Here is a 367,970-nt window from a genome sequence, read left to right as displayed (position 1 = left end):
CCACCCGATACGACAAGCTCGCCAGGAACTTCCTTGCTGGCATCCTCCTCGCCGCCGCAATAACTTGGTGGCTCAATTGAGTCCGGACCCTAGTCTGGCGGCACGGTTGGCTCGTTGCGACGGGCAACGCCATGATCAGTGCTGCGCATGGTGAGCGGCAGGCCTATCGGGCTGTTCCGTCAATTTCGCGGAACGGATGAGCCGCCTCCCGGCAGGAACGCGAGCGGCCATCGTCGGAAGAGCCCGGCGTCGCGCGATCAGACTAAATCAGGCCAAACTCCGGTCGCCCTGGCGCGTGCCAGAAGCCGTTCTGCGAGCCGGAGATGCGGCCGGTCGTACATCTTGCCGTCGATGCCGACGACGCCGGGATTTCCAGCCGCCTCGAATGCCTGGACAACCGCCATGGAGTGTTTCACCGCCTCGGTCGACGGCGTGAAGACGGCGTTGATGACCGGGACTTGCGCCGGATGGATCGCCATCTTGCCGGTGAAGCCGTCGCGCTCCGCTTGTGCGCACTCGGCTTCAAAGCCGGCCATGTCGCGGAAACCGGGAAAAACCGTGTCGATCGCAGCGACTTCCGCGGCACTTGCGGCGAGGATGGTCATGGTGCGGGCGAAACGGAACACATCTGTGTAGCGGCCATTTTCGTCGCGGGCCGCGCGCGCACCGATTGCGGCCGAGAGATCTTCCGCGCCCCAGGTGATGCCCGCCAGCCGCGCGCTTGCCTTTGCGTAGGTCGCAGCAGCCAGCACGCCGGCGGCCGTTTCGGTGACGATCGGCAGAATTTTGATGCCGCCATCCGGCACGCCGTTCTCGGCCTCGTGCACCCTGAGCTTGGCCGACAGATGCTGCACGTCCTGTCCGCTGTTCGACTTCGGCAGCATGATGCCGTCGGGTTTCACCGGCACGACTGCAGCCAGATCGTCATCGGTCAGGCCGGTCGAGAGATCGTTGATGCGTATATAAATCGCGGACTTGGTTTGATGACGGTGTTCGGTGATAAAGTGTGCTGCGGTGTCGCGCGCCAACACCTTGTTTTGGGGCGCGACCGAATCCTCAAGGTCGACAATGACAACGTCGGCGCCGGCGCCAAACGCCTTTTCCAGCTTCTTTTCGGAATCGCCGGGAACGAACAGCAGCGAGCGCATCGGTCAGGCCGCCTTCTTCATCATCATCGCCTGCCTCGTGCATTTGGCAACCAACACGTCTTTTTGATTGTAGGCGCGGTGCTCGAACTCGACGATGCCGCGGTCCGGCTTCGATTTCGAGTCGCGCACCGACACCACCGTCGTCTCGACGCGGATGGTGTCGCCGTGGAACACCGGATGCGGAAACACCGTCTCACTCATGCCGAGATTGGCAACGGTGGTGCCGACGGTGATGTCGTTCACCGAAATCCCGATCATCAGGCCCAGCGTGAACAGCGAATTGACCAGCGGCTTGCCCCACTCGCTCTTTGCGGCGAAGTCGAAGTCGATGTGCAGCGGCTGCGGGTTCAGCGTCATCACCGAAAACAGCATGTTGTCGCTTTCGGTAACGGTTTTGCGCAGCGTGTGCCGGAAGACATGGCCGACGACGAACTCTTCCAGATAAAGCCCGGCCATGGTCGCTCATCCTCCGATGCGAAGATTCAAAGTGTCAGAGCGTACTTTTCGCAAGGACGCACGTCGCTCTAAGGTTGATAGGCGCTGCATACCGCGCTCGCAAGCCAGTTAACAAACATGGTGAACCGTTCGTAAACCATTTCTGCTTACGGTCTTCATGGGGACAGAACGGGCTTGGGCAAGGGGCGTAGCGGACGGCATGGTTGTTTCGCATTTCCTGAAATGGATTTACACGGCAAGGGTCTCGGAGCGCGCCGCCGCGGCAAGCGCACTGGCCCGCGCCTACATCAATGCCGATCTGCCTTTCGAGGACCGCTGCGCGGCTGAAGCGGCGCTGACCCTACTGCTCGACGATGCCTCGTCGAAGGTGCGGCTGGCGATGGCTGAGGCGCTGTCGATGAGCCATCACGCGCCGCTGCAGATCATCAGCGCGCTGGCGTCCGACCAGCCCGAAGTCGCAAGCCTGGTGCTGGCACGTTCCCCGATGCTCACCGATGCTGATCTGATCGACCGCGTTGCCCGCGGTCAGAAGGCGACGCAGAAACTGATCGCGGATCGTCCGCGCGTCTCCATGGCGGTCGCCGCGGCGATTGCCGAAATCGGCGAGCCGGAAGCCTGCGCCACGCTGCTCGCCAACAGCGGCGCCGACATCGCTTCGCTCAGCTTCCGCCGTATCGCCGAGCGCCATGGCCATCTGTCCCTGGTGCGCGAAGCGCTGATCACTGACGCGCGTTTGCCTGCCGACTGCCGGCATATGCTGCTGATAAAACTTGGTGAAACCCTTAAAGGCTCGCCGCTGGTGGTGGCGCTGATGGGACATGCCAGAGCCGAGCGCGTCATGCGCGACGCCTGCGTCAAGGCTTCCGTGACACTGATCGAAGGCACGCGCCGAGAAGAGCACGCTGCGCTCGTCGAACATCTGCGCCTGCGGGGTGCCCTGACCGCAAGCTTCATCATTCGCACCATCGCGCATGGCAAGGTCGACTTCTTCGGCTCGGCGCTGGTCGCGCTCAGCCAGCAATCCGAACAACGGGTGAGGGCGCTGCTGGCCGGCGGGCACGATGTGGCGCTGCAGGCGCTGTTCCGCAGTGCCGGCCTTGCCGCGGCCACGCACGCGATCATCCTGCGTGCGCTGAAGATCTGGCGCGAGGTTGCCAATGGCAAGCGCCTGGCCGGCGTTCAGGAAGTCAGCTGGCTGATGCTGAAGGAACTGGGCGGCCAGTCAGCCGAAGGCGATCTCGCCGGGCTGGTCAAGTCGATCCATCTCGATGCACTGCGCGAAAACGCGCGTGGCCACGCGCTGGCGATAGCAGCGGCTTAGAGTCCGTTCTTCGCAAAGAAAGCCGGAAAATCCTCGATCGCCCCGGCGATGATGCGCAGCGAGGCTGCGATCTGCAACATTTCGGTGGCGTCGCTTCGCTCGGCAATGGCAGTTGCATACTGCCGCGCGACAGTGATGATCGCCGTTTGCGGTTCGCCGGGTTGCCCGAAGAGCAGTTCGCGCGCCAGTTCCCGCAGGAAATTGGTGATTGAAAGTGCGGTTTCGGCGGGGACCGCTGAACTTTGCTGCGCATTGCGCAGCTGCAGGATTTCAAGGCCGACTGTGACGGCGGCTATGCTGCCGCCGAGAACGGCATCGCCTTTCTTGCCGATGCGCTGCATGAGCGGCATTAGTTGATTAACCCGGTCATAGGCGAGGCTTTCGAACGCCTCGCGTCTTGGCACGCGCTGATGCAGGCAGAGGCGCGCCAGATCTTCCCGCATGGCTCGCAAGATGCGGCCGACGGTGACCCACGGATCGGCGGGCAACACAGCGACGAAGACGCCGATCGCCAGAAGAATGCCGACCAGGACGGATGCCGAACCGGCGAAGAATGGTCCGGGGTCGTAGGACATGGCCTGATGCGGGTTGAGGAAGGCGAGGAAATTGATGGCGAAGGCGGTCGCCACGCCGACATAGCGCGGATTGGCAATTGCCAGCGCCGCGGGCACCAGGATCGGCACGACGAAGAGTGCGAACCAGCCGAAGCCGGGCAGAGCGGGGAGCGCGACCTGGCCGACCAGAAATGCAAAGGGCAGGGCCAACAGCGTTCCCTTGAAGAAGCCCCAGGCCGATTGCACGGGATCGGGACGCGCGGCAAACAGACTGGAGACGACGGCGACAAGGATGACTGTGCCCGCTGCTTCGGACCATTTTGTCGTCAGCCAGAAGGCGGCGACCAGTAGGGTGGCAAGTGCCGCGCGCACCGCATTTCGCCACGCGGCGTGGTAGTCGCGGTGTACGACCAGCGCCGGGTGCCTGCGTTCACGCGTGCGGCGCGAGGCCGGCGCTCGTAACGCGTCCAGGCCACGCAGCACTTGCTTCAGGGCCTCCGCAAAATCGGCAGCGATGGTGAGGCGGGTGACTGCGCCGACCCTGTCATCGCCTCGGCCTGCCACCATGTCGGGCGTTTGCCGTGCCCTGTCGGCGATCGCGTCGAGCCGCGTCACCCAAGGTGCCGTGTCCTTCAACGCGTCGGGCTTGGCTGCCAATTCGCCGACGAGGGCCTGCAACTCCGTGCGCACCGGTATGAGGGCCGCATTTTTCGGTGCGGCATGGGCATGCAGCGCGCGCGCCGCGGACAAGGCCGACAAAAGCTGGCCGATGGTGCGGCGGACCGGATAGGCGCGCGTCGCGAAGCTCGGCGCTTCCAGCCTTGCATAGGCTCGCATTTCACTCAGCGTCTGGGCGTCTGCGATCAGCTTTCGGTGCAGGTTGGCTAGCGTCGCGGCGTCGCCGCCGGAGAACGCGCCGCCAGCATAGGCCGCAAGGTCGAGGATACAGCGCTTCAGCCTGCCGATGATGGCGTCAGCCGCCAGTTTCGGCAGGATCAGCCGGCTGGTCAGGGCGGCGCAGACGATGCCAAGCACGATCTCCGCACAGCGCGCCACAGCGAGATCGACAACGAGATGTGGCTGGCCGAAAGCCGGCAGGCCGATGATCATCGCCGTATAACCGGCAAGCGCCGCGCCATAGGCTTCAGGGTTGCGGAGCAGCGACGAGACGAGGGTACAAAGGCCTATCCAGACGGCAAGCGCCGTGACGAGCAGCCAGAGGTTGGCGCCAAAGACCGTGGTGGTGCCGATTGCCGCCAGCGCGCCGGCCAGTGTGCCGAGCAGCCGGTAGAAGCCCTTCGCCAGCACCATGCCGGCGACCGGCTGGGCAACGATGAACACCGTCATCATCGCCCATTGAGGGTGGTCGAGCTTGAGGGCGTAGGCGGCGAGGAGTGCGATCAGTCCGGCAGAAACCGTGCGCAGAGCGAAAATCCAATCCGAGCGCGTTGGTGGCGTCAGGCCGGCGAACCTCGCGGCAAGATCGCTCCGCAGCCGGTCCCAGATCACACGCTCATCTCCACATTCGATGCGAACGGGTAGAAGATGCTCAGATATCCAGCACTTCCGTCGCGGCGAACTCCGCGCGTTCCTGGATGAAGCGGAAGCGGGCTTCCGGCTTGGTGCCCATCAGCGCGTCGACCGCATCCTTGGTGGCGGTCTCGGCGTCGATCACATCGACCCTGAGCAGCGTGCGCTTCCTCTGGTCCATGGTTGTTTCCTTGAGCTGGGCAGCCATCATTTCGCCGAGCCCCTTGAAGCGGCCGATTTCTACCTTGCCGCGTCCGTTGAATTCGGTGCGCAGAAGCTCGTCTTTATGCGCATCGTCGCGGGCGTAAGCGACCTTGCCGCCTTGCCGGATCGAATAGAGCGGCGGCACCGCCAGATAGAGATGGCCGCCGCGGACCAGGTTCGGCATCTCCTGATAGAAGAAGGTGATCAGCAACGAGGCGATGTGGGCGCCGTCGACGTCGGCGTCGGTCATGATGATGACCCGGTCATAGCGCAGATCCTCGTCGCGGTATTTTGAGCGTGTGCCGCAGCCAAGCGCCTGGATCAGGTCGGAGATCTGCTGGTTGCCGGCAAGCTTGTCGTTGCCGGCGCTGGCGACGTTGAGAATCTTGCCGCGCAACGGCAGAACTGCCTGGCTGGCGCGGTCGCGCGCCTGTTTTGCCGAGCCGCCGGCCGAATCGCCCTCGACGATGAAGAGCTCAGCGCCGGCCGCGGCATTCTGCGTGCAGTCGGCGAGCTTGCCGGGCAGGCGCAATTTGCGCACAGCGCTCTTGCGCGACACTTCCTTTTCCTGGCGGCGGCGCACCCGTTCGTCGGCACGCGCGATCACCCATTCGAGCAGCTTCGAGGCTTCCTGCGGGTTGTCGGCCAACCAGTGATCGAAGGGATCGCGGATGGCGGTCTCGACGATCCTGATCGCCTCGATCGTCGCCAGCCTGTCCTTGGTCTGGCCGACGAATTCCGGCTCGCGGATGAACACCGACAGCATGCCGGCGGCCGAGATCATGACGTCTTCCGAGGTAACGATCGAAGCACGCTTGTTGCCGACCAGATCGGCATAGGCGCGCAAGCCGCGCGTCAAGACGTTGCGGAAGCCGGCCTCGTGCGTGCCGCCTTCGCCGGTCGGAATGGTGTTGCAGTAGGAATTGAGAAATCCGTCGCCGCCGAACCAGGTCACCGCCCATTCGAGCGAGCCATGGCCGCCTTGCCTGTCGCTCTTGCCGGCGAAGATTTCGCGAGTGACCTGGAATTCGTCGCCGAGTGAGGCTTTCAGATAATCCTTGAGGCCACCGGGAAAATGGAACTCGGCCTTGGCCGGCGTCGTGTCCTTCTCCTTGATCAGCGAGGGGTCGCAGGTCCAGCGAATCTCAACGCCACCGAACAGATAGGCTTTCGAGCGCGTCATGCGGTAGAGCCGCGCTGGCTCGAAAGCAGCGCCTTTGCCGAAGATCTGCTCGTCGGGATGGAAGCGGATTTTGGTGCCGCGGCGATTATGCACCTCTCCGAGCTGCTCCAGACCGGTCACCGGAACGCCGCGCGAAAAACGCTGGCGGTAGAGCTGGCGGCCGCGTGCGACCTCGACTTCGAGATGGTCCGACAGCGCGTTGACGACGGAGACGCCGACGCCGTGCAGGCCGCCCGAGGTCTCGTATACCTTGCTGTCGAACTTGCCGCCGGAATGCAGCGTCGTCATGATGACTTCGAGCGCCGGCTTCTTGAATTTCGGATGCGGATCGACCGGAATGCCGCGGCCATTGTCGGTGACGGCCAGATATCCGTCGGCGGAAAGCTCGACATCGATGAAGGTCGCATGGCCTGCCACCGCCTCGTCCATCGAATTGTCGATGACCTCGGCGAACAGATGATGCATCGCCTTGTCGTCGGTGCCGCCAATATACATGCCAGGCCGGCGCCGCACCGGCTCCAGCCCTTCGAGAACCTCGATGTCGGCGGCGCTATAGCTTTCACTGCCGTCGCGGGATGCCGGGCGCTTCGCCGCCTGCACCAGCGGGTCGGCCGGGCGCGCGGCGGCGCGAACCGGTTGCGGCTGCTTGTCCATCGTGCCGAAAAGATCGTTATTGTCGTCCATGCTGGTCCTGGATTCCGATGCTGCGAATCACCACCCGATACTGCCACGCTTTTTGCGGGCAGGCGACGGAGGTTCCTGTTACGTTCGAGGATAGAGCCTCTTACTGCAAAACCACTCCACAACCAAGCGGCAGCTTGGCGCATCGACGCTTTGTAAACCTTGTCCGAAGGTTGCGCCGGAAGGTTGGCCGAAAAACGGTATCAGCGCACTGCCGCTGACCTAGAATGCAGCGGAACTCCTGAAGAGGCTGCCGCTTACGCATGTTGGATTACAGTTCGCTCCTGCTCGCGGCGGCGCTGTCGGGCACGTGCCTCAGCATCACCATGTTTGCGATCTGGTTCACCGCGCCACAGGCACGCTCTATGCTGACGGTGGCGTGCGGCATTCTTGTGCTCGTCGTGCATGTGGTCTTGTTTTGGCACTATGCCAGGGATCCCAGCCCCTGGCTTTGCCAGATTGTGCTTGCGCTTCTCAGCCTGGGCTTCCTGATCCTGTGCCTGTCGGCCATGCAATATCTCGGCATGCGCGACTATAGGCGCGCGGTTCTGCCGACACTGGCTGCGATGGCCGTTTGCGCGGGCGCGACGTATCTCGGGTTTGACGGTGTCGGCTTCATCATCACCTACGCGACGGTAACCGCGCTGCTCTTGGCTATGGGAGTGATTTTCTGGGTCAAAGGCGATCATGACAGCCGGATATTGCTGGTCGTTTCGTTCCTGAGCGGCGTCTGTGCGCTGTCCTTCGGACTTTGCGGCGCGGTCCTGCTGGTCAAGGGCCAATGGGTGCTCGGCATTGCGCCCGACAACTGGGCCGAACGGTTGAATTCCGTCGTGTCGGTCGCCTGCATGACCGGGCTCGGTGCTTTGACGTTCTCGCTCCACCATTTGCGGGCGCAGATCGAATTAAAGGCCGAGACCATGACCGACCCACTGACCGGGCTGATGAACCGGCGGGCGTTAACGGCATTCTACGGTGAACGGGTTTTCGGTCCGTTCATGTCCGTCGCCATATTCGACCTCGATCATTTCAAGAGGACGAACGACGTATTCGGTCATCCCGTTGGCGATCAGGTTCTGCGCCGCTTCGCCGCTGTCATCAGGAGATATGCCAGGACCGGAGTCGATGCTTTCCGGCTGGGCGGCGAAGAATTCGTGCTGGTCATGTCTCGGATGACGGAAGAGAAGGCCTATGACATCGCGAGCAAGATCAGCGTCGCCTTCGGCACGGAAGTCGTCGCCACCCAGCTTGGTCCATTGCGCAGCACGGTCAGTGGCGGCATCGGCTTTGGCGGGACAGGCGGCACCAGTCTCGACGATGTGCTTGCCGAAGCCGACGCGGCACTCTATGCGGCAAAGCGCGCCGGTCGAAATCGCGTCGTCGCCCAGAACAAGGCGAGCAAGGCCGACGCGCCGGCCTTGCGTTCTGCCTGATTGAGGCTTCTATCTTTTTGTTAGACCATGATCTTGCCCGAAAATCGGATTCCACTTTTCATCGTCTATTCCGCCGCCCCCAGATATTCCGACAGCGGCGGGCAGGAGCAGACGAGGTTGCGGTCGCCGGCGACATTGTCGATACGCGATACCGGCGGCCAGTATTTGGCTGATGTGTCGGCGTCGCCGGCCGGATAAGCCGCCTCCAGACGCGAATACGGGTGGGCCCACTGGGCCGCCAGTGCCTCGGCGGCGGTATGCGGCGCATTGACTAGCGGATTGTCGGCCAGGGGCCATTCGCCTTTCGCCACCTTGGCTGCCTCGCTCGATATCGCGATCATCGCTTCGCAGAAGCGGTCGAGTTCGCCCTTGGGCTCGGATTCGGTCGGCTCGACCATCAGCGTGCCTGCCACCGGAAACGACATGGTCGGCGCGTGGAAGCCGTAGTCGATCAGCCGCTTGGCGATATCATCGACGCTTATGCCGGCGCTGTCCTTGAGCACGCGGGTGTCGAGAATGCATTCATGCGCGACGCGTCCGTGCCTGCCTTTGTAGAGCACCGGGAAATGCGCCTCGAGCCGCGTCGCGATGTAGTTGGCGGAAATGATCGCCGTCTCGGTTGCCTGCTTCAGGCCCGAAGCGCCCATCATGCGGATATACATCCAGGTGATCGGCAGTATCGAAGCGCTGCCGAACGGTGCGGCCGACACCGCATGGCCGGAGCCTTCGGTAACGTGGCCGGGCAGATATGGCTTGAGATGCGCCTTGACGCCAATCGGGCCGACGCCGGGGCCGCCGCCGCCATGCGGGATGCAGAAGGTCTTGTGCAGGTTCATGTGACAGACATCGGCACCGATGTCGCCCGGCCGGGCGAGGCCGACCAGCGCGTTGAGATTGGCGCCATCGAAATAGACCTGGCCGCCATGCTCATGGATCAACGCGCAGAGGTCACGCGCGCCTTCCTCGAAGACGCCATGCGTCGAGGGATAGGTGAACATCAATGCCGCGAGGTTCTGCGCATGCTCGGCAGCCTTGGCCTTCAGATCGTCAACGTCGATGTTGCCGTCTTCGGTGCAGCGCACGACGACGACGCTCATGCCGGCCATCGCCGCACTCGCCGGGTTGGTGCCATGTGCCGACGACGGGATCAGGCAAACCGTGCGGTGGCTTTCGCCGCGTGAGCGGTGGTAGCCGCGAATGGCGAGCAGCCCGGCATATTCGCCCTGGCTGCCGGCATTGGGCTGCAGGGTCGCCGCGTCGAAGCCGGTGATCTCCGCCAGCCAGGCTTCCAACTCGTCGATCATCGCGCGGTAGCCGGCCGAGTGGCTTGCCGGTGCGAAGGGATGCAGATTGGCGACGCTTGGCCAGCTTACCGGCATCATCTCTGCAGCGGCGTTGAGCTTCATGGTGCAGGATCCGAGCGGGATCATAGCACGGTCAAGCGCCAGGTCCTTGTCGGCCAGCCGGCGCAGGAAGCGCATCATCTCGGTTTCCGAGTGGTTTTCGTGGAACACCGGCTGACTGAGAAACTCCTTGCCGCGTGGCTGCCCTGGCATAGTGCGCCCGGCAGCGGCGCCCGCCTTAGCGCCGAGCAGCGTCGCGATCGCGTCCAGATCGGCATCGGTCGAGGTCTCATCGAAGCTGATGCCGATGTGGTCAGCGTCGATGACGCGCAGCAATCGGCCGGTCTTTTCGGCGGCGGCGGCGATCGCGTCGGCTCTGCCCTTCACTTCCACCGTCACCGTGTCGAAGCGGCGTGCGCCAAGCACCGAAACGCCTGCTGCCTTGAGGCCGGCTGCCAGGCGGCTGGCCAGCGTGTGGATGCGCTCCGCAATCGCCTGCAGCCCGGCGGGACCATGCCAGATCGCATAGGCTGTCGCCATGTTGGCGAGCAGCGCCTGCGCGGTGCAGATGTTGGAGGTCGCCTTGTCGCGGCGGATATGCTGCTCACGCGTCTGCAAGGCGAGACGATAGCCGGGGCGACCTTTGCTGTCGGTCGACTGGCCAACGAGGCGGCCGGGCATCAGCCGCGTCAGCCTGTCGGAAACGGCGCAATAGGCGGCGTGCGGGCCGCCAAAGCCCATCGGCACGCCAAACCGCTGCATCGGGCCGACAGCGATGTCGGCGCCAAGCCTAGCCGGTGCTTCGGTCAGCGTCAGGCCGAGCGGATCGGCAATGAAGACGACCAGCGCGCCGGTGGCACGGGCCTTCTCGATTGCCGCGCTGTGGTCGCCATAGACGCCAAACGTATCAGGCCAGGAGACGAGCAGAGCGGCCGTGTTATCATCGATCGTGTCGCCGTCGACCTCGATGCCGAGCGGCTCGGCGCGGGTGCGCACGACGTCAAGCGTCTGCGGATGCGGGGTGCCGGCCAGCGCGACTTTGGTTCGCTTGTCGCGATGATGGCGCAACGCGATGCCGACCGCCTCGGCGACCGCTGTCGCCTCGTCGAGCAGCGAGGCCGACGCCACCGGCAGACCGGTTAGTTCGGTGACCAGCGTCTGGAAATTGAACAGCATTTCGAGCCGGCCCTGGCTGATCTCGGCCTGGTAGGGCGTGTAAGCCGTATACCAGGCCGGATTCTCGAACAGATTGCGCTGAATGACCGGCGGCACGTGGACGCCGTGATAGCCGGCGCCGATGAAGCTCTTCAGAACTGTATTTCTTGCCATTGTCGCCGAAAGCTCGGCCAGCGCCTCCGCTTCGCTTGCCGGTGACGGCAAGGCCAGCGGTCGGTCGAGCCGGATCGATTTCGGCACTGCCTGGCTGATCAGCGTCTCGACTGAGGGAACGCCGATCGTCGCCAGCATGGCTCTGATATCATTGAGGCCAGGGCCAATATGGCGGGCCGAGAAGGGGTAGGGTGCTACAGTCATCTTCCTGGTCCTGCTATCAACCAATATGGGCTTTGTAGGCGGCCTCATCCAGGAGACCTTCGAGCTGGCTCTCGTCAGCCAGTTTCATCTTCCACAGCCAGCCGTCGCCGGTCGCCGCCGAATTGACCAGGGACGGATCAGACGATAGCGAGGTGTTTGCCTCGGTGATCTCGCCGTCGACCGGTGCATAGACGTCCGATGCAGCCTTGACGGATTCGACCACAACGGCGGTATCGCCCTTGGCCAGCTTTTTCCCTAGCTCCGGCAATTCGACGAAGACGAGATCGCCGAGCTGTTCCTGCGCATAGTTGGTGATGCCAACGGTAGCGACACCGCCTTCGACGCGGAGCCATTCGTGATCTTCGGTGAAATAGGTTTTTGGCATGAGAAGGTTCATCCTTTGCGATAGCGATGCGGCGTGAAGGGCAGGGGATTGATATCGATCGGGATTTTCGTCCCGCGAACGTCGGCGAAGAGTTTTGTGCCTGGTTTGGCCAGCGCTGTCTGGACATAGCCCATGGCGACCGGATGGCCGGCCGAAGGGCCGAAACCGCCGGAGGTGACATGGCCGGCGGGATTGTCGTCGGTGTCGAAAAGGGCAGCACCGGCGCGTACCGGCTGGCGGCCTTCCGGCTTCAGGCCGACGCGTTTCTGCGTCGGGCCGCGCTCCAGGATTGAACGCAATGCATCGGCACCGATGAAAGCGCCAGAGGCGCGAACGTCCTTTGGGATCGCCCACATCAGTCCGGCGCTGGCCGGGTCGATCTCCGGCGTGATGTCCAGTCCGTGCAGGCACAGGCCTGCTTCGAGCCGCAGGCTGTCGCGGGCGGCCAGTCCAACCCACATCACGCGCTCGTCCTCGAGCAGTTTGGCGACGAGATTTCGCGCGTCGGCTTCCGGCAGGCCGATCTCGAAACCGTCTTCACCGGTATAGCCCGACCGGCTCATGAACCAGTTCTCGCGGGGCTCAAAGCCATGCATGAACAGCAGTGTTCCGTTCTCGATGCCGGCGCGGGACAGGGCGGCCCAGGCTTCGGGCCCCTGAATGGCCAGGAAGACGCGGTCGAGTGCGTCCACTTTGGCGTCAAAACCACCCTTTGTGTCAGAATCCACGGCAAAAGCGCGCAGGTGCTTTTCGTCGGCTTCGGCATTGCCGGCATTGGCGACGACCATGAAGCGTTGCTGTCCGAGCCTGGTAACGATCAAATCGTCGATGATGCCGGCGGCTTCATTGAGAAAGAACGTGTATTTGGACTGGGAAATCTCAAGCGCGCCGGCGTCGAGCGGGCATGTGCGATTGAGCAGCGACCCGGCGCCCGGCCCACTGATCTCGAACAGCTTCATGTGCGAGATGTCGAACAGGCCGGCATGTTCGCGGGTGTGAAGGTGCTCCTTCATCACGCCTGCCGGATAGGTCAGCGGCATCGACCAGCCGGCGAACGCGCCAAAGCGCGCATTGGCTGCCACGTGCAGATCTTCGAGGGGAAGGTGTTTGGTGTCGTCGCCCGTCATGTCGTCTCCAGAGTCGCACGCAATCGGCCGCGAATGGCGACCAGTCCGTGCCCCTCTGTCTGAAGCCTGAGAGACTCGCGCCCCGTAACTCTGTCGGCAGCGCTTACACCTTCGGCGCGGGGGCAAGCCCCGACTTTCCAGAGTGTCTTTCCCGTCTACGGTTCTTTTGCCTGAGAGATTTCGGGCGATTTCCCCTTCGGCGGCAGCTCTCGCTGCTCTCTCCCGCAAACAGGTAGGACTCAATGTGAGCCCTCGACTCGTTATCCATAGCCTGTGGGCGACACCTTGTCACCTGCCAGCGACACCTTACCGACAAGTCTTCGCTGACCATGCCAGAAATCCACCCGGCGCTGAGGCCGCTGATCGACAAGCTCGCTTAGGCGGTTGCAACAGCGTCGCGCCGGTTCGGTTCAAATGCCGCCGTACCAGTCGTAGCCATTGTCCTCCCAGTAGCCGCCCTTGCCGCCGCCGATGGCGGCGAAACTGTCGACCAGTTCGATCTTGCGGAGATATTTCGGCATCTTGTAGCCGATCTGGCGCTCGACGCGGACACGCAACGGCGCGCCGTTCTCGACGGGCAGCGGCTTGCCGTTCACGCCATAGGCAAGGATCGTCTGCGGGTGACGGGCATCGATCAGGTCGATCGAACCGTAATATTTGACGTCGCCGGACAGGCTGCGGTCGATCGTGTCGAGGCAATGGAACATCACGTAACGCGCCTGCGGCTTGACCACCGCCTGGTCCAGCACCAGCGACAGCGGCGTGCCGGTCCATTTGGCGATGCAGCTCCAGCCTTCGACACAGTCGTGACGGGTGATCTGGGTGCGGCTTGGCATGTTCATCAATTGCTCGCGGCTCAGCGACAGCGGCTTTTCGACGAGGCCGGAAACCTCGAGCCGCCAGTCGGCGAAATTGTTGGCGAGCAGGCCCTTGTAGACATCGTCACCCGGCGCGGTGACGCCATTCGGCCGCTGCGGCTGGCGAATGTCGGCTTCGGTGAATTCCGGCGCCAGCGAATCGCCGGCAAGCAGGCGTTGCGCGCGCCAGGTCAAGCCGTTGGCGCCTTCGAGGAAGCTGCGCAGGCCGTCGCCGACGCCAAGCTGGCTGTCGAAGGCATCGCAACCCGACAGTATGATACCGGAGACGCCGAGGCTGGCCGAGGTCAGGAATTTTCTGCGGCTGATCACAAACTTCGCCATCTCACGCGCTCCTTTGGGGCGTCTTGCTGCCTTGCGCCGGCGGATCGGTTCGGTACCAGCCGGTGATGATGGAACGCAGCTCGTTGATCGGGCCGGCGGCGAAGATCATCAGGATATGGATGATGAAGAAGGCGACGAGCAGCAGCATCACGATGAAATGAATCGTCCGCGCCGTCTGCCGGCCGCCGAGCAGATCGTTGAGGAACGGCAGCACCGCGTTCATGCTCGGCGACATGGCAAGGCCGGTGATGATCATCAGCGGCAGCAGCACGAACATGACGCCGCCATAGGCCATCTTCTGCAGCGTGTTGTACTCGCGCCTGTGGTGGAACTTGAATCTGGCATGATCGACGATGTCTCGCGGCAAGCGCCTGAGATCGTCGATGCGTGGGGCAAGATCGCGGCGCAGATGGCCGTTGACCAGGCTGGCGACAAGCCAGACGACCAGCGTCGTGGTCAGTATCCAGGCGAAGAAGAAATGGACGACGCGCGCGGTGCCGAGGTCGTAATAGGAGGGGATCGTTGCCCAGGACGGGAAAGCGCGGGACGTCTCCCGACCTGCCGGCCCCGACCAGCCGAGCACGCCGGTGGTATCGAAGCGCTTGCCGAAGATTTCGGTGTAGCCGCGCGGACCGTTTGCGGTGTTCTCGGCGCCGATGGCGAAGATGGTGTTGTCATAGGCGAATCCCGACTCCTTGCCGATATAGAGCTGGGGGCGGGCGTTGAAGATCTGCAGGCCGGAAAGCAACATGAAGAACAGCGAGATGGCCCAGAGCCAGTGCGTCAGCCGGGTCCAGCGCGACTGCCGGTAGATCAGCGTCGCATCCTTCGGCGTGGCAGTATCTGGCACGGCGGTGGATTGGCTCCTGGCAACCGATTCCATTTTTTTTGCGTCCTTCCGGCCGCTCAGTCGGCCTTTCCGATCGTTCTCCTCCCAATACGTTGCCAGCCAAAGCGATGTTTCACCCGATCACGGAATTATTACGGCCTGCCGACATTACCGGCTCCCGAGACTGACGGCGAGGTTGACGGCGGCGGCGACAATCACTGTATTGAAAAAGAACGAGACGATCGAATGCAAGAGCACGATGCGACGCATTTGGGTGGTCGAAACCGCGGTATCGGAGGTTTGTGAAGTCATGCCGACGGTGGTCGAGAAATAGAGGAAATCCCAGCCGTCCGGCCGCTCTTTACCGGCAAACACGACGCCGCCGACGGGCTTTTTCTGCTTCGCTTTGCCGCCGGGGCCGGTCTCTTCGTCGTTCAGCCAGTAAACATGGGCGTAGTGCAGCGCCGTCATGGCGTGGATGGTGAACCAGCCGAGCGGGATCGACAGCAGTGCGAAGGTGAGTTCGACAGGATGCGCGCTGCCCTCCCGGTTGATCAATTGAAACAACGAGATAATCGCGACGGCGACGACGATCAGCGTCACGGCAAAGATGACCAGCACCGGCTGATCGGTGGCGCGGGCATTCTTGCTCAGATAGCGGTCAGTGAGCAGCGGCATCTGGGCGACGACAATGATGGTGTAGGCGGCGAAAAACGCGTTGGCGCCGATCGAAAAGGCGAGCGGAGTGCGCAAGACCAGCGCGATCGCCAGCGCCACCACACCGATGCAGGCCGATACCGCGAACTGCATGTGGCGGTGCAGTGGTTTCTTCAGGGGCATCTCGGTCGTCATGGCCCGACCTCTGGTGGCGGTCCGTCTTACCGCCGCTCGTCTGTTGAGACTCGGACATTATAGCACTTTGACTGTGCGCATGATGCCGAGAACCGCTTCCCGGTTTTGCTGCGCTGACTCCGATAGCGGCGAAGCGCTAGCCCAGCGCAGCGGATTTCAGCGCACGCCGCAAGATGCGGTCGAGCTCGCCGAGAAAGCGCGAGCGGTCCTGCGGCGCGAAACTGGCGTTGTAGCCCTTGCTTTCTCCGGTCTCGCGCAGATGCTGCTTGAGGTCGCGCATCGCCACCGCCATGCCGATCGTTTCCGGCGTGAACGGGCGCCCGGTCGGTCCGAGCACATGGGCGCCAAGCGCCACCGTGCGGGCGGCAAGCGGGATATCGGATGTCACAACGATGTCATTGGGCTTGGCATTGTCGACGATCCAGTCGTCAGCCGCATCGGCGCCCTTGGACACGACGACGTTGCGGATCATCGGATCGCGTGACGGGCGCAGGCCGCCATTGGAGACGAAGGTCACGACGACGCCATGGCGCTCGGCGACTTTCTCGACCTCGGCCTTCACCGGACAGGCATCGGCGTCGACGTAGATTGCGGGTGCGGGCATGGTTAATTCCAACGCGTGTGAGCGGTCGCTGTCCTCGCGGTCCAAGTCGCGATTTTCAGCGGCTTGTGGTTCTCGTTAATAAACCACCACGCTCCTGATCGACTTGCCCTCGTGCATCAGGTCAAAACCCTTGTTGATGTCTTCGAGCTTTAACGTGTGGGTGATCATCGGGTCGATCTCGATCTTGCCGTCCATGTACCAGTCGACGATCTTCGGCACGTCGGTGCGGCCGCGCGCGCCGCCGAAGGCGGTGCCCATCCAGGTGCGGCCGGTGACGAGCTGGAACGGCCGCGTCGAGATCTCCTGGCCGGCACCGGCCACGCCGATGACCACCGACTTGCCCCAGCCGCGGTGCGAGGCTTCCAGCGCCTGGCGCATCACCTTGGTGCTGCCGGTGCAGTCGAACGTATAGTCGGCGCCGCCGATCTGGTCGGCGCCGCGCTTGGTCATGTTGACGAGGTAGGGCACGATATCGCCATCGATCTCCTTCGGATTGACGAAATGCGTCATGCCGAATTTCTCGCCCCATTCCTTCTTGTCGTTGTTGAGGTCGACGCCGATGATCATGTCGGCGCCGGCAAGGCGCAGCCCCTGGATGACGTTGAGGCCGATGCCGCCGAGGCCGAAGACGGCGGCCGTGGCGCCGATCTCGACCTTGGCCGTGTTGATCACCGCGCCGATGCCGGTGGTGACGCCGCAGCCGATGTAGCAGATCTTGTCGAAGGGCGCGTCTGGATTGACCTTGGCCACCGCGATCTCGGGCAGCACGGTGAAGTTGGAGAAGGTCGAGCAGCCCATATAGTGGAAGATCTTGTCCTTGCCGATCGAGAAGCGCGACGAGCCGTCCGGCATCAGGCCTTGCCCCTGCGTGGCACGGATGGCGGTGCACAGATTGGTCTTCCTGGACAGGCAGGACGGGCACTGCCGGCATTCCGGCGTGTAGAGCGGGATGACGTGGTCGCCCTTCTTGACCGAGGTGACGCCCTTGCCGACATCGACGACGATACCGGCACCCTCATGGCCGAGGATCGCCGGAAAGATGCCTTCGGGATCGGCGCCCGACAGCGTGAATTCGTCGGTGTGGCAGATGCCGGTCGCCTTGATCTCGACCAGCACCTCGCCGGCGCGCGGGCCGTCGAGGTCGACCTCCAGGATCTCCAGCGGCTTTCCGGCGGCGACAGCGACAGCGGCACGGGTTTTCATCAAACATCTCCTCTCAGGGCAAATCTGCAATCGGGGCCGAGCATTAGCGTATCTGCAGGTGCTGGACTATGGGACGAATTGACAGTTGGTAGCCGGGTTTTGGTCGGCGGTTGGCCGACTTGCATCCGGGATAGCCGTCAACTTGCCTTGACCGGCCGGGCGAAGCCCATAAAAGAAGGGCAGCCGAGGGAACAAAACCGCATGTTCACAAAGATCCTGATCGCCAATCGCGGCGAGATCGCCTGCCGCGTCATCAAGACGGCGCGCAAGATGGGCATCGCCACCGTGGCGGTCTACTCGGACGCCGATCGCGATGCAGTGCATGTCGAGATGGCCGACGAAGCGGTGCATATCGGGCCTTCACCGGCCACGCAGAGCTATCTGGTGCCGGAGAAGATCATCGCCGCCTGCAAGGCGACCGGTGCTGAAGCCGTCCATCCCGGTTACGGGTTTCTGTCCGAACGCGCGTCGTTCTGTGAGGCTCTGGAGAAGGAAGGCATCGTCTTCATCGGCCCGAAACCCAGAGCGATCAGGGCGATGGGCGACAAGATCGAATCGAAGAAATTCGCCAATGCAGCCAAGGTCAGCACAGTGCCCGGCTGGCTCGGCGTTATCGAGAATGCCGATCATGCCGAGAAAATCGCCGGCGAGATCGGCTATCCCGTGATGATCAAGGCCTCGGCCGGCGGCGGCGGCAAGGGCATGCGCATCGCCTGGAGCAGGGCCGAGGTGCGCGACGGGTTCGACCGGGCGCGGTCGGAGGCGAAAAGCTCGTTCGGCGACGACCGCGTCTTCATCGAGAAGTTCGTGGTCGATCCGCGCCACATCGAGATCCAGGTGCTGGCCGATGCGCATGGCAACGCGCTTTACCTTGGCGAGCGCGAATGCTCGATCCAGCGCCGCAACCAGAAGGTCGTCGAAGAGGCGCCTTCGCCTTTCCTCGACGCCAAGACCCGCAAAGCCATGGGCGAGCAGTCGGTGGCGCTGGCCAGGGCCGTCGACTACCAGAGCGCCGGCACGGTCGAGTTCATCGTCGACAACGAAAAGAACTTCTATTTCCTTGAAATGAATACGCGATTGCAGGTCGAGCACCCGGTGACCGAGCTCGTCACCGGCATCGATCTGGTCGAGCAGATGATCCGCATAGCTGCCGGCGAAAAACTCGCTATCAAGCAAAGTGACGTCAAGCTGAACGGCTGGGCGGTGGAAAGCCGGCTCTACGCCGAGGACCCGTATCGCAATTTCCTGCCGTCGATCGGCCGGCTGACGAGATACCGGCCGCCGGAAGAGGGGCAGTTCGGCGACATCGTCATCCGCAACGATACCGGCGTCACCGAAGGGTCGGAAATCTCGATGTTCTATGACCCGATGGTCGCCAAGCTGTGCACCTGGGCGCCGACGCGGCTCGCGGCAATAGACGCCATGTCCGAGGCGCTGGACAGCTTCGTTGTCGATGGCATCGCGCACAACATACCGTTCCTGGCGGCGCTGATGCAGCATCCGCGCTGGCGAGACGGCCGACTGTCGACCGGTTTTATCGCTGAGGAATATCCCGACGGGTTCGCGCCGATCGTGCCTGACAACGAGGAAAAGGCCGTTCTGGCATCCATCGCCACTGCGGTCGAACTGCTGCGCCGCGACCGGCTCGACCGGCTTGGCGGGCGGTTGGCGCCTCATTCGGGTGCGCTGAAACGCGACTGGGTGGTCAAGATCGGCGAGGAGTACCTTTCGGCTTCCGTTCTCGAAGGTATGATCTCCATTCCGATGGAGCTCGATCTGTCGATCGATGGCGGCAAGGCGCTGACGGTGGTGTCGGATTGGCGGCCGGGCGATCTCATCTGGCGCGGCACGGTCGGCGACCGAAGAATCGCGGCGCAGATCCGGCCGGTCCTGAACGGGTTTGGCATCGCCTGGAAAGGCATGTCGGTGACGGCACGCGCGATGCTGCCGCGCACCGCCGAGCTCGAAAGGCTGATGCCGGAAAAAGTGGCGCCGGACACGTCGAAGATGCTGCTCTGCCCGATGCCCGGCCTCGTCGTGTCGATCGCCGTTGCCGAGGGGCAGGAGGTCAAGGCCGGCGAGACGCTGGCCGTGGTCGAGGCGATGAAGATGGAAAACGTCCTGCGCGCCGAGCGTGATCTCACCGTGTCGAAACTCAACGCGAAGCCAGGCGATAGCCTTGCCGTCGATGCGGTGATCATGGAATTCGCGTAAGGCTGTAAACAAAAACCCGCCTCGGCGGCGGGCCGTTGGCGCAAATCAGCACCATGCATATATTCCTAGCATACATGCCGTCACAAAGCAAGGGATCGCGAGCTTGCAGTGCTCGAATCGCAAAGCTGGACTCGCATCGTCCGGTACCGGACAATACGTCTTTATCGACTGAGTCCTTTCAATTGGCGCTAAAAAAGCATGGTGAATGAGATACTTCCACGCGACCCGTTGCGGCGCGAAGCCTTTGTGAAGGCGTCGAGGCCGGAAGTGCCGGCGCGGCCGTTCATCCATCTGCGCGTGCATTCAGCCTATTCGCTGCTCGAAGGCGCCCTGCAGCTCGGCACGGTCGTCGCCCATGCGGTCAAGGACGAGGCCCCGGCCATCGCCGTCACCGACACCAACAATCTGTTTGGCGCGCTTGAATTCGCGCAAAAAGCGGTGAAGGAGGGCATTCAGCCGATCATCGGCTGCCAGACCGCTCTCGCCTTTTCCGGCGAAGCCAGCGACAGCCAGCGCGACCGCAGGCGGCAGGGCCCGGAGATGCGGCCAGTGGTTTTGATCGCGGCGACCGAGGCCGGTTACAGCAATCTGGTCAGGCTGGTCAGCCGGGTCTATCTCGAAACGCCGCCCGGCGAGGCCGTGCATCTGACGACCGAGATGCTGCAAGGCCATTGCGACGGCCTGATCTGTCTCAGCGGCGGGCCGCGCGGTCCGATTGGCAACGCCTTGAAAGAGGATCGCCGCGATCTCGCCGAGACACGGCTTTTGGCGCTCAAGACGCTGTTCGGCGACCGGCTTTATGTCGAGCTGGACCGGGTTTCCGGCTATGACCGGGCCATCGAGCAATCGTCCGTCGATCTCGCGTACAGCCATGACCTGCCGCTGGTCGCCACCAACGAGGCGTTTTTCTCGTCGCGCGACGACTATGAGGCGCATGACGCGCTGATCGCCATCGCTGAAGGTTCGGTGGTCGCCGTCGACAATCGCCGGCGCCTTTCGCCCGATAATTTTCTGAGAGGCCAGGCCGACATGGCGCGGCTGTTCGCCGATCTGCCGGAAGCGATCGACAACACCGTCGAGATTGCGCTGCGCTGTTCCTACTATCCCAAGACCCGCAACCCGATCCTGCCGCGTTTCACAGGCAGCGATGTCGCCGACAATGACGCCGCGCTGAAGGCAGAGGCCGACGAACTGCGCCGCCAGGCGCACGAAGGGCTGGATGCGCGGCTCGCGGCGCATGGGCCCACACCCGGCTACACGGTCGAGCAATATCGCGAAAGGCTCGATTTCGAGCTCGGTATCATCGAGAAGATGAAATTCCCCGGCTATTTCCTGATCGTTGCCGACTTCATCAAGTGGGCCAAGGCGCAAGGCATTCCGGTCGGGCCGGGCCGCGGTTCGGGCGCCGGCTCGCTGGTCGCGTATTCGACGACCATCACCGATATCGATCCGCTGCGTTTCTCGCTGCTGTTCGAGCGCTTCCTCAACCCCGACCGCGTGTCGATGCCAGACTTCGACATCGATTTCTGCCAGGACCGGCGCGAGGAGGTGATCCGCTACGTCCAGCAGAAATACGGCCGCGACCAGGTCGGCCAGATCATCACCTTCGGTACGCTGCAGGCTCGCGCGGTGCTGCGCGATGTCGGCCGTGTGCTGCAGATGCCCTATGGCCAGGTCGACAAGCTATCCAAGATGGTGCCGTCGAACCCGGCCAATCCAGTCAAGCTCGCCGACGCCATCGCCAACGAGCCGCGCTTTGCCGAAGAGGCCGAGCGGGAGCCGATCGTGCAGACGCTGCTCGACATGGCGCAGAAGCTGGAAGGGCTCTACCGCCACGCCTCGACGCATGCCGCCGGCATCGTCATCGGCGATAGACCTTTGTCGGAACTGGTGCCAATGTACCGCGACCCGCGCTCCGACATGCCGGTCACCCAGTTCAACATGAAATATGTCGAGCAGGCCGGGCTGGTTAAGTTCGACTTCCTCGGCCTGAAGACGCTGACTGTGCTGGAGACCGCGGTCAAGCTGATCCGCCGCCGCGGCATCGAGATCGATCTCGCCCACATTCCGCTCGACGACCCCGATACCTACGCCATGCTGTCGCGCGGCGAAGTGGTCGGCGTGTTCCAGGTGGAAAGTGCGGGCATGCGCAAGGCGCTGATCGGCATGCGGCCCGACTGCATCGAGGACATCATCGCGCTGGTCGCGCTTTACCGGCCGGGACCGATGGAGAACATCCCGACCTATAACGCCAGAAAGCATGGCGAGGAGGAGATGGCGTCGATCCATCCGAAGATCGACCATCTGGTGAAGGAGACGCAAGGCGTCATCGTCTACCAGGAACAGGTGATGCAGATCGCGCAGGAGCTCTCCGGATACTCGCTGGGCGAAGCCGATTTGCTGCGCCGGGCCATGGGCAAGAAGATCCGCGCCGAGATGGACAAGCAGCGCGAGCGTTTCGTCTCGGGCGCCGTCGAGCGGGGCGTTAGCAAGCCGCAGGCCGACTTCATCTTCGATCTGCTGGCAAAGTTCGCCGACTACGGTTTCAACAAGTCGCATGCCGCCGCCTATGCGGTCGTCTCTTATCAGACGGCCTATCTGAAGGCGCACTACCCGGTCGAGTTCCTGGCCGCGTCGATGACGCTCGACATGGGCAACACCGACAAGCTCGCGGATTTCCGCCAGGATGCCCTGCGCCTCGGCATCGATGTCGTGGCGCCCTCGGTGATGACGAGCTTCCGTCCCTTCGAAGTCGGTGAGAACCGGATCTTCTATTCGCTGGCCGCGCTCAAGGGCGTCGGCGACGCGGCGGTCGAGCACATCGTCGCCAAACGCGGTGAAAAACCGTTCAAGAACCTCGCCGATTTCTGCGAAAGGGTCGATCCGAAAATCGTCGGCAAGCGGGTGTTCGAAAGCCTGATCATGGCCGGTGCGCTCGACTGCTTCGGCCACGACCGCGCCGCGATGGTGGCGGGCGTCGAGCGGATGATGGGGCTGGCGTCGCTGGCGCAGCAGAATGCACTATCGGGCCAGCACGACATTTTCGGCGCCTCGATCGGCGCACAGTCGCAGGCGCTCAACCTGCCGGCGACCGACCCGTGGCTTGCCGCCGACCGCCTGCACCGTGAATTCCAGGTGGTCGGCTTCTACCTCTCGGCCCATCCGCTGGACGAATACAAGGCGGCGCTGCAGAAGATGCGGGTGCAGACCTGGGCCGAATTCTCCGCCGCCGTCAAGCGCGGCGCTGCCGCCGGCAGGCTTGCCGGCACCGTCACCACCAAACAGGAGCGCAAGACGCGCACCGGCAATAAGATGGGCGTCGTGCAGTTTTCCGACACGTCAGGCCAGTATGAAGCCGTGCTGTTTTCCGAAGGTCTGGCGCAGTATCGCGACCTGCTCGAGCCCGGCCGTTCGGTGGTGATCACCGTTTCGGCCGAGGACAGACCCGAAGGCGTCAATCTGCGCATCCAGACCGTGCAGTCTCTGGAAGATGAGGCAAGCCGCATCCAGAAGGCCCTGCGCATCTTTGTCAGGAATGACCGACCGGCGTCGGCGATTCAATCGCAGCTTACCCAACGCGGCGACAGTCAGGTGAGCATTATCGTCATCAAGGATGAGGCGCAGGGCGAGGTCGAGATCGAACTGCCCAATCGTTACCGCGTCTCGCCGCAGATCGCGTCGGCCATGCGCGCGGTGCCGGGCGTGGTAGAAGTGGAACTGGTATGAGCGCGCTCTAAAAGCGGATCGATCGTCATTGTCTGCTCTCCGGCGCGTAATGGAGGATGACAACACCTGATTTGAGCGTCCTCGTCTCCAGATGCTTCAAGGGTATTCGGTTCGGGCCGCCCTTGAAGAGCGGCGTGCCTTTCCCGAGAATGACGGGGTTGATCCCGAGGTGATACTCGTCGATCAGGCCGTGCTCCATCAGGGTTGCCGTGAGGTCGGCGCTGCCGAACACGAAGATGTCTCCGCCGTCCCTGGTCTTCAGCTTGGAGACTTCTTCCGCGACATTGCCGTTGAAGAGCTTCGTGTTGTTCCAGTCGGCGCTTTTCAGCGTGCGCGAGAAGACCACTTTGTCGATCTTGTTCATGAAGTCCGCGATCCAGCCCTGCTCGGAGGGCCAATAGGCTGCCATGAGCTCGTAGGTCACGCGGCCGAAGATCAGCGTGTCGGCCTTTTCCTGGGTCTCATGAATGTAGTTCTCGAGTTCCTCTTCGAAAACGAACCAACTGATGTCCCTGTCCGGACCTTGGAAGAAGCCGTCGACGGTCACCATGTCCCAAATGATCAATTTTCTCATAGAATCCTCCTCTTCGTGTATCCCTTTGTGAATTCTCGGCCCGAAGCGGAAGCGCATGTTGGCGATTTGCCCGGCTTCCGAGACCTCGGTCTTCCCCAGCCCGATCGGCTCCATGCCCTCCTGACTGAAGAGGTGGATGCTGTTGCCGATGAGGACAGGCGCGACATGGATGAGGACCTCGTCCGCAGGCCCTAATTCGAGCCGACGGGAAGTCGCAGTATTTCAGTGGGATGCGACGAAGCGTTCCAGTTTGCCCAGAGTTTGCAGGCCCAGTTCCACTGCACCGAAGCCCTTCGCATCCTGGAACTCGGCAGCCGTGCTGAATACCATGCCCAGCGTTACCTTCGTTGCCCCGTCCTGATCCTCGAACGAGGCCCAGGCGTCGGCATGTTTCGGCCCGTTCTCGCCCCAATGCAGCGTATAGCCGATCCTCTCCTCGGGCCGGACCTCGTTATAGAGATGGTGGTTCGGGAAGACCGTGCCGTCAGGCGCGATCATGTCGAATACCCATTCGCCGCCCGTTCGCAAATCGATCCTCTTCGTTCGACAGGAGAAGCCATCCGGCCCCCACCATTGCGGCAGCGTTTCAGAGTTCATCCAGGCGCCCCACACGATGGATCGTGGCGCCCGAATTACCCGCTGCAGCACCATGGTTCGTTCCGCCGCGCCCGCGAGGTTGTCTAGTCCCGCGCCGAAGCCTTCGCGATAGCCTGCCTCCATGTCCTGCGCCAGCGAGGAAAGCTGCACCGTCACGACCAACCGGCTACGCTCGTCCGCACCTTCGAAATCGGCTGTCACCAGCGCTGCCGATTGCGTCACGCCTTCGGACGAGATCACCTCATAGTTCACGCTGCACAGCGCCGGCTGCAACGCCAGCCAACCGCACTCGCAGCGGATGTCCGGATGGCCCTCTACCTTGCAGAGCGAGACTTCGCGTCCACCCACCCTGGTATCGGCCTCCAAGAACTCCACGGTGACCGAGGGCGATGGCGCAGCCCAGATCGCCCGCGCGGCCGGGGCCGTCCATGCCTCCCACAGCGCCGCCAACGGCGCGGCCACGTCCCGTTCGAAGGTCAGCGTCGCAAAGCGGCCTTTCCTATCATCAGGCACCACGCGGGTCGCAATGTTTGTCGAGAGGTTCTGTGTCATTCTGCGCGCTCCTTCATCACATTCATTACAAACGCGTCCAACCGGTCAAGCCGAGCTTCCCAGATGGCCCGCTGTTCATCGAGCCATGTCCGTACTGGGTCCAGAGCCTCGGGCACGATGGCGCAGGTGCGTATCCGCCCGTCCTTGGAGGTGGAGATCAACCCTGCCTCCTCCAGCACGGAAAGGTGCCGCATCACCGTGGGCAGACGCAGTCCCGTGGGCCCAGCCAGATCCGTTACCCGCGCAGGTGTTTCGGCGAGCCGGGTCAGTATCGACCGGCGGGTCGGATCAGCCAGCGCGTGGAAGAGCAGCGAGAGATCAGGGTCATGCTTAGCCATGTCGCTAACTATCGCCCGACCAACCGGTCACGCAAGCGAAAACTTCGTCGAGTCGCTAAGTTTTTTCGCCCACCACGCGGAGTTGTTGAGCAGGCAGCTTTGCCGGGTCCGCTGAGAGGCTGCTAACAGCGATGCGAGCGCAGGCCGACGACTGCAATTGAAGACAAAATTCTCTCCGGATGTTCTCTACCAACGGCGACTTCCGCCGCTCTGCCCACTGGACGGCTGTCGCAGCGAACGTTATCGCAGTTGTCATGAAGGCGGCAGACAAGGACGAAGCGCAGGAGTTTTCAGCCTTGGCACGGCTGCGCGATACGTTGCGCAAGCTTTATCACGGGCGCACGCCGGCGGCTTTCCGGTTCCAACTGGCGGCGATCATCATTGACCTTGCCATCATCGCCTTCTTCATCGCCACACCGGTGATCCAGGAGTCGTCTTCGTTCCTCTGGCTCGACTATTCGGTGGCAGCACTTGTCGCCGCCGACATGATTGCACGGCTGCTTGCCTCAAACGACATGCTGCGCCTGATGAAACAGCCGACATCGTGGGTCGACGCCTTCATCCTACTGACGCTGCTGATGCCTTCGGCGCTGGCCAATCTGGGATTCCTGCGCATATTGCGGCTGTGGTCGCTGTCGCGCAGCGGCTCCCTGTGGCGGCATTTCGAAATGCGCGGCCTCAAAAAATGGCGCGAGGCAAGCCACGCGGTCATCAATCTCCTGACATTCCTGTTTGTCGTCACCGGTTTCGTCTACACCTTCTTCTTCCGCACCGGGGCCGGTCTCGAAGGCTATGTCGACGCGCTGTATTTCACCGTCGCGACGGTGACCACGACCGGCTTCGGCGACATCGTCCTGCCGGGCATATCAGGCAAGCTCACCGCGATCGTCACCATGATCATCGGCATATCGCTGTTCGTCAGGCTGGCGCAGGCGCTTTTCCGGCCCGCCAAGGTCTTCTTCCCGTGCCCGCAATGCGGCCTTCAACGGCACGAGCCCGACGCCGTCCACTGCAAGGCCTGCGGGCATCTCCTCAAGATACCCGACGAAGGCGACTGAAATGCGGGCTATAGCGCCGTTTTTGTGAAATAAAACAGCCCTCTAGCTCTTTGCTTTGACGCATTTTGTCGGACGCCAAACAAAGACGTTTGGCAGCAAAATGCTAAGACACTGCCACTTCCGCGGGTTTGGTGGCTTTCTTCTGCAGGTTGAGCAGATTGCCCATCAGGATCAGCAAGGCACCGCCGGCGGTGAAGGCGTCGATCTGCTCCTGATAGAGCAGCCAGCCGATCAGCGCCGACAGTGGCACGCGTAAAAAATCCATCGGCGAGATGACGGTCGCGTCGGCATAGGCAAGCGCGCGGGCCATGCAGAAATGCGACGACATGCCGGTGAAGCCGATCAGCAGGATCCACGGCCACAGTTCGAGCGGCGGGTTGCGCCATTCGTAGAGCGCCGGGGCAAGACCGAGCACCGACTGGATGACCATCATCCAGAAGATGATGCACACGACGCTGTCCGTCCGCGTCAGCGATTTGACCAGAACCACTGATATACCGAAGCAGACCGCGGCACCTAGCACGATGACATGTCCCGGATCGACGGGGCCAACGCCCGGACGTACGATGATCATCACGCCGATCAATCCGAGCACGATGGCCGCAAGTCTTGGCCGGCTGAGCCTTTCGCCAAGAAAGCCGACCGCCAGAATGGCCGTCCAGATCGGCGTCGTGAATTCGATCGAGATGAGTACGGCCAGCGGGATCAGCGTCAGAGCGTAAAGCCAGGCTGCCTGACCTGTATAGTGAATAACGTTGCGGGCGATATGGGCGATGGGTCGTTTCGTGCGCATCGCAGCAAAGCCGCCTGACATCATCACCAGCGGCAGGAGTATGAAAAAGCCGATCACCGAGCGCAGCTCCACCACCTGGAAAACGTTCAGCTCGGCGGTCGTGGCGCGACCGGCGACCGACATCGCCAGAAACGAGGCGACCGACAGCGCCATCCAGAACGCGGCCTTGGGGATCGAGGGTGAGGGTGCCATGGGCGCTATGTCGCAAGCCCGGACTTTCACTGCAACCGCTAAGGCGATGCATTCGGCTGGGCCAGACGCTGCGCGTTGCAAAACAGTCATGTTGAAGGCGGAACCTGCCATGACGGCAGGCGTTGATTCCCAGTATTGATCCCAGAAGGAAGTGCCTTGTTTCCGATCTCAACGAGGAGAGATTCGATGAAATCATTTGCACCATTTGTACTTGCCGGCTGCCTGACGGCTGCAGCTGGCGCGGCTCACGCTGATGAAGCCGATTTTCTCCGCTCGTTCCAGGGCAGTTTTACCGGGAAGGGGACTGTCAAGGTAACCACCGAGGCACCGACGGTGAACGTCTCCTGCCGCTTCAGTTCCGACGCGACATCGAACTCATTGTCGCTGGACGGCACCTGCCGCGGTCTCGTCGTGGTGACGCGCGCCATCAGTGCCGACCTGAAGTCCAGCGGGACGAAGTACACCGGCACCTATGTCGGATCCCGCACCGGGCCAGCACAGCTCAGCGGCAGGCGCTCGGGCAATGCGATCAATCTCGGCATCCGTTGGGCGAAGGAGGTCAATGGCGATCGCACGGCGCAAATGACGGTCGAGAAGAACGGCGAGGACGGCATGCGGCTGACCGTTATCGATGTCGACCCGAAAACCGGCGAGCGCGTGATGACCAGCCGGATCGACTTGCGGCGCACTTGATCTTCTCGCCTGGCATGATCTCTTCGGAGAACCGGTTTTCCACTTTTCGCTTACGCGGCTCTCCGGTTCGGGATCATCGTCTAGCCAGTTGTGAAAATCTGACGCTTGGTACCCGACGCGAAAGACGGCTCGGGGCGGCTAGCAGTCCTTGCGGTTGTCGCAAAAATCAGTCGCGAAACTCTCACTTTGGGGTAGGCAAACCACTCATTGGATGGCCAAGGCAAAACTCTCGCGAAATTCAGGATTTTGCGAAACCATGCTGCCCATCAATGCTCCGTCTTCAGCGCTCGATCAAAAGCCTCAGTGACCATATTGACCAACTGCTTATGAATTTCGAGGCGGGGGTGTCCTCCTCCGTCTGAGCAGATGCGATCTCCGATCTTTTCGGAATCAGCGATCTCGGCCGCGCCGGGTTTGCATACGCCAAACATGCTGTAATGGCTCGCATCCTCGATCGTGGAATACTTACCCTCCGGAATGGCCTTAGCTATCCCGGAAGCGAGCGCGGTCCGAGGGATCTTTCCTGGTCGGCCAAGGTTCACGATCTCGACAGGAATGGAAACCTCCGAAAACGTATTGGTCTGAAACACGTCCACCGGCGCAGGATCAATCGCCATGGCAAACTGAATTCTTCTGTCTTCGTTGTTCCGACCAGCCAGCTTCATATCCATGGCGTGAAGATCAACGCCGCTTTGCCTCACCCAACCGCAAAGCGAGGGATTAAGGGCGTCGGTGTCACAGTAGCTTGCCAGACGGATTGGGTCGATACGAGCGCCGACAAGCGCCAAAACAGTGTTTCCGCCCGCCGAAAGCCCGAGTGCGCCGACCTTGCCGGCTTCGAGGCTATCCTTAAAAGGCGCATCTTTCTCGATCGCATCCAAGGTCGCTGTGATATCGGCAGGCCTCAACCAAAGCTTCATCGTCTCTGCTGCTGATCTGTTTGCCCCGGCGTTCCCGGGATGAGTAGGAGCCACCACGATGAACCCCTGTTTCGCCAATGGCGTTGCAATCCAGCTCATAGCTTGCGGAGTTCCTCCCAAGCCAGCGCCATGGGATAGCAAGATCAGTGGATATTTTCCGCGCGAGATCGGAGCTTCGAGCATGGCGTCCGTTCCCACGAAAAATACGCTCTCGCCAAGCGTGACAGGTTTGCCGCCTGGGTCCGCCGGATACCAAACGGTCACGGCAAGATCGCTGCCTCGCTCTTTGGAGGGAGCCGAGATCTGGCGCACGCCGACAAATTCGCTGGCAGAAGCCGAGTTGTGCGCCATCAACACGGGAGAGATGATGCCGCAAAGCAATGTCGCGAGTTTTATCAACAATTTCATAGGATTTCCTCGTATGGCCTTCATCCTCGGCACGCTGCTGATCTTCATCCGCATTCTGATTTTATGCTGACGGAGACGAGCGTGGGGTCAGGCTGAAACTTGCCCAAAAGAGAACACGGCGCGCCCTCTAACACGATCTTGGACGTTCGAGATCGCGATTCAGGTCGTTTCGTGCGATGACTTTGGCCGGAGGGCAAAGGGCTACGAGGCGGGCTCTTCCGTTCGCGCATCGGGCGCGGGAGATGTCTCGCCGCCCCTGCGCCGATAGCTGCTCGGCGTCATGCCTGTGATGCGTAGGAATTCCCGATTGAAGTTCGATTTTGTGCCGAAACCAGATTCCAGCATGATGACGGTCACCGGATCGCGTGTCGTGACCAGCCGTCGTTTGGCATCGCTGACACGGTATTCATTCACAAGCTGTGAGACGTTGCGGCCATGAATCCGGTTCAGAGCGCCGGAAATCTGGCGTCCCGGGATGCCGGCACGTCGTGCAAGACGCTCCAGCGTCAAGTCCGGATCGCGATAAAGATGTTGCTCCCGCATTAGAGCATCGACCCGGCTTGCTATTGCTTCGTCATCCTCGATGCTTGTTGACGCTGGCAATGCGGAGGAGGAGGCGAAATCGTCCGCAGAGGAATTTGTCTCATTGTCGGGGTGAGTATTATCCGCGACCGTGGCGGCATAACCGGCGACCGCCAGCCATAGAACGCTCGCAACGCTTAGAAGCGTTCGCGCCTGCTGGCCATCACCAAGGACGAAATCGAGCGACACTATTGCGTCGATAAAGGCGGTCACAACAAGCATGACGGCCACTGCGACGAGCGCCTTATGTGCGGTCCATTCATCGGTGATACGTACGGCGGAAAGTGCGCCCGGCCCCTTCCGGCCAACCCTTAGAAGCGCAAGACCATATCCGAGGTAAATGGCAAAGAGAACGATATCGATTGGTGCGCGCCAGAAGGCGACGAGAATTGCAACGATGCTCGCCGGTACCAGGTGCGGCAGTATGTCGGTGGGTCTTACAAGCCTATTGCGACGGAGCTGGTCGAAAGCTGCAAAGGTGAGCGCGGGAAGGACCGCCGCGACGACTGGCTGAATAAAACGGGCCGGATCCCAGCCAACGTTCCAATTCAGTCCCGACAAGACTGCCTGAGCGGCAAAAGTGGCGACGAGCAGAGGAAACAGCCCTAGTTTCCGTTCTCCCTGCCGGATCATCCGCACCAGGATGAGGCAGAGAACAATGGAGATGACGAATGGAAGCGGTATCGAAGGCATGAGTGACCAGTAGCACGGACGGGTTTTTAGTCGTATGCGTCAGTGCAGGATTCGCAAACTCCCGATTAAAGCGACAGTTTCGCACCCGGCTTTTGCGACATCGCGTAAATCAAGTTTTGCGACATTTCTCCCAAGCTTCGGGTCCAACAGGTATCCCGCATTGGGGTACCAAGCGTCAGTCACTCCTCGATCGGCTCGGGCGGGTGGGCGTTGCGGCCCTTGCCGAAGGTGTAGCCGGTCTCGACCGCGTTGCGGCCGAACTTGTCGCGCAGCGTATCGATGGCGCCTTCGGCCATGGCGCGCTTGCGCGACTGGATGTCGACGAGGTCTGGCGGATCGGCCTTTTCGTCGTTCGAGAGGTCGCTGACACCGATACCGAGCAGCCGGTATCTTGTGCCGTTCGCCTCCTTGCGCAGCAGCTCGAGCCCGGTCGAAAAAATGCGGTCGGCCAGCCGTGTCGGGTCGGCAAGCTGGCGGTTGCGCGTACGGGTCTTGAAATCCTGGGTCTTCAGCTTCAGCACTACGGTGCGCCCGGCAATGCCGGATTTCTTCAGCCGCCCCGAGACCTTTTCCGACAGCGCTCTCAGCACCGAAACCAATTCATCCAGAGAAGCGATGTCGGTGTCGAAGGTGGTCTCCGCCGAGACGCTTTTTGCGTCCTGGTCGGGATGGACGCGGCGTTCGTCCTCGCCGCGTGAAAGATGATAGAGCCGGTCGCCCATCACGCCGTAGCGGCGCATCAGGTCGCTGCGCTCCATGCGCTGCAACTGGCCGATCATCCGGATGCCGTCTCGTCCAAGCGTTGCGGCGAAGGCTTTTCCCACACCCCAGATCAGCGTCACCGGCTGCTCGGCCAGAAAGCCTGATGCTTCGGCCTCGCCGATCACCGAAAAGCCGCGCGGCTTGCGGAAGTCCGACGCCACCTTGGCCAGGAACTTGCAGTAGGAAAGCCCTGCTGAAACGGTGATGCCGATCTCCTTCTCCACGCCGAGCGCGAAGCGTGCCAGCACCACCGCAGGTGGCAAGCCGTGCAGGCGCTCGGTGCCGGCAAGGTCGAGGAATGCCTCATCGATGGAAATCGGTTCGACCAACGGCGTCAGCGCCTGCATCGTGGCGCGCACCTCACGGCCGACGCGCGCATATTTTTCCATGTTCGGCGGGATGACGACCGCTTCCGGACAGGCTTCGAGCGCTTTGAACATTGGCATCGCCGAGCGCACCCCGTGGATACGGGCGATGTAGCAAGCGGTGGATACGACACCGCGTTTGCCGCCGCCGATGATCAACGGCCGGTCCTTCAGCGCCGGGTTGTCGCGCTTTTCGACGGCCGCGTAAAACGCGTCGCAATCGATATGGGCAAGATGCAGCCGGTAGAGCTCCGGATGGCGGGCGAGCCGCGGGCTGCCGCAGCGTTCGCAGCGCCGTGCCTCGCTGCGCTGGAAGCTCAGGCAATCGCGGCAAAAACCGTGGTCGGGATTATTGACAGAGGCCGCCATCGCTGCGAACATAAAGAGAACAAATGCAATGGTACGTCAGGACGGACGCCACGACAAGCGGCGGGCCGGGAGAGAGCTCATGAATACGACCATAGCGCCGCTGGTGCCCGAGCTTTGGGTGGATTTCGAAGATCTTTTCGGTAAGCAAGGTGCCTGCTACGGCTGCTGGTGCACGCATTTCCGGCTGTCGCCGGCAACGCGCCGCGCCAGCAACCGGGAACGGAACAAGGACCACATTAAGGCGCGGATCGAGGCCGGGCCGCCGCCCGGCCTGCTGGCGTTCGAAGATGGCAAGGCGGTCGGCTGGATGCAGATCGGCCCGCGCGCCGACGTGCCCGAATGGAACAATAAGGGCAGGGGATCGGCGCCGGTCGATCCCGCTGACGCCACGGATCCCGGCGTCTGGGCGATTTCCTGCTTCTTCATTCGCGTCAAGGCGCGCGGCAGGGGCGTCAGTCATCGCCTGGTCGAAGGCGGTATCGCATTTGCGCGCCAGAACGGCGCGCGGCTGGTCGAGGCATGTCCGATCGACCTGTCGAAAGATTCGCGTTCGATCGGGCTGTTCGTCGGCTCGTCGAGAGTCTTCGAAAAAGCTGGTTTCGAGAGGCTGGTCGAGCGCAAGGCCGGCCGGCCGCTGATGCGATTGGTGCTTTAGCTGCGAGCTTTGCGCGCCGTTGTCGCGGCCGTCGCTTGAACCATGATGGCCAGCCTGCATGGGCTGACGAGACGGCGCCAATGGACGGCCTTGCGATACAATGCTGTCAGCAGGAATAAATCCTTCTGCGGTCCGTTCCTCCTCGGATTTTCCATGGAGGCTATCGATGTTTCATTTTTCCCAGACCTCTCGTTCGATCCGGTTTGTCTGTCGGCCGGAAGACCATGGCGTCATCGCCCCGCCAGTGGCGGCCAAGACGGTCCTGCCGGACTGGTTCCGCAAACTGCCGGCAGTCGATTCGCAGCATGCGTCAGCTACCAACAATGGCCTCACCATCAAGCGCTGCATGCCGTTTCTCGATGCTATGACGACCGGCTGGATCCTGCCGCTCGCAGCGACCGTCCGCCTTGAGATCAAGAATGGCGGCCGCACGGTCGATGCCGGCTGGGAGTTCGACAGGACTATGGTGAGCAATCATGGTGCCCATCAGGTCGCCGGCAACCCTAGGGAACCGGGTCCGCCGTGCAAGTTTCACAACTACTGGTCGATCCGTACTCCGCCGGGATGGAGTTCCTTGTTCCTGCCGCCGCTCAACAGGCCGGCTCAGCCTTTCGAATGCGTCGCCGGCATTGTCGATACCGACACCTATGCAGCCCACATCCATTTTCCGTTTTTCGCGACCGCGCCAGACGGCCTCTACGTCATCGAAAAGGGAACGCCGCTCGTCCAGGTCATTCCGATCCGCCGCGAAGGCGCGGCACTGAAGGCGGAGATCCGGGCGGAAACCGGCGGCGAGGCGACCGAGCGCGAAACGGTCTACCGCAACACGATCGCGAGCGAAGGCTGGTATCGCAAATGGGCCCGCGCAGCCCGTTAGAGCGGCGGACTTTCAAGCCGAACCGTGCCGCCGCTCTTTTGAAAGATCGGCGATCGGCAGCGAATGTCCATAGTCCCTTTCAACGGCTAATCTCAGTGGCAGAATCGCAAACCTTCGAGATCGGCCGAGACATCCCTCCCTTCGTCATCCCAGGGCGGAGCAGGAGCGAAGCGACGTCGCGGAGACCCTGGGATCCATGCCGTTACCTCGCGGCAGTGCTCCGGCGGACCAGAACCGAACGCTACCACCCCGTGCCTCGAAAGAGCTCGAACCACTCCGGATTGGTCTTCTCGACCAGCTCGATCTTCCATTGGCGCGGCCAGCGCTTCAGCGACTTCTCGCGCTGGATGGCATCTCGAATGTCGAAATGCTCCTCGTACCAGACCAGACGCTGCACGCCGTAACGGCTGGTGAAGCGCGAACCTTCGCCGGATTTGTGCTCCGGCAAGCGGCGGCCGAGATCATTGGTGACGCCGATGTAGATCGTGCCACGCTTCTGGCTCGCGGTCATGTAGGCATAGCCGGTCATGTTTGAAGGGTAGCTGGCACCGTTGCGGATACAAGCGCTGTTCTGAGCCGCTGCACTCTTCGGCTGATGTAACGGCATGGATCCCAGGGTCTCCGCGACGTCGCTTCGCTCCTGCTCCGCCCTGGGATGACGAAGGTGTGGTGGGGATCGGCGGCTGGAGGCGGGCCGCCAACAGACTTTTTCCCGGAGAAGAATGCGAAACGGGGGCCACTGGGCCCCCGTTTCTTTGTGGATTGCCAGAGCGGCGGACTTTCAAGTCGAAGCGTACCGCCGCTCTGGTCCGTTGCCCTAGCGCGACCGCCAGGTGCGCGACCACCCGCGATCCGAACCATTCGAGTTCGAATTGGAGGAGCTGTTCGACGATGAGTTCGAATTCGAGTTGCTCGACGAATTGGAGCTGGAATTCGACGAACCGTTGGACGAAGAGTTCGAGCTCGAATTGCTCGACGAATTAGAGCTGGAATTCGATGAACCGTTGCTCGACGAATTGGAGCTCGAATTTGACGAACTGTTGCCCGCGACGATGAAGGAACCGTCGCTTTGGCTGGTCATTGCGGCCGGCGGACGCTCGGTTTCCAGGGGCGCCGCAGGATACTCCTTCGCCTGCGCCGCCGTGCTCGCGAGCGCTGCCATTCCTGCGACCAGTGTCGACTTGAGTTTCCAGTATCTTGTCATGGTAGTTACTCCTTGTTTCAGACTGGACCGGCAGTTGCGGTCCGGCGGAGTAACGGGCGATTGCCGGCTTTATTCCATTCAGGAGCAAGCCGGCCGCCGCAGCTTCACTTCCGATCCTTCTGACGGACCTCGCTCAGCGCTTGAATTTCTTCCTCGGCTGACATCGGAGCGCCTGCTTCGATCGCCGAGAGATAAGCGTCGAGGGCTTCGGTCGACGAAGCCGGGGCGTACCCTCCCGCGTCGCCTGGCGCCACAACAGCGAAGCTGACGCGCCATTCGTCGCCGGAACGGCAGGCGACCGACACGACCGTGGAGCGGTTCTGAGAGTCGACCTCGAATTCGCGGCACAAATCCTGCGAATTGTTGCGGAAGGTGGCGATAGCCCGGAACCGGTCGCTAATCCCGGCGAGCCTGATTTCCTTCCCGGATTCGACCGTTTCAAGGGCTTGGCCGAGGGCAGGCCTGATGACGCCGGCAACCCACAGCCCGCCCTGTGCGCGTTCGTTGGTGCCTGCAGCCCAATACCCTGCGAGCGCGCCGACGACGGCCGCGAGAGAGGCGGCAATTGGCAGCATCCATTGAGACCTGGATGGAGGTCCCGCTATCCGCCCGCCGCTGAAGGGCAATACCGATGTCGTCCTCTCGCCGGCGCGCCTGGCCTCAATCATCTGCTCGACGGCCGCGGCAAGTTTTTCGGGAACCGGCTCGTCGAGCAGCGGCTTCAGCGCGCCCTGCGCCTGCGCTCTGGTTTCGATGAACATGGCAACCCTGGTAACCAGACGGTCGTCGGTCTCCATCGCGCGCTCGATCCTGGCGGCCATGTCGGGATCAAGCTCACCGTCGGCGAACTGCATCAGGATCTCGTCCGAAAAAATCTCCTCGGTCATTTGCTAGCCCCTTTTGTGACCGCAGAACGGGTGGGAGCCATGGATATTCCAGTGGCGTCCGCCAAATTCTTCCTCGCTCGGGCCAGCCTGCTCATCACCGTGCCGATCGGCACGGCAAGAACTTCCGCGGCTTCCTTGTAGGAAAGCTCTTCGACACAGACCAGAAGCAGCACGTCGCGCTGATCGTCGGCGAGCTCGCCGATGGCTTGCGCCACGCTGTTCAGCGCCAGCCGCGCTTCCATCTCGCGCTCGCCGGATACGCCGGCGATGTCATGGCGCTCGTCGATATCTTCCTGCGGGCCGGCTGTCTTGCGCTTGCGGATGTCGTCGATCCACAGATTTCGGAGAATCTTGAACATCCAGGCGTCGAATCGCGTCCCCCGCTCGAAGCTCTGCTCGTTGGCGAGTGCCCGCTCGCAAGCTCGCTGGACAAGGTCGTCCGCCAAGTCGCGGGACCGGCAGAGCGCAATCGCGAACCGCCGCAGATTCGGGAGAAAGGCGACAAGCTGATCTTGGACGCGGTCGGTTTTTTCCGGCATGTTGCTCCAAGTTCTGGAATAAAGCGGCCCCGCGCCCGTTCCTCGCAACGCTAGCTTATTGCCTGATGGGTCCGCTAGCCTCGCAATGTTGAAAATCGGCAACGGCGGGAAGGGAGATTATGAGCGACACCTCATGGCTGAGATCAAAAGCCCTGCTGCCCTTCTGGGTAGCTGTCGCGTTGCTGGTCGATCCCCAGGCGCCGAGCGGCCAGATGGCGTTCGGCGAGTTTGGACCAAAATCGGCATTCGCCGATGACGATGGTGGCGGTGGTGATGATGGTGGTGACGATGACGGCGGCGGTCGATCTAGCTCGTCCTCTGATCGTTCGGGAACGGTTCCTCGCTGGTCGACCCGACCGTTTCGCACACTGACGGATCGGTTTCTTCCGCGACCGCCAAGACGCGGCGGCGGCAGGCGAGCGCAACGGCCCGTCGTCCCTTTGCCGTCTCGGGCGCCGGATCAGATCGTGGCGACCGGGCTGAGTTCGGCTGAAATCGGTCGGCTTCAGGCAACGGGCTTCACCGTCCTGGACCGCGCCGACATCCAGCTTCTGGGGTCGGAGCTGGTCCGGCTGCGCATACCACCCAATACGCCGCTGGAGGCTGCGCGCGATCTTGTCATCGACGCCGCTCCGCAGTCGACAGCAGATTTCGTGCATTACTACCGGCCCGGACAAGAAGCCGAATGCACCGGGCCCCACTGCGCCGCCGCCGGCCTGATCGGCTGGCCGGCCCATATCGGTCTTCCCGCCGGCTGCGGGGGCAATGTCACGATCGGCCTCATCGACACGGCGATCAATCCCGCGCATGCCGCCTTCGCGAAAGGCCGGGTCGAAGTTCTTCGCCTGTCGGACGACGGCCTTCCCGAGTCCGGCCGCCAGCACGGCACCGCCGTCGCGGCCCTGCTCGTCGGTGGCGCCGACAGCCGCACCCCAGGCCTCCTGCCGCATGCCAGGCTTATCGCGATCGATGCGTTTCACCGGGGCGATCGCCAGGACGACCGCTCGGACGCCTATGATCTTCTTCGCGCGCTCGATCTTCTTTCCATGCGCGGCGTGCAGGTGACGAATATGAGCCTGTCAGGCCCTGCGAATGCGCTTCTCGAGCAGTTTGTCCGGAGACTTGCAGAACGCGGCATGGTGATCGTCGCCGCCGCCGGCAATGGCGGTCCAAGGGCCGGACCGTCCTATCCGGCGGCATACGCGGATGTGATCGCGGTGACGGCGGTGGATCGCATGAAACGTCCCTACAGGCGTGCCGGCCGTGGCGAGCATATCGACCTGGCCGCCCCCGGTGTCGGAGTGTGGACCGCCGCTTCTGTCAGCGGCGCCCGGTCGAAGACCGGCACCTCTTTCGCGGCGCCGTTTGTTGCCGCCGCAGCGGCGTTGATGAAGTCGGCAAACAGCACCGCCACCGCAGCAGACATTCATGACGCGCTCGGCAAATCGGCGGAAGATCTCGGCGCGCCGGGCAAGGACGCCGTCTTCGGCTGGGGCCTGCTCAATGCCCGCGCCGCTTGCGCTGTCATACCGAAGAAGGCGACGTGACGCTATCGTATCCAGCGCCTGTGACTGCATGGGCTGCACTGGCCGTTTGTGCGTCTTACAATCCGAGCGCCGCCGCGATCTTCGGCGCGGCTTCGCGCCAGTCCTCGACCACAACGATGTCGTCGGGCATCGGCGGCAGGAAGGCGCGCATCGAATTGTCGGCCATCAGATGGAAGAGATGGGCATCGGCGACCGAATTGCGCGCTGATACCAGATTGTTCGGCTGGTCGTCGACGAAGGCGACCGGCCGGCCCTTATTGCCACGCAGCTTGGCCACCGCTGGACCCTTTGCCATTTCGGTGGTCAAGAGCGGATAAGTCAGCCCGAGGGCGTCGAGATGGGCGCGGCGAACCGCACGATGCTTGTGTGGCATGGCGGTCAGCATGACGATCTCGGCGCAATCGCCGAGTACCGTGAGCGCCTCGGCGGCGCCGTCGGTTATGCTTTGCCAATCGGCCTGCGCATGGAAGAACTCGTCCAGAAGTGCGGTCACCTCCGCCTGCTCGACCAACCGGCCGCTCGCCTGTTCGGCGATGTTGCCGGTCAGGCGGAAGGAGGCAAAGGTCAAGCCGAAGCCGCGGGCTTGAAGAAAATGCGGAAACGGCCGGATGAATTCGAGCACGACATCGTCGACATCAAGCACCAGCAGCGGCCGGTCGTCGGCGGCCAGTTCCTCGATTTGACGCGCAGTTTCGGGATCGTCGCTCATATGGAATGCTCATGATTGTCGTCGCCAAGCGGCAGCGCCCGCAACGCCTTGCCGACGGAAGCCGGCGGCGTGCCGGTTTGCTCGGCGAACCGCATGAGCGTCGGCTCATGAGCGAGGATGAACTGCAGCACGCCGGCCAGGAATCCCGGCTCGCCGGCTGCCTGGCGGATGGAATGCGCCTCGATGCCGGTGATCGCCAGGAAACGGGGCAGAAGTTCCGGATCGGCGGCGACGAAGCCCAAGGCCTTCACGGCAATGGTTTCCGCTTCCTCGCGCATTGACGCTGCGTTTGCCATCACTACCTTCTTGTGCGGTGGAATGAGTCTCTTTTTGGCAGTAATCGCAAGCGTCGCCTGCGGCAAGCCATCTGCCTCTGCAATGCGGTGTTCGAGGTGAAATCCGAAGCTTTTCCGGCAGTCGGTTTCCGTTTCGTCAATTATATTGCCGTAGAGTCGAGCAGGGTTTTGGTGCGTACCGGCGAGGGCGCATGACGGCAACCTTCGAGCAGAAGGCGGGCCGGGACGGGAAATCGATGCCTAAGAAGGTCATGATCGTCGAGGACAATGAGCTCAACATGAAGCTCTTCCGGGACCTCATCGAAGCGAGCGGTTACGAGACGGTACGCACGCGCAACGGCCTGGAAGCGCTGGATCTGGCGCGACTGCACAGGCCGGACCTCATTTTGATGGACATCCAGCTGCCCGAAGTGTCGGGGCTGGAAGTGACCAAATGGCTGAAAGAAGACGACGACCTCCATGTCATCCCGGTCATTGCCGTCACGGCATTCGCAATGAAGGGCGATGAGGAACGCATCCGCCAGGGTGGCTGCGAAGCCTATATTTCCAAGCCGATCTCGGTGCCGCGTTTCATCGAAACCATCAAATCTTACCTGGGCGATGCCTGATGCGTCCTTCCAGCCGAGCCGGAGCTTCATGAGATGACTGCGCGGATCCTCGTCGTCGACGATATCCCTGCCAATGTGAGGCTGCTCGAGGTCCGGCTGCTTGCCGAATATTTCGAGGTGCTGACCGCCACCAACGGGCTGGACGCGATCGAGACCTGCGAAAACGGCAAGGTCGATGTCGTACTGCTCGACGTGATGATGCCCGATATGGACGGGTTCGAGGTCTGTCGCCGGCTGAAGAGTGATCCGGCGACGTCGCACATACCCGTCGTTATGATCACCGCGCTCGACCAGGTTTCGGACCGGGTGCGCGGCCTCGAGGCCGGTGCCGACGATTTTCTGACCAAGCCGGTCAATGATCTGCAATTGATGACGCGCGTTAAAAGCCTCGTCAGGCTGAAGACGTTGACGGACGAACTGCGCCTGCGCGCCTCGACCACGCGCAATATCGGTATCGAGGAGCTGTTGAGCCGCAACTTCGCATCGGCAGACACCACGCCGAAGGTTCTGCTGATCGACGAGCGCAAGCCCTCCATCGAGCGCATCCAGAAAATGCTGCGCGGCAGCGCCGACCTCGACATTGCTACCGATCCGCATGCCGGTTTCTTCCAGGCCGCCGAGACGCCCTATGAATGCGTGATGATCTCGACGGCCTTTGCGGACTTCGATCCGCTCAGGCTCTGTTCGCAACTGCGTTCGCTCGATCGTACTCGTTTCCTGCCGATCATCCTTCTGGCGCAGGAAGGTGAGGAGGGGCGTATCATCCGCGGCCTCGAACTCGGCATCAACGACTATCTGATGCGGCCGATCGACCAGCAGGAGCTGACGGCTCGGCTGCGCACGCAGGTGCGCCGCAAGCGCTACAACGACCAGCTGCGCGCCAGCGTTACCCAGACCATCGAGATGGCGGTGACCGATGCCCTGACGGGATTGCACAATCGCCGTTACCTGGACAGCCATCTGCAGACGTTGTTCGACCGCGCCGTGGCGCGGCGGCGGCCGCTGTCGGTGATGATCACCGATCTCGACCGCTTCAAGACCATCAACGACGCGCATGGTCACGACGGCGGCGACGAGGTGCTGCGCGAATTCGCGCGACGGCTGCGCAAGAATGTGCGCGGCATCGATCTCGCCTGCCGCTTCGGTGGCGAGGAGTTCGTGGTGGTGATGCCGGACACGGACGGCGCAGTCGCCGAAAAGGTGGCGGAGCGCATTCGCGCCGAAATCGCCCAGATGCCGTTTGCTGTCGGTCACGACGGCAAGACGATCGAGGTTACCGTCAGCGTCGGCGTCTCTTCGGTGCTGAAGGGCTTGGACTCAGTTGCCGGGCTGATGAAACGCGCCGACCTCGCGCTCTATGAAGCCAAGAGCGCCGGCCGCAATCGCGTCGTCGCCAAGGCGGCTTAGCGCCGATTATCCAGTCGGTGCGACAGGGTTACGAATTTACCTTAACGCAAGCGATTCGCGGGCTTGGTTAAGAAATTGTTGATTTTCACAGGCCGTTGCGCAAATGTGCAGACCAATGACGGAACCGGCGCGAGGGTAGATCGCCGGGTCGATCCGAAGAATACCCCATGATTCAGGTCCGCCGCATCTCCTGGGTCCGTGGGGTCGGCCGGCCGGCGCTGGCACATAGTGGCCTCCTCGTACCGCTGCCAAACGCCGACCGGCCCCCTCTTTCCGAAAAGACATCGAGACTCTGCGCTAAACCTTGGAAATATCGGACTTTTCGAAGCCTTGAACAAAAACGCCGCCCACAGGGGCGGCGTTTTGGTTTGAGAGCAAGAAACCAGATTACTTGATCTTGGTTTCCTTGAACTCGACATGCTTCTTGGCGACCGGATCGTATTTGCGGAACGACAGCTTGTCCGTCTTGGTGCGGCTGTTCTTGCTGGTCACGTAGAAGAAACCGGTGTCGGCGGTCGACAGAAGCTTGATCTTGATGTTTGCGGCTTTGGCCATAATATCAGTCCGTTAATGTTCGTGGGGTTTTGGCCGCTGGAGCACGGGCAAACACCCGGACGCGGGAAACTTGGCGCGACACATAAAGAACGCACCCGGAAAGTCAAGGCCCGCGGCGGCGCAAATGCCGGAAACGGAACGGTCCGTTTCTATGCGTCTTCCCTGACCGGCGGAGCGACCTTCTTCCAGTCTCCCGTGGTGTTCCACCAGCGGTTCGGGTTGGAGCGGTCGTCCAACCCCTTGGAGCGGCTGGCAAGGATCGGCTGAATGCGGATCACCGGCTCCTGATAGCTGTGGGCCTGGAAAATCGCTTCGACAATACGGGCAGCTAGTGCCTGGTCGTCGGGCAGTTCGAACGACACTTCCACCGTGCCATGCCGTCGACGCAATTCCGTCTCGGCGCCGGCGGCCGCGCCTTCGAGCGGCCGATAGCGCTCGATGCCATGCGCCGACTGGTAGGCATTGCTGTCGTATTTGCCCATGGTGAGCGGCGCGATAGCGACCACCGCTTCCATGATGCGGTCGACATCGGAGGCTGGCGCTTGAAAGGTCACAAGCAGCAGCAATTCCATCCGTACCGATATCGTTTCAAATCCGGAGTCGATCATGATGGCATCCTCAGCGTGGTGGCGTGTTGCTGACAATCTACCCGGGTGCTGCTGACACGGTTATGTCAGCAGCCTCTCGCCACGAGGCATCGATCGGCCCTTTCTAAAGGATTTTTCGGACGAGCCTGGTGCCGACCAGCGCGATATAGAAGGCGAAGAACATGCCGAGCGCCCAGCCGAAGCCGGAGGGGCCGAAAATGTCCATGCCGATGCCGATCGCCTGTGGGCCAAGCACCATGCCGACGCCGTAGCAAAGCACGAAGGCGGCGTTGGCGGAGGCCAGTTCGTGGCCGGAAAGCTGCGAGCCGAGATGGGCCAAGCCGATCGTGTACATCGCAGCGACCACGCCGCCCCAGACGAACAGAAGCGCCGCCATCAGGTGCCAATTCTGCGCGAAGTGGGGCATGAAGATGGTGCCGGCAAGCCCGATGGTTGCGCAAGCCAGAAGCAGATAACGTCGGTCGCTGACACGGTCGCTGATCATGCCGAGCGGGATCTGCAACAGCACGTTGCCGAGACCGATCATGGTGAGCAGGAGGGCGGCGTCGGCCTCGGAGTAACCGATGCGGCTGCCATAGATGGGGAACAGCGCAAAGCCGCCGGTCTCGACCGCGCCGAACACCAGCACCGCGGCGGTCGCCGTCGGCACCAACCAGATGTAGCGCAGGAAGTTGCTGGTCTCGCCATTGGAGACGATCGTCGGGCTCTCGTTGCGTGCCGCCAGAACCGGAATGGCAGCCAGCGTCACCAGCGCCATGATGACGCCGAAGGGCAGGAAGCCGGTGCTGCCGAGACGGGAGAACAGCCACGGCCCGGCGGCAAAGCCGAGCGACAGCACGGTGGCGTAGATACCGAGGACCAGGCCGCGCCGGTGCGGCGGCGCCGAGGTGCTGATCCAGAATTCCGACAGGATGAACAGCACCGTCAGCGCGATGTGCAGCAGGATGCGCAGCGGGAACCACATCCAGAAGTCCGGCGCGAAATGGAAGCCGACAAAGGCCAGCACTCCCGTGGCGATCATGGCCAGCATCGTCCAGGCGACGCCGAATCGCATGGCAAGCGGGGTGGCGAGCGGTGCGCCAGCGATCGAGGCGAACCCGGCGACAGCGGTGTTGAAGCCGATCATCGACGCGGAATGGCCGCGCGTTTCGAGGATGACGCTGAGCAGCGGCATGCCGAGGCCGATGGCAATGCCGACGACGCTGATCGACGAGATCGCGGCGATCATCGGCAGCCAGTGTACGCGTTCCTCGACCTCTTGCTGGGTATCGACCGTCATGGGATGTGAATGCTCTATGCTTTTACAGAATTTCGCGGACGAAGCGATTGCGGACAAGCCGGTAGAACGGCACGGAACCGCCGGGGCGCAGCAGCGGATCGTCGACGAGCCGCTTCTCCAGCTCTTCGAGGATCGTCCTAGTGATGTCGGGAATATCGGCCTGCCTGGCCTTGGCGAGCGGCAGCCAGACCAGTTCCTCCAGCTCGTTGGTCGGGCCGCCGTCCGGCAGTTCCACGGCAACGTCTTCGCGCCAGGCGCTGAAGAAGCGCGTGTCGAAGCGCCGCACGCGGTTCGGCGGCGTGATGGCACGCGCGATGAAGCGCAGCGCTTCCAGAGAAGGTTTTACGCTGTGTTCGGCAAACCCTTGCCAATCGCGCCTGCTCGTCGCGAAGGCGCCTTTCCGGCCGATCAACAGGCCTGCCTCCTCATAGGTCTCGCGGATCGCCGACAGGGCGATGGCGCGGGCGCGGGCCGGACTGACGCAGCCAACGCCGGCGGTCAGCCTCGTTTGTTCCTCGGGGTGCAACGCGGTGGCGACGGGGATTCGGCTGTCGGCAGGATCGGTGCGGCCGCCAGGAAAGACGAATTTCCCCGGCATGAAGGCATGACGGGCGTGGCGCCGGCCCATCAACACCTGGAACTCGTCGCCTTTGCGGTCAAGCAGGATCAGCGTCGCGGCGTCGCGCGGGCGTATGGGCTTGGCGTCGAGCGCGATCCGCTCGACCTTGTCGACTTCCGCCTTGGTCATACCGTCCATGCGCACGACCTAGCGGAATCTTCTCCGATGCGAAAGTGGCGTCCAGCCATGCCGATTGCGCCAGCCTCGGTTTCAAGCCTCGGGATGCGACTCGATCAGATCTTCTTCCCCGCCGAAGCCATGCATATAGAACGCCCATTGCAGGCCTATGACGGCGCCCTTGACCGGCTGCAGCAAGACGACTGCCATGAGGATGGTCAACGGCACCCAGATGGCGATGTGCTGCCAGGTGGATAAGGTGGAGGTCGCTTCGACGCCCATAAACGCGCCCAGTACGATGTGGCCGACGATGACCACCACCAGATAGGCGGGCAGGTCGTCGGCGCGGTGGTGATGAAGCTCCTCGCCGCAGCGATCGCATTTGTCGACGGTCTTGACGAAAGCGCGAAACAGCTTTCCTTCACCGCAATGCGGGCAGCGGCCAAGCGCGCCGCGCTTCATCGCAGTCCACAGCGGACGCGCGACCCGGCCTGAGTGATGTTCGCCGCCGAAAACCTGTTGGTTCATTTTCAGTTCGCTTGGCATTACCGTCTCCTGCCGCGCGTGCCTGGACGCGATTGCGACGCCCGGGCGCGGCCTTTGGCCTTATGAAACGACCTGATAGAGCCGGGCAGCGGCTTTGGGTCGGTCAGCATCTCGAAACGCATCGCGCCGGCCATAGGCGCTACCTCGATCAGGCGAACCTCGACGCGGTCGGCAAGCTGATAGCCCTTGCCGGTGCGTTCTCCGAAAAGCGATCGGGCAGTTTCATCGTATATATAGTAATCGCCGTCCAGACTTGACACCGGGATGAAACCATCTGCGCCATACTGCGGCAATTGGACAAATAGTCCCGATTTGGTGACGCCCGAAATGCGCGCGTCGAAACGCTCGTCGACGCGCTCGGCCAGATAGGCGGCGATCAGCCGGTCGACCGTGTCGCGCTCGGCGGCCATGGCACGGCGCTCGGTGGCCGAGATCAGCGCGGAAACTTCTTCCAGCCGCTCCGCCTCGTCCTGCGTCAGTCCGCCCGCACCGAAGCCGAGCGCGGCAATCAGCCCGCGATGCACGATCAAGTCGGCATATCTGCGGATCGGCGAGGTGAAATGCGCGTAGCGCTTCAGATTGAGACCGAAATGGCCGATGTTGCTGGGCGAGTACTCGGCCTGCATCTGCGAGCGCAGCACCACCTCGTTGACCAGCCCCTCATGGTCGGCACCGCGGACGCGATCCAGGATGCCGTTGAACTGGTTCGGCCGCATCTGCGCGCCGCGCGCCAGCGACAGGCCCAGCGTCTGCAGGAATTCGCGCAGCGATTCCTGCTTGGCGAGCGAAGGCGCGTCATGAATGCGATAGACCAGCGCCTGCCGTTTCGCCTCCAGCGTCTCGGCAGCCGCGACATTGGCCTGGATCATGAACTCTTCGATCAGCTTGTGCGCGTCGAGCCGCTCCGGCGCGATCACCCGATCGACGGTGCCGTCTTCCTTGAGCAGGATTTTCCGCTCCGGCAGGTCGAGTTCCAGCGGCTGGCGCGTGTCACGGCCGCGCTTCACGACGGCGTAGGCATCCCACAGCGGCTTCAGCACCGTGTCGAGGACCGGGCCGGTCTTGTCGTCCGGCGCGCCGTCGATCGCGGCTTGCGCCTGTGGATAGGCGAGTTTCGCCGCCGATTTCATCATGACGCGGTGGAACGAATGCCTGAGCTTGCGGCCATCGGCCGAAAAGGTCATACGGACCGCCAGCGCCGGGCGGTCCTGGCCTTCGCGCAGCGAACAAAGGTCATTGGAGATGCGCTCCGGCAGCATCGGCACGACGCGATCCGGGAAATAGACCGAATTGCCGCGCTTCAGCGCCTCCCGATCGAGCGCAGTTCCATAACGCACATAGGCTGCGACATCGGCAATCGCCACGGTCACGACCACACCGCCGGGGTTCTTCTCGTCCGGATCTGATAGTGCGAACACCGCATCGTCATGGTCCTTGGCGTCGGCCGGATCGATGGTGACCAGCGGCAGGTCGCGCCAGTCCTCGCGGCCGGCCAGCGCCGCCGGTTTGACCGCATCGGCCTCGGCGATGACGTCTGCCGGAAAGATATGCGGAATGTCATGGGCGTGGATGGCGATCATCGAGACCGCCTTTTCGCTGGTCAATGAGCCTAGAACCGCCAGCACCTTGGCTCTGGGCAGGCCGTAGCGGGAGGCCCGCGCAGGCTCAACCTCGACCAGATCGCCGTTCTTGGCGCCGTTCTGGAATTCCTTGTCGACGACCAGCTCCGGCTGGCGTCTTTCGACAGGCTCGATGCGGAAGGTACCGTCCTGCAGCACGCGAAAGACGCCGAGAACGGCATCGGTGCGCTTCTCGAAGATCTTCATCACCCGCCCGGTATAGGCTGGGCCCGTCACGTCATCGGTTGGAAAGGTTTTGGCCAGCACGCGGTCGCCAATGCCCGGTGTCGGGCCGCCGCCGCCACGCGACACCCGGATCGCTACGACAGGAGGCTCGCCAGGGCCCACGGCTTCGGTCGGGTGCGCCAGCAGCACGCCGTCGGCGTCGCGGCCAAAAATGTCGAGCACGGCGACATGGGGCAGGGCGCCGACACGGGCCAGCCGCTTGCGCTCCTTGGTCAGCAGGCCCTCGTCCTGCAGGTCGCGCAAAATATCCTTCAGCCAGATACGGTCCTCGCCGCGCAGCGCGAACGCCTTGGCGATGTCGCGTTTGCCGGAGCGATCCGGATTTTCGGCGATGTAACGCAGGATTTCGTCACGGGACGGCCGGTAGTCGTCTTTCACCTTGGCGCGGGTATCGGCGGTGCGCGGGTCGCCGCGGCTTCGTCCGGTGATCCTGCGCGCCACGATGTCCTATCCCTTTTTGTTGGCCGCTTTCTTGGCCGTCGGTTTTTTGGCTGCCGCAGGCTTTTTGGCAGGTGCGGCCGCCTTGCGGAAGGGCTTTCTGCCGCCATTGCCACCCTTGGCTTCCTTCTCGGCAATCAGCGCCACCGCGTCCTCGATCGTCACCGACTGCGGGTCCTTGCCCTTCGGCAGCGTCGCATTGACCTTGCCGAAATTAACATAGGGCCCGTATTTGCCGTCACGCACGACGATCTTGCCGCCGCCCGCCGGATGCTCGCCAAGTTCCTTCAAGGCGGCGGGCGTGCCGCCATTGCGGCCGCCCGGACCCTTCAACTGTTTCTCGGCGATGACCGAAACGGCGCGGTTGAGACCGATCGAGAACACGTCCTCGATGCTTTCGAGATTGGCGTAGGTGCCGTCGTGCAGCACGAACGGACCGTAGCGCCCCAGTCCGGCCGAGATCATCTTGCCGGATTCCGGATGCTTGCCGACGTCGCGCGGCAGCGACAGCAGGGCGAGGGCCTTTTCGTGGTCGATCGAATCGACCGTCCAGCCCTTGGGCAGGCTGGAGCGCTTGGCTTCCTTGCCGTCGCCGCGCTGGATATAGGGGCCGAAACGACCGCTGCGCAGGGTGATTTCCTCCGCCGTGTAGGGATCCTTGCCCAACACCTTGGTGCCGTCCTCGCCATTGCCGTTTTCGCCATTGGGATTGGCGGCGTCGCCAAGCTGACGGGTGAACGAGCATTCGGGATAGTTCGAGCAGCCGACGAAGGCGCCAAACTTGCCGAGCTTCAGCGACAGGTTGCCGGTGCCGCATTTCGGACAGATGCGAGGGTTCGAACCGTCTTCCCGCGCGGGAAACACCAGCGGCGCCAGTTCTTCGTTGAGCGCGTCGAGCACGTCGGTGACACGCAATTCCTTGATGTCGGCGACGGCGCCTGAAAAATCCTTCCAGAAATCGCGCAGCACGTCCTTCCAGGCGAGCTTGCCGTCGGAAATCTCGTCGAGTTTTTCCTCGAGTGAGGCGGTGAAATCATACTCGACATAGCGCTCGAAAAAGCTTTCGAGAAAAGCCGACAGCAGCCGGCCCTTGGCCTGCGGCAACAGCTTGCGCTTGTCCATGCTGACGTAGTCGCGGTCCTCGAGCGTCTTCAGGATCGCCGTGTAGGTCGAGGGACGGCCGATGCCGAGCTCTTCCAGCTTCTTGATCAGCGAGGCTTCCGAATAGCGCGGTGGCGGCTCGGTGGTATGCTGGGTGGCGTTGATCGCCTCGCGGGCGAGCTGTTCGCCGGCGCGGATCTCAGGCAGACGGCGGTCTTCCTCGTCTTCCGAATCCTCGTCCTTCTGGTCGGTGTAGGCGGCAATGAAGCCGTCGAAGCGAATGACTGAACCGATGGCGCGCAGCTCCGCGGTGCGGGGGCCGTTGACCGCCTCGATCTCGGCCGTAGTGCGCTCGATCTCGGCCGGCTGCATCTGGCTGGCGATGGCGCGTTTCCACACGATTTCGTAGAGCCGTGCCTGGTCGGCATCGAGATATTGCCTGACCGAAGCGGGCGTGCGCATGAAATCGGTCGGGCGGATTGCCTCGTGCGCCTCCTGGGCGTTCTTGGCCTTGGTCGTGTATTGGCGCGGCTTCTCGGGCAGATATTTTGGGCCGAACTCCTTGGCGATCGCATCGCGGGCGGCAGTGATCGCCTCGGGCGCCATTTGCACGCCGTCGGTTCGCATATAGGTGATCAGGCCGGTGGTCTCGCCGCCGATGTCCATGCCTTCATAGAGCCGCTGCGCCACCTGCATTGTGCGGGTGGCCGAAAAGCCGAGACGCGAGGAGGCCGCCTGCTGCAGCGTCGAGGTGGTGAAGGGCGGGCCCGGATTGCGCTTGGTCGGCTTGGCTTCGACCGACACCGCCTTGAAGGTCGCGCCTTCGAGCATCGCCTTGATGTCGTCGGCCTGCGCCTTGTTGGCGATGTCGAGCTTTTGCAGTTTCTTGCGGTCGAAGGCGGTCAGCCGCGCTTCGAAATTTTCGTTGCGCGGCGTGCCGAGAAGAGCTGATATCTGCCAGTATTCCTCGCGTATGAAGCGCTCGATTTCCGATTCGCGGTCGCAGACGAGACGCAATGCCACCGACTGCACGCGGCCGGCGGAGCGAGCGCCGGGCAGCTTGCGCCATAGAACAGGCGACAGCGTGAAGCCGACCAGATAGTCGAGCGCACGGCGGGCGAGATAGGCATCGACCAGCGGCGCGTCGATCTGGCGCGGATTGGCCATTGCTTCCAGCACCGACGACTTAGTGATGGCGTTGAAGACGACGCGGCTGACTGGCTTGTCCTTCAGCGCGCGCTTCTGCTTCAACACTTCCAGAACATGCCAGGAAATGGCTTCACCCTCGCGATCCGGGTCGGTGGCGAGGATCAGCCCGTCGGCATCCTTGACCGCCTTGGCGATGTCGGCAAGACGTTTGCCCGAGGCAGTGTCGACAGCCCAGGACATGGCAAAATCCTCGTCCGGACGCACCGAGCCATCCTTGGCCGGCAGATCGCGGACATGCCCGAACGAGGCCAGAACCTTGTAGTTCTTGCCGAGGTACTTGTTGATTGTCTTCGCTTTGGCCGGCGATTCGACGACGACGACGTCCATGAGGTCTCATATCAGCTGTGGTGCGGCAGAAGAATTCCGCTGCGCGCGACGAAATCTCGTACAATTGTCGCTCACATGGCCGGGCTTTTGCATCCGGTCAAGGGGAAGCGCCCAAAATGCAGTCCTGCATTGAGTGCACAACCCAAGAGCGAGTTATGTGATATCCGCATTCCAGATAAGGGGAGCGGCTGCCCTATCGTGGGACAAGCCGGCAGTGAATCCGGAAGAAACGGGACAAATTCCTCCGCGGATATAAGAGAAACATCGATCATGCGCCAGCCCCAGCTGAAGGGACGTCCGGCATGATGCTCGATCGGCGGGCGGGACAGGCGTGGCGAGTAGGGCTCATATGCCCAGCGGACAGTACCAGGAGCTGGCCGCCGGAAGGCCTGCAGGGATACGCGGCAGCCAGCGATTTCCCGCCTTTAAGGCAGGGGATGCAGGTTGGTGCTTAGTCGGCCTTGGCTATGTGCCAGACGCCGCCGACGCCATCGCCGGTCACATCGCCGGCCTTCTTGTCCTTGATGAACGTGTAGAGCGGCTTGCCCTCATAGGCCCACATCTTGGTGCCGTCGGTGCGGTCGACGATCGTCCATTCGCCCTCGGCCTTGGCATCGGCCTCGGCTTTCAGCGGCGGCCAGTTGGTGGCGCATTTGTCGTAGCAGTTCGACTTGCCCGTCTCGTCCTTGTCGTAGGTATAAAGGGTCATGCCGTTGGCATCGGTGTAGATCTTGGTGCCGCCGACATCGGCTTCCTTCCACGCTTCCGCGGCATAAGAGGCGGCGGTGCCAAGCAAAAGCAGCGTCAGCCCGACAGTGATCGATTTCATGAGGTTCTCCCTGATATGATCGAGAAGCGCGCGGAAAGTCGCGGCCTCGTTGCATCAACGCGCTTGGCGTGTCGTTTCTTCCTCGATGCAGGGCGGCAACTTGCCACGCAATGGTGATTGGCGGACAAGCCCGTGCGCCGCTATATCGGCGCCGCTACGGTTGGAGTTTCGGGAAATGGCATTGGATATCGGCTATGTCAGCGCGGTCGGGGCGGGGGCGATCTCGTTCCTGTCGCCTTGCGTGCTGCCGCTGGTGCCGCCCTATCTCTGCTATATGGCCGGCGTGTCGGTCGATGATTTCCGTGGCAATGCCGGCGTAACGGCCAAGGCCGACGCGCGCAGAGCGCTGCTTTATGCCTCGATCGCCTTCGTTCTCGGCTTCTCCACCGTCTTCGTGGCGTTGGGCGCCGGAGCCTCGACCATCGGACGCCTGCTGCGCGTCTGGCAGGAGCCGCTGGCGATGGCGGCCGGCGTGCTGATCATCCTGATGGGGCTGAACTTCCTCGGCATATTGCGCATCCCGCTGCTGTCGCGTGAGGCGCGCTTCCAGTCGCAGGGCAAGCCGGCCAGCGTTATCGCCGCATATGTCATGGGACTTGCCTTCGCCTTCGGCTGGACGCCCTGCATCGGGCCGGTGCTGGGACCAATCCTGACGCTGGCCGGCGGCCGAGAGACGGTGGGCGAGGGCGCGGCTCTGCTTGCCGCCTATTCGCTCGGCCTCGGCATTCCGTTCCTGATCGCGGCGCTGTTTTCCGGCGCTTTCATGCGCTTCCTCTCCAAATTCCGCGTCCATCTCGGTCGCGTCGAGAAGGCCATGGGCGCGCTGCTGGTCGTCGCCGGCGTGTTTTTCCTGACCGGCGGCGTGCAGGCAGCGTCCTACTGGCTGCTGGAAAATTTCCCGGTGCTAGGACAGTTGGGGTAGGACTCTTGAGCCGTGGACCCGCTGATTAAGAGTCAACTGCTCTACCGTCTCACCGGAATTTAACCGCATTGGTGCAGCATGACGCCAATGCTAGACATGCGTTGATTCCCAATCCTTTTCATATGGTTGCCATTCCATGAGCCAGAGAACCTGCCTGTCCGTCATCCTCGCCGCCGGCGAAGGCACGCGCATGAAGAGCGCCGTGCCGAAAGTGCTGCACACAATCGCCGGCCTGCCGATGGTCGCCCATGTCGTGAGAGCTGCCGAGGCCGCCGGAGCGGGCGACCAGGCGCTGGTGATCGGCCATGGCGCGGAAGAGATGCGCAAGGCCACGCAAAAATTTGCGCCGAAGGCGGAGACGTTCGTCCAGGACAAGCGCCTCGGCACCGCACATGCCGTTCTGGCTGCTCGCGACGCGATATCAAAGGGTTACGACGATATCCTGGTGATGTTCGGCGATACACCGCTGATCGATCCGGAGGTGCTGACTGCTGCGCGCCTGAAGCTGGCCGAAGGCGCTGCCGTCGTTGTGGTCGGCTTCCGCACGTCAAATCCTTCCGGCTATGGCCGACTGATCGAAAAAGGCGGCAAGCTCATCGCCATCCGCGAGGAGAAGGACTGCACCGACGAGGAGAAGAAAATCACCTTCTGCAATGGCGGGCTGATGGCGGTGGCGGGCAAGCATGCGCTGCAGATGCTTGATCAAGTCGGCAGCAACAACGCCAAGGGCGAATATTACCTCACCGATATCGTTGAGATCGCCGGCGGGCAGGGCCTCGATGTCGTCGCCGCAGAAGCCGGCTTCGAGAACGTGCTCGGCATCAATAACCGCGCCGAACTCGCCGAAGCTGAAGGCATCTGGCAGACGCGCCGGCGGCGTGAGGCCATGCTCTCCGGCGTGACGCTGATCGCGCCCGAAACCGTGTTCTTTTCGCACGACACTGAGATTGGCGCGGATACGATCGTCGAACCCAATGTCTGGTTCGGACCAGGCGTGAAGATCGCCACGGGCGCCAAGATCCATGCTTTCAGCCATATCGAAGGCGCCACCATCGCCTCGAACTGCGATGTCGGCCCGTATGCGCGACTGCGGCCGGGTGCCGATCTCAAGCAGAAGGCCAAGGTCGGCAATTTCTGCGAGGTCAAAGGAGCAACGATCGAAGAAGGCGCCAAGGTCAACCACCTGACCTATATCGGCGATGCCCGCGTCGGCGCCGGCGCCAATATCGGCGCTGGAACCATCACCTGCAATTATGACGGCTATTCGAAGTTCTTCACCGACATCGGCGAGGGCGCTTTCATCGGCTCGAACTCCTCGCTGGTGGCGCCTGTTACAATCGGCAAGGGCGGCTACATCGCTTCGGGCAGCGTGATCACCGAAAGCGTGCCCGACGATGCGCTGGCCTTCGGCCGCGCCCGCCAGAGGACGCTGGCCGGCAAGGGCAAGGAATTGCGCGAGCGTTTTGCTTCGGCCGCGGCGGCCCGGAAAAAAGCCTAGCCGCGACGACTGCATCATGTCTTTGACGGATTTCGGGAACCGCTGAGCGCGGTAGGATGCGCGTACGGAAAAACTGAGCGATTGCGGTAACCGGATTGCAAGGGCGCTCTGGCATGGTGCATGTGTGCAAGAGCAGTTCCGGCTGATACGGGACGAAACGCAATGTGATTTTCGCGGCAGCCCGAGCGTCTCTAAATGGCGCTCGATATGCCGGAATCGGGGGCAAACGTCTATGTGCGGTATTGTGGGAATTGTCGGTCACTCGCCGGTCGCGCCACTCATCGTCGATGCGCTGAAAAGGCTCGAATATCGCGGCTACGATTCCGCCGGTGTCGCCACCATCGAGCATGGCAAGCTTGGGCGCCGCCGCGCCGAGGGCAAGCTGGTCAATCTCGAGCGCCGGCTGAAGGACGAACCGCTCGACGGCATGATCGGCATCGGCCACACGCGCTGGGCAACGCATGGCGTGCCGAACGAAACCAACGCGCATCCGCATTTTTCCGACGGCGTCGCCATCGTCCACAACGGCATCATCGAGAATTTCGCCGAATTACGCGACGAGCTGATGCGCGACGGCTACAAGTTTTCATCGCAGACCGACACCGAGGTCGTCGCTCATCTGGTGGCGCGCGAACTGGCTAGGGGCCTGAAGCCGGTCGAGGCCGCGCACCAGGCGCTGAAGCGGCTTGAAGGCGCCTTTGCGCTGGCCATCATGTTTAAGGGAGACGAGGACTTGATCGTCGGCGCGCGCAACGGCCCGCCGCTGGCCGTCGGTCATGGCGAGGGCGAGATGTTTCTGGGCTCCGACGCCATCGCGCTTGCCCCGTTCACCAATTCGATCACCTACCTGGAGGACGGCGACTGGGCGGTTGTGCGCCGCAACGAGGTCGCCATCTTCGACATGGACGGCAACAAGGTCGACCGCAAGCGCCAGCAGTCGCTCAGCACCAGTTTCATGGTCGACAAGGGCAACCGACGCCATTTCATGGAGAAGGAAATCCATGAACAGCCCGAAGTGATCTCGCACACGCTGGCGCATTATGTGGATTTTGTCAGCGGTGTCTCGAAGCCGCTCGACCTGCCGTTCGATTTCGCCAAAATCGACCGGCTGGCGATTTCGGCCTGCGGCACCGCTTATCTGGCCGGCCTGATCAGCAAATACTGGTTCGAACGCTACGCACGGCTGCCGGTCGACATCGATGTCGCCTCAGAATTCCGTTATCGTGAAATGCCGCTGTCGAAGACCGACGCCGCGTTCTTCATCTCGCAATCGGGCGAGACCGCCGACACGCTGGCGTCCCTGCGCTATTGCCGCAAAGCGGGCATGAAAATCGGCGCGGTCGTCAATGTCCGCGAATCGACGATGGCGCGCGAATCCGACGTCATCCTGCCGACGCTGGCCGGGCCGGAGATCGGCGTCGCCTCGACCAAGGCCTTCACCTGTCAGCTTTCGGTGCTGGCTTCGCTCGCCGTGCGGGCGGGCGTGGCGCGCGGAACGATTTCGCATGAACAGGAGAAGGCCCTGGTGCGCGCGCTGTCTGAAGCGCCGCGTTATGCCAATCAGGTCCTGAAGCTCGACGAGCAGATCGAAAAGGTCGCGCGCGACCTCGCCCACTACAAGAACGTGCTCTATCTCGGCCGCGATACCAATTTCCCGCTGGCCATGGAAGGCGCGCTGAAGCTCAAGGAAATCTCCTACATCCACGCCGAGGGCTATGCCGCCGGCGAACTCAAGCACGGGCCGATCGCGCTGATCGACGAGAACATGCCTGTCATCGTTATCGCCCCGCATGACCGCATCTTCGAAAAAACCGTATCGAACATGCAGGAAGTGGCGGCGCGCGGCGGCAAGATTATCCTGATCACCGACAGCAAGGGCGCCGCCCACGCCACGGTGAAGACGATGGAAACGATCGTGCTGCCGGATGTGCCGGAAATTATCTCACCGATCATCTACGCGCTGCCGATCCAGATGCTTGCCTATTTCACCGCGGTGTTCATGGGCACCGACGTCGACCAGCCGCGCAACCTGGCGAAATCGGTGACTGTGGAGTAAGCGTGGTTTAAAAAATTCGCAGTTCCAAAGCCGAATGCGGTTCACTAATGTGCGCCGCAATCAGCGCTGCGGTGAACCATGTCGGATGCTCCCAGAACTTCAGGCATGACCCGGCTGCGGAATTATTTCCTGACCGGCTTTGTCGTCTGCGCGCCGCTGGCGATCACCGCCTACATCGCCTGGTCGTTCATCGGCTGGGTCGATTCCTGGGTGAAACCGTATATTCCGGCGCGCTACAACCCCGATAGCTATCTGCCGGCGCCGGTTCCGGGATTCGGACTGATCGTCGCTTTGATCCTGATCACCCTGATCGGTTTCCTGACCGCCAATATTGTCGGCCGTGCGATCGTCAACTTCGGCGAGCGGCTGCTCGGCCGCATGCCGCTGGTGCGCGGCATCTACGGCTCGCTGAAGCAGATCTTCGAAACCGTGCTGTCGAACAAGGGCGACATGTTCCGCCAGGTCGGACTGGTCGAATACCCGCGCAAGGGCGTCTGGTCGCTGGTCTTCGTCGCCAGCGAGAAGGAAACTGAGATCAACCAGAAGCTCGATCAGGAAGGCAACCCGCTGATAGCGGTGTTCATGCCGTGCACGCCCAACCCGACCACCGGTTTCCTGATGTATGTGCCGAAATCCGATGTCGTGCTGCTCGATATGACCATCGAAGACGGTGCCAAGCTGATCGTCTCGGCCGGGCTGGTCGCACCGGAGGTCAAGACGAAAATGGTGACGTTGAACGGCAAGCAGATCGGCGTTCAGATCGCCAATCCGCCGGTGGGTGCCGGGCCTCAGCCGGCGCGCAAGAGCCGCACCGCTTCGTCGCGGCCGAACAAATAAAGCAGCATGCGAAGGGCTGCGCCGCGTTCGGATTGCAGCTCGGGATCGCGCGACAGGATCAGCCGTGCGTCGTCGCGGGCGGCTTCGAGCAGGTCGGCATGCGCCTCGATGCGCGCCACCTGGAAGCCCGGCGTGCCGGACTGGCGGGTGCCCAGCAGCTCGCCTTCGCCACGCAGCTTCAGATCCTCCTCGGCAATGCGGAAGCCGTCCTCGGTCTCGCGCATCACCGACAGCCGGCGCGTTGCCGTCTCGCCGAGCGGATCCTTGTAGAGCAGCACGCAGGAGGACGGCTTTTCGCCGCGCCCGACCCGGCCGCGCAACTGGTGCAGCTGGGCGAGGCCGAAGCGCTCAGCATGCTCGATGACCATGATCGTGGCATCCGGCACATCGACGCCAACCTCGATGACCGTGGTGGCGATCAGGATGCGTGTCTCGCCGGCCTTGAAGGCGCGCATCGCCTCGTCCTTGTCGGCGCCCTTCATGCGCCCGTGCACCAGGCCGATCTGGTCGCCGAACAAAGGCTTCAGCGAGGCAAAACGATCTTCCGCCGACATCAGCTTGATCTCTTCGGATTCCTCGACCAGCGGACAGATCCAGTAGATCTTCTGGCCGTCGGCGACGGCGTCGCGCATGCGACCGACCAGTTCGTCGAGCCGTTCGAGCGGCAGGGTGACGGTGCGGATCGGCTGGCGACCGGCCGGCTTTTCGGTGAGCTTCGAAACATCCATATCGCCGAAGGCGGTCAGCACCAGCGTGCGTGGGATCGGCGTCGCCGTCATCACCAGCATGTCGGGCGCGTCGCCCTTGGCGGTGATGGCAAGCCGCTGATGGACGCCAAAACGGTGCTGTTCGTCGATGACGGCGAAGACGAGGTCGTGAAACGTCACCGTTTCCTGGAACAGCGCGTGGGTGCCGACGACGATGTCGATCTCGCCACTGGCCAGACCGGCCAGCGTGTCGGTGCGCTCGCGGCCCTTTTCGCGACCGGTGAGGATAGCGATGCGCAGGCCGGCTTGTTCCGCCAAAGGCGCAATCGTCGCAAGATGCTGGCGCGCCAGGATTTCGGTCGGCGCCATCAACGCCGCCTGGCCGCCGGCTTCGGCGGCGCGCGCCATGGCGAGCAGCGCGACCACCGTCTTGCCGGAGCCGACATCTCCCTGCAGCAGGCGCAGCATGCGTTCTGGATCACCGAGATCGGCATTGATCTCGGCCAGGGCGAATTCCTGGCTGGCAGTCAGTGAATAGGGCAGGGCTTTGCGCAGCTTTTCGACGATGCGGCCGTCGCCGATGAGCGGTCTGCCGGACAAGCGGCGGACTTTTGCGCGCACCAGCGCCAGCGACACCTGGCCTGCCAGAAACTCGTCATAGGCGAGACGCCGCCAGGCTGCGCCGTCGACCGACACGTCGATCGGATCGCCGGGATTGTGGATGCGGGCGAGCGCGTCGCTGAAGGCTGGAAAGCTCTGGCGGCGCATAAAGGCGTCGTCTTGCCATTCCGGCAGCACTGGCAGGCGAGCGAGCGCCTGGCCGATCGCCCGGCGCAGCACTTTTCCAGAGAGCCCGGCCGTGAGCGGATAGACCGGCTCGACCAGCGGCAGGTTTTCCGCTTCGCTGGCCAGCGCGATATGGTCGGGATGAACCATGGTCGGGCGGCCGTTGAACCATTCCATGCGTCCGGAGACCACGACATGCTCGCCTTCGGGCATCGCCTTTTCGAGGTAGGCGGCGTGCGCATGGAAGAAGGTTAGCGCGATCTCGCCGGTGTCGTCATGGGCGTAGACCCGGTACGGCACCGATCTGTTGCCGCGCGGTGGCGGCTGGTGGCGGTCGATGCGCACATCGAGAGTGACGATCGCGCCTTCGGCCGAACCGGCGATACCCGGCCGGTTGCGGCGGTCGATCACCGTGTGGGGCAGCACGAACAGAAGATCGCCGGCGCGCGCTGCCCGGTCGCCAAGATCGGCCGGCACCACCTTTTCGATCAGTGCGCCGACCTTCGGCCCAACGCCGGCAAGCGAGATGATCGGGACAAACAGCGGATCGAGGAGGGAAGGGCGCATGATGTCAGCTTATGTCGCGACGGCCGCAGCGCAAGGCTGACACCGCCCTCTATCCACGCTATATGCGCCGCTTCAGGCAAGGATGCGGGACAATGACAGGAACAAGACGATCCAGCGAGGGGCTCGACGTCCGCCGCCGCAAGCTTCTGTTTCGATCCTGGCATCGCGGCATGCGTGAAATGGACCTCATTCTCGGAAGTTTCGCCGACGTCGAGATCGGCGCCTTGACCGGCGACGAACTCGACCAATATGAGAGGCTCCTCGACATTCCCGATACCGAATTCCTGGCCGTGGTCACAGGCGAACGCCCCGTCCCGCCCGATATCGACTGTGCCGTCCTGCAAAAAATCCTGGCGTCGCGCCAGGCGATGACATTCTGAACACGTGATTCCATGAGCCTGATTCCCACTATCGGTCTGCCCAAGGGCCGTGCCGGCCAGTTCATCGTCGACGGCGTCGCCGACGGCTATGAAGCCTTTGCGCTGGTGCAGGCCGCGCACGAGATCGCGCCTGATAAGCCAGTGCTGTTCGTGGCGCGCGACGGCCAACGCCTACCCTCGATCGTCGAGGCGCTTTCATTCGCAGCACCCGGCCTGCCGGTGCTTGAACTGTCGGCTTGGGATTGTCTGCCCTACGACCGTGTCTCGCCCGGCTCGGATGCCGCTGCACGGCGGCTCGACGCGCTCACCGCGATGATTGCGCTGGCGAAAAAACCGCACCGCGCCGTCGTTCTGACCACCGCCAATGCGCTGCTGCAGCGCATTCCGCCGGCAAGCCTCGTCGAGGCGCAGACATTTCACGCCAAACCCGGCAACCAGATCGACATGAACGCACTGGTATCGCGGCTGGAGATATCGGGCTTCGAACGGGTGCCGACGGTACGCGGCGTCGGCGAATTCGCGGTGCGCGGCGGCATTCTCGACCTGTTCGCGCCGGGCTGGACGGAAGCGCTGCGGCTCGATTTCTTCGGCGACACGCTGGAATCGATCCGCGTCTTCGACGCCGCCACGCAGCGTACCACCGGCCAGCGCAAGTCGATGGCGCTGCAGGCGATGAGTGAAGTGGCGCTGACGCCGGAGACCATCAGCCGTTTCCGCCGCAGCTACATCGAAGCCTTCGGCGCGCCCTCGCGCGACGATGGGCTCTATGCGGCGGTCAGCGAGGGACGGCGCTTCGCCGGCATGGAACACTGGCTGCCGTTCTTCTACGAGCGGCTGGAGACGGTGTTCGACTATCTGCCGGACACGCCTGTCGTGTTCGACCATCTGGCGCATGAGGCGCTGGCAGAACGTCATACGCTGATCCTCGATCATTATGAGGCGCGCAGGAAGCAAGCGGACGGCGCGCTGAAGGACGCCGTGCCCTACAAGCCGGTGCCGCCGGACCTGCTTTATCTGTCGCCCGAAAACCTCACCGCCTCACTTGGGCCGCGCGAAGCGATCGACTTCACGCCGTTCGACGCGCCCGACACCGGCGCGAGGAAAATCTTCCATGCCGGCGCGCGGCATGGCCGCAGCTTCGTCGAGGAACGTGCCGATCCCAACATCAACGTCTTCGACGTCGTCGTAAAACACATTGCCGATGAGCGCGCCGCCCGCCGCCGCGTCGTCATCGCCGGCTGGACCGAAGGTTCGCTCGACCGGCTCGGCCAGATCCTGGCGGAACATCATCTCGGCAATCTCAAGCCGGTCGCCACCCTGGCCGAGGCGGAAAAGCTCGAACCGGGGCAGGCGGCACTTGCCGTGCTGCCGCTCGAATCCGGCTTCGAGACCGAGAAACTGGTCGTCGTCGCCGAGCAGGACATTCTAGGCGACCGGCTGATCCGCCGCTCGAAGCGCAAGAAGCGTCCTTCCGACTTCATCGCCGAGGCCTCGGCATTGTCCTCCGGCGACATTGTCGTCCATACCGACCACGGCATTGGCCGCTTCATCGGGTTGCGCACCATCGAGGCAGTCGGTGCGCCGCATGATTGCCTCGAAATCCATTATGCCGGCGACGACCGGCTGTTCCTGCCGGTCGAGAACATCGAACTTCTGTCGCGCTATGGTTCTGACACAGCCGAAGCGACATTGGACAAGCTCGGCGGTGGCGCCTGGCAATCGCGCAAGGCGCGGCTGAAGAAGCGGCTGCTCGACATGGCCGGGCAGTTGATCCGCATCGCCGCCGAGCGGCAGATGCGCGCTGCTCCTTCGCTGGTGCCGGCCGATGGCCTCTATGGCGAGTTCGCCGCGCGCTTTCCTTATGAGGAAACCGACGACCAGCAGACGGCGATCGATTCGGTCATGGACGATCTGGGCGCTGGAAAGCCGATGGACCGGCTGATCTGCGGAGATGTCGGCTTCGGCAAGACGGAGGTCGCCCTTCGCGCCGCCTTCATCGCGGCGATGGAAGGGTTTCAGGTCGCGGTGGTTGTCCCGACGACGCTTCTGTCGCGCCAGCATTTCAAAACCTTCTCGCAACGCTTCTCCGGCCTGCCCATCCGTGTCGCCCAAGCCTCGCGGCTGGTCGGCGCCAAGGAACTGGCCGAGACGAAAAAAGGTATCGCCGAAGGCACGGTCGACATCGTCGTCGGCACTCACGCGCTGCTCGGCGCCTCGATCTCGTTCAAGAATCTCGGCCTGTTGATCATCGACGAAGAACAGCACTTTGGCGTCAAGCACAAGGAACGACTGAAGGATCTGAAGAGCGACGTGCACGTACTGACGCTGTCGGCGACGCCGATCCCGCGCACGCTGCAACTGGCATTGACGGGCGTGCGCGAACTGTCGCTGATCGCCACGCCGCCGGTCGACCGCCTGGCGGTGCGCACCTTCATCTCGCCCTTCGACCCGCTGGTCATCCGCGAGACCCTGCTGCGCGAGCGCTACCGCGGCGGTCATTCCTTCTACGTCGTGCCGCGCATCAGTGATCTCTCGGAAATCCATGATTTCATGAAAGAATCCGTACCCGAGTTGAAAGTTGCCGTCGCTCACGGCCAGATGCCGCCCGGCGAGCTCGACGACATCATGAATGCCTTCTATGACGGCCAGTACGACGTGCTGCTGTCGACCACCATTGTCGAATCCGGCCTCGATATCCCGACCGCCAATACGCTGATCGTGCATCGCGCCGACATGTTCGGCCTGTCGCAGCTCTACCAGCTGCGCGGCCGCGTCGGCCGCTCGAAGGTGCGCGCCTATGCGCTGTTCACGCTGCCGGCCAACCGCAAGCTGACCGACACTGCGGAGCGCCGGCTCAAGGTGCTGCAGTCGCTCGACACGCTGGGCGCCGGCTTCCAGCTCGCCAGCCACGATCTCGATATCAGAGGCGCCGGCAATCTTCTCGGCGAAGAGCAGTCTGGTCATATCAAGGAGGTTGGCTTCGAGCTCTACCAGCAGATGCTGGAAGAGGCTGTCGCCGAGGTGAAGGATTCCGGCGAGGTGCAGGATGGCGGCTGGTCGCCGCAGATCGCCGTCGGCACGGCGGTGATGATCCCGGAGAGCTATGTTCCGGACCTGCAGCTGCGGCTGGCGCTCTATCGCCGCCTCGGCGATCTCGAAAACACCGAGGAGATCGACGCCTTCGGCGCCGAGCTGATCGACCGCTTCGGCCCGCTGCCGGAGGAAGTGAAGCATCTCTTGAAGATCGTCTTCATCAAGGCGCTTTGCCGCAAGGCCAATGTGGAAAAGCTCGATGCAGGGCCAAAGGGCGTCGTCATCCACTTCCGCAAGCGCGAGTTCTCGAACCCCGTCGGACTGGTTAGGTTTATCGGAGAGCAGGGCTCGCTGGCCAAGATCCGGCCGGATCACAGCGTCGTTTTCGTCCGCGACTGGCCAACACCTGAAAAGCGGCTGGCAGGATCCGCCGTCGTCATGACGCAATTGGCTCGGTTGGTGGAGAAGGCTGCGTAGCAAGGCGTTGCTGGTGCTTTAGCCAATGACTACGCCGGCAGTTTTGACGCGCCACGCCATTCGCCACACGTCCAAATCCGGTCTAGAATAGGAAATCGGGTTCGTGTATGGAGCCGCGATCCCATATTGGGGCGAATGGCGGGCGATGGCACCCGCTGGAAAGAGCGTTGGGTACAACGATGACGAAATGGTCGCCGAATTCGTGGAGAGCAAAGCCGATCCAGCAGGTTCCTGCCTATCCGGATATTGCCGCGCTGAAGAACACGGAAGCCCAGCTCGCCACCTTTCCGCCGCTGGTTTTTGCAGGTGAGGCGCGCAAGCTGAAGAAGCAGCTTGCTGCTGTCGCTGCCGGTGACGCATTCCTTCTGCAGGGCGGCGATTGCGCCGAGAGTTTTGCCGAGCATGGCGCGGATAACATTCGCGACTTCTTCCGCGTCTTCCTGCAGATGTCCGTGGTGCTGACCTTCGCCGGCGCGCAGCCGGTGGTGAAGGTCGGCCGTGTCGCCGGCCAGTTCGCAAAGCCGCGCTCGTCCGACAACGAGACCAAGGGTGGTGTGACGCTGCCCAGCTATCGCGGCGACATCATCAACGGCATCGAGTTCGACGCAAAGTCGCGCATTCCCGATCCCGCACGCCAGGAGATGGCCTACCGCCAATCGGCGGCGACGCTCAATCTGTTGCGCGCCTTCGCTCAGGGCGGCTACGCCAGCCTGGAGAACGTGCATCAATGGATGCTCGGCTTCGTTTCGGACAGCCCGCAGGGCGAGAAATACGGTGCGCTCGCCAACCGCATCACCGAGACGATGGACTTCATGAAGGCCGTCGGCATCACCTCGGAGACCAACTACGCGCTGCGCGAGACCGACTTCTACACCAGCCACGAGGCGCTGCTGCTCGGTTACGAGGAGGCGCTGACCCGCGTCGATTCGACCTCAGGCGACTGGTACGCCACATCGGGCCATATGATCTGGATCGGCGATCGCACCCGCCAGCCCGATCATGCCCATATCGAATACTGCCGTGGCATAAAGAACCCGCTTGGCCTGAAATGCGGCCCATCGCTGACGCCGGACGGCCTGTTGCAGCTCATCGACCTGCTCAACCCGGAGAACGAGCCCGGACGGCTGACGCTGATCGCCCGCTTCGGTTCCGACAAGGTCGCCGACCATTTGCCGAAGCTGGTGCGCGCGGTGAAGAAGGAGGGCCGCAGCGTGGTGTGGTCGTCGGATCCGATGCATGGCAACACCATTGAGGCTGCCGGCTACAAGACGCGGCCATTCGACCGCATCCTGAAGGAAGTGCAGACCTTCTTCGAGGTGCATCGCGCCGAAGGCACGCATCCGGGCGGCATCCATATCGAGATGACCGGCAAGAACGTCACCGAATGCACCGGCGGCGCCCGCGCCATCACCGCCGAGGAGCTGCAGGATCGCTACCACACCCATTGCGACCCGCGCCTCAACGCCGACCAGGCTATCGAGTTGGCGTTCCTGGTCTCGGACCTGCTCAAGAAGAGCCACCCGATCCAGCACAAGCAGGCCGTGAACGGCTGATTTCAGTCGGCATCGATATTCATGAAGCGCCGGAGAAATCCCCGGCCCCTGAGGAACCCCTGGACGGCTCATCGCCGTCGGGCATCTCCGGGCTGCCTCCCTTGGCTCTTGCTATGTTGTTGAGTGCTCTGATCACTCTATGCCGTGGTTCCATGCGCTCATGAAGCACTCGAACGACAATGACGCCGATCGTCTCGTCCGAAAGGCGACCCTTCATATAATAAAGGCAATGCGCGGCACCTCCGCGCCTTCTCGCAGCGATCTCCAGGTGCAGCAGTCGAACACCCGCAGCGAGTTCGGCGCGCTCGATGGAACCTGGTCGATCCGGATCTTCCGAGACTAGCTGGATACTGAGTTCGATGATGCGCGCGTAGGCACGGGTTTGCTTCGGACCGAACATCTGCATCGTATTTCGCAAGATGTCCCTGATATCGCGTTCGGCGGGTTCGGTAAGCTCGTGCCTCATCTCTTGGGTGATTCGAGTATCACCTCGTCGAGGATGTCACTGACGCTTTTCTTCGAGAAGCGTCCTGCGTCGGCGGCTTCCACCCCAATACTGATTTCGCGGTGAAGGATGGCGAGTTTCTCCGCCTGCTGGGCCTTCTCGTGTCGCAGCAAGCGCAGCGCTTCCCTGACGACTTCACTCGAGGAGCCGTAACCGCCTTGAGCGACTTCATGGTCCACGAATTCGACCATATCGCTTGGAAGGCTTACGTTCATCGTTGCCATATCGCTTCCTCCGCCTCTGGGCTTCGCCTGATAAATGAGAGTTTGGCAATCTTTGTCAATCGCAATTTTAGCGCACCGCCAGATTGGTGTTTTCGGGTCGAGGTCGGTTTCATAGCTGGCAGTTCGAACACGCCCGCTTTATGTCGCATTTGCTCGTGCGCGGCGGCTATAAAGCTGGAATCCTACCGGAATGCCGGGGATGGCGATTTCGTTTGGAGGCCGAGATGGATGACAATCATAGCGGATCATGTCTGTGCGGAGCCGTGCGGTTCAAGACGCGGGGACCCTTGCGCGGGGTGATCTATTGTCATTGCTCGCAGTGCCGGAAGCAGACCGGGCATTTCGTGGCCGCAACCGCTGCCAAGGACGCCGACATCGATATCGAAGGGAAGGATGCGCTCACCTGGTATGGTGCTTCCGATGTGGCCAAGCGCGGGTTCTGCAGCACCTGCGGTTCGCTACTGTTTTGGAAGCATGGCGAACTGGACTCGATTTCGATCATGGCCGGCTCCTTCGACAGGCCGTCAGGCCTCTCCAGCCAAAGCCATATCTTCGTCGGCGACAAAGGAGATTATTATTCGATCGACGATACGCTGCCCCAGTTCGAAAGGTCGGCCCCGTCGATCAAGGTCGCCGACGAATGATTTTGCAGCGATAGCCTTATTCCCTTGATCCGGCCATTGCGCTATCCCCTGCCGGTGATTCGGAAAGGTTTGGTATGCAGCGGCTGATCGATGCTTTCTTCAATTCGGTGCGGGCGTTTCAGAAATTGGCCGCCAGCGAAAAAGCCTTCCAGCAGGAGCTGATGCTGCTCGTACTGGCGCTGCCGCTCGGCTGGTTTGTTTCGGTGTCCTGGCGCGGCTATGCGCTGCTGATCGGCGCGGTGCTGCTCCTGATCATGGTCGAAGTGCTGAACACCGGCATCGAGGCGGCATGCGATGCGTTCAGCCGGGAGTTCAACGTCGATATCCAGCTCGCCAAGGACTGCGGTTCGCTGGCGGTGCTGATTTCGGTGGTGATCGTTGCCGGCGTTTGGGGCATCGCCATCATCGAGCGGATCTTGGGCCTACCGATCTGACGCTTCAGGCACTACATGACGGTTACCACGGCCTGATCCCGACCATGAGCTATTCCGAAAACCGGCATGCGCTTTTCGGGATCATGGCCTGAGGAGACCGTCATGTCGGAAGCCGCCGATTTTCTGTTGCTCGAGCGGGCAGGCCTGCCGGACGATCTGCGCTGGCTGACCGAAAAATATCCGCGAGAGGTCTGGCAGGCACATTCCAACATTCACGGCATCGCCAACATGTGGCTGCAGCGGCACGACATGTTCCGCGAGCTCGGCGGCATGCTGACCAACGGCATTGGCGACTATCGCGAGGGCAGGCTGACGGCGCCGGAGTTTGCTCGCTGGTTCGCGCCGCGCCTCAACCATTTTCTCGGGAATCTCGACGGCCACCACAATGTCGAGGACCATCATTATTTTCCGGCGTTCGCCAAGGCGGAGACAAGGCTGAAGCGCGGTTTCGAGATTCTCGATGCCGATCATCACACGATCCATGAAGGGCTGGAGCGCAATGCCGAGACGGCGAACGCCTTCATCCGCACGCTTCAGGAGAGCGAGGACAAGCAGCGCTTTGCTGCCGATGCCTATGCCGACGAGAACAGCCGCCTGATCGCCATGCTGACCCGGCACCTTGCCGATGAGGAAGACCTGATCATTCCGCTGATCCTCGACCGTGGCGACCGGGCGCTCGGTGTCGACTGATCCTCACATTTCCTTAGCGTCCTTGGCACGTTCTTTCTTGGCGACGTGATGGGCGATGAACCACGCAAGGATCGCCGCTGCCAGGCCAATCGCCAGAGCGATCAGCAGTCGCTCGTGACGGGCCAGCGCCTGCCCGACGATGCGCTCCGCGCTCAGCCCGAAGACATAGCCGATGGTGCCGAACAATGCGGCCCAGATGATCGATGAAATGGCGTTGAGGATGACAAAGCGCGTCACGGCAATACCGGACAGTCCGGCCGCGATGCCGCCGACCAGCCGCAGGCCATAGATAAAGCGGTTCGACAGCACGAAAATGTCGGGATGGCTGGAGACAAGACGATAGGCGTGGCTGAAGCCCGGCCGGCTCCTCAATTTGATCACGAGCGGATGGTCGGCGAAGCTTCGGCCAAGGGTGAAAAAGAAAGTGTCGCCGACAAAGGCGCCGATGGCGGCCGCCATAAACGCCTGCCACAGGACGAAGACATGCTGATGCGCGAAAAAACCGCCAAGCAGGGCGGCACTTTCGCCCTCGGCGATACAGCCCAGAAAGACGGCAATCAGCCCATACTGTTCGATGAGATTGTGGATGGCATCCGTCATGGACGCGTCCGCTGCTTCGACAGAATCTCATCGATCCGCTTCACCTGTTCGGTCAGCTGCGCGATCTCGTCGCGCATGCCGACGATCTGGCTGTGGCGCAGTTCGTCCAGCTTCTCATGCAGCGCCATGATCTCGATCTCGGCCTTGAGATTGACCTCGTAGTCGTGGGCGGCGTCGATGCGGTCGCGCTCGGCCTGGCGGTTTTGCGCCATCATGATCACCGGCGCCTGCAGCGCAGCGACCATGGAGAGGATAAGGTTGAGGAAGATGAAGGGATAGGGGTCGAAGGCGGCGCGCGACAAAAGCCAGACATTGCCTGATGTCCACAGAATCAAAAAGACGATGAAGCCAACAATGAAGGACCACGAGCCGCCGATCCGGGCGATGCTGTCGGCGAGGCGGTCGCCAAACGTCTGGTGAAAAGCGACAGCCCTATTGGTGTCCTTCGCGATCGTGGTGCGTTCGAGCGTTGATTTCAGCACCTGGCTCTCAAGCGCACTTAACCCGTCTGGCCTTCGCTTCAGCCAGCGGTTTGCCAGCTCTTCGATCGTCTTGTTCATTGTCGCCTCCGTCGTCAGCGTCCGCGATAGACCTAGAGGCTGCCGGTTCGCACGGGAAGTGGTAGATTGACGCGATAAGGTGAGGAAACAATGATGGATTTTCAAAAAATCCGCGCCCGCGCGGCCAAACGCAAGGGCGGGGAAGCGGCCCTAGCATCGCTGCTGGGGCCTATGCCCGACAACGCCGCTGTGGCTGACGTTACCGACGACCGCATCCTCTCGACCATGGCCGAGCGTGTTTTCGCCGCTGGTTTCGTCTGGCGCGTCATCGAGCAGAAATGGCCTGGTTTCGAAGAGGCATTCCTCCGCTTCGAGCCGAAGCGGCTGCTGTTCCAGCCGGACGATTTCTGGCACGATCTGGCGTTCGACCAGCGTATCGTGCGCAACCCGCAGAAGATCAAATCCGTCCGCGACAACGCGGCCTTCGTCGAGCGGGTGTCGAAGGAGCATGGCGGCTTCGGCGAATTCCTCGCCGCTTGGCCTGCCGACGACCAGGTCGGGCTGATGGCCTATCTCGGCAAGCATGGTAGCCGGCTTGGCGGCCACACAGGCCAGTATTTTCTGCGCTGGCTGGAGTGGGATGCCTTCATTGTCTCAACCGACATGGCAGCTGCACTTCGCGACGCCGGCCTCGACATCGCCGAAAACCCGACATCGAAGAGGGATCTCGATAAGATCCAGAACCAGATCAATGCCTGGGCAGCGGAAACCAGCCTGCCGCGTCGGCACATTTCGCGCATTCTGGCGATGTCGATCGGCGAGAACCATTCGCCGGAAGCGCTGCGCGAATATATGGGTGAATAGGACAGAACATTGGTCCAAGCAAACGCCATTGCCCAGGCGATTTTGCCGCGCTAAGTCAGCAGGCATGACCGACAAGACCGCTTCCGACATATTGCGCATCGCCGTCGCCCAGCTCAATCCGACGGTGGGCGACGTCGCCGGCAATCTCGCCAAGGCGCGCGAGGCGAGGGCGGATGCCGCCCGGCAGGGCGCCGACCTCGTGCTGTTCACCGAGCTTTTCCTCGCCGGCTATCCGCCGGAGGATCTGGTGCTGAAGCCTGCATTCCTGAAGGCCTGCGAGCGGGCGGCGCAGGATTTCGCGGGCGATACCGCCGATGGCGGGCCGGGCGTCATCATCGGCACGCCGCTGAAGCGCAAGAGCGGCACGCACAATTCGATCATCGTTGCCGATGGCGGCAAGATCCTTGCCGAGCGCTACAAGCTCGATCTGCCGAACTACGGCGAGTTCGACGAGAAGCGCGTCTTCCAGGCCGGCCCTGAAATGCAGGGGCCGGTCAATTTCCGCGGCGTGCGTCTGGGAATTCCGATTTGCGAGGACATATGGGGCGATGTCGGCATCTGCGAGACGCTGGCCGAAAGCGGCGCTGAAATCCTGCTGGTGCCGAACGGCTCGCCCTACTATCGCGGCAAGGTCGACGTTCGCCACCAGATAGTCATTCGACAGGTTATCGAATGCGGATTGCCGATCATCTACGCCAACCAGCTTGGCGGTCAGGACGAGTTGATCTTCGACGGAGCGTCGTTTGCCATAGGCGCCGACAAGACGTTGGCTTTCCAGATGAGCCAGTTCGAGGAGACGGTCAACGTCACCACCTGGAAGAGAAGCCGCCCCGCCGCGGGCGCACAAAATGGAAATAATCCCGAAGTGTGGGTCTGCTCCGAAGGGCCGATGTCGAAAATCCCGGAGAAGGAGGAGGCCGACTATCGCGCCTGCATGCTGGGCCTGCGCGACTACGTCAACAAGAACGGCTTCAAGAATGTGGTGCTCGGACTTTCCGGCGGCATCGATTCGGCGATCTGCGCCGCACTTGCCGTCGATGCGCTCGGCGAGGAACGGCTGCGCGCCGTGATGATGCCTTACCGCTACACTTCTAAGGACTCGCTCAAGGACGCCGAGGATTGCGCCCGTGCGCTCGGCTGCCGCTACGACATCGTGCCAATCTTCGAGCCGGTCGAGGGATTCCTGCATGCGCTGACGCAGCTTTTCGAGGGCACCAAGGAAGGCATCACCGAGGAAAACCTGCAGAGCCGCGCGCGCGGCACCATTTTGATGGCGATCTCCAACAAATTCGGCTCGATGGTGGTCACCACCGGCAACAAGAGCGAGATGTCGGTTGGCTACGCCACGCTCTATGGCGACATGAATGGCGGCTTCAACCCGATCAAGGACCTCTACAAGATGCAGGTCTACGCGCTGTCGCGCTGGCGCAATACGCACGTGCCTCCTGGCGCGCTAGGCCCCTCCGGCGAGGTGATCCCGAACAACATCATCGACAAGGCGCCGTCGGCGGAACTGCGCGAGAACCAGACGGACCAGGATTCGCTGCCGCCCTATCCGGTGCTGGACGACATCTTGGAGTGTCTGGTCGAGAACGAGATGGGTGTCGACGAGATCGTTGCCCGCGGCCACGACCGGGCGACGGTAACGCGCGTCGAGCACCTGCTCTATATCGCCGAATACAAGCGCCGGCAGGCGGCGCCCGGCGTGAAGATCACCAAGAAGAATTTCGGCCGCGACCGCCGCTATCCCATCACCAACCGGTTCAGGGATGGCGGATAGGCGCGATTTCGGCTGTCCAGAATGATCAACGCCGCAGCCATGCCCGACTGTGAAATCAGCTTTGACGTGTCGCGCTTCGACTTCCGGGCGACCTCCGACCTGTTGATGGCAAGCTACTGGGGCAGCGGGCGCAGCGACGAACTCCATCGCCGCGCCTTTGCCAATTCGCTTTGCGTCGGCGCCTATCTCGACGGCAAGCAAATCGGTTTCGGCCGGGCGATCACCGATCGCACGGTGTTTGCCTATCTCGCCGATATCATCGTCTGGCCGGAATATCGCGGGCGAGGCATTGGTACCCGGCTTGTCCAGGCGCTTATCGATCATCCGGATTGTACGACAGTCACCCATTGGAGCCTGTCGACCAACGATGCCCATGCGGTCTACGAGAAGCTCGGCTTCAGGCCGTCCACAGATGGCCGCTACATGAGGCTCGACCGCATCGCGGCAGCCTGAGCGGGCGTACAACCCGCGATTGTTGCAAAATGGTCTCACTGGTTAGACCAGATGTGCTTTCAGTAGCTCTCTGGCTTGGCGACGTGTCGAGGCGTCTCTATAAGACTTTCTCCGCGATTCCCTTGTGGGAGGACCGAATGGCAGGATTTGACATCGTTATGCGAGGCCGCGAAGCCTAGGTCTCAGATGGCGCGTCGGAAGGTTTTCACCTTCACGGCCTAGCCCATCCGACAACAGGCGTTCGTCGATGCCGGTCGCCGCCCGTATTCGGGCGAGCCGCCAAATATGCCGAACCTCCGCATTCCCGGGCGCTAATTCGCCCAACGCGGGTTTTTTCAATTTTCGACCTTACCGGGACCGGGCTCGTTTGCGCCCGAATGACATCATGGCTCGTTTTCAGATAGATTTGCGCGCGGGCGCCTTTCGCACTGTCCTTGGCTTCACGCTCAGCCATTGGCGGCGCCAGCCGTGGCGGCTTTCGCTCATCATGGGCACGTTCCTGCTGTCGACCTCGGCCGACGTGCTGACGCCGCTCTATTCCGGGCGATTGGTCGATGCCGTCGCCAGCAGCGCGACGGCCGATGAGATCGCGTGGAACGCAGCGATGGCGGCGTTTTCCATGCTGGTGGCGCTGGCGCTGGCGGGCGTCGTTCTGCGCAACCTCGCCTTCATGGGCATCACCGACCTGACGCTGAAGATGATGGCCGACATTGCCGCCGACGCCTTCCACCGTGTTCAACGGTTTTCCACCGACTGGCATGCCAACAGCTTCGCCGGATCGACCGTGCGCAAGATAACCCGTGGCATGTGGGCGCTCGACCTGCTCAACGACACGATCCTGATTGCGCTGCTGCCGTCGCTCGTCATGCTCGTCGGCTCGACGCTGCTGCTCGGCTGGTTCTGGCCGCTGATGGGTGCGGTCGTCGCCGCAGGCTCGGTGCTGTTCATAGCGGTGACGGCGCTGCTGTCGCTTGGCTATGTCGCGCCGGCGGCAAGGCTTGCCAACGCATGGGACACGCGCCTGGGCGGTTCGCTGGCCGATGCGGTGAGCTGCAACGCGGTGGTCAAAGGCTTTGGCGCCGAGGAACGCGAGGAAACGCGCCTTGCCAAAGTCGTCGCCAGATGGCGCGCCCGCACACGCCGCACTTGGGTGCGCGGCACCGTCAACGGCACCGCTCAAGGGGTGATGCTGCTGCTTCTGAGAACAGCGGTGATCGGCTTCTCCTTGCTTTTGTGGACGTGGGGGCAGGCGAGCGCCGGCGATGTCACTTTCGTGTTGACCTCGTTCTTCGTGCTGCAAGGCTATTTGCGCGATATCGGCACGCATATCCGCAATCTGCAGCGCTCGATCAACGACATGGAGGAGCTGGTCGACTTCCAGTCCGAGCCGTTCGGCATCGAGGATGCGCCCGGCGCCAAGCCGATCCGCATCACCGACGGCCGCATCAGCTTCGACAACGTCACCTTCCATTATGGCAGCCACCGCCTGCCGCTCTATCGTGACTTTTCAGTGGATATCGCGCCGGGCGAACGCGTCGGGCTGGTCGGCCATTCGGGCTCGGGCAAGACGACCTTCGTCAAGCTGATCCAGCGCCTTTACGACGTGAACGCGGGAACGATCCGGATCGACGGCCAGGATATTGCGGGGGTGGCGCAGGCGTCGCTGCGCGGGCAGATCGCCATCGTCCAGCAGGAGCCGATCTTGTTCCACCGGTCGCTGGCCGAGAACATCGCCTATGCCCGGCCGAGCGCCACGCAAGCCGAGATCGAGCATGCCGCGCGGCTAGCCAGTGCGCATGACTTCATCGTCGACCTGCCGAAGGGTTACGGCACGCTGGTCGGCGAGCGCGGCGTGAAACTATCGGGCGGCGAGCGCCAGCGCGTGGCGATCGCACGCGCTTTCCTTGCCGATGCGCGGATCCTCATTCTGGACGAGGCGACATCCAGCCTCGATTCGGAATCGGAGGTGCTGATCCAGCAGGCGATGGAGCGGTTGATGGTCGGCCGCACGACGCTGGTCATCGCGCACCGGCTTTCGACGGTGCGGGCGCTGGACAGGCTTCTGGTGTTCGATCGCGGCCGCATCGTCGAGGAGGGCTCGCATGATCAGCTGATCCGGCTGCAAGGAGGCATCTACCGCCGGCTGTTCGAGCGCCAGGCTCTCGAATTGACCAAGGGACTGGTGATCTGACGGAGTGCTGCGCGTCCATTAGAGCGACGTGCGTCCACTTGGACGCACAAAGTACGCTCTAACACTTTGAATCTGCGCATCGTGCTTTCCGAAATCGGTTCCGATTTCGGGCCGATGCGCTAGGACGCGCGGCGCTCCAGCCTTTTCATCGCCTTCGTCATGTTCTATGTCTGCCGCCAGGCGCGGGGGCGTGTCTTGTCAATACGAAAATCATCCGGTACGCCCCGTTCATGACAGTTACCGTCCGTTTCGCCCCATCCCCGACCGGCCGTATTCACATCGGCAATGCGCGCACCGCGCTGTTCAACTGGCTGTTCGCCTTGAACAACAAGGGCCGCTTCATCCAGCGCTTCGACGACACCGATGTCGCGCGCTCAACGCAGGAATTCTCCGACGCCATTCTCTACGACCTGCATTGGCTGGGGATTTTTCCTGATGCGACCGAATACCAGTCGCGGCGTTTCGAGATCTACGATGCGGCGATGGAGAAATTGAAGGCGGCGCGCCTTCTCTACGCTTGCTACGAGACCCCGGAAGAGCTCGATCTCAGACGCAAGGTGCGCCGCACGCGCGGCCTGCCGCCGGTCTATGGCCGGGAGGCATTGACGCTGACGTCGGAGCAGGTCGCCGAATACCAGGCCGATGGCCGCCGGCCGCACTGGCGCTTTCTCCTGCCCAATTTCACCAGTGATCCGCTTCAGCCGGAACGCACCGAAATCCACTGGAACGATCTGGTTCGCGGTGAAGAAACCGTCGATCTTGCGTCGCTTTCCGACCCGGTCCTGCTGCGCGAGGACGGCACTTATCTCTACACTTTGCCCTCGGTGGTCGACGACATCGAAATGTCAGTCAGCCATATTATCCGCGGCGACGACCACGTCACCAATACGGGCGTGCAGATCGCCCTGTTCCAGGCGCTGGGTGCCGAGCCGCCGGTGTTCGGCCACCACAACCTGTTGACCACCGCATCGGGCGAGGGCCTGTCGAAGCGGACCGGCGCGCTGTCCATCGAAAGCCTGCGCGAGACCGGCATAGAGCCGATGGCCGTCGCTTCGCTGGCCGTGCTTGTCGGCACCTCGGAAAATGTCGTGGCGGTGCCTGACATGACCGAGCTTGCCCGGCGCTTCGATCCGGCCGCGGCGTCGAAATCCGCCGCCAAATTCGATCCGGACGAGCTTTTCGTACTCAACCGCACGCTGCTGCACCATATGCCGTTTTCCGAGGCGCGCGACCGGCTGATCGTGTTCGGCATATCAGGCGAACAGGCCGAGCCCTTCTGGCTGGCAGTGCGCGGCAATCTCGACAGGCTGGCCGATGCGGCAATCTGGTGGCGCACACTTCGCGACGGCCTGCAGGAGCAGCCGGACTTTTCCGACATCGACCGCGATTTCCTTCGCCAGGCGTTCGACCTGTTGCCGGAAGACCCGTGGGATGGATCGGTCTGGAAGGAGTGGACGGGCAGGATCAGGGAAGCGACCGGCCGCAAGGGCAAGGCGCTGTTCATGCCGCTCAGGCTGGCGCTTACCGGACAGCCTTCGGGGCCGGAGCTGGCGGATCTGTTGCCGCTGCTGGGTCGGGAAGGAACGCTGGCCCGACGGCCCTGACCTTGCGCTGTTCCGGCGGCAGCAGAGTCGTCGGCGGGGGTTTAACCAAAGTCTCGGGGTCGGCGCCTGGATCGGGTCTGGCAACAGGCACCGGAAAGAACGACGTGGTCTCTCCATTGGCTTCAGTCTGTTCCGGGCTTGGCGGATTGCCGGCAATGATCTCGAAATTCCGTGCGGCGTTGCAGCCGCAGGCCGGCGGACGTGAGATCTCGGGCTGCTTGTAGAGATAGGCGGTCGGCAGTTCGCTGTAGGGCCTGCCGGTGACCGAAGACGTCATGTCGGCCGAATCGTCGCCAATGCCGCGCGTATAAAACACCTGCATCTCGGTGCCGGGGCAACTCGAATCGCAGTTCTTCTGGTCGCGCTCGAAATCGCCCAGCGAGGCGGCGTTCGACATCGGGAAGAAATAGCCGTCGCAGGTGCGCACGCACATTGTGCGGAATTCGCCGCCACGGCGCGGCGGGCCCATGCGGCTTGGCTGATTGACCATGGCGCGGACTTCGTCGGGATCGCTCGGCTTGTCCAGCGCATCGGGCCGACTTCTGGCGTCGCGCAATAGCCGATCGAGCAGATTTCCTTTGCCGTTTTCACGATTCGTTTCCCGCAGCGGCGCGCGCTTCGGAGCGACGATGCTGTCGCGGCAGCCATTGGCGTTGAGCGAGGCCAATATGCGGATGCGGTCGCGCCGCGAGCCGCCGCCGGCGAGCTGCGCGCGCTTCGCCTGCAGGGCATCGAGATTGGCGTTCATGCGGCCAAGCGTGGCGTCGAGTGCGGCGCAGGCGTTTCGATTGCGGTCGAACAGCGAAAAGCCGCAGCCGGCTCTGTTGGCCTGGCGGCTTGCCTTTGCAATCTGCTCGCGCTGCCGTACGATCGCGTCGTCATATTTCCTGAGCAGTGCCGGCTTGCCGCCGCCGCCGCGCGAAGCGGCCGCGAGATCGGCCTCCAACTGGCGGCAAACACGGGATGCGGCCTGCGGCTGAGTGACGGCAAAGCTTGATAATGCCAGGGCGGCGAGCAGCGCCGCGGCACGCGTCAGCTTCCACGCTCCGCCCATCATTCGCCCAGAACTCCGTTATCCGTCCACCGCGAATCTACCGCATCTGCGGCTGCTGTTTGCTTAGCCTACCGCGAACGGCTGCTTTAGCCCAGATTTACAACCGCCTGCGCCTTGTGGGCGGCTTCGACCACGGCGAGCGCCGTCATGTTGACGACGCCGCGCGACGTCACCGATGGCGTCAATATATGCGCCGGCCTGTCGGTGCCGAGCAGGATCGGGCCGACATGCAGCGCGTCCATCATCGTGCGCAACGCGGTGAGCGTGATGTTCGCCGAATCGAGGTTGGGGAAGACCAGCAGATTGGCTTCGCCCTTCAGCCGCGAATGCGGATAGACGCGCTGGCGCAATTGCTCGGACAGAGCCGAGTCGGCATGCATCTCGCCGTCACATTGCAGGTCCGGCGCGATGCGCGCCAGGATCGCCGCTGCCTGCCGCATCTTGAGCGCGCTTGGCGAGTCCCGTGAGCCGAAATCCGAATGCGACAGCAGCGCCGCCTTGGGCTCGATGCCGAAGCGCTGAATCTCTTCGGCCGCCAGCACGGTCATCTCGGCGATCTCCTCGGCCGTCGGATCGACGGTGACATGGGTGTCGGTCAGGAAAATGATGCCGCGCTGCGAGATCAGCATCGAAAGCGTCGACAAATCGTGATCCTTGATGCCGGCGCGCGGGCCGATAATCAGGGTGACATTGCGCAAATGCCGCTCGAAACGTCCTTCCAGGCCGCAGACCATGGCGTCGGCGTCGCCACGCTTGAGGGCAAGTGCTGCGATCACCGTGTTGTCGGTGCGCACCATGGTGCGCGCGGCCTCTGTCGTCACGCCGCGCCGGCCGGCGAGTTCGATCAAAAGGTCGACATAGTGGCGATAACGCGGATCGTCCTCGGGATTGATCAGACCGAAGTCGACGCCCGGCTTGATGCGCAGACCGTAGCGTTTCAGCCTGACCTCGATGACATGCGGACGGCCGATCAGGATCGGCTCGGCGATGCCTTCCTCCAGCACCACCTGCGCGGCACGCAGCACGCGCTCGTCCTCGCCGTCGGCATAGATGACGCGCTTGGCATTCGACGTCTTGGCCATCGTGAACACCGGCTTCATGACCAGGCCGGAGCGGAAGACGAAGCGGTTCAGCGTGTCGATATAAGCGGCAAAGTCGGTAATCGGCCGTGTCGCGACACCGGTATCGCAGGCGGCCTTGGCGACGGCCGGCGCGATGCGCAGGATCAGCCTGGGATCAAAGGGCGATGGGATCAGGAAATCGGGCCCGAAGATCGGCGTTTCGCCGGAATAGGCGCGGGCGGCGACATCGGACGGTTCTTCGCGGGCAAGGGCCGCAATCGCTCGCACCGCGGCCATCTTCATCTCTTCGTTGATGGCGCTGGCGCCGCAGTCCAGAGCGCCACGGAAAATGTAAGGAAAACAGAGTACGTTATTGACCTGATTGGGGAAATCGGAACGGCCGGTGCAGATCATCGCGTCGGGTCGTGCTGCCCGTGCCGCCTCCGGCATGATCTCGGGATTGGGATTGGCCAGCGCCAGGATCAGCGGTTTAGGCGCCATGTGCTGGAGCAATTCCGGTTTCAGCACGCCGGCGGCCGAAAGACCCAGGAACACGTCGGCGCCCGGCAGCACATCGGCCAGGGTGCGCGCCTCGGTGTCTTTTACATAGGGGTCCTTCCAACGGTCCATCTCGTCGACGCGGCCCTTGTAGGCGACGCCGAAACGGTCGGTGACCCAGATATTTTCGACGCGCGCGCCGAGCAAAACCAGCAGATTGAGGCAGGCAAGGGCCGCAGCTCCCGCGCCGGAGGTGACGATCTTGATGTCGGAGATCGTCTTGCCGGCAAATTCGAGCCCGTTGAGCACGGCGGCGGCGACGATGATTGCGGTGCCGTGCTGGTCGTCGTGGAAGACCGGTATGGCCATGCGGGCCTTCAGCCGCTCCTCGACCTCGAAACATTCGGGCGCTTTGATGTCTTCGAGGTTGATGCCGCCGAAGGTCGGCTCCAGCGCCGAGATCGTCTCGACCATGCGCTCGATGCCAGGCGCGTCGATCTCGATGTCGAAGACGTCGATGCCGGCGAATTTCTTGAACAGCACCGCCTTGCCTTCCATCACCGGCTTGGACGCGAGCGGTCCGATATTGCCGAGGCCGAGCACCGCCGAACCGTTGGAGACGACACCGACCAGATTGGCCCGCGCCGTGTAGTCGGCGGCGGTTGCCGGATTGTCGCGGATTTCCAGACAGGGCGCAGCGACGCCGGGCGAGTAGGCAAGCGCCAGGTCGCGCTGGTTGCCGAGCGGTTTCGTTGCCTGGATTTCAAGCTTTCCAGGCCTTGGATGCTTGTGGAAGTAGAGTGCGGCTTCGTCGAGGTCCGACCTGGCTGCTTTTTTGCTTTCGCCTTCCATACGGGCCTCCCTGCGATCCTGCCGTGAAGCCTTTTAGCATGCAGCGTTGGTTTTTCACGATGCCAAATGACGCAACCGCCAATTAGGCCAACTGGCCGAAAAAAACACATCTATGTCAGTCTGTTGCGCCGAAACGCTTACCTTTATTGTCACGGCCGGTGCGGGTCGCGTCGAGCGCATTGCGCGATCGGCGTCTCGGATCGTGGACGGTCAAGTCAGGTCTAAAACCTCAAGCAGTTTCCAGACGCTATCGACAATGGTCGGCCGTGGCCGCCGTTTCGCAATCACGGCAAGTGGCCACGCTGGCAGCGATGCGTCGGCGATCGATGCATACCGGACGCCCTCGAATACGAGACGCTGTGTCGATCGTGGCAGCAGCGCCGCGCCCAAGCCGGCGGACACGAGCGAGAGCATGGTCAGGGCCCGCGTTGCCTCCTGGACGATCCGAACGTCAAGGCCGGCGCTGGTGAACATGTCCAGGACACGCGCATGGAGCGCCGGGCCTTGTGCAGCCGGAAACATGATTAGCCCGTGGCGGGCGATCTCCGCCAGCGTCACCGCGTGTGACTGCCGGTCATCAGGCAGGGCGGCGACAAGATCTTCAGCAGGATAGTCATGGACGTCGAGACGTTCGTCTGTCCCGAGCGGCGGATGCACGAACCCGATGTCGATCTCACTCAGCGACAACGCGGCAATCTGCTCATTGGTGGACATCTCGATGAGCTTTGGATGGATATCAGGATATTTCTCGCGAAGCCGGGACAGGAGTTGCGGCAGATGCTCGTAGAGAGCCGCCGACACGAAGCCGATCCTGATCTCGCCGGCTTCGCCGTCATGCGCTGCGCGGGCGACGTGAAGCGCCGAATCGGCGTGACGCACGGATGCCCGGGCCTCGTCCACGAAGGCCATGCCCGCGCGCGTCAAGGCTATGCGGCGGTTGGCCCGCTCGAACAGTTTGACGCCGAGCTCCTTCTCAAGACGTCCGATCGATTGGCTAAGCGGAGGCTGCGCCATGGCCAGCCGCAGTGCGGCACGCCCCATATGCAATTCCTCCGCTACAGCGAGGAAATGTCGCAAGTGCCGAAGTTCCATATCCTGACGATATCAAAAACCATCAAAAACGTCATCGATAAGATATCAAATAGCTGACAGTCTTTTGCGGAACGCAATTGTCCCCGGAGATGTCATGATGTCCCACTTCGCCATCTTTCCCCTCGTGCTCACAGCAGCCATGATGACCGCCGCTCCAGTACCGGCAGGAGAGCCGGATCTCGTCCGGGCCGACAGGTTCGTCGAACTTCCGGCCGGCGAGCGCCTCTTCGTCCGGGAGGTGCGCCGCCCTGGCGCAGCTTCCGAAGCCAACTCCGCCGTCCTCCTCATCCATGGCGCACGCGTGCCCGGCGTAGCGTCCTTCGATCTGCCTGTTGCGGGCGGGTCGCTTGCCGCTGACCTCGCGGCGGACGGGCACCATGTCTATGTCCTGGACCTTCGCGGCTACGGCGCATCGAGCCGCCCTGCGGCGATGAACAGGCCGCCGGACCAGTCCGCTCCCCTGATGCGCACTGAAGATGCCGTGGCGGATATTTCCGCAGCGGTCGACGCCATCGCGAAATGGAGCAACGTTTCAAGGGTCGGCCTCGTCGGCTGGGCCACTGGCGGACATTGGGCCGGCGCCTATGCCAGCCGGTTTCCGCAGACGGTTGATCGGCTCATCCTCTACAACACCCTGTATGGAGGCTCAAACCAACACCCAACCCTTGGCACTGGTTCGCCGCTTGAAAACCCCGACCGGCCAGGGACGTTCAACGTCCAGGCGTTCGGCGGTTATCGGCTGAATACACGTCCGAGCCTGTTCACCGCCTGGGACGACAGCATTCCGGTCGCGGACAAGGCTCGGTGGCGCGATCCCGCGGTCACTGCTGCTTATGGTGATGCGGCACTCGCCTCCGACGAGACCGCGTCGACGCGCCAACCGCCGAGTTTCCGCTCACCGAGCGGCGCCATGGCCGACAGTTTCGAACTGGCGTTCGATCGCCGGCAATGGTCGGCGGCGGCGCTCACCATGCCCGTGCTCGTCGTCCGTTCCGGACGGGATTTCTGGAGCCGGCCGCAGGATGCGAAGACAATGGCAGACGAAGCACCAAAAGCGGAACGTCTGGACATCCCTGAAGCCACGCACTTCGTCCATCTCGACCGCGAGGCCGCGGGACGGGGTGTGTTCCTTGACGCTGTGAAGCGGTTTCTCGGTCGCCCGGAGGGATGAACCATGAAGGGCCGCCTAGGTGTCGTGCGGGAGCAGCAGCCGCAACGGTGTAGGCCGACCTACCGTCCACCCGACAGTTACTCACCGCGCGGTTGCGGGGCTACGCCTATCTCCGCTGCGCCACATCGCGACTCTCGAGCCTCCGCCATTTCCCTGCGCGTACAAACGCCAGACGTCACTACGCCGGCGCCGTTTCCTGGATGTGCACGCTTTTTTCGTCATCGATGAACGCACCCATCGCGGCGAGGTGGTCGGCGAAGCCAGCAACGAACCGCCTGACCTTCAACGGAATGAAGCGGTTCGATGGATAGACCGCATGCACGTGATGCGGTGCGTAGCGCCAGTCCGGCAGCACATATTCGAGCCGCCCTTGGGCGACGAGCGGGTCGAGTATCACCTTGTGCCCGAGGCCGATGCCGATGCCAAACAGCAGTGCCTGCTGGTTAAGGAGCGAATTGTTGGAGCACATGGTAGGCCGGATCCGCACCTCGGCCTTTTCGCCGCCTGGGCCGGTGAGCGGTACGATATCGCGGGTCGTGATGTGGGCGTAATGCAGGTAGTCATGCCCGGCAAGATCCTCTGGGCGCCGCGGACGGCCCATCCGGTCGAGATAGCCCGGCGTTGCCGCGAGTCGTCGCTCCATCACACCCAATTTGCGCACGATCAGCCGATCATCATCGATGGTCCCCATGCGGATCACGACATCGAGCCGCTCCGCGATCACGTCGACGAAGCTGTCGGTCAGCGCCACGTCGAGCATCAGTTCCGGATAGGTGCGCTTGAACTCGATTAGATAGTTGCCGAGCACACCGGCACCGAAGCTGGCCGGCGCGCCGACGGCAAGGCGTCCGCACATCTTCGATTCGAGGCAGCCGACGCTGCGGTCCGCGTCCCCGATGCGCTCAATGATGTCGCGGGCGCGCTCCAGATAACGCCGGCCGGCTTCCGTCGGCGAAACATAGCGGGTCGTACGGTCAAAGAGCCGGACGCCTAAACGCTTTTCCAGTGCGCGGATCTGCTGGCTGACGGCCGGCTGGCTCAAGCCCAACTCGCGCGCTGCCGCCGAGAAGCTGGCGGAATCGCAGACGCGTACGAAGCTGGCCAGTTCGGTCAAGCGGTCCATGATGGCAACTCCCGTCGTGATTAATAAGCAAGAGTAATAGCCGATATAAGAAACCGGCAAGTTCAAAAAGCTGAATCTATGAAGTAGACCCGCGCTCGCTCTGCCCGCAGCGCTATGATCCCAACCGGAGATGATGCCATGACGCTTTCCCGCCGCCATTTCCTCGCCAGTGCCGGCCTAGCCGGCGGCGTCTTTCTAGCCGGCGCCTCCGTTCCGGCACTGGCCCGCGCGCCACTGGCTAGTGCCCCCACCGTTGGCGCGCTGCGCCGCAAGGTGGGTTCGATCGAGGTCACGGCGCTGCTGGACGGCTATATCGACCTTAAATCGGAGCTTTTCATCGGCCTCGTCGACGCCGAGGCGGGGCGTCTGGCGGAGGCCAGCTTTGGTAAGCCCGGACCACGGCGCACGCCCGTCAATGCCTATCTCGTCAATCTTGGAGACCGGCTTGTGCTCATCGACGCCGGTGTGTCGGACGGCAGGGGTCCGGCGCTCGGCCATCTTCCCGCGGCTTTGCAGGCTGCCGGCGTTGCTCCCGACCAAGTCGACACTTTGCTGATCACCCACATGCATCCCGATCATATCAACGGGGTTCTGACCTCCGCCGGCGAGGCGCTGTTTCCCCATGCGGAGCTCGTCGTCACCGCCACTGACTACGCCTTCTGGCACGACGACGCGAACATGAACCAAGCGCCGGACGAGGCAAAGCCGTTCTTTACCGGGGCACGACGGGCTGCCGCCGCTTATGCGGACCGCCTGCGGCAAGTGGACGGCGAGCGCGAGGCGGTCGGCTCGATCCGCACAGTGCCATTGCCCGGCCACACGCCGGGCCATGCCGGCTTCATCGTCGAGTCGGACGGCGACACTCTGTTCATTTGGGGCGATGTCGTGCATATGGCGACTTATCAGTTCGCCCGCCCGGACTGGAGCATCGCGTTCGATGTCGATTCCAAACTGGCCGCCGAAACGCGCAAGCGGACGTTCGACCGGGTCGCTGCCGACCGGATGCTGATCGCCGGAATGCATTTGCCGTTCCCCGGTTTCGGACATGTCGCGCGCGACGGCCAAACCTATCGCTTCGTGCCGGCCGAATGGGCCTATGAACTGTAGTGGCGGCCACTGGGGAAGGGGCCATCATGGCCCCAGCGGGTACCAGGCGTTAGATACTAGAACGCGCTGACATAGGCGCCGCCGTCCACCGGTATGTTCTGCCCGGTCAGGTAGCCGGCATGAACCGAGCATAGGAAGGCGCAGATCTGGCCGAATTCCTCCGACGTGCCGAGCCGCTTAGCCGGAACGTTGGCTGCTGCCTGGGTCTTTCGCGCCGCGGCGGCAGCCGGATCTTCGGGAGTGCCGGCTTCGTGCGGGGGGCGCAGCCGGTCGGTGTCGAGCTTGCCCGGCAGCATGTTGTTGATCGTCACATTGCGGTCGATCACCGTCCGCGCGACACCGGCAAGGAACGAAGTCAGGCCGGCTCGCGCGCCGGACGACAGATCGAGGCCGGGAATGGGAACATAGACCGACAGCGACGTGATGTTGACGATGCGGCCGAAGCCACGCTCGGCCATGCCGTCGATCACAGCCTGAACCAGTTCGACCGGGGTCACCATGTTCTGGGTGACGCCTTCGAGGATCTTTGCGCGGTCGAGCTCGCGGAAATCGCGAAACGGCGGTCCGCCATTGTTGTTGACGAGGATATCGGGATCGGGGCAGGCGGCAAGCAGCGCCTTCTGCACCTCGGGCTTGGAGACGTCGCCGACGATCTCGGTCACCTTGACGCCAAATCTTTCGCGCAGTTCGGCGGCGGTCTTCGCCAGTTGGTCGGCGTTGCGCCCGTTGACGACCAGATCACAGCCAGCTTCGGCCAGCGCCATGGCGCAGCCCCGCCCAAGGCCCTTGCTCGAAGCACAGACGATGGCCTTTTTTCCGCGAATACCGAGATCCATGGCGATTTCTCCTCTGATTCTGCGCGGCAACCTACTCTTGGGACTGGACTAATCGCAACCGTCATACGGTTGTTGCATGAATCGGCGCATAGCCAGCGCGAAAGCAATGGTGAGAATCCCATGCCTGGCGCAGAGCCCCGCACTTTCCGCAGCATGTTCATCTCCGACGTCCATCTCGGATCGAAGGCGGCGAAGGCCGAGTTCCTGATCGATTTCCTTAGATATCACGACGCCGATATCATCTATCTCGTCGGCGATATCGTCGACGGCTGGCGGCTGAGACGGAGCTGGCACTGGCCGCAGAGCCACAATGATGTCGTCCAGAAATTGCTGCGCAAGGCGCGCAAGGGCGCCAGCATCACCTATATCGCCGGTAATCACGACGAGTTCGCGCGCCAGTTCCAGGGCGTGCATTTCGGCGGCATCGTCGTCGCCGACCGTGCCATTCACGAGACCGCCGACGGCAGGCGCTTGCTGGTCATTCATGGCGACCAGTTCGATACTGTCGTCCACAATGCGCGCTGGCTCGCCTATCTCGGCGACTACGCCTATGACGCGGCCATGCTCGTCAACCGCGTGGTGACGCGGCTTCGCCAACTGCTTGGCCTGCCTTATTGGTCGTTTTCGTCCTGGGCCAAGGTTAACGTCAAAAAGGCGGTGAATTTCATCGGATCGTTCCAGACCATGCTGACCGAGGAAGCGCGCCGCTCGCATGTCGACGGCGTGATCTGCGGTCACATCCACCATGCCGCGATCGAAAACTACGAGGATGTGCAATACATCAACACCGGCGACTGGGTGGAGAGCTGCACCGCGGTGGTCGAGCATTTTGACGGCCAGATGGAGATCCTGCACTGGGCGCATGTCCTGCCGGAGGCTCCGGTCGGCAGCGAAGTGCTGGTGCCGATCGACATCAAGGGCAGGGCAGTCCAGGCGGCCTGATCAAACCCGGTTCTCATCTCGCTCTAATCGATTAGTCCAAGCGGTTCCGCGGACTTTTTCAGCATGGTATGGAATTGGCCTGCGCTGCAGGCCGACTCGGCCGAACGCCGCGCCGACGGATTGCCTGCTGATGTCCTCCCTGCCGCCGCTTTCACCCGAACAGCTCGTCAAGCCGCGTCATTTCGAGCTGCGCATGAGCCTGATTTTTTTCACGCTTTTCGTGCCGCTCGGGACGCATTTGCCATACTTTCCGCTGTGGCTGCAGGCAAAGGGCTTCGATGCCGAGCAGATAGCGGTCATTCTCGCGGCACCAATGTTCCTGCGTGTGGTGACCACGCCATTGCTTACGGCACTGGCCGATAGGGCGAGCGACCGCGCCCATATCTATGTCGTGCTGATGGCCGCGTCGCTGGCGCTGTCGGCCGGTTATTTCCTGACGCCCACCTACGCCATCGTGCTGGCCGTTTCGCTGGCGCTCGCCGTGGTCTGGACGCCGCATTCGCCGATCGCCGATTCGCTGGCGCTGTCGGGGGTGCGCCGCTTCGGCTCCAACTACGCAAGCATGCGCAAATGGGGGTCAATCTCTTATCTATGCGCAAATCTGGCGGGCGGTTTCATCCTGGCGGCGACCGGCGCCCAAGCTGTTCCGGTGATCATCTTCGTGGCGTTTGGCGCCGCACTTGTCGTCGGACTGATCGCGCCGCGGCTTGGCCGTCCCCGCCGTGCTTCGCCGCTTTCGGCGGCCGACATCCAGCAGTCGGCACCCAAACTCCTCAACGCCTATTTCCTGTATTTCTCCATCGGCGTCGGCGTCATCACCGCCAGCCACGCGTTTCTCTACGGTTTCGTGTCGATCTACTGGAAATCGATCGGCATCGGCGATCAGGTTGTCGGCCTGCTGTGGGGATGGGGGGTGGTGGCCGAGATCTGCATGTTCATGATTTTCACTCGCGTTTTTGGCTCCTTCTCGGTCGTGTCGATCATGGTGATGGCCGGGATCGGCGCAATCGTGCGCTGGATTGCCTTCCCCTTGATCTGGCCGCTTGGCCTCGGCGTTGCCGGGTTTTTCGCAGTCCAGACGCTGCACGCGGTGTCCGTGGCGCTGGTTCTGATCGGCTTGCAGAAGATGATCGGCGAAACGGTCTCGGAAGAGCGCACCGGGGCCGCGCAAGGCATTGCCTATTTCTCCAACGGCTTTTTCACGGCCGTGGTGACGCTCCTTTCCGGCCCGCTTTACGACCGCTTCGGCGTGGACGGGTTCTTTGCCATGATCCCGATCGCCTTGATCGGCCTGGCGCTGATCGGACTTGCGGCGCGTTCAGCCCCACAGCGTCGTATCAGGCGGTGACACCAGCGAACCCTCGTAGACGAGACCGGGAACACGGTCGCGGGCAAGCAGCAGCGGACCGTCCAGATCGACGAAATCGGCATCCTGGGCCAAAAGCACGGCCGGCGCCATCGCCAATGAGGTGCCGACCATGCAGCCGACCATGACGCCAAGACCCAGTTCGCGGGCACGATCGCGAAGGGCAAGGGCTGCGGTCAAGCCGCCCGACTTGTCGAGCTTGATGTTGACGGTGTCATAGAGGCCGACAAGCGCTTCCAGGTCCTTCGCCTCATGAACGCTTTCGTCGGCACAGATCGGCACAGGATGCGCGATGTGGCGAAGGATGCCGTCACGGCCCGCAGGCAGCGGCTGCTCGATCAGCGCGATGCCGTGTTCGGCGGCAAAGGCGAGGTTTTCCACGATGGTGCCGTCCGTCCAGCCCTCATTGGCGTCGAGGATGATGCGGCTTTGCGGTGCCGCCTCAGTGACGGCACGGATACGGGCCATATCGTTGTCGCCGCCGATCTTGACCTTGAGCAGCGGGCGCCGGGCGTTGGCGCGGGCCTGTTCGGCCATCGCTTCGGGCTCGCCGAGCGACAGCGTGTAGGCGGTCTCGAGCGCCTTCGGCGGAGCCGCGCAGATGCTGGAGGCGACCGGCCTGCCTGTGATCTTAGCCTCCAGGTCCCAGAGCGCGCAGTCGATGGCGTTGCGCGCCGCGCCCGCCGGCATGGCGTCGAGCAGCGCGGCCCGGCTGATGCCGCCCTCAATCTGCTGCCGCATCGCCTCGATCGCCTCGCGGACACCGTCCATCGTTTCGCCATAGCGCTTGTAGGGAACGCATTCGCCGCGGCCTGTATGTTGGGCCTGGCTGATCGTGCACGCAATCACCTCGGCTTCGGTCTTCGAGCCGCGCGAAATGGTGAAGGTGCCGGCGATGGGAAAGCTCTCGGCCTCGACCGAAATGACACGCGCCATATTTTTCTGCTCCGGCTGTGCGACAACGAGCTTGTCGGCAAATCGACAGGTGGGTTCCGTCAGGCTAAACAGGACGCCATGTTGACCATCCGCAAACGCTTCGCAAGCGGCAAGACCGCCAAGGAAGCCGACCACCAGCCGCGCGTCGCGGTCGGTGAGGAGGGCGGCGTTCTGGGCTGTGCCTTCTCCGGAAACTGGACGACCCGCACCGTGACGCTGGTCGACGCCGAGATGCGCAAGATCGAGAAGCGCAGCGGTTTCAAGACGCTGGCGCTCGACCTCTCGCATATCGAGAAGATGGATACCGCTGGGGCCTGGCTGATCGATCGCCTGGTCAGCGCCTTCGAAAAGAAAGGCGTCGAGATCAGACTGCAAGGGCAAAGCGAGATTGCCTCGATCCTGCTCGGCGCCGTCGGCGACGCGGTTCGGCGCGAACCCGAAACTGGCGGCGCGAAGCCGCCCAACATCATCATTCGCGCGCTCGAGGCGGTTGGCCGGCGCGTCTATGAGATGCGCGACGATTTCCTGTCCTCGATGAACATATTGGGCGCCACGATACGCGGCTCGCAGATGAAGCTCGGTCGCGGCCATGCGGTCAATCCGGCGGCGATCTTCAACCAGATCGATCGCATGGGCGTTGGCGCCATCCCGGTGGTGGTGCTGATGTCGGCCATCGTCGGCGCGATCGTGGCCCAGCAAGGCGCTTATCAGCTCAGCTATTTCGGCGCTGATATCTTCGTCGTCGATCTGGTCGGCGTGCTGATCCTGCGCGAACTCGGCGTGCTGATGACCGCGATCATGATCGCCGGCCGCTCGGGCAGCGCCATCACGGCGGAAATCGGCTCGATGAAAATGCGCGAGGAGGTCGACGCGCTGAAGGTCATCGGGCTCAACCCGATCGGCGTGCTGGTGTTTCCGCGGCTGGTCGCGCTGGTGATCGCACTGCCTTGCCTGACGATCATCGCCAATTTCGCCGCACTTGGCGGCGGCATCGCGGCGGCGTGGCTCTACTCCGACATAGCGCCTGCCGCGTTCATCGACAGGCTGCGCGTCGCCATCGACCTCAGCACCATCTTTGCCGGGCTGATCAAGGCGCCGTTCATGGCCATGATCATCGGTACGATCGCCTCGGTAGAAGGGATGAAGGTTGGCGGCAGCGCCGAATCGCTGGGACAGCACGTGACCGCTTCGGTGGTGAAGTCGATCTTTGTGGTCATCATCCTCGATGGGCTTTTCGCCATGTTCTACGCGGCGATCGAGTTCTGAGATGGCGACGCAAGGCAACACAAAGGCGACTGGGGTGGCGGAAGGGGCCGACGAAGACGAGATCGTGCTTTCCGCGCACGACATCACCGTGTCCTTCGACGACAAGGTCATTCTCGACAGATTGTCGCTCGATATCAGGCGCGGGGAGATCCTCGGCTTTGTCGGCGCCTCCGGTGCCGGCAAATCGGTTCTCCTGCGCACCATCCTGGGCCTGGTGCACAAGCGGTCGGGAACGATCAAGCTGTTTGGCGTCGATGTCGAAAAGGCGAGCGAGACGGAGCGTCTTCGCATCGACATGCGCCTTGGCGTGCTGTTTCAGCACGGCGCGCTGTTTTCGGCGCTGACAGTGCTCGAAAACGTGCAGGTGCCGATGCGCGAATATCTCGATCTGCCCAGAAAGCTGATGGACGAGCTGGCGATGCTCAAGGTCGAATTGGTCGGGTTGCCGCCGGATGCGGCGCAGAAATTCCCGTCCGAGCTTTCCGGCGGCATGATCAAGCGTGCGGCGCTGGCGCGCGCGCTAGCGCTCGACCCCGACATCGTGTTCCTGGACGAACCGACGTCCGGCCTCGATCCGATCAGCGCGGCCGAGTTCGACGAGCTGGTCGTCAAGCTGCGCGATACCATGGATCTGACCGTGTACATGGTCACGCACGATCTCGACACGCTGTTCACCGCTTGCGACCGGGTCGCCGTGCTCGGCAACAAGAAAGTGCTGGTCGAAGGCACGATCGATGACATGCTCAAAAGCGAGGAACCCTGGGTGAAATCCTATTTCCGCGGAAAACGTGCGCGGCAACTTGATCTTGCGGCGCGCGCATAGCCATAAGTGGGTAAATGGAAACCAGAGCCAACTACGTTATTGTCGGCATTTTCACGCTAGCCGCGATCCTGGCAGCCTTTGCGTTCGTCTATTGGACGGCCGCGATCGGCGACAGAGGTGAGACGGCAATGCTACGGGTGCGCATTCCGGGATCGGCTTCCGGCCTTGGCCGCGGCAGTTTCGTACTGTTCAACGGCGTCAGGGTTGGAGATGTCAGGCGCGTCTATATCGACGTCGACAATCCGACCGCGGCAATCGCCGATACCGAAATAGACCGCATGACGCCGATCACCAAATCGACGCAGGCCGATATCGGCCTTGCCGGCCTCACTGGGCAGGCCAATATCGAACTTAAGGGCGCCGACCCCAAGGAAGCGAAGCTTCTCGACCAGGCGGAAGCGGAGGGCAAAGTCGCCGAGATCGTCGCCAATCCGTCGGCGGTCACCAACCTCTTGCAGACGGCGCAGAACATCTTCACCCGCGCCGATACGGTTCTTACCCAGCTCGAAGGCTTCACCAAGGACGTTCGCGGGCCGCTGACGCAGACTGTCAACAACGTGCAGACCTTCTCTGATGCGCTGGCCAAGAATTCCGACGGCATCGACAAATTCCTCGCCAGTGTCAGCTCGTTGTCGGACGAGTTGAGAGGCGTCTCCGGCAAGCTCGACGGCACGCTTAAGGCGGCGGAAGGGCTGCTCAACGCCGTCGACAAGGACCAGATCAAGAGCATCGTCGCCAACGTCGATACGGTGACCACGAACCTGAAGGAAACCTCGAAGCAGTTCGACAGGGTCGTCAGGAATGTCGACACCGCGGTGGGATCGATCAACGATTTCGCCCAGAGAACGCAAGGCACGCTCGCCAAGGTCGACGGCGTTCTCGACGGCATCGATCCGGCACAGGTTCGCACCGCGCTGGCCAACATCCAGAAGGCCAGTGAAAACGCCAACGAGGCTGCAGCCGATATTGCCAAGGTGACCAGTAAATTCGCCAACCGGGCCGACGACATCGACCAGACGATCAAGGACGCCCACCAGCTCGCCGGGCGCCTCAACGATGCCTCGGTGCGTGTCGACGGCATTCTCGCCAAGGTCGATACACTGCTCGGCTCAGGCCAGGCGGACGGCATGATAGCCGACGCCAGGAACACGCTGAGATCGTTCAAGCAGGTCGCCGACACGCTGAACGCCCGCCTCGGCACCATCACCGACAATCTGGCGCGATTCTCCGGTCAGGGCCTGCAGAACGTCGAAGCGCTGGTTCAGGACAGCCGCCGTTCGATCACCCGTATCGAAGAGGCAGTGACGGATCTCAGCCGCAATCCGCAGCGGATCCTGTCGGGCGGCGAAGGCGAGGTTCGGCAGTTCGACGGCAGGGTGCGGCGTTGACTTCAGCATTCGCCCGCCCCAAGAACAGCAGGCAAACACGCTGCGAGTGCGGATTGCTCATACGATTCGGGGACAACGGGGATCGCGTGTGAAGTCGGTCGTGCTTAAATTGGGCGGGGTCAGATCGGGCGGGCTCAAAGCGGGTGCGGCATTGCTTGCGCTTTCGCTGGCCGGTTGCGCAGCGTTGCCGGGCGGTGGGCCGGCGCCTCTGGACACATTCGAACTCTCCGCACCGCCGCTCGATGCGCGCGGTCACAGCCGCCGCCAGATTCTCATCGCCCAGCCCTCCGCGCTCAAGGCGCTGGACAGCCAGAACATCGTCATCAAGCCGTCCGCGCGCTCGATCCAGTACCTCAAGGGCGCGCAATGGGCCGATCGGCTGCCGCTGATCGTGCAGGCGCGGCTGGCCGAGACATTCCAGCGCTCGGGCAGCTTCGCCGGTGTCGGCAAGCCGGGCGAGGGGCTGGCGATCGACTATCAGGTGATCGTCGAGATCCGTTCCTTCGAAGTCCGGGTCGAGGGCGGCGAACAGGCCGAGGTCGACCTGTTCGTGCGGATATTGAACGACCGCAACGGCGAGGTGCGGGCCTCCAAGAGCTTCACCGCGACCGCGCCCGTTTCCGGCAGCGGCAATCAGGCCTATATCGGCGCCCTCGACAGCGCGTTCGGCGATGCGGCCAGGGACATCGTCCGCTGGACCGATTCAGTGATCTGATCCACATCGAATTGTTGGACGATTGGCGTTGGTGATGTCGGCGCGGCCTTTCATTGCTGCCGGGCGCCGATTCCACAAATGGCCGGTCGAGCGCCGGCTTTTGCCTGAAGCGATTGCGCTGGCTGCCGCAGCCCTGCAGCTTAACCGGCACCCGAGGCGATGGTGCGCGACGCATCGCGACCGCGCGTTGCCGCAGGGCGTTATTCCTTCACCGCACCGGTCATCGAGGAGACGTAGTGCTCGACGAAGAACGAATAAAGCACGACCACCGGCAGCGAGCCGATCAGGGCTCCAGCCATCAGCGCTCCCCATTCATAGACGTCGGAGCGGACAAGTTCCGTCAGCACCCCGACCGGCACAGTCTTGTTCTCGGACGACTGGATGAACGTCAGCGCATAGATGAATTCGTTCCATGACAGCGTGAATGCGAATATGCCGGCGGAAATCAGGCCCGGCACCGATAACGGCAGCACGATCTTGGTGAGGATCTGCCACCGGCTCGCCCCGTCAATCAGCGCGCATTCTTCCAGTTCGAACGGGATGGAGCGGAAGTAACCCATCAGCAGCCACGTGCAGAAGGGCACCAGGAAGGTCGGGTAGGTGAGGATGAGCGCGAAAGGCGTATCGTAAAGCCCAAGGTTGAACACCATCACCGACAGCGGGATGAACAGGATCGAGGGCGGTACGAGATAGGCAAGGAAGACCGCGAGGCCGACCTGCCGCGCCCCCGAAAACCGCAGCCGCTCGATCGCATAGGCGGCGAACACCGCAGCCAGCAACGACAGGAATGTGGCGGCGGTCGAGATGATGATCGTGTTGAGCAGCCAGCCCGGATAGGACGTGTCGAACAAGAGATAGCGGATGTGCTCGAATGTCGGATGCACGACCCAGAATGGGTTGAAATTGGCGTAGTCGGTCATTTCGAGATTGGGCTTAACCGCGGTGATCGTCATCCAGTAGAACGGGAACAACAGCACGATGACGAACACCAGCAGCGGCAAATAGACCGTCACCACACGCCGCGGCAGGCTCTGAAGATAGCCCATGCCGCCTTCGTCGAGTTCGGGACGTTTCGTCTTCCTGGTCGCGACGCTCTTGATCGTAGCCATGTCAGTCTCCGCCGCCCTGCTGCCATTTGCGCCGTTGCAGGCCGAAATAGCTGAACAGGATCGCCGCCAGCAGGAACGGGATCATGGCGACCGCGATTGCGGCGCCCTCGCCAAGCTGGCCTCCGGAAATGCCGCGCTGAAACGACAGCGTTGCCATCAGATGGGTGGCATTCACCGGTCCGCCGCGGGTCAGCACATAGATCAGCTGGAAATCGGTGAAGGTGAACAGCACCGAGAACGTCATGGTGATGGCGATGATCGGCGTCAGCAGCGGCAGCGTCACATAACGGAACAATTGCCAGCGGCTGGCGCCGTCGAGCGTGGCGGCCTCGTAGAGCGACTGGGGGATCGTCTGCAAGCCGGCAAGCAGCGTGATGGCGACGAACGGAATGCCGCGCCAGACATTGGCCGCGATGACCGAAGCGCGCGCGTTCTCCGGATCGCCGAGGAAATTGATGCGATGGTCGATCAGCCCCATTTCCATGAGCGCCCAGGACAGAATGGAGAACTGCGAATCGTAGATCCACCAGAAGGCGATGGCCGACAGCACCGTCGGCACCACCCACGGCAGCAGGACGATGGCGCGGAAGAAGGATTTGAACGGAAGATTTTGATTGAGGATGAGCGCCAGCCAGAGGCCGAGTACGAACTTTAGGATGGACGCGCTTATCGTGTAGAGCAGCGTGTTGAAGACGGAGAGCCAGAAGACGGCATCATCCCACAGATATTGATAGTTTTCGGTGCCGATGAAGATACCCGGGCGGCCGATGCGGGTATCGGTGAAGCCGAGCCAGACGCCAAGTCCGAGCGGATAGGTCAGGAAGACCAGCAGCAGCGCCGCCGCCGGCAGCATGAAGCCGAAGCCAAGCGCGTTCCGGCTTTCGATCAGGCGAGACAGGATCGACGGACGCGGCTGAACGGCAGCGGACGATACGGCCATGCGACGGGCTCCTCATGAGGTCAGGTGACATCGCGGCCTGGGCGGCCGCCACGCAATTGCGGAACCAGCCGGGCAGCGCGGTTGCGGCTGCCCGGCTGGGCTGCGATCAAACGCGATAGTAGCGGTTTGCGCGCTTCTCCGCCTCTTCCATCGCCTCCTGCGGCGTGGCCTGGCCGGTCACGGCCTTGGCGAACATGTCGACGAGAACATAATCGGCCATGGTTGCTGCCGAGGCATAGCCGAGCGGGCCGGCAAAGCCATTGGGACGCAGCGTGGCTGAGGCCTTGGCGTAAGCGGCATTGTTCGGGTCGGCCGTCCACACAGGGTTGTTGTCGAAGGCCTTGAGTGTCTGGCAGCAGTAGCCGGCCGAGGAGGTGACCCACTGCGCCATCTGCGGTTCCTCGAACATGAACTGCAGATAGGCCTTGGCCGCGTTGGGGTAGGGCGTGTAGTCGAAAATGACGGCACTGGTCACCTGGAACAGCTCGACCGATTTCCCGACAGGACCGATCGGCAGGTTCGTCGTGCGAATATCCTTGGCGATTTCAGCCAGTTTAGGATCGTTGTCCTTGTTGATCTTGGCGGTGTTGTACGCAGAAATGCCGTTGGCGATGACACTGAGTTCGCCGGCCAGGAAGGCGCGATTGTTGTTGACGTCAAGCCAGCTTTCGGTGCCGGGAATGAAGGTCTTGTAGAGCTCCTGCGCGTATTCGATCGCCTTGAGCGTCTCGGGGCTGTTGATCGTCACCTTTCCGCTCTCGTCGACCATCTGGCCGCCGTGGCTCCACAGCAGCCAGTGAGCGTAGTTGTTGCCGTCGCCGACGCCATGGCCGTGCGTGAAGCCGGCCGGATGCCCTTTCGCCTGCAAGGCCTTGCAAAGCTCGAGGAAGCCTGCGGTGTCTTTCGGAAACTCCGAAAAACCAGCCTCCTTCACCCAGCTCTCCCGATAGACGATGGCATTGCCGATTGTGGCCAGAGGCAGACCGATGAATTTTCCCTCCCGCGTCGCATACTGCTTGGGTCCGTCGTGCCAGCCGCCATATTTCGAGCCCAGATACTCACCCAGTTCCGTCACGTCGTGCAGCTTGTCGGGGTACTGGTGCGGGTCATCGAACCAGACCATCATGAGATCCGGGCCGGAGCCGACATTGGCGGCAACCGCCGCCTTGGGGCGAATGTCCTCCCAGCTTTCCTTGTCGACGCGGACCTCGACGCCCGTCGCCTCGGTGAACTTCTTGGTGTTGGCCAGCCATTGATCTTCATCGCCCTGCACGAAGGGTGACCAACGCAGCATCCGCAGCTTTGCGCCTTCCTCCGGCTTGTACGTCAATCCCTCCTGAGCAAAGGCGGGAGATCCGGCGAACCGGCTTCCCAAGATACCCGCCGCGGCGCCGGCGCTGGTGCGGATCACGTCACGTCTGGTGAATTTCATGCTCGTTTCCTCCTGTTATTCGTTGCCGTGTGGGTCTTACTGTTCGCTGCGCGTCTTGAATCGCTTTCCGGTTTCGCCGTGGAAGAGATGAATGAGGCCGGGCTCGGCGGTGAGCCGTATGGTCTCGCCCGGCGTGAAGGAATGGCGCTCCCGGAAATTGGCGACGATCTCTTCGCCGCCTTCTGTCCGGCCGATGACCTGCACTTCCGATCCGCTCGGCTCGACCACCGCGACGGTGACCGGAATGCCCTGGTCTGCGGACAGTCGTAGATGCTCGGGTCGTATTCCCAGCACCACCGGCTCGCCATCTTTGATGGAAAGCGCTGTGGCCAACGGGACCGAAACCCCGCCGGAGCCGCGAAACGACGGTGAGCCGCCATCTGACGTGACTTCGCCCCTGAGCATGTTCATGGCGGGCGAGCCGATAAAACTGGCGACGAAGAGATTATCCGGCCTGTCGTAGAGTTCCAGCGGTGGCCCGATCTGCTCGACGATGCCGTCATGCATGACCACGATCTTGTCAGCCATGGTCATGGCCTCGATCTGGTCGTGGGTGACATAGACAGTCGTGGTCTTCAGGCGCTGGTGCAGTTCCTTGATCTCGGCGCGCATCTGCACCCTGAGCTTGGCGTCGAGATTGGACAGCGGCTCGTCGAACAGGAAGACCTGGGGATCGCGCACGATCGCCCGACCCATGGCGACGCGCTGGCGCTGGCCGCCGGAAAGCTGTCGGGGATAGCGCGCCAGCAGCGGCACCAGTCCCAGGATTTCGGCGGCGCGCTGAACGCTGGCACCGCTTTCGGCTTTCGAAACGCCCTTGAGCATGAGCGAGAACGCCATGTTCTCGGCGACCGTCATATGCGGGTAGAGCGCGTAGTTCTGGAAGACCATGGCGACGTCGCGTTCTTTTGGCGCAACGTTGTTGACGACACGATCGCCGATCGCAATCTGGCCGCGCGAGATCTTTTCCAGACCGGCGATCATTCTGAGAAGCGTCGATTTTCCGCAGCCCGAAGGCCCGACCAGCGTGACGAACTCGCCGTCGTCTATATCCACGCTGACGCCGTGGAGAATCTCGACGGTGCCGAATGATTTGTAAACATCGCCAATCGCGACAGACGCCATCGATTTCCTCCCCGAATGCTTCCTGCGACGTCTTCGAAGGAAACCGCTTTCTTAACCGGCCCGCGTCGCTCCCAAGCTCCTCCCTGGTCACGCGCGATGTTGAAACGGTAGCGCTACCAAGCCTGCCTGTAAAGCGACTGCCTGGCAAGCGCTCTCCTTCGTCGCCTCTGACCGGCAGCGTTCCCAGCAGGACCAGAATTCGCCATGTCAGAGATCGTAGCAAGACAATGGCTTGCCAAGCCCCAGCTCTTAAAACCGGAGGCGCTACAAGCCATCAGTAAAGACACAGCCTAATCGGAGACTTCGGTTTGCGGCCGGTCCCGGCCATCGGCAAGCTCGTCGTGCCATTTGCCGTCGGCGTCCTCATATTGGATGCCGTCGGTGGTGCCGGCGACCTGCTGTTCGGCCGAAGCGATCTCGGCGGCGCGCAACGCGTCCTCGTGGGTAGGGAACGTTTCCGAGAATGTCGAGCCGACCTTGTAGGCCCAGCCCCCGTCATGCTCGACGATCTTGTAGGTCAGCTTCGCCATGAAGTCCTCCGGTTCAAAAGCCCCGTCTGCTCAATGCAGTCTGTCTTCGGGCAGCCTGCCGTCGGGCAATCTCTCTTCGGGAACCAGCACGTCCGATTCCTTCGCGGCTTCGACCAATGCCCGGCGCGCGTCCGCTGTCGAACGATAACCCTCCAGCACTTTTAGGCAAGTGTCGAGAGCATCGCGATGCCGAGGACCACGATTGAGCGGCCATACCGTCATCAGGCACTCGGCCGCTTCCTGGGTGCTGCGGATTTCACGGTATTTGCCGACATGGCCGAGTTCGACCACGACCGGCTTTTCGAAAGGCTTGTTGTCCATCATCGCCGCCAACGCGGAGCGGCCGATTTGGTTGCAACACTTACGCTAATCCCGGCGTAAGGTCGCAAGCGCTGCCGTTCAGGTGGGGCTGCTGCCAGTGGAAGCGGGCCGGTCAGTCCGCCGCCTTGATCCAGTGCTGCATCGTCGTCACCGAGCGGGCAAGCTGCGGCGCCGGGTGGATACTCTCGCCGAAGGTAGCCGCGGCGCGCCAGCCCCAGCGCGGGTCGGCGAGGAAGGCGCGGGCCAGGGCCACCATGTCGGCACGGCCCTCGGCAATGATCGCCTCGGCCTGTTTCGGGTCGTCGATCAGGCCGACCGCCCGCGTTGGGATGCCGGCGCCTTTGCGCACGGCTTCCGCCAGATGCACCTGGTAGCCCGGGCCGGTCGGCAGCTTCTGCAACGGCGAATTGCCGCCGCTCGAGCAGCAGAGATAGGCGACGCCCTCCGCCTTCAGCGCCTTGGTCACTTCGATCGCATCCTCGACGTCGAAGCCGCCATCGACCCATTCCTTGACCGACAGACGCGCTCCGAGCATCAGCTTGGGAACGGCCTTTCTCACCGCCTTGGCGATCTCGACGACAAAACGCATGCGGTTCTCCAGCGAACCGCCCCAGCGGTCGGTGCGCTGGTTGGAAAGCGGCGACAGGAACTGGAAGATCAGATAGCCGTGCGCTGCGTGCAATTCTATGAAGTCGAAGCCGGCCCGTTTGGCCCGCCTTGCCGCCTCGGCGAAACGTTCGATGATCTGCAGGATCTCCTCGTCCTCCAGCGCGCGCGGCACCTGCCAGCCCGTATCGTAAGCGATTGCCGAGGCAGACACGATCGGCCACGGGTCCTGATCGGCCGTGAGCGGTCCGCCGCCTTCCCAAGGTTTCTGGTTGGAGGCCTTGCGGCCGGCATGGGCAAGCTGCGTGCCGAATTTGGTGCCTGGAGCGGCGACGCGCTTCGCGGCATCCAGCGCGCGCCGGGCGGCTGCTTCGTTGTCTTCGGAATAAAGGCCGAGGCAGCCATGCGAGATGCGACCGCGCCGCTCGACGTCGGTCATCTCGACGGTGACCATGCCGGCACCCGACATCGCCAGGTTCATCCAGTGGTAAAGGTGCCAGTCGCTGGCCGAACCGTCATCGGCGGAATATTGGCACATCGGCGCGATCGCGATGCGATTGGGAAAGGTGAGGCCGTCAAGCGTGATCGGCTGGAAAAGCGATATGGTCATAAAAAAACTCCGGGAGAGGTTGTCGCTATTTAGGCAATGGATTGCGCCTGCGCCATACACGAGGCAGTGAAGCGCGCTTCTGGACCAATTGTTGTCGGGATTGCGCAGAGGCCATGCGCAAGATCAAAGTGCTACAGCGTCCTTTGCGCGCCCTGGAGGACGCGCGGCGCTGTAGTCCTCGCGCCGGCAGCAAGGAGTTGACCATGGAAGACCGCATTCGCATCCGTTCGGAGGAAGTCCTTTCCGACGACTGGGCCGTCCTGAAAAAGACCGTCCTCGATTATCGCCGGCGCGACGGGCAATGGGAAACGCAGATCCGCCAGACCTACGATCGCGGCGACGGGGCGGTGATCCTGCCTTACGACCCCGAGCGCTCGACGGTTCTGCTCGTGCGGCAGTTCCGCTACCCCGCCTACGTCACCGGCCACCGTGAGCCGCTGATCGAGGCCTGTGCCGGCCTGCTCGATGAACACGATCCGGAAACCTGCATCCGCAAGGAGGCGGAAGAGGAGCTCGGCTACCGGCTGAAGGACGTCGAACGGCTGTTTGCACCCTATATGAGCCCTGGCAGCGTGACCGAGCGGCTTTGGTTCTTCGTTGCGCGCTATTCGCCGGCCGACCGCATCTCCGACGGTGGCGGCGCGCCGTCAGAAGGCGAGGACATCGAGGTTCTGGAAATGCCGCTCGATGAGGCTTTGGCCGGCATTGCCGACGGCCGCATCATCGACGCCAAGACGATCATCCTGATCCAGCATCTGAAGCTGAACCCGATCCAGGCCTGAGCTCGTACCCGCGCTGGGATATTACGGGGTCCGGCTATCTCAGCAACGCTTAGCCGAGGCCGCGGGTCATTGGAATTCAGGTTTCGCCGAATTCAGGGTTCGCTTTGGCCGACGTAGCGCTGCACGAGTTCTTTCCAATCGGGATGATGGGTCACCGTCAGCACGGCGCGGTTGATATCCTCCATGAGCGGGCTGCCGCTTGGAATGGCGATCGCGTAGTCGCGGACCGCCAGGGTTTGCGGCAGGATAAGCAAGTCGTTCCACTGGTACTCCTGGATCATGTGTCCAAGGATAGCGCGCTCCACCACCAGCGCCTCCACTTCACCGCGCTTGAGCGCCTTGCTGGCCTGGATCAGGAAAGGGTAAGTCTGCACCTTCAGGCCCTGTGCGTTGGTCCACAACTCGCCGGCCGTGCCCGCCACTGTTCCCACACGGGCTCGCGGCAAGTCTTCGGGACCGTCAACGCTGCTCTTCAGCCGGCCAACGACGAAAGACGAGGCGAGCGTCGCCGAAAAGGTGGCGATGCAGAAAATGCTGGTGAACATCCAGACAAGAGCGATGGCGCGGCCGCGCCAGGTGATCGGGGTCTTGTCGCCATAGCCGGTCGTCGTCATCGTCACCGCGGCCCACCAGATGCCATCGCCAATGCCTTGCATCATGCGGGGATCGAAATGGCCGGGATTGCGGCGCCGCTCGATCAGCCACAACGACGTGCCGACAAGCAGCAGCAGACCTACGAGGCCGCCGATTGGAACGAGCAACTGCCAGGTAAACAGCCTGCGCAGGGTCGCCAGGACACCGGCGGTTGGCTCGCTGCGTACCGCGACGCCAACGCCCGCGGCGAAGTAGGCATGCGAGAAATCGAAGCGCGCTTCACCGTCCGTCGTGACCGGCATGGCGGCGACCACCAGATCGATCTGGCGGGTTTGCAAGGCCTGGACCATCGCGTCGGGATCATAGTCGAACTCGCGGAATTCATAGGCAAGGTTCAGTTGCGAGGCCACTTTTTGCCAGAGCTCGATGCTCAGGCCGCTCCATACGCCGTCATCGCCGCGCGATGCGAAGGGTGGCACGCGCATCGTGCCAACGACGAGCTTGCGTACGCGGAAATCTTCGACCGGCGGCTCGGCGAGCGCCGGCATGAGGAATGCGAAGGCGAGTATGCCGACCGCCAAACCGACGACCCAACGCGCGCTCATGGCTCGCCCGCCGCGATCTCGACATAGCCGGCGCGCTTCACCAAGGCCTGCCCGGCGGAGCCGGTGCAGTACGCGATGAACGAGGCGGCAAGTCCCGACGGCGCCCCCGGATTGACCAACAGCAAGGCGCGTGTCAGCGGGTAGCTGCCCGACCGCACCGTATTGGCACTCGGCAAGACCTGGGAAGATTGGCTGCGGATGGCCAGGACATGCACGCGGTCCGAGGCATTGCGAAGCGCTCCGAGGCCGGTGTATCCGATAGCATTCGGCTGCGCTGCGACCTCGGCGACAATGGCCTCGTTTGTCGGCAGTTCCTTTGCCACCGAGCCCGCCCTTTGCCCTTTCAATACCCGCTCGGCGAACACCTCCTCGGTTCCAGACCCCTTGGCGCGGGCAAGTGGATGGATTTCGCCGGGGCCGCCGCTGAGCTCTCGCCATTGCGATAAATCTCCGGCCCAGATGGCACGGAGCTGATCGACATCGATTTCGCGCAGCGGGTTGGTTCGGTGCACGATGATGGCGACGCCGTCCAGCGCCAGCTCGAACTGCGTCAGACCGATGCCTTTTTCGAGGTTGCGAACCCGATCTCCTTCGGCGACAGGGGCCGTGAGATCATGCCGATATCGATCATGCCGTGCAGCAGCGCTGCCATTCCGTCGCCGGAGCCGCCGCCGCGCACGATGATGTCAGCCTCGGGGTTGTCGGCCATGAATGCCTCGGCGCAGACCGTGACGACCGGCCGCATCGTTTCGGAACCCATTATCTGCAGCGAGCCGCCGGCAATCGGTCCAGAAGCCGGCCCGGACGCCAGCATTGGCCGGCTGCCGTAGAAATACCAGGCGACCAGCCCAACGATGATGGCTGTCACAATGGACGACGCCGCGACCCACGCGACACTCGGTCTCGTGTTGATTGGCGGTTCCAGTCTTTGCCCCCGATCAGCGAAATGTTGGTCGCGTGTCCGGAAACTGCACCCGGACAGGTGTCAGTTTGGTGACAAAGAGCCAATCTGGCTATTGTTTACCCTGGCCACTCCGGACGGGATCGCCGGCCGTGGGCGTTCAACGAGAAATTCGCTCGGCGGCGCGCGATGCCGCTCTTGGGTCGTGAAGCCATAATACAAGCTATACAAGCTGGTGCGGACGACGGGAATCGAACCCGTACGATCAGAGATCGAGGGATTTTAAGTCCCTTGCGTCTACCAATTCCGCCACGTCCGCAGGCCAGTCCTTTTCAAACGCCAGCCAAAGGCCGTCAAGCCATCTTCTGCCATCACTAGACTAGGATCTGGAACAAAAACCCGCCTTACCCGCGGGTCTTTGGAGCAAATCAGCACCGTGCCCAAATCAACAGCATGGCTGTCGTCATCCAGCCCGCGGCAATCCCCTCAATCCCCCACAGAGATTTAAACAGATCGTTGGAACCATTTCGTGGCGGCTGAGTTTCGGGCTGAAGTACTGGAACCCCGAACATGGCAGAGTTTGATACAGGACAAGGGAAGTCTGTTGCCAAAGCCGTACGGCAATTGATCCGTTCCGAAGACTATCGCCGGCATTTGCACCAGACGCTAAATCTGGCTGTCGACCTGCGATTGCCCGCCGCTCTTGCCGCATTGCTCGAGGCGCTTGATCAGACCGGACGGGAACCATTTACGCAATGCCGGAGCCCAAACGAGCGATAATTGGGCAAACGCGCTAAACCTCTCATACCTTGTGGCTCCATGGCTCAACGCTACGACATCGAGAAGACACCTGAAGGCACCTGGGACATCATAGATGTGTTCACTGGCCTGCCGGTCGTCGAGGTGGGCGTTCCCTTGATCGACATGCCGATCGAAGAAGCCGACGATCTGGTCGACCTTCTCAACTGCCGCGACAGGGAACAGCGGGAGGATAGCTGAGGCGGCTTCCCAGGCCGAGGTCTGTCGCGAAGCGCATCCCCCGTTCGGACGATGCGTTCGGGCGTTCAGCTCGGGTAGAAAGCCCTAACGTCGATTCAAAGATCACCCAACGAGAGGAAGCTGATTTGCGCAACCGGAATCGCATTTCCGGCTGGTGCGATAGTCATGGACGGCGCTGAAAACAAAAAACCCGCCTCGGCGGGCGGATTGTTTGGCGCAAATCAGCACCATCACTGAATTACTAGCATAACTGCCGTCAAAAAGCAATGGATCGCGCGCTCGAATCGCGACACGAGCCTCGAGTTTCGCAAACGAGACGCGAAATCACGGTCGAGCGCTCAAGCAATCCGCTGATCTCGCTGGTCAAAATCCCCGCGGCTTGGCACAGTCGAGAAAACAGGAATCTCCCATGGCGAAGACCGCGAATGCAACGAAACCCAAACCTTGGACCGAGGTGGCGACGCATCTGGTCGACGTGGCGATGGGCAGAAAACCCGCCGATCTCGTCATCCGCAACGGGCGATGGGTCAACGTTCATTCCGGCGAGATCATCGCCGGCACCGATATCGCCATCGCCGGCGGCCGCTTCGCCTATTGCGGGCCGAATGCCGGCCACGCCATCGGGCAGGGCACCAAGGTGGTCGATGCCGGCGGGCGCTATCTGGTGCCGGGCCTTTGCGACGCGCATATGCATGTCGAGAGCGGCATGGTGACGGTGACGGAATTCTGCCGTGCCGTCATCCCGCACGGCACCACCTCGATGTTCATTGACCCGCACGAGATCGCCAACGTGCTCGGCCTGCCGGGTGTGCGGCTGATGCATGACGAGGCCGTCGCCATGCCGATCAACGTGCTTGTGCAGATGCCGTCCTGCGTGCCCTCCGCGCCGGGGCTGGAGCATGCCGGCGCCGAACTGACGGTTGCCGACGTTGCCGAGGCGATGAGCTGGGAGAACATTATCGGGCTCGGTGAAGTGATGAATTTTCCCGGCGTCGCGGCAAACGATCCGGTGATGTCAGGCGAGATCGCCGCGACGGCGAGGGCGGGCAAAACCGTCGGCGGCCACTACGCCTCGCGCGATCTCGGCCTGCCGTTCCACGGCTATGTCGCCGGCGGCCCCGAGGACGATCACGAAGGCACGCGTGCCGAGGATGCCATCGCCCGCGTCCGCCAGGGCATGAAGGCGATGCTCAGGCTAGGCTCGGCCTGGTATGACGTCGCCGCGCAGATCAAGGCGGTGACGGAGAGCGGACTCGATCCGCGCAATTTCATCCTATGCACTGACGACAGTCATTCCGGCACGCTTGTCCATGAAGGCCATATGGACAGGGTGGTCCGGCACGCCATCAGCCAGGGATTGAAGCCGGTGACGGCGATCCAGATGGCGACGCTCAACACCGCCCAGCATTTCAGGCTGGAGCGCGAGATTGGTTCGATCGCGCCGGGACGGCTCGCTGATCTGCTGATCGTTTCCGATCTGGCCGCGATGACCATCGACGAGGTCTATGGTCGCGGCGTCAGGCTGGCCAAGGGCGGCAAGCTCGAAATCGATATTCCAGCCTACGACTATCCGAAGACGGCGAAGAACACCGTCAAGCTCGGCAAGAAGCTCAAGGCAGGGGATTTCGACATCGTGGCGCCCACGGGCGCTAACGAGGTCAGGGTGCGGGTCATCGGCGTGATCGAAAACCAGGCGCCGACGCGCGCGCTCGAGGCCGATCTACCGGTAGAAGACGGGCTGATCGCCATGGACCGCCGCAACGACGTCTGCCAGATCGCGCTGGTCGAGCGTCACCGTGGCACCGGCGGCGTCACCAACGCCTTCGTCTCCGGATTCGGCTATATGGCCGACTGCGCCATGGCCTCCAGCGTGGCGCATGATGCGCACCACATCATCGTCGTCGGCACCTCCAAGCAGGACATGGCACTGGCGGTCAACCGGCTGGGCGAGGTCGGCGGCGGCGTCGTGCTGTTTTCAAAGGGCAAGGAACTGGCGCTGGTCGAAATGCCGATCGCCGGGCTGATGTCGGACGAGCGCGCTGAAATCGTCGCGGCCAAGGCCGACAAGCTGACCGAGGCGATGCGCGAGATGGGCTGTTCACTAAACAACGCCTACATGCAGCACTCGTTGCTGGCGCTGGTCGTCATCCCGGAACTGAGGATTTCCGATGTCGGCCTGATCGACGTGACGACCTTCCAGAAAGTCGATCTGTTCGTTTAGTCGACGAGCGAGCCAGAGCCGCTAGCACCGCCTTTCCGTCGCCTCACCGGGGGCTTGCCAACAAACCGTTGAAGACGAGATCGATATGTGCCTCGATAAAGGTGGCCTCGTGGATAGGATTTCTTTCTGCAAACATCAGTTTCCAGATAGTGAGGTGAATAGCTGAGCTGACCACAACTTCCGGCACTGTTGCTACAGCTCCCTGTCGAAACTCCCCCGAAGCTACGCCTTGCTCAATGAGCGCGCGAACTGCGTCGAGCAGGGGTGCGATAAACTCGCCGTAATGCCGGTCGATAATGTTGGGGAAGCGCGAACCTTCAGCCAATTGGAGGCGCAACAATTCTCTCGTCTTCCTGTCGCCGGCGAGCTTGTCGTAACCCAAGAGAAGCAATTGGCGCAACCGGTCGGCATGAGAGCCTAGCAGAGCATCGATAGAAGCTCGAACGTCGTCGAACGGCGCCGAGACATGTCCGATAGTTGCCTCGAACAACGCCTCCTTCGTCGGAAAATACAGGTAGACGGTGCCTTTTGTGACGCCAAGCCGCGCGGCGACGTCTTCCACGCGGGTGGCTGCATATCCCTTTTCGATAAACTCCTCGAAGGCCGCATCGAGGATCTCGTGCGGGCGCCTCGCTTTCTGTTCTGCTCGAGAAAGTTTCTTTTCCATAGCTGACATCCTTCGTTGAACCGATCATACCATTCCGTCTAAAAATCCATTGACTAACCAGTCAGTCAGCTATATCTAGCCCACCGTTTCCTCTGATGCAACGGTGCCTGGAGCAATGAACACATTTCGCCCCATCATTCTGGGTCTCGCCTGTGCCGCCCTGGTCGGCTGCGAAGACGATACCTCAAGCCGTGCTACACCGCAGCCGGTGCGAGCAATTCCCGCCTCGCTGGTTCAATACCAACCGGGCACCGAGGTCACGGGGGAAGTGAAGGCTCGGGTTCAATCCGAGTTGTCTTTCCGAACCGGCGGCAGGGTAAAAGAACGGCGCGTGGATGTCGGATCACGGGTGCGTGCAGGCGACGTCCTGATGCGCATCGACGACACGGAGCAACGTGCCGATGTTGATTCCGCCCGGGCGGGCCTGCAGTCGGCACAAGCCACCGTCAAGCAGAAGGCGCTTGCCTTCGAACGCTACAAGACATTGCTGAAGTCGCGAGCAATCGCGCAGTCGACCTATGATGCGGCGCGAGAGGCGTTGACGACAGCGCAGGGCTCTCTGGAAGTCGCCCAGGCGAGTTTAGGAACGGCGCTGGATGCTCTTTCCCATACCGAGCTGAAAGCCGACGCAGATGGCGTCATCACCTCGCGCAGCGTCGAAGCAGGCCAAGTTGTCTCTGCGGCGCAGCCGGCGCTGACGCTTGCTCGCGATGGCCCGCGGGATGCTTCATTCGATGTGTTCGAAGCCTTCTTCCTCCCGGGCCGACCGGCGCCTGATGTCGAAGTTGTTCCGGTGGGTGATCGGGCGCGCACGGCACGGGGGAACATTCGGGAAGTCTCTCCAGTCATCGATACGAGCACCGGGACCATCCGCGTCAAGGTAGCGCTTCCGCAAGAGGCGCAATGGTCGCTCGGAACGTCGGTGGTTGGTGAATTCCATTCGCCGGCTCGTCAAGGTGTAATCCTGCCGTGGAGCGCCATGGCCTCCGCCGGGGGTGAGCCGGCCGTATGGGTCATCGACGCGGCAAGCCAATCTGTGTCGCTGCGCAAGGTCGCGGTCGCCCGCTATCGAACAGCCGATTTCATCGTGATCGGTGGGATTGCTCCGCAGGATCTGATCGTCACCGACGGCGGAAAATTTCTCAAAGAAGGCCAGGCTGTGGCCTGGCAGGAGAAGTGACATGACCTGCTTCCGTTCGCGCATCTCACGTCAGTTCGTTCAGGTGATAACGATTCTCATCTTGCTTCAGGCCGTTCTGGTGCTGTTGCTTGTTTCGGGCTGCGACCAAAGCCCAGCCGCGAAAGCGGCTCCACCACGGCCGGTCAACGTCATCACGGCGAAACCGGAGCAGCCCCCTGTTTTGAGTTTCGCCGGCGTCGTTCAGGCGCGGATTGAAACAGATCTGGCGTTCCGGGCATTGGGCCGCGTCATATCGCGCAGCGTCGATGTCGGCGATCTGGTGCACAGGGGCGATGTTGTGGCCGAACTCGATCCTCTGGCGCTGCAGCTTGCTCTGACGAGCGCCGAGGCTGATCTGCGCAACGCCGAGGCGCAACTCGAGAACGCCACGGCCACCGAAAAGCGCAAGCGCAATCTCGCGTCTGCAAAAACCGGCAGCGTCGCCGATTCCGAAGTTGCGGAGCAGGGCCTCAAGTCGGCCGAGGCGGATGTGGGACAGGCGCGGGCCCGTCTCGACAAGGCCCGCGAGCAGGTTGGATATACGCGGTTGAAAGCCGAATTCGATGGCGTGGTGACTGCCACTTCGGTCCAAGTCGGACAAACGGTCACGGCCGGTCAGACGGTCCTGAGACTCGCGGGCCTCGATCGTCGTGATGTTGTGGTGGATGTGCCCGAAGCCCAGGTCGGTTCACTACGCCTTGGGATGCGCTTCGACATCGCTCTTCAGCTTGACGACACCATTCGGGCGGTGGGCGTTCTGCGAGAGATCGGCCCGGAAGCCGACGCCAATACCCGCACCCACAGGTTGAAGATCGCCTTGAACGAGGCACCCGAGGTTTTCCGTCTCGGTTCCGTCGTCACCGCGACCGCGGCAAGCGAAGTGACGACCAGCGCGATCGCGCTGCCGGCCTCCGCGATCCTTGAGCGGGATGGCGCCGACCATGTCTGGGTGATCGATCGGGCCAAGCTCACAATCTCCCTGAGACCGGTCCGGCTAGAAGCCCGGCCCGCCGGGGCTGCTCGTGTCCGGGTCCTGTCGGGGCTGCGAAACGGAGAAGAAGTTGCCGTTGCCGGCGCCAATGAACTCGCGGACGGTCAAAGGATAAGACCCGCACAGGAGCTAACCCAGTGAACAAGTTCAACCTTTCTGACTGGGCGCTCGAGCATCGCTCCCTTGTCTGGTATTTTATGATTGCCTTTGCCTTGGCGGGCATCCTTGCCTATGTCGGGCTCGGCCGAGAGGAAGATCCGTCCTTCACCATCAAGACCATGGTGATCCAGGCGCAATGGTCGGGTGCATCGGCACAAGAAGTACGCAGCAGGTTAGCGACCGTATCGAAAAGAAGCTGCAAGAACTCGAATCTCTCGAGCATACCCGCAGCCTGACCACCGCCGGCCAGACGATTGTCTTCGTCGATCTCCTGCCATCGACGAAGGCAAAGGATGTCGCGCCAATTTGGCTGCGCGTCCGCAACATGATCGCCGATATCCAGGCTGATTTTCCTTCGGGTGTCGTCGGACCTTTCTTCAACGACCGCTTCGGCGATGTCTACGGCAACATCTTCGCCTTCACCGGTGATGGGCTGAGCCAGAGGCAATTGCGCGATCTCGTCGAGGGCGCCCGCACGAAGATTCTGACGGTTCCAGATGTCGGCAAGGTCGAGATCGTAGGGGCGCAGAATGAAGCGATCTTTCTCGAATTCTCGACTCGCAAAATCGCTGCCCTCGGCATCGACCGGTCTTCGATCATCTCCACTCTTCAGGCGCAGAACGCCGTCACCCAATCAGGATTCATCGAGGCGGGACCGGAACGTATCGCCCTGCGTGTCGGCGGCCGCTTCATCTCCGAGGAGAGCCTGCGAGCGATCAATCTGCGGGTCAACGACAGGTTCTTTCCGCTGACCGACGTCGCAACCATCACCCGCGGCTATGTCGATCCGCCCACCTCCCTGTTTCGTTTCAACGGCAAGCCGGCGATCGCTCTGACTGTCGGGATGAAGGCCGGCGGCAATCTCGTCGACTTCGGCAAGGCGCTGGAAAAGATGATCGCCGAAGTTACCCAGGATATTCCGGTGGGCACGTCGGTAGAGCGTGTGTCCGACCAGCCGGCAGTCGTCGATGAGGCGGTATCGAGCTTCACGCATGCCTTGTTCGAAGCGATCGCCATCGTGCTTGCCATAAGCTTTGTCAGTCTCGGGATGAGGGCTGGACTGGTGGTGGCGATTTCAATTCCGCTGGTTCTCGCCATCACGTTCCTGGTGATGCAATACACAGGCATTTCGCTGCAGCGAATCTCGCTTGGGGCGCTGATCATCGCCCTTGGTCTTCTCGTCGACGACGCCATGATCGCCGTGGAGATGATGGTAGCCCGGCTCGAGGTCGGCGACAGTCTCGAAAAAGCCGCTACCCACGTCTACACCTCGACCGCCTTCCCGATGCTGACCGGCACACTTGTCACTGTCGCGAGCTTCATCCCGGTCGGCTTCAACAGCAGCAGCGCGGGCGAGTTTGTCTTCTCGCTTTTCGTCGTCATTGCCGTGTCGCTCATCGTTTCCTGGGTGGTGGCGGTTCTGTTCACCCCGTTGCTCGGCGTGACGATACTGCCGAAAACGATGAAAAAACATGCGGATCACAAGGGCTGGTTTGCAGCCGCCTTTGCCCGCATTCTTCATCTTTGTCTGCGCTGGCGATGGGTGACGATCGCCGTGACGGTCGCTGTCTTCGCCTTGTCCGTTGCAGGCATGTCGCTGGTCCAGCAACAGTTCTTCCCCAGTTCCGATCGGCCGGAACTGATTGTCGACTGGAACCTTCCGCACAACAGCTCGATCAGCGAAACCAGCCGGCAGATGGCCCGGTTCGAACAAGAGAAGCTCGCCGGCAATCCCGATATCGATCATTGGTCGACCTAATGTAGGAAGGGGCGCACCGCGCTTCATCCTCTCCTTCGATCCGCAGCCGAACGACATCACCTTCGGGCAGACCATCATTGTGACCAAGGGACTGGACGTCCGCGACAAGCTTAGAAAGGACCTGCAGGACTACCTGCATCAGACGTTTCCGGGCACCGACGCCTACGTGAAACTGCTCGATATCGGTCCTCCAGTCGGCAAGCCGGTTCAATATCGGGTATCGGGCCCTGATATCCAGACGGTTCGCTATCTCGCGGGCAAGCTGGGCTCCATCGTCGATACCCAATCATCGCTGACCAATCTTGCCTTCGACTGGAACGAACCGGCGCGCGTGGTGAAGATCGATGTCTTGCAGGACAAGGCGCGACAGTTGGGCGTTTCCTCGGAGGATATCGCCACGGCGCTGAACAGCATCGTCGAGGGAGCAACCGCGACGCAGGTCAGGGATGACATCTATCTGGTGAACGTGACCGGCCGTGCCGAAGCAGAGGAGCGCGGATCCGTCGACACGTTGCTCGATCTTCAACTATCGAGCAGCAGTGGCAAGGTCATCCCGCTGTCATCCGTGGCGACGTTCCGCTACGAACTCGAACAGCCGACGATCTGGCGGCGTGACCGGATCCCGACCATCACGATCAAGGCCGGCATCAAGGATGCGACGCAGCCGGCAACCGTTGTGGCAGCACTTGCCGAAAAGGTCGAGGCGTTCAAATCAACACTGCCCGCCGGATACTCCGTCGCGGTCGGCGGGTCTGTGGAGGAAAGCGCCAAGTCCCAAGGCCCTATCCTGGCAGTGGCGCCGGTCATGCTGTTTGCCATGGCAACGCTCCTGATGATCCAGCTCCAGAGCTTCCATCGGCTGTTCCTCGTCTTTTCCGTCGCGCCGCTTGCCTTAATCGGCGTTGTCGCAGCGTTGCTGCTCAGCAACGCGCCGCTCGGCTTCGTCGCCCTGCTGGGTGTGCTGGCCCTCATCGGCATTCTCATCCGCAATTCGGTTATTCTTGTCGTGCAAATCGAGGAATTGCGTGGGTCTGGAATGTCTCCATGGCAAGCAGTCGTGGAGGCAACGGAACACCGTATGAGGCCGATCATGCTGACCGCCGCAGCCGCCACGCTTGCTCTGATCCCGATATCGCGGCAGATCTTCTGGGGTCCGATGGCTTATTCAATGATGGGCGGCATCATCGTTGGAACAGTGCTGACCCTGCTCTTTCTGCCTTCGCTCTACGTCGTATGGTTCCGGATTCGCCCCGAAGCCGGGGAGCAATGACGTGACGGCATTTCGCTCCTGGTGCCGTGCATTCCTTTTGCCGCCGATTATCCTGTGCGCCCTGGCTGCCTGCGCGACGCGGCCGGAGAGCGTGCTCAAGCCGCTTGCGCTCGCCCCCGGCGGCGATGCCGCTCAGGTGGACATGCTTGTCGCGACGACCCGCAAGCCGGTCGAGGATCCCGGGCGGCTCTATTCTGGCGACAGAGGAACGGCGATCTCATTCAACAGCATCGTTGTCTCCATTCCCCCAGATCGAAATCGCAAAATCGGCGAGGTCCAGTGGCCCTCGCACGTGCCGGCCAATCCCGAGAAGGACTTTGCGGTTCTGAAGGTCGGCAAAGTCGCATCGGAACAGCAGGTCCTGCGGTGGTTTCGCAAGAGCCGGAACGCCAAACGGCAGGCGGTCATCTTCGTCCACGGTTTCAACAGCAGCTATTCTGACGCGGTCTTCCGCTTTGCCCAGATCGTTCATGATTCCGGAACGGATGCAGCGCCGATACTCTTCACCTGGCCTTCGCGCGCCAGCGTGTCAGGCTATCTCTACGACAAGGAAAGCACCAACTATTCGCGTCGGGCTTTGGAAGACATGATCCTTCAAGCCGCCGGAAGCCCCGACGTAGGCGAAGTCACGATACTCGCCCATTCTATGGGAGCCTGGCTTACGGCGGAGGCGCTGCGTGGCGTCGGCATGCGCAACGGGACAATTCCAGCCAAGATCAACAATGTCATCCTGGCGTCGCCGGACATCGACGTGGACGTATTTCGTCGCCAAATCATTGAGATGGGGCCAAAGCTGCCGCATTTCACCATCTTCACCTCGACTGAGGACAAGGCGCTGGAGGTTTCAAGATTGATCTCGGGCGGCATCAATCGCGTCGGAGCTGTCGGGGGCGTCGATCTCGGTCCTTACTCTGCTGATATCAAGCGGCTCGGGATAACCGTGATCGACGCGAGCGCCGTCGATCAACATGATCCGCTCGGCCACAATGCGTTCGCGGACAGCCCCGAAATGATTCGCCTTCTCGGGCGGGGCTTGGCCGGCCAGTCTTTGGAAGGAGGGCAGGCCACCTTCGCAGGTCGAGTGAGGATGGCGGCGACCAGGACGGCTAGTCTCGCCGGTTCCGCAGCGCGAGCGGCAGTTGTGGCTCCAATGTCAGTAATGAGCGGCGAAGGGGTTTTCAAACCGGACCCTTACCGTGAAGCAGAAATTGTCGATGGCGAGATATCCTACTGATCCGGCAAGCCCGGCACAGCTTGGTCCGAGAATGGAATTTCCAACCGGCGCCCTCCTGCCGATCGGGTCGCCAGCGGCAAGTCCCGTTGTCCGTCACTCACCCGCCGGTGGCGATGGTCAGCACTCTGAACGGGGTGGTGATGACGATCTCGGCGACGGAGCCGACGGCCTTGCCGATGCCTTGGCCGAGATTGTCGAGCTGGGCCGGGGCGGGTTCGTCCGATGCCAGACCGGCCGGGGCGCGCAGCCGGTCGCCGAGTAACTGCACCAGGATCGGGTTGTCGGCGAATTTGGCGTGGTTCAGCCGGTCGGCGCCTTTCGTCTTGGTCAGGTCGACCACCGAAACGCCATAGCTGGCGAGGTCGGCCGCATCGCCATAATCGCCGACGCGCGGCTTGTCGCCGGAGATCAGGGAGGAGAGCCTGAGGGCGCGATCGTCGCCCGAAAGCAGGATGGCGAACGGCTTGTCGGGCTTGCCGTAGCGAATCATCTGCTTCTTGAACACGTCGACATCGATGTCGGGCGAGGCAAGGATGACATAGCCAAGTTTGTCGCCGAGATCGCGGTCGCCGGTGATGGCAAGCTGGCGCAGCGCCTCCATCGTCACCCATGTGCCCATCGAGTGGGCGATGATGTCTATGCTCTTGACCTTCGTCTTGGCCAGCATGCGCAGCGTCTGTTCGAGATCGTCGCGCGCGGCATTGGCGCTTTCCTTGTCGTAGATGTAGCCCGTGGTCTTGCCGCTCGACGCCCATGAGAACAGCACCGGCGTGCCGGGATATTTCGTGTCGTGCGCGATTTGCGTCAGCCGGTAGACGCCGTCGTCGAAACCGTTGTTGAAGCCGTGCACGAAAACCAGCGCGCGGTTGCCGTGCATGGCGATATCGGCGCCGACCGCCTTGGCGAATTGCGGGGCGTCTTCATAGAAGGCAACATTCGTCGCGGTGAAATCCTTCGCCGGATTGCTGGCGGACCCTTTGACGCGCTCGATTGCACCAAGCTGATGGATCTTCGGAACCGTCACCTCGACCCGGGCAAAGCTGGTGGTCAGCGACCGATTGCCATCGAACACCTGCCGCGGATCGGTGGTGGCTTTCTTGCGGGTGGTGGCGACGAAGATCTCATGCGTGGCCGCTATGTCGGAGGCAGGCACCGTCACGGTCGTCGCGTTGAGAAGGTCGTGTGTCTTCCGGCCGGCGCAGCCCGTAACAGCGAGCGCAAACGCAACGACGAGAAAAATCTTCGAACGCACGATCACGCAGGCTCCCGCAAGGGGGACGTCAATCCTGTGACGTCGCTCGCTATTTCGATAAAGCCAGAGGCCGGCCTGGTCCAGTTGAAAGTGATCCGATGGTGCCGCAATCGTGAACATGCACCACGAAAGCCTCGGGAACTGGGCGTTGAACGCACCTACTGTCCGAGCAGGTGAATACGATCGGTAACCTCGCGGTCGCTGGCAAATCCGTCATCCTCGCGCAGCCGCTGACCGATCATCTTCACCAGTTCTGGGTTGTCGGCGAATTTGGTGTGGTTGAAGCGATCCGAGCCCTTGACGCTGGAGAGATCGACGACGCTCACGCCATAGTCGGCGAGGTCGGCCGCGTCCGTGTAGTCGCCGACGCGCGGCCGCGAGCCTGCGATCAGGCCGGAGAGCCGCAGCGCCCGGTCGTCGTCGGATAGGAGCAGGATGAAGGGCTTGTTCGGCTTGCCGTAGCGGCGCATCTGGCTCTTGAACACATCGACATCGATGTCGGGCGAGGCCAGCACGACGTCGCCGAGCTTGCCGCCGAGATCGCGGTCGCCGTTGATGGCGAGCTGGCGCAGCGCTTCCATGGTGACCCAGGTTCCCAGCGAATGGGCGACGATGTCGATGCGGCGCGCGCCGGTCTGGGCAAGCATCCTCAGCGTCACTTCCAGTTGGTCGCGGGCAGCACTGGCGCTCTCCCTGTCGTAGACATAGTCCCTGGTCTTGGCGCCCGACGCCCAGGAAAACAGCACCGGTGTGCCGGGATAACCGGAATCATGGGCGATCTGGGTGACGCGGTAGACTGCGGCGTCGAAGCCGGTGTTGTAGCCATGGACGAAGACCATGACGCGGCCGCCGCGCGCTGCGATGTCGGCGCTGAGCGCGCTGGAGAATTGCGGCGCGGTGTCGTAGCCGACGACCTCGGACGCCATGAAGTATTTGGCCGGGTCGTTCGACTTGCCGCGCGAGCGCCGCTCGATCCGGCCGGTTTCGTGGCTTCCCGGCACGGTGACGTTAACGCGGGCATAGTTCAGCGTGGCCGAGCGCTCGCGGTCGAAGACCTTGCTGGGGTCGTCGGAGCGCTTGCGCGTCGTGGCGATGAAGATCGAGTGGTTGCCGGCAATTTCCGTCACCGGCGCAGAAACAATGGCGCTGCCGAGCAGTTCCTCGGTTTGCCGGCCGCCGCAACCGGCGACAAGCAAGGCAAGCGCAATGATACAAATCTTCTTCAACTCTGAAATTCCACTCCGGCCTAAAGGCCTCCAACCTCCGCGAACCCTCCCGGACAGTCGAAGTGCGGCAGAAGTAAGTCATGTCCAGCCGAATTCCGCTCAGCGTCTGGCGACGGCCACCGCACTGTTGCGCGAAAGCCAGAACGGCGGCAGGCATGAACAAATGCCTCCAAGTGCTTGCATGGGTTTTGGGAATGCCTTTGGCGGGCACGCATGACGGCCGGACAATGGCTTTGCTAAGCCGGATATGCAATAGGCGGGGATCAAACGCGCGCAAGGCGACCCCGGATGATCCTGCCATGAACAGTTTTTCCTCCCGCGTCGCTACCGCCGCTGCCGCGATCCGCCAGATTTTCCCGGAGACGCCGCTGCAGGAAAACGACTATCTGTCGAAGAAGACGGGAGCGCGGATTCTGCTGAAACGCGAGGACCTGTCGCCGGTGCGCTCCTACAAGATCAGGGGCGCCTTCAACTTCTTCCGCAAGGCGCTCGACGCCGGCAACGATGCCGAGCTGTTCGTCTGCGCTTCCGCCGGCAATCATGCGCAGGGATTTGCCTTCGTCTGCCGTCATTTCGGCAGAAAGGGCGTGGTGTTCATGCCGGTGACGACGCCACAGCAGAAGATCGACAAGACGCGGTTGTTCGGCGGCGAGTTCGTCGAGATCAGGCTGGTCGGCGACTTTTTCGACGACTGCTACCGCGCCGCCTTCGAATTCACCGAAAGCGCCGGCGCGCACATGGTGCCGCCGTTCGATCATAAGGACATCATCGAAGGGCAGGCGACCGTCGCCTACGAGATATCAGGCCAGATGCCAGACGCCCGCTTGCCTGATATCATCATGCTGCCGGTCGGCGGCGGTGGCCTGGCCGCTGGCGTCACGCATTATTTCGCCGACCAGCACCGCGATATGCGCTTCGTTTTCTGCGAGCCGGCCGGCGCGCCGAGCCTGCGCGAGAGCCTTGCCACCGGCAAGCGCATCAAGCTCGCCAAGGTCGACAATTTCGTCGATGGCGCGGCGGTGGCCGAGATCGGCCGCGAACCGTTGCGGCATCTCAGGGCGTTTGCCACTGATGCCGTGCGGCTGATCCCGGAAAACCGGCTTTGCGCGACCATGATCGAGATGCTGAATGTCGAAGGCGTGGTGCTGGAACCGGCCGGCGCACTGGCGATCGACGCGCTCAAGGACTTTTCGAAGAAGGAAATCAGAGGCAAGACCATCGTGGCGGTGGTTTCGGGCGGCAATTTCGATTTCGAGCGGCTGCCGGATGTGAAGGAAAGGGCGCTGCGCTTTGAGGGTTTGAAGAAATACTTCATCATCCGCTTTCCGCAGCGGCCGGGCGCGCTGCGCGACTTCCTCGAATTGCTGGGACCCGACGACGACATCGCCCGCTTCGAATATCTGAAGAAATCGGCGCGCAATTTCGGCTCGGTGCTGATCGGCATCGAAACCAAGGACCGCCGCAATTTCGAGCTGCTCAACGCTAATTTCGAGGCCGAGGGCGTCCAATATCAGGACATCACCGACAATGAGACGCTGGCCGGGTTCATCATATGAGCGCCCGACTATGAGTGATCAAATATGAATGCCCGGGCGAAAACCTTCGTCGCGCTATTTTCCGGCATCAATGTCGGCGGCAAACGCATCGTCAAGATGGCCGAACTCCGGTCGTTCTACGAGGAGCTCGGCTTTCGCGATGTCGCCACCTATGTGCAGAGCGGCAACGTCGTGTTCCGCTCGGCAAAGGGTGATGCGGCTACGCTGACCAGACAGCTGGAAGCGGCCTTCGAGAAGAAATGGGGGTTTTATTCGCGCATCATGGTGCGCGATCTCGGTTGGCTCGAGCGGCTGGCGGCTGAAAACCCTTATCCGGAGATCGCCGGAGAGCCGACCAAGCTTCACGCCTATGCGCTGGAGCGCACGCCGACACCTGAGGAGACGGCCCGTCTTTCGCAGAAATGCACCGGTCCTGAAAGCTTCGAGATCAAGGGCGACGTGCTTTACCTGCATGCACCGGAAGGTCTCGGCAAATCGGTGTTTGCCAACCTCATCCCGCGCACGCTGAAAGTGCCCGGCACCGCGCGCAACTGGCGCACGGTGCTGGCGCTGCTGGAGATTGCCGGCCAAGGCGGCTGAACGAGGCGGCTGAAGGAGGCCGTCTACGCTGCCGGCGCCCGCTTCCAGTCGAATGTCAGCTCTTCGCGGAAAGCGAAGCGTTTGATGTGGTCGGCGACGACCGTTTCCAGGCGCTCCAGCGAGCCGGCTTCGTCGGCGCTTACCGCGATGTGGAGCGCTGCCGCATCGGCGTCCAGAACCGTACGGCCGAGTGAGAGATTGATCGTCCCGTGGTTCGGGTCGAATTCGACGGGAAACTTGTGCGCCCAGTGCTTGCAGAGCTGCTGCAGATAGCGGCTCGCATGTTCGGTGGCGACATCGACATGGCTGGTCGGCATGAATGGATTCTTCCCGATAGTGTGATTGGCTACCAGCTTCCGGTATTCGGCATCGAGGCCCAAGGCTCGGCCTTGGCCTTTGCGGGGCCTTTTTGCAAAAGCTCGATCGAGATGCCGTCCGGCGATTTGACGAAGGCCATGTTGCCGTCGCGCGGCGGCCGGTTGATGGTGACGCCCTTGTCCATCAGCTGCTGGCAGGTGGCGTAGATGTCGTCGACCTCGTAGGCGAGGTGGCCGAAATTGCGGCCGCCCTTGTAGTCTTCAGGATCCCAATTGTAGGTAAGCTCGATCAGCGGCGCCTTTTCGGCGATGGCACTTTGCTCGTCTTCGGAAGCGGCGAGGAAGATCAGCGTGAAGCGCCCCTGTTCGTTTTCGTGGCGGCGCACTTCCTTGAGGCCAAGCTTGTTGCAGTAGAAATCGAGCGATGCATCGATGTCGGCGACACGGACCATGGTGTGGAGGTAGCGCATGTGATTTTCCTCGAAAATGTTGCGTTGCGGCGAAACATAAGGGCCGCCCGGCCAAAGGGCAATTGCCGATACCCGGCCGCGCCGGCAAACGACAATTCCGGTATTCCTGCAATCAACCGTGAAAAAAGGCACGTCAGGTCTTGCACAGACCGGAAGCGGCAGTGTTAATCTAACGTCAAGAATCAGTTGCGGTATTCTTGGAAAAAGGGGGCGTTCTTATGGGGGAAAAGGCCTCTTTCATGGGGCGGGACGGAATCGGTAACGCCTTGCGAAGGGGCGAGAGCGACGACGCGGCCGATCTTGTCGAGATTGCCGGCGCCATCAAATGGTTCGACGTGGCCAAGGGTTACGGTTTCATTCTTCCCGATGACGGCGCTTCCGGCGATATTCTCCTCCATGTGACGTGTCTTCGAAAGGACGGTTTCCAGACCGCGTTGGAAGGCGCGCGCGTCGTCTGTCTCGTCAAGCACGGTGAGCGTGGATTGCAGGCGTTCCGTGTGCTCTCCATGGATCTCACCACAGCGGTCCATCCGGCGGAGATGCAGGAGCAGCGCACTCATGTCTCGGTGACGCCGGAAAGCGGACTGGAGCGGGCGCTGGTGAAATGGTTCAACCGCACCAAAGGGTTCGGGTTCCTGACCCGGGGCGAGGGCACCGAGGACATTTTCGTCCACATGGAGACGCTGCGCCGCTACGGCATTACCGAACTCAGGCCGGGGCAGGTCGTGCTGGTCCGCTTCGGACGTGGCGACAAAGGCCTTATGGCTGCCGAAATTCACCCGGATATGGGTACCTTGCCGGTCTCGCACTAAGGTCGCATCGCGATGCGCCTTAGTGCTTTTGCTTGACCATGATCTTTTCCGACCTACGGTTCGGGATCATGGTCTAGGACGATTTCCGGCCGAGGATTTTGGATGACTCACAGGAACTGGCTGACAACGGGCGTAGTCTGCGCTGCGATTGCCTTTATCGTCGCCACGGGCGCTTTCTTCCATTCGCAGCAACCGGCTTCGGCAGACAGCCGGGCGATGGTGCTTGCCGTCGACCCGCAGCCGCTGGTCGCGGTGACGAAAGGCGGCGAACGCTCCTTCTCAATCGAAATCGCCGACACCTCCGCGGAGCGCGAGGCCGGCCTGATGTTTCGCGAGGACATGGCTGACGATCATGGCATGCTGTTCGTGTTCGAGGAACCTCGGGATGTCAGTTTCTGGATGAGGAATACGCCGATGCCACTCGACCTGATCTTTGTCGGTCAGGACGGCAAGATACGAGCGATCAAGCAAGGCGAGCCGCAATCCGAGGCGATGATCTCGCCCGGCGAGCCGGTTCGCTTCGTGCTCGAGCTCAAGGCGGGCACCGCCGCCAGGAGCGGCATCGAGGACGGCGATTTGTTGCGTCACCCGGCAATCGGCACTGCGCACAATTGAACGCGCAGGATCCGTCGCAGATGCAGTTTTTCTCCCATGACGGTTTCGACCTCGCCTTCCTCGACCGCCAGCCGGCATCGGGGCAGGGCGATCCGGTGCTCATGATCCACGGTTTTGCCTCGAGCCATTACGTCAACTGGGTGTCGCCCGGCTGGTTCAAGACCTTGAACGATGCCGGCTACCGGGCCATCGCCTTCGACAATCGCGGCCATGGCGCCTCGTCGAAAAGTTATGACGAGGCCGCCTATACGCCGGACCGGATGGCGTCCGACGCTGCGGCCCTGCTCGACCATCTCGGCATCGAACGCGCCCATATCATGGGCTATTCGATGGGCGCGCGGGTGTCGGCGTTCCTGGCGCTTTCCGACCCGGACAAGGTGGCGACACTGGTGTTCGGCGGCCTTGGTATCGGCCTTGTCGATGGCGTCGGCGATTGGGATCCGATCGCCGATGCGCTGCTGGCCGAGGACCCGAGCACGATCAGCCATGCACGCGGCCGATCGTTTCGCGCCTTCGCCGACCAGACCCGAAGCGACCGGCGGGCGCTTGCCGTCTGCATCGTCGGTTCGCGGGCGTCAATGAGCGAGGGCGATGTCGCGCGCATTGCGCAGCCGACCTTGATTGCCGTGGGAACCAAGGACGACATCGCCGGTTCGCCCGACGAACTGGCCGTCTTGATGCCGAACGCCAAGGCGTTTCACATCGACGGCCGCGACCACATGCTGGCCGTCGGCGACAAGACTTTCAAGCAGCGGGTGCTGGAGTTCTATGCCGAAAATCCGCTTTGAACGAGTGGCCGCCGCGCATGATCCGGCGCTGATCTAGCCAGGCCGCAAGTCTCAGTTCTCAAACCTTTCGCGAGTTGCCATGGTCGACCTTCTCGTCACCTATCTGGAGATGACGGAGCCGCCGTCCAGCGACGCTTGTCCCGCCCCGGCATTACACGCGACGGTTACGCGCGAAACGCTTGGCATCGCCGATTACATCAGCCTCTACCGCGCCGTTGGCCAGTCTGTGCAATGGGACCAGCGGCTGCGCATGTCTTCAAGCGAGCTCGAAGACCTTCTCGCCAACCCGTCGACGCATATTCACGTTTTGCGCGTCGATGGCGAGGCCGCCGGCCTGTGTGAATTTACCGGCGTTGGCCAACCGGCCGTCGAACTGACCCATTTTGGGCTGATTCCCGCTTTCCAGGGCCGTAGGCTTGGACCTTACTTGCTTGACCAATCGCTCCGCGCCGTCTGGTCGCATAGGCCCGAAAAACTCTGGCTGCACACCGACACCCACGACCATCCCAGCGCGCAATCGGTCTACGGGCGTGCCGGGTTCAGGGTCTATGCGCAACGCATGGAGATGTTTCCGGACTAGAACCTGTTATGCCTCTAGCGCTTCGATCGATCGCGCCACGTTTTGCCTGGCTTGCGGTTCGAGCCGATGCCGGAATTCTTCGGTGTGAAAAATATGCGGACGGGCGAGGAAACTCCTCAGAACAGCACTGCGGCCGGCACGCCACATCGGCTCTTCCACCCAGCCATATTCGCGGCGGACCGCCTGTTCATAGGCATCGAAGGCGTCAGGCGCCGCACCCAGGATCGCCAGGTCCATATCGAGGAACAGCGCTGCGTCGCGGACGGCATTGTCGTCGTCAAAGTGCGGCAATTCATGCGTGGCGGTGGCGATGATCATCGCCGCGACGCGGCTGAGGCGTTCCGCATCTGTGCGACCGGCAAGCTTTTTCTCGGCAAGGGCGGCACTCTTGGCTTCGTTGTCCTTGGCCCGGCTGTCATAGATGGCGTCGTGGAACCAGATCGCCGCCTCGACCGCCTCAGGATCGTGCAGGGATGCCCGATACTGGCCGGCCAGCGTCAGCATCGCCTCGATATGGGCAAGGCTGTGATAGTGGCGGCTCTCGGCCCGGTAGAGCGCGGAAAGCTCGCGCTTCAGCGGCTCGTCGATCAAGGGTTCGTTTTCCATGGCCGCTTGAATTTCCGTGAACCAAATCCATTTGACAAAGCACTAAGGAAAATTGAGTTCAACCGTGCTATAATTTTGCTTATATGTGCGGCCGTAGAATAGGCAAGCCGCCAAGCCGGAGACGGTAGATGGCCGGAGACCATAGATGAACAGTGTTACGATTGCCCGCCCCACCATGGTGAAGCCGATCGACCCGATCTGGCGCTCGATCCGCGACGAAGCGATGGAGGCGGTCAACCGCGACCCGCTGCTGGCGGCGTTCCTCTATTCGACCGTCCTCAACCAGGAAAGCCTGGAGGAAGCGGTCATCCATCGTCTGGCCGAGCGGCTTGCCCATCAGGATATCGGTTCCGATCTCATCCGCCAGACATTCAAGGCGATGGCAGCCGACGACAAGGACTGGGCGTCGACGGTGCGCGTCGACATCCAGGCCTATTACGATCGCGATCCGGCCTGCGACCGCTTCATCATGCCGGTGCTCTATTTCAAGGGTTTTCATGCCATCCAGACCCACCGGCTGGCGCATTGGCTGTGGAACCAGGGCCGCCAGGATTTCGCGCTCTACCTCCAGAGCCGGTCGTCCTCGGTGTTCCAGACCGACATCAACCCGGCCGCTCGCATCGGCAAAGGCATCTTCCTCGACCACGCCACCGGCCTCGTCGTCGGCCAGACGGCGGTGATCGAGGATGACGTGTCGATCCTGCACGGCGTGACGCTGGGCGGCACCGGCAAGGCCGGCGGCGATCGCCATCCCAAGATCCGCTACGGCGTGCTGATCGGCGCCGGCGCCAAGATCCTCGGCAATATCGAGATCGGCCATTGCTCCAAGATCGCGGCAGGCTCGGTGGTGCTGTCGCCGGTGCCGCACAACAAAACGGTTGCCGGCGTGCCGGCCCGCGTTGTCGGCGAGACCGGCTGCGACCAGCCTTCGCGGCAGATGGACCAGCTTTTGCCGTCGCAGACGATGGACCACGTCGTCAGTTTCGATATCTGAGGCCAAGGCGCTCGGACGTACGGCTGAATTCCGGTTGTATGCGCCGGGTGGCGTCTGGTTCTCTCGCCGGCTTGCCTTTACATCGCCATTGTCGACGTGCCAGAAGCGCGTTCAAACGAGCAAGACCGACGATCGGAGAAGACTTTTGAAGCCGGACGAAATCAGAAAGCTGGACGCCTATTTCAAGCGCGTCTTCCAGAACCCCAAGCTTGAAGTGAAGGCACGGCCGCGCAAGGACGATTCGGCCGAGGTCTATGTCGGCGACGAATTCCTCGGCATCGTCTTCAAGGACGAGGACGACGGCGACTATAATTTCTCGATGGCCATCCTCGACATCGACCTGGCCTGAGCCGGGGGGGTTGCAACTGACCGGAGCTGCCTTGCTGCAGGACCGGTCGGCGACCGAACTCAGCGGCAGATCACAAACTTTCCAGATTGGCCGAATCCTCCTCTCCCTTTCGTCATCCCAGGGCGGAGCAAGGAGCGAAGCGACGCGGCGCAGACCCTGGGATCCATGCCGTTACCTATCGGCAGTGCTCCGGCGGACCGGAACCAAACGCTACCTGCCCACGAAAATGCTCGAACCTCTCTGGGTCATGGTTGAAGGGTAGCACACAAGCGTCGTTCTGAGCCGCTGCATTCTTCGGCTGATGCCACGGAATGGATCCCAGGGTCTGCGCTCCGCTTCGCGTCGCTCCGCCCTAGGATGACGAAGGCGCGATGGGATTTGGCCAATCGGAAAAGATCATGGTCAAACAAGAAGATAGAGCCTCATCCCGATCGGATTGATCAAGCTCTACCGCCCTGTCTTCAGCATACGCGCAGCCTCGGTGGCGATGGCTGCGTCGAGCGCCTGCCAGTCTACCAGAAATTCCTTGGGAAAACGGTAGGTGAGGCTGAGCTTGTCGCCGACCAGGATGTCGCGTTCGCAAGGCGCCAGCGATTGCGCAGCACTCGGCCCGCTCAGGCAACGGGCCACGAACGGGTCCTTGCCCCGGCGATTGCCGACCGCCAGCACCTCGTTGAGATAGCCTGATTTTTCAGTGAAGCCGTAGAGCGTCGTGCCGCCTGGGCCTGATGTGCCGGGTTGGGCGATCAGTGCGCTGTAGATCGGCGCGAAGCGGCCGCTCATGTCGCGCGACATTATCTGCCGTTCGAGCGAGAGGAAGATGATGTTCTTGCGAGGTCCGGTGTTGTTGAAATCGTCGCGGGTGGCCTCACTGTAGCCGTCCATCTCGGGATAGCGCAGATAGAGGTCGAGGCGCGAGGCGATGCCGTCGCGCCGGGCCTGGTCGAAGCGTATGACATTGGCCGGCGCGGCGATGACATTGTTGCCGATCACAACCTCGTAAATCGTCGTGTCGTCGGTGTACCCGGCCATGGCGATCGAGCGGCCGAACCATTTGCCGCCAAGGCTGATCGCCACCGAAAGCACTGCCAGCGCCGCGAACACGTAGAACACCCGCTTCATAAGCTTGGAATCGACGACGGTGAGTTGCGGACCGTCGGCGGTGGCTGCCTGCTTCATCGCGATCCCCAGTATCGGCCGCCTGTCCCAAGGTGTCTTCTTGAGTGTCCTTGAGCGGCACATGTGGCGCGGCACGGCTCTTGCAACGCGCCTGTCGACACGACTGTGCGGTTTCATGGTAAATGGAAGGTAAAGATGGGTCCGGTCGAACACACACTCTTCGCTTTTATGGTTGGGCTGACGGCGTGCGGCCTGGTCGGATCGGCAATGGAGCTGATATCAGGCCGCAAGCTTGCCTTTGCCGAACCCTATGTTTCGCCAAGGCATATGCTGCGCTCGTTGGCCGCGACGGCATGCGCCGGGCCCTTGATGTTCGCCAACGAGGCCCTTGACGCTTGGCGGCGGGGGCGCATTTCGGCACCGGCGCTGATCTCTTGCGGTTGCACCGCGACGCTCTGGGCCTTGGCACTGGGCGTCGTGCTGATCGACATTGCGTCCAGGGCGGGCATGCTCCTAGGCTCTGCGAACGTTTAGTGTGAGACGATTCGGGAGACGAAAATGCCGCTCTATGCGATCGACGGAAAGGCACCTGGTTTCGAGGACGCGGACAGCAATTGGATCGCACCCGACGCCACCCTGATCGGCGATATCAGGGTCGGCCGAAACGCCGGCTTCTGGTTCGGCGTCGTCATCCGCGGCGACAACGAGCCGATCGTCATCGGCGCCGACACCAATGTGCAGGAGCACACGGTCATGCACACCGATGTCGGTTTTCCCCTGACCATCGGGCAAGGCTGCACGATCGGCCATCGGGCCTTGCTGCATGGCTGCACGGTCGGCGACAACAGCCTGATCGGCATGGGCGCGATCGTGCTGAACGGCGCGAAGATCGGCAAGAATTCGCTGGTCGGCGCCGGCGCCCTGGTCACGGAAGGCAAGGAATTTCCCGACAATTCGCTGATCATCGGCTCGCCCGCGCGTTTGGTGCGTGCGCTGGACGATGCCGCGGTCGCCGGGTTGCGCGCTTCGGCCGCGCACTACGTCGCCAACGGCAAACGCTTCAAGGTGGGACTGAAGAAGGCATAGCGGCAGCGAACACTGCGGTCGTTTCGGTGGTCGGACATGGATGATCCGGGCTGCACGCAGACCCTAGAGGTCCCCCTTGCTGTCAGACGCCTGGTTCGCGCAACGTGAAATATTTGCTATCCTCTTGTCGCGACGCTTTGCACAGGAGGACGGCAATGAGCATCGTCACGCTACCTTGCGAGACCGGACCGCATCGTGCTGTTTTCCTTCGATGTCATTGGAGTTTACCAGGACCGCGTTTTCCTCGTCGATTTGTATGCCGATTGAAACCGGTACGCACCGGTGGTCGAGGCCGCTCACGAGGTTTTTCAGTACTGCACACCATGTACGGAACCGCGCGCATCATCTGCCACGATGCGCACGAGCGTTGGCAAGAAATAGTTCCCAAGAAGGGCGCATTCGACATCTCGCCTACCAAGACGACGTTCCATTCACGGTCGAGGTCAAATGCATGTTAGCGCGTGGGCAAAGGAACCTGCCCGTCGGCGGCGTATAATTCTTGCTACTGCGCTGCGGATTCGAACAAGCGATTCCACCGTCGGGGAGATCCTCTACGGGTCGCCTCTCGCCATTCTCAATGCCGCCTGAAAAGGTGGAGCCGGCCCGGGGACGGGGCCGGCTCCTAAACCCGGTCGTTGGGGACGGGGAGGGTGGGGACTCGACCGGGTTTTTGCGTCGCGTCCTTAGCGGACGCTGGCGACCGCGTCGGAGCGGCCGTCGTTGATCGTTACCCAGGCGCCCGAATTCTGGCTCGATTGGCGCTTCAGGTAGGTGTAGTCGGTGTTGGTCCAGGACAGCACCTTGGTCTCCAGATTGTCGAGGATGAACTCTCCGAGGCTGGTTCGCACGGTCAGCACCGCGTGGCCATCTCCATTCGGCTGGCGCGCAACCGTCATCAGCAGGTCGCCGGCCGGTATGCCGATGTTCATCAACGCGCGGCGCTTTTCCAGCGCATAGTCCTCGCAGTCGCCGAAGCCGCTGTTGGGATAGGACCAGACTTCTTCCTTGCCCCACAGTTCCATGTCGGTGCGCGGCATGATCCTGGTGTTGACCGAATTGTTGATGCTGACGATTTTCGCCCACAATTTGCGGGTCAGCTCGACCGGCGCCTGCTTCGGCGTGCGCTGATTGCATTCCTGCGGAAGCTTCTGGCAGAATTCGTAATGGCCGACCGGCTGTGTGGTGCGGCTGCCGGTGTGCATGAAGGCAGGTCCCGCTGCGTACGCCGTTCCCCAGGCGGTAAGCTGCATCGCCATTGCCAAGAGCAACAGCTTGCCCCTCGTCTTCTTCATCGTCCAGTCTCCCCGTTTGAGGAGACAATGACACGATTGAATTTATTCGACGCAAAAGCTCGAAGTAGATATTAAGTAAAACCCCAATAGAATAAACATAAAATTTGAATCATTTCAGTATAAGGTTGTTGACGCCCCTTACTCCTTCCCCCCTTGTGGGAGAACGTGGATTGGCGCGCAGCGCCAAGACGGTTGAGGGGTGCTGGCCGGAGCGCTGTCGGTGCCAAGCTGGAGCACCCCTCATCCGACAGCTTCGCGGCCACCTTCTCCCACAAGGGGGCTGTTGCAAAATGGGGAAAACCGGGAACAAACGACCCGTTTTGGATTCTTTCTGTTCTTGTTCCGATTCCGGTTCGATTCCTTTTGTTCCGAATATTGCAACAGCCCTCAAGGGGAGAAGGGAGAGTCGCACCGCGTCGATGTGGCCCACGAAAAACGCGACATCGACGATCGAACGCCCCTCACACGGATTGGACGCCGTCATTCGTCTAAAGAAAGCGGGCCGTTTCGATTGCGCAGCTGTCTGTCAGGTTCCGGAGGCGTTGAATTCGGAATCGAGTGTTTCGGGCTGCTGGATGACGGCGAACTCGATGGCGACGCCGTCCTCGAAATGGCGCACCACCTGTCCGTGCATGGTGCCCAGCGTGACCTGAATGCCGATTGCCGGCTTGACGTCGATCTCGACCGCCGCGCCCGAAAGCGACAGGTCGATGATACGGCATTGGTACTCGCGCCCATCGGCGAGCTGAAGCACGCTGGTCGGGTTGCGCGGCGCCACGCGCTCATGACGGCGGTCTTCCGGCAGATCGAGCTCGTGCTTGTTGGCAAGCCAGGTCAACTGCGCGGCAAGCTTGTCCTTCTTGCGTTCCGACGCGATGACAGTCATCGCAAAGCCATCCTGCAAGATGCGGGTGACGACACCTTCGATGCGGCCGATGTGGTCGATATAGGCGATGACTTTCTCGCCCGGCATGCCGATTCGCTCGGTGCGAAGCGCAACATCGCCCGGTGACATGTCGACCACCTGGCACGGATGTTCGGTGCGATCCTCCAGCATGAAGCGTCCATAGATCTTCACGCTGACGCGCTGAAAGTTACGCCTTTCAGCTTGGGACGGCGCGGTGTCGACCGCCGCTGACCTCATGACGCCTACACCCCGTCTGGCATTCCACGCGTTGATGCAAGGAACCTCAACGGAAAACTATAGCAAGTCAGGTTAACAAAGGGGAAAGTCGGTCGCCGCTACTTTAGCGTTCGGGATTATTCCTCGCGGCCGCCGTCGAACACGACCAGATGGCGGATGCGGCGCGCCTGGCCGAGCGCCGAAATCGTTTCAGGCGGATCGAGTTCCGACGGGACAAGCGAGGGAACGTCGATGGCCGGCCGGTTCTTCAGCAGCATCGGTTCGTTTTCCGGATCAACGACGCGGATCGAATCGATCAAGGCGTCGGCGATTGGATCCGCACCCAGCCAGAAGGGCTTTTCAGCGGCGCTTATCACGCCGAGGCAGCGCGGATTTTCGACGCCGCCGTCGAGCGGCAGGGCAAGCAGTTCGAATTTGCCGGAACGCTCGTTGCGGCTGAAACCCTCATAGGTGATGAGCACCACGGATTTCTGGTCGAGGACGCCGTGGATCAGTTTTGAGACAAGCCGCTGGTCCTTCTCGCGCCACAGCGACGGAAAGGAAAAGCCTTTGAGTTCACGACCATAGACCGCGCAAAGCCTCGTGCCGGCAAGCCGGAATACCGCTTCGCCGCGCGTATCCTTTTCCAAGATAAATGTGTCGGCCAGCAGCGACTTGATGTCGGCTGGTTCGATTTCCGAACGCTTCGGGGCAGGGCGCCCACCACGCAGCCGGTTCCAATAATGGAACAGCGTGATCGATCCGTTCTGGTTCATGCTATGCTGCTCCGCGCAATCTGTCGTCTGATGTCCCATCGGTGAACAGAAGGGCGCCCTCCGATGACCTACATGCGTTGCGGAGCAGGATGCGTGCCAGCATCGTTAACACTTGTTCACGGATCGGGGCCGTTAAGGTTAACAAGTGGTTTACGTTGCACCTCGCTCAAGCCCGTGGCACGCTAAAACCACTCCAGAAACGGTCGTTTTGCAGCGATCGGCAGCATTTCAGTCAAGAGTTTGGGGAGCACGGGGGCTCGACCAGCCGTTCAAGGGCAACCTTGGACGGCTTCTTTTTGATTCGAGCCCATTTCGTTCTCGCGTCGATTCGCCCTTTGTGATTCGGTTGGCCATGGCCTAGATGCTCGCCAAGTCGAAGCAGGACCGAGTGCTAGCCATATGAGCGAACCAGAAAGCCCATCGGGAACCGAACAGGGCGAGGGCGGGCCAGTCGGCCGCGAGCCGGAACGGCGCCGCGAGCCGGTATTCAACATGCCGCCCATTGTTCTGGCGATTATCGGGGTCAGCGTCGTCGTTCACCTGATCCGGTTCTACTGGCTTACCGATGACCAGGATTTCTCCCTGCTGATCCGGACCGCTTTCATTCCGATCCGCTATTCCGGTCGCTTCGACCTCGACTTCTATGCGTTTTCGAGCCCCTTCACCTATGCCTTCCTGCATGGCGGCTTTGCTCACCTTGCCATCAACATGGTCTGGCTGGCGGCGTTCGGCTCGCCGCTGGCGAACCGCTTCGGCGCGCTTCGGTTTAGCCTGTTCTTCGCGGCGACGGGGCTGGCGGCGGTGGTGCTGTTCTGGGCCGTGCATCCGCTCGGCCAGGCGCCGCTGGTCGGCGCGTCGGGAGCGATTTCCGGCATGATGGGGGCGGCCGCCCGCTTTGGCTTCCGCATCGACCGCTCGTCCGGCAAAGCCGCCTTCGCCGGCGCGCCAATGCCGATGGCGGCAGTGTTCCGCTCGCGCGGGGTTATGACTTTTCTCGCCATCTGGATGGTGATCAATCTCGTTACCGGCCTCGTTGCCTTTGCGCCTGGCATCGACAGCCAGATCGCCTGGGAGGCGCATATTGGCGGTTTTGTCGCCGGCTTCTTCGGCCTGCGCGCTTTCGATCGGCGGCAGCAGGCGGAAGAGTCCACGGCCTGAAGCAGGTCGCCCAAAAGCACGCCCTCGGTCTTGAACCGAGGGTGCGTAGCGGTTTTGGGACAACGACATGCGATGCGCATTAAGACGCCGCACTTGAAATGCAATCGATCGCGGCGCACGATGTTCATCACAGCGCCGCGCGTCCTTTTGGACGCGCAAAGGACGCTGTAGAACTTTGATCTGCGCATGATCCTTTCCGGCAATCGAGGCTGATTTTCGGGGTTCATGCGCAGAAGGAAAGCCGGTCAGGGCAGGAACCGGCAAGCAAAACTGAGGAGGACGCCATGACTGTTAAGGCAATTCTCGAGCAGAAAGGCCATGACGTGTTGACGCTCGGGCCGAACGAAAAGCTGAGCGAGGCCATTCGCATCCTGGCCGAGCATAGGATCGGTGCGCTGGTCATCACCAATGGCGATCACAAGATCGTCGGCATTCTTTCCGAACGCGACGTCGTGCGGGTCCTCGCCAGGGAAGGAGCCGCCGCACTGGACATTGCGGTACGCTCGGCAATGACGCCCAAGGTGAAGATCTGCAATGAGAACCACACCGTCAACGAGGTCATGGAGATCATGACCAGCGGCCGTTTCCGCCATCTGCCGGTTGAAAAGGACGGCCTGCTCGACGGCATCGTCTCCATTGGCGACGTGGTCAAGCGGCGCATCGAGGATGTCGAGCGCGAGGCCGCCGAGATCAGGGCCTACATCGCGACGGCCTGAGATCGCCGGCAAGGAACCGCCGACCGCTATACCGGCCGGCGGACTTGCCCATCACCTGTTGTCGAGTTCGGCACGGACGAGTTCGAGCCCGCGTCGGGTAATGCGGTAAGGTCCGCCACCCGCCGAGGAGACCGCTCTCTTCCGCTTCAGTTTGCGAAACAGATCGAGATCGACGCCAGGATAGTGCCAGCCGTCGCGGGTCAGGCATTTGACGGAGGCGATCCGCTTCTTCTCGTTCTTTTCGATTTCGATGCGCCCGCCCTGCGCAAGCAGATGCAGGATGCGCTGTTCAGTGCGCGAAATGTCCATTTGATAGAATTCCCGGGAAAACGAAAAAAGCCGCCGCTGCGAGAGTTCACAGCACGGGGTTTCAGGTCTTCTGCCCTGCCTCACTGGGAGGTCAGGGCCTTACCGGGACTGAGCGTAAGTGGACATCCACTCTCCATTGGGATGAGCGGCATATAGGCGAAAGCAGCGGAAAAGGCCAGCCCGCGGCTTTGCGCTTGTCTCGCGGAACGGTTTGCACTAGCGAATGACCTTCACTTTAAACGAGGAATTCACGTTAAACGTGGAATCACGTCGCTAACCGCAGGCCGCTATGACACTCATCGATACCCGCACGCCCGACGCCAAGCGCCTGATATCAGGCGCAACCGGCGACTGGGAGATCATCATCGGCCTCGAGGTCCACGCCCAGGTGACTTCGGAGGCAAAGCTGTTCTCCGGCGCTTCGACGGCTTTCGGCGCGCCGCCGAATGCCAATGTCAGCCTGGTCGATGCGGCAATGCCGGGCATGCTGCCGGTGATCAACGAGGAATGCGTCAAGCAGGCGATCCGCACCGGCCTCGGGCTGAAGGCCGAGATCAACCACAAATCGGTCTTCGACCGGAAAAACTATTTCTATCCCGACCTGCCGCAGGGCTACCAGATCTCGCAGTTCAAGCAGCCGATCGTCGGCGAGGGCAAGGTGATTGTCTCGGTCGGCCCGGACCGGCAGGGCGAATTCGAAGATATCGAGGTCGGCATCGAGCGCCTGCATCTGGAACAGGACGCCGGCAAGTCGATGCACGATCAGCATGCGACCATGTCCTACGTCGATCTCAACCGCTCCGGCGTGGCGCTGATGGAGATCGTCTCCAAGCCCGACATGCGCTCCGCCGACGAGGCCAAGGCCTATGTGACCAAGCTGCGCACCATCGTTCGCTATCTCGGCACCTGCGACGGCAATATGGACGAGGGTTCGCTACGCGCCGACGTGAACGTTTCGGTGCGCAGGCCCGGCGGCGAATTCGGCACGCGCTGCGAGATCAAGAATGTCAACTCGATCCGCTTCATCGGCCAGGCCATCGACTACGAGGCGCGGCGCCAGATCGCCATCCTGGAGGACGGCGGCAAGATCGACCAGGAAACGCGGCTGTTCGACCCCAATAAGGGGGAGACGCGCTCGATGCGTTCCAAGGAGGAAGCGCACGACTATCGCTATTTCCCGGATCCCGACCTTCTGCCGCTGGAATTCGACCAGGCCTATGTCGACGCGCTGGCAAAGGACCTGCCTGAACTGCCCGACGCCAAGAAAGCGCGGCTAATCTTCTCGCTTGGCTTGTCGACCTATGACGCCTCGATCCTGGTTTCGGAAAAGGCGGTCGCCGACTATTTCGAGAAGGTGGCTGCTGGCCGCGATGGCAAGCTTGCCGCCAACTGGGTCATCAACGATCTGCTGGGTGCGTTGAACAAGGCCGGCAAGGGTATTGAAAATGCTCCGGTTTCGCCCGATCAGCTCGGCGCGGTCATCGACCTGATCAAGGAGGGAACCATCTCCGGCAAGATCGCCAAGGATCTGTTCGAGGTCCTCTGGAACGAGGGTGGCGATCCGCGCCAGCTGGTCGAAAGCCGCGGCATGAAGCAGGTCACCGACACCGGCGCCATCGAGAGGGCGGTCGATGAGGTGATATCAGCCAATCCCGACAAGGTCGAACAGGCGCGCGCCAAGCCTAGCATGGCCGGCTGGTTCGTCGGCCAGGTGATGAAGGCGACAGGCGGCAAGGCTAACCCGCAGGCGGTCAACGACCTCGTCAAGGCCAAGCTCGGGATCGAATAGAATGATGTTCGTCCGCACCGCTGGCGAGCGCGATCTTGCCGCGGTCCGCGCGTTGCTGGTCGAAACCTGGCACGCCACCTATGACAGCATCTATGGTGCTGACAAAGTCACCGAGATCACTGATGAATGGCATTCGATTGCCTCGCTCAAGGCGCGGCTGACACGGCCGAATTCCGAATTCCTGGTCGCAGACGACGGCAAGCGGATCGGCGGCATGGCTTTCGCCGCAGCCACCACGGACGCGAAAATCGTCATGCTGAACCAGCTCTACGTGCATCCGACCTGCCAGAGGCAAGGGATCGGCCAAGCGCTGCTGGAAGAGGTCGAAGCCAGCTTTCCGGAGGCGCGAACGCTGCGTGTCGAAGTGGAAGAGGCAAACGCTCCGGCCGTCGCCTTCTACGGCTCGAAAGGATTTTTGCCCGCCGGCACCACGGCCGACTGCGGCGGTGGTTCAGGGTTGCCGGCGCTGATTTTCGAGAAGACGATCGGATAGATTTCTCGGCCGGATACGTCGCAGTCAGTTGCGTTTCACTGGCAGGTTGGAGCAGCCGGCGGCGAGAAACTCACAAGGCAGGTTGCCGCCGCCACCCGACGTATTATGCGGAGGCGTGCCTGTTTCGAGCTTTTCGACGTCGTAGTATCTTGAAGTGACGCCCCACTTCTTGACCCCTTGGCAATTCGTGCGGAGGCCAACCTCCTTCGCCTTCGCTGCGGTCTTGTAATAGGTGGTTATCCGGCAGGACTGGCTGACCGGCAGCGCGTTCGCCGGGCTCGAGACGGGCGGCACGAAATTCGAGAGGAGAAGCAGCGAGACTGCCGCTGCGGTGATCGTGACTGCAGGCATGATGCGGGCGACGTGTGACATGGTGGTCTCCATCGATGGCATTCGCTGGTCGCGAAGCCGGTGCGTTTTCCAGTCTTCCGCAGGATAAAGACTATGGAATGCAGGCTGCTGCATCTGCCGCGCGGGGGGATGGAGATCGAAACCTCCACCACCCACACGATCGCATCAGGGCTTCTTCAGCTTTATGACGTCGAGCGTCTTTATCGGAACGGCGACCTTTGGCGGCCGGACCGTACTGGTTCCACCATCGACCGCCAGTTCGCCGCTGTTGAGATAGCGCACCGTGTAGTGCAGCTCGTAGGCCGGAATCCTGACCCATATCGGCTTGGGATTGAACTGGCTCGGAGGCCGCGAGTACCATTTCGGAATCTGCATCGTGTGGGAACCGGCACCGAAGCCCGCCGTCTTGGCCGATACCGCGAATGCGCTATCTCTAGGGTTGTTCGGCGGTTGGTCGACATTGCCGATAACCGCGAGCAAATCGTATTTTCGCGCGTCGAGCCTGACTGCGGGAAGGTTCAGCGCAGCCACGTCGCCTTCGCGCATCGTCAGCGCCTTCTGGCGACCGTCGTGGTTGGCGTAGACGTTGAGATGGATGCTCTCCGCATCAGCATAGAGCACGCTGTTGTGGGAACCGCGGGCGGTCAGCCGCGTCAGGCTGTCGAATGTCACTTCGATTGTCGGCCTGGCGATCGCCTCGCTCAACAGGTTGCGTCGCGGCACGGTCCAGAAGATGAGATCGTCGCTGGTGGCCTGCGTGCCGGAGTCGGCGCCGTCGATGGCAGAGCATTTCGAGTTTGGAACCGGCGCCGTCACCGGCAGGGGCGACGAAAACGAGCTGCGCACCTGGGCATCGATATAATTGCCGACGTTGAACACGTCTTCGAGGATATTGCCGCCTTCGAAGCTCGCCGGGCCTGGTTGCGAGCGGATGATGACTTGGCTGGAATCGGTCTGCCAGTTGTTGCAGAAGACGTTGACGTCGATGGGAATGCCGATGTGACGGTCTGATGTAACCGGGATCGAGACCTTGATGGTCAGGATGTAGGGAACTTTGACGAACCAGCTGTTCGGCTGGTTCGGCATCTGCGTCGCGAACCGCGACGGCCGCCATTGTTGCAGGGATTCGATCGATGCGCGCGACGAACGTCCCTCGGCGCTCAGCCGCGCGTTGGTGGCGTCGACTTTCGCCTGCGCCAGATTGCGCACGGTATTGGTGATCAGGAACACGCCGAGCTCGGCTTTGCACGGCGCATTGGATTGCGCGGCATTGCAGGGGGCAAGTGTCGCGCTGGGGACCGGCGGCCCGGGAGGGGGCGGCTGGGCGGCCGCAACGGACGCGAACAGGCAGAAGAAAAAGGTCGTGCAGGTTTTCAACATGATATCCTCGCTCTATCGTCGGAAAATCACCCTCCGATCGAACAAGAAGCACTTCGTCGCTAGCGATTCATCGCCCGTACGGGGGACGAACCGCGCAAATCGGCAGGGGCGACGTCTAGCCGCCGGCCGATTCATCTCCCGCTCAGGGGATGATCAGGAGCGCTGCACCGGTCGGTTGCGGTAGCCACGCCGTCAATGTTGGCCCTTGAGGACGACAAGATAGCCTCGCTCGACGCGAAGGCGGAAAGCAGTTTGCTCTGACGCGACAGGCTCCTTGGATTTGTCGACGACATAGCCGGCAGGATGGGAGCGAAGCCATTGCTCGGGATTGTCGGTGCTTTCGAACGGCTTCTGCAATCGGCCAAGGAATCCGACCTCGTCCTGGTAGTCGAAGGCGACAGCCCAGTCCGCGTCCTTTCGCTCGTCGATGAAGTTGGCCAGCGGCGTGAGATCGTCGCGTTTGAAAACGGTCACTGATGCTACGGCATGGCCGATGCCGAAAATGGCAAGCAGGGCGAAGGCCGAGTTTCTGAGCCGCATTAGTGGGATCTCCGCCATGAAATACCCGAACAGGATGGCCACAAATGGCAACATCGGCACCATATAGTGAGGCTGCTTGCCGGATATCGCGCTGAAAACCAGTAAAACCGCGACGAACGAGAACGACAGCAGGCGCAACGCGCGCAGGTCTGGTGATCTCGCGTCGATCAGGCCGCCTATCCGGGCGCCCAGCTTCAGCCGCCACATTTCGGGTATGAAGATCCAGGGTATGAGCATGATCGGCATCAGCACGACATAGAAATAGAACGGCCGGCCATGCGAGTTGTGCAGATTGCCGGTGACACGCCCTGCCGACTGGTTCCAGACAAGGTCGTAGACGAAGTTGCCTTTCGTCTGGATGGTCGCCGGCACCAGCCAGATCGCCACCGGGATCAACGCGGCGAGAACCGCCAGACCGGCCCCAGCGAAGAATTTCGGCGTCGCCAGCCCGGCCTGCCGATCGCGCCAGAACGGATAGAGCAGGATGGGAGCGCCGACATGGATGAGCACCACCGGGCCTTTCGTCAAAATACCAAGCCCTATGAACAGTCCTGCCACCACGGCCTGCCAACGGTTGCCGCTCCTGGCAAAGGCAAGCAACGACAAAAGCGCGGCGAGCACGAAGACCGTCAGCAGCATGTCGAATAGGATCAGGGTCGAGTAAACTACGAAGATGGTGCTTCCCGCGACCAGCCAAGGGACTCGGCTTACAATGCCGTCGCGTTCGGGAAAGAGGGATTTTGCCAGACGCGTCGTTAGCCAGATGACGAGCGACGACGCGACGAAGATAACGAGCATCGCCGCAATCCGGCTTGCGCCGAAAATGTTCCAGGCCAGATCGATAAGCCAGAACAGCAGCGGCGGCTTTTGCAGATAGGGTGCGAAATTCATCGTCGGAACGAAGACCTGTCCGCTCAGATACATCTCCCAGGTGACGCTGAGATATCGTGTTTCATCGACAGGCAGCAGCGGCCGGAAGGCGACCGCGATGCAGATCAATGCAAGTAGGAACAGATAGGGGAGCAGCCGCTCGACATGTGCCGGTATCAAGATTGAGGACCCGCGCCAGAAATCGTTGTCTTTCCAGCCGAGCTGATGCAGTGCTCCTGGAGCGCGCATGACCGCACCATGATTTTGGCCGAATTGTAACGGAGCCGGGCCTTATGCTGCGGATTTTGGAAATGAGGTCCACAAAGGCCTCAGTGGTGGGTGCAAAAAAATCAGCTCGAGCGCAGCGGCGGCGACAATTCGCGCATCAACAGTTCGAGTTCGCGCTGGTCGCCGGTGCTGGTCTTGTCGAAGATTGTCGCCAGTTGCGACTTGATGGTGCCATCGGAGACGCCACTGGCGGCGGCGATTTGCTTCCGCGTCAGACCGGAGGCAACGTGGCCGGCGACGCGCTTTTCCGCCGCGGTCAGTCCAAACAGCGCGGCAATCGCGTCCAGCGCCGGGATTGGTGCTGAACCTGCCGCGGCGATGAAGATCGCGGCGGCGGCACGCTGCGATATGCGCGCCGAAATTTCCCGTCGTGCCAGCGGCATGACATGCGCCACCGCCGGAGCGACAGCCTTGGCCAAGGGGATGTTAATGCCGGACGGCCCGAGAGCGAATTCGTCGCGCGTGCCGAGTTGGACGGCGCGGCCGATCGCGGCATTGGCCTTCCCATAGGCGAAAGAGAGCTGGCCCCGCGCGCAAGATACCGACGCGTTTTCAGCCAGCAGCGCTTCGGCCGCCGGATTGGCGAAGATGACGTTCATGTCGTCGGCGACGATCAGCACCGGATGGTCGAGACTTTCGATGATCGAGCGAAAGATCTCGGCCTTGCGTCGTTCGGCCTCGAACAGGTCGCCGATGGTCACGGCACGCCGCACATGCGGCGCAAGCAGGCAAAGCAGGTTGAGATCCTCGCTCGAGATCTGGCGCCTGTCCTTGTCGGTGACCACCATCAGCGTGCCGATGCGGGTCGGCCGCTTCATCAGCGCTACCCAGAAGAAATCGTCCAGCCGGTTGGGTTGGACCCATTCGCGCACGATGCGGCTTTCGAGCCATTTCCCCCGCGTGTCCGGCCCTTGCAGCGCATAAATCGAATCGACGGTGAAGGGAACGTCGATCTCCATCTTAGGCAAGGCCGCACAGAACGGCACTTCCGAGCCATAATCATGCTTCAAGGGTTCAAGAACAGCGGGATCGCCGCAGGATACCGAAAACCGTGCGGAACTGCTGATCGTGTCGATGACGGCAAGCATGGCAAGTTGCCCTTCCGCCAGACTGCAGATGGCATCGAGTGTTGGCTGCCAGCGGCCGACGTCGGCAATCGAATCGTAGATTGCCTCGACGACCCGCGGCAGTGCGCGATCGATCGTGTTCGCCAGCGGTGACATGAGCCCTCTCGTTGCCGCCCTTGAGATGACGAAATGTCAGCTTCCACGGTAACGCTGCGTAAGGTGGTACACTACCTCTTTGGCTCGGTCCTGTCTGTGAAATGCCTCACAGCAGCTCCCGGTTGTGTCCTATGTGCCGGCAAGCGTCACCAAGCAAGGCGGCCTGTGCCTTGGCTGGTTGAGACTCGCCGAATCAGGTGGAGGGAACTTCCACATTGTCGATCAGCCGGGTCTTGCCCAGCCAAGCGGCTGCGAGCAGGCGTCCGTCGCGGTTTGGCCGCCACGGGGCGAGGGTCAGGCTCTCGCGCGCAGCGACATAGTCAACTCTGTCGAAGCCGGCCTCGACGAGCGTGCGGCTGGCCTCGGCGGTTGCGCTGCCTTCGTCGCTGCCTGCCGCGAGTGCAGCCGCCGTCCGACGCAAAATGACGTTGAGCTGACGCGCCACCTCGAGCTCGGCTTCGCTGAGATAGGCGTTGCGTGACGACATGGCGAGGCCATGCGCATCGCGCACCGTTGGAGCGCCGACGATTTCCACCGGCAGATCGAGGTCACGGCAGAGCTGCCTGACGACGCAAAGCTGCTGGTAGTCCTTTTCGCCGAAGACCGCGCAGTCGGGCGACGCCTGCAGGAAGAGCTTTGCCACGACCGTGGCGACGCCGTCGAAGAAGGTCGGCCTGAAATCCGATTCCAGCCCGGCGGCCGGCCCACCGACCGAAATCCTCGTGGCGAAGCCGGCCGGATACATCTCCGCGACATCAGGAGTGAAGACCAGTTGTACGCCGGCCTCGGCCAGCCGGTCGAGGTCGCGGGCGAGCTGGCGCGGATATTTATCGAGGTCTTCGCTCGGCGCGAACTGCGTCGGGTTGACGAAGATCGAAACCACACAGCGATCGGCCTTTGCCAGCGCGATCTCCACCAGCGAGATATGGCCGTCATGCAACGCACCCATGGTCGGCACCATGGCAACGCTGAGGCCATCGCGGCGCCAGTTGCGGATTTGCGCGCGAAGGGCGGCGACGCTGTCGACGACGCGGGGCCGGCTCATGCTTTGTTCTTGTCGGCTGCGGCGGAAAAGACGTGGTTCGGGCCGGGAAAAGTCCGGCTTCGCACCTCCGCTGCATAGCTGGCTGCCGCCTGGGATATGACGCTGCGCAGGTCGGCATACTGCTTGACGAATTTCGGCACGCGGTCGACGGTCAGGCCGACCATGTCGTCGATGACCAGAATCTGGCCGTCGCAGTCGCCGCTGGCGCCGATGCCGATGGTCGGAATGGAAATCTGCCGGGTAAGGTCGGCGGCGACGGTCTCGACCGTGCCCTCGATGACCACAGAAAACGCGCCGGCCTTCTCGACCGCTTCGGCGTCGCGGTAAAGGGCCGCCACATTCTCCTGCGTCCGGCCCTTGATCCTGTAGCCACCGTCGCTTGCCACCGATTGCGGCTGTAAGCCGATATGTCCCATGACCGGAATGCCGGCAGCGACGATCGCCGCGATCTGCCGGGCAACCGTGACGCCGCCCTCCAGCTTGACCGCCTGGCAACCGGTCTCATTGACGATCCGCCGCGCCGAGGCAACGGCTTGGCGCGGCGTTGCCTCATAGCTTCCGGCCGGCATGTCGACCACCACGCAGGCCCTGGCGGAACCGCGCATCACCGCTTGGCCATGGGCGATCATCATCTCCAGCGAGGCGCCCAGCGTGGTTTCGTGGCCGTGGAGAACCATGGCGACGCTGTCGCCGACCAGAAGCAGGTCGACATGATCGTCGAGCAGGCGAGCGACGGGGTAGGTATAGGCGGTGAGGCAGACGACCGGCACGCCAGCCTTGCGCAGGCGGATGGAGCTGGCACTGATCCGCAGCTCAGGGTCGGATGCGTCCGGGGCCATCTTTACCTCCCTCAACCATCAATCAGGCTGCTACCTGCATAGGACGCGCAGAGCTTTAGAAAGGCGAGGCAGTCTTGGCAAGGCACTCTCGGCAGCGCAAAGCGCTGGCTTCGGGTCCGACAACCATTTGAGCGGCTGGTGCGGCAAAACTCTTGCCTTGGCGAAGGCCTGACGCCATAAGCAGGAAACGGGTGCCGCCGCGAGAGCTCGCCACGAGGATTTGGATGAAGACTTTCCTTCTGCAGTTTTTCACATGGTGGAACAGCCAGACGCTGGGAACGCGCTTCCATACCTGGCGGCATGGCAAGAAAGTCGGGCAGGACGAGGCTGGCAACGTCTACTACGAGGGCGGCGTCGATTCGGAAGGCCGCACCCGCCGCTGGGTCATCTATCGCGACTATTCGGAAGCCTCGATGATCCCGTCCGGCTGGCATGGCTGGATGCATCACCGCGTCGACGCCGCGCCGCCCAGCGAAGACTATAAGCCACGCGAGTGGCAGAGGCCGCACCAGCCAAACCTTACCGGAAGTGCCGCCGCCTATCGCCCCAAGGGCTCCGTGCTCACCAATCAGCACCGCCCGCAGGTGACGGGCGACTACGACGCCTGGACGCCGGGGGCGTAACCGCTGGTACCAGAGTCTAACCGCTAGTCAGGTGCGGATCGGTCCTTTATCGCCACAATTGGCGTTTAGCTGCTTGCTGATCTGACAGCAGCGACTAGCCTTGGGCACGACAGAATCACCCCGGGCGCAAACCACCGGACCCTTGCATGAGCTTTTTCAGCCGAATCTCGATGGGCGGACTGACGGTGGCCGCTGCCGCTTTTGCCGCTTTTAGCATGGCCGCCGCACAGACGCTGGAGGCGCCAGCGACACCAGAGGCGCCAGCAACATCGGAAGCGCCAGAGACATCGGAGGCGCCAGCAGCACCGACAGGGCCAGAACGCATCACCAATCCCGTCGCCGAATTCGCCGGTATCGACAAGATTACCGGCCGCATCATCACTTTCGATGTTTATATCGACGAGACGGTGCAGTTCGGTGCTTTGCAGGTGACGCCGCGCATCTGCTATTCGCGGCCTGAAAACGAAGAGCCGAAGACCGATTCCTTCGTCGAAGTCGACGAGATCACGCTGGATCGCAAGATCCGTCGCATCTTCACCGGCTGGATGTTTGCCGAAAGTCCCGGCCTCAATGCCGTCGAGCACGCCGTCTACGACGTCTGGCTGAAGGCCTGCAAGCAGAAGTCGGACGTGCCGGCACCCGACGCGGCGAAAACCAATTAGAGCGCTGCGTCCTTTCGGAACTGCCCTGCCAGCCGCGCGTTAGGGCACGTGCGGAGGACGTTCCGATGATGGCCAACAAAGGCGAACTTCTCGAACTCGAAAAAGGGTTCTGGACCGGCGATGCTGCCTATTTCAAAGCCAATGCCGACACCGAATGCCTGGTGGCGTTCCCACAGATGGCGCAGGCGATGAGCAACGCCGATCTGGCCGAAACCGCGACGGACCCGAACCGCTGGCGCGATCTCGACATCGAGCTCAAGGGCATCATCGAGCCGGGTAGCGACATTGTCATGTTGACCTATGAGGCCCACGCCACTCGCGAGAATGGCGAGCCTTATGCGGCGCTGGTCAGCACCGGCTACGTGCATCGCGTCAATGGCTGGAAGATGATGTTCCACGCACAGACGCCGCTGGAAGTTGCGGCACAAGACTGACTGGACGGGTTGTCAGGGAAAGACGGGTCGTCAGGGAAAGAAGACCGCTTCGCCCTTCAGCGCGTCAGCCAGCATCTTCTCGTACTTGCCTCTGGGGACGTCGACCGCACCGAAGCGTTTGAGGTGGTCGGTGGTGAACTGCGTGTCGAGCAGCGCAAAGTGGCGTTCCTTCAGGCGCTCGACCAGATGCACAAGGCAGATCTTCGACGCGTCGGTTTCCCTGGCGAACATGCTTTCGCCGAAGAACACCCGGCCTAGCGACACGCCATAGAGGCCGCCGACCAGCCGGTCCTCGCGCCAGGCTTCGACCGAATGGCAATGACCCATCCGATGAAGTTCGACATAGGCCTCGCGGATCGGTGCATTGATCCAGGTCGACCGGCGTTCTTCGCGCCTCTCGGCGCAGCCATCGATGGTCGCCTCGAAGTCGAAATCGAAACGGATGTCGAACTGCTTTTTCCTGATCGCCTTTCTCAGGCTTTTTGGTGTGTGAAAACCATCGAGCGGAATGATGCCGCGCGTCTCCGGCCGCACCCAAAACACTTCGGGATCGGTGGCACTTTCGGCCATCGGAAAGACGCCCGAGGCGTAGGCCTTGAGCAACAGGTCGGTCGGGATGCGATAGCCTGGCGCGTAAGGACGGGTCATCGCGGCATCATAATCTATAAGTTCGCGACCTAATCCTCTTTGGCCAGATATTTTTCCAGCCAGTGGATGTCATACTCGCCATTGGCGATATCGGCATTGCCGACGAGATCACGGAACAGCGGCAGCGTCGTCTTGATGCCGTCGACGACGAATTCGTCGAGGGCCCGCCGCAGCCGCATCATGCATTCGACCCGGTTGCGGCCATGCACGATCAGCTTGCCGATCAGGCTGTCGTAATAAGGCGGGATCTTGTAGCCGGAATAGACACCGGAATCGACGCGGATGCCGAGGCCGCCCGGCGTGTGGAAATGGGTGATCGTGCCGGGTGACGGGGTGAAGGTGCGCGGATCCTCGGCATTGATGCGGCATTCGATGGCGTGGCCCTGAAAGCGGATGTCTTCCTGGCGCACCGAAAGCCCGCCGCCCGAGGCGACGCGGATCTGCTCATGCACGAGGTCGATGCCGGTGATCGCCTCCGTCACCGGATGCTCGACCTGCAGGCGCGTGTTCATCTCGATGAAGTAGAATTCGCCGTTCTCGTAGAGGAATTCGATGGTGCCGGCGCCGGAGTAGCCGAGATCGGCGATCGCCTTGGCACAGACGCCGCCGATATGCGCGCGCTCCTCGGCATTGAGGGCCGGCGAGGGCGCTTCTTCCCAGACCTTCTGGTGACGGCGCTGCAGCGAACAGTCGCGTTCGCCGAAATGCACACCGCGGCCGGCGCCGTCGCCGAACACCTGCACCTCGATGTGGCGCGGCTTTTCGAGATATTTCTCGATGTAGACGGCGTCGTCGCCAAAAGCGGCCCCGGCTTCCGAGCGCGCCGTCTGCAGCGCGACTTCAAGATCGGCCTCGCTGCGCGCCACCTTCATGCCGCGTCCGCCGCCGCCGGCCGACGCTTTAATGATCACGGGATAGCCGATCTCGGCGGCGATGCGTCTCGCTTCCTTCTCCTCGGTGACCGCGCCATCGGAGCCGGGCACCACCGGAATGCCAAGACGCTTTGCGGTGCGCTTGGCCTCGATCTTGTCGCCCATGATGCGAATGTGGTCGCCGGACGGGCCGATGAAGGTGATGTTGTGAGCGGCGAGGATATCGGCGAATTTGGCATTCTCCGACAGGAAGCCGTAGCCCGGATGCACCGCGTCGGCGCCGGTGATCTCGCAGGCCGCGACGATCTGGTGGATGTTGAGATAGCTGTCGCGCGACGGCGGCGGCCCGATGCAGACGCTCTCGTCGGCGAGCCGCACATGCATGGCATCCGCGTCGGCGGTCGAATGCACCACCACGGTCTGGATGCCGAGCTCCTTGCAGGCGCGCAGCACCCTTAGGGCGATTTCGCCGCGATTGGCGATCAGGATTTTCTGGAACATCTTTCGGTTGTTCCCGGCTCTACTCGATCACGACGAGCGGCATGCCGTATTCGACCGGCTGCGCATCCTCGAACAGGATCGCCGTCACCGTGCCGGCGCGGGGCGAGGGGATCTGGTTCATCGTCTTCATCGCTTCGATGATCAGCAGCGTCTGGCCTTCCTTGACCTGCTGGCCGACCTCGATGAACGCCTTGGCGTCGGGCGACGGCGCCAGGTAGGCGGTGCCGACCATGGGCGAGGCGACCGCGTTCTTGGATATCTCGGCCGCTGCCGGAGCGGTTGCGGCCGCTGGCTGCGCTGCCGGCGGCGCATAGGCGGGTTGCGGTGCGGCGACCGCATGGACGGCCGGCGCCTGTCGCGACACGCGCACCTTCAAGTCGCCCAGCTCGACCTCGATCTCGGTGAGGTTGGTGTCGTTCAGTATGCCCGCCAGATCGCGGATAAGCTGCTGGTCAACACCGTTCTTCTTTATCGACATTTTCGAGCCTTCTGTTTGTTGGCCGGTCATAGGCGTGCGGCCAGCGCCTGCAGCGCCAACGTGTAGCCGAGCGGCCCGAATCCGCAGATCATGCCGACGGCGACCGGCGAGACCATAGAGACGTGGCGAAATGATTCCCGCGCATGGATGTTGGAGAGATGAACTTCGACGACGGGCAATGGCGCAATGGAGCGGATGGCATCGTGAATGGCAATCGAGGTGTGGCTGTAGGCGCCCGGATTGATGACGATGCCGACAGCCTTGTCGGCGGCTTCCTGTATCCAGTCGACGAGGTCGCCCTCATGGTTCGATTGACGGAAATCGATATCGAGCCCAAGTGCCGCACCTGACTGTTTGCAATCGTCGGCGATCGCGGCAAGCGTCTTGCCGCCATAGATGCCCGGCTCGCGCTTGCCGAGCGCGTTGAGGTTGGGACCGTTCAGAACGAAAGCCGTTTTCAAAATGCCGACCTTTCCCAGTGTGGCTAGCCACATTGGCAATTTACACATTTGTGATGTGGTGGATTTGAAGTTCCTGAACGCTGGTGCCAGGAAAGGAGCAGGAACTTCAAATCCACCACATCAGCGCCGGCATCAGCCGGCGCACTGGGCCTCTATAATGGGCTTAGACGCCTGCGAAAAGAGCGCAAGTAGGTTCTTTCGCTGTCCACAACAGGCGGAAATCGCCTGCGCCGAAAACCAGCGGTCGATCAGAGTGCGGCCTTGGCCGCCTCGATCTTCTCCGCCAATACTTCTTGCCCGAGTGCCCCGAACACCACCTCATTGCCGACCACATAGGAGGGCGTTCCAGTGATAGCCAGCTTGTTGGCAAGATCATAGGTCTTGGAGAGGGCCTCGGCGATCGACGGGTCCTTCATCTTCTCACGTAGCGTCGCTTCATCGGCGCCGAGCGAAAGCGCTACCTTGATGGCCGCTGTTTCGGTGGCGCGTCCCTGGGCGCCGAGCAGCGCGTTGTGGAACTCGCCGTACTTCTCCGGCATCATCAGGTGGAAGGCCATCGAGACGACGCTCGCCTTCTGCGAATCCGGGCCGAGGATCGGGAACTCCTTGAGCACGAAGCGCAGGTCCGGATCGGCTGTCGTCAGCGCCTGCATGTCCTCCATGGCGCGTTTGCAGTAGCCGCAATTGTAATCGTAGAACTCGACGATGGTGACTTTGCCGTTCGGATTGCCGACGACCCCGTCGAAGGTTGAACTGAAGATCTGGTCCTTGGCATTTTTGATGACGCTGAGGCTGGCAACCTGCTGCGCCTCCTTCTGCTTGGCTTCGAGCGCTTCCTGAGCCTCCAGCAGCACTTCCGGGTTCTTCAAGAGGTAATCGCGGATAATGCCCTCGACTTCGGCCCGGTCGATCTTGGTGTCGGCGGACGCCGCCTGGGCGATCTGCGCGGCATCGGCCTTTGCCGCCTGCGGACTTCCGGTCACGAACCCGAAACCCAGCATGGCGAGAGCGACCGCCACTCCGGTGGTGCCCAGCAGAATTCCCTTGTTCATGGTCCCTAAATCCTTCGCCTGGTTCCGGCCCGATTGGTCTACTATATGTCGCCGAGCACGGCCGGAATGTTCACTTTTTCTTGCCTGACGGTGCGTAGTTTATGATGTCCTGAGCGCGGATCCAGCCCGGCTCGCCGCGTCTCATTTTCATCTGCGCACGCATTGCGAAGATTTTGGCATCCTTGTAGGCGCCGGAATAGAAATGGCCTTCGGCGGTCGCAAGGTCGGCAGCCGGGATATTGCCGAGTTCACCATAGGCCTGCGCGAGATAGCGGTATCCGACAGCGTTTTCCCGGTCGCGACCCAGGCCCTTGTTGATCTGCACCACCGCTTTCTCCAGGGAATCGGGCGTGCCGACGGCCATCAGCGCCTGGCCGTAAGAGACCGGCAGCAGCCCGGATCGCGCCGGATCGAGGCTGACCGCCTTGGCGAAGGCTTCCGCAGCATCCTTCGGCTTGTTCGCCTTCATCAGGATGTCGCCGCGCAACTCCTGGAAATAGGGGTTCTTCGGCTGTGCCTTGATCAGCGCGTTAGTCTTGGCCAGCGCCTTGGCCAGATTGCCGTAGAGATAGGCCGTTTGCGCATCGCCATATTGCGAGGCGAGGCTGCCCGGGTTCTTGCGCATCAGCCGCGATGCGGCGGCCTGACCTTCCATGTAGGCAGCGATCTTGATGCGCATCATGTCGTGCCGCTGCTGCAATGCCGGCGGATCGACCTTGTCGACATAGGGGCTCTGCTTGACCAGCACTTCGAGATTGGCGATGCGTTCCCGCGGCAGCGGGTGGCTGATCCGGTAGGGATCGACCTGCGCTCCCGACAGCGAGAGCGCACTCTGGAAGCGACCGAAGGTCTTCAGCATGCCCATGCCGGACTGGCCTGTGGCATTGAGATAGGTTATCGCGGAGCGGTCGGCGGTCATTTCTTCGGTGCGCTGATAGGCGAGAATACTGCGCTGCGCCATCTCGCCGCCTCCAGCCGCAACTCCCATCCCGGCGCCGGCAAGGCCTCGGCTTTTGGAGGTGGCGCCGGCGACGATGGCACCCGCGCCAAGCAGCGTCGCGATGATGGCCATCGTCTTGGCGCGTTCGAGCTGGTTGCGCAATTTCTGCTGGTGCCCGCCGGCAATGTGGCCGGCTTCGTGGGCGATGACGCCGATGATCTCGTTGGGCGTCTCCGCCGACATCAGGGCGCCGGTGTTGATGAACAGGCGAGGTCCGGCAACGAAGGCATTAAAACTCTGGTCATTGACCAGCACGATGTCGACGCCGTCTTCCGGCAAGCCCGCGGCCCTGAAGATCGGCCGCGCATAGTCGCGCACCAGCGCTTCGATCTCGGCATCGCGCACCACCGGCACGTTTTGCGCGAAGGCGCTGACCGTGCTGGTCACAGCGACGGTCGCGGCAAGCGAAAGCGTGGCAAAGACGCGTGCTGCCCTGGCAATCGTCGATTTGGGTCGGCTCAACATGGCAGGTCCACTGGTAGACGAGCGGGCGAAGGATGAAAAGTCGGCGCTGAAACTTTACTGAACTTGTGATCCTCACATCAATCGGGCATTTGTGCGGCGCTGGACACCAAAGCTCGGCGCCGGCAGCCGGCAAGGTCAACCCAAGGCCGACTCCTGGGGCTGACAAGGAATGAGGTCAAATGGTTGTATCGCTTTCGCGTCGCGGCGAAGTCGAGCCGTTTCACGCCATGGACATTCTGGCGGAAGCGAATCGGCTGAAGGCCAAGGGCGTACCGGTTGTTTCGATGGCCGTTGGCCAGCCGTCCGATCCGGCGCCGATCGGGGTCAGGGAAGCGGCGGCGAACGCGTTGAAGATGGGGCGCATCGGCTATACCGATGCATTGGGTCTTGCTGGCCTGCGCGAGGCAATCGCGCAGCATTATGCCGACCACTACGGGCTTGACGTCTCGCCAGGCCGGATCGCCGTCACCACCGGATCGTCGGCCGCCTTCAACCTGGCCTTTCTGGCGATGTTCGATCTAGGCGACCGTGTCGCCATCGCCGCACCCGGCTATCCGGCCTATCGCAATATCATGGCGGCGCTCGGAATCGAGATCGTCGAGATAGAGCTCGACGGTGATGCCTATCTCCACGCCGGACATCTGAAAGCCGCGCATCGCGAAAAGAAGCTGAATGGCGTGTTGTTCGCCAGCCCGGCCAACCCGACCGGTGCGATCATACCGGCCGACGAGCTGTCGGCGCTGGTAACGACGGCGAAAGAACTCGGCATCGCCGTGATCTCCGACGAGATCTATCACCGGCTGGCTTACGCTGCGCCGGACACCACAGCGCTTGCCTACGACCCCGATGTCACGGTGATCAATTCCTTCTCGAAATATTACTGCATGACCGGTTGGCGCATCGGCTGGATGGTGCTGCCGGAACAATTGGTGCGGCCGGTCGAGCGCATCGCCCAGAGCCTTTACATCTCGCCGCCGGAACTGTCCCAGATCGCTGCGATCGAGGCTTTCAAGGCGACCGGGGAATTGGAGGCGGTGAAGGCGCGCTACGCCTGGAATCGCGAGCTTTTGATGAAACGCCTGCCCGAACTCGGCTTTACGCTGGCCGCACCGATGGACGGCGCCTTCTACGCCTTCTGCGACGTCACCAGGCACACGAACGACAGCATGGCCTTCGCGCGCAAGATGCTGGCCGAGGCGCATGTGGCGGCGACGCCCGGTCGTGATTTCGATCCGCTTCAAGGCCATCGAACCATGCGCTTTTCCTATGCCGGCAGCCACGACGAGATGGTCGAGGCGATGGCGCGCATCGAACGCTGGCTGAAGTAGCGCGAATGCCGGAACTCGAACAGGCTTTGACCGAAATTGCCGCCGAGATGGCGGAGCGCACGGATCGCGGCGATGTGGCGACCTATATTCCGCAACTCGGCAAGGTCGACCCGAAGAAGTTCGGCATTGCCGCCGTGACCAATGACGGTCGCGTGCTGGTGGCGGGCGACGCCGATGAGCCGTTTTCGATCCAGAGCATTTCCAAGGTGTTCACGCTGACTTTGGCGCTCGGCAATGTCGGCGATGCGCTGTGGCAGCGCGTCGGACGCGAGCCTTCGGGCAATCCGTTCAACTCGATCGTCCAGCTCGAGCATGAGAACGGCATTCCGCGCAATCCGTTCATCAATGCCGGCGCCATCGTCATTTCCGACATTCTGCTCGCCGGCCATCAGCCGCGCGAGGCGATCGGCGAGATCCTGCGCTTCATCCAGTTCCTGGCCGACGACGAGACCATTATCATCGACCGCGAGGTCGCCGCTTCGGAACGCGCCACCGGCTTTCGCAATTTAGCGCTTGCCAACTACATGAAATCATTCGGCAATCTCAACCACGCGCCGGATTTGGCGCTAGGCGTCTATTTCCACCATTGCGCCATCGCTATGAGCTGCCGGCAATTGGCTGTGGCCGGCCGCTTCCTCGCCAATGGCGGTAAGAACCCAGCGACCGGCCATTCCGTCGTGTCTGCCGAGCGCGCCCGCCGCATTGGCGCGATGATGCTGACCTGCGGTCACTATGACGGCTCAGGCGATTTCGCGTTCCGCGTCGGCATTCCCGGCAAGAGCGGCGTCGGCGGGGGCATCTTGGCGATCGTGCCGGGCGTGGCCTCACTTGCCGTATGGTCCCCCGGCCTCAACGCCAACGGCAATTCCAGGCTGGGCTCGATCGCGCTGGAACGGCTGGCGAAGATGATGAACTGGTCGGTTTTCGCGCCATAGAGCGGTTCATCGTTTCACGGAAACGCCGAACAAGAAAAATCCCGCGCCGTCTTTGGACAGCGCGGGATTTTTTTGATCAGGAGATCAGGCTAAGCAACTGAAAAGCTTAGAAGAAGCCTTTCTTCTGCCACCAGCCGGCACGCTTCGGCTTTTCCTCGGTCTTTGCCTCGTCGGCAACGGTCGAGGACACGATCGGCTCAACCGGAGCCTCTACCAGAGGCTTGCGTCGCGATGGGCGGGCCTTCGGCTTTTCTTCGATGGCGGCCACGGCTGTTTCCTCCGAAACAGGCGCGGGAGCCTCGGCGGAGGCTTGCGGCTCGGCAGGCGGCGCCTCGGCGACGACGTCCACCGCAGCCTTCTTCGGCTTGGCGGCGCGGCGCGGCTTCTTCGGCTTCTCGACGCTCGGCGTGTCGTCGTTGGCTGGAGCAAGGTCCGCAGGCTCTTCGACCGGCGTTGCTGTTACCGGCTCGCTGGAGACGGCCACGCCCTCCAAGACGTCGCCTTCGGAGCTGTCAGCCGCCTCGGCAGTGCCTGCCTCGATCTCGCCTTCGCCGTCTTCACGGCGATTGCGCTTGCCGCCGCGCTTGCCGCGCCGGCGCTTCTTGCCCTGACCGTCATCCGGCCCCCGACCTTCATCAGGCTCTTGACCGTCATCCGACGCTTCCACGGCCTCGGTGACGCCGACCTGCTCTTCGTGGGCCGCTTCGGCGCCTTCATCGTCCGTGGCTTCGGATACGCCATCGACAGTGGCCGAGAGGGGCGCACCTTCCACCGGGGCGCCATGCTCGCGGTCGCGATCCTTGCCACCGCGCCGTCTCCGGCGCTTGCGGCGCTTGCGGTCGCGGCCTTCGCCATCCTCGCTTGGCCTTGGCTGCTGCGGCTGCTGCTGGGCGTGGCGCGGTTGCTCCGCCGGTGCAACGGCCTCGTCCTCCTCGTCGTCGATGACGATTTCGTCCGCAGGCTCTTCCGGCTCGACATAAGCGGGCAAGGTGCGCACCTCGACGAAGCCTTCAGGCTTTTCCGCCAGCGCGCCACGGAAGATCGCATAATGCTGGGCGCCGACCGTATCGTCGGCTTCGACGGTGATGGTCAGGCCGAAGCGGCTTTCGAGTTCCACCAGCGTGCCGCGCTTGTGGTTGAGCACGTAGAGTGCGGTCGCCGCCGGCGTCCGCACCGTGATGTGGCTGCGCGAATCCTTGAGCAGGAATTCCTCGATCGCCCGCACCACCATCAGCGCGACGGACGAATCAGACCTGACATGGCCGGTGCCGCCGCAATGCGGGCAAGGCTTCATGGTCGATTCCAGCACGCTGGCACGGATGCGCTGGCGCGACATCTCCATCAGGCCGAAATGCGAGATGCGGCCGACCTGGATGCGGGCGCGATCGTTCTTGAGGTGATCCTTCAGCCGCTTCTCGACGGAGCGATTGTTGCGGTTCTCCTCCATATCGATGAAGTCGATGACGATCAGGCCGGCGAGATCGCGTAGCCTCAGCTGCCGTGCGACTTCCTCGGCCGCCTCCAGATTGGTGTGAAGCGCTGTGTCCTCGATCGAGTGCTCCTTGGTGGAGCGGCCCGAGTTGACGTCGATGGCGACCAGCGCTTCGGTCTGGTTGATGATGATGTAGCCGCCGCTCTTCAGCGTCACCTGCGGCTGCAGCATGCGGTCGAGCTGCGCCTCGATGCCGTTGCGCACGAAGATCGGCGTGGTGTCGCGGAACGGCTGCACCACCTTGGCGTGGCTCGGCATCAGCATGCGCATGAAGTCCTTGGCCTCGCGATAGCCTTCTTCGCCGGAGACCAGGATCTCGTCGATGTCCTTGTTGTAGAGGTCGCGCACCGAACGCTTGATCAGGCTGCCTTCCTCGTAAACCAGGGCAGGGGCCGTGGACTGCAGCGTCAGATTGCGGACGTTTTCCCAAAGCCGCATCAGATATTCGTAATCGCGCTTGATCTCGGCCTTGGTGCGGCTTTCGCCGGCCGTACGCAGGATGACCCCCATGCCCTGCGGCACTTCGAGGTCGGCGACGACCTCTTTCAGGCGCTTGCGGTCCTGTGCGTTGGTGATCTTGCGCGAAATGCCGCCGCCGCGCGCCGTGTTGGGCATCAGCACCGAATAGCGGCCGGCGAGCGACAGGTAGGTGGTGAGCGCCGCACCCTTGTTGCCGCGCTCTTCCTTGACGACCTGCACCAGAAGGATCTGCCGGCGCTTGATCACTTCCTGGATCTTGTACTGGCGGCGCACCGGCTTGCGGCGGTTGCGCGCTTCTTCCAGCGCATCCTCGGCGCCGACCGATTCGACCTCGTGGTCGTCCGAATGCGAGGAATGCACCTCTTCAAGCATGCCGCGATCGTTGTCGGTGGAGGTGGCTTCGCCGACCGAGTCCGCCTGCGGCACGGCTTCGGAAATCACATCCGCTTCGATGCTGGCGGCAATGGAGTTCGGACCGCCTTCGGAAGGCCCAGTTTCATCATGAGACGTCTCATCATGATGCGCCTCACTATGGCTGGCCTCACTATGGCTGGCTTCGCCGTGACTGGCGATATCCTCGCGATGTTCAGAAGTCTCGGATGCCGTGTTCACATTTTCGGAAACGGCATCGCCGCTCTCGGCGAGCGCATCGCCGCCGTTCTCGTTGAGTTCGCCGCTCTCGTTGGAATCCGCAGAATCGGGGGAGTCGGCAGAACCGGGGGAGTCGGCAGAATCGTCGTCGGCCGCACCCGCATCACGCTTGTGTTCTCCGCGGTCGCGGCTCTTGCCGCCGCGCCGGCGTCCGCGCCGGCCGCGATCGCGGCTCTGGCGGTCGTCGCCTTCGCCGTCCTCGTCGTCCTCGTCTTCGGCCTCCTGCGCTTCCGCGCGCAGCAGCGCCTGACGGTCGGCGACCGGAATCTGGTAGTAATCGGGATGAATTTCACTGAAGGCGAGGAAACCGTGACGGTTGCCGCCATATTCGACAAAGGCTGCCTGAAGCGACGGTTCGACGCGGGTTACGCGGGCGAGATAGATATTTCCTTTGAGCTGCTTCTTGTCCTGGGATTCAAAGTCGAATTCTTCAATACGGTTACCGCGAACGACGACAACACGTGTTTCCTCCGGGTGGGAGGCGTCTATCAGCATCTTGTTGGGCATTATTTCGTTTCCCCCCGGCAGCCGTCAGCCGCAGCTTGCGGGGCAAAGCCCGCCGCTGTGAGTGTGGATGAACATGGGTGCCGGGCAATTGAACGTCCGCCGGCCGCGGCCTGAGCGCCATGACGGTGCCGCCCGCAGCCATAATGGCGCGGTTTGCTGCGGACCTTTCCATGATTGCGCTTGAAGCCATCGTAACCAGCAGAACCTTTTTGAACCAAAGCCCGGGAAAACCGGACCAGCTTGTTTGCTCGTACAGAGCCGGCGCGGGACAATCCCGGCCGTTTTCCTCACGCAGGCGTTTCCCCCGCCACGGGCTCGCACCTGCGAAATTCGTCGCGATCACCTGATGCCTTTTTCGCCTGAAGCGAAAGGAGCCGTCGTTCATCTGACCTGTAGCAGGAAGCTGCGGAGAAGGACGGTTCCAGGATTGCAGTGATCCACCATCGCTTTTATGATTTGGCGGGTTGGAAGGCAACCCCGATTTCCGATGCCGGCAAAAAGCAGTTCCGTAACGGAAGCACGCTTTAAGCCTTTGGATGAAAAGGCTTGGTTAACCTTCTCTGGATACCAATCGTTAATCGAGTTCGCGGCCTAACCGGCATTTCGACAAGACGCCGACACTCCGACAAGCAAGATTGGGCGCCTGACGCCAAACCGGAGCGACTGGAATAGAGATGGGACTGGCAGTCTTCACGCACAAGCGCAGTCGTGCCGGAGGCATTTTCTTCTACGCCTGCTTTCCTGTTGCTTGTCTGCTGTTGCTGGTTATCGCTTGCCTGGCCTTTTCGCCGGTTTCCTATGCTGCCGAAACGCCGCTTGCTGCGACGAGCTACAAAATGGCGGGCGACGCCACCAAGATGCGCATCGTCATGAATTTCGACCGCGAGCCCGACGTCAAATGGTTCTTGCTGCGCGGTCCCCACCGTCTGGTCATCGACCTGCCAAGTACGAAATTTGCCATCAATGCCAAAGATCTGAAGGCGCGCGGCTTGGTCAGGGGCGTGCGCTACGGCGACCTCGGCGAGGGGGGGGCGCGGCTGATTCTCACCGGCAAGGGGCCGTTCGCCGTCGACAGGTTCGACGTGCTCAAGAATGAAGACGGCACCGGTTACCGCATGGCCATCGACATGTCGGCGGCGTCCGCGCGGGAATTCGACGCTGCTCTTGCCAATCAGGCGCTGACCACGGGCTCGACGGTTTCCTCCGACAAGGGCGGCAGGATCGGCACCGGGCCGGTCTCCAATCCAGGCCATCGCTTCACCGTCGTGATCGATCCAGGCCATGGCGGCATCGACGGCGGCGCCGAGGGCCTGAACGGCACGGTCGAGAAGGACGTCACGCTCGCCTTCGCCAACGAACTGCGCGCCAGGCTTGCGGCAGCCGACAAATACGACGTGTTCCTGACACGCGAGACGGACCAATTCCTGCGGCTGGACGATCGCGTGCGCATCGCCCGTCAGCACGAGGCCGATCTGCTCATTTCGATCCACGCCGACACGATCAGGGTCAAGGGCATTCGCGGCGCAACCGTCTACACGGTCTCCGATAAGGCTTCCGATCCCGAGGCGCAGGCGCTTGCCGACCGTGAAAACCTTTCCGACCAATTCGCCGGCATGGAAATCAAGGACGACAACAAGGAAGTGACCGACATCCTGATCGACCTGATCCGCCGCGAGACGCACAGCTTTTCGATGAGTTTCGCCCACACTTTGGTCGGCCAGCTTTCCACCAGTGTCGGCCTGATCAACAATCCGCAGCGTTCGGCCAGCTTCAAAGTGTTGAAGGCGCCGGATGTCCCCTCCGTGCTGGTCGAACTCGGCTATCTCTCGAACGCCAAGGACGAGGCGCAACTGCTCAGCCCGGATTGGCGCGGCAAGGCAGCCCAGAGCATAACCAATGCCATCGCTCTGTTCGCTTCAGCCAAGGCCGGAGCAGGAACCGGAGGCTGAGATGCCCGCCGTCGCCCACAACCACAGGCAGCGTTGCACGACGACAACACCTTGTGCTTTTATTTCCGCCATTCGGAGCCGAAATTCCACGCTGCCGTATTTTACCCACATGGTGGCGACATGGGTTTTCGATTACCGGTCGGGATCGTCTCGAAAGCTTGCGCGAAAGGCGGCTTCGTTTAGGAGATTCCCGAACCAAGGACTGGAGCGGGCATGATTCGTCTCATTGGCTATTTTTTCGGCATCGGCACGGCGTTGGCCCTTTTGGTCGCGGCGGGCGTGGCGATCTATATCAGCCACTTGTCGAAGGATCTGCCCGACTACGAGGTCCTGGCCAAGTATGAACCGCCGGTGACGACCCGCATCCACGCGTCCGATGGTGCGCTGATGGCCGAATATGCGCGCGAGCGGCGCCTGTATTTGCCGATCCAGGCGGTGCCGGATCGTGTCAAGGCGGCCTTCCTGTCTGCCGAGGATAAGAACTTCTACAATCATCCCGGCATCGATATGACCGGCCTTGGCCGCGCGGTCATGGTCAATCTGCAGAATTTCGGCTCGGGCAAGCGCCAGGTCGGCGCCTCGACGATCACCCAGCAGGTGGCGAAAAACTTCCTGTTGTCCTCGGACCAGACCTACGAGCGCAAGATCAAGGAGATGATCCTCGCCTTCCGTATCGAGCAGGCCTATTCGAAGGACCGCATTCTCGAACTCTATCTCAACGAGATTTTCTTCGGGCTCGGTGCCTATGGCGTTGCCGGCGCGGCACTTACCTATTTCGACAAGGCGGTGAACGAACTCACCGTGGCGGAGGCGGCCTATCTGGCGGCTTTGCCGAAGGGCCCTTCTAACTATCACCCCTTCAAATATGCCGACCGTGCCATCGAGCGCCGCAACTGGGTCATCGACCAGATGGTCGACAACGGCTACGTCACGCGTGAGGAAGGCGACAAGGCCAAGGCCGAGCCGCTCGGCGTCACGCCGCGCCGCACCGGCACCTATCTGTTCGCCGGCGAATACTTCACGGAGGAAGTGCGTCGCCAGATCAGCGCCCGCTACGGCGAGAATGCGCTCTACGAGGGCGGCCTGTCCGTCCGTACGACGCTCGATCCCAAGATGCAGCTCATCGCCCGCAAAGCCATGCAGAACGGTCTGATGAAGTTCGACACGCTGCGCGGTTACCGCGGACCGGTGACGTCGATCAATGTGTCCGGCGACTGGGGTGTGCCCTTGGGCGAGGTAAAGCGACTGGAGGACGTGCCCGAATGGTCACTCGCCGTAGTGCTCGACAGCTCGGCGAACGGCCTGTCCATCGGCCTTCAGCCGACCCGGGAGGTCTCGGGCGAACTCGCCAAGGATCGCATCGAAGGCACGGTCAGCAAGGAGGACATGCGCTTCGCCATGCGTCATGTGGTCGACGGCAGGACCGTCAAGGCCAACTCGCCGGCGGATGTGCTGAAGCCGGGGGACGTCATCTTCGTGCAGAAGAAAGAGGATGCGGATGGGGCCTATGCCCTGCGCCAGGTCCCCGAAGTGGAAGGCGGTCTGATCGCCATGGATCCGCATACCGGCCGCGTTCTGGCCATGGTCGGCGGGTTCTCCTATTCGCAGTCCGAATTCAACCGTGCCACGCAGGCCATGCGGCAGCCGGGTTCGTCGTTCAAGCCGATCGTCTATGCGGCCGCCCTCGACAATGGCTATACGCCGGCTTCGGTGATCATGGATGGCCCGATCACCATCAAGAGCGGCAACACGACCTGGACGCCGAAGAACTACGATGGAAGGACAGCAGGCCCAGCGACCTTGCGGTCCGGCATCGAGAGGTCGCGCAATCTGATGACTGTACGCCTTGCCAACGACATGGGCATGAAGCTGGTCGCCGAATATGCCGAGCGCTTCGGCGTCTATGATCGTCTTGCGCAATATCTGCCGATGGCGCTGGGGTCGGGCGAAACCACCGTGATGCGGATGGTGTCAGCCTATTCGATCATGGCCAACGGCGGCAAGTCGATCAAACCAACGCTGATCGATCGCATCCAGGATCGCTACGGCAAGACGGTGTACAGGCAGGACGAACGCGGCTGCGAAAATTGCAACGCGGCCGAATGGCAGAACCAGCCTGAGCCGGAACTGGTCGACAATTCCGAGCAGGTGCTCGACCCGATGACTGCCTATCAGATCACCTCGATGATGGTGGGTGTCGTCGAGCGCGGTACCGGCGCCACCGTCGCCGAACTCGGCCGCCACATCGCCGGCAAGACCGGAACGACCAACGACGAGAAGGATACCTGGTTCATCGGCTACACGCCCAATCTCGTCGTCGGCCTTTATATGGGCTACGATCAGCCGAAAGGCCTTGGCAAAGGCGCGACTGGCGGCGGCCTTGCTGCGCCGATCTTCAAGGACGTCATGCGGGTGGCGCTGGACGGAACGCCCAATGTCGATTTCAAGGTTCCCGAAGGCATGAAGCTGATCGCCATCAATCGCAAGACCGGCATGCGGGCCAACTCACGCGACTCCGGTGCTTTTATCGAAGCGTTCAAGCCGGGCACCGGCCCCGCCGACAGCTATTGGGTGATCGGCATGGATGCGGACAGCAAGGCCTCCGGCGGATCGCTGTCGCCTCAGGCCAACCAAGCCATCCAGTCCGGCGGCGGCGGGCTCTACTGACATAGGATATGTCATTCTGGGCCGGCTTTCGAGCCGGCCCATTTCGCTTTACAGGCGGCGGTGCCGTCCCTATGTATCGCGCCAACCCGGCTCTGTTTAAGCAATAGGGCATCATTTCAGAACAGGACAGAACGGCCAGCCATGCGCGCGGAAACGCAGAATATTGTCGATGAGATCAGGCAGGCGATAACCCTGCTGAGGAGGCATCTTTGACTGGGATCAAGCTATAAAGCGGCTTGAATACCTGAATGTGCGAGCCGAGGATTCGAGCCTCTGGAACGAGCCGCTGGAGGCGCAGAAGCTGATGCGTGAGCGCCAGGGGCTCGAGGACGGGATCGCCGCGGTCAAAGGCCTCACCCAGGCCTTGGAAGACAATATCGGCCTGATCGAGCTTGGCCAGGAGGAGGGCGACGAGAGCGTCGTCGCCGAGGCGGAAGCGGCGATCCGCTCGATGCGCGGCGAGGCAAAGGCCCGCCAGATCGAGACGCTGCTTTCTGGCGAGGCGGACGCCAACGACAGCTATCTCGAAGTCCATGCCGGCGCCGGCGGCACCGAAAGCCAGGACTGGGCCTCGATGCTTCTGCGCATGTACACGCGTTGGGCCGAGCGGCGCCGCTTCAAGGTCGAGGTGCTGGAAGTCCATGACGGCGAAGAGGCCGGCATCAAGTCCGCTACGCTGCTGATCAAGGGCCACAATGCCTATGGTTGGCTGAAGACGGAATCCGGCGTCCACCGTCTCGTGCGTATTTCGCCCTATGACAGCAATGCGCGCCGTCACACGTCCTTCGCCAGCGTCTGGGTCTATCCCGTGATCGACGATACGATCGAGATCGACGTATCCGAATCGGATGTCCGCATCGACACCTATCGGTCGTCCGGGTCGGGCGGCCAGCACGTCAACACCACCGATTCGGCGGTCCGCATCACCCATCTCGCCACCGGCATTGCGGTCGCCTGCCAAGCCGAGCGCTCCCAGCACAAGAACAAGGCGAAGGCCTGGGAGATGCTGCGCTCGCGGCTCTATGAGGAAGAACTGAAAAAGCGCGAGGCGGTGGCGAACGCCACCGAAGCGTCGAAGAGCGATATCGGCTGGGGCCACCAGATCCGCTCCTACGTGCTGCAGCCCTACCAGCTGGTGAAGGATCTGCGCACAGGCGTCGAGAGCACAAGCCCGTCGAGCGTGCTGGACGGCGACCTCGACGATTTCATGGAGGCCTCGCTGTCGCAGCGCATCGAGGGCGGCGCCGGCGAAATGGTTGCCGATATCGACTGAAGCTCCTAATGCATGTCGCCCAAAAGTGCGCAGCGGTTTTGGGGTAACGATATGCATAGAAACAAAGAGCTTAAAGCGCGTTGCATCAAACGCGACACGCTTTAAGCATCAAAGCAGCAGGAACATCACGCTAGAGTAACAGGCTCTCACTCGAATTGAGCGCTTGCCTATGACTTTGTTTTTCATCGAATTTTCCAGAACGATTATCATTTCCTGGTTGGATGTCGCATGCCTGCCGGCGGTCAGCCCGGAACCACTGCGAGCTGAATCCCGTTGTTTGCGATCCCGTCTGCCGGGTTGACGAGGTTAGCCTCGCCAACCCGGCAGGCTGATTCCGGCCGCAGATGTCGGCGCTCGGTTTGCACAGCAATTTCTTGCGCCAACCAAGGAATCAGCCCAGCATTCAAGGGCTGGGGGGAGAAAAAGCATTTATGGCCGGACGCGGCGTATCTGCGACCTGACGATCCGGCCACTGGGAAGACACGTTCCGGGAACGGGCAAGCGAAACGCTTGACAACCGTCGATAGGAATTGCGCCCATGCCTGCTTTCACAACCCGACCGGCCTCAGCCGTCAACACGGCGCGCCGCTTCCTGAATTCAATCATCGCGGTGGTGGCTGTGACGGCCGCCATCGTGACATTTGCAGCACCCGCTCTGGCGCATGACGCCAAGCCGACCGCGGCGAAGCCGCAAGGCTGGAGTTACCCTTTCTCCTGCTGCTCGGGCTATGATTGCCGCGCGGTCTCGCAGACGTCGATCAGCGAGCGCCCGGAGGGCTACGTCATCAAGGGGACAGGCGAGGTCGTGGCCTACACCGACACACGGATCAAGAATTCGCCCGATGGCGAATATCACTGGTGCTCGGTTGCCGGCGCCAATGATGGAAAGACCATCTGCCTGTTCGTGCCGCCGTCATCGTTTTAGTGCATGTCGCCCAAAAGCTTGCCCACGGGCCTGATCCGAGAGGTGCGCAGCGGTTTTGGGATGACGACTTGCATCAAAAAAGATTGAAGCACTGACGCAGGCAAGCGGCCTGCTGACAGACAGTTGTCAGAAGCGTCTCTTTATGTTGCCTTGTCGTGCAGGCGGCAGGCAATCGTGAGGAAGTCGTTCATGACCATAAAGGCAAGCTGCCACTGCAGAGCGACGACGTTCGAGGTTTCGGAGGCGCCGCAAACGGTGACGCAATGCACTTGCTCCTTCTGCTCGAAGCGCGGCTCGTTGTGGGCCTATTACACGCCGTCGCAATTCAAGCTCACCAGCCCGCTCAAGAACGTCTCGTTCTACCGGTGGGGGTCGAAAACGATCAAACACGGCTTCTGCGCCACCTGCGGCTGCGGCACTTTCACCGAAACGCCGGACTGGTCGACAGGCAAGCCGGATTTCGACAATCCGAAGATCAGCGTGAACTCGCGCCTGTTCGACGATTTCGATCTCGAGCAGGTCGAGGTGATTGTTATCGATGGCAAGAATCTCTGGTAGTTGGTCGGGCCGATATTGCCGTGTGGATTTGAGCTTGGAAAAGCCGTAGCCGGCGCGTTTCCCGTTCCGCTTTTCGCCGCATTTCATGTTACAACGAGCCCGGAAGGGCTGATTTGGCGCGCCGTCGGCGTGGCCGCGGTTTGGAGAGGGACTACCGAATGAAAAAGACTGTGCTCGTCGCCGTGGCGACGGCTGTACTCGTGAGCGCCTGCACCACCACCGATCCGTATACCGGAGAGCAAAAGGTTTCCAACACTGCGGCCGGCGCCGGCATCGGTGCGCTGGCGGGCGCCGGGCTCGGCCTGCTTGCCGGCGGCAACGATCGCCGTAATGCGCTGATCGGAGCTGGCGTCGGCGCGCTCGCCGGCGGCGCCATCGGCGCGCACATGGACCAGAACGAGGCCGAACTGCGACGGCAGCTTCAGGGCACCGGCGTCAGCGTTACACGCACCGGCGACCAGATCATCCTCAACATGCCGTCCGACATCACCTTCAACGTCGACCAGGACGCGGTGAAGCCCGGCTTCTATCAGGTGTTGAATTCGGTCGCACTTGTGCTGAACAAGTTCCGGCAGACCACGGTCGACGTGTTCGGCCACACCGACTCTACCGGTGGCGACCAACACAATTTCGACCTGTCGCAGCGCCGCGCGCTGGCGGTCGCCAACTATCTGTCAGGGCAGGGCGTCGATTCCCGCCGCTTCGCCGTCACCGGCTTCGGCAAGACGCGTCCGATCGCTTCCAACGCAACGGCCGACGGCCGTGCCCAGAACCGTCGCGTCGAGATCCAGCTTTCACCGCTCACCTGAGCAAGCCGGCATGCAACACGAAGACGGCCCCGCAAGGGGCCGTTTCTGTTTGGATTAGGGTCGGACCGGCTGATCGACAATTGCCGCAACGATCCGACGCACGATCGGAAGGACAATCAGCAGGCTCGGAAATGCAACAAGCCATGATACGCCCCATGCGTATGACCAGGTCGCTACGAAACCGTTAGTCCAACCCGTGCCGATCGCCGTCGAAACCGCCGAGATGATGCAGGTCATGAGGATTGAAAGAACGAACGGCATGACCACAGCGCTGTAGGAAGGTGGCAGTTTTCTCAGCTTCAACGTCTTCTTTTGCGGTGACGCTTGCATGGAAGTCTCCCAGTCGGAAAATGCGTGAGCGCGATCAGGCTTTCTGTGCCGTTTGCAGGGCCAGTTCTCGGATAAAGCTTCGTAGCGAACGCGGCTCGCGGCCCAAGGCGGCGCGCAATGTCAGGCTGTTTCCGCCGAGGCCATATCGGGCGTAATGGTCATGTACTTTAGCCAGCATCTGCAATTGGCGGTCATCGTAGGGGAGGCGGGCATTCGCTGCCCACTCGCCAAAGGCTGTCTCGCCAGCAGAGATCGGGCGGCCAAGCTCCTCGCTCATCATTGAAACGATCTCTTCCCGGCTATGCATACCGGCGCACAGCTCGAGCGTCGCATAGGACAACCCCGCTTCGGTCAATGCGATCGCTGCCACTTCGGCGACATCGCGGTAATCGACACGCGCCAGCTTTGCCGTCTTTGGAAACGGTTCCGAGAAAACGCCGTCCCTAACGATGGCTGGCCAGGCTGCTGCGATGTTCTGCATGAAATTGGCAGGATGCAGAATGGTGTATTCCATGTTCGTCGAGTAGAGAGCATCCTCGACCGGCACCTTGCTCGCATGGTTTTTTAGCCTCGTATTGGTCGGCTGGATCACCGACGAGAAGACGAATTTTCGAACGCCTGCTCGTGCTGCAGCCTCGACCATGGCAATACCCATGGCTGCTTCATCGGGGGCAAAAGCCGGTCCGATGTGAAAGACGCCGTCGACGCCCTCGACGGCATTTTCGAGGCTCTGAGCGTTGCGCAAATCTCCGGTCACGACCTCGGATGCCCCGAGCCTCCGGGCCTTTTCGGCGTTCGCGGGGTCGCGAACGAGTGCTCGAACGCTGGCATTGCGGCGGATAAGTTGAGGCATGATCAATCCGGCAAATCGGCCTGTTGCGCCCACGACCAGAACGGTTGGATTGAGTGCTCGCATGTCAATTCCCTTCGACCGAAGCTTGCCCTTGTCGGGATTTCTTCCAGGGAAATAAAAAGTCTCGAACAGCGTTACAATTGTTTGGATTTGCGATAGTTTCTCTCGATTTTCGAGAGAAACGGACATCATGAGCCGGATAGATGATTTTGAAGCTTTCATGGCAGTCGTCGAGCACGGAAGCTTGACGGCCGCCGCACGCCGGCTGAACCGCTCACTGCAATCGATCAGCCGGTCTTTGGCGACGCTGGAGGAATCCGTCGGGGTCGAGCTTGTACAGCGGACGACGCGCCGCTCGACACCAAGCGAAGCGGGCTTGGCATTTTTCGATCGCATCAAACCTGCGATCGACGAAATAAACGACGCGAGGCTTCAAGCCGCCAACCAACGATCGGAGCCATCAGGCATCCTGCGCGTGAGCGCGCCAGTTCTGTTCGGCCCGGATTTCGTTGTACCAGTCATCGCCGACTACATGCAGATGTATCCGCGGGTCGAGGTTGACCTCCAACTCGCCGATGGGTTTGTTGATCTTGGTGCCGATGGCCTCGATCTCGCGATACGGATCGGCAATTTGCCGGATTCCAGCTTGCGAGCCAGACGCTTGGGCGCGTTGCGGCGCGTCGTGTTCGGATCGCCTTCCTACCTTGAACGCCGTGGCCGACCAACGCATCCCTTTGACCTTAGCAAGCACAGTTGCATTGTTCGAACCTCCGACCAGCGTCCGGGTGAATGGATGTTTCAGATCGAGGGGAAACCTCGGGCGGTGAAAGTGGCTGGCAGTTTTCGATCCAATTTGATGGCACCGATCTATGCGGCCGCAGTTCATGGATTGGGTTTGGGCTACTCGCCCCTCTGGCAGATAAGGCATTTGGTGGATGATGGCCGCCTAGAGGTGGTTTTAAGCGACTTCGAGCCGGTGCCGGTACCAATGCATGCCGTGTGGCCGGAAGGCAGATCATCTTCAGCCAAAGTTCGCGCGTTTCTGGATATGTTACCGTCCCGCCTGGAATTCAAAAACCTGTAGCCACCGGATCAGACGAGGCGACGGAGCGCGGCCGACGGCTAGACGCGGCAGCGGCCGACCGGGCCTTGAACCGGGGCGTCGAGCTCCAGCTTTCGGGCCACACCAGAGCAAAGCATGTCAGACACGAAAACGGCCCCGCAAGGGGCCGTTTTCGTTGGGATTTGGGAATTTCTTGTGTGGTCAGACCTTGGCCACGATGCGCATGAAAGCGGGCATGTCGTCGCCGAAGCCGACGGTCGCGTCATTGTCTTCCTGGCGATTGCGGGCAGGGCGGTTGCCGTCGCGCTGCGGCCTGGTATCGCCACGTTCCGGCGCACGCTGTTCGTTGCGATTGCGATCGGACGAAGCCTTGCGCTCAGATGAAGCTTGGCGCTCAGATGAAGGTTGGCGTTCGGGTGAAGCTTGGCGTTCGGTATTTTCCGAGCGGATTGCTTCCTTGCGCGCGCGCCGCTCGCCGGCATCGGCGACCGCGGTGTCGGCCACCAACGGCTCGCCCACAGTATCCGGTGCTGTATCTTCGCTTTGCCTGGCGTGGCGTTCGCGCGGTTTGCGTTCGCCCCTGTCCTTGCGGTCGTCGTCCTTGCGGCCGGCACGGCGCGGCGCGCCGCGGCCACGGCGGGGAGCGTCGTCCTCTGCGCCCTCGCTGGCGACGACCGTCGACAGATCGCCGTTATGCCATTCGATCTTGTTGCCGATCAGCCGTTCGATCGCGTCGATGTATTTCGTGTCGGATTTGGTGGCGATGGTGAAGGATTTGCCCGAGCGGCCGGCCCGGCCGGTGCGGCCGATGCGGTGGACATAATCCTCGGCATGGATGGGCACATCGTAATTGAAAACGTGACTGACATCGGGAATGTCGAGGCCGCGGGCCGCAACGTCCGATGCAACGAGGTAGCGCAATTTGCCGTCACGGAAATTGGCCAGCATCTGCATGCGGGCGCGCTGATCCATGTCGCCATGCAGCGCGCCGGCGTCGAAATCATATTTCAGCAGCGAGCGGAAAAGCTCCGAAACCTCGACCTTGCGGTTGCAGAAGATGATGGCGTTCTTCAGCTCGGCATCCTCGGCCTTCATCAGATTGCGCAGCGTCTCGCGCTTATCCCAGGGTTTCGAGCCGGATTTCACCAGCCGCTGGATGATGTTGGTCGCCGCGGATGCGGCCTTCGAAACCTCGACGCGCACCGGCGCGTGCAGGAATTTCTCGGTGAGTTTGGTGATCTCAGGCGGCATCGTCGCCGAGAAGAACAGCGTCTGCCTCGTGAACGGGATCATCTCGCAGATACGCTCGATGTCGGGAATGAAGCCCATGTCGAGCATGCGGTCGGCCTCATCGATGACGAGGATCTCGACCCCGTTGAGCAGAAGCTTTCCGCGCTCGCGGTGGTCGAGCAGGCGACCGGGCGTCGCGATCAGCACGTCGGCGCCGCGCTCCAGCTTCTTGTCCTGCTCGTCGAAGGACACGCCGCCGATCAACAGTGCGATGTTGAGCTTGTGGTTCTTGCCGTATTTGACGAAGTTTTCTTCGACCTGCGCTGCAAGCTCGCGCGTCGGTTCCAAGATCAGCGTGCGCGGCATGCGAGCCCGGGCCCGGCCTTTTTCGAGGCGGGTGAGCATCGGCAGCACGAACGAAGCTGTCTTGCCGGTGCCGGTTTGGGCGATGCCCAGAACATCCTTGCCGAGCAAGGCGTGCGGAATGGCGCCAGCCTGGATCGGCGTCGGTTCGGTGTAACCGGCATCGGTAACTGCGGAAAGGACCTTCGGCGACAGGCCGAGGTCTGCGAAGGTCAACGCTTCTTGAGCGATCTGGGCGTCTGAGGACAAGTTTGGCTGTCTTTGGCTGGTTCGGGGGCGCAACGTAAGCAGTCGCGGCAAGCGCCGCGCGCCTGCAAGATTGGTACTGCAGGTAGGCGCAAGCCCACGATTTGTCAACAGAAACGGGCGCGGAATGGCACGATTGTGAAGTCGTAACCTTAATCGCGATGCTTAATCGGGCTGTCTGTCGCTATGCCGGTTCAATAGCGGAACTGTTCGGCGAGAATACGCTCGTTCCAAGAGTGGTTGGGATCGAACAGCAACGTCGCTGTCGCCGTTGGCGATTCCCGTACCGTGACCGAGGTTACGGCCTTCACCTCGGTGTGGTCGGCGGCGGCGTTCACCGGCCGCTTTTCCGGCTCCAGAATGTCAAAACGAACGATCGCCTTGTTGGAGAGCAGCGCGCCGCGCCAGCGGCGCGGGCGAAACGGACTGACCGGGGTCAGCGCCAGCAGCGGCGCGTCGAGCGGCAGAATCGGCCCGTGCGCGGACAGATTGTAGGCGGTCGAACCGGCCGGCGTCGCGATCATCACGCCGTCACAGTTCAATTCCTCCAGCCGCATCTGCTCGTCCACGGTGATACGGATCTTGGCCGTCTGGTAGGATTGCCGCCACAGCGCAACCTCATTGATCGCTAGCGCCGAAATCGTTTCGCCCTCTGCCGTCACCGCCTGCATCTCCAAGGGACGGATCGTTTCGGCAACGGCCGCCGCGATGCGCCCCGTCAACCCACTGGCGCGGTACTCGTTCATCAGGAATCCGATGGTGCCACGGTTCATACCGTAGACTTTTTTTCCCGTGCTCATCGTCTCGCGCAAGGTCTGCAACAGGAAGCCATCGCCGCCGAGGGCGACGACGATTTCTGCATTTTCGATGGATGCCTGGCCATAGCGCGCCGACAGGCTCTCCAGCGCCGCATTGGCGTCGGCGGTGCCGGACGAGACGAAGGCGAAACGGTTGGCGGCTTTGCTCATGGCTCCCCAATGGCGAAGGTTGGTGGCGACCGGCTGGTGGCGACCGGTTGCTGGGGCCGCGCCAGCGCCGGGTTAGCATGGGCGGGCAAATCTGCAAAGGAGGCAAAGTGCTGCTCTCGACACAGCGCCGTGAAGCACGCCGGTCAGGTTCTCGCGCACCGTGTCGGGCGACAAGCGAATGTGATGGTTAAGGTAGGGATTAAACTCTCGTAAAGCCGGATCGATCATGTTAGCCGGCAGTGGATGGGCGGCGTGGGGGCCAGCCAGTCGGACCGATCTATTGCCGGTAACACGCCTGATTATCATCGTCCTGATGCTGGGAAGCTTTGCGCTTGCTTTTGCCCAACTGGTGCGCCAGTCCGAAGAGACGAGTTTAAGACCCCAGCCCACGGCTTCACGCTGCGGCGACGCCGCCGGCACACCGTGCCCTCAAAGGGCGTTGTGAATTCGCTAGGCACCGGGCAAGCCGTCCTACGAGAAGCCGATGCCTATCGCGCCTGCAGCATATGGCAGCCGGCCTGCCGCTTTTGTGCGAGGTACTCGTCGATAAGCTGGCGATAGCGCACCTTGCCGAAGCTCGGGAAGTGGCCACCGTGCACCACCGCAACATCGAGATCGCGCATCCGCAACAGCGTTTCGACGTAGTCGTCGACGGCTGAATGATAGACGTCGTCGATCAGCGGCCCGTCATAGATGATGTCGCCGGAAAGCAGGATGCCGGTCTCCCTCTCATAGAGCGCGATGCCGCCGGGCGAATGACCCGGCGTGTGGATCACCTCGAAGGCACGATCGCCGAGATCGACGACGTCGCCTTCTCCAAGCAGGCGGCCGGCCGGCGCCGGCAGGATATGGTAGCGCGCCGTCTCCCATCCCTCCGGTATGCCATCGAACATCTCATCGTTCGCGTAGCGGTCGGCGACCGTCCATTCATTGCGCGGATCGGCGAGGATTTCTGCTTCGGCCCGATGAACGCAGCGGTCCGGAAATTCGTGATGGCAGCCGATATGGTCGAAATGGGTGTGGCTGGCCACGCAAATGAGCTTGCGCTCGCTCACCAGCGGCACGTGGCGCCTGAGACTAAAATGGCCGAGGCCGGTATCGAACAGAAGATCGCGGTCGCGGCCGCGCACATGCCAGATATTGCAGCGGAAGAACGGTTTTATCCATGGTTCGTGAATCAACGTCACGCCATCGCTCATGCGGATGGCTTCATACCAATTCGGAGCGTCGATGACCGGAAGCGTGCCCATGGCTCAGCCCGCCAGAAGGATGACATCGCCAGCGTCGCACGAAACCGCAACGATGTCGCCCGGCCGGACGGCCGCAGCGGCGGGAACTCTGGCGATGAAGTGCAGCGCCAGGTCTTTCTCGGAGACAGCAAGCACGCGCTTGAAGCTGCCTTGAAACACCACGTCGCTCACCTTGGCCGTGCCGAGCCTTACAGTGCCGCCGACCGCGCCGAGGGAAAGATGCTCCGGGCGAATGGCGAGGGCGACAGCCGTCCCGGCCGACAATGTGCCGGGCAGCGAGAACAATCCAATCTGCGTCGCGACAGTGGTTGTTCCGTCCTTCGCCGCCTCCACCGTTCCGGATATCAGCGTGCTTTCACCCATGAAGGTCGCGGAAAACCGCGTCGCCGGCCGCGCATAGACGCGCTCGGGCGGCCCTTCGTCCTCGATGCGCCCGTCATTCATCACCACGCAGTGGTCGGCCAGCGCCATCGCTTCTTCCTGGTCATGGGTGACATGGACGAAGGCTGTGCCGACGCGCTTCTGGATCGCCTTCAGCTCGTCCTGCATCTGTCGGCGCAGCTTGAGATCGAGCGCGCCGAGCGGTTCGTCGAGCAAGAGCACCGCCGGCTCGATCACCAGCGCCCGCGCCAATGCGACGCGCTGCCGCTGGCCGCCGGACAATTGGTGCGGCTTCTTGTCGAAGGCAGTGGCCAGACCGACCAGCGCCAGTACTTCGCGCGCCCGCGCGATCCGTGTCGCGGCCTCGACGCCTTGCATGCGCAGGCCGAAGCCGACATTGCCGCCGACGCTCATATGCGGAAACAGCGCGTAGTCCTGGAACACCGTCGTCGTCGGGCGTTTGGCGGGCGGCACCGCGGTGCAGTCCTCGCCGCGGATCAGCACCTTGCCTTCGCTTGGTGTGACGAAGCCGCCGAGAATGGACAAAAGAGTCGTCTTGCCGGAGCCCGACGGCCCGAGCAGGATCGTGTAGCTGCCCGGCTCGATTTGCAGCGACACATTCTTCAGCACTATGTGCTGGCCGAAACGATGCGAGACGGCACGGATATCAACCAAAGGTGCGGTCATGCCGGCTTCCTCCGCAACAGCATCAGTTCGAACAATACCACCAGCACGATGGAGACGGCGAAGACCAGCGAGCCGACGGCGTTGGTCTTGGGATTGAGGCCTGAGCGCAGCAGGTTCCAGATCTCGACGGGCAGCGTGGTGTCGAAGCGCGTCAGCAGGAACGAGATCACGAACTCGTCCCAGGAAAAGGTCATCGACAGGAAGAAACCGGCAAAGATCGCCGGCGCCATGACAGGCACAGTGATCAGCAGCAGCACCTTCCATTCGGGCGCGCCGAGGTCGCGTGCGGCGCGCTCGATGTTGATCTGATGGTCGCCCATCTGGCTGTAGATGATGGCAAAGCACAGCGGCAGGTTGATCACGACATGGCCGATCCCGGCGGCAAGCAGCGATTTTGGCACGCCGGCCCAGTTGAACAGCACCAGCAGCCCCATGCCGATGATGAGATAGCTCACTGTCAGCGGCAGCGTGAGCAGCCCGCGCAGCAGGGGCGAGGCCGGCAAGGCGAAGCGTGCAAAGCCCCAGGCAGAGAGAAATCCCAACGTGACCGCGGCAGCTGAAGAGAGGGCGGCCACTAGAAGCGAATTGATTAATGCCGAGGTCAGCCGCGTGTCGGCGAGCACGGCGTCGTACCAGCGCAGCGACGGCCCGGTGAAGGGTGGGATCGGAAACGACGTCGCCTGTAGCGAAAACAGGACCAACACGACGACCGGCAGGAAGATGAAACCATAGATGGCGGCGGCGTAGACCCAGGAGGTGATGCGGACGAGAGTGCGCATCTCAGGCTCGCTCGATCTTCAGCCAGCGAGCGCAGGCGAGATAGGCAATGGTGACGACCGCCATTAGGATGATCGACAGCGCCGAGGCGAGCGGAAAGTCGCCACGCCGGCCGATCTGCATCATCACCAGCTGCGGCATCAAAAGCTCGTTGTTGCCGCCGAGGATCTGCGGCGTGATGTAGTCGCCGATGCACAGCACGAAGGTCAGGAAGGCGCCGACCATGATGCCGGGGAGCGTCAGCGGCAGGATAATATGCAGGAACGTGCGCACCGGCCCGGCGCCGAGATCGGCGGCGGCCTTGCGGTAGCTTGGGCTGAGCTGCTTCAGATTGGCGAAGATCGTCAGCGTCAAAAGCATGACGAAGAAATGCACGAAGCCGATGATTGTGGCCAGCCGCGTGTTGGCGAGCTGCACCGGTTCCGTGAGCAGGCCGGAGCCGGTCAACGCGCGGTTGACCACGCCGTTCTGCGCCAGCACCAGCAGCCAGGAGTAGGAACGCACGACATAGGAGGTCCAGAACGGCAGCACAGCCAGCATCAGTGCCAGCCGCTGCCAGCGCTCCGGCACCTGTTCGGCCAGGATCCAGGCGAAGGGGTAGGCGAGCAGCACCGAAACCACTGTGACAATTGCGGTGACCTGCAGCGAGTTCACCATCGCCTGCCAATAGGCCGGATTGGCAAAGAACTGGCTGTAGTTGGCGAGCGTAAAGCCACCGCCGCCATGCGCAGTCAGGCTGGAAAACCCCATGGCCAGGAAAGGCAGCACGAAGAACAGCAGCGTCCAGCCGAGCGCCGGCGTGACCAGCGCCCAAGGCAGGGCACGGCCCGCCCGGGGCAGGGCACGGCCCGCCCGGGGCAGGGCACGCCCGCTGTTTATGGCAGCGCTCACGACGGGCGACCGGTCACTGCGCCTGCAGCATTTCGGTCCACACGTCCTGCATCTTCTTGTCGAGATCGGCGTTCGGCGCCGGATAGGACTGGGCGCGGGCGAGGAAATCCGGCTGCTCGTCGAAGCGCAGGATCTTCTTCTGCTCGTCGCTCAGCGCGGCCTTGGCATTCGCCGGCATGCCCCAATAGCAGGCAGAGGTGGCAAGCCGCGCCTGGCCTTCAGGGCTCATAATGTACTGGATGAATTTCAGCGCCATGTCCTTGTTTTTGGAATCCTTGAACATCGCTAGCGACTGCGACCACAGCACAGCACCTTCCTTAGGAATCGAGAAGTCGAGGGCAGGGTTCTCCTTGGCCAGTCCGGCCGTCACCCACTCGCCACCGCCGACCAGTATGTCGACCTCGCCGGTCGCCAGCGCCGTCTGGCTGGCAGTCACCTCGCCGACCAGCTTGGCATTGGCTTTCATCTTGAGCAGCTCTTCCTTGATGGCAGGAAGGTCGGCTTCGGTCAGCTCGGCGGTCTTCTTGCCGATCGCCAGTGCTGCCATGCCGATGACCGGCAGGTAATAGTCATAGATGGCGATCTTGCCCTTGTACTTGTCGCCGGTCAGCGCAGCCATCGACTGCATGTCGGCCGGATCGACCTTGGTCTTGTTATAGCCGATCGTGTTGTAGCCGAATTTTTCGGTAATGCCGTAGCGCTTGCCGTCGACCACGGTGGAGCTGTCCATCTTCATCTGCGAAAAGAGGTCGGCGAAGGGCAGCTTGTCTTCCGGCAGAGGTTCGAACAGGCCCTTTTCGACGCCGCGCGGTATGTCGATACTGTCGATCACCATCACATCCCAGTCGCCGGGCTGCGACTGTTCGACGATCGCCATGCCGGCGCCGGTGCCCTCGAATTCCTTGACATTGACCTTGACGCCGTTGGCCGCCTCGAAGGGCTGCAGCAGCGCCGGGTCGGCGTGATCGCACCAGATCAAGGCGTTGAGATCAGCAGCCTGAGCGAGGCTGCCCGTCGCCAGCAGCAGTGCTGTCGCGGCACATGCGGCGTGAAGACGGCTCTTCAGAACGGAAAGCGGATTCGTAGTCGTTGGATTCGGGGTCTTTGGATTGATGGACATCGAGTGTTCTCCCTTTGCCTTTTTGGCTTCTGGCAAAAAATTGAACCAATTCTAAAATTGAGTCAATTCTGTTTTCATGGCAAATAGCCGATATGAGTGGATTGCGGGCAAGGCAAAAGGCGGATCGGCACCGCCGCATCATCGAGGCGGCGGCGGCGCTTTTCCGCGATGCCGGCTACGAAGGCGCCAAGATCGAGACGATCGCGGCGCAGGCCGAGGTCTCGGTCGGTACGATCTACAATTACTACCAGAACAAGGGCGACATCCTCGGCGCCATCGTTTCGATGGAGGTCAACGAGGTGCTCAATGCCGGGCGCGGCGTCGTCGCCAACCCGCCGGCCAATGTCGGCGATGCGCTCGACACGCTGCTCGGCATCTATATCGAGCATTCGCTGCATTATCTCAGCAAGGAGATGTGGCGGCAGGCGATGGCGATCTCGACGCAACTGCCGGACAGCCCGTTCGGCCAAGCCTACACCGCGCTCGACCGGGCACTGACTGAACAGATCCGCGCGCTGATCGCGAGACTGCAGGCGATCGGCCTGGTGCGCCGGGATATCGACGGGCAGGCGCTGGGCGAGCTCGTGTTCAACAACATGAACATGATGTTCATCGAGTTCGTGAAGCGCGACGAGGCGAGAATTGCCGAGCTGCGGGCGGCGATACGAAGGCAGAACCGGATTCTGGTGGCGGCGATTGGGGTTTGAGGCGCGTAACTCTGTCAGGACCGGTCAGGAGAAACGGATTTTTTGGTCAAAGGCACCGGCTCACTAGAGTCTCCTCCTTGAGTTGTTCTAAAAACATGATACAGCCTAAGGCTGCATAAATGGGTGGAGGGGTAAATGGGTTTTTCGTTCTGGCACTGGGCAATACTGTTTTTGCTGATTGGGGTGCCTGTCTTTTTCGCTGTGCGGTCTGCGATCAAACCTTCACAGAATCCAGCGAGCCTCGTGGGATTTGGAGGCTGGCTAATGCTGCTTGCGATCCTTCAGGCTTTCTCCCCGCTACGCACACTCGTCTCATTGGGTTCATCGAGTGAAGGCTACCGACAGCTCATGACGCTCCCGAATGGCACTTTGGCGGTCTATGGCGAGGTTGCCCTCTTGCTGGCGTTTGTGGTGTTCCAGGTGGTTGTGCTCGTTACGATGCTGCGGCGGAGTTACCGCTTCAAGCAGCTATTCCTGTACCAGTGGTTTGTAATACCAATCGTGTTTATTCTCGACACGGCTTGGATTTCAGCGGTTCTTGGCATTCCGGTGAGCCAGGTGCTTGCCGGAAATACGCTGATAGCGGCCATAGTGTCTTTTGCCCTGACCGGAATTTGGGTTGCCTACATCTACAAATCAGTCCGGGTGAGGAACACGTTCACCAAGACGGGCGCGTCTGGTCAAGTCGTGAGCGCGTCGTAGAAGGGTTCGTCTCTAAATGCGGTGTCGAGATCAGGTAGCAGGAAGGCCTGCTCGATCGAGGATTTCGGCGGCCGGAGTGATATGTGCGTGCGGTTTGCAGTAGATGGGGTCGATCGCCCGATAGCCAAGCAGATTGGCGAGAGGTGCAAGGATACTCAAAGCCACCCGCTGGATCGCAGGTGGGGGCCGCGTGAAGACGATCACGTCGGCAAATTCCCTGGCGATGACCGCCGCTTGAAGCGGTGAAGGTCTGCCTTTTTTATCCACCTTGCCAGCATTGGCCAGGCCGAAGAGCATGCCGATCAGCAGTTCGAAACGGTTCGGGTCAATGTGGTCCGCACCGTGAGCCCGTTGGATTTCGATCAGGATCTGCGCCTCGTCGGTCTTGCTGCTGTTCCACCAATCATGTGCAACGCCTGCCTCGGCCGTGGCAGATTGGCCAGGTCCCAGACAGAAAGTCTTCCCGGCGATGCAGGCATCGAGCCGGCCGCTGAAGACGGTAAAACGTTCAATCATGTTCGGGTGGAAGTGCTCGCCTACCACCGCGGCCCCCGGCCGAGCGGTTAAATAAACGACGCCAGGCCCTTCGCCACGGTCTTCGGTACCGCGCAGGATCACTGCATATTCGCCGGTCACCTTGTTCTCGTAGACATCTCCACAGCGTGACATGGATTAGCTCGCAGTTTCAGGACACCGCACATCACGGGGAAAAGATCCCAGTGCCGCAGCTTTCGCGAAATCTATTTAAAGCATGTGCCCCAAAAAGCGTAAGGGGCCAGCGCGCCAAGCAATCCCGAGAGAGATGGTTGCCTCCCCGGGGCACGGCCGGCAATTTTACCGGGCGTGCTTGGGTCGGGCGCGCGGAAACGGCACGACGGTCAATGGCGCCTTGCGGAATTCCGCGATGGCTATTTCCTCGATCAGGGAATCCAGCGCCTCGCTGACGCGTTGGCTCGTTTCGTCCATGCCGCAGAGGCGGTTTTGGGCGCACTCCAAGAGCTCGCGCGCAGCGGCGAAGTCGCTTCGCATGACATCACCCATTTGATTTTACCCGCCGCCCGGACATTGTCGGCGCGCTAAATTGAGCGATTGCTAATATACACAGGCGCATTTTAATCGAATGGCATTAAGTGACCGGAAGGGCGGGGGTGCCGGCCGCCCGCATGTCCTGCTGCATTAGTTGGGTTCGATTGAATTTTGCTGATGCCCAGAGGTGATCCGGAGGGCTTCGCGTGGCAGGGGGATTAGTCCTGATACGATCTTGGGCGGCTTAGAAATTCCCTGGCGGCAGCGATTTGACGCCTGTGCTCGCGGAGGAAGGCCAGGCTGAAACAAACCGAAAAGGCCAGCCCTGAAAGGATTATCGTTGTTTGCGAGGTTGGATCAGGATCGGGAACTACCAGGAAGCGGAAACCGAACGCCAACGCGAGGGCAGCAAGACCACCATACATGCCGCCAATAAAGGGGGCGATCGTACGTTTCTGCTCCAACGGAGGCTCCTCTGGTTCCCACTAGGGAACACCTATGGTTTCCCACTGGGGAATACCTAGGGTTTCCCACTCGGGAATACCTATGGTTTCCAATTCAGGGATATATGCGTTGAAGCTGATGTGCTACGGCCCCGGCCTGTGGAAATCGGGGATGAGCAGATTTCGAGCGGCCTTGGGAGGTTTTCACAAGAAGCGGTTTGCTGGTGCCCCCGGACGGAATCGAACCGCCGACCTTCGGTTTACAAAACCGCTGCTCTACCAGCTGAGCTACAAGGGCACGGCGCTCCGGTTAGCATATTTGTTGCGCCAGTAAAGACAAAACTCTGTTTTTGGTTTCCCATAAGCTCGCCGGAGCTGCCGCCGCGGGCATCCTGAAAACGGCCAATTTGCTTCCTATATTGATTGAAGGTGCAATCGCATGGGCGAGGGTATCGCATGATCAGATTTGTCGTCATTGCCCTGGTCGTCGTTGTGGCCTGGATTCTCCTGGTGAAGCTGATCAAGGATCTGAAGAGCGCCAACGTCGACTGGACCGGCGTCACCACCATCATCGGCTTCATCGCGCTCGCCTTCTGGCTGCGCCATATCACCGGCATGGGCTGAAGCTTTCCGCCGGCGGGGTGTCGACCTCCGCCGCCTACCGATCGGGATTGCGTACTGACTGCGAACGTCACCGCTGCCGGCTTTGAGGGGAAGTGAACCGTTTCAGGCAAGGGAAAAGAGGCACCCACTGCCCCTTTTTCAGCTGCCTGGGTTGCACAATTGAACCCGGCACCGCAACCGGTTCCAGCGAGGGATGTACAGGGATTTTTCGACAGCTTAGTCTGGCGGTGAAGGCACCAGAGGGAGAGGGGCGCTTGGACGAGCACCAACCCAAGGAAGAGCAGATTGAGACGGATTTCCGCAACGGCACGATCACCACCGTCGGCATTCTACTGGCTTTCTCGCTGGGCTTCATCACGCATTGGGCCGCCAACCCGCTCCCTTGGGAAATCTATCACCTGGCAGCCGTCGTGCCGATTTTGATAGGCATTGCCTTGCAGATACGAGCGCTTCGGTTGCTGCTCGACACAACGTCTCTACAGCGACGCGTCTATGAACGCGCCACCCGCATCTTCATCGCCGGCCTCATCTTCACCGCCTGCGGAGTTGGGCTGGCGATGCTGCTTGATTTCTACGACCTATCGACCAAGAGCGCGGTGCCCGGGGCCTAGCTCATCCTGACAGATGTCGCACCATTCGGCGCCGGTCAGCGCTGCCATGCGCTCGACGCCTATTTTCACCGCTGCATTGGTTGCGCCGGCCGCTGGCACGACCTGATCGTAGGCGCGCAGCGATACGTCGCAATAGACCGGCAACGGCGAGGCGAGGCCGAAGGGGCAGACGCCGCCAACCGGATGGCCAGTGATTTCGGCCACCTGCTCAGCATCGAGCATGCGCGGCTTGCCGCCGAATGCATCGCGCGATTTGCGATTGTCGATGCGCGCGTCGCCGCGGGCGACGACCAGCATGACCCGATCACCGACGCGCAGGCAGATGGTCTTGGCGATCTGCCCCGGCTCGACGCCGTGCGCCTCGGCCGCGAGCGCGACGGTCGCCGAGCTTGCCGGCGTTTCGATCACCTCGATGTCGGGGGCATATTCGGCGAAGAAGGCTTTGACGGATTGGAGGCTCATGCGTCTTTCGGGCGTCGGCTGGCGGAAGGTGGACGCAAACTTGGCCGTAGCCGGGCGGCTGTCAAGGTGAGCGCGCTGCGCCAATCTGGAAGAGTGAACCCGGTTCGGCGGCGCGGCTTGGTGAAGAAGGGGGCGGCAAACCACCAATCATCCTGGTTATTTCCGTTGCGGCCTCGCGCACCAGCGGGCCGATTTCGGCCAGCCGCTCCGGCGTCACCCGCACTGTCGGTCCCGAAACCGAAACCCCGCCGATCGGCTCGCCGAACTCGTTGAAGATGGCCGCCGCAACACAGCGCATGCCCGGGTGTCGCTCCTCATCGTCGACCGACCAGCCGCGCAGTTTGATCCTCACCAAATCGTGGGCCAGTGCCGAAATGTCGGAAAGCGTGTTTTCGGTGAAGCGCTCCAACCCGGCCTTGCGAAGGATGATGGCGACACGTTCGGGGTCGAGATGCGCCAGCACCGCCTTTCCGATGCCCGAGGCATGGAAGGAACTGCGCGTGCCCGGCCGGAAGAAGGCGCGGATCGCCTGATGCGTCTCGACCTGACTGACGAAGACGACGCAATCATCCTCGGCGACGCCAAGATTGGCGGTCTCGCCGGTCTTCTCCATCAATTCCTGCATGACGGCGCGGGCGCGGTCGACCAGCTTGCGGCGGCGCAGAAATGCCGCGCCCATGCGATAGGTTTCGACGCCGATCGACCAGAGCTGGTCGGTGCTGTCGAACTCGACCATGCCGTGGTTTTCCAGCGTCGTCAGCATGCGGTAGGCGGTGGATGCGGCAAGCCCGCTCTGCGCGGCGATCTCGCTCAGCGACAGGCCGCTGCCTTCGGCGACGATGGCCAGGATACGCAACGCCCGGTCGAGCGACTGCACCGAAGCCGCCTCGGACGGACCATGGAAGGCGCGCGGCCGCCCGCGCTGGCGTTTTTCGGTCGTTTTCATGGCGCCATTCTTGCTGATTTCGCCAAACACGCAATGAAAAAGTTTTTCAGTTTCGCATTGTCGAATTCATGGAAAACAAAAAACGCTGTTAAATCAGTAGATAACGGCCGTTTTCTAGAAATGAAAAAATATTCTGAAAAAGTTGAAAAATAGGCGATCCACTGGCATTCTCGGCCAATCAACAAATTCCGTGGAGGCTGACATGGCCAGGATGCGCGCGGTCGACGCAGCGGTTCTCGTTTTGGAAAAAGAAGGCATTTCCTGCGCCTTCGGCGTGCCGGGCGCGGCGATCAACCCGTTCTATTCGGCGCTGAAGGCGAGGGGTACCATCCGCCATATCCTGGCGCGCCATGTCGAGGCGGCGTCGCACATGGCAGAAGGCTATACCCGAGCCAAATCAGGCAATATCGGCCTGTGCGTCGGCACTTCGGGTCCGGCCGGCACCGACATGATCACTGGCCTCTATTCGGCCGCGGCCGATTCCATCCCGATCCTTTGCATCACCGGCCAGGCGCCCCGCGCGCGTCTCAACAAGGAGGATTTCCAGGCCGTCGACATCGCCGCCATCGCCGCACCCGTCGCCAAATGGGCGGTCACCGTTATGGAGCCCTACCTGGTGCCGATGGCGCTGCAGAAGGCGTTCCATTTGATGCGCTCATCGCGGCCGGGGCCGGTGCTGATCGACCTGCCGGTCGACGTGCAACTGGCCGAGATCGAGTTCGATATCGATGCTTATGAGCCGCTGGTGCCGTTCAAGCCGGCAATGTCGCGCAGCCAGGCGGAGAAGGCGTTGGCGATGCTCAACGCAGCCGAAAGGCCTGTGATCGTCGCAGGTGGCGGCATCATCAACGCCGACGCTTCGGATTTGCTGATCGAGTTCGCTGAGGTCACCGGCGTGCCCGTGATCCCGACGCTGATGGGCTGGGGCGCGATCCCTGACGACCACCGGCTGATGGCCGGCATGTGCGGGCTGCAGACGTCGCATCGCTACGGCAACGCGACGATGCTCGAGGCCGACTTCGTCTTCGGCATCGGCAACCGCTGGGCGAACCGCCACACCGGCTCGGTCGACGTCTACACCAGGGGCAAAAAATTCATCCATGTCGACATCGAGCCGACCCAAATAGGCCGTGTCTTCGCGCCGGATCTCGGTGTCGTCTCGGATGCCGGTGCGGCGCTGAAGATGCTGCTCGACGTCGCCACTGAATGGAAGACGGCGGGGAAATTGCGCGACTGGTCGAGCTGGGCCAGGGAATGCCAGGGCCGCAAGAAGACGATGAAACGCAAGACGCATTTCGACCAGGTGCCGCTGAAGCCGCAGCGCGTCTATGAGGAGATGAACAAGGCGTTCGGCCGCGACACCACCTATGTCACCACGATCGGGCTTTCGCAGATCGCCGGCGCGCAGTTCCTGCATGTCTACAAGCCGCGCAACTGGATCAATTGCGGCCAGGCCGGCCCGCTCGGCTGGACGCTGCCAGCAGCACTTGGCGTTCGCGCCGCCGATCCGCACCGAAACATCGTGGCGCTTTCCGGCGACTATGATTTCCAGTTCATGATCGAGGAATTGGCGGCCGGCGCGCAGCACAAATTGCCTTACATCCATGTCGTCGTGAACAATGCCTATCTCGGCCTGATCCGCCAGGCGCAGCGCGGCTTTTCGATGGATTTCGAGGTCAGCCTCGCCTTCGAGAACGTCAACCGCAAAGACGATCCCGAGGCTGGCTATGGCGTCGATCATGTCGCTGTCGCCGAGGCCATGGGCTGCAAGGCGGTCCGGGTGCGCAGGCCGGAGGAATTCGCCAGCGCCTTCGAGCAGGCGCAGCGCCTGATGAAGGAGCATCAGGTTCCGGTCGTGCTCGAATTCATCCTCGAACGCGTCACCAACATTTCGATGGGCACCGAAATCGACAAGATCACCGAATTCGAGGAGCTTGCCGAACATCACGAAGATGCCCCCACGGCGATCGTCATGCTCGACTGAATGGGAGAAAAAGAATGCCGCGTTTTTCAGCCAATCTTTCGATGCTTTTTAGCGAGCATGATTTCCTCGACCGTTTCGATGCGGCCGCCCGCGCCGGCTTTAGGGGTGTCGAATATATCGGCCCTTATGAGCATGCGCCTGAGACAGTTGCAGCAAGGCTGAAGAAGAACGGCCTGACGCAGGTGCTGTTCAACCTGCCGGCCGGCGACTGGGGCAAGGGCGAGCGCGGCATTGCCGTGCTGCCGGATCGCATTCCGGAGTTCCGGCAAGGCGTTGCCAAGGCGATCACCTATGCGCACGCGCTGGGCTGCGAACAGGTCAACTGCCTCGCCGGCATCGCGCCGCAGGGCGTCGAACGGAGCGTGCTGGAAGACGTCTTCGCCGAGAACCTGGCTTTCGCGGCGGAGAAGCTGGAGCAGGCCGGAATCAAGCTTTTGATCGAGCCGATCAATACCCGCGACATTCCGGGCTTTTTTCTCAATTATTCGGAGCAGGCACTGGCGCTGATCGACCGCATCGGCTCGAAGAACCTGTTCCTGCAATACGACATCTATCACATGCAGATCATGGAGGGGGATCTCGCCCGTACCATCGAGGCAAACCTCGACCGCATCGCGCATATCCAGCTAGCGGACAATCCCGGCCGTCATGAGCCGGGGACGGGCGAGATCAATTTTCCCTTCCTCTACGACCATATCGACCGCATCGGCTATTCCGGCTGGGTGGGGGCGGAGTACAAGCCGAAGGCGGGGACGGAAGCCGGCCTGGGATGGTTCCGGGACCTGGCCGGGCGGGGCAGTGCTGCGGCTTAGGTGCAGGAAAGTCGCGATTGAGGTCGAGTCCCTTCGCGCCCCCCTCTGGCCTGCCGGCCATCTCCCCCACGGGTGGGGAGATCGGCAGTTTCGGCGCCGGCTTTTAGCTTTCCCGACCTCTAAAATTGGCGAAAGCGGCGGCGACATCCAATCTCCCTCCTTGTGGGGGAGATGGCCCAGAGGGGGGCGCGAAGGAACGCGGCCTTAACAAGGAAACACGACGGAGAAAAAATGAATGGAAACCATCGGTTTCATAGGCCTCGGCATCATGGGCGCGCCGATGGCGGGGCATCTGCTCGATGCGGGTTACACCGTCCTCGCCAGCGACCACCGCTCGAAACCGCCGGCCGATCTCGTCGCCAAAGGCTTGAAGACAGTCACCGGCCATCACGCCGTAGCACGTGCCGCCGATATCATCATAACCATGGTTCCCGACACGGCGCAGGTGGCTGACGTTCTGTTCGGCGAAAACGGCGTCGTGGCCGGCCTGACCGGGGGCAGGCTGGTCATCGACATGAGCTCGATCTCGCCGATCGAGACCAAGGTTTTTGCCAAGAAGATCAATCGTCTCGGCTGCGACTATCTCGATGCTCCGGTGTCGGGCGGCGAGGTCGGCGCCAAGGCCGCATCGCTGACCATCATGGTCGGCGGCGAGGAAAAGGCTTTCGAGCGCGCCAGGCCGATGTTCGAGAAGATGGGCAAGAACATCACGCTGGTCGGGCCCAACGGCGTCGGCCAGACCACCAAGGTTGCCAACCAGATCGTTGTCGCGCTGACCATTGAAGCCGTCGCCGAAGCCCTTGTTTTCGCATCGAAAGCCGGCGCCGACCCGGCCAAGGTGCGACAGGCGCTGATGGGCGGACTGGCGGCCTCGCGCATTCTCGAAGTGCATGGCGAGCGGATGATCAAGCGCAGCTTCGCCCCGGGCTTCCGCATCGAACTGCACCAGAAGGATCTTAATCTCGCTCTGGAAGGCGCCAAGGCGCTCGGCGTGGCGCTGCCCAACACCTCGACGACGCAGCAATTGTTCAATTCCTGCGCTGCCAATGGCGGCGCCAAGGAAGATCACTCGGCGCTGATCAGGGCGTTGGAGCGAATGGCGGGGCATGAAGTGGGGTGAATAGTGAATAGTGAATAGGAAGGCGTCCTAACCATTCACCATTGACTATTCACCATTCACCCTAGAAATTTCCTCGTCGCATAAAGGCTCACCGCCGCCGCATTCGACACGTTGAGCGAGCGGATAGGGCCGGGCATGTCGAGCCGGGCGAGCGTCGTCACCGTCTCGCGCGTCTTCTGGCGCAGGCCCTTGCCTTCGGCGCCTAGCACCAATGCGATCTTTTCTCCCGAAAAACTCTTTTCGAGTTCCGCCGGCCCGTCCGAATCGAGGCCGATGGTCTGGAAACCGGCCTCGTGCAACTGGCCGAGCGCGTCGGCGAGGTTCTTCACCTCGATCTGGTCGATATGCTCCAGCGCGCCGGAGGCCGACTTTGCCAGTACACCGGACTCATGCGGGCTGTGGCGCGCCGTGGTGATCAGCGCGCCCGCGCCAAAGGCGACTGCCGAGCGCAGGACCGCACCGACATTGTGCGGGTCGGTGACCTGGTCGAGCACCAGCACCAGCGTCGTATCGCCGAGCGCGTCGAGGCGCTTGGGCTTCAGCGGCTCGGCCTCGATCAGCACGCCTTGATGGACGGCATCGGAGCCGGTGACCTTGTCGATGTCCTTCGGCTCGACCAGTTCAGTCGTGAACGGCAGGGCGGCGAGATCGGCGATCGCCAGCCGCTCGGCCGCGTTGCGCGTCACCAGCATCTTTTTGATCCGCCGGCGCGGATTGTCGAGCGCTGCCCGCACCGTGTGAAGGCCGTAGAGCCGCACCAGGCCATCGGCGGGGATCTCTCCTGGCGGCACCGGCTGGCGTGGCCTGAACGCCGGCGCGCCGCCGCTCTTCTCGTCGCGATGGGCGCGGCGCAGCTTGGCATAGTGGGTGTCTTTTGGGGTGCCTGACTTATTGCTCATGGCTGGCTTCTATAACCGCCTACTTCGGCTAAGGATATGGCACGTCGCGGCGGATATCGAACAACAACGAAAAAGCCTGGCTGCGCGGTTGACACCCAATGGCCTTGCCGCCATAAGGCGCTTCGCTGATTTCGGACAAAACCAGGAGGTTTCGGCCCTGATCAGCGTGAATGCCTCGTTGCAAGGCTTCGACGGCAGGCTGGAGAGGTGCCCGAGTGGTTAAAGGGGACGGACTGTAAATCCGTTGGCTTAGCCTACGTTGGTTCGAATCCAACCCTCTCCACCACTGCCGGCCCGAAGGCTTGAGACGCAAAAGCATCGGTTTTCGGATGAATCCGATGCTTTAACTGAAAGGCGCGGGTATAGCTCAGTGGTAGAGCAGCAGCCTTCCAAGCTGAATATGCGGGTTCGATTCCCGCTACCCGCTCCAGATCTCCGCTGCCCGCCAGGGCCGAGCGTAGGATCCCGAACCAAAGGTCAGCGCAAGTTGAGACGCGCTTTGCGAACGGAATCATCCGCAAATCGATAATTCGAAATGCTGGAGCTTCCTAGCGTCCAGACAAACGCGCGGCGACCTAGCTGCCTAGCTGGTGAACCTGTTCAATAAGGATGCGAGTTGATTCTGCTGCGGCACTTGTCCGTTCGGCGTCAACTGGTCGACGAGGCCCGGCAAAGCCGCGGAGAGTTGCTTGAGCAGGTCCTGCTGGTTCAGACCGGTCCTTTGCGCGATCTCCTGAATGACCTGCGGCCCGAGCGCATTGCCCAGATCGTTGGCGTTGATCGGCTGGTTCTGCCCAGTGCCGACCCACGAATCGGCGACGTTGCCGTGGCCGGCGTTTTTCATCTTGTCGAGGAGGCCGCCCAGCCCGCCGAGCAAGCCACCGTCGGTGGGCGCGGCTGTATCAGGCGGCACGGGGGCGGGGCTTTGCGCCGGATCGGTCTGGGCGGAACTTCCACCGCTCAACATTTTTCCAACCAGCAGTGCGCCGAGTGCGATCATCAGCGGCTTGGCCACGTTACCGCCGGGAACGGCATTGTCAAACAGTCCCATTGTGGATCTCCATGTCAACATTGCCCATCCCACCCTAGAATGACCCATTCGGGTCGAAATTCAAGCTGGTTGATCTTTCCGTAATCATGAATTTCAAGTTGGCTTGAGCTTTGCTTAATAATGTGGAAGTAATCGGAGGGGGAGAATGGAGAGGAAAATGTCAATATTAAGCTGGATTGTCCTTGGCGCCATCGCCGGCTTCATAGGCAGCAAGATCGTCAACAAGAGCGGGCAGGGCCTTGTTCTTGATATCATACTTGGGATCGTGGGCGCCATCGTCGGCGGACTGATCTTCAGCGCCTTTGGCGCGTCAGGCGTTACCGGTCTCAACATCTACAGCCTGATCGTCGCTGTGCTGGGGTCGGTGGTCGTTCTTTGGGCCTATCACCAGTTTACCGGGAACCGGGCTCTCTAGAACATTTGCGCTGGGTCATTTGGCGTCGCAGAAATGCGGCTAAAACAAACTTGGACAATCGATATTCGGCAGCCGGGCGGATTTGCCTTCCGCTTGGCTGCTGCACGCTTTAGCGCATCCTTTTGAGGATCTCCCGCACCAGCGTGTTGAAGCCAGCTTGGAGTCCTCTGGCCAGGATTGGCCACAATTCATCGAGCAGACGCCGGATGGCTGTTTCGAGGGCCATGTCACGGCCCGGTCTGACCGGCAGATTAGGCATCGCCCCCATCGCCGCCGTCACATCCCGCCGCAGCCGGTCGCCACAGGCTCTCGCGCCAACGACCGTCGGGTCGAAAGGCAGGCGGGAAAAATCCCATTTTCCGCGTTGCTCGATGCCGAGATTGCTTTCGACCTCGGCATGCGAAAGAACCGTTTTGGGCGTGACCTTGATGCGATAGTATTTGCAAAGTTCGGCGACGACGACAATCAGCGCATCCCATTGCGTCCTCGTCATTGGATAGCGGCCGGCGTCGAACGGCCTTTCCTCCGCTCCAGCCATGCAGCACAGAGAAACCCCGATCGAGCCGCTGTTGCAGTTGAGGGTGTGAGCTGCGTACCCTGATTTCACCCTGCCGGAATTAAGTGCGATGGAAGGCCGGCCCCTAACGAGGCTGCCATTGCCTTCGACAAGTATATGATAGGCGTCCTTGTCGGTATCGCCGGCCGAATGCGAGCCAGCCGTCCAGTGGCATACGACCCGCTTCATCGGAACGTTGGGCATCCAGTCCGGCGGCAGTGCCACAGAAATCCCCGCAACAATCGAGCGAACGGAATCACTATAAGTTCTTTGGCGCCGAATGTGAAAACGAAACGATAATTTGGTTGAGCGTTTCTAACACTTGGTGAACCGCGGCTAATCTATGGATGGGCTTGCGGCCGGTGCGATCATCCCTGTCGTCTGGAGGCCCGTCACCACATGCTCTTCATGTCACCACATGCTCTTCATATTGAGGCAGGTCATCGGTGATCGTGAACCACTTCGCCTTGGAGCCGACAAAGATGTGGTGCGTCGGGCGGATGGTCGGCTCATCGACGAGGGTTCCCATGGCGACGTGCACGAAAGCGCCGTCGCGGACGACCGAATAGAGCAACGAGCCGCAGGTCTTGCAGTGCGTGTCATGACCGGTCTCGTCGCCAAAGATCAGGAGGTTGTCGTCGCCTTCGGTCAGGCTCAGTCTCTCACGCTCGATGCCGGCAAACGGCTTGAAGGCTGAACCGGTGGTGCGCCGGCAGTTCGAGCAGTGGCAGTTCGCGGCATAGAGAAACTCATCGGCCACCGCATATTGTACGGCGCCACACAGGCACTTTCCGGCGAGCGTGCGGTCGTTGGCATGGCTTGTCACGGGCTTCTCCATCTTTTGCGGTGACCACTGCTTAAACTAAGCGACCACGGTCAGCCGGCGCCTGCGCTCGTCGAGCGACACGATGGTCAGTCCGCTGGCCACCACCAGCAGGATGCCGCTGATCGCCAGCGCGTTCGGGAATTGCTGGAACACCACCAGACCCGAAATGACCGCCCAGACGGTGAAGCAGTAATAGAACGGCGCCACCACGCCGGCCGGCCCGACGCGATAGGCCATGAAGATGAAGAAGTGGCCGAAGATCAGGAACAATCCGGCCCCGGCCATCAGCAGCAGATGATGCATCTCTGGCATCACCCAGCGCTCCGACATCAGATGCGCAACGCCTGAGCCGACCAGCACCACCACCACCGCGGAAATTGCAACGATCATTCCAGGCACGTCGGCGGCGACCCGCCGTCCGGCGAGATCCCGCGCGGCGGCGAATGCCGCGTTGCCGAGGGCCAGCAGGGCGTAGACCGAGATTCCCTGCATGGTCGGCTGCGCCACCATCACCGCACCGACGAAGCCGAGCCCGATCAGGACCATGCGCAGTCCCCCGATCCGTTCGCCGAACAGGACAGCGGAGCCAATCAGCATGAGCAGCGGAGTGATTTGCCCCAAGGCGGTCGAATCGGCGATCTGCATGTTGGCGAGCGCCACCACGTAGCAAAGGATCGCCGCCAGCTCGAGCAGGTTTCGTTGTAACACTCTCCTTTCGAGGATCAGCGGGATCTGCTTGGCGTAGCCCAGCGAAAGCAGCAATGGGATGCCCCACAGCGTTGCCGCCATGCCGCGCAGAAACAGTACCTCATAAGGTGGCAATCCTGCCGTCGCCAGCTTCATCATGGTGTCGTTGACGACATAGGACCCAGTCGAGAGGATCATGAACAGCGGGCCGCGGATGGCAATCGGGATGAAATGCATCCGATCAGGAAATCAGACCGGCGCCACACCGGCAATGGGCCAGATCCGGTCGTAAAATCCGGCAAGGCAGACAGGCGCAAGCGGCGATATCCATCCTGTGAATGCCAATGTCAGCGGAACCTATCTTCGCCCATTCCATTTCTTCTTGTTCGTTCCTATATCCGCGCCACATCCCCCGAAACCGGATTACGGGTTCAGACCGGGTGAGCGCGCGCTCGGCCACAAGACACTTGTGTTTTTCGGCCGTAGTCGCTAATCGCCCCGCATTCGACTGAACTGAAGGTCCAGGCCGTCCAAGGAAAGAGACTATGGCAAAAGGTAAATTCGAGCGTACAAAGCCTCATGTGAACATTGGCACGATTGGGCACGTCGATCATGGCAAGACGTCGCTGACGGCGGCGATCACCAAGTATTTTGGCGAATACAAGCGCTACGACCAGATTGATGCAGCACCCGAGGAGAAGGCGCGCGGCATCACGATCTCGACGGCGCATGTCGAATACGAGACGGCCAACCGCCACTATGCCCATGTCGATTGCCCCGGCCACGCCGACTATGTGAAGAACATGATCACCGGTGCTGCGCAGATGGACGGCGCGATCCTGGTTGTGTCGGCCGCCGACGGCCCGATGCCGCAGACGCGCGAGCACATCCTGCTTGCCCGTCAGGTCGGCGTGCCGTCGATCGTGGTGTTCTTGAACAAGGTCGACCAGGTCGACGACGCCGAGCTGCTCGAGCTGGTCGAGCTCGAGGTGCGCGAGCTGCTGACCAAGAACGAGGTCCCCGGCGACGACAATCCGATCGTCAAGGGTTCGGCGCTTTCGGCTTTGGAAGATTCCGACAAGAAGATCGGCGAGGACGCGATCCGCGAATTGATGGCGTCGGTCGACGACTACATCCCGACGCCGGTTCGTCCGCTGGACAAGCCGTTCCTGATGCCGATCGAGGACGTGTTCTCGATCTCGGGCCGCGGCACGGTTGTGACCGGCCGCGTCGAGCGCGGCGTGGTCAAGGTCGGCGAGGAGCTGGAGATCATCGGCATCCGTCCGACGACCAAGACGACCTGCACCGGCGTCGAGATGTTCCGCAAGCTGCTCGATCAGGGCCAGGCCGGTGACAACATCGGCGCGCTGCTGCGCGGTGTCGACCGTGAAGGCGTCGAGCGCGGCCAGGTTCTGGCCAAGCCCGGCACGGTCAAGCCGCACAAGAAGTTCGTGGCCGAAGCCTACATCCTGACCAAGGACGAAGGTGGCCGTCACACGCCGTTCTTCACCAACTACCGTCCGCAGTTCTACTTCCGCACGACCGACGTGACCGGCATCGTGTCGCTGCCGGAAGGCACCGAGATGGTGATGCCTGGCGACAACATCACGGTCGATGTCGAGCTGATCGTGCCGATCGCCATGGAAGAGAAGCTGCGCTTCGCCATCCGTGAAGGCGGCCGCACCGTCGGTGCCGGCATCGTCGTCACCATCAAAGAGTAATCGACACCGGCATCTGCCGGATCGAATGCAAAAGGGCAGTCCTCGGGCTGCCCTTTTTGCTTTGGGGGCACCTGCGACATGCACCTGCGCAGTCGTTCCAAAACCTGTTGCAAGCCTTCAAGCCTCAACTAGTATAGGTTGCATCGCGGGGGGCTTGCCCAAATGGTTCCGTGGCACCGTTTGAATGGCCGGACATGGTGGACTCTGGGGCTGATCTGCCTGGCGTCGTTCCTTGTCATGGGACACGCTGCCTTCGCGGCGAATACAAAAAAGTCCGCGCCGGATCTTGGCCCGGCGATGCGGTTTGTCGTCGTCCGCAGCAGCGCGCCTGGTTGTGAACCGACCTGCCCGGAGTGGATATCGGCTGAAGGCTCGATAGAAGCCGGCACGCCGGCCCTGTTCAAGCGCACGCTCAAGGTGCTCGGCGGCCGAAAACTGCCTGTCGTCATGAACTCTCCCGGCGGCAACGTCGAAGCGGCGCTGGCGCTGGGCCGCCTGATCCGCAAGAACAAGCTCGATGTCGCGGTCGGCAAAACCCGGTTCATCGGCTGCCAGCCCGGCGTGAAGATCTGCAAGGAAAACGACGGCAAGGGCGCCCGTTATTTCGGCAGTCCGGTTGCCGGCGGCGCCATCTGCAATTCTGCTTGTCCGCTGATGTTTGCCGGCGGCATCAGGCGTGTGGTCGGGCAATGGGCCTATCTCGGCGTTCATCAGATCACCACGACCTATTTCAGGACGAAATTGCAGTACCGGACCACCTATCGCGTGGTGAGAGGCAAGAAGAAGATCCTCAGCAAGAAGATCGTCGGCCGCAAGAACGCCGGCAGCTACAAGACCTACGAGATGAGCAAGCCCGTAGAGAAAAGACTGGCGGCCTATCTGAAGGAAATGGGCGTCGGCCAAGGCGTGCTCGATACGATGAAGAGCACACCGGCCAGCAGCATCCGGCAACTGGCTCCTTACGACATGCTGCAGACGAAGCTCGTCACCAGCCTGGATGCCGTCGATCTGCTGACCACCGCGACCCTGTGCAACACCGATCCCGTGGCCGCGAACTGCAGGGAAATAGCGGCGCCGGCCGGCGAGGTGGTGGCATACGCCAAGCCCGCTCCCGCTGCGTCGGTCGAACGCGAAACCGTCCAGCGGACCGATGTTGGCGATATGCGTTTCGTTCTGGTTCGAGGCAGGAGTTCCCTCTGCGATCCCAATTGCCCCGAATGGATCTCTGCGGAAGGCACGATCAGCGCCCAAACGCCGCAACGGCTGCGCCAACTGCTTGAGACGATGGGCGACCGGCGACTGCCCGTGGTGATCAACTCACCGGGAGGTGACGTGCTCGGCGCTCTGGCCACCGGAAGGTTGATCCGGGAACGCAAGCTCGACGTGGCGGTTGCACGGACGGACTTCATCGGATGTGAGCCGGACAAGGCGGATTGCACCGCCGAAGATGGCATCTATGTCGGACTGACGATCGATGCGAGCGGCGAATGTGGCGCAGCCTGTCCGATCATGCTCGCCGGCGGTGTCAGGCGCCTTGTCGGCCCTCGTGCGCCGTTGACCGTTCACTCCATTGGGTTGGAGCAGCCCGTCAAAACCTATTTCAAGGACATGGCAGTCGAACCCGGTCTGCTGGCGGCCATGCAGTCGGTACCGGCTTCGCGCCATCGGCAGCTCGAACCCGAAATGATGTTGAAAGTCGGGCTGACGACCGGGCTTGAATCGGTCGATGAATTTACCGGCCCAACCATCTGCAAATCGGAGCCGATGCCGGAGAATTGCCGCGTGGTTTCAACGTCCGAGGTTCAGGCCGAAGTGCCGGTCAAGTTGTAAGGCGCAGGCTCGGCAGCCGGCCCAACTGGCCATCGAGGCAGGTTGAGCGACGTTCGATCGTTCCGCTATCGTCCGAAGCAGTGACAGTCCGGCCAGTCGAGGATCGAGAATGAGCCAGGATACTCCGACATTGTTCGAATGGGCCGGCGGCAGCGAAGCGCTGAATCGCCTGACCCAAACCTTCTACAAAAAGGTGTCTAGGGATTCTGTCGTCGGCCCGGTGTTCAAAAACATGTCGCCGGACCATCCTGCCCATGTCGCGGCGTTCATCGGCGAAGTCTTTGGGGGACCGAAAACCTACAGCGAAAATCATGGCGGCCACCGCGAGATGGTGATGCACCATCTGGGCAAGCATCTGAGCGAGGAACAGCGCCGCCGCTGGATTAAACTGCTCGTGGACGCCGCCGACGACGTCGGGCTGCCCGACGATCCGGAATTCCGCTCGGCTTTCATGGCCTATGTCGAGTGGGGTTCGCGGCTGGCGAAGATGAACTCCAACCTTGGCGCGATCTGTGATCCCGAGACCGAGCCGATGCCGGCCTGGGGCTGGGGTGTGCCCGGCGGACCGTACAAGCCGCCGCCTTCCGGAAACTGACCAGATCGCGGCGGTTGGCTTGATCGTGAGCAATCAAAGGATCAAGGGAAATGGCCGGGAGGACGCTTGGATTTCCGCAGATGAAGGCAGGGCAGTACGCACCCTCTTTACAGCGCGCGCGGAAGCTTTTAGGAAGCGCCTGCTGCGCTGATACGCGCGATACGGGCATAGCTCAGTTGGTAGAGCGGCGGTCTCCAAAACCGCAGGTCGTAGGTTCGAGCCCTGCTGCCCGTGCCATTTTTCGAAATGGCCATTTCATGAAAATTGTGTGGTCTTCCAAGCATTGGCCGTTTGAAAATCGGCCGGTGGCTTGCCATATAGGCTGTCTTGGGGCATAAGGGGCCATAGCCGGGACGGGACGACTGGATGGTTCCGAGGCGGCGTTTGGTCATAAAGCGGACACTTGCCACTTGCGTGGATCAAGAATCGGTTTTATGTAGACGAAACAGACACGCGACGCGTGGAGCTGGGAAGCCGGCTTTACGCGTCCGATTTGCATGGGCGAAATGATTGCGCTGATTCGGCGCGAACACAGGCCCAGGCGGCACATCCCGGCCAGCGGGATCATCCAGGAGATCCGGTCAACGGGTCTCGAAGACAGGCGGCACATGGCTTCGAAAACCACAAATCCTTTCGTCTTTCTCCAGCAGGTTCGCTCGGAGACCGCCAAGGTGACTTGGCCGTCGCGACGCGAAACGATGATCTCGACGGTGATGGTCCTGGCGTTCGCTGTGATCGCGATGATCTTTTTCTTTACCGCCGATCAGCTCATGGGCCTCGCGGTCGAGCAGATTCTGGGCATTGGACGCTAAGTCCAGCGATTACGGAGAAGTCTTAAGATGACTGCGCGGTGGTACATCGTCCACGCCTATTCGAACTTTGAAAAAAAGGTCGCCGAGGACATCGAGAACAAGGCCAAGCAGAAAGGCCTGTCCGCTGACATCGAGCAGATCGTGGTGCCGACCGAGAAGGTCGTCGAGATCCGCCGCGGTCGCAAGGTCGATGCCGAGCGCAAGTTCTTCCCGGGCTACGTGCTCTTGAAGGCCAACCTGACCGACGCGGTGTTCTCGCTGGTGAAGAATACGCCGAAGGTCACCGGCTTCCTGGGTGATTCGAAGCCGGTGCCGATCACCGAGGCCGAGGCCCAGCGCATCCTGAACCAGGTGCAGGAAGGCGTCGAGCGGCCGAAGCCGTCGGTCACTTTCGAGATCGGCGAGGCGATCCGCGTCTCGGATGGTCCGTTCGCGTCGTTCAACGGTTTCGTCCAGGAAGTGGACGAGGAGCGGGCGCGGCTCAAGGTGGAAGTTTCGATCTTCGGGCGCGCTGTGCCGGTCGATCTCGAATTCGGACAGGTCGAAAAGGGCTGATCCGAAATCCTCGTCGCCTATTCGGTGACGAGGGAGGCGGCGCGGAGATCGCGCGGCCAAAACGGGTGGGAGGCGAATGCGGCTTTAGCCGGCCGCAGGAACCGCACCACCAGACTGCAACCGCCGGCGAGACCGGCATGAGATAAAGGCAGGAAAGAGATGGCTAAGAAAATTGCAGGCCAGCTCAAGCTCCAGGTTTCCGCGGGCTCGGCGACACCGTCGCCCCCGATCGGACCGGCGCTTGGTCAGCGCGGCATCAACATCATGGAGTTCTGCAAGGCGTTCAACGCGCAGACCCAGGAAATGGAAAAGGGATCGCCGATTCCGGTCGTGATCACCTACTACCAGGACAAGTCGTTCACCTTTGTCATGAAGACGCCGCCGGTGAGCTACTTCCTGAAGAAGGCCGCGAACCTGAAGTCGGGCTCGAAGGAGCCGGGCAAGGTCAAGGCCGGGACGATCGGCCGCGACAAGGTGCGCGCCATCGCCGAGCAGAAGATGAAGGATCTGAACGCAACCGATATCGAGGGCGCCATGCGCATGGTCGAGGGCTCCGCCCGCTCGATGGGTCTGGAAGTGGTGGGCTGAGATCATGGTAAAGATTGCAAAACGTGTATCGAAGACCCGCGAAGGCATCGATCCCAACAAGGCCTATGCCTTGGGTGAGGCCCTGAAGCTGCTCAAGGACCGGTCGTCGGTGAAGTTCGACGAAACCGTTGAAGTCGCGATGAACCTGGGTGTCGACCCGCGCCATGCCGACCAGATGGTCCGTGGCGTGGTCAATCTGCCGAACGGCACCGGCCGTACCGTCCGCGTCGCCGTTTTCGCGCGTGGCGACAAGGCCGAGGAAGCCAAGGCGGCCGGCGCCGATATCGTTGGCGCCGAGGATCTGGTCGACATCGTCCAGAAGGGCACGATCGACTTCGATCGCTGCATCGCCACGCCGGACATGATGCCGCTGGTCGGCCGTCTGGGCAAGGTGCTCGGCCCGCGCGGCATGATGCCGAACCCGAAGGTCGGCACCGTCACCACCGACGTTACCGCCGCCGTCAAGGCGTCGAAGGGCGGCGCCGTCGAGTTCCGCGTCGAGAAAGCCGGTATCGTTCATGGCGGCGTCGGCAAGATCTCGTTCGACGTCAAGGCGCTGGAAGAGAACGTCCGCGCCTTCGCCGACGCGGTGAACAAGGCGAAGCCGGCTGGCGCCAAGGGCAACTACGTCAAGAAGGTGTCGGTCACCTCGACGATGGGCCCGGGCCTCAAGCTCGACGTCTCGACGCTCGCAGCGTCCTGATACGAATTGCCCGGATCGGCCGCTAAAGGGCTGATCTGAAAAAGAATTCCGGACCTCCGACCTGTCGGCGGCCCGGTACCGGAAGTCGGAAGGCTTCCGGACATCCTGTCCGAGATTGCAGGCGGCCCAAAAGCCTTAATTCATGTGGGCCTGCATGAGACGGGTGAAGACCGGACAACGGAGCGACTGCTCCAATGAAAGGTTCGAACCGTGTTTGCCTTTTGTCTGCGCACCATTCGGCTTGCCGGCTGGTGTGGCGAAAGGGGGCAGGATCCTCGAGCGTCGTTCGGGAGATCCGTTACTGGATGGCCCGGCCGGCAAAAGGCAACCCGACGCCTGTCCTCGTAAGGGCAGGGGTCAACTGGAGATAGGCAGTGGACAGAGCGGAAAAACGCGAACTCGTCACGGGCCTGAATGAAGCGTTTTCGGGCGCTGGTTCAGTCGTCGTGGCCCACTACGCCGGTATCACCGTCGCGCAAATGAACGACCTTCGGTCGAAAATGCGCGTCGCCGGTGGCACCGTCAAAGTCGCGAAGAACCGTCTCGCCAAAATCGCTCTTCAGGGCACGGACTCCGCATCGATCATCGACCTGTTCAAGGGACAGACGCTGATCGCCTATTCGGAGGATCCGATTGCGGCGCCGAAGGTCGCGTCCGATTTCGCCAAGGGAAATGACAAGCTCGTCATTCTCGGCGGCGCAATGGGCACCACCTCGCTCAACGCCGACGGGGTGAAGGCACTCGCCACACTTCCGTCGCTCGATGAGCTGCGCGGCAGGCTGGTTGGCATGATCGCCACGCCGGCAACCCGGATCGCCCAGATCGTCAATGCACCTGCGGCTTCGGTCGCGCGTGTCATCGGCGCTTACGCCCGGAAGGACGAGGCGGCATGAGGCCGTTCCTCGCTATCACAAACACACGTTCGAACCTTATGAAGGAATATTGCAATGGCTGATCTGGCAAAGATCGTAGACGACCTTTCGAAGCTGACCGTCCTCGAGGCGGCCGAGCTGTCGAAGCTTCTGGAAGAAAAGTGGGGCGTTTCCGCAGCTGCTCCGGTGGCGGTTGCCGCCGCTGGCGGTGCTGCGGCCGCAGCTGCTCCGGTCGAGGAAAAGACGGAATTCGACGTCGTCCTCACCGAGGCGGGCGCTCAGAAGATCAACGTCATCAAGGAAGTTCGCGCCATCACCGGCCTTGGCCTCAAGGAAGCCAAGGACCTGGTCGAGGCGGCTCCGAAGCCGGTCAAGGAAGCTGTTTCCAAGGCCGACGCGGACAAGTTCAAGGCCCAGCTGGAAGCAGCCGGCGCCAAGGTCGAACTGAAGTAAGCGTTTGATATTGGCGGGCGGCTTCGCGCCGTCCGCCACTCCCTTTGGCGCGAAGGGAGGCTGCGTAACGCGAAGAGTACGAAAACCTCTTTCCTGAGGGCCGTAAACCGGCCTTCAGGAAACGGGTTTTCTCCCGTTTTGGCCGGCCACCGACAGGTGGCAGGTGAACAAATTAGGGGCCGCCGCCGAGGTGGCCGAGCATGCAAGGCGAGCCGCGGCGAGGTTCGCCCCGAGTTTAGAGCTAAGGAGCGACGATGGCCCAGACACAGACTTTCAATGGCCGCAGACGCGTACGCAAATTCTTCGGAAAGATCCCGGAAGTTGCGGAGATGCCGAACCTGATCGAGGTTCAGAAGGCATCCTATGACCAGTTCCTGATGGTGGAGGAGCCCAAGGGCGGCCGTCCTGATGAGGGACTGCAGGCGGTTTTCAAGTCGGTCTTCCCGATCTCCGACTTTTCCGGCTCCTCGATGCTGGAATTCGTGAAGTACGAGTTCGAAGGACCGAAATTCGACGTTGACGAATGCCGTCAGCGCGACCTGACCTATGCCGCGCCGCTCAAGGTGACGCTGCGCCTCATCGTGTTCGATATTGACGAAGATACCGGCGCCAAGTCGATCAAGGACATCAAGGAGCAGGACGTCTATATGGGCGACATGCCGCTCATGACCTTGAACGGCACCTTCATCGTCAACGGCACCGAGCGCGTCATCGTCTCGCAGATGCACCGTTCGCCGGGCGTCTTCTTCGACCATGACAAGGGCAAGTCGCACTCGTCGGGCAAGCTGCTGTTTGCCGCGCGCGTCATCCCCTATCGCGGCTCGTGGCTCGACATCGAGTTCGACTCGAAGGACGTCGTGCATGCCCGCATCGACCGCCGCCGCAAGATTCCGGTGACATCGCTGCTGATGGCGCTCGGCATGGACGGCGAGGAGATCCTGTCGACCTTCTACAACAAGATCACCTACAAGCGTGCCGGCGACCATTGGCGCATCCCGTTCAACGTCGAGCGTTTCCGCGGCCTCAAGGCCGTTGGTGACCTAGTCGACGCCGATACCGGCGAAGTCGTCGTCGAGGCTGGCAAGAAGATCACTGCCCGCCAGGCCCGGGCGCTTGGCGAAAAGGGTCTCAAGGCGATCAAGGCGACCGACGAGGATCTGCTCGGCAACTACCTTGCTGAGGACATCGTCAACTATGCGACCGGTGAGATTTTCCTCGAAGCCGGCGATGAGATCGACGAAAAGACGCTAAAAGTGCTTCTCAGCGCCGGCGATGACGAGATCAAGGTTCTCGACATCGACCACGTCAATGTTGGCGCCTATATCCGCAACACGCTCAACGTCGACAAGAACGAGAGCCGCCAGGACGCGCTGTTCGACATCTACCGTGTCATGCGCCCCGGCGAGCCGCCGACGCTCGAAACCGCCGAAGCCATGTTCAACTCGCTGTTCTTCGACAGCGAGCGCTATGATCTGTCGGCCGTCGGCCGCGTCAAGATGAACATGCGCCTCGAGCTCAAGGCCGAGGACACCGTGCGCGTGCTGCGCAAGGACGACATCCTGGCCGTGGTCAAGACGCTGGTCGAACTGCGCGACGGCAAGGGCGAGATCGACGACATCGACAATCTCGGCAATCGCCGCGTGCGTTCGGTCGGCGAGCTGATGGAGAACCAGTACCGCGTCGGCCTGCTGCGCATGGAGCGTGCGATCAAGGAACGCATGTCCTCGATCGAGATCGATACGGTGATGCCGCAGGATCTGATCAACGCCAAGCCGGCGGCTGCCGCCGTGCGCGAGTTCTTCGGTTCCTCGCAGCTGTCGCAGTTCATGGATCAGACCAACCCGCTGTCGGAGATCACCCACAAGCGCCGTCTCTCGGCGCTTGGACCAGGTGGTCTGACCCGCGAGCGCGCCGGCTTCGAGGTGCGCGACGTGCATCCGACGCATTACGGCCGCATCTGCCCGATCGAGACGCCGGAAGGCCCGAACATCGGTCTGATCAACTCGCTGGCCACCTTTGCGCGTGTTAACAAGTACGGCTTCATCGAGAGCCCGTACCGCAAGATCGTCAACGGCAAGCTGACCAATGAAGTCGTCTATCTCTCGGCGATGGAAGAGGCCAAGCACCACGTTGCACAGGCCAATGCCGAGCTCGACAAGAATGGTGGTTTCGTCGACGAATTCGTCATTTGCCGCAACGCCGGCGAAGTGATGATGGCGCCGCGCGAAAACGTCGATCTGATGGACGTGTCGCCGAAGCAGATGGTGTCGGTGGCCGCGGCCCTGATCCCGTTCCTCGAGAACGACGACGCCAACCGCGCGCTGATGGGCTCGAACATGCAGCGTCAGGCCGTGCCGCTGGTGCGCGCCGAAGCGCCGTTCGTCGGCACCGGCATGGAGCCGATCGTCGCTCGTGACTCGGGCGCCGCCATCGGCGCCCGTCGCGGCGGCATCGTCGACCAGGTGGACGCTACGCGTATCGTCATCCGCGCCACGGAAGATCTCGATCCCGGCAAGTCGGGCGTCGACATCTACCGGCTGATGAAGTTCCAGCGTTCGAACCAGAACACCTGCATCAACCAGCGTCCGCTGGTGCGTATGGGTGACCGGGTCAATAAGGGCGACATCATCGCCGACGGTCCGTCGACCGAGCTCGGCGATCTGGCGCTTGGCCGCAACGTGCTGGTCGCGTTCATGCCGTGGAACGGCTACAACTACGAGGACTCGATCCTCTTGTCCGAGCGCATCGTCGCCGACGACGTCTTCACCTCGATCCACATCGAGGAGTTCGAGGTCATGGCGCGCGACACCAAGCTCGGACCGGAGGAAATCACGCGCGACATTCCAAACGTCTCGGAAGAAGCGCTGAAGAACCTCGACGAGGCCGGCATCGTCTATATCGGTGCGGAAGTGCAGCCGGGCGATATCCTGGTCGGCAAGATCACGCCGAAGGGCGAAAGCCCGATGACGCCGGAAGAAAAGCTCCTGCGCGCCATCTTCGGCGAGAAGGCATCGGACGTGCGTGACACGTCCATGCGCATGCCGCCCGGAACCTTCGGCACCGTCGTCGAAGTGCGCGTCTTCAACCGCCACGGCGTGGAGAAGGACGAGCGCGCCATGGCGATCGAACGCGAGGAGATCGAACGCCTCGCCAAGGACCGTGACGACGAGCAGGCGATTCTCGACCGCAACGTCTACTCGCGCCTGTCCGACGTTCTCGTCGGCAAGGAAGCGATCGCCGGACCGAAGGGGTTCAAGAAGGGCTCGAAGCTGTCGAAGGATACGCTCGACGAGTATCCGCGTTCGCAGTGGTGGCAGTTTGCGGTGGAGGACGAAAAGCTCCAGAGCGAACTGGAAGCCCTGCGTGGCCAGTACGACGATTCCAAGAAGGCGCTCGAACAGCGCTTCATGGACAAGGTCGAGAAGGTGCAGCGCGGCGACGAGATGCCTCCCGGCGTCATGAAGATGGTCAAGGTCTTCGTGGCCGTGAAGCGCAAGATGCAGCCCGGCGACAAGATGGCCGGCCGGCACGGCAACAAGGGTGTCGTGTCGCGGATCGTTCCGGTCGAGGACATGCCGTTCCTCGAGGACGGCACGCATGCAGATATCGTGCTCAACCCGCTGGGTGTGCCGAGCCGCATGAATGTCGGCCAGATCCTGGAAACGCATCTGGGCTGGGCTTGCGCCGGAATGGGTAAGAAGATCGGCGAGCTGATCGACGCGTACAAGACAGGTGGCGACATCAAGCCGCTGCGCAAGACGCTCGAGAGCTTCATGCCGGCCAACGACCGCAACGAGCCGATCCGCGACTATGACGACGAGAGCGTCGTTCGCCTCAGCGAGCAGATGCGCCGCGGCGTCTCCATCGCGACACCGGTGTTCGACGGCGCGCACGAGGCCGACATCAACATCATGCTGGAGCAGGCGGGCCTGCACACCAGCGGTCAGTCGCAGCTCTATGACGGACGCACAGGCGAACCGTTCGATCGCAAAGTGACGATGGGCTATATATATATGCTCAAGCTTCACCATCTTGTGGACGACAAGATCCACGCGCGTTCGATCGGGCCGTACTCGCTCGTTACCCAGCAGCCGCTGGGCGGCAAGGCGCAGTTCGGTGGCCAGCGCTTCGGCGAGATGGAGGTCTGGGCGCTCGAAGCTTACGGCGCCGCCTACACGCTGCAGGAGATGCTGACGGTGAAGTCGGACGACGTTGCCGGCCGCACCAAGGTCTACGAAGCGATCGTCAGAGGCGACGACACGTTCGAGGCCGGCATTCCCGAGAGCTTCAACGTTCTCGTCAAGGAAATGCGGTCTCTGGGCCTCAATGTCGAGCTGGAGAACACCAAGCTGGACGAGAGCCCGGTTCGGCTGCCCGACGCGGCCGAGTGAACAAGGCGTCCGGTCGCGGCTCCCGTGACCGGACGCCGAGCGCGATCCCGAAAAGTGGTTACCGGTTTTCGGCCAAGATCATGCTCAAACAAGAAGTTTCTTCGGCCGGTGGCCGACCAAGTCGGCGGGCGTTTGGCTCGCCCTAGATGCAAGGGGTTTTCGAGGACCCCGAAAAGGAGAACGGCATGAACCAAGAGGTCATGAATCTCTTCAATCCCCAGGCGCCTGCGCAGGTGTTCGATTCCATCCGGATCTCGCTCGCCAGCCCTGAGAAGATTCTGTCCTGGTCGTTCGGCGAGATCAAGAAGCCGGAGACCATCAACTACCGCACCTTCAAGCCGGAGCGCGACGGCCTGTTCTGCGCGCGCATTTTCGGCCCGATCAAGGACTATGAGTGCCTGTGCGGTAAGTACAAGCGCATGAAGTACAAGGGCGTCATCTGCGAGAAGTGCGGCGTGGAAGTCACGCTGTCGCGTGTTCGCCGCGAGCGCATGGGCCATATCGAGCTGGCCGCGCCCGTCGCCCATATCTGGTTCCTGAAGTCGCTGCCGTCGCGTATCGGCACGCTGCTCGACATGACGCTGAAGGACATCGAACGCGTCCTCTACTTCGAGAACTACATCGTCACAGAGCCCGGCCTCACCGCGCTGAAGGAGCACCAGCTCCTTAGCGAGGAAGAGTACATGATCGCGGTCGACGAATATGGCGAGGATAGCTTCACCGCCATGATCGGCGCCGAGGCCATCCACGACCTTCTGGCCGGCATGGACCTGGAGAAGATCGCCGGCGACCTGCGTTCGGAACTGGCTTCGACCACGTCCGAGCTGAAGCAGAAGAAGTATCTGAAGCGGCTCAAGGTCGTCGAGAACTTCATGGAGTCCGGCAACCGTCCGGAATGGATGATCATGAAGGTGGTTCCGGTGATCCCGCCGGACCTGCGTCCGCTTGTCCCGCTGGACGGCGGTCGCTTCGCCACGTCCGATCTCAACGATCTCTATCGCCGCGTCATCAACCGCAACAACCGCCTGAAGCGGCTGATCGAGCTGCGTGCGCCCGGCATCATCGTGCGCAATGAAAAGCGCATGCTGCAGGAAGCCGTCGACGCACTGTTCGACAACGGCCGTCGCGGCCGCGTCATCACCGGCGCTAACAAGCGTCCGCTGAAGTCGCTGTCGGACATGCTCAAGGGCAAGCAGGGCCGGTTCCGTCAGAACCTGCTCGGCAAGCGCGTCGACTATTCCGGCCGCTCGGTCATCGTGACCGGTCCGGAGCTCAAGCTGCACCAGTGCGGCCTGCCGAAGAAGATGGCGCTCGAACTGTTCAAGCCCTTCATCTATGCCCGCCTCGACGCCAAGGGTTATTCCTCGACGGTCAAGCAGGCGAAGAAGCTGGTCGAGAAGGAGCGTCCGGAAGTCTGGGATATCCTCGACGAGGTCATCCGCGAGCATCCGGTGCTTCTGAACCGTGCGCCGACGCTGCACCGCCTCGGCATCCAGGCATTCGAGCCGATCCTGATCGAAGGCAAGGCGATCCAGCTTCATCCGCTGGTCTGCACGGCCTTCAATGCCGACTTCGACGGCGATCAGATGGCGGTTCACGTGCCGCTGTCGCTGGAAGCACAGCTCGAAGCCCGCGTGCTGATGATGTCGACCAACAACATCCTGCACCCGGCTTCCGGCGCGCCGATCATCGTGCCGTCGCAGGACATGGTTCTGGGTCTCTACTATCTCTCGATCGTCAATCAGAACGAGCCGGGCGAGGGCATGGTGTTTGCCGACATGGGCGAACTCCAGCATGCGCTTGAAACCAAGGCGGTGACGCTGCATGCCAAGATCAAGGGGCGCTTCCGCTCGGTCGATGCCGAAGGCAATGTCGTGTCGAAGATCTATGACACCACGCCCGGCCGCATGATCATTGGCGAGCTTCTGCCGAAGAACGTCAACGTGCCTTACGAGACCGCCAACCAGGAGATGACCAAGAAGAACATCTCCAAGATGATCGACACCGTCTACCGCCATTGCGGTCAGAAGGAGACGGTCATTTTCTGCGACCGCATCATGGCCCTCGGCTTCAGCCACGCCTGCCGCGCCGGCATTTCGTTCGGCAAGGACGACATGCTGATCCCGGACGCCAAGATCAAGCTGGTGTCCGACACCGAGGCTTTGGCCAAGGAATACGAGCAGCAGTACAATGACGGCCTGATCACGCAGGGCGAGAAGTACAACAAGGTCGTCGACGCTTGGGCCAAGTGCTCGGAAAAGGTCGCCGACGAGATGATGGCCCGCATCAAGGCGGTCGAGTTCGAGGACAATGGCCGTCAAAAGCCGATGAACTCGATCTACATGATGTCGCACTCCGGTGCGCGCGGCTCGCCCACCCAGATGCGCCAGCTTGCCGGCATGCGCGGCCTGATGGCCAAGCCTAGCGGTGAAATCATCGAGACGCCGATCATCTCGAACTTCAAGGAAGGCCTGACCGTGCTCGAGTACTTCAACTCGACCCACGGCGCCCGCAAGGGTCTGGCCGACACCGCCTTGAAGACGGCGAACTCGGGTTACCTCACCCGTCGTCTGGTCGACGTGGCGCAGGACTGCATCGTCAACTCCGTCGACTGCGGCACCGACAAGGGCCTCACCATGCAGCCGATCGTCGATGCCGGCCAGGTCGTCGCTTCCGTCGGCCAGCGCGTTCTCGGCCGCACGTCGCTCGACGACATCACGCATCCGGTCACGGGTGAGGTTCTGGTCAAGGCCGGAACGCTGATGGACGAACGCGATGTCGAGCAGATCGAACAGGCCGGCGTCCAGTCGGTCCGCATCCGCTCGGCGCTGACCTGCGACGTCAGGGTCGGTGTCTGCGCGGTCTGCTACGGACGCGATCTGGCCCGCGGCACCCCGGTCAACCAGGGCGAGGCTGTCGGCGTTATCGCGGCGCAGTCGATCGGCGAGCCGGGCACCCAGCTCACCATGCGTACCTTCCACATGGGCGGTACGGCGCAGGTGGTGGATAGCTCGTTCCTTGAAGCCTCCTATGAGGGCAAGGTCGAGATCCGCAACCGCAACGTGGTGCGCAACTCCGACGGCCAGCAGATGGTCATGGGCCGCAACATGGCGGTTCTGATCCTCGACGAGGCCGGCAAGGAGCGCGCTACGCACCGTGTCACCTATGGTTCGCGCATCTTCGTGGACGATGGCGACAAGGTGAAGCGTGGTCAGCGCATCGCTGAGTGGGATCCCTATACCCGCCCGGTCCTCACCGAGATCGAGGGCAAGGTGTCGTACGAGGATCTGGTCGACGGCATCTCCGTTCAGGAAACGGCCGACGAGTCGACCGGCATCACCAAGCGTGAGGTCATCGACTGGCGCTCGACGCCACGCGGCAACGACCTCAAGCCGGCGATTGCCATCCTGGACGCCAAGGGCAAGGTCGGCAAGCTGTCGAAGGGCGGCGATGCCCGCTTCCTGCTCTCGGTCGAGGCCATTCTTTCGGTCGAGCCGGGTGCACAGGTTCGCCCCGGCGACGTGCTGGCGCGTATTCCGATGGAAAGCGCCAAGACCAAGGACATCACCGGCGGTCTGCCGCGTGTTGCCGAGCTGTTCGAGGCACGCCGTCCGAAGGATCACGCCATCATCGCCGAGATCGATGGCACGATCCGTTTCGGCCGCGACTACAAGAACAAGCGCCGCATCATCATCGAGCCGCATGATTCGACGCTTGAGCCGGTCGAGTACCTGATCCCGAAGGGCAAGCCGTTCCATCTCCAGGACGGCGACGTCATCGAGAAGGGCGACTACATCCTCGACGGCAATCCAGCGCCGCACGACATCCTGGCGATCAAGGGCGTGGAGGCGCTTGCGTCCTACCTCGTCAACGAGATCCAGGAGGTCTACCGTCTGCAGGGCGTGTCGATCAATGACAAGCACATCGAGGTGATCGTTCGCCAGATGCTGCAGAAGGTCGAGATCACTACGCAGGGCGACTCGACCTACATTCCGGGCGACCACGTCGACGTGATCGAGCTGGAAGAGGTCAACGAGCGCCTGGTCGAGGACGGCAAGAAGCCGGCCGAAGGCCAGCCGGTGCTGCTCGGCATCACCAAGGCCTCGCTGCAGACGCCGTCCTTCATCTCGGCCGCCTCCTTCCAGGAGACGACCCGAGTGCTGACCGAAGCAGCGGTTGCCGGCAAGACCGACATGCTGCAGGGGCTGAAGGAAAACGTCATCGTCGGCCGGCTGATCCCGGCCGGCACCGGCGGCACGATGAGCCAGATCCGGCGCATCGCCACCTCGCGCGACGAACTGATCATCGACGAGCGCCGCAAGGCATCGGGCGCCGAAGTCGCCGACCCGATGCTGACCGACATGGTCAACGCCGCGCAGTAAACGCGGCGGTACAGATCTCAGGCAACAAAGCCGCCGGGGCAACCCGGCGGCTTTTTTGCTTGTGTTGAAGTTGGGGACTTGTGGCCGCTGGCGACGGATTGCGAGGAGGCGTCGTCGAGTGTTGCGACTTATCTCGATCATCCGGGGCCGCCCTCATTGCCCCGCCGGGCATTTCTCCCCGTAAACAGCGAGAAAAAAGCTGGCCGTAGCCTTGGCGCTCTTTCTGCGACGCCGGAGATTGGCGAAATCTTTGGTAACGGCGTCCTTCTCCCCGTTCACGGCAGGGCAATCGCATATGGAAAAAACGCCGTTTCACAGTGGAATCGAACAGAGAACAAAACCGAACCGAACCGAGTCCATTTCTTCGTTCTCGAACGACGGTTTCTCTTTCGTTCTTCCATATGCGATTCCCCTGCCGTTCACGGGGAGAAGATGGCGGCAGCCAGATGAGGGGTGGCGCGACGCTTACAAGATGGTCAGGACCGGAGCGAAGGCCCCCTACAGCTCCGCAGCTCAGTCGAAAAACGCTTCGACCACATTGCGCTTGCCGAGCATGAAGGCGTCGGCGACATGCTGCAGTGGGGCGAGATCGACATCGGAGACGCCGGCGCGCGCGATCTCGGCGAAACGCCTGTAGAGCATCGGATATTCGGCTTCCGGCTCGTCGTGAACAACGCGGCCGTCGACCGCGAGTTTTGAGCCGCCGCCCGAAAGCACCATCGAGCCCTTGTCCGTCTCCGCTAGGATGTCCCAGCTTTGCGGGCCGGTCTGGCGCCAGTCGAGCTCCATCGTCACCGGCAATCCATCAGAAGTACGGAAGGCGATATGTGCGGCGATCGGGGCTGCGCGGTTTTCGGGAAAATCGAGAATTGCGGAGGTGATGAACATCGCCGGCAATATGTGGGTCGCGATCGACAGCGCATTGATGCCGGGATCGAAGACGCCGAAGCCGCCCGGCGCCCAGATCCAGTCCTGGTTCGGGTGCCAGCGGCGCACGTCTTCCTTCCAGTTGATGGCGGCCGATTTGATTTTGGCCGACCCGAGAAACGCACGCGCGGCTTCCACCGCCGGCGCATAACGCGAATGCCAACTGGCGAACAGCGAGACGCCGTTTGCCGCCGCCAACGCTTTCAGGTCCTCGACCTCGCTGACCGTGGCGCCGGGCGGCTTCTCCAGGAAGACATGTTTTTTCGCTTCGAGCGCTGTCCGCGCGGCGTCGTAGCGGAACTGCGGCGGCATGCAGAGCGATACGGCCTCGAGCTCCGGCACCGCGTCGAGCATCGCCTCGATGGTGGGGAAATTCGGGATGCCGTCCACCTTGCCGTGCCGGCTGGCGGCGGCGGCGAGGCGATAGGCCTGGTCCTTCGCCAGAGCCGGCAGGTGCTGGTCGCGGACGATCTTTCCCACGCCGACGATGCCGAGCTTGATGGGGTTGCTGTTCGAGGACATGGGAGACTCCGCGGATTGGATGCGCTGGCTGTCAGCAGCGAATGGTTCTTAGCAGAGAACCGATGCCGGGCAAGTCTCGGCGGAAGCGGACATGACCGCCCCAGGCGAGGGGACGTGCCGCCGCCCATTGCCTCTCGTTCAGTCTGGCCCTGCTTCAGGCTGGCACCTCGAAGGTGACGATCGACACTTCGCCTTCGAGCGCGCCTTGGTAGGCCGACAAATGCGGCTCTTCGTCGGGCACGCCGTCGAGGTCGCCGATCTGGTCGAGCTCCGCCTCGGCGTAACCTTCGGCCGAAAGCGATTCGAGCGCCCGGCGTACTGCCGAATCGTCGTCGGGCGCGACCAGCATGAGGTGGACGCCTTCCGGCTTGCCGCCCTTCCTTTTCCATGCCCGGCCGGTGATGATGGTGACCGGGCGCTCATCATTGTCGTTCACGGGCTGATTCCTCCGGGCGAGGGGATTTGCGCTGTTCATGCCTCTTTTTCGCACGAAGCATGGCCGCGCAACAGCGGAGACGCAGTCACTTTCTTCCTGCCTCTTGCAAAATGACGAAAGAAAATTACATGCGCTTTTCGCATGGCTGCCAAGCCTCGGTTACAGCGTAATATTTGGTGCTCCGGGGTTGACGGGCAACGGGCTTGCGAGTAGAAGCCGGCCAGTCAGAACCGATGTGAGGCTCTCCCTTCCGAAGCGACACGCTTTGGAGTTTGCCTCAAACAGGGTTCGTTTTACGAGCGAAAAGACATTTCCGGCGTGCATGAAGCGGCTTCCGCTTCCTCTGCCATTTGTTCGGGCAAGACCGCGAGGCGCGGTTTGTGGCCCGAATTTGCGTATGGAAATGACGCTTTGAGCGGCCCTGACCGGGCGAGACACGGAATTGAGAGACAAGAGGGTTTAATGCCTACCGTCAACCAGCTGATCCGCAAGCCGCGCATTGCGCCGGTGAAGCGCAACAAGGTCCCGGCCATGCAGCAGAACCCGCAGAAGCGGGGCGTCTGCACGCGCGTCTATACAACGACGCCGAAGAAGCCGAACTCGGCGCTGCGCAAGGTGGCCAAGATCCGCCTGACCAATGGTTTTGAAGTGATCGGCTACATCCCCGGCGAAGGCCACAACCTTCAGGAACACTCCGTGGTGATGATCCGCGGCGGTCGCGTCAAGGATCTTCCGGGCGTCCGCTACCATATCATCCGCGGCGTGCTCGACACGCAGGGTGTGAAGAACCGCAAGCAGCGCCGTTCGAAGTACGGCGCCAAGCGTCCGAAGTGACCGAAGCGTAGCCAAGGTCATCCCGGACGGCGCCAGGCGACGATCCGGGATCCAGGCCACCACGCAGAATTGAGGCAGAGAAAAAATGTCCCGTCGTCACAGTGCAGAAAAGCGTGAGATCAACCCGGACCCGAAGTTCGGCGATCTGATCGTCACCAAGTTCATGAATGCCGTCATGTATGACGGCAAGAAGTCGGTTGCCGAGACCATCGTCTACGGCGCGCTCGACCAAGTCCAGTCGAAGACCAAGCAGGAGCCGGTCACCGTCTTCCATCAGGCGCTCGACAATGTCGCGCCGCATGTGGAAGTGCGTTCGCGCCGCGTCGGTGGCGCCACCTACCAGGTTCCGGTGGACGTGCGCCCCGAGCGCCGTCAGGCGCTGGCCATTCGCTGGCTGATCGCCGCCGCTCGCAACCGCAACGAGACCACGATGGTTGACCGCCTCTCGGGCGAGCTGATGGACGCGGCCAACAACCGCGGCACCGCCGTCAAGAAGCGTGAAGACACCCACAAGATGGCAGAAGCCAACCGCGCCTTCGCGCACTACCGCTGGTAAAGCGCGAACGAGACTGAAGAGGCACCTCCCATGGCCCGCGAATATAAAATCGAAGACTACCGAAATTTCGGTATCATGGCGCATATCGACGCCGGCAAGACGACGACCACCGAGCGCGTCCTCTACTACACGGGCAAGTCGCACAAGATCGGCGAAGTCCATGACGGCGCTGCCACCATGGACTGGATGGAGCAGGAGCAGGAGCGCGGCATCACCATTACGTCCGCCGCAACCACGACCTTCTGGAAGGGTCGTGACGGCAAGATGCACCGTTTCAACATCATCGATACTCCCGGCCACGTCGACTTCACCATCGAGGTCGAGCGTTCGCTGCGCGTGCTCGACGGCGCCATTGCGCTGCTCGACGCCAATGCCGGTGTCGAGCCGCAGACGGAAACCGTCTGGCGCCAGGCCGACAAATACCGCGTGCCGCGCATGATCTTCTGCAACAAGATGGACAAGATCGGCGCTGATTTTTATCGCTCGGTCGAGATGATCGGTTCGCGCCTCGGCGCGCATGCCGTTGTCATGCAGCTGCCGATCGGTGCCGAGACCGAGTTCAAGGGCGTCGTCGACCTCGTCGAGATGAACGCACTGGTCTGGCGCGACGAAACGCTTGGCGCTGCCTGGGACGTCGTCGAGATCCCGGAAGACCTCAAGGCACGTGCGGAAGAATACCGCGAGAAGATGATCGAGGCCGCCGTCGAAATGGACGAGACGGCGCTCGAGAATTACCTCGAAGGCAAGATGCCGAGCAATGACGAGATCCGCGCGCTGATCCGCAAGGGCACCATCGCGGTAAAATTCTACCCGATGTTCTGTGGCTCGGCCTTCAAGAACAAGGGCGTGCAGCCGCTGCTCGACGCCGTCGTCGAATACCTGCCGTCGCCTGCCGACGTTCCGGCCATCAAGGGCGTCGACGCCAAGACCGACGCCGAGATCGAGCGTCACGCCGACGACAGCGAGCCGCTGTCGATGCTCGCCTTCAAGATCATGAACGATCCGTTCGTCGGCTCGCTCACCTTTGCCCGCATCTATTCGGGCAAGCTCAGCAAGGGCATCTCGGTCGACAACACGGTCAAGGGCAAGAAGGAACGCATCGGCCGCATGCTGCAGATGCATGCGAACTCGCGCGCCGACGTCGAAGAGGCTTTCGCCGGCGACATCGTCGCCCTGGCCGGCCTCAAGGACACGACGACGGGCGACACGCTCTGCGATCCGCTGCATCCGGTTATCCTCGAGCGCATGGAATTCCCTGATCCGGTCATCCAGATCGCGATTGAGCCGAAGACCAAGAACGACCAGGAAAAGATGGGCCTTGCGCTGCATCGCCTGGCTGCCGAGGACCCGTCCTTCCGCGTCAAGACCGACGAGGAATCCGGTCAGACGATCATCTCCGGCATGGGCGAGCTTCATCTCGACATCATCGTCGACCGCATGCGTCGCGAGTTCAAGGTCGAGGCCAATGTCGGTGCGCCGCAGGTGGCCTATCGCGAGACGATCACCCGCAGCCAGGAGCAGGACTACACCCATAAGAAGCAGACCGGCGGCACGGGTCAGTTCGCCCGCGTCAAGATCCTGTTCGAGCCAAATCCGGAAAGCAGCGAATTCCTGTTCGAATCCAAGATCGTTGGCGGCGCTGTGCCGAAGGAATACATCCCCGGTGTCGAAAAGGGCATCAACAGCGTCATGACCTCGGGTCCGTTCGCCGGCTTCCCGATGATCGGCGTCAAGGCGACGCTGATCGATGGTGCCTACCACGACGTAGACTCCAGCGTTCTGGCCTTCGAAATCGCCGGCCGTGCCTGCTTCCGTGAAGCGGCGCCCAGGCTTGGCGTGCAGTTGCTCGAGCCGATCATGAAGGTCGAAGTGGTGACGCCGGAAGATTATGTCGGCAGCGTCATCGGCGACCTGAACGGCCGTCGCGGCCAGATCCAGGGCCAGGAAGCCCGTGGCGTGGCGGTGGTTATCAACGCAATGGTGCCGCTCGCCAACATGTTCAAATACGTCGACAATTTGCGCTCGATGAGCCAGGGCCGCGCAGCCTACACGATGCAGTTCGATCACTACGAGCCGGTGCCGACCGCGGTCGCTCAGGAAGTCCAGAAGAAATACGCGTAACCCGAAACGGGTTGCAGCGCTAACTTAATTCAAAGCCCGCACGGGCGAGCAGGAATGGAGAGATCACATGGCAAAAGGTAAATTCGAGCGTACAAAGCCTCATGTGAACATTGGCACGATTGGGCACGTCGATCATGGCAAGACGTCGCTGACGGCGGCGATCACCAAGTATTTTGGCGAATACAAGCGCTACGACCAGATTGATGCAGCACCCGAGGAGAAGGCGCGCGGCATCACGATCTCGACGGCGCATGTCGAATACGAGACGGCCAACCGCCACTATGCCCATGTCGATTGCCCCGGCCACGCCGACTATGTGAAGAACATGATCACCGGTGCTGCGCAGATGGACGGCGCGATCCTGGTTGTGTCGGCCGCCGACGGCCCGATGCCGCAGACGCGCGAGCACATCCTGCTTGCCCGTCAGGTCGGCGTGCCGTCGATCGTGGTGTTCTTGAACAAGGTCGACCAGGTCGACGACGCCGAGCTGCTCGAGCTGGTCGAGCTCGAGGTGCGCGAGCTGCTGACCAAGAACGAGTTCCCCGGCGACGACATTCCGATCGTCAAGGGTTCGGCGCTTGCGGCTTTGGAAGATTCCGACAAGAAGATCGGCGAGGACGCGATCCGCGAATTGATGGCGGCGGTCGACGACTACATCCCGACGCCGGTTCGTCCGCTGGACAAGCCGTTCCTGATGCCGATCGAGGACGTGTTCTCGATCTCGGGCCGCGGCACGGTTGTGACCGGCCGCGTCGAGCGCGGCGTGGTCAAGGTCGGCGAGGAGCTGGAGATCATCGGCATCCGTCCGACGACCAAGACGACCTGCACCGGCGTCGAGATGTTCCGCAAGCTGCTCGATCAGGGCCAGGCCGGTGACAACATCGGCGCGCTGCTGCGCGGTGTCGACCGTGAAGGCGTCGAGCGCGGCCAGGTTCTGGCCAAGCCCGGCACGGTCAAGCCGCACAAGAAGTTCGTGGCCGAAGCCTACATCCTGACCAAGGACGAAGGTGGCCGTCACACGCCGTTCTTCACCAACTACCGTCCGCAGTTCTACTTCCGCACGACCGACGTGACCGGCATCGTGTCGCTGCCGGAAGGCACCGAGATGGTGATGCCTGGCGACAACATCACGGTCGATGTCGAGCTGATCGTGCCGATCGCCATGGAAGAGAAGCTGCGCTTCGCCATCCGTGAAGGCGGCCGCACCGTCGGTGCCGGCATCGTCGTCACCATCAAAGAGTAATTGGACCTAAACCGATCTGTCGCGGGCGCGGGATGCCCGCGCCGCGCCAGAACAAGGAATTGACGAATGAACGGTCAGAATATCCGCATCCGCCTCAAGGCGTTTGATCACCGGGTGCTCGACGCCTCGACGCGGGAAATCGTGTCGACGGCCAAGCGCACCGGTGCCAACGTCCGCGGCCCCATTCCGCTGCCGACGCGGATCGAAAAATTCACGGTCAACCGGTCGCCTCACGTCGACAAGAAGAGCCGCGAGCAGTTCGAGATGCGCACGCACAAGCGTCTGCTCGATATCGTCGATCCGACCCCGCAGACGGTCGATGCTTTGATGAAGCTCGATCTGGCCGCCGGCGTCGACGTCGAGATCAAGCTCTAAGGGATTGAGAGCGCGGTAGGGGCGGTGCCCCGGCCCGGAACTCTAAAGGAATTGAACCGATGCGTTCAGGTGTGATTGCAAAGAAGGTGGGAATGACCCGCATCTACAACGATGCCGGGGAACATGTTCCCGTCACCGTTCTCCAGATGGAGAACTGCCAGGTCGTGGCGCAGCGCACGCAGGAGAAGAATGGCTACACTGCCGTTCAGCTCGGCGTTGGGCTTGCCAAGGTGAAGAACACGTCGAAGGCGATGCGCGGCCATTTCGCGACCGCTTCCGTCGAGCCGAAGGCCAAGGTTGCCGAGTTCCGCGTCTCCGCCGACAACATGATAGATGTCGGCGCCGAGATCACCGTCGAGCATTTCGTCGCCGGCCAGAAGGTCGATGTGACGGGCACGACGATCGGCAAGGGTTTCCAGGGCGTCATCAAGCGCCACCACATGGGTGGTGGTCGTGCGACGCACGGCAACTCGGTCTCGCACCGTACGCACGGCTCGACCGGCCAGCGCCAGGACCCGGGCAAGGTGTTCAAGGGCAAGCATATGGCCGGCCACATGGGCGACACCCGCGTCACCACGCAGAATGTCGAAGTCGTCTCGACCGACGCCGATCGCGGGCTGATCCTGATCCGCGGCGCGGTTCCCGGTTCGAAGGGCGCCTGGATCCTGGTCCGCGATGCGGCCAAGATTGCGCTGCCGGCCAACGCGCCGAAGCCTGCCGCAATCCGCGCCGTTGCAACCAATGACGCCGCCAAGAACGATGCCCCGGCCACAGTAGATGCCCCGGCCACAGAGGGAGCGGAATAATGGACCTCAAGATCACAACGCTTGGCGGCAAGGACGCCGGCAAGGTGAAACTCTCCGAGGAGATTTTCGGCCTTGACCCGCGCGAGGACATCCTGCAGCGCGTCGTGCGCTGGCAGCTTGCCAAGAAGCAGCAGGGCACGCACAAGACCAAAGGTCGCGCCGAGATCGCGCGCACCGGCGCCAAGATGTACAAGCAGAAGGGTACGGGCCGCGCCCGCCACCATTCGGCACGCGCTCCGCAGTTCCGCGGCGGCGGCAAGGCTCACGGTCCGGTCGTCCGCAGCCATGAGCACGATTTGCCGAAGAAGGTGCGCGCTCTGGGCCTCAAGCATGCTCTTTCGGCCAAGGCCAAGAGCGCATCGCTGATCATCATCGACGAGTTGATGATGACCGAGGCGAAGACCAAGGCGCTGATCGCGAATTTCGCGACGCTGGGCCTGTCCAACGCCCTGGTGATCGGCGGCGCCGAGCTCGACAAGAACTTCAAGCTGGCGGCGACGAACATCCCGAACATTGATGTGCTGCCCATCCAGGGCATCAACGTCTACGACATTCTGCGCCGCGGCACGCTGGTCCTTTCGAAGGCCGCCGTCGAGGCTCTCGAGGAGCGCTTCAAATGACCGACCTTCGTCATTACGACGTGATCGTCTCGCCGGCGATCACCGAAAAGTCGACCATGGCTTCCGAGCAGAACCAGGTCGTCTTCAACGTCGCCAAAAAGGCGTCGAAGCCGGAAATCAAGGCCGCCGTCGAAGCGCTGTTCGGCGTCAAGGTGATGGCCGTGAACACGCTTGTCCGCAAGGGCAAGATCAAGCGCTTCCGCGGCACGATCGGCCGCCAGAGCGACGTCAAGAAGGCGATTGTGACGCTGGCCGACGGCCAGTCGATCGACGTCGCGACGGGTCTCTGAGCAAGACCGCGAGGACAGAACAATGGCACTGAAAAAATTCAACCCGATAACGCCGAGCACCCGCCAGCTGGTCATCGTCGATCGCTCGGGCCTCTACAAGGGCAAGCCCGTCAAGGGCCTGACCGAAGGCCTGACCAAGTCGGGCGGCCGCAACAATTACGGCCGCATCACGGCCCGCTTCATCGGCGGCGGTCACAAGCGTACGTACCGCATCATCGACTTCAAGCGCCGCAAGTTCGACGTTGTCGGCACGGTCGAGCGTATCGAGTACGATCCGAACCGCAGCGCCTTCATCGCACTGATCAAGTATGACGATGGCGAGCTGTCCTACATCATCGCCCCGCAGCGCCTTGCTGCCGGCGACAAGATCGTGGCCGGCGAAGCGGTCGACGTGAAGCCGGGCAATGCGATGCCGCTAGCCTCGATGCCGGTCGGCACGATCGTCCACAACATCGAGCTGAAGCCGGGCAAGGGCGCCCAGGTTGCCCGTTCGGCTGGTGGTTATGCCCAGCTCGTCGGCCGTGACCAGGGCATGGCGATCCTGCGCCTGAACTCAGGCGAGCAGCGTGTCGTCCACGGCTCGTGCATGGCCACTGTCGGCGCCGTGTCCAACCCGGACCATGGCAATATCAATGACGGCAAGGCGGGCCGCACGGTGTGGCGGGGAAAACGTCCGCACAATCGCGGCGTGACCATGAACCCGGTCGACCATCCGCATGGCGGCGGCGAAGGCCGCACCTCGGGTGGCCGCCATCCGGTTTCGCCCTGGGGCAAGCCGACCAAGGGCAAGAAGACGCGGTCCAACAAGGCGACCGACAAGTTCATCCTGCGCTCGCGCCATCAGCGCAAGAGCTAAGAAGAGGTAACGCCAAGTGACTCGTTCGATTTGGAAAGGCCCCTTCATCGACGGCTACCTTCTCAAGAAGGTGGACAAGGTTCGTGAAGGTGGTCGCAATGAGGTGATCAAGATGTGGAGCCGTCGCTCCACCATCCTGCCGCAGTTCGTCGGCTTCACCTTCGGTGTCTACAACGGCCAGAAGCACGTTCCCGTCTCGGTGAACGAGGACATGGTCGGCCACAAGTTCGGTGAATTCGCTCCGACCCGGACCTATTACGGTCACGGCGCGGATAAGAAGGCGAAGAGGAAATAATCATGGGCAAGGCCAAAGCTCCGCGCAGGCTTGCTGATAACGAAGCGCGCGCCGTGTTGCGCACGATCCGTATCAGCCCGCAGAAGCTGAACCTGGTTGCCGCGCTGATCCGCGGCAAGAAGGTCGCGACAGCGCTTTCCGATCTCGAATTCTCGGCCAAGCGGATTTCCGGCACGGTCAAGAAGACGCTGGAATCGGCGATCGCCAACGCCGAAAACAACCACGACCTCGATGTCGATGCGCTGATCGTGGCGGAAGCCTATGTCGGCAAGTCGATCGTCATGAAGCGGTTCCATGCCCGTGGCCGTGGTCGCGCCAGCCGTATCGAGAAGCCGTTCTCGCACCTCACGATCGTCGTTCGTGAAGTCGAAGAAAAAGTGGAGGCCGCATAATGGGCCAGAAAATCAATCCGATCGGTCTGCGTCTCGGCATCAACCGTACCTGGGATTCGCGCTGGTTCGCGAATACCGGCGAGTACGGCAAGCTGCTGCATGAGGACATCAAGATCCGCAAGTATCTTGAGAAGGAACTCAAGCAGGCTGCGATTTCGAAAGTCGTGATCGAGCGCCCGCACAAGAAGTGCCGCGTCACCATCCATGCGGCGCGTCCGGGCCTGATCATCGGCAAGAAGGGCGCCGACATCGAGAAGCTTCGCAAGAAGCTGATGGAGATGACGAAGTCCGAGACGCATTTGAACATCGTCGAAGTGCGTAAGCCCGAGATCGACGCGACGCTGGTCGCCCAGTCGATCGCCCAGCAGCTCGAGCGCCGCATCGCGTTCCGCCGCGCCATGAAGCGCGCCGTGCAGTCGGCGATGCGTCTCGGTGCCGAAGGCATCCGCATCAACTGCGCAGGCCGTCTCGGCGGCGCCGAGATCGCGCGCATGGAATGGTACCGCGAAGGTCGCGTGCCGCTGCATACGCTGCGCGCCGACGTCGACTACGGCACAGCCGAGGCGCATACCGCCTACGGCATCTGCGGCGTCAAGGTCTGGGTGTTCAAGGGCGAAATCCTCGAGCACGACCCGATGGCTTCGGAGCGCCGCGCGACCGAGGGCGATCATGCCCATGGCGGTGGTGGTGGTGAGCGCGAACGCGGTCGCCGTCGCGAAAACGCCTGAGACAGTTGAGAATTTGGAGTTAGAACGATGCTGCAGCCAAAGCGCACAAAGTTCCGCAAGCAGTTCAAGGGCCGTATCCACGGTGCCGCCAAGGGTGGCACCAATCTGGATTTCGGCGGTTTCGGGCTGAAGGCGCTTGAGCCGAACCGCGTCACTGCGCGTGAGATCGAGGCGGCCCGCCGCGCGATCACCCGCGAGATGAAGCGCGCCGGCCGCGTCTGGATCCGTATCTTCCCGGACGTGCCGGTGACGTCGAAGCCGACCGAAGTCCGCATGGGCAAGGGCAAGGGCGCGGTCGATTACTGGGCGGCGCGCGTCAAGCCCGGCCGCATCATGTTCGAGATCGACGGCGTCAATGAGGAAACCGCCCGTGAGGCGCTGCGTCTCGGCGCGGCCAAGCTCTCGGTCAGGACGCGCTTCGTACAGCGCATCGCAGAATAAGGACGGGCTGATCATGAAAGCCGAAGACATCCGGACCAAGACCCAGGACCAGCTGACCGACGATCTGGCCAGCCTGAAGAAGGAGCAGTTCAACCTGCGCTTCCAGAAGGCCACCGGCCAGCTCGAGAAGACCGCGCGCGTGAGGCAGGTCCGTAAGGACATTGCGCGTATCAAGACCATCGCTGCGGAAAAATCCGCGGCTAAGAAGGCTTAAGGACGAAAACCATGCCAAAGCGCATTCTGCAGGGCACCGTCGTCAGCGACAAGAACGAGAAGACGGTTGTCGTCAAGGTCGAACGGCGCTTCACGCATCCCGTGATGAAGAAGACCGTGCGCATGACCAAGAAGTACAAGGCGCACGACGAGAACAACGCCCACAAGGTCGGCGATCAGGTGTTCATCCAGGAATCGAAGCCGATTTCCAAGGATAAGCGCTGGACCGTAGTGTCTTCGGACCAGGCGTAAACAACGAATTTTGGACAGACCGGGGAGGGGCTTTGAGCCCGTCCCGTTAAGAAGAGAAGAAGGCGGCCAGTCATGATTCAGATGCAAACAAACCTCGACGTCGCGGATAATTCCGGCGCCCGTCGTGTCATGTGCATCAAGGTGCTGGGCGGCTCGAAGCGGAAATACGCTTCCGTGGGCGACATCATCGTGGTGTCGATCAAGGAAGCCATCCCGCGCGGCCGCGTCAAGAAGGGCGATGTGATGAAGGCGGTCGTGGTTCGCACGGCCAAGGACATCCGCCGCCCGGACGGCAGCGTGATCCGTTTCGACAAGAACGCGGCCGTTCTCGTCGACAACAAGAAAGAGCCGATCGGCACGCGTATCTTCGGACCGGTTCCGCGCGAACTTCGCGCCAAGAACCACATGAAGATCATCTCGCTCGCGCCTGAAGTGCTGTAAGGAGCCGGACCAATGCAAAAGATTAGAAAAGGCGACAAGGTCGTCGTGCTGGCCGGCAAGGACAAGGGCCGTTCGGGCGAAGTCCTCTCGGTACAGCCGAAGGAAGACACCGCGCTGGTGCGCGGCGTCAACATGATCCGTCGTCACCAGAAGCAGTCCCAGTCCCAAGAGGGCGGGATCATCACCAAGGAAGCGCCGATCCAGCTGTCGAACATCGCGCTGGCCGACCCCAAGGATGGCAAGCCGACCCGCGTCGGTTTCATCTTCCAGAAGGACGGCAAGAAGGTGCGCGTCGCCAAGCGCTCGGGAGAAGTCATCAATGGCTAAGGCTCAAACCAAGCAGGCGACTGCTCAGAACACGCCGCGCCTCAAGCAGGTCTACAACGAGACCATTCGCAAGGCGCTGCAGGAGCAGTTCGGCTACGAAAACGAGATGCAGGTTCCGCGCATCGACAAGATCGTGCTGAACATGGGCGTCGGCGAAGCGACCGGCGATTCGAAGAAGCCTTCGATCGCGGCGGAAGATCTTGCGCTGATCGCTGGCCAGAAGGCGGTCGTCACCCACGCCCGCAATTCGATCGCCGGCTTCAAGGTCCGCGAAAAGATGCCGATCGGCGCCAAGGTCACGCTGCGCAAGGAACGCATGTACGAGTTCCTCGACCGTCTCGTGAACATCGCGCTGCCGCGCGTCCGCGACTTCCGCGGGCTCAATCCGAAGAGCTTCGATGGGCGTGGCAACTATGCCATGGGCATCAAGGAACACATCGTGTTCCCGGAGATCAACTACGACAAGGTTGATCAGATCTGGGGCATGGACGTCATCGTTTGTACGACTGCGAAGACGGACGACGAAGCCAGGGCATTGCTCAAGGCCTTCAACTTCCCCTTCCGCCAGTAACGGCAGCGAGAAAAGGAAAAATCTGAAATGGCAAAGACCAGCTCAGTCGAGAAGAACAACAGGCGCCGTAAGCTTGCGGACCAGTACGCTGCCAAGCGTAAGGCCCTCAAGGCGATCATCATGGATCAGTCCAAGCCGATGGAAGAGCGCTTCCGCGCCCAGCTGAAGCTTGCGGCACTGCCGCGCAACTCGGCCAAGATACGCATCCGCAACCGCTGCGAAGTCACCGGACGTCCGCGTGCCTACTATCGCAAGCTCAAAGTATCGCGCATCGCGCTTCGTGATCTCGGCAACAACGGCCAGATCCCGGGCCTGGTCAAGTCGAGCTGGTAAGGAGGACATAACATGTCATTGAGCGATCCTCTCGGCGATATGCTGACCCGCATCCGCAACGCCTACGGCCGCAAGAAGTCGAGCGTTTCGACGCCGGCCTCGCGCCTGCGTACCCGCGTCCTCGACGTGCTGAAGGCGGAAGGCTATATACGCGACTACAGTCAGACCGACTTCGACAACGGCAAGTCCGAAATCGAGATCGAGCTGAAGTATTTCGACGGCGCGCCGGTCGTGCGCGAAATCGCCCGCGTCTCCAAGCCTGGCCGCCGCGTTTACGTTTCGGCGAAGTCGATCCCACACGTCGCCAACGGCCTCGGCATCGCCATCCTTTCGACGCCGAAGGGCGTCATGGCCGACCACGAAGCGCGTGAACAGAATGTCGGCGGGGAAATCCTCTGCCAGATCTTCTGATCTGGCAGCGAGATCCCGAAAAGTGGTTACCGGTTTTCGGGCAAGATCTCGCTCGAAAATAGAGACCTGAAACAAGAGAAGTGACGAGGACAACAAAATGTCTCGTATTGGAAAGAAACCCGTTTCGCTGCCGCAGGGCGTGACCGCGACCGTCGATGGCCAGACCGTCACGGCGAAGGGCCCCAAGGGTGAGCTGAAGTTCGTGGTGAACGACGAAGTTCTGGTCAAGATGGAAGGTAGCGAGATCGCTGTCCAGCCGCGCGACCAGACCAAGACCGCCCGCTCCAAATGGGGCATGTCGCGCACGCAGATCGTCAACATCCTGCAGGGCGTCAAGGACGGTTTCGAAAAGAAGCTCGAGATCACCGGCGTCGGCTATCGCGCCGCCATGCAGGGCAAGAACCTGCAGCTGGCGCTCGGCTTCAGCCATGACGTTGTCTACGAGACGCCGCAGGACATCACGATCACCGTCCCGAAGCCGACGGAAATCACCGTGACCGGCATCGACAAGCAGAAGGTCGGTCAGGTTGCCGCCGAGATCCGCGAATATCGCGGTCCCGAGCCGTACAAGGGCAAGGGCGTTCGTTACGCTGGCGAGAAGATCGTCCGCAAGGAAGGCAAGAAGAAGTAGTTTCGTCAATGGTGAATGGTGAATGGTAAAATGGCAATAGGATAGAGCAGGGGGCCGGGTGGCACCTCGTTTCTACCATTCACCGTTTTTCCATTCACCATTCACTGCAAATCAACGCCGCGGGGAGCGGTCGCGGGAGGCCTGTCCTACCGCACAGGGTTGCCCCCGTTTTTTGAAGGCAAGGAACTGATATCATGGGCTCGAAAGAATCCACCCAACGCCGCGCTCAGCGCGTCCGCCGCCAGATCAAGAAGGTCGCGGGCGAGCGTCCGCGCCTGTCGGTCCACCGCACGTCGAAGAACATCTACGTCCAGGTCATCGACGACGCCAAGGGCCACACCATCGTTGCAGCCTCGACGCTGGAGAAAGACCTCAAGGGTTCGCTCAAGACCGGCGCCGACACTGCTGCGGCAGTGGCAATCGGCAAGCTGATCGCCGAGCGTGCTTCGAAGGCCGGCGTCAAGGAAGTCGTCTTCGACCGCGGACCGTACATCTATCACGGCCGCGTCAAGGCGCTGGCCGAGGCTGCTCGTGAAGGTGGCTTGAGCTTCTAAAAAGTTTCGCCCCCGGCAACCCGCAGAGGTGCCGGATATCATCATCAACCGTGCTTCCGGAAAAAAACAAGGAACAGGATATGGCACAGGAACGTAGGGATGGCGGCCGCGGCCGTGATCGCGAAGAGCGCGACGATGGCATGGTGGATAAGCTCGTCCACATCAACCGCGTCGCCAAGGTCGTCAAGGGCGGCCGGCGCTTCGGTTTTGCAGCACTCGTCGTCGTCGGCGACCAGAAGGGTCGCGTTGGCTTCGGTCACGGCAAGGCGCGCGAAGTGCCGGAGGCGATCCGCAAGGCGACTGAATCGGCCAAGCGCGACATGATCTTCGTGCCGCTGCGCTCGGGCCGCACGCTGCACCACGACGTCGAGGGACGCTGGGGTGCCGGACGCGTTCTGCTGCGCGCTGCCAAGCAGGGTACCGGCATCATCGCCGGCGGTCCGATGCGCGCCGTCTTCGAGACGCTCGGCATGCATGACGTGGTTGCCAAGTCGATGGGTTCGTCGAACCCGTACAACATGGTTCGCGCCACGTTCGACGCGCTGAAGAGCCAGATGCATCCCAAGGATGTGGCTGCTGCGCGCGGCATCAAGTATTCGACCCTTCAGGCCCGCCGCGGCACCGCCGTTGCGGCCGAAGAATAGTCGATCTGACCAGGGATTTTGACCATGGCCAAGAAAGCAACCAAGACCATCACCGTCGAGCAGATCGGTTCGCCGATCCGCCGGCCGAAGGAGCAGCGCGCGACGCTGGTCGGCCTCGGCCTCAACAAGATGCACAAGCAGCGCACGCTGGAGGACACCCCCTCCGTGCGCGGCATGATCGCTGCCGTCCAGCATCTCGTCCGCGTCGTGGACGAGGGCTGAGCCAGAGCGCAGGAGAACTCAGATGAAACTCAACGATCTGCGTGACAAGGACGGCGCGACGCATTCCAAGAAGCGCCTCGGCCGTGGCATCGGCTCCGGCTCGGGCAAGACCGCCGGTCGCGGCGTCAAGGGTCAGAAGGCGCGCTCGGGCGTTGCCGTCAACGGCTTCGAGGGCGGCCAGATGCCGCTCTACCGTCGCCTGCCGAAGCGTGGCTTCAACAACATCTTCGCCAAGAGCTTCACGGTCGTGTCGCTGGCCCGCATCCAGGCCGCGCTCGACGCCAAGAAGCTTGACGCCAAGACGATCGTGACGGCCGAAGCGCTGGTCGCTGCCGGCGTCATCCGCCGCGTCAAAGACGGCGTGCGCATCCTCTCGGACGGCGACATCAAGGCGAAGCTCGCCTTCGACGTGGCCGGCGCCTCCAAGGCTGCCATCGAAAAGATCGAAAAGGCCGGCGGTTCGGTGAAGCTGCCGGAAAAGGCAGCCGCCGAGTAACGTCGATTTGAAGCGCGATCGGCAAGAGTGGGATCCGTTTCGCTTTCGATTGCGTTTTGATCCGACCAATATGGCGGCCGCGTCAACGCGGCCGCTTGCATGTTTGCAGTCCGGAGCTTATCTCGTGAGCTTCGGTGACACGCGCCGCCTGAGTGCGGGCCATCGAGCGTGACCAAGCGGAGAATCAGGCATGGCTTCGGCTGCTGAACAACTAGCCTCGAATCTGAATTTCTCGGCCTTTGCCAAGGCGGAGGATCTGAAGAAGCGCATCTGGTTCACCATCGGCGCGCTGCTCGTCTACCGCCTCGGCACCTACATTCCGCTGCCCGGCATCAATCCCGACGCTTTCGCCCAGGCCTTCTCCTCGCAGAGCAAGGGCGTGCTTGGCATGTTCAACATGTTCGCCGGCGGCGCCGTGGAGCGCATGGCGATCTTTGCCCTCGGCATCATGCCCTACATCTCCGCTTCCATCATCATGCAGCTGATGACCTCCGTCATCCCGTCGCTGGAAGCGCTGAAGAAGGAAGGCGAACAGGGCCGCAAGGTCATCAACCAGTACACGCGCTACGGCACCGTGCTTTTGGCGCTGGTCCAGGCCTACGGTATTTCGGTCGGCCTGGAAGGCGGCAACGGCATCGTCAGCGATCCCGGCATGTTCTTCCGCATCTCGACCGTCATTACGCTGGTCGGCGGCACCATGTTCCTGATGTGGCTCGGCGAGCAGATCACCGCCCGCGGCATCGGCAACGGCATTTCGCTGATCATCTTTTCCGGCATCGTCGCCGGCCTGCCGCAAGCCATCTCCGGTACGCTGGAACTGGGCCGCACCGGCGCGCTGTCGACCGGCCTGATCCTGGCGATCATCGTTCTTGCCGTCGTCGTCATCGCGCTGATCGTGTTCTTCGAGCGTGCCCAGCGGCGCTTGCTTATCCAGTATCCGAAGCGCCAGGTCGGCAACCGCATGTTCCAGGGCGACACCTCGCACCTGCCGCTCAAGCTCAACACGGCCGGCGTCATTCCGCCGATCTTCGCCTCTTCGCTGCTGTTGCTGCCGGCAACGGTCGCAGGCTTCTCGCAGACCACCAACATGCCTGCCTGGGCCAGTACGGTCCTGGCGGCTCTCGGCCACGGCCAGCCGCTCTACATGGCGTTCTACGCGGCGATGATCGTGTTTTTCGCCTTCTTCTATACGGCGATCGTCTTCAACCCGAAGGACACCGCCGACCAGCTCAAGAAGCATTCGGGTTTCATTCCGGGCTACCGTCCGGGCGAGCGCACGGCCGATTACATCGACTATGTTCTCACCCGCATCACCGTCGTCGGCGCCATTTATCTGGTGCTGGTGTGTCTGCTGCCCGAGTTCCTGATTTCAGCGACTGGCGTACCATTCTACCTCGGTGGCACATCGCTTCTGATCGTGGTCAGTGTAACGCTCGATACGGTGGCGCAGATTCAGGGTCACCTGATCGCGCATCAGTACGAGGGCCTGATCAAGAAGTCGAAGCTGCGCGGGGGGAAAAAGGCCAGATGAGGTTGATATTGCTTGGACCGCCAGGGGCGGGCAAGGGGACACAGGCACAAAGACTGGTAGAAAAATACGGCATACCCCAGCTCTCTACGGGAGATATGCTGCGCGCTGCAGTCCAGGCCGGCACCGAAGTCGGCAAGCGCGCCAAAGCGGTGATGGATGCCGGCGAACTGGTTTCCGATGCCATCGTCAATGCGATCGTGGCCGAGCGCATCGATCAGGCCGATTGCGCCGGGGGGTTCATCCTTGACGGATACCCGCGAACCCTGGTGCAAGCGGACGCCGTTGAATCGATGCTCTCGGATCGCGGCCTTACTCTCGACGCTGTCATCGAACTCGTCGTCGACGACAAGGCGCTGGTTGGCCGAATCGTCAAGCGCGCCGAAGAGGCCAATGCCGCGGGTCAGCCCGTGCGCAAAGACGACAATCCGGCGGTGTTCGAAGAGCGCCTGAGGGAGTACTACAAGAAAACGTCGCCGCTGATCGGCTACTACTATGCCAAGGGCAAGCTGAGAGGTGTCGACGGAATGGCCGACATCGATGCGGTGACGCAACAGATCGAAGCGGTGCTCGCGGCAGCGTCCCAAGCGGCGGCAAACGGAAAATAAACGATTGCGCTTGACTGGAGCGGTTCGCTGGGGTATGGCGGCCCGTCTTCCTATCAGGCATGAGGTTTGCTTGCCCGCAAGGGCAAGGCAGCCGCTTTGAACTGGAAACTCCCGCAAGGGCCGGCCTCCACCGGACGCGGGGCAACTTTGATAGCGCCGGCTTGTCCGGCCCACATGGAGAAGAGAAGAACATGGCTCGTATAGCCGGCGTCAACATTCCGACCAACAAGCGCGTCGTCATTGCGCTTCAGTACATTCACGGCATTGGCAAGAACTTTGCCCAGGAGATCGTCGACAAGGTCGGCATCCCGGCTGAGCGCCGCGTCAACCAACTGACCGACGCGGAAGTGCTGCAGATCCGCGAGACGATCGACCGCGACTATCAGGTCGAGGGCGATCTGCGCCGCGAAGTGTCGATGAACATCAAGCGGCTCATGGACCTCGGCTGCTATCGCGGCCTGCGTCATCGCCGCTCGCTGCCGGTTCGCGGTCAGCGCACGCATACCAATGCGCGTACCCGCAAGGGCCCGGCCAAGTCGATCGCCGGCAAGAAGAAGTAATTTTTAGGGGAATAAGGGAGTAGGGGAGTAAGGCAGTAGGGAATGACCGCCAATCGGGTCGCATTTTTCCCTACTCCCTTACTGCCCTATTCCCCTACTCCCTTACAAAGGTGGAGCCGCTGGCATTACGGCGGTGTAGAGATCAACTGAAAGGACCATCATGGCCAAGGAAGCCACACGTGTTCGCCGTCGCGAACGCAAGAATATCTCGTCGGGCGTTGCCCACGTCAACTCGACCTTCAACAACACGATGATCACCATCACCGATGCGCAGGGCAATTCGATTGCCTGGTCGTCGGCGGGAGCCCAGGGCTTCAAGGGATCTCGCAAGTCGACGCCGTTCGCTGCGCAGATGGCTGCCGAAGACGTCGCCAAGAAGGCCCAGGAACATGGCATGCGCATGCTCGAAGTCGAAGTCTGCGGACCGGGCTCCGGTCGTGAATCGGCGCTGCGCGCGCTGCAGGCAGCCGGTTTCACCATCACCTCGATCCGTGATGTGACACCGATCCCGCACAATGGCTGCCGCCCGCGCAAGAAGCGCCGCGTCTAAAGGCATGTCGCCCAAAGCGCGACGCGCTTTAGGAAATTACCGAACGCCGCGCGAACGCCAGTAGCGTTCCTCCACGGCATTCCAGGTCGCCCGCCACGATTGGATGGTGGCGGGTCAACGGAAGGAAAGCATTATGATCCAGAAAAATTGGCAGGAACTGATCAAGCCGAACAAGATCGAGTTTTCTTCGAAGAAGAAGACGCTGACCACGCTGGTCGCCGAGCCGCTCGAACGCGGCTTCGGTCTCACCCTCGGCAACGCGCTGCGTCGCGTGCTTCTGTCTTCGCTGCGTGGCGCGGCTGTGACCGCCGTGCAGATCGACGGCGTTCTGCATGAATTCTCGTCCATTGCCGGCGTGCGCGAGGACGTGACCGACATCGTCTTGAACATCAAGGAAATTGCCATCCGTATGGAAGGCGACGGCCCCAAGCGCATGGTCGTGCGCAAGCAGGGACCGGGCGCCGTTCTCGCCGGCGACATCCAGACGGTCGGCGACGTCGAGATCCTCAATCCCGACCACGTCATCTGCACGCTGGACGAGGGCGCTGAAATCCGCATGGAGTTCACCGTCGACACCGGCAAGGGCTACGTGCCGGCCGAACGCAATCGCGCCGAAGACGCGCCGATCGGTCTCATCCCGGTCGACAGTCTCTACTCTCCGGTCAAGAAGGTCTCCTACAAGGTCGAGAATACCCGCGAGGGTCAGGTTCTCGACTATGACAAGCTGACCATGACGATCGACACCGACGGTTCGATCTCGGGCGAGGACGCGGTGGCTTTCGCCGCCCGCATCCTGCAGGACCAGCTTGGCCTGTTCGTCAATTTCGACGAGCCGCAGAAGGAAGTCGCCGCCGAGCAGGTGACCGAACTTGCCTTCAACCCGGCGCTGCTCAAGAAGGTCGACGAACTCGAGCTTTCGGTGCGTTCGGCCAACTGCCTGAAGAACGACAACATCGTCTATATCGGCGACCTGATCCAGAAGACCGAAGCCGAGATGCTGCGCACCCCGAACTTCGGCCGCAAGTCGCTGAACGAGATCAAGGAAGTCCTTGCGGCGATGGGCCTGCACCTCGGCATGGAAGTGCCGGACTGGCCGCCGGAAAACATCGAAGACCTCGCAAAGCGTTACGAAGATCAATACTGACCGGTGAATTGAGAATGGTGAAATGGTGAATGGTCGCCGGTCGGCGACTTCGGAGAGATAGAGCCCTTCCATTCACCATTCACTATTGACCATTCACAAAACGAAACAGCCGGGCCAACCGCCCACAAAACCAGGAGAAGAGCCATGCGCCACGGATTTAAAGGCCGCCGGTTCGCCCGCAGCATCAGCCACCGTAAGTCGATGTTTGCCAATCTTGCCGTGTCGCTCATCGAGCATGAGCAGATCCTCACCACCTTGCCGAAGGCGAAGGATTTGCGTCCGATCGTCGAGAAGCTGGTGACGCTCGGCAAGCGCGGCGATCTGCATGCCCGCCGCCAGGTGATTGCCCAGATCGGCAATGAAGGTGTCGTCAAGCGCCTGTTCGATACGATCGCGCCGCGCTACGCCACCCGCAACGGCGGCTATCTGCGTATCATGAAGGCGGGCTTCCGCCACGGTGACAATGCCGCCATGGCGGTCATCGAGTTCGTCGATCGCGACACCTCGGCCAAGGGCGCCGGCGACCGTGCCCGCATCGAGGCCGAAGGCACCGACGAGGAAGCCGCAGCCGCATAAGCTTCGGTCTTTCTTGAAGGAATTCAAAGGGGCCTGCGGGCCCCTTTCGTATGCCGGTCTTTGTCGCCTATCGAAGAATGGTTAGGTAGTCGCGCCCGCTCAGCAGCTTCCAATTGAAAGCACCCGGTATCTGTTCGACCCTCGGGTAGGGAAAGGAATAGATACTGTCGAGGGTCGCTCGGGAATCGATATCGCTGACCAATTGCGACACGGTGAAATCGTTCAAGTACCTTTGGGCGTCTTGATCCTCGATGAAGTCGGTATTGACCTGGAAGTGTATCTGAATCGGGCCGGCGCAGATGTTGAGCAGGATATCGTCGTTCACAGCAGCATAGAACACTTTGGCGACTTCTGAAGCCCACAGGCCTGCAGCCAGGAATTTCGAGGGCTTCGTATCCCCGCTGAGCCCATCCAGTGACAGCACAAGGCGATCGGTGAGAACTTCGAAGTCGCCTTTGAGATAACCGGCTTCTTCGATCTGAAACCAGTTCATCTGGTGAGGCGCTTCGTCATCAAAGGAAATTTCGAGCTTTCCGAAAGTCCAATAGACCGGATCGGCATGCTCAGGTGTGCCGAGTGCGTTGGCAACGTCGGTCATTCTCATAGAAGGGGAAACCGGCCCCAAAGTGCCGGTCTTCAAAAAGTCACGGAATGAAACGAGTTGTTTTTTCATGAAGTCTGACAAGGCTTTCCGGTTTCAAACAGCCCTATAGCTGCTTTGCTACCCAAAATAATTCGATTTCATCGCCTTAGCCTTTCATTTTGCACAATCGTCGGGACAATGGCGCCCGATCTGGAGGATTCGGAATGCGTGTCAAACGGCTGTCCCTTGTTCTACTCTGCGCCTTGATGGCGCTGGCAGCCGTGCCGGCGACCATGCAGGCGCTGGCGCAGGACACCAAGGCCGATCCCGGTCTGTCCGATGTGCTGACCGACATGCTGCGCGGCGCCGAAGGCGAAAATGAAACCTCCGGTCCAGACAAACGTGTGCCGTTCGGCCGCGAGGAAGTGCAATTGTCGTTCGCGCCGCTGGTCAAGCAGACGGCGCCGGCCGTAGTCAATGTCTATGCCTCGCAAACGGCCAGGGTGAGGTCGCCCTTCGACGGCGATCCGTTCTTCGAAGAGTTCTTCGGCCGTTCGCAGCCGCGAGCGCAGTCATCGCTCGGCTCCGGCGTGCTGGTCGACCCGACCGGCATTGTGGTCACCAACTTCCACGTCATCAAGGACGCCGACCAGGTCAAGGTCGCCACAGCGGACGGGCGGGAGTTCGACAGCAAGGTGCTGCTTAAGGACGAGACGCTCGACCTCGCCGTGCTCAAGATCTCCGCCGACAAGCCATTTCCGGTCGTCGCCATCGGCGATTCCGACGCGCTCGAAGTTGGCGACCTGGTGCTGGCCATCGGCAATCCCTTCGGTGTCGGCCAAACCACCACCAGCGGCATCATTTCGGCGGTTGCCCGCAGCCACATCGGCGTTTCCGATTCCAGTTTCTTCATCCAGACCGACGCCGCGATCAACCCCGGCAACTCGGGCGGTGCGCTGATCAACATGGGTGGCCAACTGGTCGGCATCAACACGGCGATCTATAGCCGCAGCGGCGGCTCTATCGGCATTGGCTTTGCTATCCCCTCCAACATGGTTCGCGCCTTTGCCGATGCGGCCAAGGCCGGGCGCGACTTCTTCGAGCGCCCCTATATCGGCGCTGAATTCGAGCGCGTGACGCCACAAATCGCCGAATCGCTCGGTCTGGAGACACCGACTGGGGCGCTGGTCTCGTCCGTCGAAGAAACAGGGCCGGCGGCCACCGCGGGGCTCAAACCCGGTGACGTCGTGCTGTCGCTCAATGGCACACCGGTCGAGAGTATCGAGGCGCTGGATTACCGGATGGCAACGCTGTCGATCGGCAGCAATGCCAGCTTCGCCGTCTTGAGCAAAGGCCAGCAAGCGACGATGGACATCGCGCTGGAACGCGCGCCGGAAGGCTCAAAACTTGCGGAAGTGACACTGCGTGGTCGCAGCCCGTTTTCCGGTGCCAAGGTTGCTGAACTGTCGCCTCGGCTCGCTCAGCGGCTCGGCATGCGCACCGATGCCAAGGGCGTTACCGTGATCGACATCAATCGCGGTTCGCCCGCAGCCGGTTTCGGTTTCCAGCCGGGCGACATCGTTCGCGAGGTCAATGGCTTGACCATCGATACCGCCGCGACCTTGGAACAGGCAGCCATGCAGGAGACGCGCTGGTGGCGCTTTACCGTCGAGCGCGGCGGGCAGATACTACGCCAGGTGTTGCGTTACTGAGCCCGAGCCTCGATCCGTCGGACGAGATCGCGCTCCAACGAAAAGAAGTGCATGGCCGATCTGTTCAGTGTCGATGAACCGGAAAAGACGCCGCCCGGCAGGCCGCTGGCCGACCGACTGCGCCCGACGAACCTTGCCGAGGTCGTCGGCCAGGAGCATCTGACCGGGCCAGACGGCGCACTGACGCGGCTGATCGGCTCAGGCTCGCTCGGCTCGATGATCTTCTGGGGGCCGCCCGGGACCGGCAAGACGACGGTCGCGCGGCTGCTTGCCGGCGAGACCAGCCTTGCATTCGAACAGATATCGGCGGTGTTTTCCGGTGTCGCCGACTTGAAGAAAGTGTTCGAGGCGGCGAAGCTGCGCCGCACCAACGGCCGCCAGACGCTGCTTTTCGTCGACGAGATCCATCGCTTCAACCGCGCTCAGCAGGACAGTTTTCTGCCTGTCATGGAAGACGGCACCGTCGTGCTGGTCGGCGCCACCACCGAGAACCCGTCCTTTGAGCTGAATGCGGCGCTTCTGTCCCGCGCCCGCGTGCTGGTCTTCCATTCGCTCAATGAGGACAGCATCGCCAAGCTGCTGGCCCGGGCGGAGGAGACCGAGGGCAGGGCGCTGCCGCTCGACGACGAGGCGAGGGCGGTGCTCATTCGCATGAGCGACGGCGATGGCCGTGCGGCGCTGACGCTGGCCGAAGAGGTTTGGCGCGCCGCCAAGTCGGGCGAGGTGTTCGGCGCCGAAGGCCTGCAGCGCATCGTCCAGCGCCGCGCGCCAATCTATGACAAGGGCCAGGACGGCCACTACAATCTGATCTCGGCGCTGCACAAATCGGTGCGCGGTTCCGACCCGGACGCCGCCCTCTATTATCTCGCCCGCATGTTCGACGCCGGCGAGGATCCGCTCTATCTCGGCCGCCGGCTGGTGCGCATGGCGATGGAGGATATCGGGCTGGCCGACCCGCAGGCGCTGGTTATCGCCAATGCCGCCAAGGATGCCTACGATTATCTGGGCTCGCCAGAGGGCGAGCTCGCCTTCGCCGAGGCCACCGTCTACCTTGCCAGCGCGCCGAAATCCAATGCCGTCTACACCGCCTTCAAGGCTGCCACGCGGGCGGCGAAGGAGTTCGGATCGCTGCTGCCGCCCAAACACATCCTCAACGCGCCGACCAAGCTGATGAAAGAAGAGGATTACGGCGCGGGCTACCGTTATGACCATGATGAGCCGGACGCTTTTTCCGGACAGGATTACTTTCCGGAAAAGATGGGTCGCCACATATTCTACGATCCGCCGGAGCGCGGCTTCGAACGCGATATCAGGAAGCGGCTGGACTATTGGGCGAAGCTGAGAAGCGAGCGGGAAAAGTAGCCTCGCACGGTTCTGCTCGGGGCGGCGCCGCACGCACGCTGAGCGGCAGGGATTGACCGAGGTCGCCCTGTAAGGGCAGTAAACGACGATGATCAATCTCCTCCTCGTTGCCGCCGGCGGTGCTATTGGTGCCGGGCTTCGCCACATCGCCAATTTCGTTGCGCTGCGTCTTGTCGGCCCGAGTTTTCCCTGGGGCACGATGGCGATCAACATCGTCGGCTCCTTTGCCATGGGCCTGTTCATCGCGACCCTGGCGCGGCGCTACGGCGGATCGAATGAGCTTAAGTTGTTCGTTGCCACCGGCATCCTCGGCGGCTTCACCACCTTCTCCGCCTTTTCGCTCGATTTCGCGACGCTGTGGGAGCGTGGTGCGACGCTGCCGGCGTTCGGATATGCGCTTGCCAGCCTGATTGGCGCGATCACTGCCCTGTTTCTGGGTCTTTGGCTCGCAAGAAGCCTGCCTTAGTGCTATTGCCCCCGCTTACGACACCGCGCGTCACTTAGGACGCGTAGAGGACGCCGTAGCATTTTGATTTTGCGCATGATCCCTCAGAGAAAATCGGTTTCGATTTTCAGGCCATGCGCTGGAAACGGGTAAAGCGAGACAATGGCAGGCGTTGAACAGATCACGGTGGAGCCCGGCGAGGCGGGCATGCGGCTCGACCGCTGGTTCAAGACCCATTTCCCGGGCCTTGGCTTCGGCCATCTGCAAAAACTGCTGCGCTCCGGCCAGATCCGTGTCGATGGCGGTAGGGTGAAGGCCGATACCCGCGTCGAGCCGGGCCAGATGGTCCGCATCCCGCCGCTCGAAGTGGACAAGAAGGGTGAAAGCCCGCTCACCGGCCACTCGATCCGCAACCAGGGCGACGCCGACGTTCTGGCCAAGATGCTGATCCATGAAGATCCGAAAGTGTTCGTCTTCAACAAGCCGGCCGGCCTTGCCGTCCAGGGCGGCTCGGGCGTCACCCGCAACGTCGACGACATGCTGGAAGCCTGGCGCAATCAGAAGGGCGAGAAACCGCGCCTGGTGCACCGGCTCGACCGCGACACGTCAGGCGTTCTGGTCGTTGCTCGCACCAGGCTCGCTGCCATGAAGCTCGCCGAGGCGTTCCGGGCGCGTGAAACCAAGAAGACCTATTGGGCGCTGGTCAAGGGCGTGCCGCCGAAGCGCGAGGACAAGATCTCTACCTGGCTGATCAAGGAGCCGACGCCCGACGGCGACCGCGTGCGCGTCGCCAAGCACGGCGAAAAGGGCGCCGACCACGCGGTGTCCTACTACCGGATCGTCGAGCAGGCGGCGCAGACCTTGTCCTGGCTGGAGATGGAACCCTATACCGGCCGCACCCACCAGCTTCGCGTCCACGCGGCTCACATCGGCTGCCCGATCATCGGTGACCCCAAATATTTCGAGGCCGACACCAATTGGGATTTCCCCGGCGGCATGCAAAACCGCTTGCATCTGCACGCGCGCCGCATCGTTATCCCGCACCCCGACAAGGGTTTTATCGACGTCACCGCACCGATGCCGCCGCATATGCGCCAGAGCTGGAACCTGCTCGGTTTCGACGACGCGAGCGCGGAGGACTAGGTCCAGTGGGTATCGCCACCGATACGCTCGACCGCCGCGACACGGTCGATATGGCGGCCGCCGCCATCATGGTCGGGCTGACTTTTTCCTGGGGGCTGAACTACGTCGCCGCCAAGATCTCCTATGCCGGCTACGATCCCGTTTTCCTGTCGATCGCACGATCGGTCATTGGCGGTCTGTGCGTTCTCGTCTGGTGCCGCTGGCGCGGCATTGTGCTTTTTACCCGTGACGGAACGCTTGTCGCCGGCATTCTGGCGGGCGCGCTTTTTGGTCTCGAGTTCCTGTTTCTCTATATCGGACTCGAACAGACGACCGTCGCGCGCAACACCTTGCTGGTCAACACGATGCCGTTCTGGGTGCTGGTCGGCGGGCATTTCCTGCTGAACGAACCCATCACCGCGCGCCGGCTCGTCGGCCTCCTGCTCGCATTCGCTGGATTGGTTGCGGTGTTCTCCGACCAGTTGAGCGCCGACAACGGCGCGACACTGACCGGTGATCTGCTCAGTCTCGGCGCCGGCATTCTCTGGGCCCTGACCTACATCGTCATCAAGCGGACGAAATTGGCGGAAACGAGCGCCGAGAAATTGTTGCTCTATCAACTGGCCGGCGCTGCCGTGGTCGGCGCCCTGGTGCTGCCTTTCGCCGGCCCGCCCGTCCGCGACTTCGCCGCTTTGCCGACCTTGGCCCTGCTTTTCCAGGCGGTCTACGTCGTCGCCTTCACCTACGTGCTGTGGTTCTGGCTGCTCAGGCGCTATCCGGCGTCGGGCCTATCGAGTTTCACCTTCCTGTCGCCGGTGTTCGGCGTGATATGCGGCGCCATCTTCTTGAACGAGCCGCTGAGCGTTCGTATTTTCCTGGCACTCGGCCTCATCGCAGCCGGTCTGATCATTGTGAACCGGCCGATCCGAAAACAGATTCCCGGATGAAAGGCTCCGGCATGCGCGATATTCTCAACGACCTCGAAGCGGGAAAGCAGCTTTCCGATCCGGATCCGGTGCGTCGCGCCCAAATCCAGATGAAGACGCACCTGCCGAAACGGTTCTACAAAGCCGTATCGGTTGCGCCGGCCGAGAATGGTTTTGCCGTTCATCTCGATGGCAAGCCGGTCCGCACGCCGGGCAAGGCGCTGCTGGTGCTGCCGACCGAAAAAGCGGCCGCTCTGGTCGCCGACGAGTTCGCTGCGCAAGGTGAGACCATCGACCCGGTGACGATGCCGGTCATGCGTCTGGTCAATACGGCCATCGACGGCGTCGCCAGCGATCCGCAAGCGGTGCTGGAGGACATCCTGCGCTTCGCCTCGTCCGATCTGCTCTGCTATCGCGCCGAGACCCCACAAGGGCTTGTCGACCGGCAGAACCAACATTGGGATCCCATCATCGACTGGGCACGGAGCGCGCTCGGCGCCCGATTTCATCTCGCCGAAGGGGTGATCCATGTCGAGCAGCCGCGTGAGAGCATCGCGGTGCTTGGTGTTCATCTTGCCCAGCGTGCCGACCCGCTACGGCTGGCGGCCATCCACGTCATGACGTCGCTGACGGGATCGGCCCTGCTGGCGCTGGCCGTCGATTTCGGCGAGATCGACGGCGAAGCAGCCTGGACTGCCGGCCATGTCGACGAGGACTGGCAGGCCGAGCACTGGGGCCATGACGCGGAAGCTGTCGCCCGCCGCTCGGCCCGCAAGCGCGACATGATGGCCACCGTCGGCCTGCTCGAGGCGCTCAAGGCCTGACCGCAAATCGCCGTCCGCACGTTAGAGCGACGTGCGTCCAGTTGGACGCACAAAGTACGCTCTAACACTTTGAATCTATGCATCGTGCTTTCCGAAGATCAATTCCGATCTTCGGGCCGATGCATTGAACCAAAGTCATAATCCCAAAGGCGGGCTGCCTCTGGGCGGCGCTTTCTGTCATTTCTCGCGGCGATAGCTGCCCGAGTTCGTGTCCAGAGGCACGACACCGCGCAGCATCAAGCACAGCGAGATATCACGGGAGGACGAATTCATGGTAATGGCAGCGACCGCCGGCAGAGCAAGCCGCGGCATGACGCGGGAAGAGAAGAAAGTCATCTTCGCTTCCTCACTCGGCACCGTTTTCGAATGGTATGATTTCTATCTCTATGGCGCGTTGGCGGCCGCGATCGGTGCGACATTCTTCGCCTCTTATCCAGAGGCGACGCGCAACATTTTTACGCTGCTGGTTTTCGCCGCCGGCTTCCTCGTACGCCCGTTCGGCGCGCTGGTGTTCGGCCGCATCGGCGATCTGGTCGGCCGCAAATACACGTTCCTTGTCACCATCCTGATCATGGGCCTTTCGACTTTCCTGGTCGGCCTGCTGCCGGGTTCGGCGAGCTGGGGCATTGCGGCGCCCATTATCCTGATTGCGCTGCGCATGCTGCAGGGCCTGGCGCTCGGTGGTGAATATGGTGGCGCGGCGACTTATGTGGCCGAGCATGCGCCCGACGACCGCCGTGGCTTCTACACGTCGTGGATCCAGACGACGGCGACGCTCGGCCTGTTCCTGTCGCTGATCGTCATCCTGATCGTGCAGAATTCGCTGAGCAAGGAGGATTTCGCGGCCTGGGGCTGGCGTATTCCATTCCTGCTGTCAGCCATCCTGCTCGGCATATCGGTCTGGATTCGCCTGTCACTTGCCGAATCGCCGACCTTCCAGCGCATGAAGGACGAGGGTAAGGGCTCCAAGGCACCGCTGACGGAAGCCTTCGGACAGTGGAAGAATGCCAAGATCGCACTGCTCGCGCTGCTCGGCCTCACCGCCGGCCAGGCTGTGGTCTGGTACAACGGCCAGTTCTACGCGCTGTTCTTCTTGGCGAATGTGCTCAAGGTCGATCCTCAGTCGGTCAACATCATGATTGCCATCGCTCTGGCGCTCGGCACGATCTTCTTCGTCGTGTTCGGCTGGCTCTCCGACAAGATTGGCCGCAAGCCGATCATCATGGCGGGCCTGGCGCTGGCGATCGTCACCACCTTCCCGCTGTTCAAGGCGTTGACCTGGGCAGCCAACCCGGCGCTAGCCACCGCGCAGCAAAACACCCGTGCCACGATTACCGCTGCGCCTGGCGACTGCAAGTTCCAGTTCAATACGACCGGCACGCGCAAGCCTCTCACATCGTGCGATATTGCGACGGACTTCCTTGCCAAGAGCTCGGTGCCCTATGACATTGTCACAACAGCGGCACCGGGGACCGCGGCCAGTGTCAAGATCGGCAACGCAACGGTGACGTCCTATGACGCCGTGGCAGCCGCAGACAAGGCAACGTCAAGCGACGCTGCGTTCAAGAAGGCAATCAACATCGCGTTGCAGGACGGCGGCTATCCGCTCAAGCGTGCTGCGGCCAAGGTCGCCGACCAGAAGCTTGACGCCTTCGCCGTGGCCAATCCGGAACTGAAGCTCGACGCCGCCGCCATCCGCGCCGGCGACAAGACGACGGTTCCGGCCGACCAGGCGATCAAGGACAAGCTGCTGACGGCCGACGAGACCGCGGGAGCGCCCGAGATCACCGTCTACACCGTCCCGGAGGCCGGTGCCTTTGCGATGTTTGCCGACCCTGAACAGGTCAGTTGGGCAAAGGTCATCGGCATCCTGTTCATCCTGGTCCTTTACGTGACCATGGTCTACGGACCGATTGCCGCGATCCTGGTCGAGATGTTCCCAACCCGCATCCGCTATACCGGCATGTCTTTGCCCTATCACATTGGCAATGGCTGGTTCGGTGGCCTGCTGCCAGCAACGGTGTTCGCGCTCAGCGCCTACAAGGGCGATATCTATTACGGTCTCTGGTATCCGGTGGTGATCGCGGCGATGTCGTTGATCATCGGTATGGTCTTCGTCAGGGATACGCTGGGAACGGACCTGCACGCCAAGAGCTGATCCTGGCCTGATAGCAACAATGCAAAGCCCGGCGCGAGCGATCGCGCCGGGCTTTGCAATTCGTCAGAAGCGATGCGGAAGGAAGGGCCTAGCTCTTCCGGTCCTGTTTCTCTTCATCGATGGCCGCTTCGTGATACCAGCCGCTTCCGAAATCCGTACGGTTGCGCAATGAAGCAAGTTCTGCCGCGAACTTAGCCTTTCCGCTTAAATTTGAGGCAGAAGCGCGCGCTGCCACCGGGAACATCAGGATTTTGGCCGACTGACGAGCAGGAGTGATTTCCATTGTCGGTCTCCTTTCTTCTGCAGAGCCTTGCCGATTCAATCTTTCCTAAAGATAGGTTATGCAACCGAGTTAGGCAATATGATTACAAAAAGAACAGTAAATGCCTATTATTTAGGCGAAATATGCTTGTGATTGATCCGGACGCATTGCGGTGACGGCACGACGAGTTTGTTGGGTGCGGCTTCAGTTTTGTCGCATCCTTTGCCGGCGAGAATGGCACACGAATTGCTTTTTAATAATCCGGCAGGTCGGCTGCAGGGTGGCTGGCACGCCGGCGCCGTCCAGGGTTCGGTGATCAAAGCAACGAGAGGCTAGAATGACGAAATACAAGCTCGAGTACATTTGGCTCGATGGATACACCCCGGTTCCCAACCTTCGCGGAAAGACACAGATCAAGGAATATGCCGAGTTCCCGACGCTCGACCAGCTTCCGCTGTGGGGCTTCGACGGTTCTTCGACCATGCAGGCCGAGGGCCATTCGTCCGACTGCGTGCTGAAGCCGGTCGCCATCTATCCGGATCCCGCGCGCACCAACGGCGTGCTCGTCATGTGCGAAGTCATGATGCCGGATGGCGTGACGCCGCATGTTTCCAACAAGCGCGCCACCATCCTCGATGACGAGGGCGCCTGGTTCGGCTTCGAGCAGGAGTATTTCTTCTACAAGGATGGCCGGCCGCTCGGCTTCCCCGAAAGCGGCTACCCGGCGCCTCAGGGCCCGTACTATACCGGCGTCGGCTACAGCAACGTCGGCAGCGTCGCCAGGCAGATCGTCGAGGAGCATCTCGACCTTTGCCTCGCTGCCGGCATCAACCATGAAGGCATCAACGCCGAGGTGGCCAAAGGACAGTGGGAATTCCAGATCTTCGGCAAGGGCTCCAAGAAGGCCGCCGACCAGATGTGGATGGCCCGCTATCTGATGCAGCGCCTCACCGAGAAATACGGCATCGACATCGAATACCACTGCAAGCCGCTCGGCGACACCGACTGGAACGGTTCCGGCATGCACGCCAATTTCTCGACTGCCTATATGCGCGAAGTTGGTGGCAAGGCCTATTTCGAAGCTCTGATGGCTGCCTTCGACAAGAACCTGATGGATCATATCGCCGTCTACGGGCCGGATAACGACAAGCGTTTGACCGGCAAGCACGAGACCGCGCCATGGAACAAGTTCAGCTATGGCATCGCCGATCGCGGCGCCTCGATCCGCGTGCCGCATTCCTTCGTCAACAATGGCTACAAGGGCTATCTGGAAGATCGCCGCCCGAACTCGCAGGGCGACCCCTACCAGATCGCTTCGCAGATCCTGAAGACGATTGCCTCCGTCCCGACCAGCGCCGAGGTTTCGGCCGCCGCTTGATCATGCAGTCACAGCGTAGACTTCGTGTCTGCGCTGTGTCTCGCTCTCGTCGCGTCGGCGTTTTGCCAAGGCGACTACTGTCGCTTGGCAGTTAATTGTAAGAATGCGCTCGTTTCGCTCATTTTGGCAGTTAATTATGAGAATGATCGACATGAGAGTCTCAAATTAACTGCCAAGCGATACCGTCGGTCCACTTTCAGCCTGAACTCGGCCTCTACTCGGCTGCGCCGCTCTCGGAAGCCAAGGTCGGGCCGGCTTCAGGCCGCCTGCGCCGGAATGTCCTGCGCAGAGCAACGTAGAAGACCGGCGTCAGGAAGAGGCCGAACAACGTCACGCCCAGCATGCCGGAGAACACGGCCGTGCCGAGCGATTGGCGCATTTCCGCGCCAGGCCCGCTGGCGATCACTAGCGGCACCACGCCCAGGATGAAGGCGAATGCCGTCATCAGGATCGGCCGCAGCCGCAGCCGGCAGGCCTCGACAGCCGCCTCGACGGCGTCAAGGCCGCGCTCCTCACCTTGGCGCGCGAACTCGACGATCAGGATCGCGTTCTTCGCCGCCAGGCCGATGAGCACGATCAGCCCGATCTGCACGAGAATGTTGTTGTCGAGACCGCGGAAGGCGACGCCCAAGAGGGCGGCCAGCACGCTGAGCGGGACGATAAGCACGATCGCGAATGGCGTAATCCAGCTTTCGTATAGCGCGGCGAGCACCAGAAAGACGAACAGAACCGACAGGCCGAAGATGAACACCGCCGTGTTGCCGGTCTGTCGCTCCTGGAAGGCGAGTTCAGTCCATTCGAAGGAAGTGCCCTGCGGCAGCGATTCGGCTGCGATCCCCTCCATCAGGTCGAGCGCCGTGCCCGTGGCGACACCCGGCGCTGCATTGCCCTGAAGCGGCACGGAGACATACATGTTGTAGCGTTGCACGAGCGAGGGACCGGTGACGTCGCGGATCTCGACCAGTGTGCCGAGCGGCACCAGGTCGCCGGCCGCCGAGCGCACCTTCAGCTTCAATATGTCGTCGCGATCGATGCGGAAAGCCTGGTCGGCTTGCGCCCGCACCTGGTAGACGCGACCGAATGCATTGAAATCGTTGACATAGGCGGTGCCTAGATTGATCGACAGCGTCTCGAAGATGTTGGGGATCGGCACGTTCAGCATGCGCGCCTTGTCGCGGTCGATCGCCAGGAAGAATTGCGGGCTGGAGGCCGAGAAGGTGGTGAAGACGCCCGTCAACCCGGGCGTCTGGTTGGCCTTGCCGGCGATTTCGTTGGCCAGCGCCAGAATCGGCCGCATGTCGGCGCTGTTGCGCTCCTGGAGCATCATCTTGAAGCCGCCGGAGTTGCCGATGCCCCGCACTGGCGGCGGCGGCAGCGCGATGATGAAGGCCTCCTGGATGCTTTGCAGGCTGCCAAACAGCGTGCCGATGATCTTGTCGGAAGTATCGCCGCTCTCGAGCCGTTCCTCGAAGCTCTTGAATGGCGCGAAGATCACGCCGGAATTGCTGGCGTTGGTGAATGTCGCGCCGTTGAATCCTGCGAAGGCGACGGCATTGGCGACACCCGGCGTCTCGCGGATGATATCCGACGCCTTCTGGATGATTGCGTCCGTTCGGGCGAGCGACGAGCCCTCCGGCAATTGCACGACGACAATCGCATAACCTTGGTCCATGTTCGGGATGAAGCCGCGCGGCACCGTCTGCAGCATGTGATAGGTCGCGTAGAGCAGGCCTGCGAAGACGAGCAGCATGGCGGCAAGCGCCAGAGTCGTGCCGACCAGTCTGTGCACCAGCCACGCATAGCCGTCCGCCATCCTGTCGAACCCGTTGTTGAACCCGTTCGCCAGAGCGCGGCCGAACCTTGCCAGGAAGAAGTTCGAATGTTCCTCGGTGTGCGGCTTGAAAAGCACGCCAGCGAGAGCCGGCGAAAGCGTCAGTGAGTTGAATGCGGAGATCGCGGTGGAGACCGCGATGGTGATGGCGAACTGCAAGTAGAACTGGCCGGAAATCCCGGGAATGAAGGCCGCCGGAACGAAGACGGAGATCAGCACCAGCGAGATCGCGAGGACCGCGTTTCCCACTTCATCCATGGTCTTGTGCGCAGCGGCGCGCGGAGCGAGCCCCAGCCGGATGTTCCGCTCGATATTTTCCACAACCACGATGGCGTCGTCGACAACGATGCCGACCGCCAGCACCAGCCCGAACAGAGTGAGCATGTTGAGCGAGAAGCCGAAGGCTAGCAACACGGCAAGCGTGCCGATCAGCGAGACCGGTATCGCCACGATCGGCACGATCGCCATGCGCCACGACTGCAGGAATACGATGATGACGATCACCACCAGCAGGATCGCCTCGGCGATGGTGACATAGACCTCGTTGATAGATTCGGCGATGAACTCGGTCGGATTGTAGATGATCTCGTAGGCCAGCCCCTTCGGGAAATCCTCCGAAAGCGCCGCGATGGTCTCCTGGATTTCTTCCGCCGAGGCCAAGGCATTGGTGCCCGGCCGCTGGAAGATGCCGAGCGCCACCGCCGCCTTGTTGTTGAGATAGGAATTGGTGACGTAGTCCCTGGCGCCGAGCTCTATGCGCGCCACGTCCTGCAGGGAGATCAAGCGGCCGTCCTCGGTCGACTTGACTATGACATAGCGGAAGTCGCGCGCGTCTTCGAAGCGCCCTTGCGTGGTGACCGTATACTGGAAGGCCGAGCCGTCGCCAATCGGCGGCGCGCCGATCGAGCCACCCGACACCTGGACGTTCTGGTCGCGCAGCGCCTGGACTACGTCGCCTGCGGTCATGCCGTAGGCGGACAGCTTTTCCGGGTCGAGCCAGACGCGCAGCGAATATTCGCGCTCGCCGAAGATCTGCACGTCGCCGACGCCGTCCAGTCTCAGCAGGACGTCGCGCACGCGCGAACGCGCATAATTGGAGACGTAGAGCTGATCATATGTGTCGTCGGGCGACAGCATATGGATGACCATCATCAGGTCGGGCGAACTTTTCGCCGTGGTGATGCCGAGCCGGCGCACCTCTTCCGGCAGGCGCGCTTCGGCGATCGAGACGCGGTTCTGGACCAGCACCTGCGCCGCGTCGAGATCGGTGCCGGGGCGGAAGGTGATGGTGAGCGACATCGAGCCTTCGCCGGAGGAATAGGACGACATGTAGAGCATGTGCTCGACGCCGTTGATTTCCTGTTCGATCGGCGTCGCCACGGTCGCGGCGACCGTCTCGGCGTCGGCGCCCGGATAGGAGGCGCGCACCACGATGGTCGGTGGCGCGATTTCGGGATATTGCGCGACCGGAAGCTGCGTATAGGCGATGCCGCCGACGAGCACGAGCACGATCGAAAGCACCACCGCGAAGATCGGGCGGTTGACGAAGAAATGGGCGAAGTTCATTGCGTCTGCCCTTCGGCTTCAACCTTGGGCGGCAATGTGGTCATCTCGGGCTTGACGGTGACGCCCGGCCGCACTCGCACCAGCCCGTTGGTTACCACGGTCTCTTCGCCGGTGAGGCCCTCGCGGATAACGCGATAGCCGTCGATGCGCGGGCCGGTGCGAACCGGCTTGGCCGAGATCAGGCCTGCCTCGTCGACAACGAAGACGATGCGGCGGTTCTGGTCGGCGCCGATCGCATCGTCAGGCAGAAGCACGCCCGGATGCGGCAGCGAGGCGGGCACGTTGATGCGGCCGAACATGCCCGGCTGCAGCACGCCGTCCTTGTTGTCGAAGCGCGCCCTGACCCGCATTGTGCCGGTAGCTTCGTCCAGACGGTTCTCGGCGAAGTCGAGCTTGCCCTTGAACGTTGCTTCATCACGGTCGGCGACACGGACGACAACATCGACGCCGCCGGCGCCCTCCTGCATGACGCCGCCGCGCTCGCGGGCGTCGCGCGCATAAGCGAAGTAGGACCGCTCATCGATGTCGAAATAGAAGTCGATCGGGTCGATCGAGACGATGGTGGTCAGCACGGTCTGGTCGGCCTGCACCAGATTGCCCGGCGAGACGAGCCGGCGGTTGACCCGGCCGGCAAATGGCGCCTTGATCTCGGTGAATTCGAGATCGAGACTTGCGTTTTCAAGTGCCGCCTCCGCGCCGTCCAGTTGCGCTTGGGCGGCGAGATATTCGCGGCGGCGGTCGTCCAGTGTCGAAACCGGTATGTTGCCTTCGCGCGACAGGGTCTCGGCGCGCTCAAACTGCATCTTGCTGAATTCGACCAGGGTCTTGGCCGAGTCGACCTGCGCCTGCGCCTGGTTCAGCGCCGCCTTGAACGGCCGCTGGTCGATGGTGAACAGGAGGTCGCCCTGCTTGACCAGCGTACCGTCCTGGAAATGGACCTGGTCGAGATAGCCGCCGACGCGGGAGCGCAGCGAAACCTGGTCGACGGCTTCGAAACGGCCGACGAACTCATCGTCCTCGACGATATCGCGCACCACCGGCTTGGCTACCGTGACGACGGGCGCGGGAGGCGCTTCCTGCGCCTGTGCGGCCGGGGCCGCGAGCAAGCTGATCGCCGCGAAGGCCACGGCGGCGAGCCATTTTACAGCGACGTTTCTACTTGAGGGGGCGGCCAGAGAATCGTGGCGGAGGCGTGCAGTATGAACCATGGTTACCCCTCGTAATCGGCTCTTCATGCGAAGTCCGTAACATCTAGGCAGCGGGTGTGCCGCACAAGTCAATTTTTTGAACTGACCATCACAACCGACAGCTTGCCTTGGAACAAACATCGAACATCATCAACGTTGACAAGGAAGCGGCTACGCGGGGAGCGCGAACGCACATCTCGCGTGCGTAGGCATCGCCATGCGCTCGAGCTAAAGCGGATCTGACAAGCCATTGCGATTCCCGTCAAGCGTACGGTGTCCCTCCGCCCGCCCGCGTTTGCGATCCACCAGCGACAAGACCGTCCCGCCTGTACGGAACAGTTTGATCAGCCGGTACGCTGTCGCCTGGCTAAGACCGAGCTCGGCCGCGAGCCCTGCAACATCTCCGGTTGTCGTGCTGCCGGTCCGGCGCTTGAGGAAGTCACGGATCGCATCCGCCCGCCGGCACGCTTCATCCCAAAGCGCCTTCGTCAACCTCGTTGGGGAGTGGATCGCTCTTTGGGAGGCCAATTGCTCGATTGAGCTTTCTCCAGCCCAAACAAAAACCGCCGGATCGCTCCGGCGGGTTTTTGTTTATCGTTAGCTCGTCCGATCAGACCGAATAATACATGTCGTACTCGACCGGATGCGGGGTCATTTCGAAGCGCATCACTTCGGCCATCTTGAGCTCGATGTAGCTGTCGATCTGGTCGTCGTCGAAGACGCCGCCGGCCTTCAGGAAGCCGCGGTCCTTGTCGAGGCTCTGCAGGGCTTCGCGCAGCGAGCCGCAGACGGTCGGGATCTTCTTCAGTTCCTTCGGCGGCAGGTCGTAGAGATCCTTGTCCATCGGCTGGCCGGGATGGATCTTGTTCTTGATGCCGTCGAGGCCGGCCATCAGCATGGCGGCAAAGGCGAGGTAGGGGTTCGCGCCCGGGTCGGGGAAGCGGACCTCGACGCGCTTGGACTTCGGCGACGAGCCGAATGGGATGCGGCAGGAGGCGGAGCGGTTGCGGGCCGAATAGGCGAGCAGCACCGGCGCTTCATAGCCGGGCACCAGGCGCTTGTAGGAGTTGGTCAGCGGATTGGTGAAGGCGTTAATCGCTTTGGCATGCTTGATGATGCCGCCGATGTAAAACAGGCAGCTCTCCGAGAGGCCGGCATATTCATTGCCGGCGAAGGTCGGCTTGCCGCCCTTCCAGATCGACTGGTGGACGTGCATGCCGGAGCCGTTGTCGCCGAAGACCGGCTTCGGCATGAAGGTGGCCGTCTTGCCATAGGCATTGGCGACCTGGTGCACGACGTACTTGTAGATCAGCATCTTGTCGGCGTTGCGGACCAGCGTATCAAACTTGATGCCGAGTTCGTGCTGGGCAGCGGCCACTTCGTGGTGATGCTTTTCGACGCGCACGCCCATTTCGGCGAGCACGGTCAGCATCTCCGAGCGCATGTCCTGCGCAGAGTCGATCGGCGGCACCGGGAAATAGCCGCCCTTGATGCGCGGACGATGACCGAGATTGCCCGTTTCATAGTCGGTGTCGTCGTTGGACGGCAATTCGGTGGAGTCGAGCTTGAAGCCGGTGTTGTACGGGTCGGCCTTGTACTTGACGTCGTCAAAGACGAAGAACTCGGCTTCCGGGCCGACGAAGATCTGATCGCCGATGCCTTCCGCCTTCATGTAGGCTTCGGCCTTCTTGGCGGTGCCGCGCGGGTCGCGGTTGTAGGATTCCCCGGAGATCGGATCGAGGATGTCGCACAGGATGACCATCGTCGACTGGGCGAAGAACGGGTCCATGTGCACCGTCTCGGTGTCGGGCATCAGCACCATGTCGGACTCGTTGATCGCCTTCCAGCCGGCGATGGAGGACCCGTCGAACATGACGCCGTCGGCAAACATGTCTTCCTCGACCTCAACGACATCCATCGTCACGTGCTGCAGCTTGCCCTTCGGATCTGTGAAGCGCAGGTCAACGAATTTCACATCGTTGTCCTTGATCTGCTTCATGATGTCTTTGGCTGTCGTCATGTCATGTTTCCCTGTCTGATGACGTTTCGAGGAAATGATCTGAAATCAGAAACCTCAGACCGCGTCCATCCCTGTTTCGCCGGTGCGGATGCGCACGACTTCCTCGATGTTGGAGACGAAGATCTTGCCGTCGCCGATGCGACCGGTCTGAGCGGCTTTGCGGATGGCTTCGATCGCGCCTTCGACCGCGTCGTCACCGAGCACGACTTCGATTTTCACCTTTGGCAGAAAATCGACGACATATTCGGCGCCGCGATAGAGTTCGGTATGGCCCTTCTGGCGGCCAAAACCCTTGGCCTCCGTAACGGTTATGCCTTGCAGCCCGGCCTCCTGAAGCGCTTCCTTCACTTCGTCTAGCTTGAACGGCTTGATGATCGCTTCGATCTTTTTCATGTAAAAAGTGGCCTCCACTGCCAAAAAGACGGGTTGTGAGCCCCGCTTGCGCCTCCTTCAAGCACGAACTGTGCCAATTTGAGGGGATTCGAAGCGGTATTACGCGATTTCGGTGCCATGCCGCGTCAGGATGTGATTTCGCGTCATTCGCTGCGTTGGATGCGTCATGGATATTGGGAACCTACACATTGTCGGCGCTTCCGTCTGCACAATAATTGAGCAGATCGGACACATCGCAGGCAAATTCTGTATCGGCGGCGTCATTGTCCCCAACGAAGTGCTTATAGATTGCGCCATCTCGGCGCCCGTTTGCTTTAGAGCCGAAAACTGGACAATCTTTGAACACAAGCACCGGGGTTTGAACACAGGGATCAGGCCTGAGCCAATGCGGATCGGCAGTCCATGAACAACGAGCTTTTGTCTCCGGCCGAGATGACCGAGGCCGACCGGCTGGCGATCGCCACCGGACCACGCGACGGCATCGGCCTGATGCGCAGTGCAGGGGCCGCGGTCGCTGCGGTGGTGCTCGCCCATTTCCCGGCTGCCAGACGGGTCCACGTCCTGTGCGGTCCCGGCAACAACGGCGGCGACGGCTACGTCGTCGCCAAATTGCTGCATGACAGCGGCGTCGACGTAGCCGCGTGGGCGTCCGGCTCACCTAGGCCTGGCAGCGACGCGGCGCTCGCTGCTTCGGAGTGCCCGGTCAGGCCTCGGCCGCTGTCGGCGTTTATTGCCGAGGCAGGTTCGATCGTGGTCGACGCGCTCTATGGGGCAGGGCTGTCCAAGCCGCTGTCCGGTGATGCCGCCAGGGCGGTCGAGGTCGCGACAGAACTGAACCTGCCTGTCGTCGCGGTCGATCTCCCCTCGGGCGTGTCAGGCGAGAGCGGCCAGAGTCTCGGGCAGGCATTCCGCGCCCGAATCACGGTGACGTTCGCGCGAAAAAAGCCTGGCCATCTGCTGTTGCCTGGGCGCGAAATGTGCGGCGAGCTGGTGCTTGCCGACATCGGCATCGGCGACGGCATCATTGCGCAGCTTGAACCGCGAACCTTCGAGAACACCCCGCTGCTTTGGATAGGGAATTTCCCGGTTCCAGCCGTCGACGCCCATAAGTACAAGCGCGGCCATGTCGGCGTTTTTTCCGGCGGGCCATCGGCGACGGGCGCCGCACGGCTGTCGGCGCTTGCCGCGGCCAGAAGCGGGGCAGGGGCGGTGACCGTGCTATCGCCGGCGAACGCCATGCAGGTTAACGCCGCGCATCTGACCTCGATCATGCTGCATAAGGCCGACACAATCGCGGACGTGAAGGAATTCATCGGCCACCGGCCGTCGGCTTTTGTCCTCGGACCCGGATTTGGCGTTGGTGAAAAAACACGGGATTTTGCTCTCGGCGTGCTGGCCACCGAGCAGCGGCCAGACGGAAAGGTCGACGGGCTGGTGCTCGATGCCGATGGCATCACATCGTTTCGCGATGCGCCGAACGCTTTGTTCGAAGCCGCCCGTCGTTCGAACGCGCCGGCGCTGGTGCTGACGCCGCATGAGGGCGAATTCGCCAGGCTGTTTCCGGACATCGCCGGAGACAACAACCTTTCCAAGCTGGCCAAGGCGCGCACTGCCGCCGAGCGCGCCGGCGCCATCGTCGTCTACAAGGGCGCGGACACCGTGATCGCGACGCCCGATGGTAGAGCGGCAATCAACGGCAATGGCGCACCATGGCTGGCCACCGCCGGGTCGGGCGACGTGCTGGCGGGCATCATTGCCGGCCTCCTGGCGCAAACTATGCCGGCTTTCGAAGCCGCTTGCGCGGCGGTCTGGATCCATGCCGAGGCCGGCAGCCGTTTCGGACCTGGGCTGATCGCCGAAGACTTGCCGCTGGCGCTGCTGCCGGTGCTGCGCGAGCTTGCAGAAAATCGCAATGGGATGATCGCTGGATGAACCGCTGGCTCGCCTTGATCGCTGTAATTTTCGCCGCCCTCTTCACAGCCAATTTCGCGCGTGCCGAAGGTCCGGTGATCATCGTAGACGATCCGGCCGTGCTTGCGGCCCTCGACAGTAGAGGCTTTGGTTTCGCCGGCATTTTCGGCGTGGATGGCAAGGGCGACCTGAAGACGCTCTATGACAAGGCGCCGGCCTATCACCAGATCGTCGAAACGGTTGCCGGCGATGTCGCTGCGCTGCGGGCCGAGATGAAGGCTGGCGGGCGGCCGCTCTACGAAGTCACCGACGGCAATGTCGGCCGCATCATGGACATGCGCTGGCTGAAGACCGACGCCGCGCGCTTCCGGCTGGTCGGTGTCGTCAACCGGCTCGATCGGCGCGATTTCGCCGAGATGCGGGGTGACGGAAGCTGCGGCGAGGTGCGTTTCATCTATCGCCTTGCCTACAGCTTCAAGAAAAACGGCAAGGTTCTGGCCTCGCGCCTGCCGTTTAATTTCAATGCCATCTACAGCGCCGCGCCGGACGCCGATGGCGGCTGCGTCGGCGTTGCCGGGCGATGGACGCCGCAGCTCGATGAAACCGTCGATACCGGCTGGCTCATCGGCGGGCCGCTTGAAAAGGGCGGGCTGAGCTTCAAGCAGCTCGAGCTCAACGCCCAGGTGGTGCGCTTTCCCTCCGGCCAGGAGACCGAATTCGGCGGACAGGCCGCCTATCTCATGCGGATTTTCGGCATCGACGGCGCCGAAGTCAGCGACAGGCCGCTGGAAAACACGCCTGACGTGGCGCTGCTGTCGGAAGACGCCGCGCTGAAGCAAAGACTCGCCGACTACATCGGCGCCAATCTCACGGCAGTCGATCTCGGCGTCTACGAAATCCCGGATGAATTCCTGGCGAAGAAAATCATCTCTTGGTCGACCTTTGGCAGCGCAAGGCAGGCCAACCACCCATTCACGCCGCTTTTCCAGCCCGCGGATTTTTCTGGGCTAGACTATTCCGCGCTGAGACTGGTGCGCACGCCGGAAGCGCTGGTCGAGCGGCTGGACAATGGCGCCTGCCAAGGTTGCCATCAGGCGGGTTCGACCGCCGGTTTCCATTTCATCGGTCTCGACGACAAGACGACCTCGCCGCTGAACCGCATCGAGGTCGGCATCTCGCCGCATCTTCATGCCGACGTGCCGCGGCGCGAGGCTTGGCTGCGCGCGACCGCCGAAGGCAAGGAGCCGAACCGCTTCCGCCCGCTGTCCTTCGCGCCGCCGGCCGCATGGAAGGACGCTGGCGAGGTCGCTTACGCACCGGCCGAGATGGCGATGCCATGTCTGATGCCGGAGGATGCGGCCCGTTTCGGCACGACTTGGCAATGCGGCGGTGGCACCGTCTGCACGCCGCTGGCGACTGCGTCGGGGCTGCGGACCAAATTGGCGCAGTGCCTGCTGCCCAAGGATAGTAAAAAGATGTTTTCCGGCCATCCATGCCTGACCGGCTCGATCACCAGCAATCCGGCGCAGCCTTTCAACGATCGCTACAGCATATCAGGCCAGTTCGCCGCCTTCGCGACCGACATTTCGCGCACCGCCTATACCTGCCGCCCTCCGAAGATCGGCGTGCCGGCCGGCATCGCCTATCGCGGCTGCGACGACAAGGATCGTGCCTTTGCCGGCTTCAAGCCGGGCAAGCCGATGCCGAACGAGATCTGTGGGCTGGTCGGCGGCAAGAAATTCGACATTTGCGTGGCGACCAACAATTTCGACCAGTGCCTCGGCGGCGCGGTCAATCGCGGCAACCGGCCGGCCTGCTCGGCCGATCATTTCTGCCGCGAGGATTATATGTGCCAGTCGCTACCTCCGGACACGCCGGGCGCCGCTAAGGTGAAAGGCATCGGCTTCTGCTCGCCGACCTATTTCATCTTCCAGATGCGCATCGACAACCACGCGACGCCTTGGGCGGGCGCCGTCCGCGCGACGATGGGAGCTGGGTTCGGAGCGGCGGCAGCAGAGTGAGCTTTTGCTGCAGCCGCCTTCGCGCTGCCAGCGATGTCACAGTGGAATGTTGTCGTGCTTCTTCCAGGGGTTCTGCATATCCTTGTTGCGCAGCATGCGGAGCGCACGCGCAATGCGGCGACGGGTCGAATGCGGCATGATCACCTCGTCGACATAGCCGCGCTCGGCGGCGACGAAAGGCGACAGGAAGCGATCCTCGTAAGCCTTTGTATGCGCTGCGATCTTCTCCACATCGCCGATGTCCTTGCGATAGATGATCTCGACCGCGCCCCTGGCGCCCATGACCGCGATCTGCGCCGTCGGCCAGGCATAATTCATGTCGCCGCGCAGATGCTTTGACGCCATCACGTCATAGGCGCCGCCATAGGCCTTTCGGGTGATGACGGTGATCTTCGGAACCGTCGCTTCGGCATAGGCGAATAAAAGCTTGGCGCCATGCTTGATCAGCCCGCCATATTCCTGTGCGGTGCCGGGCAGGAAGCCTGGAACGTCGACGAAGGTGACGATCGGAATCGAGAAGCAGTCGCAGAAGCGCACGAACCGCGCCGCCTTGCGGCTGGCGTCCGAATCGAGCACTCCGGCCAGTACTATCGGTTGGTTGGCGACGAAGCCGACCGTGCGGCCTTCGACGCGCCCGAAACCGGTGACGATGTTTTTCGCAAAATTCTGCTGGATCTCGAAGAAGTCACCCTCGTCGGCAACTTTAAGGATCAACTCCTTGATGTCATAGGGTTTGTTGGCATTGTCGGGGATCAGCCGGTCGAGCGACAGATCGTGATCGGTGACCGACTGGTAGCATTCGATCTCAGGGATATCAGCCGTGTTGGAGGCCGGCAGCAGATCGACCAGCCGGCGCATCTGCAGCAACGCCTCGACGTCATTGTCGTAAGCGCCGTCGGCGATCGAGGACTTCGTCGTGTGGACTGAGGCGCCACCAAGGCTCTCGGCGGTCACCGTTTCGTTGGTGACCGTCTTCACCACGTCTGGCCCGGTGACGAACATGTAGGAGGTGTCGCGCACCATGAAGATGAAGTCCGTCATGGCAGGCGAATAGACGTCGCCGCCGGCGCAAGGGCCCATGATCAGTGAAATCTGCGGGATGACACCAGAGGCCAGCACATTGCGTTGAAAAATCTCGGCATAGCCGCCGAGTGCCGCCACGCCTTCCTGGATGCGGGCGCCGCCGGCGTCGTAGAGACCGATGATCGGCGCGCGGTTGCGCAGTGCCATCTCCTGCACCTTGACCACCTTTTCGGCGTGGGCCTCGGAGAGCGAGCCGCCGAACACGGTAAAGTCCTTGGCGAAGACATAGACCGGGCGGCCGTTGACGGTACCCCAGCCGGTGACGACGCCGTCGCCGGCGATCTTGGTCTTCTCCATACCGAAATCGGTCGAGCGATGCTCGACATACATGTCGAACTCCTCGAACGAGCCCTCGTCGAGAAAGACGTCGATGCGTTCACGCGCGGTGAGCTTGCCCTTCTTGTGCTGAGCGTCGATACGGGCCTGGCCGCCGCCCATGCGCGCCATGTCGCGGCGGCGCTCGAGTTCCTTCAGCACGTCCTTCATCGGTCGATCCTCAAAACGGAAAGCTGATTTGTGGTAGTCATGGCGGCAAGGGAGCGCAAGCGCCGCTTTTGTCATCGATTTGCTGCGCTGCAACATGATGCCCCTTGCATTCCGCGGCGAACTGGGCCATATGCGGCGACATAGGCGCTTGGGCCGGGAGTCTCCGGCCTTCTCGACGAATGAGACTGGTTGCGTCTGTTTTCCCTCTTTCCGACATATCGGCAAGGCGGTGAAAAAGCCCCGTGGCATGATGCCTGCGGGCACGACAGCGCAGCCGAGTGGACGTTTACGTCCGCCCGCCTTGTCGTTTCATATCAATTTTTTCGACGGCAGGTTGCGCCCTGCCGCCATCGATGTTTGCGGCCACAGGCCGCGTGAAAGAAGACTATTTTGACCAACGAAAACACTTTTGCCGGTAACACGACTTCGACCGGTAACACTGCGGAACTCACCGGTTTCGCAGCGCTTGGAATTTCGGGCGCGCTGCTCAAGGCGACCCATGGCGCCGGCTTTACCGAGCCGAAGCCGATCCAGACCCAGGCGATCCCGCCCCAGATGGAAGGCCGTGACATCTTCGGCATCGCCCAGACCGGCTCCGGCAAGACGGCGGCCTTTGCGCTGCCGATCCTGTCGAAAATCATCGCGCTCGGCACCAAGCGCCGTGCAAAGACCACACGTGCTCTGATCCTGGCGCCGACGCGCGAGCTCGCCGTACAGATCGAAGACACCATCAAGATTCTCGCCAAGGGGGCGCATGTCTCGACCGCGCTCGTGCTCGGCGGCGTCTCACGCTTCAGCCAGGTCAAGAAGGTTGCACCCGGTGTCGACATCCTGATCGCCACGCCGGGCCGCTTGACCGATCTAGTGCGCGAGGGTGACCTTATTCTCTCCGACACCAAATGGCTGGTGCTGGACGAGGGTGACCGCATGCTCGACATGGGCTTCATCAACGACGTCAAGCGCATCGCCAAGGCGACCGCGCCCGACCGTCAGACGGTGCTGTTCTCTGCGACTATGCCGAATGAAATCGCCGAGCTGGCGAAAGGCCTGCTGAAGAATCCGATCCGCGTCGAAGTGGCACCGCAAAGCACCGCGGCGGCCGAGATCGTGCAGGGCGTCGTCTTCGCCCGCACCAAGCAGAAGCGCCAGGTGCTGTCCAAGATGCTCGCCGACGAGGCGATGAAGTCCGTCATCATCTTTTCGCGCACCAAGCATGGCGCCGACAGGGTGACCAAGGACCTCGAGCGCGACGGCTTCAAGGCCGCCGTCATCCACGGCAACAAGTCGCAGAACGCCCGCCAGAAGGCGCTGAACGATTTCCGCGAGGGTTCGGTGCGCATTCTTGTGGCGACCGACATCGCGGCGCGCGGCATCGACGTGCCCGGCATCAGCCACGTGGTCAATTTCGACCTGCCGGACGAGGCGGAGAGCTATGTTCACCGCATCGGCCGCACCGGCCGCAACGGCATGGACGGAATCGCGATCACACTTTGCGATCCGTCCGAGAACAGCAAGCTGCGCCAGGTCGAGCGCATCATCCGCACCAAGCTGCCGATCGTCGCCGACCATCTCGGCAGTCCCGACCCAGTGCGCAATCCGGCTGAAAAGAACGAGCGCTTCGAGCCGGCCAATGACCGCAACGACCACAATGGCCGTCGCGACGGCCGGCGGCCCGGGGGCCAGAACAACGGCTTCGGCAAGAAGCGCTTCGGCGACAAGCCGGCTTTTGCCGGTGAGCGCAAGCCGGAAGGCGCCAAGCCTTTCAAGGGCAACAACAAGCGTCGTTTCGGTGGCAAGCGCCCGGCAGCGCGGGCTGCGTAATCACATAGGTGCACCCGGCCGAGCCTATCGGCTCGGCTGCTCACAATAAAAAAGGCGATCGGAGCGATGCTTCGGTCGCCTTTTTCGCCTGAGGCCTAAACCTTGCCCAGATGCTTTGGCCAGAATTCCTGGTGGACTTCGGCGGCTTCGTCTTCGAGGTTCGTCGGGCCAACTACAGTGACGGCACGCGCGCCGGTCTGCAACACTGCCCGGCTAGGCACATTTAACCCGATCCCAGCAATCTCGCCGAGCCGCGTTTCGGAGCACGCAAACACCATACGCCCAATACCCGACCAGTAGATCGCCCCGGAGCACATCGCGCACGGCTCAGTGCTGGTGTAGAGCGTGCAGTCAGCGAGAAAAGCAGGGTCGTAGTGCTGCGCCGCCAGTTTAACCAAGTTCATCTCGGCGTGATTTGTCATATCGTGGCCGGTGAAGACGCTGTTTTCGGCGCGCAGGATAACTTCGCCGTCCTTTACCAGCACCGAGCCAAATGGTTCGTCGCCGTTTGCCATCGCGGATTTCGAGAGCGCAATCGCCCCGCGCAGAAACGGCTCGTGATTTTCCATGAGAACCCCCGAGAGTTAGAGCGGGATGATCTTCCCTCGGATCGGAGGGATTTCCAAGGGCTGCAAATCAGATTCAAGATCGGTGATCTGCATCGCTGCAACCGTCATCTCCTGGCTCTAGGCAATGAGTGCTGAGGCTAATTCACCACCGCCTCCACCCACACCACAATGCGCTGCGCAAGGAAAGCTGTCGTTGCTGGCGACAGCGCGTCACCGGCAATGACGTGGTTATCCCGATCGCCGGTATCATCGACCGGCACCAGTTCGTGCGCGGCGCCCCAGCGCCCGGCAATTTCACGGGTGCGGTCGGGCCGCACGATCGTGTCCGAATCCGAAAAGATGAACAGGGCAGGGATGGTCGCCTTCTCCACCGGCGCGCCATAGGCAAGCTCGGTCAGCGCCACCATCGGTAACACAGCCGCGACCGGATAGCGGTAGGTCCAGAATTTCTCGTGCAGCGCGTTGCGTGGCACGAAGCTGCGCTCCTTGCCGGCGACCAGCTCGGCGATTGCTCGGCCCCACGGCATGGTCAGAAGTTCGGCGCCGGAAGCCTTGACACCGAAATTCGGAGAGATGAACGCGATTGCCGCCACCCCGTCCGATGCGCCTGGCTGCGTCGCGGCCCAGGCCGCCAGCGAGCCGCCGGTCGAGGTCGCGATGACGATCACCTTGTCGCCGATCGCCCGGCCGATGGCGAGCGCTTCCTCATAATCGTTGATCCAGGCGTTGACGCTGCCTTCGGCCATTGCGGCACCGCCCTGTCCGTGGCCGGTGAGCCGGGTGTAGTAAAGATTGGCATCCAGCTGGTCGGCCACCTCGTCGGGCAGCGGACGAACCTCGCCCTTCGACGCCGAAAAGCCGTGGATATAGACGATCGCGAGCGGCGTCCTGGCACGAACCATCGGGTTGGCCCAGATGATTTCCTTCTCCAGCCCATCGTAAATGTCCGGTAAGGCAGCCTCGTTGCGTGCCAGATAGGCCTGCGGATCGTCGCCGATCGCGGAGGCATTGAAGCGTATCGTGGTGTCGACCGGTACACGCGGGCCAAGCGAGAAAGCGAGGACGAGGATGAGGGCGAGACCCAATATCGCAAGCACGATCCGTCGCCCCATCGCAGACTCCACGCATCAATTCTCAATCTATGGCCGCAAAATGCAAACAGGCAACGGGATCCCGCCCCGGGGCGGGATCGCCAACTTTATGGCCGGCCTATTCGCTCGGAGGCTTGCGGTCGAAATTCAGCGGACGTGACTTCCAGCGGGTCGCGGTGCTGATGAACCATCGGCAGAATGGTCGCGGCAGGATGCTGAGCAGCTTCAGGCCCCAGCTTAGGCGACGCGGGAAGGTGACTTCGAAGCCGCCGGATTTGATGCCGCGCGCGATGCGGCGCGAGGCTCGATTGACGGGCATCAGCGCGGGCATCGGCAGCAAGTTCTTCTCGGTCAGCGGCGTGTCGACGAAGCCCGGGTTCATCACCTGAATGCGCACGTTCATCTTATCAAAGTCGTATTTCAGCGACTCCGCCAGGATATTGATCGCCGCCTTGGTGCCGCCATAAGCGGCCGTAGTCGGCCAGCCGAAATAGGCGGTGACCGAACCGACCAGCACGACATGGCCGCGGGCGCGGACGCGCATGCGTTCTATGACCGGCACCAGGCCATTGATGATGCCGAAGTAATTGACATCGAAGGACTGGCGAAACCCGCGGACGGTGAGGTCTTCGCCCGGGGTCGCGATATAGTTCCCGGCATTGAAGACGGCCAAGACGATGGGGCCGAGATCCTTCTCGATCGCCGCGACCGTCTTTGCCATGCGCGTCTCGTCGGTGACGTCGCAGGGATAGGCCGTGACATGGCCCGGCATCTGCGCCGTCTCGACAACCAGCGAGTCGATCGGATCGTCGTCGAGCGCCGTCACCGCGACGGTATAGCCTTGAGCCGCAAGGTCCTTGGCCAATGAACGGCCGATGCCGCTGCTGCCGCCCGTGACCCAGGCGACGCCGTGCTTCGGGTTGGCCCGATAGAGTGTCATGCTATGCCCTGCGACATTGTCTTAGCTTGTGCTCTAGCGGTGAAGAAATCGAATGGAAAGAGCGCTTTTCAGCGCGAGCTTCAAATGAATACCGGAACGCGACGTCTGCTTTCAGGAAATTGCACCCCAGAAATGCCGCTGGACCAGACAAATTCTTGCCTTGAAACCGAAGCTTCGGGTTTCTAGGGTTCCGCCGCAAGCATAAAGGAATCTCCATGCCCCGTTCTGTGATCGAAGCGATCGGCAACACACCTCTGATTCGCCTCAACAAAGCCTCGGAAGAAACCGGCTGCGAGATCCTGGGCAAGGCCGAATTCATGAATCCGGGCCAGTCGGTCAAGGACCGCGCCGGGCTGTTCATCATTCGCGACGCCGAGCAGCGCGGGCTCTTGAGGCCAGGCGGGATCATCGTCGAGGGAACGGCTGGCAACACCGGTATCGGACTGACGCTGGTTGCCAAGGCACTTGGTTATCGCACCGTGATCGTCATTCCCGACACGCAGAGCCAGGAGAAGAAGGACACGATCAAATTGCTCGGCGCCGAGCTGATCGAGGTGCCTGCCGTTCCCTACAAGAACCCTAACAATTATGTGAAACTGTCGGGTCGTCTGGCCGAGCAGATGGCGAGGTCCGAGCCGAACGGCGCGATCTGGGCCAATCAGTTCGATAACGTCGCCAACCGTGACGGCCACATCCGCACTACGGCGGAAGAAATCTGGGCCCAGACCGGCGGCAAGGTCGATGGCTTCGTTTCCGCCGTCGGGTCTGGCGGAACGCTGGCCGGCGTTGCGCTCGGGCTGAAAGCCAAAAACAAGGACGTGAAGGTCGCGCTCGCCGATCCGCTGGGTGCCGCACTCTATAGTTTTTACACCAGCGGTGAGCTGAAATCGGAAGGCAGCTCGATCACCGAAGGCATCGGGCAGGGGCGGATCACCGCCAATCTGGAAGGGTTCACGCCGGATTTCTCCTTCCAAATTCCGGACGGGGATGCGCTGCCGATCGTCTTCGACCTAATCCAGGAGGAGGGCCTGTGCGTCGGCGGCTCGACCGGCATCAACATTGCCGGCGCGATCCGGTTGGCGCGTGAAATGGGTCCCGGCCACACCATCGTGACCGTGCTTTGCGACTACGGCACGCGCTATCAGTCGAAATTGTTCAACCCGGAATTCCTGCGCGAAAAGAAACTGCCGGTGCCGGGTTGGATGGAACAGCGAAGCACAATTTCGGTGCCGTTCGAAAAGGTGGCGTGATGGCTTACAGGACGGATGCCCTGTTTCGCGACGACGCCTATCTCAGGGCGGCTGATGCCGTCGTTGTCGCCGTCAACCACCGTGGCGGCATCATTTTGGACCGGACGATCTTCTATGCCACGTCGGGCGGGCAGCCGGGCGATACTGGCACTCTCGAACGCGCCGACGGCAGCCTGATCGCTGTTGCCGCCACCATTACCGGCGAGACCAAGGACGAGATCATTCATGTGCCGCCGCCTGAGCAGGCGGTGCTTGAGATCGGCGAGCCGGTAAAGCTCGCCGTCGATTGGGAGAGGCGGCATCTGCTGATGCGCATGCACACAGCCTGTCATTTGCTTACCGTCGCATGCCCATTCCCGATCACCGGCGCCTCGGTTTCCGAGGACGACAGCCGCGTCGACTTCGATATTCCGGATGCCGGCTTCACTAAGGAAGACGTGACGGCCAGGCTGATGGAGCTGGTGCGAGCCGACCACCCGGTCTTTGTCAGGCTGATCACTGACGAGGAACTGGCGGCCAATCCGGGACTGGTGAAATCCAAGAATGTTCGGCCACCCATCGGCACCGGCAAGATCCGCCTGGTCTGCATCGGCGAGAACGCCTCGATCGACAGCCAGCCTTGCGGCGGCACCCATGTGATGAGCACTGGAGAAGTCGGCGAGATCCATATCGGCAAAATCGAGAAGAAGGGTCGCGAAAACCGGCGCTTCCGAATACGCTTTGGTCCGATGCCCACGGCTTGATATATAGATTGCCGAAGGCGGGGCAGGAGAAGAAAAATGGCCGAAGACAGTCCTTTCACCGTCGATGCGGACTGGTTGCAGAAGCGCCTCGGCGAGCCTGGCCTGACCATCGTCGATGCCTCGTGGTATCTGCCGGCACAGAAGCGCAACGCGCGCGCCGAATACGATGCAGCGCACATCCCAAACGCCCGCTTCCTGGACCAGGATGCGATCTCGGATCCCGATTCCCCGCTGCCGCACACATTGCCGTCGCCGCAGCATTTCGCCCAATATGTCGGCGCCATGGGTGTTTCGGTCGACGACACCATCGTCGTCTATGACGGTCCGGGTTTTTTCTCGGCGCCGCGCGCGTGGTGGATGTTCCGCGTCATGGGCGTGTTCCAAGTCTACATATTGGACGGCGGCTTCGACCGCTGGAAGGCAGACGGACGGCCGGTGACGTCGGAGCCGACGAAGATCGCGCCTGGGGTGTTCCATGCCGACTTCGATGCCGCTCGCGTCGCCAGCCTTGCCGACATGCGCCGGATCGTCGAGACCGGGGAAAGCCAGATCGCCGATGCACGTTCGCCTGGCCGGTTTGCCGGTACCGAGCCTGAACCTCGCGCCGGCATCCGTTCAGGCCACATGCCCGGCGCGCACAATGTGCCGGTTGCGGCACTTGCCGAGAACGGCGAATTGCTGTCGAAAGACCGTTTGCGCAAGGTGATCGAGGACGCCGGCATCGACCTGTCGAAGCCGGTTATCACCTCTTGCGGCTCAGGCATCACCGCGGCAGCGATCACGCTGGCGCTCGAGTCGCTCGGCCATACCGACAATAGGCTCTACGACGGCTCATGGACCGAATGGGGCGGGCTTGGCGATACGCCCGTGGTGACGGGCAAGGACTGACGGTGATGGAAAACGGAGCGCTTGAGGACATCGAGGTCACGGTAACGTTTCTCGAAATGCATGTGCCGCCGGCCTATTCGCCGCCGCTGCCGTACAATCGCCAGATCGCGTTGCTGAAGACCAAGGACATTCCGCTGCATTTCTACCGCTATTTGATGGATCGGGTGGGCCGCAAATGGCACTGGGTCAACGTGCTGCGGCTGAGCGACGAGGAGTTGTCCGCAGGCATTCACCGCGAGGACCGCGACATAAGGGTGCTGTATCTCGATGGCGCGCCGGCCGGTTTCTTCGACCTCAAGCCGCATCTGCCGGAGGAAGTGGAACTCGCCTATTTCGGTATGATGGAGCACGCGACCGGGCAAGGCATCGGCCGCTGGTTCCTCGGTGCGGCGATCGCCGCCGCCTGGTCGCACGGCCCAAGGCGGGTGACGGTTCAGACCTGCACGCTCGATCATCCGGCGGCATTGCCGCTTTACCAGAAACTCGGCTTTGCGCCGGTGGCGCAAAAGAAGGAGATCGTTCATCCAATGGCCTTCGCCGAGCGGGCGGCCAGTGTCATGCGACCGTGATTTCTCCCGAAAACTGAACTTGTTGTTCATCAATGCTTCAGCTTGTCTTTGCCATCTTGCCGGAATGATCAATGCGGCCGAGGCCGAAGGAGAAAGACATGCTGACCCGACGCAGATTTGCCGCCGCGCTGATTGCGGCACTTGCCGTGCCGACCGTTGCCGCCGCCCAGGCGACCACGCCTTCGGCAGCGACGATCGAGCGTCAGCTCGAGGCAGCGCCCCGAGTTAAGCTGCGCCCGAACCAGCGTGTCACCATCCGCGAATTCAAGAGGCGGCCGGACCTGCGGCGCATGGCCCGTTCGATCGATATCCAGTCGATCAATTTCGCGTTTGGCTCGGCAGCCATTTCCAGCTCGCAATACGGCAAGATCGAAAACATCGCCGATGCGCTTCAGCGCATCCTGCGGCGCGATCCCGGTGCCCGCGTGCTGATCGAAGGCCATACCGACGCGGTTGGCTCCTTCCAGTCGAACCAGATCCTGTCCGAACGGCGCGCCGCCGCCCTGAAGCGCACCCTGGTGCGCGAATTCGGCGTGCCAGGCTATGCGCTCGAAACCGTCGGCTACGGCGAGGAGTTTCTGCTGGTGCAAACGCAGAACGAGAATTGGCGCAATCGCCGGGTGACGCTGCGCCGCTTCGACGACTTCATCCGCTGAGCCTGTCCGAAAAACAGCATTGGCGGCCATCTGAGGCGTCTTCTGCGCTGCCGGTGCCATGGAGCTGGCAGGGATCACAGGGTTGGGCGCGGTCTCGATGCCCTGATGGACCGATCCAGCTTGGCAGGAATCGGGTGGGAAGCGCTGGCGCAGCGGCGTAATTTCCGGTCGACGACACCGGAGATTTCGCCATGACTATCCAGTTCAAAGCCTTGCCCACGGAAGATGTCAGAGCCTTGCAGCGCGGCGGGCCGGACGCCTACGGCCTGACACCGGAACGGAAAATATCCGACGGTGATGGCGTGCCTTGCCGTCACTGTCTGAACAACGTGGCCGCCGGCGAAGCCTATCTGATCCTGGCCTATCGGCCATTCCCGGAATTGCAGCCTTATGCCGAGACCGGGCCGATCTTCCTGCATGCCGAGGAATGCGAGCGCGCTGCCGAAGTCGAGGCGCTTCCCGAAATGCTCGAAAGCACCGACTACATCGTGCGCGGCTACGGCAAGGACGACCGCATCGTCTATGGCAGCGGCGGCGTCATTCCAACGGGCGCTATCGCTGCGCGGGCAGAGACGTTGTTCGAGCGCGACGACATCGCCTATGTGCATGTCCGCTCGGCGCGCAACAATTGCTATCAGTGCCGGATCGAGCGCGCGTAACGAGCCGGCGGTATTCAGCTGTCGTACGCCTGTCGCAATCTCGCGTTAGAAAAACACTGTCGATCGATTTGCCGACCGCGGATGAACCGGCGGGAAGTCTCGACATCCGAGGAAGCGGGGCTTTGGCTCCGCTTTTTTGTTGCCCCGCGCTACCGCCCCGGATTTCTCCTCCCCCAAAGAAAAAGCCCACCGGTCTTTCCGGCGGGCTTTTACTGTTGTCTGGACGGCTCTAGTTGAACTCATACTAGCACCTGCCCGCGCTGGCGGCTGTAACAAAAAAGCCACGGGCAAAGTCGCTCAATGAATCGCAAACCGTGAAATCTGCTGGTGGAAAACAGAGCCGCCAGGGGCGGCTCTGTTGGGAGAGGGATCAGCGGCGATCAGGCGGCGAGGACGGCCTTCGGCTCAACCAATTCATAGCCGAGTGCTTCGGCCACCGCCCGGTTGGTGATCTTGCCCTTGTGGACATTCAGGCCGTTGCGCAGATGATGATCGTCGATCAGCGCCTTCAGGCCCTTGTCGGCGAGCTGCAGGCCGTAATGCAGCGTCGCGTTGTTGAGCGCATGGGCCGAGGTGACCGGCACCGCGCCAGGCATGTTGGCGACGCAATAATGGATGACGCCGTCGACCTCATAGGTCGGTTCGGCATGGGTCGTGGCGTGCGAGGTCTCGAAGCAGCCGCCCTGGTCGATGGCGACGTCGACCAGCACGGAGCCTTTCTTCATGCCCGACAGCATCTCGCGCGAGACGAGTTTCGGCGCAGCGGCACCCGGGATCAGCACGGCCCCGACGACGATGTCGGCCGAAAAACATTCCTCTTCCAGTGCCTCGACGGTCGAATAGCGGGTATGGACGCGGCCGGCAAAGAGATCGTCAAGCTGGCGCAGGCGCGGGATCGAGCGGTCGATGATGGTAACGTCGGCGCCAAGGCCAGCCGCCATCCGGGCGGCATGCAGGCCGACGACGCCGCCGCCGAGCACAGTGACCTTGCCGGGCAATACGCCGGGTACACCGCCGAGCAGCACGCCGCGGCCGCCATTGGCCTTCTGCAGGGCGGTAGCGCCGGCCTGGATCGACAGCCGACCGGCGACTTCCGACATCGGCGCCAGCAGCGGCAGGCCGCCGCGGTCGTCAGTGACGGTCTCGTAGGCGATGGCCGTCACGCCCGAGGCCAGCAGGCCCTTGGTCTGCTCCGGGTCCGGCGCGAGATGGAGATAGGTGTAGAGGATCTGGCCCTCGCGAAGCTGAACCCATTCGTTGGGCTGCGGCTCCTTGACCTTGACGATCATGTCGGACTTGGCAAACACGTCGGCGGCTGTCTTGGCGATGGTGGCGCCAGCGGCGCGATAAGCGTTGTCGTCGGCGCCGATGCCGGCGCCAGCACCGGTCTCGACCAGCACCTCATGGCCATGCGCGACATATTCACGGACCGAACCTGGCGTCAAACCAACGCGGTATTCGTGGTTTTTGATTTCCCGAGGGCAGCCGACGCGCATGTTTTTCTCCTGATCCAGCCCTTTTGGGGCGTGTTCCCTGTTTAGAGATAGTGAACCACGAATCGTCCCGTAAGTGTTTGCGAATGCGCTTGCGCAGAAAGGCGCGGCTCGATAATCGTTGCGCAAAATAGCTGGATTATCGCAGGAATCCCGAAAAATGCCGCTCGACAGGATCGATATCGCCATTCTCGAAGCGCTGCAGAAAGATGGACGCATACCCAATGCGGCGCTCGCCGAGAAGGTCGGCCTGTCGCAGTCGGCCTGCTCGCGGCGGCTGGACAATCTGGAGAAATCCGGAACCATCCGCGGCTACCACGCCAGGCTTTCCAATGCCGCGCTTGGCCACCAGATGACGGCGATCGTGCATATATCGCTGTCGGGACAGTTCGAAAAGACGCTGTCGGATTTCGAGGCGGCGATCAAACGTTGCCCGAACGTCCTGTCCTGCCACCTGATGTCGGGGGAATACGACTACATCCTGCGCATCGCTGCGAAGGATCTGGTCGACTATGAGCGCATCCACAAGGAGTGGCTGTCGGCGATGCCGCATGTGACAAAAATCAATTCGTCCTTCGCCTTGCGAGAGATCGTCGACCGGACGGCTGTGGGGATGAAGCCGGAACTTGCCTAAGCCTCGAAGACCTCCGTCACCACCCGGCCCATCGGGATATCATGCGGCTGCGGGTAGATGGTGGGGATGCGCTGCAGCTCGTAGCCGACACCGATGACCAGCGGCTTGAATGGCATCGCCGCCAAGGTGCGGTCGAAGAAGCCGCCGCCATAGCCCAGGCGATAGCAGGCCGGATCGATGCCGACGATCGGCGAAATGACGATGTCGGGCAGCACCGGATCGCCTTCAGCCGGGATCGGGATATTCCAGACACCTTTTTCCAGCCGATCGCCCGGAACGTAGGCACGAAAGATAAGCGGGCGGGCTTTCTCAATGACAACAGGCAGTGCGGTACGGCCGCCGCGCTCATTGACGGAAGTCATCCAGGCCCGCAGATCCGGCTCGCCGCGGAACGGCCAGTAGAGGCTGACCATGCGCCCGGCAATGTCGCCGATCACGGCATCAAGCCCTTCGGCGATGCGCTGTGACATTGCCGTTCGTACGTCAGCGGGGACGGCAAGGCGGGCCGCAATCAGCCGTTCGCGTTCGGCCTTGCGCCAACGTCTTACGTCAGTCCAGTCGGATAGTGGCGCGTGGAATTCCGGGTCTAGCTCATGCATGAAGCAAGGCGGCGAGGCGTATTGCGCCGGACCGTCGTCATGATCGCTGTCCACGTTCCACTCCTGTCGTCTGTTTCGTTGAAATTATACCCCACGGCAGGACAGGGCATGTACATTCGCGACATCCTCGGGCGGACAGTCGGCAAAGCCGGGCGTTGTTGCGGTGCACAAAAGTATCTACATAAGTCTTGGCGAAACTGCTCTCCCGGCCAACCTGCTCTCCCGGCCAACCTGATCTCCCGGAGTGAATGAGATGAACCAATCCAGCCATCATGTCGTGGTCGTCGGGGCGGGTTTTGGAGGGCTCGAATTCACCCGCGCGCTTGACGATGCGCCGGTGCGCATCACCATGATCGACAAGCGCAACCACCATCTCTTCCAGCCGCTGCTCTACCAGGTGGCCACCACGGCGCTGGCGACCTCGGAAGTCGCCTGGCCGATCCGCCATCTTCTGCGCAAGCGCAAGGACGTGACGACGCTGCTCGCCACGGTCAGAGGTGTTGATCGTGCCGGCAAACGCGTACTGCTCGATGATGGCAATGCGGTTGCCTACGACACGCTGCTGCTGGCTACCGGCGCCCGCCACGCCTATTTCGGCCATGACGAATGGGAGCCTTTTGCACCGGGGCTGAAGACGCTGGAGGACGCCACCACCATTCGACGGCGCATTCTGCTCGCTTTCGAGCAGGCTGAGCGGGAAGCCGACCCCGCCAAGCGCCAGGCGCTGCTTACGCTGGCGATCGTCGGTGGCGGGCCGACCGGCGTGGAACTGGCGGGTACTATCGTCGAACTGGCGCACGACACGCTTCGCGGCGAGTTCCGCAATATCGACACGCGGCAGACGCGCGTGGTGCTGATCGAGGCCGGCGACCGCGTCCTTCCCAATTTCGCCCCGGAACTCTCCGATTACGCCAGCAAGGCGCTCGAGCGGCTCGGCGTGACGGTCGAACTCGGCCGGCCCGTCACGCGCTGCGATGCCGAGGGCGTCGTTTTCGGTGATACACACCTGCCGGCCAGGACTATCCTGTGGGCAGCAGGCGTTGCCGCTTCGCCGGCCGCCGAATGGCTGGGGGCGGCGGCGGACCGCGCGGGCAGGGTGCTGGTCGAGCCCGACCTGACCGTGCCGGGCAGCCCGGAGATTTTCGTCGTCGGTGACGCTGCGCACGTCTTGCGGCCGGATGGCCGCATGGTGCCCGGCGTAGCACCTGCCGCCAAACAGCAGGGCCGCCATGTCGCCGCCACGATCAAGGCCCGGCTTGCCGGTGACGCGAACCCGCGGCCTTTCTGTTACAAGCATGACGGCGATCTGGCGACGATCGGCAAGCGCGCCGCCGCGATCGATTTCGGCTGGATCAAGCTCACCGGCCGGCTTGCCTGGTGGCTGTGGGGCCTAGCGCATATCTACTTCCTGATCGGCTTTCGTAACCGGCTTGCGGTTTCGCTGAGCTGGCTATGGATCTACGTGACAGGTCAGCGCAGCGCGCGGCTGATCACCCAAGGCGACGACGACAGGAGCTGACGCCGCCGCCAGCGCGTATTCATCCGCTGCACCGTTGCCCGGAACCAGCGCCGTGTTCGAGACCGGTGCCAAGCGAAGAACTTTATCACTGAGGTGAAGTCGCTGGAGAGGCGAAGGCGAAGCGGGGTTTGCCAAGTACCGGATCACTCTCTGAAGACGAAGCTTTTGTCTTTCACGTCGGCGGCGCGAAACGCTGCTTGATCACGGGCATGACCAGATCCAGCGTATCCGTGGAAATGCCGCCGGAATAGCCGTCTGGCAACTGGTCGATCAGTTGGGGATCGTCGAGCCCCTGCGAAAAGCCGCCGCCGGCATAGGGGCCGAGCAAATAGATACGGGTGTCGACGCCATCCATGCGGTCGAGAAAACGGTCGGGCCAGCCCCATAGCCATCGGGCGACGTTGATGGGGATAAGCAGGGTGCCCTGCCGACAGGCCTCCGGGACGTAGCCGCTCCAGCCGAGCGCCGTGTAACGCAGGATACATTGGGTCAACGATGCGCGACTCAGCGTATGCATGTCCGGCAGCGCCGCCTTGACCGCCGCGATCGGCCTGTCGCCGCCATACACTGTCAAGCCGGCGCGCTCGGCTGGCGCCAGCGTGGCGAGCCAGGCGGCCAACGTCTCACCCTCTTTGGGGTCGTTGCTCTTGATGTTGATGTTGAAACGACGGTTCGGGAAGTGCTGCAGGACCTCGTCCAGCGATGGCATCATGCCGATCCCCTTGCCGCGAAACGGAAAGGTCTTGCCGCCATCCGCCGTATAGCCATAGCCGACATCGAGCGTCTTCAACTCGGACATGGCATGGGCGCGCGTTTCTCCCTTGCCTTCAGTGCGGCAATCCAGCGTCCAGTCGTGGAAGACAGCGAATTTGCCGTCTGTAGTCGGGTGGACGTCGAGTTCGAGCGCGTCCGCGCCAAGCGCGAAAGCAGCTTCCATCGAGGGTATCGTGTTTTCAAGGAAAGGATGGCGTGGCGGCAGCATGCGTTCGGCCGTGCAGGTGTCGGGGCCAAGATCCTTGCGGTCGAAATCCTGGGCCATGCCGCGATGGGCAAGCACCGCCGGGGTGCCGGCCGGACGGCTCGACAGCAGCGAGCTGTTGTTGAGCCAGATGCCGCTTGCGGCGACAAGAATGGCAACGAGGAAGATCGTCCGTTTGCGCATGATGTGATTCCAATTCTTGGCGCCGCATTTTGCGTCGGGATCGGACTTTTTCACGGCAGCCAGATGATAGCGTGGCCGCAAATCAAGCGATGATGTCGCCGAACTGCCCTAAGCCTTGTAGACCACCTGGCGGACATCGATGTAGCTGGCGCGGAAGCCGGCCTCACAATAGTGCAGGTAAAACTCCCAGAGTTTCTTGAAGCGGTCGTCGAAACCGAGCGGCACGATCTTTTCCCATGACGCCCAGAAGCGGTGGCGCCATTCGGCGAGCGTGCGGGCATAGTCGTCCGGGAAAATGCGCTCGCGCAGATGAGCGAGGCCATGGTCTTTGCCGAGCGTTTTCAGGATCGACGGCGTCGGCAGCATGCCGCCCGGGAAGACGTAGCGCTGGATGAAATCCGGCCGTGCGCGATAGGTGTCGTAGGCCTTTTCGTTGATGGTGATGATCTGCAAGCCGGCAGTGCCGCCGGGCCGCAGGCAATCCTTCATCTTGCCGAAAAACACCGGCCAGTATTTCTCCCCGACCGCCTCGAACATCTCGATCGAGGCGATGCGGTCGTAGGTGCCGGTCTCGTCGCGATAGTCCTGCAGCTTGATGTCGACCTTGTCGGCAAGTCCAGCCTTCTGGACGCGCGCTCTGGCGAAATCATGCTGCTCGCGGCTGATGGTCAATCCGGTGACGCGGCAGCCGATCTCGCGTGCGGCGAATTCGGCAAAGCCGCCCCAGCCGCAACCGATTTCCAGCACGTGGTCTTTCGCACCGACGCCCGTGTCCTTGGCCAGCGCGCGATACTTGGCGGCTTGGGCGCTTTCCAGATCGTTGGCGCCAGCCGCATAAAGTGCCGACGAATAGGTCATGCTCGGATCCAGCCATTCCCTGTAAAAGGCGTTGCCGAGATCGTAATGCGCTGAAATGTTGCGCTTCGAGCCGGTGCGGGTGTTTTGGTTGAACCAGTGGCGGACACGCTGGGCGGCGTTGATGAGCCAGCTGGCGCCGCCGGCGATGCGCTCTCCGATTTCCGAATTGACCACGAACAGTTCCAGGAAACTGGTCACGTCGGGACTGTCCCAATCGCCGTCCATGTAGGACTCGGCGATGCCGATAGTGCCGCCGGTGAAGGCGCGGCCGGGCAAGCGCCAGTTCTTGAGCACCAGTTCGGCGTCCGGACCTGGCGCCTTGCCGCCGACGAGCACGGCGCGGCCGTCCGGCATCCTCACCTTGAGCGAGCCGCGCGGCAGGTTCATCGCCGCCGACAACACCATGCGCGCCTTGGCCGGCAGGCCTTTTACCGTTTCGGCGAAATTGAATTCGTCCAGCCTGACAGCGTCGCCCGACGCAACGCTGGTGCCTTCCTTATGAGCCATGTCACGCCCCCGAACTTCTGCGGAGCCGGCGCAACAATGGCCAGTTTCCACACTCTGTCGTAGTTCATTCGCCAGGCCGCGAACGCGGCTCCCGATGAATCCCCGACATAATCTCTCACGTCCCCGATGCGAACTTCAAGGGGCAGGCCAGGAACTGACTGTGCCAAGCGGCGGCGTTCCTGGCTTTCGGGGTGTCCGACGCGGACATTCACCACGGCAAAGCGAGAAGGATCGGCGACGTTCGGAGAGAGCGACGACCAGCGCCGAAATCACTATGGCTGTAGCCACTGCCATGCGATAGTTTTAGCCATGCGTTACGTTATCGTCATCTGCGCCCTCACGTTCTTCCTGATCTGGGACGGGCTCTACAATCAGGGCCGCTATCTTGACACGACGGTCAGGGAGATAACGCGTACCGTGCGCTACATCACCAGCCTGGTGTAGGTTTCCTTTCCCGCTCGACGCGTGTCGCCGCGACATCGTTGCCGGTTGACGCGACCGCTTTGCCCACACAGAACACGCTTGCACATCGATCGAGGAGGCTGGGTTGATCCGGCATATCGTTTTCTTCAGCGCGCGGCACAAAGAGGATGTCGAGGCCGTACGCACGGGTTTGCTGGCGCTTGGCAATATCCCGCATTCCCGTCTTTTCGAAGTGACGCTCAACACCAAGGTCGACCCGCTTTCGGACGAAATCGACGTGGTCGTCTATGCCGAGTTCGAAGATGATGCCGCTCTGGCCGCCTACAAGGCGCATCCGCTCTATGCCGAGACGACCAGCCAGGTCAAACCGTTGCGCGAATTGCGATATTCGGCGGATGTCGTGGCGGCGCCCTGAAGGGAGAAGCAACCGAACGCGCGTCGCTTACTCTGTCTGGGCGGCGGTCGGTTCGGTCAGATCGGCGCCGGGCCGCTTCGGCGCGTTCCAGACCAGCATGGCAAGAACAGCCATTGCGACGACCGCTGCCGCTACGAACAATGTCTTTCTCATTAGGATCACGTAGGTTGATTTCCAGCGGCGGCAAGTATTCAGGGGCTCGCGTACCGATGCCGCGCAATCGGCAATCTGGATCCTGGCGCGTCAGGCGAAGCTCTTGAACCAACCTCCAGAATGATGCACACCGCGCCGGAATGACCGAGACAATGCCAGCAGGCCCTCATTCGCCGAGCGCTTATCCGCCAGGCCCTTACCCGCTTGACCATCTTGTGCTGCCTACCGCGAGCCTCGATGGGGCACGGGCGCGGCTCAATTCGCTTGGCTTTGTCGTGGCGCCGACCGGTGTCCATCCTTTCGGGACGGAAAACTGCTGCGTCTTCCTTGAAGACGCCACCTATCTCGAGCCGCTGGCGGTGGGCAACGCGCAAGCGGCGGCGAAAGCGATTGCGGACGGCAACGTCTTCGTCGCGCGGGATCGCGCCTATCGCGACAAGCGCGGCGACGAGGGATTTTCCGCCCTTGTCCTGGGCACCGGAAATGCGGATGCCGATCATATGCGCTATGTCGAAGCCGGCCTGTCGGCCGGAGACATGCTGAGCTTTTCACGCGCCTTCGCTGACGCAGCTGGAAAGAGCGACACAGCATCGTTCAAACTGGCCTTCGCCTCCGGTGCCGGGGCGAAGGACGCATTCCTGTTCGCCTGCGAGCGGATCAATCCACCGAAAGTGGACCGCACCGCATTGCAGGCCCATGCCAATGGCGCAACCGGCATCATCGAAGTCGTGGCGGTCAGCGACCAGCCATCCGAACAGCATCGATTGATCTCGATCGTGGCGCGGGGTCCCGCGTCCGGACAGGGGAGCACCGCGATTGGCCTGCCGAACGCGACCTTGACCCTGCTTGAGCCCGCCGCTTTCGAAGCGCGCTTCGGCATACCTGCCGGCGCGCCATCGGAACTCCGCTTTGCGGCGGTGGTCTTCTCAGTTCGCCGCGCAGACACGGTCGCAGGGCTGCTTGCAGCCTGTTCCGTCGAATACGACATACGCGGCAACGATATTGTCGTGCGGCCGGCACCCGGGCAGGGTGCGGCCTTCATCTTCCGGGAGATCGCATGAGCAAGCCCAATTCGTCTGTAACCGTCGGCAATGTCGTCTTCGGCAACTCCGCGCCGCTGTCGCTGATTGCCGGCCCGTGCCAGCTTGAATCGCGCCAGCACGCCTTCGACATGGCGGGCGCGCTGAAGGAACTGACTGAGAAGCTGGGGCTGGGTCTCGTCTACAAGACCAGCTACGACAAGGCTAACCGCACCTCGCTTGGCGGCACGCGCGGCGCCGGGCTCGATGCGGCGCTGCCGGTCTTCGACGATCTGCGCAAGGCGTTTTCGCTGCCGATCCTCACCGATATCCACACCGAGGAACAGTGCGCGGTTGTGGCGCCGCATGTCGATATCCTGCAGATTCCGGCTTTCCTCAGCCGCCAGACCGATCTGCTGATCGCGGCGGCAAGAACCGGCAAGGTCGTGAATGTGAAGAAGGGCCAGTTCCTCGCGCCGTGGGACATGAAGAACGTCGTCGCCAAGATCACTGGTTCCGGCAACGCCAACGTGCTGGTTACCGAGCGCGGTGCGTCCTTCGGCTACAACACACTGGTGTCCGATATGCGCGCCCTGCCGATTATGGCCGAGACCGGCGCACCGGTTATTTTCGACGCCACGCATTCCGTGCAGCAGCCAGGCGGGCAGGGCGGCTCTACGGGTGGCGATCGGCGCTTTGTCGAGACGCTGGCGCGCGCCGCGGTTGCGGTCGGTGTCGCCGGCGTCTTCATCGAGACGCACCAGAATCCCGACAACGCACCCTCCGACGGCCCCAATATGGTGCCGCTGAAGGATCTTCCGGCCCTGCTTGAAAGGCTGATGGCATTCGACCGCGTCGCCAAGGGCTGAGAATGCCCAGGATCCGGAGCTAGATCCCGACTCCTAAAGGGGTTGTGGCCAGCAACTGCCGATTGTACGCTGTCCAGGCAACTGAGTACCTTGGAGGAGGAAGCCATGCCCGTCGCCCGCGTCACCGAAATCACGTCATCGTCGAAGAAGAGTTTTCAGGACGCTATCGAACTGGGAATTGCGCGCGCCGCAAAGACTTTGAAGAACGTCGAAGGCGCCTGGATCCAGGACCAGAAGGTCGTCGTCGAGGACGGCAAGATCTCCGCCTACCGCGTCAACATGAAGGTCACCTTCATCCTCGCCGAGTGATCGATTAGCGTCGAAAAGTCTGGAACCTTCACCCGCGCCCCTCATTGTCAAGCATAGCGTCAACGACAACGAGGAGTACATAAATGACAACCCAGACCGGACACACTGAAGCCATCGCCGCCTCGCGGGTCATCGGCACATCCGTCTACAATACGGAAGGCACGCATATCGGCGACATCGAAGATGTCATGCTCGACAAATTGTCGAACGGAATCATGTTTGCTGTGATCGGCTTTGGCGGATTTCTCGGCATCGGCGAGAAATATCACGCCATTCCGTGGGCGACCCTCGACTATGACGAGGACAAGGGCGGCTACGTCGTGCCGTTCACCAAGGACCAACTGAAGACCGCTCCCGCCTATTCGATCAACGAACTGACGGGCGCCGACGGCGAGGCCGCGCGTGATGCTTCATACAGCTACTACAAGGTCGAGCCTTATTGGCATTGATCTTGACCTGATGGAATCAAAAAGGCCCCCGGTTCAACCGAGGGCCTTTTCTGCAGGATATCTACTCCGCCGCTTGAAGGGTCGACAACTCTACCGCGCCTTGTTGAGGCTGCTGAGTGTCACACGACGTTAGAAACGCCGCCGCGATCAGGAACAAACTCACGATACCGCTTAACTGAGACATGGCGAAACTCCTCCAGTTTCGCCCCGCGCAGCTGCGAGCATAACCAGAAAGCCACATCCCGCCAAGACTGATGATGACAGCAATTTTTGGTTTGTGAACCGGCATGGCGGAGGTGGCGGCAATATTTGGGGACGCCCCGATTGCGTTTTGCAGCACTTTGGCTAAGACGTGCGCGACGCTTCGTCAGATCAAATCGGGGACATCGCTATGACCGCCATCATCGACATTGTCGGGCGTGAAATCCTGGACAGCCGCGGAAACCCGACCGTCGAGGTCGACGTCGTGCTCGAAGACGGCTCGATGGGCCGCGCAGCGGTTCCCTCCGGCGCTTCGACCGGCGCACATGAGGCGGTCGAGTTGCGCGACGGCGGCGCCCGCTATCTCGGCAAGGGCGTCCTGCGGGCGGTAGAGGCCGTCAATGGCGAGCTGTTCGAGGCGATCGGCGGCATGGAGGCCGAAAACCAGATCCATATCGACCAGACCATGATCGAGCTCGACGGCACGCCCAACAAGAGCCGGCTCGGCGCCAACGCCATCCTCGGCGTGTCGCTGGCAGTGGCGAAAGCTGCTGCGGAAGCGGCAGGCCTGCCGCTCTACCGCTATGTCGGCGGCACCAAGGCGCATGTGCTTCCGGTGCCGATGATGAACATCATCAACGGTGGCGCCCATGCCGACAACCCGATCGACTTCCAGGAATTCATGATCCTGCCGATCGGTGCGCCGACACTGCGTGACGGCGTGCGCTGGGGCTCGGAAATCTTCCATACGTTGAGGAAGCGGCTGAAGGACGCCGGCCATAATACCAATGTCGGCGACGAGGGCGGTTTCGCTCCTAACCTGAAAAGCGCGCCCGCTGCGCTCGATTTCATCATGGAATCGATCGAGCAGGCCGGCTTCAAGCCGGGCGAAGAGGTTGCGCTCGGCCTCGACTGCGCCGCGACCGAATTCTTCAAGGACGGCAATTATGTCTATGAAGGCGAGAAGAAGACCCGCGATCCCAAGACCCAGGCCAAATATCTGGCCAAGCTCGCCGCCGACTATCCGATCATCACGATCGAGGACGGGCTGGCCGAAGACGACTGGGACGGCTGGAAAACACTGACCGATCTCATCGGCAAGAAGACCCAGCTGGTCGGCGACGATCTGTTCGTCACCAACACGGCGCGGTTGCGCGACGGCATCCGCATGGGCGTCGCCAATTCGATCCTGGTCAAGGTCAATCAGATCGGCTCACTGACCGAAACGCTCGACGCTGTCGAGACCGCGCACAAGGCCGGCTATACCGCTGTCATGTCGCATCGCTCGGGCGAAACCGAGGATTCGACCATCGCCGATCTCGCCGTTGCCACCAATTGCGGGCAGATCAAGACAGGTTCGCTGTCGCGCTCCGATCGCATGGCCAAGTACAACCAGCTCATCCGCATCGAGGAAGAGCTCGGCAAACAGGCGCGCTACGCCGGTAAGTCGATCGTCAAAGGCTGAGCCTCCAAAACTATCCGGAATGAGAAGGCGGGGCATTCCCCGCCTTTTTGCTTTTAACACCGCCAAATCCGCTGCCCGTAACCGTCCATTAAGCACAATCGGGCGAGAAAGGGGGTAGGTCACAGAGTGTTAGAGCGTCCTTTGCGCATCCAAGAGGATGCGCGGCACTCTAAGGGGTTTGGATCATGTGGACACGTCAGCACAAGCAGAGAAATACCGGGCGGCTGATCATTCCTTCGCTCTGCGTGGCGTTCCTGGCCTATTTCGGCTTCCACGCCTATCACGGTGAATTCGGCATCTATTCCAAATACCGGTTGGAAGCCGAAACCGTCGACCTGCAAGGTAAGCTCGATGCCGTCAAGGCGCGCCGGCTCGACCTGCAGCGGCGCGTTCAGCTCCTGCATCAGGGCACGCTGGAGAAGGACATGCTCGACGAGCAGGCGCGCAAGGCGCTCAATATGTCCCATGCCGACGAAATCACCATCATGTTACCGCCTACGGTGAGATAACCATATTTCAGTTAATCGACAATATTTTCAATGATTTTAATCGCTTAGACGCATGTCAGCCATGCATTTTCAGCATGGCGAAACGTCTTCTCGCGTGTTAGCCTCCCCAAAATCGGTGGGGAGAGCTGATCTCCCTCAGTGTCCGCAAGAGACGCCAACAGGGAGTGATGCATGGCCACCGCCGCCAGAAAAGCGCCTGCCAAATCCAAATCCAGATCCGACGGCAAATCGGCGGGGCTTTCAGCCCCCAAGCCTGTTGACTTCACCAAGCAAGAGGAGCTTGACGCCTACCGGCGCATGCTGCTCATCCGCCGCTTCGAGGAAAAGGCCGGCCAGCTCTACGGCATGGGCTTCATCGGCGGTTTCTGCCATCTCTATATCGGCCAGGAAGCAGTCGTCACCGGCATGAAGATGGCGCTGGTCGATGGCGACCAGATGATCACCGCTTACCGCGACCACGGTCACATGCTGGCGATGGAACTGTCGCCGCGCGGCGTGATGGCCGAGTTGACGGGGCGCCGCGGCGGCTTGTCCAGGGGCAAGGGCGGCTCCATGCACATGTTCTCCAAGGAGAAGCATTTTTACGGCGGCCACGGCATTGTCGGCGCACAGGTGTCGCTCGGCACCGGCCTCGCCTTCGCCAACCGCTATCGCGGCAACAACAATGTGACGCTGACCTATTTCGGCGACGGCGCCGCCAATCAGGGCCAGGTCTATGAAAGCTTCAACATGGCCTCGCTGTGGAAGCTGCCGGTGATCTACATCATCGAGAACAACCGCTATGCCATGGGCACCTCGGTGTCGCGTTCGTCGGCCGAGACGGATTTTTCGCACCGCGGCGCCTCCTTCAAGATCCCCGGCATCCAGGTCGATGGCATGGATGTTCGCGCAGTCAAGGCAGCCGGCGATCTCGCCACCGAATGGTGCCGCGCCGGCAAGGGGCCGCTGATCCTCGAAATGCAGACCTACCGCTACCGCGGCCACTCGATGTCCGATCCGGCAAAGTACCGCTCCAAGGAAGAAGTGCAGAAGATGCGCTCCGAGCGTGACCCGATCGAGCAGGTCAAGGCACGCCTGATCGAGAAGAAGTGGGCCGATGAGGACGAGCTCAAGGCCGTCGACAAGGAGGTTCGCGACATCGTCGCCGACGCCGCCGAATTTGCCCAGAACGACGCAGAGCCGGATCCGTCCGAGCTCTGGACCGACATCGTACTGTAACGAGAGGGCAAGGACATGCCGATCGAAATTCTCATGCCCGCTCTCTCGCCGACGATGGAAGAGGGCAACGTTTCCAAGTGGTTGAAGAAAGAGGGTGACAAGGTCGCCGCCGGTGACGTCCTCGCCGAGATCGAGACCGACAAGGCAACGATGGAAGTCGAGGCCGTCGACGAAGGCACGCTTGCCAAGATCGTGGTTCCAGCCGGCACCGAAGGTGTCAAGGTCAACGCGCTGATCGCAGTGCTCGCCGTTGATGGCGAAGACATCGACAAGGCCGGCGAAGGCATTGGCGAAGAAGAACCTGCCAAAGCTGAAACAGCAGCGCCAGCGCCTGCTGCGGCCAAGAGCGAGGCAGCAGCACCTGTCGCCGCCGCGCCGAGAACCGAAATTGCCGCCGATCCGGACATCCCGGCGGGCACCGAAATGGTCTCGACCACCGTGCGCGAGGCGTTGCGCGACGCGATGGCCGAGGAAATGCGCCGCGACGGCGACGTCTTCGTCATGGGCGAGGAGGTTGCCGAGTACCAGGGCGCCTACAAGATCACGCAAGGGCTGCTGCAGGAATTCGGGGCGCGACGCGTCGTCGACACGCCGATCACCGAGCACGGTTTTGCCGGCGTCGGCGTGGGCGCGGCGATGGCCGGCCTGAAACCGATCGTCGAGTTCATGACCTTCAACTTCGCCATGCAGGCGATCGACCAGATCATCAACTCCGCCGCCAAGACGCTCTACATGTCCGGTGGCCAGATGGGCGCGCCCATCGTCTTTCGCGGGCCGAATGGCGCGGCTGCCCGTGTCGCCGCCCAGCATTCGCAGTGCTACGCCGCCTGGTACAGCCACATTCCCGGTCTGAAAGTGGTGATGCCCTACACCGCCGCCGACGCCAAGGGATTGCTGAAGGCCGCGATCCGCGACCCGAACCCGATCATCTTTCTCGAAAACGAAATCCTCTATGGCCACTCCTTCGAAGTGCCGAAGATGGATGATTTCGTGCTGCCGATCGGCAAGGCGCGCATCCATAAATCAGGCAAGGACGTCACCATCGTCTCCTTCGGCATTGGCATGACCTATGCGATCAAGGCCGAGGCCGAGTTGCGCGGCATGGGCATCGACGCCGAGATCATCGACCTCAGGACCATCCGTCCGCTCGATTTCGACACCATCATCGCCTCGGTCAAGAAGACCAATCGGCTGGTGGTCGTCGAGGAAGGCTTTCCGCAGAACTCGGTCGGCGACCATATCGCCAACCAGGTGTCGCAGCGCGCGTTCGACTTCCTCGACGCGCCGGTTATCACCATTGCCGGCAAGGATGTGCCGATGCCCTATGCGGCGAACCTTGAAAAGCTGGCGCTGCCCAATGTCGGCGAGGTCGTCGAGGCGGTCAAAGCCGTCACATATCGCTGAGCAGGGCGGGAGGACAAAATGCCGATCAACATCACCATGCCAGCCCTGTCGCCCACGATGGAAGAGGGCAATCTTGCCAAATGGCTGGTCAAGGAGGGCGACAAGGTTTCGCCGGGCGACGTGATCGCCGAGATCGAGACCGACAAGGCGACGATGGAAGTCGAAGCTGTTGATGAGGGCACGGTCGCCAAGCTGGTCGTTCCGGCCGGCACCGAAGGCGTCAAGGTCAACGCGCTGATCGCCGTGCTCGCGGCTGAGGGCGAGGATGCGGCGGCGGCCGCAAAGAGCGGTGATGGCGCTGCGCCGGCAAAGGCCGAGGCTCCGAAAGCGGATGCCCCTAAAGCTGAAACACCAAAGCCCGAAGCGCCGAAGCCGGAACCTGCCGCCGCACCTGCGCCCAAGGCGGAAGCGGCTCCGGTCGCCAATGGCCATGCAAGCGGTGAGCGCACCTTCGCCTCGCCGCTGGCCCGCCGTATCGCCAACGAGGCCGGTGTCGATGTTTCCGCGGTGACCGGTTCCGGCCCGCATGGCCGCGTGGTCAAGGCTGATGTCGAAGCGGCGATTGCTTCCGGGGGCGCCAAAGCACCCGCTGCAAAAGCGCCGCCCGCCGGCGCTCCGGCAGCCGCTGTCGCAGCCAAGCCAATGTCGGACGACCAGGTGCTGAAACTATTCGCCGAAGGCTCCTATGAGCTTGTCCCTCACGACAACATGCGCAAGACCATTGCGCGCCGGCTGGTCGAGGCCACGACCACCATCCCGCATTTCTACCTAACGCTCGACTGCGAGCTCGACGCGCTTCTGGCGCTGCGCACGCAGATCAATGCGGCTGCCCCGGTGAAGAAGACCGACAAGGGCGAGGCGCCGGCCTACAAACTGTCGGTCAACGACATGGTGATCAAGGCGATGGCGATGGCGCTGATGGCGGTGCCGGATGCCAATGCCTCGTGGACCGAGAGCGCCATGGTCAAGCACAAGCATGCCGATGTCGGTGTCGCCGTATCGATCCCCGGCGGCCTGATCACGCCGATCATCCGCCGTGCCGACGAAAAGACGCTGTCCGTCATCTCGAACGAGATGAAGGACCTTGCCAGCCGTGCCCGCAGCCGCAAGCTGAAGCCGGAGGAATATCAAGGCGGCACCACGGCGGTGTCGAACCTCGGCATGTTCGGCATCAAGGACTTTGCCGCGGTCATCAACCCGCCGCATGCGACGATCCTGGCCGTTGGCGCTGGTGAGCAGCGCGCGGTGGTCAAGAACGGCGAGATCAAGGTCGCCACCATCATGTCGGTGACGCTATCGACCGATCATCGCGCCGTCGACGGTGCGCTCGGCGCCGAACTGCTCGTCGCCTTCAAACGCATGATCGAAAATCCGATGGGTATGCTGGTCTAGGAAGGACGAAGGCGGTGCGGAAATTCTTCACCAGCCTTTTTGCCTTCATCGGCCCCGGTGTCGCAACGATCATTATGCAGGGGCTGTTCGTGGGCCGGCTGACGGAACGCGTCCAAAAAGGCTTTGGCAGGAGCGGTGCAAACGCATGAAGACAGTCCTTTGCTACGGCGATTCGCTGACCTGGGGCTATGATGCGGCAAGCTTGGATCGCCACCCGCTCGAGGACCGCTGGCCGAGCGTGCTGCAGGCTGCGCTGGGAGACGGTATCGAGGTCATCGCAGAAGGCTTGAACGGCCGCACAACGGCTTTCGACGATCATCTGGCCGGCGCCGACCGTAACGGCGCAAGAATGCTGCCGACGATCCTGATGACGCACGCGCCGATCCACCTGATCATCATCATGCTCGGCGCCAACGACATGAAGCCGTGGATCCACGGCAATCCGGTCGCAGCCAAGCAAGGCATCGAGCGCCTGGTCGATATCGTGCGGGGCCACGACTACCCATTCGATTGGCCGGCGCCGCAGATCCTCATCGTTTCCCCGCCCGCTGTCAGCCGCACCGAGAATGCCGAGTTCAAGGAAATGTTCGCCGGCGGCGACGAGGCGTCGAAGCGGCTGGCGGCGCAATATTCCGCCCTTGCCGACGAGGCCGGCTGCGGCTTCTTCGATGCCGGCACGGTGGCCGAGACCACGCCGCTCGACGGCGTCCATCTCGACGCGGAGAACACGCGGAAGATTGGACATGCGCTGGCGCCGCTCGTGCGCGTCATGCTGGAATTGTGAAGGAGAAGATCCGTGGCTGAGAACTATGACGTCATCATCATCGGCTCCGGCCCCGGCGGTTACGTCACGGCGGTGCGTTCCGCACAACTCGGCTTCAAGACGGCAATCGTCGAGCGCGAGCATCTCGGCGGCATCTGCCTCAACTGGGGCTGCATCCCGACCAAGGCGCTGCTGCGCTCGGCCGAGATCATGCACTATTCGGACCATCTGAAGGACTACGGCTTGAAGCTCGACGGCAAGGTCAGCGTCGACGCCGCTGCCGTCGTCGACCGCTCGCGAAAGGTCTCGCTCAGGCTCAACGGCGGCGTTGCCTTCCTGATGAAAAAGAACAAGGTCGATGTGATCTGGGGCGAAGCCAAACTGACAAAACCGGGTGAGATCGTCGTGTCCAAATCCTCCAAGAAGCCGATGGAGCCGCAGCCGCCAGCGCCCAAGGGCGTCAAGGGCGAGGGCACCTACACCGCCAAGCACATCATCCTGGCCACCGGCGCCAGGCCGCGCGCGCTGCCCGGCATCGAGCCCGATGGCAAACTGATCTGGACCTATTTCGAGGCGATGGTGCCGAAGGAGATGCCGAAATCGCTGCTGGTGATGGGTTCGGGCGCCATCGGCATCGAGTTCGCCTCGTTCTACCGCACCATGGGCGCCGAGGTGACGGTGGTCGAGCTGCTGCCGGCGGTAATGCCGGTCGAGGACGCCGAGGTCTCGAAATTCGCGCAGAAGCAGTTCGAGAAGCAAGGCATGAAGATCATTCTCGAAGCCAAGGTGACCAAGGTCGAGAAATCAGCGAACTCGGTCACCGCGCATGTCGAGATGAAGGACGGCAAGGTCGAGAAGATCACCGCCGACCGGATGATCTCGGCTGTCGGCGTGCAGGGCAATATCGAGAATCTCGGCCTCGAAGCGCTCGGTGTGAAGACTGAACGCGGCTGCGTCGTCGTCGACGGCTACGGGAAGACCAATGTACCCGGCGTCTATGCCATCGGCGATGTCGCCGGCCCGCCCATGCTCGCCCACAAGGCCGAGCATGAAGGCGTGGTCTGCGTGGAAAAGATCGCCAATTTCCCCGGCGTGCACGCCACTGACAAGCTGAAGATTCCGGGCTGCACCTATTGCAATCCGCAGGTAGCATCCGTCGGGCTGACCGAAGCAAAAGCGAAGGCCGAGGGCAAGGACATCCGCGTCGGCCGCTTCCAGTTCGCCGCCAACGGCAAGGCCATTGCGCTTGGCGAGGACCAGGGCTTCGTCAAGACCATTTTCGACAAGAAAACCGGGCAGTTGCTTGGCGCGCATATGGTTGGCGCCGAAGTGACTGAGCTGATCCAGGGTTTTGTCGTGGCGATGAACCTGGAGACCACCGAGGAAGAACTGATGCACACGATCTTCCCGCATCCCACGCTGTCGGAGATGATGAAGGAAAGCGTGCTGGACGCCTATGGCCGTGCGCTGAACGCATGATAAATTGGCGGCGTGAGACTCAACACGCGAGAGCCAGGGAACTCGACGGCAAGGTAACTCGTTTCCGGATGCATGCATCACCAGAGGAGAGGGCATATGGACGTGAACGGCGTGGGCTGGGTAGCAGCTATCATCATCGGCGGTTTGGCAGGATGGCTTGCCGAGATGTTCATGAAGAGCAACACCGGCATCTTGATGAACATCATTCTTGGCATCGTCGGCGCGATCGTGCTGAATGCCATCCTGCAGGCGCTCAACATCGGTGCCTTCGGCGCCGGCTGGATCGCCTATCTGATCACCGGTTTCATTGGCGCCTGCCTGCTGATCTGGGTAGGTCGCATGGTGCGCCGTTAGTCCCTATAGCCACCTGCTATGCGAAAAAGCCTGTGGCGGCATGCGCCGCCACAGGCTTTTTCTTTGCAGAGAAAAGTCCTAGATGACTTTGGAAAGCGAACGCCGGAAGGCGATCGCGAACGAACCGGATTTAAGATGGTCACCGTCCTCGACACGATCGCCAATGCGCCGCGCCTGCGGCATCCTGAAAAGGCGCACAAGCCCGACCAGGACGTGCTGCGCAAGCCCGACTGGATCCGCGTCAAGGCGCCGATGTCGAAAGGCTATGCCGAGACGCGCGAGATCGTGAAGTCGCACAAGCTGGTGACGGTGTGCGAAGAGGCCGGTTGCCCCAATATCGGCGAGTGCTGGGAAAAGAAGCACGCCACCTTCATGATCATGGGCGAGATCTGCACGCGCGCCTGCGCCTTCTGCAACGTGGCTACCGGTATACCGACTGCGCTCGATCCCGACGAGCCGGCCCGCGTAGCACACGCTGTCAAGCAAATGGGCCTAAGCCATGTCGTCATCACCTCCGTCGACCGCGACGATCTCGCCGATGGTGGCGCGCAACATTTCGCCGACGTCATCCGCGCTATCAGAGCGGCAACGCCGTTGACGACAATTGAAATCCTGACGCCCGACTTCCTGCGTAAGGAAGGCGCGCTGGAGATCGTGGTGGCGGCGAAGCCCGACGTTTTCAACCATAATCTGGAGACCGTGCCGTCGAACTATCTGACGGTCCGGCCGGGCGCCCGCTATTTCCATTCGATCAGGCTGTTGCAGCGGGTCAAGGAGCTCGATCCGTCGATATTCACCAAATCCGGCATCATGGTTGGCCTCGGCGAGGAGCGGAACGAAATCCTGCAGCTGATGGACGATCTGCGTTCGGCCAATGTCGACTTCATGACCATCGGCCAGTATCTGCAACCGTCGAAGAAGCACCATCCTGTGATCCGCTTCGTCACGCCGGAGGAATTCAAATCCTTCGAGACCATCGGCAAGACCAAGGGCTTCCTGCTGGTGGCGTCAAGCCCCCTGACGCGCTCGTCGCACCATGCCGGCGACGATTTCGCCAGATTGCGCGCAGCGCGGGAAGCATTTCTGAAGAAGTCCGCCTAACACACTGGTTTCATGCCACAATTCGAAGCTCATCGTCGCGTCACCCATACGCCGGAACAGATGTTCGCGCTGGTCGCCGATGTCGAATCCTATCCACAATTCCTACCGCTTTGCGAGGCGCTGACGGTTCGCTCGCGCAAAGAACGCGACGGGCGCTCCCTGCTCATCGCCGACATGAGCATCGGCTACAAGGCGATTCGCGAGACTTTCACGACGCAGGTGCTGCTAAAACCTGACGAGAACGCCATCGACGTCAAATACATCGACGGTCCGTTCAAATATCTGAGCAATGTCTGGCGTTTCGAACCGGCGGATGGCGGCTGCAATGTCTGCTTCTTCATCGACTACGAATTCAAGAGCCGCATTCTGGGAGCGGTGATGGGGGCGATGTTCGATCGCGCCTTCCGCATGTTCTCCGAGGCGTTCGAAAAGCGCGCCGACGTCATCTATGGGGCAGCGCCGGCGGCCTGATCCGCAGCGAGTGCGCGCAAGCCCAGTTCAAGCGCATGCTTGACCGTCTCCCGGCGGATGAAATTGCGGCCCTTATCGGCGAACATCTGGCATTCGCTGACGACCGGCCGGCCAGTCAAGGCGACACCGAACCAGACCAGGCCGACGGGCTTTTCCGTCGAGCCGCCGCCTGGACCGGCAATGCCGGTAACGGCAAGGCTCAGTCCGGCGCGCGAACGGGTGAGGGCGCCCTGCGCCATCTCGACCGCCGTTTCCCGCGAGACCGCGCCGTGCGCTTCAAGCGCGGCGGTGGAAACGCCGAGCATCTCCATCTTGGCCTCGTTGGAATAGGTGATGAAACCGCGGTCGACTACCGTGGAAGAGCCGGCGATGTCGGTCAGGGCGGCGATAATCATGCCGCCGGTGCAGCTCTCGGCCGTCGCCAGCATGATGCCGCGCTGCTGGCAGGCTTGAAGCAGGGCATCTGCGAGATCATTGTCGCTCATTCTGGGACCTCCCCTGGAAACACGACACTGGCGGTCGCGATGGCGGCTATGCCTTCCTCGCGGCCGACAAAGCCGAGCTTTTCGTTGGTTGTCGCCTTGATCGAGATGCGGTCCCGGGAAATTCCCAGCATCGCCGAAAGGGTTTCAGTCATCGTTTCACGATGTGGGCCGACTCGTGGCGCCTCGCAGATCAGCGTGATGTCGGCATTGGCGACGCGCCCGCCGCGCGCGCGCACCAGCTTTGCCGCATGTTCGACGAAAATCCGCGAGGCCACGCCTTTCCACTGTGGATCCGATGGCGGGAAATGCGTGCCGATGTCGCCGGCGCCGCAGGTGGCGAGCAGCGCGTCGGTCAAGGCGTGCAGGCCGACATCGGCGTCCGAATGGCCGGACAGTTTCTTGTCGTGCGGGATGGAGACGCCGCACAGGGTGACGTGGTCGCCCGGCTCGAAGGCATGGACGTCGTAGCCATTGCCGGTGCGGATATCTGGAAAACGCGGCCGTTCGCCGGAAAGCCGCTGATCCGCCATCGAAATATCCCTTGCCCAGGTGAGTTTGACGTTGTCTGGAGATCCCGGAACGATTTTCACGGGAATATGCGCCCATTCGGCAATCGCGGCATCGTCGGTGAAATCCGCCTTGCCGAGATGATGGGCCTTTTCGTGGGCCGCCAGGATCGGCCAGAACGGAAAGCCTTGCGGCGTCTGGGCGGCATGAAGACCGTTCCTGGAAACCGTCTCGCCGATCATGCCGGCGGCTGATTCACGTTTCAGCGTGTCGGCGACTGGTAGGGCAGGCAGTGCTCCCTGGCGCTCGCCGATAGCGGCGATCGTACGATCTATCAATTCCATGTCGACGAACGGGCGAACGGCATCATGGACCAGAACCTGGCCCGGCGCATGGCCTCTCAGCGCAAGCAGCCCGAGCCGAACGGAGTCCTGCCTGGACGCGCCACCGGTGACCGTGACGACCCGATCGGCGCTAGCTCCGGCGGCGCTGCGAAAAAGCGCGCTGTCGTCGGCATGGATGGCAACGACGACGGGGCCGATCCTCGGATGCGCCAAAAACATGTCCAATGTGCGCGCGATGACGGCACGGCCACCAATCCTTTGGTATTGCTTCGGCCCGTCGGCCTGACCGGCGCGCGCGCCACGCCCGGCGGCGACGATAACCACGGCGACCCTGTCGTCCGCAGCCGAAGCTTGCTTTTCGCTTGCATCTGTCATGCCGAGACGCTTAGTCGCGGCCAAGGCCGAAGGCCAGCATTTTCCCAAATACGCCTCAATGTGACGTCATTGCGCGTTGCACATCGTCACCATTCTGGTTACAGAATGTGCAGCAATCAAAGATGCTTGGTTTTTGTGCATGCCTGATTTGACCAAAGTTGATTCGACCAAATTGGCTTCGCCGCTCGATGTGGGAGGCGTGAATATTCGTAACCGCGTGTTTCTCGCACCCATGTCTGGCATAACGGACGAGCCATTCCGGCAACGCGCGCACGCGCACGGCGCCGGGCTGGTCGTGTCGGAGATGGTGGCGAGCGGCGAGCTTGCCAAGGGCAGGGCCGGCTGCGGCCTGCGCATCCGTCATTCCGGGCTGCCGGTTCACATGGTCCAGCTTGCCGGCCGTGAGGCGACGCATATGGCAGAGGGCGCCCGCATAGCCGCGGGCGAGGGCGCCGACATCATCGACATCAACATGGGCTGCCCGGCCAAGAAGGTGACGGGCGGCTATGCCGGCTCGGCGCTGATGCGCGATCTCGATCACGCCCTGTCGCTGATCGACGCGGTGGTCGGCGCCGTCGAAGTGCCGGTCACGGTCAAGATGCGGCTCGGCTGGGACGAAACCGCGCTCAACGCGCCGATGCTGGCGCGCCGCGCCGAGCAGGCGGGCGTCAAGATGGTGACTGTGCATGGCCGCACGCGCTGCCAGTTCTACCAGGGCAAGGCCGACTGGCGCGCCATCGCCCGCATCAAGCAGGCTGTATCGATCCCGGTCGTTGCCAATGGCGATGTCGGCTCGCCGGCGGAGGCAGCAATGATCCTCGACCAGTCGGGCGCCGACGCGGTGATGATCGGCCGCGCGCATTATGGCGCGCCCTGGACAGCAGGCAGCATCGCGGCAGCCGCGGCAAAGGAGGCAACGCCTGGCGTGCCCGAAGGCCCTGAGGCGTTGGCCGACTACGTCGTTGCCCATTACGAGGACATGCTGACGCTCTACGGCACCGAAAGCGGCGTGCGCCAGGCGCGCAAGCATCTTGGCTGGTATCTCGACCGCCAGGCCGGCGTCATTGATGAGCAGCGAAAGGCCATCCTCACCTCCTTCGAGCCCGTCCGTGTCATTGCCGCGTTGCGTGAGGTGTTTTCACGCGCTCCCGAGGCGATGAACCTGCGGAGCGCGGCATGAACGCCACTGTTGCACAGAGCATGGACATGGCGGACGCCGCCCACATCGTACTCAACACCATCCGCCGCCCGGTGATCATGGTCGATGCGGAGGGGTTCATCACCTTCGCCAATGCCGATGCAGAGGATTTCTTCCGCTCGAGCGCGACCATGCTCGCCCGCAACACACTACATAAGCTCATTCCGTTCGGCAGCCCGTTGCTGACGCTTGTCGACCAGGTGCGCGAGCGCCGGGCACCCGTCAACGAATATCGGGTCGATGTGTCGTCGCCGCGCCTTGGCATCGAGAAAGTCGTCGACCTCTATGTCGCGCCGGTGCCGGAATTTCCGGGCTCCGTCGTGGTGATGTTCCAGGAACGATCGATGGCCGACAAGATCGACCGGCAGATGACGCATCGTGGCGCGGCACGCTCGGTGACCGGCTTGGCCGCGATGCTCGCCCACGAGATCAAGAACCCGCTATCCGGCATCCGCGGTGCTGCCCAACTGCTCGAACTATCGGCTTCCGACGAAGATCGCGCGCTGACCCGGCTGATCACCGACGAGACCGACCGCATCGTGTCGCTGGTCGATCGCATGGAGGTGTTTTCCGACGAGCGGCCGATCGACCGCTATCCGGTCAACATCCACGTCGTGCTCGACCACGTGAAGGCGATTGCCAAGAACGGTTTTGCCAGTCGGATCAAAATATTGGAGGATTATGATCCATCATTACCTCCGGTTTTCGCCAACCGTGACCAGCTCATCCAAGTGTTCCTCAACCTGGTCAAAAATGCTGCCGAGGCCATTGGCGGCGATCCGCAAGGCGAGATCACCCTGTCGACTGCGTTCCGGCCGGGCATCCGTGTCTCCGTTCCGGGATCGCAGGGCCGCGTGTCGCTGCCGCTGGAGTTCTGCGTGCGCGACAACGGCTCCGGCGTTTCCGAAGACATCCTGCCGATCCTGTTCGACCCATTTATCACCACCAAGCCGAACGGGTCGGGGCTTGGTCTCGCGCTGGTCGCGAAAATCGTCGGCGAGCATGGCGGCATCATCGAATGCGATTCGACGCCGCGCGGAACCACCTTCCGCATTCTGATGCCAGCCTGGAAAGAAACGCCGTTCGGAACGGACGACGATGGCGAAGGAGACCGCAAATGACGGTTCGCGGCAATATTCTCGTCGCCGACGACGACGCGGCCATCCGCACCGTCCTCAACCAGGCGCTTTCGCGCGTCGGCCATGAGGTGCGCGTGACGTCCAACGCCTCGACACTGTGGCGCTGGGTGGCGGCGGGCGAGGGCGATCTCGTCATCACCGACGTGGTCATGCCGGACGAGAACGCCTTCGACATGCTGCCGCGCATCAAGAAGGCGCGACCGGAACTGCCGGTCATCGTCATGAGCGCCCAGAACACGTTCATGACCGCAATTCGCGCCTCCGAAACCGGCGCCTACGAATATCTGCCGAAACCATTCGACCTCACCGAGCTTCTCAACATCGTCAACCGGGCGCTTTCCGAGCCCCGGCGGCCGAAGATCGATGCGCGGGCGGACGAGCCGCCGGAAACGATGCCGCTGGTCGGTCGCTCGGCCGCCATGCAGGACATCTACCGCATGCTGGCGCGCATGATGCAGACCGACCTGACGGTGATGATTTCAGGCGAATCGGGCACCGGCAAGGAACTGGTGGCGCGCGCGCTGCACGAATACGGCCGCCGCCGCGGCGGCCCTTTCGTCGCCATCAACATGGCGGCGATCCCGCGAGACCTGATCGAATCGGAACTGTTCGGTCACGAAAAGGGCGCCTTCACCGGCGCGCAGAACCGCTCCACCGGCCGTTTTGAGCAGGCCGAAGGCGGGACGCTCTTCCTCGACGAGATCGGCGACATGCCGATGGAAGCGCAGACGCGTCTGCTGCGCGTCCTGCAGCAAGGCGAATACACCACCGTCGGCGGCCGCACGCCGATCAAGACCGACGTGCGCATCGTCGCCGCCACCAACAAGGATCTGCGCACGCTGATCAATCAGGGTTTGTTCCGCGAGGATCTCTTCTATCGCCTGAACGTCGTGCCGCTCAGGCTGCCGGCGCTGCGCGAGCGCTCAGAGGATATTCCGGATCTTGTCCGCCACTTCTTCAAGATCGGTGCCAGCGAAGGCCTGCAGACCAAGCGTATTTCCACCGGCGGCATCGAGCTGATGAAGCGTTATCCGTGGCCCGGCAACGTGCGCGAGCTCGAAAATCTTGTCCGCAGGCTGGCCGCGCTCTATTCGCAGGATGAGATTTCCGCCGAGATCATCGAGGCGGAGCTGAAGACCGGCGAAAGGCCGGTCGTTCCCGGTGGCGGCAACCTTATTCCCGACGACCTGTCGATCGGCCAGGCGGTGGAACATTTCCTGCAGCGCTACTTTGCTTCGTTCGCCGGCGAATTGCCCCCCGCCGGCCTCTATCAGCGCATTCTCTCCGAGGTCGAATACCCGTTGGTCCTCGCCTCGATGACGGCAACGCGCGGCAACCAGATCAAGGCTGCGGAACTCCTGGGGCTCAATCGCAACACGCTGCGCAAGAAGATCCGCGAACTCGGTGTCAACGTCTACAAATCGTCCAGGCAGGCATAGAGCGACCTACGTCGGTTCGGACGTACAAAGTTCGCTCTAACGCTTTGACTTCGCATCATGCTTTCCATCGATCCGGTTTTTTCGGCCCGATCCGGTGGAGCGGCGCCTTTCCAGGGGATCGATCGCCGAAAGATTTCCGTCCAGGCCACACTTGTTGCATAATCGCCACAATGCGTTGCATAGATCCGACGCAATCACTGGCTCTAGACGGCGACATGGCTTCACACGCACCGACACTGAGCGAACCGCTTTTCAGCGAACCCGGAACACGGGACGGACGCCGGCTGCTTGCGCTGCCAGGCGTGGTGGCCGTTGTCGGTGCGCTGGTTACGGCAGCGATCTCCTTCGCCATTCTCGTTGGTGCCACGCCGATCACGCCGGACGAGAGGACGACGCTGGCGCTTATCGCCCTCAATGCGGCGTTCATCCTGTTCCTGATCGCGCTGGTCGGCCGCGAAGTGCATCGTATCCTGATGGCGCGGCGGCGCGGCAAGGCGGCGTCGCGGCTGCATGTACGGATCGTCGCGATGTTCGCGCTGGTCGCTGCGATTCCCGCCATCATGGTGGCAATCATCGCGTCGATCACACTCGACATCGGCCTTGATCGCTGGTTCGAGATCCGCACCAAGACGATCGTCAATTCATCGCTGTCGATTGCGGACGCCTATGTGCAGGAGAACGCGCGCAATCTCCAGGGAACGACGCTGTCGATGGCCTACGATCTCGACGCCTCCCGCACGCTCTACGGCCTCGACCGAACCGGCTTCCTCGATCTCATGAACAAGGAAGCGGTCGGGCGCTCGCTGGCCCATGCCGCACTGGTCAAGCCGGACGGTTCGTTCGTGATGAGCGCCAAGACCGATGCGGACTTTGCCATGCCGGAGCCGCCGGAAGGCGCCATGAGCAGTGCCGCCGACGGCAGGCCGGTGCTGATCGAGCCGAAGACGCGCAACATCATGGGCGCCATCGTCAAGCTGCGCGAGATCGAAGGGCTCTATCTCTATACCATCCGCCTCGTAGACCCCGAGGTGATCAAGGCTCGGCAGATCGTCAGGTCCAACACCGACGAATACCGCGGCCTCGAAGACAATCGCCGCACCTCGCAAGTGGCCTTCGCGCTTCCCTATTTGTCGCTGACGCTGATCATCATCCTGTCCGCCATCTGGACCGGCATTGCGGTCGCCGACCGCCTGGTGCGGCCCATTCGCCAGCTCATCGGCGCGGCTGACGAGGTCGCGACCGGCAATCTCGACGTTGCCGTGCCCGTTCGGCCCTCCGACGGCGACGTCGCCTCGCTCGGCGACACCTTCAACAAGATGCTGCTGGAACTGAAATCGCAGCGTAACGAGATTCTGTCCGCCAAAGATTTGATCGACGAGCGGCGGCGTTTTTCGGAAGCCGTGCTTGCCGGCGTCACCGCCGGCGTCATCGGCGTCGATCCGTACGGCATCGTCACCATCGTCAACCGGTCGGCCGAGACGATGCTGGCCATATCCTCCACCGCCGCACTAGGGCAGAATCTCTCCGCCGTGCTGCCGCATGTCGGCCGCGTCTTCGAGATCGGCCGCAAGTCGGGCAAGCCTGTCCACCGCGAGCAGGTGACCTTCTATCGCGCCGGCGCGGAGCGGACTTTCAACGTGCAGATCACGGTCGAGGCCGGCGACAACGGTTCGGAGGAGAAATCCTATGTCGTGACGGTCGACGACATCACCGATCTGGTCCAGGCGCAGCGTTCCTCGGCCTGGGCGGATGTGGCGCGACGCATCGCTCACGAGATCAAGAACCCGCTGACACCGATCCAGCTTTCCGCCGAGCGCATCAAGCGCCGCTACGGCAAAGTCATCACCGAAGACCGCGAGGTTTTCGATCAGTGCACCGATACGATTATCAGGCAGGTGGAGGACATCGGCCGCATGGTCGACGAGTTCTCCGCTTTCGCACGCATGCCCAAACCTGAAATGAAGGCCCTCGATTTGCGCGAGTCGCTGCGCGAAGCCTCGTTCCTCGTCGAAGTGAGCCGCGCCGATATCACCTTCGAGCGCGTGTTCGGCAACGAACCGCTCAAAGGCACTTTCGACAGCCGCCTGATGGCGCAGGCTTTTGGCAATGTTATCAAGAACGCAGCCGAGGCGATTGACGGACTTGATCAAAAGGACCGCTCGCACGGCATAATCCGGATTCAAGCCGGGCGCCAGAATGACGCGATTCGCATCGACGTCATCGACAATGGCAAGGGCCTGCCGCGCGAGAACCGTCAGCGATTGCTCGAGCCTTACATGACGACGCGCGAGAAGGGCACGGGACTTGGCCTCGCTATCGTCAAGAAGATAGTGGAGGACCATGGCGGTCAGCTCGAGCTGCATGACGCGCCGGCGGATTTCCACGGCGGGCGTGGCGCGATGATCAGCATCATCCTGCCGCTTGCCGCCGCCACCGTGCCGTCGCGCGGCGAAGGCAGGACGGAACACGAAAGAGAAACTGAAAAGGTCGGTAATGGCGTCTGACATTCTCATCGTCGATGACGAGGAAGACATCCGCGAACTCGTCGCCGGTATTCTAAGCGACGAAGGTCACGAAACCCGCACGGCATTCGATGCCGACAGCGCCCTGGCGGCGATCGCCGACCGGGCACCGAGGCTGATTTTCCTCGACATCTGGCTGCAAGGCTCACGTCTGGATGGACTGGCGCTGCTGGACGAGATCAAGACGATGCACCCGAACCTGCCGGTCGTGATGATCTCGGGTCACGGCAACATCGAAACAGCGGTCTCGGCGATCCGGCGCGGTGCCTATGACTTCATCGAGAAGCCGTTCAAGGCCGACAGGCTGATCCTCATCGCCGAGCGCGCGATTGAAACCTCGAAGCTGAAACGCGAGGTTTCCGATCTCAAGCTGCGCAGCGGCGAAACCTTCGACCTGATCGGCATGTCCTCGGCGATGAGCCAATTGCGCCAGACAATCGAACGGGTCGCGCCGACCAACAGCCGCGTCATGATCATCGGCCCGTCCGGATCGGGCAAGGAACTCGCCGCACGCGCCATCCACGCGCTGTCAGCGCGCAAGAGCGCGCCGTTCGTGGCGCTGACCGCTGCCAACATCACGCCCGAACGCATGGAGGTCGAGCTATTCGGTACCGAATCAAACGGTGTCGAACGCAAGGTCGGCGCCCTTGAGGAAGCCCACCGCGGCATTCTCTATATCGACGAAGTGGCCGACATGCCGCGCGAAACGCAAAACAAGATCCTGCGCGTGCTGGTCGAACAGCAGTTTGAGCGGGTAGGGGGCACCAAGCGGGTCAAGGTCGATGTGCGGATCATATCGTCGACGTCGCAGAACCTCGAGGCCATGATCGCCGACGGTCGTTTCCGGGAGGATCTCTATCACCGCCTGGCGGTGGTACCGGTCATGGTGCCGGGATTGGCCGAGCGGCGGGAGGACATTCCCTATCTTGTCGACAACTTCATGAAGCAGATCGCCCGCCAGGCCGGCATCCGGCCGCGGCGCATCGGCGACGACGCGCTGGCGGTGCTGCAGGCCCATAACTGGCCAGGCAATGTCCGTCAGCTGCGCAACAATGTCGAGCGACTGATGATCCTGGCGCGTGGCGACGATGCCGATGCACCGATCACCGCCGACCTCTTGCCTGCTGAGATCGGCGACGTGATGCCGCGCACGCCCAATCAGTCCGATCAGCACATCATGGCACTGCCGTTGCGCGAGGCGCGCGAACAGTTCGAGAAGGACTATCTGATCGCCCAGATTAATCGTTTTGGCGGCAACATCTCGAAAACGGCCGAGTTCATCGGCATGGAGCGCTCCGCGCTTCATCGGAAGCTAAAATCGCTGGGCGTCTGACAGCCAAATCCAATCGTGGCCTACGCAATTATCGGTTACGGCCGCGGCGGAATCACATAAGAAAGTGCTGCAGCGCCGCGTCTTTTGGCACGCACAAAGGACGCTGTAGCAGTTTGATTTGGCGCATGATCCCTTTCCGAAAACCATTTCGATTTTCGGGGTCATGCGCTGACTTCTCCAGGGGTGACCCATGCCGCGCATTGCCTATGTGAACGGGCGCTATGTCGCTCACGCCGACGCTTTCGTGCATATCGAAGACCGTGGCTATCAGTTCGCCGATGGCGTCTACGAGGTCTGCGAGGTGGCGCGCGGCTTCATCGTCGACATGCCTCGCCATCTCGGACGGCTGAACCGCTCGCTGACCGAATTGTCGATCGACTGGCCGGTCACGCGTGGCGTGTTGCCGATTATTTTGAGCGAGGTGATCCGCCGCAACCATGTCACCGACGGCTTGGTCTATCTTCAGGTGACGCGTGGCGTCGCCAGCCGAGACTTTGTTTTCCCTGCGGCGGACACGAAGCCGTCGCTGGTGGTGACCGCCAGGAAAGCCGACCCGGCTGCTGCCGCGAAACGAGCCGAAAGCGGGATCAAGGTCATCACCGTGCCGGAGAATCGCTGGGACCGCGTCGATATCAAGTCCGTCGGGCTGCTGCCAAATGTGCTCGCCAAGCAGAAGGCCAAGGAAGCCGGCGCCCAGGAAGCCTGGTTCGTCGATGCCGATGGCACCGTCAAGGAAGGTGGATCGTCGAACGCCTGGATCGTCACCGGGGATGGCGTGCTGGTGACGCGTCCGGCCGAGCACGGGATCCTGCGCGGCATCACCCGCACCACGCTGTTCGAGGTGGCTGCCAAGCTCGGCCTGAAGATCGAGGAGCGCGGCTTTTCGGTCGCCGAGGCCAAGGCCGCGCGCGAGGCTTTCATCAGCTCCGCGACCACGATTGCCATGCCGATCGTGGCGATCGACGGCGCTCCCGTCGCCAACGGTCATCCGGGCTCAATAACACTTTCCTTGCGGCAAGCCTTTTTTGACGTTGCGGAAAAAAGTCCAGCCTGATAACCGCACAGGTGGAATGAACATCAATATATCTCGTTCTGCTTGTCGTTATTGACGGCAAGATGGTGTTTGCGTGCTTGACATGTGCCTGACAATTTGGCGCATTGGCGTGCAAACCGAAGGGGATCGGCGAAAGACAAGAACAATGGCGGAACGATCGCAAAATCTTCAGGACCTGTTCCTGAATTCAGTTCGTAAAAGCAAAAACCCACTCACCATCTTTCTCATCAACGGCGTGAAGCTGACCGGTGTGGTCACTTCGTTCGACAATTTCTGTGTTCTGCTGCGTCGGGACGGTCATTCCCAGCTCGTCTACAAGCACGCCATTTCCACGATCATGCCGAGCCAGCCGGTTCAGATGTTCGATGGCGAGGAAAGCCAGGGCGCCTGATTGGCACGTAAAAAAGACGCGGACCGCAGCGTTCGCGAAAAACCAGCATATCAGCCGGGGACGGAAGCCGAAGGCCGGACTCGGGCCGTGGTTATCGTGCCGGTGCTTACCCGCCAGCCGCGAGGCGACGAAGAGACGAATCGTCCGCGCCTGACTCGGTCCGCCGAAGCTCGCCACGACGAGGCGGTTGGCCTTGCCCAAGCCATTGACCTCGACCCGATCCATACCGCGGTGGTGACCGTCAACGATCCGCGCCCTGCGACCTTGCTCGGCAGCGGCAAGGTCGCGGAGTTCGCCGAGATCGTCAAAGAGGGTCATGCCGAACTGGTCATTGTCGACCATCCGCTGACGCCGGTGCAGCAGCGTAACCTGGAAAAGGAATTGAACGCCAAGGTGCTGGATCGCACCGGGCTGATCCTGGAGATTTTCGGCGAGCGCGCGCGGACCAAAGAAGGCACGCTGCAGGTCGATCTTGCGCACCTTAACTATCAAAAGGGCCGGCTCGTGCGAAGCTGGACCCACCTCGAACGCCAGCGCGGCGGCGCCGGCTTTCTCGGCGGCCCTGGCGAAACGCAGATAGAATCGGACCGCCGTGCTCTGCAGGATAAAATCAAGAAGCTGAAGCACGAGCTGGAAACAGTGCGGCGCACCCGCGACCTGCACCGCGCCAAGCGCAAGAAGGTGCCTTTTCCGGTGGTGGCGATCGTCGGCTATACCAACGCTGGCAAGTCGACGCTGTTCAACAGGCTGACCGGAGCAGGGGTGCTGGCCGAGGACATGCTGTTTGCCACGCTCGATCCGACACTGCGCCGGGTGCGACTGCCGCACGGCACGCCGGTTATCCTTTCGGACACGGTCGGTTTCATCTCGGACCTGCCGACACATCTGATCGCGGCGTTCCGGGCCACGCTGGAAGAGGTGGTCGAGGCCGATCTCGTCATCCATCTGCGCGATATTTCGGATCCCGACACGGCTGCCCAGGCCGAGGATGTCGAGCGCATCCTGTCCGATCTCGGCGTTGACGCCGGCGACACCAGCCGCGTCATCGAAGTGTGGAACAAGATCGACCTGCTCGATGAAAGCAACAGGGCTCGGCTTCTTGCCGATGGCGTCGATGGCAACAAGACGCCGCCGATCGCGATCTCGGCCGCCACCGGCGAGGGCATCAATGTGCTGAAGGCGATCATCGAGACAAGAGTGTCAGGCGAACTGGAAACGCTGACTATCACGCTCAAGCCTGAGCAACTCGGGCTCGTCGACTGGCTCTACCGCAATGGCGACGTCGTCTCGCGCACCGACAATGAAGATGGTGGTGTGACAGTCGCGCTCAAGGCGACGCAAAGCGCGCATGAAGAGATAGAAAGCCGATTGCACCGTAAAAACAACGGGTAATCGCCGTTACTTCGCGCGCTTGGCTTGCTGCCAAAGCGCCTCCATCTCGTCAAGCGTCGCCCTTTCCAGCGTGTTTCCCGACGCTTCCAGTGCTTGCTCGACATGGTGGAACCGCGACCGGAATTTCTCGTTGGTGCCACTGAGCGCCGCTTCGGAATCAACTTTGAGATGACGACCGAGATTGACGACGGCAAACAGCATGTCGCCGAACTCATCCTTGATCGAAGCCGTATCGTCCTTGGCAAGGGCCTCGCGCAATTCGCCGATCTCTTCCTCGATCTTGTCGAGGATCGGCGTGGCCTCGCTCCAGTCGAAGCCGACACGGGCCGCTTTTTCCTGCAGCTTCAGGGCTCGGGTCAGCGCGGGCAGGGCGACCGGCACGCTATCGAGAAAGCCTTTGCCGTTATCTTCAGGGTCTAGCCCGCGGGCGAGGCGGGCGCTTCGCTTTTCCGCCTTTTCCTCGGCCTTGATCTTCTCCCACATGCCCTTGGCCATGCCGGCGCTGCGCGCCTTCTCGTCACCGAAGACATGCGGGTGGCGGCGGATCATTTTTGTGGTGATGGCCTGAACCACGTCGCCAAAGGCAAATTCACCGGCCTCCTCGGCCATCTGCGCATGATAGACGACCTGCAGCAGAAGGTCGCCGAGCTCGTCGCGCAGATCGTCCAGGTCGCCGCGCGCGATGGCGTCCGCCACCTCGTAGGCTTCCTCGATCGTGTAGGGCGCGATGGTCGAGAAATCCTGCTCGATGTCCCACGGGCAGCCGGTTTCGGGCGCCCGCAGCGCCGCCATGATCTCAATCAGCCGGGAAATGTCCTTCGAGGGTTTCATCGGCCGGATGCTAGCTTGCGTCCGACCGTGTAGCCAACGCCGTCGGACGGCGAGGGGCGATTGTCCACAGCGTTGCTCAGCGTCTCAATCGAGCACGGAGACGATCGCCTTGGCGAGCGCCTCCATGCCGTCCTCCGGCAGGCCGGCGACGTTGATGCGACTGTCGCCGACCATGTAAACGCCGTGCTCGGCGCGCAGCCGCTCGACTTGCGCTTCGGACAGGCCTAGCCGGGAAAACATGCCGCGATGGCTGGCGACGAAATCGAAGCGATCGGAATTGGACTGTCGCCGCAGCGCTTCGGCGAACTGCACCCGAAGCCGCAGCATGCGCAGGCGCATCTCCTCGAGCTCCGCTTCCCAGTCGGCGCGCAGCGTGGCGTCTTCAAGCACGATGCGCACTGCGGCTGCGCCATGGTCCGGCGGCATCGAGTACATGGCGCGCGCCGCCGACAGCATCTGGCTCATGGCCACATCCGCCTGCGCGCCGTCTTTTGCCAGGATCATCGCCGCGCCGACGCGGTCGCGATACACGGCAAAATTTTTCGAGCAGCTCGAAGCAACAACCATTTCCGGAACTTTTTCAGCCAAGAGGCGCAAGCCGGCGGCGTCTGTGTCCAGGCCTTCACCAAAACCCTGATAGGCAATGTCGACAAAAGGCAGCAGGCCCCGCTCGACGAGAAGGTCGGCTACTTCAGCCCACTGTGCCGTGTCCAGATTGGCGCCTGTCGGATTGTGACAGCAACCATGCAGCAGCACCACGTCGCCGCTCCTGGCGGTCGCCAGCGCGCTCATCATGTCGGCGAAGCGAACAGCACCTGAGGCCGCGTCGAAGTAAGGATATTCGCGTATCTGCAAGCCGGCGGCACGCATCACCGGCACGTGGTTCGGCCATGTCGGGTCGGACAGCCAGATCGTCGCGTCCGATCGCGTTCTCTTGAGCAGCTCGGCCACCAGCCGCAGAGCGCCTGAGCCGCCAGGGGCCTGCGCCGCACGGATGCGCGTCAACTCGGCCGCAGGGCCAAAGACAAGCCTTGCCATCGCCGTGTTGAAGCCGGTATCGCCGGCAAGGCCGAGGTAGGTCTTGGTGTCCTGGCTCTGCAGCAATCGCTTTTCGGCTTCGCGCACGGCGCGCATCACCGGCGTTTTGCCATCGAGATCCTTGTAGACGCCGACGCCGAGGTCGACCTTGTCGGGGCGGGGATCGGCGCGATAGAGGCCGATCAAGGCAAGAATCTTGTCGGCTGGGGCAGGCTGGAGGTCTTCGAACATTTGGCGCGGTTCCGTTGGCCGCGGTGTGATACGCAAATCGGCCGTGCCGCGCCAGCGGTTTTCATTTGCACCAGGCTGAAAACCGCCAAACCGCGCGGCTTACCGCACGACAGCCGGTCATGCCATTACGCCGGCTTGAGGGTGGCGGCAGACGGCAAGGCGGCGATGGATTGCTGCTTCTTGGTGGTGCCCCAACCGATCCGCGGCAGCCATTCGAGATAATAGGCGAAGCCGAACTGCAGCGCGATGCCTGTCGAGATCAGGATCGTGTCGTAGAGGAGCCCGCCCGGGCTGACGACCTTCATGACCTGCGCGATCATGGCGAGGATCGTTCCGGCGATGAAGACTGGCAGCGAATGCTTGCCGAGGACCGCGAGCGGGTGTCCGGGCCTGGTCCTCGCCAAGTTGGAAAGCGCCGGGATCGCGACGATCAGATAGGCGATCGCCAGAATGTGCATGAGCCGCGACAGCGACAGGAATGTCTTGTCGAAGCCGGTCAGCACGGTAGGCAGGCCGGAGGCCGTCTCGGTGCCCCACAGCGGCAGCCGCACCCAGATCAGCGCGCCGACCAGATACCCGATGGCCGCGCTCGCCATCATCCAGTTGAAGCGGATTTCGCCGCCGCGCTTGACATGCAGCATGCCGGCGATCCCGATGACGAACAGAAACTGCCAGGAGAGGGGATTCAGGAACCAGAAGCCATCGCCGGGATAATCCGAAGGCGCGATCTGGAAAATGCCAGCGATGAGCCAGAGGACAGCGGACGCAGCAAGCATCAGGCGCAGGCTGAAAGTGCCGATCCACAGGAAAAGCGGCACCGTCAGAAGTACGATGGCATACATGGAAAGAATGTTGTTGTAGCCGATCTGATGCCCGAGCGCCGCGATGCCGAGCAGCGCTTCCGGCGTGTCCTCGATGATCATCTGGATATTGATCAGCTTCAAAAGATCGGGCCGCGAGAAATGCAATGCAGCCGCCGAGAAGATCGCCAGCGTCGCCACCGTGGTCATGATGTGGGTGACATAGAGGACACCGGCACGCCGCCAGGCTTTCAGGGTCGTGAGCAACCGGTTCCCCGGCTGGAACTTCAATCCGTAGGCGAGCCCAACGGCAATCCCTGAAATTAGCACGAAGGCTTCGGCCGAGTCGGAAAAGCCGAAGTTCTTAAGCGTGAAATGCTCGTAGATCGTGCCCGGGACATGGTTGATGAAGATCGTCAGTAGCGCTAGCGCTCGGAAGACATCGATGCGGGTATCCCGCTGGGTTAGCACATTGCCTGTCATGTCGGGGCTTGTCGTGTCTGGGCTTGTCATGTGGGGTCGATAATTCGTTGAACAAAGCGGACCCAGAGGACCGTGGGCGAGGGAAGATTCGGCGGTGAATGTTTCCTGCCTATAACTCGCTAGTGCCCCGAAAAAGATGACACCTTCGCGATTTCCCGCGTCACAAATTAATTCAGGTATAAACATTGAAATCCACTGGCGCTAAACTGCGCGGCGCGTTGTGGCGCTGAGAGGCGCGGACGGGAAGCCGCAACCGGCGACTGTGAGGGGGTAAGACCTTCCGGATCGAGAAAAAAACTCAAGGTGCGGGATTAAAAACCTGCCATGCTCCGTAAACCGGACATGAGAGGGTCGATGCCACGCTTCGATATCGTAGGACAGCTCGGTTCCCTGCGACGCTATGCGCGCTCGCTGACCCGCGACAGCGCCGAAGCGGAAGATTTGGTGCATGACGCGCTGGTGCGTGCCTATGAGCGGCGCGGCACGTTCCGCTCCGGCGGAAACCTGCGCGCGTGGCTGCTGTCGATCGTCCACAACGCTTTCGTTGACGGCTTGCGGTCCCGCAAGTCTGAAGCGGCGCGCGTCGAGCAGGCCGGATATCTTGCCGACGCCAGCATGCAGGCTCCCCAGGAACATTCCGTCCGCCTGGCACAGGTGCGCGAAGCTTTTTTCAAATTGCCGGAAGAGCAGCGTTCGGCGCTGCATCTCGTCGCCATCGAGGGCCTTACCTACAGCCAGGCAGCCGAGGCCAGCGGCGTGCCGCTGGGGACGCTGATGTCGCGCATCGGCAGGGCGCGCGCGGCGCTCCGTGAAATGGAGGACAAATTGCCGGCGCGATCGAACAGCCACCTCAGGATCGTGGGAGGCCCGTGATGTCCGTGATGAATGAACTGCGCGACCCGGTGACCGATGCCGACCTCGACGCCTATGTTGACGATCAGCTGGACGTTGCCCGCCGCATCGAGGTCGAGGCCTTTCTCTCCGCCCGTCCGGAGGCGGCCGCTCGCGTGATGTCCGACCTCAGGACGCGCGACGAACTGCGCGTGGCGCTTGCCGGATCCAAGGGCATGGCGCGGCCGGCAACGGCCGATGCAGCGCGGCGGCTGGAGCGCGGGCTGGCCCGGGGTCGTGTTTTAGGCACGTTGCGCCGAGCCGCGACGGTCGCAGTCTTGCTGGCCGCAGGCTGGTTAGCGAACGGCATCATCGGACCGATATCGGTGACGAAAGTCGTCGCCTCGACCCAGCCGCCTGCCTATCTGGAGGAGGCGATCCGGGCGCATGGGACGACGATCGTGCGCGAGGCTATGTCATCGCAGCCCGAGGCGCCGAACTACGATGCGGACGAAATCCGCGCCGCCACGGCGATCGTCATGCCGTCGCTGCCGAAGGGCTGGAAGGTCCGTGACGTGCAGATCTATCCGTCGCGGTTCGGCCCGAGCGTCGAAATGGCTGTCGAAACAAATGATCTCGGGCTGGTCTCGCTGTTCGCGATCAGGCCCGGAACGTTCGATGTGGTCAAGCCGACCGTCGCCCCCTCGGGCGAAATTTCCTCGGCCTATTTCCAGATCGGCGAAGTCGCCTACGCAGTCGTCGCCCGAAGCGGTATCCGCGATCTCGATCGCACCGCTGAAACGCTCGCCAAAACGCTTTACTGACCCTCACCAAGGAGAACTCGCATGAATACCCCCAATCTAGGATACCGCACGGGCGTCGGAGCCCAAACCGGGGCCGTCTTCGACGAAGGCCTGCGCAAGCACATGCTGCGTGTCTACAACTACATGGGAGTCGGCCTCGTCGTTACGGGCGTGATCGCCTTCGTGGTGGCTTCCACGCCAGCCCTCTACGTGCCGATCTTTTCCAGCCCGCTGAAGTGGGTGGTGATGCTGGCGCCGCTCGCCTTCGTGCTGCTGTTCTCGTTCAAGATGCAGACCATGTCGGCGGCCGGCGCTCAGGCGATGTTTTGGGCATTCTGTGCGGTGATGGGCCTGTCGCTGGCTTCCGTGTTCCTTGTCTTCACCGGCACCAGTATTGCGCGCACCTTCTTCATCGCCGCGACCATGTTTGGCGCGACCAGCCTTTACGGCTATACGACCAAACGCGACCTGACCCAGTTCTCGTCCTTCCTGATCATGGGCCTGATCGGCGTGGTGATTGCCAGCATCGTCAACATCTTTCTCGGCTCGACCGCACTTCAGTTCGCCATCTCGGTGATCGGCATCGCCGTCTTTATCGGTCTTACCGCCTGGGATACGCAGACGATCAAGGAGCAGTTTGCCGAAAACTTCGGTGCGGAATCGCAACAGAAGCTCGCCGTCTTCGGTGCATTCTCGCTCTATCTGAACTTCATCAACATCTTCCAGCTGCTGCTGAACTTCACCGGCGAGCGCGAATAGCCGATTGAATCAATGCATGTCGCGGCAGCGGTTTTCGAGCAGCGACATGCATTGACCAGAGACTTAAGCGCGTCGCGAAAATCTCCTGGACGCGGCGCGCCCAAATGACCGGAGTTGCTCCCATGGACAGGAACGACCAGCAGGCGATCGGCAATCTTTTCGAGAAACTTGCGAATGTCGAGCGACAGACTCCGCCGCGCGATGCCGAAGCGGAACGTTTCATCAACGATCAGATTGCCCGGCAGCCCGGTGCGCCATACTACATGGCGCAGACAATCGTCGTGCAAGAGCAGGCCCTGAACGCGGCACAGTCCCGCATTGAGGAACTGGAACAACAGGCGCAGCAGTCTGCCGGCGGCGGATTGCTTGGCGGCCTCTTCGGCGGTGGCGGCGCCAGGCGCTCGGGTTCGGTCCCGCGGGTGGGGCGCACCGCTGCTGCGCCGCCGCCGTTTTCCGGCAATGATCGGCAGGGGGCAGGCGGCGGTTTCCTCGCCGGAGCCGCGCAAACTGCGATGGGTGTGGCCGGTGGCGTGCTTCTCGGCAACGCGATCGCAGGCATGTTTGGCGAAAGCGGCGAAGCACAGGCAGCCGAACCACCGGCGCCACAAGCAGACGATGCCGGCTCCGACGATGCCGGTGATTTCGGCGACGTTGAATTCTGACACGAATGGAAAGCGCGGAGGGCGGTCTCGCCAGAAAATCGGCCTTCTAAGGTCCTTCGCAAGAATTTATGGCGTCATAGCCAACGAAGGCGAGCTGGTTGCCGTCCGGATCGCGGACATAGGCCCGTAAAATCCGCCTTCATAGCGCGGCCTCCGGTCAGGCGCGCTGTTCGAGACGGATGCAGCTCGGTTGGTGCGGCTCAGTATTCCCGGCATTGGTTCTGAAAGCCCGACATCGACCGTAGCGAAGGGCAGGGTGGTGTGGTGCGCTCCAGACATTCACTAGGTCTTACCGAGAGCTTCAACGATTTCTGAAACAGTCGCTATTTTGGCGATCTTGCCGTTCATGTAATCCAGGGAGACGCGCGCGTGCTCTGCGTCGTAGGAGCCGATGCATTCCTCGGCCAAGACCACTCGGAAATCTCGTTGATAGGCGTCCACCGCAGCCACACGGATGCAGGCGTGCGTATTGACGCCGCATAGAACCAGTTCACCGACACCAAATTCAGCCAGTAGTTCGTCAAGTCCCGTCTTGAAGAACGCGCTGTAGCGCTTCTTGACTATCGTCGCATCGCTTGGCTGCCAATCGAGCCCAGGGTGAAGCATGGCACCTCGTGTGCCCTGAATTGTGACGGCTATGCGTTTATCGCGCATCTCAAGAAATGCGTCGCTGAGATCCGAACGGAACTCCTGCCGCACCCAGATCACCGGGAGCTGTAAACTTCTGAAAGCGCTCACCAGCCGGTTGGTATCCAGAACCAGTCGATCGGCTTTATCTGCTTCCCACAGGTCGAGATACTCATTCAGCAGGTCGATGATAATGAGGCAGCGTTTGGTCACCGTCGAGCTATATGAAGCGCTGAATGCAGATTTGTGACGAGGTCATATCTGGCAGCAGGTTGTCAAAGCTAGAGACGCAAGTGCCTCGGTCAGCCCCGCCGTCTCTCCGCCATCAGAAACACCGCCAGTAGACAGCACAGCAGGCCAAGGGACGATGGTAGTCCCTGATGTCCAATCAGTTGCATCGCCAGTCCTGTCGCGGGCGAGCCGACGATGCCGCCGATGCCCCATACGAACGCGAAGGCTGCGTTACCAGCGATCAAGGCTTGACCGGTGAAACGTTCGCCGAGTTGGATCAGTGACATGGTGTAGATCCCGAACGAGACCCCGCCCCAGACGAAAACGAGCGGCCAGATGAGCCACGAATTGAAGATCGACGGCAGCAGCAGGCAGCCGGCCAGCGAAGCCAGCGCACAGAATAACATGGGCCGCGTCGAGCCGAACCGTTCGGCCACGCGCCCGAGCAAAATCTGCAACACGGCATTGCCTGCGGTGAAACAGGCGATCAGCGAAGCGATGCGCCCCTCGGCGCTGCCGAGCGCGACGCCATAGACCGCAAACAAGGAGATCACGACCTGCTCGAAGACGGCTGCGGCGAAAACCGCGAACAATAGCAGCGGCGCCAGTGCGAAAAAGCCGCCGACCGATATCGCCTTGCCCTCATGCGACATCTTCGGCAGACGCGGCACGACCGCAAGGACGATCAGGCCGCAGAGCGGGAAGGCCACGATGCCGATCAAGAACGGCGGCCAACCCTGCGTGCCGACCAGGCCGAGCGACAGGGGGCCGATGGCGAAGCCACCCGAAACGATCGATGAATAGAGGCCCATGATGCGGCCGCGCCGTGACGCGGGCGTGATCGAGATCAGCCAGGTCTCGCTGATCACGTAAAGCGGATTGGCGAAGAAGCCGAGCAGGAAACGCAGCGGCATCCAGGCCCAGACTTCCTGCGTCAAGGCAATCGCGACCAGGGCGAGCGCTGCCAGGATCGAACACAGGATCGCAAGCCGCGCCGCGCCCACGCGCCTCTCCAGCGCCGGGACGAAGGGCGCGGATACGATGAAACCCAGCGGCGTCATCGCCGCCGACAAGCCGATCAGACCTGGTGTCGTTCCCTGCCGCTCCAGAATGAAGCTGAGCAGCGGATAGGTCAGCCCCTGTGCCAGCGCGAACACCGTGACGGTCGCGATGATACCCGCCATCGCAGCCCATGGCATCCGATCCTCTTGCGATGATGTCGTGCTTTCGGCAGTCATTGCGGCATTCGCCTTATGCTTGCCAGAAGGGCTTGGCGATCTCTTCCTCGAACTGCTGTCCCGTCAGACCGATATCGTCGATCAAATGGGGATTGTCCTTCGACATTTGCTTAAGCTGCCAGCGAACGCGTTTCCGCTCACTCCAGGTCGCGACAATGTTTTGCAGCGTCATCAGACTGTAGTGCCGACGCGGCATTTCCGTCGGCACTACGCACGCTCCTGGCCGCGCTGTCCGAGGCGAAGCCGACGCAAGAGTATCGTTCATGGCAACCTCCATGTGGGTCTGATGGTCCGGAGGACCGACCTGAAAGAGATTGAATTCTGCAGGATACGAACAGCGTCGTAATTAAGCTCTGCCAAATAGTTCTCAAAACTTCCAAACGGGCTATAGATGCGGCGTATGCAGGAAGAGCGCTTTGCCTTTGGTCCCTTCGTGCTTGATTCCGGTGCGGGAACGCTCCTTCGGAACGATGTCCCCGTTGCCGTTGGCTACCGCGGTCTGAAGCTGCTTGCGGCACTCGTCGGACGGCCCGGCGAAATCCTTGAGAAGGCCGAACTGATGGACGCGGCGTGGCCGGGCACAGCCGTCGAGGAAGGCAACCTCACGGTCCAGATCTCGCAGTTGCGCAAGTTGCTTGGTCCGGCCGCCGATGCCGGTAATGGGGGCGGTGAGTGGATCGCCACGGTTCCGCGCGTCGGCTATCGTTTCACCGGGACCATCGAACAGCTCGGCAGCGCGAAGCGAAAACCTTTGCCGCTGCCCGACAAACCATCGATAGCTGTGCTGCCCTTCGTTAACATCAGCAACGATCCCAAGCAGGAATCCTTCGCGGATGGGTTGACCGAAGACCTTATCACCGACCTGTCCAGGATTTCAGGCCTGTTCGTCATCGCGCGCAACTCGGCCTTTGCCTACAAGGGGAGGGCGATGGATGTGCGCGCGATCGCACAGGATCTTGGCGTGCGCTACCTGCTGGAGGGTAGCGCAAGACGTGCCGCGGGGCGTGTGCGCATCAACGCACAGCTGGTCGATGCGGTGAGTGGCGATCATCTATGGGCGGAACGCTTTGATCGCAGCCTGGAAGATATCTTTGCCGTTCAGGACGAGGTCACCGGCAAGATCGTGGAGGCGCTCCTGGGCCGGCTGCGCGCGCCGCCGCCGCGCAATCGGCCCAAAAATCTCGGTGCCTACGATCTCTGCGTGCGGGCGCGCAAACTGATGGATGACACGCCGCAGATGGCGCGGGAAGCGCATCTGATGCTCACGCGCGCGGTTTCGCTCGATCCGGAATATGCCGAGGCCTATCGCTGGCTTGCGATGAACCACTGGATGGGATGGGTGCATTCTGGCGGACCAACCGAAACGTCTCGTAGCGTTGCTTTGGAACTGGCGCGCAAAGCGGTGGCGATCGACCCCAACGACGCCGGCTGCCGCTGGGTTTTGGCTTACCTGCTGGCATATGAGCGCAGCTTCGCCGAAGCGGATGCGGAATTCGCCAAGGCGATCGAGCTCGACCCGAACGAGGCCGATGCCTGGGCGGCATTATCCGACATCGCGGTCTTGGCCGGGCGGGTCGAGGAGGGCCTTGAGCACATTCGCAAGGCGTTCCGTCTGAACCCGTTTCCGGCAAGTTGGTACTATCTGACGCTCGGCCAGGCGCTATATGCGGCCGGCGAATACGAAGCCGCTGTCGAGACCCTGCGCAGGGACGAGACGTACCGTACAAGCTCACGCCGTTTCCTGGCGGCAAGCCTTGCCCAACTGGGGCGGCTCGATGAGGCGCGCGCGGAGGTCGAGCTGTTCCTCATCGGCAACCCGAATTTCACAACCCGCCACTGGGCCGCGACGGAGCCATTCCGCGACGCTGCGATGCTTGATCATTTCGTTGATGGCTTCCGCATGGCCGGACTTCCGGAGTGACGCGCCGGCGTGATTTTCCAAATGGCCATTCGTACAACGAACCCTATCGGGGCATCGATGGCGGCGAGGGGACGGTGAAGCTGCGAGAGGAAGCCGGCTTCAAACCTGCCGGACGATGGTGCCGATCACGTTGACGAGAAGGCGCGCGGCAGTCAGCGCCGACAGGCCATCAATGTCGGCTGGAGGATAGAGCTCGACAAGGTCGAATCCTGCGATCCTGGCCCGCCTGCCGAGGCCAGAGATCAGGTCGATCACCTGCGTGTAGGTGAGGCCGCCGGGCGTACGCGCCGCCACGCCTGGCATGATACCGGGATCGAGGCCGTCGCAGTCGAGGGTGACGACGACCCGCGCTCCTTCCGGAATATGCCGGAGTGCGGCTTCGACGCCCTGGGCGTGAACCTCGCGGGCAGTCACGAAGCGGCTGCCATAGCGCCGCGCCGCTTCGAGTTCGGTGAGGCGCGCGCTGCCGACACTACGGAGTCCGACCTGCACGATGCCGGCAACATGCGGCATCTCGCTCACCCGACGCATCGGACTTGAATAGCCGTAGCGTTCGCCATGCAACTCGTCGCGCCAGTCGATATGGGCGTCGATCTGCAGGATCCAGACCGGCCCGTGATCGGCAAAGCCGGCGAGAAACGGAATGGGCACGGAATCGTCGCCTCCGAGCAGGATCGGTACCGCCGGCAATGCCAGGATTTCGCGCGTCTTCGCCTCGATCCGGGCCCGGTTGCCGGCATTGTCGTGCATGGTCGTCGGAATATCGCCCGCATCGATGCAGCAGACCGACTTACCGTCGAACAGCGGACCGCCGAGGTCGAAATCCCAGTGCTCGACGAGCTCGGCATCGTCTTGGCTCGCAGCGCGGATGGCGTCGGCGGCCAAGGCATAGCCGCTGCTGTCCTTGCCGGGATATGTGCTGCCGTGACGGGCTCCGAAGATCACCGCACGAGGCATGCGGCCATCGGCGAGGCGATCGGGAAAGCCGAGAAAGGGAGGCGAGGTGGTCATTCCTGATGGCCTTGATGAATCAGGGGGTCTCTTGGTTCACAGATGTATCAGGTTGGCGAAGCTCTGAGGAGCGAAACGCGCCGATCTAGCCGCACCCAAGGCCATATCAGAAAGTCGCATAAGATAGATTATGGAACTAGGCAATATTACGGCCCAGCCAAATTCCATAAATTTACCAGAGCCTTGGCCATTTCAGCGGAGCCGTTTAGAGGCTGACGCGCGTCGTCCTCTTCGTACGCACGGACTTCAGCTTGCCAGCGTCGCTATGACAGCCCGCGCTGCATTGACGATGGCCCTGAGGCTCGGCGGCGAACACAGCGCCATGCGCGCCGGCGGCGGCCCATACGCGATTGAAAGCGTTTCGTCGAGATGGCCAATTGGGGCTAAGCCGCCAATGGCAAAGCCGGTCTCGTCGCGGATCTGCCGTCGGTCGGCGCGCTTCAGCGGCTCGCCGGTCAGTCTGGCAGCCTTGACGAGATCGAGCTGGTTGGAGCCGGAAACTAGGAAGAGAAACAGCTTTCCGCTGGTTTCTCCCTGGAAACCAAAGACTTGACGATCTGGGCGACCGTGCAGCCGCATTGCGCGGCGGCTTCCTCGGCCGTGCGCGTCGAGGCGCCCATGCGCCGGATCTCGATGTCGAGGCCGGCATCGGCCGCTGCCTTGGTCACACGATCAATGTTTCTAACTATGAAAAAACTTACCTATACTGCTGATTTGTAAGGGATTTACATCGCCATGATCTTGCGTTGACGCTTCTCCATGCCGCCCGAAAAACGTGGCCGCTGCTTTGAGTGGAGCAACCCGCCGGGAGGCGGGCCGCACTGGTGTCTTACGGCACAGATTACTCGGCGGCGCCGATCGCCTTGAGCCCGGCGACGGCGCACTTAGCGTCAATATCGCCCGAAGGAGCACCGCCCACGCCGATGCCGGCCACCAGCGCATCGCCGATTTTAACCGGCAAGCCACCGGCCTGGATGACGATGCGCGGATCCATGTTGCGCAACCCGTCATTTGCCGGATTCGAGCTGATGAATTCGGCGAGCCCAGCCGTGTCGCGGCCCAGAGCAGCGGAGGTGAAGGCCTTGCCTTCGGCGCTGGACGCTGTATGCGCGCCGGAATTGTCGGCCTTGAGCAACACCTTGGTCGAACCGTCGCGCCCCACGATCGCGACGCTGACATTGCTGCCTTCGGCAACGCAAGCCTCCAGCGCGGCTTGTGCCGCCTTAGTTGCCATATCAAGCGGCAAGTAGGGAGCGGTGGGCAGTTCCTGCGCGGTGGCGGCGATAGGAGCGAGAAGTGTCACGGTGATTACAAGTTTACGAATCATAGGGTCTCTCCTTTCCTACTAACAGGTGGAAGATTAGCGCCCTTTGTACCAACTGTATATCTTAGGAATTCTTTACATAATGGTTGCCGCAAATAGCAGACCCAAACTCCGCATTCGAGCGATGCCGACGAGACGGCAGAACATCTTTTTAGCAGCTAGAGATATGCTTCTTCTGGAAAAGAAGTCGGCGTAACAACCATGAGAGATCATGGTTGTTACGCCGGCTCATAAGGGAATTTCGATCGTCATGCCGTCATAGGCCGGTTCGACGTTATCAGGCGTCTCGGCCATCACGGTGGCGTAGTCGAGCGGCACATGCATATGCGTCAGCACGGCCTTTTTCGGCGCAAGTTTCTCGATCCAGCCGAGCGCCTGACCCAGCGACAGATGGCTCGGATGCGTTCTGTACTGCAGCGCGTCGATGACCAGCACGTCCAGATCGCGCAGCCGTTCGGCGGTGGCGTCCGGGAAATCACTGATATCAGGGCAATAGGCGAGCCCGCCGAGACGAAAACCGAGCGATATGATGTCGCCATGGATCTGCGGCAGCGGTTCGAGGGTGAGGGTGCCCCCCTCTCCTTCGACCACCACCGGCCTGGCGTGGTCGATGATATGGGCATCGACGATGGGTGGATATGAGCTGCCTTGCGGCGTTTCGAAACAATAGCCGAAAGCCTGCCGCAATCGCAGCATGGTGGCCTGGTCGGCGTGGATGTCGATGAGATGACGCTGTTCGAGCACGAAGCCACGCAAATCGTCGATGCCGTGGATATGGTCGGCATGCGGATGCGTATAGACGACCGCATCGACGCGCCTGACCGATGCCAGCAGCATCTGCTCGCGGAAATCCGGCCCGGTATCGATGACGACTGTGGTTCTGTCGCCGTTTGCTGCGATCCGCTCGACGAGTGCTGCGGTGCGCATACGCCGGTTCTTCGGATTGGCCGGATCGCAATTGCCCCAGTCGCCGGTAATGCGCGGCGTGCCCGGCGATGAGCCGCAGCCGAGAATGGTGAGGCGTAGCCGGTCGCTCATGCGTCAGGTGCCCGGCGCGCTTGGGCGCGGCATCTTCCTGAACAGCCGGAAGAAATTGTCCGTGGTGACGGCAGCGATTTCGGTCTCGCTGATCCCGACCGTTTCGGCCAGCACCTTGGCGGTATGCGCGACATAGGCCGGTTCGTTGCGCTTGCCGCGAAACGGTATCGGAGCCAGATATGGCGCATCGGTTTCGACCAGCAGGCGGTCGTGTGGCACGTCGGCGGCGATGGCGCGCAGCTCGGCCGAATTCTTGAAGGTCAGGATGCCTGAAAAGGAAACGTAGCCGCCGAGCGCCACGCCGACTTCGGCCAGCCTGCGCCCGGACGAAAAACAGTGCAGGATGAAGGGGAAGGCGCCCTTCCCTGTTTCGTCCTCGAGGATATCAGCCATGTCGCTGTCGGCGTCGCGCGAATGGATGACCAGAGGCAGGCCCGTTTGACGCGCGGCGGCAATATGGGTGCGAAAACCCTGCACCTGCGCATCGCGCGGCGCATGATCGTAGAAGTAATCGAGCCCAGCTTCGCCGATCGCTACCACCTTGGGATGAGCGGATAGCCCGACAAGCTGCTCGACGGTCACGTCCAGCTCTTCGGCGGCGTTGTGCGGATGGGTGCCGACCGAGCAATAGACTTCGTCGAAAGATTCAGCAATTTCAACTATTTGTTGGAATCTTTTTACACACGTCGAGATTGTCACCATGCGACCGATTCCAGCGGCTAGAGCGCGGGCGACAATGGCCGCCCGCTCCTCTGCGAAATCCGGAAAATCGAGATGGCAATGACTGTCGACCAGCATCAGATGTTCGCGTCCGGCTGCTCGACATAGCGTGGAAACACCGGTTCCGGCGCCGGCAGAGCCGTGCCTGAGACCAGCGCGTGAGCCTCCGTGACATGCACGAAGTCGCGGCTTTCCGCCGGCACCGCCAGCAGGTCGAGCAGCTTCGCCGCCGAGGTCGGGACGACGGGCTGGCAAAGGATCGCGACGCGCCTGATCACCTCGGCCGTCGTCCATAGCACCGTTTCCATGCGCGCGGGATCGGTCTTCTTCAGCGCCCACGGCTCCTGCCCCGCGAAATAGCGGTTGGCTTCGGCTACGACGCCAAAGATCGCCGCCAGCGCCAGATTTATGCCCTGTTCGGCCATCGTCCTGCGCGCCGTGACAAGGGCCGCACTTGCCTGATCGAGGATCGCCTCGTCGGCTTCGCTTAATTCGCCTCGCTTCGGCACCACGCCGCCGCAGTTCTTGGCGATCATCGACAGCGAACGCTGGGCCAGATTGCCGAGATCGTTGGCGAGGTCGGCATTGGTGCGGTTGACGATGGCGTCGTGGCTGTAGCTGCCGTCCTGGCCGAACGGCACTTCGCGCATGAAGAAATAGCGCACCTGATCCAGGCCGTAATGCTCGATCATCGCGAACGGATCGACGACATTGCCGACCGACTTCGACATTTTCTCGCCGCGGTTGAACAGAAAGCCATGCGCGAACACGCGCTTCGGCAGCTCGATCCCCGCCGACAGCAGGAAGGCCGGCCAGTAGACGGCGTGGAAACGGACGATGTCCTTTCCGATGACGTGGACGTTTGCCGGCCAGAAGGACCATCTCTCATTGGCTGTGTCCGGAAAACCGGCAGCGGTGATGTAGTTGGTCAGCGCGTCGACCCAGACATACATCACGTGCTTGTCGTCGCCCGGCACCGGCACGCCCCACTTGAACGTGGTGCGCGAGATCGACAGGTCCTTCAGCCCTGATTTGACGAAGCTGACGATTTCGTTGCGCCGCTCCACTGGGCCGACGAATTCGGGGTTGCTCTCATAGAGCGCGAGCAGCCTGCCCTGATAGGCGGAAAGCCGGAAGAAATAGCTCTCTTCCTCGGTCCACTCGACTGGCGAGCCGAGCGGTTCGCGGCGCACGCCGTCGTCGCCGACCTTGGTTTCGGCCTCGTCGAAATAGGCTTCCTGCCGCACCGAATACCAGCCGCTATAACGGTCGAGGTAGATGTCGCCATTCTCCGCCATGCGCGTCCAGATCGCCTGGCAGGCCTTGTAGTGGCGCTCCTCGGTGGTGCGGATGAAGACGTCGTTCGAACAGCCGGTCGCTTCGAGCATCGAGCGGAAGATCGCCGAATTGCGATCGGCAAGCGCTCTTGGCGTCAGGCCTTCGGCATCCGCCGTCTGCTGCATCTTCAAGCCGTGCTCGTCGGTTCCCGAGACGAAGAAGACGTCTTTGCCGTCGAGCCGGTGGAAGCGGGCCAGCGTGTCGGTGGCAATGACATTGTAGGCATGGCCGATATGCGGCTTGCCGTTCGGATAGAAAATCGGCGTCGTGAGGTAGTATTTTTCGCGTGCCATGGATGAGCCGTCATGAATGTCTGAATGAAGATGTAGCGGTGAGATATCGCATCGAAACGGCGATTGCCATCCCGATGGGCCGTCACATTCGCATTGCAGAATTCAGGCGGTCGATCATGGTCAGGGCGTGCTGCTTCTTGTCGAGATTGTAGGTGTCGGTCTCAGATATAGCGTTCAGCGCCTCGTGCCAAGTATCCGACAGTGTTTTCGCCCGCGCCAGGTCGCCCGCCAGCGCGGCCTGACTTGCGCCGGTCGAGAGCAGGTCGAGCGCACGGCGATTGAAGATATCGAACTGGATCGCCTGGTCGCGACCGGCGACCGCCTCCGCGAGGCGATAGGCGCCGGCAACATCGCTCTTTCTTGCGGTCGCCAGAGCGTCGAGCGCCTCGGCGATTTCCAGCCCGCCATACTGCGTCAGCAGGATTGCGGTGCGTGCGCTGCCCCCTGCCCGCTTGGCCAATGCCGCGCGCGCCGCGGGATCGTCCGGCGGCGGTGGCTCGACGTTCTCCAGAACCGCCATCAGGCTCTCGGCATCGAGCGGTGCCAGCCGCACCATTTGGCAGCGCGAGCGGATCGTCGGCAGCAGGCTGCCAGGCGCGTGGACGATGAGGATGAACAGTGTGCGTGCCGGTGGTTCTTCAAGATTCTTCAACAAGGCATTGGCCGCATTGATATTCATGTCGTCGGCCGGGTCGACGATCACCACCCGGTAGCTGCCGTCATGCGAGGTCAGCGACAGGAAGCGGCTGACCTTGCGGATCTCGTCGACGGTGACCACCGTCTTGAAGCTCTTGGTCTTGTCGTTCGGTGGGCGGGTCAGGTGCAGCACCGAAGGATGTGCGCCGGTGGCGATCTGACGAAACAGCGATGACGCCGGATCGGGAACGGCGAGAATGTCCGGCGCCTGCTCGAACGCCGGATGCTTCAACAGATGATGCGCCAGATGAAAGGCGAGCGTCGCCTTGCCGATACCGACCGGTCCGACAAAGATCAGCGCATGCGGCAGCTTCCCGGAGCGATATGCCGACGCCAGCATGTTCGCCACTTGGCCATGCCCGACCAGTTGCGGGGTCTCGGAAGGCTCCGGTACGCCGTCGAGCGTATCGTGCTGTTCTGGTGCGATCCGTTCGAAAATCATGCCGGCGACACCTGTTTCCTGTGCACCGGCCTCATCGTTTCCAAGGCGGCGAACACGGTGGCGGTAACGACATTCTCTACCGTGTCGGGGTCGGCGGACGCATCGACGACGATGCAGCGCTCGGGCTCTGCCGCGGCGATCGCCAGAAAGGCTTCGCGGCGACGCTGATGGATATCGAGCGTTTCCTTTTCGAAGCGATCGGCGCCGGCATCGGTGCCCCGCCGTACCGTGGCGCGCCGCAGTCCTTCGGCGGGGTCGATATCGAAGATCAGCGTCATGTCGGGCACCATGCCGTTGATGGCGACCTTTTCCAGCGCCTCCATGAACGCCGGGTCGAGACCGCCGGTGACGCCCTGGTAGACGCGTGAGGAGTCGAGGAAGCGATCACAAAGCACGATCGAGCCGCGCTCGACCGCCGGCCGAATGACCTGCTCGACATGGTCGGAACGCGCGGCGGCGAAAAGCAGCGCCTCCATCTTGGGGCCGAACGGTTCGGCCGCACCCGAAAGCAGGACATGCCTGACCGCCTCCGCGCCGGGCGAGCCGCCTGGCTCACGCGTGACAAGGACATCGTATTTCTTGGCGCGCATCTTGCTGGCCAGCCGCGAGATCTGCGTCGACTTGCCTGCCCCTTCCCCGCCCTCGAAGGTGATGAAAAATCCGCGCGCCAATCAAAAAGCCTTCTTCCATGCTGCGGGAACCGTCTTAGTCCCGGTCAGAAAAAAGGTCCACCACAACAGGCTAACGCAGCCAGCCGACGGCCAGTTCCTTGACGGCATCAAGCGCGCGTTGCCGCAACGAGCCCACGCCAACCGACTCGGCAGCGAAAAGCGGCGTCTCCTGGCTCAGCGTGTCACCGATCCAGACCTGCAGCGCACCCACTGGCTGCCCTTCCTCCACGGGTGCTGTAACCGGACCGTCATAGACGATCTTGGCGGTCAGCTTGTCGCGGTTGGCGATGGGCAGGAAGATGTTCACCGGCCCCTTTGCCTTCAGCGCCACGCCGGATTTCGCACCGCCGAAAACCTGGGCCTCACCGACGGCTTCGTCCTTGGCGAAAATCTCGGTCTTCTGGAAGGCGCGAACGCCCCAGTCGAGCAGCTTTCGCGCCTCCTCGGCGCGCTCACGGTCGCTTGCCAGCCCGCTCATCGCCGCGACGATGCGTGTGCCATTGTGGCTGATCGAGCCGACGATGCCGAAGCCGGACACCTCGCTCATGCCGACCGCCAGGCCATCGGCGCCGATATCCATCGCCAGCAGCGGGTTGCGGTTCCGTTGGGTAATCTTGTTCCACGTGAAGTCCGTCTGACCATAGTAGCGATAGAGATCCGGGTACTCGCGCCAAATATGCAGGGCCAGAAGCGCAAGCTCACGAACTGTCGTTTGCTGACCGTCGGCCGGCAGACCGGTTGAATTGACGAATGTCGATTTCTCCAGACCAATCCGCCTCGCCCGGTCGGTCATCTCAGTTGCGAAATTCGCCTCCGATCCGGCGAAGCCTTCGGCGATGATGATGCAGCCGTCATTAGCTGCCTGGACCGTCACGCCTTGAATCAGGTCTTCAAGCCGGATCGTCGATTTGAGTTTGGCAAACATCGTCGACGTTCCCGACGGCGCGCCGCCCGTGCGCCATGCGTTCTCACTCACCACGAAAGTGTCATCGAGCGTCACGCGCCCTGATTTGATGGCGTCAAAAACGACTTCCATCGTCATCAGCTTGGCCAACGACGCCGGCGGCATTGGCTTGTCGGCGTCCTTGGAAAACAGCACCGTTCCGGTTTCGGCATCGATCATGAAGGCCCGCGCGGCCTTGGTCTCGAAAAGCTGCGCCGCGGCCGGCACCAGCGAAAGCAGCAGGAGGCTAAAACCCAGGAGCCCGGCGACAGGCGCGGCGAAGCGAGATTTCATCAGAGGGTCGACCTGTCAGCCGGCATTTCTGGGCAAGCTCTACAAGCTATCAGGCTTTGTCCCGGCCGATCAACCGCGCCATGGATGACCAGAGCGGTTCATCGTTTCACGGAAATGCCGAACCGCTCTATCTCTTTGTTTTTCCTCATGGAAAGCGCTACGCGCGCTTTTCAGTTCCGAACCACGAACGCGTCCGGCGCGCCATGCGACCAAGCCGCCTGCAGCATCTCGTCCAGGCTGCCATGGCCGTCCGGGTAGAGATTGACCGAATACCAGTCCTTGCCCTCGAATTCGGAGCGCTGGATTTCGGTCTTGCCGAAGCCGGAAAGCTGGGCTGCCACACGGTTCGCCTCGGCGGCATCGTCGAACGAGCCCGCCGCGACATAGTCCGTCGGCGATTCCCCTGAAGGAGCTTGCCGCTTCCACGATTGAAGAATTTCGGCGGGCGACATGCCGGTGCCATCCAGCGCGGCAAAGACATTGGAGCCGCGCTGCACGCGTTCGTCCGCGTAAGACAGCGACGCCACGGTGAACGGCGACTGCGCCGGCAGATTGATCTCCGGGCGTTCCGGCACGATCGGCCCGAAATCGGGCAGCGTCACAGTGCCAGCGGCCGACGCCTGCGCCGACGTGACCGGTGGTGCCGATGCGGAATTCGTCAACTGACCGGGAAATGGAGCAGCGGCAGCGGCCAACGCCGTGCTCGGCGACGGTCCATTCATGGCGATCATGACGCCGGTGGGCAAGCCGTCCGACGGATCCGGCGCCCTGTTGCCGGGGTTGTAGGAGGCCATCAGATACTGGTCGTCCTTGCCGTCGAGCGGCGCGCGGCCAACATATTCGACCTTCACCTTAGCCGTGCCGCTGTTGGCATAGTCGAGCATTTCGGCGGCACGTTTCGACACATCGATGATGCGTCCGTCATGGTAGGGTCCGCGGTCGTTGACGCGCACGATGACCGAACTGCCGGTTTTCATGTTGGTGACCCGGGCATAGCTCGGCAGCGGCATGGTCGGATGTGCGCCGGTCAGGTGGGTCATGTCGTAGACTTCGCCGTTGGCAGTCAGCCGACCGTGGAAGGCGTCGCCATACCAGGAGGCGAGACCCACCTTGGCGTAGCGCTTGTCTTCCTTCGGATAATACCACTTGCCGCGCACCTGATAGGGCTTGCCCAGCTGGTCGCGCCCGCCGCCGCGCTGCAGGCCGGACTTCTTGAAGGTAACGCGCGGGCTGGCCTTTACGCCATATTCGGATTCGGCAAAATATTCCTTGGAGCGAGGCTTCGTGTTGACCATCGCCTTCGGCTGTGGCGGGGCGGCGCAAGCCGCCAGCAAGGCAGCCGACAGGGCAAACAACGTGAAAGCGCAAGCGCGACGAAGATGCGGGCGCGCCGTGCTCTGCATGTTTCGATTGTCCCCTCTTAACAGGCACCGCAACTTGACTGTCGGCAGGGCTAAACCCCTCGACAAGCTAGCGCCACCCTGATTCGCTATCCCTTTTGCGCAGGAATTGTTTATCAGCCTATTAACCGATTATGGTCGGAACCGGGCGAGATTGTGGCACAAACGGTGCCAGGCGATCGCTGTGAAAAACCGCTGCTTTTCGGTCGTCGGCGCCATGCTGTTCGTCCCGCTTCAGCCCTGCCGTCAAGCGCCCATGTTCTGCCGTTGGCACGAACGGGCCACGGCCGGTTGACAGGACTTCACCGGGCGCACTAGAGCAATGAAGCCCGAACGATCTCCGGGTGGCGCAGCAGCGCCAACAGGCACGAGTTGAGATCAGGACGAGCATCCAAGTGGTTGAAAAATCACGACGGAGGGATGGCCGAGCGGTTTAAGGCACCGGTCTTGAAAACCGGCGTGGGTGCAAGCCCACCGTGGGTTCGAATCCCACTCCCTCCGCCAGATGCCATTGATATCGCTGGATAATCTACAACATCAGCATACCTACGCCCAATTCTGCGCACAGGTTGCTTCGCTTCTGACCCTGCCCCATAAGCTTGGAAACAAGAGCGGTGCTCAGTGCTCTCGGCCGAGCAATGCCAACTCATCCGGCTTCGTCGCCTCCGGAAAATCGCATGCGTTCCGAGCCAACGTGGCGAGATGAGCTGTGATTCCAGTAACCTGACGCAGGGATTATTCTCCGGGATCGTCGACGAGGCAGCCGGCGCCATGACAACCCTGATAGTTGCCATGCTCGTCAAAGTTGGGCTCACCCTGCTTGTCGAACTGGGGAGTGTTGTCGACAGCGCTATCCGGGTCGTCGACCATGCAGCCGACGCCATGGCAACCATTGTAGCCGTTGTCTGGTCGATAATTGCTGGTCCTGTGATGATGCTTCCGGTTTGCGTCTTCGGCCATCCCTTCGACGAGCGCGCCTAATATGGCTCCGCCAACCACAGCACCTACGTCATGTCCCCGATGATCATACATTCGCGCATTGGGATCGAATGTGTCCCCGCGACCGTGATGATAGCCGGCAACATCGGCAAAAATCCCTTGGCATCCCTGGGCGACCCAGATGTACTTGCTCTTCGGATTATAACCCCAGGTACGATTGAGGATGCAGGCGGTGCCCGATATCTGATGAATCAACTGCGGCTGCCTCAAAGGGCCGGCGAAACACTCGTCGTACTGGTAGTGCCTAGAGTGGCACTCGACGGTCGACTGCGCCCGGGCCTCCGAAACGAGCATGGGCGCCGCAAACGCGGCAGCCGCTAAAGCCACGTATCTGAACATATCAAGCACCTCCTGCATTGTCTTCAAGCGTTGATCGCAATGATCTTGATCGTATCGGACCGGCCTCAACAGCTTAGCCGAAGATAACTCGGATGATGCAAGCTGTATGTAGCTTCATGATTAAAATCATGTTATCTCAAAGCTAAATCGTCATTGAATGAATTGTCTTTCGAACGGCTTATATTAGCCATAGCGAACGGATCTTGATTCCGAAGCCTGCGGCAACAGGATCTAATGGCCGGCGTTGCTACAATGGCCCTGCAAGAGGAGCTGCCGGCCGGGTTCTCCAAAGCTGGTAGCCTCCGAATCTTGGTTCACAGATTTGGGAAAGGCCCTCGGGTCAGGCCCGGCAAGGCGGATGAGGTAAACTTGCGTTACCTGCGATCAAATTCAAACCCAAGTGGTTTGAGTTTGATCGCAACTGCAGGAATAGAGAAGGACCGTCTGGCGAACGTCCAGGACCGGAGCACGAAAGCCACCTGACGCGATGACCACGACGACTGAAGACATATACCGGCCGCTGGCGTTAGCGACGCGGTTGCTTTTCCAGTGCTGGCCCCAACTATTGCTTGTCGGCTGCCTTGGTGTGATCGTTCGTGATCTGCTGCTTCAGGGCGCCGTGACGATCGGCCTCCAATTCCCACTGGGCGGAATGGTCATGCTGTCGCTGGTGATTCTCGCCAAGCTGACGGTACTGGTCATGATGTTCGTGGTGCTCCGGCCGCACATGCCGGCGGTGGCGGCACTGAGACAAAAAAGCAAAAAGGGAGCGGACGATAACAAGCGCGAGCCGATCCTGGCGATTACCGCGGCCGCGATCCTGCCGTTCTTCGCCTACTATGCCGCCTGGGGTTTTCTCGGCGATACGGTCCGCGAGTATTCGCGCATGGCGCTGGCCCAGGCCGAACTCGGCAAGAGCGTCGACATTTTCGCCATTCTTCAGTCGAGCGGCGTGGTACTGTCGATCGTCATTTGCTGGCTGGTGCGTTTTGCCGCCAAGCGACTGAATGCGCGCGCCTCTCACCCTTACTGGCGGTTGCTGATCGTGGCGACCGACGCAACTTGGGTCTTTATCGGCCTCTACGCGCTCGGCGAATGGAAAGACCAGTTCATCCGCTGGCTTGGCGCAGGCGCTGCGCTGCAACAGCTCAGCCTCGATTTGCTAGCGCCGGTAAGTGAGGCGGTTGCGGCCGACCAGTTCGTTCCCGTGGAATTCCGGCCGCTTCCCTTCGGAGAGCAGCTTCAGAATCTTTTCTTTTTCGCATTGCTGCCGATTGTCTGGCTGGTGATGGCAGCAATCATCAACGGCTACGAGCTTTCCGCGCCGGCCGCCTCCGCTCCGGCGCCATCGCGCACGATATCATGGCAGAAGTGGCTGAAGGATTTCGCGGCCCATTTCGTTGGCGGCTATCGCAGCCGCTACTCGCCGGTTTGGACTTGCCTCAAGCTGACGCTCAGTGCCGGCCTCGCAACGCTTGTCACCTTCGTCATCGCCTATCAGGCCATCTCCTGGGCCGGCGCCTGGATGTGGTATGGCCTGACAAGGCTGATCGGAGCGCATGATCTCGCAACATGGCAGATCTTCGCCGACACGATCAGCCTGTTCATAGGCAGCCCAAGCGACCTCGACGGGGGAATCCTGCTCGACCCGATCCGGGTCGCGCTGCTTGCAGCCGTGCTTGAGACCGCAGTCGCCATGGCTGGCGAACCGAACGACCTCAGGTCCGCGGTTCGCTGACGCTGAGATAATTCGGCAGCGCCGAATAGAGGGTGATCGACAGTGTGAGGTTGCTTGCCGCAGGCGGGATCGAAAAGCTGGCAGCCATCCGTGCCGGCTTGCCAGGTTCCGCCGCCGCGAATGCGCTGCCGCCACACAGAGACCGTTGCTGGGCCTCCGGATATTGCTTCCTGACCACCGGATCGGCAAACAGGGTTGGCTGCCATTCGCGACCGCTTCCATCGGAAAGCCCCACCTTGCATGGAACGACGCCGAGCGCTTTCGGGTCGGCAGCGAGAGCCTCGAATTCGGCCAGGACGACGGCGCTTCCCTTGCTACCTGCCAGCCTGGTGAAGCGCGTCACGGTCCAGCTTGCGCCGGCATAGTCGATCGGTTGCCCCAAGGTCACAGAGACCGGCTGACGCACATGTTGGGCGCGCCAGTCCTTGATGCTCCCCCACGTTTGCGCGGCGAGCGCAGCGGGCAGCGCAACCACCAGCGCCATCATGCTCAGCCAGTAACGTCGCCGCGTTGACATCACCTTTGCGGGAGAACTGTCCATGGTGGTCCTTCCTGGTTGCGGCGGATGGCGATCGCGGGCTCGATGTCCTTGCCGGAAACGTTCGTGGCGATGCGAATCTCATCGTCGAGCGGTAGCAATTTGGTGCGTGCGACCACCACGGTCCCGCCGGCGACGGCGTCCTCCGGCACCTCGAACACCAGAAGGATACGGCGTGGCAGGCCGGGCTGGTAGGCATTACCCGGCATCATTTCGATCGTCGCCGGCACCCGGTCAGTCAGGACATAACGGACGCCGCTGGCGCTCAGCCACTCGCCCGAAGTGAGACCCAAGGTCTCGAATTTCGCCTCGGCTTCGCCTTCGACCACAACCCATACGCCGGAACTCGTGTAGGTCTTTGACTTCCCGAAGGTCTCGACGTTGAGAACCCGCGCCACCCTGGCGCTATCCAGCGAAAGCGCAAACGCGCGAGCCTCCACACGCTTGTTCATGCCGCCCGAAGAGACGATCGGCGATGTAATGTCGCTGTAGAGCGGACGCGTATGCTGCATACCGTAGAGCACGGCGGCAGCGAACAGCAGCGCAAGCACCGAACGCACCATGCGCATCATGGCGCCTTCCCCACCGGCAGATCGACCGTCGCAACGGGATCGCGGTCGTACCACCCGCTTGCACCGTAGAGATTGTCGCGCAGCTTGTAGATCTGGCCGTTGACGGTGATCGTCACCTTGTCCGGCACGGGCACACCGGCCGGCCACTCCCAAGCCATCGTCGCGCGTTCCGGCATGTTGGGGTTGAAATATCCCGCCAGATACTTGTCGCGGTCGAGATAAACCGTTGGCATCGGCAGCTTTTGCGCCGGGGCGTTGAGGGTGACAGCGCGGTAGAGCACATTGTTTGGCGTGGCGGAACGGTTCACCACGTCCAGATCCACCATCAGAAGCTGCACAGGTTGCGATGGGGGAACGCCTGTCGGCGGCACGGTTCCGACACGTGCCGTTCGCAAGGTGACGAACCAGCGACCGGTATCGATCTGCTGGCCTGCTTGAACAACAGGCACCTTTGGCGGATGGGCAGCCTCGTAGAGCGTCATCGAAAACGAGATTGCCGATGCGGCCAGTCCACCCAGACCAGCGATCAAAAAAGCGTACAGTCTTTGCCGTACTGTCGTTCGTGTCAGTTCCGTCATGCGCGGCGCGGTATGCGATGGTTCTCAGGGCAGCCTTATACGATGCGAGCCACACCATCGGACAATAATTGTTACATCGTTAAACAGCAGCGCTTGCCCCTTTGACTAGGTTCAGCACCGCTGTAACCACCCTCGCAATCGGGTCCTTGGTGACCCACCCAACCATTCGAAGAGGCGCCGAGCTCGGCACGACGCCAACGCGGCCAGCTCGTAGCCGTCCGGATCGGAGAAATGGAAGCCGCCGCCGCCCGGGAAGGAATAGGCGGACCTCCCGCCGGCCTCCTCGACGCGGCGCGGGGTCTCCTAAGGTTCTCGGCATGCCTCGTCCCGTTTTGGCACGATCGGATTGGCATCTAAATTGCAAATTGAGACTCGCCGAGTTGGGGCCGAAATCGGTCTGGTACATTCGAAGCGGGGCTCGCTGAATGGCGGGCGAACTTCTTCGGTCGCTATGTGAGCGCCTTCATATCAGTTTCACATAGGACGGCTTTGAATGGTGTCGCCAGAGCGCTGGCGAGGGAGATGGAAATGGGTTTAGCCGAAAACTTGTCTGATGTTTCGCTCACATTCGCTTGTCCGGATTGCTCGCATCCGACTGCAAGGAAGGGCTCTGCGCTGAGAACAATCGCACACATCAGATGCGACGGATGTAATGCCAAGGTGCGGATCACCTATCCGCAGAAGCTAGCGATCTTCGAAAAGCACAAGCTACTAGCCACCCAAGGCGCCTTGCGATTGGCTATTGTTTAGGCCTAGGCAGCGACTAGCAGGACCTCAACAGCACGTTGCTTTCTCGCTTAGCTTGTCCTTATCCTTCCAGCGGCATGAGTCGCAGTAGGGAGAATGGTCGCGCCTTCCTCGGTGGTGCGGGACATGCAGGAAGGACAATTGATGGGGGCGCCGGATCCGGTCCGGCGCCCCTCTCCACCTCCTCACTTGTCCGACCACACCGCCAGTTCGTAGCCGTCCGGATCGGAAAAATGGAAGCGGCGGCCGCCGGGGAACGAGTAAGCCGGCTTGACGATCTTCCCGCCTGCCTCCTCGACGCGATGCCTGGTCTCGTCGAGCTTGTCCGCATAGAGGATCACCAGCGGACCGCCTGCCGCCTTGTTCTGGCCGCCGAGAGCGAAGCCGCCGGTCAGGCGGCCGTCGCTGAACTCGCAATAGCTCGGCCCGTAGTCCTTGAAGGACCAGCCGAAGGCCGTGCCGTAGAAGTCGCGCGAGCGCGCTATGTCGCCGACCGAGAACTCGATATAGTCTATGCACTTGTCGTTGCTGGATTTGGCCATGATCTTCTCCTTTCGTGGTTTTTGGGAGCTCAGCGTTCGAGCATTGTCTTCAGGGTGTTGAGGTCGCGCTGCACAGCTTCGGCGTCGGCAGCGAATATCTCGTCCGTCATGCCAGGCATCCTCAAGAGCACGAACGTGACCTCCGCGCCGGTCCCATTGGGAACCACGCGCACCGCATTGCGGGTTTCCTTGCGCTCGGCAAATACGATGTGATCGAGGACACCGAATTCATTGGGCGGGGAGAAGCGGATGCGGATAACCCGGCCATCGGGGTCCTCCGCCGTCCATTCCTCGCCCGATCTTTCGAAGCGTCTGCCGAGGCCTGCCGCCCAGCGCTGGAAATTCTCCGGGATGGAGGCGAAGTCGTAGACTTCGCGCCAATCCCGGTCGATGGACACGGTGATGATGCGGGATTTGTGGATGGTCATATCTGCCTCCTTTCCAATGAAGGCAGACTAGGCGGAGTTGGCGGTGGCGTATTGAACGAAACGGCCAGCTCAGGCGCCGAACTGTCGCAGAACCGCCGCGGGCGAGAACCCGGACAGGCGCCGCACCTCACGCGTGAGATGTGCCTGGTCGGAATAACCGGCTTCGAACGCAAGATCGACAAGGCGCGGCGCGGCGGACTGCCGCGCCAGGTTCAGAAACCGCTGGAAGCGGAGAATGCGGTCGAGCGTCTTTGGACCATAGCCGAAAGCCTCTTGGCAGCGTCGGCGAAGCGTTCGCGGGCTGACGTCGAGCCGGTCGAGGATGACCGCCATCCCCGGGCCGGCGGATTCGGTTTTCAGGGCGTTGAAGGCAAATCCCATGTCCGGAGGCGGCGGCTCGATCTCGGGTGCGAGCTTGGAGAGCGCACCTTGCATCGCCTGCATTCGCTCCGCCGTGGAGGATGCATCACCAATTCTCTGGGCGATTTCACGCGCCAGCGCTCCCCAGAAGTGGCTGAGCGCCACCCGGCCGCCGACGATCTCCGACATCGGCAGGCCAAGCCACCGGCTTGCCGCACCCGGCCGGAAACGGGTGCCGATCACGGTAGAGCCGGGTGTCAGCGTAGAGAGGGCTACGGCCACGTCGGGACCCGCCACGACCAGATCCCCGTCGATCCAGGTGATGTCGACGCAGCCGTCGGGGACCACGGCCGACAAGCTCCCCGCGTCCCGTCGCAATGTATTGGACCAGACACACTGGAAATGCCTTTCGAGTACGGCCGGAGGATTGAACTCGCGGTATTCCCCAATCGCCCCGGAAAGGATGGGCGCTCCGGAAAGGACGGGTGTATTGTCGCCAGGCGTCACGGGCCTCTCCTGTGAGGAACGCTTTCGCAGGGATCGCAGTCTTCGGTCCCGAAATCTATTGCGATGGCGGCTTGCTTCAACCCCTGTTGTGGTTCTCGATCAAGCCTGCCCGGTATGGTTGCCATGCCAGGCGCCGGTGGGCGAAGTCCGTGACCCTGGCGCCTGCGCGCGACGCGGGCCATCAGCCGATGATCCGCGGCGATTGCCGCATGACATCATTTTTACTACTCCTATGCCTGCAGAGGACCGCTTGGCATGAGCATTTTCGACAGATTTTCCTTGGCTGACCGTGTCGCGCTCGTCACCGGAGGCGGGCGCGGGCTCGGCTTCGAGATCGCGCGCGCCTTTGCCGATGCGGGAGCCCATGTGGTTGTGACCGGACGTACGGCAGCGGTGCTCGACGGCGCCGTCGCCGCCATTGCAGAAGGCGGCGGCAGTGCTGAGGCGGCAGTCTTCGACGTAGCAGACGTGGCGGCCGGCCGGACCGCCATCGCGGACGTCCACAAGGCTCGCGGTCGGCTCGATATCCTCGTCAACAATGTCGGCGCCCGCGACAGGAGGCCGCTTGCCGCGTTCGACGACGACGATATCCTTGATCTGATCCGGACCGATCTGCTTTCGGCGATCTATCTGTCGCGGGATGCGGCGGAAATCATGAAGGCGCAAGGATATGGCCGGCTGATCTCTGTCACCTCGATCGTCGGCGAGATGGCACGTCCCGGCGATGCCGTCTATCCCGCCGCCAAGCAGGGGTTGACCGGCCTGATGCGCAGCATGGCCGTCGAATACGGCGCGCATGGTGTAACCAGCAACGCCGTTGCCCCGGGGATGTTCGCAACCGAGACCAATGCCGCGCTGGCAGAGGATCCCGACATGCTTTCCTTCGCCCGCCAGCGGGTTCCGCTGCAACGCTGGGGACGGCCGGAGGAAATCGCCGGCGCCGCCCTTTTCCTAGCCAGCGATGCGGCATCCTTCGTCAACGGCCATGTGCTGACCGTCGACGGCGGAATGTCCGTGCAGATGTGACGATTGCACGGCAGGTGTCAAAACCCCGTTCAGGGCGTCTTCATGGTTCTTGGCTTCTGTCGGAACGGGATGATTGCTTTCTCCACCCAAATATGATGCTCCTCGCGCCCATGAAGAAGCTCTGTCTTACGGTTCTGGCGTCGGTGACGCTGTCGTGGCCGGCTAGCGCGATGGATAGCGCCTTGCGCGCCGGCTTGTTGAAACTCGATCCGCAAACCCGGCTCGAACAGCGATGTGATGCCGAAGTGCTCGACCGGATTACCCATGACGACCGCAAATACAAAGCCGATCGCGTGGTCGCCTACGCTTTTGCGATGCCCGAGATGAGCACAGATGCAATCACAAGCCCAGGGGCAGCCTTCCGCAGCAAGGGGCAATGGTACCGGCTGAAATACAAGTGTCAGACGGCACCGGACCATATGCAGGTTCTGGATTTTCGCTATCGGATCGGCGAGGAGATTCCCGAATCCGACTGGTCGAAATACAACCTCTACGACTAGCCTGTCCCGATCATGGCAGCTTTCGCCTGCTGGCGATTGCCGCCGCGATCAGGCAGTTTGCCGTCTTTGTCGCCGAGCAGTCTTGACGCGCGGGAACCATACACGTTAGGCGTTCGGGCACCCCACGCGAACGATTGGCGACCAAGCAAGGAAATTCCAGCTGATGGAAATTTTTACCGCCGCTGGCCTATCGGCCCTGCTTCAGGTCATTGCCATCGACCTTGTGCTTGCCGGCGACAATGCCATCGTCATCGGCCTTGCCGCGGCAGGCCTGCCGTCGGACCAGCGCAAGAAGGCGATTCTCGTCGGCATTGCGGCGGCCACCGTGCTTCGCATCTTTTTTGCCCTGATCACCCAGTGGCTGCTCACAATCGGCCCCATTCTTCTCATAGCCGGCGGCCTGCTGCTGCTTTGGGTGTGCTGGAAGATGTGGCGCGAACTCCGTGTCAGCCACGAGCAGGAACATGACGCGACGGAATCGTTGTCGAATGTCGATTACGACAAAAGCGGGACGATTGGCGGCAAGGGACCGCGCAAGACCTTCGCTCAGGCAGCCTGGCAGATCGTCATCGCCGACGTTTCGATGTCGCTCGACAACGTTCTCGCAGTCGCAGGCGCAGCGATGGACCATCCGACGGTCCTGATCATTGGTTTGGCGCTGTCGATTGCATTGATGGGTTTCGCCGCTTCGTTTGTCGCACGCCTCCTGCACAAGTACCGCTGGATTGCTTATATCGGCCTCGTGATCATTCTCTACGTCGCCGTAAAGATGCTTCTGGATGGTGCCGTGCAGCAGTTCCCCGACCAGTTTGCATTCCTGGCGCCCTGGTTCGGGCCAGGCGGTCATTGAACCTGATCCTTGGCAGTGCAGGTCCGCACGAGCGCACCAGCCACTCCTCGGTTTGCTTGACTGCCGAACTATGCTATTGCGCCGTGCAAATTGAGCTTCTGCGAAAGTTCAAAAGATCAACATGTATCGAGACTTCCGGGCCGGGCCTCAGGGTTTCCGGCCCGCGTCCATTGGAAACCGCATATGTCCGCCCCTCGCGTCAGCTTCGTCAGTCTTGGATGCCCGAAAGCGCTCGTTGATTCAGAGCGCATCATCACGCGTCTTCGCGCCGAAGGCTACGAAATCGCGCGCAAGCATGACGGCGCCGATCTGGTCGTCGTAAACACCTGCGGTTTTCTCGACTCGGCTCGCGACGAATCGCTCAATGCCATCGGCTCCGCCCTTTCGGAGAACGGCAGGGTCATCGTCACCGGTTGCCTCGGCGCCGAACCGGACGTCATCCGCGAAAGACACCCAAACGTTCTCGCCATCACCGGTCCGCAGGCCTACGAGAGCGTGATGGCTGCCGTGCATGAGGCCGCGCCCCCGAGCCACGATCCCTATGTCGACCTGTTGCCGCCGCAAGGCGTCAAGCTCACGCCACGCCACTACGCCTATCTCAAGATTTCGGAAGGCTGCAACAACCGCTGCACCTTCTGCATCATCCCGGCGCTGCGCGGCGATCTCGTCTCGCGGCCAGCCGCCGACGTGCTGCGCGAAGCCGAGAAACTGGCCAAGGCCGGAGTCAAGGAAATCCTGGTCATTTCGCAAGATACCAGCGCCTACGGTATCGACATCAAATATCAGACCAGCATGTTTGGCGACCGCGAAGTGCGGGCAAAGTTCCTCGATCTGTCGGAGGAGCTCGGCAAGCTCGGCGTCTGGGTGCGTATGCACTATGTCTATCCCTACCCGCATGTCGCCGATGTCATTCCGCTGATGGCTGAAGGAAAGATCCTTCCCTATCTGGACATCCCATTCCAGCACGCCTCACCGCAGGTGCTGAAGAATATGCGCCGGCCCGCCCATGGCGAAAAGACGCTCGACCGCATTCGCGGCTGGCGCGAAATCTGTCCGGATCTGGCCATCCGCTCCACCTTCATCGTCGGCTTCCCCGGCGAGACGGACGACGATTTCGAGATGCTGCTCGACTGGCTGGACGAAGCCAAGATCGATCGCGCCGGCTGTTTCAAATACGAGCCGGTCAGGGGCGCCCGTTCCAACGACCTCGGCCTCGAACAGGTACCGCGGGAGATCAAGGAGGCGCGCTGGCATCGCTTCATGCAGCGCCAGCAGAAGATCTCGGCGACGCAACTCGTCAGGAAGGTCGGCAAGCGCCTGCCTGTGCTGATTGACGAGGCGCATGGCACCTCGGCCAAGGGCCGTACCAAATACGACGCGCCTGAAATCGACGGCTCTGTGCATATCCAGTCGCGGCGCCCGTTGCGCGCCGGTGACATCGTCACCGTCAAGATCCACCGCGCCGACGCCTACGATCTCTACGGCTCAGCTGTCTGACGCAGCTCGCTGTAAACGAAAGGGCGCCGCGGGGCGCCCTTTCCTGTCAAGATCTTGGCCCTGTCAAAATTTTGGCGTGTCAATATCTTTGCCTGTCAGGATTTTGGTCTCCGCTAGCGCTTACTTCGGCAGCTTGTCGTCGACGCCCTTGATGTAGAAATTCATGCCAAGCAGCGTGGCGTCAGTAGCGACCTCGCCCTCTTTCAGCCATGGCGTTCCGTCCTGCTTTGCGATCGGCCCGGTGAAGGGGTTCCATCCCTCGACGATCTTCTTTTCAGTGGCTTGCGCCATCGCCTTCACGTCATCGGGCATGTTGGTGTAAGCGGCCATTTTAACAGCGCCGTCTTTGATGCCCAGCCAAACATTGCCCGGCTTCCAAGTGCCGTCGAGCACGGCCTTCACCCGGCTGATATAATACGGGCCCCAATCGTCGACGATCGAGGTCAACTGCGCCTTGGGGGCAAACTTGATCATGTCCGAAGACTGACCGAACCCCTGCAGCCCGCGCTCTTCGGCGACTTGCAGGGCGGCGGTCGAGTCGGTGTGCTGGACGATGATGTCGGCACCCTGGTCGAACAGAGCCTTGGCGGCGTCGGCTTCCTTGCCCGGATCGAACCATGAATTGACCCAGACGATCTTCGCCTTGAAGTTCGGGTTGACCGACTGGGCGCCGAGCATGAAGGAATTGATGCCCATCACCACTTCGGGGATCGGAAACGAAACGACGTAGCCGGCGACGCCCGACTTCGATTGCTTGGCTGCGATCTGGCCGAGGATGTAGCGGCCTTCGTAGAACCGCGCGTTGTAGATGCCGAGGTTGTCCGACGTCTTGTAGCCGGTCGCGTGCTCGAATTTGACGTCGGGGAATTTCTTGGCGACCTTCACTTCGGGGTCCATGAAGCCGAAGGAGGTGCCGAAGATAATCTTGCATCCTTCGCGTGCCAGGCGCTCGAAAGCACGAGCGGCATCGGGACCCTCGGAGACGTTCTCCAGGTAGGCGGTCTCGACCTTGTCGCCGAGTGCCTTCTCTACGTCGAGGCGGCCTTGGTCATGCTGGTACGAATAGCCGAAATCGCCGATCGGGCCGGTATAGACCCAACAGGCTTTTAGCTTTTCCTGCGCCTCGGCGGTCGCCGCCAGCGACCATGCTGCCGCGGCGGCCATCAGCGCAATAAGCAGTTTTTTCATCGTGTTACCTCTCTGAGTTAAGCCTTGGAGCTTCCCGTCTGTTTTTATTGTCAACGATCCGGAACGAATGGCTGCCCCAAGGAAGCCGGTGTGTTCATCATCGTCAAACGCTTGTTGCGCGAGATTAGAACGAGAACCACGATGGTTGCCAGATAGGGCAACGAAGAAAGCAGTTGCGAGGGTACCGGAATGCCAAAAGCCTGTGCATGAAGCTGGCCGATCCATACCGCGCCGAAAATATAGGCGCCAGCCAGCAGTCGCCATGGCCGCCATGACGCGAACACGACCAGCGCCAGCGCGATCCAGCCGCGTCCGGCGGTCATGTTCTCCACCCATTGCGGCGTGTAGACCAGCGACAGGTGACCCCCGGCAAGGCCTGCACAGGCGCCGCCGAAGATCACTGAGAGATAGCGGTAGCGGATGACCTGGATGCCAAGCGCATGGGCCGATGTGTGGCTGTCACCGATCGAGCGCAGCGTGAGCCCGGTGCGGGTCTTGAACAGGAACCACATGACGGTGGCGGTCAACGCGATCGAGATATAGAAGATCGGGTCCTGGCCGAACAACAACCTGCCGATGACGGGAATCTGCGTCAGGCCGGGAATGTCGAGATTTGGCAGCCTCGCGCCGGCCAGACCGACAAAGCTGGTTCCCATCATTCCGGAAAGGCCGAGGCCGAGCAATGTCAGCGATAGTCCCGTCGCCACCTGGTTGGTGGCCAGCGACAATGTCATGACGGCGAACAGCAGCGAAAACACTGCGCCCAGGGCGATCGCTGCCAACAATCCGATCCACGGCGATCCGGTGAGATAGCCGGCGCCAAAACCGCCGACGGCGCCCATGATCATCATGCCTTCGACACCGAGATTAAGCACGCCGGAACGCTCGACCACCAGTTCTCCGATCGCCGCGATCAGCAAGGGCGTCGCCGCAGTTGCGATGGTCAAAAGAATGTTGACGGTGATGTCCATCAGCGGGCCTCCTCCAGCTTCGGCGCGGTTTCAAGCTTCGGCGTGGCAAAGCCGATCAGGCGAATGCGGTAGTGAATGAGCGTATCGCAGCCGAGCACGAAGAACAGGAGCATGCCCTGGAACACACGCGCCACCTTGTCGGAGATGCCGAGCGCGCTTTGCACCGCCTCGCCGCCGAGATAGGTCAGCGCCAGCACAAGGCCCGCCGCGACGATGCCGAGTGGATTGAGACGGCCGAGGAACGCCACAATGATGGCGGTGAAACCGTAGCCGGGCGAAATCACCGGCTGCAGCTGGCCGATCGCGCCGGAGACTTCGGAGATGCCGGCAAGTCCGGCCAGTGCACCCGACAGCATGAAAGCGAAGAACACCATCCGGTTGAGGCCGAAGCCTGCGAAGCGCCCTGCCCTGGGACTTGAGCCGAGCACGCGCACCTCAAAGCCTTTCAGCATACGGCTCATCAGGATCCAGACCAGCACCGCCGCGACCAGCGCGAAGACGAAGCCCCAATTGGCGCGGCCGGAGGCCGGCATCAGTTCCGGCAAGATGGCGGAGTCGTTGAACTGTATCGTCTGCGGGAAGTTGAAACCCTGCGGATCGCGCCAGGGACCGCGCACCAGCCAGTCGAGGAAGAGCTGCGCGACATAGACCAGCATCAGGCTGGTCAGGATCTCGTTGGTGTTGAAACGCGTCTTGAGCAAGGCGGGAATGGCGGCGTAGGCGGCACCGCCAACCACGCCGAACAGCAGCATCAGCGGCAGCACAAGCGGGCCTTCAAACTGCGGAAACAGCACCGGAATGATCGAGCCGGCGATGCCGCCCAGGATGAACTGGCCTTCCGCACCGATATTCCAGATGTTGGCCCTGTAGCAAACCGACAGGCCGACCCCGATCAGGATGAGCGGTGCCGCCTTGATCGCCAGCTCATGCAGCTGCCAGACCTGGCTAACCGGCTCGATGAAATAGATTTGAAACGCCTTCAAAGGATTGACGCCAAGCAATGCGAACAGGACGGCGCCGGCAATGATCGTCAACACGAATGCAATGAAGGGCGACAGTGCCGAGAACAGCATCGAGCGCTGTGGGCGTTTGACGAGTTCGAGGCGCATCATGACGTCTCCAAAGCGTGTTCGGCGTGCCCAGGCTCGGCGCCGCCCATCAGCAGTCCGATTTTTTCGAACGTGGCCTCAGCGATCGGCAAAGGCTTCGACAATTCGCCATTGTGCATCACCGCGATCGCGTCGGATATTTCGAACAGTTCGTCGAGATCCTGGCTGATGACCAGCACCGCCGAGCCGCTGCGTGCCAATTCGATAAGCGCCTGGCGAATGTGGGCGGCGGCACCGGCGTCGACGCCCCATGTCGGCTGATTGACGACCATGACGCCAGGCCTGCGGTCGAGTTCGCGGCCGACGATGAATTTCTGCAGATTGCCACCCGAAAGCGCCGCCGCCTCCGGGTCGGGAGCGCTCTTGCGCACATCCATCGCGTTGATGATGCGCTGGGCAGCGGCATAGATCGCATCGCTTCTGACCATTCCGCCGGCGCCGACAAACATCTTGCCGTCGGTGGCATGGCGCGACAGGAGCAGGTTTTCCGAAAGCTTCATGCGGGGTGCTGCACCGTGGCCGAGCCGCTCCTCCGGCACGAAGGCCGCGCCCATCAACCGCCTGCCGGTGATGCTGAGGCCGCCGGCATCCTTACCGCGGATGCGCACCGAGGTGGCATCCTGCTGCGGCACCTCGCCGGAAACGGATTCGAAGAACTCGCCCTGGCCGTTGCCGGCAACGCCGGCAATGCCGATCACTTCGCCGGCGCGTACCGTCAGGTTGATGTTCCTGAGCGGGATCGAGAACGGCGTTGCTGGCTTGCGGCTGAGCGCGCGGATTTCAAGCAGCGGCGGCGCGGTCTCGACACCGTCGGCCGGCGCGCGCACCACGGCCTGCACGTCGTTGCCGACCATCATGCGCGCCAGCGATGCCGCGGTTTCCTTGCGCGGGTTGCAGTGGCCAACCACCTTGCCGTGGCGCAGCACCGTGGCGCGGTCGCAGATGCGCTTGACCTCTTCCAGCCGGTGCGAAATGTAGAGGATGGACTTTCCTTCCGAGCGCAGCCGCTCGAGTGTCTCGAACAGCTTGTCGGCTTCCTGCGGCGTCAGCACTGAGGTCGGCTCGTCGAGGATGATGAGCTGCGGCGTCTGCAGGAGACAGCGGATGATCTCGATACGCTGGCGCTCACCGACCGACAGGTCGCCGACCAGCGATTGCGGGTCGAGCGGCAGGCCGTAGCTGTAGGACAGCGCCCTCGCCTTCGCTGCAATCGTGCTGATCGGCGAACCGTCATCCAATGATAGCGCGATGTTCTCGGCCGCCGTCAGCGCCTCGAACAGCGAGAAATGCTGGAACACCATGCCGATGCCGAGCTTTTTCGCAAAGCCGGGATTGGTGATCGTGACCGCTTGGCCGTTCCAGAAAATCTCGCCCGAATTGGGCTCCAGTGTTCCGAACAGCATTTTGACGAGTGTCGACTTGCCGGCGCCGTTCTCGCCGAGCAACGCGTGGATTTCGCCCTTTGCAACATTGAGGTCGACATGGTCGCACGCCGTCAGCGTGCCGAATGTCTTGGTGAGGCCACGAACCTCAAGCAGGTTTTCGCCGTCCTGATTTGCACTCACAGTGCCTCCCATCTGGTTTGCCAGACATGTTCTGTGTTCCCGCAGGCATGGTATGCGCGGCCTGCTGTCATCGCAAAGCGGCACCCGTCTTGAAAGAGCTTCAAGAATTTCAGCGGAAACCTAACGCATCGGCCAGAAAATCGAAATCGATTTTCGGAAAAGCACGATGCGCAGGCTCAGGGGATGAGAACGGTTGTCCCAGTCGTCCTGCGGCCTTCAAGGTCAGAATGAGCCCTGCCCGCGTCCTTGAGCGCATAGCGCTGGTTGATCTTGATCTTGACCGCGCCGCTGAGCACGATTTCGAACAGCGCGGCGGCGGATGCCTCCAGGTCTTCACGCTTGGCGTTGTAGACGAACAGCGTCGGACGGGTTGCGAACAGCGAACCTTTCTGCGCCAGCAACGATATGCTGAACGGCGGGATCGGCCCTGACGATTGACCGAAGCTGGCGAACATGCCGAGCGGCCTCAGGCAGTCGAGCGAGGCGGGAAAGGTGTCGTTGCCGACCGAATCATAGACGACGTCGCACTTCCTGCCGCCGGTGATTGCGATGACGCCGGCGACGAAATCCTGCTCGCGGTAGTTGATTACATGGTCGAAGCCATGCGCCTTGGCGAGCTCGATCTTGTCGGTGGAGCTGGCGGTGCCGATCACCGTTGCGCCAAGATGCTTGGCCCATTGGCCGAGGATCAGCCCGACACCGCCGGCCGCCGCGTGAAACAGGATGGTGTCGCCCGCTTTCACCTTGAAGGTACGGCGCAGCAGATATTCCGCCGTCATCCCTTTCAGCATCATGGCGGCCGCCTGTTCGTCGCTGATGCCGTCCGGCACCTTTACGATGCGGTCGGCGGCGATCACGCGCTGCTCGGCATAGGCGCCAGTCGTCACGGCGTAGGCGACGCGATCACCCGGCTTCAGCCAATCGATGTCCGCACCGACTTCCTCAACCACCCCGGCCGCCTCGCTGCCGGGTATCAGCGGGAAACCGCCCGGCGGCGGGTAAAGGCCGGAGCGATGATAGACGTCGATGAAATTGAGGCCGATGGCGGTATGCCTGACCAGGACTTGTCCCGATCCGGGTTGGCCCGGATCGGCGTCCTCATAGGTCAGAACCTCCGGACCGCCATGGGCGTGTATGCGGATCGCTTTGGACATTTTCAGGCTCTCTTGGGGGGCGCTCTTGGGTCTCAGGCTTTCCTGTCATCCGGCTTGGCGCCGAGATTTGGAAAGAGCTGCATGATACCGCCGATGCAAGCGAGGTAAAGCCCGGTGACGGTGATGCCGATCTTGGTGAAGACGCTCACCTGCTCGCCCAAGACGCCAATCTGATCGTAGAAGGCGGCGAGCGCTGCCTGCGCCAGGGCCAGCGCTCCGAAAGCGCACCACAACAGCGTCATGCCAAGATTGATCGGCCGCAGCCGCACCACCCGCACCGGATGGATGAAATTGATTGGCACAAATGTCAGGATGCCGGCCACCACGACCACGGCGAAGGAAACCCATTGTCCCGGCTCGATGACGAACAGCGTGAACACCACCATGTTCCAGACCACCGGAAACCCCTTGAAGAAATTCTCCTTCGTCTTCATGCCGGTGTCGGCATAATAGATCGCGCTCGACACAACGATAATCGCCGCTGACAGGAACGACAGGCCCTCACCCATGAAGCCGCGCTGGTAAAGCGCGAAGGCCGGTATCAGCACGTAAGTCACGTAGTCGATAATGTTATCGAGGAGTTCGCCCGACCATGTCGGCAGGATTTCCTTGACGTCGAGCTTCCTGGCGATCGGCCCGTCGATGCCGTCGACGAACAGCGCCAGCCCCAGCCACCAGAACATCGCCGTCCAGCGCTGCTCGCTCGCAGCCACCAGCGACAGGAACGCCAGGAACGAACCCGACGCGGTCAGCAGATGGACCGAAAACGCGCGCGCCTGCGGCCACGTGACTTTCTTCTTTGGCCTCGGAATCCTGTCCGTGATTTTCCTGGCCGTTGTTTTTTTGCTCACGGGCCCCGCCAGTCAAGCTTGCAGATTTCGGCCGAGCGGCCGGCAAAATTCCAGTTGCGGCCGAAAGCCCGCATCTTGCTCTTGTCGGATCTGGCCACGATGATTTCCGGTGCGATCCAGTACTCCGAATTGCTGATCACCGTATCCTTGTCGCGGTCCTTGCCTGAGATCGGCGTCACCGCTCCGTCGATGATCTTCGGGATCTGGAAGATACGCGTCCTGTCACGCGTCTCATAGGTGATCGGCGCTTGCTCGACGCCGAGGAACTTTCCGACCAGGATGGAAAGCAGCGAGGTGGTTCCGCCGGCCTTGCCGGTGAAAATCCTGGTCAGCGCCTTGACCGCATAGACTGAGGCGCGCTTGTCGATGAACAGTCCGGCGGTCCAGTTGCCACGGCTCATATAGCCGGGGATTTCCATGACCAGCCCAAGATTGAGGCCGGACAGATCGACCTCGCCGAAATAGCCGGCATCGATGCGAAACCCGGCCCAGGTCTGGCAATAGCCCTCGGTCGGCGGATGACTGCCGAGAGACAGCACGCAAGGGCAAAAAACCGTGCAATTGCAGGAAAGCACCAGCTCTCCTTTCATTGCCCAGCTTTGATCTGCCATCGAATTCTCTCCCCTCATACCGAGACTACTAGCAGGGCGGTTGCCCAGACAAGCAGTATCGCACCGGCGATCCGGGTTGGCAGCCTGCCCGCCGTCTGTTTTTCGATCAAGGTGAACAGGCCGATCAGCGCCATCCAGAACACGTTCATCACACCGACGGCGAACATCACCAGCATCAGCGCCCAGCAGCAGCCGAGGCACCAGACGCCCTGCTCCATGCCGAGCCGGAAAATGCGGCCTGGCTTCGCGCTCCAATTCGAAAACAGGACCGCGAACGGGTTTCTGCACTTTGTCAGGCAGGCTTCCTTCAGGCCGCTGAACTGGTAGAGGCCGGCAATCGAAAGCGCGGCGGCTCCGGTCGCTCCAACCACCGGATCGAGCATCTGCACAGGTGAGGCGAAGGCGTTAACGATGAGCGTCAGCACCGCGAAGGCTGCCGACGCAACCAACCACACGCTGACATATCCGGCGACCAGGATCAGCGGGTGGACGACCGGTTCGCCTTTGACCCGCGCCGTATCGGCGATCTCGCAATAGGTGCGGATCATCGGCGCCGCGGAAGGCAGCATGGTGGCAATCGCCATCAGGAACCACATGAGGACAAGCGCGCTGCCCTGTGCGCCGACGCCCCCGTCGAGCGGCGCGGGTGCAAGACAAAGAGTGAAGAAGCGCTCAAGAAAATCCGGCAGTGGCAGCTGCGGCAGATTTCTGAGCATCAAGTCGCCGGGTGCATCGGTACCAGGAATCCGGCTTTCGGCGCCACGTATCGCCATGGCGCCAAGAAGCAGCCACGCCAGGAGGACGCCCGCGCCGAAAACGAGGGTCACCGCCAGTCGAGGATTGCGCGAGATGCTCGCCGTGACACGGCCGACACGGTCGAGATGGCTGAAATCATGGTCTTGGCCGGTCATGGCAAATCGAATGGGCCGAATCGCCGCGTTGATCAAGCCGCATGATCTGACCTATATGCTCGTCAGGTCGGAGCGACCGCCTCGCATCGCAACCGGGAAGCCGAATTTGGACCATCGGGAGACAGCACGGATACTGGTTGCCGGCAGCGGCCCGGCAGGGCTGATTGCAGCGCTTGGCTTCGCAGATGCTGGCTTTCCCGTGACGCTCGTCGGACCTGAGGCAAACGGGCAAGACGGCCGCACGACGGCCTTGATGGACCCGGCCCTGAATATGCTTGAACGGTTGGGCGTCGTCGACCAGGTGAGATCCCAGGCCGCACCGCTGAAGGTGATGCGCATCGTCGACGCAACCAGCCGGCTGATTCGCAGCCCGGTGGTCACTTTTCGCGCCAGCGAAATCGGCGAGGAGCAGTTCGGGCTGAACCTACCCAACAGCGCGCTCAACCCTGCGCTTGCCGGGGCCGTTGCCGCGCATTCGGGCATCGAATGGCGAAAATCGATGGTGGAGACCTGGCGCCTCGACGCCGAGCATGCCCATGCGATCCTGTCTGATGGCAGTGAGATCGCAGCATCGCTGGCGGTCGCTGCCGACGGGCGCCTGTCGCCGGCCCGCGAGGCCGCCGGCATCTCGACATCCGCCCGGTCCTATCCGCAGGCGGCATTGGTTCTCAATTTCAGCCACCGCAGCGACCATGCTTTCACCTCGACCGAATTCCACACCGAGACCGGCCCGTTCACCCAGGTTCCCCTACCCGGCAACCGCTCCAGCCTTGTCTGGGTTGTAGAACCGGAGACGGCCAAAGAACTCGCCGCCCTGGACGACGCGACGCTTTCGACCCGGGTCGAACTGCGGATGCAATCGATGCTCGGCCGGGTGTCCGTCGAACCCAGCCGGCAGATCTACCCGCTTTCGGGCGTGACGCCGCGGTGCTTCGCGCGCAACCGGGTGGCGCTTGTCGGCGAAGCCGCCCATGTGTTCCCGCCGATTGGCGCGCAAGGTCTCAACCTTGGCATCAAGGATATTGACGATCTGATTGGAATTGCTTGTGAAAACAGGGAAGACCCGGGTGCCGTCAAATCACTCGCGGCTTATGATTTCAGGCGTCGACCCGACATTCTGGCACGCAGCAGTGCGGTCAACCTGCTCAACAAATCGCTGCTCTCTGACATGCTGCCGGCCCAGATGGCGCGCAGTGCAGGCCTCGGCCTGCTCGGCGGCTTCGCGCCGCTGCGCGCCTTTTTCATGCGCGAGGGCTTGCGGCCCGGCAGTGGTTTTGCAGCGCTCACCGGCGGCTTAAGGAAACAAGTCCGGCGGTAGTACGCCATGGCGGATCATGTAGAGCAGCCCGGTCACCGTCACGACCGAGAGGCAAGTGGTGATCAGCACGCTGGCCGAGGCCCGCTGCACCCAGACGCCATATTGTTGGGCTATGACGAAGACATTGGTTGCGGTCGGTAATGCCGCCAGCAGTACCGCCGAAAACATCCAGGTCTCGGAAAAATTGCCGATCCAGCTCAGAACGACATAGCAGAGCAACGGGTGCAGGATCAGCTTCAGCGCAGCGATCAACGCCAGTTCGTGCGGGATGCGATTGAGTGGTCTGAGCGCCAGGGTAACGCCCATGGCGAACAGCGCGCAAGGTGCCGCCGCCCTCGAAAGATATTCGAGGAAGCGCTCTACCGGCACAGGCGGGCGAAAACCGATATAGGCGGCTCCCACGCCCAGGGCGGTCGCGATGATGAACGGATGCAGCACGATCTTTCGCAAAACGCCCAGCATGAGCCGCGATGGCGACGTCTTGTCGTCGCCGGCCAGCGCCATCATCATCGGCGCGACGGCGAAATGCAGGATGTTCTCGAAACAGAAGATCAGGGCTACCGGCACCGCCGCCTCCTCGCCGAAGGCCAGCAATGCAAGCCCCGGCCCCATATAGCCGATATTGCCGTAGGCGGCGGCCAACGCCTTGATGGTCGATTGCGCTATCTCGCCTCTCGACGTCAGCGACGACCATGCAAACATCAGCGAAAAAACCGTGTAGGTGGAGAAGACCGAGCCGAAGATGAAGCTCCATTCGGTCAGCTGCTCGAACGGCGTCTTGGCAAGCAGTTGGAAGAACAGGGCCGGCAGCGCGACATAAACGATGAAGGTGTTCATCCAGCCGAGCGCTTCCAGTGGCTGCCCGGTGATGCGCGCCACCAGGAAACCTATGAAAATCAACCCGAAGAATGGAAGAACAAGACCGATGACGTCTGACATTTTGCGCTGACACTAACTCTCGGGCGGGGCTAGCCCGTAGCTTGACGGCGCGTCAAGCGCTTCGGCATTGAATTGATGCGGCGTTTGCGTCAAATAGAGGTAGGTATCGGCCCTAAAGTCGGGCTCGATTTTTTGTTGCGTAACGGGTAAATTTCAAGGTCCTAGAGAGTCATTGGCGCATTCTAAGGACGCGCGGCACTCTTAGGACTTAGTGGTGAGTACGATGAAAACAGCCAAATTCTCGATCGGACAGGTGGTTCGCCACCGGCTGTTTCCGTTCCGCGGCATCATTTTCGATGTCGATCCGCAATTCGCCAACACCGACGAATGGTACGAGGCGATCCCCGCGGATGCGCGGCCGTGTAAGGATCAGCCCTTCTACCACTTGCTCGCCGAGAATTCGGAAACGGAATACATTGCCTACGTGTCTGAGCAGAACCTGCTCGAGGATCAGTCTGGCGAACCTGTGCGGCATCCGCAGATCGGTGAGATGTTCGACAAGAGGCCCGATGGGCGCTACGAGCCGAGACGCCAGTCAAGACATTGACATGACGGGATTACGGGCCTGGCTTGGGTCAAGAACGGTCGACGGGAACAAAAAAGCGGGGCATGACCCCGCTTTTTTCTTAGTTATTTGCCCTGAGGCGATCAGTTGGCGGTCTTCGCCTTGTCCTGCTCTTCCTTGAGCTTCTTGGCGAAGTCCTGATTGTTCTTGGCCACGAAGTCCTGAAGCTTCTTTTGCCGATCCTCGATGTCCGACTGCTGCAGCGGTGGCCCGTCGAAGGCGCCACTGAAGCCGGTCAGCGCGATCTTGATCGGGTTCGGCTGGTTCTGGAAATTGACCGAGGTCAACGTCAGGTTGGAACCCTTCTTGAAGGAGGCGACGAGCTGGTCGGTCAGCGGCACTTCCGCCACGCAGCGGTCGGGGAAGCAGATCACATAATCGAGCTTCTGCGCCTTCCCGGTATCGATCTGTAGGCCAATGCCAGGAGGAACCAGGCGGCCGGTCGGAACCGTTACCTGGAACACTTTGCGGTTCACCTTGCCCTTCAATTCGATCAGGCTGACGCCGGTGACGAGCTGGCCGTTACCGGCGGTGGTAATGTTTTGAACATTGCAGATGTCGACGTCTTCCTGCTTCGTGCAGGCTTTGAACCAGCCCTGCGGAATCTGCTGTTGTTGCTGCGCAAACGCAGCGGGAAGTTGTGCGCCCAGAAAGCCGACCACGCCAGCGGCCAAGACCGACAGGCGGTACGCGTTGCTGTTCAGGCTCGTCATATCTTGCACTTCCTCTCAAATGATCCCGGGACCGGCTTCTTCGCGCCGTGTGGTCCAGCTACCTGTTGCCAAAATGAGGCAACAGAATGACTCGGACGGCGTGTTACACCGCAAGCGGTGCCGAATCCAGCCCGCTACCCGCAATTCTTGAACTGGCGATTGGCCGGAAGGCGACCGGCTCATGTTAGGGTGCGCTCCGAATCATAAAGCCGACCCAGTAAGGAGACGGTCATGGGCCGCGTTCTTGTTTGGCTGATTGCCGCGATCTCGTTTGCCAGCCTTTCGCCGGAGCCAGCGCTGTCGGAGCCGAAACACGCGATCGCCATGCAGGGCGAGCCGGCGCTGCCGGCCGACTATGCGCATTTCAACTACGTCAATCCCGATGCGCCCAAGCGCGGCAGCATCACCTATTGCGTCGTCGGCAGCTTCGACAATCTCAACCCGTTCATCCTGAAAAGCCTGCGCACGACCGCCCGCGGCGTGATCGATAGGATCTTCGGCAATCTCGTCTTCGAACCGCTGATGCAGCGCAATGACGACGAAGCCTTTAGTCTCTACGGCCTGCTTGCCGACACTGCCGACATGGACCCGGAGCGCAAGAGCATTGAATTCCACCTCGATCCGCGGGCCAAATGGTCGGATGGCCAACCGGTGACTGCGGAAGACGTTCTGTTCACTTACGACGTGTTTACCGAAAAAGGCCGGCCACCTTACAGCGCCCGTATGAGCATGGTCGCCAAACTCGAAAAGACCGGCGACCGCAGTGTGCGCTTTACATTCAATGACAAGGCCAACCGTGAGACTCCGTTGATTATCGCGATGACGCCAATCGTACCAAGGCATGCTTTCGACAAAGAGACCTTCGACAGGACCACGCTGAAACCTGTGATCGGCAGTGGCCCATACACCGTGGCGCAAGTGGCGCCCGGCCAACGCATCGTGTTCAAGCGCAACCCAAATTATTGGGGCAAGGACATCCCTGCCAAGCGCGGTTTCGACAATTACGACCAGATCACCATCGAGTATTTCCTCAACGCAAACGCCAAGCTGGAAGCTTTCAAGAAAGGCATCTGCGCCATCGATGATGACAGCGATCCCGTCAAGCGCGAGCGCGATCTCGACTTCCCGGCCTTCCACAAGGGCGATGTGATCGCCGAAACATTCGACACCGGCATCCCACCAGTGGTGACGGGATTCCTGTTCAACACACGGCTGCCGAAATTTTCCAATCCGGTCGTTCGACGCGCGCTCGGCATGCTCTACGACTTCGAATGGGCCAACAAGAGCTTGTTTGGCGGCAAGTACATGCGCACCATGAGCTATTGGCAGAACTCCGAGCTTTCCGCGCTCGGTCATCCGGCCGACGACAGGGAAAAGGCTCTTCTGGCGCCCTACCCGGGTCGTGTGCCGGCCGATGTCATGGACGGAACCTGGCGGCCACCCGTCACCGACGGCTCGGGCCAGGACCGCAAGGTGCTGAAGGCCGCGTACGACATATTGAAGGGCGCGGGCTATACTTTGCAAAATGGAGCGATGCTCGATCCAGAGGGCAAACCCTTCGGCTTCGAGATCCTGACTGCCTCGCAGAACGAGGAGCGCCTCGCCACCATCTACCAGCGCACGCTGGCGAAGATCGGCATCGATGTCGCCATCCGCAGCCTCGACGGCGACCAGATCCAGTCGCGCAAGCAACGTTTCGATTTCGAGGTGCTGATCGGTACCAGCGGCTTCGAGAACTCGTTGTCGCCCGGCATCGAGCAGCTCGGGCGCTGGGGATCCGCTGCCGCCAATGCCGAAGGGTCATTCAACCTCGCCGGCGTCGCCGATCCGGCGGTGGATGCCGCACTTGAGGCGATGCTCGACGCCCGCAGCCGCCAAGACTACGTTGCCGCCGTCCGGGTCCTCGACAGGTTGCTGATCTCCGGCAACTACATGGTTCCGATGCAGCACAACACGCAGCAATGGCTTGCCTACTGGAACTACCTGGAACATCCTGAGAAGACGCCCATATCAGGCTATCGGCTGCCAACGTGGTGGCGCAAGGCGAACTGAACACGATCCGAACCGAAGGTCCGCGTCAGCAGAAACTGGAACCTCGGTTTGCATGCCGACCTCCAGATGAGGTCATGCTCAGAAGAAAAGTTTCCCCTCCCGACAGGAGATCGCGATGAGCGAATTGAACTCCATTACTGTCGACGTCGTGTCCGACATTGTCTGCCCCTGGTGTTTCATCGGCCAGAAGCGGCTCGACAAGGCGATTGCCGCGGCAGGCGATATCGACGTGCACATACGCTGGCGGCCGTTCCAACTCGACCCGACCATCCCGCCCGAAGGCAAGGATCGCCGCGAATACATGGTGGCCAAGTTCGGCAGCGACGAACGCATACGCGAGATCCACGCCCGGATCGAGCCGCTAGGCGAGGCCGAGGGGATCAACTTCGACTTCGCCGCCATTAAGGTCGCGCCCAACACGCTGGCCGCGCACCGCGTCATCCGCTGGGCTGGAGCTGCCGGCGAGGTCGTGCAGAACCGGCTGGTGCGACGTCTGTTCCAGTTGAATTTCGAGGAAGGCGCCGATCTGGGCGATCATGTCGTGCTGATCAAAGCCGCCCGCGAGGCGGGCATGGACGCATCCGTGGTCGAGACGCTTTTACCGACGGACGCCGATGTCGAGGCGGTCCGCACCGAAATCGCCACCGCTTCGCGCATGGGCATCACTGGCGTGCCGTGCTTCTTGCTGGAGGGCAAGTATGCGGTGATGGGTGCGCAGGACGCCGATACGCTCACGGACGCCATTCGCCAGGTCGCGGCGGCCAAGGCGCGGGGTGAGCTGGAGAAAGCGGACTGAATAGACGCTACCCACCGCCACCTTGGCGCTGCCGCCAACGCCCGTTTCCGGTCACTTTTCCGACCGTCGCCAGGTCAACATGGCAACAGAGACGTGTCGAAGACGGCACGTTTTTGCGCGCATGCGTCTTCCCCAGCATAAAATCAGCTGATCGGCTTTTCAAAAAGTTGTGCAAAAAAGCTTCCCCTAGGGAAGGTAAAGACGCCCGCACATGTAAACCAACAAGCTATTGAAATTATTCGTACAATATGCGTGTGGGAACGTCACCGCATGACGTTGCGATGCTGCGTTCTGTTGCCTGACGGCAACGGCGAGAGGTTCAATCCCCCGGCAGGCCAAGAAAAGATAATGGAAAATGATCAATTGGTGTTACTGTCTGTAACAAAACTAAAAGAGGTTTGGGCGGATAGTGATTCGGGTCGGCAGACCAGAGCGACATTCAATATCGGAAAAATGGCTCCGCGGCGCCGCAAGGCCTCCGCTCCTGACACCGGTTTCCTCGATGCGCAGCTTCTGGGGACTGATGCGGGCCTACTGGTTCTCGGACCGCTGGGTGGAAGCCTGGACACTGACGCTGGTCATCGCGCTGTTCACCGCGCTCTCCAGCAAGGCCGGCGTCTGGTTCGCCGAAGCATCCGGGGAACTGGTCAACTCGATCGCCTTCTACCATGATGCCGCGAACACCACGCCGCTCGCATCGCTGCTCACCAACGCCGGCATACTTATCCTTCTGGTCGTGCTCAAGGATGCGGGCTTTACCGGCATCCGCACCTTTGTGTCCGCGACGCTGCATCGCAAATGGCGCGGCTGGCTGGACAGCCGTTTCAACGAAGCGCTTCTCGACACCAACCATACGCATTTCCACGCCCAGCACGGGTCCTCCGGCACCGCTGCTCCCGACAATATCGACCAGCGCGTACAGGAATCGATCAAGGACATGACCGGCGGAGCCATCGGCCTCGCCATGGGGGTCATGGCTGTCGCCACATCGCTCTATTTCGTCGGCCAGAAACTGCTTGAAACCTCGGTAGAGGTGAAAGGACTGGAATTCCTCGGCAGCTATGGCAGCGCGGTCCTGGCTTTCCTGGCGGTCGCCATATACGTGCCGCTGAATACCTGGATCGCGGTCAAGCTCGGCAGACTGCTGGAACGGCTCAATATCATGATGCAGCAGTCCGAAGGCAGTTATCGTGGCGAACTGACGACGTTCCTGCGCCGCAGTTTCCACGTCGCCGCCTCACAGGGCGAGAACGTGCAAAAGACGATGCATGACCGGCTGTATGTCGACATCGACCGCACCTGGGCGCGGCTGAACATCGTCAACACCAGCTATCGTTCTTTCGAGCTGGTCTACAATTTCATCGGTGCCCGCATTGTCGCCTATGCGCCGGGCCTCGTGCCCTACATCCACAACCGTTTCGATCTCAAGGGCTATATAACCGGCTCCGAGATGGTCAACTCGCTGATCAGTCAATGCTCGTGGTTCATCCACGTCATGCCTTCCATCGCGGCGCTGCGGGCCAACAGCCAACGGGTGACCGAGCTTGCCAATGCGATTGAAAATGTCCAGCATCCGCAAGAATTCTACAGCCTCACCGGCTGCTCCGATTTCCGTTACGATCGCCAGAACCCGGTTTTTGGCCTGACCATCCAGAAGCTGGAACTAACCCATCAGGGCGAGGACGCCACGCCGTTCCTAAGTGCTGCGAATTTGCGCTTCCGACGCGGCGAGTGGACGTTCTTGAAGGGCGAATCGGGCTGCGGCAAGACATCGCTGATCAAGGCGATCAACGGTTTGTGGCCCTATGGCCGCGGTACCATCGTCTTCCCGGAAGGGGTCGAAAGTTTTTATGCCGCCCAGGAGGTCAAGCTGCAGCAGGTTTCGCTGAAGCAACTGGTCTGCCTGCCCGGCTCAGAGCACGATCACACCGACACGCAGGTTGCGTCGGCTCTGCACAGAGCGGGCCTTGGCGATTTCATCGAACATATGGCCGATGAAACCCGTGAGGGTATGAACTGGGACCAGGTGCTTTCAGGCGGGCAGAAACAGAAGCTGGTTGTCGCCCGCATCGTGTTGCAGCAGCCAGGATTGCTGTTCCTCGACGAAGCGACCGGCGCGCTCGATCCCGAAGGGAAGATCGCTTTCCATCAGGCGATCAAGGACCATTGTCCAGACGTCACGGTGATCTCGATCATGCACGAGGCCGTGCCGCCAAGATCGCTTTCAGGCGCCGAATTCTACCACAGCATCGTTACCATCGCGGACGGTGTCGCGACCAAGAAGCCGCTGGCGCCGAGCCTGCCGGTCGAACTCACCACCATCCTCGCGCATCCAAGGCCGGTCGAGGAAAAATGGCTGCGCTTCCCTCGCCGCATGAGGCAGAAATAGCGGCGACACAACATCGCTGCTCACCGTCGCGTTTCACCCGGATCGGTGATCTATTTTTCAATGCCACTGGTGACCCCGCCCTGCCCGCGGCAGAATGCCCGTTGATGACGACACCGGCAAAACGTCAGACGCGCTCGCCGTCCTTCACCAGGTAAGTCGGCTTGTACATGGTGACGAGTTCTTCCGCCGCGGTCGGGTGCACGGCCATCGTGCGGTCGAAATCATCCTTGGTCAGGCCCGCCTTCAGCGGAATGCCGAGAAGCTGCGCCATCTCGCCGGCATCCGGCCCGAGGATATGAGCGCCGAGCACTCTCTTCGAGGCGCCGTCAACCACCAGCTTCATCAGCATCTTTTCGTCGCGGCCCGACAGCGTGTTCCGCATCGGCCGGAATGTCGCACGGTAGATCTCGATGTCGGGAAAGCGCTTTATCGCCTCGTCTTCCGAAAGGCCGACCGTGCCGATTTCGGGCTGCGAGAAGACCGCGGTGGCGATCGTATCATGGTCGGGCGCGGTCGGATTGTTCTTGAACACGGTCTCGACGAAACACATCGCCTCGTGGATCGCCACCGGCGTCAATTGCACGCGGTTGGTGACGTCGCCGATCGCCCAGATATTATCGATATTGGTTCGTGAATATTGGTCTACATTGATGGCGCCGGTCTTGGTCATCTCAATGCCGACGCCCTCAAGGCCCATATTCTCGGTGTTGGGCAGACGCCCGATGGCGAGCATGACCTGATCGACCGTTAGCACTTCCCCTCCAGTGAGGACGGCGTCTAGCCGTCCGTCCGGACGCTTCCTCACCCACTCGGATACGGCATGGCAGAGGATCCTTATTCCCTTCTTTTCCATCGTCTCGTGCAACATGCGCCTGAGATCCATGTCGAAGCGGGAGAGGATCTCCTTGCCGCGATAGACAAGCGTGGTGTCGACGCCGAGACCGTGAAAGATGTTGGCGAATTCGACGGCAATATAGCCGCCGCCTTCGATCATGATTGCCTTCGGCAGCTCCTTGAGGTCGAAGGCCTCGTTGGAAAAGATGCAGTGCTCATGGCCGGGCAGAGCGGGATGCGGTGCCGGGCGACCGCCGGTGGCGATCAGAATCTGATCGGCCGTGACGGTGCGGTCCTCGCCGAGGAGATGCACCCCATGCGGATCGACCAGCACGGCGCGCGACTGAAACGTCTCGCCGCCGGCGCCTTGCACATTCTTCCTGTAGATAGCCTCCAGCCGGCTAATCTCGCGATCCTTGTTGGCAACCAGTGTCGGCCAGTCGAAGCTTGCCTGTGGCACCGTCCAGCCGTAACCGGCAGCGTCGGCAAAGTGTTCGGGAAACTGCGATGCATAGACATAGAGCTTCTTCGGCACGCAGCCGCGTATGACGCAGGTGCCGCCATAGCGGTATTCCTCGGCAATGCCGACGCGCTTGCCGAGTGCTGCCGCCACGCGCGCCGCCCTCACACCGCCGGAGCCGCCGCCGATAACGAAAAGGTCGTAGTCGTAACCGGCCATGGTGCGGCTCCTTGCCCTTAAATGTCTGAGACAGGTAGGCTGCAAACCATCAAAAGAAAAGCCCGGACCACTTCGCCACGCATGTTGTCGGAAGTGCGTGACGGCGACCGGGCTTCCGGTCCAGCAGCGATAAACGCTGCCGGATTATGCTCAGTTCTTCGGTGCTTCCGGCTGCGCACCCTCGGCAGGAGCCGCGGCATTTGCCGGTGCTGCGGCCTTTGCTGCCGCGGCGAGCGTTTCGCCGACCTGCTGGGCGAGATCACGAGCGACACCGTTCTGCCATATCTCGGCCGCCTTGAGCAGTTCACGCGTCACGGCCGGGCCGCTGTCGAGCAGCTTCTTGCCGGAATCGGAATTATAGAAAGCGGCGATTTCGGTAAGCTCTTTTTCGGAAAACACCTTGGCATAGGCCATGGCTGCTTCCTTCTCGAGATCGGCGCGGCGCGAGGCCAGCGCCAGCGCCTTTTCGCTGATCGTCCTGCCGATCAGCTCCTGCATGTCCGGGTTCTTCTGGATAAGCTGCTGCTGAAGCGCGGCGGCTGCCTGCGGCAGGATGTTGTCGAACGGGTCCGTCGCGTGGATCGCCGCGACCGCAGCGCGCGCCGCCTTCAGATGCCCGTCGGTGACGTCCTGCGAGAACGCCGGCGACGAAAGCGCAAAGACGGCTGAAGCTGCCAGAACGGCAGAAAAACGGCGAACCCGGTTATGCAACGTCATGGTCGGTAGAACTCCCTGGTTTTCGGGCGGCAAGGACGGTTTGGATGCCGTCGCCGGCGATGATGGCCGCGGATGCAAGCCCGATGAAAAGACCATGCTCGACCACGCCTGGAATGGCATGGAGAGCATTCGAAAGCGCTCTTGTATCCGGAATGCGGCCAAAAGATGCATCGAGGATAAAATGGCCGCCGTCTGTAACAAAAGCCTGGCTCCCCGTCATCCTCAATGTGACCGGACCGGAAAGGCCGAGCCTTCCGGCTGCCGCGGCGATCGCGATTTCCGTGGCGCGCAGGCCAAACGGGTTGACTTCGATGGGCAGTGGAAAACGGCCGAGCGTCTCGACCACCTTCGAACGGTCGGCAATGACGATCATGCGGGCGGAAGCCGCCGCCACGATCTTTTCGCGCAGCAGCGCACCGCCGCCGCCCTTGATCAATGTCAGCGCCGGATCGATCTCGTCGGCGCCGTCGATGGTAAGGTCGAGTACGGGTGTTTCCTCCAGCGTCGACAGCGGCACGCCGAGCTCGCCGCAAAGGATGGCGGTGCGCTCCGAGGTTGGCACGCCGACGATGGTGAGGCCCGTGGCGACTTTTTCGGCAAGCAGCCGCACGAACTCTTCGGCGGTCGAGCCGGTGCCGATGCCAAGCCGCATCCCGTCGCTCACATGGGGAAGCGCTGCACGTGCGGCTTCGACCTTCAGTTGCCTCGCATCCATGTCGCCCCCAAAATTTGTTTGGGCGCTCCTACCATTTTTGCCAGTCCGATCAAAGACCTTGACTGTGGATTGACTGAGCCGGCTTGCCTGAATGGACCGCAGCGGCTATCGCCTGCCAACGACGCAATCGCCACAGGACAGGCCATGACCCGACCGATCATCGTGTTCGACCTCGACGGGACGCTGATCGATACAGCGCCGGATCTACTCGACAGCCTCAACCACAGCCTTGCCGCCAGCGAACTCGCAGCCGTCGATGACGTCGGCTTCAGGCGCTTCGTCGGCCATGGCGGGCGAGTGATGATCGAGCGCGCGCATGCCGCGCAGCAGAGATCGCTGGAAAGCGCGGAGCAAGACCGGTTGCTGAAGCTGTTCCTCGATCATTACACCCATAACATCCCCGGCAAGTCACGCCCCTATCCCGGCGTCGTCGAGACGATCGCGCGATTCGAGGCAGCCGGTTATCTCCTGGCGGTCTGCACGAACAAATACGAAGCCAACTCGGCGGCACTGATCGAGGCGCTTGGCCTGGCGAAGCATTTCGCTGCGATTTGCGGTCAGGACACGTTTGCGTTCCGCAAGCCCGACCCGCGCCATCTGACCGAAACAATCGCGCTGGCCGGCGGCGATCCGCACCGCGCGCTGATGGTTGGTGATTCGCAGACCGACATCGATACGGCGAAAGCCGCCGGCATTCCCGTGGTTGCGGTCGATTTCGGCTACACCGACCGCCATGTGCGCGAATTCGAACCTTCGGCGGTGATCTCGCATTTCGATGCGCTGACGCTTGGTCTGGCCGAACGCCTGATTGCCGCTGCGGGGCACTGAGCGACGGCGACCAGGTCTTCGCCGGAACGGCAGGACATCGCCTTGACTTCCCTGGCCTGCCTCCCTTATATCGCGGCGCGCTTGGCCTTCGGGCAACGAGCGGGCGATTAGCTCAGCGGGAGAGCACACCCTTCACACGGGTGGGGTCGCAGGTTCAATCCCTGCATCGCCCACCAATACCCCGCCTCCGGTACAAAAATCCGCCTCGCAGTCACCTAGGTTTCGCACCTTCGCCTCATCGCCAGGTTTGCCAACGGCTTCGTGCAATGCACCAAGCGGTTGGGTGCACATCACAAGTCTACCCTTGGAAGCACTCGGTCTGCATATTGAACGCAGCCCGGGAGAAAGTTGACGGACGACCAAATCGTCCTAGGTGAGCTGCTATCTCAGTGATTGTACCGGGAATTGACGAGAGGAAATCGCCGTCGACCTCCCGCTCCGACCAAGGTGAAACAGCGCAATTGCAAATGCTCCCGGCTTCCGCAAACATTGCTGAACCCCATCAAGGGCCCATAGCGGCCGACCCGAAACTAGGACGCTGGCTTCCGGCCCCGTGTCCTTGCGGCCTTCGGGATGACCGCGAATCCAGTCAGCGTCCTAAGTCAAGAGGGAGGAATGGCCAATGAAACTGACAAAACACCTTGCCGGCGTGGTGATCGCGTCGACCTGCCTGTGTATGCCCGCGCTGGCGCAGACGAAGTTGACCATGTGGTATCACGGCGCCGGCAACCAGGTGGAGTCGCGAATCCTCAACCAGATCGTCTCGGATTTCAACACCAGCCAGTCCGACTGGACGGTGGCCATCGAGAGCTTTCCAGAGAAGAGTTATAACGATTCAGTCGCGGCCGCTGCCCTAGCAGGCAACCTGCCCGACATCCTGGATGTGGATGGCCCCATCATGCCCAACTGGGCCTGGGCCGGCTATCTGCAACCGCTGCCGATCGACGAGAGCGAGTTCGCCGACTTCCTGCCCGGCACCAAAGGCGTGTGGGACGGCAAGCTCTATTCAATCGGTCTTTGGGACGCGGCGGTAGCGCTTTTTGCTCGCCGATCGACGCTGGACGAGCTGGGCCTGCGCACCCCGACCCTCGACAAGCCCTGGTCGAACCAGGAATTCATGGCCGCGCTCGATGCCGCCAAGGCCTCCGGCAAGTATGAATTTGCCCTTGATCTCGGCATGAACGATCAAGCCGAATGGTACTCCTATGCCTTCTCGCCATTCCTGCAGAGCTTCGGCGGCGACATTGTCGACCGCTCGACCTACCGGACCGCGGAAGGCGCGCTGAACGGCGAGGCTGCACAGGCGTTTGGCAAGTGGTGGCAATCGCTGTTCACCGGAGGCTATGCGCCTGGCAGCAGCGAGGATCCCGCCGATCAGCAGACCGGCTTCATCGAGGGGAAGTTCGCCTTCCAGTGGAATGGCAACTGGCGCGCGGTGGAGACGATGGAAGCCGTGGATGACGTTGTCTTCCTTCCAGCACCCGACTTCGGCCAAGGCAACAAGATCGGCGCGGGCTCCTGGCAGTTCGGCGTCTCGGCCAAGTCCAAGCATCCCGAAGGTGCTGCCGAGTTCATAAAGTTCGCCGCGCAGGACAAATATCTGGCCGCCTTCTCCGACGGCATCGGCCTGATCCCGCCCACGCCCTCGGCGGCACAGATGACAAAGAACTACGGGGATGGCGGCCCGCTCGCCATGTTCTTCGATCTCTCCAAAGCACAGGCGCTGGTGCGCCCGGTCACGCCGGGCTACGTGGTCCAGGCCAAGGTCTTCACCAAGGCGCTGGCCGACATCGCCAATGGTGCCGACGTAGCCGACACGCTCGATGCGGCGGTCGACGAGATCGACGCCGACATCGAAAGCAACGGCGGCTACGGTCACCGGTAGTTCCGTCGCGCCGGAGTCCCCGCCAGCCGCGGCCTCCACGCTTTCTGACTTCTTGGGCGGATATCGCAAATGGCGTCGAAATTAACCCTGTCGAACCGGACGGGCTGGACATTCGCCCTACCGGGCTTCGCACTCATCGTCATATTCGTCGTCCTGCCGTTTTTCTTCGCGATCGGTCTCTCATTGACAAATCAGCGGCTGCTGTCACCGAACGCCACCCAGTTCGTCGGGTTGGAAAACTATCGTCAGCTCCTGGGTTTTGCGGTGGTGACCCTCGAACCCGAGCGCGACGCTGCTGGCGAAGTGGTCCGAAACGGAGCCGGCGAAATCCAGTATCCCCGCTTGCGTGCGATCACCCGCAGCGACGACTATCCCCAGTATCGCGGCATGCGCGAATGGTTCCGCTGGCAGTCCGGCGAGAACGCCAAGGTCGCCATCGCCAGCGACGTCGTGTTCATGAAGGCGCTGGTAAACACCTTCCTTTTCGTCCTGGTCGTGGCGCCGATGCAGGGCGGCCTCGCGCTGATGCTTGCCTTGCTCGTCAACCAGAAGCTCAGGGGCATCAGCATATTCCGGACCATCTACTTCATGCCGGTGGTGGTCTCCATTGTCGTGGTCTCGCTGCTCTGGCGGTTCATCTATGACGGCCAGAACGGGCTGTTGAACAGCATTCTCCAGGGCCTCAGCTTCGGCCTTGTGCAGCCCGTCGATTGGCTGGGCAACCCCTCGACCGCGCTGCCTGCGATCATGGCCATGTCAATCTGGCAGGCCGTCGGCTTCCATATGGTCATCTGGTTGGCCGGGTTGCAGACGATCAGCCCCACGCTCTACGAAGCCGCCGCGATCGAGGGCGCCTCGAAATGGCAGACTTTCCGCTATGTCACCTGGCCGGGGCTGCGCTACACCGCGGTGCTTGTCCTTGTTGTGATCACCATGCAGGGCTTCGCGCTCTTCGCCCAGATCGACGTGATGACCAATGGTGGTCCGCTCGACAGCACCCAGACACTCGTCTTCCAGGCGGTCGAGCGCGGCTACGGCAAGCAGGACATTTCGGGCGGCTCGACCATCTCGGTCATTCTGTTCGCGATCGTGTTAGCGATCTCACTTATCCAGCGCTGGCTGACACGGGAGCGTTAAAATGGCCTTCCATCCCGACAGTCATGGCCTGAGGCTCTTCGTCCGTTATCTGGTGCTGTGCCTGATCGCTCTGATCTTCCTCTTTCCGCTCGTGTTCATGATCAACTCGAGCTTCAAGCCCGACAATCAACTCCTCGCGGACACCTCCAGCCTGCGTGCCTTCCTGCCCGTCGGGGACATCAGCCTCGACAACTATTTCGGAGCGTTCCGGCGGGCGCCGGTCGGCCTGTTCGTCTTGAACTCGGTTCTGGTCACCGGGGCGACCGTCCTTCTCTCGTTGCTGATCTGTTCGATGGCCGCATTCTCCTTCGCTTTCCTGCGGTGGAAGGGGCGCGATGTGGTGCTCTCGATCGTCATCGCGACGCTGATCATCCCTTTCGAAACCATCGCTGTCCCGCTCCTTCTCATGGTCTCGAAACTGCCCTGGATCGGGCTCGAGGGGCTGCAATGGGGCTGGCTGAACACCTACCGGGTGCAGATCATCCCCTGGATCGCCGACGGACTGACGATCTTCCTGTTCGTGCAGTATTTCAAAGGGCTGCCGGGCGAGTTGATCGAGGCGGGCCGGGTGGAGGGCGCGAGCTGGTGGCAGATCTACTATCGCATTGTCATGCCGCTTTCAGGACCGGTTCTGGCGACCGCCGCCATCCTGAAGTTCCTCGTCATGTACAATCAATACCTCTGGCCGCTCATCGTGGTGCAGCAGGAAAGCTACCGCCCGGTCATGGTCGGTCTCGGCTACTTCTTTCAACTCAACGTCGCCTGGGGCGAGGTCATGGCCTATCTCACCCTTATCACCGTCCCGGTGCTGGTCTTCTACCTATTCCTGCAGCGCGCCTTCATCGCATCGATCGCCTCGACCGGGGTGAAGGGCTGAATACATGGCTCTCGCGCTCAAGCACCAGCGGATCTGGAACAGCGGCCCATGACGGCATGTGCTGGCAGCCCCGAAGAATCAGGAAACAGGAGCCATCGCTTATGGCTGAGGTCTCGCTCAAGGGCATCAAAAAATCCTATGGCCGCGTCGACGTCATCAAAGGCGTCGATATCCACATCAACGAGGGGGAATTCGTCGTCTTTGTCGGTCCGTCAGGCTGCGGAAAGTCCACCTTGCTGCGCGTGATCGCCGGACTCGAGGACGTAACCGAAGGTACCCTCGAGATCGGAGGCCGGGTGGTCAACGAGCTTCAACCTAGGGAACGCGGTGTTGCGATGGTGTTCCAGAGTTACGCCATCTTTCCGCACATGACCGTGCGCGAGAATATCGCGTTCGGTCTTACGATCGCGGGCGCTTCCAAGCAGGAAAAGCAGCAGAAGGTCGCCGAGGCCGCACGCATCCTGCAAATGGAGCATTTGCTCGACCGCCGCCCAAGTCAGCTTTCGGGCGGCCAGCGCCAGCGGGTGGCTATCGGGCGCGCAATCACCCGGAAACCGGCCGTATTCCTGTTCGACGAGCCGCTCTCCAATCTCGACGCCGCGCTGCGCATGGATATGCGGATGGAAATCGGCCGGCTGCGCAGGCAACTGGGCACAACGATGATCTACGTCACCCACGATCAGGTCGAGGCGATGACGCTGGCCGACAGGATCGTCGTCCTGAAGGACGGTCAAGTGATGCAGATCGGAGCGCCGATGGAACTCTATCACGAGCCGGCCAACAGGTTTGTAGCCGGCTTTCTGGGAGCCCCGTCGATGAATTTCCTGAATGTCGACGTCCTCGATCTCGATGGAGAAGCGGCAACGGTTGGCAACCAATCCCTGGAGCCGATCACGGTAGCGACCAAAAGACGCCCTTTCCGGAAGGGCGGTAAGGCCATACTGGGCATTCGTCCGCAGTATCTCCGGGCGATGCAAGCTGGAAAAGGCATGTTGCATGGCGCCGTGGCACATGCCGAGCGGTTGGGCAGCGAGACGGTTGTGGACCTGACACTTCGCGACGATCGCGAGCTCATTGCAGCCTTCAATGAAGACAAGATCTTTCAACCGGGTGACGTTCTGGAACTCGCGTTCGACCCGGCCTTAGCCCATCTCTTCCCCGAGGAGGAGCGATCTGCAATAGTTGCTCCGTAAACGCGGGCAGCGACAATGCGATGCATCGGGCGCGATTCGCGCGGCTGGATGAGTGTGCATTCCGGAAATCCGGAACAAACCTGCGAGGCCGCGAGTTTCTGCTCCTCCAACAGTGAGGGAAGCCATGTCCAGATTTGTTTTGGCGACAGGTGTCGTAGTTCTCTTTTTGGGTGAACCGGCACTTGCCGCAGACGAAAGTCCGCTGCCGCCGCAGAATGCCAGGAAACTGTCCGAAATCATCGCCAAGGTCGAGCAGCGCAACGACTTTCGCTACGTCGACGAGGTCGACTGGGACAGCGGCGCCTACACCGTCACCTACTACACAACCGACAAGGCGAAAGTCGAAATCACCTATGATCCCGTGACTGCCGAGCCGAAATAGATCGCGGCCGTCTTCCTCCAGGCGTTGCGCGACCGGCTTCTCTGAGGAATCCTGACGACGATCTCTCGGACGGGGTTCCTGCACGCTTTTCGGTGTCCCCTTGCGCTGGTGCGCCTTTGATGGCTGATTGCGGCGTTATCATTGAGCCGCACGGGGTGGGCATGGCGACGGTAAAGCATGTGGCGAAACGCGTTCTGATGATGCTCGCCGGCTATTTCGTTGCGGTGCTGGTCGGGCTGACCGCCGTGGCCACGATCTATGGTGCATTGAGTTCGCTGCCCGATGCGCCGGCGTATTTCGATTTCATGGGGGTCAGCCCGATCGCGGCGCTGGTCGTGCCGCCGCTCGGCATGTTCATCTATTTCCTGACGATCGTGCTAACCGGCCTGCAGACGCTGATCTTCGCGTTGATCGCTGAATTGTTTTCGCTGCGCAATTTACTGTTGCATATGGTCTTCGGGGCCGCGGCAGCGGCTGCCGGATTCACCTTGATCTGGCCCAGCGCGCCGGAGGACGTCAGCCCCGAGCGCTGGGCCGATATCGCCATCATCGCCGCCGCCGGCCTTGTCGCCGGTCTGGCCTACTGGCTAATCGCCGGGCGCGAAGCCGGCTTCCGGCACCCGCTCTCCCTACGCTAGGTTTCCTCAGCTTGCCGGCGAGCGCACCGCTTCGGTGCTGTCCAGCGCCTGCTGCAGCCGCGTGTCGCGGTCATAGACATCATGGAAGTATTCAACATTGCCGGACATATCAGGCCAGGCGGTGAAATAGGCGACATAGACCGGGATCGTGCGTGCCACCTTTTCGGTCGAATGTCCGTGCTTCAGCTTCTCCGCGATATAGTCGACCGAGGTGCCGAGCACGGCCGCCGCCATGCCGCGCGGATCCTGCAGGCGAACGCAGCCATGGCTGAGCGCGCGCATGTCGCGCTGGAAGAACGACTTCTGCGGCGTGTCGTGCATGTAAATTGCGTGCTTGTTGGGGAACAGTATCTTCAGCTCGCCCAGTGCATTGGCCTCGCTCGGCAGCTGGCGCACGCCATAAGGTATCTTCGCACCATAAGCGCCCCAGTTGACCGAAGATGAGGGAATGCGCTTGCCGCGCGCATTGACCACTTCATAGCCGGCGCGGTCGAGGTAGCCGGGATCACGGCGCAGCCGGGGCAGCATCTCGTTGACGAGGATCGACTGTGGCACGCCCCAATAGGGATGGAAGTCGACCTGCTCGAGCTGATCGTAGAAGAAGGATGTCTGGTTTGTGGTCTTGCCGATGACGGCGCGGGTCTTCAGCTTCTCCTCGCCATTTTCGATGTAGCTTGCCGTAAACGCCGGCTGGTTGATGAAGACGCGCGGGCTGCCAAGATCAGATGGCAGCCAGCGCAGCTCTTCCAGCGCGACCTTTACTTTCTGGATCTTGTCGGCCTTGGACGTCCCGACCAGCGCTGCGACGGTGCGCGGCCCAATGACGCCATCGCCCTTCATGCCGGCCTTCTTCTGTATCGCCTTGATGACCGGCACCAGTTCCGGGTCATAAACCTCGCTGGTGGCGAGCCTGGCTAGTATCTCGCCATAGGCGCCGCCCATCTCGTCGTCGAGATTGCGCGCGATCTTTGTCAAAAGCTTCGGCAGTTCGGGGCTGGTCTCGCCTGGCTTCAGCAACAGTTTGGGATCGACGACGATCTCGTCTTCGGCGCTGGCCTGAAGCGATTCCAGTTCGACGCGCAGCGCCTGATACTCCACGTTCTGCGGATGCCGTGACTCGAGATAGGTGCGCGCTTGCTGCGTGCGTGCCAGCGTCTTCAGCACGCCTTCCATATCGAGCGGCTTGGCTGGGAAATCATAATAGCCCGTCATCCGATTGGGATCGACGCGGCCGCTTTGCGCATCATGCACATAGCGCAGGACACGCGCCGACAGTGCCATCTCGAAGCGGACGAGCTCCTTCAGCCGCGCATCGGCATCACTCGTCGATGCGCTGGCGGCGGGCACTTCCACCGTGTAGTCGGCAGGTGTGAGGCCATAGCTCGCAGCCTCGCCAAGCACCCGCACCGCATCCTGCGCGCGGCTGTTGGCACTGGTTCCCGTTACCCATATGAAGTTCGGATTGGCCGAGTAATAGGCAACGAGCGCCTTCGCGATGTCCTTCTCGGCAAAGAGTTCATAGCCGTCGAGCCCGGCAATCGCTTCGTGGAAGGCAGCATCGGTAGCTGAGGATGGCTGGAACGCGGCATCCTGCGGCTTTGCCGGCTCAAGTATGGCCGGCCCGGGCATTGCCGGCTCAGGCGCTGCCACCAGCGCCGCAAAATCGACGCGCACAAGCGGATCGCTTTTATAGGTATAGTAGGACGGGCTGCTGATTTGGGCGGTGGCGGCACCACGGCTCTTGCCGCTGCGCTTGCTGCCGACACTGCGTTTGTTGTCGACGCTGCGCGAAACGGCTGGCGCCTTTTGATTTGACTTGTATTTCGGCCTCTGCCTTGACGGCGGCGGGGGAAAATCACCTTGCGGCGTGTGCCGGATGCCGCCGCCGAAAAGCCTCTCGAAAAGCCCTTGCGCGTCTGCCTGCGGCATGCCGAAGGCCAGCATAGCCGCGATCACCGCAAGCGGCATCACGGTTGCTTTGTTTCCGAGGAATTTCATCGATCACCCGCTCCGGCTGCAACCGGTTCCCGTTCCGCACCGCCCATTTTCGAGCCGCTTGACGGTCTCGCCCACCGTATGACGGGTGTAAGACGCGACTATACTGATTCATACCGATTTCGTTAAGCTTCCATAAATTTTGGAAAGTCTGTTGCAGAACAGTTTCACAACACCGTGACGTCAGTAGCGACTTGATTCCGCTCCGGTTCCGGGATTTGGCGCGCGGCTCAGGCGTTGGCGCCACCGTCGATAGTCAGTGCGGCGCCTGTCACGAAGCGCCCTTCGGGGCCTGCCAGCCAGGCGACCATGCCGGCGATCTCTTCAGCCTTGCCGAAGCGAGGCGTCGCCATCTTCTGCCGCTGGTGCTCGGCGTGCGGGCCAGTGGCCGGGTTCATATCGGTGTCGGTCGAGCCCGGATGAACGACGTTGGCGGTGATGCCACGCGAACCGAGGTCGCGCGCCAATGCCTTGGTCAGGCCGACCAATGCAGCCTTGCTGGCCGAGTAGGCGCTGAGGCTGGTGTCGGTGACACGCTCGGCCAGATTGCTGCCGATGGAGATGATCCTGCCGCCCTCGCCCATATGCACTGCTGCCGCCTTCGACGCCACGAAAGGGGCTCTGACATTGACCTCCATGGTTTCGTCGAAGTCGGCGAGTGGCAATTCATCGATCGGCGCGGCGCGCCAGATACCGGCGCTGTTGACGAGGATGTCGAGCCGGCCGAAGGCCTTCACCGTCTCGCTGACCGACGCTTGGATTGCGGTGGCGTCGCGATTGTCGGCCTTGATGGCAATGGCGCGACCGCCGGCTGCCTCGATTTCCCCGACGACCGCACGGGCCTGCTCCTCGCCGTTCACGTAAGTGAGCGCGACGCTGGCGCCGTCGGCCGCGAGCCTTCGCGCAATCGCTGCGCCGATGCCGCGGCTGCCGCCGGTAACGAGCGCGACCTTGCCGTTCAAGCCTTGCGATGACATTTGCTTCTCCTTTTTGTAATGATCGATACATAAATATCTGCCAGTCTTGCCCGGGCGCGTCAATAGATTTATGTATCAATCAACACAGAAAGGATGTCATGCCAGAACGGGGCCGCCCCCGCACCTTCGATCGAGCCGCTGCGCTCCAGCGCGCAATGGAGGTGTTTTGGGCCAAGGGCTACGAGGGCGCGTCGATCAGCGACCTGACCGCGGCGATGGGCATCAACTCGCCCAGCCTCTATGCCGCCTTCGGCAGCAAGGAAGCGCTCTTTCTCGAAGCGGTCGAGCTCTACACGCAGGTCGAAGGCACAGATATCTGGTCCGCATTGGAAAAAGCGCCGACGGCGCGCCAGGCGGTCGAGCGTTTCCTGCGCCAAACGGCCAAGGCCTATTCGCAGACCGATCGTCCACAAGGCTGCCTGATCGCGCTCGGCGCGCTGCACCAGGACTCAAGCCGCGGCGCCATCTGCGATGACCTGCGCCGCCGCCGCGCCGAAAACCGCGCCGCCTTGCTCAGACGGCTGAAACGTGGCGTGGCGGAAGGCGAATTGCCCAAAAATTTCGACAGCAGTACTGCCGCGACCTTCTACGCGACGGTGCAGCACGGCATGTCTATCCAGGCGCGAGACGGCGCATCGCGCGCCGCCCTTCTGGCGACGGTGGCCGGAGCTATGGCGGCGTGGAAGGTGATGGCCGGCACGGACGCGGCGTGACAAATGCCGACCGTGATGAGGTTCCCGATCCGGTAGGGAGAAACGAGATATTCCTGATCAATGCAGCAGCGACGGTGCCCGGTGTTCGGCGACGAAGCCGATCGCACGCTCGACCACGCCCTTGTCGGCGAGAATGCGGCGGTGGCCGAGGCCGTCGGCCCAGTAAAGGCTGACATGGTCTCCGGCGCCGGCATAGAGTCTTGCGTGGTCGGGGGACACTTCGCGGTCGTCCGGCGCATGGATGACCAGCGTCGGCACTGGCGTGTGGGCAAGCTGGCGGTCGCCGACGAATTCGTGCAGCGGCCGGCCGGCGATGCGTTCGACCCGGTCGGCCATGGCGGCCTGCGAGCGTGGGCCGACACTGAGCATGCGGCTGAAATCGTTGAAGATCGCCGGCAGCGAACTCGGCGCCGCGATCAGCACCAGCCGCTCGGCCGCCAGCGGCGGAATGTTCTTGACCGAACCGACGACGGCATTGGCGGCGACGGCGCCGCCGAAGGAATGGCCCACGACCGCCACGAACGGGCCGAACCATTCGCCAGTCAGCCGTGCGGCTTCGACAGCGCTGACCAATGTAAGCCGACGGCCCCGCGATTGGCCGTGGCCTGGCAGGTCGAGCGAGACAACCTTGTAACCGGCGTCACGATAGCCCTCGATCAGCGTGCGCATATATTCGGTGCGCGACCGCCAACCATGGATGACGAGCACCGTGCCGGCGGCCCGCCTGCCCGGCTCGGGCCGGAATTCATGCACCATGACGCAGCCGGTGCCGGTCCTCAGCCAGTGATGGCGCGCCTCGGCCATGAAGCCGGCGGCGCGGTCGACGGCGCGCCGCTCGCCGTCGCTGAGAACCTTGGCGTTCGGGGTGCGGCAGAACAGTTCGAACGCCGCGCGCCCGGTAAGCCGAGGAGCCACGTGCTCGGCGGCAGCAAACACGCCCCGGATGACCTTCAATCCAAATGATGCCATAGTGGCGATCCATCCATTCGTTCAAGCATGAACATAATAGTTCAAACATGAACATTAAACAAGAGCTACCCTGGGACAACCCGCGTTTTCGCAACTGGGTCGCGGTGGCACGCGCCTGCCATGTGCTGGAGCGCACGCTGGCGGTGAAGCTGGCGCCGCTCGACCTGAAGCCGGCGCAACTCGATGTGCTGATGAACCTTTACCGGCATCCCGGCATGTCGCAGCACGATCTCGCCCGCCGGCTGCTGGTCGGCCGTTCCAACATCACCATGCTTTTGCCGCAACTCGAGACACGCGGCCTGCTGCGCCGCGAAGGTGATCAGAAGGACAAGCGGGTGCTGCGGCTGACCTTGACCGAAGCCGGCACGGAACTGCTAATGCGGGCGCTGAAGGTCCATATGGCGCTGATCGAGAAAGCGATGAGCCAGTCGACGCCGGAGCAATGCGACATGATCGGCGAACAGATGCGCAAGATCTATGAGGTGCTGAAGGACGCGTGATTGGTCGCGGCCGGCTTACCACATCGTCTTCTTCGCCCGTTCCGGCCATTCCTTGTCGTAGGCCTCGCCGTCGATGTTCTTGCGGCTGGTGACCTCCAGGATTTTTCCCGGTGTCGGCAGCGATTTTGGATCGACATGCTTTGCCGGGTTCCACAATTCCGATCGGACAATAGCTCGCGCGCACTGGAAATAGACCGAATCGACATCGACGACCATGACCGAGCGCGCCGGTTTACCTTCGACGATGAAGGAAGCGCAAAGCGCAGTGTTGGTGGTGATGTAGGCCCGGCCGTTGACGCGCAGCGTGGTACCCGAGCCCGGCACCAGGAACAACAGGCCGACGCGCGGATCGCGAATGATGTTTTTCAGCGAATCGGCGCGGTTGTTGCCGCGCCGGTCCGGCATCATCAAGGTTTTCGGATCATGGATGCGGACGAAGCCGGCGAGATCGCCGCGCGGCGAGCAATCCAGCCCTTCCGGTCCGCTGGTCGCGAGCGCGGCAAAAGGCGAGGCCTCGATGAAGGCGGCATATTCAGGGATGACGTGGTCGAGTTCCTTGACCAGCGAGGTCTCGCCGGGCAGGCCATAGAGCGCTTCGAGCTGTTGGACCGTGGTGATGACGGACATTTTTGTTCTCCGGACCTTTGCCGGCGCTACTCTATGTCGGTGACGTTTTGACGACAGGGCCCGGCGGAAGCTAACGATCGCGGCTTAGCCCCTTCTCTTCCAGTTCGGCGAGATAGGCGGCCCAGCGTGCATCCTTCTCATGACCCAGCGTATGCAGGTAATTCCAGGTGAAGATGCCGGTATCGTGGAAATCGTCGAAGGTGATGCGGACGGCATAGTTGCCAACCGGTTCGATCTTCAGGATCGCAACGTTGCGCTTGCCGGGAACGGTCACGCGCTGTTCGGGCGAATGGCCTTGCACTTCGGCCGATGGCGAGACAACACGCAGAAACTCCGCCGGCAGTTCGAACGGCTGATGGCCTGGGAATGTCACGGTAAGCAGCTTGCGGTCCTTGGAGACCCTGAGTTCCTTCGGCGCCGTCATGGTGATAGATTCCGCATTATCTGTCCTTTCCCTACGCCGCTTCGCGCAGCGGGAAAAGGCCGCTTCGAGACTTCCGACATAATCTGTCGGCGGCGCGATGTTACCAAAGATCGAGATCTCTTATCTTGAATGGCAGGTTGGATCGTATCACATAGCCATATATAACGATGCCGTTCGCAGCCACGGGAAACGCACCAGCATGGACATGATCGATCCTTTTGGTCGCACGATCAGCTATCTCAGGGTGTCGGTCACCGACCGCTGCGATTTCCGCTGCACCTATTGCATGGCCGAGGACATGGCGTTCCTTCCCAAGAAGGATCTGCTGTCGCTGGAAGAACTCGACCGGCTCTGCACGGTCTTCATCGAAAAGGGTGTCAGGAAACTGCGCCTTACCGGCGGCGAGCCGCTGGTGCGCAAGAACATCATGCATCTGGTGCGCCAGATTTCGCGTCATCTCGAAAGCGGCGCGCTGGAAGAACTGACGCTGACCACCAACGGTTCGCAACTTTCGCGCTTTGCCGCTGAGCTCGCCGATTGCGGGGTCAAGCGGATCAACGTTTCGCTGGACACGCTGGGCCCGGAAAAATTCCGCCAGATCACGCGTTGGGGCAATCTCGACAAGGTCATGGACGGCATCGACGCGGCGCAAGCGGCGGGGCTGAAGGTAAAGCTCAATGCGGTGGCGCTGAAAGATTTCAACGACGCCGAGCTGCCGGAAATGCTGCGCTGGGCACACGGCCGTGGCATGGAGTTGACGGTCATCGAAACCATGCCGATGGGCGAGATCGATGCCGACCGCACCGACCAGTACCTGCCGCTGTCGCTGCTGCGCGCAGCACTCGAGCGGCAGTTCACGCTGACCGACACTCCTTACAAGACCGGTGGTCCGGCCCGCTACGTCCACGTCGCAGAGACTGGTGGCAGGCTCGGTTTCATCACGCCGATGACGCATAATTTCTGCGAAAGCTGCAACCGCGTCCGGCTGACCTGCACCGGCACGCTCTATATGTGCCTCGGCCAGGAGGATGCCGCCGACCTGCGCGCGCCGTTGCGTGCATCCGAAGGCAACGAACTGGTCGCCGACGCCATCGATGAAGCCATAGGCCGCAAACCCAAGGGCCATGATTTCATCATCGACCGCCGTACCAACCGTCCGTCGGTGTCGCGGCACATGAGCGTCACCGGCGGCTGATTTTTTCGATCTGGGCGTGGCCGCCACAGGTCAGCTTTCCCCGACAGCTGTTTGTTTTTTCCGATGAATCAGGGCTGGCGCGTGTAGTCGTATTGCACAGCAAGCCATTTCTTGCCGCTTTTTTTGAACTCCGAGCCCTGTCGATTTGCGCGGCGTTCCGGCTCGTGGCCCAGTCCTTTGACGTTGCTGTTTTGGGACCTGCTGCTACAGGCTTGGTGCAAAGCAGAACCGGTAATCGCCTTGCCTCTTTCGCCAAACCTGCGCGGCGCGTTGTTCATGATGGTGGCCATGAGTGGCTTCACCCTCAACGACGCGATCACCAAAGTCCTGTCGGAATCCATGAACATGGCGCAGGTCATGCTGGTCCGAGGTGCGTTCGCTTCGCTCCTGATAGGTCTGCTCGCCTGGCAACGCGGAGCGCTTGCCCTGCCCGCCTCGATGCTGCAGCCGATGGTTGCGGTGCGCATCGCCAGCGAAGCCGGTGCTACGGTGTCGTTCCTGGTTGCTTTGGCGCATCTGCCGATTGCCAACGTCTCGGCCGTGCTGCAGGCGCTGCCGCTGGCGGTGACGATGGGCGCGGCACTTGTATTCAATGAAGGCGTCGGCTGGCGGCGTTGGCTGGCCATCGCCATCGGTTTTGCCGGCGTGCTGATCATTGTTCGGCCCGGCTTCGAGGGGTTCAGCATCTATTCGCTGCTGGCGCTGGCTTGCGTTGCCTGTTGCGCGGTGCGCGACCTCGCCACCACTCGGATACCGCAGGTCATTCCGACATTGCTGGTGTCGACTGCTACAGCGCTTGCCATGACGCTGCTCGGCGCGGCACTGCTTTCGCCAATGGGCGGGTGGACGCCGATGGCCGGAGAAAGCACGGCATTGCTGGCACTGGCGGCTGTGCTTGTTGTCATCGGCTACCAGTTCATCATCATGGCGATGCGGGTTGGCGACATCTCCTTCATCGCGCCGTTCCGCTACACAGCCCTGCTCTGGTCGATCCTGCTTGGCCTGGTCATCTTCGGCGACGTCCCCGACCTGCCGATGACACTCGGCGCTACAGTCATCGTCGGCTCCGGCCTCTATGCACTTTACCGCGAGCGGGTGGTCGGCCGGCGAAAGACCGCCGCCGAAAGCGCTGGACCTGATATGGCGCCGGACGGCATATAGGCTGGCCGTTCACGACGAGCAGGACCGCATGGACGACAGACGATGACCAGAGAGATTGCCGGCGTCATTCTGGCCGGTGGCCAGTCGCGGCGGATGGGTGGCGGCGACAAGGGCCTGCTTGCGCTGGGTGGCGGCAGGCTGCTGGACCATGTCGTTGCCCGCTTTGCTCCGCAGGTCGGTCCGCTGGTGCTCAGCGCCAATGGCGACCCGGTGCGGTTTGCCGGGGTTGGGCTTCCCGTGCTTGCCGACACCGTGAAGGGTTTTGCCGGGCCGCTTGCCGGGATCCTGACCGGCCTCGAATGGGCTGCTGCCAGCACGGCTTGCAAGGCAGTTGTCACGGCTGCGGGCGACACGCCGTTTTTGCCGACGGACCTGGTTGAGCGGTTGGCGGCGGCGGTCGAAGAACGTCCCGACGCGATCGCTGTCGCCTGGTCTGGCGGCAAACGGCATCCGACATTCGCGCTCTGGCCGCTGAAGGTCCGCGATGCCTTGCGGCGCTGCCTGGTCGACGAGGACATCAGGCGGGTTACCGCTTTCATCGACGGGCGTGACCATGTCCATGTGGAATTCCCGATCCTGATGTCGGGGGACCACGCGCACGACGCTTTCTTCAACATCAATACGCCTGACGACCTTGCCCAAGCCGAACGTCTGTTGCAGAGCATGAAGCCATGATGAGACGCGTCTTCGGTATCACCGGCTGGAAGAATTCCGGCAAGACGACACTGACCGAAAAGCTGGTCGCCGAACTCGTCCAGCGCGGCTGGAGGGTGTCGACGGTGAAACATGCTCATCATGATTTCGACATCGACAGACCGGGAGCGGACAGCTTTCGCCACAGGCAGGCCGGGGCCACGGAAGTCGCCATCGTGTCGGACAGGCGTTGGGCATTAATGCACGAGTTGCGCGGCGAGGACGAGCCGACGCTGGACGCGATCCTGTCGCGGCTCGGCACCTCCGACATCGTGCTGGTCGAAGGCTACAAGCGTGAGGCGCACCGCAAGATCGAAACGCGGCGGTTGGAGGCCAAGGACAAGGCACCTCTTTCGGCAAATGATCCGCATATCGTCGCCATCGCCGCCGACTTCGCCATAGCGGGCGAAAGCCTGCCTGTGTTCGATCTCGACGACACGACATCGATAGCCGACTTCATTGAGCGCACGACAGGTTTGAGGCGCTGAGTCACTACCGAAGCCGCATTCGGACGCCCTATTTTCTCTTTAGCATCCCTGCCCCAGCGTCATCATTATCCGGGAACGCAAAACCCGTGGGCGGCAGTTTTGCAGTTGCTTTTTCTTGAGAAAGAGTGGGAGTATCGAGCCAGCGGGCGGTCAAAAGCACCGCCCACAGAGCCGTTTGGAACGACGGCCGGGATCATAAAGAGAGGACCATCATGCGAATTGCATTGCGTATAGCGCTCGCCGCGTCGGCTGCGCTGCTGACGCTTGGCGTTGCCCAGGCTCAGGAGAAAACCCTCAGGATCGGCACGGAAGGCGCGTACCCCCCGTTCAACAACCTGACTGCCGATGGCCAGCTCGAAGGCTTCGACATCGACATTGCCAAGGCGCTTTGCGAAGAAATGAAGGTGAAGTGCACTTTCGTCGCCCAGGATTGGGACGGCATCATCCCGGCGCTCCAGGCCGGCAAGTTCGACGCCATCGTCGCATCGATGTCGATCACGCCGGAGCGTGCCGAGAAAGTCGACTTCACTCACAAATACTATAACACACCGCCGGCGATCGTCGTGCCCAAGGATAGCGACATCAAGGGCGTGACCAAGGAAGATCTCGCCGGCAAGACCATTGGCGTGCAGGGTTCGACCACGCATTTCAACTATTCGACCGCAACCTATACCGAGAGCACGATCAAGCCTTACCCGACCGCGCAGGAATACCAGCTCGATCTCGCCAATGGTCGCGTTGATGCGGTCAACGACGATATCACGGTCCTCGAAGGCTGGCTTGCCACGCCGGACGGTGCCTGCTGCAAGGTGATCGGTACGATCACGCCTGACATCAAGATCCATGGTCCGGGCGCCGGCATCGCGGTGCGTAAGGGCGAGACCGAGTTGGCCAACCAGTTCAATGCGGCGATCGACGCCATCCGCGCCAACGGAAAGTACAAGGAAATCAACGACAAATACTTCAAGTTCGACGTCTACGGCGGCGAATCCTGATCCTTCTTGGATCTGACAGCGAACGGCGGGACATTCCCGCTGTTCGCGCAAGGAGCGGCGCACGAGAGGCGACGCGGCGCTGCTCTCAAAAGAGCCCATAGAGGAGAACAGGCAGGCGGATGCAAAGCGTTTGGACGCTGCTCAGTTGGGGCCCCGAAGGCTGGCTCGACGACATTGCCTATGGCGTTTTCATCACCGTTTCGCTTGCAGCCGCGACCTTGCCTGTCGGTCTGGTGATCGGCTTTCTGGTCGCACTGGCCAAGCAAGCCGATGAGCCGTCGCTGCGGCTGGCCGGCAATATCTACACCACGATCTTTCGTGGATTGCCCGAGCTGCTGACCCTGTTCATCATCTTTTACGGCGCGCAAATCGGCATCCAGCAAGTGATGCGCCTGTTTGACCCGACTGCCTCGGTCGAAGTGAACGCTTTTGTTTCCGGCATGATCGCGCTCGGCGTCGTCTTCTCATCCTACGCCAGTGAGGTCTTCCTCTCCGCGTTCCGCGCCATTCCGAAGGGACAGTATGAGGGAGGCTACTCGGTTGGCCTGTCGGGCTGGCAGACGATGCGCCTTGTGGTGCTACCGCAGCTTATCCGTATCGCGCTGCCAGGTCTTGCCAACCTGTGGCTCATCCTGCTCAAGGACACTGCCCTGGTGTCCGCCATCGGACTAACCGATATCTTGCGGCAAGCAGGCGTCGCCGCCCGTGTCACCAAGCACGCCTTCCTGTTTTTCGGTGTCGCCGCACTTATCTATCTGCTCCTCGCCATCATATCATCCTTCGGCATCAACGCGATCGAACGTGCGGTCAGCCGCCAGCAGGTGCAGCGATGAGCGTAGTCGCCACCGACCGACCGCCGGCTCTGCCACGCGGCTGGCCCCGGCAACGTATTCTCGGCTATGCGCTGGTCTGTGTGTGGATCGCTTTTCTCGCTGGGGTCGCCGCCTATCTCGTCCTCGCTTGGAACGGCGAGCTTTTCAAGAAATACGCCCCGTCCTACGTGACGGGCCTCGGTGTGACGCTTTTGCTGGTCGCCATCTCGATCGTACTTGGTGCGATCCTGTCGGTGCCGATCGCTTACGCCCGCATGTCGAAGAACCGATTTCTTTCGGCTCTTGCGTATGCGTATGTCTATTTCTTCCGCGGCACGCCGTTGCTGGCTCAAACCTTTCTTGTCTATTACGGGGTGGGCTCCTTCCGGCCGCAACTTGAGATGGTCGGCCTCTGGGGTTTTTTCCGCGAGGCGTTCAACTGCGCAATCTTCGCCTTCTCGCTCAACACCGCCGCCTATCAGGCAGAAATCCTGCGCGGCGCGATCCAGAGCGTGCCCAGGGGCCAGTGGGAGGGCGCCGCCTCGCTCGGCCTGCACAAATTACAGACGATGTGGAAGATCATCCTGCCGCAAGCACTGATCGTGGCGCTGCGACCCTATGGCAACGAGATCATCCTGATGATCAAGGGCTCGGCGATCGTCGCCATCATAACAGTTTATGATCTGATGGGCGTCACGCGGCTCACCTATTCGCGCACTTTCGACTTCCAGTCATATGTCTGGGCGGCGATCATCTATCTGGTCATTGTCGAGATATTGCGCCACGGGGTCGAATGGATCGAACGGCGCATCACGATCCATCTGCACCGCTGACTCCCATAGCTTTGCCTGATCCGCTAAGAAGGCCGGAAAACAGGCTCGAAGGGATTCGAAAACATGGCATCGGTGGCATTTCTCGGTCTTGGCGTCATGGGCTATCCAATGGCCGGACACCTCAGGAACAGGGGCGGCCACGATGTCACCGTCTACAACCGCACTAAGGCAAAGGCCGAACAATGGGTTGGTCAGCACGGCGGCGGCCTTGCTACGACGCCGGCCGAGGCGGCCGATGGCAAGGATTTCGTCTTTTCCTGCGTCGGTAACGATGATGATCTGCGTTCGGTGACGATTGGAGCCGGCGGTGCGTTCCAGTCGATGAAGAACGGAGCGATCTTCATCGACAACACCACGGCGTCGGCTGAAGTCGCGCGCGAGCTGGCGGAGAAGGCGCAAATGGGCGGTTTTTCGTTCCTCGACGCACCGGTCTCCGGCGGTCAGGCCGGCGCCGAAAACGGCGTTCTGACCGTCATGGTCGGCGGCGAACAAAAGGCCTTCGACAAAGCAAAGCCGGTCATCGATGCCTATGCCCGAATGGTCGGGCTGATGGGGCCGGCCGGCTCGGGCCAGCTAACCAAGATGATCAACCAGATCTGTATCGCCGGTCTTGTCCAAGGTCTGGCCGAAGGCATCCATTTCGGCAAGAAGGCCGGACTCGACATCGAAAAGGTCATCGAGGTGATCTCCAAGGGCGCTGCCGGCTCGTGGCAGATGGAGAACCGCCACAAGACAATGAATGCCGGCAAATACGACTTCGGTTTCGCCGTTAACTGGATGCGCAAGGATCTCGGCATCTGCCTGGCGGAGGCCGATCGCAACGGCGCCAAGCTGCCTGTGACGGCGCTTGTCGATCAGTTCTACAAGGATGTGCAGGGGATGGGCGGCAAGCGCTGGGATACGTCATCTTTGCTGGCGCGATTGGAAAAATAGGCTTTCGTCGTGCCCGAGCTTTCGCCGCAATCCAGCGCCGAAGAGATTGTCGTCCATTTGCGCTCGATCGGCTCGGACGAAAATCGCCGCGGAATGCTGCGATATGGCATCAAGATCGAACGTGCGCTCGGCATCCCGCATGGTGTGCAGCGGCAGATTGCCAAGAAGATCAAGCGCAATCATGAGCGCGCCTTCGAGCTATGGCAGACCGGCATCATGGAGGCGCAGTTCATCGCTTCCGTCACCGCCGACCCGAAGCGGTTCTCTGCTGCAGACGCAAGACGATGGGCGGCGACTTTCGACTCTTGGGATATTGTCGACGGTGTCTCCGATCTCTTTGTCGATACGGATTGCTGGAAGGAACTGATAGTGGAGTTCGCGGCCGACGAACGGGAATTCGTTCGTCGCACGGCCTTTGCCATGATGGCCTGGTCGGTGGTCCACAGGAAGAAGGAACCAGAGGCGACCTTCATCGACTTCCTGCCGATCATCGAAGCGCATGCCACCGACGGTCGTAATTTTGTGAAGAAAGCGGTGAACTGGTCGCTTCGTTCGATCGGCAAGCGATCGATGGGTCTGCACGGCCCTGCCCTTGCCCTGGCACAAAAGCTGGCTGCCTCGACCGACAAGACGGCGCGCTGGATCGGCAAGGATGCAGCAAGGGAACTTTCGGATGCCAAAACGCTCGAGCGGCTCGCCAGGAAAGGCTGACTGGGGCGAAATCCTCTTTACCGAGGTGACGCCATCGACGCGCGCCAATTTCGAGAATCTGTTCGAGCAGCCGGGCGGGCCAAAATATTGCTGGTGCATGGCCTGGCGCAATCTCGAAAACCGCGAGCATGTGCCCAGCGATGAGAGGAAACGGGCGATGATGACACTCATCGAGGCCGACACGCCGGTCGGCATTGTCGCCCAAGCCGGAGGCAAAACCATAGGCTGGTGCTCGGTGGCACCACGCGAAACCTACCGCAAATTGTCGCCGCAGCAGGACGATACCGAGATGGGCGTCTGGTCGATCGTCTGCTTCTATGTGCCGAGGGCGTTGCGCGGCCGTGGACTGGCAAACGCACTGCTCGACTCGGCCATCGATCACGCCTTCGCTAAAGGCGCCAGAACGATCGAGGCCTATCCGGTCGACCAGGCATCGCCGAGTTACCGGTTCATGGGCTTTCGCGACATGTTCGTCTCCCGCGGATTCCACGAGACCGGCATGGCCGGTTCACGCAGGCATGTGATGCGGCTCGAACGTTGACGCCATGGTCGGCGACGGCTTTATTGGGCGAAAAGGTGAGCGGATGACGAAGTGGTTGGAATTGCCTGCGGCCGCCGCGGTGTTGTTGCTTTGCTTCGCAGCAAGCGCTTCCGCCGAAACCGCGCGCATCTTCTGGAAGGATTTGCGCCCGGCGACCCAGCCCGCCGCCGAAAGTGTCGGATTGCCGATGATAGCGGCAAGAATGCCTGATCACGGCGAGACGCTGTCCCTCAATCTGCAGGACAAGACCATCCAACTGGCGGGATACGCGCTACCGGTCGATCGCGAGGGCGATCTCGTGTACCAGTTCCTGCTGGTGCCATGGACGGGTGCTTGCAGTCACATGCCAACGCCGCCGCCCAATCAGATCGTGCTCGTCACGCCCGCCAACCCCTACCGGATGTCGCAGGCCTACCAGCCAGTTTCCGTGACCGGCGCCCTCAAGCCTGGCATGGAGAAAAGCCAGCTCTTCATCCTCGACGGAGCCAGCGTCATACAGTCGGGCTACACGGTGCGCAAAGCGGAGGTGGTGAACGTCGACGTGGTGCCGGACAGCGTTACACAGCAGGCTAACTCGCCATGGCGTTTCCTCAACAAAAAGAATAACTAAGTAAGAACACCTCAGGCGGCGTTCGCGCCCGATTCCTTGTCCAGCATCATGTAATCCAGCGGCATCTCAGTCGTGTATTTGATCTGCTCCATGGCAAAGGACGACGAGACGTCGCGGATCTCGATCTTGGCGATCAGCCGCTTGTAGAAAGCATCATAAGCAGCGATGTCGGGCACCACCACGCGCAAGAGGTAGTCGACGTCGCCGCTCATGCGGTAAAACTCGACCACCTCAGGAAATTCCTGGATGACCTCCGAAAAGCGCCGCAGCCATTCATGGCTGTGCGAATTGGTGCGGATCGACACGAAAACGGTGACGCGCACATTGACTTTTTCATGATCGAGGATGGCGACGCGCCGTTTGATGACGCCTTCCTCCTCGAGCTTCTGGATCCGACGCCAGCACGGCGTGGTCGACAGCCCGACTTTCTTGGCGACGTCGGCGACCGCGAGCGTCGCGTCCTCCTGCAAGAGGCGGAGGATTTTTCTGTCAAGGCGGTCCATTGGGTGCTCCCACGGGGATAGAATAGGAATAGATTGGCTATAATCCCTCTTATTTAGGCTATTCACAAGAAAGAAATTCTGCCAGATGACGCAAAAGCGAGTGATTTCTTGCTCACGCTTCACCCGAGGCGATATCGGATTTCCGATCTCAGAAACGGCAGCAAATCCATTTCAAACCACGGATTGCGCTTCAGCCATCCGGTGTTGCGCCACGACGGGTGCGGCAGCGGCAGCACTTTCGGATTTGTGGGCGCATCCCAGATGGTACGCCAATGCATCACCGTCTCCGTCAGTGAGGCCCGGCGCGCGGCGCCCATGTGCCAGGATTGCGCATAGAGGCCGATCGTCAGCACCAGGTCGACCTGCGGCATCAACGCCATCAGCGGCGCACGCCAGGCCGGCGCACATTCGCGGCGCGGCGGCAGATCGCCGCCCTTGGCATCCTGACCGGGAAAGCAAAAGCCCATCGGCACGATGGCGAATTTTGTCGTGTCGTAAAATTCTTCGGCGCTGACGCCCAGCCAGCTTCGCAACCGATCGCCGGAGGCGTCGGTGAACGGCATGCCCGACACATGCACCTTAGTTCCCGGTGCCTGGCTGGCAATCAGGATGCGGGCGCTCGACGAGGGTCTCAGCACCGGGCGCGGCTCGTGCGGCAACGGCCGGCCGACCGGGTTTTCGACGCAAATACGGCAGGAGCGTACCGTCGCGGCGAAGTTTTCCAGCTCTTCGCTCATTCTCTGGCACTTCTTCTCAAGCCACGGCGCTCGGCCGGCTGGAGATCGCCTGATGCCAGCGCAATACGTTGGCGCAATCCTCCGGCACCTTGATACGCGCCGGCTTCATGAAGTCGATGGCGATCAGCCCGGTGATGTCGGCGATCGAATAGGCGTCACCGGCGACGAATTCCTGGTTCGCCAACTCGTCGTCAAGGAGTTTCAGGAATTCGATGGCTTTCGGCTTGTTGGCCTCGCCCCATTCGGGAATTTGCGGAACCTCCCATTCCTTCATTGCCGGATGGATGTGCCGGAACGCGGCGGCGACACAGCTGAGCAGGTTGAACTCCATGCGTCTTTGCCACATCTCGACCAAAGCCTTGCCGAGCGCGCCGCGCCCGAACAGAGCCGGCTCCGGATGCAGCTCCTCGAAATAGCGGCAGATGGCGACGGATTCGGTGATGACTGTGCCGTCGTCGAGCTCGAGCACCGGCAGGCGCTGCAGCGGGTTGCGCGAACTGACTGTCTGCTGCCTGTGCTCCAGCGCACCCATATCGACAGGCACCAGCGGAACCTGAATGCCCTTTTCGGCAAGGAAGACGCGTACCCGTCGTGGATTGGGAGCGCGGCCGCCATCGAAGAGTTTCATTCCATCCTCCTGTTTGATCCGACAAATTATAGGTTGCTGCTCACCACAAGCGAAAAATTTCTCGCAAGGCGTCGCCGATCGAAACCAAAGTGCCGTGCTTTCTCTCAACCACGTCGTGATCGTGGCTCTCGCGCCAATCGTGCGGCTCGTCGAAAGTGCCGGCCCAGATGCCGGCTTGGCCGGAGCGGGCAGCGGCTTGCTCGGTTTCGAAATCGCCATAGGCCACCGCCCAACCAGCCTCGACCTGGGCGCGGTTGAGATCCTTGCCGCCGGCTTGGCAGTCGCCGAGCAGCCGGCCGTAGCGATCGCGCTGCCAGCCGGTGCAGGAGACGGGTTTGCCTGATATCAGACGCACCAGCGACTGCCGCGCCAGCTTGCCGCAGGCATAGTCGGCACCGTCCTTGCGGCAGATTTGCGAATATTCGGGCGCGTCGATGCCACGCATGCGAATGCGCTCAGTGCCGAGTGTGATCGTATCGCCGTCATTGACGACGGCGGCGCCCTCCGTCTTACGCGTCTCGATTCGGTCAAGGCGTGCGGCCAGCAGGATCAGCAGACCGAGGACGATGAGGGTCAGCGCGTAATCCACCAGCCGGCGCCACAGGCTTCGCGGCCGCACGTATCGCGGTCGCCGCGACCAAGAACGGCTCATATGGCAAACCGTTGGTTAATCATTCGAACGTAGCTTAACAATTTGAAGATCGCTGCCCGCATAAATTGAAGTCTCCATGCCCTTGCAACGCTCGACCACAGCGGACAAGTTTATTGTGGACCGCAGGAAACCCCATCGCAACAGCGATGTGGCGCGCGCGGTGCGCAAGACGCGCGACCGTCTTTCGCAGCAGGCCGGAAGTCTCGATTTCGACCGCGAGCTTTTGAAACTCCACGCCCGTGCGATGATAGGTAGCGCGACCGTCGTTCCGCTTCTCGTCCTGGCGACCGCCGCAATGGGTCTGTTTGCTGGAGCGAGTAACGAAATCGGCGTCTGGGCGCTCTTCGCACTCATCTGCTACACCATTGTCGTGTTCATGGCGAGGCGCGTCGACCGGACGGAAGCTGCCGAACTCAACCCGTTGCAAACGCACAGTGATTTCCTGATCGGTCATTTCCTTTGCGGCCTGGGCTGGGCCTGGTTTGCATGGTTCCGTTGCGACGCTTGCGAGGTCTATGAGTTCCAACTGCTTAAGGCGGTGGTGCTGCTGCTTGCTATGGCGGCGACTGCGATCACAGCGTCATCGCTACGCGGGGCGCTACTGTCGACCTTTGCCATTCCGGTGGCGGTCTATGCCTATGCCGGCGCGAGGCATTGGATTCCGGCCGAGCTTGTTATGGCCGGGTTGCTGATCGTGTCGCTGCCGTTCTTCGCCTATGTGGCGCGCCAGCTCAATCGCTCGTCCTTGATGTTGCTCTCGTTCCGCTCCGAAAAGGACGCGCTTATCGCTGAGTTGGACACCGCGAAATCGATGTCGGACGAAGCGCGGCGACGGGCGGAAGACGCCAATCTGGCAAAGTCGCGCTTCTTGGCCTCGATGAGTCACGAGCTGCGGACACCGCTCAACGCTATTCTGGGTTTCTCCGAAGTGATGGCGAACGAGGTGCTTGGACCGATGAGCAACCCGACCTATCGCGACTATGCTCGTGACGTCCACGACTCTGGCCAGCATCTGCTCGATCTGATCAACGAAATCCTTGACCTCTCGCGCATCGAAGCGGGCCGCTACCAGCTGAACGAGGAGCCGATGATGCTGCTCTCGGTGGTCGAGGATTGCTGTCATATGATGGAGCTGAAAGCGCGCAACAAGGACATCCGTATCGTCCAGGATTTCGAAAACGCCTTGCCGCGTCTGTTCGCCGACGAACGCGCGGTGCGGCAGATCGCGCTCAACCTTTTGTCTAACGCCATCAAGTTCACCGGGACCGGCGGCGAAATCCGCGTGCGCGTCGGCTGGACGGCGGGCGGCGGACAATATCTCTCCATCAAAGACAATGGGCCTGGCATACCGGAAGACGAGATTCCGATCGTGCTGTCCGCCTTCGGCCAGGGCTCGATCGCCATTAAGAGCGCAGAACAAGGCACCGGCCTCGGCCTGCCGATCGTCCAGGGCCTCCTGGCGATGCATGGCGGCGAGTTCGAACTTCGCTCCAAACTGCGCGAAGGCACCGAGGCGATCGCCATCTTCCCGTTGAGCCGGGTGATGGAGGAATTGCCGGCCCTGCCGACAAAGACGGTTGCCGCGCGCCGGCGCTAGTCGCCTAACGAACCGCCGCCGCCATGCCCGAGCTGGTGAGCGCGGCCGCCTTGACAAGGCCGGCGGCAAGCGCCGCCCCTGCCCCCTCGCCGTGGCTCACGCCGAGGTCAAGCAGCGGGCGTAAGCCGAGACGCGCGGCGGCCCGGTCGTGCGCAGGCTCCGGCGACAGGCTGGCAAGAAGGCAATGGTCGAGTGCAGCGGGATTGGCTGCATGCAGCGTCGCGGCGGCGGCTGTGGCCACCAATCCATCGAGCAGCACCGGGATCTTCTGTATCCGGGCGGCGAGGATGGCGCCGGCGATCGCTGCGAATTCACGGCCGCCAACCCGGCGCAGTGCTTCGAGCGGGTCCCTGAGACTTGTTCCGTGGAAGGCTAGCGCGGCATCCACCACTTCTGCCTTCCGTGCCTGCATCGCCGCATCGGCGCCTGATCCGGATCCGACCCAATCGGCGCCCTTGCCGCCAAACAATGCGGCAAACAAAGTCGCTGCTACAGTGGAATTGCCGACACCGAGGTCGCCAAGGCAAAGCAGATCGGTGCCGCCAGCGATCGCCTCCATGCCGAAGGCCATGGTGGCGGCGCAGCCGCGCTCGTCAAGTGCTACGTCCTCGGTGAGGTCGGCGGTCGGAATATCCAGCGCAAGATCGAACACTTTCAGCCCGAGATCGTTGGCGATGCAGATCTGGTTAACCGCCGCACCGCCCGCCGCGCAAAGCTCGACCGCGTTCGCGGTCGCAGCGACGGGGCGCGGCGAAATGCCGTGCCGGGCGACGCCATGATTGCCAGCGAAGATCGCCACCAGGGGCCGGTTCACCGCCGGTGGCGCCCGGCCACTCCAGGCAGCGAGCCACGCGGCGATATCCTCGATGCGGCCAAGCGAACCTTTGGGTTTATCGGCCTTGGCAAACAGCGCAAGGGCGCGGGCTTCGGCCGCCGTGTCGGCCGGCGGCAGGGTCGCCAGAAGATTGCGAAAATCGTCGAAGGGCAGCGCGCTGGTCATGTCGTTGGTGATCATTCCCTAGGGTTGGTGAGCGGCATAGCCGCCTTGCTTGGCTGGCACAACTGCCTGCATTGACGCAAAAGCGGTTGCCGGCGGCGCATTCCGGAGGGCTTGCATTGGCTTTGCCGTTACACCATGTGGAGGCGAGACAAGGGATTCCTTGGGAATCCTGAGAGAACATTATGACGGCCATCGAATCCCCATGCGTCCTGGTCTGTTCGATCGATATGAAAACCGGCTTCTGCTTCGGTTGCGGTCGCACGCGCGAGGAAATCGGTGCCTGGATTGAGATGACCCCTGAAATCCGCCACAGCGTCATGGCCGAGCTGCCGGCCCGGCTGGAGATGGTTGAACGCAGACCGCGTCGGGAAACGCGCCGCACCCGCCTCGCGCGCGAACGCGACGCCCTCTCGTGAGCCCTATATGAACCGGCTTTTCTGGGTTTTGATAGTTGTGATCGGGGCAGGCGTGGCCCTGCTCATGCTCAACGATTCCGCCGGCAGCACATTGGGCGTCGAGAATTACGATTTCAGCCGGTTGATCTGGCTTGGCGCATTGGTCGCCCTTATCGGCGCCGGCCTGCTCAGATCCGGCAGGCCATTGGGCATGATGGCCCGCAATCTCGGCACCTGGGCCGTCATCGTGCTCGCACTGATCGCCGGCTATCAGTACCGTTATGAATTGCAGGATTTCGCCAGCCGGGTAACGGCCGGCCTCGTTCCCGGCAGCCCGCTGGCATTGGGCCTGGACGACGGCCACGCCACGGTGACCCTGGACAAGGCCGGCAATGGCCATTTCGAAGCGCGCATCATGATCAACGGCACGCCGGTCCGGGCCGTGGTCGATACCGGCGCGACCAGCACGGTGCTGACGGCGCAGGATGCGCAAGCGGCAGGGTTCAATCCAGCCGTTCTCAATTTCAACATACCGGTTTCTACCGCCAACGGCATGGCGCGCGCTGCCGCTGTGAGAACCGACGAATTGGCGATCGGCGGGATCGTGCGCAAGGACATGCCGGTCATGATTGCTGCGCCCGGCATGCTCGGCCAGAGCCTGCTCGGCATGAATTTCATCAGCTCGCTGTCCGGTTTCGACGTACGCGGCGACCGCATGATCTTGCGCGATTGAACAGTTAGGCTGCTTCGGCGTCCGTCCTGCTGAAATCGATTGCGGCGAAAGCCGCCTTCAGCACATCCGGCCCGGCGCCGGGCCTTGTCGCGTCGGTGGAAAGGATCTGCCGGTAGCGGCGCGCGCCCGGCAGTCCGTGGAACAGCCCGACCATATGACGGGTGACGTGGCCAAGCCGCCCGCCCCGCTCGATATGGCGCGCCGCGTAATCCGCCATGGCATCGATTAGGGCGGCAAAATCGGGCGCGTCGGGTTTGTCGCCGTAAAACGCAGCGTCGACACCCGCCAGAATGCCCGGCGTGTGATAGGCGGCGCGGCCGAGCATGGCGCCGTCGACGTGATCAATGTGGTCGAGCGCTTCTTCAAGAGATTGAATGCCGCCATTGATACCAATGAATTTGTTTGGATTTTTGGCCTTCAGTCGATACACCCTGTTATAGTCGAGCGGCGGGATGTCACGGTTTTCCCTAGGGCTCAGCCCTTCCAGCCACGCCTTGCGGGCATGCACCCACAGCGCGTCGGCGCCGGCCGCGAAAACGCCGTCCGCCAGCGCGTCGAGCGCCGGCTCAGGATCCTGCTCGTCGACGCCGATCCGGCATTTGACGGTGACGGGGATGCTGACGGAGGCCTTCATCGCCGCGACGCAATCGGCAACAAGAACCGGTGTTTTCATCAGGCAGGCGCCGAACGTGCCCGACTGGACGCGGTCGGACGGGCAGCCGACATTGAGGTTGATCTCGTCATAGCCGAAAACCTCGCCGATGCGTGCCGCCTCGGCAAGCTTCTGCGGGTCAGAGCCGCCAAGCTGCAGCGCGACCGGATGTTCCGTATCGTCGAAGCCGAGCAAACGCTCGCGCGCGCCCTGGATGACCGCGTCGGCCACCACCATCTCGGTGTAGAGCAACGCCCGACGGGTCAATTGGCGATGGAGGAATCGGCAATGCCGGTCAGTCCAGTCCATCATAGGTGCAATAGCCACCCTATGTATTTGATATGTCATCGTTTTGTTTAACTTTAAATCGTTAGCCCATGTCAAGTACACACGAGCGTACGCCACGATACCGCGCGTTTCGCCACGTTTCGACGACTGCGTGCAAGCGCCTCAAAACCTTCGGTGAAACTCGTTAACCACATATCGATGACATGTGCGAGGTTGGCAAGGCCCTGCCAGACGCGCGCCGCGTTGCGATCAACTGTCCCTCGGCAACAGGTGAAAAGCGGCCCGCAGGCCGGCATCACGGCCGGACGGCCGGCGTCTCGACCAGCAGGCCACGGGCCCGTTCCGTCAGATGGAGCTCCAGGTCAATGAGTTCCGGTGCGCCGAAGGCGAAGGGCTCGGCCCTGACCCCGATCATGCAGTTGCGCAGGCGCCGCTGCAACGAACCGACCATTTGCCACTCCAGTCGATAGAGCGGATAGCCGGTCGGATGCGCCTGCGGAATGACGCTGCCGCCGAGTCGTTTGCCCCAATTGTCGTCGTGGCAGGAGGCGCAGGAGAGATCGAGCTGGCCGATGCGGCTCTGGAACAGGCGTCGGCCGTTGTCGCGAAACGGTGCCAGCCGGGCATCGGTCGCCGGTGTGATTGGCATGCCGCGCGACTGATGCGTCACATAGGCTGTCAGGGCGAGCAACGCGTCAGATTCCGGCACCAGCGGCTCGGCCTGCTGGCGCTCCGCGCGGCAGGAATTGATGCGCCCGGCAAGGTCGATCGGCCGTCCTGTCGCCTCGTCAAAAGCGGGGTAGCGCGTGGCAACGCCGCGCATCGTCTGACTGGCATCGCCATGGCAGCCGGCGCAGGCGACATCCGCCCTACCCTCCAACTGCTGCCAGAGCTGCTCGCCCTGCAGCACCCACAGCATGCCGGGATTGCTCATGTCGTCGGCCTGCAGTGCCTGCGTCTCCGGCGTCATGAAGTCGAAGCCGGAGCGTTTCGCGCTGTCTTCGATGCCGGCGGCGATGGCCATGCTACAGACGACCGCCGCGATGATCCCCACCAGGCCCGAGAGGGCGCGCATCAGCTCACCGTGATTTCGGCCGACGCCGTTTGGGTCTTCCCGGCATCGTCCGTCCAGGTGAAGTCGATCATGCCGCTCGTCGTAGCAACGAGCGTGAAGGCAATGAACGGATTGGCCGACACCGCTGGAAAGAGATCGGCCGAAAACACCTCCTCCCCATTGTAGGTGCAAGCGAAGCGGCGGATGATGTGGCGGGGGATGTTGGAGCCGTTCGGGCCGATACGGTAGCCGGTTTCCATCGGGTGGGCGATCATCGCTCGGACCTCGACGACCTCGCCCTGCCTGGCCGCTTTCGGCACGTTGACCAGCG

The 367,970-nt window shown here is 61.9% G+C and carries 364 protein-coding genes, 7 tRNA genes, 2 pseudogenes and 1 riboswitch (1 of these 374 cut by a window edge); of the genes and pseudogenes, 204 read left to right on the top strand and 169 right to left on the bottom strand.

What is annotated here, in order from left to right:
- Positions 1-257: 257 nt before the first annotated feature.
- Together ABID19_RS19555 and ABID19_RS19550 are read right to left on the bottom strand one after the other, a co-directional pair.
- On the bottom strand, positions 258-1,148 hold the full coding sequence (locus tag ABID19_RS19555) for an HpcH/HpaI aldolase/citrate lyase family protein (RefSeq protein ID WP_354492552.1): 891 nt from the start codon (positions 1,146-1,148) through the stop codon (positions 258-260).
- Positions 1,149-1,151: 3 nt separating this feature from the next.
- Complete coding sequence (locus ABID19_RS19550; protein WP_354492551.1) at positions 1,152-1,604, bottom strand: MaoC family dehydratase; 453 nt, start codon at positions 1,602-1,604, stop codon at positions 1,152-1,154.
- A 199-nt stretch (positions 1,605-1,803) separates the two neighbouring features.
- Here ABID19_RS19550 and ABID19_RS19545 point away from each other — a divergent pair, with 199 nt between their 5' ends.
- On the top strand, positions 1,804-2,925 hold the full coding sequence (locus ABID19_RS19545; protein WP_352930714.1) for a DUF2336 domain-containing protein: 1,122 nt from the start codon (positions 1,804-1,806) through the stop codon (positions 2,923-2,925).
- On the opposite strand, the gene ABID19_RS19540 is transcribed toward ABID19_RS19545, so the two are convergent.
- Together ABID19_RS19540 and parE are read right to left on the bottom strand one after the other, a co-directional pair.
- A complete protein-coding gene (locus ABID19_RS19540; protein WP_354492550.1) occupies positions 2,922-4,988 on the bottom strand; it encodes an FUSC family protein in 2,067 nt (688 codons plus the stop codon). The two genes, ABID19_RS19545 and ABID19_RS19540, sit on opposite strands and share 4 nt — an antisense overlap.
- 40 nt (positions 4,989-5,028) lie before the next feature.
- A complete protein-coding gene (parE, locus tag ABID19_RS19535; protein WP_354492549.1) occupies positions 5,029-7,080 on the bottom strand; it encodes a DNA topoisomerase IV subunit B in 2,052 nt (683 codons plus the stop codon).
- 260 nt (positions 7,081-7,340) lie between these two features.
- Here parE and ABID19_RS19530 point away from each other — a divergent pair, with 260 nt between their 5' ends.
- Entirely contained in the window at positions 7,341-8,510 is a 1,170-nt protein-coding gene (locus tag ABID19_RS19530; RefSeq protein ID WP_354492548.1) for a GGDEF domain-containing protein, read from the top strand.
- A gap of 65 nt (positions 8,511-8,575) precedes the next feature.
- Here ABID19_RS19530 and gcvP read toward each other — a convergent pair whose 3' ends face one another.
- The 8 genes from gcvP to ABID19_RS19490 all read right to left on the bottom strand — a co-directional run bounded on the left by gcvP (position 8,576) and on the right by ABID19_RS19490 (position 17,585).
- On the bottom strand, positions 8,576-11,386 hold the full coding sequence (gene gcvP / locus ABID19_RS19525; RefSeq protein ID WP_354492547.1) for an aminomethyl-transferring glycine dehydrogenase: 2,811 nt from the start codon (positions 11,384-11,386) through the stop codon (positions 8,576-8,578).
- A 16-nt stretch (positions 11,387-11,402) separates the two neighbouring features.
- The gene (gcvH, locus tag ABID19_RS19520; RefSeq protein ID WP_354492546.1) at positions 11,403-11,771 is read right to left on the bottom strand and encodes a glycine cleavage system protein GcvH; all 369 of its coding nucleotides are present in this window, start codon (positions 11,769-11,771) and stop codon (positions 11,403-11,405) included.
- A gap of 8 nt (positions 11,772-11,779) precedes the next feature.
- On the bottom strand, positions 11,780-12,898 hold the full coding sequence (gcvT, locus tag ABID19_RS19515) for a glycine cleavage system aminomethyltransferase GcvT (RefSeq protein ID WP_354492545.1): 1,119 nt from the start codon (positions 12,896-12,898) through the stop codon (positions 11,780-11,782).
- Between the two features lie 148 nt (positions 12,899-13,046).
- A riboswitch (glycine riboswitch) is annotated at positions 13,047-13,133 on the bottom strand.
- Positions 13,134-13,308: 175 nt separating this feature from the next.
- Positions 13,309-14,097: a molybdopterin-binding protein gene (locus ABID19_RS19510; protein ID WP_354492544.1), complete on the bottom strand. Its 789-nt coding sequence runs from the start codon at positions 14,095-14,097 to the stop codon at positions 13,309-13,311.
- Position 14,098: 1 nt separating this feature from the next.
- A complete protein-coding gene (locus ABID19_RS19505; RefSeq protein ID WP_354492543.1) occupies positions 14,099-14,980 on the bottom strand; it encodes a cytochrome b/b6 domain-containing protein in 882 nt (293 codons plus the stop codon).
- Positions 14,981-15,094: 114 nt separating this feature from the next.
- Positions 15,095-15,778, bottom strand: a complete 684-nt coding sequence (locus ABID19_RS19500) for a DUF1345 domain-containing protein (RefSeq protein WP_354492542.1) — start codon at positions 15,776-15,778, stop codon at positions 15,095-15,097.
- A 136-nt stretch (positions 15,779-15,914) separates the two neighbouring features.
- Positions 15,915-16,382 (bottom strand): YaiI/YqxD family protein, encoded by a 468-nt coding sequence (locus ABID19_RS19495; protein WP_091597173.1) that lies wholly within the window; start codon positions 16,380-16,382, stop codon positions 15,915-15,917.
- 75 nt (positions 16,383-16,457) lie between these two features.
- Positions 16,458-17,585, bottom strand: a complete 1,128-nt coding sequence (locus tag ABID19_RS19490; RefSeq protein ID WP_091597176.1) for an S-(hydroxymethyl)glutathione dehydrogenase/class III alcohol dehydrogenase — start codon at positions 17,583-17,585, stop codon at positions 16,458-16,460.
- Between the two features lie 201 nt (positions 17,586-17,786).
- Between ABID19_RS19490 and ABID19_RS19485 the strand changes: the two genes are divergently transcribed.
- Positions 17,787-19,799: an acetyl/propionyl/methylcrotonyl-CoA carboxylase subunit alpha gene (locus ABID19_RS19485; protein WP_354492541.1), complete on the top strand. Its 2,013-nt coding sequence runs from the start codon at positions 17,787-17,789 to the stop codon at positions 19,797-19,799.
- 198 nt (positions 19,800-19,997) lie between these two features.
- A complete protein-coding gene (gene dnaE / locus ABID19_RS19480; RefSeq protein ID WP_354492540.1) occupies positions 19,998-23,525 on the top strand; it encodes a DNA polymerase III subunit alpha in 3,528 nt (1,175 codons plus the stop codon).
- Between the two features lie 25 nt (positions 23,526-23,550).
- Here the strand turns inward: dnaE and ABID19_RS19475 are convergent, their stop codons facing one another.
- The 3 genes from ABID19_RS19475 to ABID19_RS19465 form a co-directional block, all read right to left on the bottom strand.
- Entirely contained in the window at positions 23,551-24,099 is a 549-nt protein-coding gene (locus ABID19_RS19475) for a dihydrofolate reductase family protein (RefSeq protein ID WP_354492539.1), read from the bottom strand.
- Positions 24,100-24,321: 222 nt separating this feature from the next.
- On the bottom strand, positions 24,322-25,248 hold the full coding sequence (locus ABID19_RS19470) for an SRPBCC family protein (RefSeq protein ID WP_354492538.1): 927 nt from the start codon (positions 25,246-25,248) through the stop codon (positions 24,322-24,324).
- Positions 25,245-25,586, bottom strand: a complete 342-nt coding sequence (locus tag ABID19_RS19465) for an ArsR/SmtB family transcription factor (protein WP_352930691.1) — start codon at positions 25,584-25,586, stop codon at positions 25,245-25,247. The genes ABID19_RS19470 and ABID19_RS19465 overlap by 4 nt, the downstream gene beginning before the upstream one ends.
- 254 nt (positions 25,587-25,840) lie before the next feature.
- On the opposite strand from ABID19_RS19465, the gene ABID19_RS19460 reads away from it, so the two are divergent.
- Positions 25,841-26,644: a potassium channel family protein gene (locus tag ABID19_RS19460; RefSeq protein ID WP_354492537.1), complete on the top strand. Its 804-nt coding sequence runs from the start codon at positions 25,841-25,843 to the stop codon at positions 26,642-26,644.
- A gap of 103 nt (positions 26,645-26,747) precedes the next feature.
- Here ABID19_RS19460 and ABID19_RS19455 read toward each other — a convergent pair whose 3' ends face one another.
- On the bottom strand, positions 26,748-27,629 hold the full coding sequence (locus tag ABID19_RS19455) for a DMT family transporter (protein ID WP_354492536.1): 882 nt from the start codon (positions 27,627-27,629) through the stop codon (positions 26,748-26,750).
- 186 nt (positions 27,630-27,815) lie between these two features.
- Between ABID19_RS19455 and ABID19_RS19450 the strand changes: the two genes are divergently transcribed.
- The gene (locus ABID19_RS19450) at positions 27,816-28,322 is read left to right on the top strand and encodes a hypothetical protein (RefSeq protein WP_354492535.1); all 507 of its coding nucleotides are present in this window, start codon (positions 27,816-27,818) and stop codon (positions 28,320-28,322) included.
- Positions 28,323-28,588: 266 nt separating this feature from the next.
- On the opposite strand, the gene ABID19_RS19445 is transcribed toward ABID19_RS19450, so the two are convergent.
- The 3 genes from ABID19_RS19445 to ABID19_RS19435 form a co-directional block, all read right to left on the bottom strand.
- A complete protein-coding gene (locus ABID19_RS19445; protein WP_354492534.1) occupies positions 28,589-29,650 on the bottom strand; it encodes an alpha/beta hydrolase family protein in 1,062 nt (353 codons plus the stop codon).
- A 201-nt stretch (positions 29,651-29,851) separates the two neighbouring features.
- Positions 29,852-30,925 carry a helix-turn-helix domain-containing protein gene (locus tag ABID19_RS19440; RefSeq protein ID WP_354492533.1) on the bottom strand — a complete coding sequence of 358 codons (1,074 nt, stop codon included), beginning with the start codon at positions 30,923-30,925 and terminating at the stop codon, positions 29,852-29,854.
- Positions 30,926-31,104: 179 nt separating this feature from the next.
- Entirely contained in the window at positions 31,105-32,433 is a 1,329-nt protein-coding gene (locus ABID19_RS19435) for a DNA polymerase IV (RefSeq protein ID WP_354492532.1), read from the bottom strand.
- Between the two features lie 67 nt (positions 32,434-32,500).
- Between ABID19_RS19435 and ABID19_RS19430 the strand changes: the two genes are divergently transcribed.
- A complete protein-coding gene (locus tag ABID19_RS19430; protein ID WP_354492531.1) occupies positions 32,501-33,076 on the top strand; it encodes a GNAT family N-acetyltransferase in 576 nt (191 codons plus the stop codon).
- A 166-nt stretch (positions 33,077-33,242) separates the two neighbouring features.
- The gene (locus ABID19_RS19425) at positions 33,243-33,953 is read left to right on the top strand and encodes a DUF6065 family protein (protein WP_354492530.1); all 711 of its coding nucleotides are present in this window, start codon (positions 33,243-33,245) and stop codon (positions 33,951-33,953) included.
- A 241-nt stretch (positions 33,954-34,194) separates the two neighbouring features.
- Here ABID19_RS19425 and ABID19_RS19420 read toward each other — a convergent pair whose 3' ends face one another.
- The 3 genes from ABID19_RS19420 to ABID19_RS19410 form a co-directional block, all read right to left on the bottom strand.
- Positions 34,195-34,482 (bottom strand): GIY-YIG nuclease family protein, encoded by a 288-nt coding sequence (locus ABID19_RS19420; RefSeq protein WP_354492575.1) that lies wholly within the window; start codon positions 34,480-34,482, stop codon positions 34,195-34,197.
- A gap of 779 nt (positions 34,483-35,261) precedes the next feature.
- Positions 35,262-36,044 (bottom strand): anti-sigma factor family protein, encoded by a 783-nt coding sequence (locus ABID19_RS19415; RefSeq protein ID WP_354492529.1) that lies wholly within the window; start codon positions 36,042-36,044, stop codon positions 35,262-35,264.
- Complete coding sequence (locus ABID19_RS19410) at positions 36,041-36,583, bottom strand: RNA polymerase sigma factor (protein ID WP_354492528.1); 543 nt, start codon at positions 36,581-36,583, stop codon at positions 36,041-36,043. The genes ABID19_RS19415 and ABID19_RS19410 overlap by 4 nt, the downstream gene beginning before the upstream one ends.
- A 119-nt stretch (positions 36,584-36,702) precedes the next feature.
- Between ABID19_RS19410 and ABID19_RS19405 the strand changes: the two genes are divergently transcribed.
- On the top strand, positions 36,703-38,130 hold the full coding sequence (locus tag ABID19_RS19405) for a S8 family serine peptidase (RefSeq protein WP_354492527.1): 1,428 nt from the start codon (positions 36,703-36,705) through the stop codon (positions 38,128-38,130).
- A gap of 55 nt (positions 38,131-38,185) precedes the next feature.
- Here ABID19_RS19405 and ABID19_RS19400 read toward each other — a convergent pair whose 3' ends face one another.
- Positions 38,186-38,839: a hypothetical protein gene (locus ABID19_RS19400; protein WP_354492526.1), complete on the bottom strand. Its 654-nt coding sequence runs from the start codon at positions 38,837-38,839 to the stop codon at positions 38,186-38,188.
- A complete protein-coding gene (locus ABID19_RS19395) occupies positions 38,836-39,135 on the bottom strand; it encodes a DUF3572 domain-containing protein (RefSeq protein ID WP_354492525.1) in 300 nt (99 codons plus the stop codon). Before ABID19_RS19395 ends, ABID19_RS19400 begins: the two co-directional genes overlap by 4 nt.
- A gap of 251 nt (positions 39,136-39,386) precedes the next feature.
- Here ABID19_RS19395 and ABID19_RS19390 point away from each other — a divergent pair, with 251 nt between their 5' ends.
- Both ABID19_RS19390 and ABID19_RS19385 read left to right on the top strand, forming a co-directional pair.
- Positions 39,387-39,743, top strand: a complete 357-nt coding sequence (locus ABID19_RS19390) for a response regulator (protein ID WP_281035461.1) — start codon at positions 39,387-39,389, stop codon at positions 39,741-39,743.
- Positions 39,744-39,776: 33 nt separating this feature from the next.
- Positions 39,777-41,150 (top strand): PleD family two-component system response regulator, encoded by a 1,374-nt coding sequence (locus ABID19_RS19385; protein ID WP_354492524.1) that lies wholly within the window; start codon positions 39,777-39,779, stop codon positions 41,148-41,150.
- A 387-nt stretch (positions 41,151-41,537) separates the two neighbouring features.
- On the opposite strand, the gene rpmG is transcribed toward ABID19_RS19385, so the two are convergent.
- The 8 genes from rpmG to ABID19_RS19345 form a co-directional block, all read right to left on the bottom strand.
- Positions 41,538-41,705, bottom strand: a complete 168-nt coding sequence (gene rpmG, locus ABID19_RS19380) for a 50S ribosomal protein L33 (protein WP_006201775.1) — start codon at positions 41,703-41,705, stop codon at positions 41,538-41,540.
- Between the two features lie 149 nt (positions 41,706-41,854).
- On the bottom strand, positions 41,855-42,313 hold the full coding sequence (locus ABID19_RS19375; RefSeq protein ID WP_352930664.1) for a YqfO family protein: 459 nt from the start codon (positions 42,311-42,313) through the stop codon (positions 41,855-41,857).
- Positions 42,314-42,416: 103 nt separating this feature from the next.
- Complete coding sequence (locus tag ABID19_RS19370; RefSeq protein ID WP_354492523.1) at positions 42,417-43,592, bottom strand: MFS transporter; 1,176 nt, start codon at positions 43,590-43,592, stop codon at positions 42,417-42,419.
- A 22-nt stretch (positions 43,593-43,614) separates the two neighbouring features.
- Positions 43,615-44,349: an NUDIX hydrolase gene (locus ABID19_RS19365; protein WP_354492522.1), complete on the bottom strand. Its 735-nt coding sequence runs from the start codon at positions 44,347-44,349 to the stop codon at positions 43,615-43,617.
- Positions 44,350-44,421: 72 nt separating this feature from the next.
- The gene (locus ABID19_RS19360; RefSeq protein WP_354492521.1) at positions 44,422-44,874 is read right to left on the bottom strand and encodes a DUF983 domain-containing protein; all 453 of its coding nucleotides are present in this window, start codon (positions 44,872-44,874) and stop codon (positions 44,422-44,424) included.
- Positions 44,874-47,180, bottom strand: coding sequence for a ribonuclease R (gene rnr, locus ABID19_RS19355; protein WP_354492520.1), 2,307 nt, complete (start codon positions 47,178-47,180; stop codon positions 44,874-44,876). The genes ABID19_RS19360 and rnr overlap by 1 nt, the downstream gene beginning before the upstream one ends.
- Before the next feature lie 6 nt (positions 47,181-47,186).
- Positions 47,187-49,814 carry a type I DNA topoisomerase gene (gene topA, locus ABID19_RS19350; protein WP_354492519.1) on the bottom strand — a complete coding sequence of 876 codons (2,628 nt, stop codon included), beginning with the start codon at positions 49,812-49,814 and terminating at the stop codon, positions 47,187-47,189.
- 451 nt (positions 49,815-50,265) lie between these two features.
- Positions 50,266-50,643 carry a COG4315 family predicted lipoprotein gene (locus ABID19_RS19345; protein WP_354492518.1) on the bottom strand — a complete coding sequence of 126 codons (378 nt, stop codon included), beginning with the start codon at positions 50,641-50,643 and terminating at the stop codon, positions 50,266-50,268.
- 175 nt (positions 50,644-50,818) lie between these two features.
- On the opposite strand from ABID19_RS19345, the gene ABID19_RS19340 reads away from it, so the two are divergent.
- From ABID19_RS19340 to ABID19_RS19325, 4 genes are all read left to right on the top strand, one after another.
- Positions 50,819-51,565: a cytochrome c biogenesis CcdA family protein gene (locus tag ABID19_RS19340; RefSeq protein ID WP_354492517.1), complete on the top strand. Its 747-nt coding sequence runs from the start codon at positions 50,819-50,821 to the stop codon at positions 51,563-51,565.
- A 136-nt stretch (positions 51,566-51,701) separates the two neighbouring features.
- Entirely contained in the window at positions 51,702-53,063 is a 1,362-nt protein-coding gene (gene glmU / locus ABID19_RS19335; RefSeq protein WP_354492516.1) for a bifunctional UDP-N-acetylglucosamine diphosphorylase/glucosamine-1-phosphate N-acetyltransferase GlmU, read from the top strand.
- A 232-nt stretch (positions 53,064-53,295) separates the two neighbouring features.
- Positions 53,296-55,119: a glutamine--fructose-6-phosphate transaminase (isomerizing) gene (glmS, locus tag ABID19_RS19330; protein WP_354492515.1), complete on the top strand. Its 1,824-nt coding sequence runs from the start codon at positions 53,296-53,298 to the stop codon at positions 55,117-55,119.
- 78 nt (positions 55,120-55,197) lie between these two features.
- Entirely contained in the window at positions 55,198-55,956 is a 759-nt protein-coding gene (locus ABID19_RS19325) for a DUF502 domain-containing protein (protein ID WP_354492514.1), read from the top strand.
- Here ABID19_RS19325 and recG read toward each other — a convergent pair.
- Positions 55,908-58,016 carry an ATP-dependent DNA helicase RecG gene (gene recG, locus ABID19_RS19320; RefSeq protein ID WP_354492513.1) on the bottom strand — a complete coding sequence of 703 codons (2,109 nt, stop codon included), beginning with the start codon at positions 58,014-58,016 and terminating at the stop codon, positions 55,908-55,910. The genes ABID19_RS19325 and recG overlap by 49 nt on opposite strands.
- 92 nt (positions 58,017-58,108) lie before the next feature.
- On the opposite strand from recG, the gene ABID19_RS19315 reads away from it, so the two are divergent.
- The 3 genes from ABID19_RS19315 (at position 58,109) to ABID19_RS19305 (ending at position 63,459) form a co-directional block, all read left to right on the top strand.
- Entirely contained in the window at positions 58,109-58,396 is a 288-nt protein-coding gene (locus ABID19_RS19315; RefSeq protein WP_354492512.1) for an FAD assembly factor SdhE, read from the top strand.
- A gap of 12 nt (positions 58,397-58,408) precedes the next feature.
- The gene (mfd, locus tag ABID19_RS19310) at positions 58,409-61,906 is read left to right on the top strand and encodes a transcription-repair coupling factor (RefSeq protein WP_354492511.1); all 3,498 of its coding nucleotides are present in this window, start codon (positions 58,409-58,411) and stop codon (positions 61,904-61,906) included.
- 179 nt (positions 61,907-62,085) lie between these two features.
- Positions 62,086-63,459 carry a class II 3-deoxy-7-phosphoheptulonate synthase gene (locus ABID19_RS19305; RefSeq protein WP_354492573.1) on the top strand — a complete coding sequence of 458 codons (1,374 nt, stop codon included), beginning with the start codon at positions 62,086-62,088 and terminating at the stop codon, positions 63,457-63,459.
- 19 nt (positions 63,460-63,478) lie between these two features.
- Here the strand turns inward: ABID19_RS19305 and ABID19_RS19300 are convergent, their stop codons facing one another.
- Entirely contained in the window at positions 63,479-63,925 is a 447-nt protein-coding gene (locus tag ABID19_RS19300; protein WP_354492510.1) for a type II toxin-antitoxin system RelE/ParE family toxin, read from the bottom strand.
- Positions 63,922-64,188 carry a type II toxin-antitoxin system ParD family antitoxin gene (locus ABID19_RS19295; protein ID WP_354492509.1) on the bottom strand — a complete coding sequence of 89 codons (267 nt, stop codon included), beginning with the start codon at positions 64,186-64,188 and terminating at the stop codon, positions 63,922-63,924. Before ABID19_RS19295 ends, ABID19_RS19300 begins: the two co-directional genes overlap by 4 nt.
- Positions 64,189-64,412: 224 nt before the next feature.
- Here ABID19_RS19295 and ABID19_RS19290 point away from each other — a divergent pair, with 224 nt between their 5' ends.
- The 3 genes from ABID19_RS19290 to ABID19_RS19280 all read left to right on the top strand — a co-directional run bounded on the left by ABID19_RS19290 (position 64,413) and on the right by ABID19_RS19280 (position 65,956).
- Positions 64,413-64,832, top strand: a complete 420-nt coding sequence (locus tag ABID19_RS19290) for a GFA family protein (protein WP_354492508.1) — start codon at positions 64,413-64,415, stop codon at positions 64,830-64,832.
- Positions 64,833-64,906: 74 nt separating this feature from the next.
- Positions 64,907-65,266 carry a diacylglycerol kinase gene (locus tag ABID19_RS19285; protein ID WP_292218147.1) on the top strand — a complete coding sequence of 120 codons (360 nt, stop codon included), beginning with the start codon at positions 64,907-64,909 and terminating at the stop codon, positions 65,264-65,266.
- Between the two features lie 102 nt (positions 65,267-65,368).
- Positions 65,369-65,956, top strand: a complete 588-nt coding sequence (locus tag ABID19_RS19280) for a hemerythrin domain-containing protein (RefSeq protein WP_354492507.1) — start codon at positions 65,369-65,371, stop codon at positions 65,954-65,956.
- Positions 65,957-65,959: 3 nt separating this feature from the next.
- On the opposite strand, the gene ABID19_RS19275 is transcribed toward ABID19_RS19280, so the two are convergent.
- Together ABID19_RS19275 and ABID19_RS19270 are read right to left on the bottom strand one after the other, a co-directional pair.
- Entirely contained in the window at positions 65,960-66,556 is a 597-nt protein-coding gene (locus ABID19_RS19275; protein ID WP_354492506.1) for a DedA family protein, read from the bottom strand.
- Entirely contained in the window at positions 66,553-67,116 is a 564-nt protein-coding gene (locus tag ABID19_RS19270; RefSeq protein WP_354492505.1) for a DUF1003 domain-containing protein, read from the bottom strand. Before ABID19_RS19270 ends, ABID19_RS19275 begins: the two co-directional genes overlap by 4 nt.
- 90 nt (positions 67,117-67,206) lie before the next feature.
- On the opposite strand from ABID19_RS19270, the gene ABID19_RS19265 reads away from it, so the two are divergent.
- The 5 genes from ABID19_RS19265 to gltX all read left to right on the top strand — a co-directional run bounded on the left by ABID19_RS19265 (position 67,207) and on the right by gltX (position 73,948).
- The gene (locus ABID19_RS19265; RefSeq protein WP_354492504.1) at positions 67,207-67,920 is read left to right on the top strand and encodes a DNA-3-methyladenine glycosylase I; all 714 of its coding nucleotides are present in this window, start codon (positions 67,207-67,209) and stop codon (positions 67,918-67,920) included.
- A 64-nt stretch (positions 67,921-67,984) separates the two neighbouring features.
- Complete coding sequence (locus ABID19_RS19260) at positions 67,985-69,700, top strand: NAD+ synthase (protein WP_354492503.1); 1,716 nt, start codon at positions 67,985-67,987, stop codon at positions 69,698-69,700.
- A gap of 39 nt (positions 69,701-69,739) precedes the next feature.
- Positions 69,740-70,153 (top strand): GNAT family N-acetyltransferase, encoded by a 414-nt coding sequence (locus ABID19_RS19255; RefSeq protein WP_354492572.1) that lies wholly within the window; start codon positions 69,740-69,742, stop codon positions 70,151-70,153.
- 385 nt (positions 70,154-70,538) lie between these two features.
- Positions 70,539-72,344, top strand: a complete 1,806-nt coding sequence (locus ABID19_RS19250) for an ABC transporter ATP-binding protein (RefSeq protein ID WP_354492502.1) — start codon at positions 70,539-70,541, stop codon at positions 72,342-72,344.
- Between the two features lie 230 nt (positions 72,345-72,574).
- Positions 72,575-73,948, top strand: coding sequence for a glutamate--tRNA ligase (gene gltX, locus ABID19_RS19245; protein ID WP_354492501.1), 1,374 nt, complete (start codon positions 72,575-72,577; stop codon positions 73,946-73,948).
- Here gltX and ABID19_RS19240 read toward each other — a convergent pair.
- The 3 genes from ABID19_RS19240 to ABID19_RS19230 form a co-directional block, all read right to left on the bottom strand.
- The gene (locus ABID19_RS19240; protein WP_354492500.1) at positions 73,866-75,005 is read right to left on the bottom strand and encodes a DUF2865 domain-containing protein; all 1,140 of its coding nucleotides are present in this window, start codon (positions 75,003-75,005) and stop codon (positions 73,866-73,868) included. The two genes, gltX and ABID19_RS19240, sit on opposite strands and share 83 nt — an antisense overlap.
- An 83-nt stretch (positions 75,006-75,088) precedes the next feature.
- The gene (locus ABID19_RS19235; RefSeq protein WP_354492499.1) at positions 75,089-77,413 is read right to left on the bottom strand and encodes an NADP-dependent malic enzyme; all 2,325 of its coding nucleotides are present in this window, start codon (positions 77,411-77,413) and stop codon (positions 75,089-75,091) included.
- 210 nt (positions 77,414-77,623) lie between these two features.
- Positions 77,624-78,454 carry a LysR family transcriptional regulator gene (locus ABID19_RS19230; protein WP_435528749.1) on the bottom strand — a complete coding sequence of 277 codons (831 nt, stop codon included), beginning with the start codon at positions 78,452-78,454 and terminating at the stop codon, positions 77,624-77,626.
- Positions 78,455-78,599: 145 nt separating this feature from the next.
- Here ABID19_RS19230 and ABID19_RS19225 point away from each other — a divergent pair, with 145 nt between their 5' ends.
- Positions 78,600-79,676 (top strand): alpha/beta fold hydrolase, encoded by a 1,077-nt coding sequence (locus ABID19_RS19225; protein ID WP_354492497.1) that lies wholly within the window; start codon positions 78,600-78,602, stop codon positions 79,674-79,676.
- 178 nt (positions 79,677-79,854) lie between these two features.
- Here ABID19_RS19225 and ABID19_RS19220 read toward each other — a convergent pair whose 3' ends face one another.
- Positions 79,855-80,799 carry a LysR family transcriptional regulator gene (locus ABID19_RS19220; protein ID WP_354492571.1) on the bottom strand — a complete coding sequence of 315 codons (945 nt, stop codon included), beginning with the start codon at positions 80,797-80,799 and terminating at the stop codon, positions 79,855-79,857.
- Positions 80,800-80,937: 138 nt separating this feature from the next.
- Between ABID19_RS19220 and ABID19_RS19215 the strand changes: the two genes are divergently transcribed.
- On the top strand, positions 80,938-81,906 hold the full coding sequence (locus ABID19_RS19215; protein ID WP_354492496.1) for an MBL fold metallo-hydrolase: 969 nt from the start codon (positions 80,938-80,940) through the stop codon (positions 81,904-81,906).
- Between the two features lie 56 nt (positions 81,907-81,962).
- Here the strand turns inward: ABID19_RS19215 and ABID19_RS19210 are convergent, their stop codons facing one another.
- Positions 81,963-82,742 carry an SDR family oxidoreductase gene (locus ABID19_RS19210; protein ID WP_354492495.1) on the bottom strand — a complete coding sequence of 260 codons (780 nt, stop codon included), beginning with the start codon at positions 82,740-82,742 and terminating at the stop codon, positions 81,963-81,965.
- Positions 82,743-82,862: 120 nt separating this feature from the next.
- Between ABID19_RS19210 and ABID19_RS19205 the strand changes: the two genes are divergently transcribed.
- Together ABID19_RS19205 and ABID19_RS19200 are read left to right on the top strand one after the other, a co-directional pair.
- On the top strand, positions 82,863-83,684 hold the full coding sequence (locus ABID19_RS19205; protein ID WP_435528748.1) for a UDP-2,3-diacylglucosamine diphosphatase: 822 nt from the start codon (positions 82,863-82,865) through the stop codon (positions 83,682-83,684).
- Between the two features lie 130 nt (positions 83,685-83,814).
- Positions 83,815-85,032 carry an MFS transporter gene (locus tag ABID19_RS19200; protein WP_354492494.1) on the top strand — a complete coding sequence of 406 codons (1,218 nt, stop codon included), beginning with the start codon at positions 83,815-83,817 and terminating at the stop codon, positions 85,030-85,032.
- Here ABID19_RS19200 and dgcA read toward each other — a convergent pair.
- Positions 85,003-85,986, bottom strand: a complete 984-nt coding sequence (gene dgcA / locus ABID19_RS19195; protein ID WP_354492493.1) for an N-acetyl-D-Glu racemase DgcA — start codon at positions 85,984-85,986, stop codon at positions 85,003-85,005. The genes ABID19_RS19200 and dgcA overlap by 30 nt on opposite strands.
- A 78-nt stretch (positions 85,987-86,064) precedes the next feature.
- Here dgcA and ABID19_RS19190 point away from each other — a divergent pair, with 78 nt between their 5' ends.
- From ABID19_RS19190 to ABID19_RS19175, 4 genes are all read left to right on the top strand, one after another.
- Positions 86,065-87,252, top strand: coding sequence for an ABC transporter permease (locus ABID19_RS19190; RefSeq protein WP_354492492.1), 1,188 nt, complete (start codon positions 86,065-86,067; stop codon positions 87,250-87,252).
- 1 nt (position 87,253) lies between these two features.
- Positions 87,254-88,075, top strand: a complete 822-nt coding sequence (locus tag ABID19_RS19185) for an ABC transporter ATP-binding protein (protein WP_354492491.1) — start codon at positions 87,254-87,256, stop codon at positions 88,073-88,075.
- Between the two features lie 14 nt (positions 88,076-88,089).
- Entirely contained in the window at positions 88,090-89,463 is a 1,374-nt protein-coding gene (locus ABID19_RS19180; protein WP_352930597.1) for an MlaD family protein, read from the top strand.
- Between the two features lie 100 nt (positions 89,464-89,563).
- Positions 89,564-90,178: an ABC-type transport auxiliary lipoprotein family protein gene (locus tag ABID19_RS19175; protein ID WP_352930595.1), complete on the top strand. Its 615-nt coding sequence runs from the start codon at positions 89,564-89,566 to the stop codon at positions 90,176-90,178.
- Positions 90,179-90,378: 200 nt separating this feature from the next.
- On the opposite strand, the gene ABID19_RS19170 is transcribed toward ABID19_RS19175, so the two are convergent.
- The 7 genes from ABID19_RS19170 to ABID19_RS19140 form a co-directional block, all read right to left on the bottom strand.
- Positions 90,379-91,287, bottom strand: a complete 909-nt coding sequence (locus ABID19_RS19170; RefSeq protein ID WP_354492490.1) for a carbohydrate ABC transporter permease — start codon at positions 91,285-91,287, stop codon at positions 90,379-90,381.
- A gap of 1 nt (position 91,288) precedes the next feature.
- Positions 91,289-92,140 carry a carbohydrate ABC transporter permease gene (locus ABID19_RS19165; protein ID WP_435528754.1) on the bottom strand — a complete coding sequence of 284 codons (852 nt, stop codon included), beginning with the start codon at positions 92,138-92,140 and terminating at the stop codon, positions 91,289-91,291.
- Between the two features lie 193 nt (positions 92,141-92,333).
- Entirely contained in the window at positions 92,334-93,659 is a 1,326-nt protein-coding gene (locus tag ABID19_RS19160; RefSeq protein ID WP_354492488.1) for an ABC transporter substrate-binding protein, read from the bottom strand.
- Positions 93,660-93,695: 36 nt separating this feature from the next.
- On the bottom strand, positions 93,696-94,784 hold the full coding sequence (locus ABID19_RS19155; protein ID WP_354492487.1) for an ABC transporter ATP-binding protein: 1,089 nt from the start codon (positions 94,782-94,784) through the stop codon (positions 93,696-93,698).
- A gap of 290 nt (positions 94,785-95,074) precedes the next feature.
- Positions 95,075-95,314, bottom strand: coding sequence for a DUF2188 domain-containing protein (locus tag ABID19_RS19150; RefSeq protein ID WP_065008174.1), 240 nt, complete (start codon positions 95,312-95,314; stop codon positions 95,075-95,077).
- A 30-nt stretch (positions 95,315-95,344) separates the two neighbouring features.
- Positions 95,345-95,638: a DUF982 domain-containing protein gene (locus ABID19_RS19145; RefSeq protein ID WP_354492486.1), complete on the bottom strand. Its 294-nt coding sequence runs from the start codon at positions 95,636-95,638 to the stop codon at positions 95,345-95,347.
- Between the two features lie 109 nt (positions 95,639-95,747).
- Positions 95,748-96,851 (bottom strand): NADH:flavin oxidoreductase/NADH oxidase, encoded by a 1,104-nt coding sequence (locus tag ABID19_RS19140; protein ID WP_354492485.1) that lies wholly within the window; start codon positions 96,849-96,851, stop codon positions 95,748-95,750.
- 203 nt (positions 96,852-97,054) lie between these two features.
- Between ABID19_RS19140 and ABID19_RS19135 the strand changes: the two genes are divergently transcribed.
- Positions 97,055-97,633, top strand: a complete 579-nt coding sequence (locus tag ABID19_RS19135) for an NUDIX domain-containing protein (RefSeq protein ID WP_354492484.1) — start codon at positions 97,055-97,057, stop codon at positions 97,631-97,633.
- A gap of 92 nt (positions 97,634-97,725) precedes the next feature.
- Here the strand turns inward: ABID19_RS19135 and ABID19_RS19130 are convergent, their stop codons facing one another.
- From ABID19_RS19130 to ABID19_RS19120, 4 genes are all read right to left on the bottom strand, one after another.
- Complete coding sequence (locus ABID19_RS19130) at positions 97,726-98,832, bottom strand: transporter substrate-binding domain-containing protein (RefSeq protein ID WP_354492483.1); 1,107 nt, start codon at positions 98,830-98,832, stop codon at positions 97,726-97,728.
- Positions 98,829-99,344, bottom strand: a complete 516-nt coding sequence (locus ABID19_RS19125) for a substrate-binding domain-containing protein (protein ID WP_435528747.1) — start codon at positions 99,342-99,344, stop codon at positions 98,829-98,831. Before ABID19_RS19125 ends, ABID19_RS19130 begins: the two co-directional genes overlap by 4 nt.
- A 38-nt stretch (positions 99,345-99,382) precedes the next feature.
- The gene (locus ABID19_RS34350; protein WP_435528746.1) at positions 99,383-99,700 is read right to left on the bottom strand and encodes a substrate-binding domain-containing protein; all 318 of its coding nucleotides are present in this window, start codon (positions 99,698-99,700) and stop codon (positions 99,383-99,385) included.
- Between the two features lie 266 nt (positions 99,701-99,966).
- A tRNA-Leu gene (locus tag ABID19_RS19120) sits at positions 99,967-100,052 on the bottom strand.
- A 500-nt stretch (positions 100,053-100,552) separates the two neighbouring features.
- Here ABID19_RS19120 and ABID19_RS19115 point away from each other — a divergent pair.
- Together ABID19_RS19115 and ade are read left to right on the top strand one after the other, a co-directional pair.
- Positions 100,553-100,732, top strand: a complete 180-nt coding sequence (locus tag ABID19_RS19115; RefSeq protein ID WP_354492482.1) for a hypothetical protein — start codon at positions 100,553-100,555, stop codon at positions 100,730-100,732.
- A gap of 409 nt (positions 100,733-101,141) precedes the next feature.
- On the top strand, positions 101,142-102,953 hold the full coding sequence (gene ade / locus ABID19_RS19110; protein WP_354492481.1) for an adenine deaminase: 1,812 nt from the start codon (positions 101,142-101,144) through the stop codon (positions 102,951-102,953).
- Positions 102,954-102,996: 43 nt separating this feature from the next.
- On the opposite strand, the gene ABID19_RS19105 is transcribed toward ade, so the two are convergent.
- On the bottom strand, positions 102,997-103,620 hold the full coding sequence (locus ABID19_RS19105; protein WP_354492480.1) for a TetR/AcrR family transcriptional regulator: 624 nt from the start codon (positions 103,618-103,620) through the stop codon (positions 102,997-102,999).
- Between the two features lie 115 nt (positions 103,621-103,735).
- Between ABID19_RS19105 and ABID19_RS19100 the strand changes: the two genes are divergently transcribed.
- The 4 genes and pseudogenes from ABID19_RS19100 (at position 103,736) to ABID19_RS19085 (ending at position 110,213) form a co-directional block, all read left to right on the top strand.
- Positions 103,736-104,800 (top strand): efflux RND transporter periplasmic adaptor subunit, encoded by a 1,065-nt coding sequence (locus ABID19_RS19100; RefSeq protein WP_354492479.1) that lies wholly within the window; start codon positions 103,736-103,738, stop codon positions 104,798-104,800.
- 1 nt (position 104,801) lies between these two features.
- Positions 104,802-105,932, top strand: a complete 1,131-nt coding sequence (locus ABID19_RS19095; protein ID WP_354492478.1) for an efflux RND transporter periplasmic adaptor subunit — start codon at positions 104,802-104,804, stop codon at positions 105,930-105,932.
- Positions 105,929-108,979: pseudogene (locus tag ABID19_RS19090) on the top strand (efflux RND transporter permease subunit). The gene ABID19_RS19095 and the pseudogene ABID19_RS19090 overlap by 4 nt, the downstream one beginning before the upstream one ends.
- 1 nt (position 108,980) lies before the next feature.
- The gene (locus ABID19_RS19085) at positions 108,981-110,213 is read left to right on the top strand and encodes an alpha/beta hydrolase (RefSeq protein WP_354492477.1); all 1,233 of its coding nucleotides are present in this window, start codon (positions 108,981-108,983) and stop codon (positions 110,211-110,213) included.
- A 97-nt stretch (positions 110,214-110,310) separates the two neighbouring features.
- On the opposite strand, the gene ABID19_RS19080 is transcribed toward ABID19_RS19085, so the two are convergent.
- Positions 110,311-111,471: an alpha/beta hydrolase gene (locus ABID19_RS19080; protein WP_354492476.1), complete on the bottom strand. Its 1,161-nt coding sequence runs from the start codon at positions 111,469-111,471 to the stop codon at positions 110,311-110,313.
- Between the two features lie 152 nt (positions 111,472-111,623).
- The gene (locus ABID19_RS19075; RefSeq protein WP_354492475.1) at positions 111,624-112,691 is read right to left on the bottom strand and encodes an alpha/beta hydrolase; all 1,068 of its coding nucleotides are present in this window, start codon (positions 112,689-112,691) and stop codon (positions 111,624-111,626) included.
- A gap of 299 nt (positions 112,692-112,990) precedes the next feature.
- Between ABID19_RS19075 and ilvA the strand changes: the two genes are divergently transcribed.
- Together ilvA and ABID19_RS19065 are read left to right on the top strand one after the other, a co-directional pair.
- Positions 112,991-114,247 (top strand): threonine ammonia-lyase IlvA, encoded by a 1,257-nt coding sequence (gene ilvA, locus ABID19_RS19070; RefSeq protein ID WP_354492474.1) that lies wholly within the window; start codon positions 112,991-112,993, stop codon positions 114,245-114,247.
- Positions 114,248-114,271: 24 nt separating this feature from the next.
- Entirely contained in the window at positions 114,272-114,826 is a 555-nt protein-coding gene (locus ABID19_RS19065; RefSeq protein WP_354492473.1) for a DUF1697 domain-containing protein, read from the top strand.
- 23 nt (positions 114,827-114,849) lie between these two features.
- Here the strand turns inward: ABID19_RS19065 and ABID19_RS19060 are convergent, their stop codons facing one another.
- Complete coding sequence (locus tag ABID19_RS19060; RefSeq protein WP_354492472.1) at positions 114,850-115,143, bottom strand: DUF2218 domain-containing protein; 294 nt, start codon at positions 115,141-115,143, stop codon at positions 114,850-114,852.
- Between the two features lie 29 nt (positions 115,144-115,172).
- Positions 115,173-115,613, bottom strand: a complete 441-nt coding sequence (gene gloA, locus ABID19_RS19055; protein ID WP_354492471.1) for a lactoylglutathione lyase — start codon at positions 115,611-115,613, stop codon at positions 115,173-115,175.
- 218 nt (positions 115,614-115,831) lie between these two features.
- On the opposite strand from gloA, the gene ABID19_RS19050 reads away from it, so the two are divergent.
- From ABID19_RS19050 to ABID19_RS19035, 4 genes are all read left to right on the top strand, one after another.
- Positions 115,832-116,425, top strand: a complete 594-nt coding sequence (locus tag ABID19_RS19050) for a cold-shock protein (RefSeq protein WP_435528745.1) — start codon at positions 115,832-115,834, stop codon at positions 116,423-116,425.
- A gap of 102 nt (positions 116,426-116,527) precedes the next feature.
- Positions 116,528-117,040 carry a DUF192 domain-containing protein gene (locus ABID19_RS19045; RefSeq protein WP_354492469.1) on the top strand — a complete coding sequence of 171 codons (513 nt, stop codon included), beginning with the start codon at positions 116,528-116,530 and terminating at the stop codon, positions 117,038-117,040.
- A 20-nt stretch (positions 117,041-117,060) separates the two neighbouring features.
- Positions 117,061-117,828, top strand: a complete 768-nt coding sequence (locus ABID19_RS19040) for an alpha/beta fold hydrolase (RefSeq protein ID WP_354492468.1) — start codon at positions 117,061-117,063, stop codon at positions 117,826-117,828.
- Between the two features lie 79 nt (positions 117,829-117,907).
- Positions 117,908-118,408, top strand: a complete 501-nt coding sequence (locus tag ABID19_RS19035) for a GNAT family N-acetyltransferase (protein WP_354492467.1) — start codon at positions 117,908-117,910, stop codon at positions 118,406-118,408.
- Between the two features lie 6 nt (positions 118,409-118,414).
- Here ABID19_RS19035 and ABID19_RS19030 read toward each other — a convergent pair whose 3' ends face one another.
- Positions 118,415-119,014 (bottom strand): HD domain-containing protein, encoded by a 600-nt coding sequence (locus ABID19_RS19030; protein ID WP_354492466.1) that lies wholly within the window; start codon positions 119,012-119,014, stop codon positions 118,415-118,417.
- Between the two features lie 145 nt (positions 119,015-119,159).
- On the opposite strand from ABID19_RS19030, the gene cysE reads away from it, so the two are divergent.
- Both cysE and ABID19_RS19020 read left to right on the top strand, forming a co-directional pair.
- The gene (cysE, locus tag ABID19_RS19025; RefSeq protein ID WP_354492465.1) at positions 119,160-120,008 is read left to right on the top strand and encodes a serine O-acetyltransferase; all 849 of its coding nucleotides are present in this window, start codon (positions 119,160-119,162) and stop codon (positions 120,006-120,008) included.
- Positions 120,009-120,153: 145 nt separating this feature from the next.
- A complete protein-coding gene (locus ABID19_RS19020) occupies positions 120,154-120,357 on the top strand; it encodes a DUF3126 family protein (RefSeq protein WP_013531334.1) in 204 nt (67 codons plus the stop codon).
- A 447-nt stretch (positions 120,358-120,804) separates the two neighbouring features.
- On the opposite strand, the gene ABID19_RS19015 is transcribed toward ABID19_RS19020, so the two are convergent.
- Positions 120,805-121,536 carry a hypothetical protein gene (locus tag ABID19_RS19015; RefSeq protein WP_354492464.1) on the bottom strand — a complete coding sequence of 244 codons (732 nt, stop codon included), beginning with the start codon at positions 121,534-121,536 and terminating at the stop codon, positions 120,805-120,807.
- Between the two features lie 135 nt (positions 121,537-121,671).
- Here ABID19_RS19015 and ABID19_RS19010 point away from each other — a divergent pair, with 135 nt between their 5' ends.
- Positions 121,672-122,010, top strand: coding sequence for a DUF6949 family protein (locus ABID19_RS19010; protein WP_352930548.1), 339 nt, complete (start codon positions 121,672-121,674; stop codon positions 122,008-122,010).
- 24 nt (positions 122,011-122,034) lie between these two features.
- Positions 122,035-122,562, top strand: a complete 528-nt coding sequence (locus tag ABID19_RS19005; RefSeq protein ID WP_354492463.1) for a gamma carbonic anhydrase family protein — start codon at positions 122,035-122,037, stop codon at positions 122,560-122,562.
- Between the two features lie 683 nt (positions 122,563-123,245).
- Here the strand turns inward: ABID19_RS19005 and ABID19_RS19000 are convergent.
- The 3 genes from ABID19_RS19000 to ABID19_RS18990 form a co-directional block, all read right to left on the bottom strand.
- Positions 123,246-123,854, bottom strand: coding sequence for a transglutaminase-like cysteine peptidase (locus tag ABID19_RS19000; RefSeq protein ID WP_354492462.1), 609 nt, complete (start codon positions 123,852-123,854; stop codon positions 123,246-123,248).
- A 526-nt stretch (positions 123,855-124,380) separates the two neighbouring features.
- The gene (locus ABID19_RS18995) at positions 124,381-124,998 is read right to left on the bottom strand and encodes a PilZ domain-containing protein (RefSeq protein ID WP_354492461.1); all 618 of its coding nucleotides are present in this window, start codon (positions 124,996-124,998) and stop codon (positions 124,381-124,383) included.
- Positions 124,999-125,114: 116 nt separating this feature from the next.
- Positions 125,115-125,753, bottom strand: coding sequence for a PAS domain-containing protein (locus ABID19_RS18990; protein ID WP_352930537.1), 639 nt, complete (start codon positions 125,751-125,753; stop codon positions 125,115-125,117).
- A gap of 399 nt (positions 125,754-126,152) precedes the next feature.
- Between ABID19_RS18990 and ABID19_RS18985 the strand changes: the two genes are divergently transcribed.
- A complete protein-coding gene (locus ABID19_RS18985; protein WP_354492460.1) occupies positions 126,153-126,911 on the top strand; it encodes a rhomboid family intramembrane serine protease in 759 nt (252 codons plus the stop codon).
- A 284-nt stretch (positions 126,912-127,195) separates the two neighbouring features.
- A complete protein-coding gene (locus tag ABID19_RS18980; protein WP_023798170.1) occupies positions 127,196-127,627 on the top strand; it encodes a CBS domain-containing protein in 432 nt (143 codons plus the stop codon).
- 51 nt (positions 127,628-127,678) lie between these two features.
- Here the strand turns inward: ABID19_RS18980 and ABID19_RS18975 are convergent, their stop codons facing one another.
- Positions 127,679-127,936, bottom strand: coding sequence for a YjhX family toxin (locus tag ABID19_RS18975; protein WP_352930533.1), 258 nt, complete (start codon positions 127,934-127,936; stop codon positions 127,679-127,681).
- A gap of 289 nt (positions 127,937-128,225) precedes the next feature.
- Between ABID19_RS18975 and gatB the strand changes: the two genes are divergently transcribed.
- Positions 128,226-129,725 carry an Asp-tRNA(Asn)/Glu-tRNA(Gln) amidotransferase subunit GatB gene (gene gatB / locus ABID19_RS18970; protein WP_354492459.1) on the top strand — a complete coding sequence of 500 codons (1,500 nt, stop codon included), beginning with the start codon at positions 128,226-128,228 and terminating at the stop codon, positions 129,723-129,725.
- Positions 129,726-129,729: 4 nt separating this feature from the next.
- Positions 129,730-130,218, top strand: a complete 489-nt coding sequence (locus ABID19_RS18965) for a GNAT family N-acetyltransferase (RefSeq protein ID WP_354492569.1) — start codon at positions 129,730-129,732, stop codon at positions 130,216-130,218.
- 24 nt (positions 130,219-130,242) lie between these two features.
- On the opposite strand, the gene ABID19_RS18960 is transcribed toward ABID19_RS18965, so the two are convergent.
- The 6 genes from ABID19_RS18960 to panB all read right to left on the bottom strand — a co-directional run bounded on the left by ABID19_RS18960 (position 130,243) and on the right by panB (position 136,754).
- Complete coding sequence (locus ABID19_RS18960; protein ID WP_354492458.1) at positions 130,243-130,590, bottom strand: hypothetical protein; 348 nt, start codon at positions 130,588-130,590, stop codon at positions 130,243-130,245.
- A 144-nt stretch (positions 130,591-130,734) separates the two neighbouring features.
- Positions 130,735-131,949, bottom strand: a complete 1,215-nt coding sequence (locus ABID19_RS18955; RefSeq protein WP_354492457.1) for a hypothetical protein — start codon at positions 131,947-131,949, stop codon at positions 130,735-130,737.
- Positions 131,950-132,141: 192 nt separating this feature from the next.
- Positions 132,142-133,608, bottom strand: coding sequence for an ArnT family glycosyltransferase (locus ABID19_RS18950; RefSeq protein WP_354492456.1), 1,467 nt, complete (start codon positions 133,606-133,608; stop codon positions 132,142-132,144).
- 101 nt (positions 133,609-133,709) lie between these two features.
- Complete coding sequence (locus ABID19_RS18945; protein WP_354492455.1) at positions 133,710-134,870, bottom strand: helix-turn-helix transcriptional regulator; 1,161 nt, start codon at positions 134,868-134,870, stop codon at positions 133,710-133,712.
- A 193-nt stretch (positions 134,871-135,063) separates the two neighbouring features.
- Positions 135,064-135,915 (bottom strand): pantoate--beta-alanine ligase, encoded by an 852-nt coding sequence (gene panC, locus ABID19_RS18940; protein WP_354492454.1) that lies wholly within the window; start codon positions 135,913-135,915, stop codon positions 135,064-135,066.
- Positions 135,912-136,754, bottom strand: a complete 843-nt coding sequence (panB, locus tag ABID19_RS18935) for a 3-methyl-2-oxobutanoate hydroxymethyltransferase (protein WP_354492453.1) — start codon at positions 136,752-136,754, stop codon at positions 135,912-135,914. Before panB ends, panC begins: the two co-directional genes overlap by 4 nt.
- A gap of 224 nt (positions 136,755-136,978) precedes the next feature.
- Between panB and ABID19_RS18930 the strand changes: the two genes are divergently transcribed.
- The 3 genes from ABID19_RS18930 (at position 136,979) to ABID19_RS18920 (ending at position 138,473) form a co-directional block, all read left to right on the top strand.
- Complete coding sequence (locus ABID19_RS18930; protein ID WP_354492452.1) at positions 136,979-137,377, top strand: NADH:ubiquinone oxidoreductase subunit NDUFA12; 399 nt, start codon at positions 136,979-136,981, stop codon at positions 137,375-137,377.
- A gap of 146 nt (positions 137,378-137,523) precedes the next feature.
- Positions 137,524-138,039, top strand: a complete 516-nt coding sequence (locus tag ABID19_RS18925) for a DUF2155 domain-containing protein (protein WP_354492451.1) — start codon at positions 137,524-137,526, stop codon at positions 138,037-138,039.
- A 65-nt stretch (positions 138,040-138,104) separates the two neighbouring features.
- Positions 138,105-138,473, top strand: a complete 369-nt coding sequence (locus ABID19_RS18920) for a hypothetical protein (RefSeq protein ID WP_354492450.1) — start codon at positions 138,105-138,107, stop codon at positions 138,471-138,473.
- A 30-nt stretch (positions 138,474-138,503) separates the two neighbouring features.
- On the opposite strand, the gene aat is transcribed toward ABID19_RS18920, so the two are convergent.
- From aat to ABID19_RS18890, 6 genes are all read right to left on the bottom strand, one after another.
- Positions 138,504-139,121 carry a leucyl/phenylalanyl-tRNA--protein transferase gene (aat, locus tag ABID19_RS18915; protein WP_354492449.1) on the bottom strand — a complete coding sequence of 206 codons (618 nt, stop codon included), beginning with the start codon at positions 139,119-139,121 and terminating at the stop codon, positions 138,504-138,506.
- A 29-nt stretch (positions 139,122-139,150) separates the two neighbouring features.
- Positions 139,151-140,494, bottom strand: a complete 1,344-nt coding sequence (gene accC, locus ABID19_RS18910; RefSeq protein ID WP_352930518.1) for an acetyl-CoA carboxylase biotin carboxylase subunit — start codon at positions 140,492-140,494, stop codon at positions 139,151-139,153.
- A gap of 19 nt (positions 140,495-140,513) precedes the next feature.
- Entirely contained in the window at positions 140,514-140,972 is a 459-nt protein-coding gene (gene accB, locus ABID19_RS18905) for an acetyl-CoA carboxylase biotin carboxyl carrier protein (RefSeq protein ID WP_354492448.1), read from the bottom strand.
- Positions 140,973-140,998: 26 nt separating this feature from the next.
- Positions 140,999-141,433 (bottom strand): type II 3-dehydroquinate dehydratase, encoded by a 435-nt coding sequence (gene aroQ, locus ABID19_RS18900; protein ID WP_354492447.1) that lies wholly within the window; start codon positions 141,431-141,433, stop codon positions 140,999-141,001.
- Between the two features lie 248 nt (positions 141,434-141,681).
- Positions 141,682-142,485, bottom strand: a complete 804-nt coding sequence (locus ABID19_RS18895) for a DsbA family protein (protein ID WP_354492446.1) — start codon at positions 142,483-142,485, stop codon at positions 141,682-141,684.
- A 70-nt stretch (positions 142,486-142,555) separates the two neighbouring features.
- Positions 142,556-143,950, bottom strand: coding sequence for a M48 family metalloprotease (locus tag ABID19_RS18890; RefSeq protein WP_354492445.1), 1,395 nt, complete (start codon positions 143,948-143,950; stop codon positions 142,556-142,558).
- 179 nt (positions 143,951-144,129) lie between these two features.
- On the opposite strand from ABID19_RS18890, the gene ABID19_RS18885 reads away from it, so the two are divergent.
- Together ABID19_RS18885 and ABID19_RS18880 are read left to right on the top strand one after the other, a co-directional pair.
- Positions 144,130-145,278, top strand: coding sequence for a pyridoxal phosphate-dependent aminotransferase (locus ABID19_RS18885; RefSeq protein WP_354492444.1), 1,149 nt, complete (start codon positions 144,130-144,132; stop codon positions 145,276-145,278).
- Positions 145,279-145,283: 5 nt separating this feature from the next.
- Positions 145,284-146,213, top strand: a complete 930-nt coding sequence (locus ABID19_RS18880; RefSeq protein WP_354492443.1) for a glutaminase — start codon at positions 145,284-145,286, stop codon at positions 146,211-146,213.
- Positions 146,214-146,319: 106 nt separating this feature from the next.
- On the opposite strand, the gene ABID19_RS18875 is transcribed toward ABID19_RS18880, so the two are convergent.
- The gene (locus ABID19_RS18875; RefSeq protein ID WP_354492442.1) at positions 146,320-149,343 is read right to left on the bottom strand and encodes an Rne/Rng family ribonuclease; all 3,024 of its coding nucleotides are present in this window, start codon (positions 149,341-149,343) and stop codon (positions 146,320-146,322) included.
- A 674-nt stretch (positions 149,344-150,017) separates the two neighbouring features.
- Between ABID19_RS18875 and ABID19_RS18870 the strand changes: the two genes are divergently transcribed.
- From ABID19_RS18870 to ABID19_RS18845, 6 genes are all read left to right on the top strand, one after another.
- Positions 150,018-151,292, top strand: coding sequence for an N-acetylmuramoyl-L-alanine amidase (locus ABID19_RS18870; protein WP_354492441.1), 1,275 nt, complete (start codon positions 150,018-150,020; stop codon positions 151,290-151,292).
- A gap of 213 nt (positions 151,293-151,505) precedes the next feature.
- Positions 151,506-153,959, top strand: a complete 2,454-nt coding sequence (locus ABID19_RS18865) for a penicillin-binding protein 1A (protein ID WP_354492440.1) — start codon at positions 151,506-151,508, stop codon at positions 153,957-153,959.
- A gap of 141 nt (positions 153,960-154,100) precedes the next feature.
- Positions 154,101-155,232, top strand: a protein-coding gene (gene prfB / locus ABID19_RS18860; protein ID WP_352930498.1) for a peptide chain release factor 2 whose coding sequence is annotated in 2 segments (ribosomal slippage) — positions 154,101-154,166 and positions 154,168-155,232 — 1,131 coding nt in all. Because the reading frame shifts where the segments join, the coding sequence is not laid out codon by codon here.
- Between the two features lie 538 nt (positions 155,233-155,770).
- Positions 155,771-156,157 carry a hypothetical protein gene (locus tag ABID19_RS18855; RefSeq protein ID WP_354492439.1) on the top strand — a complete coding sequence of 129 codons (387 nt, stop codon included), beginning with the start codon at positions 155,771-155,773 and terminating at the stop codon, positions 156,155-156,157.
- A gap of 189 nt (positions 156,158-156,346) precedes the next feature.
- Complete coding sequence (locus ABID19_RS18850; RefSeq protein WP_354492438.1) at positions 156,347-156,715, top strand: GFA family protein; 369 nt, start codon at positions 156,347-156,349, stop codon at positions 156,713-156,715.
- 158 nt (positions 156,716-156,873) lie between these two features.
- Positions 156,874-157,524 carry an OmpA family protein gene (locus tag ABID19_RS18845; protein WP_352930492.1) on the top strand — a complete coding sequence of 217 codons (651 nt, stop codon included), beginning with the start codon at positions 156,874-156,876 and terminating at the stop codon, positions 157,522-157,524.
- A 54-nt stretch (positions 157,525-157,578) separates the two neighbouring features.
- Here the strand turns inward: ABID19_RS18845 and ABID19_RS18840 are convergent, their stop codons facing one another.
- Both ABID19_RS18840 and ABID19_RS18835 read right to left on the bottom strand, forming a co-directional pair.
- A complete protein-coding gene (locus tag ABID19_RS18840; RefSeq protein ID WP_354492437.1) occupies positions 157,579-157,854 on the bottom strand; it encodes a DUF2798 domain-containing protein in 276 nt (91 codons plus the stop codon).
- 34 nt (positions 157,855-157,888) lie between these two features.
- A complete protein-coding gene (locus tag ABID19_RS18835) occupies positions 157,889-158,770 on the bottom strand; it encodes an NmrA/HSCARG family protein (RefSeq protein WP_354492568.1) in 882 nt (293 codons plus the stop codon).
- A gap of 127 nt (positions 158,771-158,897) precedes the next feature.
- On the opposite strand from ABID19_RS18835, the gene ABID19_RS18830 reads away from it, so the two are divergent.
- Complete coding sequence (locus ABID19_RS18830) at positions 158,898-159,791, top strand: LysR family transcriptional regulator (protein WP_354492436.1); 894 nt, start codon at positions 158,898-158,900, stop codon at positions 159,789-159,791.
- Between the two features lie 180 nt (positions 159,792-159,971).
- Here the strand turns inward: ABID19_RS18830 and ABID19_RS18825 are convergent, their stop codons facing one another.
- The 7 genes from ABID19_RS18825 to ABID19_RS18795 form a co-directional block, all read right to left on the bottom strand.
- Entirely contained in the window at positions 159,972-161,612 is a 1,641-nt protein-coding gene (locus ABID19_RS18825) for a DEAD/DEAH box helicase (protein ID WP_354492435.1), read from the bottom strand.
- Between the two features lie 191 nt (positions 161,613-161,803).
- The gene (locus ABID19_RS18820) at positions 161,804-162,577 is read right to left on the bottom strand and encodes an NAD kinase (RefSeq protein WP_352930484.1); all 774 of its coding nucleotides are present in this window, start codon (positions 162,575-162,577) and stop codon (positions 161,804-161,806) included.
- 488 nt (positions 162,578-163,065) lie between these two features.
- Positions 163,066-163,827, bottom strand: coding sequence for an MBL fold metallo-hydrolase (locus tag ABID19_RS18815; protein WP_354492434.1), 762 nt, complete (start codon positions 163,825-163,827; stop codon positions 163,066-163,068).
- Positions 163,828-163,830: 3 nt separating this feature from the next.
- Positions 163,831-164,895, bottom strand: a complete 1,065-nt coding sequence (locus ABID19_RS18810) for an ABC transporter ATP-binding protein (protein ID WP_354492433.1) — start codon at positions 164,893-164,895, stop codon at positions 163,831-163,833.
- Entirely contained in the window at positions 164,892-165,674 is a 783-nt protein-coding gene (locus ABID19_RS18805; RefSeq protein ID WP_354492432.1) for an ABC transporter permease, read from the bottom strand. The genes ABID19_RS18810 and ABID19_RS18805 overlap by 4 nt, the downstream gene beginning before the upstream one ends.
- 1 nt (position 165,675) lies before the next feature.
- Positions 165,676-166,563 (bottom strand): ABC transporter permease, encoded by an 888-nt coding sequence (locus tag ABID19_RS18800; RefSeq protein WP_354492431.1) that lies wholly within the window; start codon positions 166,561-166,563, stop codon positions 165,676-165,678.
- A gap of 13 nt (positions 166,564-166,576) precedes the next feature.
- On the bottom strand, positions 166,577-167,683 hold the full coding sequence (locus ABID19_RS18795) for a polyamine ABC transporter substrate-binding protein (RefSeq protein WP_354492430.1): 1,107 nt from the start codon (positions 167,681-167,683) through the stop codon (positions 166,577-166,579).
- A 92-nt stretch (positions 167,684-167,775) separates the two neighbouring features.
- On the opposite strand from ABID19_RS18795, the gene ABID19_RS18790 reads away from it, so the two are divergent.
- The gene (locus ABID19_RS18790; protein WP_354492429.1) at positions 167,776-168,390 is read left to right on the top strand and encodes a TetR/AcrR family transcriptional regulator; all 615 of its coding nucleotides are present in this window, start codon (positions 167,776-167,778) and stop codon (positions 168,388-168,390) included.
- A 135-nt stretch (positions 168,391-168,525) separates the two neighbouring features.
- Positions 168,526-169,092 carry a DUF2569 family protein gene (locus ABID19_RS18785; protein ID WP_354492428.1) on the top strand — a complete coding sequence of 189 codons (567 nt, stop codon included), beginning with the start codon at positions 168,526-168,528 and terminating at the stop codon, positions 169,090-169,092.
- 30 nt (positions 169,093-169,122) lie between these two features.
- Here the strand turns inward: ABID19_RS18785 and ABID19_RS18780 are convergent, their stop codons facing one another.
- The 4 genes from ABID19_RS18780 to ABID19_RS18765 all read right to left on the bottom strand — a co-directional run bounded on the left by ABID19_RS18780 (position 169,123) and on the right by ABID19_RS18765 (position 170,859).
- Complete coding sequence (locus ABID19_RS18780) at positions 169,123-169,728, bottom strand: cupin domain-containing protein (RefSeq protein ID WP_354492427.1); 606 nt, start codon at positions 169,726-169,728, stop codon at positions 169,123-169,125.
- A gap of 198 nt (positions 169,729-169,926) precedes the next feature.
- Positions 169,927-170,121 (bottom strand): hypothetical protein, encoded by a 195-nt coding sequence (locus ABID19_RS18775; protein WP_126107507.1) that lies wholly within the window; start codon positions 170,119-170,121, stop codon positions 169,927-169,929.
- A 215-nt stretch (positions 170,122-170,336) separates the two neighbouring features.
- Complete coding sequence (locus tag ABID19_RS18770) at positions 170,337-170,582, bottom strand: hypothetical protein (RefSeq protein WP_354492426.1); 246 nt, start codon at positions 170,580-170,582, stop codon at positions 170,337-170,339.
- A gap of 201 nt (positions 170,583-170,783) precedes the next feature.
- Positions 170,784-170,859, bottom strand: a tRNA-Thr gene (locus tag ABID19_RS18765).
- Between the two features lie 158 nt (positions 170,860-171,017).
- On the opposite strand from ABID19_RS18765, the gene ABID19_RS18760 reads away from it, so the two are divergent.
- Together ABID19_RS18760 and ABID19_RS18755 are read left to right on the top strand one after the other, a co-directional pair.
- A complete protein-coding gene (locus tag ABID19_RS18760; protein WP_354492425.1) occupies positions 171,018-171,185 on the top strand; it encodes a hypothetical protein in 168 nt (55 codons plus the stop codon).
- Between the two features lie 254 nt (positions 171,186-171,439).
- Positions 171,440-171,796: a hypothetical protein gene (locus tag ABID19_RS18755; protein ID WP_354492424.1), complete on the top strand. Its 357-nt coding sequence runs from the start codon at positions 171,440-171,442 to the stop codon at positions 171,794-171,796.
- On the opposite strand, the gene ABID19_RS18750 is transcribed toward ABID19_RS18755, so the two are convergent.
- On the bottom strand, positions 171,764-172,258 hold the full coding sequence (locus tag ABID19_RS18750) for a YbaK/EbsC family protein (RefSeq protein ID WP_354492423.1): 495 nt from the start codon (positions 172,256-172,258) through the stop codon (positions 171,764-171,766). The genes ABID19_RS18755 and ABID19_RS18750 overlap by 33 nt on opposite strands.
- A gap of 61 nt (positions 172,259-172,319) precedes the next feature.
- Entirely contained in the window at positions 172,320-173,204 is an 885-nt protein-coding gene (gene bhcR / locus ABID19_RS18745; RefSeq protein WP_354492422.1) for an HTH-type transcriptional regulator BhcR, read from the bottom strand.
- A 202-nt stretch (positions 173,205-173,406) separates the two neighbouring features.
- Here bhcR and gcl point away from each other — a divergent pair, with 202 nt between their 5' ends.
- The 3 genes from gcl to ABID19_RS18730 all read left to right on the top strand — a co-directional run bounded on the left by gcl (position 173,407) and on the right by ABID19_RS18730 (position 177,120).
- Positions 173,407-175,188, top strand: coding sequence for a glyoxylate carboligase (gene gcl, locus ABID19_RS18740; protein WP_354492421.1), 1,782 nt, complete (start codon positions 173,407-173,409; stop codon positions 175,186-175,188).
- Positions 175,189-175,202: 14 nt separating this feature from the next.
- Positions 175,203-176,000 carry a hydroxypyruvate isomerase gene (gene hyi / locus ABID19_RS18735; protein ID WP_354492420.1) on the top strand — a complete coding sequence of 266 codons (798 nt, stop codon included), beginning with the start codon at positions 175,203-175,205 and terminating at the stop codon, positions 175,998-176,000.
- 235 nt (positions 176,001-176,235) lie between these two features.
- The gene (locus tag ABID19_RS18730) at positions 176,236-177,120 is read left to right on the top strand and encodes a 2-hydroxy-3-oxopropionate reductase (protein WP_354492419.1); all 885 of its coding nucleotides are present in this window, start codon (positions 176,236-176,238) and stop codon (positions 177,118-177,120) included.
- A 56-nt stretch (positions 177,121-177,176) separates the two neighbouring features.
- On the opposite strand, the gene ABID19_RS18725 is transcribed toward ABID19_RS18730, so the two are convergent.
- Positions 177,177-178,019, bottom strand: coding sequence for a TrmH family RNA methyltransferase (locus ABID19_RS18725; protein WP_354492418.1), 843 nt, complete (start codon positions 178,017-178,019; stop codon positions 177,177-177,179).
- Positions 178,020-178,220: 201 nt separating this feature from the next.
- On the opposite strand from ABID19_RS18725, the gene ABID19_RS18720 reads away from it, so the two are divergent.
- Together ABID19_RS18720 and ABID19_RS18715 are read left to right on the top strand one after the other, a co-directional pair.
- A tRNA-Tyr gene (locus ABID19_RS18720) sits at positions 178,221-178,305 on the top strand.
- A gap of 70 nt (positions 178,306-178,375) precedes the next feature.
- A tRNA-Gly gene (locus tag ABID19_RS18715) sits at positions 178,376-178,449 on the top strand.
- A 153-nt stretch (positions 178,450-178,602) separates the two neighbouring features.
- On the opposite strand, the gene ABID19_RS18710 is transcribed toward ABID19_RS18715, so the two are convergent.
- Positions 178,603-179,070, bottom strand: a complete 468-nt coding sequence (locus tag ABID19_RS18710; protein ID WP_354492417.1) for a YidB family protein — start codon at positions 179,068-179,070, stop codon at positions 178,603-178,605.
- A 157-nt stretch (positions 179,071-179,227) separates the two neighbouring features.
- On the opposite strand from ABID19_RS18710, the gene ABID19_RS18705 reads away from it, so the two are divergent.
- On the top strand, positions 179,228-179,485 hold the full coding sequence (locus ABID19_RS18705; RefSeq protein ID WP_354492416.1) for a GlsB/YeaQ/YmgE family stress response membrane protein: 258 nt from the start codon (positions 179,228-179,230) through the stop codon (positions 179,483-179,485).
- 109 nt (positions 179,486-179,594) lie between these two features.
- On the opposite strand, the gene ABID19_RS18700 is transcribed toward ABID19_RS18705, so the two are convergent.
- The 3 genes from ABID19_RS18700 to ABID19_RS18690 all read right to left on the bottom strand — a co-directional run bounded on the left by ABID19_RS18700 (position 179,595) and on the right by ABID19_RS18690 (position 181,791).
- Positions 179,595-180,266, bottom strand: coding sequence for a peptidoglycan recognition protein family protein (locus tag ABID19_RS18700; protein WP_354492415.1), 672 nt, complete (start codon positions 180,264-180,266; stop codon positions 179,595-179,597).
- Between the two features lie 181 nt (positions 180,267-180,447).
- Positions 180,448-180,879 (bottom strand): GFA family protein, encoded by a 432-nt coding sequence (locus tag ABID19_RS18695; RefSeq protein WP_435528744.1) that lies wholly within the window; start codon positions 180,877-180,879, stop codon positions 180,448-180,450.
- A gap of 24 nt (positions 180,880-180,903) precedes the next feature.
- Positions 180,904-181,791: a DMT family transporter gene (locus ABID19_RS18690; protein ID WP_354492413.1), complete on the bottom strand. Its 888-nt coding sequence runs from the start codon at positions 181,789-181,791 to the stop codon at positions 180,904-180,906.
- Between the two features lie 308 nt (positions 181,792-182,099).
- Between ABID19_RS18690 and tuf (ABID19_RS18685) the strand changes: the two genes are divergently transcribed.
- The 12 genes from tuf (ABID19_RS18685) to rpoC all read left to right on the top strand — a co-directional run bounded on the left by tuf (ABID19_RS18685) (position 182,100) and on the right by rpoC (position 198,456).
- Positions 182,100-183,275: an elongation factor Tu gene (gene tuf, locus ABID19_RS18685; RefSeq protein WP_354492412.1), complete on the top strand. Its 1,176-nt coding sequence runs from the start codon at positions 182,100-182,102 to the stop codon at positions 183,273-183,275.
- Positions 183,276-183,437: 162 nt separating this feature from the next.
- Positions 183,438-185,105 carry a COG3904 family protein gene (locus ABID19_RS18680; protein WP_435528743.1) on the top strand — a complete coding sequence of 556 codons (1,668 nt, stop codon included), beginning with the start codon at positions 183,438-183,440 and terminating at the stop codon, positions 185,103-185,105.
- A 109-nt stretch (positions 185,106-185,214) separates the two neighbouring features.
- A complete protein-coding gene (locus ABID19_RS18675) occupies positions 185,215-185,700 on the top strand; it encodes a group II truncated hemoglobin (RefSeq protein ID WP_354492410.1) in 486 nt (161 codons plus the stop codon).
- Positions 185,701-185,861: 161 nt separating this feature from the next.
- Positions 185,862-185,937 (top strand) — tRNA-Trp (locus ABID19_RS18670).
- Positions 185,938-186,308: 371 nt separating this feature from the next.
- On the top strand, positions 186,309-186,512 hold the full coding sequence (gene secE, locus ABID19_RS18665) for a preprotein translocase subunit SecE (protein ID WP_029352158.1): 204 nt from the start codon (positions 186,309-186,311) through the stop codon (positions 186,510-186,512).
- Between the two features lie 27 nt (positions 186,513-186,539).
- On the top strand, positions 186,540-187,067 hold the full coding sequence (gene nusG, locus ABID19_RS18660) for a transcription termination/antitermination protein NusG (protein WP_006333333.1): 528 nt from the start codon (positions 186,540-186,542) through the stop codon (positions 187,065-187,067).
- A 159-nt stretch (positions 187,068-187,226) separates the two neighbouring features.
- Positions 187,227-187,655, top strand: a complete 429-nt coding sequence (gene rplK / locus ABID19_RS18655; RefSeq protein ID WP_029352163.1) for a 50S ribosomal protein L11 — start codon at positions 187,227-187,229, stop codon at positions 187,653-187,655.
- A 4-nt stretch (positions 187,656-187,659) separates the two neighbouring features.
- Positions 187,660-188,358: a 50S ribosomal protein L1 gene (rplA, locus tag ABID19_RS18650; RefSeq protein WP_354492409.1), complete on the top strand. Its 699-nt coding sequence runs from the start codon at positions 187,660-187,662 to the stop codon at positions 188,356-188,358.
- A gap of 374 nt (positions 188,359-188,732) precedes the next feature.
- Positions 188,733-189,251: a 50S ribosomal protein L10 gene (rplJ, locus tag ABID19_RS18645; RefSeq protein ID WP_065011395.1), complete on the top strand. Its 519-nt coding sequence runs from the start codon at positions 188,733-188,735 to the stop codon at positions 189,249-189,251.
- A gap of 54 nt (positions 189,252-189,305) precedes the next feature.
- The gene (gene rplL / locus ABID19_RS18640) at positions 189,306-189,683 is read left to right on the top strand and encodes a 50S ribosomal protein L7/L12 (RefSeq protein ID WP_023680442.1); all 378 of its coding nucleotides are present in this window, start codon (positions 189,306-189,308) and stop codon (positions 189,681-189,683) included.
- Between the two features lie 254 nt (positions 189,684-189,937).
- On the top strand, positions 189,938-194,074 hold the full coding sequence (gene rpoB / locus ABID19_RS18635; protein ID WP_354492408.1) for a DNA-directed RNA polymerase subunit beta: 4,137 nt from the start codon (positions 189,938-189,940) through the stop codon (positions 194,072-194,074).
- A 185-nt stretch (positions 194,075-194,259) separates the two neighbouring features.
- Positions 194,260-198,456, top strand: a complete 4,197-nt coding sequence (rpoC, locus tag ABID19_RS18630) for a DNA-directed RNA polymerase subunit beta' (RefSeq protein WP_354492407.1) — start codon at positions 194,260-194,262, stop codon at positions 198,454-198,456.
- 513 nt (positions 198,457-198,969) lie between these two features.
- Here the strand turns inward: rpoC and ABID19_RS18625 are convergent.
- Together ABID19_RS18625 and ABID19_RS18620 are read right to left on the bottom strand one after the other, a co-directional pair.
- The gene (locus ABID19_RS18625) at positions 198,970-199,905 is read right to left on the bottom strand and encodes a Gfo/Idh/MocA family protein (RefSeq protein WP_354492406.1); all 936 of its coding nucleotides are present in this window, start codon (positions 199,903-199,905) and stop codon (positions 198,970-198,972) included.
- 154 nt (positions 199,906-200,059) lie between these two features.
- Entirely contained in the window at positions 200,060-200,341 is a 282-nt protein-coding gene (locus ABID19_RS18620) for a transcriptional regulator (protein ID WP_354492405.1), read from the bottom strand.
- A gap of 462 nt (positions 200,342-200,803) precedes the next feature.
- Here ABID19_RS18620 and rpsL point away from each other — a divergent pair, with 462 nt between their 5' ends.
- From rpsL to rplQ, 31 genes are all read left to right on the top strand, one after another.
- Positions 200,804-201,175, top strand: coding sequence for a 30S ribosomal protein S12 (rpsL, locus tag ABID19_RS18615; RefSeq protein ID WP_006333356.1), 372 nt, complete (start codon positions 200,804-200,806; stop codon positions 201,173-201,175).
- Positions 201,176-201,260: 85 nt separating this feature from the next.
- Positions 201,261-201,731: a 30S ribosomal protein S7 gene (gene rpsG / locus ABID19_RS18610; protein ID WP_008875664.1), complete on the top strand. Its 471-nt coding sequence runs from the start codon at positions 201,261-201,263 to the stop codon at positions 201,729-201,731.
- Between the two features lie 30 nt (positions 201,732-201,761).
- Positions 201,762-203,852, top strand: coding sequence for an elongation factor G (gene fusA / locus ABID19_RS18605; protein ID WP_354492404.1), 2,091 nt, complete (start codon positions 201,762-201,764; stop codon positions 203,850-203,852).
- A 67-nt stretch (positions 203,853-203,919) separates the two neighbouring features.
- Positions 203,920-205,095, top strand: coding sequence for an elongation factor Tu (gene tuf, locus ABID19_RS18600; RefSeq protein WP_352930425.1), 1,176 nt, complete (start codon positions 203,920-203,922; stop codon positions 205,093-205,095).
- A gap of 66 nt (positions 205,096-205,161) precedes the next feature.
- Positions 205,162-205,470: a 30S ribosomal protein S10 gene (gene rpsJ, locus ABID19_RS18595; RefSeq protein ID WP_006205468.1), complete on the top strand. Its 309-nt coding sequence runs from the start codon at positions 205,162-205,164 to the stop codon at positions 205,468-205,470.
- Between the two features lie 59 nt (positions 205,471-205,529).
- A complete protein-coding gene (gene rplC / locus ABID19_RS18590) occupies positions 205,530-206,276 on the top strand; it encodes a 50S ribosomal protein L3 (RefSeq protein ID WP_354492403.1) in 747 nt (248 codons plus the stop codon).
- The gene (gene rplD, locus ABID19_RS18585; RefSeq protein ID WP_292402906.1) at positions 206,276-206,896 is read left to right on the top strand and encodes a 50S ribosomal protein L4; all 621 of its coding nucleotides are present in this window, start codon (positions 206,276-206,278) and stop codon (positions 206,894-206,896) included. Before rplC ends, rplD begins: the two co-directional genes overlap by 1 nt.
- Positions 206,893-207,186: a 50S ribosomal protein L23 gene (locus ABID19_RS18580; RefSeq protein ID WP_010909275.1), complete on the top strand. Its 294-nt coding sequence runs from the start codon at positions 206,893-206,895 to the stop codon at positions 207,184-207,186. The genes rplD and ABID19_RS18580 overlap by 4 nt, the downstream gene beginning before the upstream one ends.
- Positions 207,187-207,208: 22 nt before the next feature.
- Positions 207,209-208,042 (top strand): 50S ribosomal protein L2, encoded by an 834-nt coding sequence (rplB, locus tag ABID19_RS18575; RefSeq protein ID WP_095488566.1) that lies wholly within the window; start codon positions 207,209-207,211, stop codon positions 208,040-208,042.
- Between the two features lie 16 nt (positions 208,043-208,058).
- The gene (gene rpsS, locus ABID19_RS18570; protein WP_006205463.1) at positions 208,059-208,337 is read left to right on the top strand and encodes a 30S ribosomal protein S19; all 279 of its coding nucleotides are present in this window, start codon (positions 208,059-208,061) and stop codon (positions 208,335-208,337) included.
- 2 nt (positions 208,338-208,339) lie between these two features.
- Positions 208,340-208,729 (top strand): 50S ribosomal protein L22, encoded by a 390-nt coding sequence (gene rplV, locus ABID19_RS18565; RefSeq protein WP_023799292.1) that lies wholly within the window; start codon positions 208,340-208,342, stop codon positions 208,727-208,729.
- On the top strand, positions 208,729-209,457 hold the full coding sequence (gene rpsC / locus ABID19_RS18560; protein ID WP_352930419.1) for a 30S ribosomal protein S3: 729 nt from the start codon (positions 208,729-208,731) through the stop codon (positions 209,455-209,457). Before rplV ends, rpsC begins: the two co-directional genes overlap by 1 nt.
- 27 nt (positions 209,458-209,484) lie before the next feature.
- Positions 209,485-209,898, top strand: coding sequence for a 50S ribosomal protein L16 (gene rplP, locus ABID19_RS18555; protein WP_023799290.1), 414 nt, complete (start codon positions 209,485-209,487; stop codon positions 209,896-209,898).
- Positions 209,899-209,911: 13 nt separating this feature from the next.
- A complete protein-coding gene (gene rpmC, locus ABID19_RS18550) occupies positions 209,912-210,112 on the top strand; it encodes a 50S ribosomal protein L29 (RefSeq protein WP_006205459.1) in 201 nt (66 codons plus the stop codon).
- A gap of 11 nt (positions 210,113-210,123) precedes the next feature.
- Positions 210,124-210,363: a 30S ribosomal protein S17 gene (gene rpsQ, locus ABID19_RS18545; RefSeq protein WP_023799288.1), complete on the top strand. Its 240-nt coding sequence runs from the start codon at positions 210,124-210,126 to the stop codon at positions 210,361-210,363.
- Positions 210,364-210,435: 72 nt separating this feature from the next.
- Complete coding sequence (rplN, locus tag ABID19_RS18540) at positions 210,436-210,804, top strand: 50S ribosomal protein L14 (protein WP_006205457.1); 369 nt, start codon at positions 210,436-210,438, stop codon at positions 210,802-210,804.
- A gap of 12 nt (positions 210,805-210,816) precedes the next feature.
- Positions 210,817-211,131: a 50S ribosomal protein L24 gene (rplX, locus tag ABID19_RS18535; protein WP_013531428.1), complete on the top strand. Its 315-nt coding sequence runs from the start codon at positions 210,817-210,819 to the stop codon at positions 211,129-211,131.
- Positions 211,124-211,702: a 50S ribosomal protein L5 gene (gene rplE, locus ABID19_RS18530; protein ID WP_023799287.1), complete on the top strand. Its 579-nt coding sequence runs from the start codon at positions 211,124-211,126 to the stop codon at positions 211,700-211,702. The genes rplX and rplE overlap by 8 nt, the downstream gene beginning before the upstream one ends.
- Positions 211,703-211,729: 27 nt before the next feature.
- The gene (gene rpsN, locus ABID19_RS18525; RefSeq protein WP_127851861.1) at positions 211,730-212,035 is read left to right on the top strand and encodes a 30S ribosomal protein S14; all 306 of its coding nucleotides are present in this window, start codon (positions 211,730-211,732) and stop codon (positions 212,033-212,035) included.
- A 12-nt stretch (positions 212,036-212,047) separates the two neighbouring features.
- Entirely contained in the window at positions 212,048-212,446 is a 399-nt protein-coding gene (gene rpsH, locus ABID19_RS18520) for a 30S ribosomal protein S8 (RefSeq protein WP_006205453.1), read from the top strand.
- Positions 212,447-212,543: 97 nt separating this feature from the next.
- Positions 212,544-213,077 carry a 50S ribosomal protein L6 gene (gene rplF, locus ABID19_RS18515; RefSeq protein WP_023799285.1) on the top strand — a complete coding sequence of 178 codons (534 nt, stop codon included), beginning with the start codon at positions 212,544-212,546 and terminating at the stop codon, positions 213,075-213,077.
- A gap of 194 nt (positions 213,078-213,271) precedes the next feature.
- Complete coding sequence (gene rplR / locus ABID19_RS18510; protein ID WP_292405045.1) at positions 213,272-213,631, top strand: 50S ribosomal protein L18; 360 nt, start codon at positions 213,272-213,274, stop codon at positions 213,629-213,631.
- A gap of 80 nt (positions 213,632-213,711) precedes the next feature.
- Positions 213,712-214,275, top strand: a complete 564-nt coding sequence (gene rpsE, locus ABID19_RS18505) for a 30S ribosomal protein S5 (RefSeq protein WP_006333394.1) — start codon at positions 213,712-213,714, stop codon at positions 214,273-214,275.
- Between the two features lie 24 nt (positions 214,276-214,299).
- Positions 214,300-214,497 (top strand): 50S ribosomal protein L30, encoded by a 198-nt coding sequence (rpmD, locus tag ABID19_RS18500; RefSeq protein WP_006205449.1) that lies wholly within the window; start codon positions 214,300-214,302, stop codon positions 214,495-214,497.
- A gap of 22 nt (positions 214,498-214,519) precedes the next feature.
- Positions 214,520-214,993: a 50S ribosomal protein L15 gene (gene rplO, locus ABID19_RS18495; RefSeq protein ID WP_352930413.1), complete on the top strand. Its 474-nt coding sequence runs from the start codon at positions 214,520-214,522 to the stop codon at positions 214,991-214,993.
- Between the two features lie 190 nt (positions 214,994-215,183).
- The gene (secY, locus tag ABID19_RS18490; protein WP_145716561.1) at positions 215,184-216,524 is read left to right on the top strand and encodes a preprotein translocase subunit SecY; all 1,341 of its coding nucleotides are present in this window, start codon (positions 215,184-215,186) and stop codon (positions 216,522-216,524) included.
- Positions 216,521-217,129: an adenylate kinase gene (locus ABID19_RS18485; protein ID WP_354492402.1), complete on the top strand. Its 609-nt coding sequence runs from the start codon at positions 216,521-216,523 to the stop codon at positions 217,127-217,129. The genes secY and ABID19_RS18485 overlap by 4 nt, the downstream gene beginning before the upstream one ends.
- A gap of 191 nt (positions 217,130-217,320) precedes the next feature.
- Positions 217,321-217,689: a 30S ribosomal protein S13 gene (gene rpsM, locus ABID19_RS18480; RefSeq protein ID WP_029352234.1), complete on the top strand. Its 369-nt coding sequence runs from the start codon at positions 217,321-217,323 to the stop codon at positions 217,687-217,689.
- Between the two features lie 160 nt (positions 217,690-217,849).
- A complete protein-coding gene (gene rpsK / locus ABID19_RS18475) occupies positions 217,850-218,239 on the top strand; it encodes a 30S ribosomal protein S11 (protein ID WP_023799279.1) in 390 nt (129 codons plus the stop codon).
- Positions 218,240-218,372: 133 nt separating this feature from the next.
- Positions 218,373-219,383, top strand: coding sequence for a DNA-directed RNA polymerase subunit alpha (locus tag ABID19_RS18470; protein ID WP_006333400.1), 1,011 nt, complete (start codon positions 218,373-218,375; stop codon positions 219,381-219,383).
- Between the two features lie 144 nt (positions 219,384-219,527).
- A complete protein-coding gene (gene rplQ, locus ABID19_RS18465; protein WP_023799277.1) occupies positions 219,528-219,959 on the top strand; it encodes a 50S ribosomal protein L17 in 432 nt (143 codons plus the stop codon).
- A 67-nt stretch (positions 219,960-220,026) separates the two neighbouring features.
- Here the strand turns inward: rplQ and ABID19_RS18460 are convergent, their stop codons facing one another.
- Positions 220,027-220,632 (bottom strand): hypothetical protein, encoded by a 606-nt coding sequence (locus ABID19_RS18460; RefSeq protein ID WP_354492401.1) that lies wholly within the window; start codon positions 220,630-220,632, stop codon positions 220,027-220,029.
- Between the two features lie 134 nt (positions 220,633-220,766).
- Between ABID19_RS18460 and ABID19_RS18455 the strand changes: the two genes are divergently transcribed.
- The 7 genes from ABID19_RS18455 to ABID19_RS18425 all read left to right on the top strand — a co-directional run bounded on the left by ABID19_RS18455 (position 220,767) and on the right by ABID19_RS18425 (position 229,091).
- Entirely contained in the window at positions 220,767-222,254 is a 1,488-nt protein-coding gene (locus tag ABID19_RS18455) for a DegQ family serine endoprotease (RefSeq protein ID WP_354492400.1), read from the top strand.
- A gap of 51 nt (positions 222,255-222,305) precedes the next feature.
- Positions 222,306-223,616: a replication-associated recombination protein A gene (locus ABID19_RS18450; protein ID WP_354492399.1), complete on the top strand. Its 1,311-nt coding sequence runs from the start codon at positions 222,306-222,308 to the stop codon at positions 223,614-223,616.
- A gap of 88 nt (positions 223,617-223,704) precedes the next feature.
- Complete coding sequence (crcB, locus tag ABID19_RS18445) at positions 223,705-224,082, top strand: fluoride efflux transporter CrcB (protein WP_354492398.1); 378 nt, start codon at positions 223,705-223,707, stop codon at positions 224,080-224,082.
- Between the two features lie 141 nt (positions 224,083-224,223).
- On the top strand, positions 224,224-225,204 hold the full coding sequence (locus ABID19_RS18440) for an RluA family pseudouridine synthase (RefSeq protein ID WP_354492397.1): 981 nt from the start codon (positions 224,224-224,226) through the stop codon (positions 225,202-225,204).
- 50 nt (positions 225,205-225,254) lie between these two features.
- Positions 225,255-226,130 (top strand): DMT family transporter, encoded by an 876-nt coding sequence (locus tag ABID19_RS18435; protein WP_354492567.1) that lies wholly within the window; start codon positions 225,255-225,257, stop codon positions 226,128-226,130.
- An 11-nt stretch (positions 226,131-226,141) separates the two neighbouring features.
- On the top strand, positions 226,142-226,933 hold the full coding sequence (locus ABID19_RS18430) for an ATP12 family chaperone protein (protein ID WP_354492396.1): 792 nt from the start codon (positions 226,142-226,144) through the stop codon (positions 226,931-226,933).
- Between the two features lie 271 nt (positions 226,934-227,204).
- Positions 227,205-229,091, top strand: coding sequence for an MFS transporter (locus ABID19_RS18425; RefSeq protein ID WP_354492395.1), 1,887 nt, complete (start codon positions 227,205-227,207; stop codon positions 229,089-229,091).
- A gap of 88 nt (positions 229,092-229,179) precedes the next feature.
- Here the strand turns inward: ABID19_RS18425 and ABID19_RS18420 are convergent, their stop codons facing one another.
- A complete protein-coding gene (locus ABID19_RS18420) occupies positions 229,180-229,374 on the bottom strand; it encodes a DUF2735 domain-containing protein (RefSeq protein WP_354492394.1) in 195 nt (64 codons plus the stop codon).
- Positions 229,375-229,690: 316 nt separating this feature from the next.
- Here ABID19_RS18420 and ABID19_RS18415 point away from each other — a divergent pair, with 316 nt between their 5' ends.
- Positions 229,691-230,731: a glutamine synthetase beta-grasp domain-containing protein gene (locus ABID19_RS18415; protein ID WP_354492393.1), complete on the top strand. Its 1,041-nt coding sequence runs from the start codon at positions 229,691-229,693 to the stop codon at positions 230,729-230,731.
- 214 nt (positions 230,732-230,945) lie between these two features.
- On the opposite strand, the gene ABID19_RS18410 is transcribed toward ABID19_RS18415, so the two are convergent.
- The 5 genes from ABID19_RS18410 to ABID19_RS18390 all read right to left on the bottom strand — a co-directional run bounded on the left by ABID19_RS18410 (position 230,946) and on the right by ABID19_RS18390 (position 237,728).
- On the bottom strand, positions 230,946-234,128 hold the full coding sequence (locus ABID19_RS18410) for an efflux RND transporter permease subunit (RefSeq protein WP_354492392.1): 3,183 nt from the start codon (positions 234,126-234,128) through the stop codon (positions 230,946-230,948).
- Complete coding sequence (locus ABID19_RS18405) at positions 234,125-235,234, bottom strand: efflux RND transporter periplasmic adaptor subunit (RefSeq protein WP_435528742.1); 1,110 nt, start codon at positions 235,232-235,234, stop codon at positions 234,125-234,127. Before ABID19_RS18405 ends, ABID19_RS18410 begins: the two co-directional genes overlap by 4 nt.
- A gap of 309 nt (positions 235,235-235,543) precedes the next feature.
- Positions 235,544-235,807, bottom strand: a complete 264-nt coding sequence (locus ABID19_RS18400) for a helix-turn-helix domain-containing protein (protein ID WP_354492390.1) — start codon at positions 235,805-235,807, stop codon at positions 235,544-235,546.
- 118 nt (positions 235,808-235,925) lie between these two features.
- Positions 235,926-237,335, bottom strand: a complete 1,410-nt coding sequence (gene glnA / locus ABID19_RS18395; RefSeq protein ID WP_023799265.1) for a type I glutamate--ammonia ligase — start codon at positions 237,333-237,335, stop codon at positions 235,926-235,928.
- Positions 237,336-237,389: 54 nt separating this feature from the next.
- The gene (locus tag ABID19_RS18390; RefSeq protein ID WP_006205430.1) at positions 237,390-237,728 is read right to left on the bottom strand and encodes a P-II family nitrogen regulator; all 339 of its coding nucleotides are present in this window, start codon (positions 237,726-237,728) and stop codon (positions 237,390-237,392) included.
- A 402-nt stretch (positions 237,729-238,130) separates the two neighbouring features.
- On the opposite strand from ABID19_RS18390, the gene ABID19_RS18385 reads away from it, so the two are divergent.
- Together ABID19_RS18385 and ABID19_RS18380 are read left to right on the top strand one after the other, a co-directional pair.
- Positions 238,131-239,660 carry an NAD(P)H-hydrate dehydratase gene (locus ABID19_RS18385; protein ID WP_354492389.1) on the top strand — a complete coding sequence of 510 codons (1,530 nt, stop codon included), beginning with the start codon at positions 238,131-238,133 and terminating at the stop codon, positions 239,658-239,660.
- Positions 239,657-241,660 carry a hypothetical protein gene (locus tag ABID19_RS18380; RefSeq protein WP_354492388.1) on the top strand — a complete coding sequence of 668 codons (2,004 nt, stop codon included), beginning with the start codon at positions 239,657-239,659 and terminating at the stop codon, positions 241,658-241,660. Before ABID19_RS18385 ends, ABID19_RS18380 begins: the two co-directional genes overlap by 4 nt.
- A 36-nt stretch (positions 241,661-241,696) precedes the next feature.
- Here the strand turns inward: ABID19_RS18380 and ABID19_RS18375 are convergent, their stop codons facing one another.
- A complete protein-coding gene (locus ABID19_RS18375) occupies positions 241,697-243,229 on the bottom strand; it encodes an acyl-CoA carboxylase subunit beta (RefSeq protein WP_354492387.1) in 1,533 nt (510 codons plus the stop codon).
- A gap of 390 nt (positions 243,230-243,619) precedes the next feature.
- Here ABID19_RS18375 and ABID19_RS18370 point away from each other — a divergent pair, with 390 nt between their 5' ends.
- On the top strand, positions 243,620-245,050 hold the full coding sequence (locus tag ABID19_RS18370) for a DEAD/DEAH box helicase (protein ID WP_354492386.1): 1,431 nt from the start codon (positions 243,620-243,622) through the stop codon (positions 245,048-245,050).
- Between the two features lie 95 nt (positions 245,051-245,145).
- Here ABID19_RS18370 and ABID19_RS18365 read toward each other — a convergent pair whose 3' ends face one another.
- From ABID19_RS18365 to ABID19_RS18355, 3 genes are all read right to left on the bottom strand, one after another.
- Entirely contained in the window at positions 245,146-245,619 is a 474-nt protein-coding gene (locus tag ABID19_RS18365; protein WP_354492385.1) for a nucleoside deaminase, read from the bottom strand.
- Positions 245,620-245,756: 137 nt separating this feature from the next.
- The gene (locus ABID19_RS18360) at positions 245,757-246,731 is read right to left on the bottom strand and encodes an alpha/beta hydrolase (protein ID WP_354492384.1); all 975 of its coding nucleotides are present in this window, start codon (positions 246,729-246,731) and stop codon (positions 245,757-245,759) included.
- Between the two features lie 97 nt (positions 246,732-246,828).
- Positions 246,829-247,650, bottom strand: a complete 822-nt coding sequence (locus tag ABID19_RS18355; RefSeq protein WP_354492383.1) for an SDR family oxidoreductase — start codon at positions 247,648-247,650, stop codon at positions 246,829-246,831.
- Positions 247,651-247,865: 215 nt separating this feature from the next.
- Between ABID19_RS18355 and ABID19_RS18350 the strand changes: the two genes are divergently transcribed.
- From ABID19_RS18350 to ABID19_RS18325, 6 genes are all read left to right on the top strand, one after another.
- Entirely contained in the window at positions 247,866-248,900 is a 1,035-nt protein-coding gene (locus ABID19_RS18350; protein ID WP_354492382.1) for a cysteine synthase A, read from the top strand.
- On the top strand, positions 248,900-249,643 hold the full coding sequence (locus ABID19_RS18345; protein ID WP_354492381.1) for an alanyl-tRNA editing protein: 744 nt from the start codon (positions 248,900-248,902) through the stop codon (positions 249,641-249,643). Before ABID19_RS18350 ends, ABID19_RS18345 begins: the two co-directional genes overlap by 1 nt.
- Positions 249,644-249,679: 36 nt before the next feature.
- On the top strand, positions 249,680-250,531 hold the full coding sequence (gene sseA / locus ABID19_RS18340) for a 3-mercaptopyruvate sulfurtransferase (protein ID WP_354492380.1): 852 nt from the start codon (positions 249,680-249,682) through the stop codon (positions 250,529-250,531).
- A 5-nt stretch (positions 250,532-250,536) separates the two neighbouring features.
- A complete protein-coding gene (locus ABID19_RS18335; protein ID WP_354492379.1) occupies positions 250,537-251,100 on the top strand; it encodes a GNAT family N-acetyltransferase in 564 nt (187 codons plus the stop codon).
- A gap of 98 nt (positions 251,101-251,198) precedes the next feature.
- A complete protein-coding gene (locus tag ABID19_RS18330; protein WP_354492378.1) occupies positions 251,199-251,756 on the top strand; it encodes an OmpA family protein in 558 nt (185 codons plus the stop codon).
- A gap of 191 nt (positions 251,757-251,947) precedes the next feature.
- Positions 251,948-252,415, top strand: a complete 468-nt coding sequence (locus ABID19_RS18325; protein ID WP_354492377.1) for a DUF1203 domain-containing protein — start codon at positions 251,948-251,950, stop codon at positions 252,413-252,415.
- Positions 252,416-252,795: 380 nt separating this feature from the next.
- On the opposite strand, the gene ald is transcribed toward ABID19_RS18325, so the two are convergent.
- Positions 252,796-253,911 (bottom strand): alanine dehydrogenase, encoded by a 1,116-nt coding sequence (gene ald / locus ABID19_RS18320; RefSeq protein WP_354492376.1) that lies wholly within the window; start codon positions 253,909-253,911, stop codon positions 252,796-252,798.
- A gap of 157 nt (positions 253,912-254,068) precedes the next feature.
- Here ald and ABID19_RS18315 point away from each other — a divergent pair, with 157 nt between their 5' ends.
- The gene (locus ABID19_RS18315; protein WP_352930359.1) at positions 254,069-254,542 is read left to right on the top strand and encodes an Lrp/AsnC family transcriptional regulator; all 474 of its coding nucleotides are present in this window, start codon (positions 254,069-254,071) and stop codon (positions 254,540-254,542) included.
- Here ABID19_RS18315 and ABID19_RS18310 read toward each other — a convergent pair.
- The gene (locus ABID19_RS18310; protein ID WP_354492566.1) at positions 254,539-255,141 is read right to left on the bottom strand and encodes a 5-formyltetrahydrofolate cyclo-ligase; all 603 of its coding nucleotides are present in this window, start codon (positions 255,139-255,141) and stop codon (positions 254,539-254,541) included. The genes ABID19_RS18315 and ABID19_RS18310 overlap by 4 nt on opposite strands.
- Before the next feature lie 253 nt (positions 255,142-255,394).
- Here ABID19_RS18310 and ABID19_RS18305 point away from each other — a divergent pair, with 253 nt between their 5' ends.
- Positions 255,395-256,660, top strand: coding sequence for an NAD(P)/FAD-dependent oxidoreductase (locus ABID19_RS18305; RefSeq protein ID WP_354492375.1), 1,266 nt, complete (start codon positions 255,395-255,397; stop codon positions 256,658-256,660).
- A 172-nt stretch (positions 256,661-256,832) separates the two neighbouring features.
- Here ABID19_RS18305 and ABID19_RS18300 read toward each other — a convergent pair whose 3' ends face one another.
- Both ABID19_RS18300 and ABID19_RS18295 read right to left on the bottom strand, forming a co-directional pair.
- Positions 256,833-257,825 carry a glycerophosphodiester phosphodiesterase family protein gene (locus ABID19_RS18300; protein WP_435528753.1) on the bottom strand — a complete coding sequence of 331 codons (993 nt, stop codon included), beginning with the start codon at positions 257,823-257,825 and terminating at the stop codon, positions 256,833-256,835.
- Positions 257,826-257,930: 105 nt separating this feature from the next.
- On the bottom strand, positions 257,931-259,187 hold the full coding sequence (locus ABID19_RS18295; protein ID WP_354492373.1) for a cyclopropane-fatty-acyl-phospholipid synthase family protein: 1,257 nt from the start codon (positions 259,185-259,187) through the stop codon (positions 257,931-257,933).
- A gap of 309 nt (positions 259,188-259,496) precedes the next feature.
- Here ABID19_RS18295 and ABID19_RS18290 point away from each other — a divergent pair, with 309 nt between their 5' ends.
- On the top strand, positions 259,497-259,631 hold the full coding sequence (locus ABID19_RS18290; protein ID WP_354492372.1) for a hypothetical protein: 135 nt from the start codon (positions 259,497-259,499) through the stop codon (positions 259,629-259,631).
- A 103-nt stretch (positions 259,632-259,734) separates the two neighbouring features.
- On the top strand, positions 259,735-260,025 hold the full coding sequence (locus tag ABID19_RS18285; protein ID WP_352930349.1) for a Dabb family protein: 291 nt from the start codon (positions 259,735-259,737) through the stop codon (positions 260,023-260,025).
- 27 nt (positions 260,026-260,052) lie between these two features.
- Here ABID19_RS18285 and ABID19_RS18280 read toward each other — a convergent pair whose 3' ends face one another.
- Positions 260,053-260,178, bottom strand: coding sequence for a hypothetical protein (locus ABID19_RS18280; protein ID WP_354492371.1), 126 nt, complete (start codon positions 260,176-260,178; stop codon positions 260,053-260,055).
- Between the two features lie 152 nt (positions 260,179-260,330).
- Between ABID19_RS18280 and ABID19_RS18275 the strand changes: the two genes are divergently transcribed.
- The 15 genes from ABID19_RS18275 (at position 260,331) to ABID19_RS18205 (ending at position 273,181) form a co-directional block, all read left to right on the top strand.
- Positions 260,331-261,239: a VOC family protein gene (locus ABID19_RS18275; RefSeq protein ID WP_354492370.1), complete on the top strand. Its 909-nt coding sequence runs from the start codon at positions 260,331-260,333 to the stop codon at positions 261,237-261,239.
- Positions 261,236-262,066, top strand: a complete 831-nt coding sequence (kdsA, locus tag ABID19_RS18270) for a 3-deoxy-8-phosphooctulonate synthase (protein ID WP_354492369.1) — start codon at positions 261,236-261,238, stop codon at positions 262,064-262,066. Before ABID19_RS18275 ends, kdsA begins: the two co-directional genes overlap by 4 nt.
- 105 nt (positions 262,067-262,171) lie before the next feature.
- The gene (locus ABID19_RS18265) at positions 262,172-262,375 is read left to right on the top strand and encodes a dodecin family protein (protein ID WP_095488666.1); all 204 of its coding nucleotides are present in this window, start codon (positions 262,172-262,174) and stop codon (positions 262,373-262,375) included.
- Positions 262,376-262,458: 83 nt separating this feature from the next.
- The gene (locus ABID19_RS18260) at positions 262,459-262,824 is read left to right on the top strand and encodes a PRC-barrel domain-containing protein (RefSeq protein ID WP_354492368.1); all 366 of its coding nucleotides are present in this window, start codon (positions 262,459-262,461) and stop codon (positions 262,822-262,824) included.
- A gap of 391 nt (positions 262,825-263,215) precedes the next feature.
- Positions 263,216-264,490, top strand: coding sequence for a phosphopyruvate hydratase (gene eno / locus ABID19_RS18255; RefSeq protein WP_354492367.1), 1,275 nt, complete (start codon positions 263,216-263,218; stop codon positions 264,488-264,490).
- A gap of 185 nt (positions 264,491-264,675) precedes the next feature.
- Positions 264,676-264,999, top strand: a complete 324-nt coding sequence (locus ABID19_RS18250) for an FtsB family cell division protein (protein WP_354492366.1) — start codon at positions 264,676-264,678, stop codon at positions 264,997-264,999.
- A 171-nt stretch (positions 265,000-265,170) separates the two neighbouring features.
- Positions 265,171-266,217, top strand: coding sequence for a pyruvate dehydrogenase (acetyl-transferring) E1 component subunit alpha (pdhA, locus tag ABID19_RS18245; RefSeq protein ID WP_095488609.1), 1,047 nt, complete (start codon positions 265,171-265,173; stop codon positions 266,215-266,217).
- A 15-nt stretch (positions 266,218-266,232) separates the two neighbouring features.
- Complete coding sequence (locus ABID19_RS18240; RefSeq protein ID WP_354492365.1) at positions 266,233-267,621, top strand: pyruvate dehydrogenase complex E1 component subunit beta; 1,389 nt, start codon at positions 266,233-266,235, stop codon at positions 267,619-267,621.
- 18 nt (positions 267,622-267,639) lie between these two features.
- Positions 267,640-269,013, top strand: coding sequence for a pyruvate dehydrogenase complex dihydrolipoamide acetyltransferase (locus tag ABID19_RS18235; RefSeq protein WP_354492364.1), 1,374 nt, complete (start codon positions 267,640-267,642; stop codon positions 269,011-269,013).
- 14 nt (positions 269,014-269,027) lie between these two features.
- Entirely contained in the window at positions 269,028-269,162 is a 135-nt protein-coding gene (locus ABID19_RS18230; protein ID WP_354492363.1) for a hypothetical protein, read from the top strand.
- Positions 269,159-269,797, top strand: a complete 639-nt coding sequence (locus tag ABID19_RS18225; protein ID WP_354492362.1) for an SGNH/GDSL hydrolase family protein — start codon at positions 269,159-269,161, stop codon at positions 269,795-269,797. Before ABID19_RS18230 ends, ABID19_RS18225 begins: the two co-directional genes overlap by 4 nt.
- Before the next feature lie 12 nt (positions 269,798-269,809).
- On the top strand, positions 269,810-271,255 hold the full coding sequence (lpdA, locus tag ABID19_RS18220) for a dihydrolipoyl dehydrogenase (RefSeq protein ID WP_354492361.1): 1,446 nt from the start codon (positions 269,810-269,812) through the stop codon (positions 271,253-271,255).
- Positions 271,256-271,351: 96 nt separating this feature from the next.
- The gene (locus ABID19_RS18215) at positions 271,352-271,609 is read left to right on the top strand and encodes a GlsB/YeaQ/YmgE family stress response membrane protein (protein ID WP_095488615.1); all 258 of its coding nucleotides are present in this window, start codon (positions 271,352-271,354) and stop codon (positions 271,607-271,609) included.
- A 135-nt stretch (positions 271,610-271,744) separates the two neighbouring features.
- Positions 271,745-272,710: a lipoyl synthase gene (gene lipA / locus ABID19_RS18210; RefSeq protein ID WP_354492360.1), complete on the top strand. Its 966-nt coding sequence runs from the start codon at positions 271,745-271,747 to the stop codon at positions 272,708-272,710.
- 12 nt (positions 272,711-272,722) lie between these two features.
- Positions 272,723-273,181, top strand: coding sequence for a type II toxin-antitoxin system RatA family toxin (locus ABID19_RS18205; protein WP_354492359.1), 459 nt, complete (start codon positions 272,723-272,725; stop codon positions 273,179-273,181).
- Here ABID19_RS18205 and ABID19_RS18200 read toward each other — a convergent pair.
- Both ABID19_RS18200 and ABID19_RS18195 read right to left on the bottom strand, forming a co-directional pair.
- On the bottom strand, positions 273,157-273,666 hold the full coding sequence (locus ABID19_RS18200; protein ID WP_354492358.1) for a CinA family protein: 510 nt from the start codon (positions 273,664-273,666) through the stop codon (positions 273,157-273,159). The two genes, ABID19_RS18205 and ABID19_RS18200, sit on opposite strands and share 25 nt — an antisense overlap.
- Positions 273,663-274,892, bottom strand: coding sequence for a bifunctional 2-C-methyl-D-erythritol 4-phosphate cytidylyltransferase/2-C-methyl-D-erythritol 2,4-cyclodiphosphate synthase (locus ABID19_RS18195; protein WP_354492357.1), 1,230 nt, complete (start codon positions 274,890-274,892; stop codon positions 273,663-273,665). The genes ABID19_RS18200 and ABID19_RS18195 overlap by 4 nt, the downstream gene beginning before the upstream one ends.
- 139 nt (positions 274,893-275,031) lie before the next feature.
- Here ABID19_RS18195 and dusB point away from each other — a divergent pair, with 139 nt between their 5' ends.
- From dusB to hflX, 8 genes are all read left to right on the top strand, one after another.
- Entirely contained in the window at positions 275,032-276,072 is a 1,041-nt protein-coding gene (gene dusB / locus ABID19_RS18190; RefSeq protein ID WP_354492356.1) for a tRNA dihydrouridine synthase DusB, read from the top strand.
- A complete protein-coding gene (locus ABID19_RS18185; protein WP_354492355.1) occupies positions 276,069-277,211 on the top strand; it encodes a two-component system sensor histidine kinase NtrB in 1,143 nt (380 codons plus the stop codon). The genes dusB and ABID19_RS18185 overlap by 4 nt, the downstream gene beginning before the upstream one ends.
- Positions 277,208-278,668 (top strand): nitrogen regulation protein NR(I), encoded by a 1,461-nt coding sequence (ntrC, locus tag ABID19_RS18180; protein ID WP_352930311.1) that lies wholly within the window; start codon positions 277,208-277,210, stop codon positions 278,666-278,668. The genes ABID19_RS18185 and ntrC overlap by 4 nt, the downstream gene beginning before the upstream one ends.
- Before the next feature lie 170 nt (positions 278,669-278,838).
- Positions 278,839-281,172: a sensor histidine kinase NtrY-like gene (locus ABID19_RS18175; RefSeq protein WP_435528741.1), complete on the top strand. Its 2,334-nt coding sequence runs from the start codon at positions 278,839-278,841 to the stop codon at positions 281,170-281,172.
- Entirely contained in the window at positions 281,162-282,523 is a 1,362-nt protein-coding gene (gene ntrX / locus ABID19_RS18170; protein WP_352930307.1) for a nitrogen assimilation response regulator NtrX, read from the top strand. The genes ABID19_RS18175 and ntrX overlap by 11 nt, the downstream gene beginning before the upstream one ends.
- Before the next feature lie 190 nt (positions 282,524-282,713).
- The gene (locus ABID19_RS18165) at positions 282,714-283,577 is read left to right on the top strand and encodes a D-amino-acid transaminase (RefSeq protein ID WP_354492353.1); all 864 of its coding nucleotides are present in this window, start codon (positions 282,714-282,716) and stop codon (positions 283,575-283,577) included.
- A 145-nt stretch (positions 283,578-283,722) separates the two neighbouring features.
- A complete protein-coding gene (gene hfq / locus ABID19_RS18160; protein ID WP_006202172.1) occupies positions 283,723-283,968 on the top strand; it encodes an RNA chaperone Hfq in 246 nt (81 codons plus the stop codon).
- The gene (gene hflX, locus ABID19_RS18155; RefSeq protein WP_354492352.1) at positions 283,969-285,360 is read left to right on the top strand and encodes a GTPase HflX; all 1,392 of its coding nucleotides are present in this window, start codon (positions 283,969-283,971) and stop codon (positions 285,358-285,360) included.
- Between the two features lie 6 nt (positions 285,361-285,366).
- On the opposite strand, the gene mazG is transcribed toward hflX, so the two are convergent.
- The 3 genes from mazG to ABID19_RS18140 all read right to left on the bottom strand — a co-directional run bounded on the left by mazG (position 285,367) and on the right by ABID19_RS18140 (position 288,743).
- Entirely contained in the window at positions 285,367-286,191 is an 825-nt protein-coding gene (mazG, locus tag ABID19_RS18150; protein WP_354492351.1) for a nucleoside triphosphate pyrophosphohydrolase, read from the bottom strand.
- Positions 286,192-286,275: 84 nt separating this feature from the next.
- Positions 286,276-287,460, bottom strand: a complete 1,185-nt coding sequence (locus ABID19_RS18145; RefSeq protein WP_354492350.1) for an amino acid aminotransferase — start codon at positions 287,458-287,460, stop codon at positions 286,276-286,278.
- Positions 287,461-287,585: 125 nt separating this feature from the next.
- On the bottom strand, positions 287,586-288,743 hold the full coding sequence (locus ABID19_RS18140; protein ID WP_435528752.1) for an OpgC family protein: 1,158 nt from the start codon (positions 288,741-288,743) through the stop codon (positions 287,586-287,588).
- Positions 288,744-289,097: 354 nt separating this feature from the next.
- On the opposite strand from ABID19_RS18140, the gene ABID19_RS18135 reads away from it, so the two are divergent.
- The 4 genes from ABID19_RS18135 to ABID19_RS18120 all read left to right on the top strand — a co-directional run bounded on the left by ABID19_RS18135 (position 289,098) and on the right by ABID19_RS18120 (position 291,798).
- On the top strand, positions 289,098-289,616 hold the full coding sequence (locus ABID19_RS18135; protein WP_354492348.1) for a sigma-70 family RNA polymerase sigma factor: 519 nt from the start codon (positions 289,098-289,100) through the stop codon (positions 289,614-289,616).
- Positions 289,617-289,624: 8 nt separating this feature from the next.
- The gene (locus ABID19_RS18130) at positions 289,625-290,398 is read left to right on the top strand and encodes an anti-sigma factor family protein (RefSeq protein WP_354492565.1); all 774 of its coding nucleotides are present in this window, start codon (positions 289,625-289,627) and stop codon (positions 290,396-290,398) included.
- A gap of 21 nt (positions 290,399-290,419) precedes the next feature.
- On the top strand, positions 290,420-291,136 hold the full coding sequence (locus ABID19_RS18125; RefSeq protein ID WP_354492347.1) for a Bax inhibitor-1/YccA family protein: 717 nt from the start codon (positions 290,420-290,422) through the stop codon (positions 291,134-291,136).
- A 122-nt stretch (positions 291,137-291,258) separates the two neighbouring features.
- A complete protein-coding gene (locus ABID19_RS18120) occupies positions 291,259-291,798 on the top strand; it encodes a DUF2076 domain-containing protein (RefSeq protein WP_354492346.1) in 540 nt (179 codons plus the stop codon).
- 282 nt (positions 291,799-292,080) lie between these two features.
- Here the strand turns inward: ABID19_RS18120 and ABID19_RS18115 are convergent, their stop codons facing one another.
- The 3 genes from ABID19_RS18115 to ABID19_RS18105 all read right to left on the bottom strand — a co-directional run bounded on the left by ABID19_RS18115 (position 292,081) and on the right by ABID19_RS18105 (position 294,159).
- Positions 292,081-292,638: a cysteine hydrolase family protein gene (locus ABID19_RS18115; protein WP_354492345.1), complete on the bottom strand. Its 558-nt coding sequence runs from the start codon at positions 292,636-292,638 to the stop codon at positions 292,081-292,083.
- A gap of 89 nt (positions 292,639-292,727) precedes the next feature.
- On the bottom strand, positions 292,728-293,894 hold the full coding sequence (locus ABID19_RS18110; protein WP_354492344.1) for an MFS transporter: 1,167 nt from the start codon (positions 293,892-293,894) through the stop codon (positions 292,728-292,730).
- Between the two features lie 13 nt (positions 293,895-293,907).
- On the bottom strand, positions 293,908-294,159 hold the full coding sequence (locus ABID19_RS18105) for a DUF1127 domain-containing protein (RefSeq protein WP_354492343.1): 252 nt from the start codon (positions 294,157-294,159) through the stop codon (positions 293,908-293,910).
- A 126-nt stretch (positions 294,160-294,285) separates the two neighbouring features.
- Between ABID19_RS18105 and ABID19_RS18100 the strand changes: the two genes are divergently transcribed.
- A complete protein-coding gene (locus ABID19_RS18100) occupies positions 294,286-295,815 on the top strand; it encodes a winged helix-turn-helix domain-containing tetratricopeptide repeat protein (protein WP_354492342.1) in 1,530 nt (509 codons plus the stop codon).
- A gap of 99 nt (positions 295,816-295,914) precedes the next feature.
- On the opposite strand, the gene ABID19_RS18095 is transcribed toward ABID19_RS18100, so the two are convergent.
- From ABID19_RS18095 to ABID19_RS18050, 10 genes are all read right to left on the bottom strand, one after another.
- Positions 295,915-296,826, bottom strand: a complete 912-nt coding sequence (locus tag ABID19_RS18095; protein WP_354492341.1) for an agmatinase — start codon at positions 296,824-296,826, stop codon at positions 295,915-295,917.
- A gap of 246 nt (positions 296,827-297,072) precedes the next feature.
- Positions 297,073-297,405, bottom strand: a complete 333-nt coding sequence (locus ABID19_RS18090; RefSeq protein WP_354492340.1) for a YbaK/EbsC family protein — start codon at positions 297,403-297,405, stop codon at positions 297,073-297,075.
- Between the two features lie 262 nt (positions 297,406-297,667).
- On the bottom strand, positions 297,668-298,153 hold the full coding sequence (locus ABID19_RS18085) for a GlcG/HbpS family heme-binding protein (RefSeq protein WP_354492339.1): 486 nt from the start codon (positions 298,151-298,153) through the stop codon (positions 297,668-297,670).
- 225 nt (positions 298,154-298,378) lie between these two features.
- Positions 298,379-299,188, bottom strand: coding sequence for an MBL fold metallo-hydrolase (locus tag ABID19_RS18080; protein ID WP_354492338.1), 810 nt, complete (start codon positions 299,186-299,188; stop codon positions 298,379-298,381).
- A 3-nt stretch (positions 299,189-299,191) separates the two neighbouring features.
- Positions 299,192-299,986, bottom strand: coding sequence for a TatD family hydrolase (locus ABID19_RS18075; protein ID WP_354492337.1), 795 nt, complete (start codon positions 299,984-299,986; stop codon positions 299,192-299,194).
- Positions 299,986-301,539 (bottom strand): methionine--tRNA ligase, encoded by a 1,554-nt coding sequence (gene metG, locus ABID19_RS18070; protein ID WP_354492336.1) that lies wholly within the window; start codon positions 301,537-301,539, stop codon positions 299,986-299,988. Before metG ends, ABID19_RS18075 begins: the two co-directional genes overlap by 1 nt.
- Positions 301,540-301,621: 82 nt before the next feature.
- Positions 301,622-302,677 carry a DNA polymerase III subunit delta' gene (locus tag ABID19_RS18065; protein WP_354492335.1) on the bottom strand — a complete coding sequence of 352 codons (1,056 nt, stop codon included), beginning with the start codon at positions 302,675-302,677 and terminating at the stop codon, positions 301,622-301,624.
- The gene (gene tmk / locus ABID19_RS18060; RefSeq protein ID WP_354492334.1) at positions 302,674-303,348 is read right to left on the bottom strand and encodes a dTMP kinase; all 675 of its coding nucleotides are present in this window, start codon (positions 303,346-303,348) and stop codon (positions 302,674-302,676) included. The genes ABID19_RS18065 and tmk overlap by 4 nt, the downstream gene beginning before the upstream one ends.
- 70 nt (positions 303,349-303,418) lie before the next feature.
- Positions 303,419-304,585 carry a D-alanyl-D-alanine carboxypeptidase family protein gene (locus ABID19_RS18055; protein WP_354492333.1) on the bottom strand — a complete coding sequence of 389 codons (1,167 nt, stop codon included), beginning with the start codon at positions 304,583-304,585 and terminating at the stop codon, positions 303,419-303,421.
- 170 nt (positions 304,586-304,755) lie between these two features.
- On the bottom strand, positions 304,756-305,988 hold the full coding sequence (locus ABID19_RS18050) for a septal ring lytic transglycosylase RlpA family protein (RefSeq protein ID WP_354492332.1): 1,233 nt from the start codon (positions 305,986-305,988) through the stop codon (positions 304,756-304,758).
- Between the two features lie 411 nt (positions 305,989-306,399).
- On the opposite strand from ABID19_RS18050, the gene ABID19_RS18045 reads away from it, so the two are divergent.
- A tRNA-Ser gene (locus tag ABID19_RS18045) sits at positions 306,400-306,489 on the top strand.
- A 231-nt stretch (positions 306,490-306,720) separates the two neighbouring features.
- On the opposite strand, the gene ABID19_RS18040 is transcribed toward ABID19_RS18045, so the two are convergent.
- The gene (locus ABID19_RS18040) at positions 306,721-307,323 is read right to left on the bottom strand and encodes a DUF3011 domain-containing protein (RefSeq protein WP_354492331.1); all 603 of its coding nucleotides are present in this window, start codon (positions 307,321-307,323) and stop codon (positions 306,721-306,723) included.
- 487 nt (positions 307,324-307,810) lie between these two features.
- On the opposite strand from ABID19_RS18040, the gene ABID19_RS18035 reads away from it, so the two are divergent.
- Positions 307,811-309,061, top strand: a complete 1,251-nt coding sequence (locus ABID19_RS18035; RefSeq protein WP_354492330.1) for a hypothetical protein — start codon at positions 307,811-307,813, stop codon at positions 309,059-309,061.
- Here ABID19_RS18035 and ABID19_RS18030 read toward each other — a convergent pair.
- The 7 genes and pseudogenes from ABID19_RS18030 to ABID19_RS18000 form a co-directional block, all read right to left on the bottom strand.
- The gene (locus ABID19_RS18030) at positions 309,042-309,602 is read right to left on the bottom strand and encodes a hypothetical protein (RefSeq protein WP_354492329.1); all 561 of its coding nucleotides are present in this window, start codon (positions 309,600-309,602) and stop codon (positions 309,042-309,044) included. The two genes, ABID19_RS18035 and ABID19_RS18030, sit on opposite strands and share 20 nt — an antisense overlap.
- On the bottom strand, positions 309,578-310,171 hold the full coding sequence (locus tag ABID19_RS18025) for a hypothetical protein (protein WP_354492328.1): 594 nt from the start codon (positions 310,169-310,171) through the stop codon (positions 309,578-309,580). Before ABID19_RS18025 ends, ABID19_RS18030 begins: the two co-directional genes overlap by 25 nt.
- Complete coding sequence (locus ABID19_RS18020) at positions 310,168-310,749, bottom strand: hypothetical protein (protein WP_354492327.1); 582 nt, start codon at positions 310,747-310,749, stop codon at positions 310,168-310,170. The genes ABID19_RS18025 and ABID19_RS18020 overlap by 4 nt, the downstream gene beginning before the upstream one ends.
- Positions 310,750-310,950: 201 nt before the next feature.
- Positions 310,951-311,052, bottom strand: a pseudogene (locus ABID19_RS18015) (VOC family protein); the annotation flags it as partial.
- A 629-nt stretch (positions 311,053-311,681) separates the two neighbouring features.
- Positions 311,682-312,038 carry a VOC family protein gene (locus ABID19_RS18010; RefSeq protein ID WP_354492326.1) on the bottom strand — a complete coding sequence of 119 codons (357 nt, stop codon included), beginning with the start codon at positions 312,036-312,038 and terminating at the stop codon, positions 311,682-311,684.
- Positions 312,039-312,067: 29 nt separating this feature from the next.
- Positions 312,068-312,466, bottom strand: coding sequence for an SRPBCC family protein (locus ABID19_RS18005; RefSeq protein ID WP_354492325.1), 399 nt, complete (start codon positions 312,464-312,466; stop codon positions 312,068-312,070).
- 69 nt (positions 312,467-312,535) lie between these two features.
- Complete coding sequence (locus ABID19_RS18000) at positions 312,536-313,333, bottom strand: helix-turn-helix domain-containing protein (RefSeq protein ID WP_354492324.1); 798 nt, start codon at positions 313,331-313,333, stop codon at positions 312,536-312,538.
- Between the two features lie 255 nt (positions 313,334-313,588).
- Here ABID19_RS18000 and ABID19_RS17995 point away from each other — a divergent pair, with 255 nt between their 5' ends.
- The 4 genes from ABID19_RS17995 to rimO all read left to right on the top strand — a co-directional run bounded on the left by ABID19_RS17995 (position 313,589) and on the right by rimO (position 317,206).
- The gene (locus ABID19_RS17995; protein ID WP_354492323.1) at positions 313,589-314,359 is read left to right on the top strand and encodes an SDR family oxidoreductase; all 771 of its coding nucleotides are present in this window, start codon (positions 313,589-313,591) and stop codon (positions 314,357-314,359) included.
- A gap of 92 nt (positions 314,360-314,451) precedes the next feature.
- Positions 314,452-314,859 carry a DUF930 domain-containing protein gene (locus tag ABID19_RS17990; protein ID WP_354492564.1) on the top strand — a complete coding sequence of 136 codons (408 nt, stop codon included), beginning with the start codon at positions 314,452-314,454 and terminating at the stop codon, positions 314,857-314,859.
- A 163-nt stretch (positions 314,860-315,022) separates the two neighbouring features.
- Complete coding sequence (locus ABID19_RS17985; protein ID WP_292502866.1) at positions 315,023-315,709, top strand: TerC family protein; 687 nt, start codon at positions 315,023-315,025, stop codon at positions 315,707-315,709.
- Positions 315,710-315,892: 183 nt separating this feature from the next.
- The gene (gene rimO, locus ABID19_RS17980) at positions 315,893-317,206 is read left to right on the top strand and encodes a 30S ribosomal protein S12 methylthiotransferase RimO (RefSeq protein ID WP_354492322.1); all 1,314 of its coding nucleotides are present in this window, start codon (positions 315,893-315,895) and stop codon (positions 317,204-317,206) included.
- Positions 317,207-317,326: 120 nt separating this feature from the next.
- Here the strand turns inward: rimO and ABID19_RS17975 are convergent, their stop codons facing one another.
- The 8 genes from ABID19_RS17975 to ABID19_RS34345 form a co-directional block, all read right to left on the bottom strand.
- On the bottom strand, positions 317,327-318,394 hold the full coding sequence (locus ABID19_RS17975) for a BMP family ABC transporter substrate-binding protein (RefSeq protein WP_354492321.1): 1,068 nt from the start codon (positions 318,392-318,394) through the stop codon (positions 317,327-317,329).
- Positions 318,395-318,444: 50 nt separating this feature from the next.
- Positions 318,445-319,365: an ABC transporter permease gene (locus ABID19_RS17970; protein WP_354492320.1), complete on the bottom strand. Its 921-nt coding sequence runs from the start codon at positions 319,363-319,365 to the stop codon at positions 318,445-318,447.
- Positions 319,365-320,477 (bottom strand): ABC transporter permease, encoded by a 1,113-nt coding sequence (locus tag ABID19_RS17965; RefSeq protein WP_354492319.1) that lies wholly within the window; start codon positions 320,475-320,477, stop codon positions 319,365-319,367. The genes ABID19_RS17970 and ABID19_RS17965 overlap by 1 nt, the downstream gene beginning before the upstream one ends.
- A complete protein-coding gene (locus ABID19_RS17960; RefSeq protein WP_354492318.1) occupies positions 320,474-322,051 on the bottom strand; it encodes an ABC transporter ATP-binding protein in 1,578 nt (525 codons plus the stop codon). The genes ABID19_RS17965 and ABID19_RS17960 overlap by 4 nt, the downstream gene beginning before the upstream one ends.
- A 164-nt stretch (positions 322,052-322,215) precedes the next feature.
- Positions 322,216-323,193, bottom strand: a complete 978-nt coding sequence (locus tag ABID19_RS17955) for a quinone oxidoreductase family protein (RefSeq protein ID WP_354492317.1) — start codon at positions 323,191-323,193, stop codon at positions 322,216-322,218.
- 32 nt (positions 323,194-323,225) lie between these two features.
- Complete coding sequence (gene pcsA, locus ABID19_RS17950) at positions 323,226-324,044, bottom strand: phosphatidylcholine synthase (RefSeq protein ID WP_352930231.1); 819 nt, start codon at positions 324,042-324,044, stop codon at positions 323,226-323,228.
- Positions 324,041-324,655: a DUF1326 domain-containing protein gene (locus tag ABID19_RS17945; protein WP_354492316.1), complete on the bottom strand. Its 615-nt coding sequence runs from the start codon at positions 324,653-324,655 to the stop codon at positions 324,041-324,043. Before ABID19_RS17945 ends, pcsA begins: the two co-directional genes overlap by 4 nt.
- A gap of 14 nt (positions 324,656-324,669) precedes the next feature.
- The gene (locus ABID19_RS34345) at positions 324,670-325,566 is read right to left on the bottom strand and encodes a DUF2182 domain-containing protein (protein WP_435528740.1); all 897 of its coding nucleotides are present in this window, start codon (positions 325,564-325,566) and stop codon (positions 324,670-324,672) included.
- A gap of 106 nt (positions 325,567-325,672) precedes the next feature.
- On the opposite strand from ABID19_RS34345, the gene ABID19_RS17935 reads away from it, so the two are divergent.
- The gene (locus ABID19_RS17935; protein ID WP_354492562.1) at positions 325,673-326,884 is read left to right on the top strand and encodes a UbiH/UbiF family hydroxylase; all 1,212 of its coding nucleotides are present in this window, start codon (positions 325,673-325,675) and stop codon (positions 326,882-326,884) included.
- Here the strand turns inward: ABID19_RS17935 and ABID19_RS17930 are convergent.
- Positions 326,861-327,823, bottom strand: coding sequence for an AEC family transporter (locus ABID19_RS17930; protein ID WP_354492315.1), 963 nt, complete (start codon positions 327,821-327,823; stop codon positions 326,861-326,863). The two genes, ABID19_RS17935 and ABID19_RS17930, sit on opposite strands and share 24 nt — an antisense overlap.
- Before the next feature lie 223 nt (positions 327,824-328,046).
- Here ABID19_RS17930 and hspQ point away from each other — a divergent pair, with 223 nt between their 5' ends.
- Positions 328,047-328,370, top strand: a complete 324-nt coding sequence (gene hspQ, locus ABID19_RS17925) for a heat shock protein HspQ (protein ID WP_352930220.1) — start codon at positions 328,047-328,049, stop codon at positions 328,368-328,370.
- A 101-nt stretch (positions 328,371-328,471) separates the two neighbouring features.
- On the opposite strand, the gene ABID19_RS17920 is transcribed toward hspQ, so the two are convergent.
- On the bottom strand, positions 328,472-329,101 hold the full coding sequence (locus ABID19_RS17920; protein ID WP_095486806.1) for an invasion associated locus B family protein: 630 nt from the start codon (positions 329,099-329,101) through the stop codon (positions 328,472-328,474).
- A 231-nt stretch (positions 329,102-329,332) separates the two neighbouring features.
- Between ABID19_RS17920 and ABID19_RS17915 the strand changes: the two genes are divergently transcribed.
- The 3 genes from ABID19_RS17915 to ABID19_RS17905 all read left to right on the top strand — a co-directional run bounded on the left by ABID19_RS17915 (position 329,333) and on the right by ABID19_RS17905 (position 334,338).
- Positions 329,333-331,153 carry an extracellular solute-binding protein gene (locus ABID19_RS17915; RefSeq protein WP_354492314.1) on the top strand — a complete coding sequence of 607 codons (1,821 nt, stop codon included), beginning with the start codon at positions 329,333-329,335 and terminating at the stop codon, positions 331,151-331,153.
- Between the two features lie 115 nt (positions 331,154-331,268).
- Positions 331,269-331,949, top strand: coding sequence for a DsbA family oxidoreductase (locus ABID19_RS17910; protein ID WP_354492313.1), 681 nt, complete (start codon positions 331,269-331,271; stop codon positions 331,947-331,949).
- 502 nt (positions 331,950-332,451) lie between these two features.
- Positions 332,452-334,338, top strand: coding sequence for an ABC transporter ATP-binding protein/permease (locus tag ABID19_RS17905; protein ID WP_354492312.1), 1,887 nt, complete (start codon positions 332,452-332,454; stop codon positions 334,336-334,338).
- Between the two features lie 124 nt (positions 334,339-334,462).
- Here the strand turns inward: ABID19_RS17905 and gor are convergent, their stop codons facing one another.
- The 3 genes from gor to rpiA form a co-directional block, all read right to left on the bottom strand.
- Positions 334,463-335,851, bottom strand: a complete 1,389-nt coding sequence (gor, locus tag ABID19_RS17900; protein WP_354492311.1) for a glutathione-disulfide reductase — start codon at positions 335,849-335,851, stop codon at positions 334,463-334,465.
- 150 nt (positions 335,852-336,001) lie between these two features.
- A complete protein-coding gene (locus tag ABID19_RS17895; RefSeq protein WP_354492310.1) occupies positions 336,002-336,568 on the bottom strand; it encodes a DUF2059 domain-containing protein in 567 nt (188 codons plus the stop codon).
- The gene (rpiA, locus tag ABID19_RS17890; RefSeq protein WP_354492309.1) at positions 336,555-337,283 is read right to left on the bottom strand and encodes a ribose-5-phosphate isomerase RpiA; all 729 of its coding nucleotides are present in this window, start codon (positions 337,281-337,283) and stop codon (positions 336,555-336,557) included. The genes ABID19_RS17895 and rpiA overlap by 14 nt, the downstream gene beginning before the upstream one ends.
- 144 nt (positions 337,284-337,427) lie before the next feature.
- Here rpiA and ABID19_RS17885 point away from each other — a divergent pair, with 144 nt between their 5' ends.
- From ABID19_RS17885 to ABID19_RS17850, 8 genes are all read left to right on the top strand, one after another.
- Positions 337,428-338,111 (top strand): phosphoglycolate phosphatase, encoded by a 684-nt coding sequence (locus ABID19_RS17885; protein WP_354492308.1) that lies wholly within the window; start codon positions 337,428-337,430, stop codon positions 338,109-338,111.
- A gap of 101 nt (positions 338,112-338,212) precedes the next feature.
- Positions 338,213-338,287 (top strand) — tRNA-Val (locus ABID19_RS17880).
- Positions 338,288-338,733: 446 nt separating this feature from the next.
- Positions 338,734-339,996 (top strand): ABC transporter substrate-binding protein, encoded by a 1,263-nt coding sequence (locus ABID19_RS17875; protein WP_354492307.1) that lies wholly within the window; start codon positions 338,734-338,736, stop codon positions 339,994-339,996.
- 69 nt (positions 339,997-340,065) lie between these two features.
- Positions 340,066-341,133, top strand: a complete 1,068-nt coding sequence (locus ABID19_RS17870) for a carbohydrate ABC transporter permease (RefSeq protein ID WP_354492306.1) — start codon at positions 340,066-340,068, stop codon at positions 341,131-341,133.
- A 1-nt stretch (position 341,134) separates the two neighbouring features.
- Positions 341,135-342,010 carry a carbohydrate ABC transporter permease gene (locus ABID19_RS17865; protein WP_354492305.1) on the top strand — a complete coding sequence of 292 codons (876 nt, stop codon included), beginning with the start codon at positions 341,135-341,137 and terminating at the stop codon, positions 342,008-342,010.
- Between the two features lie 101 nt (positions 342,011-342,111).
- A complete protein-coding gene (locus tag ABID19_RS17860) occupies positions 342,112-343,203 on the top strand; it encodes an ABC transporter ATP-binding protein (protein ID WP_354492304.1) in 1,092 nt (363 codons plus the stop codon).
- Between the two features lie 124 nt (positions 343,204-343,327).
- Complete coding sequence (locus ABID19_RS17855) at positions 343,328-343,585, top strand: PepSY domain-containing protein (protein ID WP_354492303.1); 258 nt, start codon at positions 343,328-343,330, stop codon at positions 343,583-343,585.
- 161 nt (positions 343,586-343,746) lie between these two features.
- Complete coding sequence (locus tag ABID19_RS17850; protein WP_354492302.1) at positions 343,747-344,223, top strand: hypothetical protein; 477 nt, start codon at positions 343,747-343,749, stop codon at positions 344,221-344,223.
- Between the two features lie 6 nt (positions 344,224-344,229).
- On the opposite strand, the gene ABID19_RS17845 is transcribed toward ABID19_RS17850, so the two are convergent.
- Both ABID19_RS17845 and ABID19_RS17840 read right to left on the bottom strand, forming a co-directional pair.
- Positions 344,230-346,221 (bottom strand): L,D-transpeptidase family protein, encoded by a 1,992-nt coding sequence (locus ABID19_RS17845; protein WP_354492301.1) that lies wholly within the window; start codon positions 346,219-346,221, stop codon positions 344,230-344,232.
- Positions 346,222-346,448: 227 nt separating this feature from the next.
- Entirely contained in the window at positions 346,449-347,195 is a 747-nt protein-coding gene (locus ABID19_RS17840; protein ID WP_354492300.1) for a 3-oxoacyl-ACP reductase family protein, read from the bottom strand.
- Between the two features lie 98 nt (positions 347,196-347,293).
- Here ABID19_RS17840 and ABID19_RS17835 point away from each other — a divergent pair, with 98 nt between their 5' ends.
- Positions 347,294-347,908, top strand: coding sequence for a TetR/AcrR family transcriptional regulator (locus tag ABID19_RS17835; protein ID WP_354492299.1), 615 nt, complete (start codon positions 347,294-347,296; stop codon positions 347,906-347,908).
- Positions 347,909-347,965: 57 nt separating this feature from the next.
- Here the strand turns inward: ABID19_RS17835 and ABID19_RS17830 are convergent, their stop codons facing one another.
- Complete coding sequence (locus tag ABID19_RS17830) at positions 347,966-348,877, bottom strand: alpha/beta hydrolase (protein ID WP_354492298.1); 912 nt, start codon at positions 348,875-348,877, stop codon at positions 347,966-347,968.
- Positions 348,878-348,924: 47 nt separating this feature from the next.
- Between ABID19_RS17830 and ABID19_RS17825 the strand changes: the two genes are divergently transcribed.
- On the top strand, positions 348,925-349,377 hold the full coding sequence (locus ABID19_RS17825) for a MarR family winged helix-turn-helix transcriptional regulator (protein WP_354492297.1): 453 nt from the start codon (positions 348,925-348,927) through the stop codon (positions 349,375-349,377).
- A gap of 15 nt (positions 349,378-349,392) precedes the next feature.
- Here ABID19_RS17825 and ABID19_RS17820 read toward each other — a convergent pair whose 3' ends face one another.
- A complete protein-coding gene (locus tag ABID19_RS17820) occupies positions 349,393-350,004 on the bottom strand; it encodes a pyridoxamine 5'-phosphate oxidase family protein (RefSeq protein WP_354492296.1) in 612 nt (203 codons plus the stop codon).
- Between the two features lie 70 nt (positions 350,005-350,074).
- The gene (locus ABID19_RS17815; protein WP_435528739.1) at positions 350,075-350,428 is read right to left on the bottom strand and encodes a gamma-butyrobetaine hydroxylase family protein; all 354 of its coding nucleotides are present in this window, start codon (positions 350,426-350,428) and stop codon (positions 350,075-350,077) included.
- A gap of 199 nt (positions 350,429-350,627) precedes the next feature.
- Between ABID19_RS17815 and moaA the strand changes: the two genes are divergently transcribed.
- On the top strand, positions 350,628-351,623 hold the full coding sequence (moaA, locus tag ABID19_RS17810) for a GTP 3',8-cyclase MoaA (RefSeq protein WP_354492295.1): 996 nt from the start codon (positions 350,628-350,630) through the stop codon (positions 351,621-351,623).
- Between the two features lie 68 nt (positions 351,624-351,691).
- Here moaA and ABID19_RS17805 read toward each other — a convergent pair whose 3' ends face one another.
- Positions 351,692-351,913, bottom strand: a complete 222-nt coding sequence (locus ABID19_RS17805; protein ID WP_354492576.1) for a hypothetical protein — start codon at positions 351,911-351,913, stop codon at positions 351,692-351,694.
- On the opposite strand from ABID19_RS17805, the gene ABID19_RS17800 reads away from it, so the two are divergent.
- From ABID19_RS17800 to ABID19_RS17755, 10 genes are all read left to right on the top strand, one after another.
- Positions 351,864-352,784: a DMT family transporter gene (locus ABID19_RS17800; RefSeq protein ID WP_354492294.1), complete on the top strand. Its 921-nt coding sequence runs from the start codon at positions 351,864-351,866 to the stop codon at positions 352,782-352,784. The genes ABID19_RS17805 and ABID19_RS17800 overlap by 50 nt on opposite strands.
- 42 nt (positions 352,785-352,826) lie before the next feature.
- A complete protein-coding gene (gene mobA, locus ABID19_RS17795) occupies positions 352,827-353,459 on the top strand; it encodes a molybdenum cofactor guanylyltransferase MobA (protein WP_354492293.1) in 633 nt (210 codons plus the stop codon).
- Positions 353,456-353,965, top strand: a complete 510-nt coding sequence (gene mobB, locus ABID19_RS17790) for a molybdopterin-guanine dinucleotide biosynthesis protein B (RefSeq protein ID WP_354492292.1) — start codon at positions 353,456-353,458, stop codon at positions 353,963-353,965. The genes mobA and mobB overlap by 4 nt, the downstream gene beginning before the upstream one ends.
- 212 nt (positions 353,966-354,177) lie before the next feature.
- On the top strand, positions 354,178-354,960 hold the full coding sequence (locus ABID19_RS17785) for an ABC transporter substrate-binding protein (RefSeq protein ID WP_354492291.1): 783 nt from the start codon (positions 354,178-354,180) through the stop codon (positions 354,958-354,960).
- 119 nt (positions 354,961-355,079) lie between these two features.
- The gene (locus tag ABID19_RS17780; RefSeq protein ID WP_354492290.1) at positions 355,080-355,793 is read left to right on the top strand and encodes an ABC transporter permease; all 714 of its coding nucleotides are present in this window, start codon (positions 355,080-355,082) and stop codon (positions 355,791-355,793) included.
- A complete protein-coding gene (locus ABID19_RS17775; protein ID WP_354492289.1) occupies positions 355,790-356,605 on the top strand; it encodes an ABC transporter permease in 816 nt (271 codons plus the stop codon). The genes ABID19_RS17780 and ABID19_RS17775 overlap by 4 nt, the downstream gene beginning before the upstream one ends.
- Positions 356,606-356,668: 63 nt before the next feature.
- The gene (locus ABID19_RS17770; protein ID WP_354492288.1) at positions 356,669-357,538 is read left to right on the top strand and encodes an NAD(P)-dependent oxidoreductase; all 870 of its coding nucleotides are present in this window, start codon (positions 356,669-356,671) and stop codon (positions 357,536-357,538) included.
- A gap of 9 nt (positions 357,539-357,547) precedes the next feature.
- A complete protein-coding gene (locus ABID19_RS17765; RefSeq protein ID WP_354492287.1) occupies positions 357,548-358,249 on the top strand; it encodes a DNA alkylation repair protein in 702 nt (233 codons plus the stop codon).
- The gene (locus ABID19_RS17760; RefSeq protein ID WP_354492286.1) at positions 358,212-358,790 is read left to right on the top strand and encodes a GNAT family N-acetyltransferase; all 579 of its coding nucleotides are present in this window, start codon (positions 358,212-358,214) and stop codon (positions 358,788-358,790) included. The genes ABID19_RS17765 and ABID19_RS17760 overlap by 38 nt, the downstream gene beginning before the upstream one ends.
- A 43-nt stretch (positions 358,791-358,833) precedes the next feature.
- A complete protein-coding gene (locus tag ABID19_RS17755; RefSeq protein WP_354492560.1) occupies positions 358,834-359,400 on the top strand; it encodes a DUF3299 domain-containing protein in 567 nt (188 codons plus the stop codon).
- Between the two features lie 11 nt (positions 359,401-359,411).
- Here ABID19_RS17755 and ABID19_RS17750 read toward each other — a convergent pair whose 3' ends face one another.
- From ABID19_RS17750 to ABID19_RS17735, 4 genes are all read right to left on the bottom strand, one after another.
- Positions 359,412-359,903 carry an Lrp/AsnC family transcriptional regulator gene (locus ABID19_RS17750; protein WP_023675006.1) on the bottom strand — a complete coding sequence of 164 codons (492 nt, stop codon included), beginning with the start codon at positions 359,901-359,903 and terminating at the stop codon, positions 359,412-359,414.
- A 119-nt stretch (positions 359,904-360,022) separates the two neighbouring features.
- Positions 360,023-360,640: a uracil-DNA glycosylase family protein gene (locus tag ABID19_RS17745; RefSeq protein ID WP_354492285.1), complete on the bottom strand. Its 618-nt coding sequence runs from the start codon at positions 360,638-360,640 to the stop codon at positions 360,023-360,025.
- Positions 360,641-360,656: 16 nt separating this feature from the next.
- A complete protein-coding gene (locus ABID19_RS17740; protein WP_354492284.1) occupies positions 360,657-361,268 on the bottom strand; it encodes a glutathione S-transferase in 612 nt (203 codons plus the stop codon).
- A gap of 40 nt (positions 361,269-361,308) precedes the next feature.
- Entirely contained in the window at positions 361,309-361,920 is a 612-nt protein-coding gene (locus ABID19_RS17735) for a thermonuclease family protein (RefSeq protein ID WP_354492283.1), read from the bottom strand.
- Positions 361,921-361,996: 76 nt separating this feature from the next.
- On the opposite strand from ABID19_RS17735, the gene ABID19_RS17730 reads away from it, so the two are divergent.
- Complete coding sequence (locus ABID19_RS17730) at positions 361,997-363,517, top strand: sensor histidine kinase (protein ID WP_354492282.1); 1,521 nt, start codon at positions 361,997-361,999, stop codon at positions 363,515-363,517.
- 4 nt (positions 363,518-363,521) lie between these two features.
- Here the strand turns inward: ABID19_RS17730 and ABID19_RS17725 are convergent, their stop codons facing one another.
- Positions 363,522-364,517 carry a nicotinate-nucleotide--dimethylbenzimidazole phosphoribosyltransferase gene (locus tag ABID19_RS17725; protein ID WP_354492559.1) on the bottom strand — a complete coding sequence of 332 codons (996 nt, stop codon included), beginning with the start codon at positions 364,515-364,517 and terminating at the stop codon, positions 363,522-363,524.
- Positions 364,518-364,699: 182 nt separating this feature from the next.
- Here ABID19_RS17725 and ABID19_RS17720 point away from each other — a divergent pair, with 182 nt between their 5' ends.
- Together ABID19_RS17720 and ABID19_RS17715 are read left to right on the top strand one after the other, a co-directional pair.
- Complete coding sequence (locus ABID19_RS17720; protein ID WP_354492281.1) at positions 364,700-364,933, top strand: DUF1289 domain-containing protein; 234 nt, start codon at positions 364,700-364,702, stop codon at positions 364,931-364,933.
- A gap of 7 nt (positions 364,934-364,940) precedes the next feature.
- Entirely contained in the window at positions 364,941-365,645 is a 705-nt protein-coding gene (locus ABID19_RS17715) for a TIGR02281 family clan AA aspartic protease (protein ID WP_354492280.1), read from the top strand.
- A 4-nt stretch (positions 365,646-365,649) separates the two neighbouring features.
- Here ABID19_RS17715 and dusA read toward each other — a convergent pair whose 3' ends face one another.
- From dusA to soxZ, 3 genes are all read right to left on the bottom strand, one after another.
- Positions 365,650-366,645 carry a tRNA dihydrouridine(20/20a) synthase DusA gene (dusA, locus tag ABID19_RS17710; protein ID WP_354492279.1) on the bottom strand — a complete coding sequence of 332 codons (996 nt, stop codon included), beginning with the start codon at positions 366,643-366,645 and terminating at the stop codon, positions 365,650-365,652.
- A 235-nt stretch (positions 366,646-366,880) separates the two neighbouring features.
- Positions 366,881-367,660 (bottom strand): sulfur oxidation c-type cytochrome SoxA, encoded by a 780-nt coding sequence (soxA, locus tag ABID19_RS17705; protein ID WP_354492278.1) that lies wholly within the window; start codon positions 367,658-367,660, stop codon positions 366,881-366,883.
- A protein-coding gene (soxZ, locus tag ABID19_RS17700) for a thiosulfate oxidation carrier complex protein SoxZ (protein ID WP_354492277.1) crosses the window boundary here: on the bottom strand, positions 367,660-367,970 show its 3' portion. Its footprint extends 10 nt past the window's final position; the window shows 311 of its 321 coding nt (coding positions 11-321); its start codon lies beyond the right edge, outside the window — the gene reads right to left on this strand; its stop codon occupies positions 367,660-367,662. The genes soxA and soxZ overlap by 1 nt, the downstream gene beginning before the upstream one ends.

The sequence above is a fragment of the Mesorhizobium robiniae genome, assembly GCF_040545535.1.
GTDB lineage: Bacteria > Pseudomonadota > Alphaproteobacteria > Rhizobiales > Rhizobiaceae > Mesorhizobium > Mesorhizobium robiniae.
Note: the sequence above shows the minus strand (reverse complement) of the source record. Positions and strands in the feature narration are given on the sequence as shown.

What these genes read in the sequence shown, in the direction of transcription:
- rpsE (WP_006333394.1), top strand. Translation starts at nt 213,712, where the DNA reads ATGGCACAGGAACGTAGGGATGGCGGCCGCGGCCGTGATCGCGAAGAG.
- ABID19_RS19220 (WP_354492571.1), bottom strand. Translation starts at nt 80,799, where the DNA reads ATGGACCGCTTGACCGAACTGGCCAGCTTCGTACGCGTCTGCGATTCC.
- ABID19_RS17825 (WP_354492297.1), top strand. Translation starts at nt 348,925, where the DNA reads ATGAACATTAAACAAGAGCTACCCTGGGACAACCCGCGTTTTCGCAAC.
- gloA (WP_354492471.1), bottom strand. Translation starts at nt 115,613, where the DNA reads ATGCGCTACCTCCACACCATGGTCCGTGTCGCCGACATCGATGCATCG.
- ABID19_RS19160 (WP_354492488.1), bottom strand. Translation starts at nt 93,659, where the DNA reads ATGAAATTCACCAGACGTGACGTGATCCGCACCAGCGCCGGCGCCGCG.
- rpsC (WP_352930419.1), top strand. Translation starts at nt 208,729, where the DNA reads ATGGGCCAGAAAATCAATCCGATCGGTCTGCGTCTCGGCATCAACCGT.
- ABID19_RS18335 (WP_354492379.1), top strand. Translation starts at nt 250,537, where the DNA reads ATGGAAAACGGAGCGCTTGAGGACATCGAGGTCACGGTAACGTTTCTC.
- fusA (WP_354492404.1), top strand. Translation starts at nt 201,762, where the DNA reads ATGGCCCGCGAATATAAAATCGAAGACTACCGAAATTTCGGTATCATG.
- rpsQ (WP_023799288.1), top strand. Translation starts at nt 210,124, where the DNA reads ATGCCAAAGCGCATTCTGCAGGGCACCGTCGTCAGCGACAAGAACGAG.
- ABID19_RS19385 (WP_354492524.1), top strand. Translation starts at nt 39,777, where the DNA reads ATGACTGCGCGGATCCTCGTCGTCGACGATATCCCTGCCAATGTGAGG.
- ABID19_RS18775 (WP_126107507.1), bottom strand. Translation starts at nt 170,121, where the DNA reads ATGCGAAGCGACTTCGCCGCTGCGCGCGAGCTCTTGGAGTGCGCCCAA.
- ABID19_RS19280 (WP_354492507.1), top strand. Translation starts at nt 65,369, where the DNA reads ATGTCGGAAGCCGCCGATTTTCTGTTGCTCGAGCGGGCAGGCCTGCCG.
- ABID19_RS17885 (WP_354492308.1), top strand. Translation starts at nt 337,428, where the DNA reads ATGACCCGACCGATCATCGTGTTCGACCTCGACGGGACGCTGATCGAT.
- glnA (WP_023799265.1), bottom strand. Translation starts at nt 237,335, where the DNA reads ATGACGACAGCCAAAGACATCATGAAGCAGATCAAGGACAACGATGTG.
- ABID19_RS19395 (WP_354492525.1), bottom strand. Translation starts at nt 39,135, where the DNA reads ATGGCAAACGCAGCGTCAATGCGCGAGGAAGCGGAAACCATTGCCGTG.
- ABID19_RS19270 (WP_354492505.1), bottom strand. Translation starts at nt 67,116, where the DNA reads ATGAACAAGACGATCGAAGAGCTGGCAAACCGCTGGCTGAAGCGAAGG.
- ABID19_RS18305 (WP_354492375.1), top strand. Translation starts at nt 255,395, where the DNA reads ATGAACCAATCCAGCCATCATGTCGTGGTCGTCGGGGCGGGTTTTGGA.
- ABID19_RS17755 (WP_354492560.1), top strand. Translation starts at nt 358,834, where the DNA reads ATGACGAAGTGGTTGGAATTGCCTGCGGCCGCCGCGGTGTTGTTGCTT.
- ABID19_RS19410 (WP_354492528.1), bottom strand. Translation starts at nt 36,583, where the DNA reads ATGCCGGAAAAAACCGACCGCGTCCAAGATCAGCTTGTCGCCTTTCTC.
- ABID19_RS18420 (WP_354492394.1), bottom strand. Translation starts at nt 229,374, where the DNA reads ATGGAAATCACTCCTGCTCGTCAGTCGGCCAAAATCCTGATGTTCCCG.
- ABID19_RS18425 (WP_354492395.1), top strand. Translation starts at nt 227,205, where the DNA reads ATGGTAATGGCAGCGACCGCCGGCAGAGCAAGCCGCGGCATGACGCGG.
- ABID19_RS18055 (WP_354492333.1), bottom strand. Translation starts at nt 304,585, where the DNA reads ATGAAATCTCGCTTCGCCGCGCCTGTCGCCGGGCTCCTGGGTTTTAGC.
- ABID19_RS18960 (WP_354492458.1), bottom strand. Translation starts at nt 130,590, where the DNA reads ATGTCACACGTCGCCCGCATCATGCCTGCAGTCACGATCACCGCAGCG.
- ABID19_RS18205 (WP_354492359.1), top strand. Translation starts at nt 272,723, where the DNA reads ATGCCACAATTCGAAGCTCATCGTCGCGTCACCCATACGCCGGAACAG.
- ABID19_RS17850 (WP_354492302.1), top strand. Translation starts at nt 343,747, where the DNA reads ATGGCGACGGTAAAGCATGTGGCGAAACGCGTTCTGATGATGCTCGCC.
- rplL (WP_023680442.1), top strand. Translation starts at nt 189,306, where the DNA reads ATGGCTGATCTGGCAAAGATCGTAGACGACCTTTCGAAGCTGACCGTC.
- ABID19_RS19145 (WP_354492486.1), bottom strand. Translation starts at nt 95,638, where the DNA reads ATGATGGACAACAAGCCTTTCGAAAAGCCGGTCGTGGTCGAACTCGGC.
- ABID19_RS19390 (WP_281035461.1), top strand. Translation starts at nt 39,387, where the DNA reads ATGATCGTCGAGGACAATGAGCTCAACATGAAGCTCTTCCGGGACCTC.
- ABID19_RS17895 (WP_354492310.1), bottom strand. Translation starts at nt 336,568, where the DNA reads ATGACGTTGCATAACCGGGTTCGCCGTTTTTCTGCCGTTCTGGCAGCT.
- ABID19_RS18260 (WP_354492368.1), top strand. Translation starts at nt 262,459, where the DNA reads ATGACAACCCAGACCGGACACACTGAAGCCATCGCCGCCTCGCGGGTC.
- ABID19_RS18050 (WP_354492332.1), bottom strand. Translation starts at nt 305,988, where the DNA reads ATGCAGAGCACGGCGCGCCCGCATCTTCGTCGCGCTTGCGCTTTCACG.
- dusA (WP_354492279.1), bottom strand. Translation starts at nt 366,645, where the DNA reads ATGACATATCAAATACATAGGGTGGCTATTGCACCTATGATGGACTGG.
- ABID19_RS17715 (WP_354492280.1), top strand. Translation starts at nt 364,941, where the DNA reads ATGAACCGGCTTTTCTGGGTTTTGATAGTTGTGATCGGGGCAGGCGTG.
- ABID19_RS17735 (WP_354492283.1), bottom strand. Translation starts at nt 361,920, where the DNA reads ATGAGCCGTTCTTGGTCGCGGCGACCGCGATACGTGCGGCCGCGAAGC.
- ABID19_RS17955 (WP_354492317.1), bottom strand. Translation starts at nt 323,193, where the DNA reads ATGTCCAAAGCGATCCGCATACACGCCCATGGCGGTCCGGAGGTTCTG.
- gltX (WP_354492501.1), top strand. Translation starts at nt 72,575, where the DNA reads ATGACAGTTACCGTCCGTTTCGCCCCATCCCCGACCGGCCGTATTCAC.
- ABID19_RS18175 (WP_435528741.1), top strand. Translation starts at nt 278,839, where the DNA reads ATGCGTTGCATAGATCCGACGCAATCACTGGCTCTAGACGGCGACATG.
- ABID19_RS19150 (WP_065008174.1), bottom strand. Translation starts at nt 95,314, where the DNA reads ATGGCGAAGCTGACCTACAAGATCGTCGAGCATGACGGGGGCTGGGCC.
- ABID19_RS17870 (WP_354492306.1), top strand. Translation starts at nt 340,066, where the DNA reads ATGGCGTCGAAATTAACCCTGTCGAACCGGACGGGCTGGACATTCGCC.
- crcB (WP_354492398.1), top strand. Translation starts at nt 223,705, where the DNA reads ATGATCAATCTCCTCCTCGTTGCCGCCGGCGGTGCTATTGGTGCCGGG.
- ABID19_RS18105 (WP_354492343.1), bottom strand. Translation starts at nt 294,159, where the DNA reads ATGAACGATACTCTTGCGTCGGCTTCGCCTCGGACAGCGCGGCCAGGA.
- ABID19_RS19455 (WP_354492536.1), bottom strand. Translation starts at nt 27,629, where the DNA reads ATGGCACCCTCACCCTCGATCCCCAAGGCCGCGTTCTGGATGGCGCTG.
- ABID19_RS18235 (WP_354492364.1), top strand. Translation starts at nt 267,640, where the DNA reads ATGCCGATCAACATCACCATGCCAGCCCTGTCGCCCACGATGGAAGAG.
- ABID19_RS19260 (WP_354492503.1), top strand. Translation starts at nt 67,985, where the DNA reads ATGACCGACAAGACCGCTTCCGACATATTGCGCATCGCCGTCGCCCAG.
- ABID19_RS19295 (WP_354492509.1), bottom strand. Translation starts at nt 64,188, where the DNA reads ATGGCAACGATGAACGTAAGCCTTCCAAGCGATATGGTCGAATTCGTG.
- cysE (WP_354492465.1), top strand. Translation starts at nt 119,160, where the DNA reads ATGAACAGTGTTACGATTGCCCGCCCCACCATGGTGAAGCCGATCGAC.
- ABID19_RS19185 (WP_354492491.1), top strand. Translation starts at nt 87,254, where the DNA reads ATGGCGACGCAAGGCAACACAAAGGCGACTGGGGTGGCGGAAGGGGCC.
- ABID19_RS19235 (WP_354492499.1), bottom strand. Translation starts at nt 77,413, where the DNA reads ATGGAAGGCGAAAGCAAAAAAGCAGCCAGGTCGGACCTCGACGAAGCC.
- ABID19_RS18955 (WP_354492457.1), bottom strand. Translation starts at nt 131,949, where the DNA reads ATGTTGAAAACCTGCACGACCTTTTTCTTCTGCCTGTTCGCGTCCGTT.
- ABID19_RS18200 (WP_354492358.1), bottom strand. Translation starts at nt 273,666, where the DNA reads ATGAGCGACAATGATCTCGCAGATGCCCTGCTTCAAGCCTGCCAGCAG.
- ABID19_RS17990 (WP_354492564.1), top strand. Translation starts at nt 314,452, where the DNA reads ATGATGCTCCTCGCGCCCATGAAGAAGCTCTGTCTTACGGTTCTGGCG.
- ABID19_RS18040 (WP_354492331.1), bottom strand. Translation starts at nt 307,323, where the DNA reads ATGTTCAGATACGTGGCTTTAGCGGCTGCCGCGTTTGCGGCGCCCATG.
- accB (WP_354492448.1), bottom strand. Translation starts at nt 140,972, where the DNA reads ATGTCGATAAAGAAGAACGGTGTTGACCAGCAGCTTATCCGCGATCTG.
- ABID19_RS18835 (WP_354492568.1), bottom strand. Translation starts at nt 158,770, where the DNA reads ATGCGAGCACTCAATCCAACCGTTCTGGTCGTGGGCGCAACAGGCCGA.
- ABID19_RS19030 (WP_354492466.1), bottom strand. Translation starts at nt 119,014, where the DNA reads ATGGAAAACGAACCCTTGATCGACGAGCCGCTGAAGCGCGAGCTTTCC.
- ABID19_RS19005 (WP_354492463.1), top strand. Translation starts at nt 122,035, where the DNA reads ATGCCGCTCTATGCGATCGACGGAAAGGCACCTGGTTTCGAGGACGCG.
- rpoC (WP_354492407.1), top strand. Translation starts at nt 194,260, where the DNA reads ATGAACCAAGAGGTCATGAATCTCTTCAATCCCCAGGCGCCTGCGCAG.
- ABID19_RS19170 (WP_354492490.1), bottom strand. Translation starts at nt 91,287, where the DNA reads ATGGCTACGATCAAGAGCGTCGCGACCAGGAAGACGAAACGTCCCGAA.
- ABID19_RS19555 (WP_354492552.1), bottom strand. Translation starts at nt 1,148, where the DNA reads ATGCGCTCGCTGCTGTTCGTTCCCGGCGATTCCGAAAAGAAGCTGGAA.
- tuf (WP_354492412.1), top strand. Translation starts at nt 182,100, where the DNA reads ATGGCAAAAGGTAAATTCGAGCGTACAAAGCCTCATGTGAACATTGGC.
- ABID19_RS18785 (WP_354492428.1), top strand. Translation starts at nt 168,526, where the DNA reads ATGGGTTTTTCGTTCTGGCACTGGGCAATACTGTTTTTGCTGATTGGG.
- ABID19_RS18790 (WP_354492429.1), top strand. Translation starts at nt 167,776, where the DNA reads ATGAGTGGATTGCGGGCAAGGCAAAAGGCGGATCGGCACCGCCGCATC.
- ntrX (WP_352930307.1), top strand. Translation starts at nt 281,162, where the DNA reads ATGGCGTCTGACATTCTCATCGTCGATGACGAGGAAGACATCCGCGAA.
- ABID19_RS17730 (WP_354492282.1), top strand. Translation starts at nt 361,997, where the DNA reads ATGCCCTTGCAACGCTCGACCACAGCGGACAAGTTTATTGTGGACCGC.
- ABID19_RS18925 (WP_354492451.1), top strand. Translation starts at nt 137,524, where the DNA reads ATGAGCTTTTTCAGCCGAATCTCGATGGGCGGACTGACGGTGGCCGCT.
- ABID19_RS18945 (WP_354492455.1), bottom strand. Translation starts at nt 134,870, where the DNA reads ATGTCACCGCTGGCGAACACGATCGATCGCGCACTGCCGCGGGTCGTC.
- glmS (WP_354492515.1), top strand. Translation starts at nt 53,296, where the DNA reads ATGTGCGGTATTGTGGGAATTGTCGGTCACTCGCCGGTCGCGCCACTC.
- ABID19_RS18195 (WP_354492357.1), bottom strand. Translation starts at nt 274,892, where the DNA reads ATGACAGATGCAAGCGAAAAGCAAGCTTCGGCTGCGGACGACAGGGTC.
- ABID19_RS18875 (WP_354492442.1), bottom strand. Translation starts at nt 149,343, where the DNA reads ATGCCCAACAAGATGCTGATAGACGCCTCCCACCCGGAGGAAACACGT.
- ABID19_RS19445 (WP_354492534.1), bottom strand. Translation starts at nt 29,650, where the DNA reads ATGAAATTGTTGATAAAACTCGCGACATTGCTTTGCGGCATCATCTCT.
- ABID19_RS19265 (WP_354492504.1), top strand. Translation starts at nt 67,207, where the DNA reads ATGATGGATTTTCAAAAAATCCGCGCCCGCGCGGCCAAACGCAAGGGC.
- ABID19_RS18705 (WP_354492416.1), top strand. Translation starts at nt 179,228, where the DNA reads ATGTCAATATTAAGCTGGATTGTCCTTGGCGCCATCGCCGGCTTCATA.
- ABID19_RS19010 (WP_352930548.1), top strand. Translation starts at nt 121,672, where the DNA reads ATGGGTCCGGTCGAACACACACTCTTCGCTTTTATGGTTGGGCTGACG.
- rimO (WP_354492322.1), top strand. Translation starts at nt 315,893, where the DNA reads ATGTCCGCCCCTCGCGTCAGCTTCGTCAGTCTTGGATGCCCGAAAGCG.
- ABID19_RS19225 (WP_354492497.1), top strand. Translation starts at nt 78,600, where the DNA reads ATGATGTCCCACTTCGCCATCTTTCCCCTCGTGCTCACAGCAGCCATG.
- ABID19_RS17905 (WP_354492312.1), top strand. Translation starts at nt 332,452, where the DNA reads ATGCGCAGCTTCTGGGGACTGATGCGGGCCTACTGGTTCTCGGACCGC.
- ABID19_RS19040 (WP_354492468.1), top strand. Translation starts at nt 117,061, where the DNA reads ATGCAGTTTTTCTCCCATGACGGTTTCGACCTCGCCTTCCTCGACCGC.
- rpmG (WP_006201775.1), bottom strand. Translation starts at nt 41,705, where the DNA reads ATGGCCAAAGCCGCAAACATCAAGATCAAGCTTCTGTCGACCGCCGAC.
- ABID19_RS17945 (WP_354492316.1), bottom strand. Translation starts at nt 324,655, where the DNA reads ATGGCAGATCAAAGCTGGGCAATGAAAGGAGAGCTGGTGCTTTCCTGC.
- rplB (WP_095488566.1), top strand. Translation starts at nt 207,209, where the DNA reads ATGGCACTGAAAAAATTCAACCCGATAACGCCGAGCACCCGCCAGCTG.
- ABID19_RS18360 (WP_354492384.1), bottom strand. Translation starts at nt 246,731, where the DNA reads ATGGGGCGACGGATCGTGCTTGCGATATTGGGTCTCGCCCTCATCCTC.
- ABID19_RS18120 (WP_354492346.1), top strand. Translation starts at nt 291,259, where the DNA reads ATGGACAGGAACGACCAGCAGGCGATCGGCAATCTTTTCGAGAAACTT.
- ABID19_RS18410 (WP_354492392.1), bottom strand. Translation starts at nt 234,128, where the DNA reads ATGAACTTCGCCCATTTCTTCGTCAACCGCCCGATCTTCGCGGTGGTG.
- ABID19_RS18010 (WP_354492326.1), bottom strand. Translation starts at nt 312,038, where the DNA reads ATGGCCAAATCCAGCAACGACAAGTGCATAGACTATATCGAGTTCTCG.
- mobB (WP_354492292.1), top strand. Translation starts at nt 353,456, where the DNA reads ATGATGAGACGCGTCTTCGGTATCACCGGCTGGAAGAATTCCGGCAAG.
- ABID19_RS19165 (WP_435528754.1), bottom strand. Translation starts at nt 92,140, where the DNA reads ATGCTGCCGGCGGCGGCGCTGCTGCTGGTCTTCCTGACCTATCCGCTC.
- ABID19_RS18680 (WP_435528743.1), top strand. Translation starts at nt 183,438, where the DNA reads ATGGTTCCGTGGCACCGTTTGAATGGCCGGACATGGTGGACTCTGGGG.
- gatB (WP_354492459.1), top strand. Translation starts at nt 128,226, where the DNA reads ATGACACTCATCGATACCCGCACGCCCGACGCCAAGCGCCTGATATCA.
- ilvA (WP_354492474.1), top strand. Translation starts at nt 112,991, where the DNA reads ATGAACAGTTTTTCCTCCCGCGTCGCTACCGCCGCTGCCGCGATCCGC.
- ABID19_RS18125 (WP_354492347.1), top strand. Translation starts at nt 290,420, where the DNA reads ATGAATACCCCCAATCTAGGATACCGCACGGGCGTCGGAGCCCAAACC.
- ABID19_RS18355 (WP_354492383.1), bottom strand. Translation starts at nt 247,650, where the DNA reads ATGACACTCTATCGGGCCAACCCGAAGCACGGCGTCGCCTGGGTCACG.
- rpsL (WP_006333356.1), top strand. Translation starts at nt 200,804, where the DNA reads ATGCCTACCGTCAACCAGCTGATCCGCAAGCCGCGCATTGCGCCGGTG.
- ABID19_RS17865 (WP_354492305.1), top strand. Translation starts at nt 341,135, where the DNA reads ATGGCCTTCCATCCCGACAGTCATGGCCTGAGGCTCTTCGTCCGTTAT.
- ABID19_RS19000 (WP_354492462.1), bottom strand. Translation starts at nt 123,854, where the DNA reads ATGAAGAAGACGAGGGGCAAGCTGTTGCTCTTGGCAATGGCGATGCAG.
- ABID19_RS18810 (WP_354492433.1), bottom strand. Translation starts at nt 164,895, where the DNA reads ATGACCGCACCTTTGGTTGATATCCGTGCCGTCTCGCATCGTTTCGGC.
- rpsH (WP_006205453.1), top strand. Translation starts at nt 212,048, where the DNA reads ATGTCATTGAGCGATCCTCTCGGCGATATGCTGACCCGCATCCGCAAC.
- ABID19_RS18730 (WP_354492419.1), top strand. Translation starts at nt 176,236, where the DNA reads ATGGAAACCATCGGTTTCATAGGCCTCGGCATCATGGGCGCGCCGATG.
- rpiA (WP_354492309.1), bottom strand. Translation starts at nt 337,283, where the DNA reads ATGGATGCGAGGCAACTGAAGGTCGAAGCCGCACGTGCAGCGCTTCCC.
- ABID19_RS18885 (WP_354492444.1), top strand. Translation starts at nt 144,130, where the DNA reads ATGGTTGTATCGCTTTCGCGTCGCGGCGAAGTCGAGCCGTTTCACGCC.
- ABID19_RS18890 (WP_354492445.1), bottom strand. Translation starts at nt 143,950, where the DNA reads ATGTTGAGCCGACCCAAATCGACGATTGCCAGGGCAGCACGCGTCTTT.
- ABID19_RS17855 (WP_354492303.1), top strand. Translation starts at nt 343,328, where the DNA reads ATGTCCAGATTTGTTTTGGCGACAGGTGTCGTAGTTCTCTTTTTGGGT.
- ABID19_RS19530 (WP_354492548.1), top strand. Translation starts at nt 7,341, where the DNA reads ATGTTGGATTACAGTTCGCTCCTGCTCGCGGCGGCGCTGTCGGGCACG.
- ABID19_RS18440 (WP_354492397.1), top strand. Translation starts at nt 224,224, where the DNA reads ATGGCAGGCGTTGAACAGATCACGGTGGAGCCCGGCGAGGCGGGCATG.
- ABID19_RS19500 (WP_354492542.1), bottom strand. Translation starts at nt 15,778, where the DNA reads ATGACGACCGAGATGCCCCTGAAGAAACCACTGCACCGCCACATGCAG.
- ABID19_RS18390 (WP_006205430.1), bottom strand. Translation starts at nt 237,728, where the DNA reads ATGAAAAAGATCGAAGCGATCATCAAGCCGTTCAAGCTAGACGAAGTG.
- ABID19_RS18880 (WP_354492443.1), top strand. Translation starts at nt 145,284, where the DNA reads ATGCCGGAACTCGAACAGGCTTTGACCGAAATTGCCGCCGAGATGGCG.
- ABID19_RS18375 (WP_354492387.1), bottom strand. Translation starts at nt 243,229, where the DNA reads ATGAAGGACGTGCTGAAGGAACTCGAGCGCCGCCGCGACATGGCGCGC.
- bhcR (WP_354492422.1), bottom strand. Translation starts at nt 173,204, where the DNA reads ATGAAAACGACCGAAAAACGCCAGCGCGGGCGGCCGCGCGCCTTCCAT.
- ABID19_RS19200 (WP_354492494.1), top strand. Translation starts at nt 83,815, where the DNA reads ATGTCCTCCCTGCCGCCGCTTTCACCCGAACAGCTCGTCAAGCCGCGT.
- ABID19_RS17840 (WP_354492300.1), bottom strand. Translation starts at nt 347,195, where the DNA reads ATGTCATCGCAAGGCTTGAACGGCAAGGTCGCGCTCGTTACCGGCGGC.
- ABID19_RS17985 (WP_292502866.1), top strand. Translation starts at nt 315,023, where the DNA reads ATGGAAATTTTTACCGCCGCTGGCCTATCGGCCCTGCTTCAGGTCATT.
- ABID19_RS19505 (WP_354492543.1), bottom strand. Translation starts at nt 14,980, where the DNA reads ATGGAATCGGTTGCCAGGAGCCAATCCACCGCCGTGCCAGATACTGCC.
- ABID19_RS19135 (WP_354492484.1), top strand. Translation starts at nt 97,055, where the DNA reads ATGGAAGACCGCATTCGCATCCGTTCGGAGGAAGTCCTTTCCGACGAC.
- mobA (WP_354492293.1), top strand. Translation starts at nt 352,827, where the DNA reads ATGACCAGAGAGATTGCCGGCGTCATTCTGGCCGGTGGCCAGTCGCGG.
- ABID19_RS17820 (WP_354492296.1), bottom strand. Translation starts at nt 350,004, where the DNA reads ATGTCCGTCATCACCACGGTCCAACAGCTCGAAGCGCTCTATGGCCTG.
- ABID19_RS18130 (WP_354492565.1), top strand. Translation starts at nt 289,625, where the DNA reads ATGAATGAACTGCGCGACCCGGTGACCGATGCCGACCTCGACGCCTAT.
- rplD (WP_292402906.1), top strand. Translation starts at nt 206,276, where the DNA reads ATGGACCTCAAGATCACAACGCTTGGCGGCAAGGACGCCGGCAAGGTG.
- ABID19_RS19470 (WP_354492538.1), bottom strand. Translation starts at nt 25,248, where the DNA reads ATGACACAGAACCTCTCGACAAACATTGCGACCCGCGTGGTGCCTGAT.
- ABID19_RS19115 (WP_354492482.1), top strand. Translation starts at nt 100,553, where the DNA reads ATGGCTCAACGCTACGACATCGAGAAGACACCTGAAGGCACCTGGGAC.
- ABID19_RS18215 (WP_095488615.1), top strand. Translation starts at nt 271,352, where the DNA reads ATGGACGTGAACGGCGTGGGCTGGGTAGCAGCTATCATCATCGGCGGT.
- ABID19_RS19130 (WP_354492483.1), bottom strand. Translation starts at nt 98,832, where the DNA reads ATGAGCGCGCGTTGGGTCGTCGGTTTGGCGGTCGGCATACTCGCCTTC.
- ABID19_RS18100 (WP_354492342.1), top strand. Translation starts at nt 294,286, where the DNA reads ATGCGGCGTATGCAGGAAGAGCGCTTTGCCTTTGGTCCCTTCGTGCTT.
- ABID19_RS18030 (WP_354492329.1), bottom strand. Translation starts at nt 309,602, where the DNA reads ATGGACAGTTCTCCCGCAAAGGTGATGTCAACGCGGCGACGTTACTGG.
- rpmC (WP_006205459.1), top strand. Translation starts at nt 209,912, where the DNA reads ATGAAAGCCGAAGACATCCGGACCAAGACCCAGGACCAGCTGACCGAC.
- ABID19_RS18830 (WP_354492436.1), top strand. Translation starts at nt 158,898, where the DNA reads ATGAGCCGGATAGATGATTTTGAAGCTTTCATGGCAGTCGTCGAGCAC.
- ABID19_RS18950 (WP_354492456.1), bottom strand. Translation starts at nt 133,608, where the DNA reads ATGCGCGCTCCAGGAGCACTGCATCAGCTCGGCTGGAAAGACAACGAT.
- ABID19_RS19375 (WP_352930664.1), bottom strand. Translation starts at nt 42,313, where the DNA reads ATGATCGACTCCGGATTTGAAACGATATCGGTACGGATGGAATTGCTG.
- ABID19_RS19370 (WP_354492523.1), bottom strand. Translation starts at nt 43,592, where the DNA reads ATGACGGTCGATACCCAGCAAGAGGTCGAGGAACGCGTACACTGGCTG.
- rpsK (WP_023799279.1), top strand. Translation starts at nt 217,850, where the DNA reads ATGGCCAAGGAAGCCACACGTGTTCGCCGTCGCGAACGCAAGAATATC.
- ntrC (WP_352930311.1), top strand. Translation starts at nt 277,208, where the DNA reads ATGACGGTTCGCGGCAATATTCTCGTCGCCGACGACGACGCGGCCATC.
- ABID19_RS19475 (WP_354492539.1), bottom strand. Translation starts at nt 24,099, where the DNA reads ATGAGAAAATTGATCATTTGGGACATGGTGACCGTCGACGGCTTCTTC.
- ABID19_RS19490 (WP_091597176.1), bottom strand. Translation starts at nt 17,585, where the DNA reads ATGAAAACCCGTGCCGCTGTCGCTGTCGCCGCCGGAAAGCCGCTGGAG.
- ABID19_RS19205 (WP_435528748.1), top strand. Translation starts at nt 82,863, where the DNA reads ATGCCTGGCGCAGAGCCCCGCACTTTCCGCAGCATGTTCATCTCCGAC.
- ABID19_RS18090 (WP_354492340.1), bottom strand. Translation starts at nt 297,405, where the DNA reads ATGCGGCTGCACGGTCGCCCAGATCGTCAAGTCTTTGGTTTCCAGGGA.
- ABID19_RS18435 (WP_354492567.1), top strand. Translation starts at nt 225,255, where the DNA reads ATGGCGGCCGCCGCCATCATGGTCGGGCTGACTTTTTCCTGGGGGCTG.
- rplQ (WP_023799277.1), top strand. Translation starts at nt 219,528, where the DNA reads ATGCGCCACGGATTTAAAGGCCGCCGGTTCGCCCGCAGCATCAGCCAC.
- ABID19_RS17805 (WP_354492576.1), bottom strand. Translation starts at nt 351,913, where the DNA reads ATGGCCACCATCATGAACAACGCGCCGCGCAGGTTTGGCGAAAGAGGC.
- ABID19_RS18855 (WP_354492439.1), top strand. Translation starts at nt 155,771, where the DNA reads ATGCCTGCTTTCACAACCCGACCGGCCTCAGCCGTCAACACGGCGCGC.
- ABID19_RS19415 (WP_354492529.1), bottom strand. Translation starts at nt 36,044, where the DNA reads ATGACCGAGGAGATTTTTTCGGACGAGATCCTGATGCAGTTCGCCGAC.
- ABID19_RS17875 (WP_354492307.1), top strand. Translation starts at nt 338,734, where the DNA reads ATGAAACTGACAAAACACCTTGCCGGCGTGGTGATCGCGTCGACCTGC.
- ABID19_RS18020 (WP_354492327.1), bottom strand. Translation starts at nt 310,749, where the DNA reads ATGACGGAACTGACACGAACGACAGTACGGCAAAGACTGTACGCTTTT.
- rplV (WP_023799292.1), top strand. Translation starts at nt 208,340, where the DNA reads ATGGGCAAGGCCAAAGCTCCGCGCAGGCTTGCTGATAACGAAGCGCGC.
- ABID19_RS17815 (WP_435528739.1), bottom strand. Translation starts at nt 350,428, where the DNA reads ATGACGGCGCCGAAGGAACTCAGGGTCTCCAAGGACCGCAAGCTGCTT.
- ABID19_RS18280 (WP_354492371.1), bottom strand. Translation starts at nt 260,178, where the DNA reads ATGAGAAAGACATTGTTCGTAGCGGCAGCGGTCGTCGCAATGGCTGTT.
- ABID19_RS19060 (WP_354492472.1), bottom strand. Translation starts at nt 115,143, where the DNA reads ATGCCGACCAGCCATGTCGATGTCGCCACCGAACATGCGAGCCGCTAT.
- rplA (WP_354492409.1), top strand. Translation starts at nt 187,660, where the DNA reads ATGGTAAAGATTGCAAAACGTGTATCGAAGACCCGCGAAGGCATCGAT.
- ABID19_RS18345 (WP_354492381.1), top strand. Translation starts at nt 248,900, where the DNA reads ATGGCTTACAGGACGGATGCCCTGTTTCGCGACGACGCCTATCTCAGG.
- hspQ (WP_352930220.1), top strand. Translation starts at nt 328,047, where the DNA reads ATGAAAACAGCCAAATTCTCGATCGGACAGGTGGTTCGCCACCGGCTG.
- panB (WP_354492453.1), bottom strand. Translation starts at nt 136,754, where the DNA reads ATGGCCCCGGACGCATCCGACCCTGAGCTGCGGATCAGTGCCAGCTCC.
- ade (WP_354492481.1), top strand. Translation starts at nt 101,142, where the DNA reads ATGGCGAAGACCGCGAATGCAACGAAACCCAAACCTTGGACCGAGGTG.
- rplP (WP_023799290.1), top strand. Translation starts at nt 209,485, where the DNA reads ATGCTGCAGCCAAAGCGCACAAAGTTCCGCAAGCAGTTCAAGGGCCGT.
- ABID19_RS18975 (WP_352930533.1), bottom strand. Translation starts at nt 127,936, where the DNA reads ATGGACATTTCGCGCACTGAACAGCGCATCCTGCATCTGCTTGCGCAG.
- ABID19_RS19155 (WP_354492487.1), bottom strand. Translation starts at nt 94,784, where the DNA reads ATGGCGTCTGTCGCGATTGGCGATGTTTACAAATCATTCGGCACCGTC.
- ABID19_RS18760 (WP_354492425.1), top strand. Translation starts at nt 171,018, where the DNA reads ATGATCAGATTTGTCGTCATTGCCCTGGTCGTCGTTGTGGCCTGGATT.
- ABID19_RS18460 (WP_354492401.1), bottom strand. Translation starts at nt 220,632, where the DNA reads ATGAAAAAACAACTCGTTTCATTCCGTGACTTTTTGAAGACCGGCACT.
- kdsA (WP_354492369.1), top strand. Translation starts at nt 261,236, where the DNA reads ATGAGCAAGCCCAATTCGTCTGTAACCGTCGGCAATGTCGTCTTCGGC.
- ABID19_RS19485 (WP_354492541.1), top strand. Translation starts at nt 17,787, where the DNA reads ATGTTCACAAAGATCCTGATCGCCAATCGCGGCGAGATCGCCTGCCGC.
- ABID19_RS18920 (WP_354492450.1), top strand. Translation starts at nt 138,105, where the DNA reads ATGATGGCCAACAAAGGCGAACTTCTCGAACTCGAAAAAGGGTTCTGG.
- dusB (WP_354492356.1), top strand. Translation starts at nt 275,032, where the DNA reads ATGCCTGATTTGACCAAAGTTGATTCGACCAAATTGGCTTCGCCGCTC.
- ABID19_RS18135 (WP_354492348.1), top strand. Translation starts at nt 289,098, where the DNA reads ATGCCACGCTTCGATATCGTAGGACAGCTCGGTTCCCTGCGACGCTAT.
- ABID19_RS18005 (WP_354492325.1), bottom strand. Translation starts at nt 312,466, where the DNA reads ATGACCATCCACAAATCCCGCATCATCACCGTGTCCATCGACCGGGAT.
- ABID19_RS19460 (WP_354492537.1), top strand. Translation starts at nt 25,841, where the DNA reads ATGAAGGCGGCAGACAAGGACGAAGCGCAGGAGTTTTCAGCCTTGGCA.
- ABID19_RS17920 (WP_095486806.1), bottom strand. Translation starts at nt 329,101, where the DNA reads ATGACGAGCCTGAACAGCAACGCGTACCGCCTGTCGGTCTTGGCCGCT.
- ABID19_RS19510 (WP_354492544.1), bottom strand. Translation starts at nt 14,097, where the DNA reads ATGGCGAAGTTTGTGATCAGCCGCAGAAAATTCCTGACCTCGGCCAGC.
- ABID19_RS17745 (WP_354492285.1), bottom strand. Translation starts at nt 360,640, where the DNA reads ATGAGCGAAGAGCTGGAAAACTTCGCCGCGACGGTACGCTCCTGCCGT.
- moaA (WP_354492295.1), top strand. Translation starts at nt 350,628, where the DNA reads ATGGACATGATCGATCCTTTTGGTCGCACGATCAGCTATCTCAGGGTG.
- ABID19_RS17835 (WP_354492299.1), top strand. Translation starts at nt 347,294, where the DNA reads ATGCCAGAACGGGGCCGCCCCCGCACCTTCGATCGAGCCGCTGCGCTC.
- ABID19_RS18750 (WP_354492423.1), bottom strand. Translation starts at nt 172,258, where the DNA reads ATGAGCCTCCAATCCGTCAAAGCCTTCTTCGCCGAATATGCCCCCGAC.
- rpsJ (WP_006205468.1), top strand. Translation starts at nt 205,162, where the DNA reads ATGAACGGTCAGAATATCCGCATCCGCCTCAAGGCGTTTGATCACCGG.
- gcvP (WP_354492547.1), bottom strand. Translation starts at nt 11,386, where the DNA reads ATGACTGTAGCACCCTACCCCTTCTCGGCCCGCCATATTGGCCCTGGC.
- ABID19_RS19495 (WP_091597173.1), bottom strand. Translation starts at nt 16,382, where the DNA reads ATGCCCGCACCCGCAATCTACGTCGACGCCGATGCCTGTCCGGTGAAG.
- ABID19_RS19465 (WP_352930691.1), bottom strand. Translation starts at nt 25,586, where the DNA reads ATGGCTAAGCATGACCCTGATCTCTCGCTGCTCTTCCACGCGCTGGCT.
- ABID19_RS18315 (WP_352930359.1), top strand. Translation starts at nt 254,069, where the DNA reads ATGCCGCTCGACAGGATCGATATCGCCATTCTCGAAGCGCTGCAGAAA.
- rplE (WP_023799287.1), top strand. Translation starts at nt 211,124, where the DNA reads ATGGCTAAGGCTCAAACCAAGCAGGCGACTGCTCAGAACACGCCGCGC.
- rpsN (WP_127851861.1), top strand. Translation starts at nt 211,730, where the DNA reads ATGGCAAAGACCAGCTCAGTCGAGAAGAACAACAGGCGCCGTAAGCTT.
- ABID19_RS18385 (WP_354492389.1), top strand. Translation starts at nt 238,131, where the DNA reads ATGAACAACGAGCTTTTGTCTCCGGCCGAGATGACCGAGGCCGACCGG.
- ABID19_RS19065 (WP_354492473.1), top strand. Translation starts at nt 114,272, where the DNA reads ATGAATGCCCGGGCGAAAACCTTCGTCGCGCTATTTTCCGGCATCAAT.
- ABID19_RS18250 (WP_354492366.1), top strand. Translation starts at nt 264,676, where the DNA reads ATGTGGACACGTCAGCACAAGCAGAGAAATACCGGGCGGCTGATCATT.
- ABID19_RS18350 (WP_354492382.1), top strand. Translation starts at nt 247,866, where the DNA reads ATGCCCCGTTCTGTGATCGAAGCGATCGGCAACACACCTCTGATTCGC.
- ABID19_RS17915 (WP_354492314.1), top strand. Translation starts at nt 329,333, where the DNA reads ATGGGCCGCGTTCTTGTTTGGCTGATTGCCGCGATCTCGTTTGCCAGC.
- ABID19_RS17960 (WP_354492318.1), bottom strand. Translation starts at nt 322,051, where the DNA reads ATGGGAGGCACTGTGAGTGCAAATCAGGACGGCGAAAACCTGCTTGAG.
- topA (WP_354492519.1), bottom strand. Translation starts at nt 49,814, where the DNA reads ATGGACGTCGTCGTCGTCGAATCGCCGGCCAAAGCGAAGACAATCAAC.
- aat (WP_354492449.1), bottom strand. Translation starts at nt 139,121, where the DNA reads ATGACCCGTCCTTACGCGCCAGGCTATCGCATCCCGACCGACCTGTTG.
- gor (WP_354492311.1), bottom strand. Translation starts at nt 335,851, where the DNA reads ATGGCCGGTTACGACTACGACCTTTTCGTTATCGGCGGCGGCTCCGGC.
- ABID19_RS18870 (WP_354492441.1), top strand. Translation starts at nt 150,018, where the DNA reads ATGGGACTGGCAGTCTTCACGCACAAGCGCAGTCGTGCCGGAGGCATT.
- pdhA (WP_095488609.1), top strand. Translation starts at nt 265,171, where the DNA reads ATGGCCACCGCCGCCAGAAAAGCGCCTGCCAAATCCAAATCCAGATCC.
- hfq (WP_006202172.1), top strand. Translation starts at nt 283,723, where the DNA reads ATGGCGGAACGATCGCAAAATCTTCAGGACCTGTTCCTGAATTCAGTT.
- ABID19_RS18990 (WP_352930537.1), bottom strand. Translation starts at nt 125,753, where the DNA reads ATGAACCAGAACGGATCGATCACGCTGTTCCATTATTGGAACCGGCTG.
- ABID19_RS18995 (WP_354492461.1), bottom strand. Translation starts at nt 124,998, where the DNA reads ATGAGGTCAGCGGCGGTCGACACCGCGCCGTCCCAAGCTGAAAGGCGT.
- ABID19_RS19405 (WP_354492527.1), top strand. Translation starts at nt 36,703, where the DNA reads ATGAGCGACACCTCATGGCTGAGATCAAAAGCCCTGCTGCCCTTCTGG.
- mfd (WP_354492511.1), top strand. Translation starts at nt 58,409, where the DNA reads ATGAGCCTGATTCCCACTATCGGTCTGCCCAAGGGCCGTGCCGGCCAG.
- ABID19_RS19230 (WP_435528749.1), bottom strand. Translation starts at nt 78,454, where the DNA reads ATGGGGCGTGCCGCACTGCGGCTGGCCATGGCGCAGCCTCCGCTTAGC.
- rpmD (WP_006205449.1), top strand. Translation starts at nt 214,300, where the DNA reads ATGGCCAAGAAAGCAACCAAGACCATCACCGTCGAGCAGATCGGTTCG.
- ABID19_RS19035 (WP_354492467.1), top strand. Translation starts at nt 117,908, where the DNA reads ATGGTCGACCTTCTCGTCACCTATCTGGAGATGACGGAGCCGCCGTCC.
- ABID19_RS18265 (WP_095488666.1), top strand. Translation starts at nt 262,172, where the DNA reads ATGCCCGTCGCCCGCGTCACCGAAATCACGTCATCGTCGAAGAAGAGT.
- rpsM (WP_029352234.1), top strand. Translation starts at nt 217,321, where the DNA reads ATGGCTCGTATAGCCGGCGTCAACATTCCGACCAACAAGCGCGTCGTC.
- ABID19_RS19100 (WP_354492479.1), top strand. Translation starts at nt 103,736, where the DNA reads ATGAACACATTTCGCCCCATCATTCTGGGTCTCGCCTGTGCCGCCCTG.
- ABID19_RS17770 (WP_354492288.1), top strand. Translation starts at nt 356,669, where the DNA reads ATGGCATCGGTGGCATTTCTCGGTCTTGGCGTCATGGGCTATCCAATG.
- rplF (WP_023799285.1), top strand. Translation starts at nt 212,544, where the DNA reads ATGTCTCGTATTGGAAAGAAACCCGTTTCGCTGCCGCAGGGCGTGACC.
- ABID19_RS19050 (WP_435528745.1), top strand. Translation starts at nt 115,832, where the DNA reads ATGGGGGAAAAGGCCTCTTTCATGGGGCGGGACGGAATCGGTAACGCC.
- ABID19_RS18310 (WP_354492566.1), bottom strand. Translation starts at nt 255,141, where the DNA reads ATGCATGAGCTAGACCCGGAATTCCACGCGCCACTATCCGACTGGACT.
- ABID19_RS18795 (WP_354492430.1), bottom strand. Translation starts at nt 167,683, where the DNA reads ATGTCCATCAATCCAAAGACCCCGAATCCAACGACTACGAATCCGCTT.
- ABID19_RS18095 (WP_354492341.1), bottom strand. Translation starts at nt 296,826, where the DNA reads ATGACCACCTCGCCTCCCTTTCTCGGCTTTCCCGATCGCCTCGCCGAT.
- ABID19_RS18240 (WP_354492365.1), top strand. Translation starts at nt 266,233, where the DNA reads ATGCCGATCGAAATTCTCATGCCCGCTCTCTCGCCGACGATGGAAGAG.
- mazG (WP_354492351.1), bottom strand. Translation starts at nt 286,191, where the DNA reads ATGAAACCCTCGAAGGACATTTCCCGGCTGATTGAGATCATGGCGGCG.
- ABID19_RS19360 (WP_354492521.1), bottom strand. Translation starts at nt 44,874, where the DNA reads ATGCCAAGCGAACTGAAAATGAACCAACAGGTTTTCGGCGGCGAACAT.
- ABID19_RS19435 (WP_354492532.1), bottom strand. Translation starts at nt 32,433, where the DNA reads ATGTTCGCAGCGATGGCGGCCTCTGTCAATAATCCCGACCACGGTTTT.
- ABID19_RS34345 (WP_435528740.1), bottom strand. Translation starts at nt 325,566, where the DNA reads ATGACCGGCCAAGACCATGATTTCAGCCATCTCGACCGTGTCGGCCGT.
- ABID19_RS19275 (WP_354492506.1), bottom strand. Translation starts at nt 66,556, where the DNA reads ATGACGGATGCCATCCACAATCTCATCGAACAGTATGGGCTGATTGCC.
- sseA (WP_354492380.1), top strand. Translation starts at nt 249,680, where the DNA reads ATGGCCGAAGACAGTCCTTTCACCGTCGATGCGGACTGGTTGCAGAAG.
- ABID19_RS18165 (WP_354492353.1), top strand. Translation starts at nt 282,714, where the DNA reads ATGCCGCGCATTGCCTATGTGAACGGGCGCTATGTCGCTCACGCCGAC.
- recG (WP_354492513.1), bottom strand. Translation starts at nt 58,016, where the DNA reads ATGCGCCCTTCCCTCCTCGATCCGCTGTTTGTCCCGATCATCTCGCTT.
- ABID19_RS18035 (WP_354492330.1), top strand. Translation starts at nt 307,811, where the DNA reads ATGACCACGACGACTGAAGACATATACCGGCCGCTGGCGTTAGCGACG.
- ABID19_RS19215 (WP_354492496.1), top strand. Translation starts at nt 80,938, where the DNA reads ATGACGCTTTCCCGCCGCCATTTCCTCGCCAGTGCCGGCCTAGCCGGC.
- ABID19_RS18455 (WP_354492400.1), top strand. Translation starts at nt 220,767, where the DNA reads ATGCGTGTCAAACGGCTGTCCCTTGTTCTACTCTGCGCCTTGATGGCG.
- tuf (WP_352930425.1), top strand. Translation starts at nt 203,920, where the DNA reads ATGGCAAAAGGTAAATTCGAGCGTACAAAGCCTCATGTGAACATTGGC.
- ABID19_RS18675 (WP_354492410.1), top strand. Translation starts at nt 185,215, where the DNA reads ATGAGCCAGGATACTCCGACATTGTTCGAATGGGCCGGCGGCAGCGAA.
- rplN (WP_006205457.1), top strand. Translation starts at nt 210,436, where the DNA reads ATGATTCAGATGCAAACAAACCTCGACGTCGCGGATAATTCCGGCGCC.
- ABID19_RS19105 (WP_354492480.1), bottom strand. Translation starts at nt 103,620, where the DNA reads ATGGAAAAGAAACTTTCTCGAGCAGAACAGAAAGCGAGGCGCCCGCAC.
- ABID19_RS19400 (WP_354492526.1), bottom strand. Translation starts at nt 38,839, where the DNA reads ATGAGCGACGATCCCGAAACTGCGCGTCAAATCGAGGAACTGGCCGCC.
- ABID19_RS18580 (WP_010909275.1), top strand. Translation starts at nt 206,893, where the DNA reads ATGACCGACCTTCGTCATTACGACGTGATCGTCTCGCCGGCGATCACC.
- ABID19_RS18430 (WP_354492396.1), top strand. Translation starts at nt 226,142, where the DNA reads ATGCGCGATATTCTCAACGACCTCGAAGCGGGAAAGCAGCTTTCCGAT.
- dgcA (WP_354492493.1), bottom strand. Translation starts at nt 85,986, where the DNA reads ATGGCGCGTGTCATTTCGGTCGAGGCCGAGAGCTTTCCCATCGCCGGC.
- ABID19_RS18965 (WP_354492569.1), top strand. Translation starts at nt 129,730, where the DNA reads ATGTTCGTCCGCACCGCTGGCGAGCGCGATCTTGCCGCGGTCCGCGCG.
- ABID19_RS18930 (WP_354492452.1), top strand. Translation starts at nt 136,979, where the DNA reads ATGAAGACTTTCCTTCTGCAGTTTTTCACATGGTGGAACAGCCAGACG.
- ald (WP_354492376.1), bottom strand. Translation starts at nt 253,911, where the DNA reads ATGCGCGTCGGCTGCCCTCGGGAAATCAAAAACCACGAATACCGCGTT.
- ABID19_RS19420 (WP_354492575.1), bottom strand. Translation starts at nt 34,482, where the DNA reads ATGACCGGCTATGCCTACATGACCGCGAGCCAGAAGCGTGGCACGATC.
- ABID19_RS17860 (WP_354492304.1), top strand. Translation starts at nt 342,112, where the DNA reads ATGGCTGAGGTCTCGCTCAAGGGCATCAAAAAATCCTATGGCCGCGTC.
- ABID19_RS17780 (WP_354492290.1), top strand. Translation starts at nt 355,080, where the DNA reads ATGCAAAGCGTTTGGACGCTGCTCAGTTGGGGCCCCGAAGGCTGGCTC.
- ABID19_RS18895 (WP_354492446.1), bottom strand. Translation starts at nt 142,485, where the DNA reads ATGAACAAGGGAATTCTGCTGGGCACCACCGGAGTGGCGGTCGCTCTC.
- dnaE (WP_354492540.1), top strand. Translation starts at nt 19,998, where the DNA reads ATGGTGAATGAGATACTTCCACGCGACCCGTTGCGGCGCGAAGCCTTT.
- ABID19_RS18710 (WP_354492417.1), bottom strand. Translation starts at nt 179,070, where the DNA reads ATGGGACTGTTTGACAATGCCGTTCCCGGCGGTAACGTGGCCAAGCCG.
- ABID19_RS19290 (WP_354492508.1), top strand. Translation starts at nt 64,413, where the DNA reads ATGGATGACAATCATAGCGGATCATGTCTGTGCGGAGCCGTGCGGTTC.
- ABID19_RS19285 (WP_292218147.1), top strand. Translation starts at nt 64,907, where the DNA reads ATGCAGCGGCTGATCGATGCTTTCTTCAATTCGGTGCGGGCGTTTCAG.
- gcl (WP_354492421.1), top strand. Translation starts at nt 173,407, where the DNA reads ATGGCCAGGATGCGCGCGGTCGACGCAGCGGTTCTCGTTTTGGAAAAA.
- ABID19_RS17740 (WP_354492284.1), bottom strand. Translation starts at nt 361,268, where the DNA reads ATGAAACTCTTCGATGGCGGCCGCGCTCCCAATCCACGACGGGTACGC.
- ABID19_RS18695 (WP_435528744.1), bottom strand. Translation starts at nt 180,879, where the DNA reads ATGGAGAAGCCCGTGACAAGCCATGCCAACGACCGCACGCTCGCCGGA.
- ABID19_RS19180 (WP_352930597.1), top strand. Translation starts at nt 88,090, where the DNA reads ATGGAAACCAGAGCCAACTACGTTATTGTCGGCATTTTCACGCTAGCC.
- ABID19_RS19045 (WP_354492469.1), top strand. Translation starts at nt 116,528, where the DNA reads ATGACTCACAGGAACTGGCTGACAACGGGCGTAGTCTGCGCTGCGATT.
- ABID19_RS18025 (WP_354492328.1), bottom strand. Translation starts at nt 310,171, where the DNA reads ATGATGCGCATGGTGCGTTCGGTGCTTGCGCTGCTGTTCGCTGCCGCC.
- rplO (WP_352930413.1), top strand. Translation starts at nt 214,520, where the DNA reads ATGAAACTCAACGATCTGCGTGACAAGGACGGCGCGACGCATTCCAAG.
- ABID19_RS19430 (WP_354492531.1), top strand. Translation starts at nt 32,501, where the DNA reads ATGAATACGACCATAGCGCCGCTGGTGCCCGAGCTTTGGGTGGATTTC.
- ABID19_RS17930 (WP_354492315.1), bottom strand. Translation starts at nt 327,823, where the DNA reads ATGTCAGACGTCATCGGTCTTGTTCTTCCATTCTTCGGGTTGATTTTC.
- ABID19_RS18275 (WP_354492370.1), top strand. Translation starts at nt 260,331, where the DNA reads ATGCCAGCAGGCCCTCATTCGCCGAGCGCTTATCCGCCAGGCCCTTAC.
- ABID19_RS18985 (WP_354492460.1), top strand. Translation starts at nt 126,153, where the DNA reads ATGAGCGAACCAGAAAGCCCATCGGGAACCGAACAGGGCGAGGGCGGG.
- ABID19_RS17845 (WP_354492301.1), bottom strand. Translation starts at nt 346,221, where the DNA reads ATGAAATTCCTCGGAAACAAAGCAACCGTGATGCCGCTTGCGGTGATC.
- ABID19_RS19325 (WP_354492514.1), top strand. Translation starts at nt 55,198, where the DNA reads ATGTCGGATGCTCCCAGAACTTCAGGCATGACCCGGCTGCGGAATTAT.
- ABID19_RS17720 (WP_354492281.1), top strand. Translation starts at nt 364,700, where the DNA reads ATGACGGCCATCGAATCCCCATGCGTCCTGGTCTGTTCGATCGATATG.
- ABID19_RS18295 (WP_354492373.1), bottom strand. Translation starts at nt 259,187, where the DNA reads ATGGCTCATAAGGAAGGCACCAGCGTTGCGTCGGGCGACGCTGTCAGG.
- ABID19_RS17970 (WP_354492320.1), bottom strand. Translation starts at nt 319,365, where the DNA reads ATGGACATCACCGTCAACATTCTTTTGACCATCGCAACTGCGGCGACG.
- ABID19_RS17785 (WP_354492291.1), top strand. Translation starts at nt 354,178, where the DNA reads ATGCGAATTGCATTGCGTATAGCGCTCGCCGCGTCGGCTGCGCTGCTG.
- ABID19_RS18145 (WP_354492350.1), bottom strand. Translation starts at nt 287,460, where the DNA reads ATGTTCGAAGACCTCCAGCCTGCCCCAGCCGACAAGATTCTTGCCTTG.
- ABID19_RS18225 (WP_354492362.1), top strand. Translation starts at nt 269,159, where the DNA reads ATGAAGACAGTCCTTTGCTACGGCGATTCGCTGACCTGGGGCTATGAT.
- ABID19_RS18690 (WP_354492413.1), bottom strand. Translation starts at nt 181,791, where the DNA reads ATGCATTTCATCCCGATTGCCATCCGCGGCCCGCTGTTCATGATCCTC.
- ABID19_RS18840 (WP_354492437.1), bottom strand. Translation starts at nt 157,854, where the DNA reads ATGCAAGCGTCACCGCAAAAGAAGACGTTGAAGCTGAGAAAACTGCCA.
- nusG (WP_006333333.1), top strand. Translation starts at nt 186,540, where the DNA reads ATGACTGCGCGGTGGTACATCGTCCACGCCTATTCGAACTTTGAAAAA.
- ABID19_RS17775 (WP_354492289.1), top strand. Translation starts at nt 355,790, where the DNA reads ATGAGCGTAGTCGCCACCGACCGACCGCCGGCTCTGCCACGCGGCTGG.
- ABID19_RS18725 (WP_354492418.1), bottom strand. Translation starts at nt 178,019, where the DNA reads ATGAGCAATAAGTCAGGCACCCCAAAAGACACCCACTATGCCAAGCTG.
- ABID19_RS19425 (WP_354492530.1), top strand. Translation starts at nt 33,243, where the DNA reads ATGTTTCATTTTTCCCAGACCTCTCGTTCGATCCGGTTTGTCTGTCGG.
- rplR (WP_292405045.1), top strand. Translation starts at nt 213,272, where the DNA reads ATGGGCTCGAAAGAATCCACCCAACGCCGCGCTCAGCGCGTCCGCCGC.
- ABID19_RS19450 (WP_354492535.1), top strand. Translation starts at nt 27,816, where the DNA reads ATGAAATCATTTGCACCATTTGTACTTGCCGGCTGCCTGACGGCTGCA.
- metG (WP_354492336.1), bottom strand. Translation starts at nt 301,539, where the DNA reads ATGGCACGCGAAAAATACTACCTCACGACGCCGATTTTCTATCCGAAC.
- ABID19_RS19315 (WP_354492512.1), top strand. Translation starts at nt 58,109, where the DNA reads ATGACAGGAACAAGACGATCCAGCGAGGGGCTCGACGTCCGCCGCCGC.
- ABID19_RS19210 (WP_354492495.1), bottom strand. Translation starts at nt 82,742, where the DNA reads ATGGATCTCGGTATTCGCGGAAAAAAGGCCATCGTCTGTGCTTCGAGC.
- ABID19_RS18140 (WP_435528752.1), bottom strand. Translation starts at nt 288,743, where the DNA reads ATGACAGGCAATGTGCTAACCCAGCGGGATACCCGCATCGATGTCTTC.
- parE (WP_354492549.1), bottom strand. Translation starts at nt 7,080, where the DNA reads ATGGACGACAATAACGATCTTTTCGGCACGATGGACAAGCAGCCGCAA.
- rplX (WP_013531428.1), top strand. Translation starts at nt 210,817, where the DNA reads ATGCAAAAGATTAGAAAAGGCGACAAGGTCGTCGTGCTGGCCGGCAAG.
- ABID19_RS18330 (WP_354492378.1), top strand. Translation starts at nt 251,199, where the DNA reads ATGCTGACCCGACGCAGATTTGCCGCCGCGCTGATTGCGGCACTTGCC.
- ABID19_RS17760 (WP_354492286.1), top strand. Translation starts at nt 358,212, where the DNA reads ATGCCAAAACGCTCGAGCGGCTCGCCAGGAAAGGCTGACTGGGGCGAA.
- gcvT (WP_354492545.1), bottom strand. Translation starts at nt 12,898, where the DNA reads ATGACGGGCGACGACACCAAACACCTTCCCCTCGAAGATCTGCACGTG.
- ABID19_RS18065 (WP_354492335.1), bottom strand. Translation starts at nt 302,677, where the DNA reads ATGATTTTCGAACGGATCGCACCAGAACAGCACGATACGCTCGACGGC.
- ABID19_RS18450 (WP_354492399.1), top strand. Translation starts at nt 222,306, where the DNA reads ATGGCCGATCTGTTCAGTGTCGATGAACCGGAAAAGACGCCGCCCGGC.
- ABID19_RS19550 (WP_354492551.1), bottom strand. Translation starts at nt 1,604, where the DNA reads ATGGCCGGGCTTTATCTGGAAGAGTTCGTCGTCGGCCATGTCTTCCGG.
- ABID19_RS18470 (WP_006333400.1), top strand. Translation starts at nt 218,373, where the DNA reads ATGATCCAGAAAAATTGGCAGGAACTGATCAAGCCGAACAAGATCGAG.
- ABID19_RS18380 (WP_354492388.1), top strand. Translation starts at nt 239,657, where the DNA reads ATGAACCGCTGGCTCGCCTTGATCGCTGTAATTTTCGCCGCCCTCTTC.
- ABID19_RS19015 (WP_354492464.1), bottom strand. Translation starts at nt 121,536, where the DNA reads ATGAAGCAGGCAGCCACCGCCGACGGTCCGCAACTCACCGTCGTCGAT.
- ABID19_RS18185 (WP_354492355.1), top strand. Translation starts at nt 276,069, where the DNA reads ATGAACGCCACTGTTGCACAGAGCATGGACATGGCGGACGCCGCCCAC.
- ABID19_RS18820 (WP_352930484.1), bottom strand. Translation starts at nt 162,577, where the DNA reads ATGAGCAAAGCCGCCAACCGTTTCGCCTTCGTCTCGTCCGGCACCGCC.
- ABID19_RS18815 (WP_354492434.1), bottom strand. Translation starts at nt 163,827, where the DNA reads ATGGGCACGCTTCCGGTCATCGACGCTCCGAATTGGTATGAAGCCATC.
- gcvH (WP_354492546.1), bottom strand. Translation starts at nt 11,771, where the DNA reads ATGCCAAAAACCTATTTCACCGAAGATCACGAATGGCTCCGCGTCGAA.
- ABID19_RS19255 (WP_354492572.1), top strand. Translation starts at nt 69,740, where the DNA reads ATGCCCGACTGTGAAATCAGCTTTGACGTGTCGCGCTTCGACTTCCGG.
- secE (WP_029352158.1), top strand. Translation starts at nt 186,309, where the DNA reads ATGGCTTCGAAAACCACAAATCCTTTCGTCTTTCTCCAGCAGGTTCGC.
- ABID19_RS19095 (WP_354492478.1), top strand. Translation starts at nt 104,802, where the DNA reads ATGACCTGCTTCCGTTCGCGCATCTCACGTCAGTTCGTTCAGGTGATA.
- rpsG (WP_008875664.1), top strand. Translation starts at nt 201,261, where the DNA reads ATGTCCCGTCGTCACAGTGCAGAAAAGCGTGAGATCAACCCGGACCCG.
- rpoB (WP_354492408.1), top strand. Translation starts at nt 189,938, where the DNA reads ATGGCCCAGACACAGACTTTCAATGGCCGCAGACGCGTACGCAAATTC.
- ABID19_RS18075 (WP_354492337.1), bottom strand. Translation starts at nt 299,986, where the DNA reads ATGCTGGTCGACAGTCATTGCCATCTCGATTTTCCGGATTTCGCAGAG.
- ABID19_RS18365 (WP_354492385.1), bottom strand. Translation starts at nt 245,619, where the DNA reads ATGGAAAATCACGAGCCGTTTCTGCGCGGGGCGATTGCGCTCTCGAAA.
- ABID19_RS18290 (WP_354492372.1), top strand. Translation starts at nt 259,497, where the DNA reads ATGCGTTACGTTATCGTCATCTGCGCCCTCACGTTCTTCCTGATCTGG.
- ABID19_RS19440 (WP_354492533.1), bottom strand. Translation starts at nt 30,925, where the DNA reads ATGCCTTCGATACCGCTTCCATTCGTCATCTCCATTGTTCTCTGCCTC.
- ABID19_RS18980 (WP_023798170.1), top strand. Translation starts at nt 127,196, where the DNA reads ATGACTGTTAAGGCAATTCTCGAGCAGAAAGGCCATGACGTGTTGACG.
- ABID19_RS18865 (WP_354492440.1), top strand. Translation starts at nt 151,506, where the DNA reads ATGATTCGTCTCATTGGCTATTTTTTCGGCATCGGCACGGCGTTGGCC.
- ABID19_RS18085 (WP_354492339.1), bottom strand. Translation starts at nt 298,153, where the DNA reads ATGATTCGTAAACTTGTAATCACCGTGACACTTCTCGCTCCTATCGCC.
- ABID19_RS19345 (WP_354492518.1), bottom strand. Translation starts at nt 50,643, where the DNA reads ATGAAATCGATCACTGTCGGGCTGACGCTGCTTTTGCTTGGCACCGCC.
- ABID19_RS18850 (WP_354492438.1), top strand. Translation starts at nt 156,347, where the DNA reads ATGACCATAAAGGCAAGCTGCCACTGCAGAGCGACGACGTTCGAGGTT.
- ABID19_RS19300 (WP_354492510.1), bottom strand. Translation starts at nt 63,925, where the DNA reads ATGAGGCACGAGCTTACCGAACCCGCCGAACGCGATATCAGGGACATC.
- secY (WP_145716561.1), top strand. Translation starts at nt 215,184, where the DNA reads ATGGCTTCGGCTGCTGAACAACTAGCCTCGAATCTGAATTTCTCGGCC.
- ABID19_RS18080 (WP_354492338.1), bottom strand. Translation starts at nt 299,188, where the DNA reads ATGAGCGACCGGCTACGCCTCACCATTCTCGGCTGCGGCTCATCGCCG.
- glmU (WP_354492516.1), top strand. Translation starts at nt 51,702, where the DNA reads ATGAGCCAGAGAACCTGCCTGTCCGTCATCCTCGCCGCCGGCGAAGGC.
- ABID19_RS19190 (WP_354492492.1), top strand. Translation starts at nt 86,065, where the DNA reads ATGTTGACCATCCGCAAACGCTTCGCAAGCGGCAAGACCGCCAAGGAA.
- ABID19_RS18485 (WP_354492402.1), top strand. Translation starts at nt 216,521, where the DNA reads ATGAGGTTGATATTGCTTGGACCGCCAGGGGCGGGCAAGGGGACACAG.
- ABID19_RS17750 (WP_023675006.1), bottom strand. Translation starts at nt 359,903, where the DNA reads ATGGACCGCCTTGACAGAAAAATCCTCCGCCTCTTGCAGGAGGACGCG.
- ABID19_RS19140 (WP_354492485.1), bottom strand. Translation starts at nt 96,851, where the DNA reads ATGACCATATCGCTTTTCCAGCCGATCACGCTTGACGGCCTCACCTTT.
- ABID19_RS18625 (WP_354492406.1), bottom strand. Translation starts at nt 199,905, where the DNA reads ATGTCCTCGAACAGCAACCCCATCAAGCTCGGCATCGTCGGCGTGGGA.
- ABID19_RS19250 (WP_354492502.1), top strand. Translation starts at nt 70,539, where the DNA reads ATGGCTCGTTTTCAGATAGATTTGCGCGCGGGCGCCTTTCGCACTGTC.
- eno (WP_354492367.1), top strand. Translation starts at nt 263,216, where the DNA reads ATGACCGCCATCATCGACATTGTCGGGCGTGAAATCCTGGACAGCCGC.
- hyi (WP_354492420.1), top strand. Translation starts at nt 175,203, where the DNA reads ATGCCGCGTTTTTCAGCCAATCTTTCGATGCTTTTTAGCGAGCATGAT.
- accC (WP_352930518.1), bottom strand. Translation starts at nt 140,494, where the DNA reads ATGTTCCAGAAAATCCTGATCGCCAATCGCGGCGAAATCGCCCTAAGG.
- ABID19_RS19365 (WP_354492522.1), bottom strand. Translation starts at nt 44,349, where the DNA reads ATGGACGGTATGACCAAGGCGGAAGTCGACAAGGTCGAGCGGATCGCG.
- ABID19_RS17975 (WP_354492321.1), bottom strand. Translation starts at nt 318,394, where the DNA reads ATGAAAAAACTGCTTATTGCGCTGATGGCCGCCGCGGCAGCATGGTCG.
- ABID19_RS17995 (WP_354492323.1), top strand. Translation starts at nt 313,589, where the DNA reads ATGAGCATTTTCGACAGATTTTCCTTGGCTGACCGTGTCGCGCTCGTC.
- ABID19_RS17830 (WP_354492298.1), bottom strand. Translation starts at nt 348,877, where the DNA reads ATGGCATCATTTGGATTGAAGGTCATCCGGGGCGTGTTTGCTGCCGCC.
- rplC (WP_354492403.1), top strand. Translation starts at nt 205,530, where the DNA reads ATGCGTTCAGGTGTGATTGCAAAGAAGGTGGGAATGACCCGCATCTAC.
- ABID19_RS19305 (WP_354492573.1), top strand. Translation starts at nt 62,086, where the DNA reads ATGACGAAATGGTCGCCGAATTCGTGGAGAGCAAAGCCGATCCAGCAG.
- soxA (WP_354492278.1), bottom strand. Translation starts at nt 367,660, where the DNA reads ATGCGCGCCCTCTCGGGCCTGGTGGGGATCATCGCGGCGGTCGTCTGT.
- ABID19_RS17910 (WP_354492313.1), top strand. Translation starts at nt 331,269, where the DNA reads ATGAGCGAATTGAACTCCATTACTGTCGACGTCGTGTCCGACATTGTC.
- lipA (WP_354492360.1), top strand. Translation starts at nt 271,745, where the DNA reads ATGGTCACCGTCCTCGACACGATCGCCAATGCGCCGCGCCTGCGGCAT.
- ABID19_RS17965 (WP_354492319.1), bottom strand. Translation starts at nt 320,477, where the DNA reads ATGATGCGCCTCGAACTCGTCAAACGCCCACAGCGCTCGATGCTGTTC.
- ABID19_RS18805 (WP_354492432.1), bottom strand. Translation starts at nt 165,674, where the DNA reads ATGCGCACTCTCGTCCGCATCACCTCCTGGGTCTACGCCGCCGCCATC.
- panC (WP_354492454.1), bottom strand. Translation starts at nt 135,915, where the DNA reads ATGAGCCGGCCCCGCGTCGTCGACAGCGTCGCCGCCCTTCGCGCGCAA.
- ABID19_RS19545 (WP_352930714.1), top strand. Translation starts at nt 1,804, where the DNA reads ATGGTTGTTTCGCATTTCCTGAAATGGATTTACACGGCAAGGGTCTCG.
- ABID19_RS18845 (WP_352930492.1), top strand. Translation starts at nt 156,874, where the DNA reads ATGAAAAAGACTGTGCTCGTCGCCGTGGCGACGGCTGTACTCGTGAGC.
- ABID19_RS19340 (WP_354492517.1), top strand. Translation starts at nt 50,819, where the DNA reads ATGGCATTGGATATCGGCTATGTCAGCGCGGTCGGGGCGGGGGCGATC.
- ABID19_RS17725 (WP_354492559.1), bottom strand. Translation starts at nt 364,517, where the DNA reads ATGACCAGCGCGCTGCCCTTCGACGATTTTCGCAATCTTCTGGCGACC.
- ABID19_RS18415 (WP_354492393.1), top strand. Translation starts at nt 229,691, where the DNA reads ATGACGAAATACAAGCTCGAGTACATTTGGCTCGATGGATACACCCCG.
- ABID19_RS18110 (WP_354492344.1), bottom strand. Translation starts at nt 293,894, where the DNA reads ATGACTGCCGAAAGCACGACATCATCGCAAGAGGATCGGATGCCATGG.
- rplK (WP_029352163.1), top strand. Translation starts at nt 187,227, where the DNA reads ATGGCTAAGAAAATTGCAGGCCAGCTCAAGCTCCAGGTTTCCGCGGGC.
- ABID19_RS18325 (WP_354492377.1), top strand. Translation starts at nt 251,948, where the DNA reads ATGACTATCCAGTTCAAAGCCTTGCCCACGGAAGATGTCAGAGCCTTG.
- ABID19_RS19240 (WP_354492500.1), bottom strand. Translation starts at nt 75,005, where the DNA reads ATGATGGGCGGAGCGTGGAAGCTGACGCGTGCCGCGGCGCTGCTCGCC.